The sequence below is a fragment of the Winogradskyella sp. MIT101101 genome, from assembly GCF_047126865.1.
In the GTDB taxonomy this organism is placed as follows: domain Bacteria; phylum Bacteroidota; class Bacteroidia; order Flavobacteriales; family Flavobacteriaceae; genus Winogradskyella; species Winogradskyella ouciana.
Genome location: NZ_CP138982.1, coordinates 2,751,619 through 3,212,991, shown reverse-complemented (window position 1 = coordinate 3,212,991; position 461,373 = coordinate 2,751,619). Strand labels below are relative to the sequence as shown.

General features: G+C 35.5%; 396 protein-coding genes, 6 tRNA genes, 1 other RNA gene and 8 pseudogenes (2 of these 411 cut by a window edge). 184 read left to right on the top strand and 227 right to left on the bottom strand.

Annotation, left to right across the window (positions count from 1 at the left end; translation table 11 throughout):
- From SIB89_RS14405 to SIB89_RS14390, 4 genes are all read left to right on the top strand, one after another.
- On the top strand, positions 1–303 hold the 3' portion of the coding sequence (locus SIB89_RS14405) for a cob(I)yrinic acid a,c-diamide adenosyltransferase (RefSeq protein WP_412560321.1). 273 nt of this gene lie to the left of the window's left edge; only the last 303 of its 576 coding nucleotides appear in the window; the start codon falls outside the window, past its left edge; it ends in the stop codon at positions 301–303.
- Between the two features lie 153 nt (positions 304–456).
- Positions 457–678 (top strand): DUF2795 domain-containing protein, encoded by a 222-nt coding sequence (locus tag SIB89_RS14400; protein ID WP_008272287.1) that lies wholly within the window; start codon positions 457–459, stop codon positions 676–678.
- A gap of 185 nt (positions 679–863) precedes the next feature.
- A complete protein-coding gene (secA, locus tag SIB89_RS14395; RefSeq protein ID WP_412560320.1) occupies positions 864–4,220 on the top strand; it encodes a preprotein translocase subunit SecA in 3,357 nt (1,118 codons plus the stop codon).
- 80 nt (positions 4,221–4,300) lie between these two features.
- Positions 4,301–4,852, top strand: a complete 552-nt coding sequence (locus SIB89_RS14390) for a hypothetical protein (RefSeq protein WP_412560319.1) — start codon at positions 4,301–4,303, stop codon at positions 4,850–4,852.
- Positions 4,853–4,862: 10 nt separating this feature from the next.
- Here the strand turns inward: SIB89_RS14390 and SIB89_RS14385 are convergent, their stop codons facing one another.
- Positions 4,863–5,285 (bottom strand): DoxX family protein, encoded by a 423-nt coding sequence (locus SIB89_RS14385; protein ID WP_412560318.1) that lies wholly within the window; start codon positions 5,283–5,285, stop codon positions 4,863–4,865.
- Between the two features lie 161 nt (positions 5,286–5,446).
- Positions 5,447–6,109: a hypothetical protein gene (locus SIB89_RS14380; RefSeq protein ID WP_412560317.1), complete on the bottom strand. Its 663-nt coding sequence runs from the start codon at positions 6,107–6,109 to the stop codon at positions 5,447–5,449.
- 107 nt (positions 6,110–6,216) lie between these two features.
- On the opposite strand from SIB89_RS14380, the gene SIB89_RS14375 reads away from it, so the two are divergent.
- Positions 6,217–6,630: a hypothetical protein gene (locus SIB89_RS14375; RefSeq protein ID WP_412560316.1), complete on the top strand. Its 414-nt coding sequence runs from the start codon at positions 6,217–6,219 to the stop codon at positions 6,628–6,630.
- Positions 6,623–7,150, top strand: a complete 528-nt coding sequence (locus SIB89_RS14370) for a YybH family protein (RefSeq protein ID WP_412560315.1) — start codon at positions 6,623–6,625, stop codon at positions 7,148–7,150. The genes SIB89_RS14375 and SIB89_RS14370 overlap by 8 nt, the downstream gene beginning before the upstream one ends.
- Here SIB89_RS14370 and SIB89_RS14365 read toward each other — a convergent pair.
- From SIB89_RS14365 to SIB89_RS14345, 5 genes are all read right to left on the bottom strand, one after another.
- On the bottom strand, positions 7,147–8,103 hold the full coding sequence (locus SIB89_RS14365) for a lipid A deacylase LpxR family protein (protein WP_412560314.1): 957 nt from the start codon (positions 8,101–8,103) through the stop codon (positions 7,147–7,149). The two genes, SIB89_RS14370 and SIB89_RS14365, sit on opposite strands and share 4 nt — an antisense overlap.
- A gap of 33 nt (positions 8,104–8,136) precedes the next feature.
- On the bottom strand, positions 8,137–8,841 hold the full coding sequence (locus SIB89_RS14360) for a peptidoglycan DD-metalloendopeptidase family protein (RefSeq protein ID WP_412560313.1): 705 nt from the start codon (positions 8,839–8,841) through the stop codon (positions 8,137–8,139).
- Between the two features lie 103 nt (positions 8,842–8,944).
- Positions 8,945–10,558, bottom strand: coding sequence for a hypothetical protein (locus SIB89_RS14355; RefSeq protein ID WP_412560312.1), 1,614 nt, complete (start codon positions 10,556–10,558; stop codon positions 8,945–8,947).
- A 67-nt stretch (positions 10,559–10,625) separates the two neighbouring features.
- A complete protein-coding gene (locus tag SIB89_RS14350) occupies positions 10,626–11,195 on the bottom strand; it encodes a hypothetical protein (RefSeq protein ID WP_412560311.1) in 570 nt (189 codons plus the stop codon).
- A complete protein-coding gene (locus tag SIB89_RS14345) occupies positions 11,179–11,736 on the bottom strand; it encodes an RNA polymerase sigma factor (protein ID WP_412561922.1) in 558 nt (185 codons plus the stop codon). The genes SIB89_RS14350 and SIB89_RS14345 overlap by 17 nt, the downstream gene beginning before the upstream one ends.
- A gap of 296 nt (positions 11,737–12,032) precedes the next feature.
- On the opposite strand from SIB89_RS14345, the gene SIB89_RS14340 reads away from it, so the two are divergent.
- From SIB89_RS14340 to SIB89_RS14320, 5 genes are read left to right on the top strand one after another with little or no spacing between them, the layout of a single operon-like run.
- Complete coding sequence (locus tag SIB89_RS14340) at positions 12,033–12,599, top strand: DUF2911 domain-containing protein (RefSeq protein WP_412560310.1); 567 nt, start codon at positions 12,033–12,035, stop codon at positions 12,597–12,599.
- A gap of 15 nt (positions 12,600–12,614) precedes the next feature.
- Positions 12,615–13,697 (top strand): methylmalonyl Co-A mutase-associated GTPase MeaB, encoded by a 1,083-nt coding sequence (gene meaB / locus SIB89_RS14335; protein WP_412560309.1) that lies wholly within the window; start codon positions 12,615–12,617, stop codon positions 13,695–13,697.
- A 39-nt stretch (positions 13,698–13,736) separates the two neighbouring features.
- Positions 13,737–14,453 (top strand): glycosyltransferase, encoded by a 717-nt coding sequence (locus SIB89_RS14330; protein WP_412560308.1) that lies wholly within the window; start codon positions 13,737–13,739, stop codon positions 14,451–14,453.
- 9 nt (positions 14,454–14,462) lie between these two features.
- The gene (locus SIB89_RS14325; protein WP_412560307.1) at positions 14,463–15,086 is read left to right on the top strand and encodes a lipid-A-disaccharide synthase N-terminal domain-containing protein; all 624 of its coding nucleotides are present in this window, start codon (positions 14,463–14,465) and stop codon (positions 15,084–15,086) included.
- Positions 15,079–16,698, top strand: a complete 1,620-nt coding sequence (locus SIB89_RS14320) for an ArnT family glycosyltransferase (protein ID WP_412560306.1) — start codon at positions 15,079–15,081, stop codon at positions 16,696–16,698. Before SIB89_RS14325 ends, SIB89_RS14320 begins: the two co-directional genes overlap by 8 nt.
- Positions 16,699–16,710: 12 nt before the next feature.
- On the opposite strand, the gene SIB89_RS14315 is transcribed toward SIB89_RS14320, so the two are convergent.
- The 6 genes from SIB89_RS14315 to SIB89_RS14290 form a co-directional block, all read right to left on the bottom strand.
- A complete protein-coding gene (locus tag SIB89_RS14315) occupies positions 16,711–17,295 on the bottom strand; it encodes a phosphatase PAP2 family protein (RefSeq protein WP_412560305.1) in 585 nt (194 codons plus the stop codon).
- A 13-nt stretch (positions 17,296–17,308) separates the two neighbouring features.
- Positions 17,309–17,536 (bottom strand): hypothetical protein, encoded by a 228-nt coding sequence (locus SIB89_RS14310; RefSeq protein WP_155089375.1) that lies wholly within the window; start codon positions 17,534–17,536, stop codon positions 17,309–17,311.
- 117 nt (positions 17,537–17,653) lie between these two features.
- On the bottom strand, positions 17,654–19,036 hold the full coding sequence (locus tag SIB89_RS14305; protein ID WP_412560304.1) for an MATE family efflux transporter: 1,383 nt from the start codon (positions 19,034–19,036) through the stop codon (positions 17,654–17,656).
- Between the two features lie 36 nt (positions 19,037–19,072).
- Positions 19,073–19,582, bottom strand: coding sequence for a DUF3124 domain-containing protein (locus tag SIB89_RS14300; RefSeq protein ID WP_155089373.1), 510 nt, complete (start codon positions 19,580–19,582; stop codon positions 19,073–19,075).
- A 155-nt stretch (positions 19,583–19,737) separates the two neighbouring features.
- The gene (locus SIB89_RS14295) at positions 19,738–20,421 is read right to left on the bottom strand and encodes a class I SAM-dependent methyltransferase (protein ID WP_412560303.1); all 684 of its coding nucleotides are present in this window, start codon (positions 20,419–20,421) and stop codon (positions 19,738–19,740) included.
- Positions 20,422–20,480: 59 nt separating this feature from the next.
- A complete protein-coding gene (locus tag SIB89_RS14290) occupies positions 20,481–21,788 on the bottom strand; it encodes an MFS transporter (RefSeq protein ID WP_412560302.1) in 1,308 nt (435 codons plus the stop codon).
- Positions 21,789–21,998: 210 nt separating this feature from the next.
- Here SIB89_RS14290 and SIB89_RS14285 point away from each other — a divergent pair, with 210 nt between their 5' ends.
- On the top strand, positions 21,999–22,487 hold the full coding sequence (locus SIB89_RS14285) for a hypothetical protein (RefSeq protein ID WP_412560301.1): 489 nt from the start codon (positions 21,999–22,001) through the stop codon (positions 22,485–22,487).
- Positions 22,488–22,568: 81 nt separating this feature from the next.
- On the opposite strand, the gene SIB89_RS14280 is transcribed toward SIB89_RS14285, so the two are convergent.
- The 4 genes from SIB89_RS14280 to SIB89_RS14265 form a co-directional block, all read right to left on the bottom strand.
- Positions 22,569–23,522 (bottom strand): NAD(P)H-dependent flavin oxidoreductase, encoded by a 954-nt coding sequence (locus SIB89_RS14280; protein ID WP_412560300.1) that lies wholly within the window; start codon positions 23,520–23,522, stop codon positions 22,569–22,571.
- Between the two features lie 171 nt (positions 23,523–23,693).
- Positions 23,694–25,310 carry a S8 family serine peptidase gene (locus SIB89_RS14275; protein ID WP_412560299.1) on the bottom strand — a complete coding sequence of 539 codons (1,617 nt, stop codon included), beginning with the start codon at positions 25,308–25,310 and terminating at the stop codon, positions 23,694–23,696.
- 81 nt (positions 25,311–25,391) lie between these two features.
- Positions 25,392–26,579 (bottom strand): tRNA 2-thiouridine(34) synthase MnmA, encoded by a 1,188-nt coding sequence (mnmA, locus tag SIB89_RS14270; protein ID WP_412560298.1) that lies wholly within the window; start codon positions 26,577–26,579, stop codon positions 25,392–25,394.
- Positions 26,580–26,769: 190 nt separating this feature from the next.
- Positions 26,770–27,477 (bottom strand): toxin-antitoxin system YwqK family antitoxin, encoded by a 708-nt coding sequence (locus tag SIB89_RS14265; RefSeq protein WP_412560297.1) that lies wholly within the window; start codon positions 27,475–27,477, stop codon positions 26,770–26,772.
- Positions 27,478–27,543: 66 nt separating this feature from the next.
- Between SIB89_RS14265 and SIB89_RS14260 the strand changes: the two genes are divergently transcribed.
- Positions 27,544–28,536: a fasciclin domain-containing protein gene (locus SIB89_RS14260; protein ID WP_412560296.1), complete on the top strand. Its 993-nt coding sequence runs from the start codon at positions 27,544–27,546 to the stop codon at positions 28,534–28,536.
- A 108-nt stretch (positions 28,537–28,644) separates the two neighbouring features.
- On the opposite strand, the gene yidC is transcribed toward SIB89_RS14260, so the two are convergent.
- Both yidC and SIB89_RS14250 read right to left on the bottom strand, forming a co-directional pair.
- A complete protein-coding gene (gene yidC, locus SIB89_RS14255) occupies positions 28,645–30,546 on the bottom strand; it encodes a membrane protein insertase YidC (protein ID WP_412560295.1) in 1,902 nt (633 codons plus the stop codon).
- Positions 30,547–30,713: 167 nt separating this feature from the next.
- Entirely contained in the window at positions 30,714–32,330 is a 1,617-nt protein-coding gene (locus SIB89_RS14250) for a CTP synthase (RefSeq protein WP_412560294.1), read from the bottom strand.
- Between the two features lie 88 nt (positions 32,331–32,418).
- Between SIB89_RS14250 and SIB89_RS14245 the strand changes: the two genes are divergently transcribed.
- Positions 32,419–32,982 (top strand): hypothetical protein, encoded by a 564-nt coding sequence (locus tag SIB89_RS14245; RefSeq protein WP_412560293.1) that lies wholly within the window; start codon positions 32,419–32,421, stop codon positions 32,980–32,982.
- Positions 32,983–33,039: 57 nt separating this feature from the next.
- Entirely contained in the window at positions 33,040–33,744 is a 705-nt protein-coding gene (locus tag SIB89_RS14240; RefSeq protein WP_412560292.1) for a hypothetical protein, read from the top strand.
- Here the strand turns inward: SIB89_RS14240 and SIB89_RS14235 are convergent.
- The 10 genes from SIB89_RS14235 to SIB89_RS14190 form a co-directional block, all read right to left on the bottom strand.
- Entirely contained in the window at positions 33,737–33,961 is a 225-nt protein-coding gene (locus tag SIB89_RS14235) for a DUF3820 family protein (protein WP_273291150.1), read from the bottom strand. The genes SIB89_RS14240 and SIB89_RS14235 overlap by 8 nt on opposite strands.
- An 88-nt stretch (positions 33,962–34,049) precedes the next feature.
- Complete coding sequence (locus SIB89_RS14230) at positions 34,050–34,595, bottom strand: DUF922 domain-containing protein (protein WP_412560291.1); 546 nt, start codon at positions 34,593–34,595, stop codon at positions 34,050–34,052.
- A complete protein-coding gene (locus tag SIB89_RS14225; protein WP_273291146.1) occupies positions 34,596–34,997 on the bottom strand; it encodes an OsmC family protein in 402 nt (133 codons plus the stop codon).
- A 1-nt stretch (position 34,998) separates the two neighbouring features.
- Positions 34,999–36,903, bottom strand: coding sequence for a LysM peptidoglycan-binding domain-containing protein (locus SIB89_RS14220; protein WP_412560290.1), 1,905 nt, complete (start codon positions 36,901–36,903; stop codon positions 34,999–35,001).
- Between the two features lie 57 nt (positions 36,904–36,960).
- Positions 36,961–38,496, bottom strand: coding sequence for a glutamine-hydrolyzing GMP synthase (gene guaA / locus SIB89_RS14215; RefSeq protein ID WP_412560289.1), 1,536 nt, complete (start codon positions 38,494–38,496; stop codon positions 36,961–36,963).
- Between the two features lie 86 nt (positions 38,497–38,582).
- Positions 38,583–39,278, bottom strand: a complete 696-nt coding sequence (locus SIB89_RS14210; protein WP_412560288.1) for a hypothetical protein — start codon at positions 39,276–39,278, stop codon at positions 38,583–38,585.
- Positions 39,275–44,926 (bottom strand): T9SS type A sorting domain-containing protein, encoded by a 5,652-nt coding sequence (locus SIB89_RS14205; protein ID WP_412560287.1) that lies wholly within the window; start codon positions 44,924–44,926, stop codon positions 39,275–39,277. The genes SIB89_RS14210 and SIB89_RS14205 overlap by 4 nt, the downstream gene beginning before the upstream one ends.
- Positions 44,927–44,945: 19 nt before the next feature.
- Positions 44,946–47,279: a hypothetical protein gene (locus SIB89_RS14200; RefSeq protein ID WP_412560286.1), complete on the bottom strand. Its 2,334-nt coding sequence runs from the start codon at positions 47,277–47,279 to the stop codon at positions 44,946–44,948.
- Between the two features lie 25 nt (positions 47,280–47,304).
- A complete protein-coding gene (locus tag SIB89_RS14195) occupies positions 47,305–47,814 on the bottom strand; it encodes a T9SS type A sorting domain-containing protein (RefSeq protein ID WP_412560285.1) in 510 nt (169 codons plus the stop codon).
- A 116-nt stretch (positions 47,815–47,930) separates the two neighbouring features.
- Positions 47,931–48,575, bottom strand: a complete 645-nt coding sequence (locus SIB89_RS14190) for an outer membrane beta-barrel protein (RefSeq protein WP_412560284.1) — start codon at positions 48,573–48,575, stop codon at positions 47,931–47,933.
- Positions 48,576–48,806: 231 nt separating this feature from the next.
- Here SIB89_RS14190 and SIB89_RS14185 point away from each other — a divergent pair, with 231 nt between their 5' ends.
- Positions 48,807–50,618: a tetratricopeptide repeat protein gene (locus tag SIB89_RS14185; protein WP_412560283.1), complete on the top strand. Its 1,812-nt coding sequence runs from the start codon at positions 48,807–48,809 to the stop codon at positions 50,616–50,618.
- Between the two features lie 2 nt (positions 50,619–50,620).
- Here the strand turns inward: SIB89_RS14185 and bshC are convergent, their stop codons facing one another.
- Positions 50,621–52,216 (bottom strand): bacillithiol biosynthesis cysteine-adding enzyme BshC, encoded by a 1,596-nt coding sequence (gene bshC, locus SIB89_RS14180; RefSeq protein ID WP_412560282.1) that lies wholly within the window; start codon positions 52,214–52,216, stop codon positions 50,621–50,623.
- Between the two features lie 139 nt (positions 52,217–52,355).
- Between bshC and SIB89_RS14175 the strand changes: the two genes are divergently transcribed.
- The 9 genes from SIB89_RS14175 (at position 52,356) to SIB89_RS14135 (ending at position 62,236) form a co-directional block, all read left to right on the top strand.
- A complete protein-coding gene (locus SIB89_RS14175; protein WP_412560281.1) occupies positions 52,356–54,836 on the top strand; it encodes a M14 family metallopeptidase in 2,481 nt (826 codons plus the stop codon).
- A 130-nt stretch (positions 54,837–54,966) separates the two neighbouring features.
- Complete coding sequence (locus tag SIB89_RS14170) at positions 54,967–57,801, top strand: M16 family metallopeptidase (protein WP_412560280.1); 2,835 nt, start codon at positions 54,967–54,969, stop codon at positions 57,799–57,801.
- 101 nt (positions 57,802–57,902) lie between these two features.
- A complete protein-coding gene (locus SIB89_RS14165) occupies positions 57,903–58,364 on the top strand; it encodes a hypothetical protein (RefSeq protein ID WP_155089347.1) in 462 nt (153 codons plus the stop codon).
- Between the two features lie 146 nt (positions 58,365–58,510).
- A complete protein-coding gene (locus SIB89_RS14160) occupies positions 58,511–58,885 on the top strand; it encodes a VOC family protein (protein ID WP_412560279.1) in 375 nt (124 codons plus the stop codon).
- Positions 58,886–58,948: 63 nt separating this feature from the next.
- Entirely contained in the window at positions 58,949–59,659 is a 711-nt protein-coding gene (locus tag SIB89_RS14155) for a flavodoxin family protein (RefSeq protein WP_412560278.1), read from the top strand.
- Positions 59,660–59,662: 3 nt separating this feature from the next.
- Positions 59,663–59,989, top strand: coding sequence for a hypothetical protein (locus SIB89_RS14150; protein ID WP_412560277.1), 327 nt, complete (start codon positions 59,663–59,665; stop codon positions 59,987–59,989).
- 12 nt (positions 59,990–60,001) lie between these two features.
- A complete protein-coding gene (locus tag SIB89_RS14145) occupies positions 60,002–60,544 on the top strand; it encodes a DUF4287 domain-containing protein (RefSeq protein WP_412560276.1) in 543 nt (180 codons plus the stop codon).
- An 8-nt stretch (positions 60,545–60,552) separates the two neighbouring features.
- A complete protein-coding gene (locus tag SIB89_RS14140) occupies positions 60,553–60,951 on the top strand; it encodes a VOC family protein (protein ID WP_412560275.1) in 399 nt (132 codons plus the stop codon).
- A 304-nt stretch (positions 60,952–61,255) separates the two neighbouring features.
- Positions 61,256–62,236: a cadherin repeat domain-containing protein gene (locus SIB89_RS14135; protein WP_412560274.1), complete on the top strand. Its 981-nt coding sequence runs from the start codon at positions 61,256–61,258 to the stop codon at positions 62,234–62,236.
- Positions 62,237–62,294: 58 nt separating this feature from the next.
- On the opposite strand, the gene rimO is transcribed toward SIB89_RS14135, so the two are convergent.
- The 7 genes from rimO to SIB89_RS14100 form a co-directional block, all read right to left on the bottom strand.
- Positions 62,295–63,599: a 30S ribosomal protein S12 methylthiotransferase RimO gene (gene rimO, locus SIB89_RS14130; RefSeq protein ID WP_412560273.1), complete on the bottom strand. Its 1,305-nt coding sequence runs from the start codon at positions 63,597–63,599 to the stop codon at positions 62,295–62,297.
- A 76-nt stretch (positions 63,600–63,675) separates the two neighbouring features.
- On the bottom strand, positions 63,676–65,355 hold the full coding sequence (locus tag SIB89_RS14125; protein ID WP_412560272.1) for an amidase family protein: 1,680 nt from the start codon (positions 65,353–65,355) through the stop codon (positions 63,676–63,678).
- A gap of 416 nt (positions 65,356–65,771) precedes the next feature.
- Positions 65,772–66,746 (bottom strand): signal recognition particle-docking protein FtsY, encoded by a 975-nt coding sequence (gene ftsY, locus SIB89_RS14120; protein WP_155089339.1) that lies wholly within the window; start codon positions 66,744–66,746, stop codon positions 65,772–65,774.
- Between the two features lie 288 nt (positions 66,747–67,034).
- The gene (locus SIB89_RS14115) at positions 67,035–67,187 is read right to left on the bottom strand and encodes a DUF4295 domain-containing protein (protein WP_155089338.1); all 153 of its coding nucleotides are present in this window, start codon (positions 67,185–67,187) and stop codon (positions 67,035–67,037) included.
- A 49-nt stretch (positions 67,188–67,236) separates the two neighbouring features.
- Positions 67,237–67,419 (bottom strand): 50S ribosomal protein L33, encoded by a 183-nt coding sequence (gene rpmG, locus SIB89_RS14110; RefSeq protein ID WP_008271040.1) that lies wholly within the window; start codon positions 67,417–67,419, stop codon positions 67,237–67,239.
- 26 nt (positions 67,420–67,445) lie between these two features.
- Positions 67,446–67,682: a 50S ribosomal protein L28 gene (rpmB, locus tag SIB89_RS14105; RefSeq protein WP_008271039.1), complete on the bottom strand. Its 237-nt coding sequence runs from the start codon at positions 67,680–67,682 to the stop codon at positions 67,446–67,448.
- 68 nt (positions 67,683–67,750) lie between these two features.
- Positions 67,751–68,998: a competence/damage-inducible protein A gene (locus SIB89_RS14100; protein WP_412560271.1), complete on the bottom strand. Its 1,248-nt coding sequence runs from the start codon at positions 68,996–68,998 to the stop codon at positions 67,751–67,753.
- A 94-nt stretch (positions 68,999–69,092) separates the two neighbouring features.
- On the opposite strand from SIB89_RS14100, the gene SIB89_RS14095 reads away from it, so the two are divergent.
- Complete coding sequence (locus SIB89_RS14095) at positions 69,093–70,124, top strand: acetamidase/formamidase family protein (RefSeq protein WP_412560270.1); 1,032 nt, start codon at positions 69,093–69,095, stop codon at positions 70,122–70,124.
- Here SIB89_RS14095 and SIB89_RS14090 read toward each other — a convergent pair whose 3' ends face one another.
- From SIB89_RS14090 to SIB89_RS14060, 7 genes are all read right to left on the bottom strand, one after another.
- On the bottom strand, positions 70,125–70,466 hold the full coding sequence (locus SIB89_RS14090) for an Hpt domain-containing protein (RefSeq protein ID WP_412560269.1): 342 nt from the start codon (positions 70,464–70,466) through the stop codon (positions 70,125–70,127).
- On the bottom strand, positions 70,467–71,078 hold the full coding sequence (locus SIB89_RS14085; protein WP_412560268.1) for a fumarylacetoacetate hydrolase family protein: 612 nt from the start codon (positions 71,076–71,078) through the stop codon (positions 70,467–70,469).
- A 25-nt stretch (positions 71,079–71,103) separates the two neighbouring features.
- Entirely contained in the window at positions 71,104–71,880 is a 777-nt protein-coding gene (locus SIB89_RS14080) for an exonuclease domain-containing protein (protein ID WP_412560267.1), read from the bottom strand.
- 131 nt (positions 71,881–72,011) lie between these two features.
- Positions 72,012–73,355: a dihydrolipoamide acetyltransferase family protein gene (locus SIB89_RS14075; protein WP_412560266.1), complete on the bottom strand. Its 1,344-nt coding sequence runs from the start codon at positions 73,353–73,355 to the stop codon at positions 72,012–72,014.
- Between the two features lie 87 nt (positions 73,356–73,442).
- On the bottom strand, positions 73,443–74,540 hold the full coding sequence (locus SIB89_RS14070) for a glycosyltransferase family 2 protein (RefSeq protein WP_155089331.1): 1,098 nt from the start codon (positions 74,538–74,540) through the stop codon (positions 73,443–73,445).
- 7 nt (positions 74,541–74,547) lie between these two features.
- Entirely contained in the window at positions 74,548–75,165 is a 618-nt protein-coding gene (gene recR, locus SIB89_RS14065) for a recombination mediator RecR (RefSeq protein ID WP_155089330.1), read from the bottom strand.
- Between the two features lie 85 nt (positions 75,166–75,250).
- Positions 75,251–78,247, bottom strand: a complete 2,997-nt coding sequence (locus SIB89_RS14060; RefSeq protein WP_412560265.1) for a VPS10 domain-containing protein — start codon at positions 78,245–78,247, stop codon at positions 75,251–75,253.
- 76 nt (positions 78,248–78,323) lie between these two features.
- Here SIB89_RS14060 and SIB89_RS14055 point away from each other — a divergent pair, with 76 nt between their 5' ends.
- The 3 genes from SIB89_RS14055 (at position 78,324) to SIB89_RS14045 (ending at position 84,491) form a co-directional block, all read left to right on the top strand.
- Complete coding sequence (locus SIB89_RS14055; protein WP_412560264.1) at positions 78,324–79,781, top strand: sodium:solute symporter; 1,458 nt, start codon at positions 78,324–78,326, stop codon at positions 79,779–79,781.
- A gap of 122 nt (positions 79,782–79,903) precedes the next feature.
- Positions 79,904–83,155 carry a VCBS repeat-containing protein gene (locus SIB89_RS14050; protein ID WP_412560263.1) on the top strand — a complete coding sequence of 1,084 codons (3,252 nt, stop codon included), beginning with the start codon at positions 79,904–79,906 and terminating at the stop codon, positions 83,153–83,155.
- Between the two features lie 4 nt (positions 83,156–83,159).
- Entirely contained in the window at positions 83,160–84,491 is a 1,332-nt protein-coding gene (locus SIB89_RS14045) for a vanadium-dependent haloperoxidase (protein WP_412560262.1), read from the top strand.
- A gap of 4 nt (positions 84,492–84,495) precedes the next feature.
- Here the strand turns inward: SIB89_RS14045 and SIB89_RS14040 are convergent, their stop codons facing one another.
- The gene (locus SIB89_RS14040; protein WP_273292952.1) at positions 84,496–84,858 is read right to left on the bottom strand and encodes a CoA-binding protein; all 363 of its coding nucleotides are present in this window, start codon (positions 84,856–84,858) and stop codon (positions 84,496–84,498) included.
- A gap of 105 nt (positions 84,859–84,963) precedes the next feature.
- On the opposite strand from SIB89_RS14040, the gene SIB89_RS14035 reads away from it, so the two are divergent.
- Positions 84,964–87,438 (top strand): TonB-dependent receptor domain-containing protein, encoded by a 2,475-nt coding sequence (locus tag SIB89_RS14035; RefSeq protein ID WP_412560261.1) that lies wholly within the window; start codon positions 84,964–84,966, stop codon positions 87,436–87,438.
- A 375-nt stretch (positions 87,439–87,813) separates the two neighbouring features.
- On the opposite strand, the gene SIB89_RS14030 is transcribed toward SIB89_RS14035, so the two are convergent.
- The 6 genes from SIB89_RS14030 to SIB89_RS14005 all read right to left on the bottom strand — a co-directional run bounded on the left by SIB89_RS14030 (position 87,814) and on the right by SIB89_RS14005 (position 92,078).
- Positions 87,814–88,191 (bottom strand): DUF2200 domain-containing protein, encoded by a 378-nt coding sequence (locus tag SIB89_RS14030; protein ID WP_412560260.1) that lies wholly within the window; start codon positions 88,189–88,191, stop codon positions 87,814–87,816.
- Between the two features lie 65 nt (positions 88,192–88,256).
- Complete coding sequence (locus SIB89_RS14025) at positions 88,257–88,688, bottom strand: YybH family protein (protein WP_412560259.1); 432 nt, start codon at positions 88,686–88,688, stop codon at positions 88,257–88,259.
- A 140-nt stretch (positions 88,689–88,828) separates the two neighbouring features.
- Positions 88,829–89,740, bottom strand: coding sequence for a translocation protein TolB (locus tag SIB89_RS14020; protein ID WP_412560258.1), 912 nt, complete (start codon positions 89,738–89,740; stop codon positions 88,829–88,831).
- A gap of 155 nt (positions 89,741–89,895) precedes the next feature.
- Positions 89,896–90,360 (bottom strand): VOC family protein, encoded by a 465-nt coding sequence (locus tag SIB89_RS14015; protein WP_412560257.1) that lies wholly within the window; start codon positions 90,358–90,360, stop codon positions 89,896–89,898.
- A 20-nt stretch (positions 90,361–90,380) separates the two neighbouring features.
- On the bottom strand, positions 90,381–90,959 hold the full coding sequence (locus tag SIB89_RS14010) for a hypothetical protein (protein WP_412560256.1): 579 nt from the start codon (positions 90,957–90,959) through the stop codon (positions 90,381–90,383).
- 108 nt (positions 90,960–91,067) lie between these two features.
- The gene (locus SIB89_RS14005; protein WP_412560255.1) at positions 91,068–92,078 is read right to left on the bottom strand and encodes a 3-oxoacyl-ACP synthase III family protein; all 1,011 of its coding nucleotides are present in this window, start codon (positions 92,076–92,078) and stop codon (positions 91,068–91,070) included.
- Positions 92,079–92,233: 155 nt separating this feature from the next.
- Here SIB89_RS14005 and SIB89_RS14000 point away from each other — a divergent pair, with 155 nt between their 5' ends.
- A complete protein-coding gene (locus SIB89_RS14000; RefSeq protein WP_412560254.1) occupies positions 92,234–94,678 on the top strand; it encodes a prolyl oligopeptidase family serine peptidase in 2,445 nt (814 codons plus the stop codon).
- Between the two features lie 117 nt (positions 94,679–94,795).
- Here SIB89_RS14000 and SIB89_RS13995 read toward each other — a convergent pair whose 3' ends face one another.
- Positions 94,796–95,263, bottom strand: a complete 468-nt coding sequence (locus SIB89_RS13995) for a phage tail protein (RefSeq protein WP_412561921.1) — start codon at positions 95,261–95,263, stop codon at positions 94,796–94,798.
- Between the two features lie 309 nt (positions 95,264–95,572).
- Here SIB89_RS13995 and htpG point away from each other — a divergent pair, with 309 nt between their 5' ends.
- The 3 genes from htpG to SIB89_RS13980 all read left to right on the top strand — a co-directional run bounded on the left by htpG (position 95,573) and on the right by SIB89_RS13980 (position 99,933).
- Positions 95,573–97,483 carry a molecular chaperone HtpG gene (gene htpG / locus SIB89_RS13990; RefSeq protein WP_412560253.1) on the top strand — a complete coding sequence of 637 codons (1,911 nt, stop codon included), beginning with the start codon at positions 95,573–95,575 and terminating at the stop codon, positions 97,481–97,483.
- Positions 97,484–97,606: 123 nt separating this feature from the next.
- Complete coding sequence (locus SIB89_RS13985) at positions 97,607–99,256, top strand: serine hydrolase (RefSeq protein WP_412560252.1); 1,650 nt, start codon at positions 97,607–97,609, stop codon at positions 99,254–99,256.
- A gap of 92 nt (positions 99,257–99,348) precedes the next feature.
- On the top strand, positions 99,349–99,933 hold the full coding sequence (locus SIB89_RS13980) for a Crp/Fnr family transcriptional regulator (RefSeq protein WP_412560251.1): 585 nt from the start codon (positions 99,349–99,351) through the stop codon (positions 99,931–99,933).
- Positions 99,934–100,184: 251 nt separating this feature from the next.
- Here SIB89_RS13980 and SIB89_RS13975 read toward each other — a convergent pair whose 3' ends face one another.
- Complete coding sequence (locus SIB89_RS13975) at positions 100,185–107,117, bottom strand: choice-of-anchor Q domain-containing protein (RefSeq protein WP_412560250.1); 6,933 nt, start codon at positions 107,115–107,117, stop codon at positions 100,185–100,187.
- Positions 107,118–107,305: 188 nt separating this feature from the next.
- On the opposite strand from SIB89_RS13975, the gene SIB89_RS13970 reads away from it, so the two are divergent.
- The 5 genes and pseudogenes from SIB89_RS13970 (at position 107,306) to SIB89_RS13950 (ending at position 115,624) form a co-directional block, all read left to right on the top strand.
- Complete coding sequence (locus tag SIB89_RS13970; protein WP_412560249.1) at positions 107,306–108,478, top strand: NAD-dependent epimerase/dehydratase family protein; 1,173 nt, start codon at positions 107,306–107,308, stop codon at positions 108,476–108,478.
- Positions 108,479–108,808: 330 nt separating this feature from the next.
- A complete protein-coding gene (locus tag SIB89_RS13965) occupies positions 108,809–109,870 on the top strand; it encodes a hypothetical protein (protein WP_412560248.1) in 1,062 nt (353 codons plus the stop codon).
- Positions 109,871–109,889: 19 nt separating this feature from the next.
- Entirely contained in the window at positions 109,890–113,342 is a 3,453-nt protein-coding gene (locus SIB89_RS13960) for a pyruvate carboxylase (RefSeq protein WP_412560247.1), read from the top strand.
- A gap of 55 nt (positions 113,343–113,397) precedes the next feature.
- Positions 113,398–114,353, top strand: a pseudogene (gene rlmF, locus SIB89_RS13955) (23S rRNA (adenine(1618)-N(6))-methyltransferase RlmF).
- Between the two features lie 35 nt (positions 114,354–114,388).
- Positions 114,389–115,624, top strand: a complete 1,236-nt coding sequence (locus SIB89_RS13950) for a DEAD/DEAH box helicase (RefSeq protein ID WP_412560246.1) — start codon at positions 114,389–114,391, stop codon at positions 115,622–115,624.
- A 37-nt stretch (positions 115,625–115,661) separates the two neighbouring features.
- Here the strand turns inward: SIB89_RS13950 and SIB89_RS13945 are convergent, their stop codons facing one another.
- Together SIB89_RS13945 and SIB89_RS13940 are read right to left on the bottom strand one after the other, a co-directional pair.
- Positions 115,662–116,066, bottom strand: coding sequence for a hypothetical protein (locus tag SIB89_RS13945; protein ID WP_155089306.1), 405 nt, complete (start codon positions 116,064–116,066; stop codon positions 115,662–115,664).
- A 98-nt stretch (positions 116,067–116,164) separates the two neighbouring features.
- Complete coding sequence (locus SIB89_RS13940) at positions 116,165–116,749, bottom strand: RNA polymerase sigma factor (protein WP_412560245.1); 585 nt, start codon at positions 116,747–116,749, stop codon at positions 116,165–116,167.
- Positions 116,750–116,892: 143 nt separating this feature from the next.
- Here SIB89_RS13940 and SIB89_RS13935 point away from each other — a divergent pair, with 143 nt between their 5' ends.
- The 4 genes from SIB89_RS13935 (at position 116,893) to SIB89_RS13920 (ending at position 119,216) form a co-directional block, all read left to right on the top strand.
- Complete coding sequence (locus tag SIB89_RS13935) at positions 116,893–117,237, top strand: DUF6249 domain-containing protein (protein ID WP_155089304.1); 345 nt, start codon at positions 116,893–116,895, stop codon at positions 117,235–117,237.
- 134 nt (positions 117,238–117,371) lie between these two features.
- The gene (locus tag SIB89_RS13930) at positions 117,372–118,343 is read left to right on the top strand and encodes a hypothetical protein (protein WP_412560244.1); all 972 of its coding nucleotides are present in this window, start codon (positions 117,372–117,374) and stop codon (positions 118,341–118,343) included.
- Complete coding sequence (locus tag SIB89_RS13925) at positions 118,336–118,692, top strand: hypothetical protein (RefSeq protein ID WP_412560243.1); 357 nt, start codon at positions 118,336–118,338, stop codon at positions 118,690–118,692. Before SIB89_RS13930 ends, SIB89_RS13925 begins: the two co-directional genes overlap by 8 nt.
- 5 nt (positions 118,693–118,697) lie before the next feature.
- Positions 118,698–119,216: a hypothetical protein gene (locus tag SIB89_RS13920; protein ID WP_412560242.1), complete on the top strand. Its 519-nt coding sequence runs from the start codon at positions 118,698–118,700 to the stop codon at positions 119,214–119,216.
- Here the strand turns inward: SIB89_RS13920 and SIB89_RS13915 are convergent, their stop codons facing one another.
- On the bottom strand, positions 119,217–119,897 hold the full coding sequence (locus tag SIB89_RS13915; protein ID WP_412560241.1) for a M15 family metallopeptidase: 681 nt from the start codon (positions 119,895–119,897) through the stop codon (positions 119,217–119,219).
- A 32-nt stretch (positions 119,898–119,929) separates the two neighbouring features.
- Here SIB89_RS13915 and SIB89_RS13910 point away from each other — a divergent pair, with 32 nt between their 5' ends.
- From SIB89_RS13910 to SIB89_RS13870, 9 genes are all read left to right on the top strand, one after another.
- Positions 119,930–120,535, top strand: a complete 606-nt coding sequence (locus SIB89_RS13910) for an alpha-ketoglutarate-dependent dioxygenase AlkB family protein (protein WP_412560240.1) — start codon at positions 119,930–119,932, stop codon at positions 120,533–120,535.
- 375 nt (positions 120,536–120,910) lie between these two features.
- Positions 120,911–121,837, top strand: a complete 927-nt coding sequence (locus SIB89_RS13905; RefSeq protein ID WP_412560239.1) for an alpha/beta hydrolase — start codon at positions 120,911–120,913, stop codon at positions 121,835–121,837.
- A 287-nt stretch (positions 121,838–122,124) separates the two neighbouring features.
- Positions 122,125–122,985 carry an SPFH domain-containing protein gene (locus SIB89_RS13900; protein WP_412560238.1) on the top strand — a complete coding sequence of 287 codons (861 nt, stop codon included), beginning with the start codon at positions 122,125–122,127 and terminating at the stop codon, positions 122,983–122,985.
- Position 122,986: 1 nt separating this feature from the next.
- The gene (locus SIB89_RS13895) at positions 122,987–123,172 is read left to right on the top strand and encodes a hypothetical protein (protein ID WP_273290471.1); all 186 of its coding nucleotides are present in this window, start codon (positions 122,987–122,989) and stop codon (positions 123,170–123,172) included.
- On the top strand, positions 123,169–123,327 hold the full coding sequence (locus SIB89_RS13890) for a DUF4177 domain-containing protein (RefSeq protein ID WP_202913893.1): 159 nt from the start codon (positions 123,169–123,171) through the stop codon (positions 123,325–123,327). The genes SIB89_RS13895 and SIB89_RS13890 overlap by 4 nt, the downstream gene beginning before the upstream one ends.
- Positions 123,327–123,836 (top strand): hypothetical protein, encoded by a 510-nt coding sequence (locus tag SIB89_RS13885; RefSeq protein ID WP_412560237.1) that lies wholly within the window; start codon positions 123,327–123,329, stop codon positions 123,834–123,836. The genes SIB89_RS13890 and SIB89_RS13885 overlap by 1 nt, the downstream gene beginning before the upstream one ends.
- Positions 123,829–124,008, top strand: coding sequence for an Arc family DNA binding domain-containing protein (locus SIB89_RS13880; protein ID WP_155089294.1), 180 nt, complete (start codon positions 123,829–123,831; stop codon positions 124,006–124,008). Before SIB89_RS13885 ends, SIB89_RS13880 begins: the two co-directional genes overlap by 8 nt.
- Before the next feature lie 61 nt (positions 124,009–124,069).
- Positions 124,070–125,335: a DUF819 domain-containing protein gene (locus SIB89_RS13875; RefSeq protein ID WP_273290474.1), complete on the top strand. Its 1,266-nt coding sequence runs from the start codon at positions 124,070–124,072 to the stop codon at positions 125,333–125,335.
- 64 nt (positions 125,336–125,399) lie between these two features.
- A complete protein-coding gene (locus SIB89_RS13870; RefSeq protein WP_412560236.1) occupies positions 125,400–126,110 on the top strand; it encodes a DUF4369 domain-containing protein in 711 nt (236 codons plus the stop codon).
- A gap of 91 nt (positions 126,111–126,201) precedes the next feature.
- Here SIB89_RS13870 and SIB89_RS13865 read toward each other — a convergent pair whose 3' ends face one another.
- From SIB89_RS13865 to SIB89_RS13830, 8 genes and pseudogenes are all read right to left on the bottom strand, one after another.
- On the bottom strand, positions 126,202–126,468 hold the full coding sequence (locus SIB89_RS13865) for a hypothetical protein (RefSeq protein WP_273290478.1): 267 nt from the start codon (positions 126,466–126,468) through the stop codon (positions 126,202–126,204).
- Positions 126,469–126,540: 72 nt separating this feature from the next.
- Positions 126,541–127,512, bottom strand: a complete 972-nt coding sequence (locus SIB89_RS13860; protein ID WP_412560235.1) for a type I phosphomannose isomerase catalytic subunit — start codon at positions 127,510–127,512, stop codon at positions 126,541–126,543.
- A gap of 4 nt (positions 127,513–127,516) precedes the next feature.
- Positions 127,517–127,927, bottom strand: coding sequence for a 6-pyruvoyl trahydropterin synthase family protein (locus tag SIB89_RS13855; protein ID WP_155089289.1), 411 nt, complete (start codon positions 127,925–127,927; stop codon positions 127,517–127,519).
- Entirely contained in the window at positions 127,924–128,451 is a 528-nt protein-coding gene (idi, locus tag SIB89_RS13850) for an isopentenyl-diphosphate Delta-isomerase (RefSeq protein WP_155089288.1), read from the bottom strand. Before idi ends, SIB89_RS13855 begins: the two co-directional genes overlap by 4 nt.
- 106 nt (positions 128,452–128,557) lie before the next feature.
- Complete coding sequence (locus SIB89_RS13845; protein ID WP_412560234.1) at positions 128,558–130,537, bottom strand: OmpA family protein; 1,980 nt, start codon at positions 130,535–130,537, stop codon at positions 128,558–128,560.
- A gap of 10 nt (positions 130,538–130,547) precedes the next feature.
- Positions 130,548–131,474, bottom strand: a complete 927-nt coding sequence (locus SIB89_RS13840; protein WP_273290487.1) for a type IX secretion system membrane protein PorP/SprF — start codon at positions 131,472–131,474, stop codon at positions 130,548–130,550.
- 34 nt (positions 131,475–131,508) lie between these two features.
- Positions 131,509–134,700, bottom strand: a pseudogene (locus tag SIB89_RS13835) (gliding motility-associated C-terminal domain-containing protein); the annotation flags it as partial.
- A 198-nt stretch (positions 134,701–134,898) separates the two neighbouring features.
- A pseudogene (locus SIB89_RS13830) lies at positions 134,899–139,776 on the bottom strand (beta strand repeat-containing protein); the annotation flags it as partial.
- A 4,035-nt stretch (positions 139,777–143,811) separates the two neighbouring features.
- Between SIB89_RS13830 and SIB89_RS13825 the strand changes: the two are divergent.
- Positions 143,812–145,401: a peptide chain release factor 3 gene (locus SIB89_RS13825; protein ID WP_155088607.1), complete on the top strand. Its 1,590-nt coding sequence runs from the start codon at positions 143,812–143,814 to the stop codon at positions 145,399–145,401.
- A 140-nt stretch (positions 145,402–145,541) separates the two neighbouring features.
- Complete coding sequence (locus tag SIB89_RS13820; RefSeq protein ID WP_155088606.1) at positions 145,542–145,772, top strand: (4Fe-4S)-binding protein; 231 nt, start codon at positions 145,542–145,544, stop codon at positions 145,770–145,772.
- A gap of 774 nt (positions 145,773–146,546) precedes the next feature.
- Here SIB89_RS13820 and SIB89_RS13815 read toward each other — a convergent pair.
- From SIB89_RS13815 to SIB89_RS13705, 23 genes and pseudogenes are all read right to left on the bottom strand, one after another.
- Complete coding sequence (locus tag SIB89_RS13815; protein ID WP_155088605.1) at positions 146,547–146,864, bottom strand: DUF3467 domain-containing protein; 318 nt, start codon at positions 146,862–146,864, stop codon at positions 146,547–146,549.
- Between the two features lie 230 nt (positions 146,865–147,094).
- The gene (gene rpoC / locus SIB89_RS13810; protein WP_412560233.1) at positions 147,095–151,396 is read right to left on the bottom strand and encodes a DNA-directed RNA polymerase subunit beta'; all 4,302 of its coding nucleotides are present in this window, start codon (positions 151,394–151,396) and stop codon (positions 147,095–147,097) included.
- An 82-nt stretch (positions 151,397–151,478) separates the two neighbouring features.
- Positions 151,479–155,291 (bottom strand): DNA-directed RNA polymerase subunit beta, encoded by a 3,813-nt coding sequence (gene rpoB / locus SIB89_RS13805; RefSeq protein WP_155088603.1) that lies wholly within the window; start codon positions 155,289–155,291, stop codon positions 151,479–151,481.
- Between the two features lie 130 nt (positions 155,292–155,421).
- Positions 155,422–155,799, bottom strand: a complete 378-nt coding sequence (gene rplL / locus SIB89_RS13800; protein ID WP_155088602.1) for a 50S ribosomal protein L7/L12 — start codon at positions 155,797–155,799, stop codon at positions 155,422–155,424.
- A 59-nt stretch (positions 155,800–155,858) separates the two neighbouring features.
- Positions 155,859–156,380 (bottom strand): 50S ribosomal protein L10, encoded by a 522-nt coding sequence (gene rplJ, locus SIB89_RS13795; protein WP_155088601.1) that lies wholly within the window; start codon positions 156,378–156,380, stop codon positions 155,859–155,861.
- A 19-nt stretch (positions 156,381–156,399) separates the two neighbouring features.
- On the bottom strand, positions 156,400–157,089 hold the full coding sequence (rplA, locus tag SIB89_RS13790; RefSeq protein WP_155088600.1) for a 50S ribosomal protein L1: 690 nt from the start codon (positions 157,087–157,089) through the stop codon (positions 156,400–156,402).
- Positions 157,090–157,099: 10 nt separating this feature from the next.
- Positions 157,100–157,540: a 50S ribosomal protein L11 gene (gene rplK / locus SIB89_RS13785; RefSeq protein WP_155088599.1), complete on the bottom strand. Its 441-nt coding sequence runs from the start codon at positions 157,538–157,540 to the stop codon at positions 157,100–157,102.
- Positions 157,541–157,609: 69 nt separating this feature from the next.
- A pseudogene (nusG, locus tag SIB89_RS13780) lies at positions 157,610–158,154 on the bottom strand (transcription termination/antitermination protein NusG).
- A 19-nt stretch (positions 158,155–158,173) separates the two neighbouring features.
- Entirely contained in the window at positions 158,174–158,368 is a 195-nt protein-coding gene (secE, locus tag SIB89_RS13775; RefSeq protein WP_273290498.1) for a preprotein translocase subunit SecE, read from the bottom strand.
- A gap of 44 nt (positions 158,369–158,412) precedes the next feature.
- Positions 158,413–158,485, bottom strand: a tRNA-Trp gene (locus SIB89_RS13770).
- Positions 158,486–158,549: 64 nt separating this feature from the next.
- The gene (tuf, locus tag SIB89_RS13765; protein WP_155088596.1) at positions 158,550–159,737 is read right to left on the bottom strand and encodes an elongation factor Tu; all 1,188 of its coding nucleotides are present in this window, start codon (positions 159,735–159,737) and stop codon (positions 158,550–158,552) included.
- Between the two features lie 65 nt (positions 159,738–159,802).
- A tRNA-Thr gene (locus tag SIB89_RS13760) sits at positions 159,803–159,874 on the bottom strand.
- 60 nt (positions 159,875–159,934) lie between these two features.
- Positions 159,935–160,007, bottom strand: a tRNA-Gly gene (locus SIB89_RS13755).
- Between the two features lie 236 nt (positions 160,008–160,243).
- A tRNA-Tyr gene (locus SIB89_RS13750) sits at positions 160,244–160,326 on the bottom strand.
- A 63-nt stretch (positions 160,327–160,389) separates the two neighbouring features.
- Positions 160,390–160,463 (bottom strand) — tRNA-Thr (locus SIB89_RS13745).
- 114 nt (positions 160,464–160,577) lie between these two features.
- Complete coding sequence (hpf, locus tag SIB89_RS13740) at positions 160,578–160,880, bottom strand: ribosome hibernation-promoting factor, HPF/YfiA family (RefSeq protein WP_412560232.1); 303 nt, start codon at positions 160,878–160,880, stop codon at positions 160,578–160,580.
- 69 nt (positions 160,881–160,949) lie between these two features.
- Positions 160,950–161,840 carry a tyrosine-type recombinase/integrase gene (locus SIB89_RS13735; protein WP_412560231.1) on the bottom strand — a complete coding sequence of 297 codons (891 nt, stop codon included), beginning with the start codon at positions 161,838–161,840 and terminating at the stop codon, positions 160,950–160,952.
- 108 nt (positions 161,841–161,948) lie between these two features.
- Entirely contained in the window at positions 161,949–163,118 is a 1,170-nt protein-coding gene (locus tag SIB89_RS13730; RefSeq protein ID WP_412560230.1) for an acyl-CoA dehydrogenase family protein, read from the bottom strand.
- A gap of 12 nt (positions 163,119–163,130) precedes the next feature.
- Positions 163,131–164,003, bottom strand: a complete 873-nt coding sequence (locus SIB89_RS13725) for a ComEA family DNA-binding protein (protein ID WP_412560229.1) — start codon at positions 164,001–164,003, stop codon at positions 163,131–163,133.
- Positions 164,004–164,020: 17 nt separating this feature from the next.
- On the bottom strand, positions 164,021–165,712 hold the full coding sequence (locus SIB89_RS13720; RefSeq protein WP_273290506.1) for an alanine/glycine:cation symporter family protein: 1,692 nt from the start codon (positions 165,710–165,712) through the stop codon (positions 164,021–164,023).
- Positions 165,713–165,807: 95 nt separating this feature from the next.
- Positions 165,808–166,830 (bottom strand): potassium channel family protein, encoded by a 1,023-nt coding sequence (locus SIB89_RS13715; RefSeq protein ID WP_273290508.1) that lies wholly within the window; start codon positions 166,828–166,830, stop codon positions 165,808–165,810.
- A gap of 1 nt (position 166,831) precedes the next feature.
- A complete protein-coding gene (locus tag SIB89_RS13710) occupies positions 166,832–167,059 on the bottom strand; it encodes a PspC domain-containing protein (protein WP_155088589.1) in 228 nt (75 codons plus the stop codon).
- 22 nt (positions 167,060–167,081) lie between these two features.
- Entirely contained in the window at positions 167,082–168,353 is a 1,272-nt protein-coding gene (locus SIB89_RS13705) for a DUF2851 family protein (RefSeq protein ID WP_412560228.1), read from the bottom strand.
- A 116-nt stretch (positions 168,354–168,469) separates the two neighbouring features.
- On the opposite strand from SIB89_RS13705, the gene SIB89_RS13700 reads away from it, so the two are divergent.
- Entirely contained in the window at positions 168,470–169,612 is a 1,143-nt protein-coding gene (locus SIB89_RS13700) for an endonuclease/exonuclease/phosphatase family protein (RefSeq protein WP_412560227.1), read from the top strand.
- An 83-nt stretch (positions 169,613–169,695) separates the two neighbouring features.
- Here SIB89_RS13700 and SIB89_RS13695 read toward each other — a convergent pair whose 3' ends face one another.
- From SIB89_RS13695 to SIB89_RS13585, 23 genes are all read right to left on the bottom strand, one after another.
- Positions 169,696–170,532: a DMT family transporter gene (locus SIB89_RS13695; RefSeq protein WP_412561920.1), complete on the bottom strand. Its 837-nt coding sequence runs from the start codon at positions 170,530–170,532 to the stop codon at positions 169,696–169,698.
- A 43-nt stretch (positions 170,533–170,575) separates the two neighbouring features.
- Positions 170,576–171,094, bottom strand: a complete 519-nt coding sequence (locus SIB89_RS13690; RefSeq protein ID WP_412560226.1) for a LacI family DNA-binding transcriptional regulator — start codon at positions 171,092–171,094, stop codon at positions 170,576–170,578.
- A 13-nt stretch (positions 171,095–171,107) separates the two neighbouring features.
- On the bottom strand, positions 171,108–171,776 hold the full coding sequence (locus SIB89_RS13685) for a bifunctional 4-hydroxy-2-oxoglutarate aldolase/2-dehydro-3-deoxy-phosphogluconate aldolase (RefSeq protein WP_412560225.1): 669 nt from the start codon (positions 171,774–171,776) through the stop codon (positions 171,108–171,110).
- Positions 171,777–171,780: 4 nt separating this feature from the next.
- Positions 171,781–172,827: a PfkB family carbohydrate kinase gene (locus SIB89_RS13680; protein ID WP_412560224.1), complete on the bottom strand. Its 1,047-nt coding sequence runs from the start codon at positions 172,825–172,827 to the stop codon at positions 171,781–171,783.
- 53 nt (positions 172,828–172,880) lie between these two features.
- A complete protein-coding gene (locus SIB89_RS13675) occupies positions 172,881–173,645 on the bottom strand; it encodes an SDR family NAD(P)-dependent oxidoreductase (RefSeq protein WP_412560223.1) in 765 nt (254 codons plus the stop codon).
- 45 nt (positions 173,646–173,690) lie between these two features.
- Positions 173,691–174,962: an MFS transporter gene (locus SIB89_RS13670; protein ID WP_412560222.1), complete on the bottom strand. Its 1,272-nt coding sequence runs from the start codon at positions 174,960–174,962 to the stop codon at positions 173,691–173,693.
- Between the two features lie 528 nt (positions 174,963–175,490).
- Positions 175,491–176,816 (bottom strand): RagB/SusD family nutrient uptake outer membrane protein, encoded by a 1,326-nt coding sequence (locus SIB89_RS13665; RefSeq protein ID WP_412560221.1) that lies wholly within the window; start codon positions 176,814–176,816, stop codon positions 175,491–175,493.
- A 10-nt stretch (positions 176,817–176,826) separates the two neighbouring features.
- Positions 176,827–180,000, bottom strand: coding sequence for a SusC/RagA family TonB-linked outer membrane protein (locus SIB89_RS13660; RefSeq protein ID WP_412560220.1), 3,174 nt, complete (start codon positions 179,998–180,000; stop codon positions 176,827–176,829).
- Between the two features lie 512 nt (positions 180,001–180,512).
- Complete coding sequence (locus tag SIB89_RS13655) at positions 180,513–181,217, bottom strand: FadR/GntR family transcriptional regulator (RefSeq protein ID WP_412560219.1); 705 nt, start codon at positions 181,215–181,217, stop codon at positions 180,513–180,515.
- A gap of 102 nt (positions 181,218–181,319) precedes the next feature.
- Entirely contained in the window at positions 181,320–182,225 is a 906-nt protein-coding gene (locus SIB89_RS13650) for a polysaccharide lyase family 7 protein (RefSeq protein ID WP_412560218.1), read from the bottom strand.
- 12 nt (positions 182,226–182,237) lie between these two features.
- Positions 182,238–183,263, bottom strand: coding sequence for a PKD domain-containing protein (locus SIB89_RS13645; RefSeq protein ID WP_412560217.1), 1,026 nt, complete (start codon positions 183,261–183,263; stop codon positions 182,238–182,240).
- A gap of 10 nt (positions 183,264–183,273) precedes the next feature.
- Positions 183,274–184,707 (bottom strand): RagB/SusD family nutrient uptake outer membrane protein, encoded by a 1,434-nt coding sequence (locus tag SIB89_RS13640; protein ID WP_412560216.1) that lies wholly within the window; start codon positions 184,705–184,707, stop codon positions 183,274–183,276.
- Between the two features lie 17 nt (positions 184,708–184,724).
- Positions 184,725–187,850, bottom strand: a complete 3,126-nt coding sequence (locus SIB89_RS13635) for a SusC/RagA family TonB-linked outer membrane protein (protein ID WP_412560215.1) — start codon at positions 187,848–187,850, stop codon at positions 184,725–184,727.
- A gap of 164 nt (positions 187,851–188,014) precedes the next feature.
- Entirely contained in the window at positions 188,015–188,392 is a 378-nt protein-coding gene (locus SIB89_RS13630) for a cupin domain-containing protein (RefSeq protein WP_412560214.1), read from the bottom strand.
- Positions 188,393–188,412: 20 nt separating this feature from the next.
- On the bottom strand, positions 188,413–190,671 hold the full coding sequence (locus SIB89_RS13625) for an alginate lyase family protein (RefSeq protein ID WP_412560213.1): 2,259 nt from the start codon (positions 190,669–190,671) through the stop codon (positions 188,413–188,415).
- Between the two features lie 84 nt (positions 190,672–190,755).
- Entirely contained in the window at positions 190,756–191,523 is a 768-nt protein-coding gene (locus tag SIB89_RS13620) for an SDR family NAD(P)-dependent oxidoreductase (protein WP_412560212.1), read from the bottom strand.
- Positions 191,524–191,527: 4 nt separating this feature from the next.
- Positions 191,528–192,622, bottom strand: coding sequence for a polysaccharide lyase family 7 protein (locus tag SIB89_RS13615; RefSeq protein WP_412560211.1), 1,095 nt, complete (start codon positions 192,620–192,622; stop codon positions 191,528–191,530).
- A 10-nt stretch (positions 192,623–192,632) separates the two neighbouring features.
- A complete protein-coding gene (locus SIB89_RS13610) occupies positions 192,633–193,907 on the bottom strand; it encodes an Nramp family divalent metal transporter (protein WP_412560210.1) in 1,275 nt (424 codons plus the stop codon).
- 15 nt (positions 193,908–193,922) lie between these two features.
- Positions 193,923–195,806: an NADP-dependent phosphogluconate dehydrogenase gene (gndA, locus tag SIB89_RS13605; protein WP_412560209.1), complete on the bottom strand. Its 1,884-nt coding sequence runs from the start codon at positions 195,804–195,806 to the stop codon at positions 193,923–193,925.
- Positions 195,807–195,810: 4 nt separating this feature from the next.
- Entirely contained in the window at positions 195,811–196,848 is a 1,038-nt protein-coding gene (locus SIB89_RS13600) for a polysaccharide lyase family 7 protein (protein ID WP_412560208.1), read from the bottom strand.
- A 50-nt stretch (positions 196,849–196,898) separates the two neighbouring features.
- Positions 196,899–197,888, bottom strand: a complete 990-nt coding sequence (locus SIB89_RS13595) for a sugar kinase (protein ID WP_412560207.1) — start codon at positions 197,886–197,888, stop codon at positions 196,899–196,901.
- A 17-nt stretch (positions 197,889–197,905) separates the two neighbouring features.
- On the bottom strand, positions 197,906–200,233 hold the full coding sequence (locus SIB89_RS13590; RefSeq protein WP_412560206.1) for a chondroitinase-B domain-containing protein: 2,328 nt from the start codon (positions 200,231–200,233) through the stop codon (positions 197,906–197,908).
- 88 nt (positions 200,234–200,321) lie between these two features.
- Positions 200,322–201,407, bottom strand: coding sequence for a T9SS type A sorting domain-containing protein (locus SIB89_RS13585; protein WP_412560205.1), 1,086 nt, complete (start codon positions 201,405–201,407; stop codon positions 200,322–200,324).
- 366 nt (positions 201,408–201,773) lie between these two features.
- Here SIB89_RS13585 and SIB89_RS13580 point away from each other — a divergent pair, with 366 nt between their 5' ends.
- Positions 201,774–202,184: a lipocalin family protein gene (locus SIB89_RS13580; protein ID WP_412560204.1), complete on the top strand. Its 411-nt coding sequence runs from the start codon at positions 201,774–201,776 to the stop codon at positions 202,182–202,184.
- 285 nt (positions 202,185–202,469) lie between these two features.
- On the opposite strand, the gene SIB89_RS13575 is transcribed toward SIB89_RS13580, so the two are convergent.
- From SIB89_RS13575 to SIB89_RS13565, 3 genes are all read right to left on the bottom strand, one after another.
- Positions 202,470–203,042 carry a hypothetical protein gene (locus SIB89_RS13575; RefSeq protein ID WP_412560203.1) on the bottom strand — a complete coding sequence of 191 codons (573 nt, stop codon included), beginning with the start codon at positions 203,040–203,042 and terminating at the stop codon, positions 202,470–202,472.
- Positions 203,043–203,443: 401 nt separating this feature from the next.
- Entirely contained in the window at positions 203,444–204,424 is a 981-nt protein-coding gene (locus tag SIB89_RS13570) for a PLP-dependent cysteine synthase family protein (protein WP_412560202.1), read from the bottom strand.
- Between the two features lie 77 nt (positions 204,425–204,501).
- Positions 204,502–205,734 carry an ABC transporter permease gene (locus tag SIB89_RS13565; protein ID WP_412560201.1) on the bottom strand — a complete coding sequence of 411 codons (1,233 nt, stop codon included), beginning with the start codon at positions 205,732–205,734 and terminating at the stop codon, positions 204,502–204,504.
- A 9-nt stretch (positions 205,735–205,743) separates the two neighbouring features.
- Between SIB89_RS13565 and SIB89_RS13560 the strand changes: the two genes are divergently transcribed.
- Positions 205,744–207,027, top strand: a complete 1,284-nt coding sequence (locus tag SIB89_RS13560; protein ID WP_412560200.1) for an exo-beta-N-acetylmuramidase NamZ domain-containing protein — start codon at positions 205,744–205,746, stop codon at positions 207,025–207,027.
- A gap of 41 nt (positions 207,028–207,068) precedes the next feature.
- Here SIB89_RS13560 and SIB89_RS13555 read toward each other — a convergent pair whose 3' ends face one another.
- From SIB89_RS13555 to SIB89_RS13535, 5 genes are all read right to left on the bottom strand, one after another.
- Positions 207,069–207,500: a hypothetical protein gene (locus SIB89_RS13555; protein WP_412560199.1), complete on the bottom strand. Its 432-nt coding sequence runs from the start codon at positions 207,498–207,500 to the stop codon at positions 207,069–207,071.
- Positions 207,501–207,653: 153 nt separating this feature from the next.
- Positions 207,654–208,493, bottom strand: coding sequence for a glycerophosphodiester phosphodiesterase family protein (locus SIB89_RS13550; protein ID WP_412560198.1), 840 nt, complete (start codon positions 208,491–208,493; stop codon positions 207,654–207,656).
- Between the two features lie 25 nt (positions 208,494–208,518).
- Positions 208,519–209,364 carry a sterol desaturase family protein gene (locus tag SIB89_RS13545; protein WP_273291998.1) on the bottom strand — a complete coding sequence of 282 codons (846 nt, stop codon included), beginning with the start codon at positions 209,362–209,364 and terminating at the stop codon, positions 208,519–208,521.
- A gap of 5 nt (positions 209,365–209,369) precedes the next feature.
- A complete protein-coding gene (locus SIB89_RS13540) occupies positions 209,370–210,269 on the bottom strand; it encodes a hypothetical protein (RefSeq protein WP_412560197.1) in 900 nt (299 codons plus the stop codon).
- A gap of 50 nt (positions 210,270–210,319) precedes the next feature.
- Complete coding sequence (locus SIB89_RS13535) at positions 210,320–210,814, bottom strand: YkgJ family cysteine cluster protein (RefSeq protein ID WP_273291984.1); 495 nt, start codon at positions 210,812–210,814, stop codon at positions 210,320–210,322.
- Between the two features lie 122 nt (positions 210,815–210,936).
- Here SIB89_RS13535 and SIB89_RS13530 point away from each other — a divergent pair, with 122 nt between their 5' ends.
- Positions 210,937–211,638: a class I SAM-dependent methyltransferase gene (locus SIB89_RS13530; RefSeq protein ID WP_412560196.1), complete on the top strand. Its 702-nt coding sequence runs from the start codon at positions 210,937–210,939 to the stop codon at positions 211,636–211,638.
- Here SIB89_RS13530 and SIB89_RS13525 read toward each other — a convergent pair.
- The 4 genes from SIB89_RS13525 to SIB89_RS13510 form a co-directional block, all read right to left on the bottom strand.
- Positions 211,589–211,942: a hypothetical protein gene (locus SIB89_RS13525; protein WP_412560195.1), complete on the bottom strand. Its 354-nt coding sequence runs from the start codon at positions 211,940–211,942 to the stop codon at positions 211,589–211,591. The two genes, SIB89_RS13530 and SIB89_RS13525, sit on opposite strands and share 50 nt — an antisense overlap.
- A 145-nt stretch (positions 211,943–212,087) precedes the next feature.
- Positions 212,088–213,824, bottom strand: coding sequence for a TonB-dependent receptor (locus tag SIB89_RS13520; protein ID WP_412560194.1), 1,737 nt, complete (start codon positions 213,822–213,824; stop codon positions 212,088–212,090).
- Between the two features lie 100 nt (positions 213,825–213,924).
- Positions 213,925–216,948: a tetratricopeptide repeat protein gene (locus SIB89_RS13515; protein ID WP_412560193.1), complete on the bottom strand. Its 3,024-nt coding sequence runs from the start codon at positions 216,946–216,948 to the stop codon at positions 213,925–213,927.
- A 116-nt stretch (positions 216,949–217,064) separates the two neighbouring features.
- The gene (locus SIB89_RS13510; protein ID WP_412560192.1) at positions 217,065–218,663 is read right to left on the bottom strand and encodes a hypothetical protein; all 1,599 of its coding nucleotides are present in this window, start codon (positions 218,661–218,663) and stop codon (positions 217,065–217,067) included.
- A gap of 99 nt (positions 218,664–218,762) precedes the next feature.
- Between SIB89_RS13510 and SIB89_RS13505 the strand changes: the two genes are divergently transcribed.
- From SIB89_RS13505 to SIB89_RS13495, 3 genes are read left to right on the top strand one after another with little or no spacing between them, the layout of a single operon-like run.
- Complete coding sequence (locus SIB89_RS13505; RefSeq protein ID WP_412560191.1) at positions 218,763–219,446, top strand: cell division ATP-binding protein FtsE; 684 nt, start codon at positions 218,763–218,765, stop codon at positions 219,444–219,446.
- 12 nt (positions 219,447–219,458) lie between these two features.
- A complete protein-coding gene (locus SIB89_RS13500) occupies positions 219,459–220,322 on the top strand; it encodes a glycosyltransferase family 2 protein (RefSeq protein ID WP_412560190.1) in 864 nt (287 codons plus the stop codon).
- On the top strand, positions 220,322–221,242 hold the full coding sequence (locus SIB89_RS13495) for a glycosyltransferase family 2 protein (protein WP_412560189.1): 921 nt from the start codon (positions 220,322–220,324) through the stop codon (positions 221,240–221,242). The genes SIB89_RS13500 and SIB89_RS13495 overlap by 1 nt, the downstream gene beginning before the upstream one ends.
- Here SIB89_RS13495 and SIB89_RS13490 read toward each other — a convergent pair.
- Both SIB89_RS13490 and SIB89_RS13485 read right to left on the bottom strand, forming a co-directional pair.
- Positions 221,227–221,634: a sugar 3,4-ketoisomerase gene (locus SIB89_RS13490; RefSeq protein WP_412560188.1), complete on the bottom strand. Its 408-nt coding sequence runs from the start codon at positions 221,632–221,634 to the stop codon at positions 221,227–221,229. The two genes, SIB89_RS13495 and SIB89_RS13490, sit on opposite strands and share 16 nt — an antisense overlap.
- Before the next feature lie 4 nt (positions 221,635–221,638).
- Complete coding sequence (locus SIB89_RS13485) at positions 221,639–222,727, bottom strand: glycosyltransferase (protein ID WP_412560187.1); 1,089 nt, start codon at positions 222,725–222,727, stop codon at positions 221,639–221,641.
- Positions 222,728–222,762: 35 nt separating this feature from the next.
- On the opposite strand from SIB89_RS13485, the gene SIB89_RS13480 reads away from it, so the two are divergent.
- Positions 222,763–223,908: a glycosyltransferase gene (locus SIB89_RS13480; RefSeq protein WP_412560186.1), complete on the top strand. Its 1,146-nt coding sequence runs from the start codon at positions 222,763–222,765 to the stop codon at positions 223,906–223,908.
- A 4-nt stretch (positions 223,909–223,912) separates the two neighbouring features.
- On the opposite strand, the gene SIB89_RS13475 is transcribed toward SIB89_RS13480, so the two are convergent.
- The 6 genes from SIB89_RS13475 to SIB89_RS13450 form a co-directional block, all read right to left on the bottom strand.
- Entirely contained in the window at positions 223,913–225,202 is a 1,290-nt protein-coding gene (locus SIB89_RS13475) for an O-antigen translocase (protein ID WP_412560185.1), read from the bottom strand.
- A gap of 11 nt (positions 225,203–225,213) precedes the next feature.
- Positions 225,214–226,521: an O-antigen translocase gene (locus SIB89_RS13470; protein WP_412560184.1), complete on the bottom strand. Its 1,308-nt coding sequence runs from the start codon at positions 226,519–226,521 to the stop codon at positions 225,214–225,216.
- A complete protein-coding gene (locus SIB89_RS13465; RefSeq protein WP_412560183.1) occupies positions 226,522–227,646 on the bottom strand; it encodes a DegT/DnrJ/EryC1/StrS family aminotransferase in 1,125 nt (374 codons plus the stop codon).
- Positions 227,643–228,515: a GNAT family N-acetyltransferase gene (locus tag SIB89_RS13460; RefSeq protein WP_412560182.1), complete on the bottom strand. Its 873-nt coding sequence runs from the start codon at positions 228,513–228,515 to the stop codon at positions 227,643–227,645. Before SIB89_RS13460 ends, SIB89_RS13465 begins: the two co-directional genes overlap by 4 nt.
- A 170-nt stretch (positions 228,516–228,685) precedes the next feature.
- Positions 228,686–229,639, bottom strand: a complete 954-nt coding sequence (locus SIB89_RS13455; RefSeq protein ID WP_412560181.1) for a glycosyltransferase family 2 protein — start codon at positions 229,637–229,639, stop codon at positions 228,686–228,688.
- Between the two features lie 45 nt (positions 229,640–229,684).
- Positions 229,685–231,451, bottom strand: a complete 1,767-nt coding sequence (locus tag SIB89_RS13450; protein WP_412560180.1) for a hypothetical protein — start codon at positions 231,449–231,451, stop codon at positions 229,685–229,687.
- Between the two features lie 144 nt (positions 231,452–231,595).
- Between SIB89_RS13450 and SIB89_RS13445 the strand changes: the two genes are divergently transcribed.
- The 3 genes from SIB89_RS13445 to SIB89_RS13435 all read left to right on the top strand — a co-directional run bounded on the left by SIB89_RS13445 (position 231,596) and on the right by SIB89_RS13435 (position 234,839).
- Positions 231,596–232,330 (top strand): class I SAM-dependent methyltransferase, encoded by a 735-nt coding sequence (locus tag SIB89_RS13445; RefSeq protein ID WP_412560179.1) that lies wholly within the window; start codon positions 231,596–231,598, stop codon positions 232,328–232,330.
- A 62-nt stretch (positions 232,331–232,392) separates the two neighbouring features.
- Positions 232,393–233,508, top strand: a complete 1,116-nt coding sequence (locus tag SIB89_RS13440) for a hypothetical protein (protein WP_412560178.1) — start codon at positions 232,393–232,395, stop codon at positions 233,506–233,508.
- Between the two features lie 179 nt (positions 233,509–233,687).
- Positions 233,688–234,839: a glycosyltransferase family 2 protein gene (locus tag SIB89_RS13435; protein WP_412560177.1), complete on the top strand. Its 1,152-nt coding sequence runs from the start codon at positions 233,688–233,690 to the stop codon at positions 234,837–234,839.
- A gap of 3 nt (positions 234,840–234,842) precedes the next feature.
- Here SIB89_RS13435 and SIB89_RS13430 read toward each other — a convergent pair whose 3' ends face one another.
- Positions 234,843–235,397: a methyltransferase domain-containing protein gene (locus SIB89_RS13430; RefSeq protein WP_412560176.1), complete on the bottom strand. Its 555-nt coding sequence runs from the start codon at positions 235,395–235,397 to the stop codon at positions 234,843–234,845.
- 94 nt (positions 235,398–235,491) lie between these two features.
- Positions 235,492–237,291, bottom strand: coding sequence for a translational GTPase TypA (typA, locus tag SIB89_RS13425; RefSeq protein WP_412560175.1), 1,800 nt, complete (start codon positions 237,289–237,291; stop codon positions 235,492–235,494).
- Positions 237,292–237,502: 211 nt separating this feature from the next.
- On the opposite strand from typA, the gene SIB89_RS13420 reads away from it, so the two are divergent.
- Together SIB89_RS13420 and kdsA are read left to right on the top strand one after the other, a co-directional pair.
- The gene (locus tag SIB89_RS13420) at positions 237,503–237,862 is read left to right on the top strand and encodes a hypothetical protein (RefSeq protein WP_155088559.1); all 360 of its coding nucleotides are present in this window, start codon (positions 237,503–237,505) and stop codon (positions 237,860–237,862) included.
- A 45-nt stretch (positions 237,863–237,907) separates the two neighbouring features.
- A complete protein-coding gene (gene kdsA / locus SIB89_RS13415) occupies positions 237,908–238,711 on the top strand; it encodes a 3-deoxy-8-phosphooctulonate synthase (RefSeq protein WP_412561919.1) in 804 nt (267 codons plus the stop codon).
- Here the strand turns inward: kdsA and SIB89_RS13410 are convergent.
- Entirely contained in the window at positions 238,701–239,087 is a 387-nt protein-coding gene (locus SIB89_RS13410) for a DUF1801 domain-containing protein (protein ID WP_412560174.1), read from the bottom strand. The two genes, kdsA and SIB89_RS13410, sit on opposite strands and share 11 nt — an antisense overlap.
- Positions 239,088–239,118: 31 nt before the next feature.
- Here SIB89_RS13410 and SIB89_RS13405 point away from each other — a divergent pair, with 31 nt between their 5' ends.
- On the top strand, positions 239,119–240,057 hold the full coding sequence (locus SIB89_RS13405) for a transglutaminase domain-containing protein (protein ID WP_412560173.1): 939 nt from the start codon (positions 239,119–239,121) through the stop codon (positions 240,055–240,057).
- Here SIB89_RS13405 and SIB89_RS13400 read toward each other — a convergent pair.
- Complete coding sequence (locus SIB89_RS13400; protein WP_155088556.1) at positions 240,054–240,407, bottom strand: hypothetical protein; 354 nt, start codon at positions 240,405–240,407, stop codon at positions 240,054–240,056. The genes SIB89_RS13405 and SIB89_RS13400 overlap by 4 nt on opposite strands.
- 111 nt (positions 240,408–240,518) lie before the next feature.
- Between SIB89_RS13400 and SIB89_RS13395 the strand changes: the two genes are divergently transcribed.
- The 6 genes from SIB89_RS13395 (at position 240,519) to SIB89_RS13370 (ending at position 244,811) form a co-directional block, all read left to right on the top strand.
- Positions 240,519–241,130, top strand: coding sequence for a hypothetical protein (locus SIB89_RS13395; RefSeq protein ID WP_412560172.1), 612 nt, complete (start codon positions 240,519–240,521; stop codon positions 241,128–241,130).
- 72 nt (positions 241,131–241,202) lie between these two features.
- Positions 241,203–241,496 carry a winged helix-turn-helix domain-containing protein gene (locus SIB89_RS13390; RefSeq protein WP_412560171.1) on the top strand — a complete coding sequence of 98 codons (294 nt, stop codon included), beginning with the start codon at positions 241,203–241,205 and terminating at the stop codon, positions 241,494–241,496.
- Between the two features lie 7 nt (positions 241,497–241,503).
- On the top strand, positions 241,504–242,262 hold the full coding sequence (locus SIB89_RS13385; protein WP_412560170.1) for an oxygenase MpaB family protein: 759 nt from the start codon (positions 241,504–241,506) through the stop codon (positions 242,260–242,262).
- Between the two features lie 60 nt (positions 242,263–242,322).
- Positions 242,323–243,699 (top strand): cell envelope integrity protein CreD, encoded by a 1,377-nt coding sequence (gene creD, locus SIB89_RS13380; protein WP_412560169.1) that lies wholly within the window; start codon positions 242,323–242,325, stop codon positions 243,697–243,699.
- Positions 243,700–243,769: 70 nt separating this feature from the next.
- A complete protein-coding gene (locus SIB89_RS13375) occupies positions 243,770–244,183 on the top strand; it encodes a DUF2809 domain-containing protein (RefSeq protein ID WP_412560168.1) in 414 nt (137 codons plus the stop codon).
- Positions 244,146–244,811 (top strand): DUF1361 domain-containing protein, encoded by a 666-nt coding sequence (locus SIB89_RS13370; RefSeq protein WP_412560167.1) that lies wholly within the window; start codon positions 244,146–244,148, stop codon positions 244,809–244,811. Before SIB89_RS13375 ends, SIB89_RS13370 begins: the two co-directional genes overlap by 38 nt.
- On the opposite strand, the gene SIB89_RS13365 is transcribed toward SIB89_RS13370, so the two are convergent.
- Positions 244,790–245,998: an NAD(P)-dependent oxidoreductase gene (locus SIB89_RS13365; protein ID WP_412560166.1), complete on the bottom strand. Its 1,209-nt coding sequence runs from the start codon at positions 245,996–245,998 to the stop codon at positions 244,790–244,792. The genes SIB89_RS13370 and SIB89_RS13365 overlap by 22 nt on opposite strands.
- Before the next feature lie 49 nt (positions 245,999–246,047).
- Positions 246,048–246,260 (bottom strand): DUF2945 domain-containing protein, encoded by a 213-nt coding sequence (locus SIB89_RS13360; RefSeq protein ID WP_412560165.1) that lies wholly within the window; start codon positions 246,258–246,260, stop codon positions 246,048–246,050.
- 153 nt (positions 246,261–246,413) lie between these two features.
- Between SIB89_RS13360 and ssrA the strand changes: the two genes are divergently transcribed.
- Positions 246,414–246,810: a transfer-messenger RNA gene (gene ssrA, locus SIB89_RS13355) on the top strand.
- Positions 246,811–247,132: 322 nt separating this feature from the next.
- Here the strand turns inward: ssrA and SIB89_RS13350 are convergent.
- Positions 247,133–247,861 carry a phosphatase PAP2 family protein gene (locus SIB89_RS13350; protein ID WP_412560164.1) on the bottom strand — a complete coding sequence of 243 codons (729 nt, stop codon included), beginning with the start codon at positions 247,859–247,861 and terminating at the stop codon, positions 247,133–247,135.
- A gap of 42 nt (positions 247,862–247,903) precedes the next feature.
- Complete coding sequence (locus SIB89_RS13345) at positions 247,904–251,440, bottom strand: metallophosphatase (RefSeq protein ID WP_412560163.1); 3,537 nt, start codon at positions 251,438–251,440, stop codon at positions 247,904–247,906.
- 255 nt (positions 251,441–251,695) lie between these two features.
- Here SIB89_RS13345 and SIB89_RS13340 point away from each other — a divergent pair, with 255 nt between their 5' ends.
- The 7 genes from SIB89_RS13340 to SIB89_RS13310 all read left to right on the top strand — a co-directional run bounded on the left by SIB89_RS13340 (position 251,696) and on the right by SIB89_RS13310 (position 256,164).
- Positions 251,696–251,935, top strand: a complete 240-nt coding sequence (locus SIB89_RS13340; RefSeq protein ID WP_412560162.1) for a Rho termination factor N-terminal domain-containing protein — start codon at positions 251,696–251,698, stop codon at positions 251,933–251,935.
- A 74-nt stretch (positions 251,936–252,009) separates the two neighbouring features.
- On the top strand, positions 252,010–252,471 hold the full coding sequence (gene msrB / locus SIB89_RS13335; protein WP_412560161.1) for a peptide-methionine (R)-S-oxide reductase MsrB: 462 nt from the start codon (positions 252,010–252,012) through the stop codon (positions 252,469–252,471).
- Positions 252,461–253,006, top strand: coding sequence for a peptide-methionine (S)-S-oxide reductase MsrA (msrA, locus tag SIB89_RS13330; protein WP_412560160.1), 546 nt, complete (start codon positions 252,461–252,463; stop codon positions 253,004–253,006). Before msrB ends, msrA (SIB89_RS13330) begins: the two co-directional genes overlap by 11 nt.
- A gap of 237 nt (positions 253,007–253,243) precedes the next feature.
- Positions 253,244–253,537 (top strand): hypothetical protein, encoded by a 294-nt coding sequence (locus tag SIB89_RS13325; RefSeq protein WP_412560159.1) that lies wholly within the window; start codon positions 253,244–253,246, stop codon positions 253,535–253,537.
- Positions 253,521–254,225: an SDR family oxidoreductase gene (locus SIB89_RS13320; RefSeq protein WP_412560158.1), complete on the top strand. Its 705-nt coding sequence runs from the start codon at positions 253,521–253,523 to the stop codon at positions 254,223–254,225. The genes SIB89_RS13325 and SIB89_RS13320 overlap by 17 nt, the downstream gene beginning before the upstream one ends.
- Positions 254,222–255,547, top strand: a complete 1,326-nt coding sequence (locus SIB89_RS13315; protein ID WP_412560157.1) for an ANL family adenylate-forming protein — start codon at positions 254,222–254,224, stop codon at positions 255,545–255,547. Before SIB89_RS13320 ends, SIB89_RS13315 begins: the two co-directional genes overlap by 4 nt.
- On the top strand, positions 255,541–256,164 hold the full coding sequence (locus SIB89_RS13310; RefSeq protein ID WP_412560156.1) for an acetyltransferase: 624 nt from the start codon (positions 255,541–255,543) through the stop codon (positions 256,162–256,164). Before SIB89_RS13315 ends, SIB89_RS13310 begins: the two co-directional genes overlap by 7 nt.
- Positions 256,165–256,274: 110 nt before the next feature.
- Here the strand turns inward: SIB89_RS13310 and SIB89_RS13305 are convergent, their stop codons facing one another.
- The 5 genes from SIB89_RS13305 to SIB89_RS13285 all read right to left on the bottom strand — a co-directional run bounded on the left by SIB89_RS13305 (position 256,275) and on the right by SIB89_RS13285 (position 260,424).
- Positions 256,275–258,251, bottom strand: coding sequence for a cytochrome c biogenesis protein CcdA (locus SIB89_RS13305; RefSeq protein WP_412560155.1), 1,977 nt, complete (start codon positions 258,249–258,251; stop codon positions 256,275–256,277).
- A 139-nt stretch (positions 258,252–258,390) separates the two neighbouring features.
- Positions 258,391–258,801: a rhodanese-like domain-containing protein gene (locus SIB89_RS13300; RefSeq protein WP_412560154.1), complete on the bottom strand. Its 411-nt coding sequence runs from the start codon at positions 258,799–258,801 to the stop codon at positions 258,391–258,393.
- A 20-nt stretch (positions 258,802–258,821) separates the two neighbouring features.
- Positions 258,822–259,136, bottom strand: coding sequence for a rhodanese-like domain-containing protein (locus SIB89_RS13295; protein WP_412560153.1), 315 nt, complete (start codon positions 259,134–259,136; stop codon positions 258,822–258,824).
- 127 nt (positions 259,137–259,263) lie between these two features.
- Positions 259,264–259,872, bottom strand: coding sequence for a thioredoxin family protein (locus SIB89_RS13290; protein ID WP_412560152.1), 609 nt, complete (start codon positions 259,870–259,872; stop codon positions 259,264–259,266).
- A 6-nt stretch (positions 259,873–259,878) separates the two neighbouring features.
- Positions 259,879–260,424 carry a TlpA family protein disulfide reductase gene (locus SIB89_RS13285; RefSeq protein WP_412560151.1) on the bottom strand — a complete coding sequence of 182 codons (546 nt, stop codon included), beginning with the start codon at positions 260,422–260,424 and terminating at the stop codon, positions 259,879–259,881.
- A gap of 231 nt (positions 260,425–260,655) precedes the next feature.
- Here SIB89_RS13285 and SIB89_RS13280 point away from each other — a divergent pair.
- The 8 genes and pseudogenes from SIB89_RS13280 to SIB89_RS13245 all read left to right on the top strand — a co-directional run bounded on the left by SIB89_RS13280 (position 260,656) and on the right by SIB89_RS13245 (position 268,217).
- Positions 260,656–262,057 (top strand): annotated as a pseudogene (locus SIB89_RS13280) (anthranilate synthase component I family protein).
- Positions 262,058–262,404: 347 nt separating this feature from the next.
- Positions 262,405–262,971 carry an anthranilate synthase component II gene (locus tag SIB89_RS13275; RefSeq protein WP_155088534.1) on the top strand — a complete coding sequence of 189 codons (567 nt, stop codon included), beginning with the start codon at positions 262,405–262,407 and terminating at the stop codon, positions 262,969–262,971.
- Positions 262,972–263,077: 106 nt separating this feature from the next.
- On the top strand, positions 263,078–264,073 hold the full coding sequence (trpD, locus tag SIB89_RS13270) for an anthranilate phosphoribosyltransferase (RefSeq protein WP_412560150.1): 996 nt from the start codon (positions 263,078–263,080) through the stop codon (positions 264,071–264,073).
- 51 nt (positions 264,074–264,124) lie between these two features.
- Positions 264,125–264,910 carry an indole-3-glycerol phosphate synthase TrpC gene (gene trpC / locus SIB89_RS13265; protein ID WP_412560149.1) on the top strand — a complete coding sequence of 262 codons (786 nt, stop codon included), beginning with the start codon at positions 264,125–264,127 and terminating at the stop codon, positions 264,908–264,910.
- Complete coding sequence (locus SIB89_RS13260) at positions 264,907–265,602, top strand: phosphoribosylanthranilate isomerase (RefSeq protein ID WP_412560148.1); 696 nt, start codon at positions 264,907–264,909, stop codon at positions 265,600–265,602. The genes trpC and SIB89_RS13260 overlap by 4 nt, the downstream gene beginning before the upstream one ends.
- A 329-nt stretch (positions 265,603–265,931) precedes the next feature.
- Positions 265,932–267,113, top strand: coding sequence for a tryptophan synthase subunit beta (gene trpB, locus SIB89_RS13255; RefSeq protein WP_412560147.1), 1,182 nt, complete (start codon positions 265,932–265,934; stop codon positions 267,111–267,113).
- 85 nt (positions 267,114–267,198) lie between these two features.
- Complete coding sequence (gene trpA, locus SIB89_RS13250; RefSeq protein ID WP_412560146.1) at positions 267,199–267,972, top strand: tryptophan synthase subunit alpha; 774 nt, start codon at positions 267,199–267,201, stop codon at positions 267,970–267,972.
- Positions 267,973–268,070: 98 nt separating this feature from the next.
- Complete coding sequence (locus tag SIB89_RS13245; protein ID WP_202913885.1) at positions 268,071–268,217, top strand: hypothetical protein; 147 nt, start codon at positions 268,071–268,073, stop codon at positions 268,215–268,217.
- 85 nt (positions 268,218–268,302) lie between these two features.
- Here SIB89_RS13245 and SIB89_RS13240 read toward each other — a convergent pair whose 3' ends face one another.
- Positions 268,303–268,896: a DUF4331 family protein gene (locus SIB89_RS13240; RefSeq protein ID WP_412560145.1), complete on the bottom strand. Its 594-nt coding sequence runs from the start codon at positions 268,894–268,896 to the stop codon at positions 268,303–268,305.
- Between the two features lie 20 nt (positions 268,897–268,916).
- On the bottom strand, positions 268,917–269,573 hold the full coding sequence (locus SIB89_RS13235) for a DUF4331 family protein (RefSeq protein WP_412560144.1): 657 nt from the start codon (positions 269,571–269,573) through the stop codon (positions 268,917–268,919).
- Between the two features lie 257 nt (positions 269,574–269,830).
- On the opposite strand from SIB89_RS13235, the gene SIB89_RS13230 reads away from it, so the two are divergent.
- Together SIB89_RS13230 and SIB89_RS13225 are read left to right on the top strand one after the other, a co-directional pair.
- Positions 269,831–270,283: a tRNA (cytidine(34)-2'-O)-methyltransferase gene (locus SIB89_RS13230; protein ID WP_412560143.1), complete on the top strand. Its 453-nt coding sequence runs from the start codon at positions 269,831–269,833 to the stop codon at positions 270,281–270,283.
- Between the two features lie 88 nt (positions 270,284–270,371).
- Complete coding sequence (locus SIB89_RS13225; RefSeq protein ID WP_412560142.1) at positions 270,372–270,698, top strand: hypothetical protein; 327 nt, start codon at positions 270,372–270,374, stop codon at positions 270,696–270,698.
- A gap of 167 nt (positions 270,699–270,865) precedes the next feature.
- Here SIB89_RS13225 and SIB89_RS13220 read toward each other — a convergent pair whose 3' ends face one another.
- The 7 genes from SIB89_RS13220 to SIB89_RS13190 form a co-directional block, all read right to left on the bottom strand.
- Complete coding sequence (locus tag SIB89_RS13220; RefSeq protein ID WP_412560141.1) at positions 270,866–271,090, bottom strand: VF530 family DNA-binding protein; 225 nt, start codon at positions 271,088–271,090, stop codon at positions 270,866–270,868.
- 119 nt (positions 271,091–271,209) lie between these two features.
- On the bottom strand, positions 271,210–272,487 hold the full coding sequence (locus tag SIB89_RS13215) for a DEAD/DEAH box helicase (protein WP_412560140.1): 1,278 nt from the start codon (positions 272,485–272,487) through the stop codon (positions 271,210–271,212).
- 98 nt (positions 272,488–272,585) lie between these two features.
- A complete protein-coding gene (locus SIB89_RS13210) occupies positions 272,586–273,395 on the bottom strand; it encodes a tryptophan-rich sensory protein (protein WP_412560139.1) in 810 nt (269 codons plus the stop codon).
- Between the two features lie 81 nt (positions 273,396–273,476).
- Positions 273,477–274,178 carry a uracil-DNA glycosylase family protein gene (locus SIB89_RS13205; RefSeq protein WP_412560138.1) on the bottom strand — a complete coding sequence of 234 codons (702 nt, stop codon included), beginning with the start codon at positions 274,176–274,178 and terminating at the stop codon, positions 273,477–273,479.
- Entirely contained in the window at positions 274,178–274,936 is a 759-nt protein-coding gene (gene yaaA / locus SIB89_RS13200) for a peroxide stress protein YaaA (RefSeq protein ID WP_412560137.1), read from the bottom strand. The genes SIB89_RS13205 and yaaA overlap by 1 nt, the downstream gene beginning before the upstream one ends.
- 255 nt (positions 274,937–275,191) lie before the next feature.
- A complete protein-coding gene (locus SIB89_RS13195; RefSeq protein WP_412560136.1) occupies positions 275,192–276,223 on the bottom strand; it encodes an RluA family pseudouridine synthase in 1,032 nt (343 codons plus the stop codon).
- 4 nt (positions 276,224–276,227) lie between these two features.
- Positions 276,228–276,779: a PASTA domain-containing protein gene (locus tag SIB89_RS13190; RefSeq protein ID WP_155088520.1), complete on the bottom strand. Its 552-nt coding sequence runs from the start codon at positions 276,777–276,779 to the stop codon at positions 276,228–276,230.
- A gap of 127 nt (positions 276,780–276,906) precedes the next feature.
- Here SIB89_RS13190 and SIB89_RS13185 point away from each other — a divergent pair, with 127 nt between their 5' ends.
- Positions 276,907–277,884, top strand: coding sequence for a D-alanine--D-alanine ligase (locus SIB89_RS13185; RefSeq protein ID WP_412560135.1), 978 nt, complete (start codon positions 276,907–276,909; stop codon positions 277,882–277,884).
- 87 nt (positions 277,885–277,971) lie between these two features.
- On the top strand, positions 277,972–278,427 hold the full coding sequence (gene coaD / locus SIB89_RS13180) for a pantetheine-phosphate adenylyltransferase (RefSeq protein WP_155088518.1): 456 nt from the start codon (positions 277,972–277,974) through the stop codon (positions 278,425–278,427).
- Here the strand turns inward: coaD and SIB89_RS13175 are convergent.
- The 4 genes from SIB89_RS13175 to SIB89_RS13160 form a co-directional block, all read right to left on the bottom strand.
- A complete protein-coding gene (locus SIB89_RS13175) occupies positions 278,420–279,064 on the bottom strand; it encodes a response regulator (RefSeq protein WP_412560134.1) in 645 nt (214 codons plus the stop codon). The genes coaD and SIB89_RS13175 overlap by 8 nt on opposite strands.
- A 19-nt stretch (positions 279,065–279,083) precedes the next feature.
- A complete protein-coding gene (locus SIB89_RS13170) occupies positions 279,084–281,024 on the bottom strand; it encodes a tetratricopeptide repeat protein (protein ID WP_412560133.1) in 1,941 nt (646 codons plus the stop codon).
- A 213-nt stretch (positions 281,025–281,237) separates the two neighbouring features.
- Positions 281,238–283,109 carry a PQQ-binding-like beta-propeller repeat protein gene (locus SIB89_RS13165; protein WP_412560132.1) on the bottom strand — a complete coding sequence of 624 codons (1,872 nt, stop codon included), beginning with the start codon at positions 283,107–283,109 and terminating at the stop codon, positions 281,238–281,240.
- Between the two features lie 9 nt (positions 283,110–283,118).
- Positions 283,119–283,652 (bottom strand): DUF6252 family protein, encoded by a 534-nt coding sequence (locus SIB89_RS13160; protein WP_412560131.1) that lies wholly within the window; start codon positions 283,650–283,652, stop codon positions 283,119–283,121.
- A gap of 196 nt (positions 283,653–283,848) precedes the next feature.
- On the opposite strand from SIB89_RS13160, the gene SIB89_RS13155 reads away from it, so the two are divergent.
- On the top strand, positions 283,849–284,295 hold the full coding sequence (locus SIB89_RS13155; RefSeq protein WP_412560130.1) for a HEAT repeat domain-containing protein: 447 nt from the start codon (positions 283,849–283,851) through the stop codon (positions 284,293–284,295).
- Between the two features lie 6 nt (positions 284,296–284,301).
- Here the strand turns inward: SIB89_RS13155 and SIB89_RS13150 are convergent, their stop codons facing one another.
- Positions 284,302–285,255 carry a GSCFA domain-containing protein gene (locus SIB89_RS13150; RefSeq protein WP_412560129.1) on the bottom strand — a complete coding sequence of 318 codons (954 nt, stop codon included), beginning with the start codon at positions 285,253–285,255 and terminating at the stop codon, positions 284,302–284,304.
- Between the two features lie 33 nt (positions 285,256–285,288).
- The gene (gene alaS, locus SIB89_RS13145) at positions 285,289–287,898 is read right to left on the bottom strand and encodes an alanine--tRNA ligase (RefSeq protein WP_412560128.1); all 2,610 of its coding nucleotides are present in this window, start codon (positions 287,896–287,898) and stop codon (positions 285,289–285,291) included.
- A 130-nt stretch (positions 287,899–288,028) separates the two neighbouring features.
- On the opposite strand from alaS, the gene SIB89_RS13140 reads away from it, so the two are divergent.
- The 6 genes from SIB89_RS13140 (at position 288,029) to SIB89_RS13115 (ending at position 291,816) form a co-directional block, all read left to right on the top strand.
- Positions 288,029–289,000: a M23 family metallopeptidase gene (locus tag SIB89_RS13140; RefSeq protein WP_155088511.1), complete on the top strand. Its 972-nt coding sequence runs from the start codon at positions 288,029–288,031 to the stop codon at positions 288,998–289,000.
- 1 nt (position 289,001) lies between these two features.
- Positions 289,002–289,331 carry a MerR family transcriptional regulator gene (locus SIB89_RS13135; RefSeq protein WP_412560127.1) on the top strand — a complete coding sequence of 110 codons (330 nt, stop codon included), beginning with the start codon at positions 289,002–289,004 and terminating at the stop codon, positions 289,329–289,331.
- A 12-nt stretch (positions 289,332–289,343) separates the two neighbouring features.
- Positions 289,344–289,940 carry a LemA family protein gene (locus SIB89_RS13130; RefSeq protein ID WP_412560126.1) on the top strand — a complete coding sequence of 199 codons (597 nt, stop codon included), beginning with the start codon at positions 289,344–289,346 and terminating at the stop codon, positions 289,938–289,940.
- An 8-nt stretch (positions 289,941–289,948) separates the two neighbouring features.
- On the top strand, positions 289,949–290,386 hold the full coding sequence (locus tag SIB89_RS13125; RefSeq protein ID WP_412560125.1) for a TPM domain-containing protein: 438 nt from the start codon (positions 289,949–289,951) through the stop codon (positions 290,384–290,386).
- On the top strand, positions 290,386–291,207 hold the full coding sequence (locus tag SIB89_RS13120; RefSeq protein ID WP_412560124.1) for a TPM domain-containing protein: 822 nt from the start codon (positions 290,386–290,388) through the stop codon (positions 291,205–291,207). The genes SIB89_RS13125 and SIB89_RS13120 overlap by 1 nt, the downstream gene beginning before the upstream one ends.
- 111 nt (positions 291,208–291,318) lie before the next feature.
- Positions 291,319–291,816, top strand: a complete 498-nt coding sequence (locus tag SIB89_RS13115) for a TPM domain-containing protein (RefSeq protein ID WP_412560123.1) — start codon at positions 291,319–291,321, stop codon at positions 291,814–291,816.
- Here the strand turns inward: SIB89_RS13115 and SIB89_RS13110 are convergent.
- From SIB89_RS13110 to era, 5 genes are all read right to left on the bottom strand, one after another.
- Entirely contained in the window at positions 291,813–294,593 is a 2,781-nt protein-coding gene (locus SIB89_RS13110) for an outer membrane beta-barrel protein (protein WP_412560122.1), read from the bottom strand. The two genes, SIB89_RS13115 and SIB89_RS13110, sit on opposite strands and share 4 nt — an antisense overlap.
- A 99-nt stretch (positions 294,594–294,692) precedes the next feature.
- Positions 294,693–297,296 carry a T9SS type B sorting domain-containing protein gene (locus SIB89_RS13105; protein ID WP_412560121.1) on the bottom strand — a complete coding sequence of 868 codons (2,604 nt, stop codon included), beginning with the start codon at positions 297,294–297,296 and terminating at the stop codon, positions 294,693–294,695.
- A gap of 52 nt (positions 297,297–297,348) precedes the next feature.
- On the bottom strand, positions 297,349–299,754 hold the full coding sequence (locus SIB89_RS13100; protein WP_412560120.1) for a T9SS type B sorting domain-containing protein: 2,406 nt from the start codon (positions 299,752–299,754) through the stop codon (positions 297,349–297,351).
- 46 nt (positions 299,755–299,800) lie between these two features.
- Entirely contained in the window at positions 299,801–301,105 is a 1,305-nt protein-coding gene (der, locus tag SIB89_RS13095) for a ribosome biogenesis GTPase Der (protein ID WP_412560119.1), read from the bottom strand.
- A gap of 88 nt (positions 301,106–301,193) precedes the next feature.
- Positions 301,194–302,075 (bottom strand): GTPase Era, encoded by an 882-nt coding sequence (gene era / locus SIB89_RS13090; RefSeq protein WP_412560118.1) that lies wholly within the window; start codon positions 302,073–302,075, stop codon positions 301,194–301,196.
- Between the two features lie 120 nt (positions 302,076–302,195).
- Here era and SIB89_RS13085 point away from each other — a divergent pair, with 120 nt between their 5' ends.
- From SIB89_RS13085 to SIB89_RS13050, 8 genes are all read left to right on the top strand, one after another.
- Positions 302,196–305,447: a PDZ domain-containing protein gene (locus tag SIB89_RS13085; protein WP_412560117.1), complete on the top strand. Its 3,252-nt coding sequence runs from the start codon at positions 302,196–302,198 to the stop codon at positions 305,445–305,447.
- A gap of 151 nt (positions 305,448–305,598) precedes the next feature.
- Positions 305,599–306,354 carry a hypothetical protein gene (locus SIB89_RS13080; RefSeq protein ID WP_412560116.1) on the top strand — a complete coding sequence of 252 codons (756 nt, stop codon included), beginning with the start codon at positions 305,599–305,601 and terminating at the stop codon, positions 306,352–306,354.
- A 21-nt stretch (positions 306,355–306,375) separates the two neighbouring features.
- Positions 306,376–307,995 carry a hypothetical protein gene (locus SIB89_RS13075; protein WP_412560115.1) on the top strand — a complete coding sequence of 540 codons (1,620 nt, stop codon included), beginning with the start codon at positions 306,376–306,378 and terminating at the stop codon, positions 307,993–307,995.
- Between the two features lie 11 nt (positions 307,996–308,006).
- Positions 308,007–308,621, top strand: coding sequence for a hypothetical protein (locus SIB89_RS13070; protein ID WP_412560114.1), 615 nt, complete (start codon positions 308,007–308,009; stop codon positions 308,619–308,621).
- Between the two features lie 105 nt (positions 308,622–308,726).
- Positions 308,727–309,305, top strand: a complete 579-nt coding sequence (locus SIB89_RS13065) for an RNA polymerase sigma factor (RefSeq protein ID WP_412560113.1) — start codon at positions 308,727–308,729, stop codon at positions 309,303–309,305.
- 5 nt (positions 309,306–309,310) lie between these two features.
- Positions 309,311–310,045 carry a tetratricopeptide repeat protein gene (locus SIB89_RS13060; protein ID WP_412560112.1) on the top strand — a complete coding sequence of 245 codons (735 nt, stop codon included), beginning with the start codon at positions 309,311–309,313 and terminating at the stop codon, positions 310,043–310,045.
- Between the two features lies 1 nt (position 310,046).
- Positions 310,047–310,439 (top strand): hypothetical protein, encoded by a 393-nt coding sequence (locus SIB89_RS13055; RefSeq protein ID WP_412560111.1) that lies wholly within the window; start codon positions 310,047–310,049, stop codon positions 310,437–310,439.
- A gap of 10 nt (positions 310,440–310,449) precedes the next feature.
- On the top strand, positions 310,450–313,296 hold the full coding sequence (locus tag SIB89_RS13050; RefSeq protein WP_412560110.1) for a CHAT domain-containing protein: 2,847 nt from the start codon (positions 310,450–310,452) through the stop codon (positions 313,294–313,296).
- Positions 313,297–313,301: 5 nt separating this feature from the next.
- On the opposite strand, the gene SIB89_RS13045 is transcribed toward SIB89_RS13050, so the two are convergent.
- Positions 313,302–313,760 carry an RNA methyltransferase gene (locus SIB89_RS13045; protein WP_412560109.1) on the bottom strand — a complete coding sequence of 153 codons (459 nt, stop codon included), beginning with the start codon at positions 313,758–313,760 and terminating at the stop codon, positions 313,302–313,304.
- Positions 313,761–313,865: 105 nt separating this feature from the next.
- On the opposite strand from SIB89_RS13045, the gene SIB89_RS13040 reads away from it, so the two are divergent.
- Entirely contained in the window at positions 313,866–314,405 is a 540-nt protein-coding gene (locus SIB89_RS13040) for a hypothetical protein (RefSeq protein ID WP_412560108.1), read from the top strand.
- 222 nt (positions 314,406–314,627) lie between these two features.
- On the opposite strand, the gene SIB89_RS13035 is transcribed toward SIB89_RS13040, so the two are convergent.
- The 7 genes from SIB89_RS13035 to SIB89_RS13005 form a co-directional block, all read right to left on the bottom strand.
- Positions 314,628–314,700 (bottom strand) — tRNA-Met (locus SIB89_RS13035).
- A 173-nt stretch (positions 314,701–314,873) separates the two neighbouring features.
- Positions 314,874–315,716, bottom strand: coding sequence for a Two component regulator three Y domain protein (locus tag SIB89_RS13030; protein WP_235898284.1), 843 nt, complete (start codon positions 315,714–315,716; stop codon positions 314,874–314,876).
- A gap of 131 nt (positions 315,717–315,847) precedes the next feature.
- Positions 315,848–316,030: a CPXCG motif-containing cysteine-rich protein gene (locus SIB89_RS13025; RefSeq protein ID WP_155088490.1), complete on the bottom strand. Its 183-nt coding sequence runs from the start codon at positions 316,028–316,030 to the stop codon at positions 315,848–315,850.
- An 11-nt stretch (positions 316,031–316,041) separates the two neighbouring features.
- Positions 316,042–317,361 (bottom strand): TolC family protein, encoded by a 1,320-nt coding sequence (locus tag SIB89_RS13020; RefSeq protein ID WP_412560107.1) that lies wholly within the window; start codon positions 317,359–317,361, stop codon positions 316,042–316,044.
- The gene (locus tag SIB89_RS13015; protein WP_412560106.1) at positions 317,351–320,566 is read right to left on the bottom strand and encodes an efflux RND transporter permease subunit; all 3,216 of its coding nucleotides are present in this window, start codon (positions 320,564–320,566) and stop codon (positions 317,351–317,353) included. The genes SIB89_RS13020 and SIB89_RS13015 overlap by 11 nt, the downstream gene beginning before the upstream one ends.
- A gap of 3 nt (positions 320,567–320,569) precedes the next feature.
- Positions 320,570–321,739, bottom strand: coding sequence for an efflux RND transporter periplasmic adaptor subunit (locus SIB89_RS13010; protein ID WP_412560105.1), 1,170 nt, complete (start codon positions 321,737–321,739; stop codon positions 320,570–320,572).
- A gap of 62 nt (positions 321,740–321,801) precedes the next feature.
- Entirely contained in the window at positions 321,802–323,712 is a 1,911-nt protein-coding gene (locus SIB89_RS13005; RefSeq protein ID WP_412560104.1) for an ABC-F family ATP-binding cassette domain-containing protein, read from the bottom strand.
- A gap of 110 nt (positions 323,713–323,822) precedes the next feature.
- On the opposite strand from SIB89_RS13005, the gene SIB89_RS13000 reads away from it, so the two are divergent.
- Positions 323,823–324,218, top strand: a complete 396-nt coding sequence (locus SIB89_RS13000; RefSeq protein ID WP_412560103.1) for a DUF983 domain-containing protein — start codon at positions 323,823–323,825, stop codon at positions 324,216–324,218.
- Positions 324,219–324,240: 22 nt separating this feature from the next.
- Here the strand turns inward: SIB89_RS13000 and SIB89_RS12995 are convergent, their stop codons facing one another.
- The 9 genes from SIB89_RS12995 to SIB89_RS12955 form a co-directional block, all read right to left on the bottom strand.
- Positions 324,241–325,293: an NAD(P)/FAD-dependent oxidoreductase gene (locus tag SIB89_RS12995; RefSeq protein ID WP_412560102.1), complete on the bottom strand. Its 1,053-nt coding sequence runs from the start codon at positions 325,291–325,293 to the stop codon at positions 324,241–324,243.
- A 110-nt stretch (positions 325,294–325,403) separates the two neighbouring features.
- The gene (gldN, locus tag SIB89_RS12990; protein ID WP_412560101.1) at positions 325,404–326,312 is read right to left on the bottom strand and encodes a gliding motility protein GldN; all 909 of its coding nucleotides are present in this window, start codon (positions 326,310–326,312) and stop codon (positions 325,404–325,406) included.
- Positions 326,313–326,380: 68 nt separating this feature from the next.
- Complete coding sequence (gene gldM, locus SIB89_RS12985) at positions 326,381–327,961, bottom strand: gliding motility protein GldM (RefSeq protein ID WP_412560100.1); 1,581 nt, start codon at positions 327,959–327,961, stop codon at positions 326,381–326,383.
- A 53-nt stretch (positions 327,962–328,014) separates the two neighbouring features.
- Positions 328,015–328,647, bottom strand: coding sequence for a gliding motility protein GldL (gene gldL, locus SIB89_RS12980; protein WP_155088481.1), 633 nt, complete (start codon positions 328,645–328,647; stop codon positions 328,015–328,017).
- A gap of 88 nt (positions 328,648–328,735) precedes the next feature.
- Positions 328,736–330,088 carry a gliding motility lipoprotein GldK gene (gldK, locus tag SIB89_RS12975; RefSeq protein ID WP_155088480.1) on the bottom strand — a complete coding sequence of 451 codons (1,353 nt, stop codon included), beginning with the start codon at positions 330,086–330,088 and terminating at the stop codon, positions 328,736–328,738.
- A gap of 160 nt (positions 330,089–330,248) precedes the next feature.
- Positions 330,249–331,415 carry a formimidoylglutamase gene (locus SIB89_RS12970; RefSeq protein ID WP_273288813.1) on the bottom strand — a complete coding sequence of 389 codons (1,167 nt, stop codon included), beginning with the start codon at positions 331,413–331,415 and terminating at the stop codon, positions 330,249–330,251.
- 6 nt (positions 331,416–331,421) lie between these two features.
- A complete protein-coding gene (topA, locus tag SIB89_RS12965; RefSeq protein ID WP_412560099.1) occupies positions 331,422–333,929 on the bottom strand; it encodes a type I DNA topoisomerase in 2,508 nt (835 codons plus the stop codon).
- A 159-nt stretch (positions 333,930–334,088) separates the two neighbouring features.
- Entirely contained in the window at positions 334,089–334,526 is a 438-nt protein-coding gene (locus tag SIB89_RS12960; RefSeq protein ID WP_412560098.1) for a hypothetical protein, read from the bottom strand.
- A 45-nt stretch (positions 334,527–334,571) separates the two neighbouring features.
- Entirely contained in the window at positions 334,572–335,363 is a 792-nt protein-coding gene (locus tag SIB89_RS12955; protein WP_273288807.1) for a hypothetical protein, read from the bottom strand.
- 162 nt (positions 335,364–335,525) lie between these two features.
- Here SIB89_RS12955 and miaB point away from each other — a divergent pair, with 162 nt between their 5' ends.
- The 8 genes from miaB (at position 335,526) to groL (ending at position 343,239) form a co-directional block, all read left to right on the top strand.
- Entirely contained in the window at positions 335,526–336,974 is a 1,449-nt protein-coding gene (miaB, locus tag SIB89_RS12950; RefSeq protein WP_412561918.1) for a tRNA (N6-isopentenyl adenosine(37)-C2)-methylthiotransferase MiaB, read from the top strand.
- Between the two features lie 16 nt (positions 336,975–336,990).
- Positions 336,991–337,926 carry a hypothetical protein gene (locus SIB89_RS12945; RefSeq protein ID WP_412560097.1) on the top strand — a complete coding sequence of 312 codons (936 nt, stop codon included), beginning with the start codon at positions 336,991–336,993 and terminating at the stop codon, positions 337,924–337,926.
- Between the two features lie 2 nt (positions 337,927–337,928).
- Positions 337,929–339,194 (top strand): sigma-54 interaction domain-containing protein, encoded by a 1,266-nt coding sequence (locus tag SIB89_RS12940; RefSeq protein ID WP_412560096.1) that lies wholly within the window; start codon positions 337,929–337,931, stop codon positions 339,192–339,194.
- Positions 339,195–339,276: 82 nt separating this feature from the next.
- A complete protein-coding gene (locus tag SIB89_RS12935; RefSeq protein ID WP_155088473.1) occupies positions 339,277–339,777 on the top strand; it encodes an LptE family protein in 501 nt (166 codons plus the stop codon).
- Between the two features lie 3 nt (positions 339,778–339,780).
- Entirely contained in the window at positions 339,781–340,704 is a 924-nt protein-coding gene (locus SIB89_RS12930) for a hypothetical protein (protein ID WP_412560095.1), read from the top strand.
- Between the two features lies 1 nt (position 340,705).
- Positions 340,706–341,050 (top strand): preprotein translocase subunit SecG, encoded by a 345-nt coding sequence (gene secG, locus SIB89_RS12925; RefSeq protein WP_273288801.1) that lies wholly within the window; start codon positions 340,706–340,708, stop codon positions 341,048–341,050.
- Positions 341,051–341,224: 174 nt separating this feature from the next.
- Entirely contained in the window at positions 341,225–341,500 is a 276-nt protein-coding gene (groES, locus tag SIB89_RS12920; RefSeq protein ID WP_369997598.1) for a co-chaperone GroES, read from the top strand.
- A 107-nt stretch (positions 341,501–341,607) separates the two neighbouring features.
- The gene (gene groL / locus SIB89_RS12915; protein ID WP_155088469.1) at positions 341,608–343,239 is read left to right on the top strand and encodes a chaperonin GroEL; all 1,632 of its coding nucleotides are present in this window, start codon (positions 341,608–341,610) and stop codon (positions 343,237–343,239) included.
- Positions 343,240–343,720: 481 nt separating this feature from the next.
- Here the strand turns inward: groL and SIB89_RS12910 are convergent, their stop codons facing one another.
- Positions 343,721–347,644, bottom strand: coding sequence for a LamG domain-containing protein (locus SIB89_RS12910; protein ID WP_412560094.1), 3,924 nt, complete (start codon positions 347,642–347,644; stop codon positions 343,721–343,723).
- A 262-nt stretch (positions 347,645–347,906) separates the two neighbouring features.
- Between SIB89_RS12910 and SIB89_RS12905 the strand changes: the two genes are divergently transcribed.
- A complete protein-coding gene (locus SIB89_RS12905) occupies positions 347,907–348,545 on the top strand; it encodes a DUF6090 family protein (RefSeq protein ID WP_412560093.1) in 639 nt (212 codons plus the stop codon).
- Positions 348,546–348,576: 31 nt separating this feature from the next.
- On the opposite strand, the gene SIB89_RS12900 is transcribed toward SIB89_RS12905, so the two are convergent.
- The 5 genes and pseudogenes from SIB89_RS12900 to xrtF form a co-directional block, all read right to left on the bottom strand.
- Positions 348,577–348,951: a heavy-metal-associated domain-containing protein gene (locus SIB89_RS12900; RefSeq protein ID WP_412560092.1), complete on the bottom strand. Its 375-nt coding sequence runs from the start codon at positions 348,949–348,951 to the stop codon at positions 348,577–348,579.
- 123 nt (positions 348,952–349,074) lie between these two features.
- Positions 349,075–351,312: pseudogene (locus SIB89_RS12895) on the bottom strand (TonB-dependent receptor).
- A gap of 85 nt (positions 351,313–351,397) precedes the next feature.
- Positions 351,398–351,811 carry an HYC_CC_PP family protein gene (locus SIB89_RS12890; RefSeq protein ID WP_412560091.1) on the bottom strand — a complete coding sequence of 138 codons (414 nt, stop codon included), beginning with the start codon at positions 351,809–351,811 and terminating at the stop codon, positions 351,398–351,400.
- A gap of 49 nt (positions 351,812–351,860) precedes the next feature.
- On the bottom strand, positions 351,861–352,289 hold the full coding sequence (locus SIB89_RS12885) for an exosortase F system-associated membrane protein (protein WP_412560090.1): 429 nt from the start codon (positions 352,287–352,289) through the stop codon (positions 351,861–351,863).
- Positions 352,282–352,833 carry an exosortase family protein XrtF gene (xrtF, locus tag SIB89_RS12880; protein WP_412561917.1) on the bottom strand — a complete coding sequence of 184 codons (552 nt, stop codon included), beginning with the start codon at positions 352,831–352,833 and terminating at the stop codon, positions 352,282–352,284. Before xrtF ends, SIB89_RS12885 begins: the two co-directional genes overlap by 8 nt.
- Positions 352,834–352,927: 94 nt before the next feature.
- Here xrtF and SIB89_RS12875 point away from each other — a divergent pair, with 94 nt between their 5' ends.
- Positions 352,928–353,383, top strand: coding sequence for a GAF domain-containing protein (locus SIB89_RS12875; protein WP_412560089.1), 456 nt, complete (start codon positions 352,928–352,930; stop codon positions 353,381–353,383).
- A 53-nt stretch (positions 353,384–353,436) separates the two neighbouring features.
- Here SIB89_RS12875 and SIB89_RS12870 read toward each other — a convergent pair whose 3' ends face one another.
- On the bottom strand, positions 353,437–354,690 hold the full coding sequence (locus tag SIB89_RS12870; protein ID WP_273288787.1) for an ABC transporter permease: 1,254 nt from the start codon (positions 354,688–354,690) through the stop codon (positions 353,437–353,439).
- A 145-nt stretch (positions 354,691–354,835) separates the two neighbouring features.
- On the opposite strand from SIB89_RS12870, the pseudogene purH reads away from it, so the two are divergent.
- The 6 genes and pseudogenes from purH to rodA all read left to right on the top strand — a co-directional run bounded on the left by purH (position 354,836) and on the right by rodA (position 362,062).
- A pseudogene (purH, locus tag SIB89_RS12865) lies at positions 354,836–356,366 on the top strand (bifunctional phosphoribosylaminoimidazolecarboxamide formyltransferase/IMP cyclohydrolase).
- 113 nt (positions 356,367–356,479) lie between these two features.
- Positions 356,480–357,508 (top strand): rod shape-determining protein, encoded by a 1,029-nt coding sequence (locus SIB89_RS12860; RefSeq protein WP_155088459.1) that lies wholly within the window; start codon positions 356,480–356,482, stop codon positions 357,506–357,508.
- A gap of 10 nt (positions 357,509–357,518) precedes the next feature.
- Positions 357,519–358,340, top strand: coding sequence for a rod shape-determining protein MreC (gene mreC / locus SIB89_RS12855; protein ID WP_412560088.1), 822 nt, complete (start codon positions 357,519–357,521; stop codon positions 358,338–358,340).
- A complete protein-coding gene (locus SIB89_RS12850; protein ID WP_412560087.1) occupies positions 358,333–358,839 on the top strand; it encodes a rod shape-determining protein MreD in 507 nt (168 codons plus the stop codon). Before mreC ends, SIB89_RS12850 begins: the two co-directional genes overlap by 8 nt.
- Positions 358,836–360,778 (top strand): annotated as a pseudogene (mrdA, locus tag SIB89_RS12845) (penicillin-binding protein 2). The gene SIB89_RS12850 and the pseudogene mrdA overlap by 4 nt, the downstream one beginning before the upstream one ends.
- Positions 360,779–360,781: 3 nt before the next feature.
- The gene (rodA, locus tag SIB89_RS12840; protein ID WP_273288779.1) at positions 360,782–362,062 is read left to right on the top strand and encodes a rod shape-determining protein RodA; all 1,281 of its coding nucleotides are present in this window, start codon (positions 360,782–360,784) and stop codon (positions 362,060–362,062) included.
- 55 nt (positions 362,063–362,117) lie between these two features.
- Here rodA and SIB89_RS12835 read toward each other — a convergent pair whose 3' ends face one another.
- Positions 362,118–364,757 (bottom strand): valine--tRNA ligase, encoded by a 2,640-nt coding sequence (locus SIB89_RS12835; RefSeq protein WP_412560086.1) that lies wholly within the window; start codon positions 364,755–364,757, stop codon positions 362,118–362,120.
- A 187-nt stretch (positions 364,758–364,944) separates the two neighbouring features.
- Between SIB89_RS12835 and SIB89_RS12830 the strand changes: the two genes are divergently transcribed.
- Positions 364,945–365,373, top strand: a complete 429-nt coding sequence (locus SIB89_RS12830) for a DUF1573 domain-containing protein (protein ID WP_155088635.1) — start codon at positions 364,945–364,947, stop codon at positions 365,371–365,373.
- Between the two features lie 30 nt (positions 365,374–365,403).
- Here SIB89_RS12830 and SIB89_RS12825 read toward each other — a convergent pair whose 3' ends face one another.
- Positions 365,404–366,693, bottom strand: a complete 1,290-nt coding sequence (locus SIB89_RS12825) for an aspartyl protease family protein (protein ID WP_412560085.1) — start codon at positions 366,691–366,693, stop codon at positions 365,404–365,406.
- Positions 366,694–366,863: 170 nt separating this feature from the next.
- On the opposite strand from SIB89_RS12825, the gene SIB89_RS12820 reads away from it, so the two are divergent.
- From SIB89_RS12820 to SIB89_RS12770, 11 genes are all read left to right on the top strand, one after another.
- Positions 366,864–368,054 (top strand): pyridoxal phosphate-dependent aminotransferase, encoded by a 1,191-nt coding sequence (locus tag SIB89_RS12820; RefSeq protein ID WP_412560084.1) that lies wholly within the window; start codon positions 366,864–366,866, stop codon positions 368,052–368,054.
- Positions 368,054–369,067 (top strand): UDP-N-acetylmuramate dehydrogenase, encoded by a 1,014-nt coding sequence (gene murB / locus SIB89_RS12815; protein WP_412560083.1) that lies wholly within the window; start codon positions 368,054–368,056, stop codon positions 369,065–369,067. Before SIB89_RS12820 ends, murB begins: the two co-directional genes overlap by 1 nt.
- A gap of 196 nt (positions 369,068–369,263) precedes the next feature.
- Positions 369,264–369,797: an RNA polymerase sigma factor gene (locus SIB89_RS12810; protein WP_155088450.1), complete on the top strand. Its 534-nt coding sequence runs from the start codon at positions 369,264–369,266 to the stop codon at positions 369,795–369,797.
- An 11-nt stretch (positions 369,798–369,808) separates the two neighbouring features.
- Entirely contained in the window at positions 369,809–370,603 is a 795-nt protein-coding gene (locus tag SIB89_RS12805) for an anti-sigma factor domain-containing protein (RefSeq protein ID WP_155088449.1), read from the top strand.
- Between the two features lie 127 nt (positions 370,604–370,730).
- Positions 370,731–370,934, top strand: a complete 204-nt coding sequence (locus SIB89_RS12800) for a membrane or secreted protein (protein WP_155088448.1) — start codon at positions 370,731–370,733, stop codon at positions 370,932–370,934.
- Positions 370,935–370,940: 6 nt separating this feature from the next.
- Positions 370,941–372,050 carry a glycosyltransferase gene (locus tag SIB89_RS12795; RefSeq protein WP_412560082.1) on the top strand — a complete coding sequence of 370 codons (1,110 nt, stop codon included), beginning with the start codon at positions 370,941–370,943 and terminating at the stop codon, positions 372,048–372,050.
- On the top strand, positions 372,041–372,586 hold the full coding sequence (locus SIB89_RS12790) for an RNA polymerase sigma factor (RefSeq protein WP_412560081.1): 546 nt from the start codon (positions 372,041–372,043) through the stop codon (positions 372,584–372,586). The genes SIB89_RS12795 and SIB89_RS12790 overlap by 10 nt, the downstream gene beginning before the upstream one ends.
- Entirely contained in the window at positions 372,586–373,830 is a 1,245-nt protein-coding gene (locus SIB89_RS12785) for an Nramp family divalent metal transporter (protein WP_412560080.1), read from the top strand. Before SIB89_RS12790 ends, SIB89_RS12785 begins: the two co-directional genes overlap by 1 nt.
- A gap of 51 nt (positions 373,831–373,881) precedes the next feature.
- Entirely contained in the window at positions 373,882–374,754 is an 873-nt protein-coding gene (gene lipA / locus SIB89_RS12780; protein WP_412560079.1) for a lipoyl synthase, read from the top strand.
- Positions 374,754–375,770: a type I glyceraldehyde-3-phosphate dehydrogenase gene (gene gap / locus SIB89_RS12775; RefSeq protein WP_412560078.1), complete on the top strand. Its 1,017-nt coding sequence runs from the start codon at positions 374,754–374,756 to the stop codon at positions 375,768–375,770. The genes lipA and gap overlap by 1 nt, the downstream gene beginning before the upstream one ends.
- A 119-nt stretch (positions 375,771–375,889) precedes the next feature.
- Positions 375,890–378,037, top strand: a complete 2,148-nt coding sequence (locus SIB89_RS12770) for an ATP-binding protein (protein ID WP_412560077.1) — start codon at positions 375,890–375,892, stop codon at positions 378,035–378,037.
- Here SIB89_RS12770 and lpxK read toward each other — a convergent pair.
- On the bottom strand, positions 378,034–379,032 hold the full coding sequence (gene lpxK, locus SIB89_RS12765) for a tetraacyldisaccharide 4'-kinase (protein ID WP_412561916.1): 999 nt from the start codon (positions 379,030–379,032) through the stop codon (positions 378,034–378,036). The genes SIB89_RS12770 and lpxK overlap by 4 nt on opposite strands.
- A 40-nt stretch (positions 379,033–379,072) precedes the next feature.
- On the opposite strand from lpxK, the gene SIB89_RS12760 reads away from it, so the two are divergent.
- From SIB89_RS12760 to msrA (SIB89_RS12750), 3 genes are all read left to right on the top strand, one after another.
- On the top strand, positions 379,073–380,167 hold the full coding sequence (locus tag SIB89_RS12760; protein ID WP_412560076.1) for a Nif3-like dinuclear metal center hexameric protein: 1,095 nt from the start codon (positions 379,073–379,075) through the stop codon (positions 380,165–380,167).
- Positions 380,168–380,169: 2 nt separating this feature from the next.
- The gene (locus SIB89_RS12755; protein WP_155088440.1) at positions 380,170–380,955 is read left to right on the top strand and encodes a zinc ribbon domain-containing protein; all 786 of its coding nucleotides are present in this window, start codon (positions 380,170–380,172) and stop codon (positions 380,953–380,955) included.
- A 126-nt stretch (positions 380,956–381,081) separates the two neighbouring features.
- A complete protein-coding gene (gene msrA / locus SIB89_RS12750) occupies positions 381,082–381,747 on the top strand; it encodes a peptide-methionine (S)-S-oxide reductase MsrA (RefSeq protein WP_412560075.1) in 666 nt (221 codons plus the stop codon).
- 43 nt (positions 381,748–381,790) lie between these two features.
- Here the strand turns inward: msrA (SIB89_RS12750) and SIB89_RS12745 are convergent, their stop codons facing one another.
- A complete protein-coding gene (locus SIB89_RS12745; RefSeq protein ID WP_412560074.1) occupies positions 381,791–382,591 on the bottom strand; it encodes a class I SAM-dependent methyltransferase in 801 nt (266 codons plus the stop codon).
- A gap of 85 nt (positions 382,592–382,676) precedes the next feature.
- Here SIB89_RS12745 and SIB89_RS12740 point away from each other — a divergent pair, with 85 nt between their 5' ends.
- Positions 382,677–383,354 carry a hypothetical protein gene (locus tag SIB89_RS12740; RefSeq protein WP_412560073.1) on the top strand — a complete coding sequence of 226 codons (678 nt, stop codon included), beginning with the start codon at positions 382,677–382,679 and terminating at the stop codon, positions 383,352–383,354.
- Between the two features lie 152 nt (positions 383,355–383,506).
- Here SIB89_RS12740 and SIB89_RS12735 read toward each other — a convergent pair whose 3' ends face one another.
- The gene (locus SIB89_RS12735; RefSeq protein WP_273288751.1) at positions 383,507–383,926 is read right to left on the bottom strand and encodes a (4Fe-4S)-binding protein; all 420 of its coding nucleotides are present in this window, start codon (positions 383,924–383,926) and stop codon (positions 383,507–383,509) included.
- Positions 383,927–384,031: 105 nt separating this feature from the next.
- Between SIB89_RS12735 and kynU the strand changes: the two genes are divergently transcribed.
- From kynU to SIB89_RS12685, 10 genes are all read left to right on the top strand, one after another.
- Complete coding sequence (kynU, locus tag SIB89_RS12730) at positions 384,032–385,318, top strand: kynureninase (protein ID WP_412561915.1); 1,287 nt, start codon at positions 384,032–384,034, stop codon at positions 385,316–385,318.
- A gap of 11 nt (positions 385,319–385,329) precedes the next feature.
- On the top strand, positions 385,330–386,787 hold the full coding sequence (locus SIB89_RS12725; protein WP_412560072.1) for an FAD-dependent oxidoreductase: 1,458 nt from the start codon (positions 385,330–385,332) through the stop codon (positions 386,785–386,787).
- Between the two features lie 120 nt (positions 386,788–386,907).
- Positions 386,908–387,318, top strand: a complete 411-nt coding sequence (locus SIB89_RS12720; RefSeq protein ID WP_412560071.1) for a RidA family protein — start codon at positions 386,908–386,910, stop codon at positions 387,316–387,318.
- Complete coding sequence (locus SIB89_RS12715) at positions 387,315–387,938, top strand: hypothetical protein (protein ID WP_412560070.1); 624 nt, start codon at positions 387,315–387,317, stop codon at positions 387,936–387,938. Before SIB89_RS12720 ends, SIB89_RS12715 begins: the two co-directional genes overlap by 4 nt.
- A 6-nt stretch (positions 387,939–387,944) precedes the next feature.
- Entirely contained in the window at positions 387,945–389,384 is a 1,440-nt protein-coding gene (locus SIB89_RS12710; RefSeq protein WP_412560069.1) for an aldehyde dehydrogenase, read from the top strand.
- A gap of 57 nt (positions 389,385–389,441) precedes the next feature.
- Positions 389,442–389,969 carry a PsbP-related protein gene (locus SIB89_RS12705; protein WP_412560068.1) on the top strand — a complete coding sequence of 176 codons (528 nt, stop codon included), beginning with the start codon at positions 389,442–389,444 and terminating at the stop codon, positions 389,967–389,969.
- Positions 389,970–390,752, top strand: a complete 783-nt coding sequence (locus SIB89_RS12700; protein WP_412560067.1) for an SDR family oxidoreductase — start codon at positions 389,970–389,972, stop codon at positions 390,750–390,752.
- A 146-nt stretch (positions 390,753–390,898) separates the two neighbouring features.
- Complete coding sequence (locus tag SIB89_RS12695; RefSeq protein WP_155088428.1) at positions 390,899–391,432, top strand: 3-hydroxyanthranilate 3,4-dioxygenase; 534 nt, start codon at positions 390,899–390,901, stop codon at positions 391,430–391,432.
- Positions 391,433–391,512: 80 nt separating this feature from the next.
- Positions 391,513–392,598 (top strand): amidohydrolase family protein, encoded by a 1,086-nt coding sequence (locus tag SIB89_RS12690; protein ID WP_155088427.1) that lies wholly within the window; start codon positions 391,513–391,515, stop codon positions 392,596–392,598.
- Positions 392,598–393,239, top strand: coding sequence for an O-methyltransferase (locus tag SIB89_RS12685; protein WP_412560066.1), 642 nt, complete (start codon positions 392,598–392,600; stop codon positions 393,237–393,239). The genes SIB89_RS12690 and SIB89_RS12685 overlap by 1 nt, the downstream gene beginning before the upstream one ends.
- A 2-nt stretch (positions 393,240–393,241) precedes the next feature.
- Here SIB89_RS12685 and SIB89_RS12680 read toward each other — a convergent pair whose 3' ends face one another.
- The 5 genes from SIB89_RS12680 to SIB89_RS12660 all read right to left on the bottom strand — a co-directional run bounded on the left by SIB89_RS12680 (position 393,242) and on the right by SIB89_RS12660 (position 398,131).
- The gene (locus SIB89_RS12680; protein ID WP_162306913.1) at positions 393,242–393,532 is read right to left on the bottom strand and encodes a twin-arginine translocase TatA/TatE family subunit; all 291 of its coding nucleotides are present in this window, start codon (positions 393,530–393,532) and stop codon (positions 393,242–393,244) included.
- 79 nt (positions 393,533–393,611) lie between these two features.
- On the bottom strand, positions 393,612–395,909 hold the full coding sequence (locus SIB89_RS12675; RefSeq protein WP_412560065.1) for a M1 family metallopeptidase: 2,298 nt from the start codon (positions 395,907–395,909) through the stop codon (positions 393,612–393,614).
- Positions 395,910–395,973: 64 nt separating this feature from the next.
- A complete protein-coding gene (locus SIB89_RS12670) occupies positions 395,974–396,480 on the bottom strand; it encodes a DUF6702 family protein (RefSeq protein WP_412560064.1) in 507 nt (168 codons plus the stop codon).
- A 48-nt stretch (positions 396,481–396,528) separates the two neighbouring features.
- A complete protein-coding gene (locus tag SIB89_RS12665) occupies positions 396,529–397,326 on the bottom strand; it encodes a hypothetical protein (protein ID WP_412560063.1) in 798 nt (265 codons plus the stop codon).
- Positions 397,313–398,131, bottom strand: a complete 819-nt coding sequence (locus tag SIB89_RS12660; protein WP_412560062.1) for a carboxypeptidase-like regulatory domain-containing protein — start codon at positions 398,129–398,131, stop codon at positions 397,313–397,315. Before SIB89_RS12660 ends, SIB89_RS12665 begins: the two co-directional genes overlap by 14 nt.
- Positions 398,132–398,282: 151 nt before the next feature.
- Here SIB89_RS12660 and pepE point away from each other — a divergent pair, with 151 nt between their 5' ends.
- A complete protein-coding gene (pepE, locus tag SIB89_RS12655) occupies positions 398,283–398,990 on the top strand; it encodes a dipeptidase PepE (RefSeq protein WP_412560061.1) in 708 nt (235 codons plus the stop codon).
- 2 nt (positions 398,991–398,992) lie between these two features.
- On the opposite strand, the gene SIB89_RS12650 is transcribed toward pepE, so the two are convergent.
- On the bottom strand, positions 398,993–399,418 hold the full coding sequence (locus SIB89_RS12650; RefSeq protein WP_412560060.1) for a GNAT family N-acetyltransferase: 426 nt from the start codon (positions 399,416–399,418) through the stop codon (positions 398,993–398,995).
- A 115-nt stretch (positions 399,419–399,533) separates the two neighbouring features.
- Between SIB89_RS12650 and SIB89_RS12645 the strand changes: the two genes are divergently transcribed.
- The gene (locus tag SIB89_RS12645) at positions 399,534–400,301 is read left to right on the top strand and encodes a M48 family metalloprotease (protein ID WP_155088419.1); all 768 of its coding nucleotides are present in this window, start codon (positions 399,534–399,536) and stop codon (positions 400,299–400,301) included.
- A gap of 49 nt (positions 400,302–400,350) precedes the next feature.
- Here the strand turns inward: SIB89_RS12645 and SIB89_RS12640 are convergent, their stop codons facing one another.
- Positions 400,351–400,746: an ankyrin repeat domain-containing protein gene (locus tag SIB89_RS12640; protein WP_412560059.1), complete on the bottom strand. Its 396-nt coding sequence runs from the start codon at positions 400,744–400,746 to the stop codon at positions 400,351–400,353.
- Positions 400,747–401,011: 265 nt separating this feature from the next.
- On the opposite strand from SIB89_RS12640, the gene gpmI reads away from it, so the two are divergent.
- From gpmI to SIB89_RS12615, 5 genes are all read left to right on the top strand, one after another.
- Positions 401,012–402,529, top strand: a complete 1,518-nt coding sequence (gene gpmI, locus SIB89_RS12635; RefSeq protein WP_412560058.1) for a 2,3-bisphosphoglycerate-independent phosphoglycerate mutase — start codon at positions 401,012–401,014, stop codon at positions 402,527–402,529.
- A gap of 43 nt (positions 402,530–402,572) precedes the next feature.
- Positions 402,573–402,971 (top strand): BT0820 family HAD-type phosphatase, encoded by a 399-nt coding sequence (locus tag SIB89_RS12630; protein ID WP_412560057.1) that lies wholly within the window; start codon positions 402,573–402,575, stop codon positions 402,969–402,971.
- Positions 402,972–402,994: 23 nt separating this feature from the next.
- On the top strand, positions 402,995–403,813 hold the full coding sequence (gene map / locus SIB89_RS12625; protein ID WP_412560056.1) for a type I methionyl aminopeptidase: 819 nt from the start codon (positions 402,995–402,997) through the stop codon (positions 403,811–403,813).
- Between the two features lie 63 nt (positions 403,814–403,876).
- Positions 403,877–404,251: a GxxExxY protein gene (locus tag SIB89_RS12620; protein ID WP_412560055.1), complete on the top strand. Its 375-nt coding sequence runs from the start codon at positions 403,877–403,879 to the stop codon at positions 404,249–404,251.
- 48 nt (positions 404,252–404,299) lie between these two features.
- Complete coding sequence (locus SIB89_RS12615) at positions 404,300–405,064, top strand: class I SAM-dependent methyltransferase (RefSeq protein WP_412560054.1); 765 nt, start codon at positions 404,300–404,302, stop codon at positions 405,062–405,064.
- Positions 405,065–405,067: 3 nt separating this feature from the next.
- On the opposite strand, the gene SIB89_RS12610 is transcribed toward SIB89_RS12615, so the two are convergent.
- From SIB89_RS12610 to SIB89_RS12600, 3 genes are read right to left on the bottom strand one after another with little or no spacing between them, the layout of a single operon-like run.
- Positions 405,068–406,054 carry an FAD:protein FMN transferase gene (locus SIB89_RS12610; RefSeq protein ID WP_412560053.1) on the bottom strand — a complete coding sequence of 329 codons (987 nt, stop codon included), beginning with the start codon at positions 406,052–406,054 and terminating at the stop codon, positions 405,068–405,070.
- 43 nt (positions 406,055–406,097) lie between these two features.
- Positions 406,098–406,475 carry a Na(+)-translocating NADH-quinone reductase subunit F gene (locus SIB89_RS12605; protein ID WP_155088411.1) on the bottom strand — a complete coding sequence of 126 codons (378 nt, stop codon included), beginning with the start codon at positions 406,473–406,475 and terminating at the stop codon, positions 406,098–406,100.
- Between the two features lie 20 nt (positions 406,476–406,495).
- Positions 406,496–407,362, bottom strand: coding sequence for a DUF4846 domain-containing protein (locus SIB89_RS12600; protein ID WP_412560052.1), 867 nt, complete (start codon positions 407,360–407,362; stop codon positions 406,496–406,498).
- 69 nt (positions 407,363–407,431) lie between these two features.
- Here SIB89_RS12600 and SIB89_RS12595 point away from each other — a divergent pair, with 69 nt between their 5' ends.
- Positions 407,432–407,803: a cupin domain-containing protein gene (locus SIB89_RS12595; protein ID WP_412560051.1), complete on the top strand. Its 372-nt coding sequence runs from the start codon at positions 407,432–407,434 to the stop codon at positions 407,801–407,803.
- A 38-nt stretch (positions 407,804–407,841) separates the two neighbouring features.
- A complete protein-coding gene (locus SIB89_RS12590) occupies positions 407,842–408,309 on the top strand; it encodes a Na(+)-translocating NADH-quinone reductase subunit F (protein WP_412560050.1) in 468 nt (155 codons plus the stop codon).
- Positions 408,310–408,397: 88 nt separating this feature from the next.
- On the opposite strand, the gene nqrF is transcribed toward SIB89_RS12590, so the two are convergent.
- The 6 genes from nqrF to SIB89_RS12560 all read right to left on the bottom strand — a co-directional run bounded on the left by nqrF (position 408,398) and on the right by SIB89_RS12560 (position 414,538).
- Positions 408,398–409,708: an NADH:ubiquinone reductase (Na(+)-transporting) subunit F gene (gene nqrF, locus SIB89_RS12585; RefSeq protein WP_412560049.1), complete on the bottom strand. Its 1,311-nt coding sequence runs from the start codon at positions 409,706–409,708 to the stop codon at positions 408,398–408,400.
- 12 nt (positions 409,709–409,720) lie between these two features.
- Positions 409,721–410,458: an NADH:ubiquinone reductase (Na(+)-transporting) subunit E gene (gene nqrE, locus SIB89_RS12580; RefSeq protein ID WP_412560048.1), complete on the bottom strand. Its 738-nt coding sequence runs from the start codon at positions 410,456–410,458 to the stop codon at positions 409,721–409,723.
- Positions 410,459–410,533: 75 nt separating this feature from the next.
- Positions 410,534–411,166: an NADH:ubiquinone reductase (Na(+)-transporting) subunit D gene (locus tag SIB89_RS12575; protein WP_412560047.1), complete on the bottom strand. Its 633-nt coding sequence runs from the start codon at positions 411,164–411,166 to the stop codon at positions 410,534–410,536.
- Between the two features lie 2 nt (positions 411,167–411,168).
- Positions 411,169–411,960 carry a Na(+)-translocating NADH-quinone reductase subunit C gene (locus SIB89_RS12570; protein WP_273288726.1) on the bottom strand — a complete coding sequence of 264 codons (792 nt, stop codon included), beginning with the start codon at positions 411,958–411,960 and terminating at the stop codon, positions 411,169–411,171.
- 2 nt (positions 411,961–411,962) lie between these two features.
- Positions 411,963–413,189: an NADH:ubiquinone reductase (Na(+)-transporting) subunit B gene (locus SIB89_RS12565; RefSeq protein ID WP_412560046.1), complete on the bottom strand. Its 1,227-nt coding sequence runs from the start codon at positions 413,187–413,189 to the stop codon at positions 411,963–411,965.
- Complete coding sequence (locus SIB89_RS12560; RefSeq protein ID WP_273288725.1) at positions 413,189–414,538, bottom strand: Na(+)-translocating NADH-quinone reductase subunit A; 1,350 nt, start codon at positions 414,536–414,538, stop codon at positions 413,189–413,191. The genes SIB89_RS12565 and SIB89_RS12560 overlap by 1 nt, the downstream gene beginning before the upstream one ends.
- Before the next feature lie 167 nt (positions 414,539–414,705).
- On the opposite strand from SIB89_RS12560, the gene SIB89_RS12555 reads away from it, so the two are divergent.
- From SIB89_RS12555 to apaG, 3 genes are all read left to right on the top strand, one after another.
- A complete protein-coding gene (locus SIB89_RS12555) occupies positions 414,706–415,956 on the top strand; it encodes a DUF5103 domain-containing protein (protein WP_412560045.1) in 1,251 nt (416 codons plus the stop codon).
- 69 nt (positions 415,957–416,025) lie between these two features.
- Positions 416,026–417,402 (top strand): pyridoxal phosphate-dependent decarboxylase family protein, encoded by a 1,377-nt coding sequence (locus SIB89_RS12550; protein WP_155088401.1) that lies wholly within the window; start codon positions 416,026–416,028, stop codon positions 417,400–417,402.
- Between the two features lie 63 nt (positions 417,403–417,465).
- Positions 417,466–417,852, top strand: coding sequence for a Co2+/Mg2+ efflux protein ApaG (gene apaG, locus SIB89_RS12545; RefSeq protein WP_155088400.1), 387 nt, complete (start codon positions 417,466–417,468; stop codon positions 417,850–417,852).
- Positions 417,853–417,950: 98 nt separating this feature from the next.
- On the opposite strand, the gene SIB89_RS12540 is transcribed toward apaG, so the two are convergent.
- A complete protein-coding gene (locus SIB89_RS12540; RefSeq protein ID WP_412560044.1) occupies positions 417,951–418,958 on the bottom strand; it encodes a DUF6695 family protein in 1,008 nt (335 codons plus the stop codon).
- Between the two features lie 145 nt (positions 418,959–419,103).
- Here SIB89_RS12540 and pruA point away from each other — a divergent pair, with 145 nt between their 5' ends.
- Both pruA and SIB89_RS12530 read left to right on the top strand, forming a co-directional pair.
- Positions 419,104–420,729 (top strand): L-glutamate gamma-semialdehyde dehydrogenase, encoded by a 1,626-nt coding sequence (gene pruA / locus SIB89_RS12535; RefSeq protein ID WP_155088398.1) that lies wholly within the window; start codon positions 419,104–419,106, stop codon positions 420,727–420,729.
- A 149-nt stretch (positions 420,730–420,878) separates the two neighbouring features.
- Positions 420,879–422,576, top strand: coding sequence for a T9SS type A sorting domain-containing protein (locus SIB89_RS12530; RefSeq protein ID WP_412560043.1), 1,698 nt, complete (start codon positions 420,879–420,881; stop codon positions 422,574–422,576).
- Positions 422,577–422,623: 47 nt separating this feature from the next.
- Here SIB89_RS12530 and rsmG read toward each other — a convergent pair whose 3' ends face one another.
- Positions 422,624–423,250 carry a 16S rRNA (guanine(527)-N(7))-methyltransferase RsmG gene (gene rsmG, locus SIB89_RS12525; RefSeq protein WP_412560042.1) on the bottom strand — a complete coding sequence of 209 codons (627 nt, stop codon included), beginning with the start codon at positions 423,248–423,250 and terminating at the stop codon, positions 422,624–422,626.
- Positions 423,251–423,392: 142 nt separating this feature from the next.
- On the opposite strand from rsmG, the gene SIB89_RS12520 reads away from it, so the two are divergent.
- The 3 genes from SIB89_RS12520 to SIB89_RS12510 all read left to right on the top strand — a co-directional run bounded on the left by SIB89_RS12520 (position 423,393) and on the right by SIB89_RS12510 (position 426,515).
- Positions 423,393–424,487, top strand: coding sequence for a fatty acid desaturase family protein (locus tag SIB89_RS12520; protein WP_412560041.1), 1,095 nt, complete (start codon positions 423,393–423,395; stop codon positions 424,485–424,487).
- 22 nt (positions 424,488–424,509) lie between these two features.
- Positions 424,510–425,694: a pyridoxal phosphate-dependent aminotransferase gene (locus SIB89_RS12515; RefSeq protein ID WP_412560040.1), complete on the top strand. Its 1,185-nt coding sequence runs from the start codon at positions 424,510–424,512 to the stop codon at positions 425,692–425,694.
- Between the two features lie 128 nt (positions 425,695–425,822).
- Complete coding sequence (locus tag SIB89_RS12510) at positions 425,823–426,515, top strand: hypothetical protein (protein ID WP_412560039.1); 693 nt, start codon at positions 425,823–425,825, stop codon at positions 426,513–426,515.
- Between the two features lie 88 nt (positions 426,516–426,603).
- Here the strand turns inward: SIB89_RS12510 and SIB89_RS12505 are convergent, their stop codons facing one another.
- The 5 genes from SIB89_RS12505 to trkA all read right to left on the bottom strand — a co-directional run bounded on the left by SIB89_RS12505 (position 426,604) and on the right by trkA (position 430,551).
- Complete coding sequence (locus SIB89_RS12505) at positions 426,604–426,813, bottom strand: hypothetical protein (protein WP_412560038.1); 210 nt, start codon at positions 426,811–426,813, stop codon at positions 426,604–426,606.
- A 61-nt stretch (positions 426,814–426,874) separates the two neighbouring features.
- Positions 426,875–427,159 (bottom strand): hypothetical protein, encoded by a 285-nt coding sequence (locus SIB89_RS12500; protein ID WP_412560037.1) that lies wholly within the window; start codon positions 427,157–427,159, stop codon positions 426,875–426,877.
- A 119-nt stretch (positions 427,160–427,278) separates the two neighbouring features.
- Positions 427,279–427,527 carry a hypothetical protein gene (locus SIB89_RS12495; RefSeq protein ID WP_412560036.1) on the bottom strand — a complete coding sequence of 83 codons (249 nt, stop codon included), beginning with the start codon at positions 427,525–427,527 and terminating at the stop codon, positions 427,279–427,281.
- Between the two features lie 163 nt (positions 427,528–427,690).
- Complete coding sequence (locus SIB89_RS12490; RefSeq protein WP_412561914.1) at positions 427,691–429,184, bottom strand: TrkH family potassium uptake protein; 1,494 nt, start codon at positions 429,182–429,184, stop codon at positions 427,691–427,693.
- 17 nt (positions 429,185–429,201) lie between these two features.
- On the bottom strand, positions 429,202–430,551 hold the full coding sequence (gene trkA, locus SIB89_RS12485) for a Trk system potassium transporter TrkA (RefSeq protein ID WP_155088390.1): 1,350 nt from the start codon (positions 430,549–430,551) through the stop codon (positions 429,202–429,204).
- A gap of 233 nt (positions 430,552–430,784) precedes the next feature.
- Here trkA and ubiE point away from each other — a divergent pair, with 233 nt between their 5' ends.
- The gene (gene ubiE / locus SIB89_RS12480) at positions 430,785–431,516 is read left to right on the top strand and encodes a bifunctional demethylmenaquinone methyltransferase/2-methoxy-6-polyprenyl-1,4-benzoquinol methylase UbiE (protein ID WP_412560035.1); all 732 of its coding nucleotides are present in this window, start codon (positions 430,785–430,787) and stop codon (positions 431,514–431,516) included.
- A gap of 1 nt (position 431,517) precedes the next feature.
- Positions 431,518–432,234: a porin family protein gene (locus tag SIB89_RS12475; RefSeq protein ID WP_155088388.1), complete on the top strand. Its 717-nt coding sequence runs from the start codon at positions 431,518–431,520 to the stop codon at positions 432,232–432,234.
- On the opposite strand, the gene SIB89_RS12470 is transcribed toward SIB89_RS12475, so the two are convergent.
- Entirely contained in the window at positions 432,221–432,955 is a 735-nt protein-coding gene (locus SIB89_RS12470) for a TrmH family RNA methyltransferase (RefSeq protein ID WP_412560034.1), read from the bottom strand. The two genes, SIB89_RS12475 and SIB89_RS12470, sit on opposite strands and share 14 nt — an antisense overlap.
- 113 nt (positions 432,956–433,068) lie before the next feature.
- Here SIB89_RS12470 and SIB89_RS12465 point away from each other — a divergent pair, with 113 nt between their 5' ends.
- From SIB89_RS12465 to accD, 3 genes are all read left to right on the top strand, one after another.
- On the top strand, positions 433,069–435,642 hold the full coding sequence (locus SIB89_RS12465) for a BamA/TamA family outer membrane protein (RefSeq protein ID WP_412560033.1): 2,574 nt from the start codon (positions 433,069–433,071) through the stop codon (positions 435,640–435,642).
- A 120-nt stretch (positions 435,643–435,762) separates the two neighbouring features.
- The gene (gene fbaA / locus SIB89_RS12460; protein ID WP_155088385.1) at positions 435,763–436,830 is read left to right on the top strand and encodes a class II fructose-bisphosphate aldolase; all 1,068 of its coding nucleotides are present in this window, start codon (positions 435,763–435,765) and stop codon (positions 436,828–436,830) included.
- Between the two features lie 202 nt (positions 436,831–437,032).
- Complete coding sequence (gene accD / locus SIB89_RS12455) at positions 437,033–437,890, top strand: acetyl-CoA carboxylase, carboxyltransferase subunit beta (protein WP_155088630.1); 858 nt, start codon at positions 437,033–437,035, stop codon at positions 437,888–437,890.
- Between the two features lie 134 nt (positions 437,891–438,024).
- Here accD and SIB89_RS12450 read toward each other — a convergent pair whose 3' ends face one another.
- Together SIB89_RS12450 and SIB89_RS12445 are read right to left on the bottom strand one after the other, a co-directional pair.
- The gene (locus tag SIB89_RS12450; RefSeq protein WP_412560032.1) at positions 438,025–438,789 is read right to left on the bottom strand and encodes a hypothetical protein; all 765 of its coding nucleotides are present in this window, start codon (positions 438,787–438,789) and stop codon (positions 438,025–438,027) included.
- Between the two features lie 75 nt (positions 438,790–438,864).
- Positions 438,865–439,971 (bottom strand): PAS domain S-box protein, encoded by a 1,107-nt coding sequence (locus tag SIB89_RS12445; protein WP_412560031.1) that lies wholly within the window; start codon positions 439,969–439,971, stop codon positions 438,865–438,867.
- A gap of 179 nt (positions 439,972–440,150) precedes the next feature.
- Here SIB89_RS12445 and rpsO point away from each other — a divergent pair, with 179 nt between their 5' ends.
- The 9 genes from rpsO to rpe all read left to right on the top strand — a co-directional run bounded on the left by rpsO (position 440,151) and on the right by rpe (position 450,116).
- The gene (gene rpsO / locus SIB89_RS12440) at positions 440,151–440,420 is read left to right on the top strand and encodes a 30S ribosomal protein S15 (RefSeq protein WP_155088381.1); all 270 of its coding nucleotides are present in this window, start codon (positions 440,151–440,153) and stop codon (positions 440,418–440,420) included.
- A 191-nt stretch (positions 440,421–440,611) separates the two neighbouring features.
- Entirely contained in the window at positions 440,612–442,867 is a 2,256-nt protein-coding gene (locus SIB89_RS12435) for a polyribonucleotide nucleotidyltransferase (protein ID WP_412560030.1), read from the top strand.
- A gap of 220 nt (positions 442,868–443,087) precedes the next feature.
- The gene (locus tag SIB89_RS12430; protein ID WP_412560029.1) at positions 443,088–444,524 is read left to right on the top strand and encodes a glycosyltransferase; all 1,437 of its coding nucleotides are present in this window, start codon (positions 443,088–443,090) and stop codon (positions 444,522–444,524) included.
- Positions 444,525–444,792: 268 nt separating this feature from the next.
- Positions 444,793–445,599 (top strand): pyrroline-5-carboxylate reductase, encoded by an 807-nt coding sequence (proC, locus tag SIB89_RS12425; protein ID WP_273288702.1) that lies wholly within the window; start codon positions 444,793–444,795, stop codon positions 445,597–445,599.
- 1 nt (position 445,600) lies between these two features.
- Positions 445,601–446,380: a glutamate 5-kinase gene (gene proB / locus SIB89_RS12420; protein WP_412560028.1), complete on the top strand. Its 780-nt coding sequence runs from the start codon at positions 445,601–445,603 to the stop codon at positions 446,378–446,380.
- Between the two features lie 24 nt (positions 446,381–446,404).
- Positions 446,405–447,604, top strand: coding sequence for a glutamate-5-semialdehyde dehydrogenase (locus tag SIB89_RS12415; protein ID WP_412561913.1), 1,200 nt, complete (start codon positions 446,405–446,407; stop codon positions 447,602–447,604).
- A gap of 80 nt (positions 447,605–447,684) precedes the next feature.
- Positions 447,685–448,059 carry a hypothetical protein gene (locus SIB89_RS12410; RefSeq protein WP_155088376.1) on the top strand — a complete coding sequence of 125 codons (375 nt, stop codon included), beginning with the start codon at positions 447,685–447,687 and terminating at the stop codon, positions 448,057–448,059.
- A gap of 98 nt (positions 448,060–448,157) precedes the next feature.
- Positions 448,158–449,021, top strand: a complete 864-nt coding sequence (locus SIB89_RS12405) for an RNA polymerase sigma factor RpoD/SigA (protein WP_094967995.1) — start codon at positions 448,158–448,160, stop codon at positions 449,019–449,021.
- Between the two features lie 432 nt (positions 449,022–449,453).
- Entirely contained in the window at positions 449,454–450,116 is a 663-nt protein-coding gene (gene rpe, locus SIB89_RS12400) for a ribulose-phosphate 3-epimerase (RefSeq protein WP_412560027.1), read from the top strand.
- A gap of 24 nt (positions 450,117–450,140) precedes the next feature.
- Here the strand turns inward: rpe and SIB89_RS12395 are convergent, their stop codons facing one another.
- The 9 genes from SIB89_RS12395 to SIB89_RS12355 form a co-directional block, all read right to left on the bottom strand.
- Complete coding sequence (locus tag SIB89_RS12395; protein ID WP_412560026.1) at positions 450,141–450,560, bottom strand: CBS domain-containing protein; 420 nt, start codon at positions 450,558–450,560, stop codon at positions 450,141–450,143.
- Between the two features lie 93 nt (positions 450,561–450,653).
- Positions 450,654–452,990, bottom strand: coding sequence for a GumC family protein (locus tag SIB89_RS12390; RefSeq protein WP_412560025.1), 2,337 nt, complete (start codon positions 452,988–452,990; stop codon positions 450,654–450,656).
- A gap of 3 nt (positions 452,991–452,993) precedes the next feature.
- A complete protein-coding gene (locus tag SIB89_RS12385) occupies positions 452,994–453,755 on the bottom strand; it encodes a polysaccharide biosynthesis/export family protein (protein WP_155088372.1) in 762 nt (253 codons plus the stop codon).
- Between the two features lie 96 nt (positions 453,756–453,851).
- On the bottom strand, positions 453,852–454,940 hold the full coding sequence (locus tag SIB89_RS12380; protein WP_412560024.1) for an MraY family glycosyltransferase: 1,089 nt from the start codon (positions 454,938–454,940) through the stop codon (positions 453,852–453,854).
- A 57-nt stretch (positions 454,941–454,997) separates the two neighbouring features.
- Positions 454,998–456,101 carry a non-hydrolyzing UDP-N-acetylglucosamine 2-epimerase gene (gene wecB / locus SIB89_RS12375; protein ID WP_412560023.1) on the bottom strand — a complete coding sequence of 368 codons (1,104 nt, stop codon included), beginning with the start codon at positions 456,099–456,101 and terminating at the stop codon, positions 454,998–455,000.
- 215 nt (positions 456,102–456,316) lie between these two features.
- Positions 456,317–457,015: a WecB/TagA/CpsF family glycosyltransferase gene (locus tag SIB89_RS12370; RefSeq protein WP_412560022.1), complete on the bottom strand. Its 699-nt coding sequence runs from the start codon at positions 457,013–457,015 to the stop codon at positions 456,317–456,319.
- Positions 457,012–458,211, bottom strand: a complete 1,200-nt coding sequence (locus SIB89_RS12365; protein ID WP_412560021.1) for a delta-aminolevulinic acid dehydratase — start codon at positions 458,209–458,211, stop codon at positions 457,012–457,014. The genes SIB89_RS12370 and SIB89_RS12365 overlap by 4 nt, the downstream gene beginning before the upstream one ends.
- A gap of 420 nt (positions 458,212–458,631) precedes the next feature.
- Positions 458,632–458,937, bottom strand: a complete 306-nt coding sequence (locus tag SIB89_RS12360) for a GIY-YIG nuclease family protein (RefSeq protein WP_155088367.1) — start codon at positions 458,935–458,937, stop codon at positions 458,632–458,634.
- Positions 458,938–459,753: 816 nt separating this feature from the next.
- Positions 459,754–461,373, bottom strand: partial view of a Gfo/Idh/MocA family oxidoreductase gene (locus SIB89_RS12355; RefSeq protein ID WP_412560020.1) — the 3' portion only. 519 nt of this gene lie beyond the right edge of the window; the window shows 1,620 of its 2,139 coding nt (coding positions 520–2,139); the start codon falls outside the window, past its right edge; its stop codon occupies positions 459,754–459,756.

Genomic DNA, 461,373 nt, shown 5'->3' with positions numbered 1-461,373 from the left:
ATTTCTAACGAAGATATAGAACGTCTCGAAAAAGAAATGGATCAAATGGAAGCCAGTTTACCACCTATGACCCACTTTGTACTACCTGGCGGTCATCAAACCGTGTCATTCTGTCACATAGCTCGTACGGTTTGTCGCAGAGCCGAGCGCTTGGCCTCGCATCTCAATGATTTAGAGCCATTTCAACCCGAAACCTTAATGTACATCAATCGCCTTTCTGACTACCTTTTTGTATTGGCACGGAAGTTGTCACATGATTTGCAAGCAGAAGAGATTAAATGGATCCCACAAAAAGATTCGTAACGTTTTTGCCTCTAGACTGAGAATAATGCAATATTTCAGTCTGTAAAAGTTGAAGATTACACGTTCTTTTTATTAATGAATAATTAATTTAATTTTTTCTTGAATTATTCAACTAAAAAATTATTTTTGCAAAAATTAAAATTACAAACGCAAATGTATTGGACATTAGAATTAGCATCCTATTTAAGTGATGCACCTTGGCCAGCAACTAAAGACGAACTTATCGATTACGCGATTAGAACAGGTGCGCCTTTAGAAGTTGTTGAAAATTTACAAGCGATAGAAGATGAAGGAGATTCTTACGACTCTATTGAGGAAATTTGGCCAGACTATCCAACTGACGAAGATTACCTCTGGAACGAGGACGAATATTAACATATAAAATTACACAATTAAAGTCTCTTGCGTTATCTTAACTGAGAGACTTTTTTTATTTTCGAAAGTTCGCAAAATAAACCTACTTCAATTGTCCCCTCGAGGGACTTTAGGAGTGTTTTCAAAATAACAAACTAAACAACATACAGTTTGAAAATCAATCAATCTGTTACAAAACATATAACATGGGCATACTAGATAAAGTACTAAAAGTTTTTGTTGGAGATAAATCCAAACAAGACGTTAGTGCGCTACAACCAATTGTAAACCAAGTAAAAACCTTTGAAAAAGCACTCGAAGCCTTATCGCATGATGAGCTTAGGGCAAAAACTACTGAGTTTAAAGATAAAATAGCAGAAGCTCGCAAACCACTTCTCGAAAAGCAAAATGAGTTATTGGCAAAAGCCGAAGAGACTGAGGATATTGATGAGCGTGAAGACATTTACGTAGAAGCCGACAAAATTGAAGATGACATCTACGAGGTTACCGAAGAAGTTCTCAATGATATTCTACCCGAAGCCTTTGCAGTGGTTAAAGAAACCGCAAAGCGTTTTGTACACAACACTGAAATTCCTGTAACGGCAAATGCTTTTGATAGAGAAGTTTCTGGTGCAAAAGATTATGTAACCTTAGATGGTGACAAGGCTGTTTGGGCTAATTCTTGGGATGCTGCAGGTAAGCCCATTACTTGGGACATGATCCATTACGACGTACAGTTAATTGGTGGTGTTGCTATGCACCAGGGAAAAATTGCAGAGATGCAAACTGGTGAAGGTAAAACATTGGTAGCAACGCTTCCTGTGTATCTAAATGCATTAGCTGGTAAAGGTGTTCACCTTGTAACAGTCAACGATTACTTAGCAAAACGTGATAGCGCTTGGATGGCACCAATCTTCGAATTTCATGGGTTGAGTGTAGATTGCATTGACTACCACACTCCAAATTCAGATGCACGTCGCAAAGCTTATAACGCAGATATCACCTATGGTACCAATAACGAATTTGGTTTCGATTACTTACGTGATAACATGGCTCACTCGCCAGAAGATTTAGTACAACGTCCACATCATTATGCAATTGTAGATGAGATTGATTCGGTGTTGATTGATGATGCACGTACACCCTTAATTATTTCGGGTCCTGTTCCTAAAGGTGATGAGCACGAGTTTGATGCCCTTAAACCTAAAGTTCAACAACTAGAGGATGTACAACGTAAACATTTGGTCGGTGTCTTAGCCGAAGCTAAAAAATTAATTGCAGCAGGAGACACTAAAGAAGGTGGTTTTCAATTATTGCGAGCCTATAGAGGTATTCCAAAAAACAAAGCTTTAATTAAGTTTTTAAGTGAAGAGGGTGTAAAACAATTACTTCAAAAAACCGAAAACTTCTACATGCAAGATAACAATAGAGAGATGCCAAAGGTTGATGCAGAACTCTACTATGTTATTGACGAAAAGAACAATCAGGTAGAATTGACTGATAAAGGTGTCGATTTTCTTTCAGGAAAAGACGACCCTAATTTCTTTGTGATGCCAGAAATGGGCACCGAAATCGCCAAGATTGAGGCTAAAGGTTTATCGTCTGAAGAGGAAGCTAACCTTAAGGAAGACTTATTTAGAGACTTCGGCATTAAGTCTGAGCGTATTCATACACTCAACCAGTTATTGAAGGCTTACGCTCTTTTTGAAAAAGATGTGCAATACGTAGTCATGGATAACAAGGTTATGATTGTTGATGAGCAAACAGGTCGTATTATGGATGGTCGTCGTTATTCTGACGGATTGCACCAAGCCATTGAAGCCAAGGAAAATGTAAAGATTGAAGCCGCTACGCAAACTTTTGCAACCGTTACACTTCAGAATTACTTTAGAATGTACCGTAAACTATCTGGTATGACAGGTACTGCGGTAACTGAAGCCGGCGAATTCTGGGAAATCTACAAATTAGATGTAGTTGAAATTCCAACCAACAGACCAATAGCCAGAGATGATAGAGAAGATTTAGTTTATAAAACCAAGCGCGAAAAATACAATGCCGTAATTGACGAAGTTGTAGAGTTATCCAATGCAGGTCGTCCAGTTTTGATAGGTACAACAAATGTTGAAATTTCCGAGCTTTTAGGAAAGATGTTGAGCATTCGAAAAATTCCGCATAATGTACTTAACGCGAAGCAGCACAAACGTGAAGCTGAAATTGTAGCCGAAGCTGGTAATTCTGGACAGGTAACCATTGCCACCAACATGGCTGGTCGTGGTACGGATATTAAACTGAGTGATGAAGTAAAGAAAGCTGGAGGTTTAGCTATCGTTGGTACGGAGCGTCACGATTCACGTCGTGTCGATAGACAGTTACGTGGTAGAGCTGGTCGTCAGGGAGATCCAGGAAGTTCACAATTCTATGTGTCATTAGAAGATAACCTAATGCGTTTATTTGGTAGCGAGCGTATTGCTAAGATGATGGACAGAATGGGCTTAAAAGAAGGCGAAGTGATTCAGCATGGCATGATTTCTAAATCTATTGAACGTGCACAGAAGAAAGTAGAAGAAAACCAATTTGGTGTACGTAAACGTCTTTTAGAATATGATGATGTAATGAATGCACAACGTGAAGTTGTTTACAAACGTCGTCGTAATGCCTTGCATGGTGAACGTCTAAGAGTCGATTTGGCAAATATGATTTACGATACCTCTGAAGGTATTGCACTTAGCAATAAAGAAGCCAACGATTATAAAAACTTTGAGTTTGAATTAATCCGTTACTTTTCGATGCCATCACCTATTTCAGAAACGGAATTTTCTAGTATGGATGCGATGAAAATTGCAGGTGTCATTTATAAAGAAGCCTTTAAGCACTATCGTGAAAAAATGCAACGTGCGGCTGACTTAGCTTATCCTGTAATTGAAAATGTTTACAACACACAGCGTGACCGTTTTAAGCGTATCGTAGTACCATTTACTGATGGTGTTAAGAACCTTCAAGTTGTTACTGATTTAGAAAAGGCCTATGAGTCTAAAGGAAAGCAATTGATTAATGATTTTGAAAAGAACATTACACTTGCCATCGTAGATGACGCTTGGAAAACGCACTTACGTAAAATGGACGAATTAAAACAATCGGTACAGCTAGCTGTACACGAGCAAAAAGATCCATTATTGATTTATAAGTTTGAGTCTTTTGAGTTATTTAAAGCGATGATAGACCAAGTGAATAAAGATGTAATTTCGTTCTTATTTAAAGGTGAAATTCCACAAGAAACAGCGAATAACATTCAAGAAGCAAAACGCAGAAAGCAAGAGAAGCTAGAAACGCAAAAGGATGAAATCCCTAATATGGATGAGCGTGCTGCACAAAGTAGATCTGCTGGCGAAAGCGCTTCGCGTCAACCGCAAGTTGTGGAGACCATTGTAAGAGAGCAACCAAAGATTGGTCGTAATGACAGAGTAACCATCAAACATGTAATGAGTGGTGAAAGCAAAGTGGTAAAATACAAACAAGCCATTCCGTTGATTGATAAAGGAGAATGGGTTTTGGTGAATGAGTAAATTCCTGCGAAGGCAGGAATCTCATAAATAGAATCTAAAAATCCTGATGCAACCCATCAGGATTTTTGTTAATTTTAAATATGAAATTATTCAGAAGAGAATTAATACTAATATTTCTTTCTATTGTTGCTTTCTCTTGTAGGAACCCTAAAAAAGATCAATCCGCAAACTTCTACAAAAACAATGAGATAACCTGTACTACCAAAGAATGCCAAGGCACCTACCAAGGCCCAGAATTTGTAAATGGTGAAGATATAGCACATCAATTCTCTAATACCATGTCTGCAAAAGTTGGCGACCAACTTAAAGCGCTTTATAAAACTGGCAAGCAAAGTAAAGTAGATTTTTCAAAAATTAAAATGACCACTGAAGGTATGGGTTCTGGTATAGTGACTTATTATTTGTCTATTCCTTTTGTCAGTGTAAAAGAAAAATGCGATGCCTATACCTCTTTTGACCATGTTGGTGGTTGGAATCACCCACCTGCATTACAAGAACGTAAAGTACAGTTACAAAAAGTTTTAATGAAAGGCCATCAACTCAACATCAGTGATCTTAAAACCACCAAAGAAGGCTTACAAGAATATTGGATTCAATGGAAGAACAAAGTAATTCAGTCAGAGTGCGAATAATTAACTAAAACTACTGCTGCATCTTTAAATACTTATCTACCGAATGTTTACCCGAACCGTAAAACAAGAAGAAAATACAAACAAGCAATACAGAAGCTGCTAGTATAAAATTTCTAACATCCATTTCTCCAATAAAATTTATCAGCACAGCTCCAATGAGTATTGGTAATTGAGCCACTATAGCCCAACGGGTTAACAAACCAAATACAATTAAAAAGCCTCCGACAAAATGTGCTGGTGCTATGTAGTGAACAATCCACACATCTCCAATTAACGGTTTAATTGGCTCATAAAGCTTCAACAATAAAGGAAGATTAGACATAAAATAAACTCCTTGGTAAAATAGAAGAATACCCAAGGCAATTCTTAACAAATCAATAGGATAATAAGAGTGTGCATTAGCCCATTTATTGAGTGATTTTATATAGCCCATAGTTCAACTGATATTGATTTCACTTCTTTAAAGTTACTTAATTTTCTTGAGAAATGGAATGAAATCTTTACAAAAGTGTCTGAATATCAAGAACTAAGTTACAGAAAATCACTTCTTCCATCCTTTCGAAAAACCTGAATTAAGTAAAAGCCTACAATTATTTATGTAATAGTGACACCTACATTTTTAGAATAAATAGCCATAGCCTCTTTTGGCACATCTTGAAAAATGAGAGTACGTTTAAAGAACAGCCATTTTTCAGTTCTAAGCACGTATGGTGAAAATCCAGAGCGATGAATACCCTTTAATGATGGAATGTTATCCACTCCAACAAAAGTAATGATATATCTTCTACCTGCTTTTTTTTCCATATCCAATATTCTGGTTATTGCTGCTGGCATTATTCCGTTTCTTCGCATTGAAGGAATGGTAAAACCACCTTCCAATAACATTTCATTTTCCTTTAAAACAGGAAACGATGGTCCCCAAAATTCTTTCACAGCATCCTTATGCTCTGCACCTATAAGCCATTGTCTAAAGCATGGTTTATCATCAGTAGTTGTTGCTACATAGCAATTCGGGATGTTCTTTTCTATCAATCCATCGTTTTGTAAATCCTTTGCAAAATACTTACTGTCATCAGCTTTATATAAGCGAATATTTATATTGATTTGAGCATTTGGTGTTTCAAAAGGAATATTTAAATCACGTATTAACCCATAGGCTTCCGTTTTAGAAAAGATACGCTTAGAGACGCCTTTAATCATAAAGCTGATCTCTCCCTTTTTAATAAGATTAAAAATTCGAAGCACTGTGTTTTTCATACTTAAGTCGACTTAAACGGCCATAAAAATAGACTTTAAAAAATAAGGGCACTGAAAGCAGTGAAACTTTTTTAGTATCTTGAAACCACTAACTAATCTTCCTTAATATGAAAAATGTTTTAGCAACAATTGTAGGCTTCATTGTAGCCTCTGTCACAGTTTATATCATAGAATCTATTATTGGACACAATATGTTTCCTCTACCAGAGGGTGCAGATCCTATGAATATGGAGTGGTTAAAAAACAATATGGATCAAATCCCAACGGGATCTAAAGTACTTGTAGTTATCGCTCATTTTTTTGGACCAATTGCAGGAATGTTTGTAGCTGCTAAAATCTCTAAAACAAGCATGATTCCTGCTTATATCGTTGGTGGATTAATGATAGTTGCAACGCTTTTCAACATCATAATGCTTCCAAAAGAACTGTGGTTTACCTTAGCCGACGGCGTATTGGTAATTGTTGGTTTCTTAATTGGAAAATCTTTAGCTAAAAAACAAACCCCTTCAAGTCATGATTAAAAAAACAATTATTCCCATAGTCGTTCTGATATTTAGCACAACTTCCATTTGTGCTCAGAATTTAGACAACCTCAAAGCTATAAACGCAGTTTGGGGAAAATTCTACAAAGCCTTCGAAACACTAGATTATACCTTGATGGCAGACATCCATGCTGAGGATTTGGTACGTGTTTCTGGTGGTAAGCTCATTTTAGATTACGAGACTTACATTACTAATTACAAAACTAACTTTGAACGTAGTAAAGCAACTGGCCAGACCAGTGACATTTCCTTACGTTTTTTTGAACGCATCAATAACAACTCCACAGCAAGTGAACGCGGTATTTATAAGTTAACCAGAAATAAAGGTACCGAGAACGAACAGAGTTATTATGGTCAGTTTCATGTGCTGTTTAAGAAAATTGATGGTGAATGGAAAATAACCTTAGATTATGATTCTTCTGAGGGTGGAACTACTGGCGAAGATGACTTTAACAAAGCCTTTGCCATTGATGATTTTGAAAAATTTACAACGGATTAAAACGTAAATCCAATCCTGATGCCTCCCCATTTTGCTGAGGAACCGGTTTTAAATTCTCGCGTAATGGCACTTCGGGTATATTCAAAATACAAGGTTCTGGTTTTTATAACGAATCCATAATTGTATTGTGCCGTAAAGCGTTCTAAGTTATTAGACGAAATGGTGTAAGGACTTTTATCATTCAATACACCACCTTGAAGCGTTGCATCATAGCCAATTATACCAACCATTGGTTGCGCATAAAGATAAACCTGAAAATTTCTGTTCTCTTCGACAGTTGCAAAAGGGAAATTTACAATTCCTATTGTGGTATTGAATCCAACTGAAGCATTAGTGAACAGTGTGCCCAACTGCAATGTCCCATTAGCATTTAAGCCAAATAGATTCTTATAGCTATAAAGCTGTTTTTCATAATCAATTCTGTAATTGAGAATAAGATCATTTTTAATCTGATTGTCCCATCCGCCTGGAATTTTATTCCCAGTGGCTTTATGTATGCCAACTTGCATCTCCTTGCCAAAAGCACCTGGACCAATAAGACCCAAACTTAAGGATTGTGATAGTCTAAATTTCTTTTCAATGTTTGTGTCTATCTTAAAGCTTTTCAGCATTATAGCAGATGCAAAAGGCCTATCTCCAAACTGAATGTCTTTGCTCACGTAGTCATTTGGTGTAAACCCAATATGCTCTAAGGCCAAACCAAATTTTGTATTTGCGCTACTAGGTTTAAAGAATAGTTTATTGACAGGATTCTTTTCTAGGCTCTGCAAAACCACTTCAAAGCTATAGCCTTGGGTATAGTTTTCGTCTGTGGCTGCAAAATAATCGTTGTCGTAGTGAAATCTAAAATAGCTTTCGCTTTCTATAGCTCTATAAGAAATCGTATTGTCAATCTTTTGAGCACATATAATTATAGGGCACAAAAAGAAGAAAAAAATTGATGTTATTCTCATACTAACACATACGAGAATGTATATGCTATGGTTTCAAATTAGATCTAAGAGCAAATTAGGATCAGGACAGTTCCTTTTATAGAATGATATATCCAATTGATTACTCACGCCAGGATAATCACCTTTGTAATCTTGAATATCCTTTATAATCTGAAAATGTAAATGCGGAGGATAATCTCCATTGACCTTGGCAGTTCCTAAAGTTGCCAATTGCTGGCCTTGCTTCACTTCTGCTCCAACCTTTAAATTTTTAATTGACTCTATACTTAAATGCCCATAAAGTGTAAAGAATTTTTCGCCTTCAATATGATGCTCTAAAACTATAGTTGGTCCATAATCACCATAATTGGTGTTGTTTTTAAAACTATGAATAGTGCCATCTAAGGGAACATATACTGGAGAATCTGCTTCTATCCAAAGATCCATACCTAAATGAATATTGCGTTCTTCCTCCGGATTTTCTTGATTAAAATAATCACTACGTTGATAGATGCCTCGCTGTTCTAAATAACCACCAAATGCTGCCTTAGCATTACGTTTTGCTATATGGTTCCAAACAAAAACTTCTAATTCTTTTGAGGATGACATATTTACATCTGCTAACTCAGGATTTTTGACAGACAAATCCAAAGATGTATACTCTTCTTTAGTTATTGAAGTATCGAGTAAAGGATAAGGTTGAAGTGAAGTTAATAAGGTGTCTAAAGTAGAAAGCGGCATAAAAAATAAAATTTCCATAAAAATACTCTATTTATGGAAAAGGACATCGACTTTATTTAGTCTGGCATTAGAAATAAAAAAAGGTGAGATCACCTAATTTCAGGACATTGCAATGCACAATCTAATTCATAATCACATTGCTGAATTTTGCATTTACGCTAATGTTTCTGTTAGAACTTTGTCCTTCAGGATAATTTCTAATGGTTTCTTGCGACGTTGGTTTATTGTTCAACTTAGAGCGACTCCCTTTAAAGTACAAACTGTAATCTACATTCTTTGGTAAGTTCACCAACGCATCGGTATTTTCTAACACCAAATTTAGATTCTTAAATGTCTCTGCTAGGTTAGATATGGTTAAATCACCAAAACTACCATCAATAATCCCAGTATCTGTAAGGCGTTCTATATGAATGTTAGAAGATTTGGAATTCAATACTAAATCCTTTGCATTTTTAATCTGTGCCTTATCCACATAGTTGAGATTAAGTGTTCCTAAATTCCAGGTGTTGATGACAACTGGCGAGTAAGATACATTGATGGAAGTCTCGCTTCCATCAATGTTATCTGCTACTAAAAATGCATGTGATATATCTCCACTAAGGTTATAAATAACCGAAGATAATTTTAATTCGCCATGCCTAATATTGGTCTTTAATTTTGCCTTTTTAGGGATTTTTATTTTAATCACCTTTTTAACCTTGCTATTACTACCAGATTCTAGACGTCTCACCAAAATGGACTCTCTTTTATCTCTCATTTCTTTATGGCGTTTTTCCATTTCGGCAGCACGTTCTGCAACAGATTCTGCACGCTCTGCATAACGTTCTGCTAAACGAGCTTCGCGCTCTGCCATTCGTTCTTGACGCTCTGCCATGGCCTCACCACGTTTTTCCATCTCCTTTGCATACTTTTCGCCAAACTTCTCTCCCCAAGCTTCCATTTTTTCTGCCCATTCTTTTCCAAATTTTTCACCAAACTCTTCACCCCATTTTTCCATATCCTTAGCATATTCTTTACCAAATTTCTCTCCCCATTCTTCCATGTCCTTTGCCCATTGGCCTTCAAATCGTTTGCCGTATTCTTTACCCCATTTTGCCATCTTTTCTTGGTAACCAGATTCCGCAAATCGCTTTGCCCATTCCTCCATGCTTTTCTGTAATTCCTTACCACCTTCTTTTTCATACTTTTTGCTCCACTCTGCCAAGTACTTTTCACCTTCTTCTTGATATCTCTCGTAATCAAAAGATATTGACTTTACACCTTCTGGTAATTCAGGGAGCTCAGGCATTTCTGGCATTTCTGGCATCTCGGGCATTTCTGGTAGCTTAGCCATTTTTGGCATTAAAGGCATTCTTGGCATTTCTGGCATCTCTGCCAACTCAAATTCCAAATCTCTCAATAGTACAGCATAATCCTCTTCGCCAAATAAGCCTACAGCTCTTCCTGCACTAGATGAAATGATAACCCTATCATTAGATCCTTCTACTTTAAGGTTCCATGCTTCTAGAGCACGCTCTAACTCTTCTTCTGAAAGTTTGTCGCTTTCTATATAAGCTTCTACCTCTACAATGTCTTTGTTCCATGTGTCGATTTCTATTTCAACATAACTTGTGTTAAGGTCAATTACAACATCTTTGTTTACCTTAATGGATTGCGATGTTTTGTTTAACTTTTTTTGTGCATAACCAAATGAGGTTAAGAGGCACAATACTAAAATTTTAATTGTTTTGATCATTTGTTTTGATTTTTAGAGATACCCTGTCTATTGGGTAAATTCTGTTCGTTTTTTGATTTATAATTGATTATATACTCTCTTGAGTAAAAGTGTCGTCATTAAACTCCTGCAACTTATCTTTAAGACGCATTACAAGGTTTAGTCTAAACTTTAGATTATCTATTAGTGCATCTAAATTCTCTTCGTTAGGTCCATTTTCATTTAGCTCTATGGTAAGCTTATCATATTCTTCGTTTAGTTCCTTAAGTCGTTGAATATAACCATCTACCAAATCCTTGTTCTCAGGAGTCATTTGCACTTTAGACAACTCTAAATTGATACTTGCTAAGTAGTAGTCTTCAACTTTTTTTAAATCTGGGGAAACATCTCCAAGAGTTTTTATGTTAGTCTCTACCACTTGCTTATCATCATCAGGAATTACTAGCGTTGATTGAAAAAACTGATACGCACCAAAACTTAAACCCAACAATATAATCACACTAGCCGCCATGTTTAAAAAGCTAAATCGAGTGGATTGCTTTTTAACAGGCAATTCCGCATCTAGCTTGTCTAAAAAGCGTGCTTCATGACCTTCAGACATTTTCGCATGTTGTGCTTTGGTATCCTTTTCAAATAAATTTCTAAGATCTTGTGCCATTTTTCTCTGTTTTTAATGCTAACTGCAATTTTTGTTTTCCTCTAGAAAGTTGAGTTCTTGATGCCACTTCCGTAATATTCAGGATTTCTGAAATCTCTTGGTGGTCATATCCTTCAACTAAATAGAGCATTACAACATATCTATATTTTTCTGGCAGCTGCTCTATTGCTGCTTTTACCTCGTCTATCGTTACACAGTCTTCAACCAACCATTCACTTTCATAATCGTCATCGATAACTTTTAGATGATGCTCTTCCAATTCTATTAAGCGCTGACGTTTAGATTTTAAAACATCAATACATCTATTTATTACAATGCGCTTTAACCATGCGCCAAAAGTGACTTCTGCTCTGTATTGATCCAATTTAGAAAATGCCTTTATAAAAGCCTCTTGTACAATATCTTCGGCCTCCATGGTATCTTTCACAAATCTTAGCGCAACTATGAGCATACCGTCACAATACTGATTGTACAATTGCATTTGCGCTTGCCTATCATTCTTCTTGCATTTTTCAACAATATGAATCTGAATCGTGCTAATGATTAATTGGTTTTGGTTGATGATTGGTTTTCTCGATAATCGAGATAAGTTATTGAAACTTAATTTAGATTTTCAAAGTCTGGCTTCTTAAATCGCTATACTTGTTTCAAACTAACTTCACTCTAAAGACGACACATTTTTTTAAGTGTTGCAAAATCCTTTAAAAAAATTGCAAATTCTTTCAAATTATAAGATTTGCTTAAAATTCAGCGTTCTATTCTATAAATTTAGGGAATTGAATTATCTTTAAATTCTGAAATAAAAATTCACTTAAATAAACTGCTGAGAAAAGAATTATGCTAAAGCGCCTCCTCATTGTACTATCCATTATAGCATTGGGTTTACTTATATACTCCGTATTCGTTGAAAATATTTTTTCGCCACGATTAAGTCCGAAGGATACTGCTAAAATTACGCTAAATGACTTAAACTTAAAAGTAGAATACAATAGACCTTCTAAGCGCGAACGTGAAGTTTTTGGTGCTCTTGTACCTTATAATGAGGTATGGAGAACTGGTGCCAATGAAGCCACAACCTTTGAAACCAACAAGGATTTAATGATTGATGGTATGCTCTTAAGGAAAGGTAAATACACATTATGGACCGTACCTATGGAAAATTCTTGGAAAGTAATGTTCAACTCAAAGCAATATGAATGGGGAGTTAACGAAAAAATGGAACCGATGTGGGATCCTAATTACGATGCCATTGAATTGGAAGTACCAAAACAAGAGCTTGATGAAACCGTGGAAAAGTTCACCATTGCTTTTGACAATAAAACCGGAAACTTAAAATTGACTATGGCTTGGGATCAGACTTTAATTGAAATTCCTGTTCAAATCCATCCTAACTCAGGTTCATAAAAACTTTAATGCAAAGTGACAAAAAAAGACCAACCATATAAATCTGCTTTGCACGAACAAGATGGTGTTGAACCTCCTAAAACGCTCAGTTCAAATTCGGCAAAATCCATACAGACCAAACGTAAAAAACAACCCTCTGTTGAGGAGTTGGTCAATGGGATTATTTCTAGAAATATTACGGATTTAAGTAGAGCAATCACTCTAGTCGAAAGCACAAACACAAAACACGCTAATAAAGCTCATGATATTATAACAGCTTGCTTACCACACGCTAACAAGTCTATCAGGATTGGCATTACTGGTGTACCTGGTGTAGGTAAAAGTACGTTTATTGAGGCTTTTGGAAGCTACCTCACTAACATTGGTAAAAGAGTTGCAGTTTTAGCTGTTGACCCAAGCAGTACGTTGAGCAAAGGCAGTATTCTTGGTGATAAAACCAGGATGGAAGATTTGGTCAAAGACGAAAATGCCTTTATAAGGCCATCGCCTTCTGGTGATTCACTTGGTGGTGTGGCAAGAAAAACGAGAGAAACCATCATTTTATGTGAAGCAGCTGGATTTGACACCATAATTATTGAAACTGTCGGTGTTGGCCAAAGTGAAACTGCTGTACACAGTATGGTCGATTTCTTTTTACTACTGAAACTCGCTGGTGCAGGTGATGAACTACAAGGCATTAAACGTGGTATTATTGAAATGGCCGATGCGATTGTAATCAACAAAGCGGATGGTGATAATCTTAAAGCCTCTAAAACTGCAAAAGTAGAATTCAATAGAGCCTTACACCTTTATCCTGAAAAGGAATCGGGTTGGTCTCCTAAGGTGTCGCTTTGCAGCGCCTTGAAAAAAGAAGGAATTTCTGATGTTTGGGAGCTCATCCAAGACTACATTACTACGACAAGCTCAAATGACTATTTTGAATATAATAGAAATAACCAGAACAAGTTTTGGTTGTTACAAACTATTGAAGAGCGTTTAAAATCTAATTTCTACAAGTCGCCTAAAATAAAAGCAGAACTAGATGCACAAATACAATTGATTGAAGCTGGTAAAACCACTCCTTTTGCCGCTGCTGAGTACTTACTTTCGTTATCATAAAAAAACTATACTTTTGCACAGACTAAGCAATCATAGTGTATGACGTATAAGTTGACCATCATCGTTCCGGTTTATAATGAAGAGGAAAATCTAGAACGTGTAGAAACCGAGCTTTCTAACTATCTCAAAATAGCATCTGTACCCACTTCGGTATTGTTTGTTAACGATGGCTCTACAGACAATAGTCAGGCATTGATTGAAAAGATTTGTACTACAAATGAAGCCTTTGAATATATTCTCTTTAAAGAAAACAAAGGTTTAAGCGCTGCTATAAAAGCTGGTTTTGATTATGTTGATACTGAGCTGGCTGGCTACATAGATTCCGATTTACAAACAGCACCTGAAGATTTCAATATTCTTTTAGAACACATAGACACGCATGAGTTGGTCACTGGTGTGCGCTCTAACCGTAAAGATTCTTTTGTTAAGAATATGTCTTCTAAAATTGCCAATGGTATTAGACGCGCATTTACACAAGATGGTATGGATGACACGGGTTGTCCGCTTAAAATAATTAAAACGGATTATGCTAAACGCATCCCTATGTTTAGAGGTTTACACCGCTTTTTACCTGCTATGATTATGCTTCAGAATGGCAGAATAAAACAAGTCACTGTTCAGCATTTTCCTCGACTTGCCGGAACGGCAAAATTTGGACTTTGGAATAGGCTTTTGGGCCCACTTATGGATTGCTTTGCCTATTTGTGGATGAAAAAAAAATACATTAATTACGAAGTTGAAAAATCGAGTAAATAATATTTTAATTTGAAAGACTGGATTATTTACAGCATCGGATTTTTGGCCCAGATTTTATTTTCGTCTCGGCTGATTATTCAATGGATTACGTCCGAAAAACAGCGTAAAGTCATTACTCCATCTACATTTTGGACATTAAGTTTAATCGCCTCTTTCCTCTTGTTCATTTATGGTTATTTAAGACTAGATTTTGCTATAATGCTAGGACAAAGTTTAACGTATTTCATCTACATTAGAAACTTACAGTTACAGGGACAATGGCAAAAATTTCCTAAAATTGTTCAGTATTTGCTGTTTATAGTTCCAGTATTAATCGTTGTTTTTTACTATAACAACAATAAAATAGACATAGAATTACTCTTTAAAAACGAAGCTATACCAACATGGCTATTAGTTCTTGGTGTTGTGGCTCAAATCATTTTCACCTTGCGATTTGTATATCAATGGATTCACTCTGAACGCAATAAGGCATCATCCTTACCATTAGGGTTTTGGGTATTGAGTTTAATTGGCGCAGCTTTAATTTTGAGCTATGCCATTATTAGAGAAGATCCCGTTTTATTTGTGGGACACTTTTTCGGAATGATCATTTATGCGCGCAACGCTTATCTAATAAGACAAAACAATGATTAAGCTCATAGAAAAATACCCAATTTTAAGTCTTTTACTTTTTGTAATTGTAATGCTTGGTTTTACCGTTGATGCCATTCCGGTGAGTATTATGGAAGCTCGTAATTTTATTTCTGCTCGCGAGATACTTACCGATAACAATTGGATATTAACCACCATGAACGGTGAGGCGCGCTATCAAAAACCACCTTTACCAACATGGATAACCGCATTTTTCGGTTTACTTTTTGGGATTAAATCTATTTTAGCGCTGCGTTGGCCAGCATTACTTTTTATGGCCTTTATTGGCATCACAACTTTTCTACTATCAAAAAAATTAGAACTCAGTAAATCACACAGTCTTATTAATGGATTTATTGTACTAAGTTCATTTTATGTTATAGGAATTATTATAGAAGCACCATGGGATATTTACACACATGCCTTTATGCTCATGGCCTTGTATCAGCTTTTTATAATGTTTCAAAAGCAGAAAACATCAATAGTCCATAGCTTGCTTTTTGTCGTGTTTTTGGCTTGTTCGGTCTTGTCTAAAGGTCCTGTTTCGTTGTATGTCTTGTTATTGTCTTTCATTATTTCTTACGGTATAGCTTACAAGTTTAAAGGTGGTACACTTCACTTTTTAAAACTTTTTAGCTTATTGATTTTTGGGATTGTATTAGGTGGTTGGTGGTATTTTCATGTACGTGTTGCTGACCCTGAAACTTTTACTGCAATTGCAGAACGCGAAACATCCAATTGGAGCAGTTACAACGTAAGACCGTTTTATTACTATTGGAGCTTTTTTGTACAAAGTGGATTATGGGCTTTAGCTGCATTGGTGAGTCTTATTTATCCGTATATGAAGTCACGTGTTATCAATCTAAAAGCCTATAGGTTTAGCTTTTTCTGGACGATTATAGCCGTAGTTCTATTGTCCATTATTCCTGAAAAAAAATCGCGCTATCTAATGCCTGTATTGATTCCACTGGCAATTAATATTGGTTTCTATATAGAATATTTAATAAGAGAATTCAAAAATCTGAAATCGAAAAAGGAAACTATTCCTGTTTATTTTCAGTTTGGGCTGATTGGTGTCATTTGTATTCTATTCTGGGTTATTTGGTTTTTTTCAAGTGATATATTAACCGGAATGTTTTTAGTGAGATTCGTAATTACAGCAATAGTTTTAGCTATTATTGGTTTTTATATTTTCAAGTTTTTAAAATCGAAACAAATCAAAAGTGTTTTCTATTTGGTTATTGCTTTTATGACCACCTTAGGTTTAATTGCATTACCAATATCAAAATCCCATTCTCAAGTTGATTACAAACCCGTTTCAGAATTAAAAGGTTCTGGCATAGAACTATATCATTTAGACTATGTAGCTCCTGAAGTGATATACAATTACGGTGACAAAATTCCAAGTATAAAAACGAGTGAAGGCTATGTGATCCCAAATGACAAGCGATTTTATTTGTTGACCAATAAAGTGAAGCCAGACACTATAGATGCACTTTCAAAAGTGTATAAGATAGAGTTTAAAGACACTTACGACTTAAATTCTTCTAACAAAGACACTAGAGGTTATAAAAATAGGCTTACAAATACTTTATACGAATTAACCCGAAAGTAATATTAAAGTACTTTATCTGGGTGGATCCTTTAAGGCAAATCTAGATTGCAGATATTTATCGAGTTTGTAGAATGCAAATCCTGAAAGTCCTCCAAAAATAAGACCAGAAAGCACATCCAAAGGATAGTGCACTCCAATATAAATACGACTATAACCCATGGTGATAGCCCAAACCACTAAAATATAAATAAGGTATTTATACTTTTTCCGCAACATTAATCCTACCAATATGGCAAGACCCATAGAATTACTAGCATGACCCGAAAAATAACCATATTTACCTCCGCAACCTTCTCTGACAATACGCATTAGTTCTTTGATTCCTGCTTGGTGACAAGGTCTGTGACGCATCACACCATCCTTAAATAAATTGGTGACTTGATCCGTAAAAGTGACCATGAGCACCACAGAAATAAGGGTAACCAAAACCATTTTTATTCCCAATCGCTTATACAATAAAAAAAGTAGTATAGCGTACAATGGTATCCAATTCCATTTAGTAGTATAAGCCATCCAGAATCCATCCCAAGATGTGTTACCTAGACCATTTAAATACAAAAAAAGTTCTTTGTCTAGCTCTACAAGTTGCTCTAGCATACCTCTTTTTTAGTTAATCATCATATCTTGCCACTTCTCTATCGTAAAACTCGGTAGCTTGTTTGATATAATTTTCGGCTTCGGTTTCCAATTCTTTTTGGTCGTGTTGATCAAATTCCTCAAACCACTCTACTTCATCATTTTCAAGATTAATGATAAATCGCGGAAACTCTGTATGAATAATAAATATAGCATCAGGATAATCCGTGTTGTCGCCTAATATAAATTTGGGTAGTTCCATTTGTTAAGTTTGAAGTTTGAAGCACGAAGCTTGAAGATTTTCAATATAGATGCAAATATATAGATTTTGATTGAGCTCTTCGATTAAGCCATAGAAATCAAACTATTCATCATTTAATCAGGTTATTATTTTATTAGCAATGAGCTTTTTAGTTAAGTAGTTAAAACGAATGAATAAAAGAATGGCTGCAGCACTTAAACCCGCCAATAGCCCAAGCCATATACCTAAACTACCATAAGCGTCCTCTTTTCCTAAAAAATAACTTATAGGAAAGCCAATGACCCAATATGAAATAAACGTAATTACTGTTGGGATCTTTACATCCTGTAGTCCACGCAAAGCACCTAGTGCAATAACCTGAAGGCTGTCACTAATCTGAAATACCGCTGCAGCCAATAATAAGGTTGCTGCTATTTTAACTACCTCCATTGTGTCCACAGCATTGGTAGGGTCGTCTAGATCTACATACAAGTCCGGCAGAACCTTATGAAAAATAGCGAAAAGTAAAGCAAATACAAATGCAAAAACAAACCCGACCAAAAAGATGGATTCTGCTATACGTTTTAGATTCACATAATCCCTTAACCCTTTTTGGTTACCTACTCTAACCATGGCAGCTACACTTAATCCCATAGCGACCATGAAGGTCATTGAAGATAAGTTTAAAGCTATTTGATTGGCTGCCTGAGCATTCTTGCCAAGTGTACCACTTAACCAAATCGCTGCTGTAAAAATGGCAACCTCAAAGAACATTTGCATAGAGCTTGGTAAACCTAAGTTTGCTAACTTTTTAATAGGCTGTTTGCTTAGTTTGAAGAATTTAATATTAGTGACATAGTCCTTAGATTTCTTTTTCTTGGCAAGTAACCACCATAGAAAAAACAACATCACAAAACGCGACACCAAAGTACCAACGGCTGCACCTACAATGCCCATTTGAGGAAAGCCGAACTTCCCAAAAATCAAAACATAATTAATCCCAACATTTAAAATATTGGCAACAATAGTAGCATACATCGGATATTTGGTTAGAGACAGTCCATCACTAAATTGTTTAAATGCCTGAAACACAATCAAGGGCACCAAGGAAAACGCTACCAAATCTAAATATGGGATCGCCAACTCAACCACTTCTTCAGGCTGATCCATGACATACATTAAAGGTTTTGCCACTATCAACATTAAGAACAATATCAAACCTAAAACCGTACAAAGAAAAAAACCATGTTTAAAAACGGATTTTCCTTTTTCTAAATTTTGTTCAGAATCAGCTTCAGCTACCAAAGGAGTTATTGCTGTAGAAAAGCCTATGCCAATGGACATGGCAATAAAAATAAAACTATTGCCCAAAGACACAGCTGCCAATTCAGCAGCACCTAATTGCCCAACCATCACATTATCTACAAAGCTCACAAACGTGTGTCCAAGCATACCCAAAATAACCGGAGATGCCAGTTTAAGGTTGTACTTAAATTCTTTGGTGTAGTTACTTAAAACCATGGCGCAAAAGTAGTGCTTAGGTTTTAGTTGTACGAATTAATTAATCCGTTTTGCATGTGTTGTAAATGAAAGCCCTTGTGTACCTGCGGTTGATGACATTAAACCTTCAAAAATTGGCTCAGGTGTACCTTTTGGTGTTGCCCAATCAAAAATAAAGTTTGCGCCTGTACCACCAGACACATCCGCCTCATCAATAACAATCTCTAAGGTTTCCATCGGTAATAAATACACAGGTTTGTCTACATAATGCTTTATAAGTTCACCATGTGTATTGTAGTAGTCTGATTTTAGAACATAAATTGTATCCGTTTCACTTGTGTTTCTGAGACTTACCATCGCTGTTAGGTTGTATTTTCTATGCTGTGATAAGCTATAAATCTGCGAATACACGGATAAATATGATTTACCTGTTTCTAATGAGTCTAACTCAAGAACATTTGTCACTCTTGCGCTCCAATTTATTTTTTGGATTTCATCTTCACTTGTAACCTCTTCACAAGAATAAAAACCAAAGGCACAGAAGAGTAGAATAATTATCTTTTTCATACAGGGAGATTTTAAAATCAATTATTACAAAAATAAGAGTTTAGTAATAGATGGTGGTATTAAATTTTGAACGTGCTTTGAAGTCACACAAAGAGTTTTATTTATATAATATTGAAAGTAACATCTGCAGGATGAATTACCAATGTTGAGCCGTTTTATTTTATGGCCTGTATATGTGTCCAATAGGCTTTTTTAAATGGTGTTTGTATATTCTCAAAACCTGCCCTACTTAAATACTCAATTTGAAGATCATAATCCGTAGGTTTATCAAAGGCTTCGTAATGCTCCATAATCCAGGCCCACTTCTCACCATCTGGAAAACTTATGTTTACAAATTTTTCCCAACTTTTTATTAGTTCTTTGTGGTCTGGATTAGCTTTACTGATCATTAGGTCACTATACGAGAATATCCCTCCTTTTTTTAGAGAATTGTATATACTATTAAAAATACTTTTCTTCTCTACTTCATCACAGTGGTGTAAGCTAAAGCCAGCTACAATCAAATCATATTCTTCTTTTTTAAAGGCAAAGTCTTTAAAATAATTATTGGCATAAATAACATTATAGGAACTAAACTGTTTCCTGCAAAGATTTATCATTTCAATAGACGCATCTACAAGAGTATAAGTAGCGTCAGGAAAATGTGGCATAAGTTGCGCTGAAACATTCCCGTTACCACATCCTAAATCTAGAATTGATTTAGGGTAAAAATCATTAGGTAGATGCTCTACAAAACTCGATATTAACTCTGCGTAATGCGGCACACAACCAATCATATCATTAGTGTAATTTTTAGAAAAATCATTGAATTCTAATGCTATGTTCTTTTTTATTTTCATACTTATATGAAGCAGTTTTAGCTAAGATAAAATATTATGACAATTAATGCCAATACTAACTATTCCACATCAGGTAATTTGTAACTACGGTAAGCACCCAAAAGCCCTAATAGAGATAATCCCAGGATAACACCTTCTATAGATAACACCGAAACCAATGCGCTTAAACCGCCTGTAATAAGTAAAATAAAACCAATAATGGTATTACTAACCGCAACATAATTGGTGCGTTCGTTACCGTTTGCCATGTCCACTACATAAGTTTTTCTACCGGCTCGCACACCTCCATGCGCTACTCCCAAAATGAAAAACGCAATTGGATATAGCCAAAGTTGGTTTCGGAAGCTCTCAAAAAAAGTAACTATTACAAATAAAGCAATACCCATAGTTGCAGCAATTGTTATGGCTCTGGCCATTGTGTTTTTACTAGATTTGTCGGCCTGTTTTCCCCAAAAAGGTGAACTGATAATCGAAGCGATACCATTGGCAACAATCAACAGACCCAATAAAAAACTTTCAGAACCAGCATGTTTCTGTGCCAGCAAAACGTAAAATGGTGCAGACAATGACGAACACAATAGTAAGGCTCTTGCTATTACAAAATTTCTGAACTGCGTATTGGTCTTTAATAACTCAAGCTTGCTTACCACAACGTTTTCATCTTTTGATAAAGATTCGGTTTCACCAGGAAATTCCTTAACCGAAGCATAAATCAATGCTGCCACTAACCACATGATTGAAGCAAAAAACATAAGGTTGGTATAAAAATCCACTGATGCATCTGTTTCAGATTTATAGGTAATAAGCAAACCAGCCACCAACACCAACACACCAGACAGAGCGGCTGTGTAACCACCAAGTTTACCTCGTCTCGTCTTAGCAATGGTTTTACCAATGACATCCTTTGAAGTAACTGAGGATAAACTACGGGCAAAACTAAACACCACCAAACAACCCACCATAAGCCATCCTGCCAAAACACCTTTATACGACAAACCTACTAGACCTATGGCTGCAATAGATACAAATTGCAATACAGAACCAAAAATCCAGATCCATTTTCTTATGGGTTTTTGACTTATATATTTTGAAATGGCAATCTGCGGAATCATAGCTCCTGATTCACGAATTGGAACTATTAAGCTGATAAGATAGACTGGAGCGTTAACGTAGCTCATCAACCAAGTCAATACCGTTTTTGGGTTACTAAGCGTGTCTCCCAATTTGGTAACCGTATGCGTTAATAGGATCCTGAAAAAATTAGTGACAGTATGTTCGCATGCTTCATCAGAAATATCCGTGCAAACCCGTTCACCATCTTCGTTATTGAGAAACCGATATAGTTTTTCTATAGCTGTTTTAGACATTTTTTAAATTAAAATCAATGACATTATTTGTTTTGAAAAGCAAGATAACTTTAAAAAATCATATCCAAATGAGGATTTATCATATTTGAAATTGAATTAATTTCTAAAATCAAATTTATCAATTGGGTTACTGAAAACATCATCTGCGACAAGAGATTAACAATAGATATGGTATTTTTAAAAAAATTATAATTCATTAAATAACTTATTATGAAAAAAATATATCTATTACTATTAATGCCGTTGCTATTGTTTACGTGCGATAATGAAAAAAAAGAATTAATGGCAGAGTTTAATGCCTTCACAGAAAAAAGTGACAGCATTCTAAAAGTACACAATTCGTTTGAGAATACACTGAGCGACATGTCGTCAACTTATGATAGACTCTACGAGTCTTATAAAAATAAGAACATAAATGATTCTACTGTTTTAAGAGATTTTGAAGAGCAGGCTAAAATACTAGAACGTCATGATGCTATAGTTAGAAGTCATAGTAAAATAATTGAATCTCATAAAAACGCAGAGCCAGATTTTGAATCTCTTGATACTTATGGTTTAAACGAAAAAATAGAAAAAATGAAACAGTGGCACCAACAAATGAAAGAAGATCATGAGGTGCTTAAAGAAGAGCATGAGAGTATGGAGAAACATTTAGCTGTGCTTGAAAAACGTATTGAGAACTTAGATTCCGAAAATTAGTCTAAGTAAATAAATAACTTTAAAAAGCCGTAAATGTTATTTACGGCTTTTTTTCTCCAAAACATTTAAATTTTTCGACAACTAAAACGAAAAATTTTTAGAATTTATATCCTTTATGGCATCATTGTATTCGCTTAACATAGTCCCAACAATCTCGGTAACGGGCTTTATATCGTGTATCAATCCTGCTATTTGACCAATTTCAAGCTCTCCATCGTCTAAATCCCCTTCAAACATACCGCGTTTGGCTCTAGCTCTACCTAACAATTCCTTAAGTTGCTCTGGTGTTGGTGCGGTTTTATACAATTCTTGTATCTCGTTGTAGAATTTGTTTTTTATAAGACGAACTGGTGCCAATTCTTTTAAGGTGAGCTGGGTAGCTCCTTCTTTAGCATCAACAACCACTTCCTTAAATGCCTGATGTGCCGAGGATTCCTCACTAGCTACAAAACGGCTACCAACCTGCACTCCATCGGCACCTAAAATCATACAAGCCAGCATAGCTTTTCCTGTGGCTATGCCTCCTGCGGCAATCAAAGGAATTTCTATTTGCTCCCTTACCATAGGTATTAAAGTTAAGGTAGTAGTCTCATCACGTCCATTATGTCCTCCTGCCTCAAAGCCTTCAGCAACAACGGCATCCACTCCAGCATCTTGAGCTTTTAAAGCGAATTTTACGCTACTCACTACATGTACTACAGTGATGCCCTTATCTTGTAACCACTTCGTCCAGGTTTTTGGATTTCCCGCTGAAGTGAACACAATTTTAACGTCTTCCTCAACAATGATATCCATTATCTCTTCAATATTTGGATATAACATTGGAACGTTAACTCCAAAAGGTTTATCCGTAGCTTTTTTACATTTTTGGATATGCTCACGTAGCACATTCGGATACATAGAACCTGCTCCTATTAAACCCAAAATCCCAGAATTGCTTGAAGCTGAAGCTAGTCTCCAGCCGCTATTCCATATCATTCCTGCTTGTATAATTGGGTATTTTATGTTGAAGAGTTTTGTTATGCTGTTGGTCATTATATGAAAAAATTATATTTGTCTATAAAATTCGTCAATTCGAGTGAATTTAACGATTGAAAATGAGTGAAATTTGTATCGAGAATGAGAATTTCAACTAGACACGGTTCTCGATACGATTTTACTCCCGAAGGCTTCCGGGATCAAATTCATTCGAACTGACGTATGAGTTTAGTTTGAACATCTAACAAACTTAAATGTTCTGAAATTGGTTTCTGATGATAGTTTCAAAACATAGAATCCAGCCTCTAAACTTTCGACATTAATGGCTTCACTATTTGTATTGAGCACTGTTTGTAAAACCTTTTGCCCTAATTGATTGTATATACTTACCTCTGAGTTTACAAGCTGCGTTGGCAATTCGACATATAAATTATCTTTTACAGGATTGGGATATATGTTTATATTCTCAATTAATGTTTCTCCCAAACCTAGACTTCTTGCCAGTGCCAAATCTGGAATACCAAAACCCAACATATCATCTGGCATAGTAAATTGCGAAGCTGATTGTCTTACAAAATCTATTACTTCGTTTGGTGTAGCATCAGGAATGGATTGCCAAAGTGATGCAATCCCACCACATAGAATTGGTGCACTAAAAGACGTGCCATTATTCTGTACAATAGCATTGTTTTCGTCTACTACAAATGCCAAACCACCTCTAGCCACTACATCTGGTTTCTGATAACCAATCTGTGCTGCACCTCCTTGGGAGCTAAAACTCACATATTCACCGTTTTCATCCACTCCACCGACAGACAACACCTCTGGTGAATCGGCTGGTGCGCCAACCGTTTGCCAAGCTGTAGCTCCTGAGTTTCCGGCACTGACTACAACCAAAATGCCCTTTTCGGCAGCAATAGAAGCTCCTTTGGTGATGTAAGTGGTTTGTCCATCCATATCAGCTGGCGTGTAATCGTAATTAGGATTGTCAAAGACACGATAACCCAATGACGTGTTAATCATGTCCACACCCAAACTATCTGCACGTTCTGCAGCTTCAACCCAATAACTTTCCTCAACTGGATTTTCGCTGGTGGCATCTTCGGTCAAGAACAAATAATAGGATGCATCAGGTGCTGTACCAACAAACTGATCTTGAATAAAACCAGCCATAGTACTCAAAACACGCGTGCCATGAGAACTTGCTGTATTGGCATAAACATCTGCGTTTCGGGTGACAAAGTCATATCCACCCAATATGTCTCCATTATCGCGTAAGCGCTGAAAAGCTGCCATGGTATTCACATTTGGGAATCCTGAATCCATTACAGCAATAGTAATACCTTCACCTGTAAAATCATCAACATGCAGATTGTCTGCATTAATCATTTCTACCTGATTCTGTGTGTTTCCGTATGTAAAATCAACGGTTTCATCCTCTATATCTGAATTGACTTGACTATTAGATGAGCGTGATGACACATCTAAGCTATTATTAGCAAAATCGATCGTTTCTACATAAGGTAAAGTGCTTAATGCTGAAATATCTACTTCAGAACCTCTAACATGAACCGCGTTAAACCATTTAGATTTTGCTAAAACAGTAATGCCTGTTTGGGTTTTTAAATCTGAAATATAAGCTTCGTGAACAGGCACGTCTCTTGCATCTATTGCTATACCATGATTTTGTTTACGATCTATGGCCTTTTGCGTTAGAATGGAAATTGGATTTGCTAAGGCTGCTGCTTCGTTGGGCTTATCAGTGAGGTAAACCCAAGCATCTTCTTGTGCATAGCTGTTTATTGTGAAGAGGAGCAATAAAAGCATGGTAATTTTTCTTATCATGACTTTTCTTTTATTGCAATTTAAGGATTTGAAATGAATTCTATAAATCATTTAAAGATTCCTGTCTACGCAGGAATGACATTAGGAAATAACACCAGAACCCAATAGCTCTTCACCATTGTACCAAGCAACAAATTGCCCTTCGGTAATAGCTGATTGTTTATTTTCAAATTCCACGTACAATCCTGAAGCAACTTTGTGAAGTGTTGCTTTTTCAAGAGGTTGACGATAACGAATTCTGGCCATAACGTCCATGGTTTCACCTTCAGACAAAGCCAAGTCTTCACGAATCCAATGCAATTCGTCGTTTGTGACAAATAATACATTTCGCAGCAAACCAGGATGATTTTTACCTTGACCTGTATAAATCACATTGTCCTCAACGTCAGTTTCAATAACAAACAATGGTTCTTTTGTACCACCAACTGCTAAACCTTTTCGTTGTCCTTTGGTAAAATAATGTGCACCTTGATGTTTACCTACAACCTTTCCGTCTGAAATAGAATATTCTGGTTTTTTGGCAAGAAACGCTAATTCATTTTCTTTGGAATTGAACTCAGGAACTGTTTGATTATAAGTTTCAAAAGAATCCTCAACTTCAACAATAACTCCTTCTTTAGGCTTTAGTTGTTGTTGTAAAAAATCTGGTAAACGCACCTTGCCAATAAAGCAAAGCCCTTGTGAATCTTTCTTTTCGGCAGTGGTTAAGTTTTGCGCTTTAGCAATTTCCCTTACCTCTGGCTTGGTTAATTCTCCAATAGGAAATAAGGCTTTTGCCAATTGCTCTTGTGATAGTTGACATAAAAAATACGACTGATCTTTATTATTGTCAACTCCCGCTAAAAGCTGATGAATTTCCTTGCCGTCTTTTTCGATTGTTGCTTTTCTGCAATAGTGACCTGTAGCAACATAGTCTGCACCAAGTTCCATAGCGATATCCATAAAGACATCGAATTTTATTTCACGATTACATAATACGTCTGGATTTGGTGTACGTCCTTTTTCATATTCGTTGAACATATAATCCACGATACGTTCTTTATACTGCACACTTAAATCTACAGTTTGAAACGGAATACCCAATTTATCAGCCACTAACATGGCATCATTACTATCTTCTAACCAAGGACATTCGTCTGAAATGGTTACGGAATCGTCGTGCCAGTTTTTCATAAACAGACCTATAACCTCATAGCCTTGCTCCTTTAAAAGATAGGCTGCAACGCTCGAATCCACTCCGCCAGAAAGTCCTACTATGACACGTTTCATGTTTATTTCCTGCGAAGGCAGGAATCTCCTTTTTTAATTTTTTTATTAAAACCCATCCCTAGCCCTTCCCTGGAAGGGAACTCGAATAGATTACTTTTTGTCTGAAAAACCTCGGCAAAATTACAAATAAAAAAGGCAACCTATATCGATTGCCATTTCTAATAATTATGCTATCCATAGCATTTAGCTATCAATATTTTTTAATGACAACCTGATTGGTGTGATCAATTTCTTTTTTGAGTTTTCCGGATTCGTAATATTTCCAGATACCCGATTTTCTATCTTCTGTATAGTCACCTTCTGAGGTTATATTTCCATCAGAATCGTAGTTAATCGTTTTTCCGTGTAAGCTTCCATCCTTATATATAGAGTGGCGCAGTAGAATATTATTTTCTGAAAACCATTTAGACTCTCCGTGAAGTTTTCCGTTTTTATAATGTGCTTCTTCTGCAACCAATCCATTTTTATAAAAAACGGTTCTATCCCCTTCGAGATTACCATCATCATTATAGTTTTCTACAATCATTTTGGCTGTAGAGTTTTTGTGATAGAATATCCATTGACCTATGTAACGCTTACCGTTCATCTTTCCTTCGCTTATCACATTTTTTTTAGATGTATAGAATTTTACATCTGCCAAACTATCCTTTAATCTAAACACCTTAGTAGCACTCAACACACTTTTTCCGCTAGATAACGTATAATATTTAAAAGTATCGACTTCTTTGCCGTGAACAAACTGCCCTTCGTAGCGCTTCTGGTCAGTCTTATGATAGTTTTTTGTCCACAAACCGTGACGTTTACCGTCTTTATCGAACTGATTTACGGGTTCTTGAGCATATCCTAGTGTTAAAATTAGTGTTAAAAAAAATACGAGTTTAATTTTTTGTTTAATCATTTTGTAATATTGTTAAACAAACTTAAATGTTTGAGCAATGTTGAACAAATTTTAAAACTCAAAAAAATGAAAATTATTTCGAAAACTCTCAAATTAATTGCAGTATTTATCATGGTCTTAGGCATTACTGCCTGTAGCGATGATGATGACAACAACGGACCAGGTGTACAGACCACTACAGTTGTGGATGTTGCTCTGGAAAATAATCTTACTTCCCTAGCTGCAGCTTTAGAAGCAACAGGATTGGTTAGCACTTTGCAAGGTACAGGACCTTTTACTGTTTTTGCACCTAGTAATGCAGCTTTTACTGATTTACTGAATGCTACAGGATTAGATTTAAACAATTTATCTACAGAAGAAGAAGCTTTGGTAAGAAACATACTTCTTAATCATGTTATTGTTGGTGCCAATCTTTCTTCTAGCGACTTAGTAGCCACAGGCTCTGGTTACACCAATACAGCAGCGACTGGACCAAATGGTGAAAATCTTAGTCTATATTTTACGACTTCAAACGGTGTAGAGCTTAATGGCATGTCTAATGTTACAAGTGCGGATAATACCGCAACCAATGGTATAGTGCATATTGTTGATACTGTTATTAACTTACCAACCATTGCAACTTTTGCGACATCAAACGACGCGCTATCTATATTAGTAGATGCTTTGGCTTATGCTGATACAGGCAGCCCAACTGTACCTTATATCAGTACGGTTTCAAATGCTGAGGCAGGCCCATTTACTGTTTTTGCACCAAGCAATGATGCCTTTGTTTCTCTATTATCAGAACTAAACATTAACGCCCTAAGCGACTTGGATACTACAACGGTTGATGCTGTATTAACTTACCATATTGTAAACAATGCCAATGTACAATCTGATGAATTAGCTACAGGTACCGTAACAACACTCGGAGGCGATATTTCTGCAGATACCAATAATTTCACTTTAACAGACCCTAATAGTCGTGTAAGCAATATAGTTACAACATTAGTAAATATACAAGGCATTAATGGTGTGGTACACGTAATAGACACTGTTTTATTACCACCACAAAGTTAAATAAAAGAAAAGTCGAGGCTGATTACCCGATTTTATATTGATTGATTTAGTTAGTAGTAGAAAACCCAGACAAAAGTCTGGGTTTTCCTATTAATATTGTTATAACAATTATTTCTTTTTTCTTTTCTGCTGTGCTTGCTTTTGTTGCTCTGCTTGCTCCATCATTTCAGCCATTTTTCTCTGAAACTTGTTTTGTTTCTTAGGCTTCTTCTTTTGCGTCTCGATCTTTGCTAACACCTTCTCTTCATCAATGATATAATTCTTAATTACCAACATAATTCCGATACTAATTAAGTTAGATATAAAGTAATACAAACTCAATCCTGAAGCATAATTGTTAAAGAATACCAACATAAGAATTGGTGAGAAGTAAATCATATACTTCATCATTTTACCCATATCTGGCATCCCTTCTTGTGTAGGTTGTTGTGCCATTTGCTGGCCTGTGGTCATCTTCATGTAAAAGAAGATTGCAATTGCAGCCAAAATTGGAAATAATGCCACGTGATCTCCATAAAATGGAATATTAAATGGTAAATCCGCAATAGAATCATATGAACTTAAATCATCTACCCAAAGGAAACTTTTCTGTCTTAAATCAAAGGCTGTTGGGAAAAACATAAACAAGGCGTAAAAAACAGGGATTTGCATTAGACCTGGCAAACAACCGCTTAACGGACTAGCTCCTGCTTTACTCTGTAAAGCCATTGTTTCTTGTTGCGCCTTCATCTTGTTATCCTTATGCTTCTTTCTGATGGCATCGAGCTCTGGTTTTAAGATTTTCATCTTAGCTTGAGACAAGAATTGTTTATACTGTACAAAGGACAACATTATTTTAACCAAGATAGTCATCACAATTATAGCAATACCGTAAGGTAGCATACCACTTAACCAACCGAACAATGGAATGAATATGGCCTTATTGATCCAGCCAAAAATTCCCCAACCAAATGGGATACTCTCTTCTAAATCTTTATCATAGGCCTTTAGCGTCTTTGCATCTGTAGGGCCATAATATAAACCAAGATTTTTATTGATCTCCCCTCCATTATATGCCAAAGGCATTTTAGAGGTATAGAGTTTTGTATATAAAGAATCTACGTCTTCATCTTCTACAAGATCAGCAGAAGTCATTTCTACCTTTTTGAAAGGGCTGTCATCCGACACCAGAATTGAGCTGAAAAAGTGTTGTCTATACGATAGCCATTCTACATCTTCAGCAATTTCGTCATCATCACCCATTTGAGATAACTTGTCAACCCTACCATCATACATATAGGTTAAACGTGTGTAACGATTTTCGTAGCTTATACTCTTGGCATGACGAATACCTTTCTGCTTCCAGTCTAGAGTAATCGGTTGCGATGTATTAAAGACACCACTTAAGCCTTGTGATCTGATTGAAAAATCAATCATATAATCATTTGGCTTCAACTCGTATCTATATTCCAAAAATGCGGTTTCAGAGACCTTAAGTTTCATAGAAACCACTGTATTCTCACCACTCTTACTTACGCTAGGCTGAAATGGGAAGTCCTGTGTATTGAGTGTTCTGTTGTCTGAAGTACCGAAAGTGATATTAAAAGCGCTATTATCGTCTTTAACGAGATAAATTGGCACTGAATCGTAATCTACAAAATTACGTAGCTTTACCTGAGCCAAATGACCCCCTTTTCTATTGAACTTTAACTCAAAAACGTCTGTAGTTACTGTAGTTTGTTCTTCGCCCTGTAAACCTAAGGCATAGGCAAAAGAACCTACTTTGCTTTGAAGTGCAGCTTGCTGAGTAGAGTCTAAGGCTTGTGTGTTGGTATAATCTTCCGCAGTAGTTACAACCGCTTCATTTTGTTTGCTCTCTTTTTTCTCAGCTTCAACCTGTTCTTGTTCTGCTTTTTTCTCAGCTTCAACTTCCTCTGGTGAAGGTGAACTTTGGTACATCATGTACACCAAGATTCCGAATATTAGAATAAATCCAATAATTGAGTTGATGTCTAGTTTCTTTTCTTCCATATGTATTTGCCGTGTAAACGGTAATCTAATTTAGTAAGTTTTGGTACTTATCAAAAGTCTTAAAAAGCACTTTGACTGCGCTCAGTGTGACATTTAAGATAAGTGATTTGCTTATCCCAAAAAGCTATCCAAAAAATCATTTTACGCCAAAGTGGCACATTGATTCATTATTTTTTCTTCTTATACTTTAAAGCGGCAGCGACAAAAGCCACAAATAAAGGATGTGGATTGGCAACTGTACTCTTGTACTCCGGATGGTATTGTACGCCAACAAACCAGCTATGTTCTGGAATTTCTATGATTTCTACCAGTCCGGTTTCAGGGTTTAATCCTGTAGCCTTCATACCTGCAGCTTCAACCTGTGTTTTATAGTCATCGTTAAATTCAAATCGATGTCTATGACGTTCTTCTATATTTTTTTCACCATAAACTTTGTAAGCGATACTATCTTCTATAATGTTGCAATCCCACGCGCCTAAACGCATGGTTCCTCCTTTGTTTATTACATTTTTTTGAGATTCCATTAAATTAATAACAGGATGTTCTGTATCCTCATCCATCTCAATGGAATTTGCATCACTTAAGTTCAACACATTTCTGGCATACTCTATCACTGCCATCTGCATACCTAAGCAAATACCTAAAAACGGAATATTGTTTTCGCGCACATAGCGAATGGCTTCAATTTTCCCTTCCACGCCACGCTCACCAAAACCAGGTGCGACCAATACTCCATCTAAATGGTTCAGTTTAAAGTCTATGTTGTCTTCATTGAGATATTCTGAATGAATAGATTCTACATTGACTCTCACTTCATTTTCTGCACCTGCATGAATAAAAGCTTCTAGTATAGACTTGTACGAATCCTGAAGTTCTACATATTTACCTATCAATCCAATAGTGACTTCGCTCTTAGGGTTTTTATGACGCTTTAAAAATTCGTTCCAGCGATTTAGATCTGGTACATCACTTTTTAGGTTTAGTTTTTCCAATACCACTTTATCCAAGCCTTCTTCTAACATTAGGTTAGGTACATCGTAAATTGTTGATGCATCAATAGATTGGATAACAGCTTCTTTCTTTACATTACAGAAACGAGCCAATTTTTCTTTTAGACCTTCGTGCAATTCGTGTTCGGTTCTACATACCAAAATATCTGCATGTACTCCACTTTCCATTAATGTCTTTACACTATGTTGTGTAGGTTTGGTCTTTAACTCGCCTGCTGCAGACAAAAAAGGAATCAGTGTTAAATGAATCACCAAAGCATTGTGCTCTCCCAAGTCCCATTGTAACTGACGTACGGCTTCTATGTATGGTAAGGATTCAATATCACCAACGGTGCCACCAATCTCTGTTAATATAATATCGTAATCACCAGAATTCCCAAGAATTTGGATTCTGTCTTTAATCTCGTCTGTAATATGCGGAATAACTTGAACTGTTTTTCCCAAGAACTCACCACGTCTCTCTTTGTCAATTACACTTTGGTAAATTCTACCAGTAGTAACATTATTTGCCTGTGATGTTGGTACGTTTAAAAACCGTTCATAATGTCCTAAATCCAAGTCGGTTTCTGCACCATCGTCCGTCACATAGCATTCGCCATGCTCGTATGGGTTTAATGTTCCTGGGTCAATGTTAATGTAAGGGTCTAATTTTTGAATGGTCGTTCTGTAACCTTGTGCTTGTAGGAGTTTAGCTAAAGATGCTGCTATGATGCCTTTTCCGAGAGAGGAAGACACTCCGCCTGTTACAAAAATATACTTAGGGTCTGTGGTCATATTGCGTTGTTAAACGCAGGCAAATTTACGAAATTTAATGACTTATTCTGTATTTGTTTATGCTTTGTTTATATGTTACTTTTAGAACATGTTACCTAACCAAACTTTAGGATCTTACGATACATTAACACAGCTTATAAAGTCCGAAGACATTGACAATTGGTTAGATTTAGTTTCGCTTGTTAAAGCTCTGCCTTATAATAGAAATTCTAATCGAACTGATTTAAGCTTAGTCTGGAAGGAAAAAAAAGGAACATGCAGTTCTAAACATGCCTTTTTGAAACATGTTGCTGATTTAAACCAAATTCCAAATGTGGAGCTCATACTTGGCGTGTATAAAATGAATAGTGCCAATACACCTAAAATTGGGAAAGCCTTATCTGATTACCAGTTAGATTATATACCAGAAGCACATTGCTATTTAAAAATTAATGATGAGCGTTTTGATTATACTTCTCCTACTTCTGATTTTAAGAGACTAAAAAATGATATGCTATTAGAGAAAACAATTACACCTCAACAAGTAGCTGAATTTAAAATTGATTTCCACAAAGCCTATTTAAAAGATTGGATAAAGAATAATAATATACCATACAGTTTTGGGAAAATTTGGCAGATTAGAGAGCAGTGCATTGAAAATCTGAGTCGTTAAATATATTTAATATTCACTTACATAAAATCTTATATTTACGCATTAAAAGATCAGTTGATGAAAAAATTCTTGAAATTAACCTTAATATGTTTCTTAACTTCACTGCTATATAACTGCAATAACGAAAGTGCTAGTTCGCCAGAACTATCCTTCGATATACCGACAAAAGAAGTTCATTTTACACCTGACACATGTAGAGCTAATAATTGGGATATACGTGATTTTAAAATCACATTTCCAAAAAGTTACAGTATTAATAAAAATGTAACTGAAAACTATCTCGAATTAGGTAGTGAATCTGAATTTTTAAACTTGGGTTCAGCTAGTTTAGACTTAAATATGTCTTTAGCTTCTGATTATTCAGAGAAAAAAATAGCAATAAAAAATAGTGATGGCTATGCCTTGCATTTTGATGCCGTAAGAGATGTCGTGGACGATGTTATCGTAGAAAAAGTGACACAACAATTAGTTACATATTATACTAGAAACTCTAATGCAACACTATATTCTAAAACTCCAAAACAGACACTCATTATTAACGATTTGCCTACTAGTTATTCTGGATTTACACTTTACGGTATTATTGACAATAAAGAAGTATGGAGTCATAATGCTATTATTTATATCCCAAATCCAGATGATTTTAAACAGTCACTGTTTGCGATGTTGGAGATTAGAATTGACAAAGAAGAAAACTACACCTCTAAAGATTTTTTAGAATCGGATAGTTATAAAATTTTATCGAGTATTACTTTTAACTAAAATCCCGTTTAATCGTATAAATCAATTCTTCTAGGCCGTTGATTTTAATATCATACATTTGGGTCATCATTCTTCCCAATTTTCCTTCCGGAAAGCCTTTTTGCTTAAACCAAGTGTAATAGTATTCTGGGATGTCAACCAAGTATTGGCCTTTGTATTTACCAAATGGCATTTTGTAATGCGCTAGTTCTATGAGTGCTTTTTTGTCTGGTTGCATTAATTAATTCCTAATTTTTAAATAGATTCCTGCCTCACTTCGACTTCGCTCAGTGACCAACGCAGGAATGACAAAATTGACTTCCAACTTATTGCGACTTGTATTTATCTAATTTTTTGAGTTCTTCAGCAATAAACGTTTCCCAATATTTTTGTGCTTCAACATTTATGGAGTGATTGGTTTGTGCATCGTATGTTTTTTGGGATTCTTCCAATGCCTTATTAATTGCCACATGTATTTGCTCCATCTGTTTCTTAATGTTTTGGTTCACCACCAAACGGTCTAATTGCTTTCTAAATTTACGTACGTAGAGCTCTGTGATATCAAAATGTAATTGCTCATGGCCTAAGACATGATCATCCCCTTTTTCTTTTATATACCAAGATTTTGCTGGATAAAAATGGGCTTCTACCGTCGTTGAAAAATCTACAATTCTACGATTGGATGTTTTTACGGAATACCCAAACGTAATACCAGAAGCAGTGAGTGCTACAGCATCTGAAGCTGGATCTGGATTTGCCTTAAAATCTGCCCACGAGAGTTTGCGTGCCTCATGCCAGGTCATGGTTTCGTCGTTGGAGGTTGTTCCAACAAACAGAAAAAGAAGTCCTATTATGATATATTTAAATTGCATTTATTGCCAATTAAACGTCACATCCTTTTCGATATCTGGATGCAAACTGTAATGCACAGGGCATGTATTTGCGGTACGTTCTAAAATGACTCTAGTCTTCTTATCAGCCTCAAAGGGAAAATTAAGAACCACTTTTATCTTAGAGATGCGTCTTGGGTCGCTTGCCATAGTTTTAGTCACCTCAGCTGTAGTACCAGACATATCTATATCCATGTCCCGCGCTTTAATTCCCATAACCGTTAGCATACAACTTGCCAATCCTGTAGCAACGGTATCTGTAGGAGAAAACGCTTCTCCCTTACCATTATTGTCTATTGGCGCATCCGTTATAAAAGCATTATTGGATTTTATATGGACGCTTTCTGTTCTTAGGTTACCAAGATAAGTTACTTTAGACGTCATATTAATTGGCTTCTACAATTCTTAGATCATCAAACTTAACGATGTAAACTGCTTCGTTAGTGTAACCTCCGTATAAGGATTTATTGTACCTAAACTTATTCTCAATGTATTCCGTTTCTATAATATCGCTAGACGCTTCATATAAGTTATCCTCTGTTGCTAAACGCAATAAAACGTCTAAGGTTATATCGAAACCACGAGCTACATATTTACTAGGTGAAACACCGTATTCTTTTCTGTAGGCCTCAACAAAACCATTAGAATTGTTTTCATCAAAAGTTTTATGTACAGATGGGTAATGAAATTTGAGATTAGATAAGTTATTATTATCGATATCCTTGCCTTCAAAGGCTTTGCCCTTATTTAAGGTCACCAAAACAATTTCGGTCTTCTCCACCATCAATCCATTGAGCATACTAATAACGCTAGACGCAAAGGCATCATTATCAGTTTCTAGAAAAACAATAGTTTTACCGATAGGGAAAACGTTTTCTAATTGCACAGGATAAATGTAATGGTCGTCTTTTCCTGATTTTTTGTTTTTTTGAGAATAGATAAGGCTAGCGCTAGGGAATTCTTTCTTTATCATTTCACTCTCTGAGCGATGAGCCTGATCTGCTATGACAACAACTTTAGTTTTTAGGCTATCTTTTTTCACAAAATCAATCATTGCCTTTTCTAGTAATTTGTCATCTGGAATAGTTTGAAACACATTAGCATAAACCTCTTTGGGTTTGTTTAAAGCTGCAATCACAGGAACTCTATCTCGTCTTAAAGCTGTTGCCACTCTATCGAAACTTTTTTCTTCCATTGGACCTATAACGGCATCATAGTCTGAAAAATCATTGTCAGCTAATAATTTACTTGTAGTTGACGGTTGATAACGTGTATCCAACACCTTTAGGTCTGTTGAAATTCCCAACTGCTTTGCTGAATCTAATGCCATCTTAACTCCAATATGAAAATCTAATACTATAGACAAAAGCTTGTTGTTTTTTATCATGGATTTTGCTTCTTCAACAGAATCTGTATCTATTCTATTTAAACGATATGGCAACATTAACGCTAGTTTCTTAGTTCTAAAATTCTTTAAATTAGATCCTAATTTTGTAGTTTCTATATCAGCAAGGTTAGCAGCAGTATGAATTGAATCTGGTATTTTCAAAACCATCCCTTCTTTTAAGCCTCCTTCTTTCAATTCTGGATTTAAGCTTTCCAGTTCTTCTTGCGTTAAGCCTGTTTTTACTTTTAATCTGTAAAAGCCTTCTTTTGGCAATACTTCGTAATAGTTGTACTGAGTTTCAATTGCCTTTTCTTCCTTATCCTCAATATTTGGCACGTTAAGCTCATCACCTGGTTGTAGAATAGGCTTCATGTTAGGGTTTAATGCTTCTAGTTCAGCTACGGTAATACCAAACTTGTAAGCGACTCGCCATTTTCCCTCCTTAGGTTGAACTTTATATTTCCTTAAAGTATTCTTATAGCTTTGTTTAGAAACAAACGTCTTGAACTTTGGTATTCTGATTCGATCGCCTTTTTTAAGGTTTTCTGAATATAATTGACGGTTTGCTTTTTTAATTTCTTCCTCTGTAACACTATACTTTTTTGAGATTCCGTATAAAGTTTCTTTACGCTTTACTTTGTGGGTCTTATAACCAATAAGCTCTCTACTTTCCTCTTCAATTTCTTCGTTTTTAACTTTTGAATTGGGAATAATTAAAATTGTATTGGGTTGAAAATTAGATTTTGCATCAGGGTTAAGCGCTAAAATATCGAAAGGTGTTACCAAATACTTCTTAGCAATGCTCTCTATTGTCTCACCAGCTTTAACTTTATGCTCAATATAGTTTTGAGCACTCAAGCTTATTGTAAAAGCAATTAATATTACGGTTAAAATATTTTTCATGTATTTTATTTTAGCTTATCTAAACTTTAGAAACAAATAAGGGCAATAGGTCACCTGTTATTCCCATTCTATAGTTGCTGGTGGCTTAGAACTGATATCGTAAACAACTCTATTGACACCCTTCACTTTATTTATAATTTCATTTGAGGTCTTTTGCAAAAACTCATAAGGTAAATTCACCCAATCTGCCGTCATACCATCCGTACTCTCTACAGCTCTAAGTGCTACACATTTTTCGTACGTACGCTCATCACCCATTACACCGACACTATTTACAGGCAACAACATTGCGCCAGCCTGCCATACTTTATCGTACAAATTCCAAGAACGTAGGTTATTAATAAAAATAAAGTCCACCTCTTGTAATATACGCACTTTTTCTGGTGTTAGATCTCCAAGAATCCTAATGGCCAAACCTGGACCAGGAAATGGATGTCTCCCTAACAATTGTTTATCCATATTCATTGACCTCCCAACACGCCTTACCTCATCTTTAAACAATGCCTTTAATGGCTCTACAACTTTCAGCTTCATAAAGTCTGGTAAACCACCAACATTGTGATGACTTTTTATCGTTGCACTTGGTCCACCTGTTGCTGAAACACTTTCGATCACATCTGGATAAATGGTTCCCTGAGCTAGCCACTTCACATCTTTAATTTCATGAGCTTCGTCATCAAATACCTCGATGAACACACGTCCAATGGTTTTTCTTTTCTCCTCTGGATCGCTCTTTCCTGCTAAGGCATCCAAAAAGCGTGCCGAAGCATCTACACCTTTAACGTTTAATCCCATGCCTTCGTATTGATGCAGTACATCTTCGAACTCATTTTTTCGTAATAAACCGTTATTTACAAAGATGCAATAGAGGTTTTTTCCTATTGCTTTGTGCAGTAGCATTGCGGCTACAGACGAATCCACTCCACCAGATAAACCCAGAACAACCTTATCATTACCAAGCTTATTTTTTAATTCTTCAACGGTTTCTTCAACAAAGGCATTTGGTGTCCAGTCTTGTTCAACCTTTGCTATTTTAACCAAGAAGTTTTGTAAAAGTTGGTGCCCATCTGTAGTATGATATACTTCTGGGTGAAACTGAATACCATAAGTTGCTTCCCCTTCAATTTTATAGGCTGCGTTTTCAACATCATTGGTGCTTGCCAACAAAACACCTCCAGTCGGTAACTTTTTAATGGTATCGCTATGACTCATCCAAACTTGGCTGCCTTCGTGAATATTCTCAAGAAAATCCTCATCAGATTTTACAAAGCCTAAATTTGCTCTTCCGTATTCTCGTGTATTGGATTCCGCTACTTCTCCACCAGAAAAATGTGCCAGATATTGCGCTCCGTAGCAAACCGCCAATAATGGTTTTTTACCACGAATTTTTGAAAGGTCTGGGTGAAGGACATCTTCTCCTCTAACGGAATTTGGACTACCAGATAAAATAACCGCTTTAAAACTGTCGGAATCTGCTGGAATTTTATTGAATGGATGGATTTCGCAATAGATATTTAACTCTCTTACACGTCGTGCTATTAACTGCGTGTACTGCGAACCGAAATCTAAAATTAGGACTTTGTTATGTTGCATGTGCAAAAATAACAATTGCTTTCAGATTCAGGATTTAAGGTCTAGGGTTTTTTTGGATATTTTTTTAACAATTGAAAAGGAAAAGGTTAGTCTAAAACCCTAAACTGATACACTCCAGAGTTTGATGAGTTACCTTCTGCGTCTTTAGTGACTATGCTCCAATAGTAAATATTCCCAGGAGCAACAGCAACTGTTAGCTGTTCAGCTGAAATATCACTTGTGTTTAAACCAGGCGGATTTTCAGTTCCGAAGTGTACATCGTAGCTCGCAATATCATCATCCACATCGCTCCCGCTCCAATGTAAGGTTATGGAAGTAGTGCTTGAAACATTTTGCGCCATATCTGGTGATGTAATTTCAGCAGGAAAAGGCGCATAAGTCTGTACACCAGGACCAGCGTTATAGAAGTTCCACAGTGCACTTTCCCTTGTCTCACCTTGATGCTCATAGGTTACATGCCACCTGAACGATTCTGGTCGCTGAATGGTAACAGGATAAATAAAATCTACCGTTTCGTATTGCGACATAGTACCGGTTGATAAATTTTCGATATGAAGTGTGTAGTTTTCTGCATTGTTATTTGGCATCCACTCAAAGAAAACCGTGCTTTGGGTAGGTGTTGGGTTTTCGCCTTCGTTACATAAAGAGTCTTCATGAGGAAAGACCAACATAACACCTGTTGGAGTATCCTGTCCATCAGGAATTACTGGTCCATCATCTGTGGTGTCCTTACAGCCAAATAAAACTACCGACAAACAAAGTATGACTATTAAATTCTTCATTTTTTTATGATTTTATAGGATGATGTATTCGATTTAGACTTAACTTTTACCACGTATATTCCCGCAGTTAGTTGGTTTGTATCCACTTTCATTTCAGTTCCATTGTTCTTTAAAATTTTACTTAAAACGAGCTGTCCAAAGATGGAATAGACCTCAACTGAGATGTCATCATTTTCTAAACCATTGAAGACATAAAACTGACTCTCAAAGGGATTAGGATAAACCAAGAAGTGATTTCCAAAGAAAATACGTTTTTCAAAACTGCCTTGACATTCTAAATCAGTGGTTACTTTTAAAATATTTTCGCCTTGTTGTAATTGCAATTCTAAGTTTGAATTATGCGTTGTAAAGGTTTCATCATTAAATTCAATATTAAAACTAGTACTGCCATACATTTCTACAGAAATTTTATTGTCTGATGCAGCCATTCTACTTGCAAAAACTTCGAGCGGATTAGGTTGAGTAATTACTATGGCATAACAGCTTTCGTAATCTGGATACTCCTGAATAGTGATACACATTTCATATGTTCCGGCCAATAGGTTAAAAATATCCACATCATCAAAAAAGTTATAGGATTCATTAAAATCCTCGGCAATAAGAGTTGCTGTATAGGTATAAACTTCTTGGGCTTCTATACTAATTTTACCATTATTACTATTTAAACAGGTTTCTCCAGTAATTGATATGGTGAAATTATCAATAGGTAAATCTATAACAGCACAACCAAATAAGTCCACCGTTGCACCAAACTCTGTTCCTGGGCATAAGTCATCTTCAGTAGGCACACCATCATTATCCGCATCTTCACATATAATTTGATAGCTTGCTGTGTCGTCCTTAAACCAATTATCATAAAGTCCATTAGTATTATTGATTACCGCTACTGGATCATCGACCAGAATACAACCTAAATCTGGATTATTGGTTGCATTAAACAGCTCTAAATTTTCATTATTTCCATTCTGAAGATTGAGTTGGTCACCAATCAACATATTAGATTGGCAAAACAACAACGTTAAATTGGGGTTTTGGCTAACATCTAAACTACTCAATTGATTTGATGCACAATTGAGCTCTTCTAAAGCGATAAACAGTTCTATGCTTAAACTTGTTAGCATATTACTTGACACATTTAAATCAACAAGATTTAAGTTGTTATCTAAATTAAATTCCGTTAAGTTATTACCAGATACATCTAGATCTATTAAATCCAACTGATTTGACAAATCTAAATCCGTCAATACATTATTTGAAACGTCTAGATTGTTTAACAACACATTATTGCTAATATCTATGGTTTGTACACTATTGTTTTCAAAGTTTAAGTTTGTTAAACTTATAAAGTCTTCTATCCCTGTTAAATCAGCTATCTCTCTTCCACTAACATTCAAAAATGTTATATCCTCAATGTTTTCAGTAAACACATAATCATCTAAAGGAGCAGAATCAAGTCCTAAATCGATTAATGCTTGCTCAAAATTATCATCTGGTACATAAGTTTCACCAAAAAAACATTCTATAGCAAACTGTGCCGTTGCATCTATTAACCAAGTTGCGCCAGATGGTACTGTCCCAGTATCTGTTTCAACACACATTAAATCAGGGTTATTTTGAGCGTTTAAATCCGTTAGAATTGCATTTTGCCCATTACTAATATTCAAGGTTTCTAAAAGATTGGATTGACAATTGAGGTTTGTTAAATTTTGATTTTGTTGAAAATCTAGCTCAATAATTTCATTATTGTCACAGTTAAAAACTTGCAAGGATAATACATCGCTTGGAAGAAAAGATGTAAATGTATTGTCTGAAATATCCAAAAAAGCTAAACTAGTATTAGCACTCAAATCAACATTACTAATTGAATTGGTTGAACAATCAATTGACGTTAAAGCTATATTATTAGAAACGTCTATATCCATTAGTTGATTGCTAGAACAATCTATGCTTAACAAATTGATATTGGAGCTTAAATCTAGTTCAGTAATTGTATTATTTGAACAGTTTAAATTTTCTAAAGCCAAAAAATCCTCGATTCCTGTTAAATCGGCAATATTGTTTCCGCCAATATCTAAATCTGTTATGGATTCTATGTTAATGGTTAAAACATAATCATTGAGCGGCCCAGAATCGTAGCCTAAATTAATTAAAGCTTGTTCAAAATTGTCATCTGGTACATAGGTTTCACCGAAGTTGCAATCTATATTATACGCCGTAGCTTCATCTTTAATCCAATTTGCAGGAACATTATCTACATCATCAACTTGTACACATTCCAAGTTAGGGTTTCCTAATACATTAAAGCTTGCTACATCTGAATTGATTCCATTTTGGATATTGACAAAATCAAACAAGTTATTAGATAAATTTGCGTCTATGGTCTCAGGGCAAAATTCCGTTTGGTTGGTCTGAAAAACACAGGCCGAAATTGCCATAGTGCTTAAGTCAATATCACCTTCAATTTGGTTACCACTAGCATCAATTCTTTTAAGCTCACCCAAATTATTTGATAAGGTTAAACTTGTTATTGCATTGGAATTAAAATTAGCCTCAATCAAATTGATATTACTACTTAAATCTAGATTTGTTAATTGGTTACTTGCGCAAGACAATGACTGAAGAACAATATTTGCAGCTAAATTTAATTCTGTTAATTCATTAAAACTACAGCTTAAATATTCTAGCTGAGCATTAGCATTTACATCAAGTTCCGTTAAACTATTCTGAGACAATTGTGCCTCAACTAAACTCACATTGTTGGTAAGATTAATCGTTGAAATTTGATTGTTGGTTATAGATAAAAGCTCTAATGCTGAATTATTAGTAATATTAAGCTGTGTCAGTTCATTTGAGCCACAGTTTAATGTTTTTAACGCAATGTAATTGTCAACTAATAAACTTGGCAAATTATTACTGACACAACTCAGACTAACTAAGGTATTGTTACTTACTGTAGAAGTGGTTAAGCTGCTAAGTGAATTACTACTACAGTTAAGGACTTCTAAAACAGAGTTATTACTAACATTAAGAGTAGCTAAATTGTTATTTGAACAGTTTAACTCTCTCAATAAATTGTTTCCTGAAATATTGAGCGTATCTAAATTATTATCAGCACAATCTAACAGTTCTAAATTTGTGTTTTGTGAGGTGTCGAGGTTAGTTAAATTATTACCAGCACAATACAGTTCTATTAGTGCTATGGTTCCGGTTGTGTTTAACAATCCATTTGTATCAACAACATCATTAGTCAATAGATAATTAGAATTACAATTTAAGCGTTCTAAATAAATCATATTACTAACATCCAATTCGTCTAAAAAATTACCACTACAATCTAGTTCTATTAAGGATTTAAAATCTCTTATTCCTGTGAGGTCAGAAATACTTTGATCACTGACATCCAAAGTTTCAATATGCTCAATATTTGCCGTCAATACCTGAGCATCTATAATATCATCATATCCCAAATCAATAAGTGCTTGTTCAAAAAACGGATCTGGAATTGCCGTGAAACGATTATTTTCACAATCTCCATTATAAGATGTAAATGCATCTTTTTGCCAGCTTGCTGGAATGCTTCCAACAATTGCATCATCTACATTAATACAGTATAAATTTGGATTGTCCGTTGTATTAAATACGGTTAAAGATGCATTGTTTCCGTTTTCAATATTTAAAGTTTGAAGTGCGTTATAATTACAAAGCACCGATGTTAATGCTGTATTTGCGGTTAAATCTAAACTTTCAATTTGATTTATTGAACAGTCCAATATTTGGAGCGCAGTGTTATTGCTTAGCTCTAAACTTATGAGCATGTTATTGGACACATTTAAATCTTGTAAAGCCACAAAATCCTGAATTCCGGTTAAATCCGCTATATCCAAACTTGAAACATCTAAGGCAATCAAAGTATTTATATCAGCTGTTGATACAAAATTATTCAGTGTGCCATCAGAATCAATACCTTGGTTAATTAATGCCTGTTCAAAATTATCATCTGGTACATAAGTACCACAGTTAAGGTTATAAGCAGCCATGGCATCTTTTTGCCAACCTGCAGCTCCATTAGCAAAGGCAACATCATCTACTTCAATACAGAACAAATTTGTGTTGTTTGTGGCATCAAAGGCTGTTATGGCAGTATTGTTTCCGTTATTAAGGTTTAGGGCGAACAGATTGTTGTTATTACAAGTTAAACTAGTTAATACTGAGTTGTTGGTAATATCTAAAAACTCTATTTGATTCAGTGAACAGTTTAGATCTGTCAACATCAGATTATTGCTTACGTCTATGCTAATTAATGCATTATTAGAACAATTCAATGTTGTTAAATTTGAATTTGCACTTACATTTAAATCATCTAGATTATTACCCGAACATTCAATCGTAACAAGAGCTGTGTTAGAGTTTAAATCTATACTAGTTAAGTTGTTATTTGTAATATCTAATTGCTGTAATGCTAAATTGCTTGATAAATCAGCACTTGCTAAGTTGTTATTGCTGACATCTAAAACTTCTAATGCTGTAAAATCTTCAATTCCAATTAAGTTAGAAATGGATGCGTTAGAAATATTTAAATCTATAATAGAGTCAATGTTTGCTGTTAGCACCAAATTATCTAATACATCGTCATAGCCAAGATTGATAAGCGCTTGTTCAAAATTATCATCTGGCACATAGGTATAGATATCTACGCAAGTGGTATCTCTGTAATATGTCCAATCATCTTTTATCCAACTGTTTGGTGTAAACCCACTATCGATTTGAATACAGAATAAATCTGGATTTTCTGAAGCGTTAAAAAACGATACAAGTTCGTTGAAACCATTATTTACCACCAAAGACATTAGTTGATTTCTAGATACATTTATTGTCGAAATCCCTTGACACAATGTGATTGGGTCTGTCTGAGGATCAGGACAAACCACTGTATTAATGGCACTCAAATTTAATTCGGTTAAGTCATTATTTGAAACATCGAGACTTTTTAAAACCGTATTTGCAGATAAATCCAAAATGGAGATTTGATTTGATGCGCAAAACAAACTTTCTAAATTTATGTTGTTACTCACCACCAATTCCCCGACCAATCTATTGTTAGAAACACTTAATAAGGTCAATTCCGAATTATTAGACAGATCAATTGTGGACAGTTGATTTTTGGATATAGAAATAGTCTTCAACAATATATTATTACTCACATTCAATTCTTGAATCCTGTTATTAGAGGCATTTAGCGACTCTAAATTAATATTAGCAGTAAGATCTAGTTGACTTAAATCATTAGAACCACAAAGTAAAGTTTTAAGATTACTGTTGTTAGACACATCTAGATTCTCTAAATCATTCTCACTACAAATAAGAGTTTCAAGGTTAGAAAATGCGGCTATACCTGTAAGATCAGCGATATCAAGATTTCCTACATCGAGCGTCAGCACGTTGACGATCCGTGAGGTTTCCACCAATCCATTATTGAGTTGGCCGTCTCCCATACTATCTGCATCTCCTACATTTACCACATCTCCATCTTCATTATGTGTTTCTAAGTATTCTTCAAAATTAACATCAGGAATTGCTGTGGTTTGCGCTACAGCATGATAGGAAAACAGAATAAGTATACCACAAAAAACTATTATATATCGTTTCATTGTTACCTAGTTTAATAGCTTAGTGGTCGTCACCCCTATTTATTTCTTTATGAAAATGTATTTGGTTTTTAAGACTCTCCTTCATTTTATTCATAATTTTAGCTTTAAAAGCTGCATCCTCTTTTATTTTGGTTATTACATATTCCTGACTTTTAGTAATACCTTGTTTACGAAGCATTTTTTCAGCCAACCTTAATCCTTCTTCCAATTCTTCATCGGAAATTTCAAAATAAATCACGTCATTTTCTCTTTCGAATCTTCTACCATCATGAGCTATATTTTCCTCATCTGCTTGAGTAAATGCCACATTTGTATTACCCTTAAAAGCGTCACCTGAATTTTCTATTGCTTCAATACGTTGAATAGTAGTTTGAAGCAGAGTTTTTAACTCATTAATTTCTTTGCTCTGCAGTGCAACTTGTTGTTCTAACTTTATAACAATAGGGTTGTTGTCGTTATTATTAATTCCTACCGCAGTATTGATAAGCTTAAAACTAACCAACTTATCAGAAGAATCCCAAGCCACTCCCACAATATTCTTAATGTCTTTAGAAGAAATTTTATCTGGTGAAACAGCAACTCCAAAACCATCATTATTGCCACTCGGTAAAATATAATCACCAATATTTACCTTGCCTATAACGCGCACTGGAACCTGCCCCATAAAAGCGACTTTTTCAAATAAAGGTTCTTCTCTTTCTTGAGGTAAAGCACCCAAGACTGCAGGTTTGTAGGATATCACCATCATTCGCTCTGCACCATTGGTTTGTTTAGAGATTTTACCTCCTTTGACGCCCACTATCTCACCATAAACCATCTCTTCATCAGGATTTGAGCGTCTTAAATATTCCGCATAGTCGCCTGCTCCCGATGCGTAAGAGACACCCTTGAACTTAAGCTTATTATTGGCGAATGCTTGTAACATATATCCCGAAAAAGCCAAGTTTGCCGATGCAGCCACTTGTTTAACAACCTGTAAAAAGTTTTGCGAGGTTTCATTTAGAATAATTGACGGAATTGGGGCCGTAACACAGGCTCCAATTCCAGCACAACCTGTACTACTCGAAAGTGCAGCAGCAAAATCCCCTGCTTGCTTTGCACTTTCAGAAAACTCCCAAGCGAAGTCTAAGGTTCCATCTACAGTATCATATAAAGTACCCAAAAAATCTGCGTTATAATCCGCATTGTTAGTGAATTCATCTTCTGAGGTTTCGCCTTCAATACGTCCCCATAGCATAGGTCCTGTAGCATCAGGTAATACGATTCCTGACACGGTGTTAGCTCCAGGTTCGGGATTACTACTTAAAGAATCGAAAATCCCAGTGTCATCAATACCGACTATATCAAAAATATCAGAGACAACACCACTAATACCAATAGGATTAAAAGCCAAATTAGTACTTGGTGTAGTATTATCCCAAAAGGAGATGAAATTATTTTCATTCCTTGCACCCTGAGTCTCTACTTTAATTGCAATGCCTTGAGTACCACCTTCTATTAATAAAGGGTAATTCTTAATATCCAGTTCCGACCCTTGTAGACTTGAGGTTATTTTAACCTGAGAATCTGACGTAATATTTAATCCGCCATCTAAATGGGTTGAATCGGTGACTTTTAAGTTTTCAGCGGTTAAATCTCCAAAACTGGCTTCTCCATTAACTGTTAAGTCGTTTAAAGTAGTAAGCCCAATAACGTCTAAAGTACCATCTAAAGCACTATTCTGACTTACATTTAAGTCACCTGTTAAATTCGTGGCACTTCCGTTATTAACATTTAAAGCATTATTTAAATTAGTAATGCCATCTACAGTTAAATCGCCTGTAAGTAATGTTGGATTATTATTGTGAACTGTTAAAGAGCTAAATAAATTTGTTGGCCCTTCAACTTCTAACTCTCCATTTAAGAAGGTTTTGTCATCTACAGTTAAAGTCCCTGTAGCCGTAATATTTCTATGAAATGCATAAGGTAAAAACGTTAGTGTTTCTCGACTCATGGTCTCAAAATTGTTACCAGCATCAAAATCAATTTCTACTTTTAAATCTTTAGGTGTCCCATCCCAACTAATTTCTTTAAAATAGTCGTGTTCTGCCTCACCAATCAATAGATTTATTCTACCAAAATCATCTGTTTCAGTAATTTGTATTTCCTGAAATTCTATTTGATTAGTGCTGTCATAAATTGTAAATCTTACAGCAATCGTTGTATTTGGCAAATAATTACCTTCAGAATCTACTCCCGGTAATTCCAAATCGTCTGGGCCTATAATTACTGCTTGGTAGGTAATTCCGTCTGTTTGTGCCATGGCATAAAACATAGAGCACATAAAGAATGTCAGTGTTAATATTTTTTTCATAACTAGGTGGTTTTATATTGTTTTTTTAAATCTTTATAAGTTTTGTGTTGAATCGTTTTCTACCAGAGGTCACTTTTAAGAGATAAGTACCACTAGAGAAATCTTGCAACTGAAGTTCTAGCCGTTGCGATGGTAAAAACACTTGAGTGTGAATCTCTCTAGCTTCTATATTTAAAATTTTGATAGAAATGTCACTGCGCATTACATCACTAAATGTCACAAATAAGGTTTGACTAAACGGATTGGGATATACCTTAGCACGTAACTCTATGTCTAGGTCTCTAATTCTTTTTATGGTATGCATAGGTTGTTGGTAGCCTTGTCTTAAATAGTATCCATTATTATAATGTGTACCAATAACACTAGACTGCCCAATACTTTGGCTTATTTTATAGCTACCATTGGAAGTTTCGACCGTTTGTGCCGAGCCACTACTTCCTAAATTAGATCTTATAATCCGATAGCCAGAATTGCTTTGTGCCTGTAAGTGCTGAGCAAAACAAAACAGTACTAAAATTGATAGAAATGCTTTCATATTATTTTTATGTATCGTTTTCATATTCTATATTCAATCTAAATTTATAATTAAATCCCTGTAAACACTAAGGATTGGTACAATGTCCACCTTTTGTCTACTGTATTTCTCCATATCTAAAAACTACAGTAACATTTTGGTAGGTTGATGATAAAACCCAAACCAAATTGATGTGCATTTAGATTTAGTTTTTCAGCATTTTCCGCACTATTAATTAATACTGACTTACCATAAGTGTAACCCACAAAAATTGCTGTACTGCTAGAAACCGGATATTGCATCTCTACTCCACCTCTGAAGAACAGTATATTATTATTAAACTCTTCTTCTCCTACAAGGTTATAAACATCATTGTTTATGGTCTGGTTTCCTCGTATTAAAAACTCTGAAGCTACAGATGCATTTGCCAAGAACGTAAGATCTCTAAGCTGAAATAACTTTATACCCAAACCTGCCTTTGCTCCCAAATAACTTACATCCCACTCAAAGTAGTTGTCAACACTACTTTCACTTCCTATTGCTCCGTAATTATTGTAAGACACTCCTAGTGACAAAAACAATGTCTTGGCATCATTTATATTTTGCCTATAACCTAAGCCATAATAGGTTCTTGATTTAGACATTAGATTATCCAATGGTCTTCCTTCTGAATTTTCATAATCAAAGGATGAAATGGTTGTACCAAATTCAAAGTAAAGTTGTTGGCTAAAACACCAATTAACAATACATAAAATGCATAATAGAATTACATACTTTTTCACTATAAGGCCAGTTTTGTTTTAAGCAAGTTAGATAAAATAAAGCCTCATTTTCCGCAAAAATGCTGCTGTCCACCTTTTGTCTACCCCTAAAAAAAACGAGATTTTAAATTTTTAATGATATTTATAATAGGTGGACAACACTTATTTTAAATATTACAACTAATTGATTATAAGCATTTTAAATTCAATTAATACACAACATTATCCAAGACCATCTAACAACTAGAAACTATGAATATCTCAACCATGTCAAATAATGTCCCTTTTTCTAGAACAATTTCAGATGTCCACGCTAAGGTGGACAAATTTCTACCTCTACTCATTTTTGTTTTCGGACTAAGTAGTCTTATCGGTCATGCTCAAGATCAAAAAAAGGTTGACAGTTTGTTGCAAGCAGCATCAAAACAAACGGACACCACCCAAATTATAACCTACGCTACCTTGTGGGCAGAACACCTCTTTGTAGATCCCTTAGCTTCAAAACCCTATTTAGATAGCACATTGGTTTTAGCCAAGCGATTGGGCAATGAAGAATTCATTGCTAGGACCACCAACTATTTAGGTGTATATCACAACATGACTTCTCAATACGAAAAATCAATTCCTATCTATGATGAAGTTATTGAGATGTACAAAGAACTTGGAGATATGACGCAAGTATGCGCTGCTATGAACAATAAGGCCAATTCCCTAAGAAGCTTAGGGCGCTATAACGAATGTTTAGAAACCCACATGGAAAGTCTAAAGTTAAAAGAGGAAATTGGAGATACCGAAGAAAGTATTGCAGCGAGTTATTGGAACATTGGAAACATTCAAGGTGATATTGAAAACTATGAGATCTCAAATCAATATTACAATAAAGCGAAAACCATTTATGAAAAACTAGATTCTAGGGATGACTTAGCTAGTATTAAGGTTAATATGGCATTAAACTTAAAAGGACAAAAAGAATATGAAGAATCCAAAGCACTTTTATTGGAAGTTGAACCCTATTATTTTGAAAAAAGCTACAATAACGATTTGGCTGGAATCTATGACAATGTTGGTTGGATTCTCGCTCAACAAGATAGCCTAGATCTTGCTGAAGACTATTACAACAAATCCCTAGAAATCAGCAAGCGATATGGTGAAACCTCTTTAATCGGGCTCAATCTTAGGCATCTAGGTGAACTCTATAACAAAAAAGGAGAGCACAGAAAAGCGCTAAGGTTCATGAAAGATGCATTACAAATTTCTGAAGACACCGGAACACGCAAAAAAATGATTGGTGACCTTCTGGAAATGTCTAAAGCCTACGCAGGATTGGGTCGTTATAAAAAAGCCTATGAGTTCCATACAGACTATCACGAGCTACATGATGAAATTTTAGGTGAGGAGAACATTAAAAAAATGAATGAGCTCGAAGTGCAATACCAAACCGAAAAGAAAGAAAAAGAACTCATCATCAAACAAAATGAAATCAAACTTTTAGAAGAGCGAAAGCAACGCGCAGAAAATCAGAAATTGTTTCTCATCATTTCGTTAATTGGTGCTTTGGCCTTGGCTGCAGCCATAGTCTATGCCTTACGTCAAAAAATGAAACGCAATAAAATTGAGCGGGAAAAGTTAGATAAAGGTTTAGAGTTTAAAGAAAAGCAACTTACAACACATGCCTTGCATTTGGCTCATAAGAATGAAGTGCTACAAGATTTAAAATCGCAGATCAAAGAATTAAAAGCAGAAGGTGCCAACTCCAGAAGGTATCAAGAAGTCATCAATACCATCAACCTAGACATTAATAACGATGGTACTTGGGATCAATTTAGAAACTATTTTGAGGATGTACACAAAGGCTTTAACTCTAAAGTGATGGGCAACTATCCCAACGTTAGCAATAACGATTTGCGTTTAATGTCCTTATTAAAAATGAACCTATCGAGTAAGGAAATCGCCAATATTCTTAATATCTCTGTTGAAGGAGTAAAGAAAGCACGTTACCGATTACGAAAAAAACTAGATCTTTCTACTGAAGATTCTTTACAGGAATTGATTTTAACCTTGTAATATTAAATAGTTATTATCACAAATTCACCTTTTAACGGCTCTAAGGATTCCATCAGCTTAGGAATTAAATCCTCACCATACTCTAAGTATAATTCCGAAAAATTGGCGTTACGTTCTTGCAGACTTTGATTTGGGAAGAGCTGTTCCTGCAAATCCGTACAACGTTCAATATGATCTTTTAGCTTGCGCTTTTGAGCTTTGAGCAAACGTTTTTCAAGATGCTTCAATCCTTTTATTTGTTTCACCTCCTGTGCATTTACAGCCCCTAGAAACGATTTATCGGTTTGTTTTGCAAGTTGATGTAAATCTTTAAACTGTTGTTCTAAATGTTTGATCTGTTCAGAAAAATCAATATCTATATTAGAAATTTTCCTCACTTTTTTGTTGATAAAAGAGCTTCTTTCCAAAAACAAATCCTTATCAGAAATATTGAGCTTTTTTAGTTTTTCGGCCTGCTTTGTTGTTTTTACCAAAGCCGAATTACGAAGCAACAGCATTGGGAAAGTTACACCTTGAGCTTCAAAATTAGATTTTAATTGTAACCAGTAAATCATCTCTCCACCTCCACCGATATAACATAGGTTTGGTAAAATTACTTCTTGATATAAAGGTCGCATAATGACGTTAGGCGAAAATCGCTCAGGATATTCTTCAAGATGTTTTAACAATTCGTCCTTACTCCAAGTGATGTCAGTTTCTAAAACTGAATAGGTTCCATCTACCTCAACAATACGCTCTCGCAAACCTTCATGGATATAAAATAAGTTGATTTCTCTTGGATTAACCTGAATGGTAAGCCCTAAATCCTCAAGTGTTTTATTTGTTTCAGAAACCGTTTCAAAAGCGGTTTGCTCCAGTAATTCTTTTTTCATCTGTGGAATGAACAAACGCTTCAAATCCCTATCATCTGCATCTAAAATTACCAAGCCTTGTTTTCCAAATAATGCATTTGCCAAATAGCGTGTGGCATCCGCTAAATTAGTATGGTTTAGGTAAGCTTCCTTAAACCATTCTTTTAATTGTTCTGCGTTTTTACCTGGTCCGAACTCGGCGGAAATCACATCAAAGACTTCATCCAATCCCTTTGTTTCAAAGTGACCAACTGCTCCAGTTTGATTGGAATTCCATTGAACCTTCTTCCCCTTAAAATTAAAGTAGTTGATTTCCTCAAAATCATGATCTTCGGACGCCATCCAATAGATAGGCACAAAATTATATTCTGGGTATTCCTCTTTGAGTTGTTTTGTAAGGTTTATGGTTGAAATTATTTTGTAGAGAAAGTATAATGGACCTGTAAATAAATTGAGTTGGTGACCCGTTGTAATCGTAAAGGTATTATCGTGCCTCAGTAAATCCACATTGGTTAAAGTTGCCGCAGAAAGTGACAGATCTCCATAATGCTTCATAATAATATCTACGAGCGTTTTACGGTAAGTATGGTTATAATTTCGTTCTTTTTCTTCTATCTGTGCTTTGAAATTTTCTAATGTCGGAAATCGATTGTAAAGCGGCCTTAATTCAGGTTTTTCTTCAAGGTAATTACAGATAAAATCAGAGAAATAGTTGGTTTCTCTAAAAGGAATACAATCAGTTGGCATATAAAATTATTATCAAAGTATAAATATACGGCAACTGTAAATTTTAACTGCTAATTTTTAGTTAATTCAAAACAACAAGTATCATATTCTCAAAATCACTAATTATATTTACTAGCTTTATACCAAAACCAACAAACACATGCGCAAATTATTCTTCATCCTTTTTATTGCCTTCACTACCTCAACTTTTATTACTGCCCAAAATATTCAAACACCAAGTGAATTTTTAGGCTATGAGATTGGCACACAATTCAGTCGTCATCATCAAGTGGTTGACTACTTTAAAGCCGTTGCTGAAGCGGTTCCTAATCAAGTAAAGCTTGAGCAATATGGGACTACCTATGAGCGCAGACCATTGTATTTGGCTTATGTATCGAGTGAAGCTAATATGCGTAATCTTGAAACCATAAGAGAAAACAACTTAAAAAATACAGGCTTGTTAGAAGGCACACCAAGTTCTACTGATGTTGCCATTGTTTGGTTGAGCTATAATGTTCATGGTAATGAAGCGTCTAGTACTGAAGCTTCTATGCTAACACTTTACAAGCTCCTAACGCAACGTAAAGATTTATTGGAGAACACGGTTGTGATTATTGATCCGTGCATTAATCCAGATGGTCGCGATCGTTATGTAAATTGGTATAATGAAACCGCAAGCCAACCATACGACATCGACCAACAAGCCAGTGAACATAAAGAACCTTGGCCAGGTGGACGACCAAACCATTATCTTTTTGATCTCAACAGGGATTGGGCATGGGCAACACAGGTTGAAACCCAGCAACGATTACAGGTCTATAACAAATGGATGCCGCATATTCATGTCGATTTTCATGAACAAGGACCAAACGAACCCTATTATTTTGCCCCTGCTGCAGAACCGTTTCATGAAATCATCAGTGATTGGCAACGTAATTTTCAGACGCAAATAGGTCAAAATCACGCCAAATATTTTGATGCTGAAGGCTGGTTGTTTTTTACCAGAGAACGCTTTGATTTGTTTTACCCGAGCTATGGTGATACCTATCCAACATACATGGGAGCGATTGGTATGACCTACGAACAAGGTGGACATGGCATGGCAGGACTTGGTATTTTAAATGACGAAGGTGAGGTATTAACCTTAGTAGATCGCTTAACGCACCATACAGTAACAGGACTTTCAACGGTTGAAATTGCTTCAAAAAACGCCAAACAACTGAATACGGAATTTGCTAAGTTCTTTGACAATTCCAACTTGAAATATAAAAGCTATGTCGTAAAAGGTAACGCTGACAAATTAAATAGCCTAAAAGACTTACTCAACAAACATGAGATTACGTTTGAAAATGCTAGTGGCTCTAAAGTGTCAGGATATAATTATGCCTCTGGTCAACAAAGTAGTATGAACGTTAATAAAGACGCAGTAGTAGTCCATACCAACCAACCCAAGGGAAAAATGGTAAAAGTATTGTTTGAACCCAATGCTAAACTAGCAGATTCACTCACCTATGATATTACGGCATGGTCAGTACCTTACGCTTATGGATTAGATGCCATTGCGAGTACATCTAAAGTAAGTAGTAGCGAAATGTTTGAACCTAAAGCACTGAAAATTCTATACGAGGCTTATGGTTATGTGAGCAAATGGAATTCTATAGACGACGCCCAGTTTTTAGCAGACTTACTAAAGCACGATTTTAAGGTGAGGTTTACCGAAAAACCATTCAATTCAAACAATTCAAATTTTGAAAGTGGTTCTTTGATCATCACCAGAGGCGACAATAAGCACATTGAGGATTTTGTAGGCAAACTAAATACCATTGCCCAAAAACATAAACGCTTTTTAACGCAAATTAATTCTGGCTTTTCCCAAACCACTCCAGATATTGGTTCGCCTGATATTAAACTCATCAACAAACAAAAGGTTGCCATACTTTCTGGTGAAGGAACGTCATCTTTAAGTTATGGCGCTATTTGGCATTTCTTTGAGCAACAATTACATTATCCTTTAACCTCTATAAATACAGACGATTTCAGCCGAACAAATCTCAGCAAATACAATGTATTGATAATGCCTAATGGTTACTATGGAAGTGTACTCAATGATGACAATATGAAAAAATTAAAGGATTGGGTACGTGCTGGTGGAAAAGTCATCGCCATTGATGGTGCCCTTAGAAGTTTTGCTGGCAAAGACGGCTTTTCTTTAAAATATAAAGAATCGGAAAAGACACCAGATGAAAATAACTTAATACCTTATGCTGAGCGCGAACGCGAGTACACCAACAACCTTATTACAGGTGCTATATTCAAAACCAAAGTCGATAACACACATCCAATGGCATTTGGTTATGATGATAATTACTTTACGCTAAAACTAGGAAGTTCAGCTTATAGCCTTTTAGATGGTGGCTACAATGTCGCTCACTTGGATAATACTAAAGTGTATTCAGGTTTTGCTGGTAAAGGTGCATTGAGTGAACTGAACAATACTTTGGTTTTTGGTGAAGAGCGTATGGGAAGCGGTAGTTTTATCTATTTTGTGGATAATACCATGTTTAGAAGTTTTTGGGAAAATGGAAAACTGTTTTTAGTGAACTCCGTTTTCTTTGTTAATAATAATGCTTATGAACTTTAAATACGACTCTACTGATAGGTTGCTAACTATTGAAAACCTTATGATGTCTCCTTGCTGAGCATTTCGACTGCATTCAATGCGACATCAAGTTCAATTAAAATTTTAGAATAAAATCAATCAACTATATATAATGAAACATCTTAAATCACTTATCCTAAGCCTTTTTGTTTTAACAGCACTTTATTCCTGTAAACAAAACGAAACCAAAGACACCACACCAGAATTTAAAGTGGATTACGAAAAATTTACTTTAGATAATGGCCTACAAGTTATTCTTCATGTAGATAGATCCGATCCTGTGGCAGCTGTAGCCTTAACTGCTCACGTAGGTTCTGCACGAGAGAAAGAAGGCAGAACCGGTTTTGCACATTTGTTTGAGCATTTATTATTCTTAGAATCCGAAAATCTGGGCAAAGGCGGACTCGACCAAATGAGCGCACGTATTGGTGGCTCTGGTGCTAATGGTTCAACAAGTAGAGATAGAACAAACTATTTTCAAACCGTACCAAAAGATGCTTTGGAAAAAATGATTTGGGCAGAGGCCGATAAATTGGGATACTTCATAAATACGGTAACCGAACCCGTTTTGGCAAAGGAAAAACAAGTAGTTAAAAATGAAAAACGTCAACGTGTAGATAATCAGCCTTATGGACATAATTCCTATGTCATAAACAAAAACCTTTACCCTGAAGGGCATCCTTACAGTTGGGAAGTGATTGGGTCTTTGGAAGATTTACAAAACGCAACTTTAGCCGATGTTAAAGAGTTTTTTAGACGTTGGTACGTGCCTAACAATGTAACATTAACCATTGCAGGAGATATTGATGTGGAGCAAACCAAAGCTTGGGTGAAAAAGTATTTTGACGAAATTCCACGTGGAGAAGACATTCCAAAAATTGAAAAACAGCCTGTTAATTTAAAGTCGTCTAAGCGTTTATATTACGAAGATAATTTTGCAAGAGCACCAAGATTAACCATGACCTGGCCAACGGTTTATCAGTATCATCCAGATTCTTATGCACTAAGTGTATTATCACAATATTTAACCCAAGGAAAAAAAGCACCACTTTATAAAGTTCTTGTAGAAGACGAGCAACTTACCAGTAATGTTAGGATGTATCAAAATTCATCTGAAATTGCTGGACAATTAGCATTAAGTGTTACTGCTTTTGATCAAACGGATTTAAATGACGTGGCTTCGGCTATTCAAGACGGTTTTAAGGATTTTGAAAACAATGGTATTTCAGAAAAAGACCTCAACCGTATCAAAGCTGGGCAAGAAACCAACTTTTATCAAGGCCTTTCAAGCGTTTTAGGCAAAGGTTTTCAATTGGCTCAGTATGAAATCTTTGCTGGCGATCCTGGCTTCATTAATCAAGATGTAAAAAATATACTTGCAGTGACTCCAGAGGATGTAATGCGAGTTTATAACACCTACATTAAGAATAAAAACTATATCGCAACCAGTTTTGTACCTAAAAATCAGAAACATCTGGTATTGGACAATTCGCAATTGGCCAATGTTGTGGAGGAAAAAATAGTCGAAGGCGCGGAAGAAAGTTTCGACCCAAGTGTTGTGGCCACTTACGAAAAAACACCAAGCAGTTTTGATAGAAGTGTAGAGCCTCCTTATGGCGAAAGTCCAGAGCTGAACATTCCAGAGGTTTGGAAAGAAGAACTATCATCTGGTATTAAAGTCTATGGTATTGAAAATGATGAAGTGCCTTTGGTTCAATTCGAAATGCAGATTGCTGGTGGTCTTTTATTAGAAAATAAGGATAAAGTTGGTGTCTCTAATCTTTTAGCTAATCTTATGACCAAAGGCACTAAAAATAAAACTCCAGAAGAGCTAGAGAATGCCATTGAAAGTTTGGGCGCCAGTATTTATGCGTATGCTACAAGCGATAATATTACCATTTCTGGCACCACCTTATCTAAACATTTTGATGCCACAATGGATTTGGTTACTGAGATTCTTTTAGAACCACGTTGGGATGAAAAAGAGTTCGATTTATTGAAGCAAAGTACTATAAGTGGTATTCAACGTAGTAAAGCCAATCCTAACAGTATTGCTGATAATGAATTTTCAAAATTGCTGTATGGAGACAGCAATATTTTGGCATACAACAACAATGGTACTGAGGATTCGGTCAATAGCATTTCAATAATGGATCTGCAATACTATTACAATACCAATCTCACACCAAATCTGACCAATATGCACGTGGTTGGTGCTATTTCACGAGAAAAAGTGGTCAATGCCTTGCAAAGCATCAATAACAATTGGGAAGTAAAAGATGTTGCTTTACCAGAATTACCAATGCCTTTATACCCTGAAAAATCCACAGTTTATTTCTACGATGTGCCAGATGCCAAACAATCCGTAATCCGTTTTGGTTATCCTGCTTTACAAGCTACGCACAGGGATTATTATCCTGCAACGGTTATGAATTACAGACTTGGTGGCGGAAGTTTTGCCTCACAACTCACACAACAACTGCGTGAAGGCAAAGGTTATACCTACGGTATCAGTTCTAGATTTAATGGCACTGCTCACGAAGGCTATTTTAGAATAGGTAGCGGTATTAGAACCAATGTCACTTACGAAGCGACAAGTCTAGTAAAACAGATTTTAGAAGATTATGGCAAAAATTACAATCAGGAAGACTTAGATGTTACTAAAGGCTTTACCCTTAAAAGTACTGCCAGAGCTTTTGAAACCCTAGGAGCAAAACTCAACATGCTTAGTAACATTAGCAACTATGGTTTAGATGACGATTATGCCAAACAACGCCAAGCAATAGTAAGTGAAATGACCGTTGAAGATATAAAAGCCTTAGCTGAAGATTATATTAAACCCAACCAAATGATTTATTTGATTGTTGGTGATGCTGCTACCCAATTGGATAAACTGGAAGGTCTTGGATTTGGGAAGCCTATATTGTTAAATCACAAAAATCTTTGATAAATCATAGATGGCTTAACAATTTTTAACAGTTTTGAACTTGACTTTTTCAAAAAGGCTTCTTTAATTTTGAGACATGTATAACTTTTAAAATTTAAATTATGAAAACTATTCTTAAAGGTTTCCTTTTTTGCATCGTATTCACTTTGTTTTTTATTAGTTCATACGGCCAAGAAAAGGAAAGTTTTGAATCCGTGAAATCCAAAGAAATTGTTTTTGATAAAATAAACCCAATTAAACTTGACGTGAAGTTTCATCAACATAATACAGGTGAACTTGTTATTTCATTAAATGAAAAAAATAAAAAAACCTTTAATTATTTTGTGATTCAGTACGAAGGTCAACTAGATAATGCTCCACTTATTAATGACCTATACAATGTCACTTTAAAAAGCAACTACTTACATTTAGAAAATTCAGATAAAAATTTAATTTTTACGCTCGACGATAAAAAAATTGTCGATTTAGATGACGATCAAGTACATTATTTTTCTGTCTACGGAATATCAAAACGCTTTACCGGTGAGAAACAAATCAGTATTTCGCAAATAAAAACAGGTTAAACTACTTTCATTGTAAGAAAGTGTGTTAGGTGAATGCTCAATTGAAAGCGGCTCACCAATACATAGAAAAGTCACATTACGCGATGTGACTTTTTTTGATTAACCAATTTCACTACCTTTAAGAACTAATTAAAAATCAAACGATTATGAAACTAGGAGCATTTTCTGTAAGCCTTGCCGTAAAGGACATTAAGGCATCAAAAACCTTTTATGAACATTTAGGGTTTTCGGTATTTGCTGGTAGTTTAGGACAAAACTACCTCATCATGAAAAACGAATCCACATTGATTGGTCTGTTTCAAGGTATGTTTGAAAACAACATTCTTACCTTTAATCCTGGTTGGGACCAAGATGCCAATACGTTAGAGCAATACGATGATGTGCGTAAGATTCAAGAGCATTTAAAATCAAAGGATGTTTTATTTGCAAGCGAAGTTGAAACCGATTCCGATTCAGGTCCTGCAAGTTTTGTGGTCCTAGATCCAGATGGCAATGCTATTTTGGTAGATCAGCATATATAGTTCAATTGTCAGGTTGAGCGCAGTCGAAACCTTTTTTGTACCTAAGTTTAAAATTCTAAAACCATGTCAAAACCAGATTTTTCAGATATAAAGGCCATGTACATTAATTGTACATTAAAAAAGTCACCTCGCATGAGCCATACACAAGGCTTAATAGATGTTTCAAAAAAAATAATGAAAAAGGAAGGTGTGCAAGTTGAGGAAATAAGGTTTGTAGACCATGATGTGCCACCAGGGGTTTATCCCGACATGACAGAATATGGCTGGGATAAGGATGAATGGCCAAAACTATTTGAGCGTATTTTTGCAGCAGATATCTGCATTATCGGCACACCAATTTGGTTGGGAGAAAAATCATCTGTAGCCACTAAACTTATAGAGCGTTTTTATGCCATGAGCGGTAAACAGAATGACAAAGGGCAATATCTGTTTTACGGAAAAGTTGGTGGTTGCATTATTACAGGTAACGAGGATGGCATTAAACACTGTGCCATGAGTATTTTATATGCCTTACAACATATTGGCTATTCCATACCACCACAAGCAGATTGCGGTTGGATTGGAGAAGCAGGTCCTGGACCAAGTTATCGCGATGAGGAATCTGGTGCTAAGGACAATGATTTTACCAATAGAAATACCACATTTATGACATATAACCTGTTGCACTTGGCCAAAATGCTAAAGGAAAATAACGGTTATTCTGCTTACGGAAATTCTCGCGAGGAATGGGACGATGGTACGCGTTGGAATTTTGAAAACCCAGAATATCGTTAAATTATGACTTGGGACGACGCACTAAAAATATATGATGATATTACAGAAGCCTGTAACGGTTTTGAACGCAAAGGAAAAAAGATGATTTATACCTCATCTAACGGTTATATGTTTACCCTGTTGAACAAGGATGCCGAAATTGGTCTTCGTTTACCAAAGGATGAAGCGACTAAGTTTATGGAACAGTATAGTACTGGTCATTATTATTCCTACGGTGCTAAAATGAAAGATTATGTCTTGGTACCTGAATCACTTTGGGAAAACAAAGCACTAATGGTCAACTATTTTGAACAGAGTTTTGCTTATGTTAATAGTTTACCACCAAAATAAAATTTCAAAACTATGAGCGACGCACTACAAACCATGATTAACAATATGCCAGAGAAGACTGGTAAGTCATTAGAAGAATGGAAGAAAATTCTAAAAGCAAAAGCCTTTACCAAACACTCTGAAGGCGTAAAGTTTTTAAAGACAGAACATGGTGTAACCCATGGCTTTGCTAATACCATTGTTACACTTTCTAAAGACGACAATAACTCTAATGAGGATTTGGTAACCAATCAATATAAAGGCAAGGAAACCCTCTTCCCTATTTACGAAAAGCTTTTGCCCATTGTTAAAGGTTTTGGAAATGATGTCACTGTCACTCTAAAAAAGACAAGTGTCAGTGTTATAAGAAAACGTCAATTCGTTCTTATAAAACCAGCCACAAAAACACGAATTGATTTAGGCTTAAAATTACCTGATAAACCAACTACAGACCGCCTTGGTAATTCAGGACCATTTGGCACCATGTGCACACATAGAGTGCAACTAAATTCTGTTGAAGATGTAGATGATGAATTGATTGGCTGGATGCGCGAGGCTTACGAAATGGCAGAATAATAACTTTAATGAAAAGGGTAGGTATTCAATGGATTGTAGAAAATGTAGAAAAGTCAGTCGACTTCTACTCTAAACAACTTGGTTTTGAAATCGATTTTATTGGAGAAGGTCCAAAATTTGCTATTCTGAGTCGTGATAATTTTTCAGTAATGCTTAGGCAATTAAAAGAGTCTGGACATATACAACCAAATCGAATTCCATTTATTAAAGCAGGTTGGCATACCAAAGTACAGGGAGCATGGGATTGCTACATTTGGGTACAAGACGCAGATCAACTCTATGAAGAATTTAAAGCCAAGCGTGTTTCAATACTAAAGCCTATTCAAGATACTGAATATGGCAACAGAGATTTTGAAATTGAAGATATTGATGGCTATATTCTATGTTTTGGACATACTATTGATTAGATATACCATTTTTTAATTGCACATCTGTCTTTTTCGTATAGTCATATGTCATTTTGTAAATATTTTAAACAATTGATTTTCATTAATTTAATTATTTTAGTCCACCTTTTGTCCAACCCAATTCTTAGTGTGTCCACTTAATGTCCGCTTGATTTATTTTACTCTAAGCACTTCTTAAAATAAGTTTGTGGTGTCATTAATTAATGGCAAACCAGTTTTGTGGTGCCTTGCACTGGATTAGGCTGCAGACGTCCAGTTGCAAGTCGCTACCAAAACAAAAGTTAAACCACAAAACACAAACATTATGAATTTTTCAAAAAAAAATCACGAGCACCTAAGGCTTAATATTATATATGTGAGTAAAAATATAATTGGCTTTTTGATTATCATTACTTTAATGACTATTATGGTTTCATGCAGTAATGAAGACAGCGATAGTTTTATTCCAAGTGCCTCAGACATTTTACAAACTATAGACGAAAATCCAACTGAAGGACAATCTCTTGGTACCGTAGCTACAAATCTAACAGGAACATTATTATATAGTATTTCTAGCCAAACAGCAAATGGAGCATTTGCTATAAATAGTACAACAGGAGAAATATTTGTTAATGATCCTTTAAAGTTTGACTATGAAATCAATCCGCTTATACAAGCTACAATCTCAGTTACTAATTCTGTTGATACTGCAACATCGAGTGTACTAATTTCATTAAACAATATTGATGATATATTTTCATTTTTAAACACCTCACAACAAGCTTATATAAATGCTCAGAATGGTGAGTGGATACAAGTAACTGAAGATGAATATAATTTGCTTGCAACAGCATTATATTTAGTTGAAAAAACGAGTACTTCAGACGAACATTATAACACTAGTGAATCAATAAGTTATGACTCTGGATATTATACATATTCAAATAATAATGGTGTTGACATCGCTCCTTTACAATACGTATTTGCTATAAAATATAAAGGTGATGATGATAATGTAACGGATGCTAAGGTTAAGATCTCTAGTAATTCCGTCAGTGAGGGATTTATTGACTTAGGCCAAACTTTACCAGAACATAATGCTGGTGATAAATATTTTGTTTTAAAAGGAAATTCGCAAAATTTTAATTCAACATCTTATTTGGGTATCTCTGGACGACTAGCCTATGTAAACTTAGCGGATCATAACTTTAAATATAGGTTTGGTGATAGCGAAGATCTAACAAGTGATTGGACAGGCATTGCTTTATATCAAGGTTTAACTACAACTGTAAAGCAATGGGACTAATTTTAATTTACAAGTTATTTAGTTGGTTGTTAAAGAGCAGGCGCAAGCCTGCTTTTTTCTAAGCAATAACCTCACCATATAAATCGAAGTCTTCCCCCTCAATCACTTTTATGGTTGCAAATTCACCTGTTTTGAGATAGGTTTTAGTGGCATCAATCAATACTTCGTTATCAACGTCTGGTGAATCATACTCGGTACGACCAACAAAGTAATTACCTTCTTTTCTGTCTATGACCACTTTAAACTCCTGTCCTATCTTAGCTTGATTCAATTCCCAAGAAATCTGGGATTGTATTTCCATGATCTCGTTAGCACGCTGCATCTTTATCGCTTCTGGTACATCGTCTTCAAGATTATAAGCATGTGTATTTTCTTCATGCGAATAGGTAAAGCATCCTAAACGCTCAAAACGCATCTCCTTGACCCATTCTTTCAAAATTTCAAAATCTTCTTCCGTTTCACCAGGATAACCAACGATAAGTGTAGTTCTGATGGTCATTTCAGGAACTTTTGCTCTAAATTCCTTCAATAGTTTTGTGGTCTTTTCTTTTGTAGTTCCACGACGCATACTCTTTAAAATAGCATCTGAAATATGTTGTAAAGGAATGTCTAAATAGTTGCAAACTTTAGGTTCGCGCTTCATGACATCTAAAACATCCATCGGAAACCCTGTTGGGAATGCATAATGCAAACGAATCCATTCGATGCCTTCAACTTTAACAAGATGTTCGAGTAATTCGGCCAGATTTCGTTTTTTGTATAGGTCTAATCCGTAGTAGGTTAAATCTTGAGCGATAAGAATAAGCTCTTTCACTCCATTAGCAGCTAACTTTTCTGCTTCTACAACAATGTCTTCAATCGGAGTACTTTTATGCTTACCTCGCATCAACGGAATGGCACAAAAACTACAAGGTCTGTCGCAACCTTCAGCAATCTTTAAATAAGCATAGTTCTTTGGAGTTGTTGTAAGTCTTTCCCCAATGAGCTCATGTTTATAATCTGCACCAAGGGCTTTTAATAAACCTGGCAATTCCGTTGTTCCGAAATACTGATCTACATTCGGGATTTCTTTTTGTAAGTCTGGCTTATAGCGTTCGCTTAGACAACCAGTCACAAAAACCTTATCAACTTCGCCTTCTTCTTTCTTCTGCATGTAGTGCAATATAGTGTTTACACTTTCCTCCTTGGCATTGTTGATAAAACCGCATGTGTTTATAACCACAACATTACCTTCTTGTTCGTGCACCACATCTTTGCCACTAGCTTTAAGCTGTCCCATCAACACTTCGCTATCGTAAACATTTTTACTACAGCCAAGGGTAACGACATTAATTCTATTTTTCTTTAAGGTTTTTGTACGCATGCTTTTTGTAAATCAGTCTGCAAAGATACATAATGATTTACGATATGCGATTGTAGAATTTAGATTGTTGAAATTGCTAATTATAATCCTTTGGCGCCTTACGTGCTTTAGAAGCCTGTTCATACACATAAGCCCATTCCAATAATTGCTTTTCTTGAAAAGGTTTGGCTATAAAAGTTAATCCTTTAGGTTCACCTTTTTTGGTATAGCCCATCGGAACGGTCAACGCAGGATATTCCGCCACAGCAGCAAAACCAGCATGGTAGTTGTTTATGGACAAGAAGCCATTTAAATTATGGGCTTTCATAGGTATATCAAAATATTGTCTGCCATTGGTTTTTAAAGTATCCTTGATACGCTCCAAAAACTCTTCATCGCCTGTATCATCGGCTATACCTTGAAAAAGCTTTTGACCATAAGGCATGGTATTTAAAGAATCTTTAATGTTATAAGCCATCATATCAGATACAGTTCTTTCTTTGATATTTTTATTGGCGTAACTTTCCATATAGACTGGTAAATCCTTCTTCATATCTAGATTTAAAAGCCGAATAAAATTCGGCAAGCCTAATTTTTCTTCTTCAATTTCAACGATTTCCGCACCTTGTTGTTTTAAAACTTCTAGTGCGTTTACATACAAAGTGTCTTCTATGAGTCGTTTTGGAGCGCCGAATCGTTTGCCTTTTAGAGCATCCATTGAAGGTTTTTCAAAATAACCAAAAGATGTATTGAGGTTAACGGATTTTGTGTCTGAATTATCATAACCATAAATTGCACTGAGAACTATTCCTGCATCTCTAACAGATCTGGTAATAGGACCTGCTGTATCCAAAGTAGATGAGATTGGTACAATACCACTTCTACTTACTAAGCCAATAGTCGGTTTTAAACCAACAACCGAATTCTGACTCGCTGGTGATAAGATAGAACCAGCTGTTTCGCTTCCAATTGCCGCTGCACTAAAGTTGGCAGCAACAGCTACACCACTACCCGAACTTGACCCTCCTGTATCCATAATTCGTCTTCCATAAGGATTTAGAGTTTGTCCACCAATCGCTGAATAACCACTTGGGCAATCACCGCAGAAAAAATAAGCCCATTCACTTAAGTTAGCTTTGCCAAGTATTAAAGCGTCATTAGACATAAGTTGTTTTACAATAAAGGCATCATCAGTTCTATTATTTTTTAAAGCTACAGCACCTGCTGTAGTTGGCATATCTGATGTATTTACATTGTCTTTTATCAGAATTGGCATTCCGTAAATAGGATGCTTATTCATTCCTCTATCTTTAAAATTTTGATCCTTTTGCTTTGCTGATTCAATAACATTCGGATTTATAGCAATTACCGAATTCAATGACAATGGATTTTCTCTATCAAACTTTCTTATGCGATAGAGATAGAATTTGGTAAGTTCTTCATAGGTAAACTTATTGCGTGTTCTATTGACTTGCAGCTCGGTAATATCTTTCTCTAAAACATATTGCTTTAAGCGATTGTAATCTGCTTCAGTAAAATCTTCTATTTGTGGATTGATGTCTACCCAAATGTTTGCTTTGGTGAGATTTCTGGAATCCAGTACTTTAAACTCCCTAAAGTCTTTGGTTGAAATGGCACTTAGGTCTGAGTCGGCTTCAACCTCAGTATTATCAATTTTGGTTTTTGAAGCTTCAGTCGGAGTCTGAGGGTCATTGGACTTTGAATCTTTGCAGGAAAAAATGAATAGGAAAATGAATAGAAAATAAATGTGACGCATGGTTGTATTTTTTATAAAAATACGAAAACAATTAATGTTGAAATGGATTGTTATGCATCAAAAAATCATGAATATTGCTCGTGAAAATGAAGAATAGAATAATTATACCAAACAACACGGTTACTTTTTGAAGATTGTATTCTTGCCTTCTCAAAAATAGAATACAGACTACAGCAATAATTGTAAAGAAAATAATAACAGTAAATGGTACAAATGAAGCGTAGTAAAATAACTGTTTAGGAATAAGCGGATTTTGAAACATTGATATCGCATTAGACACAATATTCCATGAATTACCAATAACAACCAATGCTGATATGAATAAACTTAACAGGTAAGATTACGTAATATTACTTTTGGATTTGATTGAAAATAATTATTCAACTCAATGAGATTCCTTTTTAAAAAGGAATTTGTTACTTAAAAAAAGAATCCACAAACTCATACTTATTAAAGACCTGCAAGTCTTCAATACCTTCTCCTACTCCAATATACTTTACAGGAATTTGAAACTGGTCTGAAATTCCAATTACCACTCCACCTTTTGCTGTTCCGTCTAATTTGGTTACTGCCAAAGACGTCACTTCAGTAGCTGCCGTAAATTGCTTAGCTTGCTCAAAAGCGTTTTGACCAGTAGAGCCATCTAAAACCAATAACACATCATGTGGTGCATCACCAACCACTTTTTGCATCACGCGTTTTACTTTGGTGAGCTCATTCATAAGGTTGACTTTGTTGTGTAATCTACCAGCCGTATCAATGATAATTACATCTGCATCTTGATTAACACCAGATTGCACCGCATCAAATGCCACAGAAGCTGGATCAGAACCCATTTTCTGTTTTATCATTGGCACATCTACACGATCTGCCCAAACTTGTAACTGGTCTATTGCCGCAGCTCTAAACGTATCTGCTGCACCAAGAACTACCTTTAAGCCTTTCTTTTTAAACTGGTATGCTAGTTTACCTATAGTTGTGGTTTTACCAACACCATTAACACCAACTACCATAAGTACGTATGGTGTTTTTTGCCCATTTTCTTGAGCTGGTAATTCTGGAATTTTATATTCTGTTTCTTCTCCAGAATTGGTTTCAGATAAAAGACCTGCAATCTCTTCTCGAAGAATTTGGTTGAGCTCTGAAGTTCCCAAATACTTATCCTTAGCCACGCGCTCTTCAATACGCTCAATAACCTTAAGGGTAGTATTGACTCCAACATCACTAGTTACTAAGACCTCTTCAAGATTATCTAAAACGTCATCATCTACTTTAGATTTTCCTGCAACGGCTTTATTTAATTTATTGAAAAAAGTGGATTTAGATTTCTCTAAACCTTTATCTAGGGTTTCTTTCTTTTCGGAAGAGAATATTTTTTTAAAAAAACTCATGTTATTGTTTAGTCGTTTTTCGTTTAGTCGTTCTTTAATGCGTTAAAGATAAAGCGATATGTTTGAGTTCTTCCTATCTTTTTTTTCGGGAAGCGACTCACAAAAGCCTAACCTGTTTCCTGCAAGGTTTATTAAAACCTTGTAGATACTAAATTAACGCCTAAAACCCAACACAACAACCTTGCCTTTAATAGTTTACTGCTAGTTTGTCAGATTTGCTCAAATATAGCCATAAAAAAACTGCTTTCAAACGAAAGCAGTTTTGTAAATCTACAATATAATTGCAGCTTATTTCTTGTTTAAAAAGTCATTGACAAATTCTGGTGCCATCACTGATTCTACGAACATATACGATCCAGTTTTTGGTGATTTCACCATTTTAATAGCTTTTGTCAATCTTTTTGATCCTGTCTGTAAAGACGCTACTGATTTCTTTGCCATACCTCTGCGAGTTATTTGACATTTTCACTTAAGTGAAAATCTCTAATTATTACTTAATTTCTTTATGAACTGTCATACGCTTAAGGATAGGATTAAATTTTTTAATCTCCATACGGTCTGGCGTATTCTTTTTGTTTTTCGTTGTAATATATCTTGAAGTTCCTGGTTGACCAGAAGCTTTGTGCTCTGTACACTCTAAGATAACCTGTATTCTATTTCCTTTCTTTGCCATTGTAAATTGACTTAAGCGCTACGCTATTATTTGTAAAATCCTTTTGCTCTAGCTTCTTTTAACATTGCACTGATACCAATTTTATTGATAGTCTTTAATGCAGATGTAGAAACTTTTAATGTTACCCATTTATCTTCTTCAGGAATAAAAAAACGCTTCTTAACCAAGTTGGCGTTAAACTTTCGTTTTGTTTTATTCATAGCGTGAGAAACATTGTTTCCAACCATCGCTTTTTTCCCAGTAAGTTCACAAACTCTTGACATCGTTCTCTTATTATTTTAAAACAGGGTGCAAATTTAGTAAAACTTTATGTTTCAACAAACATAAAACTCTACTTTTTCAAAATTTCTTTTTGAAGCATTTCAAAGGCTTTATTCGTCGCTTTCATAATCACTTTATCACGATGATTGCCAAAATTAAAAACTTCCGAATATACCTTGTCTTCATTGGCAACAGCAATCCAAACCGTGCCTACCTCTGCATCAGAATCTCCTTTTGAAGGACCTGCGTTTCCTGTAGTGCTTATACCATAATCCGAATTAAACATCTTTCGAACATGGTCTGCCATAGCCTCAGCTACTTCTTTACTCACCACAGAATACGACTCTATATCTTTCTTAGGAACGTCTAAAATATTTACCTTAGACTCAGTAGCATAACTTACGATACTACCTTTAAAGTATTTCGATGCTCCAGCATTAGCTGTAATCGCTTTTGCAATTTGTCCACCTGTACAGCTTTCTGCAACGGCAATTGTTTTTCCTAATTCGGTTAATTGCTTACCAACAATAGCTTCTAGTGAAATATCCTCTTCAAAACCCACAAAAATGTCTTCAATCTGAGGCAATACCAATGCTATTTGTTTTTCGAGCTCGGCATCTAGCATGGCTTTATCTAATGTAATACCAGATAAACGCAAACGAACACGTCCCAAATTTGGTAAATACGCCAATTTTATAAAATCTGGTAAGGCGTCTTCCCAAGCCTCTATCCTATTGGCTATAGCACTTTCTCCTAAGCCATAGGTTAAAAGCGTTCTGTGTTTTATATAAGGGAACTTGAATTTTCTTCTTAATGCTGGTATAACCTCATTAGTAATTAATCCTTTCATCTCATAAGGCACACCTGGAAGCGATACAAATACCTTTTTATTTTTCTCTATCCACATTCCTGGTGCTGTACCAAACTGGTTCATCAATACTTTTGCTTTTGAAGGCACCTGCGCTTGCCTGCGGTTTAAATCTGAAATTGGTGTACTGATATATGTTGAAAACAAATGCTCTATGTGTGCAAGAACGTCTTTGTTTTCAACTAAGGTGTCGTTAAAATATTCGCAAATGGTATGTTTGGTGATGTCGTCTTTTGTAGGCCCTAATCCACCAGTGACAATTATAATGTCAGCATTATCCTCTGCTTCCTTGAGCGCTTTAAGAATATGATTTTTATCGTCTTGTACGGATGTAATTTGGTAGATAGATATCCCTACCTTATTGAGCTCTTTTCCTAAAAATGCCGAATTTGTATCAACAATCTGTCCGATAAGGATTTCATCTCCAATGGTAATAATTTCAGCCGTCAATGGTTAAGGGTATTTTAATTAAAAATCAAATTTAAGACTATATAGTATTTTATTCATTAAATTTAAAGGATAATTATTCCAAAATTTATCAGTTATGACTAACCAACTCACCTTTAAAACTTTAGTAAAACTTGTACTTTGTTGCATCATACTGTTTCAATGTCAAGAAAAGAAGGAAAGTAAAATCGAAGAAATAGCGGAAGTAGAAAACAGCTTAAAACCAGATTTCACAATCACCAAGGAACAAACACACAATAAATTTAGCAGCTCCATCCCACCAATTCTCACAGTAAAGTCAGGTGCTATCATTGAAGCTTATACGGAAGATGCAAGTGATGAACAGTTTAATTTAAATTCTACTATTGAAGATTTAGCAAATCTTGATTTTGAACCCATCCATCCCTTAACTGGACCTGTTTATGTTGAAGGAGCTCAACCAGGTGACGTATTAAAGGTAACATTACATGAGATTGAGTTAGGAGATTGGGGTTGGAATGCCATCTACCCAGGCTTTAGCTTTGTCGCTGATTCCATTAAGGGTGAATACCTGAGGATATACGATTTAAAAGATGACAAAACTAAAGTTAACTTTAATGATTCCATACAATTACAACTCAATCCATTTCCCGGAGTAATGGGAGTAGCTCCCGCAACACAAGAGCTGTTGAGCACCATTCCACCAAGAGCAAGTGGCGGAAATATGGATGACCCAAACATGACGGTTGGCACTACGGTTTATTTTCCTGTCTTTGTTGAAGGAGGATTGTTCTCTATTGGTGATGGACATGCCGTACAAGGTTTAGGTGAAGTTTGCGGTACTGCCATAGAAGTTCCGTTAAGAATAATCTACGAAATTGAGTTGATAAAAGACAAATCAATGAAAGAGCCTCAGTATGAAACCAAAGATTATTATGCCACCACAGGATTTGGAACGACCATCGATAGTGCTGCAAAAAAAGCAACACTCTACATGGTAGATTATTTAATGAAAGAACACAAACTTAGTGAACATGAGGCCTATGCTTTATGTTCTTTAGCTGGTAATCTTAAAATAGCTGAAACTGTAGATTTACCACACATGCTTGTAACCATGCACATGTCTAAAGAAGTCTTAGGGATAAAATAATTATAAATTAAAATCTGCTTTAATCTCATTCGTCGCGTTTTCTACAGCGGTCAACACGATTTGAAGTTGTGCATCTACATTCTCGTCGGATTTTTCAAACTTTCCCCAATCTTGCACTTCTATGAGTTTATCTAAAATACCAAGCTCAAACAAATCTACAGTTGGTTTCATTTTATGTGCTGCCTGATATGTTTCGTAGAAATCGCCTTCTGGCACAGCTTTTCTTAATCGCTCAGCATCTTCTGGAACTTCTTCTATAAAAGCTGCTGCCAATGCCATAACGAAATCTTCGTCGTTATCGGCCATTTCACGTACACGATCTAATTTATAATGTTTTGCCATTTATTTAATTTTAATTGAAAACATTTCTTGGTCTTCAATATATCCTTTTAATTTATCGTTTGCAAAAACCTTACCAACTCCGGCTGGTGTGCCAGTAAAGATAATATCTCCAATTTTTAAAGTAAAATATTTTGACACATATTCGATGAGTTCATCAATCTTCCATAACATCAATTCCGTATTTCCGGATTGAACAACCTCATCATTTTTCTTTAAACTAAAATTGATGTTATCTATATTCTGAAACTGGGTTTTGGGCAACCACTTTCCTATAACTGCTGCGCCATCAAAGGCTTTGGCCTTTTCCCATGGTAAACCTTTGGCTTTCAATTGCGCTTGAAGGTCACGAGCTGTAAAGTCTATTCCAAGACCAATTTCATCGTAATATTTATGTGCAAATTTTTTATCGATGTACTTACCTACCTTTTTGATTTTTACCAAAACTTCAACTTCATGATGTACATCGTCTGAAAACTCTGGAATAAAAAACGGTTGCTTCTTCAACAAAATTGAAGTATCTGGTTTTAAAAACACCACAGGATCTGTTGGCTTTTCATTTTCTAATTCTTTAATATGGTCAGTGTAGTTGCGACCTATGCAGATGAGTTTCATTCTAGATTATTAGATTGTTGAACTTCTAACTTAGTTTATTATTAAACTGTCTCAACTTAATTGCAGTTAACACTTTTTTGGTATACAACGGAAAATCGGCATTGAGTAACCAACCAAAATAGCCAGGTTCTTGCTCCATAACATCAACAACACGCTTTCCCTTGTGCTTGCCAAAAGAAAAACACTCTTCGCCTTTTTTATTGAAAATGAGAAAGCCAGCAAAATCGGCAAACTTCTTGCGAGAACTGAAATCCGCTAAAAACTTAGTATCGTTTTCAAGATTATCGTACTTGGACAATTGCGCTTTTAAAACTTCGTAAGTCGCTTTAGTATCCGCTTCAGCGCTATGGGCATCATCTAAATTTTTGTCACAATAGAATTTATAGGCTGCGCTCAGTGTACGCTGCTCCATTTTGTGAAAAATGGTCTGCACATCTACAGCAACTCTATTTTTCATATCAAAATCTACCTCGGCACGTAACATTTCCTCTGCCAATAGCGGAATATCAAAACGGTTAGAATTAAAACCACCTAAATCTGAGTCCTTAATCATGTTGTGCACATCTTTGGCAATGTCCTTAAAGGTTGGTGCGTCGGCAACATCGTCATCAGAAATCCCATGCACTAATGTCACTTCGGGCGGAATCGGAATGGTCGGATTCACCTTTTTTGTGTAGGTTTCCTCTTTGCCATCAGGATGCACTTTGAGAATTGATATTTCTACGACCCTGTCTTTAGATATGTTGATTCCTGTAGTTTCCAAATCGAAAAAACAGATGGGTTTGTTAAGGTTGAGTTGCATGTGCTATTAATTTGTGCAAAGGTAGTTAGAATAAGTAGAATAGCATTTAACCAAATGAAAAAAAGCACAGTCCTTAAACTGAGCTTTTAATTATATGTGAGATGCTGAAACAAGTTCAGCATGACAATTATCTAAATTTCTCTATTCACATCCCAAGCCTCTAAATAATCCTTAACGGCTTTTACAAACTGTCCACCTAAAGCGCCGTTAACCACTCTATGGTCATAGGAATGCGATAAGAACATCTTGTAACGGATACCTATAAAATCACCTTGCGGAGTTTCTATAACCGCTGGTACTTTTCTAATGGCACCCAATGCTAAGATTCCAACTTGTGGTTGATTAATAATTGGAGTTCCCATAATGCTTCCAAATGTACCTACATTCGTCACAGTATAAGTTCCACCCTGTATATCATCTGGGCTTAATTTGTTTTCTCTGGCTCGACTAGCTAAATCATTAACTTTTTTAGCCATACCCAATAAGTTAAGTTGATCGGCATCTTTAATTACTGGCACAATTAAATTACCATCCGCTAAAGCAGCAGCCATACCTAAATTGATATGCTTCTTTTTAACGATACTGTCTCCCTGTACCGAGATATTTATCATTGGATAATCCCTTATGGCTTTAGCCACAGCCTCCATAAAAATTGGAGTAAAGGTTAGGTTTTCCCCTTCACGCTTTTTAAAACTGTCTTTGTGCTTGTTTCTCCAGTTCCAGATATTGGTGACATCGGCTTCTATAAACGACTGAACATGCGCAGATGTCTGCACAGAATCTACCATGTGCTTGGAAATGAGTTTGCCCATACGGCTCATTTCTATAATTTCGTCTTCACCTGAAGAAACCGTAGGTGCTGGAGCAGGTTTTTCTGCCTCTTTACTTTTTGGTGGTTGGACTGTATTTTGAGAAGCCTCTTGCTTTGGCGCTTCAGGTTTAGCTGAAGAAACTGGTGCAGAACTTCGAGATTCTAAATAACTCTTTATATCGTTTTTGGTTACACGTCCGTCTTTGCCAGTACCTGGAACACTATCGAGTTCCGCTTGAGACATACCTTCTTTTTTGGCAATATTCTTTACCAATGGAGAATAGAAACGGTCTCCTGAAGACACTACTGGTTCTACAGTTTCTTTAGCAGCAACCACTGTTTGTGCTACTTCTGCTACAGCTTTAGGAGCTTCTTCTTTTACTGGTTCTGCAGCTGGAGCTTCATCATCTGCAGTGGCTCCACCTTCTATTTCAATGACAGCAATGGTTTGTCCAACTTTTACAACATCATCAACTTCGAATAATTTTTCTACCAAAACTCCATCAACTTCACTTGGTACTTCACTATCTACCTTGTCCGTAGCAATTTCCAAAACTGCTTCGTCAGCTTCAATAGTATCTCCTACATCTTTAAGCCAAGAGGTTATAGTTGCTTCCGCAACACTCTCTCCCATCTTAGGTAACTTAAGTTCAAACTTTGCCATATCTTTAATTTGAAGGTCTTTATTAGCTAATCGACTGCAAAATTAATAAAAAATAGTGTTTTTTGTTGATTTTTATTCAACTAAAAATTAAAAATGAATAACCTCTCCTTTAGCCTCATTGCTGTCACTTCCTAGGATAAAATTACTATTTTTTACTAATATTCTATAGCTATTTTGATTGGAAGCTTCATTAGTTTTCATAAAATGAATCATAGTTTTAAAATCTACATCAACAGAATCAAAAACAATTTGGGTATTACTCGCTATCTCTTCAAGATTTTTGGTAAATGTTATAGGCCGTACAAGTTTGGTTTTTAATTCTTTTAATATTTGGTTTGAAATGATTGTACTTCCCAAAGGTTTTATATCCGCTTTTTTAACTGGCCGTCCTCTTTTGGTGAACAGCTTTAAACCTAGCTTTACAAAAACTGCCATTAAGGAATTATTCTTAAAATGTTTATTGTAAAAAATTTCCATGGCGCCATAAAAGCGTTGAGCGTAAACCTTATCCTTTAATGTGCTCTCACCTTTAAAATGAATGATAGCTGTTTTACCAAAATAATAATTTTTGTAACCTGCCTTTAAAATCTTGTAAGACAAATCAATGTCTTCTCCATACATAAAATAATCCTCATCAAAACCATTGACCTCATTGTAAATCGTTCTTTTTAAGACCATAAATGCTCCTACCAAAATATCTGTTTCACCTACTTCATTAGCCTTTAATGCATTGGTATAGTAATTTTTGGTATTACCAAATAACTTTTGAAAAGCTACTTTTGGTGTTGGAATTTGTCGTTTACTTTCAGGTAAAAATTCACCCTTGCCATCAATAAGCTGGCAACCTACAATTCCCAATTGTGACTTTGAATCGGCAAATTTGAGAATCTTCGTAAAGGTATCTTCCGCAACAACCGTATCTGGATTAAGAATACATAGATACTCTCCTTTGGCTTCAGCTACTCCAATGTTATTCCCTTTTGAAAAACCAAAATTTTCTTTGTTCTCTATCAATTTTACAGAAGGAAATAATCGCTTTACCATCTCGCAACTATCGTCTGGTGAATTATTATCCACAACAATAACTTCAGCTGCCACATCCTTAATCGCGGCTTCTACGCTTTTTAAACAGAGCTCTAAAAAGTAGCGCACGTTATAGTTAAGTATGATTATGGATAGCTTCAAATTGTACTTAAGATTTTAAGGACGCTTCAAAAGGAACGCGATCTATTATACTACGTCCAAGAGTAATCTCATCGGTATATTCCAATTCATTACCTGCTGCTACACCTCTGGCGATTGTAGATGTTTCAACATCATAATCTTGAATTTGTCTGAAGATATAAAAGTTAGTCGTATCTCCTTCCATCGTTGGGCTCATGGCAAAAATTAGTTCTTTTACCTGACCTGATTTTACTTTTTCTACTAAGGAATTGATATTTAAATCTTGAGGCCCAATCCCATCCATAGGTGATATTTTTCCACCCAAAACATGGTACAATCCCTTAAAAGAGCTTGTATTTTCAATAGCCATAACATCCCTAATATCCTCAACAACACAGATTAATGCTTCATTGCGGTTTGGATTTGCGCAAATCTCGCAAAGCTCTTTATCGCTAATATTATGGCAGGATCTACAAAAGTTGATTTCTGCTCTAACTTTAGATAAGGCATCAGATAATTGAAACGTTTGGTGCTCTGGTTGACGCAACAAATGCAACACCAATCTAAGCGCAGTTCGCTTACCAATTCCCGGCAATTGCGACATCTCATTGACTGCGTTTTCCAAAAGTTTTGAAGAAAATTCCATAAGTGCGAAGTTACTGATTTTAGAACTAAAAAAAGCCCAAATGTAAATGGTTTACAAATGGGCTTTTTTGAAATTTGATTGGTTATTATTTTAAGATCAGTTTCTTGGTGATTTCACCATTTACGCTATTCACTTTCACGAAATAAAGCCCGGAATCGAAAGAAGATACATCAATTTTAAACCCGTTCTGAAGATTCACCTTATTGCCATAGAACACTATCTTACCAAGTGTATTATAAACTCTAACACTTACATCATCTGGTTTGTTCCATTTTAGGTTTACTTCGTTATTGGCTGGGTTTGGGTATAGTGTAAAATCATTGACTTCAAATTCATCAACTGATAAACTTTCATCATATACATTTGATCTCCACAATCCTCTACCATAAGTCGCTGCATATATTCGGTTATCCGCAGTATTGATCTCTAATTCATTAATTCGCACATTTGGTAAACCATTATTAAATGGCACCCAAGTATTTCCTAAACCGTTGTCCGTATAATACACACCATAATTCATACCTACATACAAACCGTCATCACCATTATTTTGCCAAGCTAATGCCTGAGATGAAAAGTTAGGTAAGTCCCATCGCATCGATGTCCAACTCAACCCATTATTAGTACTAACATAAACTTTTTCGCTATTAGTCGTTGCGATAGCAATCTTATCTGGATTCGTAGGATGCACCGCAATTTCGTTAATTCTACCACCATTTAAGTTTAAAGAAGATTGCGTCCATATTGAACCACCATTAGCAGAATACCAGAATGCTCCGTCAATTGCCAAATACATTTTACTATTATTGGTCGGTGCCACTTTAAAGTGATCTATATTGGCACCAAAATTCTGTGATATTGACGTCCAATTATTACCTCCGTCAACAGATCTATATACTTCGTCAAAAGCAACATATAGCGTGTTTAGCGAAATAGGGTCTTGCTCGAGTGGAGTAACCCAATTCCAGTTATTCTGACCACCCTTTCCGTCTGGTTGAGGAATACTAAAGCTTATACTTCCACCATTTGAGGTTTTATATAGAGAACCAAATTGCAAAGTACCATACATTGTTTGGATGTTATCTTTATCTACAAAGCCCTCCATACCATCGGCACCTAACCAATCCTTCCAGTTACCATTAACATCCATTGTTGATGTACCATTGTCTTGCGATCCACCAGTAACCACTACAGGATCCGTTTGGCTAATTCCTATTTTATAAAATTGTCTAATACCCATACCTGGTGTTAGATCCGTATAGTATGAAGACGAAACATTTGTAGGGTCGTTAGCTACGTATATACCACCATCGGTTCCTACAAAAAGTTTAGCATTAGCACCTGTACCAGCAAACATCATCAAATCCACATCGGCATGGCAATACCCAATATTTTCATTGAACGCTGCGCCTGGTGTCCATTGTGATGTAATACTGAAACTTACCCCAGCATCAGTGGAGCGCCAGGTATTAATACCTGCTATATGCACATCATTAACATCATTAGGATTAACCGTTATATCCATATCTCTAGGTGCCTGCCCTAAGCTATCAAATCCATTACTGTCATAACCAAAATAATTTATAAGAGAATGATGATTTCGTTTTGTAAACGTATTACCATTATCCGATGACACATGAAAACCGCCATATATACCACCAGAAGCTTCAAGTACGTAAACTATTGATGGGTTATCTGGTGAAACGCCAATCATTTTTGGCCCTGAGCCGAATTCATTTGATGAAGTTTCAAAACCTTCAGAAAAGACAACACCCAAATTATTGGCTTCAACAGAAATATCATCTAAAGTCAATCCTCTTCCATAGTTGGATGTTCCTTCAAACGCTACATAATAATCTGATGAGGGATTAGGCAAGTTAATAGTTATGTCCGCCCAACTTGTTACCTCTGCTGTGTAATGTGCCAATTCTATCCAGCTCCCACCTGCAGAGGTCTTATATAAAACTCTTAGTTCATCTATATCTCCTGCCCAGTTAACTTGTGTATAAGAAAAATTTACTTGTGGATTAACAGCACCGCTCAAATTCATTGATGGCGTAACTAACCTTGTCACAGGTGTAGAAAAGTTGTTTATATAGAAAAACCCTAGTTTATTTCCTGTTTTAGGACTTACAGTATTGTTTTGATTAGAATCTGAAGTCGTCCAAGTTGTAGAACCTGAAACAAATTCTTGTGTCCAAGCTCCTAACCCATCATCTATTGAAAAAGTGACTCCACCATCTGTTGAAACATAAAACTGTGAACCACTTGCATAGACTGTATTAGGATCACCTGGTTTAAACTCAAAATCATAACCCGTTGTTGCACTAGCATCTATTATAGTCCAGGTAGACCCTCCATCGGTAGACTTATAAAGTCCACCACTTTGGGCACTAGCATATATTTTAGAAGTATTGGTCGGATCAACAAGAATTTTGTTGACGAATCCTGCCGGTAAACTACCATGAAGCGTCCAAGTAGATCCACCATCAGTGGATTTAAAAATCGTACCTCCATTAGATCCCCAATAATACGTAGAACTATTTAAAGGGTCTATTGCTAAGGCATACACATCTATATTGGCGAGATTATCTGTGAGGACTGTCCATGAAGAACCTCCATCTGTACTTTTCCAAACACCTCCGGTTTCACTACCTGCAATGATATGGTTCATATTGCTTTCATCAATAGCTATAGATGTAATACGACCTACACCAGGATTCCAACCAGAGGTTGCACTCCAATATGTCGGCCCCATTTCTTCCCAAGTACCTACAACGGTTCTAGAAGCAATACCTTCATTGTTTATTCTAGCGTTATAATTCTGTAACTCATTATAATAATATTCAGGAGACTTTAGTTTGCCTGTTTCGTCCATGGCACGCTCTGCAAAATATTGCCAACGTTTAAATGGTTTATAACCAGTACCTCTATCTCTACCTACAGAATCAAAATGACTCTCTGCCACCTCGCTAATATGTTCTACAGTATGTGTTCCCTCTGCAATAAGTTTTTGATAATCTTGGGCAGACATACTAACCGCAAATAGCACAGCACCCATTAAAAGAATAATCTTTTTCATAAAAATCAATTTTTAAGTAGCTTTTTTTTTCAAATGTACTATTTTTCATAAAATTTTCTTAAAAAACTTCAGTTTTATGAGTCCAGCTTCAATATTGGTTTTAATCGGATGTTATTTTGGCCTTTTGGTTCTTATCTCCTATTTCACAGGAAAGGAAGATTCTAATGCAGCCTTTTTTAAAGCCAATAAATCCGCTCCATGGTATTTAGTAGCTTTTGGAATGATTGGTGCATCGTTATCTGGAGTCACATTTATTTCCGTTCCTGGAGCTGTAGAAGCCAAGCAGTTTGGCTATATGCAAGTAGTTTTTGGTTACTTTTTTGGCTATTTGATTATTGCTTATGTGCTACTCCCACTTTATTATAGACTCAATCTTACATCTATATACACTTACTTAAAGGAAAGATTTGGAAATGTAAGTTACAAAACCGGCTCTATAGCCTTTTTAATCTCAAGAACCGTGGGAGCAGCTTTCAGGTTGTTTCTAGTAGCTAAGGTATTACAACTTTTGGTTTTTGATTTATTTGATGTTCCCTTCGCCATAACGGTAATAATAACGATTGCTCTTATTTGGCTCTATACATTTAGAGGAGGCATTAAAACCATAATTTTTACGGATACGCTCCAAACACTTTTTATGTTGGTTTCTGTTGTCGTCACCATAGTTTTTTTAGCATCAGCCTTGGATTTAAATAGTTTTTCTGCAGTTGTAGATAATGCCATGGGAAGTGATTTAAGTAAAACCTTCTTTTTTGAAAACGGTAATGATCCTCAGTACTTTTGGAAAAGCTTTTTATCTGGAATCTTCATCACCATAACCATGACAGGATTGGACCAGGATATGATGCAAAAAAACTTGACTTGTAAAAACCTTAAGGATGCACAAAAAAATATGGTGTCCTTTAGCATTGTCTTGATTTTTGTGAACATGCTATTTATGGTTTTAGGGCTAATGCTTACGCAATATGCTGAAATTAATGGCATAACTGCTAAAAAAGATGACCTCTTTCCCACGATTGCTATGTTACCTCAAATTGGTGTAGTGACATCGGCATTTTTCCTTTTGGGACTTATTGCCGCTGCATATTCGAGTGCAGACTCTGCCTTAACGTCATTAACCACATCATTTTGCATTGACATCGTGGAAATTGAAAACAAGAAAGAAGCAGAAAGAAAACAAATTAGAAAGCGTGTTCACATTGGTTTTAGCATCGTACTCATATTGGTCATTCTATTATTTGACATCATTTTTACTGATGTGTCAGTGATCTGGGAATTATTTAAAGCAGCTGGTTATACTTACGGACCACTTCTTGGTCTGTTTGCGTTTGGTTTATTGACCAATTTTCAAATTAAAGATCGCCTGGTTTGGGTGATCGCTATTATATCACCTCTCATTTCTTATATACTTAATATGTATTCCAAGGAACTATTTAATGGATACGAAATTGGTTTTGAAATCTTAATCATCAATGGACTCTTTATGTTTATTGGATTACTTCTCATTAAGAGCAAAAATCTAGTAAAGACATAACTTTTTAAGGCTTAATAACTGATTAACAACATAGATGACGAGCTATTTATTTAGCAGTCACAGTGTTAAATGTTTGTTAAAAAATCATTACTTTTGCAGTGTTGATTAACCATCATAATTTTATGAAAAAGATATACTTAGCCTTGGTTGCAATGGCTATTCTATTTGCTTGTACTAAAGACAAGGAAAAAGAAATTACAAAACCCTCGTACCTCTTAACTAAAGTATCTGAGCAAGATTCTGGTTTAGATTTTGTGAATTTTGTTTCTGAAGACCCACAGCACAGTATCATTAACTACATCTACTATTATAATGGAAGTGGTGTCGCTACAGGAGATATTAATAACGATGGGTTATCCGATTTGTTTTTTGTCGCTAATACTGGAGACAACAAGTTGTATCTTAACAAAGGGGATTTAAATTTTGAAGACGTCTCAGCAACAGCTAATATTTCTGGGAATGCAAGTTGGCAAACTGGTGTGACCATGGTAGACATAAATAATGACGGGTTGTTAGACATTTATATTTGTGCCGTGTCAGGACTTTTGGATTTTGAAGGACATAATGAGTTATACATAAACAACGGAGATGGTACCTTTTCCGAAAAGGCAAAAGACTATGGTCTCGATTTTAAAGGATATTCTACACAAGCCTATTTCTTCGATTATGATAAGGACGATGACTTAGATGTCTATATAGTTAACCATGCTGTGCATACTACGCTTTCTCACGGTAGAGCAGAATTACGTAATGAGCGTGCTCCTTTAGTTGGTGATGTACTTTTGAAAAATGACAACGGAAAATTTACGGATGTCAGCGAAGCAGCCAATATCTACGGTGGTGTTAATGGTTATGGACTAAGCGCTTCGGTTGCTGATTTTAATAACGATGGTTGGGACGACATCTATGTTTGTAATGACTTTCATGAAGATGACTATTATTACATCAATAATCAGGATGGCACTTTTACCGAAAAGATTGACGATGCATTTACTACCATTAGCCGATTCTCAATGGGAAGTGATGCCGCAGATATAAATGGCGATGGATTTCAAGATTTAATAACACTAGATATGTTGCCTAAAGAAGAACGTATCTTAAAGGAGACCGAAGGTGATGACGCCATGTTTAACATGCAAACCCATCTTACAAATTTGGGCTATAAGGATCAATACGCCAGAAATATGCTGCAAATTAATAGTTCCGGAACCTATTTTCAGGAAACTGCCTTGTTGAATGAAGTTGCGGATACGGATTGGAGTTGGGCACCTCTTTTTGCTGATTATAATAATGATGGTCATCAGGATTTATTTATTTCAAATGGCATTCTCAGACGTCCTAATGGACTCGATTTTAAAAAATATGTTTCCAGTGCTTTTAAAGGACGCTCTGAAGCTGAAGGTTTGGAATGGTTATTCAACTCCATCAACGAAATGACCAGCGGTAAAGTGAGTAACGAAATTTTTAAAGGCAATTCCACAAAATTTGAAAGTAAAACTGGCGATTGGATTGCGAAACAACCCAATTTATCCAATGGAGCGATATATGTTGATCTAGACCTAGATGGTGATTTAGATTTGGTGACCAATAACTACAGTGAACCTGTAGGACTTTATAAAAACACCACTGATAGTTTAAGAAATTATATCTCTTTGGATTTTGAATACAAAGGTTCTAATAAAGAAGGTATTGGTACAAAAGCGTTGGTATATAGCAACGGAAAATCACAAATGAAGCAATTGTTTAAATCTAGAGGATTTCTGTCTTCTATAGAAAGTAAATTACATTTTGGATTGAACGATGCCAATAGCATAGATTCAATTCAAGTCATTTGGCCAAACAACGAATTACAGACCATTAAAAACCCTGAAACCAATCAGCATTTAAACATCACATATGCTTCTACCAATACGTTTTATGATTATAAAACCGCTTCTAATAACAACAATATCTTCAAAAAAGAATCATTGTTAGATTACACGCATAAAGAAGACCGTTACAACGATTTTGCCCAAGAAAAATTGATTCCGTATAAGATTTCAATGCAAGGTCCTGCAGTAGCTATAGCTGATGTGGACGGTAATGGTTTTGAAGACCTTTTCATCGGAAACGCTTCAGGAAAAGTCGCCGAACTCTATTTGAACACAGGCACTGATTTTAAATTATCGCAACAAATTAGCTTTGAGGAAGATGCTTCATTCGAAGATAATGACGCTACTTTTTTTGATGCTGATAATGATGGTGATTTAGATCTGTATGTCGCTTCAGGTGTAAATGAATTTAAAAATAAGGAGCTTCAAAATGATCGCTTGTATATAAATAATGAAGGGAAGTTTACACGTTCTCAAAATCAAATTCCAGATAACACACTTGTAACAACCACAGTTGAAACCTACGATTATGATAATGATGGCGATACTGACTTGTTCGTTGGCAATCTGGCAGATGTCATGGATTTTGGGAAATCTGTAAAATCTTACCTATTAGTAAATGATGGTAAAGGAAACTTTTCAAAGGATGATAATTTTAAGTTATCCTCAAAAGTTAATGATGCGCAATGGAAAGATATTAATGGCGACAACATACAGGATTTGCTTGTTGCGACAGAATGGGACGCTCCAAAAATTTACATCAATAGCAATGGTAATCTTCAATTAATGGATGTACCTAAAAACATCAATGGGCTTTGGCAATCCATAACAACTTTTGATATTGATAGCGATGGAGACCAAGACATCCTATTAGGAAATTGGGGAACAAACACAAAATTCAACCTTAATTTTGATGGTCCATTAGTAATGTATCATGATGATTTTGATGAAAATGGAAAAGCTGAAACTTTATTGGCTTATAATAAAGATGGTAAATATTATCCTTTGAATTCTAAAGACGAACTTGCTGCACAAATGAACGTTATTAATAAAATATATACGAGTCATTCGCGTTATGCAGGCAAAACTATTGAAGAAGTTATGACCCAAGGCTCCATTGATATGGCAGATAAATACGAAGTACATACTTTGGCATCTGGCTATTTGAAAAATGACAACGGCAATTTTAACGAATTTTTCATTTTACCAGACGCCTTTCAATTGGCCCCAATCAATACTTTTTCTACACTTGACATGAATAAAGATTCTAAATTGCTCATTGGTGGCAACTCATATAAAGTCAATACATATCATGGGTCTTATACCGCTTTAAAAGGACTTTTGGTGGAAGATAATTCTAGTTATAACTCAGTTTCAAATTATGGTATGGAACCTTTCAATAGTCAAGTAAAGCAAATTGAAACTCTAACAATGAGAGACAAAAATTTAGTGATAGTGGTCTCCAATAATGATGACATAAAAGTGTATTCTTATCAGAAATAAAGTCATGAAATTAAAATACTATTCAATTCTCCTTGGTATTCTTTTCACATGTTTTTCCTGTAGCAAAGAAAAAGAACCTATTACAATAACTACTGATGATTATCATGCAGCCGTTGACAAGTTGACAGAAGTTATGGTTCATGATATTTTCTCTCCACCTGTAGCCAGCAGAATTTATGTTTATCCAAATATTGCAGCTTACGAAACCTTAAATCAAAATAGCAGTACCTATCAATCTTTAGCTAATCAACTTAATGGATTGGAGACTTTAGATACTGAAAACACTGCCGAAGCATCGAACTTACAATTAGCTTCTGTTATCGCTTATATGAATGTGGCCAAAGAATTGGTCTTTTCAAAAGAACGTATTACAGCTTACAGAGATAGTTTATACAACCATTGGAAAACTCAAAATGAAGACGAGTTCAACAGTGCTAAAAACTACGGCTTACAAATATCCGAGCAAATTATCGCATGGATGAATGCAGACAATTATGCAGAAACCCGAACGATGCCAGATTACAATATCTATACTGAAGACCCATCGCAGTGGGAACCTACTCCACCTGCGTACATGAAAGGTATAGAACCACATTGGAATAAGCTAAGACCATTTGTATTAGATTCTGCAGCACAATTTAAACCTTCAACACATCCCAAATTTTCTTTGGAGGAAGGTTCTGCGTTTCATAATGAATTGATGGATGTCTATAATCTCACCAATGATATTAGAGAAAAGGGGGACGATAGTGAAGAAATTCAAATTGCAAGGTTTTGGGATTGTAACCCTTTTGTCTCGGTGAACAAAGGGCATTTTATGTTTGCAGAAAAGAAAATTACACCTGGCGCACACTGGATTGGTATTTGCAAAATTGCCTGCAAGGATACTCAGGCTGACTTTGAAAAAACAGTGTATGCTTACACCAAAACTTCGGTTGCCATAGCAGATGCCTTTATAAGTTGTTGGGATGAAAAATACCGAAGCAACCTGATACGTCCCGAGACACTAATCAATAAACACATCGATTTAGAATGGGCTCCAATTTTACAAACTCCACCCTTCCCAGAATACACTAGTGGTCATTCTGTGGTTTCTGGTGCTTCTTCTGAAGTGTTAACAGATATTTTTGGTGATAATTTTGCTTTTAATGACACTACCGAATTGCCTTATGGTCTGCCAATGCGTAGCTTTAGATCCTTTAGGTTAGCTGCCCAAGAAGCCGCTGTGAGCCGTTTATACGGCAGCATTCATTATAAAGCTGCAGTAGAAATAGGATTAGATCAAGGTATTAGTTTAGGGACTTTAGTCAACGATAAAATTTCGTTTTTAAAATAATCGCCTAATACTGCCCTGTTCCTAACATTACCAAGGTACAAGCTACTTCATAATTTATATTATTCTGCTTGAGTAAATTATAGAATTCAGGGTTTTCTGTACCTGGATTGAAAATAACACGCTTAGGGTTTAAACCAATCACATAATCATAATACATTGACTGACGCTTTGGGTTGAGATATAAGGTAACGGTATCAATATCCTTATAAGGCATCAATTCAGTATTTATTTGTACACCGTTGACTTCTCCTGCTTTTAGTCCAAATGCTTTTACCTCATGTCCACGGCTTTTAATTCTATTAATAGCAAGGTTAGAATAACGTGCCGGATTCAATGAAGCTCCTAATACAAGTGTGTGTTTGCTCATAATGTTAAAGAAAAGTTAAGTTGTGTTAAAAATGGTAACATGATGTAAATATAGTCGTCTAGTCATTAATAATTCATCAATCAATCTAAAAAAATCAATCAAAAAATGAGACATTTATTGCTCTTATGTGCTATAATTTTTTCTTTTTCAGCACATTCGCAACCCAATTCAAATTCAGAAATTAAAGACGGTTCTATTTCAGGACGTGTATTAGACGCTCAACTCAACCAACCTTTACCGTATGTAAACGTTATTGTAAAAGACGCTGCAGGTAAAATTATTACAGGTAGTATTACTGATGGCGATGGCACTTTTGAAATAAATAAAATTCCGGAAGGCACTATTATTATTGAAATCACCTTCATTGGTTATGAGACCATTTCAAAGCAAGAAACCATTGGTAAAGACAACTACGATATAGAAATGGGTAACATTATGCTAGAGGAAGATGCCGAAAGTTTGGACGAAGTTACCGTTGTTGCTGAAACCTCTACGATTCAACAAAAAATTGACCGAAAAGTGGTTAATGTTGGTAAGGATTTAACCACTTCTGGCCCAACCGCTTCGGATATAATGAATAATATTCCTTCCGTGAATGTTGACCAGCAAACTGGTGATATTGCCTTAAGAGGTAACCAAAACGTACAGGTAATGGTCGATGGAAAATTATCAAATATTCCTGCGGCTCAATTATTAAAGCAAATTCCTTCTACTTCTATTAAGCAAATTGAACTGATTACTAATCCGTCTGCAAAATACAATCCAGAAGGCATGAGTGGTATTATTAATATCATTTTGCATAAAAACGTGAATATTGGCTTCAATGGAAATGCTAATGTTGGGCTTAGTTATCAGTTAGAGCCAAAATTCAACAGTTCTATTGACATGAACTATAGAAATGGAAAGCTTAACTTTTACGGTAGTTATGGCAATAATATTTCAGACAACAGAAATACTGGTCTATTAGTACAAACCGATAATGATATATCTCAAACTTTCAATTTTTTAGATGAGCGTAATTCGCATTTATTTAAAGTTGGAGTCGATTTTTATATCAATGACAGAAATACATTTTCGGTATTTACAAATCAAAATGTTTTTGATGGTGGAACCTTAGGCGAAACGGTAACACGTTTTGAAAACAATCCGTCTAATAATCTAAGTCAAAGGTTTTTAAATGAGAATGAAAACAATAGTCAACAATACAATGTTAACTATAAGTTAGATTTTGACGATGAAGGCCATCACATAGAACTCGAGGTAGATCATAATATCTTTGACAATGAACTAGAAACACTTAACCGTTTTGCGGGTTCTGGCTCTAGACCAAATTTTGATGAATACACGGATGTTGATCGTAATAGAACAACGATAAACTTAGATTACGTAAATCCTTTATCTGAAACATCTAAATTAGAACTGGGTGTACAAGCAAGATTATTCGATAATGCCATTGCATATAATTCTGATGCCAGAGTAAGAAATGAGTTTGGTGATTATATACCAACCTCAACAGCTTTCGATTACGAAAGAAACATCTACTCAGCTTATGCAACCTATGGCAATAAAATAGAAAAATGGTCGTATCAAGTTGGTGTAAGGGCAGAAAGTGTACAAGTAGATGCTTTAGCTATTGATACCGATTTAACCAATAATACGTCAACGGATTTTCCTTTTGAAAACGATTATTTTCAGGTGTATCCATCGGCATTTGTAACTTATAACCCATCAGAAAAAAATTCTTATCAGATGAGCTATAGCAGACGTGTAGATCGTCCTGGTGTTGGACAGGTAAATCCTATTCCAGAGTTTAACACGCCTCTAATTTCGCAGTTTGGTAATCCAGAATTAGAACCACAGTTTACCAACTCTCTCGAGGTTAACTACACAAGAAATCTTGAAAAAGGTAGCATCACAGCTGGTGTATTCTATAGACTTATTGAAGATGAAATTAACCAAGGTGTATTTGTAGATCGTTCGGATTTAGGTTCTGGTAGAGTGATATTAACCAACGATAATTTTGATAATACTTCTGCCTACGGATTTGAACTATCCAGTAGTTATAGACCAACAAAATGGTGGAGTCTTAATGCAAGTTTTGATTTATATACACGTAAGCAAACCGGTTTTGCAGAATCTTTAGACCCAACAATAGTAAATCCTACAGAAAGCGATATAGAGATCAACAATGTTGAAGTAACCAATATGATATACAACTTTAGAGTCTTTAATAACTTTAAAGTAACCAAAAGTCTATCCCTTTCTGCTTTTGCCATGTACAGAGGACCAGACACAGGTTTAAACTTTGAAATGGACCCAATGTATTTTGTCAATTTAGGAATGCGTTACAGTTTTCTTGAAGAGAATAGAGCAACCTTTAGTCTAAACTTTAATAACGTTTTTGATACACAAGAAATATTCATTACTAGCAAACGACCATTTAGACAAGAGGTTGAGTTTATGCCTGAATTTAAAACCATCTTCGTTGGTTTATCCTACCGCTTTGGTGGCAGTAAATACAGAGCAAAGTCTCGTAAACAAAGAGACGACAATGAAAAATCTGGAGGCGGATTTATGTAAAAAATGTTAAAAACTGTCAAAATTGGCACAAAACTGTCACAGTGTGTATGGTCTTAGTGTCTATATAGTAGAGAACATAGCTTATATTTAATAGTTTACATAAATAGTTGATGGTTAGTGTTAATGTTTAGCTATTAAATAAGAAAACCCTGATAACTGAAAAGTTCATCAGGGTTTTTGTTAAAAAGGCGTTAAATATAATAAGGCATGAAATAAAACCGAAAGTATTACGTCTAATAGGTGAGATAAGTTTTAAGTAATAATGGTTATAGAACTAATTGTTTTATAATTTAGTGTTAGTTAAAGTTGGTTAATAGCTGAAAAAGCCCAGACGTAATGTTTGGGCTTTTTTGGTTTTTGGACTTTATAATGGTTTTATGTCTTTTCTTTTCGTAAAATCTTTTCCATTTTTCGACCTCTTGCCAATTCATCAATCAGCTTTTCCATACGTCTGCATTGTTTATAGATTTCAAATTCATCTTCTATGTCTTCTATGCGATAACCACAAACCACTCCTTTAATTAAGTGAGCGTTAGGATGTATTTTGGCTTTTTGAAAAAATGTTCCAAAAGTTACTTTCTCATCAATAAGGCTTTGTAATTTTTCTTCGTCGTAACCTGTTAACCATTCTATAACTTGGTTGAGTTCTTCTTTTGTTCTACTATTTTTCTCTAATCTATTTAGATAAAGTGGATAAATGGAAGCAAATACCATATTGGCAACTTGTTCATTCTTTTCAGGTGTAACTTTCATTTTTATTAAAGTTTAATTTTTAATGGGTTGTTATCAACGTAATTATGTAATGTAAATGGTTTGAGTTAATTCTTTTTGTCAGGAAACCACGTATCTCGCAATATTTTCCAATTTCCGTTATCTTTTTGCCAAACCAATAAATATCTTCCACGACCGACTACTGTTCCGTTTGTATGAGCCCATATTCCAGTTCCGTCTTCCACCAGTAATTGGTCATTACCCCACAATTTTGTGGTTTTAAATCTTGAACCCGTAATGCTATCTCGGATCATACCTCCAAAAACCTTAATGATATTTTCTCGTCCAACCGTTGATGGGATAATTTCGGCATCTTCCATATACATATTCCCAAGTGCAATTGAATCTCCATTGCGTAAATGGTTTTCATATTCCCGAAGGCGTAATTCAATTACTTTTTCAAGAGTTGACATATCGGTCTGTTTAATTTCTACATTCTTTTCAGTCACATTTTGGTCGCAACTGATAAAGAGAGTCATTACCATTGCTATAAGCAAAAACAGAGTGTTCTTGTATTTTATCTTTTTCATATTGGTTTATTTAGTGAGTTGTTTCAGCTCATACAAAATGATGTAGTGTATGATTTCGTTCCGTCCTAAAGCACTAGGTTAGCACGTTACTATTTTTTCCAAACAGGACTTTCATTTCTGCTATCAGTGTTCGTTAGTTGAATCCGTTCTTTTGTGTTGATGTTAATTTTCCAAATATTATAATTTCCTTTACTTCCCTCTGTATAAACAAGCCATTCTCCGTCTACTGACCAATCTGGCGAATAGCACTCAATACTATCATTGGTAAGATTGTACAAATTTGTTCCATCAGAATTCATTATAAACAAATCCCAATTATTATCATTGAGGCCATAAAAAGCGATTTGTTTGCCATTGGGCGAAAATTTTGCTCCAGAATCATATCCCACTTTGTTTGTAAGTCTTCTCTCATTACTGCCGTTTGAGTTCATTATAAATATTTCTCCATTAGCAGCGTGAGACGTATCCAATGAATCGCGCAACTGTCTTGTAAAAATAATTTCTTCACCATCCATAGACCAACTAGGGCTTTCTTCGTAAGATGTATTTTTTGTTAATTGTCTAATATTAGAACCGTCTTTGTGCATCAGATAAATATTTCTAGAAAGAGAATCCCTATCACTCATAAATACAATAGTCTCACCATCGGGTGAAATCCTAGGAAGCACATCAGATGCTATATGATTTGTTAACCGTGTTAGATCAGTTCCGTCGGATTTAACAGTATATAACTCTGCATTGCCATCTCTTTTTGAATAGAAATAAAGCCGTTGTCCATCTCGAGACCAAGAAGGACTAAAGTCTAGAGAATCATTTTTTGTAATATTTCGCAGATTCTCTCCATTTATATCCATTAAGTAGATTTCAGAGTTTCCGTCTCTATCTGTTACAAAAGCAATTTCTTGGGTTGGTGATGGTGTCTCATCATGTAGCATTCCCTTTTTACCTTCTTTACACGAAGTGAAAATTAAAAGACATATCAAAAATTTGAATGTATTCATAAGTTTATATTGTTGCTATTAATAGTTATGGCTATGAGTGGTCGCGGGTTTGCTTACGAGGAATTTCCGATGGAAATTTATATGTAGAAACACGCAACGACATTTGATTAAGCACTAAACTGCAATTATATTTATAGATTGTTATGCTTAGGCTTTTAATCGTTACTTTCTGCAACACTGTTTACTTCAATCCAATATCCATTTGGATCTTGAAAAAAGACCTGCTTAATTCCGTCAGCTCTAACATTTATTTTATTCACATTTCCGGGCCAGTCACTATATTCAACTTTCATAGATTTCAGTTTAGCAATTAATAAATCAAAGTCAGATGTAGTCAAAGCTAAGTGTACTGCCTTATTCGTCTTTATTTCATCTTTAAGAATGGAAATCAGATGCAATTCTTTTCCTTCTCCGAGCGACAACCATCTGATTCCTTCAATTATTGTTCTATTTGTAATTTCGTTTAGATTGAGCACATTTTTATAAAATTCGGCAGATTCGTCAGAGTCTTTGACTGATAAAGCAATGTGATTGAAATTGACGGAAATTTCATTATTATCTTGTCCTGATACAAATCCGCTCGATAGGATTAAAACCAGCAGAGCAATAAGTTTTTTCATAATTCTATTGTTAATGTTAATTAAAGTTCTTGTTCGCATTTCGTCCAAAATTCTATCCAACTTATTTTAGGCTGGTGATTCTCAAAATAGTCTTTTATTTCTTCTTTCATTATTTGCCTTGATTGCTCTAAAAGTGAAAAATAGTCTATGCGTTGTCTTATCTGGCTGCTCTCATCCTTATTAAAAATTTCACGCTCAAAGTCAAACCTATTTCCTTTATCTTCTGTGTCGTTTATTGCTTGCAATATTTTTCGTGGATGTTGGTGGTGTCCACATTCAGAACTCATTAGAGAAGGTGCAGTACAGTTACCGATAAATTTAGGATACAACGTTTTACTTTGAAATGTCTGGTAAGAGTTTCGGAAGTGTGAATAAAATGTCTGGTCAACTAAGACTGTCCAGTAGAGTGCAACTGCGAATAATGCTTGTCTGTCGGTTGGAATTATGTCTAAATACTTGTACTGAGGTGTCAAGGAGAAGTATTGAATGTTAAATTCGTTTCTGTTGTAATGCTTGTTTCCGTCAATAGGTATTTGTCCCACAAAATTCATTAGGTCTTGCTGGAATTGTTGTTTATAATATGTCTTGAAATCCGTCAATCTTTGTCGTCTTAAATGCCCTTAAACTCGTAGATAACAAGATACTTTAAAAATAGCAAAAAATTAGGGTTTATTGAACAATGGTAACTGAATAAACGGTTTAAGTAGTTACCACTTAACAATCACACTTCCCCAAGTAAAGCCACTTCCAAAAGCTGCTAAAACAACGGTATCACCTTCTTTTATTTTACCCTCTTCCCAAGCTTCGGTCAGTGCAATAGGGATAGATGCTGCAGTCGTATTTCCATAGCGCATAATGTTGTTGTAAACCTGGTCATCCGATAGCTGGAATTTTTTCTGTATAAATTGGGCAATCCGCAAATTCGCTTGGTGCGGAATCAGCATATCAATATCTTCCTTTTTGAGGTTGTTTTGCATCAAGCCTTCCATAATCACCTCACTAAAACGTACTACGGCATTTTTAAATACAAACTGGCCGTTCATGTATGGGAAATAGCTTTCATCATCTTTATTATCGTCCTCAATAATATCGGTGACCCAACGTGTACCCATACCAGGTGCCTTAACCACCAATTCTTCGGCATGCTCTCCTTGGCTGTGCAGATGTGTGGACAATATACCTTTTGAGGTGTCTTGCTCTCGCGTTAACACCGCTGCTCCTGCTCCATCTCCAAAAATCACGGAAACTCCGCGTCCGCGAGTGGTTTTATCCAAACCATGGGAATGCAGCTCACTACCAATCACCAACACGTTTTTATACATGCCTGTTTTAATAAAATTATCAGCTACGGAAATGGCATACACAAAACCAGAGCATTGGTTACGCACATCCAATGCGCCAACGGTTTTAATATCCAAGGCATGTTGTACTTGCACACCAGGACCAGGGAAATACATATCTGGGCTCAACGTGGCGAAGATGATAAAATCAATATCGTCTTTATCAATGCCAGCACGTTCTATGGCAATTTTTGCAGCCTTTACTCCCATGGTCGCTGTGGTATCTCCATCACCTTCCTTTACCCAACGACGTTCCTTTATACCTGTACGTTCTGTAATCCACTCGTCATTGGTGTCCATCATTTTAGACAGATCGTTATTAGTTACCACATTGTCAGGAACATACTTTCCTAGACCTATTATTTTTGAATTGTACATTGAAAATCTTATTAGATAGATAAATATAGCACAAATTTACTACTTTAATTGTTTAGCTAATTTTCAGAATATTAGTCTATAAATTTAACATCTCTATCACATTTGTCGGTTTCATTTTTCCTTATCTTCAAGGCGCTAATCAATTTTCTTAAAACATGAAATCATTCATCAAATTATTCGCATTACTATTTTTATTAAATGGCTATGCGCAACAAAGCTTAACGTATCAACAACCATCAGAAGAAATTTTAGAACTGGCAGACGTAGAGTTGGCGCCAGGAGTACAAATTGACAGTAAAGGAGAGCACATGGTGCTACTCTACCGCAATCAGTACAAATCCATAGCAGAACTATCTGAAACCGAAATGCGACTCGCTGGTTTGCGTATCAATCCCGTGACCAATATTGGAAGCCGAACCAATTACTACACCAATTTAAAAGTTAAGAAAACCACGGACAAAGAGGCCAAACAGGTTATGGGCTTACCTGAAAACGCAAGGCTTTCAGGCTTTAGTTGGTCACCAGACGAAACCATGATAGCCTGTTTAAATACCACATCTAAAGGTGTTGAAGTTTGGGTGTTAAACATCGAGGAGGCCAAAGTCACCAAGCTTACAGATGCCAATGTTAATGCCAATATGGGCAGTACCATCAACTGGTTTAAGGACAATGAGCATCTTTTGGTAAAAATGTTACCAAGCGACAGAAAACCATTGATAGACACAGCTATTGCTGTACCAACAGGACCAACGGTATCCGTGAGTGATGGAGCCAAAGCGCAGAACAGAACCTATCAGGATTTATTAAAAACACCAAATGATGAAAAGAATTTTGAGCAACTGGCACGCTCTACAATCAAAAAAGTTTCAATAAATGGAGATGCTGAAGATTTCCTGCCAGCAGACATGTATCGTGGTATAAGTTTTTCACCAGACGGTAACTATGTCATGGTGACCACTATAGACAGACCGTTCTCATATTTAGTAACTTATACGAGATTTCCTTACGAGCAGACCATTTACGACAACAAAGGTAATGTGGTAAAAACCGTGAACACCGTACCTTTAGATGAAGTCCGCCCTAAAGGTTTTATGGCAACACGAATGGGAAAACGAAGTTTAAACTGGCGCGCAGACCAACCTGCAACATTGGTTTGGGCTGAAGCATTGGATAAAGGTGACCCAGAAGTTGATGTAGAGTACAGAGATGCCGTCTATCAACAAAAAGCACCATTCACAGGTGACCCAAAGCTATTGCTAAAAACAAAACAACGTTTCTCAGGTATTTCTTGGGGAGATGACAACACAGCGATAGCCTATGACTACTGGTGGAATACAAGAAATACAAAGCAATATCTGTTTAACCCTTCAAAATCAAATGAAGCAAAAATTATTGTGGACAGAAATTACCAAGATGTGTATAGCAATCCTGGAAATTTTGTGAGTTCTAAAAATGAATTTGGACGTTATACATTAACCAAAAATGGAAATAGCCTCTATTTAATGGGACCTGGCTATAGCAAAGAAGGTCAATTTCCTTTTATTGATGAATACAATATAAAAACTGGAGAAACCAAACGTTTGTATCAATCGGAATATACAGATAAGCTTGAAAGCTTGAATTCTGCCATTGACATGAAAACAGGTGATATTTTAGTGCGAATTGAATCCCAAACCGAATACCCGAATTATTACATTAGAAATATTAAAAAGAACAGCTTAACACCAATAACGGATTTTGAAAATCCTTTTAAAAGCTTAGAAGATGTCGATAAGCGCGTTATTAATTACAAGCGAGATGATGGATTGGATTTGGATGGCACATTATATCTTCCGTTAGATTATGAAGAAGGTAAAAAATACCCAATGATTCTTTGGGCTTACCCTCGTGAATACAAAGATAAAGGCAGTGCTGGGCAAAGTACGGCTAACCCTAATGAATTTGTTTATCCATATTGGGGCTCACCTATTTATTGGGTGACTAAAGGTTATGTAGTTTTAGATGATGCAGCTTTCCCAATCGTTGGCGAAGGCGAGGATGAACCTAACGATACCTTTAGAGAACAACTTGTGGCTAACGCAAAAGCGGCCATAGATGCTGTTGACAAATTAGGTTATATTGACAGAGACCGAGTAGCTGTTGGTGGTCACAGTTATGGCGCATTTATGACAGCCAATTTATTATCGCATTCCAATTTGTTTGCTGCCGGAATCGCCAGAAGTGGTGCTTACAACAGAACATTAACGCCATTTGGTTTTCAAAGTGAAGAGCGCAGCTATTGGGATTCGCCAGAAACTTATTATACCATGTCGCCATTTATGCATGCTGACAAAATGAAAACACCTTTACTGTTAATCCATGGTGTGGCAGATAATAATTCCGGTACGTATCCATTGCAAAGCGAGCGCTATTTTAATGCGCTTAAAGGTTTAGGAGCACCTGTAAGATTAGTAATGCTTCCTAAAGAAAGTCATGGCTACAGAGCCAAGGAATCCATAATGCACATGCTTTGGGAACAAGACCAATGGCTAGACAAGCACGTTAAAAACAAAGAAAAGAAAGAAGAAAAAATTGAGAATGAAGAGACTATAAAGAACTAGTGGTTTTTATTTAGACAGTCTCAAAAGTGAAATAATTCTGTTTTTCTGAATAAATCTTAGGTCATAAAAAAAGCTGATTATTATAAATCAGCTTTTTTTTTAGTCGATAATGTTTCTTTAACTTCTCGAAGGAAAAGTACCAGTAAGGCATATAATATAGTGCATTCCTAAATAAGGTTGCAAATTATTTGAAGACTGCCCAAGGCCATTAATAGTATTTGTAAACGTACTATTAGCCTCACTTCCGGTTGTTAAAATAGCCTTTGCACCTTTTTCAATAGCTCCACCTTTTAATTCACTTGCCTCATAGGCAGGAATCCCGTAACTCATAGCGGGAATGTTGCCTACAGTTACGACATTGGTTTCTGTTCCACCAGTTTGACCCATTCGATAAGGTGATAATCCTGGCCCTGTTCCCGGACCAACAGGAACTCTTCCTCTTAAATCTGGTAACGCAAATGTGGTTCTACCATCGCCTCCATAAGTGGTTCCTAAAATACTGAATAGGGCGGAATGCTGACTAATAGAGAGCATTTGACCTTCACACAAAGCCCATCCTCTTGGCGCAAAATTTCCAGCAAACATTTTTACTTCACCTATAAAACCAAATTGGTCATAAGTTGGTTCTTCTTCTGTTGTAAACCCAAAACAAAGGGCAACAATTAAAATAAGTAATACTTTTTTTGTCATAATACTATTATTTGGTTAGTAGTATTCAATATACAACAATCAGAACTAATGCTATTAAAGAGTTACTAAAAGAGCTGAATTCATTCTGCCATCTTGTCACAATTGTAGAGTTGGTATTTTATTTGACTATTGGTTAAATGAAATTAAAACAAAATGTAAACAGATTCCCATTTTTATGGGAAAGACTAAAAATAAATTTTTATCATGGCAAAAGGAAACATTAATGTATCGGTAGAGAACATCTTTCCGTTAATTAAAAAGTTTTTATACTCAGATCACGAAATCTTTTTACGTGAGCTGATTAGTAATGCGACTGACGCAACTCTAAAGTTAAAGCATCTAACCAGTATTGGAGAAGCCAAAGTAGAATATGGCAACCCAATCATTGAGGTAAAAATTGACAAGGAAGGCAAAAAACTTCACATCATAGATCAAGGTATAGGTATGACAGCTGAAGAGGTTGAAAAGTACATCAACCAAGTTGCTTTCTCTGGTGCTGAAGAGTTTTTAGATAAGTACAAAGATGCTGGTAAAGACGCAGGAATCATTGGTCACTTTGGTCTTGGGTTCTACTCTGCTTTTATGGTAGCTGATAAAGTTGAAATTATCACTAAATCTTACAAAGATGAACCTGCAGCACATTGGACCTGTGATGGTTCGCCTGAGTTTACCTTAGTAGAAGCAGACAAAAAAGAAAGAGGTACAGAAATTATTCTTCATATTTCTGAAGACGAACAGGAGTTCCTAGAGGAAGCTAGAATCCGTGAACTTTTAACTAAGTACAATAAGTTTATGCCTATTCAGATTAAATTCGGAACTAAGGAAATCAACGATCCGGATTTTACTCCAAAAACAACGAAGGATAAAGATGGCAAGGAAACTACTGAGCCACATAAGCAGATTACGGTTGATGACATTATCAACAATCCTGATCCGGCTTGGACAAAGCAACCTGCAGATTTAGAAGACGAGGATTATAAAAAGTTCTATAGAGAGCTTTACCCAATGCAGTTTGAAGAACCGTTGTTCAACATTCATTTAAATGTAGATTATCCATTCAACTTAACGGGAATTCTGTATTTCCCTAAAATGACGAATGACCTCAACATTCAAAAGGATAAAATTCAATTGTACCAAAATCAGGTATTTGTTACTGACAACGTTGAAGGTATTGTACCAGAATTCTTAACCATGCTAAGAGGTGTGATTGATTCCCCAGATATTCCGTTGAATGTTTCGCGTTCTTACTTACAAGCTGATGGAAACGTAAAAAAGATTTCATCTTACATTACACGTAAGGTTGCTGATAAGTTGAAGTCATTATTCAACAATAACCGTGAGGATTTTGAAAAGAAATGGGACGACATTAAAATCGTTATTGAATACGGAATGTTGTCTGAAGAAAAGTTCTTTGAAAAAGCAGATGCATTCGCTCTATACCCAACGGTTGATGGCAAGTATTATACATTTGAAGAATTAACCAATGCCATTAAAGCAAAGCAAACTGACAAGGATGATAAAATGGTGATTCTGTACGCATCTAATAAAGATGAGCAACACAGTTACATCCAGGCGGCCAAGGACAAAGGTTATGAGGTATTGTTATTAGATTCACCAATTGTGAGTCATTTAATGCAAAAGCTGGAGACTTCTAAAGAGAACATCTCTTTTGCTCGTGTAGATGCAGACCATATCGATAACCTTATTAAGAAAGATGATACAACAATTTCTAAATTATCTGATGAGGAAAAAACGAAGTTAGATGAGTTATTGAAGGACGTTGTACCATCAGAAAAGTTTATGGTTCAGTTAGAAGCTATGGATAGTTCTGCCTCACCATTTATGATTACACAACCAGAGTTTATGCGTCGTATGAAAGAGATGCAGCAAACTGGTGGAGGCGGCATGTTTGGTATGGGTAATATGCCAGAGATGTACAATCTGGTAGTCAACACCAATCACGATTTAGTGAGCGAAATTTTGAATACCAAAACACGAAAAAAACAAGAGCGTTTAATTAATCAAAGTTTAGACTTAGCACGTTTATCTCAAGGCCTACTTAAGGGTGAAGAGCTGACAAACTTTATTAAACGTAGCTATGATATGATTAAATAGCTGACGCGCTGATGTATTCAGCATCCTACATATATCTAAACCACTTAGAAAACTCTAAGTGGTTTTTTTGTAACTTATTGGCAAATAAGTCGTCACACTTAAAACAATCAATCTTATAACATTATGAATCCAAAATTCTCTTTCTTAACTCTTGCCCTTTGTTTTCTTTTTACAACCACACAGGCTCAAGACCTAACCACACAATTTGATGATATTGTCTCGCAATACTATCAAGATGATATGCCAGGTGCTACAATTTTAATTGCCAAAGACGGTAAACCTATTTATAGGAAAGCCGTAGGCAAGGCCAATTTAGAATTAGACGTAGATATGGTTCCTGAGAATGTATTTATGCTGGCATCTATCACTAAACAGTTTACGGCTGTGGCAATTTTAATGCTAGAAGAGCAGGGAAAATTGAGTTTAGATGATCCTATCACTAAATTTATTCCAGATTATCCCACACATGGTAAAACTATAACTGTCCATCATTTGCTTAATCATACCTCTGGGATAAAAAGTTATACAGGTATGGGAGATTTAGCCAAAGTAGCTCGTAACGATAAAACCTTGGACGAATTAATTGACTACTTTAAAAATGAGCCTATGGATTTCGATCCTGGTGATGCCTATTCCTATAATAATTCAGGTTATGTACTCCTTGGAAAAATAATTGAGGTTTTGTCTGGTGACACCTATGAGAACTTTATAGAAAACAAAATCTTCAAACAACTTGGAATGACAAGTTCTAGTTTTGGTAACAATAGAGAAATAGTTAAAAATCGAGTTGACGGTTACGAACAAGATGCTAATGGTTATGTGAACGCAAACTATATTAGCATGACCTTACCACACGCTGCAGGTTCCTTAACCTCAACTGTAGATGATATGCTAAAATGGCAAAATGCTCTAAAGAATAATACGCTTATCAAAGAAGCAACTTTCAATAAAGCGATTAAAGGCTCAGAACTTAATAACGGAGAACATATTCCGTATGGTTATGGCTTGGGAGAAATGAACTTAAAAGGCTCAAAAGGCTATACCCATAGTGGTGGTATTTTTGGGACTTCAACCAATGGTATTTACTTAATTGATGAAGATGTTTATGTTATCGGACTCAGCAACTGTAGCTGTAATGATATCGGAGCAGTTACAAGAAGCCTTGCAGCAGCAGCTATTGGCAAACCATTCCCAACCATGAAGGATGTTATTTCACTTTCTGAAGAAAAAATGAAACAATGGGTCGGTGCTTATGAATTTGAAGATGGAGCCATTAGACATATTTTTATGAAAGATGGAAAACTAAACAGTATGCGTGAATCAGAAACCAATACTGTTTTTGAAATTTTCCCGCTTTCTGAAAATCGCTTTATGTTTGAAGAAGGAAATATTGAATACAAATTCTCAACATTAGCAGATGGAAAGCGACAGGCCATCTTTATTACAGATTCCGAAAATGTAGGTAAAGAAGTTGATAAACCTATGCCTGAAGCCAGAAAAGAAATCACTTTATCCAACGACATCTTAAAACAATATGCTGGAACCTATGAAATAGCACCTAATTTTAATGTTGAAATCACCATAGATGGCAACCAAATTTTTGGACAAGCGACTGGGCAAGGTAAGTTTGAAATTTTTGCTGAAAACGAAACGACATTCTTTGCTAAAGTAACTCCTCTGAAAGTAAAATTTAGTAAAAACGATTCTGGAAAAGTTGAGAGTTTTACTCTTTACCAAGGTGGCGCAGAGACTGTTGCTAAAAAGATTGAATAAAGATTGTAATTCTAAGACTAAAACCACTTTGAGCTAACGAAGTGGTTTTTTTTATTAGAATTTTTGTAATTTTTCATTAATTAAACAAAAAAATGTCTGGTTCTCTTAGCCATATACAAAGGATATTTAAAGACGTAGAGCTCTCCAAAGTTGAATTAGAGCTTATTGCTTCTGTGATGAGTCGTGTTGAATACAATAAAGGGGAAATCATCTTTAAACCCGGAGATATTGTTAATGATCTTTTCCACATCGAAACTGGCTGCCTTAGAACATTTTACATCGATAATAAAGGGAAAGAACACACCTTGCAATTTGGTATCAAAGATTGGTGGATTACTGATTTTACGGCATTTTTTACATCTTCACAAGCGATAATGACCTTAGAAGTTCTTGAGCAAGCTGTACTTTGTAAATTATCTAATTCTGACCGTGAGTATCTTCATGAGAATTCTCCAAAATTTGACACCTACATAAGACGAAAACTCGAAAGTTCTTATGCGTACTTTCAAAAAAGAATAATTGCTGATTTTTCGTTGTCAGCAAAGGAACGGTATTTAAACTTTATACACACTTATTCAGATATAGAACGGAAGGTTAAAAATTACCATATTGCCTCATACTTAGGAATAACTACAGAAAGCTTGAGTAGAATCCGCAAAGAAATTTCTAGTATTTAGTTTTTATTATCATACATCAATTTTTATTGTTTATAAAGCAACTATGTTTGCACCAAGATTGAAATTTAGATTCAACTGATAAACCCTAATTACTTATAGTTAATCTACCATAAATCGTATTCCCTTATGGTTAATAGCAAAAAGCACAAGTTTAATTTCTTGTGCTTTTTTATTTGCTTATGGTTTAGATTCATAAAAAAAGACCATCTCTCGATGGTCTTTTTCAGTATTAGCAAGCGGTTAATATACTATTAATCTAAAATCAATTTATGAGTAGAGCTTCCTCGTTCTGTATTAATGTTAACAACATAAATACCTGAAGCCATTCCACTTATATCCATTTGATTTGTTCCATTTCCGATAGAAAGTTGTTTCACCATCTTACCTGTCATAGATACAATCTGAACCTTAACCTCACCAGTTACAGCGTCATCTATTACAATGTTGAATTGTCCTTTTGTTGGGTTAGGATAAATATTCAATACTGAAACTTCATTGAAATCTTCAATAGACAGTGCTACTTGCGATTCGTATGCTCCAATATCTCTTGCAGCTCCAAATACAGGTTGACCAATCTGATCTACAAAGGCATCACCAGCATCACCAGCATCAAATGCAGGTGAACCATCCAATAATTGATGAGTTAACGTTGTACCACCATTATTTTGTAATGGACCAACTACTGGGTCTGCACCTTCAATATCATTTGTTTGTGGTGTGAATACGTTTAAATCATCCATACCAATCAAATTATAATCGTTTGACGTTAGTGTACCTGAAACATCCATACCAGACGCTGCAGTATTCAATGCTACAATGGTATTCTTTAGAGATACATTATTTATTGCATCAATACCTCCACCAGTACCAATAGATGTATTTTGAGCTACAGTTACCGCATTCAAGTCTAAAGTTGCACCATTATTAGTTAATCCACCGCCAGAAACTGATGCAGCATTACCAGAAATAGTACTCGTCATAACTGAAGTAATAGAGCCCGTATTATTATAAATTCCTCCACCTACACCAGCAGTATTATTGTCTATTGTCGACATAGTTACAGTCATAGTAGTACCGTTTTGATTCCAAAGTCCACCACCTTCATTGGCAGCAGTATTACCTGTAATTGTACTGGTTGAAATATCAATAGTTCCAGACGTTCCCGTAACATGGAATCCACCACCATTTCCAGGGTTTGCAACACCAGCCATCCCATCAACATTATTGTTCATCATAATAGAATTTGAGAATATTAAATTACCATCAATTAACTCAATTGCACCTCCAGCTCTATTCGCTGCGTTGGTCTCAAAAGTTGAATCTGTTATAGTAACATCTCCAGCTGTACTTAACAAGCCACCACCAGAAGCAGATACACCAGAAGCCACATTGTTTGACACAACAGTTCCGTTAGTTATATTTAATGTTCCTCCATTATTGAAGATACCAGCTCCACCATCATCAGCCATATCACCTGTGGCAGAATTTCCATCAATTGTAACTCCATCTAAAGTCATAATTCCAGAACCATTCCAAAGTCCACCACCTTCTCTAGCAGCGTCATTTCCTATAACTAGACCACCTGTAATATTTGAATCACCAGGTCCAGTGATATGAAGCCCACCACCATTTCCTGGTGCTGCACCTGTGCTATTTGTTGAAAGTGTAACATTGGTTAAGGTTAATAAACCTCCCATAGCAGAATTATCTTCAATTCCTCCACCTGCTCTAACAGATGTGTTGTCATTTAATTGTGAATCTGTTACAGTCAATGTCCCCATATCATTTAAGATACCACCACCAGAACCAGCAGCTCCGTCGGCAACATTATTACTTATAACAGTATTGTTTTGAACAATCAGCGTTCCTCCAGCGTTGAAGATTCCTCCACCACCTTCATTGGCAGCAGCTCCACTTGCAGTATTTCCATCGATAGTTGTACCATCAACAGTCATCATACCAGAGCCATTCCATAACCCACCACCTTCTAAAGATGCAGTATTACCATTAACTGTTCCTCCTGTTATTGTTGAATTTCCTGGACCTGTCATGTGTAATCCACCACCATTTCCTGGTGCAGAACCTGTTGAATTGTTATTCAATATCACATTAAGTAGCGTGATTGTTCCAACGGCTACAGTAGAATTATCTTCAATTCCACCACCTGCTCTATTAGAAACGTTTCCTGTAATAGATGAATCTGAAACTGAAACCGAACCTCCATCAACATTTTGAATTCCACCACCAGAACCTGCAGCTCCACCAGTATCGTTATTGCTAATAACTGTTCCATTCTGAACAATTAGTGTTCCTCCATTGTTGAAGATTCCTCCACCACCATTATCAGCAGCATCACCGTTTGCAGTATTGTTATCTATTGTTGTTCCATCTACTGTCATTAAACCAGAACCATTCCATAATCCACCACCTTCTGAAGCAGCTATATTTCCATTAACTGTTCCTCCAGTAATTGTTGCATTACCTGGACCTGTAATATGTAGTCCACCACCATTTCCTGGTGCTGTACCTACAGTATTGTTATCTAAAGTAGCATTGGTTAATATAATAGTACCACTAGCAACTGAAGAGTTATCTTCAATTCCGCCACCAGCTCTATTAGCTTGGTTACCACTCACTGAAGCATTTAAAACCGTTATAGTCCCACCGTCAACATTTTGAATTCCACCACCAGAGCCAGCAGTTCCTGCAGCAAGGTTACTGGTGATTACTGTTCCATTTTGTATGGTAACCGAACCTCCATTATTGAAGATTCCTCCTCCTCCATTATCAGCAGCATCACCATTAGCCGTATTATTTTCAATATTAACAGCATCTACGGTCATTAAACCTAAACCATTCCATAATCCACCACCTTCTGAGGCAGCAGTGTTACCCTCTACAGTTCCGCCTGTAATGGTTACAGCACTATCTCCACTTATGTGTAGTCCACCACCATTTCCTGGTGCACCAGCTCCTGTAACAATTCCTGTTTCATTAGAGTTTAAACTTACATTAGTAAGTATTACTGGTCCACTGTTATTAGCTTCAATTCCACCACCAGCTCTATTAGATGTATTATTCATAATAGAAATGCCGTTTGCCATTAAAGTACCAGCAGCATTTAAAATACCACCACCAGTAGATTGTGCTCCATCGGCAACATTATTAGTAATAGCTGTAGAACCTGATAAATCTAGTGTACCACCTTCATTATAAATTCCACCACCACCTGCAGCTCCTGGAGTTATAACATCATTTCCAGATGCTGTATTTCCATCGACTGTGTGATCTACTATAGTCATTACTCCAGAACCATTCCATAATCCACCACCTTCATTAGCAGCAATGTTTCCATTTGTTGTACCTCCTGTAATATTTGTTGTTGCAGCTCCAGATACATGCAATCCTCCACCAGAACCTGGTGCGGCTACTGCAGGAGCGACTCCAGCATTATTTATATCTAAAGTTGTATTTACAAGGTTTAGTGTTCCACCTGCATGTTCAATTCCACCACCAGCTCTATTCGCTTGGTTCATTGTAATAGTAGAACCATCTACCGTTACTGTTCCACTAATAGTTAGAATTCCGCCACCAGAACCAGATGCTCCGTCAGCTATATTATTACTGATTACAGTACTGTTTTGAACTAGCATGTCACCTCCATTATTGAAGATTCCTCCTCCTCCATTATCAGCAGCATCACCATTAGCCGTATTATTTTCAATATTAACAGCATCTACGGTCATTAAACCTAAACCATTCCATAATCCACCACCTTCTGAGGCAGCAGTGTTACCCTCTACAGTTCCGCCTGTAATGGTTACAGCACTATCTCCACTTATGTGTAGTCCACCACCATTTCCTGGTGCACCAGCTCCTGTAACAATTCCTGTTTCATTAGAGTTTAAACTTACATTAGTAAGTATTACTGGTCCACTGTTATTAGCTTCAATTCCACCACCAGCTCTATTAGATGTATTATTCATAATAGAAATGCCGTTTGCCATTAAAGTACCAGCAGCATTTAAAATACCACCACCAGTAGATTGTGCTCCATCGGCAACATTATTAGTAATAGCTGTAGAACCTGATAAATCTAGTGTACCACCTTCATTATAAATTCCACCACCACCTGCAGCTCCTGGAGTTATAACATCATTTCCAGATGCTGTATTTCCATCGACTGTGTGATCTACTATAGTCATTACTCCAGAACCATTCCATAATCCACCACCTTCATTAGCAGCAATGTTTCCATTTGTTGTACCTCCTGTAATATTTGTTGTTGCAGCTCCAGATACATGCAATCCTCCACCAGAACCTGGTGCGGCTACTGCAGGAGCGACTCCAGCATTATTTATATCTAAAGTTGTATTTACAAGGTTTAGTGTTCCACCTGCATGTTCAATTCCACCACCAGCTCTATTCGCTTGGTTCATTGTAATAGTAGAACCATCTACCGTTACTGTTCCACTAATAGTTAGAATTCCGCCACCAGAACCAGATGCTCCGTCAGCTATATTATTACTGATTACAGTACTGTTTTGAACTAGCATGTCACCTCCATTGTTGAAGATTCCACCACCACCATCTGTTGCATCATTACCATAGGCAATGTTTGCGTTGATCGTAGAACCACTAACAGTCATTGTTCCTAGGTTATTCCATAATCCACCACCTTCTTGAGCAGCTTCATTAGAATCGATATCACTATTTAATATGTTAGCATTTGTAGTTCCAGATAAGTGAATTCCACCACCATTTCCTGGATTTGCCATAGCACCTAATCCGATATCTACACCTGCAGAGTTCCCTGAAAGCGTTACGTTATCTAAAGTTAATGTTCCATTAGAAGCATCTTCAATTGCACCACCAGCTCTACTTGCGTAATTACCTGAAATTATTGACCCAGAGGCAACATTTAATGTACCACCAGTATTATTGAAAATCGCTCCACCACGTCCACCTGGTGTAGCTGCCATTGCACTATTTCCTGTTAAGGTCGTTGTTGCATCTACATTTAGTGTACCACCATTATTGAATAGTCCACCACCTCCAGTGGCATCACCATTGGCAGTATTTCCTGTAATCGTTGTACCTGTTATGGTCATAGAACCAACACTGTTCCAAAGTCCGCCACCTTCAAAGGCAACATTATTTGTTACTGCACCGCCGTTGTAAACTACATCTCCCATTCCTGAGATATGAAGTCCACCACCATTTCCTGGTGCTGGTCCGTTTACCGTGTTTCCATTTAGATTTACATTATTGAATGTATATGTTTCTCCACTACTGCTGGCAATCTCAATTCCACCACCAGCTCTATTGGCTGTATTATTTTCTATTGTAAGACCATCAATGCTCAATGTTCCTGGCGATAAAGAGAAAATCCCTCCACCAGAACCTAACGTTCCTGATGCTGTATTGTTTGTAATTGTTGTTGTTGGAAGCACCACAAGAGCACCACCATTATTAAAGATACCTCCACCACCATCATCGGCTCCAGCACCTTGTGCATCATTTCCATCTATCATTGTTCCATCAACAATCATTGTCCCAGAACCATTCCATAATCCACCACCTTCTCTAGATGCGATGTTACTATTTACAGTACCACCTGTGATATTTGCATTGGCAGCACCAGTGATATGAAGTCCACCACCATTTCCTGGTGCAGAACCTGTTTCATTAAAATCTAGAGTGGTATTTGTAATAATTATATAACCTTCCACTAATTCAATACCACCACCAGCTCTATTTGAAGTGTTATAAGCTACCCATGAAGAATCCACAGTAACATCACCATCTGTACTAAAAATACCACCACCAGAACCTGAGGCTCCATTGGCAATATTATTTAAAACTGTTGCACCACTTCCTACGAATAAGGTTCCACCATTATTGAAGATTCCACCACCACCATTATCGGCCGCATCACCAGACGCTATATTGTCACTCACACTACCGCTAATAACATTCATGGTTCCTAAATTGTTCCATAGTCCACCACCTTCTGAGGCAGCAAAATTGTCATCTGCAGTTACATTGGTTAATGTAGCATTGGTTGTACCAGATAAGTGCAATGCACCTCCGTTTCCTGGATTTGACATGATAGGATTACCCAAACCAATATCTACACCAGCGGAATTACCACTAAGTGTTACACCAGATAAAATTAAAGTTCCACCAGAAGCATCCTCTATTGCACCACCAGCTCTACTTGCGTAGTTTCCTAAGATCGTTAATCCAGATGCTAAATTCAATGTACCACCTGTATTATTAAAAATGGCTCCACCACGTCCTCCTGGTGTCGCTCCCATTGCTATATTTCCAGATAAAGTTGTTGTAGCGTCTACATCGATTATTCCTCCATTATTAAAAAGGCCTCCTCCACCTGTAGCATCACCAATGGCAGAATTATCCATAATCGTTGTACCTGTAATTGTCATTGTTCCAGATCCATTCCATAAACCACCACCTTCTTTGCCAGCGATGTTTCCATTAGCGGTTCCTCCTGTAATATTGGCATCACCTGCTCCTGTAATATGTAATCCACCACCATTTCCTGGAGCAGCAATTGCCGGTGAAGCACCAGCATTATTGTTATCTAAATTTACGTTATTAAGCGTGATAGCTAAATCAGCACCTGAATTGTCTTCTATTCCACCACCAGCTCTATTGGCTGTATTGTTGGAAATTTCTGAATCGTTAACCGTTAGAACACCACCTATGTCATTAAAAATTCCACCACCAGATCCAGCGGGAGAACCTGTTCCATTAGCAACATTGTTTGTTATTACTGAATTATTAATGGTTACGGTTGCATTGGTCATATAAATTCCACCACCATCATCTGCTAAACCATTGGTAATTGTTAAATCATTAAAAGTAACATTGCCTGCAGTTATATTAAATGCTCGACCATTATTATTGGCGTCAATTGTCACTGTTGTGACTGCTGTACCATCAATGGTTAGATCTTTGTCAATTAATAATTCGCTATTCAATGTAACTGTAGATACACCTACAAAGGTTATTGTACCACCAGCGGGAGTATCTGCAATTTCGTTTCGTAAAGTTCCGTCTGTACCATCATCTGCGCCACTAGTGACGACCTGTGAAAAAGATAATGAAGTTGTAAAAATTGCTAAGAGAATAGCAATAAAGGTAGTTTTGTTTTTCATTTGGTAAGTTTTAAATTAAACGAATAGGTTGTGGTTAGTCTCTTGGGAAAGACATAATGCTTACGAGGTAGTGCTAATGAGGGTTTTAAAAAAGTGTTGTTTTAACATTATTTTAACATAATGAAAAAAGTGCTAAAGCGTCATCACCGACCATTATTTTCATAACTTTAGAATCTAAAGCCATTAAGATGAAAAAGCCAAATACAAGAAGGTCATTTATAAAAAAAAGTGCATTGGCAAGTGTCGCAATTCCAATTTTAGGCAGTAGTGTTTTGAATTGTAAATCGGATGCACAAACCAAATCAAATAATCTTAATAAAACTTCCAAAAAACTTAACATCTTAATATTAGGAGGAACAAGCTATTTGGGCCCACATCAAATAGCCTATGCACTTTCTAGGGGACATTCTGTTTCTACATTTACAAGAGGAAAAACAAAGCCGAGAATACACGCGGAATTATTTGACAAAGTTGAACAACTTATAGGTGACCGAGAGGATAATCTTAAAGCTTTAGAAAATAGAAAATGGGATGTCGTTATAGACAACTCTGGCCGTAAAGTGGAATGGACAAAAGCTACGGCTGAACTACTAAAAGATAACGTTGATTTGTATATGTACACCTCTTCAACTGGTGTTTATTATCCGTATTTAAATGGTAATCTAACTCCAGAAACAGAAGTTGCTTTAATAATGCCTGAAGGTCTCGATGAATATGAAAAGTACGAAATGGAATATGGTGTCATGAAAGCCAACTCTGAGTTAGCAGCCATAAAAGCGTTTGGCAAAGAGCGAACAGTCGTTGTAAGGCCAACGTATATGCTAGGACCAGGTGACAGAACGGATCGCTTTGTGCATTGGCCTGTTAGATTATCAAAAGGAGGCGAACACATAATTCCTGGAAAAAGTGAAGATCTTGTGCAATATATAGATGTAAGGGATATTGCAGAATGGTTTATTAGATTGGCAGAAAATAATCAGCATGGCACTTACAATGGAGTTGGCCCAAAATCAAAGCAGACGATGCAAGAATTTATTAAGGAGGCTGCAAATTCTTTTGATGTTGAATCGTCTTTTGTTATGGTCGATGATTATGAGTTTTTAAAAGCCAATGACATGTATTATTCCATTCCATGGATACTGCCAGATAAGGAACATTATGGATCAGCTAGAATTTCCAATAAAAAATCTATTGCTGCAGGATTAACCTTTAGACCGATTAGTACTATAGTCACAGACACCTTAAGTTGGTGGAATTCCGATAAAGTCGATAACGAACGAAAGACAAATTTCAATACGAATCTTGAAGCTATGCTTAAAAAGGAAGAAGAAATAATTGCACAATGGAAAGAGCGCAACTAGTAAATCCGTCCTATTGAAACAACATCCATCTCAAACTATTACCCATAACTATTAAAAAAGCGTCTAAAATTCTTCATGTGATAGCCCTAAAAATAGGATTTTGTAATTACATCGATTTTTTTTGAAAAACACTTCAACTTATAGTCAATAATTAACCGTATATCTATTATTTAAACACTTAATTAACAGCACGTTAATTTATTATGTAATTTTCATTATATCTCTATTTAACTGTTTTTCAAGCTGATTAATAGAGAAAATTAAAAAATATTATGCACGCATAGGAAATTTAATAATTAAAATTTACCTTATAGCCGCCAAATAAATGCCATGAGTGAAAAGCTGATATCCAAAAAAAAGCCTGCTTATCCTATAAGCAATTGTCTATCCGATTATCTAAGCGAACAAGGCAGAAACATAAAAATTCCGATTTTTTATGATGACTTATTGCGCTTTCAAGGAGCCGTAGAAATTTTTGATAATGACGGTAAAGACACGTTATGGATCAGTTGTTACTACGCAGAATACGAACGTGACGAAATTGAGCACAGCCTAAAGCAAATGTATTCCATCTTACACTCTGATGGTAGTGATAATATTATTCCATATCTCAATATAGACAGTATTGATTTTTGTACGTTCGGTAACACCAAACCATTCAGAGTAAAGGTTAGAAACATCCTTAACGACAACTATATTTTCCTCTATATAAAAAAGGCAGATGCTTCACGTATTTATGGTCTGGAATTAGAGCATTTATTATCACCGAATCATATCAATTTTCTGGTTCATAAAGACACACTTATAGAAGAACATATTTCTGGAATTCCGGGAGACACCTTTATAGACAACAATCTAAACACTCTTTCTGAGCAAGACAAGCGAGCACTAGCCAAAGAGTTTGTAAAGTTTAACGAACGCTGTTTTGTGCGGTTGTTGGCAGATATGCGCTCGTATAATTATGTCATTGTCATTACACAAGATTTCGATCGTGTGCAATACCGTATCAGAGCCATAGATTTTGACCAACAATGTTATGAAGGCAATCCAAAAGTCTATAAACCTCAGTTTCTAAAAGAAAATAATGCCTATGTGGAAATGACCTTAAATGTATTGGCAAAGGAATCCATAGAGCAATACGAAAAAGAAGAACGTTCGCTATTGGCTAAACGTGCCACTAGTGAACACGAGCGTTTAGACGACCTTGTGCAATGCATGAAAACCGATACCATTTCCACACCAGAAAAAATAAGCGAGTTGCGTACAGCTTTGTTCAAACTGACCAAAGATGTTAACTTTAAGAAATCGAAAAACATGGGAGAACTTCTAAGCAATGGCTTAGATTTTATTACCAGAAACTATGTTAACGAAAATCCATACCTCATCAAATAACCAGACCAATCAACCCATCATGAAAATAAAAAAAGTCTTAGTTGCCAACCGAAGCGAAATTGCTATACGTGTCTTAAGAGCTTGCTCAGAAATCAATCTAGCAACCGTTGCGATTTACACCTACGAAGACCGTTATTCCCAACATCGTTACAAAGCCGACGAAGCCTACCAAATTGGTGAAAACAATGACCCTTTAAGGCCTTATCTCGATATTGAGGAAATTGTGGCTTTAGCAAAATCCAAAAATGTAGATGCCATACATCCTGGTTATGGTTTTTTATCTGAAAACTCAGAATTCGCCAGACGATGTGCCGAATATGACATTATTTTTATTGGTCCAGATCCTGAAGTTATGGATGCGCTTGGTGATAAGATTACGGCTAAAAAAATTGCCGTAAAATGTAATGTCCCAATTATTGAAAGTAACAAGGAAGATTTAACCTCTCTTGAAGTTGCAATTTCTGAAGCAAATAGAATTGGATATCCAGTGATGCTAAAAGCTGCATCTGGTGGTGGTGGTCGAGGAATGCGAGTCATTAGAACCAGTGAAGATTTAGAATCAAATTTCAATTCGGCGCGTAACGAAGCACTTAATGCCTTTGGTGATGACACCATGTTTTTGGAGAAATATGTTGAAAATCCTAAGCATATCGAAGTGCAAATCGTTGCAGATAAACATGGTAATATTCGTCATTTATTTGAGCGCGATTGTTCTGTGCAACGTCGTCATCAAAAAGTAGTTGAAGTAGCTCCGTCTTACAACGTTTCTCAAAAGGTAAAAGATGCGTTGTATAAATATGCTGTTGATATCACTTCAGAAGTTAACTATAACAATATTGGTACGGTTGAGTTTTTGGTCGATCAACAAGATAACATCTATTTTATAGAAGTGAATCCTAGAATTCAAGTTGAGCATACGGTTACTGAAATGGTTACTGGTATTGACTTAGTAAAATCACAAATTTTTATTGCTGGAGGTTATAAGTTATCGGATAAACAAATCAAAATTTATGAACAAGACAGTTTGGCAACCTATGGTTTTGCTTTACAGTGTCGATTGACTACAGAAGATCCTGAAAATAATTTTACACCAGACTACGGAGACATTACCACATACAGAAGTGCATCTGGTATGGGAATTAGATTAGATGCTGGTAGTATTTATCAAGGTTATAACGTGAGTCCATTTTTTGATTCCATGTTAGTAAAAGTTTCTGCTCATGGTAGAACACTAGATGGAGCCATAAGAAAAATGTCTCGCGCACTGAAAGAGTTTCGAATTAGAGGTGTAAAAACCAATATTCATTTTTTGCAAAATGTAATTAAACATAACACGTTTAGAGAAGGGAAGGTAAATGTGAATTTTATTCAAAATACACCAGAGCTTTTTGACATTAAGCTGCCTCAGGATAGAACCTCAAAAGCTTTAAACTTTTTAGCTGAAGTCATCGTCAACGGAAATTCGGATGTAAAGTTTATTGATGAAAATAAAGTCTTTAGAGATGCTAAAGTCCCTAAGTTTAATTCTAAAGAAGATTACCCGAAAGGCACAAAGGATTTACTGACAGAACTTGGATCCGAAAAATTTTGCAAATGGCTTAAAGACGAAAAGCAAATTCAATATACAGACACCACAATGCGTGATGCGCATCAATCACTTTTAGCTACACGTATGCGTACGTTTGACATGCTGAAAGTCGCTGAAAGCTTCGCGAAAAACCATCCCAATACTTTTAGTATGGAGGTTTGGGGAGGTGCAACCTTTGATGTGTGCTTAAGGTTTTTGCACGAAAGTCCTTGGACACGTTTAAAGCAACTTAGGGAAGCAGTACCAAACATCTTGTTTCAGATGCTTTTACGTGGCTCTAATGGTGTGGGCTATAAGGCTTATCCGGATAATTTGATTGAAAAATTTGTAGAAAAGTCTTGGGAAAATGGAGTTGATATTTTTAGAATTTTCGATTCGCTCAATTGGGTAAAAGCCATGGAACCGAGCATTAATTATGTACGTAACAAAACTGGCGGAATCGCAGAAGCAGCCTTGAGTTACACAGGCGACATTTTAGATACAACACAGACTAAGTACAATTTAAAATATTACACACAACTCGCTAAGGATTTAGAAAATGCAGGTGCGCACATGATAGCCATTAAAGATATGGCTGGATTACTAAAACCTTATGCTGCAACTGAGTTGGTCACTGCTTTAAAAAACACAGTTAATGTGCCTATCCATTTACATACGCACGACACATCATCATTACAAACAGCAACATATCTTAAAGCCATAGAAGCTGGAGTTGATGTGGTTGATGTAGCTTTAGGAGGACTTTCAGGATTAACATCGCAACCCAACTTTAATGCAGTTGTAGAGATGATGAAACGACATGAACGTGAGCACGATTTTGACATGACTAAGCTCAATGAATTCTCTAATTTTTGGGAAGATACTCGTGAGATGTACTACCCATTTGAATCGGGTTTAAAGGCTGGTACAGCCGAAGTGTTTCAACACGAAATTCCTGGTGGACAATATTCTAACTTAAGACCACAAGCTGAAGCATTAGGTCTAGGAGATCGTTTTGACGAAGTTAAACAAATGTATTCCAAAGTGAATGATATGTTTGGTGAAATCCCAAAAGTTACACCAAGTTCTAAAGTGGTTGGTGACATGGCTATTTACATGGTTACCAACAATCTTACTCCAGAAAATGTGATGTCTCGTGGCAAGGAGCTCTCGTTTCCAGAGTCCGTCATCAGTTTCTTTAAAGGAGATTTAGGACAACCGACCGGTGGTTTCCCAAAGGAACTTCAAAAAATAATTTTAAAAGATAAAGAACCCTACACAGATCGACCAAATGCGCATTTAGATCCTATAGATTTTGACAAGGAGTATAAGGCCTTCAAGAAAAAATATCAAAAAGGATTTACCAGAGCTATTGAGATGGAAGATTTTCTGTCTTACACCTTATACCCAAAGGTATTTGACAAAGCACACGAAAATTATAAGAAATATGGCAACGTGGCTCTAATTCCGACCAAAAACTTTTTCTATGGTATGAAATTACGTGAAGAAACCTTAGTGACTTTAGAACCTGGAAAGACTGTTATTGTAAAACTACTATCTGTTGGCATACCTAACGACGAAGGAAAACGTATCGTGTTTTTTAAAGTCAATGGTGAAAATAGATATGTTGAAGTTTTAGATACATCCCTCAACATTAAAAAACATGAAAATGTAAAAATCGATCCAGAAAACAACAGCCAAATCGGAGCACCTTTACAAGGCTCGCTTTATAAGGTATTAGTTAAGAAAGGGCAAGATATTAAAGAGAACGACCCATTATTTATTATTGAAGCCATGAAAATGGAGACAACTGTAACTGCGCATAAAGCTGGCAAAATTAAATCGGTTCCTTTAGGTGAAGGGAGTATGGTGAAGCAGGACGATTTGATTGTGACTATGGAATAAAAAGAAATATAACTGTTTCTTTTCAACTACCTTTGCATGAAGAAAATCTTTCAATTTGCATAAAAAGAAACCGCATCCAAAAGTAAAATCAGAACTTCATCCCAGAAGCCAACATAGAGAACGCTATAATTTTGATGAACTCATTAAAAGCTCACCAGAATTAGCAACTTTTGTTGCTCCGAATAAATATGGTGATAATTCTGTAGATTTTTTTAATCTGAAAGCTGTTTTAGCATTAAATAAAGCACTATTAAAACATCATTACAAGGTTGAGTTTTGGGATATTCCAAAACATTATTTATGTCCACCAATTCCAGGAAGAGCGGATTATATTCATAATATCGCTGATCTTTTAAAAGGTGATAGGAAAGAGATTCCGAAAGGCAATAACATTAAAGGACTCGATATTGGTGTTGGCGCCAGTTGCATTTATCCAATTATTGGTAATCATGAATATGGTTGGTCATTTATTGGAAGTGACACCAACGAGACTGCTATTATATCTGCTAAACAAATTGAGCAACGCAATTCTAATTTAAAATCTAACGTTGAAATTAGACGCCAAGAGCAAGCTAATAATTTCTTCCGCGGCATTCTAAACCAGAAGAAAAAGTAGATTTCACCATGTGCAATCCTCCATTTCATGCCTCTGCCAGAGATGCTGAAAAAGCAAGTTTAAAAAAGCTGAAAAACTTAAAAGGAAATCGACCAAGTAAAGCGCTTTTGAATTTTGGCGGACAAAACAATGAATTATGGACCAAAGGTGGTGAAGCTCGTTTTGTAAAAGACATGATTTACGAAAGCAAACATTTTGGCAAACAATGCTTTTGGTTTACGAGTTTAATTTCTAAAGAAGTGACTTTAAAACCTACCTACAAAATTTTACAAAAAGTGAATGCAACTGATGTAAAAACTATTGAAATGGGACAAGGGCAAAAAGTCAGCCGATTTATTGCTTGGACGTTTTTGACTGAACAAGAACAAAAGGATTGGGCTAATGAGCGTTGGTAAAACATTTGTTCTACCTTTGTCACAAATTCTAATGAATGTCCTTCAAAGACCTAAAAATTATAAAACCGTTACTTAAAGCTATTGAGGTTTCAGGTTATGTTGAACCTACCTTAGTGCAGCAACTTGCTATTCCACCAGTATTGCGAGGGAAAGATGTTATTGTTTCCGCACAAACAGGAACCGGAAAAACTGCTGCTTTCGCCTTACCGATACTACAACAATTGTTTGATAAGCAAGATGCACCCAAACGTGGTAAAAAAATCAGGGCTTTGGTTATTAGCCCTACACGAGAATTGGCAGTTCAGATTCAGCAGAATTTTAAAAACTATGCACAATTTTCTAATTTAAGATCTTTAGTAGTTTTTGGTGGTACTTCTATAGAACCACAAATTGATGTTTTGAAAAAAGGAATCGATATTTTAGTGGCAACACCTGGTCGTTTACTCGATTTGCACAAACAGGATTATATCAATTTAGATCATATAGAAACCTTGGTGTTGGATGAAGCCGATTTAATGTTGGCCATGGGTTTTATAGATGATGTCAAAAAAATTGAACGTCTTTGTCCAGAAGAGAAACAAACCCTTTTGTTTTCGGCAACTATTCCTTATAAAATTGAAGAATTAGCCAAAACCATTCTCAAAAATCCTGAGCGTATTGATGTAACTCCCACAAAATCTGTGGCTCAAGATGTGAGTCAGGTGTTGTATTATGTTCCAAAGCGAAGAAAAATAGAACTGTGCTTGCACCTGTTACGAAATGAAATTAAAGGCAATGCCCTCATTTTTAGACGTACCAAATTTGGTGTCAATAAGCTCGAACAACGCCTTGCTGAAAATGGATACAAGGTGGATAGTATTCATGGCGATAAAAACCAAAGTGATAGACAAACCGCTTTAAACAAATTTAAAAACGGCTACGTAAAAATCCTTATTGCTACTGATGTAGCTGCACGAGGTATTGATATCAACGAACTCGATAATGTCTTTAACTTTGATATGCCAAACCAAGCCGAAACCTATGTGCATAGAATCGGCAGAACTGGTAGAGCTGGTAATATTGGAAAAGCCTACTCCATGTGCTCCGCAGACGAAAAAAGCTATGTAAAAACTATTGAACAGTACATTAATGTTCAGATTCCAATTGAGACCGAACATCCATATCCTTTAGATCCTAAAGCCAAACCGATAGTACATAAAAAGAAAGGTAGTAAGTATAAAAAAGGACGTAAAAGTGTAGCTTCAAAGAAAAAGAAGAAGCGTTGGTATTAATCTGTCTAATAGGTTAGATAAAATTCCTGAATCACAACTAATAAGACAATCTATTATTAAAATACTGTTTCAACAACGGAATTTGAACACCAACCATTATAGCCAACAATACCGTTGCATGCATCAATGCATTAGAAAAGTCAAAAGAAAAATTCTCCCATAAGCTAAATGATACATCAGGTAAATTGTAACGCTCAGAAAGACTTGTAGTGTCATTGGATTTTGAAAACAGCGCATACCCAACCAATCCTACAAAACCTGAGGCTATGAGCCACCAAACATATTTAGGAATTAATGGTTTATAGACAATAGTTTTAGATTCTGATATAGCTTCAATTTTTGACATTACATTATCGGTAAAGTCAGCAGGTGCTTGTTCTAAGCTATCAGCAGACATCAACTTATTAACTAAATCTTCTATTCTTTTATCATCTTCTATCATAACTTCAATATTTTATAACATTAGTTCTAATTCACTAACTTATTTAGATGGCAATAACCACCATTGACCAAATGCCCACCTGCCTGTCGGCAGACAGGTTATGGGCTTCCATAGTTTATCATATTTTGTGGTTGCAAATACTGCTCTAAAATAACTGCCAGTTTTTTTCGAGCTCTAAAAAGCTTCACTTTTACGGTATTGGCTTCAATATTTATAATCTTTGATATCTCTTCTAAAGATAACTCTTCAAAATAAAACAAGGTTAATAACGCACTGCTATCTTCTGGTAATTTGTCAATACATTTTTTAATCAATACACTTCTTTCTTCATTAATGATATTGTCCAAGGCATTATCTATAGTATCGAGTTTATTAAAAGTAAACTCATCTATGGCAACATTATTTAAATGTTTCTTGTTCTTTTTTATATTATCCAAGCACGTGTTATAAGCCACTCTGTAAATCCAGGTCGAAAACTTTGAGTCTCCTTTAAATTTGTCCAATGACTTAAATACTTTTATAAAGGTGTCTTGCGCCACCTCTTCCGCCTCTTCCTTATGCTTTAACATTCGTAACGCTAAAGTATAGACTAAGTCCTTATAACGATCAACTAGTTGCGCATAAGCCCTAGTATCGCCATTATTAATAGCATCTATTAATATGTTTTCGTCGTTGGTGGTCATTTTGTATTTAAGACGACTACATTATATATTAGGTTACACAAACAGTTGAAATTATTTTTTTTGAAAAAATTGTAACCTAAATCAAAAACCTATCGTCATAAGGTATGTAACACATAAAATTAATCAATTAAAAAACAAACATTATGGATGAAGAAATTTTAATACCAATTAGTCTGTTCGCCGCTATTTTCGGAATGGTATATCTATACTTTTCAACACGAAATAAAGAACGTCTTGCCCTAATCGAAAAAGGCGCAGATGCCAGTATATTTAATATCGGGAAACGATCTGGATCAGCCTGGAAGGTTGTTGTTATAAATATAGCCTTTCTATTAATGGGTATTGGTCTAGGGCTTTTCCTTGCAAATTTGTTAGAAAGCACTACAAATTTAGACGACAATGTTATTTATCCTGCTATGACCTTTTTAATGGCTGGAGTTGGACTTTATGTAGGCTTTACCCAAACCAAAAAAGCATTAGACAACTAATACTTAAACCTAATCAATCAAATAAGAAAGCGCCTCATTTATGAGGCGTTTTTTTGTGGCACAAATAATGTAGCTTAAGAATAATTTGCCTTGCTGAATTTATTTCAGCATCTTTAATTCCATAATAAGTTAAAATGTACAAATACCTATTCTTAATTTTATTTAGCCAATTAAGCTATGCCCAAATCACAGTGAGTGATAGCATCACAAAATATCCTGTGAGCTATGCCACCATTTCATTTGGTAATGGTAACGGTACTTTTGCTGATGATGAAGGTAAATTTTACTTCACGAAAAAGCTATATCCAGATATTGATTCGCTTTTTATTTCAGCACTGGGCTTTAAGGATCTGAATATTTCCACAGAAAACTTACCGAATCAATTATTTCTACAACCACAAGCTGATGAGCTAGATGAAGTGGTCATTGGCACCAAGCTCAACAGAAAATTTAAGGAAGAAAAACTTAAACCCTATCTCGACGATGATTACTATAATTGTTGGTTACCGACAATAGAATCTGAAATTGCGGTTTATTTTCCAAAAACTTCAAACCAGGATCAAAAACTAACTTCGGTTATATTTCCTATTGCTTTGGAATCAAAAGATTGGAGCAAACGTAAACGAGCCAATAGTGATAAGAAGAAATTTTCAACCTTGTTTAGGGTGAAGCTTTATGGAAACAATAATGGCAAACCTGGTAAAGTGCTGACTTACGAAACGATTGTTTTTAGAGCCACTGAAAAAAATGGTGATGCTTATGAACTCAATGTTGAAGACTACGATATCTACATTCCAAACGACGGTTTCTTTGTATCGTTACAAGTCATGGGCTATACTGGTAAAAATGGTAAGCTCTTGCCTAACAAAAAATACAAAGAGATCAAAACTAAGAATGGTGTGGTTAAAATCCCGACCAATTTCAGACCACTCCTACCCTTTACAGATGAACGAGAAACCAAAAACACATATATAAAACGTGTATTTATTAATGGCAACAATTGGGTGAAGTTTGACAAGGGCAATGGTTTTAAATCAAGCTTATTGGACAAAGAGCTTTACAATTATGGTATTGGCTTAACCTACAAAACCTTTAAGGATGACTGAGCCAGCAGGACTTTACATTATGGCTGGCTTATACATTCTAGCTGGCATTATGCATTTTGTGAGACCAAAGATGTATTTGCGTATTATGCCAAGGTACTTACCCAACCACAAGGCTTTGGTATTTTGGAGTGGTGTTACTGAAATTTTACTTGGTGTTGGCTTGTGTATTCCTACAATGAGAACAATAGCCATTTATGGCATCATCGCCATGCTTTCTGTATTTCTTTTGGTCCATTTTTATATGCTATCAAGTGAAAAAGCGGCAGCTGGTTTCCCAAAGTGGATACTGATTTTACGAATTCCGCTTCAGTTTGGTTTAATGTATTGGGCTTGGATTTATTTGAATTAATATAAATGGATATAAGAAAACATTGCCAATTGTGTGACCATCAACTAGTTGATTTTAAAACCGGTACCATATGCGGTATAACAAATAGAAAGCCCGAGTTTGTCAACAAGTGTGTTAATGCAAAATTTGATGAAAAACTAGAGTCTAAAATCAAAATGGCCAATGTAGAGTATCAAAGCGTATTAAGAACTAAATGTTTAGTATATGCCAATTTCATAATCTTTTTAGTAGTTGCTTTAGCCGTAATCTTAGGTGGCTATTTCTTAGCGCAATATTTATTAAAATTCGCAGCCATTGGAGCTGCACCGATTATCATTTCACTTATCGGATTGCTTTTTGTGCTTCCACTTGCCATTGGCCCACTTAACACATATCTCAATGATCTAAAACTTGCAAAAGTAAATAAAGAGGCTGTTGACAGAGTTGTTGACCTTTACGGTATAAAATATGATATTGATATTAGATTTGGCAAAAAATATCATGGTACTCAAGAAGTTGATGTGGATTTGAGGATTAACAAATAATCACTCTACGGGAAAATCAAAATAAGTCTTAGGAAACGGTTCCCAACGCAAAGTAAAATGCCACCATTCTTTTGGGTAGTTTCTAAAATTATGTTTTAGCATTACCGTTTGTAGCAGCTGTCGGTTTTTTTTCTGTGCTTCTGTTATCCCTTCATAATTTACCCAAGATTGTTGTCCAAAAAAATCATAAGCACTTCCCATGTCCAAAGGTTCTCCTGTATTACCGTCGATGATGGTTAAATCTACTGTACTACCTCGACTATGTCCTGACCGAGAAGCAATATATTCTTCCTTAAATAGGTTTCGCTTTTCTACATCTGGATAAAATTGGGCTTTATTTATGGTATCCTTTAACTCCCTTGCCCAACGAATAAAATGATTTACCGCACGTTGAGGACGGTAACCATCATAAACTTTTAAGCATAGATTTTGCTTTTGTAACTCGTCTTGAACCAGTTTTAATTTTTCAGCAGCCTCCTTAGTAAGTATCAGTTTGTTTGCCTTATAACCATCAATGGTGTCACCAACAAAATTATTGGTGCCATAGTAACGTAACTCTACCTCTATGTCTGGTATCACTGACTTTACATATACAAAACCCTCAGGCAAACCCTGTTTACCATTGAAAGTCATCGCTAACATAGCAGTTACAAATAAAGATATGAGTATTTTATATTTCATATTGAAGCACTAATTTAGAGAAAAATTATACTATGGACTTGTTTTCTACAGAGAAACAACATTTTAAATTACCAAATGCGGAATTGATCTACATTCCCAACCTCTTCAATACACAAGAATCCGATAACAATTTTAAATCCATAAAAGCTGAAACCGATTGGCAACACGATAATATTACTGTCTTTGGAAAAACCTATAAACAACCAAGATTAACAGCGCTATTTGGAGATACAGATCAACCTTATAGCTATTCTAATATCACGATGTATCCTCAACCTTTTACCTCAACATTACAATCCATAAAAGGCAGGGTTGAAGATTTTGCTGAAGAAGAATTCAATACACTTTTAATTAATCTTTATCGAGATGGCAATGATAGCAACGGTTGGCATGCCGATAATGAAAAAGAATTAGGCATAAATCCAGTCATCGCTTCTCTGAGTTTTGGTGAAGCACGTCCATTCCATTTTAAGCACAGAACCATAAAGCAAGAAAGGCACAAACTGATATTAGAGCACGGTAGTCTGTTACTAATGAAAGGAGAAATGCAACACTATTGGCTGCATCAAATTGCGAAAACTAAAAAAGAGATTCAACCGAGAATTAACCTCACATTTAGAAAATTAATAAACCTATAAAAACAAAAAACCGGGTTCCCTCAAACCCGGTTTCTCTAATTTGCTTTTTAATATATGTTAGTAGATTCAGGGTCTCTAAGTCAACATAACATATGCAAATATTAATTAATTAATCCATTGAACTAAAAACTAAATTTTAGTACACTTCAAATATATAATTAGGTTTTAATTTCAACGTCTAAAAACATATTAAATCGATGAAATACATATAATTTTAACATTCAAAGATAAAATAGTGCATTTCGTCGATAAAATGCAACTCTATTTAATCCAAGGAATCACAAATAAGAAATAATAAAATGGTATAAAAATTGTTTTAGAGCTAAGAATTGATTTTAATATTCGGTAATTTTATAACTCTAAATTTTAAAAAAAATGAAATATTATATATGGGTTCTAGCCTTGGTTTCTTCTATAGTAAGTTTTAGTCAAGACAAAACTTATAGTGAAGAAGAAATTGCGGTTTCAAAATGGATAGATGGCACACTACTTACACCAAATGATAATGAAAAACCCAATTTGGCAATTATCATAGCTGGTTCTGGTCCAACTGATAGAAATGGAAACCAAAACTTTTTAAAAAGCAATGCCCTTAAGAAATTAGCCGAAAGCCTTACAAATAAAGATATTGCTACATTTCGTTATGATAAACGTATCGTAAAGCAGATTAGACAAGGCAAGGTAGATAAAGATATAATGTTTGATGATTTTGTCAATGATGCTTCAGACGTCATCACCTACTTTAAGGAACAATACGCGTATTCAAAAATTTATGTTATTGGCCATAGTCAAGGAAGCTTAATTGGTATGCTAGCGGCTAAAGAAAATGCTGATGGGTTTATATCGCTTGCAGGAGCTGGTCAAAATATTGGAGATGTTATTGTTGACCAGGTTACAAATATGGCACCTCAACTTGGTGAAGAAGCACAAAAAGTGGTGGATAAGTTAAAACAAGGAGAAACCACAACAGATTATCCAGCAGCATTAGCTTCAGTTTTTAATGCAGATGTTCAACCTTTTATGATTAATTGGATGGAATACAATCCTGCAGAAATTATACAAGAGTTAGAAATACCGATTCTAATTGTTAATGGCACAAAAGATCTTCAAGTTTCAGAGGATGAAGCCCAACTTTTAAAGGAAGCTAATGAAAAGGCTGAACTTAAAATCATTGAAAATATGAATCACGTTCTTTTTGAAATTGAAGGAGATGATCTTGAAAATTCAAAATCATACAATGAATCTTTTAGGCCAATTTCTTCTGAGCTCATAGAAACCATTACCGAATTCATTATAGAATAATTCATCTGAAATAATAGAAATTAAAAAAGCATCTCAACCGAGATGCTTTTTTACTAACTAACCAACCAAACGTAATGTCGCGATTTTGTAGTGTTGTTACGATTGTAACTATCGCTGTAATCATTACAGTTAGTTTATAGCAAACCGCGTGCCAAACTTTATTTTTTAATTTTTTTATAAAAAATGTAACAAAATCATCTTTCCTTACACTAATATGTTATATCTTTATGATATCATTTTAATATCATATTGATTTATTAATGATAAACCAATTAAATTCTAAGATCATGAAAGAAGAAAAAATCATCGTCCCAGCAAATGGCTACTTAATGCTATTTTTATTTATTATACTCTTTTTTGGAAGTATAGCTACAATAATTGCCATGCAGACACCTTGGCCAGGAATAACCATATTCCTATCTCTAGTTATGGCTTTTGGGTTTCTAATGGTACAACCCAATGGATCTCGTGTATTATTATTATTCGGAAAGTATGTAGGTACTGTAAAGAAAAATGGCTTCTATTGGGTAAATCCGTTTTATACCAAAAAGAAGATTTCATTAAGAGCTAGTAACTTTGATAGCGAGCGTCTTAAAGTTAACGACAAACTAGGAAACCCAGTTATGATCAGTACTATTTTGGTCTGGCGCGTACAAAACACCTACAAAGCAGCTTTTGATGTCGATAATTACGAAAACTTTGTACGCGTACAAACCGATGCAGCCGTACGTAAATTGGCAAGTATGTACCCTTATGATAATTTTGCTGACGAAGGCGTTGATGAAGACATCACATTACGATCAAGCGTGAATGAAGTAAGCGAAGCCTTGGAAAAAGAAATTGATGAGCGTTTAACCATTGCAGGTATTGAAGTACTTGAAGCTCGTATAGGTTATTTAGCTTATGCCAATGAAATTGCAAATGCCATGCTTAAGCGTCAACAAGCTACAGCCATAGTCGCAGCAAGACATAAAATCGTTGAAGGTGCTGTAAGCATGGTAGAAATGGCCATCGAAGCACTAAATAAAAATGATGTGGTAGAATTAGATGAAGAGCGTAAAGCGGCTATGGTAAGCAATCTTATGGTTGTGCTATGTGGCGACAAAGATGCCTCACCAATTGTTAATGCAGGAACCTTAAGCCATTAAAATGAATAAAAAACAAATTTACAGTATTGCCTTAGGAAGCGCATTTGGTACAAGCATTGGCACCACTATTGGAGCTGTAATAAATGAAGTGACAATGGGAACTGTCTACGGTTCTATGATAGGATTAGTTATCGGTGTTGTTTTGGCATTAGTAGTCTTTAAAAATGATAAAACAGAGAATCTATGAAAGAATATAAAGTAATTCAACCTAAACTGGGCTTCAGACAAAGGTTTCAAAATTTTGAAGATTTATTAAACCAGCATGCACGTGAAGGCTGGATAGTTAAGCACATAGGGCAAGGTTGGTCTAGCGTAGTCTTAGAACGTGATAAAAACAGATAATGCGAATATTTAAAGAAGAACAACGATTTAAACAATTGTGGCTTATCATCTTAATGGTGATAAGCCTCTTAGTGCCTATTGGTCTCATAATTGCCGTATATATAAAAGACCCAAGCAGTTTTTCTGCCATTGAGCTTGTATTGCTCATCGGCTTTTTAGTGTTAGTTTCTACTTTAATATTTATGTTTAAACTCACAACCAGGATTGATGAAAAAGGTATTCATTATAAATTCTTTCCGTTTCATTGGAAATTTAAAACCTTAGAATGGCATGATATTAACGAAGCCTACGTGAGAACGTATGATGCCTTAAGCGAATACGGAGGTTGGGGATTTAAAGGCGGGCCACTTTGGAAAAAATCTAAAGGTAGAGCTATAAATGTATCTGGAGATATCGGCATTCAACTGGAATTAAAAAACGGAAAAAAACTGTTGATAGGTACACAAAAAAAAGCTGAGGCTGAGAGTGTCTTAGCAACATATAAAAACAAAATTGAGAATAATGTCTAAGAAAAAAGCCTTTGCATTACGTATTAATGAAGATATGCTAAAAGCTGTTGAAAAATGGGCTGCAGATGAGTTTCGTAGTACCAATGGCCAAATAGAATGGATGCTGATGCAATATCTCAAAGAGCATAATAGGCAACCTAAAAAAAAAGAGAAACCTACAGACGAAAAGTGATCAGAGATGGTCACTTTTTTAGTTTTTAATTTTTGTATTTTGCGCACTTAAACTCGCTCAAATGGAAAATCAACCTGTATTTATCAATGATGCCATAGTCTTTGGATTATTAATGATTTCGCTAGGATTTGTATTCTTTACAGAATCTAAGAAAACTGGTTTTTGGCATAAATTTTATCGTATTGTGCCAGCACTTTTAATGTGCTACCTAATTCCCGCTATATTTAATTCATTAGGTTTAATTTCTGATAAAATCTCACAAACCTATTTTATTGCCAGTCGTTATTTATTACCAGCATCACTGGTATTACTGACGTTGAGCATTGATTTAAAAGCTATCTTCAATTTAGGCTGGAAAGCATTAGTAATGTTTTTTACAGGAACTGTAGGCATTGTTATCGGTGGGCCAATAGCAATTTTGCTCATCTCAACATTTTCACCAGAAACTGTTGGTGGTGCAGGTTTTGATGCTACATGGAGAGGTCTTGCAACTTTGGCTGGAAGTTGGATTGGTGGCGGTGCCAATCAAGCTGCAATGTTAGAAATCTATGAGTTTAATCAAGAACTTTATGGCGGAATGGTACTAGTAGATATAGTTGTCGCTAACATTTGGATGGCTGTAATACTATTAGGAATCGGCAAGAGAAAACGTATTGATAAATGGTTGAAAGCGGATAATACTGCTATTGACGAATTACAAAATAAAGTACAAGCCTTTAGTGATAAAATTACCCGAGTACCATCTACTGCAGATCTTATGATAATTCTTGCACTAGCCTTTGGAGCGGTTGGAATTGCACACTTTGGTGCTGACCATATTTCGGTATTTCTAAAAGAGAATTTTGATGCAGTTAGTGACCCTAAGAGTGCATTGTCTTCTTTTGGAAGCGGTTTCTTTTGGCTAATTTCCATTGCAACATTAATTGGTGTTTTATTATCATTTACTAAAGCAAAGAATTATGAAGGTGCAGGCGCCAGTAAAGTAGGAAGTGTATTTATTTATATTCTTGTGGCAACTATCGGAATGAAAATGGATTTAGGCAAAATTCTTGAAAATCCCGGACTGATTTTAATTGGGTTAGTTTGGATGGCCATTCACGCAGGTCTTTTAATTTTGGTTGCTAAACTTATTAAGGCACCATATTTCTTCTTAGCTGTTGGGAGTCAAGCCAATGTTGGTGGAGCAGCATCAGCACCTGTTGTAGCAGCTGCATTTCATCCATCTTTAGCAACTGTCGGAGCCTTATTGGCAGTATTCGGTTACGTTGTGGGAACTTACGGAGCCATTCTCTGTGCCGAGCTTATGAAAATAGCAGCAGGTGGCTAGTATATTTAATTTCAAAATAAGATATTTGCGCTTCTATTTTCAAGCATAACTATTAAAACAAAACATGACGAAATTCAATAAAATTCTAAGCCTTTTAATCTTAATTTCTATGATTGTTTCTTGCGGAAAGGACAAAGAGACAAACTTTACTTTAAAGGGTAGTATTAAAGGGTTGAAAAAAGGTGTGGTGTATCTTCAAAAGGATGGTGACTCCACGATAATAGATTTAGACTCCATGACGATTACTGGACAACCAGAATTCACCTTACACACCAATATTGATGAGCCCATCCTACTCTATCTTAAATTGTTTAAAAATGATGGTGAAGAACACTACATTCCATTTTTTGCCGATAAGGGTGTTACCACAATTAAAACCTCATTAAATAAATTCAACTATGATGCTGAAATAAACGGCTCTAAACAGCAAGATTTGTTAAACGAGTACACAAAGGTTATGTCTAAATTCAATGACCAAAACCTAAGTCTTATTGAAGCCAATTTTTTAGCTCAGAAAGAAAATGATAGTATTGCTGTGGATTCATTAAGTAAAGTATCCGAAACCCTCATGAAGCGCAAATACTCATATACCATACAATTTGCACTCAACCATAAAGATAATATGATTGCACCTTATTTGGCATTGTATGAAATTCCGTCTGCCAATCCTATTTATATCGATTCGGTTTATAATGGCTTAACCGAAGACATAAAGCATTCTTTTTATGGTAAAAAGCTGGAAGAGGTTATCGCTAACAGATTATCTGAGGAATAGTGAAATTCTGAAACAAGTTCAGAATGACAGAAATAAAAAAACCAATCACTTTCATGATTGGTTTTTTTATTGAATAGCCTGAATGGGTCTATTATAATTTATTGATACGATCTATTAACGCTCTACCTTTGGTTTCTAAATCATTGTTTATTGATTTAAAGTGTGCTTTAGGATCTTCGATGTCTCTTTCGTTGACACGCACTATCAACTCATCAAATCCAGCAATAGCATCATCGATGATGGCATTGCTTTCTTTAGTTGGTTTCTCTGCATTTTCTAACTCCCAGTAGTAAACCGCCTCAATGATATCTCCAAAAACATAATTAATGTCCTTTTTTAAATCTCTTTTATTTGCCATGATAATTTATATTAATTTCTTGTGCAAAGGTAATGAATCCTATGATTATATAATCGGCAATGCCTTATAGTTTTAAACATAGACCTCAAGAAGTTTTGCTCCCTTTGTTTTTAGTTTAAAGTCTTTTATAGCGGCCGGAACCAGTATGGTTTCCCCTTTAGAAATTACATCGCTTGTAGTTTCTGTTGACAATTCAACTTCACCGTCAACACACATATAAATGAGGAAAGAGTCTTTTGTATTTGTCTTTTCAATTTCAGAATCGATGTCTATAAAGTTGGTTGTAAAGAAAGGGCGACTCACCATTTTATTGGATACATTTTTTTGCTTTTCATAGTCAACTCTAAAATCATCTTTCATGTCGAACTTAAAGGCATCTATAGCAATATCATTATGCAAATCGCGTGCATTACCTTCATCATCTACTCTATCCCAATCATATACACGATACGTTATATCACTGGTTTGTTGAATTTCTGCCAACAACACACCTGCTCCAATCGCATGGACTCTTCCGGCTTCAATAAAATAAGTGTCGCCTTCTTTTACTTTATCGAAATTTAAAATCTTAGGCAGTGTTTTTTCTTCAAGATGCTTTAAGTAAGTGTCTCTGTCCATATCTTGATTAAATCCAACAATAAGATTAGCATCCTTATCTGCCTGCATCACATACCACATCTCTGTTTTTCCGAAGGAATTATGACGTTTTTTAGCCAATGCATCATCAGGGTGCAATTGAATACTTAAATCCTGCTTTGCGTCAATAAACTTGATAAGCAAAGGAAAATCATTTCCAAAGCGTTTATAATTTTTATCACCTAATAAATCGGCTTTATGAGTTTCCAGTAGGTTTTGAAGATTCTGTCCTTTTAAATAACCATTCGCAACTTTAGAAATATCACCTGGTACAGTACTTACCTCCCAGCTTTCACCCAATTGTTTAGAATTGGATTTTTTATTGAACTGCTGAATAAGCTTTTTGCCTCCCCAAATTTTTTCTTTTAAAATGGGCTGAAACTTTAAAGGATATAAAGTGCTTTTCATAACATTACTCACCAGAATAGGTTACAAAATTACGTGGAGTTTCGTAAAGTGTGATTTCCAAATGGAATTTAGAATCTAATTTTGCCTTTATTTTATTATATATGACTACAGCTATATTTTCTGCGGTAGGGTTTAAATCCTTAAATTCTGGAACTTCAACATTAAGATTTTTATGGTCAAAGGCATCCTCAACTTCAGATTTTATGATGTCCTTTAAAATCTTCACATCGATAACATAGCCTGTTTCTGGGTCAATATCTCCAGTAACACTTGCAATTAATTCGTAATTGTGCCCATGAAAGTTTGGGTTGTTACACAGACCAAAAACTGCTTCATTCTTTTCATCGCTCCAATCTTTTCGGTAAAGTCTGTGCGCTGCATTAAAATGTGCTTTTCTGTGTACGGTTACCTTCATGTCTTATTAACGTTTATATATTCGTAAAACTTCTCAAATATAATTTTAAACCAAGCTGTGTATTTTTCTGGATTTAATGCCATATCCACTTTAACTTCTTCCAGTGGCATCCATTTCCAATCTGCGACTTCGTCTGTATTTATATTTGGCGCGTCGTTGTAATAACCAATCATTATATGGTCGTACTCGTGTTCTGTTAACCCATTATCAAAGGGTGCTTTATAAATGAATGATGTAGTTTCCTCCAGGTCCGTAACAAATCCCATTTCTTCTTGTAAACGTCGTTTACCAGCTTCTAAGTTGCTTTCACCATCGCGTTGGTGACTACAACAGGTATTGGTCCAAAGTCCAGGCGAATGGTACTTGTGCATGGCACGTTGTTGCAGCATTAATTCATTTTTATCATTGAAAACAAACACCGAAAATGCACGATGCAACAATGCTTTTTCGTGCGCTTCCATTTTGGGCATGAGCCCTATTTGATTATCATTTTCATCCACAAGGATGACTTGTTCTTCTGTCATATTGCGAAGTTACTATCTAAACCTGAAACAAAAGTAAAGGATTTCATAAAAAATAGCCGTTTAAAAAAATTAAACGGCTATTTCGATATTTTATCAAATTTATAGTTTAGTCTTTATCGTCACAAGATTTACCATTAATACTTGTAATAATAAATTCACTACGTCTGTTTAATTGATGTTCTTCTTCAGAACAACTAGATTCGTTTGTAGGTTCACAACCACAATCGTTTACCAATCTAGATTCGCCATAACCTTTTGCTGTTAAACGATCTTCAGAAATGCCATTATCCAATAAATACTGGCGCGTAGATTGTGCTCTATTTTCTGAAAGTGTTTCATTGTAAGCCATAGTACCTCTACAATCGGTATGCGAACGAATATCAATTGTCATCGTTGGGTATTTGTTCAATACAGCCAACACTTTCTGTAATTCGATTTCGGCATCATATCTAATGTTGTATTTATCGAAGTCGAAATAAATGATTGGAATATCCAATATCTTAGCTAAATCATCGCATGGATTGATTTCCTGTACATCTTTATCCAATAACAACTGAATCTGTAATTCTTGCTTTTTCTTTGGCGTGGTAAAACGTTTTTCGTCAGAAATATACGTTTCCTTTTCACCTCTAATTAAGTATTCCATTTCGCACTCTAGCTCAAACTCAAAAGCCGCATCTTCACCAACGGTTTTACGCTCTAGCTCATTACCTTCACCGTCAAATAAAATAACCGTCGCATTTGGTATTAGCTCATCTGTCTTTTTATCTTGAACAGTACCCACAACAAGTTGTTCACATTCTGGAACTTCAAAGGTGTAGATATCATCACTTCCTTTTCCACCTTCTCGGTTAGAACTAAAATAAACACGCTTGGTTACTAAATTTTCGTAATAACCAAAATCGTCTGCGGCACTATTCACTGGCTTTCCTATATTTTCTATCGGGAAATTTCTGTTTGAACCTTGAGCTACTTTTTGATCTAATCCTTCTGACTTAAAGACATCCAATCCTCCTAAACCTGGAAATCCAGTTGAAGAATAGAATAAATTACCACTTGTGTCCATAAACGGAAATGATTCTTGCCCTTCAGTATTAATTGATGGTCCTAAATTTTCAGGTTCACCTAGCGTACCATCGTCATTGACATCAACAACGAAAATATCAGATTGCCCAAAAGTACCTGGCATGTCTGATGCAAAGTATAAACGAGAACCTGTAAGATTTAAAGCAGGGTGTGCCACACTATAATCTTCACTGTTAAAATGGACTTTATAAATTTCATCCCATGTACCATCTTCACTTAATGTTGCTCTATATAACTGCAGTCTGTTAATACCAGAATCGTCTTCCTTATATCTTAGTTTGAAAAAATTATTTCTGGTAAAGAACATATACTTGCCATTTGGTGAAAATACAGCACTAGACTCGTGGAACTTTGTGTTTACCTTACCATCAATCTCCTTTACTTCACCAAAACCATTTTCGGTCTTTTCTACTGAATATAAATCTAAGTATGGTTCTTCGTTCCAACGATACTTTCGCCCTCCGCCTCTAGCTGAAGCGAATACAATTCCATTTTCATATTCCGTTGTACCAAAGTCTGAAAACTCTGTATTGATTTCAAGGTTTTGAGGCTCAATATCTTCTCTACTTGCTTCTTCAATATTAGATCTATAATCTACTCTCGAAAGAAATGCCTTTCCTCTTAAATCATCTGGTTTCAATTCGTGAAACTTTTTCATCCATTTGTCTGACTCTTCATAGTTCTTAATACCTTTAAGAGCTAAAGCATATCTAAAATAGTACTCAGGATCTATGACTTCATTAAGCTCCATTAATTCACCGTACCACTTAGCAGCATTTTCCATATCATTTAGAAAATAATAGGAATTAGCTAACTTCTGAAAAAGATCAACGGACTTATAGCCCTTATTGGCAACCTCGAGAAGAACTTCGCTAGTTTTAACGTAAGCGAAATCTCTATAGTCATCTTGTACGCTTTTAATTTTTCCTTCTTGAGCATAAGCAGTTAAAGCAAATAAACCTGCAAACACTAAACATATATATCTTGTAATTGTTCTCATAGTCCTATTTTTAGAAGAAACGTGGTGATAAAATTCTACCTAATCGCTTAATTTCGAATCTTAAAGTTATTTCGTGAGTTCCGCTATTGTAATTATTCAATCCTGTTGTCGTTAAGTCATAACCATAACCAATAAACATTCCTGGTGTCGCCTGGAACCCTACTAATGCACTAAATGAATCATCCCATCTCCAAGCTAAACCAGCTGTAAGATTCTTTTTATACCAAAAGTTCGCTGAGACATCCGCAATAAGTGGAGCACCTGATACACCTTTTACTAAAAAAGCTGGTTTTAATTCTAAGGTTTCACTAAGATTAAATACATATCCACCTATAGCATAAAAATGCATACGCTCTGTGGCTACAGATTCCTGAAAATCGTCATAATGCTCTGTCTCTAAAAAATTAGGAACAGCTAAACCTAGGTACCATTTTCTGGTATGCATGTATAAACCTGCACCTACCATTGGTGAAATTAAGTTTAGATTATTATTGAACACAACATCTGGATCTTGAAAACGTCCTTTGCTCCAATCTGTATCTAACATATGTACACCACCTTTAACACCAAATGACAATTTAAGATCATTAGCGTTTAATGGTATTGTATATGAAAAGTTTGCATCGACAAAGGTTTCTCTTGCTGGTCCTAAGGCATCACTTACTATATTAAGACCCAATCCAACGCGTTCATTTCGCAAAGGTGAATGAATCCCTAAAGATTGTGTTTGAGGCGCACCATCAATTCCAACCCATTGGGACCTATGTAAACCTACTACGCTCAACGTTTCTCGTTGACCAGCATATGCTGGGTTAACACTTAGCGTATTGTACATATAATGTGTGTACTGAGGATCTTGCTGTGCAGAACTATTAGCACTAAGTAGTATAAATACTAAAACTATTAATCCTTTTATTATTGATGATTTATGTATCATTTTAATGTATTTTATAATTCAGTGTTAATTAGTCTTATCTATTGATGTATAACCATCCTACTCTTGGTTCTGAGCCATCACCTAGGTCAAGTACATAATAATATGTTCCCACTGGTAATTTATCAGATTGATTAATTACAGCTCTACCATTAGAAGTACCATCCCAATCATTTAAGTAACCATTCTTAGTATATACTATGTTACCCCATCTGTTATAAACTTCTAACTTGTTGTTAGGGAATCGCTCTAAACAATCAATTACAAATGTTTCATTAACACCATCACCATTTGGTGAGAATTCGTTGTAAATTGTTAAACATATAGGATCGACAGCTGCAGTATCTTCATCGTTGCTTGGATTAACATCTGTTCCGCCATCAGCATTGAGGACAAACACAGTATTTGCATAATCTCCAATACCTAGAACTTCTACTGTAATCTGAAGTATTTCAACTTGATCTGGATCAAGTTGTCCTACAATCCATTCACCATCTATATCAGAATAAGTTCCTGCGGTTGTTATAGCTGACACAAATACATATCCACTTGGTATTTGTTCACTAATAACAACATTCGTAGCAGTAACATTACCAATATTTGCAACTTCAATTGTAAATGTGACTTCATCACCAACTACAGGTTGTAGTTCATCAACAACTTTATCAACTTCTAAATCGAAAATTGAATTTACAAATGTAATCGTTGGGTCATCTGGTTCTCCATCACCATTGTCATCATTATTACTATTATCATTAGGATCATCACTGGTATCAGTAACATCATCTGATGGATCACCTGGATCACCTCCTGGTGCCTCACTACTAACTGTAGCAGAATTCGTAACAAACCCTGTATCTAAATCAGCTTGAGTTATTTGATAAGTAGCTGTAAAAGTCGTACTATCAATCTCACCTGGCAAAAGCTGAGCTATAGGTCCACCCATCAATGTCAGTCCTGGTAAAGCATCTTGTACATCTATATTAGTTAATGTAAGATTACCTGTATTCTCAACAATAAATACATATGAAATAATATCATCTATACTTCCTGCTATCCCATCTCCATTAGTATCTTCTAACGGTAAAGTTGTTTTAATTAAACTAATACTTGGATTAGGAGGAATTATAGTCTCCGTTGGATCATCCTCAGTGTTACCATCGGTATCGTCATCGTCATCACTCGTATCATTTACCGTTGTTCCCGATGGGCTGTCTCCACTAGCTACTACGCTATTCTGGAAACCTCCTGCATCCACCGCATCTTGTTGAACTATATAAGTTGCTTCGTAAGTAGCTGTTTCACCAACTTGTAATGTGCCTTCAGGACTTCCCGCATCCGAACTTACAAATGTAGGTCCTGAAACTAAGGTCAATGTATTCCCATTGGCATCTGTAAATGTATCAACAATACCTACGCTATCCAAGGTCACATTTCCTGTGTTAGTCACCGTGATGGTATAAGTCATCTCGTCACCTAAACTCGCTCCCGCTGGTGCCACATCATTTGTGATCATTACAGTTTTAACCGTCTCAATACTTGGATCCTCTAATATGATAGTCACAGTTGGATCATCCTCGGTGTTACCATCGGTATCATCATCGTCATCACTCGTGTCATTTACCGTTGTTCCCGCTGGACTGTCTCCACTAGCTACTATGCTATTCTGGAAACCACCTGCATCCACTGCATCTTGTTGAACTATATAAGTTGCTTCGTAAGTAGCTGTTTCACCAACTTGTAATGTGCCTTCTGCGCTTCCCGCATCAGAACTTACAAATGTAGGTCCTGAAGCTAAGGTCAATGTATTCCCATTGGCATCTGTGAATGTATCAACAATACCTACGTTATCCAAGGTTACATTACCTGTATTGGTTACAGTTATTGTATAGGTCATCTCATCTCCTAATGAAGCTCCTACTGGTGCCACATCATTTGTGATCATTACAGTTTTAACCGTCTCAATACTTGGATCCTCTAATATGATAGTCACAGTTGGATCATCCTCGGTGTTACCATCGGTATCATCATCGTCATCACTCGTGTCATTTACCGTTGTTCCCGCTGGACTGTCTCCACTAGCTACTACGCTATTCTGGAAACCACCTGCATCCACTGCATCTTGTTGAACTATATAAGTTGCTTCGTAAGTAGCTGTTTCACCAACTTGTAATGTGCCTTCTGCGCTTCCCGCATCAGAACTTACAAATGTAGGTCCTGAAGCTAAGGTCAATGTATTCCCATTGGCATCTGTGAATGTATCAACAATACCTACGCTATCCAAGGTTACATTACCTGTATTGGTTACAGTTATTGTATAGGTCATCTCATCTCCTAATGAAGCTCCCGCTGGTCCTACATCATTTGTGATCGCTATAGTTTTTACAGCTTCTATGCTCGGGATCGGTGCAATGTCAAATGGCGTCACATCATTGGTCGGATCCGCATCGTTGTTGTCACCGTTGACATCGTCAAGGTCCGCTGTCTCTTCATTCGCCGGATCTAATACTGCAGTTCCATCGGCCTCAGTACCTGTATCCGATATATCAGTGACATCATTAATATTACCTGGTGAACTCGCCGTAACATCAGCAGTGTTCTCAATACCGCCAGCATCAACATCACTCTGTAATATGGTATAACTTGCTGAACAAGTCGCACTCTCGCCTGGTAATAGAATTGCTGTGATACATGTCACAGTACCTACTATTGGATCATTAATTGTAATTCCCGTTAGGGTTACGTTACCTGTGTTGGTCACCGTGAAGCTATAGTTTACAATATCGTCAACTAAACCTGTTCCACCTGCTGGTGTAACACTTGATATGCTTTTGATCAATTCTATGCTCGGGTTAGGTGCTATATCGAATGGCGTCACGTCATTCGTTGGATCCGCATCATTGTTATCCCCATTGACATCGTCAAGGTCATCGGTCTCTTCGTTGGCCGGGTCTACCACAGTAGTACCGTCAGCTTCTGTACCTGTATCCGATACGTCAGTGACGTCATCGGTGTTGCCCGGTGAACTCGCCGTAACATCAGCGGTGTTCTCTATACCACCTGCATCAATGTCATTTTGTGTAATAATATAAGTCGCTAAACAATTTGTACTCTCACCTGGTGCCAAACTCGTTGCTACACATGTTACCGTGCCTACAACAGGGTCGTTCACCGTAATGCCCGTTAGAGTCACGTTACCCGTGTTGGTCACCGTGAAGCTGTAATTGATTATATCTCCAATTAAACCAGTTCCACCAGATGGAATTACACTTGCTACACTCTTGATAAGTTCGATGCTCGGTGATGCAAGAATTACGGTCTCCGTTGGATCATCCTCTGTGTTACCATCGGTATCGTCACCATCATCACTGGTATCATTTACCGTTGTTCCCGCTGGACTGTCTCCACTAGCTACTACACTATTCTGGAAGCCACCTGCATCCACTGCATCTTGTTCAATTATATAAGTTGCTTCATAAGTTGCTGTTTCACCAACCTGTAATGTACCTTCTGCACTTCCCGCATCCGAACTTACAAAGGTTGGTCCCGAAACAAAGGTCAACGTATTTCCATTGGCATCTGTGAATGTATCAACGATACTTACACTATCTAAGGTCACATTACCTGTGTTAGTCACTGTGATTGTATAAGTCATCTCGTCCCCTAAGCTCGCACCTACTGGTGCTACATCATTAGTTATCGCTACAGTCTTGACCGTCTCGATACTTGGGTTCTCTGGAATCGTCGTATCTGTTGGATCGTCCGTTCCGGTTGGATCTGCTGGATCATCACTATCGTCCGTTACTGGATTGCCGCTTGGGTCATCACTATCGGCTATCGCCTGATTCGTTACTATACCTGCATCGATATCAGCCTGGGTGATCGCATAGGTCGCTGTGTAAACTATCGTCCCTGCGCCAACTGCCATATCTTCCAGGTCGGCTTCTCCGTCTTCGTCACTTCCTCCACTGACATAGGTCGGTGTCGGTAAGGTGCCCGTTCCCGTAAAGTCCGCTGCGTCTTCTGTGACGCTCACATCAAATAAGGTCGTGTTGCCCGTGTTGGTCACCGTATAGGTATACGTTATTATGTCACCCGGTGTGGCGATGCCGTCAACGCCAAGGTCCAGACTACTGGTCTTCTCTATGGCGATGCTTGCTGCCTGTGGAATCGTCGTATCCGTTGGATCGTCCGTTCCGGTTGGATCTGCTGGATCATCACTATCGTCCGTTACTGGATTGCCGCTTGGGTCATCACTATCGGCTATCGCCTGGTTCGTTACTATACCTGCATCGATATCAGCCTGGGTGATCGCATAGGTCGCTGTGTAAACTATCGTTCCGCTACCTACTACCATATCTTCCAGGTCGGCTTCTCCGTCTTCGTCACTTCCTCCACTGACATAGGTCGGTGTCGGTAAGGTGCCCGTTCCCGTAAAGTCCGCTGCGTCTTCTGTGACACTAACATCAAATAAGGTCGTGTTGCCCGTGTTGGTGACTGTATAGGTGTAGGTGATGATATCCCCTACACTGGCTATTCCATCTACTCCTAGGTCCAGACTACTGGTCTTCTCTATGGCGATGCTTGCTGCCTGTGGAATCGTCGTATCCGTTGGATCGTCCGTTCCGGTTGGATCTGCTGGATCATCACTATCGTCCGTTACTGGATTACCGCTTGGGTCATCACTATCGGCTATCGCCTGGTTCGTTACTATACCTGCATCGATATCGGCCTGGGTGATCGCATAGGTCGCTGTGTAAACTATCGTTCCGCTACCTACTACCATATCTTCCAGGTCGGCTTCTCCGTCTTCGTCCGTGCCTCCACTGACATAGGTCGGTGTCGGTAAGGTGCCCGTTCCCGTAAAGTCCGCTGCGTCTTCTGTGACGCTCACATCAAATAAGGTCGTGTTGCCCGTGTTGGTCACCGTATAGGTATACGTTATTATGTCACCCGGTGTGGCGATGCCGTCAACGCCAAGGTCCAGACTACTGGTCTTCTCTATGGCGATGCTTGCTGCCTGTGGAATCGTCGTATCCGTTGGATCGTCCGTTCCGGTTGGATCTGCTGGATCATCACTATCGTCCGTTACTGGATTGCCGCTTGGGTCATCACTATCGGCTATCGCCTGGTTCGTTACTATACCTGCATCGATATCGGCCTGGGTGATCGCATAGGTCGCTGTGTAGACTATCGTCCCTGCGCCAACTGCCATATCTTCCAGGTCGGCTTCTCCGTCTTCGTCCGTGCCTCCACTGACATAGGTCGGTGTTGGTAAGGTGCCCGTTCCCGTAAAGTCCGCTGCGTCTTCTGTGACGCTCACATCAAATAAGGTCGTGTTGCCCGTGTTGGTCACCGTATAGGTGTAGGTAATGATATCTCCTACACTGGCTACTCCATCTACTCCCAGGTCCAGACTACTGGTCTTCTCTATAGCGATGCTTGCTGCCTGTGGAATCGTCGTATCCGTTGGATCGTCCGTTCCGGTTGGATCTGCTGGATCATCACTATCGTCCGTTACTGGATTGCCGCTTGGGTCATCACTATCGGCTATCGCCTGGTTCGTTACTATACCTGCATCGATATCGGCCTGGGTGATCGCATAGGTCGCTGTGTAGACTATCGTCCCTGCGCCAACTGCCATATCTTCCAGGTCGGCTTCTCCGTCTTCGTCCGTGCCTCCACTGACATAGGTCGGTGTCGGTAAGGTGCCCGTTCCCGTAAAGTCCGCTGCGTCTTCTGTGACGCTCACATCAAATAAGGTCGTGTTGCCCGTGTTGGTCACCGTATAGGTATACGTTATTATGTCACCCGGTGTGGCGATGCCGTCAACGCCAAGGTCCAGACTACTGGTCTTCTCTATGGCGATGCTTGCTGCCTGTGGAATCGTCGTATCCGTTGGATCGTCCGTTCCGGTTGGATCTGCTGGATCATCACTATCGTCCGTTACTGGATTACCGCTTGGGTCATCACTATCGGCTATCGCCTGGTTCGTTACTATACCTGCATCGATATCGGCCTGGGTGATCGCATAGGTCGCTGTGTAGACTATCGTCCCTGCGCCAACTGCCATATCTTCCAGGTCGGCTTCTCCGTCTTCGTCTGTTCCTCCACTGACATAGGTCGGTGTCGGTAAGGTGCCCGTTCCCGTAAAGTCCGCTGCGTCTTCTGTGACGCTCACATCAAATAAGGTCGTGTTGCCCGTGTTGGTCACCGTATAGGTGTAGGTAATGATATCTCCTACACTGGCTACTCCATCTACTCCCAGGTCCAGACTACTGGTCTTCTCTATAGCGATGCTTGCTGCCTGTGGAATCGTCGTATCCGTTGGATCGTCCGTTCCGGTTGGATCTGCTGGATCATCACTATCGTCCGTTACTGGATTGCCGCTTGGGTCATCACTATCGGCTATCGCCTGGTTCGTTACTATACCTGCATCGATATCGGCCTGGGTGATCGCATAGGTCGCTGTGTAGACTATCGTCCCTGCGCCAACTGCCATATCTTCCAGGTCGGCTTCTCCGTCTTCGTCACTTCCTCCACTGACATAGGTCGGTGTCGGTAAGGTCCCCGTTCCCGTAAAGTCCGCTGCGTCTTCTGTGACACTAACATCAAATAAGGTCGTGTTGCCTGTGTTGGTGACTGTATAGGTGTAGGTGATGATATCCCCTACACTGGCTATTCCATCTACTCCTAGGTCCAGACTACTGGTCTTCTCTATGGCGATGCTTGCTGCCTGTGGAATCGTCGTATCCGTTGGATCGTCCGTTCCGGTTGGATCTGCTGGATCATCACTATCGTCCGTTACTGGATTACCGCTTGGGTCATCACTATCGGCTATCGCCTGGTTCGTTACTATACCTGCATCGATATCGGCCTGGGTGATCGCATAGGTCGCTGTGTAGACTATCGTTCCGCTACCTACTACCATATCTTCCAGGTCGGCTTCTCCGTCTTCGTCACTTCCTCCACTGACATAGGTCGGTGTCGGTAAGGTCCCCGTTCCCGTAAAGTCCGCTGCGTCTTCTGTGACACTAACATCAAATAAGGTCGTGTTGCCCGTGTTGGTGACTGTATAGGTGTAGGTGATGATATCCCCTACACTGGCTATTCCATCTACTCCTAGGTCCAGACTACTGGTCTTCTCTATGGCGATGCTTGCTGCCTGTGGAATCGTCGTATCCGTTGGATCGTCCGTTCCGGTTGGATCTGCTGGATCATCACTATCGTCCGTTACTGGATTACCGCTTGGGTCATCACTATCGGCTATCGCCTGGTTCGTTACTATACCTGCATCGATATCAGCCTGGGTGATCGCATAGGTCGCTGTGTAAACTATCGTTCCGCTACCTACTACCATATCTTCCAGGTCGGCTTCTCCGTCTTCGTCACTTCCTCCACTGACATAGGTCGGTGTCGGTAAGGTCCCCGTTCCCGTAAAGTCCGCTGCGTCTTCTGTGACACTAACATCAAATAAGGTCGTGTTGCCTGTGTTGGTGACTGTATAGGTGTAGGTGATGATATCCCCTACACTGGCTATTCCATCTACTCCCAGGTCTAGACTACTGGTCTTCTCTATAGCGATGCTTGCTGCCTGTGGAATCGTCGTATCCGTTGGATCGTCCGTTCCGGTTGGATCTGCTGGATCATCACTATCGTCCGTTACTGGATTGCCGCTTGGGTCATCACTATCGGCTATCGCCTGGTTCGTTACTATACCTGCATCGATATCGGCCTGGGTGATCGCATAGGTCGCTGTGTAGACTATCGTCCCTGCGCCAACTGCCATATCTTCCAGGTCGGCTTCTCCGTCTTCGTCCGTGCCTCCACTGACATAGGTCGGTGTCGGTAAGGTGCCCGTTCCCGTAAAGTCCGCTGCGTCTTCTGTGACGCTCACATCAAATAAGGTCGTGTTGCCCGTGTTGGTCACCGTATAGGTATACGTTATTATGTCACCCGGTGTGGCGATGCCGTCAACGCCAAGGTCCAGACTGCTGGTCTTCTCTATGGCGATAACCGGACAAACATTACTATTTAATGTTATAGGGTTATTTGAAACGGCTAAACATGCTGGTGTTGATTGGTATCTTACTGCAGGCGTATATGTATTTGGAGGTAAATTATTAAAAACATTTGATGTTTGCCAAGGTCCTGCAGCACCATTAATACTATACTCAATTGTTCCTCCTCCATTATCTGTTGCGTCAATTGTTATTGATCCTTCATTATCTGGACATGTTGGTTGTACAGCACTAGTTGTAGGTTCTATTGTAGGTGGAGGAATTAAAAATGCTGGATCATACATCACAAATACCTTACCGTCTCCTCCATCACCTGAAGATGAGTTTCTAAATCTAATTCTAAATCCGTATATATCAGTTCCTGATGTTACAAAAGCGGTTAATGGGTATATACTCATTTCAATATTTTGACCAGGGAAGTTGGCCGCATCTACTTGAATGCCAGTATCTATATAAGTACCCGTAGAAGTAACAACTAATGTACCTATAGGGTTTCCTGTTGCATCTAATGCCTGGATTCTGTATGAATTATTACCATTACGTTCTGAGGCTACCATATATCTATTAGCTGCAGCTGCAATTGGAGCATCGTACATAAAGTCAACAAAATCAACTGGGTCAATATTGTTATCTGTAGATAAGTAATTCGTTAAATCTCTATCTCTGTAGGCATCTAATAGTTCTGGATCAAATATCGCTGGCCCATCAGTAATATTGGCACCTAAAGTACCCATATCATATATATATTGATTTGCAGCAGCTGGATTTGCAAACGAATAATTTACTGTAGAAGGCACATAAAAACCTGAGAAAGGGTTTGGCTCACCAGTTACGGTGACCGAATTTAATACTGCGCCAGCAGTACCTCCTGTTCCCGTTATGTCAAAAGTTACATCACCTGACGCCAATGGCGCTGTTGGATTGCCTGTCGGAATCGCATCATTACAAGCATCATCACTACACTCTGTTGGTGCCGTGAAAACAGCAGTATCTGTAAATGTACATGTTGGAGCATCTGAAAATGCTGCTGTTAAAGAAACATCATTGCCATTAGCCGAAAAAACAATATCATTAAATGTATGAGGTGATGTTAATCCTACTGCTGAAACTGATGCTGAACCATCTCCTGTTAAATCTAGAGTACCAGTGCCTGGAGACCCATCAAAAGTTACTGTGATATCAGCTGTAAACGTGTCATCTGAAATGTCACTTGGTGTTCCATTGTTATTACAAGCGGTTATATCTGATGCTGTTATTGCAGTTATATTAAATCCTGAGTCCTCCAATGTAATTGGATTAATAGACTCAGCTAAACAAGTTGGCGTAGATTGATATCTTACTGCTGAAGTATATGTTCCTGGAGTTAGGTTGTTAAATACATTTGATGTTTGCCACGGTCCTGCAGCACCATTAACACTATATTCTATTGTTCCGCCTCCATTATCTGTGGCATCAATAGTTATCGATCCCAAATTTGTTGGGCATGTTGGTTGAACCGCACTTGTTGTTGCCTCTATTGTTGGTGGAGGAGTTAAAAAAGCAGGATCATATAAAACGAATACCTTTCCATCGCCTGCATCACCTGATGATGAATTTCTGAATCTAATTCTAAATCCATAAATATCACTACCTGATGGTACAAATGCTGTTAGAGGATAAATACTTGCTTCAGCATTTTCACCTGGGAAATTAGTAGGGTCTACCTGTACACCTGTATCAATATAAGTTGCTACCGATGTTGTTCTTTCTGTTCCGATTGGGTTGCCGGCAGCATCTAGGGCTTGGATTCTATAAGAAATATTTCCATCTCTTTCTGTCGCAACCATATACCTGTTGGCTGCAGATGTAATAGGGGCATCATATCTTATTAGCACAAAATCACCTGGTACAATTCCTGGCGCAACACTATTATCGGCAGAAAAATAATTTGTTAATTCTTTATTTGCATATGACTCTAACAATTCTGCGTTAAATATGGCTGGAGTATCATTAATATTAGAGCCCAAAACCCCCATATTATACATATATTGGTTGGTCTGTGCTGGAATAGCGAATTGATATTCTACAGTAGATGGCTCATAAATACCTGTAAAAGGATTTGGTTCGCCTGCAACACTAATAGAATTTAAAAATGCACCTGCTGTTCCACCCGTTCCTGAGATATTGAATGTAACATCTCCAGATGCTAGTGGTGCTGTTGGACTACCTGTAGGAATTACATCCGGACAAGCATCATCACTACACTCAAATGGTGCTGTAAAAACATTAGAATCGTTTAAAGTACATGAGGTATCGGCTGAGAATGTAGCTGTTAAATCTATATCCCTACCATCTGCAGGTAAAACTACATCTACAAAAGTGTGCGGTGAGGTTAAACCAACTGCCGAGACAGTAGCTGTACCATCTCCTGTTAAATCTAACGTACCCGTTGTTGGCGCATTAGTAAACGTTACGGTAATATCTGCTGTAAAGGTATCATCTGTTAAAACTGTTGGTGTACTATTATCGCTACAAGCATCAATGTTTGACGCTGTAATTGAAGAAATATTACACGGATCAATTATTTCAATTGTTACATCTGCTGTATCACAGATAGAATTATCAACATCTAGGCAGATTGTATATTCGACGGTATATGTTCCGGCAGTACTACCAGCAGGGACATTTATTGTTCCATCCGTATTTATAGTAACGCCTGTAAGTCCTCCATCATTACTAATACTTATATTATCGTCTATATTGGCATCGGTTGCTGCTACTCCATCAGCTAGATCTATTCCATTTCCGTTATCATCGAATACGCTAGTTGTAGTTCCTCCAGCAACACTACTGAATGGTGTTGAACTAAAATCGTCATCATTAGCAGTAATAGTTGCTGCAGACATTAAATTACCATCCGCAGTAAAAATGGCTCCAGTAACAATTAAATCGATACCACCTTCACCACTAGCGCTACTAGTATCTGTTGGAAAGGTTGTAGGGTCTATCAATGTATGGGAAACAGTATTTACGTCGTTGGGTATTATACTATAACCATATACTGTAGTGTTTGGTGCAATGCCTAAATCAGAAAAAGAAACATAAACGGCGTGAATATTTTGGTTCCCAACATTAGTGGAAGGCCTCAAATTCGCATCCGCTTCGTCTTTAACAAAAACGGTGGTTTGAATAGTATTTCCCGTATCTCCCCATGTAGAAGCAGGAATTGAAACCAAATTTCCGTAACTAGTAGGTTGATTACTTCCATCAACTGACAAAATCGGAGCAACTTTCCAAGGATCGTTTCCACCTCGCTCAAGAACTAAAAAACCACTCATTGCAGGTGTTGATGTACTGAGTCCTGCTGACCAGATAAAGTCAATACGCTCAATATTATTAATATTTGCACCTCCTTGATTTGCAAAAGTATTATCAGCTCCTCTATTAATTATAGTACTATTAAATACTTCTTCATTCGTAGCAACGTATTCTGAGTCAAGTTGTAAAGTAGTTCCTGAAGACCCTTCCCGTTCATGAAACAATAATTGTCTGTTACCTGTAACATTTGCATTATCAACCCTTTGAACAAATGAAACATCTGCTATCAAAAAAGGCACATAAGCATCAGCACCAATGGAAAAACCAGAAAGCACTAAATTGTTATTACTCGAAGAGGTAGTGGTATGCTGTATGCTGTAGTTAGTTCCCGTAGGATAAGTTCCACCAAAACCGTTAATACTGTAGTCGTTTGATGAATCATCAATATCTACATAATTTGCATTAATATTTGTAACACCTGTTTGAGCTATTGAATTATTAAACAATGCTAAAGCAAAAATTGCCAAACAAAAAGTTAATTTTCTTTTTAAAGAGAATCGGGTAGAGATTTTCATAGTATTATATAGTTGATGTATAATTCAATTTTATATATAAAATGACAAGTCACACTTGTCGATAAAGTGCAAATATATTCGATAAAGTGTAAAAAACAAATTTTATGTAAGATTATTCGTTATAAAAATGAACATCTTATTATCTAATTTTATTATTAAGACACTTATCTATCATTTTACCCTATGCTATATTTGGTATAGGTCTAAAAAATTAGCGGCTTTAATAGCCTTTTAAACAATGTTTTATAAAAATTATTAGAAGAGATTTGCTATTAATCAACTTCCGTTAGTAAGAAAATTTCTCTTAAAATTTTCTTAAGGTAAAATTAAGTAAAAAGATTCAAATCTTTTTTTTATTCTTACGTAATTATATACATATTGGTTTTTAATAACAATAAATTAATATAATAATCATAGTATATTTGCAGCCGCCTTCAATTAGACAATATGAGTTTTATTAAAGAAATAAATAGACGACGTACCTTTGGAATTATATCCCATCCTGATGCTGGTAAAACAACCCTTACCGAAAAATTACTACTATTTGGTGGCGCCATACAAGAAGCAGGTGCTGTAAAAAGCAATAAGATAAAAAAGGGTGCCACGAGCGATTTTATGGAAATTGAGCGTCAACGTGGTATTTCTGTTGCTACTTCTGTTTTGGCATTTGAGTATGACGGTATAAAGATTAACATCCTTGATACTCCAGGACACAAAGATTTTGCCGAAGATACATTTAGAACCTTAACTGCAGTAGACAGCGTTATCGTAGTCATTGATGTTGCTAAGGGTGTAGAGGAACAAACCGAAAAACTGGTGGAAGTTTGTCGTATGCGAAACATACCGATGATAGTCTTCATTAATAAGCTCGATCGTGAAGGTAAAGATGCTTTTGATCTTTTGGATGAGGTTGAACAAAAACTAGGTTTAAGGGTAACACCGCTTAGTTTTCCTATTGGTATGGGTTACGATTTTAAGGGTATATATAATATATGGGAAAATAACATCAATTTATTTAGCGGAAATAGCAGAAAAGATATTGAAGAAACCATTGAGGTTAATGATATAACTTCTTCAGACCTTAATACACTAATTGGAGATAAAGCTGCAAACACATTAAGAGATGAGATAGAACTTGTTAAAGGTATTTATCCAAAATTCAATAAAGAACAATATTTGAACGGTGACTTACAACCCGTTTTTTTTGGGTCTGCCTTAAACAACTTTGGGGTTAGAGAGTTATTGGATTGCTTTGTGGAAATTGCACCAAAACCAAGACCTAAACAAAGTGAAGAACGGTTAATTAAGCCCGAGGAAGACAAATTTACAGGGTTTGTGTTTAAGATTCATGCGAATATGGACCCTAACCATAGAAATCGACTAGCATTCGTTAAGATTGTTTCGGGTGAATTTAAACGAAATACTCCATACTTACATGTTAGACACAACAAGAAACTTAAATTTTCGAGTCCAAATGCTTTCTTTGCCGAGAAAAAAGAAATTGTAGATATCTCTTATCCTGGAGATATTGTGGGTTTACAAGACACAGGTAATTTTAAAATTGGAGATACACTCACCGAAGGGGAAATCATTAATTACAAAGGTGTTCCTAGTTTTTCCCCTGAGCACTTTAGATATATCAATAATGCTGACCCAATGAAAGCAAAGCAGCTTTACAAAGGTATAGATCAATTAATGGACGAAGGTGTAGCCCAATTATTTACCTTAGATTATAATGGAAGAAAGGTTATAGGCACAGTTGGTGCGCTTCAATATGAAGTCATTCAATATAGACTTGAGCATGAGTATGGTGCCAAATGTACTTATGAAAACCTAAACGTACATAAAGCCTGTTGGGTACAAACGGATAATGAAAAAAGTGAGGAATTTAAGGAATTCCTAAGAGTAAAGCAACGTTACCTAGCAAGAGACAAGCAAAATCAGTTAGTATTTTTAGCGGATTCAATGTTTTCATTGCAAATGACCCAACAAAAATATCCGAGTATTACCTTTCATATGACCTCGGAGTTTGAATAAAACATCTATGCATTTCATCGAATGGATGTTAAAAAAACAGTATTTAGTCGAGGTTATTTGTTTTTTATCGATATTTTGATTACTCTTGAACTGCAATATTTACTTTAATTTAAGATTAACCCCAAACTAATCTACTTATTATGGATATAAATGCAAACGTCTTCAGTAACGAAGACATTACCGTTACTTACCAACCCAATTGTTGTGCAAATGCAGGTATTTGCCTTTTACAACTCTCTGAAGTATTTAGAAACTCTGTTATTCCGTGGATTGATTTAGATGGTGCTAATACAGATGCCATCATTTGTCAGATAGATAAATGTCCATCGGGTGCTTTAAAGTATCATTTAAACAAAAAGAAGGTTGCTTAAAAAATTGAAGCAACTAAAAAGCCCTTTGAATTAAATTCAAAGGGCTTTTTAGTTGATAGAATACTCAATTTTATGTGTAAATTTATTTTAAGCATTTTAAGGCTACAATTTCATACAAAACTTACAATCATAAATAGTGATTTTAAAAACACTTTAAAACGTACTTAAAGTAAATCAATTGTAATTGACAAAAACTATTAAATATAAATTTATTATCTATTTTAAAAATAGTTGGTTTTTAACTTTAAAATCTTACGCCTGACCAGTAGGTCCGAAATTCAAGGGAATCGGTGGTTGCTCTCTGAAAAAATGTCGAGCAACAACCAATTCCTTTATGCTTTATGCCTGACCAGTAGGTCCGAAATTCAAGGGAATCGGTGGTTGCTCTCTGAAAAAATGTCGAGCAACAACCAATTCCTTTATGCTTTATGCCTGACCAGTAGGTCCGAAATTCAAGGGAATCGGTGGTTGCTCTCTGAAAAAATGTCGAGCAACAACCAATTCCTTTATGCTTTATGCCTGACCAGTAGGTCCGAAATTCAAGGGAATCGGTGGTTGCTCTCTGAAAAAATGTCGAGCAACAACCAATTCCTTTATGCTTTATGCCTGACCAGTAGGTCCGAAATTCAAGGGAATCGGTGGTTGCTCTCTGAAAAAATGTCGAGCAACAACCAATTCCTTTATGCTTTATGCCTGACCAGTAGGTCCGAAATTCAAGGGAATCGGTGGTTGCTCTCTGAAAAAATGTCGAGCAACAACCAATTCCTTTATGCTTTATGCCTGACCAGTAGGTCCGAAATTCAAGGGAATCGGTGGTTGCTCGTAATCTTTGATTTCACCATGGGCCTTCTCAAAACGTTTTACGTTATCTCCTAGTGCTTTTAATAAGCGCTTTGCATGTTGTGGTGTTAATATAATTCGAGATTTAACCTTACTCTTCGGAGTACCTGGCATTATACTTACAAAATCGACTACAAATTCTGAAACCGAATGGTTGATTATAGCTAAGTTAGAGTACGTACCCTCAGCTACCTTCTCATCTAACTCTATGTTTATCTGTCCTTTTTTAGGATTCTTTTTTTCTTCTGCCATTGAAATTTATTTTTCATTCCCATGAAAATGGGAATCTTATTATTTTAGTTATTTAATACCTATCAGGTTTTTGAAACCTAACAGGGAAGTTAAACTAAAAAGCCTTCAATCTTTAAAGAATGAAGGCTTTTATATTTTAGTTCTGAATTAATGAGATCCTGAAACTAGTTCAGGATAAATTCGACTAACAGACTTTACTTCGCCTTCGGCTCGTAAAGTCAGAGTCTCATTTAATTAAAGTTCATCTCTTCCTTAGCTTTCATCATTTCATCAAACTCTTCTTTAGAACCTACAATAATGCTATCATATTCTCTAACACCTGTACCAGCAGGTATTCTATGTCCTACAATAACATTTTCCTTAAGTCCTTCAAGAGTATCTACCTTACCATTAACCGCTGCTTCGTTAAGAACTTTAGTAGTTTCTTGGAACGATGCCGCAGATATAAACGATTTGGTTTGTAATGACGCTCTTGTAATACCTTGTAATATTGGCGTAGCTGTTGCAGGTTGTGCGTCTCTAGCCGTTACAAGATTCTTATCTTCTCTTCTTAGGATTGAGTTTTCATCTCTAAGTTGTCTTACAGAAATAATCTGACCAGATTTTAAGTTCTCAGAATCACCTGCTTCTTCCACCACTTTCATACCGAAAATTTTATCGTTTTCTTCAATGAAATCTGATTTATGTACAAGTTGATTTTCTAAGAAGATGGTATCACCAGAATCTATAATTCTAACTTTACGCATCATCTGTCTTACAACTACCTCGAAATGTTTATCATTAATTTTTACACCTTGTAAACGATAAACTTCTTGAACTTCGTTCACTAAATATTGCTGAACCGCAGATGGGCCTTTAATGTTTAATATATCGTTAGGTGTTATTGAGCCATCAGATAAAGGCATACCTGCTTTTACATAGTCATTTTCTTGTACAAGAATTTGATTAGATAATTTCACCAAGTATTTCTTTATTTCTCCTAGTTTAGACTCTATAATGATTTCACGATTACCACGTTTAATTTTACCGAATGATACCACACCGTCAATCTCACTAACTACAGCAGGATTTGAAGGGTTACGAGCTTCAAACAATTCCGTTACACGTGGAAGACCACCAGTAATATCACCTGCTTTTGCAGATTTACGAGGAATCTTTACTAAAATCTTACCGATTTCAATTTTATCTCCATCATCGATCATAATATGTGCCCCAACTGGTAAGTTGTAAGAACGTATAGTTTCTCCTTTCTTATCTTCAATCAATAACGTTGGAATCAACTTCTTGTTTCTAGATTCTGAAATTACTTTCTCCTGGAAACCTGTTTGTTCATCAATCTCTACCTGATAGGTTACACCTTGCTCAATGTTTTCATATCTCACCTTACCGGCAAATTCTGAAATAATTACACCGTTGTAAGGATCCCATTGACAGATTACATCTCCTTTTTTCACTTTAGCTCCTGGCTTCACAAATATGTGTGAACCATAAGGAATATTGTTGGTACTTAAAACAATACCTGTCTTGGCATCTACAAGTTTCAGTTCTGAAGTTCTAGAGATTACAACATCTACTTCGTTACCATCATTATCTTTAGACTTAACAGTTTTTAAATCTTCTATTTCAGCAATACCATCAAACTTAACAGCCAATTTATTCTCTTCAGAAATGTTACCTGCAATACCACCTACGTGGAATGTACGTAGCGTTAACTGTGTTCCTGGTTCACCAATAGATTGTGCAGCAACTACACCAACAGCTTCACCACGTTGTACCATCTTACCTGTAGCAAGATTACGTCCATAACAATTTACACAGATACCTTTCTTAGCCTCACATGTTAATGGCGAACGAACCTCAATAGATTCTACAGCTGAATTACCTATTCGCTTAGCGATGACATCATTAATATGTCCACCAGCTTCAACAATCAGCTCTTCTGTTAGTGGGTCATAAACATCATTTAACGATGTTCTACCAACTATTCTAGCTTCTAGAGTTTCAACGATTTCTTCATTTTTCTTAAGTGCAGAAACCTCAATACCTCTTAATGTACCACAATCCTCTTCGTAAACGATGACATCTTGTGAAACATCTACTAGACGACGCGTTAAGTAACCAGCATCCGCCGTTTTAAGAGCCGTATCTGCAAGACCTTTACGAGCACCGTGAGTAGAAATAAAGTATTCTAAAATTGAAAGTCCTTCCTTAAAGTTAGATAAAATCGGGTTTTCAATAATCTCGCCACCACCAGCATTCGATTTTTTAGGCTTAGCCATTAAACCACGCATACCAGTTAACTGACGAATCTGCTCCTTAGATCCACGAGCACCAGAGTCTAGCATCATAAACACCGAGTTAAACCCTTGCTGATCCTCACGAATACGCTTCATGGATAATTCTGTCAATTCAGCATTTGTAGATGTCCAGATATCAATAACTTGGTTATAACGTTCATTGTTGGTAATAAGTCCCATGTTATAGTTACCCATAATACCATCAACCTGCTTGTTTGCAGAATCAATCATTGTTTGCTTTTCTTGTGGTATGATAATATCACCTAAACTAAATGATAATCCACCTTGGAATGCAAACTTATATCCTAATGTCTTAATCTCATCTAAGAATTCCGCTGTTTCAGGAACAGAAGTTACCTTAAGAATATTACCAATAATATCTCTTAACGATTTCTTGGTTAATACCTCATTAATGTATCCAGCTGCTTCAGGTACTTTTTCGTTGAAAAGTACACGACCAACAGTTGTTTCAATAATTTGAGTTGTTAATTCACCCTCTTCATTGAAGTCTTTAGTTCTTACTTTAATACCAGCGTTAAGGTCTACTTTTTTCTCGTTGTAAGCAATTGTTACTTCTTCTGGAGAATAGAATGTTAGACCCTCACCTTTAACCGTATAATCCTTATCAGTCTTACGTAGCTTAGTCATATAATAAAGACCAAGTACCATATCCTGAGAAGGAACTGTTACTGGCGAACCATTTGCTGGGTTCAATATGTTATGAGAAGCTAACATTAAAAGTTGTGCTTCTAAGATTGCCTCTGGTCCTAACGGTAAATGCACAGCCATTTGGTCACCATCGAAATCGGCATTAAATGCAGTACACACTAATGGGTGTAACTGGATTGCCTTACCTTCGATAAGTTTAGGCTGGAATGCCTGAATACCAAGTCTGTGTAATGTAGGAGCACGGTTTAGTAATACTGGATGTCCTTTAAGAACATTCTCTAAGATATCCCAAACTACAGGCTCTTTTCTATCTATAATTTTCTTTGCAGATTTTACTGTCTTTACAATTCCTCTTTCAATTAATTTTCTAATGATGAAAGGCTTATAAAGCTCTGCTGCCATATTTTTTGGCAATCCACATTCAAATAACTTTAATTCTGGTCCAACAACAATTACCGAACGTGCAGAGTAATCAACACGCTTACCAAGTAAGTTCTGACGGAAACGTCCTTGCTTACCTTTAAGTGAATCTGATAACGATTTAAGTGGTCTGTTAGAATCTGTTTTTACTGCTGATGACTTACGTGTGTTATCAAATAATGAATCTACTGATTCTTGTAACATACGCTTTTCATTACGTAAAATCACCTCTGGTGCTTTTATCTCAACCAATCTTTTAAGACGGTTGTTACGGATAATTACACGACGATACAAATCATTTAAATCTGATGTTGCAAAACGACCACCATCTAAAGGTACTAAAGGTCTTAATTCTGGTGGAATTACAGGCACAGCCTTCATGATCATCCACTCTGGTCTGTTCTCTCTATTCTCGTTAGACTCTCTAAACGCTTCAACAACTTGAAGACGTTTTAATGCTTCCGTTTTACGCTGCTTAGAAGTTTCATTATTTGCTTTGTGTCTTAAATCATACGACAATTGATCTAAATCAATTCTCGATAGTAACTCAATAAGACACTCAGCACCCATCTTAGCGATAAACTTATTTGGGTCTGAATCTTCTAAGTATTGGTTTTCTTGTGGAAGTGTTTCAAGAATATTTAAGTATTCTTCTTCCGTTAAGAAATCCATTTTTTGAACTGGTTCACCTTCAGCATTAACAGCAGTACCTGGTTGAATAACCACATAACGCTCGTAATAGATAATCATATCTAATTTCTTAGATGGTAATCCCAAAAGGTAACCAATCTTGTTTGGTAACGAACGGAAATACCAGATATGAGCCACTGGCACCACTAAATTAATGTGTCCTACTCTATCTCTACGTACTTTCTTTTCTGTTACTTCTACACCACAACGGTCACAAACGATACCTTTGTAGCGAATTCTTTTATATTTACCACAAGCACATTCAAAATCCTTTACAGGACCAAAAATACGCTCACAGAACAAACCATCACGTTCTGGTTTGTGAGTTCGATAATTAATAGTTTCTGGCTTTAATACTTCTCCACGAGATGCTGCTAAAACAGATTCTGGTGATGCTAAACCGATAGAAATTTTGTTAAATTTCTGTACTGTATTCTTATCTTGTCTTCTTGCCATGTCTTTATTTAGTATTCAGTCTCAGTCTCAGTATTCAGTTCACTCAGTTGTAAACTGAGTACTGCGACTGCCTACTATTTTTTTATTCTTCTAATCTAATATCTAATCCTAAACCTTTCAATTCGTGCATAAGTACGTTGAACGATTCTGGTAGTCCTGGTTCTGGCATTGGCTCACCCTTAACGATAGCTTCGTAAGTTTTAGCTCTACCTATAACGTCATCTGATTTTACAGTTAAGATTTCACGCAGTGTGCTTGATGCTCCATAAGCCTCAAGTGCCCATACCTCCATTTCTCCAAAACGCTGACCACCAAATTGTGCTTTACCACCTAATGGCTGTTGCGTAATTAATGAGTATGGTCCGATAGAACGTGCGTGCATCTTATCGTCAATCATGTGGCCAAGTTTAATCATATAGATAACACCAACTGTTGCTGGCTGATCGAAACGATCACCTGTTCCACCGTCATAAAGATAGGTATGACCGAATCTTGGAATACCAGCTTCATCTGTATACTCGTTAATCTGATCTAAAGTTGCACCATCAAAAATCGGTGTTGCATACGTTTTACCTAAATCTTTACCGGCCCAACCTAATACAGTTTCATATATTTGACCGATATTCATACGAGAAGGTACACCTAGTGGGTTTAATACAATATCAACTGGCGTTCCGTCTTCTAAGAACGGCATATCCTCTTGACGAACGATACGTGCAACGATACCTTTGTTACCGTGACGACCTGCCATCTTATCACCTACTTTAAGCTTACGCTTTTTAGCGATGTAAACTTTCGCAAGCTTAATGATACCAGCTGGTAACTCATCACCAACAGAGATGGTAAACTTCTCACGTCTTAATGACCCTTGAAGGTCATTTTCCTTAATCTTATAGTTGTGGATTAAGTCTGCTACAAGTTCGTTTGTTTTATCATCAGTGGTCCACTTTCCAGATGTTAAGTGCGTGTAATCATCTACAGCATTCAACATTTTTAAAGTGTACTTTTTACCTTTTGGAATGATTTCCTCACCCAGATCATTATAGATACCTTGTGCTGTTTTACCATTTACAATAGCAAATAGTTTTTCAACTAAAATAGACTGTAAATCATCAAAACGCTTATCGTAAGCATCTTCTAATTTCTCGATATCTTCTTTATCTTGAGCTCTCTTTCTCTTATCTTTTACTGCTCTGGCAAATAATTTTTTATCGATTACAACTCCGTTCAGTGATGGAGATGCTTTTAAAGATGCATCTTTTACATCACCTGCTTTATCACCGAAAATTGCTCTCAGTAATTTTTCTTCAGGAGTTGGATCTGATTCACCTTTTGGAGTAATCTTACCTATTAAGATATCGCCTGGTTTGATCTCAGCACCAATGCGAATCATACCATGTTCATCTAAATCCTTAGTGGCTTCTTCAGAAACGTTAGGAATATCATTGGTCAACTCTTCGTTACCCAACTTTGTATCTCTAACTTCTAATGAGTACTCATCGATATGGATAGATGTAAAGATATCATCACGTACTACTTTTTCAGAAATTACAATCGCATCCTCAAAGTTATACCCTTTCCAAGGCATAAAGGCTACTTTCATATTTCTACCTAAAGCTAATTCACCATTTTGAGTCGCATAACCTTCACAAAGTACTTGACCTTTAGCAACTTTATCACCTTTCTCAACGATAGGCTTTAAGTTAATAGAAGTTCCTTGGTTTGTTTTTCTAAACTTAACTAAAGGATATTCTTTAGTGTCGCTATCGAAACTTACCATGGCTTCCTCCTCAGTACGCTTGTATTTGATGATGATTTTATCTGCATCAACATATTCTACAACACCTTCTCCTTCAGCATTTATCAATACTCTAGAATCTGATGCTACCTGACGCTCTAAACCTGTACCCACGATTGGTGCTTCTGGACGTAATAATGGAACGGCCTGACGCATCATGTTAGATCCCATCAATGCACGGTTGGCATCATCATGCTCCAAGAATGGAATCAATGATGCTGAAATCGATGCAATCTGGTTTGGTGCAACATCTGTGTAATTAACATTTGTTGGCTCAATTACAGGGAAATCACCTTCTTGACGTGCAATTACTTTATCATGCTGAATCTTTCCTTTGCCATCGACCTCTACAGTTGCTTGAGCTATCATTTGCTCCTCCTCTTCCTCAGCACTTAAATATGTTGGTGTGTTTTTAATATCAACGACACCGTTATCAACTTTTCTATACGGAGTTTCAATGAATCCCATTGAATTCACCTTTGCGAAAACAGACAATGAAGATATTAATCCAATGTTTGGTCCTTCAGGTGTTTCAATAGGACATAAACGTCCGTAGTGCGTATAGTGAACATCACGTACCTCGAAACCTGCTCTCTCTCTCGATAAACCACCAGGTCCTAATGCAGATAAACGACGCTTATGCGTAATCTCTGCCAAAGGATTGGTTTGATCCATAAATTGAGATAACTGATTTGTACCGAAAAAGGAATTAATTACCGAAGACAATGTCTTAGCGTTAATTAAATCTATCGGTGTAAATACTTCGTTATCACGAACGTTCATACGCTCACGAATAGTACGAGCCATACGAGCCAAACCAACACCAAATTGCGTAGATAACTGCTCACCTACTGTACGTACACGACGGTTAGATAAGTGATCGATATCATCAATCTCTGCTTTAGAGTTGATAAGCTCAATTAAATATTTAATAATGGTAATGATATCTTCTTTGGTAAGCACTTGCTTATCCATTCCGATATCTAAACCTAATTTTTTGTTCATTCTATATCGACCTACTTCACCTAAAGAGTAACGTTGGTCAGAGAAGAATAACTTGTCAATTATACCACGAGCCGTTTCCTCATCTGGCGGCTCTGCATTACGCAATTGACGGTAGATATGCTCAACAGCTTCTTTTTCAGAGTTTGTTGGATCCTTCTGTAATGTGTTATGTATGATTGCGTAATCTCCTTGCTGAGCACTTTCTTTGTGTAAAAGAATGGTTTTTACTTCAGCCTCAAGGATTTCTTCAATATTCTCCTTATCGATTATAGTGTCACGATCTAATACAATCTCGTTACGCTCAATAGATACAACTTCACCAGTATCTTCATCAACGAAATCCTCGTGCCAAGTGTTAAGCACACGTGCAGCAAGTTTACGACCGATAACTTTCTTTAATCCAGATTTTGAAACCTTCACCTCTTCTGCAAGGTCAAAAATCTCTAAAATATCTTTATCTCGTTCAAATCCGATAGCACGGAAAAGTGTTGTAACCGGTAATTTTTTCTTTCTATCAATATAAGCATACATTACGCTATTGATATCTGTAGCAAATTCTATCCAAGATCCCTTAAAAGGAATAACTCTTGCAGAATATAATTTTGTTCCATTAGCATGGAACGACTGGCTAAAGAATACACCAGGTGATCTGTGCAATTGAGATACAACTACACGTTCTGCACCATTGATACAAAATGTACCACTTGGTGTCATATATGGAATGGTACCTAAATATACATCTTGAACGATTGTTTCGAAATCCTCATGCTCAGGATCCGTACAATACAATTTCAATCTTGCTTTTAAAGGCACACTGTATGTTAATCCTCTTTCAATACATTCTTCGATAGTATATCTTGGCGGATCAATGAAGTAATCTAAAAATTCTAATACGAATTGATTACGTGTGTCTGTAATTGGGAAGTTCTCCATGAAGGTGTTGTACAGCCCTTCATTTCCTCTTTCTTCTGACTTTGTTTCTAATTGGAAAAAATCCTGGAAGGATTTAATTTGAATATCCAAAAAGTCTGGGTAATCTGTTCTATTTACAATAGAAGAGAAATTAATTCTTTCAGCCTTTTTTGCTAACATTGATGAACGAGATTTTATTAAATAAAAACTATAAAGTGTATATAACGTTTATATACACAAAAGGGTTTAGGTCCTATCCCGAAGTTTTTTCGGGACAGACCTAAACCATATGTTGTAGGTTAAGGTAAGCTTACTTAAGCTCAACCTCAGCTCCTGCCTCTTCTAACTGAGTTTTTAAAGCTTCAGCTTCGTCTTTTGCAACACCTTCTTTAATTGGGCTTGGTGCGTCATCTACTAATCCTTTAGCATCTTTTAAACCTAAACCAGTTAATTCTTTAACTAATTTAACTACTGCTAATTTAGAACCACCAGCTGCTTTTAATATTACGTCGAATTCAGTTTGCTCTTCAGCAGCGTCTCCACCACCTGCAGCAGCACCACCAGCAACAGCTACAGCTGCAGCAGCAGGCTCAATACCGTACTCGTCTTTTAATATAGTTGCTAATTCATTAACTTCTTTTACTGTTAAGTTAACTAATTGTTCTGCGAAATCTTTTAAATCTGCCATTTTTCTATTGTTTTAATCTGTGTGTGTTTATTATAATTTTTTAATTGTGTTCTTTGTGATTATCCTTCTCTTTCGGATAATGTTTTTACAATTCCAGCGATTGTTCCACCACTAGATTTAAGTGCTGAAATAACATTCTTAGCAGGAGATTGTAATAATGTAACGATCTCGCCAATAAGTTCTTCTCTAGACTTAATATCTACTAATGTGTCTAATAAATCGTCTCCAACATAAATTGCTTCTTCAATGAAAGCACCTTTTAATAAAGGCTTTTCTGATTTTTTACGAAACTCTTTAATTACTTTTGCCGGAGCATTACCTGTTTCAGAATACATTACAGATGTATTACCTTTTAAAGTCGTTGGTAACTCACCGAAATCCTTGTCCGATGCTTCCATTGCTTTCTCTAAAAGTGTATTCTTTACAACAGCTAACTTGATGTTAGACTTGAAACACGCTCTTCTTAAATTTGAAGTTGTTGCTGCATCTAATCCAGAAATATCTGTTAAATAGATATTTGTATTATCTGCTAATTGAGCAGTCAACTCTTCAATTACTACGGATTTTTCTTCTCTTGTCATAATATTCTAAGTTTAACTACTACCCTATTTTTGTGTCAATTGCAATACTTGGACTCATTGTACTAGACATATAAATGCTCTTTACATATGTTCCTTTAGATGCTGTTGGTTTCAATTTCATCAAAGTTGTCAATAATTCATTTGCATTACCAACCAATTTTTCAGTGCTAAATGATGCCTTGCCAATTGGTGCGTGTACAATACCTGTTTTATCAACTTTAAAATCTATCTTACCAGCCTTTACTTCACTTACAGCTTTACCTATGTCCATAGTAACTGTACCAGTCTTAGGGTTTGGCATAAGACCTCTTGGTCCTAATACTCTACCTAATGGCCCTAACTTACCCATAACGCTTGGCATAGTAACGATAACGTCAACATCTGTCCAACCTTCTTTTATTTTCTGTAAGTATTCATCTAACCCAACATAATCAGCACCAGCTTCTTTAGCCTCTGCTTCTTTATCTGGAGTTACTAATGCAAGAACCTTCATGTCTTTACCTGTACCGTGTGGTAAAGAAACCACTCCACGCACCATTTGATTGGCCTTTCGTGGATCTACACCTAATCTAACTGCTAAATCTACTGAAGCGTCAAACTTTGTATATGTAATTTCTTTTAGTAAAGCTGAAGCTTCTTCTACGGAGTAAAGTTTGTTATTGTCAACCTTTGCTCTTGCTTCTTTTTGCTTCTTTGTTAATCTTGCCATTTCTAAAAATTTAGTTTGGAGCTTCTCCTCCTTTAACAGTGATACCCATCGATCTTGCTGTACCAGCTACCATTTTCATAGCTGATCCGATTTCAAATGCATTTAAATCTTGCATTTTATCTTCAGCAATCGCTTTAACTTGATCCCAAGTTACTTTTGCTACTTTACGTCGGTTAGGTTCTCCTGATCCTTTCTTTACTTTGGCCGCTTCTAATAATTGTACTGCTGCTGGTGGAGTTTTGATTACAAAGTCAAATGATTTGTCTTTGAAAACCGAAATTACCACAGGTAATACTTTACCTGGTCTATCTTGGGTTCTAGCATTAAATTGCTTACAGAACTCCATAATATTAACTCCAGCGGCACCTAAAGCGGGTCCTACCGGTGGCGATGGATTCGCAGCACCTCCCCGAACTTGTAACTTAACTACTTTGTCTAGTTCTTTTGCCATTTTTTAAATTTTAGTGCGCTTGTCTATTTTGGAAGCTTAGACCATACGCTATCTTTATTGTAACAATTATTATAACTTTTCTACCTGCATATAGCTTAACTCTAATGGTGTTTTTCTTCCGAAAATCTTAACCATTACCTCTAGCTTACGCTTTTCTTCATTTATCTTCTCGATAGTACCATCAAATCCGTTGAAAGGACCATCGATAACTTTTACAGTTTCTCCTTTTGTAAACGGGATTGCAACATTAGCATCTGCTTCAATTGCCAATTCATCTACTTTACCTAACATTCTATTTACTTCAGACTGTCTTAATGGCACAGGGTCTCCTCCTTTAGTCTCACCTAAAAACCAATAACATTTGTAATTGATTTAATAATGTGAGGTATCTCACCACTTAAATTGGCTTGAATCATAATGTAACCTGGGAAATAAACTTTCTCTTTGTTTATTTTCTTTCCGTTACGTATTTGAATCACTTTTTCGGTAGGCACTAATACTTGATCAACAAAATCCTCTAAACCTAACCTAGAAATTTCATTTTCTATGTAGGTCTTAATTTTATTCTCTTGACCGCTTACTGCTCTAACAACATACCATTTTTTTTCTGACATCTTCTCTCTTGTATATTTGTTAGTTTAAAAAATCAAAATAAGCTTTTATAGCTTTACTGAACACAGTATCTACACCCCAAATAGCCAAAGAAAAAATGATTGAAAATACTGCTACAAGAACAGTCAATCTTTGAGCTTCTGGCCATGGTGTCCATGACACATGGTTTTTTAACTCCTCAAATGATTCCTTTATATATGTAATTACTCCTGCCATTTGTATATCTTTTTTAAGCTAAGTTGTTAGCTCATTTTGCCTTGCACGGGTTGAGAGACTCGAACTCCCGACACCTGGTTTTGGAGACCAGTGCTCTACCAACTGAGCTAAACCCGTAAATAATAATCAAGGCATCCCGATTTTTCGGGACACCTTAATATATCATTTAACTATAATTTGTTTAGTCTAAAATTTCAGTTACCTGACCAGCACCAACTGTTCTACCACCTTCACGGATAGCGAAACGTAAACCTACGTTCATTGCAATCGGTTGGATTAACTCAACAGTAATAGTTAAGTTATCACCAGGCATTACCATTTCAACACCATCTGGCAACTGAATATTTCCAGTTACGTCAGTTGTACGTACGTAGAACTGTGGACGGTAGTTGTTATGGAATGGAGTGTGACGTCCACCTTCTTCTTTCTTAAGGATATAAACCTCAGCTTTAAATTTAGCGTGTGGTGTTACAGAACCTGGCTTAGTAATTACCATACCTCTAGAGATTTGAGTTTTCTCAATACCTCTTAATAAGATACCAGCGTTATCACCAGCTTCACCTCTATCTAATATTTGACGGAACATCTCGATACCAGTAATAGTAGAATTTAATTTCTCAGCACCCATACCGATGATCTCAACTGGGTCACCTGTGTTAGCTACACCAGTCTCAATACGACCAGTTGCTACTGTACCACGACCAGTAATAGAGAACACATCTTCAATAGGCATTAAGAAAGGCTTGTCCATATCACGAACCGGCTCTTCAATCCACTCATCTACATTCTTCATTAATTCCATCACAGAATCAACCCACTTTTGCTCACCGTTAAGTGCACCTAAGGCAGAACCCGCTATTACAGGACCATTATCACCATCATATTCGTAGAATGATAATAAATCTCTGATTTCCATTTCAACCAATTCTAATAACTCTTCATCATCAACCATATCCACTTTATTCATGAATACAACGATACGAGGAATACCTACCTGACGTCCAAGTAAGATATGCTCACGAGTTTGTGGCATAGGACCGTCTGTTGCAGCAACAACCAAGATAGCACCATCCATTTGAGCAGCACCAGTAACCATGTTCTTTACGTAATCCGCGTGACCTGGACAGTCAACGTGAGCGTAATGACGATTTGCTGTTGCATATTCTACGTGTGAAGTATTAATTGTAATACCTCTTTCTTTCTCCTCTGGAGCATTATCAATTTGATCAAACGACATCGCGCTTGATAAACCTGCATCAGCTAATACTTTAGTAATAGCAGCAGTTAAAGTTGTTTTACCGTGATCTACGTGTCCAATAGTACCAATGTTTAAGTGTGGTTTTGAACGATCGAAAGTTGCCTTTGCCATGTTTAATTTATTTTAATCTTTAATATTAGTGTTCAATTTTTGTTCTAAACTATCTTAGAAAAAAGAGCCAATGACGAGATTTGAACTCGTGACCTCTTCCTTACCAAGGAAACGCTCTACCCCTGAGCTACACCGGCGTAAAGTGTTTTGATTCTCTCTCTGAATGAGTGAGATTCCTGCCTTCGCAGGAAATTTAGAGCGGGAGACCGGGTTCGAACCGGCGACATTCAGCTTGGAAGGCTGACGCTCTACCAACTGAGCTACTCCCGCATTTATAATTAAGTCTCCTTAATTAATGACTTTCATTATTTCAAATGGATCTCTACTTTTTGCTCAATCCTTTTCAATTAAATCAAGAATAAAACTTTTATCTCTTATTCATGGTTTATAAATAAGGATTACTTCGCTTCGCTCAGTGATCCGTGAAGGGAGACCCTTCACTAAAAATTTTAAAACACTGCTTTTGCAAAAGCGAGCTTTTGACAACAGCTTATTTAAAATTTTTGTGGGGAGAGCAGGATTCGAACCTGCGAAGTCGAAAGACAACAGAGTTACAGTCTGTCCTCGTTGGCCGCTTGAGTATCTCCCCAATTTTATTCAAAATTTCAAAACATAAACATCTAAATTTTAAGCACTTATTTAGATATTTAAGAGCCGATAGAGGGACTCGAACCCACGACCTGCTGATTACAAATCAGCTGCTCTAGCCAGCTGAGCTATATCGGCTTTTTCTTACTTTTTTACAGTCAAATTTAGACCACAAAAAAGTCCGCTATTTCTAACGGACTGCAAATGTAGTGTTTTATTTTTTTATTCAAAACATTTTTGAAAAAATTTTAATTAAGTTCTTGATCTTAACTTTTCTTTTCTCTTTTTAATTTGCCGCTCTAAAGAAGCTACAGCAATATCAGTACCTTCTTCAAAAGTTTTGCATTGTTTTTTCACAACAAAACTATCACCAGGAACACGCACTTTGGCTTCAAAAATTTTGTTTTCCTTGTCACTGGTGTTTTCAACCTTCAAATAAACATCAGACTGAATTATTTTATCATAGAACATATCTAACTTATCCATTCTTCTTTGAATAAAATCAATTAATTTTCTGTCTGCTGTGAAATTAACGGATTGGGTGTTTACTTTCATACGCTGCTTTTTAAGTTATACGATGATATTGAAAAACTTCAATATTTCTTTTGCTGCTAAGGTTAGTACTTAGCGAATATTTCTTGGATGAGATTTAGCGTACACTTTTTTTAATTCTGCAATACTATTATGTGTATATACCTGCGTAGCTGCTAAACTTGTGTGTCCAAGAAGTTCTTTTACTGCATTTAAATCAGCACCTTCATTTAATAAATGTGTTGCAAACGAATGCCTTAATACATGTGGGCTACATTTTGCCTTTGAAGATGCTTTACTAAAATACTTATTTATTATTCTGTAAACAAGCATTTCGTAAACTTTAAGACCTTTTTTTGTTAAGAATAATTGATCTTTATCTTTAATTATCGGCAACTGAGCTCTGTAATCTAGGTATCTCCCCAAAGACTCAATCAAAGTATCTATAAGTGGAATGTAGCGTTCCTTGTTACGCTTACCCAAAACCTTAAGTTGTTTTTTACTGAAATCAATGTCTGAGGTTTTAATATTAACCAGTTCAATCCGTCTTATACCTGTGGCGTAAAACAGCTCAATAATGAGCTGGTCTCTTGCACTTTCAAAATCATTAATCTCAATGGAATGTTCTAGGACTTGTTTCAATTCTTCTTCTGAAAAAGGTAAATGTACTTTCTTGCCTACCTTAAGTGCTCTATGTTGTTTTAATGGATTAGCTTCTATTTGCTGAATCTTTTGCAAAAATTTATAATATGAGTTGAGCGAAGATATTTTTCTATTTATCGTCCTATTAGATATTCCGCTATTGACCAGTTCCACTATCCATTGTCTTATTTCTGAATAACCTACTTTAAAAATTGGGATTTCATCATGAGCTTCTTTTAAGAACTCTTGAAACATTTCTAAATCACGGATATAAGCTAAAGCTGTATGTTTAGAATATTTCTTCTCTAATAATAAATAGTCTGAAAATGCTTTAAGGCTCATAGGTCAATTTTGTCAAAAATTAAATATAACCTTTTACATCGGAAAATTTACAAATGAAAATAAAAAAGTCCCGCTAAGAGCAGGACTGTGATTCAGTTTTAAAAGCTTTTACTGAGTCGCTGGTTTATAAGACTTCTTATCTATAATGATTTTGGAAAGTATTTCTTTAAGAATTTCAGATGTTCCGCCTCCTATTGGACCAAGTCTGCTATCCCTAAATATTCTGGCAAGCGGATATTCTTCCATATAACCATAACCACCCAAAAACTGTAAACAGTTATAGGCAACTTCATCTGCCATCTTAGTGGATTTTAGTTTAGATATTGTAGCCTCTTCAACTACATAAGCACCTTTTTCTAATTGGTCAGCAACCATATAATTATAGCTTTTACATAGTTGCATATCTGCATGCATATCTACGAACCTATGACGTAAAGCCTGATACTTATCTAAAGACTTTCCGAATGTTGTCCTCTCGGACATATACTGCAACGTATATTCTAATGCATATTCTGCTCTGGCATGTGCGTTGATTCCCATAATCAATCGCTCTAGTGCAAAATGCTGCATAATATATGGAAAGCCTTTTCCCTCTTCGCCCATCAACTGACTTGCAGGTACTTTAACATTATCAAAAGCTATCTCTCCAGTATCTGAAGCGCGCCAACCTAATTTGTCTAGTTTTGTAGCGGACACACCTTCGGTATTACTATCTACAACAAAAATGCTAATACCTTTATTACCCAATTCTGGGCTGGTTTTAGCAGCAACAACCATATAATCACTATAAACACCATTTGTTATAAAAGTCTTAGAGCCATTAATAATATAATAGTCTCCGTCTTTCACAGCAGTAGTTCTCATACCAGCCACATCACTTCCACCAAATGGCTCTGTAACACAAAGGCAACCTATCATATCTCCAGAAATACTGTTTGCCAGATATTTTGATTTTATTGCGTCGTCACCTTCTTTATTAAGATGGGTCATTGCCAAGTATGCATGTGCCCAAATGGCTGCGGCAAAACCACCTGAATTAATTCTTTGTAATTCTTCAAGTAGAATAACGGTGTAAAATAAGTCCAAATCCAGTCCTCCGTATTTTTCAGGATATGCCAGACCAAAGTAACCCATATCACCAAATTTCTTCCAGATGAAACGTTCTATATGACCAGTTTCTTCCCATTTTTCGATATGAGGCACAACCTCTTTTTGCAAAAAATCCCTAAGACTTTCTCTAAATAAATTATGTTCTTCCGTGAAATATATATTAGACATATGGTGCAATTTTTACAGATGCAAATATAACTTAATTATCTCGATCTTTTTGACAGGAAAGTCTTCAACTTTTGTTAATTCTTCTAAAGATTTAAAGCCATCGCGCAACGTTCGTTCTTCAATAATGTTATTAGCAACTTCGTAATCTATATATTGAATTGTAACCAATTCATCTCTAGTTGCAGAATTTATGTTGTGCTTTGTGATTTCTCTCGGTGTTTTTACTGTGAAGTCATTTTTTATTCGCTCAATCACCTCTGGCGTTAATCCCCAAACTTCCATAAGCTCTACATCTGCTATAAAACCACCTTTATGCTTGTTTCGATATTGAATAATGCGCTCTGAAAGTTTCTCACCCACTCCATATACTTTCTGTAGTTGTGAAGCTGTTGCTTTATTTAAGTCAATTTTTTGAGTATAAGTTTTGGGTGTGTTGTTTGAAAATGAGTTACTATATCCATTTGATTTAGGTTTCGGATTTGTCACCCAATCCGGAAATTTAAAATAAGGAGATATTGTTGCTAAAAATGAATCCGACACTTTTGTCACATTCTGAAACTCCTTAGCTGAATTTACCCAACGATTAGTTTCCCTAAATTGATGGAGCCTATCAATTTCTTCATTAGTCATCCCTAAAGTGTAACCTTTATAATCTGTAATGTAATTCGGATTGAAAGGATAGATTTTAGGTTTGGTGTTTTCAATTTCCACCACGTGAAGCGAATCTAACTCCTTTCTAAAAGTTTCTAATTGCTTATTATTGACCGGAACATTGTCATTGGAAAAATCGACAAATGCGTAAATGCACTGTGCTATTATTATGATGAAAATTAATAAAAAAATCCCATTCCGTTGTTGATTAGAAAACTGGAAATGGGATTTCATCAATAAACTATTTATGTTTAAAGCTTTTCATTTAAATCTTCAGCACCTTCATCAATAGCATCTTCTTTAACACTTATTGCCCTGTAATATTTACTAAGTTCTTTCTTAATTATTGGTGATAGCAATACCACACCAATGATGTTAGGTACAACCATAGCAAAAATCATGGCATCTGAGAAGTCGATTACCGCTCCTAAACTTATTGAAGCTCCGACCACAACAAAAAACAAGAATAATATTTTATACGCCAAGTCAGTTAGCTTTCCTTTTCCAAATAAAAACACCCAGCCTTGCATACCGTAGTAAGACCAAGAGATCATTGTTGAAAATGCAAATAGAATTACCGCAATGGTAAGTATGATTGAGAAATGTGGAATTACGGAATCAAAAGCACTTGCAGTAATTTCTACTCCCTCAGTAATTTCTACACCATACTCCATAAATCCACCATCAAAATTGGTGATTACAATTACCAGAGCTGTCATTGTACAGATAACAACCGTATCTACAAATGGCTCTAATAAGGCGACAATACCTTCGGAAGCAGGATATTTTGTTCTAACTGCTGAGTGGGCAATTGCTGCCGACCCAACACCAGCTTCGTTTGAAAATGCACCTCTTCTAATACCTTGAATCATAACTCCAACAAGTCCACCTGCAATACCTAAGCCTGTAAATGCACCATTGTAAATCAAGCTAAACGCATCATCAATTAAAGAAAAGTTTGCACCTAGGATAATTAAAGCGGCAAGAACATAAATCCCAGCCATAAATGGTACAATTTTCTCCGTTACTTTTGCTATACGCTTTATACCTCCGATAATAACAACAGCCACTAAAACTGCCATTACCAATCCAAAATATAAACCTGCATTATCTGAAGTTTCTAAATCGAATAATTTTACAAATTGAGCAGCTGCTTGATTGGCCTGGAACATGTTACCACCTCCAAAGGAACCACCAATTACAAATATGGCAAACAACACGGCCAAGACCTTACCAAAGCCTCCCATACCTTTTGATTTTAATCCTTTGGTTAAATAATACATAGGACCTCCATACACAGTACCGTCTTCACCAACATCCCTATATTTTACACCCAATGTACACTCGGCAAATTTTGACGCCATACCTAACAAGCCGGCTACAATCATCCAAAACGTTGCACCAGGACCACCAATGGACAAGGCCACCGCTACACCAGCAATATTTCCCAAACCAACAGTAGCGGATAATGCAGCTGTTAAAGCCTGAAAATGTGACACCTCACCGTCTGCACCTTCATCTCTAATAGTTTCTATGAGGTCTTCACCTTCATTTGGCGTACTATCACCATACAATGTATCTGCCTGAGGTTTATTTTCATCTAAGTTTGCTGTAACGGCAATACCTTCATCTCCGTACAATTGATCTGCTCCGTGCTTTTCAATATCCTCGTATTGGCCTCTAACAACTTTTATCGCTGTTCTAAAGCCTGTAATGTTTATGAATTTAAAATATATCGTAAAATACAAAGCACCACCAATCAACACAATTAATACCCAAGGAATTTGGTAGGTTTCTGAAAATGGAATTTCGTAAAATATACCATCAACAAACCAACCTGTATAGTCCTTAAAAATTCTATCGATTTTTTCAGAGGTAGTTTCTTGTGCAAAATTCAATAATGGTAAAGAAAGTGCAAAAAGTGATAGAAGATATTTCTTCATGAGTATAGTTATTAGTTAGTTTTTATATTAAAGCCGACAAGATGCTAAAAAAATTTGAGTTTATAAAGCCTTAGACGTTAAAATGGTTTTAGAGCTTAAACAATATTGTATTCAGAATTTAAACGTTGTATCTGTTCTGGACGCCCAAGAACAATAATTTTGGAGCCAGCTACTAATTTAGTGCTTGCCTCAGGATTAACAACATAATCGCCTTTGGCATCCTTAAAACCAATGACTGTACAACCCGTTTTTTTGCGAAGATCTAAGTCTCTTATAGTTCTTGCCTCTTTAACATTATAAAGTTGTTCTACTTTTACCTCTTCTACATTAATATTTCTTTCTCCAACAATTCCTAAATTATCAATAAACTCTACTAGATCTGGTATTACAACTAAAGATGCCATGTGGTCTCCTCCAATCCTATCTGGTAAAATAACATTGTTGGCACCTGCCAATTTGAGCTTATTATATGATGTCTCTTCTGACGCTCTACTGATTATGGTCATTCCATTATTAATTTGTCTAGCAGATAACACTACAAACAAATTGTCGGCATCACTCGGTAAGGCACAAATTAAAGTACTTGCTCGTTCAATACCAGCATCATACAGCGTTTGATCCTCATTGGCATTTCCATAAACAAAAGGGATATCGTCTTCTTGGAATCTTTCTATCACATCCTTATTACGTTCTATCACTAAAAATGGCTTATTATAGGCCAGTAACTTTTTTGCTGCTTGCTTGCCATTGCGACCATAACCACAAATGACAATATGGTCGGTCATTTCATCTATTTTCTTCTGCATCCTACGTTGTTTTATATCTTCAAAATTATTTTTGCTCAAAATATACTCAGTGATTATTGAAATTGCATATCCAACAATGACGACACTAGAGAGTATTAAAAATATGGTGAAAATCTTGGCTTCTGTATCCAAAGGGTTTACTTCACCATAACCAACAGTTGTAATGGTTATAACTGTCATATAAACAGCATCAATCCAACTATATTCTGAAACAAACCTATACCCAAAAACACCTATACAAAGCACAAAAAAAAGCAATAACAGTGCTGTATAAATTTTAGACCTAAAAAGTTTAATGAGAGGGTTATTCATACTATAGATCAAATACTGATGAGCGTTTTGTATAAATTATATCCTTAATCCGTATCCAGAATGCCAAAAACAAATACAGTGCAAAACCAAACCCAACTGTTACAAAGGTTAAGTACATAAATGAGGTTCTAACAATCTTAGCCCTTATACCCAAGCGGTCTGCTATCCGTTGGCAAACATAGTAACCACGTTTTTGAAAATAATGTAATAGGGTGTAAAACAAATTCATACTGCAATATATAGCAAATAGCTCAATTTTTAACGATTAGTTGACTTCCTATAGCACATTGCAAACATTTGTTTTTGTCGCAATAGTGTTGTTTTAGTTGTAATAATGCTTGAGAACTCAGCGCATTTTTTTCTAATGATTTTAACTGTAAAAACTTTTTGACTATACTGTTGTTTTCAAGCTTTATTTCTTTAATGAGGTCGAATAATTCACCTTCAATTGATTGTCCTTGATATTTTGCGTAACTAAATTTTAAAGGAATAATAGTGTTAATGATTAGTAAATCTATAAAAGACTTGGTCAATAGTTTCTTAGAAATTTTTGAAGCTTTAGCAAATGTGTAATGCGTCATCCAAAACTCATTAACTCCCTTGTTAAACAGTTCATAAAACTTATCTTTTTTATTCATTACCACCAATTTAGAAAATAGCTGATGCTCCGTAGTATATAGATTTGCAAATTGCGACAAACGTATTGTAGGGAAATTAGGTGGTCTTAACCTAAAAAACTGCAAAGGCAAAACTCCTTCACTTCTAAGTGTGAATTTTTGCTTTAAATATTGATAGCGCAATTTTAAATCCGAGTAGTAGGCTTCTTGCACATCATCATTCAACAAACCCGCTTGTCCAAATAACAAAGCTTCCATTTCCAATACATCATTCTGAAGTTTCCTTACCACCGAATAATCAATTGATTTTGCCAAACTAAGAAATGCATCACCATTAACCTTAAGTCCGAAATTCTTCAATAACATTGTAAACAAGACAGCTTCCCAATCGTTATTGGACTGTTGTAAAAGTGTAGAAATATCATCAGATTTTCGCTCTAAGCGTTCTATGAACAAACGCTCTAACCAATTGTTTAACAGAAAATCATCTATATCCGAAAAATCAGCCTCACAATTAATCCAAGATTTAGACTTCATTAGTTTTTGATAATTCCCAAATAGAGCATCGTCAACATAATGTTTCAACTCGAGTGTTGGAATTTCAGAATTGTCTTTTCTAAAAATCTCTGTATCATGTTCCCATACTACATGAAGGATAACATTATCGTAGGCTTTGTCTTTTTCATGATTGTGTAAATACCAATCAGACGATTTTATATGAATTTCTACATTCCCAGCCCAAAGTTGACCGTTAATACTTAATTGCCCATTAAAAAAATCTGGGCCAGCATTATGATTGTGCTGACCAAGTTGTTTTATGGAAATGGTCTCTCCGCTTACTGTCTTAAGGGATTGTGATGAAAATGCCTTGTGTTTCCAAACGTAATGAAGAAAGTCTTCTTGCATGGTTCTAAAATAGACATTTGAATTGAAACAAAAAAGACGAAAAATACGTAATCCTACGTATAAAAACCGACTGTTTTTATGATTAACTTGTAGTCGTAAACCAATACCAACCCACTATGCGTTACTTTGCTTTAAAAAACGATTTCCCTGAATTAGAAGAACGTAAGCGCGTTATTAAACGATTAACCAGCCTCAAAGAAGATCTTGACGAAAAAATTCCTGAAAAAATCTTTAATGAAAATGTGCTTATTGCCACATGGAACATAAGGGATTTTGACTCCAATCAATATGGTTATGGCCCACGTACCAAGGAAGCTTTTTTCTATATGTCCGAGATTATCTCAAGTTTTGATTTGGTCGCCATACAAGAAGTCAATGAAGACCTTTTTGCCTTTAACCGTTTAATGTACGTTATGGGTGACCAGTGGGATTACATAATGACAGATGTCACCGAAGGTCATTCGGGCAATGGTGAACGTATGGCCTATATCTACGACACCAACCGTGTATCTTTTCAGAAAGTGGCAGGTGAAATTGTACTGACTCCCAGTAAGCTTATAGGTGACAAAAAGCAGTTTGCCCGAACACCTTTTTTAGTAGCTTTTCAATCGGGTTGGTTTAAGTTTAAACTTTGTACTGTTCATATTTATTTTGGTTCGGCTTCTGGGGAAAAACTAAAACAACGTATTGAAGAAATAGACACCATAGCAGAAAACTTAAAAAAGCGCGCTAAACGCTATGACGAAAACCTCATTCTTTTAGGTGACTTTAATATTTATAGTCCAGAGCACAAAACCATGAAAGCCTTAAAAAAACATGGCTTTAAAATTCCAAAAGGTATTGAAGACAACCCAAGTAATATGTACCAAACCAAACACTATGATCAAATTGCCTTTATGGAAAAAAAAGGTGAAGTTGTACACGGAGATCAAGACAATAGTGCTGGCGCCTATAATTATTACAATAGGGTTTTTAGCACTCGCCAGTTTCCTGACTACCAAGAAGTGGTCTTACAGAATTTAAAAGGCAAATTGGCAAAGCAAAAAGATAAGTTAGCCAACACTACCGATGCTGAAAAAAAAGTAAAAATACAGAAATCAATAGATGAGTTTAAGGCCATTATTGCCGATCCGGATGCACAAAAGGACTATTACAAAAAAGAGTGGCGAACATTTCAGCTCAGCGATCACCTACCCATGTGGACAGAATTAAAGATTAATTTTAGTCTAACGTATCTAGAGAAGATTAAGAGTGAATGATATGTGCTTTAACCTTATTCAAAAAGATAAACTAAGATTGAGTAAAATGTGCTATCTATTTCCTAATTTTTAAAAGTTATATTCTACTTTTTCTTAGTCATTAAGTTTAAACTTAGACCCAGTACAATGACGAGTATCCCTATTATACTATAGATTGTATAAATCTCCTTGAACCAAATTAGACCCAGTATTACAGTAAATACGACTTCTAGATATTTAAAGGGCGCTATTTGATTTGTTTCGCAAATTTGCATGGCTTTTGTCATATATAATTGAGCGAAATATCCAAATACACCTAGGCTTAAAAAAATAAACCATTCATTTCCTTTTGGACTTTCCCAATGATTTATTGACAACAACCCACCTATAATAGCCGAAATGACCATAAAATAATTAACAACCACTACAGGATGATCGCTATTACCAATTTTTCTAATGGTGATGTAAACGAGGCCAGCAAACACAGCTGAAATCACAGCAAAAGTAATTCCTTCTATTTGCAAGGTATCATCAAATCCCTTTAAGACTAATACACCTGAAAAAGCTATACCCAAAAACAGCCATTGTACTAACTTTATCTTTTCTTTTAGTAATAATAGAGCAAACAGCGCGGCAAAAATTGGTGCTATATATCTAATGGATACAGATGTACCCATGGTGATGTATTTTAAGGATAAAAAGAAAAGCATCATGGAAATGAGACCAAACACACTTCTCATAACCAACAACACTTTTTTATTTCCTAAAATTGAAATTTTATGCTTTAATAAAAATGGGAAAGTAAAAAACAGAGACCCTATAGCTCTAAAAAACACAATTTGATATACACTGAAACTATCTAGTGACTTAACAAATACATTAAGCAATGTAAATGCCAATGCACTTATTGTCATATATAAAATTCCTTTTTTCAGATTGATTATTTCAGGGCTTTATGCCTATAAATATAGTTCACTGCTAGCTTTAATTTACCGTTTTAAGTTTTATAAATTTAGACAAGCAACTTTGAGTCAGCCTTTCAATATCTCGGATTGAATGATTCTTGTTGACGTTTAGTGCTATTAACGGAAAATTATTCAGATTGCATTCAGATTTTTTTTGTGTCGTTTCTGAAATCACAAAAATGCCATCTATGGAACCATCATTTAAACGATTGATATAATTTGTTTCCCTTTCGAAAGAGCTGAAAGTCTGGTACAACAAGACTCTGTAATCTGAACTTTCTGCAGCTTTTTGCAAATGAAAAAGAGCCTGATTGTAATGTGGAACAGTTACCGAAGGTAAAATTACAGCAATAGATTTTGTTTTTTTTCCTCTTAAAGCAACAGCATAATTGTTTGGTACGTAGTTAAACTTTTTAGCTATTCCTTTTATAGCTTTACGTGTCTCAACACTAATATCCTTCTTATCGTTAAGTGCTTTAGATACTGTGGAAACAGAAAATCCTGACATTGAAGATATTTCCCTTATAGTCACACTCATAGACTTCAATTTATTAACTTCTTAAAGATTTAATTATTTCTAAAGCATTTTTGGTATCTGATTCTATTTTACTTAAATCGTAATTACCATCAGCATTTTTGGCAATCAGTTTAGATCCCATGCCGACACAGATAACACCAGCATTGAACCATCCTTCTAAATTATCTCTAGTTGGAGACACACCACCAGTTGGCATAACACTGGTCCATGGTTGAGGCCCTTTTATCCCTTTTACAAAGTTGGGTCCATATATCCCGCCAGGGAATAGTTTCACGATTTCACAGCCTAGTTCTTCGGCTCTACAGATTTCAGTTAATGAACCACAACCTGGTGACCACATTACTTTTCGTCTGTTACACACAATAGCAATATCTTCTCGTAATACTGGAGTAACAATAAAATTTGCACCTAGTGCCATAAATCTTGAAGCACTTGCAGCATCAGTGACTGAACCAACACCCATAATCATTCCTGGAAGTTCTTTAAGCGCATATTTATTGAGTTCCCCGAATACTTCGTGTGCAAAGTCCCCTCTTGCAGTAAATTCCAATAGTCTTGCACCACCGTCATAAACTGCTTTGACTACTTTTTTGCTAACCTCTAAATCTCCGTTATAAAACAAAGGGACTAAACCCGTTTGTTTCATAATCTCAGCAACTTCTATTCTTGAGTAATTTGCCATAATATTATCTTGCTACTCTTCCAGAGGCATCGCCTCCCATTAATTTTTCTACTTCAGATACGGTTACCAAATTAGCATCGCCTTTAATGGTGTGCTTTAAACAGGAAGCCGCCACTGCAAAATCTAATGCGTTTTGGTCATCCTCAGGATATTTTAATAAGCCGTAAATCAATCCTCCCATAAAAGAATCACCACCTCCAACGCGATCTACAATATCTGTAATTTGATATTGTCTTGTTTCATACATTTTCTTACCATCGTATAAAACACCTGCCCAAGTGTTATGTGAAGCAGAAATTGATCCTCGTAATGTTGTAATTACTTTTTTTGCTTTAGGAAATTTATCCATCATTTGTTTACAAACTGATAAGAAAGCTTCAGCCTTTACATCATGTCCATGTTTGTGAACATCTAAACCTTCTGGATGGATGCCGAAATGTTTCTCTGCATCTTCTTCGTTACCTAAAACTATATCGCAATACGATGTTAGTTCAGTCATTACCTTTTCCCTGTGCGAATCATCGCAATAGGCCCATAATTTTGCTCGGTAATTTAAATCTGTTGAAATTGTTACACCCATATCACTAGCCGTTTTTACAGCCTCTAAACATGCATCTGCAGCCCCTTGAGAAATTGCAGGTGTAATGCCTGTCCAGTGAAACCAAGCCACATCTTTAAAAACAGATTTCCAATCAATCATTCCTGGCTCTATGTCAGAAATAGCGGAATGCGCTCTATCATATACAACTTTACTTCCTCTACTGACAGCCCCAGTTTCTAAAAAATAAATACCTAAGCGTTCACCACCATAAATAATTTTATCCACACCAACACCTCGCTTTCGCATTTCCATCATGGCACATTGACCTATATCATTGTTAGGTAATCTAGTTACAAAATCAACAGGTACTCCATAATTTACCAAAGACACTGCCACGTTAGATTCACCGCCTCCATAGACAACATCAAAGCTAGTTGCTTGCGAAAATCTTAAAAACCCAGGAGGAGCCAATCTTAACATTATCTCACCGAAAGTAACTACTTTATTCATTTGGTTGTTTTATATTATTTGCTTTTTCTAAAGCTTTTAAATTGATATTTGTTTTATATACCTAATGCTTGCCCTCCACCAATCTGAATGGTCTCGGCTGTTACAAATGATGCATCCTTACTCGCCAAGAAAGAGACTACACCTGCTACATCTTCTGGTTGTCCCAATCTACCGAGCATAATATTATTTGCCCAAGACTTAAACACTTCTGGTTTGGTGGCCTTGATCTGCGCATGGAACGGTGTATCAATTGTACCTGGTGATACCGCATTAACTCTAATGCCATATTCTGCCAAATCCTTTGCTAATGCTCTAGTTATCGCATGCACTCCAGCTTTAGATGTACCATAGATACCTGCACCTGGACCACCTGCTGTCCAGCCTGCATTTGAGGTATAATTGATTATCGATGGATGCTCACCTTTCTTAAGATAAGGTATCGCTGCTCTAGAAGCAAAAAATACAGAGTCAAGATTAAGTGCCATTACAAATCTGTAAAACTCAGTTGTCATTTCCTCGAACCTGGAACGACCACCTAATCCTCCTGCGTTATTTACTAGAACATCAATTCTTCCGTATTTGTCACCTATCTTTTTAATGTTTGATGTCACCTGATCTTCTTTTGTAACATCGAATCCATAATACTCAGCAGTAATGCCAGCATCAGTAAGTTGTTTTACTCGATCAGCACCTGCACTATCCTCTATTCCGTTTAGGATTACAGTATAACCATCGTTACCTAATCTTTTTGCTACTTCAAATCCGATTCCGCCTGTTGCACCTGTGACAACAGCAACTTTTCCTTTATTATCACTCATATTTAAATTTTTAATTTTTTATATTATAGTTTTTAATTTTATGTATTATGCTACCAGTCTTATTTTTCTAATTAGAATATAGACGGATAATACAGCTAGCACTACTGATATTGTTATAGCTACAAACGCAGGAGTGTAAGATCCACCATCCGTAATCTCACCAATGAACCAATTCATTATTATAGGAGATATGGCAGCTACCGTCCCAGCTAATCCAGCTAAGGTCCCAACAGAAGGCCCTTTGAATAAATCACTTGAAAGCGTTTGAATATTACCTATCGCAAATTGAAATCCGAAAAGTGCAACGCCAGCTAAATATATGAACATCATATAATTTGAGTCACTCACAAACATTATGATGGATACAAAGCCAATTATTATGAGGAGACTTCCTAATACAATACTTGCCTTTCTTCCAAAATCTACTGAAGTGCGCTTAATGATAGCTTCTGTAAAATACCCACCCAATATTCCACCAGCTGCAGCCATTAGGTAAGATATCCACATCGTCTTTCCAATTTCTTCTATGCTAAGTCCAAATTTTGAATTCAAGTAAATAGGCATCCAACCAGCGAAGAACCACCAGATAGGTTCTATAAAAAACCTACAGAGCAAAATTCCCCAAGGTTGTTTATAACTTAGTATTTTGACTACACTTAAACTTTTGGCACCTTCAACTGCCACATCATTATTTGCAATACGATCATTTAATATTAGGTCTCTTTCGTTTTCTGTAATCCAAGGGTGCTGTTCTGGTTTTGATTTATTTAGAATGAGCCATGGAATTACCCAAATTAGACCTAGCGCACCAAGTATAATATATGTAGATTTCCATCCGAATTGTGCATATAGAAACACTATGATAACTGGCGCTACAACATTACCTATTGACGCACCTGCATTAAAAATACCTTGAGCCAAAGCTCTTTGTTTTACTGGAAACCATTCTCCATTACTCTTCACTGCTCCAGGCCACAATCCAGCTTCTCCAAGCCCGAGGAGTCCTCTGACTATCGAAAGAGAAACAACTCCTCTTGCCAATGCATGAAACGCTGCAGCTGCAGACCATACTATTATGGAAACAACAAACCCTATTCTAGTACCTATTTTATCGTATAACCGACCAGATAGAAATTTACTAGCAGCATAAGTCACCATAAAAATATTAAGCATCAGCGCATAATCAGAATTGTCCATGCCCAAATCTTCACCCATTTGTGGCCATAGTAGCGCAAAAGCTGTTCTGTCTATGTAATTTATAACAGTAGCCACAAAAATTAATCCGATAATCCACCAACGTAAGCCTTTTAATTTCATGTTTTATAGTGTGTTTTTATTTAATTGTTTTTGCTATACATTATATAAATTGATACAACACACTAAAGTGTGCTCTCATATTTAGTTTTGTCATCTTGGGCCTTTGTAATAAGATTAATGTGGATAGCAAATTATTTTCAAGCTTCAAATAAGTAGAGGTAATGAAATTCTTTATTTTGAGTATGATATGATTTTGAAGGTAAGAGTCTTCCATTTTTGGTATTAAATTAAATTTCATATCTATATTTAAGTTAATTGGTTAACCAGTTTAGTTTTTCTAAAGTTATGTAATTTATTTACATTATCAATGCTCTTACTTGTTTAAAATTATACTAAATAAAAAAGAATTCTGCTCTTTTTAGCTCAGCAGAGCAGAATTCTAAACAATCAACTAATTCAAACTTTAATGACTTGACTAACTCATAAATCGTAAAGCTTAACATTCTTATGTAGATCATACTCTTTAACACATTCTTAATCAAGAATAATTGAGCTCTTAAACAGTATGATCATTCTTTATATTAAAATTTAGTATCCAGGGTTTTGATCAATTACACCACCACTAGATGTTATTTCAGAAATTGGAATCGGTGCTAGTAAGTAGTTAGAATCTGAAAAACCTAATACTGATTGAGCAGTACCTGTTCTAACCAAATCAAACCATCTGTGACCTTCAAAAGCCAACTCTAGCCTTCTTTCTTCAGCAATAGCCGTTCTAACTGCAGCTTGAGTAGTTGCGGTTGTGTTAGGCAAACCTGCTCTAGTTCTAATTTTATTTAATTCTGTTATAGCTGCTGGAGTACTACCATTTTCATTTAATGCTTCAGCATACAATAGTATTACATCACCTAATCTCATCTCTATAAAGTCATGATCCGGACCATTTGTTTGAGGAAATTTTGGAGACGCTAAAGTGGCTTCATCAATAGTTACAGCTCTTCTTAAGTCAGTATCACCACCTGCTTCACTTGCATCAAAAGCAGCAATTAAAGATGGGTCTAATGGGTCTAGGGCTTTTGTATCGAGTCCAAAGAACCATTCCCAAAACTCTGAAAAACCATATTCATCCGGTACTGAACCCGATATTAACTTTGAAAATATAATCTCATCATTCAAATCGTTTGATGCTCCAAAAATTTGAGAAAAATCAGACAATAGAGAAACTCCAGCGCCTGCAGCACCATTTACAACAGCGCCGAGATGCGTTTCAGCATTTGCAAAATTGCCCATATGTACATACACTTTACCTAGTAAGCCTTGAGCAGCTAATCTAGACGCTCTGCCTGTATCATTTGATAGTGAAGTATTATCCAAAGCTGCAATAGCATCTTGTAAATCTGGAATAATTACATTATTGTAAACATCAGCAACTGGTTGTCTTGCTAAAATAGAGGTGTCAGTTGTGCTTGGTGCATCAGATAAATTCACAGTAACATCACCAAACATTAGCACAAGTTTAAAATACGCCAAAGCTCTTAAAAATTTGGCTTCACCAATGTCAGTTTCATTTGAAGAATTGTTAATTACAGTATTGGCACTCAAAATTGACTTATATAAAGCCGCATAGAAAGGGCGGAAAAACTGATCATTTAATGTTCCGTCTGCTAAGTCACTATTAAACCTATCAAATGCTGGGTATGGTTCTTCTTCCATAAGCGCATTATCTGCTCTAAAATCTCCCATTACCGCCATAGGTGTTACTGAGGCGTGCTGGTAAAAATATGCCGCATTCAAAACTCCTGCAAAATCCGTTAATGAATCTGAACTTGCAATATTTGGTGGAGCCTGATCCAAATCTGATGAACATGCCGCTATAAACAGCATCAATCCAAATAATAAATATATTTTTTTCATTTTTTTAATTTTAAAAGTTAACATTTAAACCGAAAGTAAAACTTCTTACAACTGGGCTTGCACCTACTTGCACACCATATGTTGTTGGTCCTTGATAACCACCATTAGTAGTCTCAACACCCTCTGGATTAAAAGAGGTATAATCATCTGACCATAGGTATAATAAATTGGTTGCTGCAACGTAAACTCTTGCAGAGTTTATACCAACTTCACTAACCCACTCTGGTCTAAGCGTATAACCAATAGTTAAGTTTCTCAATGCTATATAAGATGCATCTTGTATTACTGCGTCCGTTTGATCTCTTGCACGTGTATAATGACGTCCACTATCATCAGCTATACCATCATCATTTGCATCGAAACTATCTCTTAGTCTACCACCAAATTGTGATTGCCAGTATAAGGGGTCAATATTAAAGACATCTCCACCTTGCGATCCTTGAAATTGGAATGACATATCAAAATCCTTATATCTTACATTACTGTTTAAACCCCAATAAAAATCTGGTGTACTTTGTCCAATTTTTACGTAATCGTCTCTATTGATTACACCGTCACCATTTTGATCTTTAACGTAGTATTCGCCACTAGTTGCTCCTAGTGTTCTTGTTGGGTCTGCTACATGTATCATTTCAACCTCGCCTGTAGTTTCCAATCCCCACATTTCGCCAATTTCTCCACCTACATAATTTCTAAATTCTGGACCTCTACCACTCTGTCCGTATATGGTTGGTGGTAATTCATCTAGACCATCTAAATCTTTAATTTCAGTTTTTACAGTAGATAAGTTAGCACTAACACTCCAAGAGAAATCTTCTTTATTAAAGATATTGGCGTTAAGCTCAAATTCCAATCCTCTACTTTCAACATCTCCAGCATTAACAGTTACCTGTGGAGTTCCCAAAACTTCAGAAACACTTTTAGAAAGTAGAATATCTTCTATGTTAGATGTATAATAATCTACACCCATCGTAAAACGGTTACTTAAAAACCCTAAATCAACACCAAAGTTAGTTTCAGTATTTGTTTGCCATGTTAAATCTGGGTTTGCTACATTTTCTGGAATTAAAAATCCGATACCAAAATTTGTTGGTGCCGCATTCAACAGACTTAATGCATCATAAGCTCCCAAGAAAGATGTTGTTCCTAAAGATCCAGTACTAAATCTAGGTTTTAACAAACTTATTACCTCTGAATCCCAAAATGCTTCGTTGTGGACATTCCATCCTAAAGAAAGTGCAGGGAAAACTGCATATTTCTCGTTAGATCCAAAACGAGAATCACCATCTCTTCTGATCGAGGCAGAAACCAAATAACGATTGTCGTAAGCATAATTTATTCTTCCGAAGACACTCTGTCTGTTAATCTCTTCGTCTCTCTCTGATATCGTCACATCTTCATTTTCTAGCAATTCATAATTAACAACACCAATATTAGGAACGTTTGTACCATTTAAAGCAGTTCCATTGATATAGAAATTTTGAAATTCTAAACCTAATAAGGCAGATATATCATGTTTCTCATTTATTACTTTTGAATAATCCAAAGTTGTAACACTTAGTACAGAACTTCTTTTTAAGTCCGTTTGATCCAAGTCTGTTTGGTTAGAACGTGCTCTAGAATCTGCTTCAAGGCCTTGATAATAATAATCTTGGGTATCGTTAAGATCTGCACCTAAAGAGGTTTTAATGGTTAATCCATCTATTATACTATATTGTAAATAGGAATTAATATTAGCAAAATAAGTACGTTGAGTTCGCTCTGCACTATCAAGTTTAGCAGCAGGACCTGCATCACCAGATCCACCAATACCGTTACCACTTCTTCCATAATGCCAGTCGTGGGCAAAATCACCAGGCTCTAAAGTATAAATACTACTATTAATACCTTGAGAGATACCAAAATCACCACCTCTATAACCTTCATCAAATGGTGAAAGTCCTAAAGCCTGTGCCTGCATATCTAACTGCTGAACAAATGCAATTGACTCTTCAGTATGATAAACAGGATGTACACCATAGGCTCTCAATAAATCTCTTTGATCGTGCGCTAGTATAGCTCTATCAGACTTAAACCCATTAAAACTAATTCCTGTAGCAAATTTGTCTCCTAATTTTATATCGAGATTAAGACGTGCATTAATTCTTTCAAACTCTTGAGTTATGGCGATACCTTCAGTATCTTGGTAACCAACTGAAGCAAAGTATTTTGCATTTTCAGAACCACCGTTCATACTAAAATCGTGGCTTATCATATTACCATTTCTAAAAAGCCATTCTTCTGGGCTGATCGCACCTGGTGACTCTCTATAAGCATTTATTCTATAATCTAAGATAGCAGGATCAACTTCAGAAACATCCCAATTACCATTGGCTATATTCCTTTCAATAGTATTCGCCCATTCCGCAGAGTTCATTAACAAATTATCTCTCTGGTATTTACTAGATAGACTCACATAAGTATTGTAATTAAAATTTGGTTTACCTGTTCTACCTTGTTTAGTAGTGACTAAAATTACACCGTTAGCACCTCTAGAACCATAGATTGCCGCAGAAGCAGCATCCTTTAGGACTTCCAAACTTTCAATATCGTTTGGATTTATAGTTGCTAAGCTTCCAGATATAGGGTAACCATCAACAACAATAAGTGGGCTAGAATCACCAGAAATTGATGAAGCCGCTCTTACTTGAATCTTTGGATCAGCACCAGGCTCACCACTTTGATTTTGAATTAATACACCTGCTAACTTACCAGCCAATGCATCATCAACACGAGTGGCTTGAATTGCCGCAACCTCTGATCCCTTTACTTTGGCTACAGCACCTGTTAAGTGCGATTTTTTACGAGATCCATATCCCACAACCACAACTTCTTCTAATGCACTATCGTCATCAGCTAAAGCTACGTTTAATGTCTGTTGGCCATTAATAATAACCGTTTGGGTTTTGTAACCCACATAAGAAAATCGAAGTTCATCTCCCGATGTTACCTCAATTTGATACTTACCATCAAAATCTGTAGATGTTCCGTTGGTAGTATTTACAACTACAATGTTAACTCCTGGAATTGGCATACCATCCGATTCTGAAGTAACTACTCCACTGAGAGTGTAACTCTCTTGGGCCATGGCTATAAAGCCAAAAAGGCAGAAGACTATAGCCGTAAGTCTAAGTTTAAAATTCATAATTTACGTTTAATTAAATTAGTTAGTGAAAACTGGTGAACCAAATTGGTAAACCAGTTTGGTTCACCAAATATATATAAAATTTTGTTAAATGCAAGAGTTTCATAAAGTTTTAATGTTAAAATTTCTGTATCAAGCTTTTAGCCAAGCTACATTTGACATTTATTCTTTGGAATATCACTTTAGTTTTAGGCTCAAAGCATCAACTAAACGTCATTTCTTTTATAAAAAAAGATTTAGCTTAAATATGAGACAGGTATAAAAAAGGTGCACGCTTTTGGATTTCAGATTTATCTTTTGTGAAAAATCTTGTAGCGTTGACTTATTTGAAGAAATTTCTAAATACCCTTTTTAGATCTAAGTTTTTAATAATGAAGATATTCTATTTAGGAAACTTTATGCTAATATAGGAGATATAATAGGTGTAGAATAGATTCTTAATAACACATAAGATAGACCATAAGCTACAATTAATAGTTCTGTTGTTGTCTAACGAAATAGATTCTTGGTTCTTAAGCTACATTATAGCAGTACTGATATAAAACACTGAAGTGTTCCTTCATCTTTTGTTTTGCCAATTTGGGTTTCTGCTGCACTATGGCATCGTATATGGCCTTGTGCTCTTCTATTCCTTGCTCTGCTAAATTCTTATCACAGACATGAAACTTTTCAAAATTGGTGATAATTTCTGGCGTAATGACTAGCATAAAGGTGTTCATTGTACTATTTCCACTAGCCTTGGCTATTGCTAAATGAAATAAAAGGTCTTCCTGTACGGCATCTTCACCGTTGACTACTTTCGCTGTGTAAGCATCTAGTGCCTCCTTTATTTTCACCAAATCCTCTTCAGATCTTCGTAATGCTGCTAAACGAACCGTTTTAAGTTCTAACAATATTCTTGTCTCCACCAAAGACTTAAAATCAGGATCCTCTAAGCGTAGGATGTCGTCTATCATGCCATTCATAGCAACAACACCAATGTTAGCTACAAAGGTACCACTCTGAGGTCTAGACTTTAACAAACCATAAAATTCTAATTTCTGAATAGCTTCTCTAACACTACTTCTTGTTACACCAAACTTATCTGACAACATTCTTTCTGAAGGTAACTTGTCTCCAGGTTCAAGATTTTTAAAATTTATGAGATCCCTAATTTTTGATATTATGCTCTTTTGAAGGCTTATGCCATCTGTTTTTTGTAGTGTTTCTAATTTCATAGTTAAAACTAAGTTAACTGGTTAACCAAATCAATTTTTTTATAAAATTATATAAAATCCAGTAGAATATTTAATAACAAGCTATTTAAATTTTGAGCTTTGTTAATGACTAACTTCTAATTCATAAAATCTCACCTTGGCGTAAGCACCTTCATCTCTTGTTTGAAAATAATTTCCTGCTTTGAAATAATTTTCAAAAACTCCCCATTTTCTTATGTGGATGTTTTCATACACCTTATACTCATTACCGTTGAGTATTATTACCATTTTCCCTTCTGACACCTCTACTTCTAAAGTGAATTTTTTAAAACCCACTTTTTGCTCAAAATTAAAGCCTTCATCGTTATCCCATGCGTCTTCGTGAAGAATTTCTGGTACTCCTGCACTTAAATCCTTCAGTACCTTTGTTTTAACTCTTACCTTTCCATTATCCCAATAGATTTTTAATATTGGCGGTGCATTATTATCATCTTCTCCAATAAGATCTTTTTGTTCATTGGTTAACCTACCATGAATCTGCATAATGATAATTCTATGGTATTTGCCATCACTATCTTTAGTAACTTCATCAATGGCCAGTTTGCCTTTCATATATGCACCATCCTCGAACTTCCAATTGACATTATTATCACCAGGCACCATCTGCTCTCTAAGCTCTGACCTTGTATATTTGGTATTTCTGGTTTTAGATTCTGTTGGTAAAGCATGAAAAACTATGGCACCTCTTGTTGAATCAATATACATATAAGGTTTAGCTACTTCGTTTGTTGCAAAATCAGATATTTCAGGTGGTTCAATTTCATAAGGCTTACCCTCATCATTAGCCACAGGGAGTGTAACCTTCCAGTGGCCTAAATCAATTTCAGGTAATTTATACTTCTTTCGTTTTTTCTTTTTTTTCTTCTTTTCTTTTTTAACGGAAGCTTCTGCACTATCATTAGATTGAGCACTAGTATGTAAACTAACACTAAAAATTAAAAAGAAAATAAATACGGCTCTAAGCTTCATTTTAAAAATCAATTAATCGTTAATAGCCGTAATTTCTATGTACGCAATCCTAATTTCTTCTTCACCACTTGCATATCCATACATAGCAAAATCATTTGGATCTTCTGGATCTGCATTACCGATACCTCTCATAAATAGGGCTATACTATCATTAGCTTCTGAGTTGAATGTGTATATGTAAGTTTGGTAGTCATCATTTCCCGGATTAGGAATTACTTGTACAAATAGATTATTTGCAGGATTTTCCATATCTGCAACTGATCTATAACCCCAAAAACCTGTGGCTGAATTACCTTGAGGCATCAATGCCGTATCCGTATAATATGTTGGTGTGTAACCAGACTCATATCCACTACTTGCTAATACTCTAACCTCTAAAGAACTTGGAAGCATTTCAACACCAACTAAGTTACTATGTCTTACGGATAACTCTATTTTGTAATCTGCATTTGGCACCACTGCAAATTCTTGATATGCATGGTCTGGCTCAGCATTATCAAGTTTAAGCACATCTGAACCACTTGCTGTACTTGATTCGCCTTGCTCACCTAAATCTCTATTTATCCAGCCAGAACAGGCACAATCTGAACCTGAAGATTTTGGTAATTTTACAAATTCTGCATTTACAATCAACGGGTCAGGAACTGCAGGTGCTTCTGGCTCAACCAATTCTACAGTATCAACAAAAGTTGAAGTTTGACCCAAGGCATCAGACGCTACCAAGGTAACCGTATAAGATCCTTCACCTGGATACGTGTATACAGGGTCTACTTCGGTAGAGGTATCACCATTCCCAAAATCCCAACTATACATTGTAGCATTGCTAGATTGGTTTGCAAAAGTAACTATAGTAAAGTCTTCAACTAGTTCCCCATTTGTGAACGTAAATTCAGCAGTTGGAGGAGTTTCATCTTCCCTAGAATTAGCCTCTGGAAGCTCGTCTATGAAGTCACATGAAAATGTAACTAAAGTAAAAACTAATAATAGTATCTGATTAGCTCTTAACATAACCTGTTTTTTATAATTTAATTTATTCATAACAATTTTTTTAATTTGGATATCCAGGATTTTGTGTCAATATACCTTGACTGATAGAAATTTCAGCCGATGGTATTGGTAGTAATAATTCATATGCCTGAAAATCGTGGTTATTGGCTGCCGAAAATGCAGACAAAACTTCTTGTGCAACGCCAAAACGTTTCAAATCTAAGAATCGGTGATTTTCAAAAGCCAACTCTACTCTTCTCTCGTCCATTAGCATTTGCTTGGTTACTTCTGTAATTGGCTCAGCTGTGCCAGCTCTTTCTCTTACTGCATTAAAAGACGTTATGGCATCAATAGAACTTGTTTCTTGGCCGCCAGCTAAAATGGCTTCAACATGCATTAGGAGCACATCTGCATAGCGTGTAACAATCCAATCATTTCCTGCAATTCTAGGATTTGCTGGTGCTGATGTAACACCAACATTTTCATCTATAATTGGTAAGAATTTAACCGTCTGGTATTTTCCAGGGTTACCTGGGTCTTCTCTATAGCTAAATTGACCTCTTACGCCACCTATGTCATTAAAAGCAGCTACAAGCTCGTCTGTAGCATAATTTGTACCAGTACCTCTACCAACTGCATCTAAAAATTCTGCTGAAAAACCTTGACTATCACTAACTTGAGTATCGTCAAAAGCTATTCCAAAAACAGTTTCATTATTTGATTCGTTATAAAATATATCTAGAAAATTATCTTCTAAGCTATAGACTTCACTTGCTATTACAGACTCTAGTAATACTTGAGCGTCTAAGTAGTTGCCTAATGTAAGATGCACTTTAGCGAGTATTGTTTGTATGGCACCTCTTGAAGCTCTATTTCTAGATGAAATATCTAAACCACTATTTAATGCAAAATTGAGATCATCTAATATAAAATCGTAAATTAAATCTTGATCTACCCTAGTAAAAGCTATTTCAGTTTCTTCAGGTCCAATTGTTCTATCCACCAATGGCACATCTCCATAATAACGCACAAGATTAAAATAAGCATAAGCTCTTAAAAACCGTGCTTCTGCTTCAAATAAGGGCGCATTTTCTTCAGATGCATTCTGTAAGTTTTCTAATACCACATTAGCATTAAAAATAATTCTGTACATACTTCTATAGTATGTGGTTACGGCCAAAGTTTGAGGTAGAACATTAAAGATTTCAAAATCAAACCCTTGAGGTGAACCACTTTTAGTACGAGCATTATCACTCAACACCTCACCCATTTGATATTCAATCTGAATACCTAAATGCGGATTATTGAAGCCACCATCACCTTCTAATGGATTGCTCCCTTGTAAGCTATGGTAAATATTAAATATACCTGCTTCTATTTCTTCATCATTATTAAAGAAATTATCCACAACAACGGCCGATGTAGGTATAGGCTCTAAACCACATGATACTAAAAAGACCATTAATAAAATAGTAAATATTTTTTTTGATTTCATAACTATTAATTTATGTGTTAAAACTGGGCGTTTAACCCAAGTGTTATTGTTCTTTGTATCGCCGTACCTCCTCTTTGGTAACCTGTGGTTAAGGCTCCTAAAGGCAAGTTGCGCTGATGTTCTGGATTCCAACCAGTATAATCGTCTGCTGTAATAAAGAATAAGTTTTGACCCGTTAAATATAATCTTAAACTTGTCATATTTAAAGAAGATGTAAGATCGTCTGGGAAATTATACCCTAAGCTTACCGTACGTAAAGAAACATAACCTGCATTTTGTACCAACTGATCCGTAAAAATACGTTGTACTAAAAATTCTTGGTCTGGAGCTGTAGCTGGGTTAAAATCCACAGTATTACTATTAAAGAAATCATATACATACTGATCACCTAAGTTATAGGTTTTTGCACCATGACTACCTTGAAATAAAAAGCTGAAATCAAAGTTTTTATATTTAAACTCATTTCCGTAACTCCATATTAAGTCTGGGTAGGGATCTCCCAATATTGTTTTATCATCTTCATCTATTAAACCGTCTCCGTTTAAATCTTTTGCGTATACAAATTGTGTTTTATTTCCCACTTGTCTGAAGGGGTCATTTAAAAATTCAAATGGAATTTCTCTATCGAATACGTAACCGTAGAATGATGAAATTGGTCGCCCTACTAAATTGATCCATTCTACTAATCTACTACCATCTTGTGTGTTTACTATTTGTCCACTAGCATCCCCAAACTCGTTTAAGGTATTTTCATTATGTGACGCTACAACTGAAGCCGTCCATCTAAAATTTTCATTACTTATTAAACGCGTTTTTAATTCTAATTCGAAGCCTTTATTTTCAACCTCGCCAATATTAATCAGTCCACTTGTAAAGCCGGTTGTTCCTGCAACTGGTTGGTCTATCAATAATTCATCACTTGTTCTTACATAATATTCTAAAGAACCAGATACGGCATTGTTGAAAAATCCAAAATCTACACCAGGATTGATTTCTATTGAGCGTTCCCACTGCAATAACTCATTCGGAATGTTGACTGGGTCAAAACCTGCAACTGTACTACCATCTATAACAGCACTAGAACCACTTAAAAGCGCTAAAGAAGGATAGTTTTCCCTTAAGAAACCGCCTCCAAAATCATTTGTTCCTGTGACACCATAACTTATTCTAAGCTTTAGTTGATTAACCCAGTCTGATTCTTCTAAAAATGGCTCGTTAGAAACTACCCAACCAGCTGAAACCGCCGGAAATATACCATATTTGGTATCACGTCCAAATACCGAGCTACCATCAGCTCTTACACTAGCGTTAAATAAGTATTTATTATCATAAGAATATATAACTCTTGCAAAGAACGAATTTAGAAAATTCTCATAATCAAAGGCTGTAGCTTCATTGATGATAGATCCACCGCCAACATTTGGTATTACATCAGAGGTAAATCCACTAGTCTCCAATTGAGATTCCTCCGCAAATCTATGTTCAAAAGAGATACCAGCGACAGCACTAATATCATGATTGCCAAACGTTTTATTATAACTAAAAACGTTATCATTAATTAAAGCATATCTACTTCTAGTATCATAAGATGCGTTTGCACCAGCAGCCCCATTTCTAGATTCGTTAATTCCTTGATAGTCCGTGTTAATTCTATTTTCATAAGTCGCAGTAAATGATGACCTAAAACTCAAATCACTATTAAACTTATAATTAACATATAAATTTCCATAAAACTTATATCTGTTCTCAAAACGTTTACGCTCTAACAACTTAGCTAAGGGGTTAATATTACTGGTATTACTAATGTCTGTACCGCTTGTTACCGGAACACCTTGAAAATTTCCGGATGAGTCAAATATACTTGTAGCACCTGCAGGAAATTGAAAATCATCAAACATTCTTTGCAATACATAATCACCAACTTGTGCATCAGCATATCTTCCACCATCTCTAACACGATTTACAAACTGTATATTAAATTCATCTAAATATGCTGGCACCCATGATGGTTGTCGGACAACATCATAAAGCCCTGTAGCACTAAAACGTCTTCTTTTAGTGAATGATGGAGTAAAACTTGCCCCAATTTTAATTTTATCTGATAATTCTGTACTTACCTTAACTTGTGCATTGTATCTTTCAAATTCATCAGTCAATAACACACCATCATCATTAACGTAACTAAGGTTAATATTATACTTTGTCTTTTTACTACCACCTCGTACAGCAAAGCTATGACTTTGTATAAAGCCACCATCTATTACAATGTCTTGCCAGTTATTTTCTGCATTTATTAATTGTCTCATTTGGCTACCTAAAGAAAGTCCACCTGTAATAGCTATCTCTCTTTGAAGCTCACCCTCAAAATCGATATCATAATCTTCGCTTTGCAGACCCTCCTTTGCACCGGTAAACGTATTATAAGTAAATTTTGGTTTACCTTCTTCACCTTCTTTGGTTGTAATTTGTATAACTCCATTTGCACCTCTAGATCCAAAAATAGCGGCAGAAGCTGCATCCTTTAAAACCTCAAAAGACTCCACATTATTCATATCAATATTGGTCAAGAAATCTGAATCCACAACTGCTCCATCTACTACAATTAGCGGTCCAGCGTTTGAAGTAATAGACCCTACACCTCTTATTCTAATGGTAGGTGCACCACCTGCTTCACCTTCAGAATTGCTAATATTAACACCTGAAACTTGACCTATAAGTGCCTCATCAATTCTCGAAACTGCGATTTGATCTAGTTTTTCATTCTTTACTTTAGAAATGGCTCCAGTCAATAAGCTCTTCTTTTGTGTACCATAACCAATGACGACAACTTCCTCTAATGCATTTTTATCTTCAGCCAGTACGACATTTAAGGTTTGTTGATTATCTATGATTACCGTTTGTGTTGTATAGCCTACATACGAAAACTGAAGCACATCACCTTTGGTTACTTCAATTTGATACTTTCCATCAAAATCCGTAGATGTTCCCCTTGTAGTATTAACAATAATAATGTTTACTCCCGGAATAGGCATTTTATCCGATTCTGAAGTAACTACTCCACTAAGAGTGTAACTCTCTTGGGCTAATGCTGATAAGCTAAAAAAGCAAAAAACAACAACCGCAAGTCTAAGTTTAAAATTCATAATTTTTTGAGTTAATTAGTATAGTTAGAAAAATTGGTTTACCAATCTGGTTTACCAAAAATAGAAAATTATTTGGCATTTCCTATATTTTCGTGAGAAATAAATGTTAAACTTTAAGAATTCCTAGATAAAATACTCGTAAATAATAGCAACTGGGGTTTTTCTTATGATTGCTTATCCCCAAAATAAGATACTCCATCACCAGTTAAGAAATCTTCTCTTACAGGACTAAAGGTGTCGATTAACATACCTTCTTCCAAACAAACTGCACTATGCAATAAGTTAGGTTCTATATACACTCCGTCTCCTGCTTCTACAATTTGTTTTACACCATCAATTTCAAATTCAAATTTACCTGAAACACAATAGGTAGCTTGTGTATGAAAATGTTGATGTGGCGAGCCTAATGCTCCTTTATCAAATTTTACTTTAACCATCATGATTTGGTTATCATAACCTAAGAATTTTCTTGATACTCCTCCACCAAGCTCTTCCCATTCCATGTCTTTTGATATGATGTACTTTTCACTAAATCTTTTCATATGTATTTATTTTATTGATTTTATTTAAAATAATAATTACCTGTCCATTGGTAATTAGTGTCGTTAATTACAATGTTATGCTTCGCTTCCTTTGAAGCATTGGTATTTGCTGTTATAAATAGTTTTGTGTTTCCTTTTACTGAAGTTATTTCTATTGCTGTGTAATCTTCAGTATCTAAAACAACTTTTAAATTTTGAATACTGCTATTAGAATTCACTGCAGATTCTGTAACTGGACTGTAACTTCCATGTGCTTCAATAGTAGAAACGAATAAGGTGTTTTTGGCGTTTTTACGTCTTAAGATTAACGCTGGATCGCGACGCAAATTAAATTCTGGGTCATTGGCCCCTAGTCTTGTAAATAGTATTTCATCGTTAGAATTAGTCGCAGTCGTGAACGTATAAAACTTATTATTGTTGAACCATGAGAATTTTGAATTGTTGGGATTGGCTTTTCCAGTTGCTTCTACATATAAATGCTGATAGCCATTTTTAGTTCCTAAGGGTTTTAATGTTTCGGGTGTCTTGTAGTCAAAATTGGTTTGTAGAACTTGTCCGAAATAATAAAAAGGAAAATCGTATTGGTTAGCTGTTGCTGATGTCACCTTCATAATATCAAGCATAAAAGGCTTTTCAAAATCTTCATCTTTTATGATTGCCATCGTTCGAAGCATTTCGGTTCCCGGATAGGCATTTGTTTCTTTTGCGCTTACTATTTGTACGTTATCATCCTCCGAAGAAAAATAATGTAAGACCGAATGATGCTGACTTCCTATATCATACTTCCCATTAAAATGAGAGGTTTCATTTTGAATTACCGTATTATGTGCTATGGATTGTTTTGCCCATGTCGTATTTTCCTTTAAATAATTTCCCCCTCCTTTTTGCTCGATGTTCACAAAACGTGCTAATCCGTAATCTTGAATGACTTCTTCACCGTTTTCATATAATGAATAGGACAACTTATCGTAATGCCCATGACTGGAACCTTGAGACGCGTACTTAAACACTAGCTCAATATCGTCATTTCGTAAAATACCGACTCCACCTTGTTTACCTTCTGGTCCATCACTAAGATTAATGGATTTCTTTTCAAAAGGTTCTGTTTTATCCTCTTTAATACCAAGTGCAACTGCCAAACCAGAATCGTCTAACAACACCTGATTTTGTTTTTCTGCAATACTCAATAATCCTGGATCTTGATTTCCATATTTATAAGAAATATCTACAGCAGTAACCAAGGAACCCGTGTAATAAGACATTCCTTTTTGACCGTCGTTAAGCGGGAAGAAATCGCCATCTGCATCAGATAAATTCAATAAGGCATTAATCGATTTTAATAGGACGCCATCTTTATATTCAAAAATCTTAAGTTCTGGTTTTACGTTATGTAACCCTGTTGCGAATACTAAAAACGGATACATAGCGTAACGTTGGTAGTATGGGCCTTCATTATAATAACCATCTGGCGAAAATGGTTCTTCGATATTTGCTAAAAAGCCTGCTTTTCCGTCCTTATTTAAATATCCGCCGTCATCATCTTTTTTATTGGCATCTAATTTTAAATCTTTTATTCCGTACAACGCACGATTTATTAATTCTTCATCATCCATCACCAAACCTATCATACCTACTGCTGCATTTCCCCAAGTACTGTGGTTGTGTACGCGTTGGTAAAATTGTGGGCTATCCACGGAAATATGATCTGCAAATGGTCGGAATAGATTGGTTTCTAATTTATTGCGCTCTTCTTCGGTTAAATAATTATAAATACAATCGTAAGCCTGACTCACATATACCAACCAATTGGAATCGTTTAAACATTGCCAGAATAATTTACCTCTTGCATACGATCGTGTTTTTGGATGAAGCGGTAAGGTTTTATACAAAGCTTCATACTCCATCAACATGTCTTTAACGTACTTGGCATATTTTTCGTCATCTAAAATTTGGTAGAGCAGACCTGCTTTTTGTAACACAAACCAATTGCGTTTGTGTGTGACGTGTGTGTAACCACCAGAATAATCTTTTGGGATTGGTACGTCTATGCCTTTTTCAATTTCAGCATCTATTTCTGCTTTTACTTTTTCTAAAGTTTGGTCGAAAATTGGAATCGTACCTAATTGTGCTCTGATATCTTTTACACCTTGAGCGGTTAAAATGAGTTTAGGATGTTGTGCCTCTTCAGTTGAATCGCTTTTCACCGCAGATTCTTCTTTGCATGAAAACACAACTAGTAATAATAGAATTAAAGGAAATATATTGCGTTTTTTATTCATTCTAATTGTTTAGACTTAAATTGGTTAACCAATTTGGTTTACTAAATATACGATAATCATTTAATTCTGAAAATATTTTCAGAATTACATATTATATACACCACCATTAATATCAAGCGTTGCACCTGTAATAAAGCCATCATATTCTGAAGCTAAGTATAATACAGCTCTAGCAACGTCATCTGGATTTCCTGCGCGATTAATCGGAATGCCTTCTATAGTTTTAGCTGCAGATTCTTTTGTGGTATGTGTATCGTGGAAAGACGTACCCAATATTAAACCTGGTGCTACAGCATTAACACGAATCCCTTTTGGTCCAACCTCTGTTGACAGTGCACGTGTATAGGTTAGGATGGCTCCTTTACTCGTTGCATACACTAAAGAACCTGGATGACCACCTTTACGTCCTGCTAATGATGCTAAATTTACAATACTACTGTTCTCATTTTTTGCTAAGTGTGGCACTGCAGCTCGAGTTACAAATTGCATTGAGGTCATGTTGATATCCATAACTTTATGCCAAAAATCGGCATCTAACTCATTCAGCATTTTACGAGCAACCAATGAACCTGCGTTATTAATAAGGATGTCTAAACTTCCGAAGGCTTCAATTGTTTTTTCAACAACTGTATTAGCATCTGTTTCTTTAGTTAAATCTCCTTTAATTGCTATTGCTTTTTGTCCTTTACCTTTAGCATAATCTACCAACGTATTGGCAGTGTCTGAACTCGAAAAATAGTGAATAGCCACATTAGCACCATGATCTATAAAGTGTTTTGTTATGGCTTCGCCTATACCTTGTGCTCCAGCTGTAATGAGGACATTTTTTCCTGCTAATTTATTATTCATCATAGTGTTATTTTACTTTATCGTTTTTACTGAAATATCCTTCGTTTGAAACCGCATTTTTACTTACCGTAATGCTTCCATCTTTAAACCACACTTCTACATAATTGCCATCTGCATATTGTTTTTTAACGTCACCTCCATGCGTTTCTGCACCAGAACACCAGTTTCTGTTTTCTTCTGGCGATTTCCCATTGGTTTGATTATAAGCACCTAATTTAAAAAAACAACCTTCACCAGCATAAGCCTCTTTTCTTTCAACTCCATCTTGACCAATTGGAAAGAACAACTCTCTTGTTTGGGTTGGAATATCTTCCTTTGTTGTGTATTCTGATTCGATTAAATTTTTAGTGAAGGTTTTAGTGTCATGACCATCGCTTTTGAAGGTTAAATACATCATACCATCTTTAACCTCAACTTCGTAACTGAATACTTCACCCAACTCAATACCATCTTCAGGTTCTTCTGGATAGGTGTTTTCTGTATCGCCAACGACTGAAAAATCGTGTCCCCAAACTGCAGTTGAATAATCCCATCGTCCGGAATTATCATCACCAGCTGTATTGATTTCATAATGCCAAAACACCGAACCTTTTTTATGTCCAGGAAACTTCTTGTAGAAGATTTTTAACGGTTCATTTTCATGACCATCTGCACTGTGGATTTGGCCAACTACTACCGAATGTGTAGAAGCAACGCGTGCATCTCCTGTAGAAGACACATTCATCACCTTTAAAGTGGCGGTCAATTTATCGTTAGCGGTTTTGGGATACCACTTTTTGGTTTGCGCTAATTCTGTTCTTGTGTTATTAGACGTTCCGTGTGTGTTTCCGCCATTAGGTGTTTTAAAAACTACCCAATCGCCTTGGTCGTCTGTTGTGGTGTAGAAGTAGTCTTTATGTTCAAAATTGTTTGCTATACCGACGTTAGACCCATCTCCTAAAATGAGCTTCCAATGGTCGAAAAACGGAATGACATCATTTGCAAGTAACATTTCTTTTGCTTCAGCTTCAGCTTCATCCTGTTTTTTAGTTTCATTTTTACAACTATTTAGCGTTAGTATCAATCCTGAAACTACTATTATTGATTTGATGGTATTATTCATAATTAAAATTTTAGAAATATTCGGTTAATGCAACAATTCCGTTATAAGAAATTACTAGCGAAAAGAATAACGCAGCGAACAAACCAATGTTTATTCCAAGTCCTGTTTTGTAATCTTTCATGACTTTTTTATTGTTGACAATCAAAATGATTCCTAATATGACTGCAGGCAAAACAAACACATTAAAGACTTGAGACAAAATTTGAATCTCAATAGGATTTGCGCCAAAAGCTGGACCTATTAAAGCGACCAAACATGCTATAAATGTTATAATTCTGAATTGTTTTGAATTGGTATCCAACTCGCCTGACTGGTAATCGGCAATCAATAGTGGTGCAATTAACAAACATGGAAAAATAGATGATAGTCCTGCACTTAAAGCACCAAAAAAGAAAATAGTCACAGCCCATTTACCTGCAACTGGCTCTAAAGTGTTTGCCATATCTAACACGTGATTGACTTCTTTACCGTCGTAGAATAAGGCTCCTGCAGCTACTGCCATAATGATTCCGCTAATTAAGAAAATTAAAATTGCAGCAGTAATCGAATCTCTTTTTTGTTGTCCTAGGTTTTTGATGGTCCATCCTTTTCCTTTTACAAATAATGGTCTTGATAAAAATGTTGCTGCAGCCATAGTAGTACCAACAAACGCAGCGACTAACATTTTGCCACCAGGCACATCTGGTATAGTCGGAATTAATCCTTTGACAACATCAACAGGTAAGGGTTGTACAAAGAATAATGACAGTATAAATGACAATGCCATCATGCTTACAAAAATTACCAGAATTTTTTCAAAGAACGTGTACTTCCCAACTAATAATAATAGGTAAAAAATAACTATGATTGTAATAGCAGTTGCTAAAACAGTCTCGTATTCATAAGCCGCTAAACCTTCAAAATTTATGGCTAAAATTTCGTAAATGATGTTAGATGAAATCCCTAGAATTCCCATTAAGGAATTCCATTGTCCGAAGGTGACACCAATGATGATTAGTATCGCTAATGCTTTACCGTATTTGAGATGTTTTTTAAATCCGTAGAGTGCAGTTTCACCTGTTAACAAGCCATAATTCCCATAGACAAACATTAATATGCCAGAAAACAGACAGCTTAAAAACAACACCCATAATAATTGCATATTAAATTTGCTACCAGCAACAATCATGGATGTGACACTACCTGTACCAATGGTATAGCCTATGGCGAAAATACCAGGACCAAAGCCTAAAATTAGCGCAATAATCTTTTTAAGGAATGATGATTTTGGTTGATTGATTTCCATAATATTGGTTTGTTTTTAGTCCCAGTTGGTGTGATAGCTGTTACCTGATGCATCATCTATTCGCTGATAGGTATGGGCTCCAAAATAATCGCGTTGTGCTTGTATGATATTTGCTGATGCATACTCGGTTGTGATTCCGTTTAAAAACTGAATGGCTTCATTTAAAGCTGGTGTTGTAATATCATTATAAATACATTGTGACACTACCTTTTTTGCTGACGGTTTATATTGATTGATGCGTTGAATCATTTCAGGATTCATCAATATATTTGTGGTGGTTTTAAAGACTTCAACTAAATCTTGCATTAACGCAGATTTGATAATACAACCACTTGTCCAGATTCTGGCGATTTCACTTAGATTTAAATTCCATTCAAATTTGTTGGACGCTTCAACAATGAGTTTAAAACCTTGGTAATGGTTGATGATTCTCGCAAATTGATAGGCTTCTAAAATTTCAGTTTCAGATAGCTTTAAATCTGAAGTTTTATCACTTTTAAAATGACTATTTAGCTGAATTCTTTCCTCTTTATAAAATGATATATATCTTGAAAATAAAGCTGAAGCAATTAAAGTACTTGGCACTCCAAGTTCCGCGGAAGCAATAGTCGTCCAGTTACCTGTGCCTTTATTTCCTGCTTTATCAAGTATTTTATTGACTAACCAATCGTTGCCTTCTTTCTTTTTGAAAATGACTGTTGTGATGTCTAATAAATAACTGCTTGCTTTGCTTCTCCAACTATCTAGAGTATTGGCAATCTCGTCTGAATTTTGACCCATTACTTTTAAAATAGTTGCCACCTCTGCCAGTAATTGCATTTCTACATATTCAATACCATTGTGCACCATTTTTATAAAATGCCCACTTCCGTCAGGTCCAACATAGGTACAACATGGTAAACCATTTTGATCTTTTGCAGAAATAGTTTCGAGATAATTCTGAACCTGTTTATACGCTTCCAAATCACCACTTGGCATAATGGATGGTCCTTTTAATGCGCCTTCTTCACCACCTGAAACTCCTGCACCTATAAAGTGAACACCTTTAGATTTTAGATAGTCGTTACGCTCTTTTGTTTTTTTATAGTTTGAATTTCCGCCATCAATTATAATGTCATTTTCAGATAAATGAGGTAGCAAATCTTCAATCACATAATCAATCGTTTTTCCTGCATTAACCATGAGCATGATGCATCTTGGCTGCTGCAAAGAATTGACAAAAGCCGAAATATCATCAAAAGCTTTGGCTTCAGATAATTCTTTAAATTCTACTTTAAAATTTTTGGCAACATCTACTTCAACACCATCTACATGTCTGTTAAACATGGAAATTTTGAATCCGTTCTTGGCTAGGTTTCTACATAGGCTTTTTCCCATTACTCCAAGTCCAAATAGTCCAAATTCTGATTTTTCTTCTAACTGATGTTTCACTTCATTAATAATTTCTTGTGGCTTCTGACTAATATCTATTGTAATTGCATTTTTTGGTTCTTCTAGTGTATCGAATTGAGGTTTTAGTAAATCTGAAGGCATAAAATGACCTTTTCTACTTTTTAATCTTTCTAAAATCTTTTCAAAAGAACCCGATAAATGGACCCATTTTGTTCGACTATTAATACCTAAACTTAAGGTATCGCGATACTTTTGTTTTAATGCTGAACACACAATGACGCAACTATTTTTAGTAAGTTGCTGTTTCGCTAAGTGGTTTAAAGCCTCTAACCAACCTTGTCTGTCGTCATCATCTAAAGGCTGTCCGTTTGACATTTTTTTGATGTTACTTTCTGGATGGAAGTCGTCACCATCAAAAAAAGGAATGCTTAATTCTTGAGCTAGTAGTTTTCCGATTGTGCTTTTTCCACAACCAGAAACTCCCATTATGAATATTACATTATTCAAGGCTCTATTTATTAGGCTCAGTAGATGGCCCTACAGTTGCTGCTTTAAACCAGACTTCGGCGTAGCTCCCATTTGCATATTGTTTGGCTATGTCACCACCATAAACTTCTGATTTTGTACTTTTAGGATTAGCTTGGTTGTAAGCGCCTTGTTTAAAATAATTGATTTCACCAGCATACGCAGTATCTCTCTCAACTCCTCCTCCTTTTTCTCTATTAGCATATACTCTTTTGACTTGCTCTGGAATAGCTTCTCTTGTCGCAAATTCTGACTGAATTAAGCTTTTAGTGAATGTTTTTGTTTCGTGACCTTCACTTATAAACGTTAAATACATGATCCCTTTATGAACGTTAACTTCATAACTGAATTCCTCGCCTAATGCAATGCCATCTTTTGGTTCATTGGGATAGGTTGTAGCATCTGTACCAACTACAGAAAAATCGTGCCCCCAAACTGCTGTAGAATAATCAAACCTTCCAATATTATCTCCTTCTGTATTAATTTCGTAATTCCAAAAAACAGAACCTTTTGTGTGACCTGGAAATTTTTTATAGTAGATTTTTAGTGGTTCGTTTTCATGACCTTCATCACTATGAATTTGCCCAACAACTACCGAATATGAGGAAGCAGCTGTAGCATCACCTGTAGTTGATACATGCTTAACTTTTAAAGTCCCTGTAAGTTTACCACCTTCTTCTGGAATCCAGTGTCTTTTTTCGCCTAATTCTGTTCTTGTGTTGCTAGAGGTTCTTGACGTAACGCCTGAGTTTGGTGTTTTGTAAACCACCCAGTCGCCAGTATCATCACTTTCAACATAAAAGAAACCCTCCTTATGAAATCCAATTAAATCATCTGAACGTGTCCCATCTCCTAACAGGATTTTCCATTTATCCATAAAAGGAATGACATCACTTGGATAAGTGATTGATTTAGAATCTTCATCACTTTGCTTCTTATCCTTATTCAGGCAACTGCTAATAATGAGAGTAAAACAAATGACAAATAGAAGTAAGGTTGTGGATTTTAAATTTTTAATGCTCATATTCTTTCCATTTTAATTCTTAATGAATTGATTAATTGATGCTTCAAAATCTATCTTCTTATAGCTCCTGATGTATCTCCTTCCATTAAGCTTTTTACGTTTTCAAGAGAAACTGTATTGACATCTCCCGGAACGGTATGTTTTAAAGCACATGCAGCCGAAGCAAATTCAATAGCCTGCTCATCTCCATAGTGTAATAATCCATAAATTAATCCAGCTGCAAAAGCATCTCCAGTACCCACGCGATCTATAATGTGGGTGATATTCAACATATCGGATTTGATGTATGTTTCTCCATTCCATAACTTACCCTGAATCTGATGATGTGATGCGCTGATGGTTCTTCTGGTTTTTTTAACCACTTTGCTGACGTTAGGATAAAGGCCTTGTAATTTTTGGGCTAAATCCTGAAATTTATCTTCGGGATGAGCAAAATCAAATATTTCGCGAATTCCACGACTACTGGTAATCACAACATCACAATGTTCAACCAAATCTGGTATAACCTCTTGCATTGGCTTGCCATATTTCCACATATTGCTTCGGGAATTGATATCACCTGAAACGGTAATTCCCATTTTGTTCGCAGTTCTAATAGCATCTAAACAACATTGTGCAGCGCCTTCTGTAATTGCTGGCGTAATGCCTGTCCAATGAAACCAATCTGCATCTTTGAGCACATCTTCCCAATTCACCATGGACGGTTCAATCAATGAGAAAGCAGATCCTTCTCTTTCGTAAATGACTTCACTAGGTCTATGTACGGCACCTTTCTCTAGAAAATACTTACCTATCATATTATCTCCATAGATAACATGCTCAGTGCTTAACCAATGTTTTCGTAAAAATTGAGTAGCGGCTTTGCCAAGGGCGTTATCAGGAAAACGAGTCACATGAGCAGCTTTCATGCCCAAGTAAGCACAAGAAATGGCTACATTTGCTTCACCTCCACCATAAACAAGTTCAAATGAAGAGGCCTGCGAAAATTTCTCATATCCTGGTGGTGATAAACGCATCATTACCTCTCCGAATGTTATCACTTTTTTAACCATAGTACCTAATACATCAATTTCATTTTCAAGTTTTCTTCGGTTTTTATTGTACCGGAATTAGTGAACGTATTGTCAGAAGCCGAATTGTTTTTCGCTCCCCAAAGAATGGACACAAACTGTACATTATTGTTTTTAAAAGTGTTTTCTGTAATGTTTACATTAATAATTCCGTAGTGATTTAATAGGATTCCGTTTTTCTCTTTTGCTCCGCAATTAGTAAACGTCGAGTTTTTGACTAACAGGTTTCCACCAATTGTAGATTCATCATAACCACCTCTATAATAATCTATCACATTGGCTTTTATATTGGTGAAACTACAGTTGTCAATAGTAAGATACTCCGTGTTATAATCTCCTTTGTCATTGGTTTCTTCAGATAACTCCAAACCGTTTTCACAATTTGAAAGCGACGTATTTTCAAAAGTGATGCGCTCAGCAAAAGATTCTTTGTAAACTTTTAAAACATAATTGAAATCACTGATCTCAGAATTTGAAACCGTTAGACCAAAGTGATTGGACATACCTTCTTTTAAACTTGCAAAGGCATAGTTTGAATTGTTACCTTTTAAAGTAACATTGTTTATGGTTAATTTGCCTTTTGGCTGCAATGAAAACAATGGAGAATCCGCTTTACCAGAATATACCAATTCTGCTTTATTATTTCCTTGGGATTGAACGGTAATTGACTTATTGACTACTATTGATTTGCTTATATTAAAAACACCTTCAGACAAAGCAATGATATCTCCATTTGCTGCCTCATCAATTTTGCTTTGCAATTCTTCAACATTAGATACCGAATGGGTAGTCGGTTCTTTAGCTTCAACTTCGTTAGAATACCAAGTGGTTCCATATTTAGATTTATCTAAGATGTTTGGGTTTGTAACATCCACTCCCACAACTGCACCGATAATTTTGTTATTCTTTCTTGAAGTACCAAAAAGGTCACTTTCAATGGTATTAAAATCAAAACCATTATAAGCTTCCATTTCATTAGGAATTCCTATTGGAAGATAAATATTATCAGATATTTGTTTTAATTCTAAATCAACTTCAACAATACCTCCATTAAAATCCTTGAAATCTACACCCTGATTATCAACGACATTATTTTTGAACAACACACCGTCTGCTTTATCGTTTTCAACCACTATATTTTCAAGTCCATTCTCATTATAAATTACATTATTGGCGACTGTAGTTCTGATAGCTCTTGCCGAACGAATTTCGGATGCTGGTAAAACCTCTGATTGCGCCAAATTTTGACCTACACCAAACTGCCAAGGCGAACTGCAATTTACATAGGTATTGTAAGCCACAACCACATCGGTAACCTGGTTGTAACGATTCAGTGGCGATTTTGGAATACCGTTCATAACGGCTAAAGGACTTCTAAAACTTTTTCCTTTTAGGTTATAAAAATAATTGTTGGTGACCCAATGTCCTGTATTGATGATTCGGATGCCACCATAATTTTCGTTGACACCATCACCTATAAAATAATTGCCGTCTATGGTCACATAATTACCATGTCGCGTCACTAAAGAACCTTCACTTTTATAGAACACATTGTTTCTAAATTCATTGAAGTTGGTTTTGCTTGATATGACCTCAACTTCACCATTACACTCTTCAAATAAATTATTGGCAACTAAGGTATGACTTGGTGACATTGAGGTATAACTATCACCTAGCTGAATGGTTTCTCCGCTAGGACCACCTTTTACAGGTCTTGGTCCAAAATGATTGTTAATGATTTGATGATAGTTCTTAATACTTTCTACACCTGCAATGCTTACCCTTACGGTAGGTCCTCTATTGGTTTTTCCTGCAATGTAGCAGTTGCTTAACTCATTATGTCTTCCCCAAAATTGCACCCAAAGATCGCTATTATCTCTTTTTGGTTTATTAAAGTCCTCAATAACACAATTTGTTACTTTACAGTTATTTGCTATTTCATCTAGCGAATCTTTATGGCTAATTTTAAAATCTATGACTGCATTTGATGGCGAAAATCCATTTTTAAAATGCAAGCCTTCAACCACGAGGTATTCTCCTCCAAATTTTAGATAGGATTGACCTTCAATACTAACTTTTCCTGGAGTTTCGGCTCTTAATACAATAGGGTTGCCCTCGCTTCCCTTTCCTCTAAATTTAATTTCAACATCCTTCCATATTCCATTTGCCAATACAATCTCATCACCAGCTTTACTATCTTTAAGTGCAGTGTTTAATTCTTCACTGTTTTTAACTAATATTTCATTTTTTGTAGAGTTTTCATTACAAGCAAATACAAAAGCTAAAATGAGAAATGATATAATGATTTTTTTCATAAGGTGGACGTTATAGTATAATTGAATATAAGTATTTAAAACAAAAGCCTTTTAAAAAAAGGCTTTTGTGATTAGGAATAAAATAAAACTACTCAATAATTATTCTTTTTGTAATAATGGCTTTAGAATCAGAAGCTATTTTAACTAGGTACAATCCAGTTATTAACTCAGAAACATCAATGCTCCCATTATCAATATTTGTATCTAAAACTTTTTTACCCAATAAGTTAAACACTTGTACTTTTAAATCCGCATCGTTTATATTAGTTTCAATATTTAAAACTGTTTTCGCTGGGTTAGGATACAGTCTAAAACTATTAGAATCAAAACTTTCAGTTGAAAGTGTATTCTGGCTTGGGTTTGGACCACCAATATGATTTAGCTCTGAACCTTCAAAACTTTCCGGGTAAGCTCTAAGAGCACTACTACTAGAACTCATAACCCAAAAATCACCTGCCATAGATGGTGTACTTGCGCTTGGCAAATCAGATCCAACCCAATCTGAAGTTGTCTCGTCGTTTGTTAACGCATCACCTGTAGAATCACCTATTCTACCAGCATAATCAAACTGAGTACCAGGAGTACTTATAATGGTTGCGCCTGCAGGAGCAATTACTGTTGGTGTTGTTGCTTCATTATTCTCTAAAAACACTACTGTTGAATAAGCAACTGCTAGCGTAGTAGACTGACTGTTATCTTTAAGAAGAGCTACACTATCCAATACTGTCCATCCATCCCAAGTAGTACCATTAGGAGTACCGTCCTCATCTGGATCAATATCATCTCCTGTTGATGGTGGCGTGGATGTTTGAATTAGCATAATGGTATGGGATTGACTTTCTACATCACCTGAGAATAAATCCAATCCTACTGTTGCAGCCGGATTGATGCTGTAAAAATTTCCCGTTTGAGCTGCTACAAAATAACCATTTGTTCCTGTTGAAAAAGTACTTATGTTGATGACTTCGTCAACCCTTCCTTCATCGCTATCTCCATCACCTTCAATTGTTACAACATACATGTCTGTTAGAGGTGTAGAGGCAGTACCTCTAATCTCTATGAAATTGTGCGGTGTATCTGTCCCTGGTGGATCAAGCATAACTTCGTTTAAATAAAATTGCGCACTCCCAATTTGAGTTGCTAGCAATAGCGTAATAAGTAATTTTGTTTTCATATTAATTGATTTTAGTGTGTTACAGATTAATTATTATACTTTTTTTGATATAAAAAATGTATCTGAGTCTGTATCTGCATAAACTATATCATCTTCATTATTGTCATCATCTTTGTGATTATTCTATAAATTATTAGGGTTCAAAAGATCTAATTCGTCATTACTAGAGCAACAAAACAGTATCGATAGAGCTAAAACATCAAGAATAAAATATAGTCTAACTATAAATTGGTTAACCAGTTTGGTTTACCAAATATATAAATAATTCTTTAACAATCAAATTCCAAGCTATATTTAACAATATTTCAAACCTAAAGATTTGTGAGTTCTGCAACATTTTCATAATTTTAAATAAAAGCAAAAGTTATGAAACCCATATTATTAATCTTGGCAATGGTTGCTACTGTAATGAGTTGCAGCCGAGATGAAGACCACAATTATTCTGCAATTGAAAACTTAATTGGCCAATGGGAACTACAAAGCAGAATTGTTAATGACACCGACCCACAACCAACCGACGATGACAAATTTATCTTTAGAGATGATAATGACATTAGAGATTTTAAAGGCTTGTTTACCTTAGAGAGCAATGATGCAAGTTCTGGTACATTTAAGATCACCAACAATGGCAATGTGATGGAGTTTGAAACATCCAACGGAATTACCTTTTCTTATGAATACATTTTAAATACTGCCACTTTGGTTCTTGGCTATACCAATACAGATGATGACGTTGTTAAAGAAACTTGGATAAAAACGAGTAATTTTATAGACTAAATGATTTAAGGTTGCCATTGGGTAGTAAACCAAGAGGCTGGCAATGTTAAAAAAACTATTTTAATATTAAAAAGGTTCTTCCTTGGGAAGAACCTTTTTTCTAAATAATCTGTTTGGTTTTAGGGTATAACCTCTAGTATCACTCGTCGCAGACGAGCGCTAGCGAGGGAGGCATAAGTAAAATAGTTTTTTCATAAATTTGAATTGTAAAGGTTAGACTTAATTTATTTAGGTTTAATTATAAGGCACCGCTTTATTGCCGTAAAGCGGTGCTATTTGTTTTTATTATTGCGTAAACTGTGCATCAAAACGACCTTCGGTTATTTCATAAATGGCTCCTGTAGTAGGGTCTGTAATTGTAAATTCGAAAATTGCTGAAACAATATTTGAATCTGTATTAAATTCGGTAAATGTAATGTTACCATCTATCTCGTCAGTAGTTACGGCATTGGGGCAGAAGCAATCAAAAGATACTTCAGAGAAAAAATTTCCGTTGTTTCTCGATCCTAATTGAATTTCGGTATCAACTTCAATTTCTTTCATCCATGATAAAATAATAATTTGAGTAATTGGTAATAATTCATTGTCTGAACCAATCCCAAAATAATACTCGCCATCCACTAATTGGTAAAAGCAGTTAAAAAAGCCAGAGTTATCTACAAAAGGCTCACCATTAACGAGGCACCCAAAGGTGCCCTCGCCAGTCTGCGTAGCTGGAGGTAGGCAGTCCACTCCTTGGCAGCCGCCATCGTCGTCTTTTTTGCAAGAGGTAAGCGTAAATGTTAGTAGTAGAATTAATAAGATTTCTCTACCGAAGTTTCGGTATCGGAATGACAAATAATTATTTATTTTTTTCATAGTTAAAAAGATTTGGTTTCTTTTATTTTTATAAAGTTAAAAATTATTGAGTGCATTTTTATACGTAGAACTACGTATTATCATTTTAATAATTTTTCTGTAATTATATTATTATATATGCTTGTGTTTCTAACTGCTATAAAGAGTTAATTTTTTAAAAAAGATTAAGCTTTTAGCTTAATAAATATTGTAAATAATCGAAACAACATAGATTTAATATTGCACATTATGTAAAAGTGAAGTATGCTGATACTATACGTAAAGTTACGTATTTGCACAACTTTAACATATAAAACAGAAAAATCCTCATTCAAAACAGAATAAGGATTTAAAATTAAGTTTGTCTATGCTTCGACTGGGCTAAGTAAAGGCAAGCTCAATATAGAGCTATAATAAAACAGCTATTCAATATAACCCTTCTCACGCATCCAATCGTCATTAAACATTTTACCTACGTAACGACTTCCATGGTCGTGATAAAGGACTACCACAACATCTTCTGGTTTAAAATGTTCTTTTAATTGTAATACTCCTTTTATAGCAGCACCTGCTGAGTTACCCAAGAACATGCCTTCTTCTTTTGCCAACAATTGCGTGTAAACCGCTGCATCCTTATCGGTTACTTTGGTAAACCCATCGATAATACTAAAGTCCACATTTTCTGGTAATATGTCTTCACCAATACCTTCAGTGACGTAAGGATAGATTTCGTTTTCGTCAAACTCACCTGTTTCATGATATTTTTTAAATACCGAACCATAAGTATCCACTCCCCAAACTTTAATATCCGGATTTTGTTCCTTTAGGTACTTCCCTACTCCAGAAATGGTTCCACCTGTACCCACACCAACTACAAAATGAGTAATCTTACCGTCTGTTTGTTTCCAGATTTCTGGTCCAGTGCTTTCATAATGTGCTTTGGTATTGCTTGGGTTATCATATTGATTGACATACCAAGAATTTGGCGTTTCTTCACCCAAACGCTTAGACACCGAATAATAACTACGTGGATCGTCTGGCTCAACATCTGTTGGGCAAACCACAACCTCAGCTCCCATAGCCTTTAGCACATCCATTTTTTCTTTAGACTGCTTATCGCTAATCACGAAAATGCACTTGTACCCTTTTACAATAGCAGCTAAGGCCAAGCCCATACCTGTATTACCAGAGGTTCCTTCTATAATCGTTCCACCTGGTTTTAGTCTGCCGTCAGCTTCGGCATCTTCTATCATTTGCAATGCCATACGGTCTTTCACCGAGTTCCCTGGGTTAAAGGTTTCGTATTTAGCAAGTACCAAACAAGGCAGCTCTTCAACCAGTTTATTCATTTTTACTAAAGGAGTGTTTCCTATAGTCCCTAATATATTTTCTGCGTAGTCCATAAAATCAATTTGCGGTGCAAATTTAAGTATAAAGTAATAAGTAGAAAGTAAAAAGTTGGTTATGTTTTCAATGGCTTTTAATCAAACCGAATGGCCTTCACCGGTGAAATTCTTGAGATGATAATTGAGGGAATCATCAACATTAATAAACAAGCAATGAAAGTTCCTATATTCAGTAATAAGATGTAGTCCCAACTGATATAAACTGGTGCTTCACTGACGTAGTAGGTATCTGGATTTAGAGGAAATAATTTAAAATACTTCTGAGTGAATAATAGGCCAAGTCCTATAAGATTTCCCCAAATTAAACCCAAACCAATAAGATAGGATGCATTATATAAAAACACCTTTCTTATGGACCAATTAGAACTTCCCAAGGCTTTTAGAACACCAATCATATTGGTACGCTCTAAGATCAGCACCAATAGTGTGGTTATCATGTTAATACCAGCAACGATAATCATAATGGCGATGATGATATTTGTGTTGCTATCAAAAATTTTGATCCATTCGAAAACCGTGTAGTATTTTTTATTGACAGGTCTGGCATTGAGATAAGAACCTGACTCTTTATAAACCTGTGGAACTATTTCATCTAATTCTGAAAAATTATCTACAAAAACTTCAAAACTGCCTATTTCGTCAGCCTTCCATTTATTGAGACGTTGTATATGTCTTATATCTGCAATGCAGAATTTTTCGTCCAATTCCTGAAAGCCTGAATTATAAATTCCTACGATTTCATAATTGATAATACGTGGTGGTCTTTCAAGATTTTCACCAAATAAGGTTTGAAATTTATCTCCGACATTAAAACCTAATCGATTCGCCAAATAACTTGAAATTAAAATCTCTTCATTTCGTTTTCCTGTAAAATCGGGCAGACGACCTTCTACCAAAAACTCTTTAAAATAATCCCACTTATAATCAGCTCCTACGCCTTTTACCACGACACCTTCAAAATCAGTTTCTGTTCTGATAACGGCAAACTTGGTAGCAACGGCTTGTATGTGTGTTACTCCTTCAACCGAATTGAATTCAGGGTAAAAATCTTGATCTTTGGAAATAGGCACTTGGGATTCATCGGAAGCATTGGTATCAAAATTGGTAATTTCTATATGACCATTAAAAGCCACAACCTTATCCCTTATCTTTTGCTGTAAGCCCAAACCTGTGGCAATAGCAATGAGCATAACAATAATACCAATAGCAATTGCGGCAATTCCAATTTTAATTATTGGTGCCGAAACACTACTTTTATACGCTTTACTGCCAATAATGCGTTTAGCTATAAACAACTCAAAATTCAAAATCTAAATATGCGTTTTAAGGTTTTCAAAAATACTGTTTTATTATTTGTCTTGGTAGCGATTTCTTGTGGAGGAAAAGTTGGAAGTGAAAAAGTGAAAGCTGAAAGTTTGAAGCAGGAAGCTCGAAGCACGAAGCCAAAGGATAACAAAGCAATTGTTGTTGGTGCTGATCAAACGGAACAGTATTTACCATTGCTTAAAGGAAAGCGTGTTGGTGTTGTGGCGAATCAGACGTCTGTAATATTTAAAGAGATTGCCACGTCTCGTAAAAAAAACGAGACTCACAATGACAGTTCATTTGTACATTTAGTTGATTCATTATTAGATTTAGATATCAACATCAAAAAAGTCTTTTCACCAGAGCATGGCTTTAGAGGTACTGCTGATGCTGGTGAAAATGTAAAAGATGGCTTGGACACCAAAACAGGTTTGCCTATTTTTTCACTTCACGGAAAACACAAAAAGCCAACCAAAGAACAGTTAGGGGATTTAGATATTGTGGTTTTTGATATACAGGATGTTGGTGTTCGATTTTATACCTACATCTCTACGTTGCATTATGTTATGGAAGCTTGTGCAGAAAACAATGTACCTCTTCTTATTTTAGATCGGCCAAATCCTAATGGCAATTACGTTGATGGCCCTGTATTGGAAAAAGAACATAGTAGCTTTTTGGGCATGCATCCTATTCCATTGGTTCACGGTATGACGATTGGTGAATATGCACAAATGATTAATGGTGAAAAATGGTTAAGCAATGGAGTTACTTGTGATATCACTGTTATTGAAATGGAAAATTACAATCACGATAGCCTCTACAGTTTACCTATTAGACCTTCACCTAATTTACCAAATGATCAATCCATTACGTTATATCCGAGTTTAGGTTTGTTTGAAGGCACCAATATTAATGCTGGCCGTGGTACAGAGTTTCAATTTCAACGTTATGGAGCTCCCTTTTTAGATAAAAGTCATTATGAATTCAGCTATACTCCAAAACCAAATTTCGGCTCTAAATATCCTAAGCATAAAGATGACGTTTGTTATGGTGCAGATTTATCTAATGTTAAGGCTGAACGGAAATTTACCTTAAAGTACGTTATGGATGCATATAAGCATGCTACGGATAAATCCAAGGTCTTCAATACGGCTAATTTTACAAAGCATGCAGGAACAGCGAAATTGCAACAACAAATTGAAGCTGGACTAAGCGAAACTGAAATTAGAGCAACTTGGAAAGATGATTTGGATGACTATAAAGAGGTGAGAGAGAAATACCTAATTTACAACTAAACTATTTTAGATACTTCGACTGCGCTCAGTATGACCCTTCCCTAATTATTGTTAGTCACCGCAACTTTAACTGGTTCCGTTGCTACAATGTCTTCTGAAATTTCTTGTTCGGGTAAGTCTTTAGGAATATCCTTTAATATTCTTACTACAAACACAATCCGTTTTGGTGATTGTACAGCTACCAATACATGTTTTCCTTTAGGTAATTTATTTAGCGGTAATTCAAAATAAGTTGTGTCAACATAAACATCAAAATCTCTTCCGTAGTCTTTATTAATGGAATAGAGATAATTGATTTTTGTGTCACTTTTGAGAATTAGCGTGTCTTTTGTAGCGTTTAGTTGGTGTATCAAACCTTTGGCTTGAATGTTTCTATTCTTTTCAAGTTTAGCATAATGCTCTTGCGCTTTAAGTGAGAAGCTCAATAAGAAAATGAGAATAATGAGGAGACAGATACGGATTAAATTTTTCACTATGGCATTACTTAGAATTAAACATGAGTTTGTTTATTCCAACAGTAATTAATTAATCCACCAGCAAACATAAATGGTTTATGAATTTACAGACTAAAAAATCCATTAAATACATAAATATTAGAGCAACGACATCTTTTTGTTGATAAACTGTTAATAACGATTGTTTTTACGTATCTCTAGAAGCCTATCTGGATAATCCGTAATAATGCCATCGACATTCCATCTTAGCATCTTAAACATGTCTTGTTCTTCGTTAATCGTCCAAGGAATTATTTTATATCCTTTATCTTGATAATTCATTATTAAATCATGTGACGTTAACAATTCAAAATATGGACTTATAATCTCTGGTTTATAGGATAATTCAGCCAGCTTCGTTGCAATATTTTCATCCTCGTCGATTAAAAGTGCTACTTTCATCTTTGGAGATTGCTTCTTTATTTCTTCGAGAATAGCTAAATCAAAGGATTGCAGATTCACGCGATTGAACATGCCTTTATCTTCAATTTCATTCAATACGATTTTCACATATTCCTCTGGGTGCGGTGTGTAAATACCATAGTATTCGGGCTTGGACTTTAGTTCAATATTGAATTTAACCTCTGACTCTTTCACCTTATCCATTTCAAAAACTTCGGATAGAAGTGGCTTGTATGTTTTTAACTTTTCTTGTTCTGGATAAGACGGATGAAACTTAGAGCCACAATCAAATTCTTTAATTTCCTCGTGAGTCATGTGGTAGAGATTGTAAGCCATATCCATTTCTTCGGGAATCTCATTACCCTCAGGATTTAGGCAAGTAAATCGGCTTATAAACGGCTCATGAGACACCACGACTTCTTTATCCTTGGTAATGGCAATATCGAGCTCGAGGGTGTGCACACCAAGATCAATGGCCTTTTCAAAAGCTGGTAAGGAATTTTCAGGCAAAAGCCCTCTACAGCCTCTATGTCCTTGCACATCTAATTTTGGGTTTGAATTGCAGCTCATTAGCAAGCAAATTATTAAAAGAAAATTACTGTTTCTCAAAATCAGCTGACAAGGTAGGTTTTTCATATTTCTGAAAAGGTTGCTTTAGCAATTCACCGATATGACCATTCTTTTTCTCATCAGGAAACACATCGACGCCATAAACCAATTTTTCGCGTTCCATGTACATATACGTCCCAAATAGGCGATCCCAAATGCTAAATATATTTCCGTAGTTAGAATCTGTATAAGGCAATCTGTAATGGTGATGAATTTTATGCATATCTGGCGACACAATAAAATAACTTAGCGCTTTATCCAAACCTTTAGGCATCTTAATATTTGCATGTGTAAACTGGGTAAACACCAATGACAAGGACTGGTACAAAAACACTAAAGCTATTGGTGTACCGACAATTAAAACTCCCAAAAGCGTGAATATAAATCTTATAACACTTTCTATAGGATGATGTCTGTTAGCCGTTGTTGTGTCTACATTATGGTCTGTATGATGCACCAAATGCACCATCCATAAAGGCTTTACCTTGTGCTCTACATAATGAGCCAAGTAAGCACCAAAAAAATCTAACAATAACACTCCTAAAAATGCATACAACCATAACGGCATTTCCGGTAACCAATTAATAACTCCAAAATCATTGGCTTTTACCCAATCAGCTGCACCAAGCAACAGAAAAGCAAAAGCAAAATTGATGACTACCGTGGTTAACGTAAAAAATAAATTGGGTAGTGCATGTCTCCATTTGTTGTATTTAAACTTAAATAAAGGCAGTCCGCTTTCAATTAACCAAAACAATGTAAGTCCACCAACCAAAATAAGACTACGGTGTTTGGACGGGATGGTCTCAAAATAATTAATTAAGGTTTCCACCATTTTTAAGTATTAAGATTAATAATCTTTTGGGCTTTGCTCAAATTTACTAAAGAAATTTTAGCTTTCCATGGTTTTGCATCTTCAGGTTTGTCTGTACTCATATATGCTGTGTAGTAAAGAAAAGCAACAAAAGACTTATTGCTCTCATAGATGTCTTCATCCTTCAGCTTTTTCAATAACCTTATGACTTTCTTTGGGCGTTTTAATATGAGATATTCTTGAATTTTAAGTAATTCGCAACGCTGCTCTAAGCTTGGTCTATCCTCTGGTTCTTGTTCTTTTATTAATTCAACAGCTTCCTGAAGATATATATTAGAGAGGTTTACAATACTAGATCGTGTCTTTGTATCGGCATACAGCGCAAAGTCCAAATATTTTGAAGCTAAATAGTAAGCCGAATAAAAATCTTTTTCACTTTTATAATCCTTGAGTTCTTGAGCGATATACTGCGTATTAAGCCCATAAAGCCTTATAATTTCCGTAATATTCTGAAAGTCTTCCGTAAAATAACTGACGTTTAAAATATTACCGTTAACATCCATAATTTTTATAGAGTCGTCATTGAACTTATCGATGTAGGCTTGACTTCGTTTTCCTTTAATTTTCTCATACAAATCCGCATATCTATACTCACTCACTATAACAGGTACAAAGTACTCCCATATTAATGGGCTCACTTCTTCATCTTCAAATAAATTATCTATATAGATGGTTCTCCCTCTATCATCTTTTACAAAAACCGGATACTGATAGTTAGTGGTTTCTTCCCAAACCATGAGCACCATTTTATTTTGTACCTGCGCTAATCGTTGGGCAATTTCTAAATTGGTCATCCAAGCCTGTGCAAAGGAAATACTCATTCCAAAAAAGACGAGTGCTAGGGTCGTATAGAGTTTTTTCATTTTATTTTTTTTCAAAATAGAGTATCAAAAATTATTCCGAAGCATAAATTTTATAATTGAATTCGTTTTTTCATTTCTTCAACGATGTTAAAAGCAGCAGGACATATAACCACATTTTTGAGTGTTAAGTTAGAAATTTGCTGAAACTTCTTTCTATCCGTGTGCGGAAATTCTCTACAAGCCTTTGGTCTCACTTCATAAATTGAACAATAATTATCCGCACCTAAAAACGTACAAGGTACAGATTGCAACACATAATCATTATCTTCATCTAAACGAAGGTATGTTTCTATAAATTGCTGTTCTTTCATTTTAAAGAACTTGGCAATGCGCTTAATATCCTTGTCTGTAAAAAGCGGTCCAGTAGTTTTACAGCAGTTGGCACAATCTAAACAATCTGTGCGTTCAAATTCTTCCTTGTGTAGATCTTGCATTAAATAATCCAATTGCTTGGGTGGCTTTTTTCTCAGTTTTGTAAAGAAAATTTTGTTTTCCTTATGCTTATCTTTGGCGAGCTTAGGAAGATTATTGATTTGGTCTTGCATAGTGTAAAAATACAAAGTTAATGTCATTTACGAGGAATGTAGTGACGTGGTAATCTGTTGTAAAAATAGTTAAATTAAAAAAGAGATTGCCGCGCTTCGCTCGCAATGACAAGAAAATAATTATGAAAGATATCTTCGGAAAGGCATTAAGGGATTATCAGAACAACAATTATTCTGAAGATATCGTCACCTGGACCAATATCTCAGATAAAGACGAGCTACCACTTCCCTATTTGTTTAGGGATTATGCTGAAATGCCAAAGCTGGAACAAAAAGCTCTAAATTTAAGTAAAGGACACATTCTTGATGTGGGTTGTGGTGCAGGTAGTCATGCGTTGTGGTTGCAAAATAAAGGTTTTAAGGTTAAAGCCATTGACACATCTCAAGGTGCTATTGAAGTAGCAAAACAGCGTGGTGTTTTGAATGTTGAATTAAAACCACTTTTGGAAGAAACTGAAACATTTGATACGATTCTATTATTAATGAATGGTACAGGAATTTTTCAAGAGCTATCAAAAGTTTCCAAATACTTAATACACCTAAAATCATTATTAAATCCCAATGGACAAATCCTAATCGATTCTTCTGATATATCCTATATGTACGAAGATGAAGATGGTGGTATTTGGATAGATTTAAACAGTCAATATTATGGCGAACTTGATTACCACCTCAGCTATAAAGGCGAAGAAGAAGTACCCATGAAATGGCTTTACCTTGATTTTGAAACATTACATACCGCTTGCCAAACCGTGGGTTTACAATGTGAAAAAATTATGGATGGAGTGCATTTTGATTATTTGGTGAAGTTAACTTCTGTTTGATACTAGAAATAAGTAAAACAATAAAGCTAGACATCCAAAAAAGAAAACCTACACCAACCGAAACACTATAATAGGCACCTCCTTCGTCTGCTGGAATTTCGTTTATTCCAAGCGTAAACAAACCCAAAATTATCGTCAGAACCGATAATACTATTTTGTAATTTTTATTCATTGTATAAAATATCAATGCAGCAAAAAATAACAGGTTTGCTAACCAAGGAAGTCCAATAAATATGTCTAAAGAAGCTATACCAATCCATCCGAGGATAAGTGCAAAAAAACCGAAAAAACCTGGTGCACCCATAAAGCATGGGAGTATTAAAGATATGAGGTATAAGAATATTGCGATATCTTTAAGACTAATCTTCATAGAAAAAATTACTGCATTCAAGCCTAAACCTTCTTTAAAACAAGATAACCCTTATACTACAGACCCGTAACAGTCAATATTAAAAATCAAATTGATAGGTTGCGCCTGCTAAAGCTTGAAAACCTTGTACTGGGAAATTGAGGTAACGCTGATAATCTTGATTTAAAATATTATTCACTTTAGCAAAAATTGAAAGTTGGTCATTTATTTTGTAACCCAAATGTGCATTGGCATCAAAGTAACTTTCTAGTGTTATCACCTCCATAATTGGGTCGCCTGTTAAAGAGCCTTCCAATTCAAATAAATCTTTTCGCTCACCAACAAAATAAGCACTAGCACCAGCAAACCACTGTTCTGTTATCTGAACATCCATAAAAATAGATCCGGTTACGTCTGGCAGGTTCCATGCTTCGGCTTGTGTATCCGTATTATAACCAAAGTACTCACCTTTTAAACCTAGAGTAAAGTTTCTATTGACATCTATATTTAGCTCACCTCCTACAGAGAATGTAGTGACGTCATCATAAACAATTCCGAATGAATTACCGTAATAATAATCTTCTGCTCCGCTACCAAACGAAAAATTTCTTACTGTATTTAACCTATATAACGGCTTATTATCTTCAGAATAATAACTTCCTTTAATGTTATAACTTACGTTATTAGACAGCTTTCCTTTTAACCCAATAAATCCATTATAGCGTTGGTCTGTTGGAGCGATTAACAAGGTTGGTGACACAAATGGGTTTTCACTTGCAAATTGATAGTACGAATTTTGTTGAAGCTCTCCTTTAATTCCACCGTAGGCGATTAAAATCTCATCAACTAGACGGTAGGATGCTTCAAAATTTGGGTAAATAAAGAACTTATTATCGCTAAACTCAGTATCGTTAAGATAGACCAAACGAACACCCAAATTAACAGTTAAATCGTCTTGTTTCATTTGGTATGATGGAGATAAACCAAAGGTTACGTTTCCATAATTGATTTCATCACCGCCAAAATAACTTTCGTCAAAACTACCGCCTATGTAATCCACATAAAGTTCTGTGTTTATTTCTTCTCCTTGAACAGGAATAGCAAAATTTGTTTTAGCCACAAATCTATTCTCTCCAGAGTCTTGATCGTCGCCAAAACGTCTGAATCTCACACTTCCGTCTTTTATGATGGCGTCATCAAACTTCAATTTACCGCCTATGTAAAAGCTGTTAAAGGAATGCCTAGGATCTATATTACTAGCTTGATCTTCATATCCCTCTGGTAAACCGTACCAATTGTAGGTCATTAAATCAACACCTCCATCTATTTTCCATGAAAAATCCCTAAGTTTCTGCGAATAATGTGCATTTAAACCGGTTTTACTGAAATTGTCATCCAAAAACACATTGTCGATACCACCCTGTGAGGAATGATGGCTAAAATAACCACCTACATTTTCGGTACTGCTCAACTCATGGTTAAGATATACCTCGCCCAAAATTGTAGTGTAAGTTCCCACACCAAGTGATGCATAATTATCGTATAACTTCACCGGTTTTGCCTTATCAACATTAGCTGCTTTTCCTTTTGCAGGTGTAAAGGTAGATGCCACAGGAATTGAGAAGATATTGTATTTCACTTCCTTTTTCTTCACCATATTAGAGTCGCTTAATTTTGGTGTATCCTTAATTTTAAACGCATCAGAAATCGTTGGTGTATATGGTTTTACCACATTTACCACTTGATCGTCAATAGTATCATTTTTGCGCTCTTGGGCATTGATAAATGATAAACTGGTTGCTATGGTGATTATAAAAATTAAAAACTTGATTTTCATGTTTTTTGATTTAGATTTTTTTGGCTTCGACTGCGCTCAGCCTGACAATAATTAATGATTCGAGACTGTTATATTGAGCACAGTCAAAATGCTTTCCTGTTTAATTATCGTCTGTTTCGATTGATGAATTTGTTTTTGCTTCTTCGGTTTTTATTTTATTGAGTTCTATTCTTGCTTCTTGTACAACATCGTCAAAATCTGGGAAGTTTGAAATCACGCTTTCCAAAATATAGGTCGCTTGAAAGGCATCTCCCAAAGCATAGAAATTCTTTGCCATAACCACCAAACCTTTGGCACTATAGTATTTGTAACTGCTATAATCCTTTGCCAATCGCTGAATGATTGTATTAGAAGCTTCGTACTTACCCTCTTTGTTCTTAAAGTAGCCGTTATAGAACAGAGCTTCAGCTGCTACGCTACCTGTGGCGATTTTTTCAACATCTGCATAGGCATCTTTTGCCTTGGTCTCATTACCGGTTTTTATGCCTGAGCGTGCAATGATGATTTTGGCATCGCTCTTCACTTTGTTATCCAAATTTGAATTGCCCAGTACTCTTTCGGCATAAGTCTCTGCCTGATTATAATCTTCTGTCTGATAATAGGCATTCATTAAATTGGATTGCGCATATAATACATTCTGCAGATAGTCTGCTTCGGCTTCCAAAGTTTTTAGTACTGGAATTGCTTTAGACCAATTGGAATCGTTCAGGTAAATTTCACATAACCTAACTGTTGCCTGTTCGGTATATTCACTTTTTGCAGCCTCAACAACATATTGGTAATGTGGTTGTGCATTTTCGAACAAATCCTTTTGGTAATACAACTGCGCTAAATAAAAGTGTGATTTTAAAGCATGGATTCCATTCGGGAATTGATTCAGATATTTATTGAACTGACGAATAGCATTATCTGTATCATTATCTAAATAGGGTTTCTCAGCAGCCAAATACATGGTATTATCCAATTCAACATCAGTTACCTCAACATAGTCTAGAGATTTAACCCAAGATGCATACTCATCCACACGACCTAAATCGATATAAATTAAACGTGCCGTGGAAACTGCCTGTACAGCCTCTCCAGAACCAGGAAAGTCACTCGCTACTTTCTTAAACTTGGTCAATGCACGTTCATTATCGTTACTGTTGTAATAGACCAAACCTTGGCGCAACAAAGCTTTTGATGTGAACGCACTTCGTCTATATTCAGAATTTAGCCTGTCGTACATTTGCATCGCCTTGTCTGTATCACCGGTCTTTACGTAAGAATTTGCTAATTCGTACATGGCATCGTCTCTCAAAGCTGATTTTGGATAACCTTCTATAAACGCGTTTAACTCAGAAATTTTTGTGGAACTCTTGCCTAAATACCCGTGACTCATCGCTTTTTGAAATGCTGCATAGTCTGTTTCTATTTCATTAATCTGAATGGCTTTATCATAAGCATTTATGGCATTTTGGTACTTACTCGATACAAAATATCCATCTGCCAATCTTAGATAGGCATCATTTCTTCTGAGTCTATCGCTCGAATTTTTATCTATGAACTTCTGAAAGTAATTAGAGGCATTGTTATAATCCTTCAACTTAAAATAGGTGTAAGCCAAATTATAATCAAGATTTTCATTTTCGGGAAGGTCTGAAGCCTCTGCCATTCCGTTAAATTGTTTAAAGCCAATCAACGCATCGTTAAAATTGGAAAGATTGTATTCGGTTTCTGCTTTCCAAAACGTTGCCTTTGCTACAAAAATCGGGTCCCTTGGTTCTTTTAGAGAACTGTTGAATAAATCTAGAGCTTCACTATACTTCGTTTCGTTGTAAAGTTCAACACCTCTAAAAAAGGCCACTTTTTGGTAAGCCACTTTATTTTCAAAACTGTTCTTTCCTTTTAAAAGCTCAAGCGCTTCCTTGTAATTTTTTGAAGTGATGTAAGAATCGATCAATAAGGTTTCGATTTCCTCTCTATAACTTGTTTCTGGGTATTTATCCAAATAACCAGCCAATACCTGCGGAACCGATTGGTACGGGTTACCAATTTCGTAACTGATCTTGGCATAATTTAACCAGGCATCTTCCTGAATTTTTAGATCGTAATCCATTTCAGAAGCGTTTCTAAAAGCATTCAGTGCTTCTTGCTTCTTATCGAGATTGATATAGCTCTCGCCCAAATGGTAATACGCATTTTGAGCTACGGAATTGTTACCGTCAATAATTTTATTGAATTCAGAAATTGCAGCTTCAAAATCATTTTGCTTGTAGTACGTGTAACCTAATTGGTAGTAATCGGTATTGTTCCATTTGCCACGTTTGCCTTGGTATACTTTGAGGTATGGCAAGGCTTCTTCATATTGTTCTAGGTTAAAATAGCTTTCACCAATAATTTTAGACAGCTCGGATTCTTCATCACCTCTGGCATTTGGTAATTGCTCCTTTGCTAGTTCAATGGCTTTTTCAAACTTTCCTAATTTAAAGTTTAAATCCGCTTGATAATATGATAGTTTCTCCTTGTACTTTTCGTTATCACTAACCTGATCAAAATATTCGTTGGCTGTATCGTAGTCATCACCTTCATAAGCCATGTAACCGATATAATATTTGGCTTGCGAACCATATTCTTGGGAATCCACAACTCTATTTAAATATTTTGTAGCCTGAGTTTTACTTTTGGTAGCATATAGACTGTAACCGTAGTTAAAATAGTAGCGTTCACGCTCAGAACGTGCAATGCTCAGTTCATCCACTTTTTGATACCATTTACGTGCGTAAGCGTATTTTGAGTTTTCAAAATAATAATCGGCTACGTCTAAATAAGCTGTATTTCTCTTGGTGCTTGTTGGATATTCCTCGACAAATTCTGTGATTAAGTCATCAGCGTTTCTTTGGTTCAATCTTACCGCACAATTGGCGATATAATACGAGCAATCCGATTTCAACATCTTATCGTTAGTATTGTACTTTATATCATCGAACAAGGACTGTGCGGCTTTGTACTGCTTATTGTTGTATAAGGTCAATGCTTTCTGATAATCTTTTAAATCACTAGTATAAACCGCAGATTTCTGAGCAATACCGAGTAGAGAAAACATGAGAAAAACGATGATGAATTGTCTTTTGAGAAGTAGCATTTGCTTCGTTTTTTGATTATTATTTTTATGATGAATTGTAATTAATGTAAATATAATTCAATACAAAATCTATAACGGTGAAAACTCTGTATAATTATAAACTAACTTATTAAATGTTAAAATAGCCAGCCAAAGAATCGTTTAAAAAATCCTTCCTTTTTCTTTGGCGTTTCAAACTCAACTCTAAAGACTCCAAAATTACTGGAGGTTTTTGTTGCCATAGTGTTATGTGTCGGTTTTTCAAAAGCCTTTAATCCCATTGGGAATGTTACTTTCATATCTTTTGAAATCTCGCCAGATTTAACTACTACGGTTCTATTTTCAATATCGTAGATTTTATACGATGAACCTTCCTCAATATCAAACTCACTAAAGTCTACCGTAACATCTTTTCCTTCTTTTTGAAGCAATGCCACATTGAAATGATTTTTTTTCGTCTTTAGCTCTACTACTTTTAAAACTGGGTTGATTTGGAAATTCTTCAGTTGTTTCCACTCGCTATTTTCGTCTATACCAAAAGTGGTTTTCCAGTCCGAAAGTTTGTAATCTTTATGTTTTAAAACTCTTAATCCTGCCGTTTTTCTAGTATGGAATCTATTGTTGTTAAAGCTCATGTGACCCATTTCTAGTGCAGGAAGACTAGATGTTGCTAAATGCACATAGCCTGTATAAACTATGTTGCTTTCAAACACCAGAGACTTAGCGTGCATAATGTTTAAGGCGTTGTTTCTTCCAATTATAACATTATCCGTAACGGTTATATCTTCTACCAACGCTTTTGGTGTATAACCTAGAGTCAGCGAATTACCATAGCCAAAATTCTTAAAATCCGTAAAATCAGTGTTGTGATAAAGCACGTTGTCTTTAACTTTTATATTCTTGGCCACATTGATACCATCAGCATCTCCAGAAGCAACAATAAGGTTTGACCAAGGCCTACCAGTAGGTGCACCATTATTGAATATAATATTATCGGTTAGTGATACATTCTTAACAAATTCTCGTTTAGTTCCAGAGGTAGCTGACCACACTTCTATGCCTTTGTAATAATTATTGAAAATGATATTATTTCTAATGATTCTCGTCTTATCACTTTCGTTCTGAATATAAATACCCACTCCATGCCCACGAGTACCTTGATAACCATTATTGAAAATCATACAATCCTCAATTATAGATCCACCTGTAGCTTTCCAAGAGCCTATACCAGAACCAGGAACGTTGTGAATTACCAGTTTCTGAAATTTACAATCCTCCCCTTTCATATGATTAAGGCCTGCAACAGCTCTGAAATTTTTGTCTGAATTCAATCGTGAAAAGTTTCCTAAAAATGTAATCTCAAAATTCTTATAAATGACATTGCTTCCGTTAACTTCGAGCACATAATTTTTGTTACTATCAACATTTCCATTGAGAACAACTTTGTCGTTCTTATATGCTACTACGCTTATATATTTACCCTTTATTGCAGATTCTAAAGTACTTTTAAATTTACCTGTATAAATTCCCTTATGCAGCCAAATAATATCACCACCATTTACACGTTCTGAAGATTGTGATAATGCAGTTTGCAGATCCCATGGATTATTGAGGCTACCATCGCCATTTGGAGAACCTTGGATTGATTTACCATCTATCGGAAAGACATGAAACTCTTTTTGTCCAAAAGAGCATATGGTAAAAAACAGTACTAATAAACTAATTGAATGTCTCATGAAAGTAGCTTTTCAATTACTATGCCAAGGTAGAAATTGCATTTGGGATTTGAAATATTAAGCAATACATTTACACATACTTAATTTGAAGTAAAAAATATGTCCGAAACGGTTTTACAACTTAAAGATGCTACGATTTACCAAGGTGATAGCATGGTACTTGCCAATATTAATTTTGAAATGGAAAAAGGAGATTTTGTTTATCTCATTGGTAAAACGGGAAGCGGCAAAAGTAGTTTTATGAAAACCCTTTATGGCGATCTAGAACTTACCGAAGGTGAAGGCAATGTCGTAGATTTTAACCTTAGGACCATGAAGGAAAAAGACATTCCGTTTTTACGTAGAAAATTGGGTATTGTATTTCAGGATTTTAAGCTTTTACCAGACCGAACTATAAACGGTAATCTTGAATTTGTACTTAAGGCAACTGGCTGGAAAGATAAGGACAAGATTAAGGAACGTATCGAAAGTGTTTTGGATAAAGTTGCCATGAAAACTAAAGGATTTAAGTTCCCTCATGAACTTTCTGGCGGAGAACAACAACGTATTGCCATTGCACGTGCGTTACTTAACGATCCTGAATTGATATTAGCAGATGAGCCAACAGGTAACCTTGACCCACAGACAAGTATTGAGGTTATGAAAGTATTACAAGACATTAATAAAAATGGAAATACTATTTTGATGGCAACACACGATTATGCTTTGCTTTTAAAATACCCGAGTAAAACCTTAAAGTGTGATGAAAACAAGGTTTTTGAGGTAGTGCAACGTAAGAACTAATCTTTACAAATCATGCTATCTATACTGATACCAGTATATAATTACAATATTCTTCCCTTAGTTGAAGAAGTACATGCACAGGCTATAAAATGTCATATTAAGTTTGAAATTATTGTAATTGATGATGCATCAGATATTAGATTTGATAGTACTGAAAAAATACAGGCATTTTCTAATGTTAAGTTAATCTTCCTGAAAAAAAATATTGGACGTAGTGCCATAAGGAATCTGTTAGCTGATAAAGCACAATATAATACTCTTCTTTTTATAGATGCTGGCACATTTCCTAAATCAAAAGAATACATCGCTTCCTATATCGAGCACAAAGAAAAAGATGTGGTAATTGGTGGAATGATTGAAGAAAAGGTCGCAGCCAAAAAACCGTATAAACTCAGATGGATATACACAAGAGAGAGAGAATCCTACAAGAATAACAAGATATTTTCTTCGGCTAATTTTTTAATAAAGAAACCCTTAATTCTCAAGTACCCATTTAATGAAACCATAAAAACCTATGGTTATGAAGATCTATTATTTTTTAATACTTTAAAAGCAGAAGGCATAAAACCTAGTTTTATCGATAATCCCGTTATTCACGATAGTAAAGAAGATGCGGATACTTTTATAAAAAAGACAGAACAAGGTTTGCAGAATTTGCATCATCTGGCAAAAACTAATGAAAATCTTATAAAAGACAGCTCTGTTGTTAAATATTCAAATAAAATTAATTCTCTAAAACTTAGTGGACTCGTTATAATGTTATTTATCCTTACAAAACCTTTATTATTAAAAAACTTAAAATCGTCCTTTCCATCCATGCGTTTATTCGATTTTTATAAGTTGGGTTACTTTTGTAAACTAAAACAAAAACGTTAGTGTCTTTTTTTTCAGTTGTCATAACGGTATACAATAAAGCGGATTTTATAAAAAATACGCTGAACAGTGTGCTAAACCAATCATTTAAAGATTTAGAGATTATTGTAGTCAATGATGGCTCTACAGATGAAAGCGAGACTATTATTAATTCATTCAATGACACTCGGATTAGACTTATAACGACTGAGAACCAAGGTGCATCTATTGCTAGAAACACCGGAATTAAAGCGGCTAAATACAATTATATAGCATTATTGGATGGGGATGATATTTGGGATAAAGAATATCTCAAAACGATACATACAGCTATTTTAAAATTTCCTGAACACAAAATTTTTGCTACAGCCATTTCCCAAAAATATGAACATAAGACTGTTCCTGTATCATATAATTTTGAGCAATCAGAGCTTTACAAGAGTTACAATTATTTTGAAGCCAGTCAAAAATATTCATTACTTACGAGTTCTAGTGTAGTGTTTCACAAATCAATATTAGAAAAAATAGGGTATTTTGATCCTTTAATCATTTCGGGTCAAGATACAGATATGTGGATTCGTTTTGGTTTACATTATGATATACTATTTATTAACAAACAACTAGTAATCTATAACTATAGCCCTTCGAGTCTTTCTAACACTACTTTTGGATTAGATAAAAAACCTAAATATGATAAGCACCTTAAAGAAGAACAGAACAACAAATACATAAAAGCTTACTTAGATCGTAATCGTTATTCTATGGCTATTTTAAGCAAACTTCAAAGTGATAATAAAAGCTTCAACTATTATAAATCTCATATAGATATCAATACACTAAGTACTCGGAAGAATTTGTTATTAAAAAGTCCTAAATGGCTTCTCAAACTATTGATAAAATTAAAATCATTAAAAGGAGAAAAGGTTTATTATCCCATAGATTGATTTTTAAAGGTTTTGTACTCTCTAATATACTCATCTTCGTTGTAAGTGGTAGAAGCCAAAACCAAGCAAACCGCACCTGAAGAAAAATTATCAATTTCGCGCCAGATATTTGTAGGTATATACAAACCCTGTGTTGGTTTGTTAAGCATAATCCGTTTACGCGATTTACCATCATCTATAATCACTTCAAAGCTTCCGCTTAATGCAATAATTACAGACTCTTGTTCTTTATGCGCATGACCTCCTCTGTAGCTATCACTAGGAACATCATATAAATAGTATACCCGTTTTATAGCAAACGGAACAACTTCTTTTTCAATAACCGCAAGCGAACCGCGCTCATCGTGTACTTTAGGTATTTCAATAATTTTACTATCTCCTATCGTTTTCATTCAATTACTCCAATAATTTTTTCCATTGTTGACCAATTTCCGCTTTCGAAAACTTTTCAACGCTAGCTCTTGCATTAGACTTACAATGTAAGTATAAATCTTTATCCTCTAGCATTCTGTTCATGGCATTTGCCAAAACTTCGATATTATGATTTTCAACTAAAAGCCCATTTTGATCGTTGATAATAATTTCATCTGGACCAGATTTACAATCTACAGAAATTACTGGTACACCAAGAGCGAGAGACTCTACCAAAACTCTTGGAAAGCCTTCATACCTACTTGTTAAGACCGTAAAATATGCAGACTCAACCAAATCATAAGGATTTTCCTTAAAGCCTAAAAATTCAACATAAGGCTCCAAATTTAGATCATCGGTTTTCCTTTGCAACATTTCTTTATCTTTTCCATTTCCTAATATTTTTAGCTTTATACCTGTTTGAGGCAGTCTTGATTGAGAATAAGCTTCTAACAATAAAGAAACGTTTTTTACAGCATCATCTAATCGCCCATAAAAGAGGGCATAACTACCTGTTTTTGATTTTTCGGTTTTTCGGCTTTCATAATTTTCTACAACCGGATTATGTATTACTTCTAAATTTTTGAAATTATAACTCCCCTTAAGTTTATCACATATAGCATGAGAAACTGCAACAATCTTAAATGCAGAGCCGTACAAAACCTTCCCGATAAAATGGTTTGGATTAATGTATGCCTCTGTTTTGTAACTGCGAATACAATAAATCGTTCTTTTTGCATTGTAAACCCATTTAGATATAACAAACTCTTTGAACAATCCTATTCGAGTTCTATTATCAATAACATAATCAAAGTTATTTTCCTTAAGGTAATTCTTAAAAACCAGTAATCGCTTTAGCCTCCCCAAACTAGAGTGATCTTTGGATTTTAGCTTACCCAAATTGAGCAGTTCCCCTTTGTATGGATAGTCTATTCTGTCTATTACCGAAACAATATGAACATCATAACCTAAATCAAATAATAATTCAGATAATAAAGCAGAAGAGCGTTCTGCACCACCAGCACCTAAAGAAGAAACTACAATACATATTTTTTTAGGGTTGGATTTGATCATTAAAAATTATCTTTGAAGCAAATGTAATCATATAAATGAAAATTTTATTGGTTGGCGAATATAGCAGGCTTCATAATTCGTTAAAGGAAGGTCTATTGCGATTGAACCATGATGTCACCATCGTTGCATCTTTTGACGGGTTTAAAAAGTACAATGTTGATTTACTGATTGAGAAAAGATATCAGACAGGGCTCAAACAAAAGATTAAAAACTTATTATATCTCATTAGTGGTATTGATCTTGAATCCATTAACATAAAAAGCCAAGTTAAAAGGTTGCAACCGCAGCTGAGCAATTATGATGTTGTACAGTTTATTAACGAAGCTCCTTTTGGTTGTACTGCAAAAATCGAAAAGGATATTTTTGATTTAATCTCTTCATGGAATAATAATATTTACCTGTTATCATGCGGCACAGACTTTATAAGTGTTTCATATGCCAATGCCGATAAACTAAGATATTCAATCTTAACACCTTATAAAAACGGAAAGGATAGAACTTTTATTAGTGCCTATGGCCTTAAATTTTTGAAGCCTGAATTTAAAAAGCTTCATAAACACATTTATGAAAATATCAATGGTGTTATTGCCTCAGACATAGATTATCATTTACCATTGAAAAACCATCCAAAATATTTAGGACTAATACCAAATCCTGTAAATACGGATGTTTTAATGTATAAAAGACCAAAGACTGAAGGGAAGATTATTATTTTTCATGGCATTAACTCAAATAATTACTATAAAAAAGGGAATGATATTTTTGAAGAAGCCTTAGAAATCTTAAGTATTAATTATAGTGAACGAATAAAAATCATAACTGTTCAAAGTATACCGTATAAGGATTACATAAAAGCCTTAAATGGAGCTCATATTGTTTTAGACCAAATTTATGCATACGACCAAGGTTACAATGCTCTTGAAGCTATGGCACAAGGTAAGGTTGTGTTTACAGGTGCAGAAAAAGAATGGTCAAATTATTATAACGTTGAAGAAGACACTGTTGCAATCAACGCATTACCTAATGCTACGCATATTGCAAAAAAACTGGAATGGTTAATTAATAACCCTAATAAGATTACTGAAATTTCGAAAAATGCCAGACAATTTATAGAAGAGCACCATAATTATATATCTTCCGCCAAAAACTACTTAAAAACATGGCAAGAAAACAAAGAATAATAGGCTAAGACGGCTTTGATTGTTTATTACTGTAATACAATCTTATAACAAATATCACAATGGCAAAGTATATAATAAAACGTACTAAATGTGCCATTACAACACCTTCTGTACCATAATACTGAATAAATATTTTGGTAAGTACAAAAAATAACACCAATGAAATAATCTCCGTAACAACAAAGCTCTTAACCAATCGTTTTGCTAAAAACTGATGCGCTAATACCAATGCACACAGACGAATAAAATCGCCCAATAACTGCCATTTAAATAAGGGTTCCATTCCTGTAAAATCCGGATAGATAATTTCTATTATTAAATTTCTAAATAGGTAAACCAATAACATACCCAACCCAAAGATTGGCAAAATGGTTTTATAGATACTAAAGACTTCATTTTTAAAATCCGTTTTGTTGTGGATATTTGCAAATTTTGGTATTACATACAGTGTAAACAAGCCTGTTGCAAATACCATGTAGTTTTTTGAGATAAAGGTAATCGCTGTCCAATAACCTGCTTCGTTAATATTAATTTCATTGGCTACAGTTGTTCTGATGTTAATTTCTATATAATTGAGTAGAAATGCAGAGACAAACGACATTAGTGTAAATGCCAAAAGTTTGTTCTTATAAATAAGGTTGAATTTTAAACTCTTAAAACTCATATATTCCCTTAATGTTTTGCCAAACACAAAACCTAAAACAACAAGTTGGATCATTGGTGCAATTGCAATTGCGATAATTACACCTTCTAATTTTGACGTATACAGACCTATAAGAATAGCAACCGTAGCTAAGAGATAACTTATAAGTTCAATTTTAGCATACTTCTTATAATCCGAAAGGCCACTAACAATACCATTAATAGTTCTACTAACAGCTATAAAAGGAACAATTACAGCCAATAACTTAAATACATATACAAAGTCATCTGACTTAAAAAGATAATTAGAAAAATAGCTTGACCCAATAAACAAGATTAAAGCAGAAACAACAGAACCGATGATAACAAAAATCGTTGCCGTAGAAAAAAGCTTAGCAAGTTCTGGCTTATCTTCCTTATACTCAGCTACATATTTTACCACACCACTAAAGATTCCCATAGTAGATGTGCTGGTAAGCATCACCATAACGTTTCTAACTTGTCCTATACTAGCAATACCAGCTTCACCAACTGTAATTGCTAATAAGCGTTGAATAAATACAGAAACAACAAGCCTAATAGTTATAACTACAGCGTTAAGCGATGTAATCTTAAGAACTGTATTACCACTAAAAAATTTAGGAAGTTTCACGAGTTACTGTTTTAAAAGTCATCTGTTCCTTTGTCATTGATTACACCAAACAGAGAACTGCCAAAAATGAGCAATATAATCCCAAAATGCATAAAATAGCTCAGACAATGTCCCATAACTGCACCTTTTAACCCAAAGATATCAATGAGGTAAACACTAGACACATACATTATAATGAATAAAAACACTTCGATGATAATAAAATGGGCAAACATCTTTTTGGCCAAAAATTGATAAGCTATAACCATGGACATTACACGAATAAAATCACCTAAAATTTGATATCCAAATAAGTCTTCTACAGGTCTAAACTCTTCGGTGAACAAAAGATTTACCAACAGGCTTCTACTTAAATAAATAATACCTAGCAGAACTGCAAAGATTGGAAGCACAGTCTTATAAAAACTAAATACCTCTTTTCTAAATTCCTCACGTGTATTAATTTCTGAAAAACGAGGTAAAATATAGAGCGCCATCAACGAATTTATAAACATTAAATAATAATCCGACACGCGCGTTACGGCTGTCCAATAACCGGCTTCCTTAATACCAATTTCAGCAATGAGATAGTTTCTGATTATGATATAAACAATTGGTAATGCTATTGAAGACACCAATGCCATGATCATAAAAGGGCTTAAATTTTTGAGTACAGAAAATTTAATGTTAGTAATGTTTATGCTAGACATAAAGCTTTTCCTAAATGCAATACCCACAATGGTAATCAACAGACTCAATGCTGGTGTAATAACAACAGCAATCAATGCACCATCAATGTTTTCTTGTTTAATTAAAAGCAACGTGACTAACAGTCCCAAAATCTGACCAATAATATTGATGACCAATAAGATTCTATACTTAGAAAAGCCATTCATTATTGAGAACACAAACATATTTAAGGCATAGAATGGCAAAACAAGAGCCATGGTCTCAATAACGTAAGTATAGTTATTGTTTAGAAATATTAAACCGTTAATATATTCGGCATTATAATAACATAGAAACGCTAAAAGAATTGACGAAAAAAAGCCAAAATAAAAGACTGTAGATAATGTGCTCGTAAGCTCAGTAAAATTGTTCTTGCACTTATCTATTAGTTTAACAACACCATCATAAAGACCTGCTATGGCAATAGATTGTATGGTGCTCAAAAAATTTCTTAGATTTCCAATAAGGGCCATACCCTCCGGACCAATAAAAATGGCGATAAACTTAGTAATAATTATACCTGCAATAATCTTAATACTAATATTGGCAGTATTTAAGTTGGCTGCCTTTATCAGAACTTTATTGTTTATGTAATAGAAAAACTTTTTCAATTAGTAAGTATTAAGAACTTTAATTACAGTTTGCACCTCTTTATCAGTTATAATTGGGCTTATAGGCAAACTTATAATTCTTTTATGGATTTGCTCAGTAATAGGCAGATTTAAATGAGAAAATCGATGAAGTGCTTTTTGCTTATGTGGTGGAATAGGATAATGGATTAACCATTCAATATTATTTTGGTTTAAGAATTTTATAAAATCTTCTCTATCGTCTACTACGACCACAAATGCATAAAAGACATGGCTATCTGTCCCGTTATAAAATGGCAGTTGTATTTTAGAGTTATCAATTTCATTAATATATTGCTTTGCAATAGTTCTTCTTTTTTGATTATCTACATCTAAAGACTTTAGTTTTACACTCAAAAAAGCAGCTTGTAGATCATCCAATCTACTATTAAAGCCAATGATTTCATGGCTATATTTCACACTGCTACCATAATTTCTCAACAAAGCAATGGCATCGTATAAATCCGAATCGTTTGTTGTCACAGCACCACCATCTCCCAAAGCTCCTAAATTTTTACTCGGATAAAAACTAAAGGCAGCGGCATGCCCTAAGTTACCAGCTTTTATAGTTTTGGAATTTAGTTTTTGATTTTTGGAAATTGCCACTGCACCATGCGCCTGGGCCGCATCTTCAATTAACAACAAATTGTGCTTCTCAGATAGTAGCTTTAGGCTTTCAATATCAGCTAACTGACCATATAGGTGTACCATAATAATTGCCTTGACATCTTTCGTTATAGCTATTTCTGTTTCCTCAACTGAAAGATTGTAAGTCTCAGGATTAGGTTCTACTAAAACGGGTTCTAAATCCGCGTGTAGCACTGATAGAATTGTAGCGATAAACGTATTGGCTGGCACTATAACCTTATCACCCTTATTGAGTTTTCCAATTTCTATATAGCCTTTTAATATTAGTGTCAGTGCATCTAACCCACTTGCTGTACCCACACAGTATTCTGTACCACAGTAATGGGCAAACTCATTTTCGAACTTTGAAACATTATCTCCTAATATAAAATGGGAAGCATCCAACGAGCTACTGAACGAGGCTTCTAGTTCATCGTGAAATCTATTGTTTATTTTATGAAGATCTAAAAACTTAATCATATAAAAACATCCTCTAAAAGTTTATAGTTTTCTGTTTCAATATTGTAAAACGCTTGGGTTATTGAACGCGCACCAAAACCTTCTTTCCAGAATTGAAGTCCTTGATTTATTTTTTGTCCGGATTCGATATTAGACGTTCCAAAACTGAAATATTTTTTGTCCATATAAACATTATCCAATAAATGAATATGCAAAAAATCTAAGCTACCCAATTCATTCTTATCAGAATTTCCTGAAATATATTGACAATGTGCAACATTTTCGGTTTCAAAAATTGTGGTACCACCAACGAGCTCATCATTATAGAACACATTGAATTGCCTTATATTTTTTGGGAATCTAGACTTTAAAAGACCTATTTCCTCTAGACTATGGACAGGCTCCACACCGTGTTTTGATTTTAAATTGGGAATTAAAATAGTATTCCAAAAGTCATCAAAACTATCCGTTTCTTTTACTATTAGGTTGTGCTTCTGTCCTCTTTTTAAACCCTCTTTTCTGCTATTGGAATAAGACTTAAATTGTAAATCTACTACAGAATGCATATCGGTTCTTACCAATTTGGCCTGAGTTTTAAAACATAAATAAGTTAAAGGGTTGTTAGTAGTGTTATGCAAATAAATGTTCGGGATTTCCTTTAGAATAAACCTGACAATATCATTTTCATTTAGAAATTTTAATATTGCTTTAAAGGTCTCAATAATCTCTTCAGATTTTAAATCTTTTTTGTAAATCAATCCACTATAACTCAAGCCTTGGTGGGAGTACACCTCATTACCAGTCCTATTGGCTGGCAAAAGCGCTACTAACTTATCCTTTTTATATATCATAAAAGAATAATCCTCGAATCTATCACTATGATAATCCATAAAATCCCTATGAAAGAGAAAAGTGTCTTGGTTACTTATAGAGACGAAATTATCCCAGATGCTTTTACAAGTAAATGTATATGTTTTAACCGTGTAAATAGTTTCAAAAATTTAGAATTCACTTGGTGTGAAAGTACAAATTTTAAAGTATTTACCTAAAAGATATAAGCTTATGAATTGTTATTTTCCTCAACACTGATGTTAGTAGAATCTAAGATATATAACGGCCGTCCTTTTACATTAGAATTAATTCTGCTGATATATTCACCTATTACACCAATTGAAAGCAGCTGGATTCCACCAATAAATGCAGTACTTATGAGCAATGACGTCCAACCTGTAATGGTCACTTGGAGAATGTAGTGAGAAAAGACGGCATAAATAATCAAAAGGAAAGAGAAAATTGAAATTACAAAACCCAATCGACTAACAAATAAAAGTGGTTTATCTGAAAAACCCGTAATACCATCAAAAGCTAATCGTAACATTTTACCATAAGAATAACCACTCTTACCATGCTTCCTGGTATCCCTATTAAAAAACACATGAGTTTGTTTAAAGCCTAGCCAAGCTATTTGGGCTCTTAAAAACTTATTCTGCTCAGGCATTTTGTTAATAGCCTTGACAACTTTTCTTGAAATCAATCTAAAATCACCTGCATCTAATGGAATGTCAAAAGACACCCATCGTTTTAATAATCTATAGTAAAGTTTTGCCGTGAATTTTTTAAGAAAAGATTCACCCTCTCGTTTATTTCGTTTTGCATATACTACATCAAAACCTTCGGTATACTTTGTATACAATTCTGAAATTAATTCCGGAGGGTCTTGTAAATCTGCATCTATAATAACGGTACATTCTGCATCGCAATGCTCTAAGCCAGCCGAGACCGCTATTTGATGGCCGAAATTCCTACTAAGACTGAGATAAAATACCTTAGGGTTATCTTCAGCTATGGATAAAATTTTAATTAAAGAATCATCTTTACTACCATCGTTCACAAATATAATCTGATAACTATCTGTTATAGATCCAAGCGTTTTTTTTATTCTATCATATAGCTCCGAGAGGTTCTCAGCTTCATTATAAACAGGAATTATTACAGATATAATATTATTTGCCATTGTATCGATTAAGTATATGTGCTAAGATAAAAGAAATCAGTCAACTCAATTATTTGCCCTATCTGATTTGTATATACTGAAATAATTATCACTCCAAACTTCTTCGTAATAGTTTCTTTTTAAAAAATCATTCATTAACTCTATGGATTTTCTTCCGTGCAAAATGGAATTGTTTTTTTCAGGGACCATATAGTCTGGTATTGGTTCAGAAAATTCAATAATTGTTTCAAACTTTTGAACAACCACTATTGGCAATTCATCTATTTCAGTTTCAGCTTTTTCTATTTTCTTTTTAAAAGAATAATGATCATAGATTCCAGGCCAAGGATTATAAGTATATGGTAATGTACTAGTTAAATAATGCACCATAGGTATATGATCATAGGCGAATAGATAATCACCAGGTTCTACATAATGCTCTAAATTTGCTAATAAGTTGTTTACTATTTTTGCTCTGACTTCAGTAGTATAAATGTACTTTGCTTTTTTGCTATTTATTGCAAAAGTCTTATCCAACCGACTACCACTGTCAAAATATGCACCGTTAGAAATATTATAAGCTTTAAAGGTTAAAAAAGAAATTGTTAAAGCGTACACTAATAGTTTTGAAACTGCCAATGACTTCTTTTCAGCGTTAAAGTCTTGTTTGGTCAATTCCGTTGATGACATAATCTTTTTAACTATAATCTGAAGTACAAAATAGAACAATGGAAAACCTAGCCATATCGTCATATAGCCACTATTTTTTATACCACCTCCAGAGCCCAAGGTCATTGTAGCAAGCATTATAAATGCCATAAGGGCAATTATTCTAATTTCCGTATTGAATCTTTTTGAAGACAAAGTCCAAATTGAACCTATATAAGCCAGTGTATAAATTGAAAAGATACCATTTCTCTGAAACCAATACACTAACAAGCCACCAAAAAACATGGCTATTAAATACAATAAATACTTGCGTCTTTTTACAATTATTAATGTAATGGTGGTTATTAAAAATAGTCCTGCAAATTGAAAAAAGGCGATTACTATGTTATAATGATTATAATATTGTGCCTTAATCACCGATTTAAAATTATGTGCACTGCCCTCCGTGTTACCAACATCCATCATCGTAAAAAGTGCATTTTCCATAACGTGAAGCTGTCCGCTAATAGAAAGAAAGAGATAAACGAAGAAAAAACCTAAAAACACACCTAAAACTGAAAACCCAATTGGTTTTAACATCGATTTATATTCTACATTTTCTAAGTAGAAATAAACGGGAATACCCAGGAAAAGACTAATTAAAATAAAGTTAGGAAGTCGAGTCATTCCGTTTAAGACGAAAATAAATCCAACTATGATTAACAACTTATATTTTTGATTCAATAGTCCTTTACTCAAAAAATAGACCATCAATACCGTTAAAAGAGATGTGATTTGGTTATGGTAAAAGGTTAAAAAACCATAATCGTTAACAAATAGCACCATTAAGAGACTAAAAATCAAGAATGGTCTAGGCATGTATTTTTTTAGAATCTCAAAACTCAAGATAAACGTTGACGTGTTCGTAACAACACCCAAGACTCTAAACCAAATAATACCTCCGTCTTCATTAAGTTGGTGCCAGAGACCACCCAACACACCTGAAAACCAATATAGAAAATTATATTCCACACTTTCAGGGTTAGAAAATATCTGCTGATAAAAAGTTAACACAAATCCATCGTCACAAATATCAAACCCTTGAAACATAAGAATAACCTGTATGAATACAATAATGACAATTGTAACATATAGATCATTTTTAAGAAAACGTGTCATTTTCATTCCTATAAGTTTATTGCTAATATAAGTTTAAGCATCAAGAATTAAGATTTACAACCATTGCCATATACATTATCTAAATTTTAATGCTAAAAAAATATGCTATAAGAAATCTGTTTATGATATTTACATATTCTACCCAATTCAATGGATAAAGACTACGAAAAAAAATACCACGAGTTAGAAGATTCTCATTTCTGGTTCAAATCTAGAAGAAATTTTATTATTCAATTACTGAAAAACGAAAATAAGAACAGTAAAATTCTTGATGTAGGATGCTCCTCTGGTTTATTATTAATGGAATTGGTGAAAAACGGTTTCGACAAAAAGAATTTATATGGTATTGATATCAGTGAAGAAGCCATAGAAAATTGCCGTAAAAATAACCTCAATAACTGTTTTGTAATGTCAGGTGAAAACATTGCACTAAATCAAGATTTTGATATTATAATAGCATCAGACTGTCTAGAACACATTGAAAATGACAATGATGCTTTAAAAAATTGGAAGCAAAACCTTAAAGAAAATGGTAAACTCTATGTTTTCGTACCAGCATTTATGAGTTTGTGGAGTAACCATGATGTCGTTAATATGCATTTTAGAAGGTATACCGAAAATCAACTTACTAAAATGGCCATAAAATGTCATCTAAAGATTAAAAAATCTGGATATTGGAACATAACTTTATTTATTCCACTGTATATAATCAGAAAAATAAACAAGCTTTTCTTAACCAAGAAGCTAAAACAAACTAAGGGCGACCTTTATCATATTGGAGTGTTAAACAAACCCCTTTTAATGTTATTAAACTTGGAAAATAAAATATTAAAATATTTCAAATTTCCTTTTGGCATTAGCACCTATATTATTGCAGAGAAATAAAAAACTAAGAATTTTAACCCAATACTTTTTTCTATTTTTACATTTAAGTTTTAAGCCCTACAATGCTCAGATTCAATTACAAAAACCCAGGCCCAGAAAAATATTTATTACTCGTGGCCTACCTAATTGTAGTTCTATATTGCTTATACAATGAACCCATTTATTCTCCAGACACCTACAGCTATCTAAATGCGATGCCCTTTAGGCAAATGGGTTATGTGATTTTTTTTAAGGTTTTTAGTACCGTTTTTGGAACTTATTTTGATGTTGCCGTTGTTGCTTTTCATGCTGTATTTAGTCTTTTTGGTGTCCACTATTTTTTCACAAGGATCTCTAGACTATTTCAACTCAATAATCTTTCAAAGCTTCCCTTACTCATCATATTGCTCTTTCCCTTTTTCCCACCATTGAGCATTGCCAATAACCTATGTTCTGAAGGTTTAGGATATGGACTATACCTTTTATTCATAGCATTAGGTATGGAAGTTCTATTTAACAAAAAGGGTCATTATATTAAGTATTATTTAATTGCTTATCTCCTTCTGGTTTCCATTAGAAGTCAATTCATTATTTCCACGCTTATTTTCGCTGTTACTTATTTTTTGATGTACAGAAAAGAAATATTCCAAAAAAAACATCTTTTAAATGTATTAATGTTTTGTGGTATAATGCTCATTGCCAGCCTTTCCGAAAGAACATACCACAAACTTAAAGATGGGTTCTTTAAACCTACACCTCTAGGATATACTAGCGCTTCTACCGCTCCAATTTATCTTTCAGCCAATGACGATTACAAACTCTTCAAAAACAAAGACTATCAGGAAATTTTAAAAACAAGTTACGATACTTTGGCACATAAGAATCTATTGCCAAAACCAGATTACTCTACGCAAGAATCTTATAAATTTTTTCATGATAATTTGCCTAAAATATGTAATCAAACCGTTAGGGTAATAGGTACGTCGTACTATTTTAATCAGCCAGAAATTAAAAACTGGGATACAAGCAAAAAATCTGCTTATTCCTTTTTTAAAACTGAAGAAGCCTGTAAAGCATTTACCAAGGTTTTAATTTTAAACAACTTTAAGGAGTGGTTGAAATTATTTTACGCAAACCTTACATATGGTTTTAAATCCCAATTATTGCTTTGGTTTGTAGTTATAATGTTTTTTTTATAGCCTTATAAAAACATTTCTTAACCATAGAAAGAAATATGCCATCATATTTCTTTTATCGTCTCTAATACTATCTAATGCTATGTTTATTGCTTTTGCAGTACATTCCATACAACGCTATCTGTTTTATAATTATGCTTTAATATTTTTGTTGTTTATTAGCATCTACAACCTTACTAAACGTGATCAAAAATCCTGAGCTTTCAATAGTAATGCCATGCCTTAACGAGGCAGAAACCTTAGCTATTTGCATAAAAAAAGTGCAATTATTTTTCAAGGCCAATGATATTAATGGAGAAATTGTTATTGCAGATAATGGTAGTACAGATGGTTCTATTGCTATTGCTGAAAATCTAAATGCTAAAGTTGTACACGCCGCACAAAAAGGCTATGGAAGCGCACTAAAGACAGGTATTGAAACCGCTAGCGGAACTTATATCATTATGGGAGACGCAGACGATAGTTATGATTTTAGCAATCTTATGCCATATCTCAATAAATTGCGCGACGGATTTGATTTGGTAATGGGCAATCGTTTTAAAGGTGGTATTGAAAAGGATGCCATGCCTTTTTTGCACAAATATCTTGGCAATCCTGTATTGTCTTTTATCGGAAAATTGTTCTTTAAAATTAAAATCAATGATTTTCACTGTGGCTTAAGAGGGTTCTCAAAGTCAGCCTATAATAAAATGAATTTAAAAACCTCTGGAATGGAGTTTGCTTCAGAAATGGTGGTAAAATCTAGATTGAACAATTTATCAATTACCGAAGTACCAACAACACTAAAAAAAGATGGACGAAGCCGAAAACCACATTTAAAAACATGGAGCGATGGTTGGAGACATTTGCGTTTTTTAATGCTCTATGCGCCCAATTGGCTTTTTCTCTATCCTGGAATTCTATTGGCTTTAATTGGTTTGATCTTATCCATATTGCTCATCATAAATCCTTTAGAGTTTAGTGGAATTACACTAGACGTACACACATTATTATATACATCTGCATTTCTATTGGTAGGTTTTCAATTCATTATATTTTATGGTCTAACCAAGATTTTTGCTGTAGAAAATGAGTTGTTACCGAAGTCTAAACGTTATAACAAACTTTTTAAAATCATTAACCTTGAGAAAGGTTTAATTATCGGTTTTTGCCTTCTGCTTATTGGTCTGTTTTTGAGCTTTAAAGGCTTGTCCGTTTGGAGTGATACAAATTATGGATCATTGGATACGAGCACAACCTTACGAATTATTATACCTGCAATAACTTTGCTACAACTCGGTATTCAAACCATTCTGTTTAGTTTGTTTTTTAGTGTCTTAGGCTTAAAAAAATAACGCTTAGCCTATTTTCTCAAAAACAAACAAATTATTTAAACCAAGTTGAAATGTGCGATGGTTCAATAATTTAAATTGATTTTTGTCAAACAATTTGGGTGTGTCTTTTGCCTTAAATCCATAATGTTCCTCTAGAGACATGCCATCAATTAATCTCAGTTTAGATAAAACCCAAAGGATATGATCTACAAATGGAGAAGGCACGGTAATAATAATACGTCCTTTAGATTCTAAATACTTATAACAATAGTTACTTAACTTAGATTGTTCTTCTTTTGGAATATGTTCTAACACGGCCAACATTGTAATACAATTAAACTTTTTCCCTTTAGGCAAATCTTCAGGAAATTTACCTTTTAACAATGCATAGTTTTTACCAGTTATTGTCCTTTTTAGCAAAGGGTCTAAACCTAGACTTTCTCCGATGGGCTTCATTGATAATTTTTCAAATAAAGTTGCGTCAAAACACCCAATGTCTAAAACTTTATCACCTTGCTCTACATAGGGTTCAGTTTTTTTAATTCGCCAATCTCTTAAAAATCTATCTAAAAACTTCATTTAAGTTTATTTACCATCAAAATTAGAGAAATAAAAAAAGAGAAATACCGCAAAGCATTTCTCTTTATTTTCTATATGTTACTTTTTTCGAAAGTTAAATCGATTTGTTACGTTTGCGATCTACTTCCTTCAATAATATTTTACGTAATCTCAAGTGGTTCGGCGTCACCTCAACATATTCATCCTTTTGTATATATTCTAAAGCTTCTTCTAATGAAAACTTAATTGCAGGTACAATTTTAGCCTTATCATCTGCTCCAGAAGAACGTACATTACTCAACTTTTTGGTTTTTGTAACATTAACTACCATATCGTCACCACGAGAATTTTCACCAATCACCTGACCTTCATAAATATCTTCACCTGGATCAACGAAAAACTTGCCTCGGTCTTGTAATTTATCAATCGAATAAGGAATAGCTTGACCGTTTTCCATTGAAACTAAAGATCCGTTTTGACGTTCTGGAATACCACCTTTTAACGGTTGATATTCTTTGAAACGGTGTGCCATAATAGCTTCACCAGCAGTTGCTGTTAACAATTGATTACGTAAACCAATAATACCTCTAGAAGGTACAATAAACTGACAAACCATACGGTCACCTTTGGCTTCCATACTTATCATCTCCCCTTTTCGCATCGTAACCATTTCAATAGCTTTACCTGAAACAGTTTCTGGCAAATCAATGGTCATTTCTTCAAAAGGTTCGCATTTTACACCATCTATTTCCTTAATGATTACTTGTGGCTGACCTATCTGAAGTTCATAACCTTCACGACGCATCGTTTCAATTAAAACAGATAAATGCAAAACACCACGACCAAACACCATAAACTTATCTGCACTGTCGGTTTCTTCAACACGCAATGCCAAGTTCTTTTCTAGCTCTTTGGTTAAGCGCTCTTTAATATGACGAGAGGTTACAAACTTACCATCCTTACCAAAGAAAGGCGAATCGTTAATGGTAAATAGCATGCTCATTGTTGGTTCATCAATGGCTATGGTCTTTAACCCTTCAGGATTTTCTAAATCGGCAACGGTATCACCTATTTCAAAACCTTCAAGTCCAACTATAGCACAGATATCTCCAGTTCGTACCTCATCTACTTTTTTACGCCCTAAGCCTTCAAACGTATGTAGTTCTTTAATCCTACTCTTCACAATCGAGCCATCTCTTTTTACTAATGAGATCTGCTGATTAGCCTTTAAATTGCCGCGCGTTAAACGACCGATTGCAATTCTTCCGGTAAATGAAGAGAAATCTAAAGATGTAATCAACATTTGGGTAGTACCTTCTTCAATTTTTGGCTCAGGAATATGTTCTATAACCATATCCAATAATGGCTCGATGTTGTCAGTTTCATCTTGCCAATCCTCACTCATCCAATTGTTCTTTGCAGAACCATAAACGGTTGGGAAATCTAATTGCCATTCTTCTGCACCAAGCTCAAACATAAGATCAAAAACCTTTTCATGTACCTCATCTGGTGTACAGTTTTCCTTATCTACTTTATTGATGACAACGCATGGCTTTAACCCTAAGTCAATAGCTTTCTGCAACACAAAACGCGTTTGTGGCATAGGACCTTCAAAAGCATCCACCAAAAGCAAGACACCATCAGCCATGTTTAAAACACGTTCTACTTCACCTCCAAAATCCGCGTGACCAGGAGTATCTATAATATTAATTTTTGTGTCTTTATAGACTACAGAAACATTCTTCGAAGTAATTGTAATACCACGCTCACGTTCTAAATCATTATTATCTAGAATTAAGTCTCCTGTATTCTCATTTTCACGGAAAAGTTGACAATGGTACATAATCTTATCTACCAAAGTGGTCTTGCCGTGATCGACGTGTGCAATGATTGCAATATTTTTAATCTTGTTCATAATTGGCGCAAAATTTTAAGCGCGCAAAGGTACACCTTATTATCCTCACTTCGTTAATATTATGTTATTATTTAATCCAAATGCAATTTCTATTCGTAATTTTAGTTATAAGATTGATTAATAGTAAAAAGCCTTCCCACAACTAAACAACCGCTAATTGGGCTATTTACACCAGCTTGTCGGCAGACAATCTGATTTAAATAAAAGACAGATGAATACAATTAGCAAATACACCAAATTTATACCTTATCTATATTTTATATCGGTAATAGCCTATTGGTTTACGTACATAAATAGAAGTGAAGGTATTTCGGCATATCCAATATTACTATTTGGCATTCCTTTTTTATGGCAATTGATAAAGCCAAACAGAAACCTTAATTTTTCGTTAGGTATTGTTTTTGTTTGTCTATCATCATACCTCATATTAGCATACTTGTCTAATTTGCTCAACATTGTCAATTGGTCTGAGTCAGCCAAACGCTTATTATTTTATGGCGGAGCTTTAGTTATTGGAAACTTTGTAATGTCGCTTTGGATTATTAGAAACAGTATAAAAAAGGTATTTTAATACTATCTTTGCGACTTAATATTAAGTCTCTAAACTTTGATAACTATTCCGAAATTAAAACACACCGAATCCGATAATTTCTTTTTGCTTTGTGGTCCTTGCGCCATTGAAGGTGAAGATATGGCACTTCGTATTGCTGAAAAAGTCGTTTCCATAACTGACAAACTTGAAATTCCTTATGTATTTAAAGGCAGCTTTAAAAAGGCAAACAGAAGTCGAATTGACAGTTTTACAGGCATAGGCAACGAAAAAGCTTTAAAAATTCTCAGAAAAGTTTCCGAAACTTTTGATGTGCCTACCGTTACCGATATTCATGAAGCTTCTGATGCGGCTATGGCTGCAGAATATGTAGACGTATTGCAGATTCCTGCATTCTTGGTTAGGCAAACTGATTTGGTTGTTGCAGCAGCCGAAACCGGAAAAGTCGTCAATCTAAAAAAAGGGCAATTTATGAGTCCTGAAGCCATGAAACATGCAGTGCAAAAAGTAAAAGATGCTGGTAATGATAAAGCTTGGATTACCGATAGAGGGACGATGTTTGGCTACCAAGACATGATTGTGGATTTTCGCGGCATCCCAACAATGCGTCAATACGCTCCTACGGTTTTAGATGTCACTCACTCTTTACAACAACCTAACCAAAGTATTGGTGTTACAGGTGGACGACCAGACATGATTGAAACTATTGCAAGAGCAGGAGTCATTAATAATGTAGATGGCCTGTTTATTGAAACGCATTTTGATCCGGCTAACGCCAAAAGCGATGGTGCTAATATGCTACATTTAGATAATTTAGAAGGCTTATTGAGTAATTTGGTTGCTATTAGAAAACTTGTTGCTACTTTTTAGAGCGATTAGGTTTTAAAATCAGCTTAAAAGGATTGGTATTAATAGCTAATAATTGTTGAATCACATAAACGACAACCTCATCATCAATGTCTTCAACAGATCTGTAGCGCAACGACATTACTGTTTTGCGGTTTTCCTTAACGTAATGTTCTTTATACTTTTCAAAACGTTCACCATGCCAAAAGGCTAGATCTACATAATCCTTAGATTGGTTTAAATAACATAACGGAATACCATTACAATAATAAAACGGCAATCTCCATTTAAATAATAATTCAGAATTTGGAGCGATAGACTCAACAATGCTTTGCAACTGAAGCAGTATGGATTTATATGGCTCTGGTTGTTTTAATATATAGGCTTCAGCTGGATTCAAAACTGGAATAATTTTTGACTAATTTAGTCATATGAAAACATTCTTACTAGCCCTATTTTTATTTTTGGTTCAGATTAGTTTCGCTCAAGATTATTCGATAGTTGATTCTATAGTAAAAAACTACCCAAAAGATTTTAAGTCGATAGAAAGTTTTGCTGACAAAATCGATTCTGATTTTGATACGGATTTGGAAAAAACCAGAGCAGCCTATTATTGGATTTCCAATAACATCATCTATGATTATAAAAGTGCCAATAGCGTCAGAATTAGTGGATATCATTATAGTGATGATAGTGAACTTGAAAAAATTCAGCTAGAATATTCAGAAAATGTTCTCAAAGAGAAAAAGGCAGTCTGCGAAGGTTATGCCCAATTATTAAAATATGTTTTAGATAAAATAGAAATTAAGTGTGAAGTGATTGATGGCTATGCCAAAACAGATATTAGGGAAATTGGCAAGGTTAAAAATGAAGAAAATCACGCATGGAATGCTGTTTATTTAGATGAGAGGTGGCAACTTATTGATGCAACTTGGTCAACTGGAAATGAAGAAAATAGACAGGATTACTTTGAATTTAATGATTCATATTTTTTAATAAAACCCGAGTATTTAGTATGGAGTCATTTTCCAGATGATAAAAAATGGCAGTTACTAGAAAAACCTATATCAAGCCTAACTTTTTTCTATTCACCAATAATCCATCCAGGATTTTATAATTCAGGTTTGGAGTTATCAAAAATGAAAGGAACGGTTAAATCAAGTCGAACTATTCAAATCTCATTCGATTCGTTAGATACAGATAGAGTTTATTATTATCAATTTACCAATTCCTCTTTAAACCTCGAGCCAATTACATTCATTAAAAAAGGGGATAAACAAATTGCAGAAATACCATATAACTACAAAAATGGTAAAGAGTTAATCATTTATGTTGATTATGACGCCTGTCTCTCCTTTAAAATCATCTAAAACAATTGAATAACACCAATCACTATTAACCCAATTCCAATAATAGCTTTAAAAGGCATTAACTTGGCAGATAACTTTCTCAAACTTGTTTCTAATGCTGGTACTTTACCAAAAGCGTGGGTTAATAACAATATACCCCCTAGAATACTTGCAATATTAAATAATAGCCCATCCCAAAACTCAAGAATAGCAAGAATGATTAAACCAAGACCAATAGCAGTCTGAAATGGTGCTAAAAAGCCTGCGATTTTATTAAAAAAATTGCTTTCACCATCCCATTTATCAAGTGTAGCGAGTCCGAGTAGTATACCACCAGCAAGGTTTGCAATGGCTAAAAGTAATTCTATCATAACGTTCTAAATTTTTATTCTTAAAAACATAAATTTAGTTAATATCTTCTAAAATAGTTTTGTTCAATTGAAATAAAATACTTTACTTTGTATTTCAAAGTACTTTTTATTATGAGCAACGAAGATTATCTAAAGGACATCAGCGAGATTAAGAATTTAATGAATAAATCATCTCGTTTTATTTCATTAAGCGGTTTGTCTGGTGTATTGGCTGGCATCTATGCTTTGATTGGTGCGGCCGTTGCCTATTGGCTGGTTGACACTTACAGTGATGGTAAATTGTATATTTTTCATGGTTGGGTATTTTGGACCTGCATGTCTGTTCTTCTTTTGGTTGCTTTATTAAGTGTACTTACAGGAATTATCCTTACTACTAGAAAAGCTAAAAAGAACAATGAAAAAATATGGGATAGTTCGTCTCGCAGATTGCTCTTTAACTTTTTGATACCGCTACTTGTTGGAGGTGTTTATTGCTTTATTATTTTAAACCAAGGTCGCTATGGACAAACAGGAGGATTGATGCTTATTTTTTATGGACTGGCTTTGGTCAGTGCATCAAAATACAGTATTGGTGACATTAAATATTTGGGATATATTCAAATTATTTTGGGACTTATAGCGAGTTATTATCCTGGCTATGGCTTTTGGTTATGGGTCATTGGTTTTGGAATTATGCATATAGTTTATGGCACTTGGATGCATTTTAAATATGATAGGAGATAAATTTCTCGCAAAAGACGCAAAAGACGCAAAGCAAATACTGAATACTGAATACTGAATACTGAATACTGAAATTTGAGCATAATCACCAACATAAACAAACTTTTTGACCATAGAATACGGCTTGGTATCATGTCCGTGCTTATGGTAAACGAATATGCCGATTTTAATACCTTGAAGGAACTATTGGGAGCTACGGACGGCAATTTGGCAAGCCACACCAAAGCCCTAGAAAAAGCAGAATATATCTTGGTTGAAAAGCAATTTATAGGTAGAAAATCAAACACAAGATACAGTGCCACTAAACTCGGTAAAGCCGAATTTAAAAAACATATTGAAGCCCTCGAAAAATTAATAAAAAAGACCTAAAATAGAAATGAGTCCGTTTGTACATAAAGATTCTATAGTCCGCCAAATTTGGGGCACAAGCGATACCATTTTACTGGTATTTGCTGGTGCATCTGCCGAATTTGCGCTCAATAAAGCTGTAGACTGGCTTTATTTTACTGGCAAGCTGCCCAAAGACCCTTTGGGTCGTTTGTTTTCTACAGTAAACTATGCTAGAGCGATTGTGTTCTCAGAAGAAACTTCTGCTTTAAAAGCTATTGATACTATGAATGCCATTCATGGGACTGTGGAGAAAAATAGAGGTCAAAAAATCCCGGAATGGGCGTTTAAAGATGTGTTGTTTATGCTGATTGATTATTCTATTCGTTCACATGAGCTGCTACAACGACCGTTGTCAACAGAAGAGAAACAAGAAGTGTTAGATGTATTCAATCGCGTTGGTCAACGGATGGGAATTAAGAATCTGCCACTCACTTATTCCGAGTTTCAAATTACCAGAAAGAAACATTTGGAAGAGAACCTAGATAACGGAAATTTAACCAAAGATCTATATAAACAATATAGAAAACATTTAGGCTTCGTAAGGTATCGTCTATTACTGGAATCCCAGATTTTGTTGTTACCAGAATCAGCAAGAGAAATGCTTAATTTGAGAAAAACGTCATTATTAACACCAATGATTTCAGTGTATAAACTATTTAGAAGCATAAAGCTAGATTGGATGATAAAAGAAATTTTATTGCCATCAGCTTACAAACAGGATATTAAACGTATGAACATTACATAAATCTATTTTTTTAATCATTTACTTTGAAATACAAAGTACTTTATAAACCTATTCAACATCATGGAAAACACTGAAAAACAAAACACACCAAACCAGCCCAACAAATTTGGTACTTGGCTAAAAACCTCAATTACAGCAAGGATGATTGTTGTAGGAATTCTAATTATGGTTTTATTGATTCCACTAACCTTTGTCAATATATTAATTGAAGAACGAGCCTTTAGACAACAAGATGTAGTGAGGGAAATAAACAGTAAATGGGGAAATGACGTCACCATTTATGGACCTGTTTTAAAATTGCCTTATAAAACTTACACAGAGACTTCAACTTTTAACGAAAAAACCAAGGCCTACATCAAAGAGACAAAAACACACATAAAATACGCCTATATTTTTCCTGAAACATTAGAAACAGATGTTGATGTAAAATCCAAATCATTATATCTAGGAAATTTTGAATCTGCTGTTTTCACTTCAAAAATGAAAATGAATGGTCGATTTAACGCTATAGATTTAAGTACAAAAGATATAAATGGCGACGATATAATGTGGAACAAAGCCACAATGTTATTTAGAACTACCAATTTAAAAGGCATAAAAACAGAAATGCTAATTGATTTGGATGGAGATTCTTATCCTTTTGAAACCAATTTCTACGATAATAATTCAAAATCTCATTTAGATGAATTAGAAACTAACTTTATTAATGAAGAATTGCTCAGATCAGAATTTGAATATAGCATGAATGTTACTTACGATGGTAGTGAACAAATCAAACTCATACCTGTTGGCAAAACAACCACTATGACCATGGAGTCTAATTGGTCTGATCCAGGTTTTATAGGTAATTATTCGCCAAATGATGAGACAAGAAGTATTACAAAAGACGGTTTTAAAGCCGACTGGAAAGTACTGTCTATAAATCGTCCATTTTCGCAAATCTACCTCAACAAGCTTCCTAACCTTAATCAATTTGGTTTTGGAACAAAGTTCGTTGTGTTGGTAGATGAATATCAAAAAAGCGAACGCTCAGCTAAATATGGATTTTTGGTTATTGGACTTACCTTTCTGTTGTTTTTTCTCATTCAAACACTCAGTAAAATACATATTCATCCGTTTCAATATTTAATGATTGGACTGGCTTTGGTTATGTTTTATACATTACTAGTGTCCATGTCAGAACACAGTAATTTCTTAAAGGCTTATCTCATTGCCGGAACATCTGTAGTCGTTCTTATTACCCTATACTCCAAATCTATCTTAAAAAATATAAAATTCCCATTATTCATCGGGCTTTCATTAACTGCATTATATGCATTCATTTATGTGATAATTCAGTTAGAAAACTATGCCTTATTAGTAGGCAGTGTTGGGTTATTCGTAATTCTAGCAATCGTAATGTTTGTATCGAGAAAAATCGACTGGAACAATGGTTAGTAGCAGGATGTACCTCGTTCTTTTCCAATTTTAAGGATTTGAGCGAGGTTTTATCCAAAAATGAAACAGAATGAAAATTATTAATAACATAAAACTTCAATTCAACAAAAATTATCTGGTCTTAGCACATTCTTTATTTCTCATAGAATTGGCTATCGCCTTTATCATAAAAACCGGATTTATTCGCTACACCTTCGGCGACTATCTCGTGGTCATTTTACTGTATGCAATTTTTAGAGGATGCACCAACCTGAGTGTGAGGGCCTCAGCTTTGGTCGTCCTCTTAATTGCCTATGGTATTGAGTTGCTTCAACTCACACCTTTCTTAGCCTACTTTAATTTACAAGATAGTGTTACTGCTAAACTCATTTTGGGAAGCACGTTTCAATTTGGGGATTTAGTTGCCTATACACTCGGAATAATCTCAGTATTAATAATAGAACATTATGCAAACTATAAAAACACTCATACAGTCAAAGTTTAAAACACTATCCTTAGTCACAGTTTCATTAACTTTTAGCGTCATTGTACTTATGGTGAGAATAAAGCTAAATCAATCATTCTTTTATCTCTTTTTAGTCTGGAATGTCTTTTTGGCCATCATACCATATACAATTACCATGTATTTAAACTCAAAACCAGCTATCAGTAAACTCAAGCTAGTGTTTTGGTTTTTAGTTTGGCTGGTGTTTTTACCAAATGCTCCTTATATAGTCACAGACTTAATTCATATTAGGATTGGTAACGATGCATTATTATGGCTTGATGTTTTGGTGGTACTGTCGTTTGCCCTAAGTGGCCTGCTCCTCTTCTACCTTTCTATATTAGATATGCAAAAATTGATTGCAAAGCACTTTAGGAAAGTTCCTATAATTACCTCGACATTATTCATTTTATTACTGTGCGGCTTTGGAGTATATTTAGGTCGTTTTTTACGTTACAACTCTTGGGAGATTATAAGTAATCCGAAGGTATTAATTGCTGATGTTTTTAATATACTTCTAGCACCATTTCAGAATATAGATGCCTGGTTGTTTACGCTAGGTTTTGGAACTTTTTTAGCAGTTGGTTATTGGATGTTTAAGAATTTCTATGCTTCACCATCTACATAATCCTGAAGATAAGAAAAACGTTCTGTCAGTTTACCATTTTCAGTAGTGATTCTAGCACGCTTCAAAACACCTTCTTGGTCATTATTAAAAAATGCAGGAATCACATGTTCTACAAATGTTTCACCAAAACCTTCACTCGCATCCTTTGGTAATTCGCATGGCAAATTATCCACTGCCATAACGGTGATGGCATCCTTAGCATCAAAAGCAACTTCTTGTTCTGTTTGTGGATGATAACCATAAAAAGGATTGGCGATGGTTGAAGGACGGATTGTACTAGCCACAGGCCCATCAATATCACAAGAAATATCCGCTACTAGATTGATTTTAAAATCAGGATGTTTGGCATCTTCTCTAGTAAACAGATATGGTGCGTTGTTTCCGTAGAAATGGCCTGCTATAAAATAATCGGTTTCTTTGGCATAAGGCATAAAATTACTCTCATAACCTGTTGGGTCTTTATAGAACTCCCACTTGTCGCCTACTTTACCGTCTTTGCGTTTGGCATATTCCATAACGTCCGCCATAACGTAAACGGGCTCTGTAAACTGCGATGTTAAATAGAGCGCATCACTGATTTCCTCTATACCCAAATGGTCTAATATCTCTTTGGCTCCGTGAGCTACTTTCCCAGTTCCAGTCAATAAAATTTTAATATTCGGAATGGTGATTTTATCTAACTCAGCTTTAACTTCATTTAGATCTGCAAGCGTTTCTACCTTTGGTAAATTAAACAACCCATCCCTTAAACCTAAAGCTCTGAAACCATTGTAAGCACCTACCAAACCAGCATAGCGACCAAAACCTATTAATCTAAAACCTTTATCATTAACAATAGTTTCATGATCAAACATTACAATATTTTTAGCCAACATCGCCTTAAGCAGTTTGCGGTTATAAGGCTGCTTTTTTATGGTATGAGAAAAATAGAAGTATTTTTTATTTGGAATTAAATTTTCAATCGGAACTTCCTTGACTCCAATCATTACATCGGCATCAGAGACATCATCAGTGACTTCAAAGCCTAGCTTAGCGTAAGCTTCATCAGGAAACACTCTAATATCTGACGATTCAACCACAAATTCGGCATCTGGGAATCGTTTTCTGGCTTCTGCTAAAGTTTCAGGAGAGAATACCACACGTCTGTCTGGTGGGTTTTTACGTTCTTTTATAATGGCGAATTTCATTGGGCTTAAAATTTTGCCAAAAATAACGTTAATTAAAACCGTTTACAAATCAATCCGCTCGCTCGACTTCACTCTCACTTTTTAAGACCGTATCTCCATCTTCCTGTTCTATATAAAGCGCTTTATTACCAGATTTTCCTTTCCTAGTTACTTCGTTTCCTTTTATGGTTTTTGTAACTTCTTCTGTGTGGGTTTCAATGACTGTGCCATGGGCAGTGCCATTTCCCCATTTCCATTTTACTTTGGTTCCTTTTTGTATCATTTTTTATTGGTTTTGACTGAAATTAAAACTTTAATCTGACATTTTTTCTTAACAACCTGATAAATAAAGTTTGGTATGGCTTTTGAGTTAATAATTTTAGTAATTTCGCACTTCTTATGGACATTAGAAGTGCCTTAAGAAACTTTCATTTAAGGGGTCGACTGGTTTTGACAGCGAGATTAATTAAATGGTAAGCACGTCGTGTAATGGTTTTGAAACACGTAAAAGGCTGAACCAAATTTTTAAACGGCGAGAATAACTACGCTTTAGCTGCATAATCTGAATTATAGTAAGATTCGTGCTTATTCCTGCGAGGCAGGAAGGTTAAATGTCTCCAGAAAGCCCTAGTCAGTGGCGTTCTTTTTAGAGGCATCGTAAAAATTGACTAAGATTGGGTAGTGCTTTGATGCCCTTTCGAGATTTAGAAGCTAAGTTGTAAGTAGGTTGTCTTTAACCAGCTTGCAATCGAAAAAATAAGAAAAGAATAAACGTGTAGAAAGCTCTTTGGTTACTTGTTTGGACGAGAGTTCGATTCTCTCCGACTCCACAATTAAGCGCAACTTTGTTGCGATTTTAAGCATAAAAAGCTCAACAAGTTTCACTTGATTGAGCTTTGTTGTTTAAAAGCGTTTGGGCAGAAAGCACAAAAAGTTGTATTTACAGGATTGGATTGAAAGTGAACAACGCAGTTAATCTCTCCGACTCCACGACACTCACAACTGCGTTGTGACTTAAAATAGAAAAACCCATCAAGTTTACTTGTTTGGGTTTTTGTGTTTAAAGGCATCTGTGTTGAAAACACAGGCAGTTGTATTTGCAACTTTGGAATCACTAGAGAACAACGAAGTTAATCTCTCCTTCTTCAAAAATAATTACGTAGCAGGATCTCTCCTAAATATCTTTACAAGATTGAAAATCAGAACGCAAAACGTTACCCACATAATTCCCGCAATATAACCACCCAATACATCTGATGGATAATGTACACCTAAATAAATTCGACTTATGCCAATGCTTAATATCAAAATTGTCAAAATAGTGATTAGACAGACTTTTAAAACTTTGTTCATTTTAAAATAGGCTATTAGGTAAATTAAAAAACCATAAAATGCCATTGACACCATGGCATGTCCGCTCGGATAACTAAGAGTCTTTACCGTAACCATGTGCTCTCCCAAAGGCCTTGACCTATTGATGATTTCCTTTAATAAAACATTGGAACTAAGCGCCAAAATCAATACCAGACCAAGTTGTGCTATATATTTCCAATGTTTAAATACAGCCAAAAAAACAACTATCAACAGGCCAAATACTATCCCGTAACCTATAACATCGCCAATTTCGGTTACTGCTACCATATAATCTGTAAGAAATGCTGATTTATGAGTCCAGACGTACTCGCTTATGGCTTTGTCGTAACTCTCAAAAAGTTCGGACATCATTCCATGAGTGAATTTCACAAATAAAATGATGGATACAACCACTAAAATAGTTGATAGAAATGCAGTGATAATGTAAGGCCATTTAGGGTTTGAATTGTGAAATTTCTCCTTTAAAAGGTTTTTAAGCCCTCGTAAAAAATCGATTAGTTGTTTTCTCATATCTTATATCATAAACTGTTATGCACTGGTAGTGCCATTAGTTTAAAACCTAAATCCGGCTGTAAATATGATACGGCTATCTTCAACACTTTTATAATACCCTATATTAGCTGTAAATGCCTGAAATCCGTTTATAAAAACCGAACCACCATAACTGTTGTGCCATTTGTCTGAATCTTCATTATCGTTCCAAACACGACCAAGGTCAAACCCACCCGTTACACCTATTCTCAAAGGTACAAAGCCAGTGCGCTGTTCTAAAAAACACACTCTGAGATCTGTCATTTGGAAAAAGGCTGTTTTCCCCATAAAACGTTCGTTTCTGAAACCTCTTAAACTATTATTGCCTCCAACTGTAGCAGCATGGTAGAACTCATAATTATCACCGAATCTAAAATCTGCCTGTACTTTGGTTGCCAAAGTCGCCAAACCACTTTCATGAATCGGGTAAATAAAGGACGCTGTTGGTGTAAGGTATGTAAATTTATTGTTGAAATCTGAATCAATAGTTTGCTTGTACCCAGCTACAAAACCTAATTGCAACCCTCGTGTTGGTAAACTAATCATTCCTGATTTATTATTAAATTCTACACCAACCTCTGCGCCTGCATATATTTGATTATCAAATACGTCATTATCTGGGTTTAGGAATGCTTGTACGAAACCATTCTGGCCATCATCAACTTGGTTTGATTCTACTCGTGCCGCCACATGTGAACTTACATTTCCTCCAGTTTTATAGATAAGTGATGGTTGTATATGCCATTGGCTAATTCTTGTTCTATTAAAGTCTAAATCATCCGTATCTCCATCATAAGGGGTCTCATTTCCAATACCAAAGAAGTTAATAGCATATTTATCGCTTGTCACTCTTGCATCCAATTCTAAATTCCAGTTGTAGAATACGTGTGCAAACTCACCAACATAAGAAAATTCAAAACCTGAAGTTGCAGCATAATACGAGGCATTCAATGTATGCTTTGTAGTAAAAGGATTTCTTAGCAAACTGTAGGTTGTAAGTGTATTGGTTACACCGGTTTTAAAACCTGCATCAGGATCAAATCCTATAGTTGGCAACAAAACATTATTAGCATCTTTTCGCTTTTGTGGATCATAATTATTTACATCATAACTATCGGTTAGCCACTTGCTAACTGAACCCTTAAACGTATTCTTTTTTGATCTGTAATCGTAAATTTTTACAGCTTTTCTGTTTTCAATATTATAAATATCATTTTCCTCACCTCCAAAAATCTTGGTGTGTATATAATTATTTCCTTCACCTTTTACTGTAATTTCATCGTCACCGTCTAATGCATAGATCCAAAGTTCTTTGGTTTCATCTTTATTATAGGTGTTCTCTAAAATGATTTTGTCTTTTTGGGTAATAAGAACCTTGGTCTTGCCGTCTGGCATTCTTTCTATGGTAATCTTATTGTCTTTATTGGTTGCTACGACTATTTCGTGTTTTTTAAAATAATCGTAATAATCTTTGGCAATGGATACCATATTTTCTCGTCGCTGTTTAAGAACAGATTTGATATGTTCAGTACTTTCGTCCTTGGTATCTGCAAGTAAATTCGCAAAGGCATTATCAATAACCTCATCGGTAAGGTTATTTTGAATATTTTCCGCCTGGGTTTTCCAGTCCTCCCAACTTGCCTCGTTTATAAAGCTTTTATCCAAATAATAGACGGCATTGTTAAATGTCTTAATATTATCAACTTCTGGCGCATAGGTCTGCATATTTCTCGCCAATGGAGAAGTTAATTTTAAGATTGCAGGAAACACACCGTCGTATTTTGGAAAAGCTTGATCACGGTCTCTCGGTATAGGTTTGTAAAGCAGCGTACCATCTTCTTTTTCGTGCAATGCCCAACGCCATTGGTCTGCATGTCTGTCCCAATCACCAATGAGTATATCAAACAATCTTGCTCTTAAATAACTGGCCTCATCGATTTTAACGTCTTTATCATTTTGGAGCTCTAACAACATATCCTTGGTACTGATAATATCATCTGCATTTCCGAAGGTGTCAAATTCTTTATTTTCGTCTCCTACGTGTTCTTCAAACATGTAAAGTTTGTCACCATAACTTTCATTAAACCTTCCTAAACGTTTTTGTTTTGGCACATAGACAATTTTAGGGTTGGCATGTGGAATATCAATTGCGTCTAAGAGTTCATTTATGGCAAACTGTGCGTAAGGTTGAGCTGTTGTGTAATAATCCTGAACTATGTCCTCTACAACAGTATCATCTGCATAGTCTATCACATAATGATCCTTTATTTTAGATTGTAAAAACCTTAATGCGCTTTTTCGTAGCTCCCTAATGGTATATTCATGCTCATTGTCATCAATTAACCTTAAGCTTCGCGATTGGTTTCCTCCACCTTCGGTAATTGCCCTAACGTTATTGGGCAAACTATCTAAAAACAAAACGGGAGCTTCAATCTCGCGACCATAGATTTCACGATAATGGTCTCCCCAAAACCATTTGTAAAAACCAGATTTATTAACTTCTTCTTTTGTGTAAATAGCGTCTTTGTATGTTGAACCGAAATCAGATTTTTGATGATAGTCAAAATCTTCAAGTTCTCCTTTTTTCAATTTGATTTTGGTTGTAAATGCTTTTGTAACATCACTCCCATTAACTGTATAAATTTCGACTTCTGAGCTCCCATCCTTAAAGACATTCAACTTTGCAAATCCTGTCTGGTCTGAACCAAAATGGCCATCGTCTTCATTTGGGTTTGATTTCGAAGTTTTTCCCGATGCGCCACTTATAATTTGCGGAATACCATCATCTTTTAAAAATTGAAGGTTTTTATCGCTACCAGAAACAAATATCACATCTTGAAATTGACTTGCCAAGGTTTCTAAACGGCCAACCAAATATTGCATATCGTTGTGGTAATAGGCTTGCTTAGATAAGCCACCCATACGACCAATCAATCCTTTTCTTGTGGCTGTAAGCACTGGATGATGAAGTGCCACCACAATAGTTTTATTCTGCTCATCTTTAAGTTCATCTTTAAACTGAAGAAAGAATTGCTCTCGCGTTTTAATCTCACAATCGTTGTTAATATAAGGATGGTCGTCCCAATCTTCAAGATACCATTGCGTATCTACCATCACCAACTCTACCTCATCACTTAATGTTTCACGCTCTATTGGGCAACCGTCGTTTGGCCAAAATTTAGCGTCGCTATTATCTTGTAAAAATGATTCGAGATCATCAATATTTTTATGGCCACCTTTATTCCATTCGTACTTACCAGGAATAAAAATAATTTCACCATTAAAACCAGAAAGTGGCTCTAAGACATTAGTCACTAAAAACGCTTCCTCAGCCTTTCTTTCACTTTTGGATTCTGGATATCCTTTTGATCTGGTACTGTTACCCAATCCTACAAAAGCGGCATTAGAGTCGCTTTGAGAAGCATTTACTATAGCCTTTAATATTTGATTGGCCTTTGAGTGGGATTCCTGTCCGAGATTGGCTGTAAAATATATACTTTTTGATATCGCTTTATCCTTTTCTTGTGCTAGAAATTGTGATTGCAGACCAAAAACCATAAGTATGATTAATGAAAGCCTGGTATGAAAATGATTTTTTGACAATATAACCATAGGTAATTAAAAACTTGTTTTATCAAAAATCATAAATTAATCGCTATTATAGGTGCTTTTATCAATTTAATATTAAAGCAATACATAATTTTGATACACAATAAATGATGTTTAATAGTGTTTCAGCAAAATTTTAAACGTAATGAACAAAACGAGTACTAATTATTTTTAGAATTTTATAGAGAAAGAAAAGTATATCTTATGGAACGACCTAGAATAAAAAACGAAGATCAATACGAAGCCTTAAGAGATAAAGGTTACAGCAAAGAAAAATCGGCGCGTATTGCCAACACTCCAAATGCAGGTAAAAAAGGAGGGAAAGCGAGTCCGTATGAGGAATGGACAAAAGCCGAACTTTACGAACAAGCGAAAAATGTAGGTATTGACGGAAGATCCAAAATGAGTAAAAAACAATTGATAAACGCATTGCGCAATAATTAATATTGAAAGTAATCTCACTTTTTGTCGACTAATCTTAAATTGAAATCACATTCGATTATAACAAAAATCATAATATGCTAACTTGGAAAGATGTTATCAACTTTTCCGTTAACGGAAATCCAACGCCAGATAGACGCGTTGAAAAATCAGAAGCTGAATGGAGAGCTCAATTAACTCCAGAACAATACCGAATTACAAGAGAAAAAGGGACTGAGCGACCACACAGTGGAGCACTCTGTACAGCCTACGACGAAGGTCAATACAATTGTATATGCTGCGATACACCATTATTTGATTCTACCATAAAATTTACCTCTGGCACAGGTTGGCCGAGCTTTACACAGCCTATTAAAGAGAATGCCATTAAATATGAAAAGGATTCTTCCTTCGGTATGGTGCGTGTAGAGGTGATGTGCAATACTTGCGATGCTCACTTGGGTCATATTTTCCCAGACGGTCCAGAACCAAGCGGTTTGCGTTATTGCGTTAATTCCGAATCATTAACCCTACAAAAAGAAAGCGTTGATGACCAATAAAAATCTTCAGACAGCAACTGTTGGCGGAGGCTGCTTTTGGTGTACCGAAGCAGTTTTTGAAGAAGTTGCAGGCGTAGAGAAAGTAGTTTCTGGCTATACTGGTGGAGATGCTCCTGGTAGACCAACCTATAGAGAAGTTTGTTCTGGTTTATCAGGTTTTGCCGAAGTAGTGAAAATCACCTTTGATGCCAATGTGATTTCTTACGAAGATATTCTTGTTATTTTTATGACCACACACGATCCTACCTCATTAAATAAACAAGGAGCGGACAGAGGCACGCAATATCGTTCTGTTATTTATTATCATAATGAAAACCAAAAAGAAATTGCCGAAGCTGTATTTGATGCTTTAAAACCTTATTACGATAAGCCAATTATAACTGAACTTTCTAAAGCAGAAATTTTTTACGAAGCTGAAAAAGAGCATCAGGATTTTTACAAAAACAACCCTAATTATGGCTATTGTAGTTATGTGATAGACCCAAAGTTGGCCAAACTGCGCAAACTACATTCGGATAAATTGAAATCGAATTAGTACAATTTCTGGTCTTTCGGCTGATTTCACAAATCATATTAACACCTTAATGACATCAATGTCATGAAATATTAAGCACCTTATTTCATATACCTATGGGTTTTAAAAGAATTAAAATAGCTTATCCACCATGTCATACATCTTTAAAATTAAACATCTATCGATAATTTTAAGATTTTTTTTTTTCAACTAAGTAATATTCGTATTTTTTTTTCTAGTTACCATTAAGTCCGCTATATGAATTCAAAATCACTTAGAAATAACATACATAATTTATTGCTGGAATTTATTAAGGAAAATGAGATTGAAATAAATTCTGAAGTTAACGAAAACACAAGGCTTATTGGTTCTACATCAATTTTCGACTCTATGGAATTAGTGCAATTTATCGTTGAGGTCGAAAGCTTTTTGGATGAAGAATACGATATAGAAATACAATTGGCTTCTGAAAAAGCGATGTCTAGGAGAAATAGTCCATTTATTTCAACCAAAACGCTATCAAACTATATCATAGATGAAACCCAATCGTAAAACCATACTAATTACTGGAAACAGAAAGGGCATTGGCAGATACTTAACCGAGTATTATCTTGAGAAGGAGTATAATGTTATAGGCTGTTCTAGATCAAAATCTGATCTCAAGCATCAAAACTACCTACATATTCAGTGCGATGTTACGATAGAGTCTGAAGTCATAAAAACTGTTAAAGAAGGTAAAAAAAGATTTGGGAGCATAGATATACTTATAAACAATGCAGGTAAGGCTTCTTTAAACCACTCTATATTAACTCCTACAGCTACTATTAAAAATCTCTTTGAGACCAACTATTTGGGGAGTTTCCTTTTTTCACGAGAATGTGCAAAACGAATGATGAAGAAAAAATGGGGACGAATAGTTAATTTCTCAACAATTGCAGTGCCTCTAAATCTTGAAGGAGAAATGGCCTATGCATCAAGTAAAAGTGCTATTGAAAAAATGAGTCAGATTCTAGCCAAAGAACTTTCTAGTTACAATATAACTGTAAATACTATAGGACCTACGCCTATTTACACCGATTTAATTAAAGTAGTACCGAAGGATAAAGTAGATGAGATTATTGATATGCAAACCTTAAAGCGATTTGGTAAATTTACTGATGTGTCTAACGTTATCGATTTTTTTATTGATGATAAAAGTTCATTTATTACTGGTCAAAAAATATACTTAGGAGGCTTATGATTTCAAAAATAATAAAACCTCACGAAGGCACAAGCGTTATTGATGGAAGCGGATCTTATTCATTTGATGAGTTATCCCAACAGGTCAATAAATTTAAGGTATCGGTCAATAATATATTTAAACAGCATGATCGGGTTTTGCTCTATTCAGATTATACCTTTCATTCGGTAGCACTACTTATTTGTTTAGCCGAATTTCCGATTAATGTAATTCCTTTAGTTAAAACAACCGAATCTGAATATCAGGATAAATTACAATCGGTATCACCACATTATATACTATCGTTTAATGGCGATAATGAATTAAATATTAATCCATACTCCGATACTGATGACACCAAAGATTCCTTTAATGAAGTAACTTCCAAAGGCGATACTGGTATAGTTCTTTTTTCAAGTGGTACAACAGGAAAGCCAAAAGTGATGATTCAGAATTTTACTGAATTAATCAAATCCATAAAACCACCAAGAAGGCAAAAATCCTTAGTTTTTATTCTGCTCCTAATGTTCGACCACATAGGTGGAATCAATACACTATTAAACTGTTTAATCTCAGGAGCACCTTTTGTAATACCAAAGGATAGAAATCCATCTACTATAATTTCGCTTATAGAAAAACATAGGGTTCATATCCTTCCTACTACACCAACATTTCTCAATTTAATGTTGATGGACGAGAGCTTTTATCCAGAAAAATTAAAATCATTGAAATTGATAACCTATGGCACCGAGCGTATGTCCGATTCGCTTTTGGCTAAGATCAATGCATCAATACCTAATGTAAGACTACTTCAAACATTTGGGACAAGCGAAACTGGAATTTTAAAGACCAAAAGTAAATCATCCACTAGCCTATTCTTTAAAATTATTGATGAAGATAAAGAATACAAAATTGTTGATGGCGAACTATATCTTAGATCAAAAACGCAGATAAAAGGCTATCTAAACCATGAGAACAATAATTTTAAAAATGATGGTTGGTACGCTACGGGCGACTTAGTAGAAGAAGACAATGAAGGCTATATTAAAATTATAGGCAGAAAAAATAAAGTTATAAATGTTGGTGGTCTAAAGGTTTTACCTAAAGAAATTGAAGATGTATTAAACGCAATAGATGGTGTAGATGAATCTAGTGTATTTGGTGAGCAAAACAACATTGTTGGTCATATTGTCTGTGCAAAAATATTCACACAATTAGAAAACCACAAAGCATTAAAATCTGAAATTAAATCCGTTTGTAGACAGAGCTTAGATAAATATAAAATGCCAGTAAAATTTTATTTTGAAAAATTAGCCATGAACCAAAGAGGAAAAAAATGTTAAAAATTGGCATTGTAGGCACAGGAGGTATCTCATTAGAGGTTTTTGACATACTACAAGACTTACATAGAGATTCTGATTTTAACATTAATGAAAATGTGTTTTTTATTGACGACTTCGATCAAAACGAAAAACATTTAGGGCTGAACATCGTTCGGGATAAGGATGTGGATTTTTCTAATGTCGAAATCGTTATAGCAATATCGAAATCTGATATAAGAGAGAATTTTGTAAATCGATTTCCAAAAGACACTAAATATGGTAAAATTATTCACCCTTCTTCCTATATTTCGCCAAGTGCCCATATTGGAAACGATGTCATTATTTCGCATCATTGCGTGGTGTCCTCAAAAGTACATATTAACGATCATTCCCACCTCAACTTTCATACATGCATTGGTCACGAATCGAGTGTAGGTAAGTATTTTACATCTGCTCCAGGCGTTAAAATCAGTGGAAATTGCCAAGTAGGCGAGCATGTATATTTTGGTACCAACGCCTGCACCATACAAGGCATTAAGATTGGCAGCGATATTAAAGTTGGCATCGGAACCGTTGTTATGAAAAATCTAAAAAAGCCAGGAACTTACCTATTCAATCCTGCCAAGAAATTCTTATAGTCTATAAAGTAGTCTTACGAATTAATTATCTTAGATTATTTGATAAATAATATTATTTCAGGTCACTATCATGAATATAAATTCACACTTTACTTTTTACCTAATGCTGTTTACTTTTTAAAATTCTCTAAACCAGTTTTCAACCACTCAGCGTATACATCTTCATTTGGTGTATTTCCTGTAGGATGATTTAAAAGTCCCATATCATGATCTAAAAGCGCATAATACGGTTGAGAGTTATTCTGAAAATTTATGGTCTGTAAAGCTGTCCACTTATCTCCAATATCCTCAATATCCTTTACCGTACCATTAGATCTTAAATATTGAAATTGTTCATCTTCTGGCAATTCCATTCTATCGTCTACATAAAGTGAAATAATAACGTAGTCTTTGAGCAACACATCATAAACTTCTGTTGTACTCCAAACCTGCTCTTCCATCTTTCTACAGTTAACGCATGCCCAACCCGTAAAATCCAATAAAATAGGCTTATTTTCAGCTTTTGCCGCAGCAACTCCTTCTTCTAAGTCCTTATAACAATTAAGGTCTAACGGACATTCTGATGCTTTTTCATATAAACTATAAAACATTGGAGGCGGAAAACCACTTAACAATTTTAAATTAGCGTATTTAGTATTGGTTAAACCAGGTAATAGATAAATGACAAAAGCCACAACCAAAATACCCGTAGTAATTCTAACTTTGCTCAATTTTTGTAAAAGCCCATCATGAGGGAATTTAATTTTCCCAAATAGATATAAGGCCAATCCTATACCAATAATAACCCAAAGTCCTATAAATACTTCTCGTTTTAAAAGTCCCCAATGCTCTACTAAATCTGCGTTGGACAAGAATTTAAGTGCTAATGCTAATTCTAAAAACCCTAAAACAACTTTTACTGTATTTAGCCAACCACCAGACTTCGGTAATGAGTTGAGCCATTTAGGGAACATAGCAAATAGTGTAAATGGCAAAGCTAAGGCCAAGCCAAATCCGCCCATTCCCATACTCAATTGCATTGCACTGGCATCTGAAGCCATAGTACTACCCAATAGACCTCCTAAAATTGGCCCAGTACATGAAAAGGACACAATTGCTAAGGTTAGAGCCATAAAAAAGATGCCTACTATGCCACCAATTTTATTGGCTTTGCTATCCATAGCTGCACTCCATGATTGAGGTAGGGTGAGTTCAAAATACCCGAAAAATGATAATGAGAATACTATGAAAATGACGAAGAATATAATGTTTAGGGTAACATTTGTAGAAATGGTATTAAGAATTCCTGAATCTAGCGAATCCATAACGTGGAATGGAATACTTAACAATACATAAATCAAAAAGATAAAAAGTCCATAAAGTATTGAGTTAAACAATCCTTTTTTAGAATCGCCCGAACTTTTAGTGAAGAAAGATACCGTAAGCGGAATCATTGGGAACACGCAAGGAGTCAACAAAGCTATCAAACCTCCTAAAAATCCAAGTAGAAATATTCCAAAGAAGCCCTTACCTTCAGTAGTTTGCTTTTCGTATTTATCCCAACCTGTTACATTGAGGTCTAATGCTTCTGAAAGTTGTTTACTTCTTTCATCTACTGTAACCACCTCTTTTTCTATTGCTGAACCGTCTAATGACAAATTAAATGTATAGTCTCCAGGAATACATTTTTCGTTATCACAAGTCTGATATTCTACATAAATCTCAATCTGATTAAGATCTGCATTTATAAGACTAATTTTCTGGTTAAATTGAGCTTCATCCTTAAATTTTACAACGTTCTCTTCAAATATTTCATCAAATACTGGCGCCACTAAAGGTTCTGATGTAACTCCTTCTAGTTTATAGTTATCATCTTGGTTTCTATATTCAAAAAAAGTTATTGGCGCAAAGCCATCTTGGTCGACTTTATTTTGAGAATAGATATACCAGCCTTTGTCAATATTGGCTTTAAAAATGAGATTGTATTCAGTATCGGATATTTTTTCTATTTCAGATTTCCATTTAACGGGTTCTAAAATCTGCGAAAACGAATGGAATGAAAAGCAAAATGCCAAAAAGCAAAATAGGAGTACTCTTTTAATAGTCATAAATAAAGCATTAAAACACAAATGTAAACGTTGTGTTTCTATTATCAATTAACAAGCGCCTAATTTATAAAAACCTTAAGAATTTACAGGAATGGGAAAGACATAAAAAAAAACCAAACATAAAGTTTGGTTAATTAGTTTAAGATTTTACCTCAATCTTTATTTTATCGGAATGTTTCCACTTAGAAATTCCACCTTCGAGATCATAAACTTTCTCAAAGCCAGCTTCCTTTAATTTTTTAGCACATTTAGCACTTCGGCTACCTCCTTTACAGTATAAAATTACCGGTTTTGCTTTGTCTAATTTAGATATATCCTCATCAAAAGTTGGTGATGTAAAATCTATATTTTGAGAATTTACAATGTGCTCTTTTTCGTGTTCTTGTGGTGTTCTTACGTCTACCAATTGTACTTCCTCCATCTCCAGTATGGATTGCATTTCTTCAGCAGTTACAAGCTTTACATCTGTTGCAGCATCTTTAGTGTCTAAACAACTTGAGGCGAAGCATAGTGTCAATAAAAGACCGAAGATTAAATATATTTTTTTCATAATAGTGCTGTTTATCAAAATTATAATTGAGCAACGTCTCCTTGCCACTCCAAAAAACCGCCTTTTAAATTATAGGCGTTGTTAAAACCCAACTGGTTCATGATAGCACAAGCTTGCCCACTTCTCCCTCCAGATTTACAATACACATAATAGCTTTTGGTTTTATCTAATTTCTCTAGCTCATCGATAAAACCTTGACCTTGATAAATATCGATATGAATTGCATTAGGAATAACTCCTTCTTCAACTTCATCTTGTGTTCTAACATCCAAAACAACAGAATTATTGTCTTTATCTAGTTGTTTTGTCCAATCCTTTTGCGATAAATCCGCCATAAAAAAAGCTTTTTTTAGAATCACAAAATTAACATTTCCTTATGAAATAGACGTAAAAAAATCCGAAGTGTTACACTTCGGATTAAATTTTAACATTTTTACTTTAAGCAAAGTATAAACTTCTCACTTACACCTTAATAGAACAGCCTATTGCTCTTGTTTCTTTTACCGGAACTTCCTTATTCTTCTTCAAGGCATCAACAGCATCTTCTACATATTTGGTGTTTACGGCACTAGCATCTTTATAATTGTCATCTATCGCTCCAATATATTTAACCACATTACCTTTTTTAGTTTTTTCTAAGATGTATACATGAGGTGTTTTAGTAGCTCCATACTGAGGATAAATTTTTTGTCCTTTATCCATTAAATATGGAAAGGTAAACCCTTTGGCTTTTGCTCTTGCTTTCATGGCTTCCATATTATCACCAGGTTTTACATCTGTATTATTTGGCATAATGGCAATTACTGGGTAACCTTGCGAAGCATATTTTTTATTGAGGGCCTCTATCCTATCTTCATAAGCAACAGCGTAAGGACAAGTATTGCATGTAAATATTACAATAAACCCTTTGGCATCCTTATAATCGGACAAAGACACCATTTTTCCATCAATGTTTTCTAGGCTGAAATCAGTAGCGATATCTCCAATTTTATAGCCATCACCATCTGTTGTTGTAAAAGCAGATAATGTTACCACTAACACCATAACTGCGAGTAATCTTAAAGTTTTCATATTAATCTATTTTAAAAATTGTTTTAGTTCGTTTTCTAGTTCTTCTTGAGTAAACGACTTTTCGTAAAACTGTCGTTTATCACCTTTGTATATAATTGTGGCTGGTAAAGCACCAGTCCAATTTTCGTTAATTGCAGGTATCCATCTATTTTGATCTGTATCATCAAAAGCTACCACTTTAGACTTTAAGTCGTGCTTTTTTATAAAAGGTTTTAACTTGGTATCGTAGTTTCTTGGAAAATCTAGACTCACCAATAAAACCTCTACGTCCCTATCCTTATAATCTTTATTTATTCTTTCAAAATAAGGTAATTCCTTAACACAAGGCGCACACCAAGTAGCCCAAAAATTGACCACATGTACCTTCTCGTCTTTTTTATTGATTAAAGGCTCTAAACCATCATAGTCATAAACTTTAAGGTCAAAATCAGAATTAGTGATTTGAGTTACTGACTGTTCCTTTTCATTGTTAGCATCAGCTACCTCTTGTTTAGCGGTCTCGTTCTTGCAAGACATAAAAATCAACAAGATTATTATAACACTGTATTTCATAACCATAAAGTTATCAATCCATCTATTTAATACTAAAAAATTAACAAAACATTAATTTAAATGTTTGATATTGAAATAATCCTTATTATATTTGGCACTCAAATGAAAACAAAAACAAATCATATTTGGTGGTGGAATTTCTCAAACTCATGTTCGTGAAATAACCCTTGGTATGTAGTAATATAAAAAAAGGCTTGTCATTCACGACAGGCCTTTTTTAATTTTAAATTGATGAAAACATTTAGTCTATACACACATTATAAAAAAATATTGGCAGATACCATTACTCCAGTGAGCATCTACCTTAAGATTAGGGATAAATTCCCTAACAGTATTCTTCTGGAAAGTAGTGACTACCATGCCAATGACAACAGTTTTTCTTATATCTGCTGCAATCCAATAGCCTCAATACAAGTTAAAGATGGTGTTATTTCCCAAACCTATCCAGATGGCAGTTCAAAAAACAATTTTGCCAATACTGTTGGTGTAGTAGAAGAAATCCACAAGTTTACTCAACGTTTTAAAGTAGATAGCAATAAAGAATTTAAATTCATTAATAATGGCATTTTTGGTTATACTGCCTATGATGCCGTTAAATATTTTGAGGACATAGAAATTTCTAAAAAGGAAAACTCAATAGATATTCCAGACATCTACTATGCTGTTTACCAAAATATTATTGCGATAAATCATTTTAAGAATGAAGCCTACATTTTTGCACACTGCTTTGATACGGAAAATAATATTGAAGAGATACTTCAGTTAATTCAAACAAGGCAATATGCTTCTTATGATTTCGCTACAAAAGGCGATATAGCATCCAACCTTACAGACGAGGAATACAAATCGCATGTAGAACTTGCAAAAAAAACATTGTGCAAGAGGAGATGTTTTTCAACTCGTCCTCTCAAAACAGTTTTCACAGAAATTCAGTGGAGATGAATTCAATGTTTACAGAGCATTGCGAAGTATCAACCCTTCCCCTTACCTATTCTACTTTGATTACGGGAGTTTTAAGATATTTGGAAGCTCACCAGAAGCACAGTTGATAGTAAGTGATAATAAGGCAGAAATCCATCCGATTGCTGGTACATTTAAACGTACAGGTAACGACTTAAAAGACGCTGAACTAGCAGAACAACTAATTAACGACGACAAAGAAAATAGCGAACATGTAATGCTAGTAGATTTAGCTCGTAACGATTTAAGCAGGCATGGCCACGGCGTAACCGTTGAAAATTATAGAGAAGTTCAGTTCTTTTCTCACGTCATCCATTTGGTAAGTAAGGTCACAGGAACGAAACATAAACACACAGATACTATGCAGGTTGTTGCCGACACATTCCCAGCCGGAACATTGAGTGGAGCTCCAAAGCACATGGCGATGCAACTTATAGAGAAGTACGAAAAAACAAGCAGAGCTTATTATGGTGGCGCGATAGGTTTTATGGATTTTGAGGGCAATTTTAATCACGCCATAATGATTAGAACATTTTTAAGTAAAAACCATAAACTCTTCTGGCAAGCAGGAGCAGGATTGGTTGCTAAATCTAATCCTGAAAGCGAATTACAAGAAGTATATAACAAGCTTGGAGCATTGACAAAGGCGATTGAACAAGCTAAGGAAATATGAAGTAAGCAGTAAGCAGTAAGCAGTAAGCAGTAAGCAGTAAGCAGTAAGCAGTAAGCAGTAAGCAGTAAGCAGTAAGCAAAAAAATAAAATTGAATTTAAAACAGAACCCAATAAATATGAAAGTCCCTTATTTCGACTCAGTCGGAAACAACGATTTTCAGAAATAATGAGTGAAAAAGCGGAACTGCGAAGCGCAGCTTCAAGCATGTAGCTTTGAAAGCGAGTGATGCTTTAGCAATTTCCTAACAAATCGTTTTGAATTTTTGGTTCGTTTTGTTTCAAGACAAAATGAAAATAAATAAAAAGATGTTTAATCAAAAAAGATACCTGCTTTCGCAGCCATGGATATGAAAAAAGTATTGGTCATAGATAACTACGACAGCTTCACCTACAATCTAGTACATTATTTACAGGATTTAGATTGTGATGTCACCGTAAAAAGAAACGACAAACTCACCTTAGAAGAAGTCGATGCTTTTGATAAAATCATCTTATCACCAGGTCCTGGAATCCCAGATGAAGCTGGACTACTGAAAAAAATTATTGCGAAATACGCACCAACCAAAAGTATTTTGGGTGTGTGCTTGGGACAACAAGCCATAGGCGAGGTTTTTGGTGGTTCCTTAGTGAATTTAGATACGGTTCACCATGGTGTGTCAACTAATGTTACAGTTTCTGTAGATGATGAAACCTTATTTAAAGGACTTAATAAAACTTTTGAAGTAGGCCGTTACCACTCATGGGTTGTTAACACAGATTTACCTGATAGCTTAGAAGCAACATCTTTCGATACTAACGGACAAATCATGTCTTTAAGGCATAAGGTTTATGATGTTAAAGGAGTACAATATCATCCTGAATCTGTTCTAACACCAAACGGAAAAACTATTCTTAAAAACTGGGTGAATAGTTAAATTGATTGACGATTGACGATTGACGATCGACGAATAACAGAAAATTTGGAACGAATAAGACTTAATGAAGATTAATTAAAAAGTTACTCGCTTCCGCGAGCATAAAATGAAAGAAATACTAAACAGATTAATAAACCAAGAAAGCATCTCCAGCGAGGAAGCGAAAAACGTACTCGTTAATATATCAGAAGGCAAATACAATCAAAGTCAGATCGCTTCATTCTTAACGGTGTATATGATGCGTAGCATTACCATAGAAGAACTCAGAGGATTTAGAGATGCGCTTTTAGAACTTTGTATTCCTGTAGAATTAGAAGGCTACAACACCATAGATTTATGTGGTACGGGAGGTGATGGCAAAGACACGTTTAACATTTCAACATTGTCGTCTTTTGTAACTGCAGGTGCTGGAGTCCATGTCACAAAGCATGGTAATTATGGAGTGTCTTCCGCTTGTGGCTCTTCAAATGTTATGGAGCATTTAGGTATAAAATTTACTAATGATATTGACTTTTTAAATCGCAGTATTGATAAAGCAGGTATTTGTGTATTACACGCCCCTTTATTTCATCCAGCTATGAAAAATGTAGCACCAATTAGAAAAGAGCTAGGTGTTAAAACATTTTTTAATATGTTAGGACCGATGGTTAATCCAGCTTTTCCTAAAAATCAGATGGTGGGAGTTTTTAACCTAGAATTACTAAGACTTTACGGCTATTTATATCAAGAAACAGATAAAAACTATGCTGTTGTGCATGCGTTAGATGGTTATGATGAAATCTCTTTAACAGGAAAAACAAAAGTCATTTCAAACAATTCTGAAACACTATTCGAGCCTCAAGATTTAGGTGTAAACAAAATAGAACAAAAAGAAATCTTTGGTGGTAATACAGTTGCCCAAGCCGCACGATTATTTACCAAAATAATTAGCGGAAAAGGCACTGATGCTCATAATAATGTGGTTTGTGCAAATGCTGGTTTAGCGGTAGCCACGGTAAAACAGATTTCACATAAAGAAGGGTTTGAATTAGCTAAGGAATCGCTGTTGGGTGGAAAAGCAAAAGCGAGTTTAGACAAATTGATTGAGTTGAGTGAGAAGTAGGAAGTTAGAAAAAAATAATTAAAAAAGATTACCACTTTCGTGGGAATAGACATGAATATTTTAGACAAAATAGTAATTGATAAACGTAAAGAAGTTGATTTATGCAAATCTCTGATTCCAATTCAGCAGTTAGAAGCTTCGGTACTTTTTGAGCGAGAAACAATCTCACTTGCTCAGAAATTAAAAACAAGTCCGTCTGGAATCATAGCTGAACACAAGAGACGCTCTCCATCTAAATCAGTGATTAATCAAAGTTTAAATGTTCAAGATGTTGCTAAAGGCTATGAAGGTGCAGGAGTATGTGGTATGTCTGTTTTAACAGATTCTAAATATTTTGGAGGCTCTTTAGATGATTTAATATTGGCAAGAGCAAGTTCTAAGCTCCCACTTTTGAGAAAGGAATTTATAATAGATGAGTATCAAATTATCGAAGCTAAGGCTTATGGAGCAGATGTTATTCTATTAATTGCTGCCATTTTAACCAGAGATGAAATCAAACAGTTCTCAGAACTAGCAAAAAGCCTTAATCTCGATGTTTTATTAGAAGTACATAATGAAGAAGAATTGGAAAAGTCAATTATGCCATCACTCGACATGTTAGGTGTAAACAATAGAAATCTAAAAACTTTTGAAGTCAGTTTAGAAACCTCTAAAATGCTCAGTGAACAAATCCCTAACGATTTTGTGAAGGTGTCTGAGAGCGGCATTAGCTCTGTTGAAGCCATAAAAGAACTACAACCTTATGGTTACAAAGGGTTTTTAATAGGTGAAAATTTTATGAAAACGAATGATCCAGGGCAAAGTGCTACAGATTTTATAAAAGCTTTAAAATCATGAAGCTAAAAGTCTGCGGCATGAAATATAACACAGCTGACGTTGCAATACTGCAACCCAACTATTTGGGCTTTATATTTTATGGCAAATCACCACGAAATTTTGAAAGTGCTATTCCAGAACTACCAAAAGGTATTAAAAAAGTTGGTGTATTTGTAGATGAAAAAGTAGAGATAATTGTAGATAAAATTGAAAAGCATCAACTATATGCCGTTCAGTTGCATGGTAATGAGTCACCTGAATATTGCCAAAAATTGAAACGTCATTACGAAAAGCGTAGCGACGAAGTAATCTCTTTCAAAGAAAAAGATTGCCACGATTTTTCGAAAAAGTCTCGCAATGACACATCAATTGAAATCATAAAAGTATTCTCAATAAAAGATGAATTTAATTTCTCTGTATTAAACGAATACGAAGATGTTTGCGATTACTTCCTATTTGACACTAAAGGAAAATTACCAGGAGGTAACGGTTACACTTTTAATTGGGGTGTATTGAAAGACTACCCATCAACCAAACCTTATTTTTTAAGTGGTGGTATTGGGTTGAATGAATTAGAAAAAATTAAAACTTTTAAAGAAAGTCCTGCTTCAAAATACTGTTATGCCATTGACGTTAACAGCAAATTTGAAATAGAACCTGGATTAAAAAATATTGAGGAATTAGAAAAATTTAAGCATGAGTTAAATAAATAGTTTTCAGTCACAGTATTAAAGTAAGTACCAATGATTGAAAACAGAAAACTAAAAAGATTGAACTAGAAATAAATTCAACAAAAATGAAAGTCCTGACTTCCGACATAAGCGGAATCATCAAAATTCAGAAATAAAGAGCGAAGGAATGTAGATGCGAAGCGCAGCTTCAAGCACCGAATTCCGAAAGTGAATGGTGCTTTAGCAATTTCCTAATTTTGATCGTGATTTTTTGGTTCGTTTTGCATCAAGTCAAAATGAACAAAAGAAAAAAGAAACATATTGCCACATCGCACAAAAAATGCGATTCGCAATGACAATATTTTATAATTATGAGTTACAACATCAACAACAAAGGCTATTACGGAGAATTCGGTGGAGCATTCATCCCAGAAATGCTCTACCCAAATGTTGAAGAGTTACGCCAGAATTATCTAAAAATAATGGCAGAACCTTCGTTTAAAGAAGAGTTTCATCAATTGTTAAAAGATTATGTTGGCCGCCCTTCTCCACTCTATTATGCAAAACGCCTTTCAGAAAAACATAACACCAAAGTTTACTTAAAGCGTGAAGACCTTAACCATACTGGTGCACATAAAGTCAATAATACCATTGGGCAAATCCTTATGGCAAAACGATTGGGCAAAAACAGAATCATTGCCGAAACAGGTGCTGGTCAACATGGTGTAGCCACAGCAACCGTTTGCGCACTCATGGGCATTGAATGTATTGTGTATATGGGAGAAATTGACATTGCAAGGCAAGCACCAAATGTAGCACGTATGAAAATGTTGGGAGCAGAAGTTAGGCCTGCTTTATCTGGAAGTCGAACGCTTAAGGATGCAACCAATGAAGCCATTCGAGATTGGATTAATAATCCGGTTGACACACATTATATTATTGGGTCAGCCATTGGACCGCATCCCTATCCTGATATGGTGACTAAATTTCAGTCCATCATTTCAGAGGAAATCAAATGGCAATTAAAAGAAAAGGAAGGCAAAGAAGATCCAGATTATGTAGTGGCTTGTATTGGAGGCGGTAGTAATGCGGCTGGTACCTATTATCACTTTTTAGACAATGAAAATGTTGGTATCATAGCAGTAGAAGCTGCAGGAAAAGGAATTCATTCGGGCGAAAGCGCAGCCACATCTGCACTTGGAAAAGAAGGCATCATCCACGGTTGCAAAACACTTTTAATGCAAACAAAAGATGGACAAATTACCGAGCCTTACTCGATTTCAGCAGGATTGGATTATCCAGGTGTTGGTCCATTACATTCGCATTTATACAAATCTGGACGTGGAGAATTCTATTCCGCCACAGATGATGAAGCCATGACAGCTGGGTTGGAACTATGCCAGTTAGAAGGTATCATTCCAGCGATTGAAACTGCTCATGCATTGGCCATTTTTGAACATAAAACCTTTAAACCAGAAGATATTGTTGTGATTAGCTTATCTGGTCGTGGTGATAAGGATTTACAAAATTATATAGATTATTTTAAACTCTAACGTCATTCCGAACAAAGTGAAGGAATCTCATGATGAGATTGCCACGTCACTTCGTTCCTCGCAATGACAAGAAAAATTTCAAAAATTGAACAGAATAAACCAAAAACTAAAAGAAGACAAAAAGCTTCTATCGATATATTTCACTGCAGGTTATCCCAATATAGATGACACTGTAACCATCATTCAAAATCTTGAAAAAAGTGGTGTTGATATGATTGAAATTGGATTACCATTCAGTGATCCATTAGCCGATGGCCCAACAATCCAAGCAAGTTCTACAGCAGCATTAAAAAATGGAATGACTACCGAATTACTATTTGAGCAACTCAAAGATATTCGTCAAACCGTATCAATTCCATTAATTATTATGGGTTACTTTAATCCAATACTACAATATGGTGTCGAAGAATTTTGTAAAAAATGTAAAGAAATCGGTATTGACGGATTGATTATACCTGACTTACCTGTTGATGTCTATCATTCAGACTACCAACAAACGTTTGAAAAATATGGTCTTATCAATGTGTTTTTAATCACACCTCAAACCTCTGATGAACGTATAAGATATATAGATTCGGTTTCGGATGGATTTATCTATATGGTAAGTTCGGCCAGTACCACTGGTGCAAAAACCGGTTTTGGAGATACACAAACCGAATATTTTGAGCGTATCGCCAATATGAATCTTAAAAACCCTCAGATTGTTGGTTTCGGAATATCAAACAACGACACCTTTACACAAGCGACCAAGTACGCCAAAGGAGCAATAATTGGCAGTGCCTTTATTAAACATTTAACCAATAACGGCGTGGAAACCGTTGCATCTTTCGTTAATCCTATTATCGCTACTGAAAATTAATAGTTTTTAACATTTAACTCTCTGATTTTAAGAACCTTTTGAGACAGAAATGATAAGTAATTCCTTATATTACTGTAAATACAAAAAAGCAAATAACCATGGGAATTACTAAAGATAAAAGAAAATTTAAAAGAGATAAAGAACAGAAAAATCCTTTGAATCCAGAAGGTGTGGCAAAAAAGACCAACACCAACAAATTCGATATTGATAAGGATACAATAAAAGATCAACAGAATAAAAAATAATTGATCAAAAAATAATTGATCATAAATAAAAAAAGAAAAGACCAACAATTTGTTGGTCTTTTCTTTTTTTTAAGCTGTTAACCTCTTACCAAGGTGTAGCTAAATACGGGAATGATGACAAGAATTCTTTATCATTGGCATCAACATTATCGTCTGATAATCCTGGAAATTCTGGATTAGTCAGTCCGGTTTCACCTCCAAAGATTAAAATTAATTCAACAGTAATAACATCGTCCGCTAAAGTTCTTCCTGTTAAAACATTAGTTCCATCAAAAAATGTGGTTGGAGCAACCTTAGAAACTGTAAGAACATCTGTTGCCAATACAGAACTAAATGTCAATGCATCTAAACCGAGCGCATTGGTGTCACCTGGCTCATTAAATGCTGGGCTTAATGCCATTAAGTTGTCTTGAAACATTTGCTGAAATGCTGCTCCTTGTTCTGAAGGTACAGTTACATTAAATAAGTCTTTACTACCCGAAGATACTAAAACCGTGTTAATAGCAGGCCTTCCCATTTGATCTTCTTGCACCCAAGTTCGTCCGTTAAAAGGATCTGATTTACCTCTTAATTCTAAACTATCCTCTTTCGAACTTGAATCGTAAGTTTCATGCTTGCTACAATTTAGCAATAGTGTGGAAACTACTGCCACACATAGAATATATTTTATTGTTTTCATAATATTTTGTTTTTAGTTGATTATTGTCTTCTTTTAGTTTCTACCCACGTATTTATAGTATCTGAGTCTCCCAACATGTTCTTAGGCACTTCAACAACTACTGACATTACATTTGTACCAGCGAATGTATCATTACCTTCAGCATTAAATGAACTGGCATTACCAGCTAGTATAGCTGTGTATTGAGTAAAATCAAAAAAGAAAGGATCATCTCTTGGCCCAGCAAAAAAGGTCATACCATCTGCGTTTTCAATTATAGCATCTTGGCCATACTTGGTAATTTTCACGGAATTTACAGTAGTTTCAATTCCTGGGTCATGGGTTGTTATCGTACCTGTCTCATTAGGAACTACTGGTCCTCTAAAGAACATTCTATTTCCTCTTGGAGCTGCTTGGATAACTAGGTCTTCTACCGCATCTCCATCCGTATCAATATTGAACTCAATCATGATATTTTGATCAAAATGGGCACTATTGGTTTTTTTTGGACTCAACAAACCTTGTACATTCGCTACAAACACTAAATTGTCTGTGTTTTCACCTTGAAAGGCGTAGAAATCTGTGATATCACTCGTACCACCTGCAACTGCTGGAGCATCAATATGATCTGCAGCAATGACAAAAAGGGTGGCAACCACAAAGGCGCCAACCAATACATAATTTTTAATTTTTTTCATTGGATTTAATTTTAATTAATATTTACATTTATAGGTACTTACGCAATTATTGCATGTGCAGTTTTATTTTTTTCAATAAATCGACTGATTTATTAAAAATACCAATGCATATAAACACATAAATAGAGTATTTTTTAATTTTTTTCTGCATTTATTATGAATATCTTAATTCTTAATGATTGAGGGATAATGAGATTTAGTTAAAAGATTCATTAAATAGAAAAAGTCTATTTTTATTTTTGAATAGATTTTATTTTATGCCACTAAACATCGTCCTTATAGAACCCGAAATACCAAACAACACTGGCAATATTGGCCGTTTGGCTTTAGCAACAGAATCTCGTTTGCACTTGGTAAAACCCCTTGGATTTGAAATTGATGATAAACGCTTAAAACGTGCTGGACTGGATTATTGGCAACATTTAGAAGTGATCTATTATGACTCTACAGATGATTTCTTTTCAAAAAACAAAGATGCTGAAATGATTTTCCTATCAAGCCATGGTACACAATCACATTGGGATATTGAATATACCGACAATATGTTTTTAGTCTTTGGTAAAGAGTCTGTAGGCTTACCTAAACCGTTAATTGAAAAACACCAAGATCAACTTTTTAAAATCCCGCTCTATAGTGAGGAAATAAGAAGCCTTAATCTTGCCAATGCAGTGAGCATTATTGTTTACGAAGGCTTGAGGCAACTTAGTTAATCTTTTCATAAAAGTATTATTTAGGATTAAACCCTTTTAAAATAGTTTGGTCATAGCAGTGTTCATTAATTAAAAAACACAAAAAATTATGATTTCAAAAACATTAAAAGTTGGTCTTTTTGTTGTTGCAATAGGCTCAATGGCATTTTCCAATGCACAAGAAAGAGAAGGGAAAAGAAAACCGAATCCTGAGAAAATCTTCAAAAAATTAGATTCTGATGCTAATGGCTCTATCTCATTAGAAGAGTTTAAAGCTAATCGCATGAAAGATGAATCTAAAGCAGAACTACTCGAAAAACGCTTCGCAAGAATGGATGCCGACAGTAGTGGAGAACTGGATATGGCAGAATTTAAAAAAGCATTGGCCAGAATGAAGGGAAGAAAAGACCGCAAACCAAAGCATGATGATAACTAACAAAAAAATCCTCTAGAAATTCTAGAGGATTTTTTGTTTAAACTATTTTGCCTTAGAATTTATTTGACTAGATAGACGAGAATGCTTTTATGGTAGGGTTAAAAGTTCAAAAGGTGATGTATTATATAATTATTTGAATAAAAGAAGAGTATAGTATCGCCTAAAATTTAACGCTTATTCCTCAACATCTCTAAATACATAGCTTCAACCTTGGTCCTAGCCCAAGGTGTGCACCTTAAAAATTTTAGGCTAGATTTTACCGAAGGGTCATGTGTAAAACATCGAATATTTATTTGGTAACCCATATACTCCCAACCGTAATGTGCTTGTAATTCAGTAATTATCTGTTCTAGTTTTATGCCGTGTAATGGATTGTTGGGTTGGGTTGACATACTTTCTTTTTGTCACTGCTATGAGACAGGCTTTTTACCAGTCTTGGTCATCTTATTGATTTCAATTTATGCAAAGTAAAAAAAGAGATTGCTTCGTGCCTCGCAATGACAGACAAAATTTAATTACTATTGCGTCTTCGGTTTCTATTCCTGTTTCGGTTTGAGTTCTTTTTGTTTCCTGAGTTTCCTGAACCTGAATTACGACCTCGACCTTGATTTCTATTTCTATTCTGGCCTGGCTTTATCGGTTCGGTTGATGCATTAGGATCTGGTTCAAAACCTTCAATAATCTCAACATCAATAGAGGTATCAATCAGCTTTTCTATACCACGCAAATAACTAATTTCATCAGCACTTACTAAAGAAATGGCTTGCCCACTTGCTCCTGCTCTACCCGTTCTACCGATACGATGTACATAGTCTTCGGCAATATTTGGCAATTCAAAATTAATGACGTGGGGCAATAACGGAATGTCCAATCCACGAGCTGCAATATCTGTTGCAACTAAAACACGTACTGTCCCTCTTTTAAATCCGGCTAAAGCCTTGGTTCTTGCGCCTTGGCTTTTATTCCCATGAATGGCTGCAGCTGTAATACCAGCACTTACCATTTTTTTCGTTAATCGATTAGCACCATGTTTAGTTCTGGTAAATACCAAAACCTGTTTCCAGTTGCCTTCAGAAATCAATTTAATGATTAAACCTGTCTTTTTGTTCTTGGCGACACGATGCACTTTTTGGTCAATAATCTCAACAGCTGTATTCTCTGGAGTGGCTTCAACCTGAATTGGATTATTCAAAATGGAATACGCCAATTTCTTAATATCCTTAGAAAACGTAGCTGAAAACATCAAGTTTTGCCGCTTATTGGGCATTAGTTTCATTACGCGTTCAATATCGCGTAGAAAACCCATGTCGAGCATACGGTCGGCTTCATCCAAAACAAATATCTCAACATGCTTTAATGAGAGGACTCCTTGATTTTCTAAATCAATCAAACGACCTGGTGTGGCTACTAAAACATCAATTCCATTTCTGATTGTTGCAACCTGTGGTTTTTGATTCACACCACCAAAAATCACAGCACTTCGTATATTTAAAAACTCGCTGTATTCTTTAACATTGGCATAAACCTGAGCAGCCAACTCTCTAGTCGGAGTTAATATCAAAGCTCTAATTGGTCTGTACTTTTCGTTAGGATTTTGCGAAAGAATTTGCAGTAATGGCAATGTAAAACCTGCTGTTTTTCCCGTTCCGGTTTGTGCAGAAGCTAAGACATCTTTTCCTTCTAAGACAGGAGGAATGGCTTTAGCTTGTATTGGAGAAGGTGTATCGTATCCTTTTTTGCCAATAGCTTTTAGCAAAGGCTCGGATAAGCCCAATGATTTAAATGACATACATCGTTTTTAGTTAAGATGAATATCTATTTAAAGCTCACCTCTTTTGTTTGGGCAAAGGTACTGTTAATTTATGCTCCTATATAACTTTTAGACAATTAATCTTCAACCTTAAAATTTTTCCATTGTTTCAATTTTACAATAGGATTGGTCGCTCTATTTCTATATCCATGAATACCTATAAACACTAATAATATAACAGTACCAACAAATGCTGCGAACATAACAATATCATTACTATCCTTGTTGGCATTGCCAATTCCGATTAATGCCCATATACCTACTAGAGCAAATTCACGCATATTACGATTCCATATGGCAAAGAGATTAATGACAACTGCAACACCTATCAATAATATTGTCCAAAATAAATCTGACATTCCGAAACCATCCCAACCCAGTTTAACAAGATAGCTCGAAATATTTACAATGCTCGCCACTGTGACCCATCCTGAATAAACAACAAATGGCCACCAAAGAAATAAAATAGTTGGAAAAGGTTCATCATCTAATTCCATTCGGTTATTCCATACAACTTTAAATAACGAAAAAAGTAGAAACAAGATTAACACACAAGACAGGCCAGTGAAGTCATAAACCCATGCAAATACCCAAAGCGAATTAAAAATACATGATAATACAAACCACCAACCAGTTTTTAAAATAAAATCATCATTTTTCACATCTACAAACAAACTTCTACCTTGATATATCACAAAGCCAAATAAGAGCAAATAAATAATTCCCCAAATTGAAAAAGCATATCCAGCAGGTGTAAAAAGTGAATTATAGCTATCCGAAATTTCGCCAATAGTGGTGTTATTTAATGCACCTGTAACTGAAACATAATTGATTGTTATAGTAATTATGAAAGCAATTACATTGGCTAATTGAAGTGTTTTTTTCATGATTTTACTTTTGTCTAAAATAGTTAATGTGACACTCAACCCTTAAATAATTTCAATTAAATAATAATTGATACAGTTTCATCATAGATACTCGCGGTATTGCATCACCCTAAAATCAAACGTATTAAAGTTTGGATCTTTGGCTTTTAGTTGCTTGTATAGTGGTAATCTGCTAATTGAAATGTTTGCTGCTCCTGAGCCTGAGGTTAGGGAAACGGTTTTGAGGGTTCTTTTTGAACTTAGTTCTGATTGATGAGATTGCTTCGTTCCACTCGCAATGACAGGTAAGGAAAATTTGTGAATTCTGGGTACTTCGTTATTTACCAATTCTAATTTTAGGTTGTAATCTTTTAGGTGCTTTCTAAAAAAGTATTCTGGTCCGTTTTTACTGTTGCCTCCTGTAAATAAAATGGTTTCTATACTTGGATATTGTTTTATGTATCCAACAACATCTCGCAGTTTTATATTCTTCATACCTAAATCTGAGGCATCAATTTTTTCGCGTTCTGCGCTTTCTACAATATCGCAAACACCAATTTTGTGTTCAATTAAAAACTTTTTACGCTGGTCAGTGGCTTCTTGCGAATTGTCGTATCGTAAATTAAGATTATGGATTTTGTCTATAAACAGCCATAAGGAATTGTAATAGCTTCCGTAGCAAAAGTCAACATCCTTTTCTAATAAGTCTCCTGTTGAAAACCGTGGAGGTGGCAAGGTGCCGACAATAAGTTTTTTAGTATCAGGTTGAATAAAAGGTTTGTAAGGATGTTTGTGAAAAAACATTACCTTATAAAAACCAATTCATTTTCTGATGATAAGTCTTCGCTAAAGCCATAGCCTTCGTAATTAAACCCTTTAACATCATCTAAGGTTTTTGCATCCGTATCAATAATATAGCGTGTCATGTAGCCTCTCGCCAATTTAGCAAACGTCATAATTGTTTTATATTCTCCGTTTTTCAGGTCCTTAAAGTTTGCGGTAACTACAGGTACTTTTAAAGCTTTGGTGTCAATGGCTTTAAAGTATTCGTTACTAGCTAAGTTTAAAAAGAGTTCATCATCCTCTAACTCATCGTTTAAGGTTTGGGAGACTTTCTTCTTCCAAAACTCATAAAGATTTTTGTTTTTGCCCACTGGCATTCTGGTGCCCATTTCCAACCGATATGGTTGAATTAAATCCAACGGCTTTAAAATACCGTACAACCCTGAAATGATTCTAACTGTATCCTGTACTTTATCCAACTTTTTGGTATCAATCGTATAGGCATCAATCCCTCTATAGACATCACCACTAAACGCATATATAGCTTGTCTTGCATTGTCTTTTGTAAACGGTAAGCTCCACTCTTGGTTGCGCTCGTAATTGAGTTGCCCTAGGTTATCAGAAATCTTCATCAGTTTTGATAAACTCTTTGCCGACTTCTTTTTCAACAATTTATTTAAGCGCTCTGCCTCTGCCAAAAAACAACCTTCCGTAGTTTTGGTTGTTGGCAACTTGGTTTCAAAATCTAAGGATTTAGCTGGTGATAGTACGAGTTTCATAGTCAACTTCCTGCGAAGGCAGGAATCTCATTAAGGTTAAACAATATTTCTTCTTCAAGGTAAAAATACAATGTAAAAGCAATAGTTTCAAGTATTGTCAACAACTAATCTTGATAGTTGTATAATGAATGTCTATATACAAGAAAAACTAGCTTTTGTTGGTGTATTCCACCAACAAAGTGTTTTTTGTAAAAGGACTTGAACTGTTGGTGGAAAACACCAACCGAGGCAAAGAGATTCCTGTCTTCGCAGGAATTAGCTTTGATGCTTGGCATAACCTCTCCACTTTTCTATGCATTGCTGCATATCTTCTGGTATATCTGTGGAAAAACTCATCCATTTGCCTGTTGTAGGATGCTCAAAACCAAGTGTTTTTGCATGTAGAGCTTGTCTTGGCAATATTTTGAAACAGTTTTCTACAAACTGTTTGTATTTGGTAAAGGTTGTGCCTTTTAAGATTTTTTCACCTCCATAGCGCTCGTCATTAAAAAGGGTATGACCAATATGTTTCATATGCACGCGGATTTGATGCGTGCGACCTGTTTCGAGTTTGCAGCTCACTAATGTGACATAACCTAAGCGTTCAATAACTTTGTAATGCGTAACAGCAGGTTTTCCTTTGTAGGCATCATCACCTTCATATACCGTATTTTGCAATCTGTTCTTAGGATGTCGGCCAATATTACCTTCAATAGTACCTTCTTCATCTTCAATATTTCCCCAAGCCAATGCGACATATTCCCGCTCGCTTGTTTTTTCAGCAAACTGGTTAGAAAGATGTGCCATTGCCAACTCGGTTTTGGCAACCACCAATAATCCACTGGTATCTTTATCGATACGATGCACTAAGCCTGGTCTATTGCTAGAGTTGTTGGGCAAATTTTCAAAATGAAAAATGAGGCCGTTAATCAATGTGCCAGAATAATTTCCGTGACCAGGATGCACTACCATTCCTGCAGGTTTGTTCACTACCAACAAATCATCATCTTCGTAGACAATATCAATTGGAATATCTTCGGCAACCAATAAATTTTCGTGAGGAGGATGCTCAAATTTTACAGTAATTTGGTCATTGGGCTTAACCTTATAATTTGACTTTACGGTAGTACCATTCACAAAAATGCAACCGTCTTTTGCTGCTTGTTGAATTTTGTTTCGTGTAGCGTTTTCAACAAAATTCATTAAATATTTATCTATACGAAGTGGTTGCTGGCCTTTCTCTACTTTAAAGGCATAGTGTTCGTAAAGTTCGTCATTGTCTTCAGACATATCCACAATATCAGCCATACACCTAGCGGTTTCCGTTACCCAAAACCAAATCTATGGTCGATGTTAATGGCAACATCTCACCAGGCTTTAGCGTTTCACCATTGTGTCTCATACCCAAAACCACGTCTTTACCAATATTGTCTATGTAGGTAATCTCACCAATTTTAAACTCTAAAGCCTTAAGTTGAGGTTTTGCTTGACGCAAAGTACGTTTCAAAATATTTGGCACTTCAACTTTTCGGTATCCAGAAGGATTTAGAATTAAATAAATCTTTCTGTTTTCTTTTACCTGAGATCCAGAGTCTGGATTTTGCTCAATGACTGAATATTTTGGGTAGTTGGGATTAAAATTTGCAGAATCCTGAATTTCCATGGCTAAATTCAAATCATTCAATTCTATTTTAACCGTTTCTATAGATTTACCTTTTAAGTCTGGTACAACGACAAACTCTCCATGGTTTGTCGTAACGTTTAGCCATTTTAGCATAATAAAACTTAAAACAACAATAGCCACAATAGCCAATGCCAATTGCTTTAAAAATACTTTGCTGGTAAGAAACTTAACTAAACTCATAGGCTATTTTGTTGTTGACAAATCTAATAAATAATCTAACGTTATAAAATTAATATACGTATGCCTATTAACATTTAGATTATTGAAAATAAATGATACTTTTACATTATAGCATGAAAGTTAAAGCATGAAAAAAAATATAGCCATAATTATGGGAGGCTATTCTAGCGAATATGAAATTTCGCTTAAGAGTGGTAATGTGGTTTACAATACTTTAGACAAGGACAAATACAACACGTATCGTATTCATATTTTTAAGGATAAATGGGTGTTTGTTAATGATATGAATGAAGAGTTTCCTGTAGATAAAAACGATTTTTCCGTTTTAGTGAATGAAACTCGAATTTCGTTTGATTGTGTCTTTAATGCCATTCATGGCTCACCTGGAGAAGACGGCTACATGCAAGCGTATTTTGAATTAATTGGCGTACCACAAACGAGTTGCAGCATGTACCAAGCCGCTCTAACTTTTAATAAGCGAGATTTACTGGCAACGTTGAAACCTTTTGGCATTAAAACTGCTGAAAATTATTATCTGGACTTGGGAGACACTATTGATAATGGTGCCATTGTTGCCAAAGTCGGTTTACCTTGTTTCGTAAAGGCCAACAAAGCCGGAAGCAGTTTCGGGATTTCAAAGGTTTACAAAAAAGAAGATTTAAAAGCTGCCATAGACAAATCGTTTAAAGAAGATAATGAAATCATCATCGAGCAGTTTTTGGATGGTGTTGAAGTTTCCGTAGGTGTGATTTCCTATAAGGGCGAAACTAAAGTTTTACCGATTACAGAAATTGTTTCAGAGAATGATTTTTTTGATTATGCCGCCAAATATGAAGGTAAATCCCAAGAGATTACTCCTGCACGTATTTCTGACGATTATGCTAATAAAGTTAGAAATGAAGCCAAAAAAATATACGAAGTTCTGAATATGACTGGCTTTACAAGAAGCGAATTCATTTTTAAAAACGACGAACCTTATTTGCTCGAAGTGAACACCGTTCCAGGTCTAACTAACGAAAGTATCTTACCACAGCAAGCCGCTAAAGCTGGTATTAGTATGGAGGATTTATTTGATAATGCTATTGAGGAAGCGTTGAACAAATGACGATTTTTGAATACACACTCAATTTCTTAATGCTTATCTTTGTTTAGAGTTTAATTAAAAAGATTCCTGCTTCCGCAGGAAGAGAATATGAAACGAGCATTATTTCCTGGATCATTTGATCCCATCACTAACGGACATTACGATATTATAAAGCGTGGCATAAAACTTTTTGATGAAGTTGTCGTAGCCATTGGTATCAATTCAGAAAAGAATTATATGTTTTCTTTAGAAGAGCGCAAAGCTTTTATTAATGAAGCATTTGCCAATGAACCAAAAGTAAAAGTGACAACATATAAAGGGTTAACTATAGATTTCTGTAAGGAAATTGATGCTCAATTTATATTGAGAGGATTGAGAAACCCTGCTGACTTCGAGTTTGAAAAAGCTATTGCCCATACCAACCGAAAACTTTCTAAAATTGAAACCGTTTTTCTCTTAACAGCAGCGAAAACATCTTATATCTCGTCTTCAATCGTCAGAGATGTTATTAGAAACAATGGGGATTATACGAAGTTAGTACCAGATAGTGTGAGGGTTAAATAATATTATTCCGCTTTGCTTTTTGAACAGCTTCTAATTTATTATGAACTTGAAGTTTGCGATAGATATTCTCAATGTGCTTTCTAATAGTTCCTGTAGAAAGTATTAGGTTTTCCGCAACAGCATTGTAGCTCAAACCTTTACTCAGCTGTTCTAAAACATCAACTTCTCTATTCGTAAGTTTTATACCTTCCTTTTCTTTTTCTTGAACAAAGGGGTTTCTAAGTAGTTTTAATGTTTTTAATGCAATGGATGGATTCATTGCTGCACCACCATTTAAAGTTTCTAAAATACCAGAATGTAAGTCACCTGCATTAATTTCTTTAAGTAAGTAACCATCAGCTCCTGCTTTAATAGCATTGAAAATGTTTTCGTCATTATCAAAAACCGTAAGCATTATAATCTTAATGTGTGGGTATTTTTGTTTCACTTTCTCTGTAGCTTCAATACCATTCATTATCGGCATTTCTATATCCATTAATATTAAATCGAGGTTGTGATTACTTTCTAATCGTTTTAGCAAGTCTTCACCATTCATAGCGTTGAACTTTACAGTTAAATCTTCAAAAAAAGACAACTTCTCCTCTACAGCTTTTATAAGAAAGGTATTGTCATCTACTATGGCTATTCTGGTGGTCATTTTACAAAAGTTGAATTATTTAAATTGTAAGTTTTATGATTGTGCCTTCATTTTCTTTAGACTTAACAATGAACTCTCCTTCGATTTCCTTTGCCCGTTTTTCCATATTGTTTAAGCCATTACCTCTTATGATTTTCTCTTTGTTAAACCCAATACCGTCATCCGTTATTTTAAACACTAGGTTTGATAAGTCCTTATGAACGTTCACTTCGATTTTTGAAGAATTGGCATATTTTAAACTATTGTGGATGGCCTCTTGTATGATTCTATAGATGTTCATGCCCTCAACCGATGTGAATTTTTTTGAAGTATCTACACGCTCATCTACACTAAATTCAAATTCAATATTGGCATCAGACAAGTGGGCTTTTTCGATATAATTGGTAATTCTGGTCTGTAGATCCTCAAAAGTGATTTCGTTTTTGTTCATTGCCCAAATGGTATCCCGAAGTTCATAAATAGTACCAGATGTGAAATCACTAATGTTATTTAGTTTAGTTTTTAGTTTCTCGTCCTTTATATCAAACCCATACTTTAAATTATCAATTGATGAAATAATAAAGGTGAGTTGGGCTCCAATATTATCGTGTAAATCCCTAGAAATCCTTAATCTTTGCTCCTGCAATCTATTCTGTGTTTCAATTTTTAGCAAGGCATCTTTGAGTTCGTTTTCTTTTTGAAGCTGTCTGTTTTTAAGCTCTTGTTGTTTATAAATTAAATAACCCAATATACCTAAGATTATCGCAAGGGCTATGAGACCAAAAATCTGGTAATTTCGTTCTTGGATGATTAAATCTCGTTCAGCTAGTTCTGCACGCTGTATGAGAATTTCCTTTTCTTTTTTTTCAGTTTCATACTTTATCTCCATATCTGCAATTGCCTTTGCATTATTTTCGGAAAAAATCGAATCTTTTAAGGAAATAAACTTATGCTTTGATGCTCTTGCTTTGTCATAATTATTGAGCATATAATGTGCTTCTGCACTGCTTAAATAAAGATCTGTTGCCACCAATTCAATTTCAGGATATTTATCAACCAGTGTAAAACCTTTATTTATATACGAGAGTGCTTTTTTAGGCTCATTACGCTCATTATACAATGTTGCAATATTATTATAAAGGGCCAAAATGCTTTTTTCGTCTGCCTTAAAGTTTTGTGGTTTGTCTAAAGCCTTTAAATAGGTTGAGAGTGCTAAATCTGTGTTTCCTTTAACATAATAGGCATTGGCCAAATTGTCTAGCAAGCGATAGTAATCTATGAGGTTATTCTTCTTTTCGGCAAGAGCAATACCTGTTTTGTACGTTGCTATCGCTTCATCTAATCGCCCTAAATCCTTTAGATTAATGCCAATATTGTTATATGAGGCAATCTGTTCATTTTCAAGATTATATTTTTTACGTACTTCTAATGCTTTTTTATGATAGGTCAATGCCTTTTCGGCCAGATTCATTTCTTGGTATATAAGCCCTATGTTGTTTAAAGAAGCTGATGTTGAACGTTCGCTATCTCTCGCTTCATCCATTTTTAGGGATTGGAAAAAATAGTCGAGCGCATCGTTATAGTTGCCTCTGTTCCAATTGAACATTCCAAGATTATTTAAGCACATGGACTCAATGTTGTCAAAGTTATACTCCCTACTCATCTTTAGGGCCTTTTCGAAATAATAAGCAGCAGAGTCTGATTTCCCAGTAACATCCATGTAAATACCATGGGTATTTGTCAATTCCGTAAGTCCAAATTTAAAATTTGCATTATTGGCAAGTTGCTTACCTTCTTTTATAACATCAAGCGCTTTGTCCGTATCGTTAAAGATATAGCTGAACCCAATTTTGTTGTACATTCTTATTTTAACAGAATCATCCTTTATTGTTCTAGCCTCGGTAAGCAGACTGTCTAAGTTTTGAGAAAAACCGAAGAAGGTGTACAGAATTAAGCAACAACTTAATGATAGTTTTCTCATAACTGGTATAGACACAAAAAGCATCAGGTATATTCTGTGATTTATTACAGAAATTATAACTGATGCTTTTTTAAAAAAATTGATTAATAGCATTACTAATATATCATTATTTAGGCGTAGGTCTATTTTTTTTCGATTAATGGACAATTTAAAAAGATTAAGCGCAATCTGTAAATAATTACGCCTAATCATAACAAATCTCAACAACAAGATTTATTTACTAAGATCGTAAGCGTATATGATCTTATCGTTTGGTTTATAATATAGAAACCCACCATACTCATCTACTTTGTACACTGGTTTTTTATCCTTTAGTACAATTTCTTTTTCGGTATTGCCAGTATCTTTATTTAGTTTAACCAAACCTACACCATCATCTAATTTGGTTAAAACAAACTGCGCATCCTTGGTTGCGGACGTTGCTTTAAAACGTTTTGCCATCTCATTAAAAGATGCTGTACCAATTGCTGAGAACATATCTGCTGTGCGTTTCATTCTTGCACCATACTGGTTATACTGACCAAGATAATTTTTGTTTGCGCCAGCGCGCAGGGAAGCATCCATAGCCAATCCTGTAGAAGCTACAGCCACTGCTCCCGCTAATATAGCACCAAAAGCACTTTTACCTGGTGCTCTGTGGTACTCATGCCAATTAGTTTTACCATCCCAGTCGAGCAGCATTATATTTTGATCTGAGCTCAGCAAAATACCTCCATCTCTAACCTCTAAACCAGTTGGATCTTCTTTTCCTTCAAAATCGACTTCTACTAAGATTTCTGAATCACCAGAACTTGTATTAATACTCCATAATTTTTCATCTGCGGCAATTAAGTACCTGTTGTTTTTTTCATCTAAAGTAGAACTAACCACATTTGCTCTTTTAAACTTTAATGGCTTAGACCACACCTGGTCACCAGTTTCTAGATTAACAATATTGGCGTCTTCTGAAGTGATATAAATAAGTCCTTGTGGCGTTTCTGCCATAGTTAGAATATTCTCTCCTGTTTTTAAAGGCTTTTTGAATAACGGTTTACCATCATAAGAGACTTTATTGATTCCTCCTGACTGAATACCGAATAAAATACCATCTTCCATAATATAGAAATGTTGCACATAGCCTTTGGTTTTTGGTGCTTTATCCCAAAGATCCTCACCATTAGAGGCATTGAACATTGTAATTTTTGATTCAGACTTAGCGGCTAATGCACCACTACCACCTGCCACATCACTTACAACAGCCAATCCTTGTGGCAATATCTGAAAGTTAGAAACACTTCCTTTCACTTTACGTTCGTCTTGCCATGCTTCAGAACCATTGGCTCCTATTTTATAGATCCTAGTGTTTTTTCCATTAGCGGTTGCGGCAAAAGCATAAATATCTGTTTCGGCTTCATTGCTGGTCATCCAATTGACATTCTTCACCTTATTTTCCCAAAGTGTTTCTCCCGATTTTGATTTTGCAATAATACCTTGACTTGTAGGGATTAACATTTTATCCTTTAAAAGTAATGGCTTACCAGTAACAGCATAATTTTTCATGGTTACTTTTCCTGGCTTCACCAAGAAAAATGAATAATCCTCCTCACCTGTACCTAAATCATATACAGCAACTTTTGGAGTTACATTTTCAGCTTTACCTCCACCCTTTTGAAATCCACTTACCACGAGCTTGTTCTGTGGCATCATAACGTCGCAAGTAAATACATTCTTCCAGCCTTTAGACTCTGTTGTAAAAAGTATTTTACCTGAAACATGGTCTATCACAGCTTTTTTAGAAGACAAGTTTCCAAAACCGGTTTGCCCTACCATTACATAAGGAGATAATGGTATATAGTTCAATTCTTCTGGCTTTACTCTTCCATAATCTGTAAAGTTGAATAATAACTCATTACTACCAGGTTTTATCCCTACCAAACCGTCATTGGTAGCTACAACAACAGTCCCTCCAACGGTTATCGTCATATCATTAATCTTAGCACCAAGATCATATTTAAAGTCTGGTGTTTCTTGAGCAAACAATGATGTAGCACCTAAAACGAGTACCAACATCATTGCCTTTTTAATTTGAATTAATAGCGTTTTCATACTCATCAATTATGTAGTCTGCTTATCTAAATTGAAAGATCCATTGGTAATAGTCTTCACAGATTGATCTCCATTTACATTTTTCCCAGAGAAGTTAAATGTCCCTATCACCTTAGAATCTGTTTCCTCTGAGATATTGATTTCACCAACTTGTGTGTCGTCATAAGGTGCCTGCCAAATTTCTGTTGTTGAATTCTGAGGATTATTAATATCCACATCGGTTTCTGTGTATGAAGCAGAGTTAAAAATATTAGCTCCGCCTCCAAGTGGGTAAGTTCCTGGGCCAGAATAACCAATGATAGTTATTGCAAAGGCATTCCCATCACTATTTGAAGCTATAATGATTAAGTTCTGTCCATTATTTGCTACGGTCGCTGAAGATGAAATATCTAAAGATTGAAAATTAGTACCATCAACGCTTGCGGTTAGGGTTCCTGAAGGTGCATCTCCACCTCCTCCGCCATCGTCATCACTTTTGCATGATGTCAATGCCACTAAGGATACTGTCATTACTAATAACATGAAGTTTTTTAAAGTTCTCATTGTTGAAATATTTATTGGTTAATACTGAGACAAATCTCAACAATAAGATAAAGGCAAAACATACGATGAATTACGTATATTTTTACAATTCATTAATTATCAGTTATTTAAAAACATATAAGCGTAGTGTTTGAGGTGATTTTTGTAACAATATGTTGAATTTTACTACATATAATTAATAGCCAACACCTGTTTTATGCAAAATTCTTTTTCATATCTACTCTTTATATTGAAGCTAGTTCAGCCTTCAAAAAACACCATCTTAAGTTGGATGCACGCTAATGCTGTAGATAAATTAGAATATGCTTTAAAACATGGCAATTATAAAACACGTCAGTTAGCGGCAGAGGCTCTAGAGCATGTTGGCAGACCTTCGTCCGTACCTATTTTGCTGCATGCGATGAACGATAAAATTCAAAACGTGTCTATTGCTGCTCTTAATGCGCTTGAAAGTTTAGGATGCAACGATGAGCTTGTAATTTCTATTACTAGAAAACGCTTTAATTGGGTAAAGGAAATAAGAGAGAAAAAAGAAAAACAAAGTGGACAACGCGATAAAAAACATAACATCTATCGTTGGGAGCGCACGAGTAAAAAGAACTTTGAAATGGTCAAGGAACGACTAAAGAGACCAATTCGTTAGGTTATTTTAATTGAACTTAATATGTGGATATTGTCTATTTAAAGTCTCCATTTCTGTTTGAAGTTTCCTAAGAAATTGTTGATGTGCTTCAGAATTGGGGTTGAACGGCCTATGCGCTCTTTTTGCTTGGATGGCCGCAACTTGTTCTGCGGTTTTCAGAGCGTCTTCTGATAACCAAACATTTTTAAACTTTTCCCAGATGTAATCTATAGCAAGCTTATTTGGGTGCAACATATCCTCATTGTAGAAACGGTAGTCTCTTAACTCGTCCATTACAATTTCGTATGAAGGAAAATAATATTGTTGTGTTCTTGGTTCTACAGTTTGATGTATTGCAGCAATTAAATGCGATTTGCTTCTTGTGTTTTCCACAAAACCATCCTTTATATGCCTAACTGGAGAGACCGTAAATATGAAGTTAACCTTAGGATTTATACTTTTTATCAAACTAACAATAGCTTCAAGTGATTCTGAAATTTGCTCAACTGAAAGTAATTCCTTTAAAAACTGTTTTTGAGGTAATTTATGGCAATTAACAACGATTTTATCTGTGGCAATATGTCTGTAAACCCAACTGGTTCCTAATGTTATTACAATGTGGGTTGACTCGTTAAGTTGTTGATTCGTTTCGTCTAAAGTTTTATTTAGAGTAATTAATAGCTCACCTTTTGAAATGCTATTCAACCTAGAATGTGCATCTAAACAACTCCATTGTTCGTTATGGGAAATCAATTCATTTTCGGAATAATAGTCTTTATTGATAGCTCTAGTTATAAGGGTTTCAATAGCTATGGGATGAAATAGAATTCCGAATGGATTTACAATGGATTGAAACTTAAAATAATCAAATTTTTCTCCAATATTTTCTGAAAAACACGACCCTAGAAGCATCATCTTAGAGTTGTAATCTATTTGATTATGCTGCTGAGGCTTTAGTGGTATGTTGGTTTGAAGATTCATATTAGATTCCACATCAAGTGCAGAAGGACAAACTTAAAGATAATTTTTTGCAGCCTTTAAAGCCTCCTCAATCCCATCTGGATTCTTTCCACCAGCAGTCGCAAAGAATGGTTGACCACCACCTCCACCTTGGATATGTTTACCTAGTTCTCTAACTATTGTCCCAGCATTTAAGTCTTTCTCTGCAACGAGACTCTTAGATATATAACAAGATAATAAAGCTTTTCCGTTATTATCCGCACCGAATATTGCAAATAGGTTATCGACCTCACCACCCAATTCAAAACACAAGTCTTTGATACCTGAAGCATCTAAATCTACTTTTTTGGCGATGAAGTTTACGCCATTGACATCAACAATTTCATTCTTAAGATCACCCTTTACATTTTTGGCCTTATCCTTAAGTAATTGTTCTATCTGTTTCTTTAAATCAGCATTTTCAGATTGTAAATTTTCAACTGCCTTTACAGGTTCGTTAGGGTTTTTCAAAACTTCCTTTAAGGCTTGGTACTCTTTATCTATAGTTTCAAAATAATCACCGACAGCCATATTGGTTATGGCTTCAATTCGTCTTATTCCTGCAGCAATAGCACCTTCGGATTTAATCTTAAAATGCCAAATATCCCCTGTATTTGGCACATGTGTTCCACCACACAATTCCATAGACTGACCAAAGCGAATAGCTCTTACCGTATCTCCATATTTTTCTCCGAATAATGCCAAAGCACCTTCATCCAAAGCTTTTTGCATCGGGATATTGCGCTGCTCTTCCAACGGAAGGTTTTCCTTTATCCTTGCATTGACAAAATCTTCAATTTGCTGTAATTGGTCTGGTTCAACTTTTGCATAATGCGAAAAATCGAAACGCAAGGATTTTGGTCGTACCAAAGATCCTTTTTGCTCCACATGTTCACCTAAAACTGTTCTTAACGCTTGGTGCAATAAGTGTGTTGCCGTATGGTTACTTGCTGATAAACGTCTATGCTCTTCATTGACCTCTGCTCTAAACGTATCATTTAAATGCTCTGGTAAATTCTTGGCAATATGGATGATGACATTGTTCTCTTTTTTTGTATCCAATATATAAATCACCTCTCCATTTGAAGCTTCAATGGAACCTTTGTCACCAACTTGTCCACCTCCTTCAGGATAAAATGGTGTCATATTAAACACCAATTGATATTGCTCTCCTTCTTTTTTTGAGGTCACTTTTCTATAGCGCGTCAACTTTACATCAACAGCCAAAGTGTCGTAACCTATGAATTCTTCCGTATCATCTTCTTTTAAAACTACCCAATCCGAAGTCTCCGAAGCCGAAGCAGCCCTAGAGCGGTCTTTTTGCTTTTTCATTTCAGCATTAAAACCAGCTTCATCAATGGTATAGCCTTTTTCCTTGGCAATAAGTTGGGTTAAATCCAATGGAAAACCATAAGTGTCATATAATTCAAAGGCTTTTGTACCAGAAATGGTTTCGGACTTAGAGTTCTCAATGACCCTATCCAACAACAATAAGCCTTGATCCAAAGTTCTCAAAAAAGAATGCTCTTCCTCTTTAATGACATTTTCAATAAGTCGCTTTTGATTCTTAAGCTCCGGAAATGCAGTTCCCATTTGCTTGCTCAATGTATCCGTAAGTTTATAGATAAAAGGTTCTTTCTGGTTTAAAAATGTAAATCCATAACGAATCGCTCTACGCAAAATTCTTCGAATCACATAACCAGCTCCTGTATTGCTGGGCAACTGTCCATCTGCTATAGAAAATGCAACGGCTCTTACGTGATCTGATATCACTCTAATCGCAATATCAGTTTTATCATCTTTGCCATATCCTTTTCCCGAAATGGTTTCAATCTCCCTTATAATTGGCGTAAAAACATCCGTATCGTAATTAGACTGAACGTCTTGTAATACCATACACAAACGTTCAAAGCCCATACCTGTATCAATATGTTTATTTGGCAAGATCTCGAGAGAACCATTTGCTTTACGGTTGTACTGCATAAAGACCAGGTTCCAGATTTCCACAACCTGAGGATGGTCCATATTAACTAATGATTTTCCGTCCACTTTCGCTTTGTCGTCAGCTGAACGAATATCTACATGGATTTCGCTACAAGGTCCGCAAGGGCCTTGGTCTCCCATTTCCCAAAAGTTGTCTTTTTTGTTGCCCATAAGAATACGGTCTTCAGAAATGTATTGTTTCCAAATGTCGTAAGCTTCTTGGTCAACATCTAAACTATCATCATCACTACCCTCAAAAACGGTGACATAGAGAATGTCTTTATCAATACCGTAAACTTCAGTCAGTAATTCCCAAGCCCAAGCAATAGCCTCTTTTTTAAAGTAATCGCCAAAACTCCAGTTACCGAGCATTTCAAAAAGAGTGTGGTGATAAGTATCATAACCAACTTCTTCTAAATCGTTATGCTTACCAGACACCCTTAGGCATTTTTGAGAATCTGCAATTCGATTTTTCTTAGGGTCTGCATTGCCTAAAAAATATTCCTTAAAAGGTGCCATCCCAGAATTGACGAACATTAAAGTCGGATCATCCTTTAATACCATTGGAGCAGACGGAACAATAAGGTGCTGTTTGCTTTCAAAGAATTTTAAAAATTTATCGCGAATATCTTGAGACTTCATATACTGAAATTATAGCTTGTTTAGTTTATATTACCACAATTGCAAAACAATTTTTATCTTTGGTCGTTGCGCTAATAAAATTGGCTTGCGTTTTGGGCTTTGTAGCTGCAAAAATAGTATAAATTCAAACATGGCTAAGGTAAAATATTATTATGATGCTGAGACGCTTTCTTACCGTAAGATAAAGCGCAAAAAAAGGACAACCTTTAAATATGCCACTATTTTTCTTTTAGCAGCGGCTCTGTTTGGTTTTTTGTCTTTTGCCATAGTGAGCCATTATATTGAATCTCCTAAAGAGCGCCAATTGGCCAGAGAGTTACAGAATATGGAGTTACAATATGAACTCCTCAACAAACGTATGGATGACGCCATTGCTGCTCTAGAAAACGTTGAAGAGCGTGACAATGCGATATATAGACTTTATTTTGAAGCTAACCCAATACCAGAAGAGCAAAGACGAGCGGGATTTGGTGGTATCAACCGTTATAAGAAATTTGAAGGTTTTGACAACTCGCAATTAATTGCAGAAAGCAATAAGCGATTAGATATACTGGAAAAAGCTATAGTAGTACAATCCAAATCTTTGGATGAAATTGCAAAATTGGCTGAGGACAAAGAAAAATTTTTAGAAGCTATACCAGCTATACAACCAGTTAACAATCTTAATTTAACACGGATGGCATCTGGTTATGGTTACAGAACAGATCCCTTTACCAAGGTTAGAAAGTTCCATTTTGGGATGGACTTTACAGCACCACGAGGCACACCTGTTTATGCCACTGGCGATGGTGTTGTAAAACGCGCGGACAATAGCTCTACAGGTTATGGTAAACATATTCGTATAGACCATGGTTTTGGCTACGTATCACTTTATGCCCATTTATACAAATACAATGTAAGAGTTAACCAACGTGTAAAGCGTGGAGATTTAATAGGTTTTGTAGGAAGTACAGGACGTTCTGAAGCTCCGCATTTGCATTACGAGATTTTTAAGGATGGTGAGCGCATCAACCCTATAAACTTCTATTATGGAAATCTATCACCAGAAGAATTTGATGTATTGCTTCAAAGAGCTTCTTTAGAAAATCAATCCCTCGATTAAGATGCATATAGAATTACCAGAAAAACGTTATTACGGTATTGGTGAAGTTGCCAAAGCATTTAATGTCAATGCATCTTTAATCCGCTTTTGGGAAAAGGAATTTGATGTTATAAAGCCAAAGAAAAATGCCAAGGGCAACCGAAAATTCACTCCAGAGGATATTAAAAATTTAAAGTTCATCTACCATCTGGTAAAGGAAAGAGGTTTTACTTTAGAGGGAGCAAAAATTCATCTCAAAGAAGAAAAGAAGCAATCCCTCGAAAAATTTGAAATCATTGAAAAGCTAGAAGACATTAAGGCTCAGCTCATCAAAATAAAAAATCAACTTTAAAACTCACTAATTATGAAAAAATGGATAATTCCATTAGTGCTAGTAGTAATCATTGCATTTTGGGGAATGAATGTGAACAATACAGCTGTAAAACTTGAAGAATCTGCAAAAAAATCTTGGTCTAATGTTGAAAGCAGCTATCAACGACGTAATGATCTTATTGGAAACTTAGTTAAAACTGTACAAGGTGCTGCAGATTTTGAAAAGAGTACCTTAGAAGCCGTTATAAAAGCTCGGGCAGAAGCATCTAAGCCAGAAATTAATATTAATAATGCTGAAGATTTAAGTCCACAAAATTTAGCAAGATTTCAACAAGCCCAAAGTGGATTAAGTAGTGCTCTATCTAGATTATTAGTTACTGTTGAACGCTACCCAGATTTAAAAGCTAACCAAAATTTTGTTGAACTTCAAAGTCAATTGGAAGGTACAGAAAACCGAATTAACGTAGCTAGAGATCGATTTAATGAATCGGTTGAGCCATACAATAATCACGTTAGAACGTTCCCAAATAAAATCATTGCTGGTATTCTAGGTTTTGATGAAATGGGATATTATGAAGCCGAAGCTGGAGCAGAAAAACCTGTTGACGTAGAATTCGATTTTAATTAAAAAATCCTATGCCATATATTGAAGATTTCCTAACTACAAAAGAAGAAGAGGAAATCATTGAAGCTATTCGAGTTGCTGAACGTGAGACCTCAGGTGAAATCCGTGTACACTTAGAACAGAAATGTAATATTGATGTGTACGAACGTGCCTTGGAGGTTTTCCATATTTTAAAAATGGATAACACCAGCCAGCAAAATGGAGTGCTCATTTATGTGGCTGTTGACAATAAAGCCTTTGTGATTTTTGGCGATCAAGGCATCAACAATGTAGTTGGTTCTGATTTTTGGAACTCTACTCGCGACAAAATCTCGTCACAGTTCAAATCAGGGAATTTTAAGCAAGGTATCATTGATGGTATCCATGAGGCTGGTAAAGTGCTTTCAAAACATTTTCCTTGGGAGCATGGAGATAGAAATGAATTAGATAACACAATCTCTAAAGGCTAATGCAAACATTAAGATATATCGTTTTTTTTCTCTGTCTAGCTAGTGTTTTTAGTGTTTATGCACAATATGAGATTCCACCTGTGCCAGAATTTCAGACCAGTGTCTATGATGATATCAATCTTCTAACTCCATCTCAAAAAAGCAGTTTAGAAGAAAAATTGATTCGATATTCAGATACAACCTCTACACAAATTGTTATAGCCATAATAAGCTCCACCGAAGGTGAATATATCAATTATCTCGGAGCACAATGGGGCGAAAAATGGGGAATTGGCCAAGAAAAAGAAGACAACGGTATTCTTATACTTTTAGCCAAGGACGATCGTAAAATCGGAATCAATACTGGTAAAGGCGTTGAACATTTATTGACAGACGCCTTAAGTAAGCGAATCATTGATAGAGATATAATCCCATATTTTAAACGCAACGATTATTATGGTGGATTAAACAGAGCTACAGATGCCATTTTTGAAGTAATGAATGGCGAATATCAAAGTACAAGACAAAGTAACAGCAGCGAATTCCCTTTTGCAGTATTCTTTATCTTATTTGTAATATTCATCATATTTATCATAGCTATATCCAAAACTCGTGGTGGTGGCCGCGGTGGCAATAGAGGTAACAGAAACGATGATGATGCTAGAAGTATCTTAGAAGCTATTATTTTAAGTAATATGGGTCGTGGAAGTTATTCTAGAGGCTCATCCTCTGGTGGTATCTTTGGCGGAGGTTCTTCAGGCGGCAGCTTTGGCGGAGGCGGATTTGGTGGAGGCTTCGGAGGCGGTAGCTTTGGAGGTGGTGGAGCTTCTGGTGGATGGTAAAGACCCATTGTCCTGCGGACATTTCCCCTAAGGGGAAAAATTTGCAATTATCAGTACTCAGTAGGCAGTTAGCCGTTTTCTAAACCCGTTTCCTGAATTAAACGTTTTGAGATGAAAAAAGTACCGTACCTAATTCTTGCTTTTATTATCCTTTTTGGGTGTAAGGATAACAAGAACACTACTGTTTCCTCTTATATTCCTGAAAATGTAAACCAGAGTGTTGTCTATGACACTTCAAATTTATTTACGCAGTCTGAGCGCGATTCATTAACTCAAAAAATTCTGGATTTTGAGAAGTCAACCACAAATCAAGCTGCGGTTTTAACTGTTGATTCCATTCCAAAAAATGAAGATATACTATACTTCAGTACTCAGGTGGCAGAATCTTGGGGAATCGGCACCAAAGAAAAAAACAATGGCTTATTGATCACAATATCCAAGTATGATAGAGAAATTGCCATTTCAACTGGTTTAGGAACCGAAAAAACCATTTCTTACTATGAATGCCAAATGATTATTGAAAACATTATGGTGCCAGAATTTAAATCTGAAATGTATTATAAAGGTGTGAGTAAAGCTCTAGATTCTTTGTTTCTTCTTTGGGACTAATCTAAAAAGAAAAAACTATCCTTACCTACTTCACCTTTACTTCCTAGACTATTGAATTTATAGCTAAAGCCAAGCATAAAGTATTGTCTTAAAACGGTACTTTGGGAATCTTGAATATAATCTTGCGTGGCTATACGTCTTGCATTGGTGTTTTGGTTGAGCAAATCGTACACTTTTAAAGTAATTAACCCTTTATCCTTTAGCAAGCTGTAGGTTAATGTAGAATTCCAAAACCAAGCACTTTTCTGAAAGCCTTCAGCCACATTTGGGTTGTAATTAAAGTTGATGTCATTTCGCCATTCAAACTTTTTGGGTAAAAAAGTCGCTGTTCTCAACCCAGCATTATGACTTATAAAATTAATATCTTCAAACGCATCAATATCGTAGGCATTATTAGAAATATTGAGTTCGTAAAACGGTCTTATCTCCATGACTTTTTCCCAGTAAAAATCAACACCAAGACGAGGTGAAATGGTATTTACAGTGCTGGCATATTGCACATCGTTATTAAAGTTGATGTTTTTACTTCGGTTAAATCGAGTTCTTAAATTAAACTTTACCTTTTTTAAAGTATCTATCCTTATTTCCTTGCTGTAATTACCCGAAATACCAAAATTATAATTACCATCTACATTTTCGTATGTAGTTGTCCTTACCAATGTTTCTGGATCTACCACAGATTTAGAAACCACTTGATTATCCGTAAAACTCGCATTAATATTGGCATAAAAACCGGTTCGCTTTTGCCAATCGAAGCCATTATAGCCAGCATAAAAACTATGGCGATTAGAAGGCTCTAGGTTTGGGTTACCAATGATAACACTTAACGGATTGGATACATCCGTAAACGCCTGTAATTGTCTCAATGCTGGTGGATTGTTTCGTAACCAATAACTTCCGTAAATTGATGATTTAGGACTAAACCTATAATTTACCCTGTAACTCGCTTCAATATTTTTAAATTGACGCTCTACATTAAACTGCGGGCGCAATAGATCGTTGTTTTCTAGCGTACGAATGTTATAACCTATATCGAAACGTGTGTATAATTTTTCACCTCTAAAAGTAGCGCCAAAATTAGGCACACTCCTAGAGTCGGTATATTCAAAATCTGTACTTAATTCCGTATTAAAATTCGTGAAGCCTTGGGTGTTGTCATCAAAATCAAAAGTACTTTCTCTATTTCTGTCTTTATCCCTAGAGTATCGATATTCAAAATTCAGAAAAAATTTCTTTTCGATTATTGGTAATCTATAAGTAAGTTCTGTAGAAAACCCATAGCTATCATTAAGACCATCTGTGAACTGATCCCTAACTATGGTTTCTGGTTCTGTACCAAAAATTTCAGCGACAGAGTTTAAAAAATCATCACTTTCTTGCTTGCTTACATTGGTCGATAATTCGGCTCTCACAAAAGCACCCTTGCTTCCAAATCGTTTAGTTGCAGATAAGTCTGTAGAAAATTCCCTTGCGTAACGTTCTACTTCAGAATTTACAGAAGATTGGTTGGTCAATACCATATCTTCATCAAGTGTTTCATCATTGCTATCATAAAACGTTTTTGATTTAGAGTAACTAAAAGACGGTTCTATATTAAGTTGAAATGTAGAATCCGTTTCTATTTCAAATTCGAGGTTAGCTGAGTGACTGTCTGTATCACTGATAGATCTGGAATTGGAGTTTGTAAAAAATCTCGAATCCGCCAAAATGGTTTCACGTTCTGATGATGTTTCGTTTTCCGAATTACTCGAAGAATTAAAATAATCTGTAGAAATATCTATGGTTTCGCCTATAACATCGGCGTAATTTAAACCTGTACTCCGCGATGTTGTAATACCTTGCCCTCCACCAAATGAACGACCACCAACCGCAAACGTCCCGTTACTGTTAAATGAAATTCCGCCTCCTGTTCCAAACATTTTAGAAATTTCACCAAAACTAAAACCTGGAGAATTAATATTGTTACCTCCTGCAAGTATGCTAATACGCCTGTCATTATCAAAAAAGTTAAGCATACCAGCATATTCATAGCGCTCGTCCGTACCAGCACCAGCTGAAACACGTCCAAAAACACCTTTGTTATTTTCTTCTTTAATGGTAAGATTAATGGTTTTATTTTCTTGATCACCAGCTTCACCAGAAAAAGCTTCGGACTTGGTTTTGGTATCCACAATCTGAATTTTTTCAATGATATCTTTGGTCAGGTTCTTAGTGGTTATGGTAGGATCGTTTCCAAAAAACGGTTTACCATTCACCAAGATTTTGTTCACAGGCTTGCCATTAACCGTAATATTACCTTGATCATCTACCTCAACACCAGGTAATTGCTTAAGCAAATCCTCAACATTGGCGTCCTTTTTTGTTTTAAATGATTTTACATTAAACTCTAGTGTATCTTGTTTAACCGTGATGGGTGCCGTAGATTTTACGAGAACTTCATCGAGTCTATTATCCACTTGCATGGTAATCGTTTTAAGATCAATTTTTTCTTTATCGATTAACACTTTTTTAAAGTAAGTACTGTAACCCACGTAAGACACATAGAAATTTAAGCTGTCTGCATAGGCTGTACCTTCTAATTTAAACTTTCCTTCTTTATCTGAAATGGTATATGTTACAACACTACTATCCTTAACACGTTCTAAGTAAATTGTTGCTGACTCAACAGGGCTTTCAGTATCCTCAGCCATGAGTTTTCCTGTGATTTCAAATGATTTTTCTTGAGAGAAAGAATATACTGTAAGCAGTAATGCAAAAACTAAACATAGTTTTTTCATAAAGATTGATTGATTGATGGTTTTAAATAATAGCTAAATTAAAAACGCAAGAAAGCAATAAATCGTATGAATTTTCTTAAAAGAAATATAAAGTTTCAATTAGTTCTTTAAAGTGAAATGACCTTTAAATGTCCTACCATCGGCTAATTTTGCAACAAACCAATAATCATCAGTTGGCAATAACGCGCCATTATATTTACCATCCCAATTGGGATTGTTATCATCAAGTATCGCTAATAATTTTCCGTACCTATTAAATATCTCAACAACTGCTGATACACGAAATTCTTGGACATTCCCTAGCAAATGCCATGTATCATTTATTGAATCACTATTTGGAGTAAAAAAATTTGGGTATCCCAAAACCGAAAAAGTCTCAGAAATAACACCGCAATCTCCTTTTATATCTTTTACAAAAACCGTATGGATGCCGGGAGATACATTGTTAAAAGCTTGAGAGGATTGGTAGCTACCATATTCATCATCGAGAGCAAACATATAATTTCCATCACCAGATACACTTACATAAACCACACTGTTATTTGGATTACCTGTAATCTCTATATTTTGAATATTTGCAACACTAGATGGCAAAACATTTATAATTCTCTCTACTGTACAACCTTGCTCAGTGCTTATAGTAACAGTATATGTACCTGGTTCACTAACCTGAACTTGTTGTGTTACCTCCCCAGTTGACCAATTGTAGGTATAGTCTTCCGCATTTCCGCTTGTAACACCATTATCTAAAGTCAATATTTCCAAGACTGAGTCGGTACATATATATAGATCTTCTTGCTCTATAACATCTGGGATATCATAAGCATTTAAATTAACAGGATATATACCATAACAAACCCCACCATTTTCAGCTCTAGCATATATAATTTGACCATAAGGTATGTTATTTGTAAAAATGTCTGCCAAAGAACTCTCTTGATCTATTGCATCGCTGTAAGTTTCATAATATACAATAGTAAGATTGGTCGTAGTACTGTTTAAGATTTGATTTGTAGCCATTGACAAATCAAAGCTAGTAATACCATTTAAACTACTATCTATACATTGGTCTATATTGATGTTATCCAACAACTCATCTGCGACACTTAAATTGACTTCTACGTCATAAAAACAACCAGTTTCAGGCACTTCAATTATTGCATAAATAACTTGGGGATTACTCGTATTGATATAACTCTCACTATTAATATCATTAATATAGTTACTATCTTCATAAAAGGTCACAACATTAGACTGCAAATTACGAACATCAACAACCTCATATAAAAATTCATTATAGTTACTTAAATAAAATGTCGTGAAGCCATCGGATATTTCATCGTCGCATTGAACAAAATCTGCTGAATAAACAATCGACTCATTTAATACAGTAACAGTTTTAGATTCAGTTATAAATTGCCCCGCTAACATTACAGTTAATGTTACCTCGTAAGTACCAGGAGAGCTATAAGTATGTGAAGGATTTACTTCTACCGATGTATTACCATCTCCAAAATCCCAAATAAGTGAATCAAGATCACCAATAATCTGCGAATGGAAATATATTACTTCACCTGGACAAATTTCAAATGTAGCATCAATATATGGTTGAATGAATGTTGGTAAGCCAAATATTGATGTATTGTTTTGAAGGTTAATTGCTTGAGTAATATAATTACAGTCCAGACCTGCCACATCAGGGTTTTCAATTACATCCAAACTATTGTCATCTACTCTTGCAATATAAATTTTTCCATCTGGGGCAAGTTGTAACGATCCAAATAAAGCATTTTCTTCAAATACCAAATCAATACTCGAAAACGAAATTTGTTCAGCGTCATTGGAGTATAAATAAAACTGTCTCACACCTCCACCTAAAAAAAAACCACTATCAAAATGAGAGGAATATAATACTTCACCATTTGGAGAGAATTCAACTCCATAAAAATTATCACTAAAATCCAATGATAATAAATTTGATAAAACTCCCGTTAAATTATTGAAATCAAAAATTTGTACTTCATAAGATCTTGCAGCCGCTAAACGATTTCTTTGATGCGAAAATTTCATTTGCCCAATATTGTTATCTATCGTTACTTCTGAGCCTATTGCCGATATTACCGGATTTGGATTTACACCTAAAGCATTAACATTGTAGGCTAAATACTCATTGCTATTTAACTTATGGCCTAACACCCAATAAGCATCTTGCTGGTTTATCTTAGTAGCTGTAAGTTGTTCTGTTGCCGGAGTAAATAAAAGAACATTTTTAGTATTGGTTATAGCGCCTAAACCATTGTCTAAATCCATATTCACTTCAGAATATTGTAATCCGTTAGGTCCTCCATCCGCATCTACGGTAAAAATATAATAACAATTCTCAGTTCCTGGCTTTGGGACAATCAATGCGGATTGAGAACTAGAAAAATCACCACCGAGCCCTGTACCATTTTGCATCACTTGATGATTTCTATTATAAGCATTTAAACCATCCGTGTAAAATAACAATTCTCCAAAATCGTTTGATATAGTGGCACAACCTTCTAAAGTTGCCATTTCACTATCAAATAAAACCTCAGGAAACCCATTGCTAAAGTCTAAGCCTGCATTTGTACCAAAATACCATATGTTTGCCGATCCTTGTCCATAAAAATGACTAGAGGATAGCATAACAAAATACAATATGGTTATGGTTCTTAACATTTAATCTTTTAATTAAATATAAGAAATTTATTATCAAAGACAGTTTTTACCCTCAACGCTTTAAAGTGAAGTGGCCTTTAAATGTCCTACCATCGGCCAATTTTGCAACAAACCAATAATCATCAGTTGGCAATAACAAACCATTATATTTACCATCCCATTTGGGATTGTCTTTATCTAGTACAGTGATAATCTTACCATATCGATTAAAAACCTCTACGCTGTAAGTCACTGGGAACTGAGTTGAAAAACCCTTAATTTCCCAAAAATCGTTTTTTCCGTCTGCATTTGGTGTAAAAAACTTTGGGAAACCTAAAACTGAAATATCCTCTGAAACTATTCCGCAATCTGCTTTTATATCTTTTACATAAACCGTGTGAATACCTGCCGAAACATTTTCAAAACTATTGGATTCTTGATAAACACCATTTTCATCATCTAGTGCATAAACATAGTCACCATCACCTGATACCAAAACAGTTATCATATTATTTTCTGATATATCGGTAACTTCAATGGTTTCAATTACTGCAGTACTCGATGGAAGCACCACAATAGTTCTTCTATTGGTACAGCCTGCTGGTTTTGTTACAAACACTTCGTAAGTCCCTGTTTCGTTGACTTCAATATTTATTGTAGTCTCACCTGTTGACCAATCATAGGCATAATTATTAGGTGTATCATCTATGATGCCTCCAGAAAGTGTAATTGTTTCAGGAAAAGTGTTTAAACAATAATACACTTCTTCATACTGAGTAACATTGGGTAAGTCTTTAACAGTTAAATTAACTTCGTTAATAGCATAACATGTTTCATCTATATCAACTCTGGCATAGACCGTTTGACTATAAGCCACTTCATTAAAATAGTCTTCTGTGATTTCATTCACCCTTAATAAGGCGTCATTATATGTTACATAGTAACCCAAGGACGCATTTACAGGAGAATTTTCCAATATTTGAGAATCAGCTTCGGTGAGATTGAAAAATGCAAAGCCATCTTCAATAAAATCATCACAGACTTCTAAACTTGCTGCAAACTGTTGTGGTATATTGACTTGTAAAGTGACTTCGGATACCGAAAAGCAATCCGTAAACTCATCATAGACCTGAGCGTAAATAATTTGATTGTTTGATGTATTTACATAGTTATTTCCATCTATCTGGTTCTGTAGCATGGTATCTTCAAAAAAATAGACATCCCAAATCGGCACAACCTGCCCTTGCTCATTTCTTACAATATCATCTGTATAGTTATAAAGGTTGAAGCTTGAAATTCCGTCAATAACTTCATCATCACATTGAATAATCGTAATATCATTTGCAATTGGTGAAGCATAGACATTAACCGTTACAGGAATTCTATTTCCATCGGAACAACCATTAAATAAGGGTAATAAATAGTAGGTTGTGTTTGCATCAATATAATCCTCAAAACTGAGACCTGTATTAATTATCTCAGTAGAAGTTTCCGCTGCATACCAAAACACCTCATCTGCATTAGTAGTTAAATTGATTTGTGCCAATCCCTCATCACAAAGACTATTTGTGACTACTTCTGTTTTTGGCATTATAATAATAGAGCTCGCTGAAACTTCAATATTTGGATCACCGTCCATACCACCAAATTCTACAATATATCCTTGAGGATGGTACGGACTTCCTACTGCATCTCCTTGAACTTGTAAATCGTTCCAAGATCCCAAGATACCGACACTTGGGTCAGTGACATGTGCATAATCTTCATCACCTATATTGTTAGGTTCACCATTATTCCAAAAGACAAACATACCAGCAGGTGCACTCCCATTAACTGCACCATTCCAAAATATCTGACCAGCTTCTGGGCCTGTTTCCCACCTCCAGACTCCTTCTGTGGCCTGGTCTGATCCACCTATCCAACCAGTTCCTTCAGCTTGTTCTCCTGTTAATTGCACCTCTTCTTCGGTAGTAATTGTAGCCAAATACCCTTGTAGACCGAAAAAAGTTAATTCGGATGCTGCCGTTTTTGCCTCTGTCCAAGTTATACCTTCTTCGGCAACATATAAATAATAATGGCCTGTTGCAGGTAAAAAGTTGGCGTTGCCTAGGTTAATAGAAAAGAATTTATCTTGTGTAAAATTATTCTCGGAAGTTTGAAATTGAATATCTAAAATAGCATTTTCAAATTCAGTAAAACTTGCAGGACCAGTTAAAGTCAACAAGCCTTCTCCGATAGACCAAGATGCTGTTATATTAGGGTGTATCCCAGTTAATGATAACACATCACTGCCCAAGGTGTATCCAGTAGCTATTTGAACAAAAACCTCCTCGAGTACGTCATCACCTGAACCTCCGTAAATGGAGACATCTGTTACAATGGGCATAGGTGCTTCACCACAATAGAATTGGTTTCCGGTAGCTGTTATATTTGGAGGATTTTGAGCCCATAGCGTTTGACCCAACATTATAAAAATCAAACAAATAATATGTAGCCCTGATCTCAACATAGCAAAAGCTAAGTTACTACTTTTTGCGCATGTACACGCTTACAGGAACTCCATTAAAATCAAAATGATCTCTCAATTGATTTTCAAGAAAACGTTTATAAGGCTCTTTTACATATTGTGGTAAATTACAGAAAAAGGCGAATTGCGGTTGCGGAGTTGGCAATTGCATAATGTATTTAATCTTAACATACTTCCCTTTGTAAGCTGGCGGTGGATTGTGTTCTATAATTGGAAGTAAAACATCATTAAGCACACTAGTCTTTATACGCTTAGTTCTATTCTTATAGACCTCAACTGCTGTTTCTATAGCTTTAAAAATTCGTTGTTTATTTAAGACTGAGATGAATACAATAGGCACATCAGTAAATGGTGCTATTTCTTCTCTAATATGTTGCTCAAATTCTTTGGAAGTTTTGGTGTCTTTATCAACCAAGTCCCATTTGTTTACCAAAATCACAATTCCTTTTCTATTACGCTCTGCTAACCAGAAAATATTTTGAACCTGACCATCAAATCCACGAGTGGCATCCAAGACCAACAAGCAAACATCGCAATGCTCTATAGCTCTTACGCTTCGCATTACAGAATAGAATTCTAAGTCTTCTTTTACTTTTGATTTTCGTCTGATACCTGCAGTATCTACCAAATTAAATTCAAAACCAAAACGGTTGTATTTGGTATCTATGGAATCTCTTGTGGTACCTGCAATATCTGTTACGATATATCGCTCCTCACCTATTAATGCATTTATAAATGAAGATTTTCCTGCATTTGGTCGACCAACTACTGCAAATCGAGGTAGTTCTTCTTCGTCTGTATCTTCTTTTTCTGGTAAGGCTTCAACAACAGCATCCAATAAGTCACCTGTACCACTTCCGTTGATACTGGCAATGGTGAAATAATCACCTAAACCTAAGGCATAAAATTCTACAGCATCTGCAGCTCTTTTGTTGTTATCTACTTTATTGACCGCGAGAAAAACAGGCTTATCTACTTTTCTGAGAAGGTTAGCCACATCCTCGTCCATACCTGTAACACCAGTTTCAACATCTACCATAAAAATTATGGCATCGGCTTCGTCAATGGCGAGCTCAACTTGTTTGTCAATTTCAGCTTCAAAAACATCGTCGCTACCAACCACATAACCACCTGTATCAATTATGGAAAACTCCCGACCATTCCAATCAGTTTTTCCGTAATGACGGTCTCTCGTAACACCGCTAACGGCATCTACTATAGCTTCGCGCCTTTTAATTAAACGGTTAAAAAAAGTGGATTTTCCGACGTTGGGTCTTCCAACAACTGCAACTATATTTCCCATAGGTTTTGATTTAATCTGCTTTACATATCCTGTAAGCGATTGCAAAGGTAGGGTTTAATTTTAGATATACGATTTGGAATTTGCAAGGTTATTTCTGATTGTAACCAAAACGTTTTAGTTGCCTTTGGTCACTTCTCCAGTTTTTGTTCACTTTCACATACAATTCCAAGTGTACTTGTTTTCCGAAAAACTTTTCCAGATCCTTTCTGGCTTCTACACCAACTCGTTTTATTGCCGCTCCTTTATGACCAATGATAATACCTTTTTGGGTCTCACGTTCTACCATAATCACAGAGCGCATTCTTATAATATCTTCTTCTTCAAAAAATTCTTCGGTATCAACCTCAACCGCATACGGAATTTCCTTTTTGTAATGCATCAAGATTTTTTCGCGAATAGCTTCATTAACAAAAAAGCGCTCTGGTTTATCCGTTAATTGGTCTTTAGGATAAAATGGTGGAGATTCTGGAAGCAGTTCTATAATTCTGTTGAATACATTGTGAACATTAAAGCCTTCAGTTGCAGAGATCGGGAAAAACTCAGCATTCGGCACCTTGTTTTGCCATAGTTCCGATTGCTCCTCCATCTGTTCCTGATTGGATTTATCAATCTTGTTGAGCAATAAGAGCACTGGAATCTTTGAATTCGTTATTTTATTAAAGAACGCTTCGTCTTTCAACTCCTTCTCGCCTATTTCGACCATATAAATGAGAATATCGGCATCATCGAAAGCAGATTTTACAAAATCCATCATAGATTCTTGCAACTCATATGCTGGTTTAATAATTCCAGGTGTATCACTCAATATCACTTGAAAGTCTTCTCCGTTTACAATACCGAGAATTCTATGTCTAGTCGTTTGAGCTTTTGAAGTGATTATTGATAGTTTTTCACCAATAAACGCATTCATTAATGTGGACTTACCCACATTTGGATTACCTATAATATTTACAAAACCTGCTTTGTGCATTCTAATTATTTTGATGCAAAGTTAAGGTTAAAAATCGTTTCAACTATATAGAATCTTTAGAACTAAACTCAAAGAGTTTTAGTAACTTACAGACATATTAACCAAAATCAATCAAATACGATGAAAAAATCACTTTTAACTTTGATTATGATATTGTGTATCGCTTCACTATCTGCACAGATTAGTGGAAAACTAATGCAATATCCAGATGTTTCAGATACGCACATTACTTTTACTTATGGTGATGATGTTTGGATAGCATCAAAATCTGGCGGTATAGCAAATAGATTAAGCTCACCAGCTGGCGCAGAAAGCTTTCCACGATTTTCGCCTGATGGCAAAATGATTGCCTATACCGCGAATTATAATGGCAACTTTGACGTGTATGTTATTAACGTTAATGGTGGTATACCAAAACGACTCACATATCATGGCATGAACGATAGAGTTTTAGGTTGGACACCAGACGGAAAATCGGTACTTTTCGCTTCTTCCAGAGAGAGTGGTAGACAACGTTATAATCAATTTTACACAGTTTCTGTTGATGGTGGTTCCCCTGAAAAATTGAGCGTGCCTTATGGTGAGTATGCCTCTTATTCATCAGATGGTAACAAAATAGCCTACACAGACCGATCTAGAGTTTCACGAAATTGGAAACGCTATCGTGGTGGAACTGCACCTGATATTTTAATTTTTGACCTCAAAACTTATAATACAGAAAACATTACGTCCAACACGGCAAATGATGAGTTACCAATGTGGGTTGGCGAAACCATTTACTACATGTCTGATAATGGACCGAACAAGAGAAACAACCTTTGGAAGTATGACTCAACTACGAAAACAAATACCCAATTAACGCAATTTAAAGACTACGACATCACATTTCCAGAAAGTGGGAAAACTGATATCGTTTTTGAAGCTGGAGGCAGCCTATATTTATATAATATCGCTTCAGGAACAACCAATGAGGTAGATATTAAAATTATTTCAGATCAAAAAGAATTGATTCCAGAAATAAAGAAAGTATCAGATTATCTCCAAGATGCTACAATCAGTCCAGATGGTAACCGCATTGTTGTACAAGCCCGAGGAGAGTTGTTTAACCTACCAGCTACAGAAGGCTTTATATCTAATATCTCAAATACTTCTGGAGTCGCTGAGCGCAGCCCTTCTTGGTCGCCAGATGGTAAGCATTTGGCGTATTGGAGTGATGCAGATGGTGAATATCAACTCTACTTATCTGATATGGAAGGTAATGGTAAACCCAAGAAAATTACAAAACATAAAAACGGTTTTTATTATAATATTTACTGGTCACCGGACAGCAAAAAGGTTGCTTTTGTAGATCAGGCCATGAATATTAAGTATATCGATATTGAAAGTGGTAAAACAACTACCGTTGACAAAGGAAAGTATATGTTTCAAGGAGCATTGGATAACTTTTCAGTAACCTGGTCACCAGACAGTAACTATTTTGCATATTCCAGAGGCACTGATAATAGAGCAAAAAGAGCCATCTTCGTTTGTGATATAAAAAACAATACGGCTAAGCAATTAACATCGGGTTACTATTCGGATAATTCACCTGCATTCAGTAAAGATGGCAAACATTTGTTCTTTATAACCAATCGCACCTTTCAACCTGTTTATTCTGATATGGATAATACGTTCATTTATCCTAACTCTACAAACCTTGCGGTTGCTACCTTAGATAATTCAACCGAGTCCTTATTAGCAGTTAAAAATGATAAGTTCGAAGTTAAGAAAGAAGAAAAAGATAAGGACAAAAAAGATGATGAGAAATCCAAAAAAGAGGATTCTAAAGATGAAGAAAAAGTAACAAAAATAGACTTTGATGGCTTTGAAAGCAGAGTAGAATTATTAGATATACCAGCAGGAAATTATGGAAACTTACAAGCTGTAGAGGGTAAATTATTATTTAACAAATTTCCTAATTCCGGTGCTGAACAAGGTGGCTCATCCATTTTAAATTATTATGACTTTAAGGAGAGAAAAGTAAAAACCATCATATCTGATGTGTTTTATTATCTCGTTTCAGCCAATGCTGAAAAATTATTGGTGATGCAAAACTCAAAATTAGCTGTCATTGACATCGGAGAAAATAAAAAAATTGAAAAGTCTGTACCTCTCGAAGATATGACCATGACCGTGATTCCAAAAGAAGAATGGAAACAAATTTTTAATGATGTTTGGCGCTTTGAACGTGACTTTTTCTATGACCCAAATATGCATGGTGTAGATTGGCAGACTATGAGAACACGCTATGGAAAACTTATAGACCAAGCTAATACCAGAAACGATGTTAATATCATAATTGGAGATCTTATCGCAGAGCTTAACGCTTCACATACATATAATGGTGGAGGTGACAGCGAATCATCAAAACGCATGAATGTTGGTTATTTAGGTGCCGATTTTAAAATTAATAATGGAGCATTTCAAATAAGCAAAATTCTTGAAGGAGCAGCTTGGGACGCAGAAGAACGATCTCCATTGGCAAAACCTGGTCTAAAGATAAAAGAGGGCGATTATATTTTGGCCATTAATGGAACTCCATTAGATATTACCAAACCAATTTCAGCGGCCTTACAAGGTTTAGCGAACACTGCGGTTCAATTAACCGTAAATAGTAGCCCAACTATGAAGGATGCTAAACATATTATAGTTAAACCTTCAGGTTCTGAAACGCGATTGAGACATCTGGCTTGGATTGAAAATAATAGAAAGCGTGTGGACGAAGCTACTGATGGTAAAGTTGGCTACATTTATGTGCGCAGTACAGGTATTGATGGACAAAACGAATTAGTACGACAGTTCTATGCCCAAATGGATAAAGAAGGGATGATTATAGACGAACGCTTTAATAGTGGTGGACAGATTCCTGATCGTTTTATAGAACTCTTAGACAGAAAACCACTGGCTTTTTGGGCCGTAAGGGATGGTAAAGATTGGGCATGGCCTCCATCAGGAAATTTTGGTGCCAAGGTGATGCTAATTAATGGATTCAGTGGATCTGGTGGTGATGCTTTCCCTGATTATTTTAGAAAACGAGAACTTGGACCACTTATCGGAACAAGAACTTGGGGAGGTCTTATTGGTATTTCTGGTGCTCCTTCACTCATTGATGGTGGAGGTGTTACAGTACCGACATTTAGAATGTATGACCCTTCTGGTGAATGGTTTAAAGAAGGGCATGGTGTGGATCCAGATATTGAAGTGATTGAGGATTTTGAAAGTCTTGCCAATGGCACCGATGCACAGTTAGAAGCTGGCATTAGAGAAGTTATGAAACTTCTAAAAACAAACTTTAAAGATCCTAAAAGACCTGCTTACGAAAACAGGAATTAGATAGATAACACAAATCAGATAAAAAAGGATTGTTCTTTATGGCAATCCTTTTTTTTTGTTTTATAAACTAGAATAGAGGTTAAACGGTCTTCTAAATGATGACATTTTAAAGGCTTTTCGATATAGAAGAAACAAACCAAAACTCTATATTATGAAACCTTATCACTATTTGAAAATTGTATTTCTAGTTCTATTGTTTGTGTCTTGCAGCTCAGATTCCAATGACAACAACGGTACAAATAATCTTAACAATTTTTCAACAGATCTATGCAATAATGTCTCTGGTCCTACAGCAGCATATTATGCCAACGCTCACGGAATACCTTTACCACTGACTCAAATACCTACTATAGCCAATCCAGGGCAACAGTTTATTCATAGTCAATACCCAGCATTAGGCTTCACTGTGCCTCAAGGTTATAACGCGTCAGAATCGCAAGCTGGCTTGGGAGTTAACGTTCTGAGAAACGACAACCAAGTGTTATGGCGTTACGTCCCTGGACTTTCCTCTCTAAGCCAAGTTAACATCTTAGACATAGTTGCTGCAGAGGTCAATGGATTATTTGCTTTTTATGGCCACACAGGAAATTTTAATGTTGACTGCGAACAAAACTTTACACAACCACAAGGTAGTTTCATTATAAGTACCAGTACACGTATTATTCGATTTGGTAACATAACAGCTCTGGTTGCTATCAATTCATATTTTGAAACATCATTGGGCTCTACTTTTGCTTCGGTATCAGTTGCTTCTGGACCAACTGCAGAATTTGATAATCTTGTCATGGATGTATTTCTTCCAATCCATTGGCAACTTCTAATTATTGATGATAACGTAAGGGATTCCGATCTCGACGGTACTCCAGATAATCAAGATAATTTTCCATTCGATCCACAAAGACAATAATAATCTTAAAATTAATTAATCATGAAAAAACTAGCCATTCCATTAGCTTTATGTGCAGTTGGACTTGTTCTAACAGCCTTTAGCTTTATGGGTTCAAAAAAAGGTAGTGCTGATGATATTGACATTAGCATTGAGAAGTCATCTTTTATTATGCCAGCAGCTCATCGAGTTTACGCCAATCCTGATGCTATGGACGGAAAATATTATTTGTTCAAAGCCAAAATCACCAATAATTCTTCTCAAACTTTGGAAGATGTTACGGTAAAATACCGCATTCCGAATTATGTAGATTGGACAGAACTCACCGTTTCTGGTGAGATGTTCCCAGGTCAAACATTGGTTGTACCTTGCTATCCAAAATTTAAAAATGACATCACTGAAAAAACCACTGAATCTGTTGAGAAAGCTGAAATTGAAATCACTTGGGATGGCGCAGATGATGATGACATCATTGAAGAAGATTTCAGCTTTAAACTTACCAATAGAAACGAATATGTTTACACAGGCATAAAGTCTGAAGAGATCAGTTCTTGGGCAGATATGTATGACAATGATGCACTTATCGCTTGTTTTGTTACACCAAACGATCCTATCGTAAAATATTACACTCAAAATCTTCAAGAAAAATTATTAAAGGGCGAAGCAGCCTCAGTAACTCGCAAACCAGAAGATGCCGTAAGATTTTTAACTGGCATTTATGAAGCCACAAGAAGATCACACATGGTATATAGCGGTACTAAAGGCATTCCGAAATCTACAGAAGATGTGCAGAGTATTGTACAGCAAGTACGATTACCACGAGAAGTTATTACAGGGAATACTGGACTTTGTATTGAGTTGAGCGTTTTATACGCTAGTGTACTTTCAGCCGCTGGTATAGACCCAATTATTTATATGGTGCCTGGCCACGCCTATCCTGGTTTTAGAATGAATGGGCAATACTACGCCATTGAAGCTACTGGTATTGGTGGCGAAGGCTTGGGCAATATTATGAGCGCTGAAGATGCTTTTAAACAAGGGCAAAAACAATTGAACGAGTTTATACAACAATCACAAGCTGGTGACCCACGCTATACCATTGTTGACATTCATAATGTTAATGCGCAAGGTGTAACATCCATGGACTTAAAGGACAACGATTTTATGCGCAAAAAAGTAGATGATATTGTGGCATCTTGGTCTGATGGGCAACAAGTACAGCCGAACAACAACGGAAACAATACAATTAGAGTTCCAGATAATCGCATTCGCACCAATAATAATGCGCTCTCATTTGCTATTCCATCTGGCTGGCAAACCGTAATGCAACCAGCACCTCAAATGCCAATTTTAACCGCACAGGTTATGGCTCCAGATCAATCGACTACGGTTAGCGTCTTTGATGTTCAGACAAATAACGTTCAAGATGCCATGCTCACAATCAATCAGCATATGATGAATTTTGGAATGGAAATGCAATACCAGGCTAATGGTGGCAATGGACTTATTGGACAAACATATTCCAGTAATGGAACATTCAACTGGATTGGTAAAATATTACAAACCCGTCAAGGCATCAGGTTTGTTGCCGTTGGCTCACCAGATTATATGTACCAACAGAATTCAGGAATAATCAACCAAGTTTATAACAGCATTAGATAAAATATAACATTATGAAAACATTAGTAAAAATTACCATTGTATGTGTATTGCTTTTCGGAATGAAAGTCAATGCACAGTCACAGCAAAAAATTGAAATGCGAATCGATTCCATAGGAAATGCCAAGCTCAATATATCCATGAGCATGAATGCACAAGAATGGCAAATCTGGAACAGTAATTACGGTAATAATCCTTCAGCTTTAAAGCGCGACATAGAACGTGGCATGCCAGCTTATTTTCTGGATGATTTTAAGTTAGAAAAAGATGATATGAACCGTTCTTTTAATTTGAGCCTAAACGCTTATGGCGCATGTGAAATCAATAAACGTGGCAAATGGATGGTAGATACGGAACAGAAAAATGCACAGTTGACTGAGTTAGCCGAAAACAAATATATGCTTGTTAGTAGTCCACCAGAATATGGAGGAAGTTTGCAACAAACTTTTATTATTGAGTTACCAAAAGATGCAAAGAATATAAAAACCGATAAAAACGCCTTCGGGAAATCTGTTTTTGAATTTGATATGGAAGCACCATCCTCGGGATTCAATATCATGCGTTGGGCAGGCTTGTTACTCATAGTAGTTGGCGGTGGCTGGGCAGGTAAATCGATGTTAGACAAATAGAAGAAACCTGTTAAAAGTTTCATTCAACGTATAAAAAACCATTTGATAGTGTTGCGTTTGTAGTAAAATGAAATAATTGTATCTTTCTGATGATTAGCTATTAACATGAGGGAAGCGTACAAAATTGACCACAAACTACAAGTCGTTGGTGCTATTAAGGATAATGATTCTAAGGCCTTAAAAGGCATCTATGTCCAAAACTATCCAAAAGTTGAAGCTCTGGTACTAAAGAACAGCGGTACAAAGGAGCATGCCAAGGATATATATCAGGAAGCATTTTTAGCCGTTTGGCAAAACATAAAACAAGATAAATTTATACCAAAGACCGAATCGTCAATCAACGGCTATCTCTATACCATTGCCAAAAACAAATGGATGGATGTACTCCGTTCTCAAGGTTATAAAAAAACGATAGTAGCTTCACAATTGCAGCATTTTGAAATAAAAGATGAAGAAGATAATGGTATCGATGATGACATTTTAAAGGATAAACGATTAAAAGATGTAATGTTAGCCTTTAATAGTTTAGGTGAAGCATGTAGAAGCTTACTACGTATGTTTTATTTTGAAAAAAAGTCTATGAATCTTATTGCAGACGAGCTGTCCTTAGATTCTGCTTCAACCCGAAATAAAAAGTATCGTTGTATGCAAAAATTAAAACAAATAGCCCTAAAAAACAGTTAATAGTGATGAACCTAAATGATATTTCACAAGAAGAATTTGAAAGCATTGAAGCTTACCTTAATGGTCAGCTTTCAGATGAAGATGTGATGGTATTTGAAAACAGACTGAAAAATGAAGAGGGTTTCGCCTCAAAGGTTGAAGACATAAAAACCATTTTAACAGGTCTTGAAACCCAAGTGATGAAAGAGCAATTAGATGAATTTCATGATGAAATGCCTAATTCGCAAGAAGACATTATAACTAATGAGCCAAAAGTTAAATCGCTCCACTGGAAACGTATAGCCGTTGCCGCAGTATTAATCATTGGTTTAGGTAGTTTTTGGCTATTCAATGGCAATAGTAACGATAGGTTGTATTCAAATTATTTTACGCCAGATCCTGGTTTGCCTACCACCATGAGCAGTACTGCTAATTATGAATTCTATGAAGCCATGGTAGATTACAAGCAAGGTGATTATAATACGGCTGGTCAAAAATGGAAGGTATTGCTAGAAGCTAAACCGAAAAGTGATACACTAAACTACTTTATAGGTTCAGCACTGATGGCAGATGATAAAACTAATGAAGCTATAAACCACCTTAAAACAGTAACCGAATCGAATGATGGTGCCTTTAAAAATGAGGCTTACTATTATTTAGGATTGGCATATTTAAAATCCGGTAATACAGATGCAGCCATTAGTGCTCTTAAAAAAACAAATCTTCCTAAAGCTAAAGACCTACTTAAAAAACTAGACTAAGATGTACATGTCTAAAGCTTTTACACTATTACTTTTAGCATTAGTGAGCCTTGTTGGCTTAGTACATGGTCAAAACACTACAGAACAAAATCTAAAGCAATTAGATAAATTCCTTGCTGAAGGTAACCTTAAAAGCGCAAAGGCATTTACTACCAAACAGATCGATTCCCTCATTGCAAAAAAGGAATTCATTAAGGTCGCCGATTATGTTTATTATTTAGGCAAGATTGACTCTAAATTAAACGGCAACAGCTCTGCCTATAAGGTAATTACCAACTTTGAAACTAAAATTAAGTCCTTAACGGATAACAAAAAAGCATTAAGGCAACTGGCATTAGAAACTGGCTCCTTTTATGAGTCTATTGGAGATTCTGAAACTGCAAAAAAACTATAACCTCAATGCTTTGGAACTTACAAAACAAATGCCAAATGCTTCAGGAAGAGACTATGCTTTAGTACAGAGTAACCTTGGCGTATTCTACTCAAGGCTAGGCGACATACCCAAAGGAACAGAATATCACAGAAAAGCCCTTAAGTCTTTACAAAGCGATACTGATTCTGATAACGACAGCTATTATCGCACTTATAATTCTATGGGAGCCATGATGTGGTACGCTTCAAAATACGATAGTGCTGTCTATTACTTCAAAGAAGCAGAAAAAACACTAAAGTTATTAGAGAAAACACCATGGAATATGTACTACCGTCCTGCTTCACTAAATAACAACATTGCAGGTGTACATAGCCTTAAAGGCGATATGGATGCTGCTATTGCAGCCATGCAAACCACCGTTAACAACCTGTCGTCTTATTTAAAAGAGGATATTAGTGATGCACGGCGAAACAATGCACGCGAATTTCTGTTTCAGGCTATAGAGAATTACGCTGGTATGTATAAAGATATTGGCGATTTTAAAAAAGCCCATCAGCTTATTACCTATGCTTACACACAAAAAATAAAACATCTAAATCCTGAGAGTCCAGAAATCACCAAAGGAAAAATATTGTTGGGACAAGCTAATTTAGCTTTAAAAAATTATGAAGAAGCTGATAGGTTTTTAGATGAAGGCATTAGAGCGTTTAGCACGAATAAGGGAGGAAATAACTATTGGTTAGCAGATGCCAATTACCACAAAGCCATGTTAAAGCTAGATACTGAAGACATAGTTGAAGCAAGAAGACATTTTGAAGAAAGTGAAAAATACTATAAAGCGTCATTGGGTAATTATTACGATGAGATTTATCTCGATTTTACTGTTAATGCTTCTAATTTCTATGCCCAAATAGGTGAAAAAGACAAAGCATTGTCCATGGCAACTGAAGCTTTGGAATATATTAAGGCCAATCAAGGAGATCACACGCTGTTAGAGTATTACCAGAAACTCAATTTAGCTGACATTTATTATCAACTCGGAGATTATGAAAATGCGTTGTCCTATTGTAATGAAGCTATTGATTTATTAGACTCCAATGATTTTGTAAAAAACAGCCAACTCAATAACCTTCAGGTAGAAACTAATAGGGTTAGTGGTATTTTATTAAAGGTAAAAACAGAGTTAAAATTAAATCCAAATAAAAGCATAGCCTTCTTAAAAGCTAAGCTGGTAGAGATCGATAACGCTATAAACATTTTAGAGGAAAAAAAATCAATCATTACCAATGACAGTTCCACTGCAATTTTAATTCAAGATAATATTGGAGTTTTTAGACTTGCTAAAGAATTGAACTTAGAACTATTTAATCAAACACAAAAGGAAAAATACCTTGAAGACTTATTAGGCTATCATGAGTCTATGATTTATCACAAAATCAGAAACAGACTAAATTCTACTTCTGTTGAACTTACCGCTAATTTACCTCCTGATGTTCTTGAAAAAGAAAGAACACTACGAAATCGACTTAACAGTTTTCTAGAGGGAGATGCTAATTTCAACACATTTATAGAAAATGAAAAGGCATGGAATAGTTTCTTAGAAGAACTTAAAGAAGATCATCCTGAATACTATAAACTTCGTTATGCATCCATATCTCAATCGCTTCAAAATATAAAGGATAAAATTCCTGAAGCATCCACTTTAGTGAGATATCTTTTCATTGATAATGAATTATATGCTTTTGTGATCAGCAGTTCTAAAATTGAATTGGCACCTATTGCAACCGATAATTTAAAATTCAAAATTTCGGAATTAAATGCCAAACTAAAGCAATTACAACCGTCCTTTCAGCTTCAATCAGAACTGTATAATATACTTTGGCAACCGATAGCTAAGCATATTAGCACTAAGCGTGTTATTATAATTCCAGATAAAGAACTCTTTAACCTTAGCTTCGACTTATTGACTCCAGAGCCATGTGAAACATACAGTGAGCTACAAACCAACAGCCTTTTGGCACAGCACCAGATCTCATACAATTACAGTTTATTTTTAATTGACAAAAACAGTCAACCTGTTGGGTATGACTCTAACTTTATTGGGTTCGCACCAGAGTTTAGCGAAGACATGAAAAACAATTACAAAATAGCAATTAAGGATTCGGTAAATATAGACTACACCTATTTAAGATTATTACCCCAGCCATTTGCCAAAGACCTAGCAGAGAGCTATTCGAGGTTCTTTAACGGAGATTCATTTTTAAATGAAAAAGCTTCAAAACAAGTTTTTACCAATAGTGCAAAAGAGCATAAAATTATTCATATTGGCACACATGCAGAATCAGATAATGTGTCTCCTGAATTTTCGAGGTTAATTTTTGCTAAAAATGCTGAAGACGAAAACAATTTGCTTTATACGTTCGAAATCTACAACCAAAATCTAGCTTCTAACTTGGCAATTCTGACGGCTTGCGAAACAGGAAAACCCACATTTCAGCCAGGAGAAGGAATGATATCCTTAGCACACGCATTTAATTATGCTGGTAGTGAAAGTATTTTAACCAGTTTATGGAAGATTGACGAAAAATCTAGCGCCAAGATTATTGAAAATTTTTACGGTCATTTAAAAATGGGGTTACCCAAAGATGAAGCTTTGCAAAAAGCCAAGTTAGACTATCTGTCAACTGCTGAAGGCAGAACTCTCTCTCCTGAATATTGGGCCGGGTTGGTATTGATTGGTGATGCTAGTCCAATTGATTTTCAACCTTTTAATTTATGGTGGATTTGGGCATTGCTCTTTGTAATTGTGCTTTTTGCATTGTTCTTTTTCGTAAAAAACAGAATAGCTTCAAAAAGAAGATTGAGAACATCTAAATAATTAACTTAAGAACGTGGTTTAGCTAAGCCACGATCGTACATTACAATACTTCCAGCAACAGAAACATTAAGGCTCAATTGCGACTTAAACTTAACCAAGAAGTGACTTTTCTCTATCGCTTGTTTAGACAGACCATGATCTTCTGCTCCTAATAAATACACACAACGTCTCGGATGATGAAATGTTTCTAAATCCTCTGCTTCATCAGTCAATTCAACTCCAACCAATCTTGCTCCTTTTGGTAAATTATTGAAGAATTCTTCAAACGTTTCATAATGAAAATACGGCATGGATTTTACAGCATTATGTGTATCACAAGCTTGCTTTGCATAACGGTTGCCAATGGTAAATATGAAGCTTGCCCCAAGGTTTTGAGCAGAGCGCCAAAGTACACCTAAGTTTTCTGGTGTCTTTCCGTTTTGGATACCTATTCCAAAGAATTCGTTGGTTAAATTGTCATTCATACAAATGCAAAAATAAAACTATCTGACAAAATGTAAGGCTCAGTATAAATTGGCATTTTTTTTGCGCAAAAATTAATGTATTGTATAACTTAAAATTGTAATAAAATGAAAAAAGTAATGCTCTTTTTGTTTGTGGCAATTTTAGCTACAAGCTGTAACGCACAGAATTCCGACACACCAAAAGATAAAATCGTAAAGTCTGAAACATCACAAGATTCTAATGCGAAACCTAAAGGTAGTTGGAAAGTCAATAAAGAAGTTGATGAAAATGGAAATATAATCCGTTACGATTCTATTTATTCTTGGTCTTCATCTGATAACTTAAAAGGTATGGACAATGATAGTATTTTTAATGAAATGAAGTCCATGATGCGCAAGCGTTTCTCAATGTTTCAGTCACAAAACGGCAATGGCTTTATGAAGCACGATTCTATTATGAAACAGTTCTTTTCTGATGATATTTTTATGGATGACTTCTTTTCAGGTGGCCTCAACTCAAATTTTCCAAGTATGGACGATATGATGAAGCGTATGGAAGCCATGAGGCAACAGTTTTTTAATGACAACCATAGATATATCATCCCACCAGAACAGACTGAAAAGCAAGAAAAGAAAACAAACACTATTGAAAAGAAGCGTGTTTAGCAGAATCGAAAAATAAAAGCCTCTTGAGAAATCAAGAGGCTTTCTTTGTAGCGGGAACTGGATTCATTCCTTCGCAATACTTCGGAATCGGCCAAAATGAGGAGCTTGTACAACAACCCAAATTTTAATAAAATTTACTTTTTTTGACATTTCAATTTTAAAAAGCATACTTTCTAAAATCTTATGTAAAAAAAGCCAAATACTTTCGTATTTGGCTTGTTGTAGCGGGAACTGGACTCGAACCAGTGACCTTCGGGTTATGAGCCCGACGAGCTACCTACTGCTCTATCCCGCGATTTAATTCCCAATGCTTCACTTAGCTTTTAACCTTCGGTTCATAATGCCGACAAAAATATTGGACTGCAAATATACAACGCTTTTTAATTTTAGCAAGTATTAAAACAAAAAAATAACGCTTAGATTATTTACTAAGCGCTATTAACTAACTCTTTTATAAGTAAGCTTATTTTAATCGTCGTCGTCTTCAGTATCTAATGTCGCTAATGCACCTTTTTTATTAGCATCATCTATATCAAAATCTACGATGTTAGGCAGCTTATCCTTAAGCGCGGCATAATTGCCTTTAAAGCCATTATTGCTTAATAACAAAGTCTTAAGATTAGTTAATTGTGCTAATTCACCTGGTAAATTTCCATAAAATGCATTGTTAGATAATACTAATTCCTCTAATTGGGCCAACTCACCTATTGCGGATGGAATCGTGCCTAATAAAGCATTATCAAAAAGACTTAAGACCTTTAAAGATTTGAGTTGAGAAATACTTACGGGCAATTTTCCCATTAATTGATTACTACTTAAGATTAATATTTCTAATTTAGATAAATTTCCTATAGAAGTTGGAATCTCACCAAAAAAGTCATTATTATATAATTCCAAAGATTTCAGATTAGTTAAATTTCCTATTTCTGAAGGAATAGATCCATTGAAATTATTTGAAAATAACTTGAGTTCCTCTAGACTCAACATTGTAGTTAGTGTTTTAGGTAATTCTCCCTCTAATTTATTAAAAGAAAGGTTTAAAACTCTAAGTGATTCTAAACTAGAAATTTCATTCGGTAATTGACCAACAAGGTTGTTAAAGCTTAAGTTAATAGCTACAACTTTATCGTTTTCAATAGTTAATCCATACCAATCTGAAACTGGCTGATCAATATCCCAAGAGGTATTCCATGAACTACCATTAGTTGCATTATAAAGTGCTAGTAGAGCGTCTTTTTCGCTTTGGGATACGTTTGCAAATGTAAATGCAGAAAGCAAGCAACATAGTAGTGTTAGTTTTATAGTTTTCATAATAGCAGATTTTTGTGGAGGGGCACATAAACTATTCGAATATAGATGCTATTCGCTTAAACTGCAAATTTTTTCGATGAACTGCATACTTAAAAAACATATAATTTTGATTTTCAGCTATATAAGTATTTTTACTGTTCTATGTTTTCGGCCTGAAAACTTGTGATTTCTTGATCTAAAACAGTAATTGAAAGTTGAATAGGGTTGCAACATATTTCACAATCTTCAATGTAGATTTGGTGATGTTGTGAAGTATCAATTAACATGGAGATCTGCTCCCAGCAATATGGACATTGAAAAAATTGCTCTTCCATTTTACCAAATATTATAATTGAACATTCAACAGTTCACCACTTAACTGTAAGACGGTTAGTTCTGCCAATTTAGCGTCGTATTTAGCTTGGTTTCGACTCAATTCTGCATTGAGTAAGTTGAGTTGTGCTTGTCGGAACTCTATAGAAGTCACCTGACCTAATTTGAATTTTTCCTGCGTACGTTCAAAGTTATTTTCTGATGTTTTAATATTTTTTTCCTGAACTTGGTATATTACTAATTTATTTTGGTAATCATCCCATGCATTGTTGAAATTACGTTCTACATCCATCAACAACTGTTCTTGCTGAAGCTTTTGATTTTCTAATAAAATCTTAGTGTTTTTAACTTGAGTTATTGTACTACCTCCATCAAAAAGGTTCCAAGTAAGATTTAATCCTGCAGAAACACCAGAACTTGTATTCTGGAGCGTAAAGGCTAACGGACTATTATTATTGGATTCATTCCAACCGTAAGAACCTACCAGACCAAGATTTGGTAAAAATCGAGCCTTACTAGACTTTATATCAAATTGGCTTATGTTTATATTCCTCTGTGCCTGCAGAAGCGTTACGTTATTGGCTATCATCTTCTCTAACAATGTTTCCTTGTCGAGTTGCAGTAAAAAATTGAGATCTGTATCTACATTAAAATCTTGGGCATAAGCATTACCCATTACTACGTTTAGATCGCGTTTCGTATTTTTAAGTTGTTGCTTAATGTTTATTAAATTAATACTATCGTTGTTAATATCCACTTCAGCATTTAAAACCTCGAGCTTAGTGCTTTGCCCATAATCAAATTGATAACCAGCCCGTGTCAATCGGTCTTTAGAAATCAAAAGTGTTTCTTCCAATGCCTCAGTGTTTTCAGAAAGTTGTGCCACAGAATAATATATGGTGAACATTTGTAACATCGTAGTTTCAATTGTTTCTCGAGCTTCCAATTCTGACAACTGATATTGTTCTTTCAAACGTCTGTAATTGTACAATCTCCCCAATCCATCAAACAGTGTGTAATTGAGGTTTATTGATGCATTGTATCGTCGTGTTTCCGCACCTTCTGCGACTCTTGTTTCTCCATTGGCCAGCTGACCTTCGGTGTTTTGAACGTCTATTGATGCTCCTGCATTTCCCGTAAGTGTTGGCAGATAACCAGAGTTTAAAATACCTTGGTTGTTATCGGCAACTTCAACATTATTTGTTGTAATTTTTATCCCGTAATTGTTTTCCAACGTTAACTTAACAGCTTCTTCGGTAGAAAGTACCTGTTGTGCGTTCAACAGCATTCCGAAGACAACTGAAACTAATGTGATATATACTTTAATGTGCATTGCTTTCATTCTGTTCTTTAATGGCGCGTTCCACTTCTTCTTTTGAGATATCTCTATTCGTAACTAACCATTTTGTTTTCTGTTTTAGGAAATTACTAAAGGACAAGAAAATTGGCAAAACCACCAATGTTAAAACCGTGGCAAAACCAATTCCATAGGCAATAGAAACTGCCATTGGGATTAAAAATTGTGCCTGCCTACTTTCTTCAAAAATCAATGGTGCCAGACCTGCAACCGTAGTTATCGAAGTTAAAAATATAGCTCTAAAACGTGAGCGACCAGCTTCGTAAAGTGCTTCATCAAACGATAAGCCTTCACGCAGATTACTGTTGAATTTACTTATCAATACCAAACCATCATTAACCATAATACCAATTAATGCGATGATGCCTAACATTGATAATATGTTTAATGGGAAATCGTGAATCCAGTGTCCCCAAGCCACAGCTGGTAAACTTAACGGAATCATTAGCAGTAATAACAGAGGTTGACTGTAGCTTCTAAATGTAAAAGCTATGACAATATAGATTAGAGCTAGAACTATTAAGCCAACAGGGCCAAGGGAATTAGTCAATTTTAGTCGCTCTCTATTTTGCCCTTCATAAGACGGTGTTACGGTTGGATATTTTGATAAAATTTCTGGCATTACCTCATCTCTGATTTCGGCCATGACATCTGTAGAACTTGTTTTCTTTGGATCTTTGATATCTGCGGACACTTGAATTTCTCGTCTGCCTTCCAAGTGATTTATGGCAACATCTCCACGTTCAATGGTATAATTGGCAATTTCTTCAAGCGGAACTTTTTGACCACTTGGTGTGGTAATTCGCATATTATCTAAATTATTGATCGAGGAACGGTCTTCACGATTATAGCGTACCCAAACCCTTATTTCATCCTGACCTCTCTGAAAACGCTGTGCCTGCGCACCAAAAAATGCTGATCTGACCTCCTGCATTACGGATCTCAAATTTAAGCCTAGTGCATAGGCATTGTCTTTGAGTTCTAACCTAATCTCCTTTATACCAGCAGGATCGTTATCAGTAACATCTTTTAGTAAAACATTACTTTCAAGATTCTGTTTTAATTCTTTTTTAACGGCTTTTAGCTCATCAATGTTGTTACCTAAAAGTGACACCGAAACTGGACTCCCTCCAAAGTTGCCTCCACCTCCAAACACCAAACTTTCTACTCCCAATACAGGACCTACAGCTTCCTGAATACGATTGGTTACCAAAGATGAGGTAATTTCATTGGGACGCTCCTCTCCTGGTAATAAGTTAATGACCAAAGATGCTGTAGCTGAACCTGGTCCAATATTCCGAATCATATTCTCCACGAGATGTTTCTCGTATTCATCACCAAGGTATTCTTCGTCAATCGCATTGGTGACTTCAATCGCTTTATTTTCGATATATGTGATAATACTATCGGTGACTTTTTCATTAGTACCATTGGGCATATCCAAATTTATGGTAACTACATCACTGGCAATCTGTGGAAAAAAAGCAACACGTATAATGCCTCCATTTACACTGGCTTGCGTTAAGATAAAAAACACAATAAAAAGTGAAAAGGCCAAAACCTTATAATTAAGCGAAAATCGCAGTATAGGACTGTATACATTATCACGAAGCCATCGCATTATGCGATCTCCAAGCGTATTTGCATAACGTAATTTTGAAAACACTTTTTGAAAGACTCCAGCAATTCCTGTTTTCTGTTCCTTTTTTTGCTTTCGCAATGCCTTGGAATGTGCCAAATGCGCAGGTAAAATAATTAATGCCTCTACCAATGAGACGACCAAAGTCAGTATAACTATGACTGAAACCTCCCCAAAAAATTCGCCAATTCTTCCATCTAAAAACAGAAATATTCCAAAAGCTAAGATAGTTGTTGTAATAGCCGATACGATTGCTGGTAATACTTCCATAACACCATCAATAGCAGCCTGTTCTGGCGTTTTTCCTTTTTCGTAATGTTGATATATATTTTCGGCTATAACAATACCATCATCCACCAAAATACCAATGACAATTATCATCCCAAAAAGTGAGAGTACATTTATGGTTACATTAAAATAGCCTGCAAACATAAACATACCTAGAAAAGAAATTGGTAATCCAAATGCCACCCAAAATGCTAATCTCGTATTTAAGAAAAGTGATAAAAATAATAGAACGAGAATCATACCTATGATGGCATTTTCCGTTAGCAATTCGGTACGTTGAACCAATGTGGTCGATAAATCCCTAACTACATTGAGTTGAACATTATCATATTTCTGGTTAAATTCTTCAATATAGGCTTTTGTCTTTTCTGCCGAGGTAATTAAATCTTCGTTATTGGTACTTGTAATAGTGACATTGATGGACAGGTTTTTATTGAAATAACTCGCATTTGGCGTTTCCGAAAACTGGTCGCGAACTTCAGCAATATCCTTTAATTGGATTTTTCGACCTGAAGCATCGGACTTTACAACGAGATTTGAAAGTTCATCTGCATAGTACGAGCGGTTATTCGCCCTGATCAAATACTCTTCTGCATCAGTCTTAATGGTACCACCAGTAGTGATTAAACTAGCTTGATTAACAGCTTGAGCTACTTCTGAAAATGTAAGGTTATATGCTAAAAGACTTGTTTCATTAACGGCAATTTCAATTTCTTCTTGAGGATAGCCTGAAATCTGAATTTGCGAAATACCGTCAATACCTCTTAAATCATTTTCGACCTGTCTTCCAATTTGTTTCAAAGTTGCCAGCGGAATATTGTTTCCGCTTATTGCAAAGGTAATTGTTGGCCTTAGCGCTTCTTGTTTTGCAACAATCAAAGGTTCCATACCAACGGGAAAAGTTGGAACACGATCCACGGCATTTTTAACCTCGAGCAACATGAAATCGATATCCTTCCCTTTTTCAATTTCAACATTTATATTTCCACTGTTCTCGCGCGATGTGGAAGTAACACGTTCAATACCATTTAAGCCTTTGAGATTATCCTCTATTTTGAGCACAATACCTTCTTCTACCTCTTGTGGCGAAGCACCAGGGTATGTAACAGTTATGTTTATGTTTTTTGAATCAACTAAAGGAAAGAATGACGATTTAAGATTGAATGCGCCAAAAAAACCAAACACAACAAATGCCAAAACCACCACATTCACAGCTACACTGTGTTTTATGAAATAAGCAATTACCTTTCTCATTTCCTATTCTGCAGATTTAGATTGAGCGTTAGCTGTACTCTGCCCATTTGTATCATTTTCACCAGACATAAAAGGCTTGACCAACATACCTGCATAAGCGCCAGGAACAGGTTTTGACAACATTATTGTGCCATCAGGTATGTTTTTAACCACTGCTTTGGTGTCCGAAAAATAAACAGGATTAACATCTATGACATCCAAAATGCTATCACGAACCACGAAAATCTGTTCGCCATCCAGAACTAAATTTCGGTTAATTTCATAAGCATTTTCTTCTTGTTTGGCATTTAGATTAGCCTCCAAATACATGCCTTCTTTAAGTGATTTATCCTTTACTTCGATAAAAGCAGTTATTGTTTGCGTTGTGGCATCAATTCTTCCATTGACGCGTGTTACCTCCCCTTTGTATGTCTCAGTATTATCAAGATTATTTAGTACGACTTCTTCTCCAACTTTCAATAGACTTGCATAGGTTTTACTCAGTGCAACTTCCATCTCGTAAATGTTTGGGTCTATAAATTCTCCCAATTTTTGACCGTTTCTAACAAGTGAACCTTCAGTAACCAATGCCTCAGTTAATATACCTGAAAATGGTGCTCTAATGGTGTATTTTCCTAAGCGCTGTTCTAAATTTTTTACGTTGTAATAGTTTGACACAATACCTCGACCAGTAATAAAATAGTTTTCTTTATCGGAAGTCATTTCCGGTAACTTAGGTGTTGTCTTTTCTAAGTCGAATTCATTAAGATAAGTTTGCCATTTTTGAAACACCTCCGGAAAGTCCAACCGTAAATCTGGCATTATCGCAGCGATGGAATTATAGAGATTACTTTTAGCAGATTGCACACTGGCATAATACTCGGAAGCATCAATACGTATAAGCACCTCTCCTGCTCTGTATTCTTGGCCAGGCTTAAACAGTTTTCCACTAGACCTAAAAACGCCCTGAACTTCAGAATACAACTCAACACGACGCTTAGCCACTAAATTACCGTTTGCAGGTATTACGATTTGTACTGTAGTATTTTCTACTGTATCCGTAAATACTGTTTTAATAACTTTTTCAGCAACTGGTCTTTGTTTCTTTTTGCTATTACTAATATATCTTCCAACGAAAATAGCAGCTACAATTAGGGCAATACCTAAAATGGCAAATATGACTTTTCTTAACATAGTGTAATGGTCAGTAAATTGCAAATTTACCGATATCGCTATAGGTAGCCGTTAAAATAATCTTAATTATTAAGGGCGTCTAATTGCTCTTGAATCGCTCCCCAGTCTTCCATTAGATTCTCAAGCGATTTTTTCTTCTTTTGGTAAGCATCAAAAAACTGAGGGTCTGAAGCCGTTTTATCGTAATCGGTTGCCAGTTTTACATCGTCTGATTTGATATCTTTTTCCAGCTGACTTATTTTAGATTCGATATTACTCAGTTTGTTGTTGAGTGATTTTAACTTCTTCTGATCTTCGTAACTCTGCTTATTACTTTCTTTGGGCTTTTCCGCCACAACAGTTCTTTTTTCAGCTTCACGTAGATTTTCAATATTGCGTTGTTCCAAATAAAAATCTATATCACCTAAATACTCTTTTATTTTCTGGTCTTTGAATTCGTAAACCGTGTCGGTTAAGCCTTGGAGGAAATCCCTGTCGTGCGATACTAAAATCAAAGTGCCTTCAAATTTTTTAAGCGCTTCCTTTAAAACGTTCTTGGATTTAATATCCAAATGGTTTGTGGGCTCATCCATTATAAGAACATTCAATGGCTGAAGTAACAATTTTGCCAATGCCAAACGGTTTCTTTCACCACCAGACAAGACTTTTACGTATTTTTCCACTTCATCTCCTCTGAATAAAAATGAACCCAGAATATCACGCACTTTACTTCTGTTAGTTTCGTTGGCAGCATCAATCATGGTATCCAAAACGGTTTTGTTACCATCTAAATATTCGGCTTGGTTTTGGGCGAAGTAACCAATTTGGACATTATGTCCAAGTTCTAAGTTTCCCTTATGGTCAATCTCACCAACAATGATTTTTGCCAAGGTTGATTTTCCCTGACCGTTCTGCCCAACAAATGCTGTTTTTGTATCTCTATCTATCGCCAAGTTTACATTACTTAACACCTTTAAATCACCATAGCTTTTTGAAACGTTTTCAGCTTTTATAACAACTTTTCCTGGCGTTACTGACACAGGAAAATTTAAACTCATTACACTGTTATCGTCCTCATCTACTTCAATTTTATCCATTCTATCCAGCTTCTTGATAAGCGATTGTGCCATGGTGGCTTTACTGGCTTTTGCTCTAAATTTCTCAATCAGTTTTTCGGTCTGTTGTATCTCTTTTTCCTGATTTTTTTGAGCAGCGAGTTGTTGCGTTTTCATTTCCTTTCGCAACACTAAAAACTTGGTGTATGGTTTATTATAGTCGTAGATTCTTCCTAATGAAATTTCAATAGTTCGGTTGGTGACATTATCTAAAAACATTTTATCGTGAGAAACGATGACAACTGCGCCACTGTAATTTTTAAGAAAGCTTTCTAACCATATTATGGATTCAATATCCAAGTGGTTGGTTGGCTCATCAAGTAACAACAAATCGTTGTTTTGAAGTAAGAGTTTGGCAAGTTCTATTCGCATACGCCAACCTCCAGAAAAGGTATCGGTAAGCTTATTAAAATCCTCACGCTTAAATCCTAAGCCTTGAAGGATTTTTTCGGTTTCACCTTGGTAGTTGTAACCTCCTAAAATTTCATATTGATGCTGAATATCGTTTAAATCTATCATCAACTGATTATACGATTCGCTTTCGTAATCCGTTCGCTCGGCAAGTTGGGTGTTTATTTTTTCTAGTTGAGATTCACAGGCTTTAATCTCCTTAAACGCCTCGTAGGACTCTTCTAAAACTGTTTTTCCGAATTCAAAATCAATATCCTGTTTTAGAAACCCGATTTTTAAATCTTTATCTGCTGCTATCTGTCCTGTATCCGCTTCTTGTTCCTTAGCCAGAATTCTTAGCATTGTAGATTTACCCGCTCCATTCTTTCCTATAAGACCTACACGATCACCTTGACCGAGCTTAAATGTAATATCTTCAAAAAGATATTCGCCTTGAAACGAAATAGATAAATTATGGATATTCAGCATAGCATTTTTGAATATTACAATTGAGATAAAGTTACAATTGTTACAAATTAAAATCTATAAAGACTTAACTTTGTATTGCTTTAAAAAACGCAAAAGTAAAGGTTTTCGTTATGATTAGAAAAGGAATGAAACTTTATAGTATTCTTTTTGGTGCTTGTCCAAAATGCCACCATGAATCTATGTACACGGTTAAAAACCCTTATGTGCTTTCTGACACGTTAAAGATCAATGAAAATTGTTCTCATTGCGGAACAAAATACAGAATGGAACCTTCCTTTTTTTACGGCTCCATGTACGTAAGCTACGCTTTAGGTGTGGCCTTTGCCGTTGCTGCTTTTATTGTAAGCTTCGTGATTTTTGAGACTTCCCTTACTGTGGCGTTTTTTGCCATAATATTGACCTTAATAGGATTTATGCCAATAATTATGCGATTATCACGAAATATTTGGATTAACTTATTTATGGGTTATGATAAATCTTTAGCTGAAAGCAAAAATCCATCCTAACCTTACCAGAAGTAAAGAAAACTTACTCTTGACCCAAAAACCTATCTATATTAATTTCGCTATCTAAAGCTTCATTGTTTTCAATAAAGTTAAATAGTTTCTCTGCAACATAAGGAGCAATCATTACACCTCTGGTTCCGAGACCATTTAAAACATATAGATTTTTATGCTCTGGATGTTTACCTACCAAAGGCCTTCTATCTTTAACCGTCGGACGAATACCTGCGACATGATGTACGATTTCAAAATCACATTTTACAAATGTTCTTAGTTTTGAAAGTAATTCGTTTATGCCTTTCTGTGTAGGTGTATTGGATTTATCATCTCGATTATATGTAGAACCAACAGTATAAAGATCATTACCCACAGGAATCACGAATACTGAAGATTTAATAGCATACTCTATTTTAAGTTCTGGTGCTTTAATGGTTAAAACTTCACCCTTAGTTCCATTCAACGGAATAAAATTGAAATAGGGGTTTTGTTTTACACCAAAACCTTCTGCAAATACAATATGATTCGCAATCATATCTTCATATTGAAGTGAGCCTGATTTAATCTGAAGCTGATCGTGTTTAAATCTAGTTTCAAGTAAATGATTGTTTTCATTTAAAAACCCTTTGTAAGCGTCTATAAGCGTTTCGGTATCTATGCGACCTGTATGTAACACTTCCCCAAATCCAAATGGAGCATCAATAGCAGCATTAGAGTTTTTGATAAGATCTGTAGAAAGGTAAGGCTCTAGCTTAGGTTTATCTGAAGCATCAAACCATAAGTTTTGTTCTTCTACGGAAGCAAATCTTCTTAAAATTTGAAGTTTGTAATCTATCTTAATATTTAAATCTGCTTCAATTTTATTGTAGACTGGCAAAGCAATTTCCAATTGCTCTTTTGCTCGCCAAACTTCTGAAAAACGTTTTAATATTACAGGGTTGTATAATCCGGCTGCTACAATGGAAGATTGTTGCGAGCTATCATCGAACACAATAAATGCCTTATTATTGGCTCGTAACTTTTCACAAAATGCTATACTTGCCAATCCACAACCAACGATGATGTAATCCACTTGTTTCATTTAACAAAAATAAGATATGCTTCGACAGGCTCAGCATGACACGTAGTTTTAATTAAATAAAAAACGCCCACTTAAAAAGTGAGCGTCTATATATTTATTATGAACGTTAACTAGTAACTCCACATATCTTGTTCAAAATCTCTAATCTTGTCTTTGATACGTTCTGATTCTAAAAGTTGCATCAATGCATTTTCAGCGATGTATTCTTTAACTTCCCTATCACCATAGACATTTTCTTCCTTATAGATTAAACCATGAAAACGACGGCTGTTCAATAAGTGATCGAATGAAATTGGAGTCGAGCTATTATTATCATTAAAGGCTTTAGCTTCATGCAAAATATCTCTAACTTCTGGATAAAATACCCAAAACATAGGAATTGGTTCACTATTTTCTGAATCTTCCGAATCTATAAAGTTAACATCTGGAGCCGCAGGTGCAATTCCAAGAATTCTGTACTTTAATTCACCTTGACGCTTATCAAAATACCAAAGTCCTTTTATTAAATACGAGTTAATATCAGCTGCTTCAATATTCCTTTCTATAATATACTCTTCTGGTATCTCATCTTCCCCTACTCCGTTCTCGTTCATATATCTAATACCAGCATCAGTAATCTTCCTCATACTCAGTGAAGCTTCCATATCTTTTAAAGTTCGTTCTTCTGTAAAGTACGAATCTGCATAAACTTTAGGGATCATTCCGCTGTCCATATTATCTCTCAAAACTTGGTACAAGGACTTACGGTCGTCTCCTAAATTTCCTTCTACAGGAAAATATAAAGGAAAATTAACACGTTCATCTAAAACAACTTTTTCCCAAATCATCTTTGAAAATAAAATGTCTCTATCTCCAACATAGCCATATTCTAAAGGCTTATCGTTGTCTAGAAGTAGTTGCGCTTCAGTTTTCATACCAATTTCTTCTGGTATCTTAGCATTAAGGATATTGGCTTGGGCAAACATAGCATTGGTTGCCAAAACTGTTAATCCTACATATATTAAACTTCTTATTTTCATTTTACTTAATTTAATAATTTGGGTTTCTTTAAATCTGTAACGTTTATATTTTCTATAAATTATATCAATTAGTTACTTGTAACTTCAACAATAACTGGTGATACATTTTGTAGTCTATATTTTGAATTACCTTGAATTTTAGCGTTAATATCAAAAATTGTAATATTATCGCCTCTTCTTGCCTTTTGTATTGCAGATTTAGCCTGAGAATTCATTTTAGTTCCAGCTACATTAATTGTAGGTTGTCCTGGTACTTTAATCTTAAATGAAGTTACCTGTATTGGTAAATCAAAAACAAAATCTCTTAGCTCAGCACCAACAGTACCAATTTCTACATTACGCTTCGGTAATTTTACAACACCTATTTGACCAGCAATCTTACCGGTTGGTGCAGGAATATCTTTAATTCTAAATGTTTTACTGTCACTTACTCTAGATCCGTCATCAAGAGTAGCAGTAACATTAATTGTCATTTCCTTACCAGCACCAGCGTTAACTACATATTTTCCTTGACCACCAACTCTTGATAAGCCTGGTCCTGATGCGCTAACTTTATTGTCTGGTACACCAGCAAATGAAATGGTCATTGGGTTAGCCACACCACGATAAACAACGTTCATCTTATCTGCAGAAATAGTAGCAGAGTTTGGCCTTGGTACTACTACATAGTTACCAACAATTGGAATTTCTAATGGCTTACCATCTTCTAAGAACGTAAATTTACCGTCTATTTGATGCTCACCAACATTACCAACATTAAAATCTAATTTTGCAGCACCAGTAGAATCTAATACTTCTGACACATTAATCTCATTTCCTTGAACCGTCAGTTTTGTAGGTGTAACATTTGCATATTTTCCTAAAACAACTCTACCTTGAAATTTTTCTCCTGCAAAGAATGCAGACTTATCAGCCAATACAATGGCTTGGTATTTTTTCAATGATACAGCCTCATCTAGAGAATTACCTAAAAATAGGTTAAACAAGTTAGCTTCAGTAACCATTACATCATTTTGCATAGCCGTAAGCTTAGTATATGATGCAATTGCCGGGAAACCTTGAAAATGATAATTCAACCAATCAATTTCTTTACCTATTTTCTTATTTTCAACTTTCTCTAGGCTAAAACGCTCATCAAAACGCTCCAACGCTTTTTGATACTTCACATCATTACCTAAAATTTCTTTGATTTCATCTTTATAAGCTTGAATCCTAGCAACAACTTCTTGACCTTTTTTGGTATAACGATCTCCTGTAAACCACATTTCATCAAGGATATCTGTTTTATCCATCGCTTCAAATGGTAATTCACCAGTTTCAGGGTCAATTGAGTAACCACCTTCTCTTAATAAGTCTTGCTTTAAAGTTTCAATATACTTATAAAACTTATCAGAAGCCGCACTTACTAAAGTGGCCTTGTTTGCTGGAACTCTAAATTCAGCTGGCTTCTCTTCAGCTTTAGTTGATAAATCAGCCAATAAAGCTTCGTTTTTTTCGTCAGCTACAGCGTTTGATGCCGAGAATTTTGCTTCCATCAATCCGAAAGCGGATAGTACTTCCTTAGACATATTCATCGCCATCATAGCAATAAATACCAAGTACATTAAGTTAATCATTTTCTGCCTTGCAGATAATTTTCCTCCTGCCATTGTTATTAGTTTTTAAATGTTAATTAATTAAATTGATTATACCTAAAAACTAATTAGTTTTTGTTCATTGCAGAAAGCATTCCGCCATATACACCGTTTAAAGATGAAAGGTTAGACGCTAATGATTGCATTTGCTCTTTAAGCTTGGTTGCGTTCTCTACAGCTTCTTCGTTGATAGCAGCTTGACGATTAGCACTTTCCATCTGTACTTTATAAAGACTGTTTAAAGACTCCATTTGTGCAGCAGCTAAAGATAATTCTTCGCTGTATTTCTTTTGAGCAGACATAGAATCTACAGTTGGATTTAAGTTTTTAGCAGCGCCTTCAAAGTTTTTGATACTGTCGCCTAAACTTGCCATAAGTTCACCGTCTATCTTAGCCTCCTTTAATAAATTGTCTAATTTCTTTGACAACATACCTTCAGCATCTTTTGGTTCTTCTTTTTTCTTTTTACCTAGAGTCTGACCGCCAGCCAATTCAGGATATACCAAAGACCAATCTAAATCTGATTGTTGCTTTTCAAATGCTGAGTATGTAAATACTAGAGCTTCAACAATCATACCTATGGTTAAGATTTCAGAACCATAAGGCCAGTGTTGTATCTTAAATAATGCACCTACGATTACGATTGCTGCTCCTAATCCGTAGATCATGTTTGTTAAAGTCATTTTACCTTTCTGTGCCATAATTTTGTTTAGTTTAAGTTTAAGTTAATGGATGTGTAACTTAAGTAGGTTAATTTTAATTTGGGTTGTTATTTAATAATTTTAAATTTTAGTTCGTCGCTGCGTTTTTAGTCACTTCAGTTCCCATATAGTCCTGAACGGTTCTAAATCCGATATAACTTCTAGCTGAATCCGCATATTCATAATCTCTAGAACTTACTTGCAAGAAATAAGCAACGTCTTTCCAAGAACCTCCTCTAACTACTTTACGTGAATTTCTTGGATCATTTACATTTGGATTTATAGTTGAAGAAAATTCGTAAGATGCTGGATCGTAAGAACCATGTACCCATTCTGACACATTACCTGCCATATTGTATAGGTTGAAATCATTTGGATCGTAAGCATCTGCTTCTACAGTATATAATGCTTGATCGGCCGCATAATCACCGCGTAATGGTTTAAAGTTAGCCATAAAACATCCTCTATCGTTTTTAGTATAAGGACCTCCCCAAGGATAAGATGCCCCTTGAAGTCCACCACGAGCTGCATACTCCCATTCTGCCTCTGAAGGCAATCTGTAAGAGTTGACAGGTTGTTTCCCTTTACTTCTTTGGTAACCATTATGCTTTAGTGTTCTCCACTGGCAAAATGCTTGTGCTTGTTTCCAAGATACACCCACTACTGGATAATCATCATAAGCTGAATGCCAAAAATAATCATTGTGCATGGGCTCATTATAAGAATATGCAAAATCTCTAATCCATGCCGTAGTGTCTGGATATACTTCAACTTCCTCTTGTTCTATAACCTCTGAACGCTTTAAGCTTCTATCTTTAGCAGCTTTAGCAATGTCCATATACGTGTATTGGAACTTAAATTGCTTAACATCCCAAGTACGCTGGCCATTATAAGATTCTTCTAATGGCAAGTACATACCGTCCATTACCTCTGCATATAACTCATCTGGATAATCGTCCGTATCATAATACAACTCTACATCACGATTAATTTTTCTCTGCTCATTACCATAGGTATTTAACATATAGCTTTCATAAGCATTCATCTCTTCTGGATTTGAATCTAAATAAGCAAATTCACCGATATCACCATTACCTGGAGTCTTACCTTCTAAATCAGCCATTTCAGCTAATTTTAATCTTAAGATTGAGTCTCTTACCCAAAACACAAAGGAGCGGTATTCGCTATTTGTAATCTCGGTTTCATCCATATAGAATGCACGTACTGTAGCTGTTTTGGTAGGAGCATCTTGTACACCAGCTATATCATCATCTGATTTACCCATTATAAAAGCTCCACCAGGAACTAGTGTCATACCATACGGTTTTTCAGGGTGCCATTTTTTACCTTTGACTCCAACTAATTGGCCACGGTCTCCAGAATTACAACTGGCAACAAAAACCAATACAGTGGTTAGTAAAATAAACTTCTTAATATTCATAGTAACTCGAGGTTAAATTAGTCGTCCTTAATTTTAAGGTCGTAAACATATTTATATATTTTATAAAAAACAACTTTTTTCTATTTTTTTTTGCATTTCGTCCTTAAAAAATGCATTTCGTCGATGCTTTTAACGTTAAATCATCGATAAAATGTCATTTTTAGAAGCTGTTCTTCCTGTAGGCTTTATACCACCTTTCGGGTATTTCACCTTGGGTAGCAAGCACATAATCGGAATGCATGCATGGTAATAACGTATGCTTTTTTAATTTATTATTAACATCTGGCAAAAATGGAATCTCTATCCACCAGCGACCAGTTTTTAAGCTTTTAAAAAAAATAAGTTCATCATCATCTACCAGTACATTAAACTTTTGGTAATGGTTTTCATTAGTAAAATCATCATCAGCAATGCGGCAATTAACACCCTCTACAAAATACCAAATCATCTGTGCAATAAGCATTGAAGTAGCACTGTCATTCTTTGAATTATGATATTCATAAATACCAAAGGACGACACCTTATTACTTATACCTGCATACCTACTTATGGCACAAATTTCCTTACCCGAAAAACCATTAGGCGAAAATTTTTGACTCTCACTTACTTCTGCCGCTCTTACAGACTTTAAATCTATAGATACAATATGTGCATCTCTAAGCAACGGCTCCACTTTATTTATGTCTCCAGAAATTTCCCCCAAACGATAGGCTTCAAAATACAACTTTTCTATGAGATCTATCTCCTCTTGGGAGTTAAAATATGTCTGATAACCTATTGTGGCATAGTTGAATAGATTATACGGCTCTTCTACTATGACCTTACCGACATAACTATTATTCTTAATTGGAAGGTTGGCATCACCTAAATCGAAATTAGTATCAACACTAACAATATTTACCATTGGCTTTACAGAATCGTAGGCTCTATAATTGGCATAAGTTAAATCTTGACTACCTCCTAATATAATAGGTATGATGTTTTTTTCTAATAAAACTGTAATAGCCGTTCTAATGGCAAAATAAGTATCCTCAACGGACTCTCCTGATTCAATGTCTCCCAAATCGGCAATTGTAGTGTGCCAATTTCCTGGGAATAACGTATAGAGTGTTTTTCTAATGGAATCGAAATTAATATCAGCTCCCATAAAGTTGACATCATTTCTATTTTCTTGAACTCCAATAATGGCCATTTGCACATCATCTAAATCTGGAATTCCGTTTTGTCTTGAGTGGACTTTAATTTTTTTTCCTAGCGCTTGTTGCGCTATTAGTTCATTATGAGCTAAAACCGCATCAGATACAGGCGTCAGAAAATTAAAATTCATAGTGTATTACTTCTTTTTAGTCGTCGCTTTTTTCATTGTCTTTTTTCTTGTCTTCTTTTTTGGGGCGTTCTTCTCTAAAATGGCTTTAGCTTCTTCTAATGTCATATCAGATACATCAACTGTTTTAGCCAACTCCACTTTCTGCTTACCTTTTATAACATTGTGTCTTCCCCATCTCGCCTTTTCTACCCTTATACCTTCATCTTCCCAAACATGGATAAGTTTATCTTTTTCCTTTTGGATTTTATCCTCGATCAAAGTTACAATGTCTTCTTCAGATAAATTATCCCAATCGTATTTTTTATTGACATTTATAAACATGTTGTTCCATTTAATAAATGGCCCAAAACGCCCTTTGCCTTTAGTAACTTCTAAACCATCATACATATATATAGGAGCATCTGCTTTTTCTTTCTCCTTAATATATGTAATTGCTTCTTCCAATTCTACACTTAAAGGATCAACTCCTTTTGGCAATGACACAAACTTTTTACCAAATCTCACATAAGGCCCAAAACGCCCATTGTTAACTTCAACTTCATCATCCTTATAATGGCCTAATGCTTTAGGAAGCTTAAATAAGTCCATGGCTTCCTCATATGTGATGGAGTTTAATTGTTGATCTGGGGACAAACTTGCAAATTTTGGTTTCTCTTCATCATCTACGGTACCAACCTGAACCATTGGTCCAAATTTCCCTAAACGCACACTAACTTGACGACCAGTCTTTGGGTCTGTACCCAATATGCGTTCACCAGATTCACGCTCTGCATTTTCCTGAACATCTTCCACCTGCGGATGAAAACCTTTATAGAAGTCTTTCATCATGGCGCGCCAATCTTCTTTACCTTCGGCAATATCATCAAAGCTTTCTTCTACTTTCGCAGTAAAATTATAGTCGAGAATATTTTCAAAATGATTTACCAAGAAATCGGTAACAATCATCCCAGTATCAGTCGGTACTAGTTTACCTTTATTAGAGCCAACTTTTTCTGAAAGTGTTTTGTCCTTTATAGTATTATCCTCTAAAACCAGCTGCTTGTATTCCCTAACATCACCCTCGTGCGTTCCTTTTTCTATATAGTTTCTATTTTGTATCGTAGAAATTGTCGGTGCATAAGTAGATGGACGACCAATACCTAATTCCTCTAATTGCTTTACCAATGAAGCTTCTGTGAATCTTGAAGGCGGTCTCGTAAAACGCTGCGTAGCTGTGATATAATTTTTGTTAAGCTTCTCACCTATCTCTAAATCTGGCAAAATACCTTCTTGCTCAGTGTCTTCATCATCTGTACCTTCTAAATACACCTTTAAGAACCCATCAAACGTGATGATTTCTCCGTTTGCAACAAATTGTTGACTTACCTTGCTCGTTGCATTAACCTTAACTTTAAGATTTGTTCGCTCTAATTTTGCATCGCTCATTTGAGAAGCGATAGCACGTTTCCAGATTAAATCGTACAATCTCGCCTGGTCGCGCTCAACACTTACAGTATGATTCGCAAAATCAGTCGGTCTTATAGCTTCGTGCGCTTCTTGAGCACCTTTAGATTTTCCTTTATAATTTCTTGGCTTACTATACTCCGAACCATAAGCTGAAATAATTTCGCTTTCAGCAGCTTTTCTTGCCTCATCAGAAAGGTTTACACTATCTGTTCTCATATAAGTAATGAGACCAGCTTCGTACAAACGCTGAGCGTTACTCATAGTTCTACTTACCGAAAATCCTAATTTTCTTGAAGCCTCTTGTTGCAGCGTTGATGTTGTAAATGGTGCTGCTGGTGATTTTTTGGCCGGCTTTTTTTGCAAATCCGAAACCTGGTAACCAGCCTCCTTATTTTTGTTTAAAAAATCTAGTGCCTCTTCTTCTGAATCGAAATTCTTTGGGAGTTTGGCCTTAAAGGATTTCCCATCATCTGTTGTAAATTCAGCATCTACTCTGTAAGATGCTTTAGTATCAAACTCTTGTATCTCACGCTCACGTTCAACAATTAATCGTACTGAAACAGATTGCACTCTACCAGCCGATAGACCTCCTTTAACCTTTCTCCATAAAACAGGAGATAACTCATACCCTACAATTCTATCGAGCACACGTCTTGCTTGTTGTGCATCTACTAAATTATAATCTATACTTCGAGGGTTCTCAATTGCTTTATTAATAGCACTCTTTGTAATCTCGTGGAATACAATTCGCTTTGTCTTTTCTTTATCTAAATCTAACGCTTCGGCTAAATGCCATGCGATGGCCTCTCCTTCTCTATCCTCATCACTTGCTAGCCAAACCATATCGGCTTTCTTTGCTAACTCCTTGAGTTTTTTTACAACATCTTTCTTATCTTTAGAAACTGTGTATTTAGGTTCAAAATCTCCTTCTACATCTACTCCCAACTCTTTTGAAGGTAAGTCGGAAATGTGTCCAAAACTAGACTCTACTTTGTAATCCTTTCCTAAAAATTTTTCTATTGTTTTTGCCTTTGCAGGTGACTCAACTATGACAAGATTCTTCGACATGCTTTCTTTTTTTGAGGTTACAAATGTATATGAAAATAAATTTACAATCCTAATTTGGTCTTAAATACCATGCATTTAATCGTAGTTTTCTCAACTTGAATAATGAAAAAAGCCTTGTTAAATACAAGGCTTTAATTATAAATGTTAATGTTCTTATAATTAATACGAATATAAAATTGGTTCTGAAAAATCTTGAAGATTTAAAGTAACCTGACTCTCTCCATCAACTTGCAACGGTGTTAAATCAAATGTCCATTCCCTGCTAAAAACCGCCAAACATGCTTCGTTATTGGTTAATGCAGCTTTTATATTGCGTTGCACCGGAAACGACTCCATCACATCCTCACTTCCAATCAACTCCAATTCCCATGAATCACCACTGCAACCACTCGCTGAAATGGTAATAGATAAACAATCTTCGTTTATTTCAGCATTTACAAAACTGTAGAATGCAGTTTGCGTATTTTGATACATATCATTATCTACAGTCGCAACCTCACCACAAGACGTTGATGACCTTACATCATCTTCATCGCATTGCATATTCAATAACAACATTGTGAATAACAATACTATACCAAATTTTGAAAATTTCATGACTCTTGTTTAATTATAAGATACTGAAATTATAAAAAAGTTGCGCTACAAACTTGAATTTTCTTCTATATGCAAGTTTTCATTGTCATCATCAAACCCTACCACATCTTTATATATTAAGTATGGTGGTAAATAAGAGAACGATGCAGTAACATATATTCCAACAAAGCACATTATAAAGCCAACTATTCCTGCTAAAAGACCAGCAACGATTATTAGACCAAATGTAATTAACCACTTTTTATTACCAAGATCAAAACTCAGCTTAATTATCTCAGAAACAGATTTATCAGGATTAAATGCATAAATCACAAATATATAAGTCAAAGGCACAATGGCATAAATTAATGGCAGAAAACACAACAAAGTAGCTATTAGAGTAATACCTATATAAGCCAAACCGAGTTTAATCGTTTTTCCTAAGTAAGGTTTCTTAAAAAAATAGAAATAATCTTCTTTACCCATTTGTTCAAGGTCCTTGAGCTTACATATTCTATAAAAAGCGGATTTAAGCCCTAAACCTATAACACTCATGCCCAGCATTGCTATTAGATAAAGAACAAACAGTATTATCATCGCTATAGGACTTATGTCTGGTTCTGAATAGTAAGGATTATAAGGATCGTAAGAACTAGCATATACATCTGCCATACCTGTAACAATCATTGGTATGTATATTAGCATCATTAACGGAATAGCCAATACCATATTTAGAAGTAAGGTAACCAAACCTTGCACCCAAACTTTCTTAAATAGCTCTATGGATTGATTAAAAATTGTTCCAAAATCTAAGTCCTTAGCATTTTGTATACGTTGTTGAATTTCTGAAATACTCATTTTATCTGAATTGGTTAGTACCTCAAAAATAAATCTTTTTTTGAGATTTGTTCAAATAATTAATATGGCTGACACATTGTCATAATGTCTAAAAAATCCTATCTTTGCATGTTTATTGAGAATATAGAAAACATTAGAGATTCCGGATATACGGGAATAGATATGGAAAAGATAATAGACGAGAACAAACAAGGTGAATCCCTAGTTTTAGACCAAAAAGAAGGTAATGACAAGAAGCTCTTTATTGAGAGCTACGGCTGCCAGATGAATTTTAGTGATAGTGAAATTGTAGCTTCTATATTATCTAAACAAGGGTTTAATACCACCCAAAATCTAGAAGATGCCGATTTGGTATTGGTCAATACTTGTTCTATCAGAGATAAAGCTGAGCAAACTGTTAGAAAGCGCCTTCAGAAATATAATAGAGTAAAGATGAAGACCAACCCTAAAATGAAGGTTGGTGTTTTGGGTTGTATGGCAGAGCGTCTAAAAACTAAATTTTTAGAAGAAGAAAAAATTGTTGACTTAGTCGTTGGACCAGATGCATACAAAGATTTACCAAATTTACTTGCAGAGGTAGATGAAGGTAGAGATGCCATAAATGTTATTCTCTCCAAAGAAGAAACCTATGGAGATATTGCTCCTGTACGTTTAAATAGTAATGGAGTTACAGCCCTCGTATCTATTACACGTGGTTGCGATAATATGTGTACCTTCTGCGTAGTGCCTTTTACAAGAGGTAGAGAACGCAGTAGAGATCCGCAAAGTATTATTGAAGAAGTGAACGATTTATGGTCTAAAGGTTACAAGGAAGTTACACTTCTAGGGCAAAACGTAGATAGTTACCTATGGTATGGTGGTGGATTGAAGAAAGACTTTGAAAAGGCTTCTGAATTGCAAAAAGCTACTGCTGTAAGATTTGCCAAACTATTAGAGCTTTGTGCTAAGGCACAGCCAAAAATGCGTTTCCGTTTTTCTACGTCTAATCCTCAAGATATGACATTAGATGTTATCGAAACTATGGCAGCTCACGAAAATATTTGTAACTACGTTCACTTGCCAGTACAAAGCGGAAGCAACCGTATCTTAAAGGAGATGAATCGTTTACATACACGCGAAGAGTATTTTGAACTTATCGATAACATCCGTCGCATTATACCAGATGTTGGCATAAGTCAGGATATGATTGCTGGTTTCCCTACTGAAACGGAAGAAGATCATCAAGATACACTGAGCTTAATGGAATATGTTAAGTATGACTATGGTTTTATGTTTGCCTATTCAGAACGCCCAGGAACACTTGCTGGCCGTAAAATGGAAGACGATGTTCCTGCAGAAGTAAAGCAAAGACGCTTAAGTGAAATACATACGTTGCAACGCCAACATAGTTTATACAGAATACAGAAACACGTTGGTAAGACCGAAGAATTTTTAATAGAAAAATCTTCAAAAAAATCAGATAAGCACTGGGCTGGAAGAAATAGCCAAAATATGATGGCTGTTTTTCCAAAGGAACATTACAAACCAGGTGATTTTGTCAACGTGAAAATTACGGATTGCACCAGCGCTACACTTATAGGTGAAGCTGTTGGTTATTCAAAAAACAACTAATCAAACCAATCATTTAATGAAAAGATTACTATTACTATTATTGACCTTATCTCTAGTTACAGCTTGTGAAAACGAACCTCTTGATTCAGGATTAACAGGGCAGGACGGTAGTGACGATGGTGGAGATGACGGAAGCGAAAGCAGTGATTTAACGCTTTCACTTTATGAATTAGACACAGATTTGAGTGTTAATTTCCTCGGGTTGTCAATTCAAACCGTAACCAATTCAGACATAAATATCTCCAATGACAAAATAGTATCATCTACTACTAGCGTATCTGTTGAGGGCTCTCCGCCTGAAACTGAAAACCAAAATTTTACTCGAAATGCTTCTGGTCAAATTACCAGCAATATTTCTGTAAATTCTGAGGACCAAACTACTAATGAGTATATTATCTCCTACTCTGATGGTTCGGTATCGCAAATCACTTATGATTATTATGAAGATGACTTTGATGATTACGTTTATAATTTCACTTACGATGGCAATGCCATTACGAGAACAGAAGTAGGCTCAAGTATTTCAACGGTCTTTACATTAGATGGTTTTGGTCGTGTTATAAAAAAAGAATCCTTTGATGGCACGTTTTTAATACAGACGGAATCTTTAACATATACAGGTACTGGCAACATAAACACAAGTACTGCTTCTGGAGAATTTGATAGTAATAATTCATACGATTTTGATGATAATACCAATCCGCTGCAAGTAGTTTACAACGACAACTATTTATTGAACTTTCTTACCGATGATTATACAGATGAGATTGGTCCTTTAGTTGCTCAGTTCCACTCATCTAATAATTGGAATGGTGCTACCTTCAATGGAGAAACTTTTACATTCGATTTGGAGTATAACACCTCAGGTAGAATTACAAGCCGCGATATCGCTTATGATTTTGGAGAAGATCTTATGGTAGAGATTAACGAAAGATTTACTTACGTCAATTAAACATGGAATCCGTACAAGCCATAAAACAACGCTTCGGTATTATAGGAAACGACCCTAAACTCAACCGTGCCATAGAAAAAGCCATACAAGTTGCGCCAACCGATATTTCGGTACTGGTCACAGGTGAGAGTGGTGTCGGTAAAGAGAGCGTACCCAAGATTATTCATCAGCTTTCGCATCGCAAACACGGCAAATACATTGCTGTGAATTGTGGAGCCATACCAGAGGGCACTATTGACAGCGAACTTTTTGGTCATGAAAAAGGCGCTTTTACAGGTGCTACCCAAACCCGTTCTGGTTATTTTGAAGTTGCCGATGGTGGTACCATATTTTTGGATGAAGTTGGCGAGTTACCATTGACTACTCAGGTTCGTTTGCTTCGTGTACTCGAGAATGGAGAATTCATAAAAGTTGGCTCAAGTAAAGTCCAAAAAACCAATGTTAGAATTGTCGCTGCGACCAACGTCAATATGTTTGAAGCTATAAAAAAAGAAAGGTTTAGAGAAGACCTATATTATCGTCTCAGCACTATTGAAATCAATTTACCTCCACTGAGAGATAGAAAGGAAGACATACATTTATTGTTCAGAAAATTTGCCAGTGACTTTGCATTAAAATATAAAATGCCAACCGTAAAGTTGACCGATGATGCTATTGCTCTGCTTTTAAAATACCGCTGGAATGGAAACATACGTCAACTACGTAATGTGGCAGAACAGGTTTCTGTTTTAGAACACAATCGCACCATAAACGCAACTACTCTCCAACATTATCTACCAAATACTGGCAGTAATTTACCTGCAGTTGTGAACAATTCTAAGTCCGAAAGTGACTTTAGCAGCGAACGCGAGATTTTGTACAAGGTTTTGTTTGATATGAAGAGTGATCTTAACGATCTTAAAAAGCTCACCATGGAGTTGATGAAGAATGGCAGCAACTCAGACGTGCAAAAAGAAAACGAGCATCTTATTGAAAAGATTTACGGAGACGATAAAGATGAGGAGTTTGAAAATGCTGTAGAAGACTTAGAGGTTCTTTCAATACCCGAACATTTAGAGACCAAAGATGATGAACCTGAACAAGTGGAAGACAAGTATCATTTCGCTGAGGAAATTGAAGAAGAAGAAACCTTATCTCTACAAGACAAGGAATTAGAACTCATCAAAAAATCATTGGAGCGCCACAATGGAAAGCGTAAATTGGCCGCAGCAGAATTAGGCATTAGTGAACGAACACTGTACAGAAAGATTAAGCAATACGATCTTTAAGAATTAATTATGAAGATTGTAGAAATATTTAAGGTTACTATTGCGTTTTCAGCAAACACCTTAAACCATTAAAAGCATTTAAATGAAATTAATAAAGGGCAGTATCTTACTTCTAGTAGCTATCACATTAACAAATTGTGGCATATACTCTTTTACCGGACTTACAGAAACACCAGAAACGTTTCAGGTCAACTTCTTTCAGAATAATGCAGACTTGGTTGAACCTGGATTAGATATTCAATTTACAAATGCGCTTCAAGATATCATCCAAAACCAAACAAGTGCTCAATTGGTCAATTCTGGAGGTGAAGTTATTTACGAAGGTGAAATTATTGAGTATAGAATCGCACCGATGACTGCTACTGCTCAGAATACGGCAGCACAAAACCGACTGACTATTAGCGTAAATGTTCGTTATTTTAATACCCAAGATTCCGAAAAAGATATGGAACAGCGTTTTTCATTTTTCTATGACTATGGCGCTAACGAACAATTGGTTGGCGGATTAAAAGATGAAGCCTTCGAAGTTATTTTTGAGCGTTTGACACAAGATATAATTAATGCTACTTTAGCAGATTGGTAAACTATGCAGCTCCAAGAACTCACATATCTTTTACAACATCCTGAAGCCATAACTGGCTATCAAACTGATATGCTTTCTTCAAAAATTAATGAGTACCCATACTTTCAACCCTTACGAGCTTTACATCTTAAAGGTCTAAAACAGAAAGAAAGCTATAAATACAATAACGCATTAAAGATTACGGCTGCTCATACAGCTGATCGCAGTGTTTTGTTTGATTATATTACGTCAGACGTATTTAATCAAAATGAGATTTCAAATCAAATCAAACAAAATTCTGAAAACATTAAGTCCATAGATGTTAGTGAAGTTGATGATATTTCTGTTGACAAAAGCGTAATGATTGATGACGCCTTAAAAGAGCACATCAAGGCCACTGAAGGTGTACTCGACCCTAACTTATTTAAAGCTAAAAGTAACCCTGTACCAAAAACCGAAATCAAAAACATTGAAGACTCTGTCATTTCCATAGATGTAGATAATATTGCGCCAGAGAAAAAACTTAACATAGGAAAGCCTCTTGAATTCGACAAAAAAGAAAGTCACTCGTTTGCAGAATGGTTAAAAATTACAAGCTTTAAACCTATTGTAAGGGAAGAAACAAAAGATAACGACAATAGCAATTCTGAAAGTAAAAGTACTACACCATTAGAAGAAAAACTGGCTATTATAGACAAGTTCATCAATGAAAATCCTAAGATAAAACCGGTTGCCAGTAATGCGCCAAAACCTAAGTTGGTAAACAATGAAGCAGACGTTTCAGATAGTTTAATGACTGAAACCTTGGCACGGATTTACCTAGAGCAAAAAAACTATGATAAAGCCATTCAATCTTATAAAATTTTAAGTTTGAAATATCCAGAAAAAAGTAGTTTCTTTGCAGACCAAATAAAATTGGTAGAAGAATTAAAAGATAATACAATATAAAATGAGTCCATTTACAATATTTTTAATCCTTATCGTAATAGTAGCATTTCTATTAGTAGCAGTGATTATGGTTCAAAACCCAAAAGGTGGTGGTTTATCATCTTCATTTGGTGGCGGAGGTACACAACAATTAGGAGGTGTAAAGAAAACAGGTGATTTCTTAGATAAGAGTACTTGGTTTTTAGCCACTGTACTTATTCTATTGATTTTGGCTTCAAATTTAACATTGGATATAGGTGGTAGTGCAGAATCTACAGCATTGGATGCAGACGAAGCCGTTGAAACACCGTCTACATTACCAGCCTCAACAGAAGATGCTGTAAATTTAAATGATACCATACAATAGGAAAATAATTTTCTGTTATATAAAAGTTTAAAGCCAACTGTAACAGTTGGCTTTTTTTATTTCTATCTATTTAAAGACTAAATCTGAAAGTTTGTCAGTCTCATTGCCTTGGCACAATTTTCGAAATACGCTTTAGCGTAAATTTTAATTAAACAACTAAAACATATTTAAAAAATGGCTTTAAACATTAAACCTTTAGCAGACCGAGTTCTAGTAGAACCTATGGAAGCTGAAACCAAAACAGCTTCTGGTATTATTATTCCAGATAATGCAAAAGAAAAACCGCAAAAGGGAACTGTTGTTGCTATTGGCAACGGAAAAAAAGACGAACCTTTAACAGTAAAAGTTGGTGACACCGTCCTTTATGGAAAGTATGGAGGCACTGAGCTTAAGTTAGAAGGCAAGGACTATTTAATGATGCGCGAGAGCGATATTTTGGCAATTATCTAAATTGTCATTCCTGCGTAGGCAGGAATCTCATTAATTTAAACAAAATTTTCAAACGAAACACAAACAGATTCCCTTTTTCAAGGGAACGCTAAAATTAAATTTTAACGATGGCAAAAGATATAAAATTCGATATTGAAGCACGCGACGGCATAAAACGTGGTGTCGATGCATTAGCAAACGCAGTAAAAGTAACTTTAGGACCAAAAGGTCGTAACGTAATTATTGGTAAATCCTTCGGTGCACCTCAAGTCACTAAAGATGGTGTTTCTGTAGCAAAAGAAATTGAGCTAGAGGACGAACTAGAGAATATGGGAGCACAGATGGTTAAGGAAGTAGCTTCAAAAACCAATGATTTAGCTGGTGATGGTACAACTACCGCAACCGTATTAGCTCAGGCAATCGTAAAAGAAGGTCTTAAGAACGTTGCAGCTGGTGCCAATCCAATGGACTTAAAACGTGGCATTGACAAAGCTGTTGAAGCTATTGTAAATGAATTAGACAAGCAGTCTAAAAAAGTAGGTAACGATTCTGATAAGATTAAGCAAGTTGCTGCAATTTCGGCTAACAACGATGATACCATTGGTGAACTTATCGCAAAAGCTTTCGGAAAAGTTGGTAAAGAAGGTGTTATCACTGTTGAAGAAGCCAAAGGATTGGATACTTATGTAGATGTGGTTGAAGGTATGCAGTTTGACAGAGGTTATTTATCTCCTTACTTCGTAACGGATTCTGACAAGATGGTTGCCGATTTAGAGAATCCATACATCTTATTGTTCGACAAGAAGATTTCTAACTTACAGGAAATCCTTCCAATATTAGAGCCAGTAGCTCAATCTGGTCGCCCATTATTAATTATCGCAGAAGATGTAGAAGGACAGGCTTTAGCAACATTGGTTGTGAACAAATTACGTGGTGGATTGAAAATCGCTGCTGTAAAAGCACCAGGTTTTGGAGACAGAAGAAAAGCAATGTTGGAGGATATCGCTATCCTTACAGGAGGTGTTGTAATTTCTGAAGAAAGAGGTTTCTCTCTTGAAAATGCAGACTTGTCTATGTTAGGTACAGCAGAAACCGTAACTATTGACAAAGACAACACAACTATTGTAAACGGTGAAGGTAAAGCTGCAGATATCAAAGCACGTGTTAACCAAATTAAAGCTCAGATCGAAACGACTACGTCTGACTATGATAAGGAAAAGCTACAAGAGCGTTTGGCTAAATTAGCTGGTGGAGTTGCTGTACTATATGTTGGTGCTGCTTCTGAAGTTGAAATGAAAGAAAAGAAAGACCGTGTTGATGATGCATTACACGCAACAAGAGCTGCTGTAGAAGAAGGTATTGTTGCTGGTGGTGGTGTGGCGTTTGTTCGCGCTAAGAAAGTATTAGAGAAATTATCTACTGAGAACTTAGACGAAACTACTGGTGTTCAAATCGTGAATAAAGCTATTGAGGCTCCACTACGTACAATTGTAGAAAATGCTGGCGGTGAAGGTTCTGTAGTCATCAACAAAGTGATGGAAGGTAAAAAAGATTTTGGTTACGATGCCAAGTCTGAAGAATATGTTGATATGCTTAAAGCTGGTATCATTGATCCTAAGAAAGTAACTCGTATCGCATTAGAAAATGCCGCTTCTGTGGCTGGTATGATTCTAACAACTGAGTGTGCTTTAGTGGACATCAAAGAAGATGCGCCTGCTATGCCACCAATGGGTGGAGGCGGAATGCCAGGAATGATGTAGGCGGCGAATCGCCACAGATAATTTATTGACTTAGGTCAGTTATAAATTTAAAAGCCCTTGATGAAAATCGAGGGCTTTTGTTTTATAGACCTCACAGGTTTTAAAAACCTGTGAGGTCTTGTATTTTAGTACATCTATGCTTTTAACACAATATAAAACCACCTTTTTTAGAGGTGGTTTTTTTAATCTTTTCTTACTTGAATAAAAGGTTTATACGAAATAAACCTACCACAAATTACTTCTTCTTTGGAGAAGCCTGTGGAGTCTTCTTAGGCGCTTGTTTAGGCGCAGAAGGCTTACCTTTAGACTGAGTTTGTCCCATAACTTTATTGTTTTTAAAAGAACATATTAAAGGTAGATATAATGCGAATCCGTGATACTTTCATTGTGAATAATTTAACTAAAAAATTAAATATATTTTACTTCCATAAAATCGTTGAAATAGTATCCAGAACAACACATCAAAAATTAAGGTTTTGTTTTATCTCATTACGACTTTCTTTGATAATGTGTTGGCAGATTCAAGTTTTAAATCAATGAGATAAAATCCGGAGTTTAAGTCTTGAAGTTTTAAACCATTCTCAATATTATCTTGGCTAATGTTTCTGTAGGTCTGTACTTTTTGACCCAACATATTTGTAACACCAACTTCCAGAACACTTTCATTCAACCCTTTAACGTGCAATTTATTGGTGTTATAGTCTAAGTACAAACTAATATTTTCGCTATTAATTTCATTTACAGACAAAGTATCACCTTGTGAAAATACAATCTTAAAACGATCAGCTACTTCACCTGAAATTTCTGATGTGAAATCATAGCTGGAATTTCTTAAATCAATATAAACGTTCTGATAGGCATCAAACAAATAAATATCGACATCATCATCAATATACTCTGTTTCTATCATATTTATAGTATAGCTTTCAATACCATCACTGCTTAAAACTAAGTCTATTTCCTTAGTTGGTGTTATTGAAGAAAATGATTGAATAAGGTACTTTTCTCCATTCATTTCAGTTGTTAAATCATTAGGATTTAGTTCATCTAGCTTAGCGTCATACCCATAATCATAATCATCAGTTGTAAGATCACTAAAAGCTAAAGCCAGCTCTCGTGATAAACCATTACTAACTATGAACTCTAGTTTAATGAGTTGCATTACGTCTTCTTCTTCAGTACCAGTTGTATTTTCTGCACTTGGATTATTTTGTCTAAAAAATACGGATTCACCTAAACTTTCTTGCTTAAATATTCTTTGGTCATTATTAAACTCTATAGTTCCATCCGCTATGATTTCGGTCATAAAACCTTGTCCTACAGGAATATATCTCGTTGGTGTTTTTGTACCATCTTGGGAACCATTATCATCGCCAGATAAACCTACAAACTGGTATGCTCTAACCTTAGCAGCTTTATTAAGTACAGCGTAGCCACCTTCATATTCATTCAAAATATGACTATCACCAGACCATTGCTCCCATAAATAAATTACACCATTAGTAACACTTGCATTGTCATCTATGAATTGGTGCGCATCTATTGCAGAAGGGTAAGGGTTGCCGAGCAGATAGTCTGTTTTGGAAATATCTGGGACAGAACCAGCACCTCCTGTATCCGTAACGCTAACCAAAATTTCACCATTATTAGGTTTACCTGAAAAAATATACTGGTGTTCTGTACCAGCAACACCTGGTCCTTTTTGCGTATAACCTGTACCAACAGGAATATTTGTAGATGGTGTTATGGCCTGCCAGTCGTAATAGGTTAAGCCATTAATATAGGTATACATCCAATAGGTACTTAAAGTAGCTGGAGATGTCACCGGAACATCGTAAGTACTCACAAATTGAATGCTACCTGCGGCATCTTCTAACATCGACATATTATAGTCATTGTTATTTGATGTCGTATTTTGAATTCCAACAGGAGAACTCCAATAATTGTATCTATACATACTAGAGAGCCCTTCTTGTCTTCTTAAAATTTTACCTGCACTAGTTACTGCAAGATCGCTAATGTCTGTCTGTACTAGTTGCGAATCTTCCTTAAGGTCAATAGTACCATTTAATTCTAAATACCATGTGTTGTTTAATTCATTAGTGCCATTTATAGTCAAAGTTTTATTGGCATCAACTATTAAACCTAAGTGTTTGTGTGATGCTGTTGTGCTCACATTATCCTTAATATGAACAATAGCCCAATCTTTATTTGGCAGATCGGTAATATCCCATTGACTACCATTTTCCCATGTAGAGGCATCTGTCCACAGCCCATCACTGGTTGTTGTATATGGCATAGGTGCACCTTGGGCTAGAAGAGAACCTGTAGCAATATTCATAAGAGATCCATTAAGAAAATTATCTGATCCATCCACAATACAATTGCCACGAACAACATTTAAGGTGTAATACAAGGATAAAGATGACCAATCTACTGTATTATCCGTAGCATGATCTTTTATAGCCTTAGGGATAACACTTCCAGAAACATTACCAGACTGATCTTCTATTTCTTGATAAACCATTTGCTGAATCTGCTCATCTTCTAAAGCTATAGAAAACACTCTTACTTCGTCTATTTCACCTTCAAAATTGTCTCCTCCTAAAATTGAGGTAACATCGCCTCCAATATTAAATGTAGCTGCCGTAGTTAACCCTAAGACCGTATTACCTAATACATCAACAACTGAATCTACAAGTTCACCATCAAAATACATCTTTACATTTCCATCTTTAAAAGTTGCTGCTATATGATGCCAAGTTTGAGAAGTATTCCCAATACCTGTTTGTGTAAGACTAAGACCTCCAACTATATTACCAGCAAAATCTACAGTAAGATCATCGCCCAAAACAGATAAACCAAAAATACCAGGCTGACCTATTATACCTGTTTGAAGTAACTCGGTGTCGTTTGTTCGTTTTACCCAACACATAATTGTAACCTCTGGCAACCCACTAAGGTCTAAACCTGTTTCAATAACATCATCAACACCATCAAAAAGCAAAGAAAATGAGCCAGAAAGCACGTTAGGTTCAGCTAGTGTAAAGAATTGACCATCTTCTAAATCGATGAGGTTATAGGTCAAAATTTTTGTAGAAGAATCATACGTACCTGGGTAATTTTTATAATTGTTTAAACTTGTATCATCAGCCACATACAAATCTAGATTTGAAGCAGTGCCATCTGAAATTGATGTCGTTGATAAATCAAATTCCAACTTCATTAACCCTGTTTCTGAAACGGCTTCACTAACCTTCCACATTCTATTGAACATGGACGTTGTTCTGTCTGGTGTCCCAGTTGAAGTTAAGGTAGCAGGTGCACCATTATGACCAACTATTAAAAAGCTGTTGTTATTTATAAAGCTGCCTACCTCACCTTCTATAGTAACAATATCTGAAGTTACCACACTAGACGATGTTGATTTAGTTTGCAATAACCCAGATGAGTTGTCTCTACCAAGACCTATAACATTGTAACCATAACCAGCATTTGATGCTCCATTCCATATTATGGTACCAGCCGAACTATAATAATTACTACTTGTGCCAGAATATGCTATAGAAGAACTTGTACTTGTTGCAGAATCCCACAGCTCGTCATTTGCTCCTAGTGTAATACCATATTTAATTGCCAAATAAGATTCTATCTGCTGTATTTCGAGCATGGTTAAATCCCTGTTGTAAACTATAATTTCTGCTATATCGCCATGAAATTCTTCATCTGATCCTGTATTGCCCGTATCGCGTCTCGCTCCTACCAAAACATCTGTTGTTGCTACTGTACCAGAACCTGTTCCGTCATTAACATCAATTGCATCTACTACTCCATTAACATAAGATGTTAAACGTAATAATGGATTAGGAAGAATGGAAACCACTCCTGTATTGATTTTTGGTTCATTCTTAACATGAAATGTTCCAGATTTCCTTCCTCCGTCAATAACACTTTTACCAAGGGTATAATTTGCAACTCTATCTGTATCATCAAACCATAATTGAAAATTTCTTGTAGTATTGTCTCCTTTCGATATCACAGTTCCACCATTAGATTGGTCTGAAGTGACTACTGCAATAATTGATAAGGTTTGCAATGATGGGTTAATATTCAACAAGGTAGGTGTACCATAATTATAGAAATTATCACCGTTGAAAGTAATAACAGGGTTAAAGTTGATACCATCAGCAGTATACTGAGCATCAGTTGAACCATCTGAAGATCCCGTAATATTATTAAGGGATTGATCCGTCCAAGAATTAACATCTGTACCAGACAGTGAAACGCCTTCATCTGCTTTGAGCCACATTTGTAAGCCTAGAGGAACATTCCCTGGGTTTTGGGAATACATGTTAAACGACAACAATGAGACTACGCTCATTGTAATAAGTAGGTTTTGCTTCATTCGACAATTTTTATAAACTGTATTGATATTGGGTTATTCAACACAGTTAGTTATATAATCGTCATTAACTAAGGGTAGATAAAAAGTAGTCAATCATTCTTAAACTAGTCACTTAAATACGTATATTTTAGACGTATGGTAATTATTTATATGTTTTTTCGTACATTTTGTAGTCTTTATATTACATATTTAACTTGTTGTTCAGTCTATAAAGCTTTAAATGCTTTTTATTCCTTAGCTTTAACTAATCAACCTTTTTAAAATGAAAAAGAAACTTACTTATGCTCTAGGGGAAATACTCATAGTAATTATTGGTATCTCGTTAGCATTTACTATGAATAAATGCGCCGATGAAAAAAAGGACAATACCTTAAAACAGCAATATTTAGAAAATATAAAAAGTGATATTGAGGTTGATAAGAAGAATCTTCAATCCAATATTGAAGTCATTGGTGAAAAAATGCAATCGCTTAATGAGGTATTACCACTTATAAATACTAATAATCCAGAAAAAATATCTTCAATGAATAAGTTATATCCTGTTTTTTCATCAACCGATTTTTTCCCAAAGGATGTTACTTATCAAACCATGATAAATTCTGGGGATTTTAAACTTATTGATGATTTTGATTTAAAAGCGGCTATAGAGTCGCACTATTCCAATTATAAAATTATACTGAAAGATTATGAACGGTTAGATATTATTCACAAAGAATATTTGGGTGAATACATTATTAATAACTCTGATTTTGACGCTATGCGGCAAGGTAAATTTCCATATAGCAATGAAAAATTATTTAAAAACATCTTACAAAGTATCAATGGAGCGCTTCGTTTAAAAATAATAGCTTCAGAACGTGGTGTTAAAAGCTGTGATAGTATTTTAACTATTTTAAAATAAAAAAGCCTGAACTTACATTCAGGCTTAAATATTAATTATCGTTTTTCTTCTTTTCTCCTTCGTGGTCTTTTACCACATCCTTATCGCGATACTTGCAACATGGGTGTACTGAGTTGTAAGCTTCGTCTGTCGCCTTAATCTCTTTGGTATCATGCCCAACTTCAGCTATCTTTTTAGAAATGGTCTTTAAATCGGTTTTACGCTCATCGTAGATGAGTTTTAGCTCGTGTGTATCTACATTCCAAACCGCTGATTTTAAACCTTTGGTTCTAATGGCTGCTTTTTCTATACGCTCTTTACACATCAGGCACACACCATCAACTTCCATGCTTGCTTTAGCATTTTTGTTTTGGGCAAAGGTTGCTGTTGTTACTAATAATGTGAAAATTAAGATTATTTTTTTCATTTTGTTTTGTTTTTATCTGTCATTGCGAGTCCCGAAGCTTCGGGACGTGGCAATCTGTTTAATTTTAGTTTCTATATAAAAGATTGCTTCGTCGCTGCGCTTCTCGCAATGACGTTTCATTTATTATTTTATACGATACCGCAATCCTGCGTAATACATACCTCCAAAAATTGGACCATACACAAAATTACTATCAAAATTTGAATCAAACGGATTATCTGGACTAACAATTGGGTTCGGCTGACTAACATTAGTCACATTTTCTCCACCTACATATATTTCAAATTTTGGAGAAAACATTTTAGTAATCTGTAAATTTAATGTCCCAACTGTTGGTGTTTCATCAGGTAATTGAAATTCCATAGGACTTAAATCCGTATTTGGGTATCGCTGTTCACTTAACCAATTATATGTGGCGTCGAATTTCCATTGGCTTCCATTCTCCTTCTCATTCGTTTCATAAGATGCGTTGGCGAATAAACGGTGACCTGGAGTCAAAGGCTTCTGTAATTTACCAGAATTATAATCCGTTTTTACATCGTAATATTTATAAGCTGTCCTTAAATCAAAATTATCAAAGATATTATAATTAAATTCTAACTGAAAGCTATTGGCATAGCTATCGCCTTCCAAATTATAGAAATTAATTTCAAAAGGATTTTCCCAATCCACTACCACCTGATTTTGAAAATCAGTTCTGTAAAAATCGAAAGTGATATCCGCTTTTCTTCCAAATAAATTAAAGCCTTGCAAATAGCTAAATCCGTAGTTCCATGCAATTTCTGGGTCTAGACCATAAATTTTTCCACCCGAATTTAGAATATTGATTTGTCTTGAACTAGAGAACATATTCTGGTTTTCAGCAAAAATATTGGCGCTTCTTTTTCCTCTTCCCACAGATACCCTAAATGCTGATTTCTCCCAAGGTGTATATCTAATATGCAGTCTTGGCGTTACGAAAAAGCCAAGCCTGTTGTGCTGATCTACACGCACACCAGCTGTCATCGTAAGCTTATCTAAATTATCGTAAGCATATTCAAAAAACGCTCCGACGGAATTCTCGGTTCGTTCAAACATATCGGTATTTACTACCTCGTCATAATGATCGTAGGTAAAACTCAATCCGGTTTTCACTTTATGGCGCGAATCTGAAATAATACTATTGTAAACCAAGTTAGAATAAAAACTATTGTGCTTTATATCGTATAAATTCAAGCCAAAATAAGACTCTTGCTTGTGATGACTAAAAGCAGTCTGAAACCCTAAACTTTGATAGGGAATTTCAGGATTTACACAGCCAAGTTTAGTTGTCACATCAATACGTTCGGTATTGATTTCGCTTCCCCAGAAATTGGTGGTTCCTTTATCTATATCTGGATTAAAATCCACTTGACCAGATTGCGTATTGTCATTAAGGTATCGCAGATTAATAAAACTCACCACTCCTTTTTCTCCATTGGTATATTGCCAACGGTTCATCACATTGATTTGCTCTTTTAATGGCACGTCTAAAAAAGAATCATCATTTTTATCGAACTTCTGATTTCTTAAATTTCCATGCAAGTATAAACCTGTACTCCATTTATCTGAAACCTTTTGATTAATGTGCGTATTCAACTCCAATCGACCATTGACGCTACCATAAGCATTCACGAATAATTTATCGTCTGTTGTAGGTTTTACCAACTCTGCATTGATTTGGCCAGCAATGCTTTCGAATCCGTTAACTACACTTCCAGATCCTTTTGTAATCTGAATACTCTCTACCCAAGTCCCAGGAATAAAACTTAACCCATAGGCTTGAGACGCACCTCTAATTGCTGGTACATTCTCTGTAGTAATTAAAATGTATGGAGAATTTAATCCCAACATTTTAATCTGTCTAGTTCCTGAAACCGCATCTGCAAAATTGACATCAATAGACGGATTGGTCTCAAAACTTTCTTAGAGGTTACAGCAAGCCGCTTTTAACAATTCATCACTACTTACAAAAAGCGTATTTGTAGCTTTTAGATAAGATCTGGCCGTAGCTTTCTTGCGTGATGTTACGGTAACGGCATCCAATTCTTCAGATGCTTGTAAAACGTGCTTAATGTATTTGTTTTCAGTAACGGTTATGGTATCGGTTTTAAAACCGACATAACTTATCACCAATTTATTGAATGAGAATTTATACGGTAAGGAAAACGTTCCGTCTTCATTGGTAATCGCACCTACTGAAGAGCCCAACCAGTACACATTGGCACCTGGCAATGGACTTTCTTTCCCTGAGCTAGATTCTAAAACAATACCTTCGAGCTGCTCTTGCCCTGAAATAATCAGTGACAAGAACAAGAAACATAATATTAAAAATTTTTTCATTTGCTTGATTTGTATGTATAACTAAAGTTTATTCCTACCGTCCCATTGAGCCCAGTAGAAATTCAGTAAGAAGGTTTATACAAAATCAAATAAGGTAAACTTCGTCAAGGACTTGTATATCCTTGATAAGTAATGGTTGTGAGTAATCCTTATGAGGGACTACAAGGTTTGGTAAACTTTCAAGCAGATTAACACAAGAGTTAAAGTAAGAAAGGAGAAGTTGTTTTTGTATTTCGTCTAAATCCTCAAAAGAGGTTGTGGCTATTAGGTTAATACCATCTAGAACATCAATTTCGTCCTTACAACAAGATATCTTCGTGATTTTTTCTTGCTCTATTTCAATAGCTTCCATAGCACATTTTTCAGTTTCTGTAAAAATGGCAACATCGATTAACACATCTCCACAGAAATGCTTCTCTATGGTCAATGACAATGTTGAAAACATTACCAAAAACGATAGTGCTACAGAAAAAATCTTATGTGATAGTAGACTTTTCACACTGCAAAAGTATAAAACTGAATGGATTTAAGGAGAAATTTATGAACTCTTAACGTTTCAACTTATAGTAGTAAAACGCTGGAAGCAGCAATATTAACAGTATAGGCTGAATTAAAAATCGTCTGATATTGAAGAACAAGTAGTAATCCTCTTGCTTAGGGTTAATGACGAAGTAAAGAAATAGAATAATCAGCAATATAAAAGCGACTACATAGATTAATGAAGCAAACTTTATCATAATCTTATCGTTAAAAATAAAGTATAAAATTCCCAATGAAGCCAATGTATTGAGCAAGTATCTTAGGCTTGTAAAAAAAGTCAGTTTTGCCACTTCGCGTCTCGGGCTGTCGATATATAAATATTCACTCTCAAAAAACACCAAATAAGGGTCATAGAATAATTGATCCTCAAACCCACGAATCGCCACTAAAACCAGAAGCAACAAAAATGCAATGATGTAACGTGTTAGTTTAGGCATTGGATTTTACGGATTTAGAAAAGCGATTTACCCAAACCATCCATAACACAAAGACGGTTCCATATATAATCATAGGAAAAATAACATTGTGTAAAATCTCGCGCCTCCATGGATAATGATAAAGACCAGCAGATAGTATCACAATACGAATTAAATTAAATGCATAGATAACAATACTGCCTGCAAAGCAATATAAAAAAGTGGTTTTAAACTTACCTGCAAAGGCAACCACAAACGATAAAAACAAAATAATAATACTTACAGCATTGCAACCTTCAATGACTCTGGCTACAAATTTTCCGTTTATAATAACCTTCATTGAAGGCTCATGAGGATGCGGCAGGATATTGGTATCATAGCCAATACTATTAAGCAATGTGTTAGTTTGCCTTGCCACTAAATTGGTCATATAGTCAGGATAAAACTTAGAACCACTTGAAAGGCTCAAATACAAATGATAACCAATAGTAAGCACTCCATAGACCGCTAAAAACGTGACTATGAACCGGATGACCAATTTATATTTTACTAAAAGTTCTCTCAGCTGAAAAAGATAATGTTAGTTTGCTGTTAAATTTATGAAAACCCTATTTTAAAATTGAAGGTTTTAAATACTTTTACCAAAAGTTTTTTTACTAATGACATTTGAAGCCTTAAAACCTGAAATAAAAAAAATCGCCACTCAAAATAATTTGAGTGTTGACGAACGCCTACTCAACATATGCGAAGTCCTTGAAGCCAACATAGAATACTACAATTGGGTTGGCTTTTATTTTAAAAATGGTGATAAGCACGAATTAAAACTAGGGCCTTACGTTGGTGAACCGACGGATCACACTATAATTCCATTTGGAAAAGGCATTTGCGGACAAGTAGCTGTAAGTAATCAGAATTTTGTAGTACCAGATGTGTCTGCCCAAGATAATTACATTGCCTGCAGTATAACCGTAAAGGCAGAAATCGTTATACCAATTTTTGTCAATGGTGAAAATGTTGGTCAAATAGATATAGATTCAAATACTCCAGATCCTTTTACTGAAGCAGATGAACGGTTTTTGGAATTTGTTTGTAAGGAAGTTGCAAAGATCATTTAAAATTCCTCTCAAAGTCGCAAAGAAAAAACAATCAACAACCTACAACTAAAATACTACATCCCTGTCCTAATAGCCTCAACAGGGTCTAATTTAGATGCTGATATGGCCGGAACAACTCCAGAGATTAAACCTATAAATGTTGATAAAGCAAAGCCTAGGAACATGTTTCCGAAAGAGAGTACAAATTCAAAATCATCACCGACAACCCCATTCATCACCATTGCTATAATCCAAACAAACAACAGCCCAACTAAACCACCAACAACAGCTAGGATAACAGCTTCAAACAAAAATTGAAATAAAATAAATCTGTTTTTAGCACCTAAAGACTTTTGAATTCCAATAAGGTTGGTACGTTCTTTAACGCTTACAAACATAATATTAGCAATACCAAAACCACCTACCAATAGTGAGAAGCCACTAATAACCCAGCCCACTAAATTCAGTGTAGCTATAATTGCATCAACAAAAGATACCAAGCCAGCTATTTTATTTACAAAAAAGTTATCATCCTCATCTGCTTTTAAGCCACGAAAAGCTCTAAACTTTTGTTTTAAAACGCTCTCAAAAGCACCAATATCCACACCTTTTTCTGGCTTTATGATTATTGCTCCAGGCAAACCGCTTACACCTCCGTTTTTAAAACGTCTTACAAAATTTGCTGGCACATAGGCCCTGTCGTCTGGAGAATCTCCTAAACCTGCGCCTACTTTTTTCAATACACCAATGACGCTGAGTTTTCTGCCATACACACGAATTTGTTTCCCAATTGGATTTGATGTATCAAAAAGATTTTCAGCCAAACCTGCACCCAACACTATAACCGGAGCACCAGTTTCAGATTCTAGTTCGGAGTAAAATCTTCCTTTTTCAACTTTAAAGTCTTCAATAGTATAAATTTCATTAGAAACCGGAGTCACATTAACACCAGATACCGTTTCTGCCTGATAACGTACCGTTTCATTACCTCCAAAAATCATGTAAGCAGAAGCTTCAATATCCGGAACATTTCTCCTCACAAAATCAAAATCATCATAATCCGTTTGAGGAAAGTTATCGCGTTTCCAACGTGGAACCTCTGTTGGCCCAAAAGAAAATTTCGATAAGTAGATGGTGTTTTTATCTAAACCAGATAAGCTATCTTTAATATTCTTATCCAAGGAATCTACCGCAGCCAGAACAGCGATAATGGAGAAGATACCAACCGTAACACCTAACAGCGATAAAAATGTACGTAGTTTATTGTTTCTAAGCGCATTTAACGCGAATGAAAAACTCTCTTTAAATACTCTTAAATAGACAAGCATAGGTTGGCAAAATTAAATCAATTTAAAGATAGGACGTTTTCAACAATTTATTGTTACAAAAAACTTAAATAAACTCGTTTTACCACTACAATTTTACTAGTGAATATGTTTATTTTTGCAACATCAAAATTCACAACACAACATTATGAGCAACAAAACTATGTCCTCTGCGCTAATCTCAGTATTTAGCAAAGATGGATTGGCACCAATCGTCAAAAAACTCAACGACCTCAACGTTACCATCTACTCTACCGGTGGAACAGAAAAATTCATCAAAGACCTAGGCATCGATGTTATTGCTGTTGAAGATGTCACTTCTTACCCTTCCATTCTTGGTGGTCGTGTAAAAACTTTACACCCTAAAGTATTTGGCGGTATTTTGAATCGTCAAAATCATGATGGAGATGTTGCTGAATTGGCAGAATTTGAGATTCCTCAAATCGATTTGGTCATTGTTGACCTCTACCCTTTTGAAAAAACCGTAGCGTCTGGAGCAAGCAACCAAGATATTATTGAAAAAATTGATATTGGAGGTATTTCTCTAATCCGAGCTGCAGCGAAAAATTATGCTGATGTCACTTGTGTGTCTTCGGTTGATGATTATGCTGAATTTTTGGAGCTACTTGAAACTAAAAATGGAGAAACTTCTGAAGATGACAGAAAACGATTTGCCGCTAAAGCATTTAACGTATCATCTCACTACGATTCTGCGATTTTTAACTACTTCAACAAAAATCACGATATAGCTTCGCTAAAAATCAGTGAAACCAATGGTAAAGTGTTGCGTTATGGTGAAAACCCACACCAAAAAGGGTTTTTCTTTGGTGATTTTGATGCCATGTTTACCAAACTTCACGGTAAGGAATTAAGCTACAACAACTTGTTAGATGTTGATGCTGCTGTAAATTTAATATTGGAATTTAAAGGCGAAGACCCAACTTTTGCCATCCTAAAAACACAATAATGCTTGTGGTTTTGCTCAAAGAGCAACTGTACATCAAGCTTATGTGGATGCTTTGGCTGGCGACCCAGTTTCGGCATTTGGTGGTATATTAATTTCTAATACAGAGATTGATAAGGCTACTGCAGAAGAAATTCATAAGTTATTCTGTGAAGTGGTCATTGCACCTTCATTTAGTGACGAAGCCTTAGAAATTCTGAAAGGAAAGATAAACAGAATTCTTTTAATTCTTAATGACGTAGAATTACCAAAAACCACAGTTAGAACTTGTTTAAATGGTGCATTGGTACAAGAAAGAGATAATAAAACTGACAGCCTAGACGATTTAAAAACCGTTACCAATTCAACACCGTCGCAAAGCGAATTGGAAGATTTAATATTCGCTTCAAAATTGTGTAAGCACACCAAATCCAATACCATAGTTTTAGCGAAGAATAAGCAATTATGTGCAAGTGGTACAGGACAAACAAGTCGTGTTGATGCACTTAACCAAGCCATACATAAGGCGAAGTCTTTCAATTTTGATTTAGAAGGTGCTGTAATGGCAAGTGATGCGTTCTTCCCTTTCCCTGACTGTGTGGAAATTGCCGACAACGCAGGCATTACTGCTGTTATTCAACCTGGTGGGTCAATTAAAGACGAATTAAGTATCAATTATTGTAATGAAAATAATGTCGCTATGGTGTTTACAGGAACACGTCATTTTAAGCACTAAAAAAAATCAAAGCAATAAACGTCTATAAACGAAGAAATAACGTATAATTTATTACATTTACGCGTAGTCATATATTTTGACCCGATTAACCCAAATTAATATTAGAATAGCGCATGGGATTTTTTGATTTCCTGACGGAAGAAATAGCCATAGATTTAGGAACTGCAAACACATTAATTATACACAACGACAAAGTTGTAGTTGATAATCCATCTATAGTAGCCAGAGACCGCATTAGCGGAAAAATTATTGCTGTTGGTAAAGAAGCCAACATGATGCAAGGTAAAACGCACGAAAACATAAAAACCATTCGTCCGTTAAAAGATGGTGTAATTGCAGATTTTGACGCTTCTGAGCAGATGATTAGTTTGTTCATCAAGAATATTCCCGCATTAAAGAAAAAGTTTTTCAATCCTGCGTTAAGAATGGTGGTTTGTATTCCTTCAGGAATTACAGAAGTTGAAATGCGAGCCGTAAAAGAATCTTGTGAGCGCGTTAATGGTAAAGAGGTTTACTTAATCCATGAGCCAATGGCAGCTGCTATTGGTATTGGTGTGGATATTATGCAACCAAAAGGAAACATGATTGTTGACATAGGTGGTGGTACAACCGAAATTGCAGTCATTGCACTTGGAGGTATCGTATGCGACAAGTCGGTGAAGGTTGCTGGTGATGTATTTACCAACGATATTATTTACTACATGCGTACACAACACAATCTATATGTTGGAGATAGAACTGCAGAAAAAATTAAAATACAAATTGGTGCTGCAACCGAGGATTTAGATTTACCGCCAGAAGACATGAGCGTTCAAGGACGCGATTTATTGACAGGTAAACCAAAACAGGTAAATATTTCTTATCGTGAAATTGCCAAAGCTTTAGATAAGTCCATTTTACGTATTGAAGATTCTGTAATGGAAACCTTATCACAAACTCCGCCAGAATTAGCAGCCGATATTTATAATACAGGTATTTATCTTGCAGGTGGTGGATCCATGTTACGTGGATTAGACAAACGTTTATCCCAAAAAACAGATTTACCTGTTTATATTGCCGAAGATCCTTTAAGAGCTGTAGTTAGAGGTACAGGAATTGTGCTTAAAAACTTATCTAAATACAAAAGCGTATTGATAAAATAAGAAGTAAATAATGCAACAAATCATCAATTTTGTTATAAGAAACAAAACCTTTCTGTTGTTTTTATTGCTTTTTAGTATTGCTTTAGCCTTAACCATTCAGTCGCATTCCTATCACAGAAGTAAGTTTATAAATTCAGCCAATGGATTAACTGGAGGTGTTTACGGTGCTGTAAATTCAATCGATAAATATTTTGATTTAGAGCAAGAGAATAAAATCCTTTCAGAAGAAAACAAAAGACTCAGAGAGCAATTATTCAATTCGGAAATAACCGCAGACAGTATAGTAATCGACACTAGTTATTCAAGCGGACGCTATAGAGTTATAGTAGCCGATGTATATAAAAACAGCTACTCTCTGACCAATAATTATCTTACTATAAACAAAGGAAAAAACGACAGTGTTAAGCAAGATTTTGGTGTCATTACCTCAAAAGGTATTGTTGGTATTATAGATAACACTTCAAAGAACTATGCGACAGTGCTTTCTATTTTGAACAAAAGAAGTAGAATAAACGCAAAGCTAAAATCTTCTAACCATATAGGTTCTTTAATCTGGAATGGCGATTCACCTGAACTTGCTCAACTCATTGATGTTTCAAAATTTGCACCTGTAAAGGTTGGTGATACGATTGTAACTGGTGGTCAATCTTCAATTTTTCCAAAAGGTATTGGAATCGGTAAAATAGAAAGTTTTGAAACCGATATTAGTGGAGACACCTACACCATACAAGTAAAATTGTTTAACGATATGACCAATATCGGAACAATTTACATTCTTGAAAATCTTGATAAAGAAGAAATTAAAACACTAGAAAGCAGTAGTGATGAATAATGTTGTAGCATCAAATAGCATCCGATTTGTTGTACTGTTACTGGTACAGGTTGTGTTGTTCAGCAATGTTAATTTTATGGGTTATATCAACCCGTATATTTACATCATTTTCATATTTCTTTTCCCAATTAGAGAAACTAGAATGGTTTTGCTAATCACAAGCTTTCTTTTGGGTATGTTGGTAGATATGTTTTCTGATTCAGGTGGAGTACACGCAGCTGCAGCTGTGTTTTTAGCATACTCAAGGCCAGTGCTTTTAAAAAGCTCTTTTGGCATGTTATACGAGCATCAAACCATTAAGTTTAGCAATACGGATTTAGGTAGCCTAATCACCTATGTAACCTTTGGAACTTTAATCCATCATTTTGTCTTGTTTTCCCTTGAGGTTTTTAACATTTCGAGCATACTATTAATATTGAAAAAGACGTTATTCTCTAGTATTTTCACTATAATACTCAGTGTATTGATTGTAATTTTATTTAGTAGAAACAAAAAATGAGAAAACTATTACTCCTAACTACTGTTGTACTTGTTGGTCTTGTTTTTATAGCGCGCTTGTTCTATCTCCAAGTCTATGGTGGTTATGAATATGATGTTTTTGAAGACACAGCCATCAGAAAAGTTTACAACTACCCCAAACGTGGTTATGTCTATGACAGAAATGGTAAACTCTTAGTTGCTAATCAACCGTCTTATGATGTCATGGTAATACCAAGGGAAGTAGAACCTTTGGATTCTTTGGAGCTAAATGAATTCTGTAAACTCTTAAAAATAACAAAGGAAGATTATGCCAGAAAATTAGAAAGAGCCACAAATTACTCACCTCGACTTCCATCACCTTTTGTCCCTCAATTGTCTAAAACGGATTATGCCGTTTTACAGGAAAAAATGAGAAAATACGAAGGGTTTTATATTCAAAAACGTTCATTACGCTCATACCAAACCACAATTGGCGCCAATGTACTTGGTGATATTGGAGAAGTTAATCGCAGTATTATTGCCCAACAACCTTATTATAAACTGGGCGATTTAATTGGTAAGCAAGGTGTAGAAAAAACTTATGAAGACATCCTCAGAGGTGTAAAAGGGATTAAGTTCATTCAAAAAGACCGATTTAATAAAGACATAGGCCCTTTTAAAGAAGGAAAAATTGACACATTACCTGTCCCAGGAAAAGATATAACTATTACTATAGATTCTCAACTTCAGGCTTATGGTGAGCTTTTAATGACTAACAAACGAGGTGGTATTGTTGCCATTGAGCCCAGTTCTGGTGAAATTTTAGCTATGGTCTCTGGCCCTTCATATAATCCTAATTTATTGGTAGGTAGGAATCGCTCAGAGAACTTTAATAAACTTTATAGAGATAGTATTGCAAAACCTTTATTCGATAGAGGGCTTCAAGCCATGTATCCACCTGGTTCTCCTTTTAAAACCCTTAATGCTTTAGTGGCATTGCAAGAGGGTGTGGTTACTACAGAGGAACGTTTTAGTTGTGCGATGGGTTATCGGTACGGTAACCGTAAAATGGGATGCCATGCCCATAGAAGTCCAGCGAATATGAATATAGGTATTTATGAATCATGTAACGCTTACTTTGCCAATGTTTACAGGAGGATAATGGATAAATATGACACTCCAGCAGAAGGCATGGACAATTGGAGTAAGCACATCAAAAGTTTTGGCCTAGGCGATTACCTAAATAACGATCTATCGGTTGGTCAGCCTGGAAAAGTACCAACTGCAGCCACTTATGACAGAGCTTACGGTAAAAACAGATGGTACACTACTTTTACTATTTCTAATGCTATTGGCCAAGGAGAGGTATTGGCAACTCCTATTCAGCTAGCAAATATGGCAGCAGCGATTGGTAATCGTGGTTACTATTATACACCGCACATTATTAAAGATATAGAAGGAGGAAACCATACCAACCAAATTTACGACTCCAAACCATACTACCATAGATAAACGGCATTTTGAACCTGTTGTAGAAGGCATGTATGATGTTTACAACAAAGGGACGGCAAATATGTTGCAAGTAAAAGGTATCGATATATGTGGAAAAACTGGTACAGCAGAAAACTTTGCAATCATAGATAGTGTTAAAACTCAACTTACAGACCACTCCATATTTGTAGCATTTGCTCCAAAAGACAATCCGAAAATTGCTTATAGCAGTTTTTGTTGAAAACGGATATTTTGGAAGTCGATTTGCAGGAAGAATGGCAAGTTTAATGATAGAATATTACATTAGAGGCGAAATTACCCGAAAGGATATGGAGAATTTTGTGCTTCGTTATTCACTTGAGCATGAATACGAAAAACCATATTCAGGTGAACCCTTTGGCATTAATAGACAAACTACATTAGAACCAATAAGTGAAGAAGAATTTCAAAACCTGTTGAAACTTAAAGCCGAAATCCCAAAGTCTTAATGTATGCTTAGAGAAAACCAAAGACGTTTTAAATTTGATTGGCTAACTATCATCTTATTCTTATTACTGGTTGGTTTTGGGTATCTCAATATCTTATCGGCATCGCATGATGGCGATATCGTCAATTACTTTGACACCTCACAACTTTATGGAAAACAGCTTATTTTCATAGGTCTCACATTTGTGCTCATCGTACTGATTCTCTCTTTTGAAGCCAAGTTTTATGAACGCTTTGCCAGTATCATATATCTCGTCGCACTATTGGCATTGGTGGGTTTATTTTTATTCGGCAAAGAGATTAATGGCGCACGCTCGTGGTATGCCATTGGCAGCATGACTCTACAACCTAGTGAGTTTGCCAAATTTGCTACAGCTTTGGCAGTTGCCAAGTATATAAGTGATCTACAGACTAATATGCAAACCCTAAAAGACCAATTACGGGTTGTTGCCATCATATTTGTGCCAGCACTATTGATTCTACTTCAAAATGATGCAGGTAGTACTATTGTTTACCTTTCGTTTTTCTTTGTTTTTTATCGAGAAGGCCTGCAACAAATCTACCTTATTGTAGCATTATCATTGATAATATTGGCAGTTCTGGCATTGAAATTTGGTATGGTGATAACTGCTATTGCCTGTTTAATTGTTTTGGGACTACGATATTTTTTAAGAAAAAAGAAAAGAGCGTCTATTCTACAATATTTGCTTGTCTTGGGCGTAGCTATAGGATTTTCTTATGGTGTAAAATTATTTTACGAGCATGGTCTAAAAGTTCATCAACAAAACAGAATCAGTCTTTGGTTACGATTGGAAAAAGACCCAGTGAAACTAGAGCGAATGAAAAAGGACGAAGCCTATAACCTCATCCAATCCGAACAGGCCATAAGTTCTGGTGGGCTGACAGGAAAAGGATTCTTACAAGGCACCAGAACCACAGGTAAATTTGTACCTGAACAAGAAACCGATTATATATTTAGCACGGTTGGTGAAGAATGGGGTTTTTTGGGTAGTAGTTTTGTAGTCTTAGTATTTGTGCTTCTTATTATCAGGGTTTTGTATTTGGCAGAATCACAAAAGTCACAATTTAGCCGTGTCTATGGTTATGGTGTGGCTTCTATTCTCTTTGTGCATTTTACCATTAATATTGGTATGGTTATGGGCTTAATCCCTACGGTTGGTATTCCTCTACCTTTTTTTAGTTATGGTGGCTCCGGACTTTGGGGCTTTACAATTCTACTGTTTATCTTTATAAAGTTAGATAGCAATAAGATTAACGAATGGTAAATAAAAAAAGGCCACTAAATTAGTAGCCTTTTTTTTATTAATTGTCAAAATTTACTTAGTTCACTTTAAAACTATCTAAACTTGTTTTAATTGTTTCTATCTTAGCCAGTGCATCCGCTTCTTTCTTTTTCTCAGATGCTACAACTTGCTCTGGTGCATTATTTACAAAACGCTCATTAGACAATTTTTTCTGCACAGATTTAAGGAAACCTTCGGTGTAATTTAATTCTTCAGTTAATTTTTTAACCTCTGCTTCTACATCGATACTACCTTCCATCGGAATAAAATATTCGTTGGATTTTACTCTAAATGTCAACGCACCATCGACTGCTTCCTTTACATAGTCGAAGCTTTCTAAATTACCGAGTTTAGCGATAACCTCATCAAAAGTTGAAGCTTCATTTTCATTATTAACAACAGAGAAACCAATAGCATCCTTGAAGGCTATATTCTTTTGCTTTCTAATGTTTCTTATACCAGATACAACCTCGCTTGCAAAATCAAACTCAGAAATCAATTGTTCATTGATTGGTTTTTTCTCTGGCCATCTTGAAACTATCAGAGCATTTTCAGGCGAGCGTTCTTCTATATACTGCCAAATTTCTTCAGTTAAGAATGGCATAAAAGGATGAAGAATACGTAAGAGGTTTTCAAATATAGATATAACCTCTTCCAAAGTTTTCTTATCAATAGGCTGTTGGTAAGCAGGCTTAACAATTTCCAATAACCAAGATGCAAAATCATCCCAAATCAGCTTATACGTTGCCATTAAGGCATCGCTCAATCTATATTTACTAAAGTGATCTTCAATCTCTACAATGGTCTTTTGAAATTTAGCTTCAAACCATTCGATAGCAATTTTACTTGAGTTCGGTTGGGTGATATTATTATCAACTTCCCAACCTTTAATCAATCTAAAGGCATTCCAAATTTTATTGGCAAATTGCTTTCCTTGTTGACACAAGGCTTCGTCAAACATTAAATCATTCCCAGCGGCAGAACTCAGCAATAATCCAACACGTACGCCATCTGCACCATATTCTTCAATCAACTTTAAAGCATCGGGAGAATTTCCTAATTGCTTAGACATTTTTCGACGTTGCTTATCTCTCACCAATCCTGTGAGATAGACATTTTCAAACGGCTTTTCGTCCTTATACTCATAACCTGCAACAATCATACGAGCCACCCAAAAGAATAGAATATCTGGTCCAGTTACCAAATCGTTCGTTGGATAGTAGTACTTTATGTCTTCGTTTTCTGGATTTCGAATACCATCAAATACACTCATTGGCCATAACCATGAGCTGAACCACGTGTCTAGTGCATCAGTATCTTGTGTTAGGTCGTTGGTTGTTAGTTGCTGATTGTTTGTTTTTTCTCGTGCTAGTTTTAAAGCATCTTCTTCATTCTCAGCAACAACAAAATCTTCTTTGCCATCACCATAGTAATAAGCAGGAATTTGCTGTCCCCAAAGTAATTGACGAGAGATATTCCAATCCCTTATGTTCTCCATCCAATGACGATAGGTGTTTTCAAACTTTTTTGGAAACAATTTAACCTCATCATTCTTCAACACAGCATCTATAGCTGGTTTGGCCAAATCTTCCATCTTTAAAAACCATTGGTCACTTAGACGAGGTTCGATAATCGCTTTGGTACGTTCGGAAATTCCTACACGATTGGTGTAATCTTCAATTTTATTAATCTGTCCTAAGGATTCCAACTCTTTAACTATCGCTTTACGAACTGCAAAACGGTCTTGCCCTTCGTAATGCATACCATAGCTGTTTAAAGTTGCATCATCGTTAAAGATATCTATAACTTCTAACTTATGTTTATCTCCAAGAACCTTATCATTTTCGTCGTGTGCTGGTGTTACTTTTAAACAGCCTGTACCAAACTCTACATCTACATAGTCATCCTCTATAATAGGAATAACACGATTACAAATTGGTACAATCGCTTTTTTACCCTTAAGGTTTTGATGTCTTGGGTCTTCTGGATTAATACAGATGGCCGAATCACCTAAGATGGTTTCAGGACGTGTTGTGGCAATTGTCAGTGTATCATCGCTTCCTTCAACTTTATAATTGACATAGTATAGCTTTCCTTGTTTTTCTATGTACTCAACTTCTTCATCAGACAAGGTTGTTTTTGCTTCTGGATCCCAATTTACCATTCTGTAACCTCTGTAAATGAGTCCTTTATTGTATAGGTCTACAAAAACTTTGATTACCGCTTCAGACATATCGTCATCCATAGTGAATTTGGTTCTGTCCCAATCACAAGAGCAGCCCAATTTCTTTAACTGTTCTAGAATGACTCCACCATACTCTTCTGTCCAATCCCAAGCATGCTTTAAAAACTCCTCGCGAGATAAGTCATTTTTATCAATACCTTCTGCTTTTAACTTAGCAACAACTTTAGCTTCGGTTGCAATAGAAGCATGGTCTGTACCTGGTACCCAACACGCATTTTTGCCCAATAATCTTGCACGACGTATTAACACATCTTGTATGGTGTTATTAAGCATGTGACCCATATGTAATACTCCCGTAACATTTGGTGGAGGAATTACAATGGTGTAGGGCTCTCTTTCATCTGGTGTTGAGTGAAAATAATTGTGCTCCATCCAGTAGTCATACCACTTCTTTTCTACTGACAGCGCGTTATATTTTGATGGGATTTCCATATTTTGGTATCGTTTTTGCTAAGTAACTGACAAAAGTACTTATATTTCTTTTTTTGAAAAATTATTAGGTGATTAATATACGCTTAAAGCCTTAAATACTGTTAAATACAGTGCATTACATCTAATTAATTTTGAGGAGAGTTAAAAAGTAAGTAATTTTGATAGTATCAATTTAAAAATTTAAATGATGAAAAATTTAATAGCAATTTTATTTGTAGGTCTAATTAGTCTGGGATCTTTTGCACAAGAGAAAAAAGTAGCAAAAATTGAATTTAAGACAGACGTTATTGATTATGGTACAATTGAAAAAGGTGCTGACGGAGTAAGAACTTTTGAATTTACGAACACTGGTAATGCTCCATTAATAATCTCTAGCGTAAAATCTACATGTGGCTGTACAGTGCCTAAAAAGCCGAAAGGACCAATTATGCCAGGAGAAACAGGTGAAATTGAAGTAAAATATGACACCAATAGAGTAAATCCTATTAGAAAGACTATTACTGTTATCTCTAATGCTGAGACACCTACAGTGGCTCTTAAGATCAAAGGTTTGGTAGTAGACCCAGATAAAACAAGTGTCTTAGAAAAGAAAAACAAAAGCGTGGTTGAGCAATAAGCCTCAATCTTATAATAGAATTATGAGCTCTCATTCTGAGGGCTCATTTTTTTTGAAGGCATTATCTAACTTAAACTTAAATGTTAAGGTTTCACCGTTTCGAGCTGCTTTTAGCTTAATGCTCTTCCCTGTTTTGCCGTGAAAAATCTCATTGATTTCTGGCAACTTATAATCAAAGACCTCTTTACCATTAATACTAATGATAATATCACCGACTCTTAAACCTGATGCATACGCGTTAGACGATTTTCTTAATTCCACCACCTGGTATATGGGTTTTAATACCACTCTGTGATTTATAGAAAAATCAATTTGTATCGCATTTTTATTGTTTGGGCTAAGTTTATCATTCGAGGGCACCCTAATCTGTTCTTTTACAAAGATGGTTCCGTTATGCTCTAAGACTATTCCGCTGTTGTTGTAAGTAAAAGGATCTTTAAAAAAACTATTCTTTCGTAGATGCAATTTATTATTGGCATAGTCAAAAAAGAGGTTGAAGCGCTTTAAAATTTCGCCTCCCAAACTGCCTTTTCTACCTCTGTATATTTTGCTCAGATCAATGGAGGTTGAATCTGGAAAAGCCACATTAACATCGTTCAATTCAAAATTATTTAACTCAAATTTTTTGATTTTAGACCGTTTCCCATAAACCGATCCGCTAAGTCCTTTGCCTAAATAATCAACAAAAAACATATCCTTATTTGGTTTTATACTATCATCCTCAAATAACCACAATGCGTCGCTACTACCAGTATCTATGAGTAATTTTACAAGTTTTTCATTGCCATCTAGTGTGATTTTAGATTCTACATATGGTTTTTTTCTATGAATCTCAACAGGTATCGTTTTCCACCTTTTTGAAGTTTTTGGTTTAAATGAGTTCGGTTTGTATAATCTTATATATTTTGAATTATAGTTGATCTCTACAACAAAATCCTTAAAAACATCATAACCAATAATACCATGAACCAAAACACCTAGTCTTGGCGTAAAATTTATGGTATTATCAAACACCACATACAAATCTTGATTGTTACTTACCGCATCACCGATCTTAAACCTATTATTACTAGATCTTAAAGCTTCAAGTTTTCCATCAGCACCTAAACCATGTAGATAAAAAGTTTCTGTATTTTTCAAATCCAAAGAATCTCGCTCCGTTAAATTGAAAAGAATAGGTTTACTCACACCAGTATCTAACACAAATGATAAGGTTACTCCATTTATCTCAATTGGGATGATAATTAGGTTACTCGTAAATTCGAAGTTTATTTTTTTACTAGTATCATTCTTTAGAAAGAAATTGTCTTGGGCACTCAATAACCAACCACTTAGACTAAAAAAACATAAAATTATATTTTTAAAAAGTCGTTTCAATTTTGATTCAGTTTAATTGAAGTTACAAATCTTTACCTTACAACTTATTTTAAGCGTTATTTTTTACATAAACTTTAAGAAATTTCAGAACTTAGCGCTTTAAAACTACAACGATGCCAAAAATTTCAAGAAAAGGTATTAATATGCCAGAATCTCCAATTAGAAAATTGGTACCTTATGCTGAAGAAGCTCACAAACAAGGAAAAATAGTTTATTACCTTAATATCGGTCAGCCAGATATAAAAACACCTACGATTGCATTAGATGCAGTAAAAGTGCATTCATTAGATATTTTGGCCTATTCACGCTCAGAAGGTTCTGAGGATTATAGAAGGAAAATAGCAAAATATTATGAGCGTAACTCAATACACGTTACCCATAACGACATTATTGTTACAACGGGAGGAAGTGAAGCGCTTTTATTCGCTTTTGGAAGTATAATGGACGAAGACGATGAAATTATAATACCTGAGCCATTTTATGCCAATTATAATGGGTTTTCAACAGCTTCAGGAGTTAACGTTGTTCCTGTGATCTCAAAAATTGAAGATAATTTTGCCTTACCTCCTATTGAAGAGTTTGAAAAGTTGATTACACCAAAAACCAAGGCTATACTAATTTGCAATCCAGGGAATCCAACGGGTTATCTGTATTCAAAAGAAGAGATTAAAAAATTGGCTTCGATAGTTAAAAAGCACGACCTGTTCTTAATTGCAGATGAGGTATATAGAGAATTTGTCTATGATGGCATCTCCCACTATTCTATTTTACAAGAACCAGGACTAGAAAATCACGCTATAGTCATCGATTCTGTTTCTAAACGTTACAGCATGTGTGGTGCTCGTATCGGGTATTTGGTTTCAAAAAACAAAGAGGTCATTAAAACGGCTTTAAAGTTTGCCCAAGCAAGGTTAAGTCCACCAACTCTGGCACAAATTGCAAGTGAAGCAGCATTGGAAACCCCACAAAGCTATTTTGATGATGTTATTGAAGAGTATGTTAAGCGTAGAAACATTCTCATAGAAGAGTTAGAGAAAATTCCAGGTGTAAAAGTAGCTAAACCCAATGGCGCATTTTATTGCATTGCTGAACTGCCTGTGAAAAATTCTGATGATTTTGCGCGTTGGCTTTTAGAGTCTTTCGATTACGAAAACAATACTATAATGGTTGCACCCGCAGCTGGTTTTTATTCAACACCAGGTGTTGGCAAAAATCAAATTCGTATTGCCTATGTATTAAATGAAGAGAGTTTAAGAATTGCTGTAAAAATATTGGCAGAAGCACTAAAAGCTTATAAAGACTAATGACCATAGAAAAAAATGTTTCATTAAAACCTTTTAACACTTTTGGCATTGATGCAAAAGCGACTTCTTATTGTAATATATCTACAGTAGAAGAGCTTAAAAGCATTTTAGAACAGCAATATCAAAATCCATTTTTTATTCTTGGTGGTGGGAGTAACATGCTTTTAACAAAAGATATTGAAGCTTTGGTACTTCATATCAATCTAAAAGGTATTACAGTTGAAAGTGAAACTGATGATAAGGTAATTGTAAAGGCTATGGCTGGTGAAAACTGGCATGATTTTGTTCTTTGGTGCTTAGATCATAATTATGGTGGAATAGAAAACTTGTCTCTTATTCCAGGAAACGTTGGTACAGCACCTATTCAAAACATCGGAGCTTATGGTGTGGAACTCAAAGATGTTTTTGTGAGTTGTGAAGCAATGCATGTAGAAAGTCAAACCCTAAAAACTTTTACCAAAGAAGATTGTAAATTTGATTATAGGGAATCAATCTTTAAACAAGAACTAAAAGGAAAATACATTATAACAAGTGTAAATTTTGAGTTAAGCAAAACCAGCCATAAATTACATATGGATTATGGCGCTATAAAGGATCAATTGAAACTTTCAGGTGTTACCAATCCAACAATCAGCGATGTATCTGAAGCCGTCATTGCCATAAGACAAAGTAAATTGCCAGATCCTAAAGAGATAGGTAATAGTGGGAGTTTTTTCAAAAACCCTATTATTTCAAAAGCCCAATTTGAAAAGCTTAAGAAAAACTTCCCTGAAGTCCCTTCTTACAAGGTTTCTGATGAAAGTATAAAAGTGCCTGCGGGTTGGCTTATTGAAAAAGCTGGTTTTAAAGGTAAACGCTTTAATGATTATGGTGTTCACAATAAACAAGCCCTAGTACTAGTTAATTATGGCAACGCAAAAGGAAGTGATATTTATGATATGGCTCTTTTAATTAAAAAGACAATTAAGCGCATTTTTGATATCTCTATTGAAACTGAGGTCAATATTATATAAACAAAAAGCCACAAATTAAATTGCGGCTTTTTAATTTAGAATAATTTTTTAAAATGCTATTAACCAATCTCTCAAGGGAGAAAACTATTCTAACTTATTATGTGCTATTAACCTTGTAAGGCCTAATTACTTATATTTACGTCTTTAAATCCATTTTGGACGTTACATAAACTAAAAACACTAAGATTTTAACATTTTGAGTATTACACCTACAGAGCAAAAAATAATTGATTTCCTTAAAGAAGGAGATAAACGTGCTTTAAATCTGCTCTATGAAAATTATTCCAGTAGTTTATATGGTGTAATTTTAAAAATTACAATAAATGAGGAAATAGCTGAAGATGCCTTGCAAGAGACTTTTATAAAAGTCTGGAAAAACGCTCATAAATATGACTCAAGCAAAGCAAAATTATTCACTTGGTTATTCCGTATTGCGAGAAATACTGCCATAGATAAACTCAGAAGTTTTAATAATCGCTACCAGAAAGAAGTCCAAATTGATACTTCAAACGTATATATCTTACCAACAAGCAATTTAAACCAAGATGTTATGGATATTAAAGAGCATGTTGGACGATTAGAAGAAAAGTACCAAATTGTGTTAGATGCCCTGTTTTTTCAAGGTATGACACAACAGGAAGCGAGTGATGAATTAGATATTCCGCTTGGTACTATTAAATCTAGATTAAAAATAGGTTTGCGCGAACTTAAAAAAGTTTACGACCCTTAAAAATATTTATTATGGAAACAAAATTACATAGTTTTTTAAATTCTAACTTACTGAATAAGTATTTAGTAGGTGAGACTTCCAGTGAAGAAACTAAGGAAGTAGAATATTATATTAATAACTTCCCAGAAGCTGCCAAAGCTTATGATAAGTTGCAGTATAATTTAGAACTTATTGCCAAGGCAGGTGCCGTTGATGTGCCAAAAAATGTTTTGGCAAATATCTTAGATGCTTTGGAAGAGTCTAATGACACAAAGGTTATTCAGTTGGTCCAAAACAGAAAGACACCTTGGTATAGCATTGCCGCTAGTGCAGCAGCTATATTATTTGCAGTGACATCATTTATGTTATATCAAAAAAATCAAAATTTATCTAACGAGAATAATGTTGTCGTTGATGAAATCTTTGATCTAAGAAGTGATATTGAAAACAACAATGCTAAACTAGATGAGTTATCTAGAGAGCTAAACAAATTGAACGATCCGGATGCAAGAAAATATGTTATCAATGGTAATGACCGTGCTAAAGATTTAAAAACTGTAGCATATATCAATCCTGTTGAAAAAACATCTATGATTGATGTGATAACATTACCTAAATTGCCAAAAGATCAGCATTATGAAATTTGGGCTGAGCTACAAGACAGAATGGTTAATTTAGGTATTTTGGACGAGTCTGATCGTAAATTGAGACCAATACCATACATGGAAGATGCATTGGCCTTGAGTATTAAAATTGGTAACAAAGGAGATGCGAACAACACCACCGATACTGAGGTAGCAGAGGTATCTTTAAAAGAAAAAGAATAACAGAAGTTGCTATCATAAATAAAAAAGGCGCATTTAATCAAATGCGCCTTTTTTAATGAGGTTGGCAAGATATGATTTATAACTTATTAGCAAAAGCATTATCTTTGCATCAAATTGATTCTTCTTAATGAAATTACTACTTATAACACTAGGATTATTAGCCTTGGCAATAGCAGGTATAGCCATAAAACTATGGGCAAAAAAAGATGGTGAATTTGCAGGTACTTGTGCCAGTCAAAACCCAATGCTCAATAAAGAAGGGGAAGCTTGTGGTTTTTGTGGAAAAACTCCAGATCAATTTGAAGATTGTAACGAACCTCAACATTCTTAATCCTTAATGAGTTTTACAATACTATTCTTTGCTTTTTTAGTAATAGTATGTATTCAAATTACTTATTATTTCACTTTTCTTTTTTCGTTCTCTATTAAACGAGAAGAGGTTCGCTTAAAAAAGCATATCCCTGTTTCTGTAATAATATGTGCGAAAAATGAAGCTGAAAATCTACAGCGAAATCTTCCCTTAATTGCAGAGCAAGAGTATTCAGATTTTGAGATTGTTTTGGTTAACGATAGTTCTTCTGACGAAACCCTAAGTGTCATGGAGAGGTTCAAAAAACATCATAGCAATATTAAAATTGTTGATGCCAAACCCATCGAAGCGTTTTGGGGAAATAAAAAATATGCGCTAACACTGGGCATAAAAGCTTCAAAACATAATTTTCTGGTTTTTACTGATGCGGACTGCAGACCAAATTCCAGTAAATGGCTACAGCACATAAGTAGTAAGTTCTCCAATCAAAAAGCAATAGTGCTAGGCTATGGAGCTTATGCTAAAAAGCGATTTTCTATATTAAATAGCCTTATCCGTTTTGAGACTGTGTTTACCGCATTACAATACTTTTCATACGCAAGTCTAGGGCGAGCTTATATGGGAGTCGGAAGAAATATGGCTTACAGAAAAGAACTGTTCTTTAACAACAACGGTTTCAATGGTCATATGGCCATTAAGTCTGGAGATGACGATCTATTTATAAACGAAGTTGCTGATGACAAGAATACAGCAATTTGTGTCTCTAAAGAAAGTTTCACCGTTTCAGAGCCTAAAACCGCTTTTAAAGATTGGATTTCACAAAAGCGAAGACATATCAGTACTGCTAGTCTGTACAAAAGCAATCATCAAATTCTATTGGGTTTGTTTTACACTTCCCAGCTCCTATTCTTGATTTTAGGCACGCTACTACTCTTAATTGGTTATAATTGGCAATGGGTAGTAACACTTGTTGTTTTACGTTATATAGTTCAGCTTGCAAGCTTTGGGTTGGCTGCTAAAAAACTTAATGAAGTTGGTCTTATCCTTATTACCCCTTTTCTAGAATTATTTTTAATTACCGCACAATTAAGTATATTTATTGCTAACCTTATATCTACACCCAAACATTGGAAATAAAAGACGCGATTAAAAAAGCTAAAGAGAATGACCAGACTGCGTTCAATTTTTTACTAGACACCTTTTGGAATGATGTTTATGCCTTTCAATTAAAGCGCACCCAAAATGAAAATGATGCTGAAGATATCACCATCCAAACCTTTTCAAAGGCTTTTGACAAGATAGACACTTACAATGAAGATTATAAGTTTAAAACGTGGCTGATTACAATATCAAAAAATATCCATATTGACCTGGTAAGGAAACAGAATAGAACAATCAGAAATACATCAAAAGATGATGAAGACCATTATCTTGAAATTATTGATGATTCGCCTACACCAGAAGACAAAATCATTACGGAACAAAATCTTGCCAAGCTACTTAGGGATATAAAAAAACTAAAGCCGCATTATCAAGAGGTGATTAACCTGAGGTACTTTCAAGAACTCAGTTACAAAGAAATTTCAGAAGATCTCAACGAACCTATCAATAATGTTAAGATAAAGCTTTTAAGGGCAAAAAAACTTTTGGCAGCCATTATTACTAAATCCTAATGCTTTCAAAATTAAAAAAACTAGGTCCAGGACTATTATTTGCAGGTGCAGCAATAGGAGTATCGCACTTGGTACAATCCACAAGAGCTGGAGCCGATTTTGGTTTAGGCCTACTTTGGGCACTATTACTAGTTAACTTATTTAAATATCCGTTTTTTCAATTTGGCCCTAGATATGCGTCTGCTACTGGCGAAAGTTTATTGGAAGGTTACCGTAAATTAGGTAAAGGCATACTAATAGCTTATTTTATTTTGAGCCTTGCTACTATGTTTACTATTCAAACTGCGGTAACTATAGTAACAGCTGGGTTGGCAAATTCCCTATTTGGAGATATAAGTTTTTTAAATTTTGGCATTCAAAGTATAGACAGTGTTGAAATTTGGACAGTTATCATTTTAACCATTTGCTTATTAATACTCTTTTTAGGCAAATACAGTACTTTAGACAAGCTCATAAAGGTTATAATCGTTACCCTGACCATTAGTACATTAGTTGCAGTGTATTTTGCTTTTACCGAGTTTGAAGCTTCAGTTTCCTTAGTTCAAATTTTACCTGAAAGTAAAGTGGAAATTGCATTTTTAATTGCCTTTATGGGTTGGATGCCAGCCCCTTTGGATATTTCCGTATGGCATTCCATTTGGGCTATAGAAAAGAAAAAGGACGAAGGTTCATTTTCGCCCAAAAGTGCTTTACTCGACTTTAATATTGGTTACATGGGAGCCATAATCTTAGGTATAGCATTTGTTTGTCTCGGTTATTTTGTAATGTTCAATTCTGGCGAAACCTTCAGCGAGAAAGCTGCTGTTTTCTCAAATCAGCTCATTGATTTATATACCAAAAGTTTAGGAAATTGGGCCTATATCATTATCGGAATTGCAGCATTAACCACCATGTTTAGCACTACCATAACCACACTAGACGCCTCACCTAGAGCAATGTCCAAAAGTGTAGATTTATTATTTGACAAACCAAAAAAGAATGGCTATTTGTTCTGGATTTTAATTTTAACCACAGGGACACTTTTTATCTTTTTCGCTTTTGCCTCAGAAATGGGATTACTTATAAAAATCGCAACAATTCTGTCATTTGTCACCGCACCTTTCTATGCCATTATCAATTACAAATTAATAGCCAGTAAGCACACACCCAAAGCATGGAGACCAAGTATATACCTTCATGTTTTATCATGGATGGGCATACTGTTTCTTATAGGATTTAGCATTTGGTATCTAACCACTTTGTAGGCTGTTTTAATTTATTACTTTGTATCTTTGCTTTCTCGAAATTGAAAATGAATGGAAACCAAAGTTGCTTCAAATATTTTACCAGAACGTAAACCTAAATGGCTTAGGGTTAAATTACCTACTGGCAAAAAATACACTGAACTCAGAAGTCTTGTAGATAAATATAAACTTAATACAATTTGCACCTCAGGAAGTTGCCCGAACATGGGTGAATGTTGGGGAGAAGGTACAGCTACATTCATGATTTTAGGAAACGTTTGCACTCGTTCTTGCGGATTTTGTGGCGTTAAAACAGGACGACCAGAAACTGTAGATTGGGACGAACCCGAAAAAGTAGCGCGATCTATAAAAATCATGCAAATTAAACATGCTGTTTTAACAAGTGTAGATAGAGATGATCTTAAAGATATGGGAAGTATTATGTGGGCAGAAACCGTTAAGGCTGTTCGTAGAATGAACCCTGAAACGACGCTTGAGACTTTAATTCCAGATTTTCAAGGTATAGAAAAACATATTGATAGAGTTATAGACGTTGCGCCAGAAGTGGTATCCCACAATATTGAAACTGTAAGACGATTAACCCGAGAAGTTAGGATTCAGGCTAAATACGACCGAAGTATGGGAGTTTTAAAATACTTAAAACAACAAGGTCAGCGTAGAACAAAATCTGGTATTATGCTAGGTTTGGGTGAAACTCGAGAAGAGGTTATAGAAACACTTTACGATTTAAAGGAAAATGATGTGGATGTAGTAACCATTGGGCAATACCTTCAACCGAGTAAGAAACACTTACCGGTAAAACGATTTGTCAATCCTGATGAGTTTAAAGAGTTTGAAGAAATTGGATTAGACCTTGGCTTTAGACATGTAGAGAGTAGTGCTTTGGTGAGATCTTCGTACAAGGCACAAAAACATATCAACTAATGATTAAGGTTGCCATTAATGGATTTGGTAGAATTGGTCGCCGTGTATTTAGGTTAGCTCAACAACATCCAGAAGTAGAAATTGTTGCCATAAATGATTTAGCAGATACTAAGACTTTAAGTCATTTGCTAAAGTATGATAGTATTCATGGTGTTCTAAAGGATCATATTTCGTCAGATGAAAGTCATATTGTGGTTAATGACACTTCGATTCCGCTTTATAATCAATCACATCCAAAATCTATTGATTGGAAAGCAATTCAGCCTGATTTTGTTATAGAGGCTACTGGTAAATTTAAAACCAAATCAGATTTACAACATCATATTAATAATGGTGCAAAACGTGTTATTTTATCAGTCCCTTCCATGGATGATGATATAAAAACCATAGTTTTAGGTGTTAATGATGACAGTATTAACGGTTCTGAAACCATAATATCCAATGCTTCTTGCACAACAAATAATGCTGCACCAATGATTGCATTGATCAATAAGTATTTTGGCATAAAACAAGCATACATTACAACGGTGCATTCTTATACTACCGATCAAAGTTTACACGATCAGCCACATCGAGATCTAAGACGTGCTAGAGCGGCTGGACAATCTATAGTCCCAACGACTACAGGAGCGGCAAAAGCCTTGACAAAGATTTTTCCAGATTTGTCAGATGTTATTGGTGGTTGTGGTATTAGAGTCCCAGTTGCTAACGGTTCACTTACAGATATAACCATTAACGTAGAAAAAAACACTACTATTGAAGAAGTGAATGCGCTTTTTAAAAAGGCTTCAAATTCCAACTTAAAAGGTATTTTAGAATACACCGAAGATCCAATAGTCTCAATAGATATTGTGGGTAATCCACACTCGTGTATTTTCGATTCTCAAATGACTTCTGTCATCGGAAACATGGTTAAAATCGTAGGTTGGTACGATAACGAAACTGGCTATAGTTCAAGAATTATAGATTTAATTTGCAATTTATCGGATAAAAAAGCACTTTTGTCGAATAAATAATTATATTTGTTTAAATAAAGTGAGCTGAAATGTCCCGAATCAAATATTACATATTTGTTTTTTTAGCGTGTTTTTGCAGTCTGGTTTTCGCACAAGTAAATGATGTCGAAGATGAGGATATGCTATCTATGAGACTTCAAGAACGTGTTAACCAAGCTAAGCTAGAAAGTGATCGTGGAGACTATTATAATGCATTAGGTAATCTAGACAAGGCTAAAGAAATTGCTGAAAAAATTGACGACAAAAAAAGTCTTGGATCAATTCACACAAAAATTGCGAAAGTAAGATATCTTGTAGGTGAAACGGATAAAGCTAATGTAGCTCTTAATACAGCTATTCAACTTCAACGCGAAAACAGCGATTACGCAAATCTCGCCATTACTTATAATATTAAAGGTGTTATCCATAATACAAAGGAAGAGTATCTTGATGCCCTAGAGTATTATAATTCTGCCAAAACATTATTTGAGCAAGAAAACTTAGAAAAATACATTTCTGAAGTTACTTTGAACGAAGCAAAGTCTTATATCGCCTTAGAGCGCTATGATGAAGCTAAAACACAGTTAGAAAAAACTGTTATCATTGCAAAAAAATATGACCAAAGACCCATTTTAAGTAGTGCCCTAATACAAACAGGTAAGGTTTCTAGTGCCCTTAACAGTAATGATTTGGCACTAACTCAAGTCGAAGAAGGTTTATCTATAGCAAAATCATATAATCTTCTAGAAAATATTAATGAAGCCTATTTAACCTTAAGTGATATTCATAAAAAAAGAGGAGACTACAAAAGTTCTCTAGAAAACATTACAAAACATATACACTTATCAGATTCTATACTTAACGTTAAGAGAGAAAATTTAGCACCAGGCATTACAAGCCAATCGATTAATCAATATAAGGACGCACAAAACGCACAGCTAAAAGAAACCTTAGAAGAAGTAAATGCTGAAAGTAATTTTACAAGGATTACAACAATATTAAGTATTGCTCTAATAACAATTTTATCGCTTCTAACCTTATCGTTATATAAAAACAATAACATTAGGTTAAAGACCAATAATATGCTACATAAAAAGAACGATGAGCTTATTGTAGCGAAAGAAAAAGCGGAACTTGCCTCTAAGACAAAAGCCAATTTCTTGTCAACGGTGACACATGAGTTACGTACACCACTTTATGCTGTCACAGGTCTAACGAATATGTTATTGGATGAAAACCCTAAAGAGCATCAAGTACCACACTTAAAGTCATTAAAATTCTCTGGAGATTATCTTTTAACTTTTATAAATGATATTCTACAAATCAATAAAATTGAAGCTAATAAAGTTGAATTAGACCCAGAAATATTCAACCTTAAAAACAAAATAGAAAATGTAATTTCTGCCTTGAGCAATTCAGCTAAAGACAATGGCACTAAATTACATTTAGACTATGAAGAAACGTTGCCAGAAACTTATAATGGTGACCAATTAAAGATTTCCCAAATCTTAATTAACCTACTTGGAAATGCTATTAAATTCACAAAAGATGGAGACATCTGGGTGAGAGCGTACAAAATTGATCAAAAGGACAATAAGTACACGCTGCGCTTTGAAATTGAAGATAATGGCATTGGTATTACAAAAGAAAAACAAGACCACATGTTTGAGAGCTTCTCCCAAGGCTCTGTGCAGATTAACCGTAAATATGGTGGTACTGGTCTAGGTTTATCTATTGTAAAAGGACTTATTCAGATTCTTAAAGGTAAAATTTACTTAAAGAGTGAGCTCGGAAAAGGCACTACATTCTTTTTTGAAATTCCTTTAGAAAAAGCTGAAAATGTTGAAAAACCTAAAGTAGCAGAAATTAAAAAATCTAATAAGATGGAAGATTTGGATTTAAGTAACGTGAAAATTTTAATTGTTGAAGACAACAAAATCAACCAAATGATTACCAAGAAAATCCTAAACAAAATGGGACTTTATTGCGATGTTGTTGACAATGGAGAAGCTGCCATAGAGCAAGTAAAATCTACAGAATACAATGTAGTATTAATGGATATCCACATGCCAGGCATTAGCGGATTAGAAGCGACTAAAATCATTAGAACTTTTGATAAAGACTTAACCATCTTTGCGCTAACGGCTGTAACTCTAGAAGATAAAATGCATGAGTTTGGTGAAGCAGGCTTTAATGATATTATCTCTAAGCCATTTAAACAAGAAGATTTTGAAGGCAAACTCTACGATGTACTTTCGGGTAAAGAGGTGGTCTCTAGTTTCTTTTAGTATACAAATGCTTTGATTGCTTCATCAAAAACAGTACCGTCATCAATAATTAATTCTATAGGCAAATAATACAATTTGGCTTCCAAGCTTTCATTGTCAGATAATCTGACATAATCCTTTTCTGTCGTTAAAATCATCTCTTTTTCAGTCAGCATCTCTATATCATTGGGTCTAAAGCTATAATGGTCTGGGTATTCTACGTGATCAAATTTCAGCCCTTTTTCTTCGAGAAACCCAACCAATGGTTTAGCATTTGCAATACCAGTGACCAAAGTAAATCTTGGTAGTGACTTCAACTCTAATTTCTTATTCTTTGATATTACATTTTCAGAATAGCCAATGTGACTAAAAAATAATTTCTGGCGCGATCTTATCTTTAATTTAGATTCTATTTTAGTCTTTTCAGCTTCAGTTATATCCTTAGGGCATTTGGTGACAACAATGATGTCTGCACGTTTAGCACCAGAACGTGGCTCCCTTAAATTTCCTGTTGGCAATACCATATCAGTAAAGTAAAGATTGTAATAACTGGTTAGCAAAATATTAAAACCCGCTTTTACTTTTCTATGTTGAAAGGCATCATCCAATAAAATAACCTCAGGTTTGTTATCTAGTGCTAGGAGCTGTTCTATACCATTTTGGCGATCACCATCAACAGCGACCTCAATGCCTTCAAATTTTCTATAAAACTGATAAGGCTCATCACCAATAGTATCAGCAGTGGCATCATCGTCTCCTAATACAAATCCTTCTGTAATACGTTTATAACCTCTGCTTAGGGTTGCTACAGATGTTCTGTCCTTCAATAATCGAATCAAATACTCAATCATTGGTGTCTTTCCCGTACCACCAGTACTGAGATTACCAACGCAGATAATCGGCAAATTATAAGATTTAGAAGACTTAATACCCTTGTCGTACAGCCAATTGCGCACCCATGTTACAACATAGTAAATAGGCACAAAGGGAAACAATATGATACGGATAATCTTCACGAGCACTAAAATATATTATTTTTGAAACAAATTTGCACTTATGACTGTACAAGATGTAATTAATCACCTTCACGATTTAGCTCCATTAAACTATGCTGAAGATTTTGACAACGTAGGTTTATTGGTAGGTGACAAAAACCAATCCGTCTCAGGAGTCCTAGTCACTTTAGATACTTTAGAAGCCGTTGTTGACGAAGCTATTGAAAACAATTGTAACCTCATCGTAAGTTTTCATCCAATTATTTTCAAAGGATTAAAAAAACTGACTGGTAAATCGTATGTAGAGCGTGTGGTGATAAAAGCTATTCAAAATAATATTGCCATATTTTCTATTCACACAGCATTGGACAACGCATTTCAAGGTGTTAATTCTATCATTTGTGATCAATTAGGATTAGAGAATAAGAAGGTTTTAATACCTCAACCAAATACTTTAAAAAAGTTACAAACGTATGTGCCAAGAGATAATGCAGAAGACTTAAGAACAGCATTATTCAAAGTAGGTGCAGGTAATATTGGCAATTACGACTCTTGCAGTTTTAATATTGAAGGTACAGGCACCTATAGAGGCAACGAAGATTCAAACCCAACAGTTGGCGAAAAAGGTATATTACATTCCGAAAATGAAACGGCTATTTCCGTGGTCTTTAAAAAACATTTAGAATCTAAAGTTTTAAAAGCTCTCTATAACGCACACCCTTACGAAGAGGTCGCTTACGAAATCACAACTTTAGATAATACAAATCAATACATAGGTATGGGAATGATCGGTCAGCTCAAAACCGAAATGAATGAAAAGGAATGCCTCCAATACGTTAAGACTAAAATGAATACAGAATGTATTAGACATTCTAAATTTTTGAATAAGCCCATTAAAAAGATTGCTGTTTTAGGAGGTTCTGGTAGTTTTGCCATCGGAGCTGCAAAAGCCTCAGGCGCAGACCTTTTAGTTACAGCAGATCTAAAATATCATGATTTTTTCAGTGCCGAAAACGACATTGTTTTGGCAGATATTGGACATTATGAAAGTGAACAGTTCACAAAATCGTTTTTAGTAGACTATCTCTCGAAAAAAATTACTAATTTTGCAGTCGTTTTATCAAAGACAAATACAAATCCGGTAAAGTATTTATAATTATGGCAAAAAAAGCTGAAGCTACTGTAGAAGAGCGTCTAAGAGCACTCTACGATTTACAGTTAATTGATTCTAGAGTAGACGAAATAAGAAATGTCAGAGGTGAGCTTCCTTTAGAAGTTAGAGATTTAGAAGATGAAGTTGAAGGACTGAATACTAGATTAGAAAAATTAAATGACAATCTTGCTATTATTGATGATGAGATTAAAGGCAAAAAGAACTTAATCGAAGAAGCTAAGGCTTTAATCAAAAAGTATAGCGAGCAACAGAATAATGTTAGAAATAACAGAGAATACAACTCTTTAACAAAAGAAATTGAGTTCCAAGAGTTAGAGATTCAATTGGCTGAAAAGCATATCAAGGAATTTAAAGTTCAAATTGAGCAAAAGAAAGAAGTTATTTCTGAAACAAAAGACCGTTTAAAAGACCGTAAAGAACACCTTAAGCACAAAAAGGGAGAACTAAACGAGATTTTAAAAGAAACGGAAAAAGAAGAAGAAGCGCTTTTGAGCAAATCTGAAGATTTTCAAAAGAAAATTGATGACCGTTTGGTGAAGGCATACCAAAGAATAAGAAACAATGTAAAGAACGGTTTAGCCGTTGTCGCTATTGAGCGTGGTGCTTCTGGTGGTTCATTCTTTACCATTCCACCGCAGGTGCAAGTAGAAATCGCTTCTCGCAAAAAAGTGATTACCGATGAGCACAGTGGACGTATCTTAGTGGATGCTGCATTAGCTGAAGAAGAAAAAGCAAAAATGGATAAGTTATTTGCTAAGTTGAGTAAGTAATCATTTCAATACATATCAGTGAAGCCTTTACAGATTGTAAAGGCTTTTTTATTTAGCATAACTTTATACAAATTCATTTTAAGGATTTGTATTTTCTTACGACTGAATGAAAAAGAAAAATAGATTATGAAAAAATTAGTATCCATTTTAAGCATAGCCTTATTATTTAGCTGTCATAACTCAGCCCAAAACAGCAACCCAAAACAACAAGAAGTCATCAACGCTGAACCCGTTGAAGTACCAATGGAAAACGGGATGGCAAAAGCCTATTTCGCCAGTGGATGCTTTTGGTGTGTTGAGGCTATTTACGAAAGCGTAAAAGGTGTTGACGAGGTTATTAGCGGTTATTCCGGCGGACATACGGAAAATCCAACCTACGAATCGAGTAATACAGGCAGAACTGGCCATTCAGAAGCTGTTGAAGTGATTTACGATCCAGAAGTAGTTAGTTTTGCAACATTGGTCGATGTGTATTTTGGCTCCCAAAACCCAACACAGGTCAACGGACAAGGACCTGACAGAGGTTCGCAATACCGCTCAATTATTTTCTATCAGAACGATGAACAGAAAAAAATCATTGAAGAGAAAAAAGCAGCTCTGGCCAAAAAATTAGATGATGAAATTGCTGCAGAAGTTTATCCATTTCAAAAGTTTTGGGTCGCTGAAGATTATCATCAAGATTTTGAAAAGCGCAATCCTAATCAACGCTACATTGTAGCTGTTTCTATCCCAAGATTGAATAGGTTTAAAGCAAAATTCCCTGAATTGTTAAAAGCGGAAGCAAAGCATTAAGTAATCAGACCTTTTCAGGCTTTTAAAGCCTGAAAGGTCTACACTATTTTTTGATCGCCTTAATTTCAAAAAGCATCGGAAACAGCTGATCTTTCATTTTATACATGCCGTTCTCTATCTTAACTAGGTCAGGAAAGACATCATAAGGACTTTCATCATATTCATTAAGATAGTCTATTTGTAATCCTGCTTCAATAAGTGCATTCACAACCTCACTTAAACCGTGATTCCAACCGTATTCTTTACTTACCATTTTTGAAGATTGGTCTGCATAGGTGCCTTCGTATTCTTCATAAATCACTTCTTTTTGGTTGTAATGATATTTCATTTGTGGTTTTCCATCTACATAATCGAACATCCATAAAATGGGATGGAATTCTACGATGTAAAACGTTCCTCCAACCTTTAGCTGTTCTGAAATCATTTTTGCCCAAGGCTTTAAGTCTGGCAACCAGCCTATAACTCCATAGCTTGTATAGACAATATCAAAAGTTTCAGAAACATGTTGGGATGTATCCAAAACATTACAACATACAAAGTCAGCATCTAGCTCTAATTCCTCATTAAGTGCTTTGGCAAGTTTAACACCTTCATCACTTAAATCCACACCAACACATTTCGCTCCCATCCTACTCCAACTCAAGGTATCTTGCCCAAAATGGCATTGTAGATGCAACAAAGACTTTCCGCTAACATCGCCTAAGGCTTTCAATTCATAAGGCATTAAAGAGGTTTCGCCTGCTTTAAAAGCCTCCATGTTATACATATCACTCTGCGCATGTACACCTACTTTTTTGTTCCATGTGTCTTTATTTACTTCAAAATAATTAGTCTGCTCTTCCATTTTCTTAATAAGTTTTCGCGCCTTCCCTTTGGGAAGGGTGGGATGGGCCTTAATTTTGTGGTTAAAATTAAAACATCTTTTTAATATGAAGTCAATATATCTCGGTTTGATTTGTCTTTTAATTGTTTCAGCCTGTAAATCTGAAAACAATGTAGTTATTGAAGAAGAAACAAAAGAATTAACCATTGCAGAAAAAATAGCAAATGCACATGGTTACGACAACTGGAAAAACGTAGAAAAAATAGAATTCACATTTAGAGTTGACCGTGACACAATACCAGGTAGTGGAAGATCTTGGGAATGGTTTCCAAAAAAAGATAGTGTGGTTATGCGAGCTGGCGAACAACATGTAAAATTCCTGAGATCAGAACTAGATAGTGTTCCTCCTAATGCTGACAGAGCATTTATAAATGACAAGTTTTGGCTATTAGTGCCATTTCAATTGGTTTGGGATACGTCTGCAACAATCTCAGAACCCAAAAAAGCTGAAGCTCCAATTAGCAAAACTAAAATGGATATGATTACCATAACCTATCCTAAAGAAGGTGGCTATACGCCTGGTGATGCATATGATATTTTCTACAATGAAGATTATATGATTGAAGAATGGATTTTCAGAAAAGGAAACTCAAAAGAACCATCAATGGCAACGACTTTCGAAAACTATAAAGATTTTAACGGCATAAAGATTGCCATTGACCACAAAAAAGACAACGGTAACTGGAACTTAAACTTTACTGACGTTAGCATAACATTGGAGTAATATTAAATATAATTTTTGGCATTACTTTTGTAATCTATAATGTAAGTTTCACGTCCGTCATTTCGACTTAAAACGTATAGCTTACATTTTCCGCCTTTTGGCGCCTATATATATCAAAGCACTTTATCTTACGAGTTAAAGTGCTTTTTCTTTTACCCTCTAAAATCCTTCTTTACATGTGCACCATCACAATAGGGTTTGTTCTGTGAAGCTCCACACCGGCAGAAGGCAGTCGTTTTATTTTTTGTTTCTTCGTTACCATCTTTGTGAGTTACTTTCAACGTGCCATAAACCAAAAGCGGCCCGTTTTCCAACACTTCAACTTTGGTTTCTAAAGATTGAGCTGTTTTATCCTCTCCATTATTCATATAATAGCTCAAAGCTCCCGAAGGACATTTCTTAACCGTTTCAACAATCTCACTGGTTGGTGAGGCATCAATTTTAACCCAAGGCCTTTCCTTTGGTTGAAATACCTCAGGTGAACCCTTTACACAAATACCTGAATGGATACATTTATCAGCTTGCCAAACCACGGTTACCTCTCCATTGGTGTATTCTTTTGTCTTTCCCATAACTTTATTGTTTCCTTAAAGATAACCAAAATTACTATTGAAAAAACACCTTTAATCCCTCATTTTAAATCCTTATTTTTGTTACAAACCGAAAATCAATCCACATTGTCCGACTATAAACTTGGTCTAGATTACGCCAAACAACAAGATACATTAGACGAATTAGCGAACTATAGAGAACGATTTCATATCCCAAAAGACAAATATGGAAATGAGCTTATTTACCTCTGTGGTAATTCTCTTGGGCTTCAACCAAAATCCACAAAAGATTATATCAACCAAGAATTAAAAGATTGGGCAAATCTCGGTGTTGAAGGGCATACCGAAGCTAAAAATCCGTGGTTACCATACCATGAGTTCCTAACAGAGAGTACTGCCAATTTGGTTGGTGCAAAACCAATTGAAGTCGTTACGATGAATTCATTAACGGCAAACCTTCATTTTATGATGGCGTCGTTTTATCAACCTACAAAAGAGCGTTATAAAATTCTTATTGAAAGTGATGCTTTCCCGTCTGATAAGTACGCTGTGGAATCTCAATTACGCCATCATGGCTATGATGATAAAGAAGGTCTGATCCTCTGGAGTCCAAGAGAAGGAGAAGAGTTATTACGTTACGAAGATTTAGAGCGAATTCTTGAATCCCACGGAGACGAAATTGCACTAATTATGATAGGTGGTGTCAATTATTACACTGGGCAGTTTTTCGATTTAAAACGAATTGCGGAATTAGGTCACAAACATGGTTGCATGGTTGGTTTTGACTGCGCACATGGTGCAGGAAACGTCAATTTAGATCTACACAACTCAGGAGCGGATTTCGCAGTTTGGTGTACCTATAAATATCTAAATTCTGGTCCAGGAAGTCTATCTGGCTGTTTCGTACATGAGCGACATGCTTATAACAAAGATCTCAATCGATTAACAGGTTGGTGGAGCCACAATAAACAAACCCGCTTTAATATGCGTTATGAGTTTGATGTGTTACCTGGTGCCGAAGGTTGGCAATTGAGTAATCCGCCTATATTATCTATGGCAGCGATAAAAGCCTCTTTAGATTTGTTTAATGAAGTAGGAATGGAAAAACTGATAAAAAAGTCAAAAAAACTAACGGGCTATTTTGAGTTTTTATTGAAGGAATTAGGAGAAGATGTCATTAGAATTATTACACCAGAAAATCCAGATGAACGTGGTTGTCAACTCTCAATACAAGTCTTAAATGCTGATAAATCATTACATAACAAACTGACTGAAGCTGGAGTGATAAGTGATTGGCGAGAACCAGATGTGATACGATGTGCTCCTGTGCCTTTATACAATTCTTTTGAGGATGTGTTTCGAATGGTTGAGAAATTAAAGCCCATCCTAACCTTTCCAGAGGGAAGGAACTAACTATCAATATAATGAATAACAATACGAAAGATAGCAACAGTGAAAAAGTCTTCCCTTCTGGGGAAGATTTAGATGGGGCTCAGAATATATTAATAATCGGTGCTGGCCTCTGCGGAAGTCTCCTTGCGCTTCGACTAGGGCAACGTGGTTATAACGTCAACGTTTACGAAATGCGCCCAGACCCTCGAAAAACAGATATTTCTGCAGGTCGCTCTATTAATTTAGCGTTTTCAGATCGTGGTAACAAGGCCATGAAATTAGTCGGCATTGAAGACAAAGTAAAAGAACTCTGTATTCCCATGAATGGACGAATGCTTCATGATAAAGAAGGCAACACATTCCTTTCAAATTACAGTGGTCGCGATTATGAATATATCAATTCCATTTCTAGAGGAGAACTTAATGGTCTGTTATTGACAGAAGCTGAAAAGCATAAGAACGTAAGCATTCACTTCAACAAAAAATGTAAATCGGTAGATTTTGAAAAAACCACGGCTTTGTTCAAGGATTACCACAATAAAGACGAGTTTATAGAAGATGCAGATTGTATTATTGCCACAGATGGTGCAGGTTCTGCGTTACGAAAGAGTTATTACTTGGAAAAGAAGTTTCTGTTTAGTTTTTCGCAAGATTATCTCACACATGGCTATAAAGAATTAAGCATTCTTCCGGCAGAAGATGGTGGTTATAAAACCTACAAGAATGCTTTACACATCTGGCCAAGAGGCGATTTTATGGTGATTGCCTTACCAAACTTAGATGGTAGTTTTACCGTAACCCTGTTCTTAAGTTACGATGAAGGCGAATATAATTTCAACAACCTAACCACACCTGAAATAGTCACCGAATTTTTCCAAAAAGAATTTCCTGATGCTTTGGAATTAATGCCGAATCTCGTTGATGACTTTTTTGAAAATCCAACTGCACCTCTTGGGACCGTTAAATGTTCTCCTTGGCATTATAAGGGCAATACGTTGCTTATGGGAGATTCGGCACATGCAATTGTACCGTTTTATGGACAAGGGATGAACGCTTCTTTTGAAGATGTTGTGGTTTTTGATGAAGTTTTGGATACACATAAAGAAAAAGGTTGGGAAGCTGTGTTTTCGGAATATGAAAAAATAAGAAAACCAGATACTGATGCTATTGCCGATTTAGCGATTGATAATTTTCACGAAATGAAAGATCATGTCGGCCAAGCCATATTTCAAGAAAAACGAAAAATCGAAATGGCACTTGAAAAAGAGTTTCCAGAAGATTATTCCTCAAAATATAGTTTAGTTACCTTTAATGAAGATATTGGCTACAGAGAAGCAATGCTAAGAGGACGCGCACAAGACAAAGCTATTTTAAATATGTTGGCAGACGGAGTCATTTCCACTGAAGATGATATAAAAGATATTTTAGATAAAGTAAAAACAGAAACCGAAGCCATTTTAGAAGATGATAGGATTGCTGGCCTACATTAAAATTGAAGCGTCATTACGAGGAACGCAGTGACGTGGTAATCTTATTAATTGAGGTTCTAACAAACAGATTGCCACAGTCACTTAAAAAAGTGACTTCGCAATGACAGATAAAATTGAATTATGAGTAATGAAAAAATAGTAACACCAAGAGGAGCATACCCACACGTAAAACAAGTTGGAGATTTTATCTTTGTTTCAGGTACAAGCTCTCGCAGACCAGACAATACAATTGCTGGAGTAGATATTATAGACGAAATGGGAACTAAAAAGCTAAATGCCTACACCCAAACCCAAGAAGTCTTAAAAAACATAGAAGAGAATTTAGCTAAAGTTGGAGCCTCTTTAAAAGATGTGGTCGATGTGACTTCGTTCTTAGTTAATATGAATGACTTTGCAGATTATAACAGAGCCTACGCAGAATTTTTTGAGAAGGAAACAGGACCAACCAGAACAACTGTCGCTGTACATCAATTACCGCATCCGGATTTAGTGGTGGAGATTAAAGTAGTGGCTTTTAGACAGAATGAATGATAAACTTATTCCGAAAAATAAGAAAAGACATGTTTAAGAAAAAGAGCTTCTTAAGTTACCTACTCTATGCTATTGGAGAAATCGTCTTAATTGTAGTAGGTATTTTACTTGCGCTTTATCTTCAAAACAAAAACGAGGAAAAGAAAATTGAGAAAAATGTCAGTACGTCAATCAATATGCTCAAGGATGAAATTATGACTAACAAACAAAGTATTAATAGAGTCAAAGACTATCACATAATGGTTAGAGATTCGATTGATGCTATGGATACACCAAAAAATGAAGAGGATATTGATAACACATTGAGCTTTTGGAGAGGTATGCAAACACCACGATTGCAGAACGCGGCATTTCAAACCAGTATTCAATCTGGCGTCGGTAAAGAAATTCATCCAGAACTATTAAAATCTCTTAATGCATTGTATACTTATCAAGACAGTTATAACGCGTTCGGAACCCAAGCAACTCAAATATTCTTTAATGCCGATTTTACGGATTATAGTCAATTCAAAAGAATTATGACCTCGATCGGAATGACAATGACCGACCTCTATTGGTACGAGCGTGAACTTACAGAAATGTTTGATTACAACATAAGACAAATTAATTCTTTATATTAATAGAACTTGAACATTAAAAATTACATAAACGGTAACTTTCATAATCCAACTCAAGATAACTGGATTGACAACTACAACCCATCTAATGGAGAGGTTTATGGTCAGATTCCTAATTCTACTAAGGACGATGTGGAAAACGCTTATAAAGCTGCAAAATCTGCTTTTCCGAGTTGGAGTGAAACCACATTAGAGGAACGCAGTAGAATTCTAATTAAAATTTCAGAATTACTAGAAGCCAACTTACAACGATTTGCAGAAGAAGAAAGCAAGGACAATGGCAAACCTGTTTCATTAGCGAAAGCCGTGGATATCCCAAGAGCTGCAAGTAACTTCCGCTTTTTTGGAAATGCCATTACACAATTTGCAAGTGAAAGTCATGAATCCGTTGGGCAAAACGCTATTAATTATACCTTGCGTCAACCGATAGGAGTTGTGGGCTGCATAAGCCCATGGAATCTTCCACTCTACTTGTTTACATGGAAAATTGCACCAGCAATTGCAGCAGGAAACTGCGTCGTTGCCAAACCCAGTGAAGTAACACCAATGACCGCTTACCTTTTAGGTGAAATATGTAATGAAGCAGGTTTACCGAAAGGAGTATTGAATATCGTTCATGGATTAGGCACCACTACTGGCCAAGCGATCATAGAACATCCAGATATTAAAGCCATTTCTTTTACTGGCGGAACAGCAACTGGTGCGCATATTGCCAAAGTAGCTGCTCCAATGTTTAAAAAATTATCTTTAGAGCTCGGTGGAAAAAATCCAAATATCATTTTTGCCGACTGTGATTATGATGATATGCTGAATACTACGGTTCGGTCTTCTTTTGCTAATCAAGGACAAATCTGTCTGTGCGGCAGTCGTATTTTTATAGAAGCTTCCATTTACGATAAGTTCAAAAAAGACTTTGTAGAAAAAGTAAAAACGCTTAAAGTTGGTCACCCGTCAGAAAGTGATACCAATATTGGTGCATTAGTTTCAAAACCACATTTAGAAAAAGTAAAAGCGTATATCGAAATTGCAAAACAAGAAAATGGAACTGTGCTTAGTGGCGGAAATGAAGTAACCATTGAAGGTTACGAAAACGGCTATTATTTAGAACCTACAGTCATCGAAGTCACAAATGATGAATGTCGAGTAAACCAAGAAGAAATTTTCGGGCCAGTAGTCACCATAATGCCATTTAATACTGAAGATGAAGTCCTAGAAATGGCAAACAAAGTAAAGTACGGTTTATCAGCCACGCTTTGGACCAATAACTTAAAACGTACCATGCGAATGAGTAACGAACTACAAGCAGGAATTGTATGGGTCAACACTTGGATGATGCGCGATTTACGAACACCTTTTGGAGGTGTAAAAGCATCTGGTGTAGGTCGTGAAGGTGGTTTTGAAGCTTTACGCTTTTTCACTGAACCTAAAAATGTATGCATTAAATATTAACAATAAGTTCTTATTTCGAATTCGTTTCAATATCTTATAAAACAAATCTAAAACGTTATGAAAATCAAAATACTTACACTCTTATTCATATTTGTATCAACCTCATTATTTGCCCAAGACGATTGGCAAACTTTCGCTAAAGATAATTATTCTATTAACTACCCTTCGGATTGGGAATATAGCGACCAAAACCCTCAACCTACCGTAGCATTTATGCTTTATAGCCCTGAAGAATCTCAAAAAGAAGATCTTTTTAGAGAAAGTGTTAATCTAACAATTGAAGAGTTAAGCAATGCAGATTACACATTAGATGAATATACAAAAGTGGCATTGGATCAAGTTAAAAAACAAATACCTACTGCCAAAATGATAAGTGCACTGCCAGTAAGTATAGGTGATGTAGACGCTACAAATATAGTTTGGTCTGCTGATTTTGGAAATGGCATGGTATTGCAATTCAATCAACTATTTGCTGTAAAAGATAGGATAGCTTATGTCTTAACCTTTTCCTCTACTGAGGCAGAATATGACAAATACATTGAGGATGCTAGTAAAATACTTAACAGTTTTAAATTCACTAAATAAATGAACTTAAATCTCAACAATAAATACGCATTAGTCTGCGGAAGTACAGCTGGAATAGGAAAAGCCACTGCTATAGCCTTAGCAGAAGAAGGCACAAACGTAACTTTAATCGCTAGAAATGAAGAAAAGTTAAAGGCCACATTAGCTGAATTACCTCAACATCGTAATCATGATTATATTGTTGCAGATTTCTCAAACCCAAAGGAACTTCAACAAAAAGTTGAAATCTATATTAAAGATAATCACGGTTTCCATATTTTGGTCAACAATACTGGCGGACCAGCTGGTGGACCTGTGTTTTCAGCTAAAGTAGAAGAGTTTGAGAGCGCATTTACGCAACACTTAAAATGCAATCATGTGTTAGCACAAACTATTGTTCCTTTTATGAAAGAGGAAGGTTATGGAAGAATAATTAATGTCATCTCAACTTCTGTTAAACAACCTTTAGACGGTCTTGGTGTAAGTAATACCATTCGTGGTGCTGTTGCCAATTGGAGTAAAACATTAGCCAATGAATTAGGGCAATTCGGAATCACAGTAAACAATGTATTGCCTGGCGCTACAAGTACAGAGCGATTAACCGAAATCATTAAAAACAAATCTGCAAAAACAGGCAACACAGAGGAGGCAGCAGCAGACGCTATGAAAAATGCGGTACCTGCTAAACGATTTGCCAAGCCTGAAGAATTGGCAGATGCCATTACATTTTTAGCTAGTGCACGTGCAGCCTACATTAACGGAATAAATCTTCCTGTGGATGGTGGACGTACAAAAAGTCTATAGCCCATCCTTAACCATTCTGTAAGAGAAGGGAAAAGTTGCTCGAATATTATTATCTTTAAGCTTAAATTGTATTTTTTAACAAATTACTCTTATCCACCCGAATAAGAGTTCCTTCCTTTTGGGAAGGCTAGGAAGGGCTTTTTATCATGAGTAAATTATATCCTCCAATAAACTTTAAAGAATGGATCGAAGAAAACCGTCACCTTTTAAAACCACCTGTTGGTAACAAAGTTGTTTGGAAAGACGGAGATTTTATTGTTATGGTGGTAGGTGGACCGAATAGTAGAAAAGATTACCACTACAACGAGACGCCAGAATTCTTCTATCAAGTTGAAGGCGATATTGTTTTAAAGGTAATTGACAAAGGCACTCCAAAAGATATTCATATTAAAGAAGGTGATATTTTTCTACTACCTCCTAAAATACCACATTCACCTCAACGTGGTGCAAATACAGTTGGTCTGGTTATAGAATATCCAAGAGAAAAAGGTGTGCAAGATGCGCTACTTTGGTTCTGTGAAAATTGTACAACAAAATTGTACGAAGAAGATTTTACACTTGATAATATTGAAACGGATATGCCAAAAATCTTTGATGCATACTATGGTGATAAAGACAAACGCAGTTGCCCAAATTGTGGTGAGGTAATGCAGCCACCTAAGAAAGTACAGATTGACTAATGTGCCGTACAGAGCACTCTAAGAATCTAATTAAAACTTAAAGATTTTGCCGAGGCTAATGCCTCGCAATAGTAATAAATATGAGTAAACGAAAACTACGTATAAATGGTCACTCCCACTTACTACCCTATCCTGAGGAGATTCCTCAGTTTATGAAAGATAAAGGGATTTTTTGGGTAGACAAAGACCGAAAATATATGCTTCAAAAAGATTGGAACAGACCAATCACAGATTCGAGTTTTTTCTTAAATGAAAAATTAGCTTGGATGGAACGCTTTAAAATAGATCATGCTGTGGTTTTAAACCTGTCTCAACTTTATGGAAATGGGTTACGTGTTGAGGAAATGAAACAAGCTTTACGTTTTCAGAATGATTTTAACGCTAAAGTACAGCATGAGAACCCTAGCAAATTTACTTGTGGTTTTGTAGTGCATCCCGGATTTGTACGTGGTGCTTGTTGGGAAATTGAGCGCTGTGTAGAAGAATTGGGCATGCAACTCTTATGTTTACCAACACATTATATGGATACCATTGGTACTTGGCGTTGTATTTTTGACGAAGAAAATGAACCAATTTTTGAATTGGCAAACAAGTACAATCTTGCGATTGAAATTCACCCATATGATGGTGAGAAATTTATAAAATTAGAAAACACATCTTGGCGTTTTCATTTGATATGGATGTTGGCCCAGTGTGCAGATGCTTACCATTTTTTAACTCTCAACGGCTATCAGGACAAATATCCTAATATGAGAACTTGCTTTGCGCATGGAGGGCAATTGGCTCAGATTAATTTAGGGAGACGAATACAAGGGTTTGATGGTAGACCAGATTTATTTGAAGGTAAAAGCCATCCAAGAAAAGCTGTAGGGCATAAGAATATATTCTTTGATACTTTGGTACATGATACAGGTGGTTTAGAATTACTTATTAAAAATCAAGGGTATAAACAAGTCCTAATGGGACTAGATGACCCTTATCCTTTGGGAGAAATGGAAAGTGAAAAACAATCGTCTTATCCAGGTAAAATTTTAGACTTGGCTATGGAACGAAAAATTATTAGAGAAGATGAACGTGATGCAATTTGGGAAGATAATGTCATACAGTGGTTGTGTGGTGAAGACCAGATTGGTAAAGAAAAATTAGTTAAACGTATATTGTCATAATGAATTTCTTGCCTGAAAAATTATACAATTATATTGTTGCACACTCTGAACAAGAACCAAGGCTTTTACAACAATTAACCAGAGAAACGTATCAAAAAGTCTTACAACCGATTATGCTCAGTGGCCCTTATCAAGGAAGGGTTTTGAGCATGATTTCAAAATTGATAAGTCCTAAAAACATACTAGAATTAGGCACTTTCACTGGCTATTCTACCTTATGTTTGGCCGAAGGTCTTCAAAAGAGCGGAGAAATACATACCATTGACATCAATGAAGAACTAGTGGACTTTCAACGTAAGTATTTTGACAAATCAGGTTTTGGGGATCAAATTTTTCAACATACAGGGAATGCCTTAGATATAATTCCAACTATAGATAAGATGTTTGATTTGGTATTTATAGATGCCGATAAACCCAACTACAGTGGTTACTTTCATTTAGTAATCGATAAGTTGAATTCTGGTGGAGTTATACTTTCAGATAACGTCTTATGGCATGGAAAAGTAGTAGAACCATTAGAGGACAGAGATAAATCCACTAAAGCTGTTTTGGATTATAATACACTACTAAAAAACGATGACAGAATTGAAACTGTTGTTTTGCCAATAAGAGATGGTTTGACAATTAGTAGAAAAATCTAAATCTACATTTTTCTTTTAAGTGAGCCAGTAAAATCTTCTAAATCGTCTTTGGCCTTTTTGATTTCTTCCTGAACCTCCTTAGCTACATCAGAGTCTATGATGTTGCTTTCTTTAGCACTTTTGGTGACTTCATGTTTAATATCATTGGTTGCATCTTTTAAAGTACGCATACCTTTACCAAGGCCTCGAGCCACTTCTGGTAATTTATCTGCACCAAAAACCAATACCACTATAAATAGTATAAAAACTATTTCAGTACCTCCAATGAATAATAATGTAGTTAATTTTATCACAGTGCAAATATAGAGTGACTTTAGTTAATAAAAAAAGCCGACTCGTTAAAGTCGGCTTAATATTACGTTTTTATCTCAATTAATTCTTTACTTTATCCTTGAACTTATCAAAATCACTTTGTTCTACCTCACGTGGCCAAGAATTGTTAGAAGTATCTACATCTGCAGTTTCTAAGTCAGGGTCAACAGTAATTGCTACTATTTCCTTATCGGTAGCTACAGCTCTGCTTACCTCCTTATCATTCAGTCTCCAAATTTGAGCTGGATAAGTCACTTTCTCTTTAGAACCATCTGCATATTCATACTCTACGATTAAAGGCATTACCAAACCACCTGGTTTATCAAAAGTAACTTGATAGAAATACTTTGGAGATTTCTTCAGGTTTTTTTGTTCCTCAGGAGTAAAGTTATCCATTATGTATTCCTTTACTGTAGGTAAATCCTCAATCGATGTACCATTATTCATAGCTTCGTCATAACCTTCTTCGCCTTCACCTATGAAATAAACTAGGGCGTTAGGATCCATATTGAAGCGCTCAGCCAACTTTCTCCCATTTTCATTAGGGTTACTGGTAACTGCATATTTTTTTACTTCCTTAATTCCAATATCAGTATAGTCTGTAGTATAGAACCATCCTCTCCAGAACCAATCTAAATCAACGGCTGAAGCATCTTCCATGGTACGGAAAAAATCCTCAGGTGTTGGGTGCTTAAACATCCAACGGTTAGCATATTCTCTAAATGAATAATCGAATAAATCTCTACCCATTATTGTTTCTCTTAAGATATTAAGACCTGTGGCAGGCTTACTGTAGGCATTACTACCAAATTGGTAGGTATTTAAACCTTTGGTCATAATAGGCGCAATAAAATCTTGGTTACCTCCCATATATCTTACAATGTTTTTGGCAGGCCCTCTACGTGATGGGTATTTATCATGACCTGGTGATAACGCTGTTGGATACCACTCACCAAAATCTTGCTCGGCTACATACTGTACAAAAGTGTTTAACCCTTCGTCCATCCATGTCCATTGACGCTCATCACTATTTACGATCATTGGGAAAAAGTTGTGTCCAACCTCATGAATGATTACACTGATCATTCCGTATTTAGTTCTGTCTGAATAGTTACCATCTTTATCAGGACGGCCAAAATTGTAACAAATCATTGGATATTCCATTCCCATTGGTGCATGTACCGAAATTGCCTTGTGATAAGGATAATCGAATGTCATACGAGAATACGATTTTAAAGTACTAGCAACGGCATAAGTTGACCACTGCTCCCATAATGGGTTTCCTTCTTTAGAATACATAGAAACAGCCATAACATCTCTGTCGCCAATCTTCACAGCCATCATATCCCATAGAAATTTGCGAGATGTAGCAAAACCAAAATCACGTACCATTTGTGCAGAAAGTTTCCAAGTCTTTTTCTTGTTACTTTTTGTCTTTTCCGTTTTCTCAGCTTCCTCTTGTGTTACAATCATAACTGGCTTGTCATAAGACTTTTTAGCTTGATTGTATCGCTTCATCATTTCTTTTGTATAGACTTCTTCTCTATTGGTTAAATAACCCGTTCCATCTAAAATGTGGTCTGCTGGCACTGTAATATTCACATCAAAATCACCAAATGGTAACGCAAACTCATCACGTCCCCAAAATTGAGAATTTTGCCATCCTTCTACATCGTTGTACACAGCCATACGAGGATAGAATTGTGCCATAACATATATTCTGTTATCGTTTTCTTCAAAATATTCATAACCAGAACGACCACCATCTTTAACGTGATCATTGATGTTGTACCACCATTTTATCTTGAATGAAAATTTATCTCCTGTTTTCATTGGCTTAGGCAGTTCTACTCGCATCATAGTACGATTAATGGTATGAGGCAAATCTTTACCATTTACATCTTTTACGTGCTCAATATTAAAACCTCCATCGAAGCTTTCTTTTAAATATGATCTTGTAGCTCTTGAAGCCGAAGTTGCAGGACCAATACCAGAACTGTTAATCAATGGTGTTTTAGAGTCTCTCGCACGCATATTTTGGTCTAATTGCACCCAAAGGTATTTTAACTCGTCTGGCGAATTGTTGGTGTAAGTAATTGTTTCGTCACCATATAACCTTGCATTTACATCATCGATTTCGATATCCATTTTGTAATCTGCTTGCTGTTGGTAATATGCCGGACCTGGTGCACCAGAACCTGTTCTAAACATGTTTGGTGTAGCAAACTCATCGTAGAGTTGTTTGAATTTGTTTTGGTTGGTATGACCTGGTTGACGCTCTGGTTTTATTTCGTTTTGAGCATAAGTGCTTGCTGAAGTAAAAAGCAAAGCACACAAGAAAAACTTGAAAATCTTCATTATGATATAGTGTTTTTAAAAAATGATGCCTAAAATAATGATTTAAGATTGCATTAACAGATTTTTAATCAAAGTTTAACATGCATTTATCATTATCTGGAGTCAGCAAAAAGCTTCTGTTTTTCCCTAACAACTTAAGCCTAACGATATTCTGCTGATCTGAAAATTTATCGAATAAGACCCTATTTACAACTTCCATAGATTTAATGTTAGAAACGTTTTCAATTTCTAGGTAGCAATAGGTAATATCATCTTTATATTCTTTACCTATAAAATTAAATTTTACTGGGTTTCCGTTGACCTTTATTTCTAACTTATCTGACAAATAGCGTTTCATGTAATTGTCTATCATTTTAGAATCACTATCTGGAGCAAGCTTTATCTCTTCATCATAGCGCGTCTTCAGTAGTTCTTCAAAATCATCAATAAAAATCTGGCTTATAATTTGAAGCGAATGCTGCTCTTCTGCGTATTCAATTTTTGTGACACTTACATAATATTCATGCTTCTCATTGTTAGATACAAATAATGGAGCTATTACAAAAGCAAGTACAATCTGTATTAATTTCATGGTTTTAATTCTAAGGTTGTTCAGCTAAATCCAAAAAGTGTTCCAAAGTTAATCTTTATCTACATCTTCTCTATTCTCTCTATAAGCTTTTAATTTTTGTTGAAGAAATTCAAGCAGTTTTATTTCGTTCTTTTCTTCACACAAATTCAAGAAATTTTCGTCTTCTTGTGAGAACAAGAAATATTCGGTTTTTAAATTTTCGGGTAATGAGTCCTTTTCAAAAATTATCGATTCATAATCAGCCCTTAACCTATTAATACATTTATCTCTATCATCTAGTTCTACTATGGCTTTCAGTTTTTTTGTTCTTCCACTAATCTCATTTAAAAGCTTATGGAAATTAACTCCAAAACCTAAACCAATGTAGCCCCAAGAACCTGCATCAGCATCGTGCAGTTTGCGTTCGTTTTGTGTTAATGGCAATTTTGTATTGCCTGGTATTCCTAAATCGTAAAAATTGATTTCAGTTTTGGCATCAGAGTTTTCTAAATCAGATTGTAGGCTTCCTGTTAAAATCTTACCCACAATAACTTTATCCAAAGCATTCACTAATTCCGTTAGTTCAACAGAAAGTGTTCCGTACTCTTCTTCAAACTCAGTAACAATCACTTCTTTGGTTTCGTATTTTATACTTGAAACAATTAAAGTGTCTTGAGACTTGGCAAGTATAGTAAAACTCCCGTCAGCTTTAGAAATAGCAAATTTAGCAGCTGTTTTATTTAATATATGTATGCCTTCAACATCATCATTTGCAAGAAGTTGTCCGTTGATTTCCTTTCGCTGAGCTTGCAACAATAAGGTAGAAAGCAAAGCAATAAGGCAGAAAAGTAAATTAATCTTCTTCACTTTTTTCTTTTAGGAAAGATTTACTTAATTGAGTTAAACGCTCTAAAAATTGCATTTCTTTATCTTCTTCCAATAAGGTTTCATCTACGCCTTGTTTTTCGACATAATCGATAAAGGCTTCTACTTGTTCTAGCGGAATATTGAAATTGGTGTGGATATAATTAATACTGTACTTATCTAAAGCTTCTTTAAAAGGTGTTCTTTCTATAGCTTTTTCTTCTTTTGCATTTGTCTCATCGTCATTAAGATCTACAACTTGGCTTACAATAAAACCAGCTAAGTTAACCACGTTGAGCATGTGCCTTACTTCTGGATTGTATTCATTAAATGCAACATTTTCTACTTTGGTCTTATAATCTGCTGAAAACTCAAAATCCTCAATATGGTCTAAACCAAAATAAACATAATCTAAGCTTACGTTATAGGTTCTCACATTTTCTAAATCGGTATTTAAATTTCCTGTTAAACCAAAAGGCAAAATAACCACTTCATCTAGTTTATTAACTTCCTCTACAAGAATAACGGTTAGTTTTTTGGATTTAATAACGTCTTCAGAAATATTGATCGTAAAATCTTTAAACTGAAGTGCACCAAATTCAACAATATCGTTTAATGCCACCTTAATCTTAAACTCCCCATTTTCATCCGTAACAGTACCTTTATTAGAAGACGTGTTGAAAACTGCCACACCTTCTTTATCTTCAGACGAGACAATTATTCTACCGTTAACTTCTATTCTGGCAGTGTCTTGAGCATAGATCGATAAAGCAAAAAGAGTAAATATTATGATGGTTATTTTTTTCATGTTGGTTGTATTGACTTATAAATTTCGTTGATATTCTTGACTTCTCATAAAAAAGCGCTGATAAATCTTTGTTAAATCCTCATTTTAAAATCTAATGTTTAATCTTGAATTATGTAAGTTATAACTTTTATTTTTACTAAAACATTAGATTTTGAAATCAATTATAATTGCAAGTACTTCCACAGTTCATGGTAGTGGATATTTAGAATACCTTTTGGACGAACTCAAAATTCATTTTAAATCTGCTGAAGAAATTTTATTTATTCCTTACGCCAGACCAGGTGGTGTATCCCACGATGATTATACCAAAACCGCAGCTAAGGCTTTTAAGTCCATTGGTAAATCGGTAAAAGGTTTACATGAATATGATGACCCAAAAACAGCTATTAGAAACGCCCAAGGTATTTTTACTGGTGGAGGAAACACCTTTGTATTAGTTAATCAATTGTACAAAAATGATGTTTTAATGTCAATTAAAGATGCTATAAATAATGGTGTGCCTTATTTAGGCACCAGTGCAGGAAGCAATATTTGTGGATTAACCATCAACACCACTAATGATATGCCCATTGTCTATCCTCCGAGTTTTAAAACGCTTGCATTGGTACCGTTTAATATTAATCCTCACTATTTAGATCCAATTCCGAATAGTGCACACATGGGAGAAACTAGAGAAACTAGAATTAAAGAATTTCATGCATTTAACACGCAACCTGTGATTGGACTTAGAGAAGGTAGTTGGATTGAGGTTAAAAATAATCGTTTGACTTTAAAAGGCTCACTAGAGGCTAGGATATTTGAATATGGCAAAACACCTTATGAGTTACCAACAGATTCTGATTTAGGATTTTTAAAATAAGTTTAGATATTCTTAAAGAAATGATAGCCCCAAATTTCATAACCTTCATTATAATAGAACTTATGTGAAGGATAATTTTGAACATAAGTATTTAGTTCCATAGAATTACATCCCTTTTCTTTCACATAAGCATAAATCCAGTCCATAAATTGTTTACCGATACCTTTGTTTCTGTACTCAGGTTTAATATAAACATGATCTAATTCTACAGATTTACCCGAATAATGACGTGTACAGAACCATAAGCCAGAAACACCAATAATATCATCAGCATCAAAAATCACTGCACATTCATAATTTTGAAGTTTCATTTCATCAAAACGAGATTTTAAAACCGCTTTACTTACTCTGCCCTCGTTAAGCTCAAAAACTAATGGAATCACACTACCTAGATTCTCATTAGATATAATTTTGAATTGATAACTCATCGTTAAAATTTATGACTATAAAAGTAAAACTTTTTAAATTTTGAATACAAACCAATGACTTTTTCGAAAATATTGTGTCAAACTTTTGTAAATTTAACTCACTAACACTATCTCTATGAGAAGAGGCAATTTTAAAGTCCGCATATTAATTTTTATAGCAATAGCTGCTTTTGCTTATCTAAGAAAATGTAGTCAAGAAGAAATTAATCCATATACAGGTAAGAAACAAGCTATTTCATTATCGCCACAAGAAGAAATAGCCATTGGCTTACAAAGTGCACCTGGTATGGCACAGCAACACGGAGGTTTACACCCAGACAACAGATACCAGACAACTGTGGACAATGTCGGTAATAAGTTAGTAAACAGCAGCATAGCCAAAGACACGCCTTACAAATACGAATTCCATCTATTAGCTGATGAAAGAACTATTAATGCCTTTGCACTTCCTGGCGGTCAAATTTTTATTACATATGCTTTGTTTTCTAAACTACAGAATGAAGATCAATTAGCCGGAGTACTTGGACACGAAATTGGTCATGTATTAGGCAAGCACTCTAACGAACGTATTACGGATGCCAACTTTTGGAAAGTTTTGGCTATGGGAAGTTCTGCCATTGACATGGGTGGTGTAGCACAGCAAATTGGTCAGGGTCAGTTATTGAAAAATGGGAGAGGTGATGAATTAGAAAGTGATGAATTGGGTGTGTATTTTATGTTAGAGGCTGGTTACAATCCTGAAGAAATGATAGGTGTTATGAAAATTTTAAAGGATGCTGCTGGGCCAAATAGAGTTCCAGAATTTCAAAGCACACATCCAGACCCTGAAAACAGGATAGAAAAAATAAGGGAAGCCATTAGAAAATATAAAAATGCGTCTTAATAAGATAAGACGCATTTTATAATTAACTAACTCAAATAATTGTCTTTAATTAGACTGTTTTCTTTTTAAAGCGTTTCAAAAACTGTGCCGCATCAGTTGCTTTAGATTTTTTTGCATGCCCTAAAGCTGTGTATCCAAGATCACAAGTAGAATGAACATCTGCACCAGCTGTTACCAATACTTTTATTAGTTCTACACGGTTGTACTTAGCTGCATAATGGATTGGTCGCATACCATTTGATTTGGCATTAACATCCGCTCCTTGCTTAATTAGAGTTTTTGCAAGTTCAATGTTGCCAGTTGCTACGGCTTTACATAGAGGGCTTACCTCTACAGTTTTTACAGTTACTTCTTTAGTATCAGAAGTTAAAAGATCGTTTGTTGCATTTAAATTACTGATTGAAAAGCCCAATGCTAAGGCTAAAACTACTGCTGATTTTTTCATGATGAAAGATTTTAAAATTTAATTGATTTGTTTTTTGATATACTAAAGAGACGACTAAATTTCTAAACTGTTACACTAAAAAAAGTTATATAACATACATTTAACGTTTTGAAAACAAATCTGTTAAGGGTTTCACAAAACTTTATTCCCTCTTAACAATCAGCGTTTTAATATTTAAAATATTAATAACAAACCAAATTTTATAGATTTCAAAATTTGATGTAATATTCTATATCTTATCTTTGAACGCATTAAACACTATTCCATGAACAAGAAGGTTATTTTAATGATTTTAGATGGCTGGGGAAAATCACCAGACCCTATAGTTTCGGCCATAGATAATGCAGATACTCCATTTATAGATTCACTTTATACCAAATACCCGAGTGCTAGTTTACGTACCGATGGATTACACGTTGGCTTACCAGAAGGGCAAATGGGAAACAGTGAAGTTGGCCACATGAATTTAGGTGCCGGAAGAATCGTCTATCAAGATTTGGTAAAGATTAATCTGGCCGTGAAAGATAAAACACTTCAAGAGGAACAGGTTTTAAAGAATGCTTTTCAATATGCTAAAGTCAATAATAAGAAAGTACACTTTTTGGGATTGGTTAGTGATGGTGGAGTGCATTCACATATCAATCATCTTTTTGGGCTTTTGGATGCTGCCAATAATTATGGGCTAGAAGATGTTTTTGTACATGCGTTTACGGATGGCAGAGATGTTGACCCAAAATCTGGATATGGTTTTATTTTAGAATTAGAAGAATATCTTAAAAAAACTACAGGAAAACTAGCAACCGTAACAGGTCGTTATTATGCTATGGACAGAGATAAACGTTGGGAACGTGTAAAGCTAGCTTATGATGCTATTGTTAACGGCCAAGGAGAATCCACTGATAACATATTAAAATCTATTCAAAATAATTATGAAAAAAATATCACTGACGAATTTCTTAAACCTTTAGTCATTTCTGATGATAACCAAAAACCTGTAGCTAAAGTAGAAGAAGGTGATGTGGTCATTTTTTTCAATTTTAGAACAGATCGAGGTCGTCAATTAACACAGGCTTTGTCTCAGGAGGATTTTCATGAGTATAATATGCATAAGTTCAACCTTCATTATGTAACCTTAACCAATTACGATGATAATTTTGAAGGCATTAATGTAGTCTTTAATAAAGACAACCTTTCAGACACACTTGGAGAAGTCCTAGAAAAGCATAATAAAAAACAGATAAGAATCGCTGAAACCGAAAAATATCCACACGTTACATTTTTCTTTTCTGGTGGACAGGAAGAACCCTTTAAAGGAGAAACAAGAATCCTAAGAAACTCACCTAAAGTTGCCACTTACGATTTAAAACCAGAAATGAGCGCTTTTGAGCTACGCGATGCTCTGATTCCAGAACTACAGCAAGGGGACACTGATTTTGTATGCTTAAACTTCGCTAACGGAGATATGGTTGGCCATACAGGTGTAATGGAAGCCGCAATTAAAGCTTGTGAAGCTGTTGACGTATGTGTAAAAGATGTGGTTACTACAGCATTAGAAAATGACTACACCACAATTTTAATTGCCGATCATGGCAATTGCGAAACCATGATTAATCCTGATGGCACACCTCATACTGCACATACAACGAATCCTGTTCCTATTATTTTAATCGATAAAGATTTAAAGGAAATAAAGGATGGTATCCTAGGAGATATTGCTCCAACAATTCTAAAGTTAATAGGAATACCACAACCAGAAGCTATGACACAACATAGCCTTGTATAAACTCCTTAAAGTTGTACCTTTGCCCAATAATTGAATTGATAGCATGAATTTTCAAGACAGATTAATTATTGCAGTAGATTTTGATGGTACAATTGTAGAAGATGCCTATCCAAAAATTGGTAAAGCGCGCATTTTTGCTTTCGAAACCTTAAAACGCTTGCAAGAAGATGGTCATAGGCTTATTCTCTGGACCTATAGAAGCGGAACAAAATTGCAAGAAGCCGTTGATTTCTGTAAAGAAAATGGCATTGAGTTTTATGCTGTAAATGCTAGTTTCCCTGAAGAGAAATTTGATTACAGCCGAAGTCGTAAAATTCATGCAGACCTTTTTATAGATGATAGAAATATTGGTGGCATTCTCGGTTGGGGAGAAATTTATCAAATGATAACCAATGAAAAGCCAAATATAAAAACGACAAAGAAAAAGTGGTGGCAGTTTTAATAGACCTAAATTATTAAACCCTTATGATTATTGTAAAGACATTAGAGGAAATTGAATTAATGCGTCAAAGCGCACTAATTGTATCTAAGACCTTAGGCATGTTAGCCAAAGAAGTTAAAGAGGGAGTTACCACTAATCACTTAGATACCATTGCCGAAGAATTCATTAGAGATCATGGTGCTCTGCCAGGTTTCAAAGGCTTATACGACTGCCCTTCGACTTTGTTGTGCAGTGTTAATGAAGCCGTGGTGCATGGATTACCAACAGATGTACCTTTAAAAGATGGTGATATTGTTTCTATAGACTGTGGAGCTTTAATGAATGGGTTTTACGGAGACCATGCCTATACATTTGAAATCGGCAACGTAGATGAAGCCACTAAAAAGTTAATCCAAGTCACTAAAGAGTCATTATATGTTGGCATAAAACAACTAAAAGTTGGAAATCGTGTTGGTGATGTGGGTTACGCCATTCAGCAATATTGTGAAGCTGAAGGTTATGGTGTAGTGAGAGAATTGGTCGGTCATGGTATTGGTCGTAAGATGCACGAAGATCCTGAAATGCCAAACTACGGTAGACGTGGTAGAGGTAAAAAATTCATAGAAGGGATGGTCGTTGCTATAGAACCTATGATAAATATGGGAACGCATAAAGTGAAACAGCTTAAAGACGGCTGGACTATCGTTACCCAAGACGGAAAACCAAGTGTTCACTTTGAGCACGATGTGGCTATTGTAGACGGTCAGCCAGAAATTCTTTCAACATTTGCTTATGTGCATGACGCTTTGGGCATTACTTCTAATGAAGAAGATGAATTTCGCAAGGAGGCTCTGACAATTTAACTAAGCCTATTTTAACACGGATTTCACGGATTAGCACAGATTCTCAAAAATTGAAATAAACTTATGAGTAATTTACTTTACAATGAAGATACTTATAAAATTATCGGAATCTGTATGGAAGTGCATCGTCAATTAGGAAAAGGGTTTAATGAAGCTGTTTATGGTGATGCCTTAGAAATTGAGTTTATTGATAATAACGTCAACTATTCAAGAGAAATTAAATACGGAATTGAATATAAAGGCAATATTTTGCGCCATAAGTATAAAGCCGATTTTATTATAGATGAAAAAATTGTTTTAGAAATTAAAGCTGTTAGCTGCTTAACTGACTCACACATTAAACAAACTCTAAATTATCTAGCAGTTTCTAAACTAAAACTTGGATTGTTAATTAATTTTGGAGAAGACAGTCTTAAACATCGAAGAGTAATACTTTAAAATAATCCTGTGTAAATCTGTGAAATCCGTGTCAGAAATCTAAGTTGAATGAAATCAGTTTTCAAATTTTTATTAAACCTTTTCCCACGTCCACTTCTAATAAGGTTAAGCTATATCATAAAACCCATATTAGAGTTCTTTTTAAAAGGCAATAATTACACAGATCCTATAGACGGTAAAAGCTTCAGAACCTTTTTACCTTACGGTTATGAAAAACAAAGACCAAACATACTGTCTCCTTCTACCCTTTCGTTAGAGAGACATCGATTGCTTTGGCTATACCTAAAGAATGAAACCAACTTCTTTTCTGATAATTTAAAAGCACTGCATTTCGCGCCAGAGCAATGCTTTTTAAAACGTTTTAAAAAATTAAGTAATCTAGATTACACCACAACAGATTTATTGTCTCCGATTGCAGACGTAAAAGCTGATATTTGCGATTTACCTTTTAAAGATAACAGCTATGATGTTATTCTTTGCAACCATGTTTTGGAGCACATTCCAGATGATACTAAAGCTATGCAAGAATTGCATCGCGTTATGAAACCAAATGGATGGGGAATTTTTCAAATCCCACAAGATCTATCTCGAGAAGTTACATTTGAAGACGACTCCATAACCGATAAAGCTGAGCGCGCTAAAATCTTCGGTCAGTACGACCATGTTCGTGTTTATGGAAGAGATTATTTTGACAAACTTCGGTCCGTTGGATTTAAGGTTGAAGAGGTTGACTATACTTCTCAACTTTCAGATGATGAAATTGACAAATACAGATTAGCAAAAGGTGAGATTATCCCTGTTGTTTATAAGTAATAACTAATCAGGAAAGTTATTTAAACTCAAAGTTTGTAATTCTTTGTTATCTCCTTCAAAAATAAAATACGCTTTTAACTCAGGATGAGTTTTTAAAAACTCGGTAACTTTATCAATTCCCATCGCTTGAAAAGCCGTCGCATAGGCATCTGCCGTCATGCAATCTTGTGCAATTACCGAAACGCTTAAAACATTGGTTTTTGTGGGATAACCCGTTTTGGTGTTGATGATGTGTGCATAGCGATTACCATTTTCGTCAATTTTAAACTTTCGGTACGTTCCTGATGTTGCCATAGCTTCATCTTTTAAAGTTATGGCTTTGTAAACGGATTGTTCCCCATCAAAACGCGGCTCGTCCAGTCCTACTTTCCAAGGTGACTTCTTTTCAATATTACGTCCTTTCACTCTGATTTCACCACCGATTTCAACCAAATAATTGGCGACTTGCTTTTCCTCTAAATATTCTGCAATAACATCTACTCCATAACCTTTAGCTATGGCGTTAAATTCTAAATAAGTAGAGTTTGGTTTATTGATGGCATCATTAGTTAATGATACTTTATTGAAGCCGACAAATTGCATTAAACTATCAATAGTTGTGCTGTCCGTTAAAAATTTATTGGTTTCAGCACCAAAATTCCATGCGTTGACTACATTACCAATAGTTGGGTCAAACACGCCTTCGGTTTCTCGGTAAATCGTTTTAGAGGATTTTAAAACTTTAATAAAATGTTGATCTACTTCAACAAGTTCATTTCGGTTTAACCTAGAAATATCAGAATCTGGAATATAGGTTGAAAGGGATTGATTCACCGCATTGAAAAGACTATCGATATTTTGCATATAATTAATATCGGCCTCATCATGATATTGTATGTTAAAAGTGGTTCCAAAGACTGGGCCTGACAGTTTTATCAGTTCTGATTTTTGTTCTTGTTTACAAGAAAGACTTAACAAAGCTATCAGAATTAAAAACACAATTTTTTTCATACAGTAAATTTTGACTTCGACTGTGCTCAGTCTGACATTGATATTAATTCAAATTCATTTCAATGACTTGTATGCCATTGTACTCAATTAAATATTCTTCATTTAAATAAATGGGTAAATCTTCACCTTTGGGATTGCCTAAACCAACACCAGCATATAAAACTTTGGCATCTTTTTCGTAAGCGTGTTTTTTAAAGGTTTCCATCCAAACCACATCATAGTTATTTGGGTTTTCTGGCAAAATGACCGCTCTAACCACAACAAAATAGTATTGACTATTCTTATCGATACACACAAATTGCGGATGGCGTTTTAGCTTACTGTTAATAGCAACAAACTCAAAACCACGGGATTCTAAATCCTTACCTACGTGGTTCATGGCGAGGTTATGTATTTCTTGAGGTGTAAGAGGCTTGCTCATGGTGCAAAAATACAAAGAAGCTATTTAAATCGTACAAATTTTGCACTATTGAACGTGTAGTTTGAAACAGGTACCACAGCATCATCTTCTAATTGATACCATGGAGATATGGAAGCATCTTCTAGATTCTTAACCAAATGTACGCTTTGCGCAGGTGTATTTCCTTGAAACAGTAAAAACAACTTTTCGCCATTGTCGTTAACCACCTCGTCACAAAGTATTACGATATGCCCAGGGCTTCCTCCTTTAATTAGCATATCTCCTATTTTTAAATCCTTCGCCTTAACGGATTCCAATTCATTGAAAAGTGATAATGTACCAGAATACATATAGATTAAGTTTAAGTACTTATAAAAATTGTCTTTAGAATGATCTGCATTAGCGGTTTTATGAAATGAAACTTTACTGCCATTTATCTTTGGACGATACCCTTCTGCATATTTTTGCCAGGAGCAATAATGTCCTGAGGTAAAATTAAAGCCTATCTCGTCCTTTCTGTCTTTCTCCCATAGATATTCACTTCGTATCCTAATTAAAGCATCAGCACATTGCTGTAGTCCGTTTTTGGGTACAGGAACCTCCAATACTCCAACATGACCTCCTTGCCAAAAATATTCGGAATCATCGTAATTGATAATCTTACTTCCAAACGGCTTGAGTTTATAATGTCTCAAGTAATCTTCAAAGCTTCCCTTGGGATATGCTACACGTTTATAACCTTCTGGGATATTGACTCTTGATTTAATCGTTAGGCTATCCTTATTGATTAAACTTGGCGTTTCTACAATGGCAGCAACAGTGTCAACAACGTTTTCAATAGGCTTTAATTGAAAGGCCAGAACTAGTGCTGCAATCAATAACGATAATAGAAGTAACACTTTCTTCATGTCTATTGAAACGAATAAAAATTAGATTTTGTTATACAGATTATGAATTTATGTAACTTTAGCATTACTATGAGATTGAAATTTTTATTATTTGTTTCTATTTTGCTATTCACTTTCCACTGCGAAAACAAGACCAATTTACCAGACCCTCTTGAAGCTGGTTGGAATGGACAAGCAGTTTGTGAAGTATTGGAGGAAAACAAAGAACTACGTGTTTTAAAATGTACGTTTCCTCCAAATGTTGGGCATGAGAAACATTACCACAATCCACATTTTGGATATACCCTTGCTGGTGGAAAATTTAGAATTACAGATACTACTGGTACACGAGAAGTTGATGTGCCCACGGGTTATAACTTTAAAAATGATTCCATCACTCAACATGAAGTTTTAAACATTGGAAAAACCACTGCAGTATTCCTCATCATGGAGTACAAATAAGTTTTTTTTGTATCTTTTAGATTGAAAAAGAAGACACTATGAAAACTTCCATTCGATTTGAAAATGCCATTGCTAAGCTTTATACCGCTTTTCAAAATGACACCTTAAACCCTGAAGATTGCAATCGATGTGCTATCGGAACTATTTTAGATAACAAAGATAGCTGGAGACACATGACAGATATCCATGGTTCGGTTCAATTAAACTATGTTGGTCTTGTCCATCAAAATTTAGGTCGAAGATTTAATGGCTATTCACCAATAGAACTTCTTAAAATTGAAGCGTCATTTTTAAAAGGTTGTGGTTATCGCCTAGGGAAACATTTTTGCCATAAACCAGATTACATTGATAAAACCATATTATTTAATGGGTTATGTGAAGTGGTTGCAACCTTATGCCAAATGGATTGTATAGACAATGTGATGGATTGCTCTAAATTGTTTGGTCATCATGTTGCCCAGCCAAGAAATGTAACCTCTCAGGTTTTAGAAAGTTGTGAATTCTAAATAACAAAACCAGCACTTTGATAAGTACTGGTTTGTAATACAATTTTGAATTCGACTTTGTATAAATTTGCCAAATGTCGCTTAGCAACTAGCCACCAAAGTCATCGAATCTAATATGTTCATCAGGAATTCCGAAGTCCTCACCCATTTTCTGAACCGCTTGGTTCATCAATGGAGGTCCACAGAAGTATAATTCAATATCTTCTGGTGCTTCATGATGATTTAAATAATTATCTATAACACAATTGTGAATGAAACCGACAAAACCATCTCCTTCTTCGTCATTAATATCTTTCTTCACTTTCCAGTTATCTTCTTCTAATGGCTCCGAAAGCGCCATATAGAATTTAAAGTTAGGAAAGTCCTTTTCTAATTCTCTAAAGTGATCGATGTAGAACAACTCACGCTTAGATCGTCCTCCGTACCAATAAGTAACTTTACGTCCTGTTTTTAAGGTTTTAAATAAGTGATATAAGTGCGAACGCATTGGCGCCATACCTGCACCACCACCAACATAAAGCATCTCACTTTCTGACTCGTTGATGAAGAATTCACCGTAAGGTCCAGAAATAGTCACCTTATCACCTGGTTTTTGAGCAAAGATATAAGATGATGCCACACCTGGGTTTACATTCATCCATCCATTTTTAGCTCTATCCCAAGGTGGAGTCGCAATACGTACGTTAAGCATAATCTCACGACCTTCAGCTGGGTAAGAAGCCATAGAATATGCTCTTTCAACTGTTTCTGTATTTTTCATTACCAATGGCCAAAGCCCAAACTTATCCCACTCTGCCTGAAACTTATCTGGTGTTTCATGCTCTTCAGGATGCGCAGTAATGTCTATATCTTCATACTTAATTTCACAAGGTGGAATTTCAATCTGAATGTAACCACCAGCTTTATAACCCATATCCTCAGGAATCTCAACAACAAATTCCTTGATAAATGACGCCACGTTATAATTTCTTACAACAGTTGCTTCCCATTTCTTAATACCAAATACTTCTTCAGGAATGGTAATCTCCATATCCTGTTTCACTTTTACCTGGCAAGCCAAACGTGCTCCTTCTTTCAACTCTTTTCTAGAGAAGTGTGGAGTTTCTGTTGGTAAGGCTTCACCTCCACCTTCAAGAACATGGCATTCGCACTGAATACAAGTTCCACCTCCACCACAAGCAGATGGTAAGAATACTTTATTGTTTCCTAAAGTACTTAAAAGTGTACTTCCTGAAGCTACTTCTATTTCGCGCTCGCCATTAATCAAAATCTTTACAGGACCCGATGGCGATAACTTTTGTTTTACAAATAATAACAGAGCAACTAAGAGTAAGGTCACCACTAAAAAGGCAGTTACAGTTGCGACTATTGTTCCGATTGTACTTGCGGCTAATATCATTGTCTTATCCTATTACTTGTTTGTGTTTTCAGCTACTTCTAAGTCAGACTCAAGTTTAGCTTCTTCTTTTTCAATATCTTCTTTTATCGTTTCAATAGCAGCAGATTCCACTTCTGGAGTTGCTTCTTCATCACCTCCAGTCAACATACCTCCAAAACTCATAAAACCTATGGCCATTAAGCCTGTAATGATAAATGTAATACCTAATCCTCTTAATGCAGGAGGTACATTACTATATCTAATTTTCTCGCGAATAGCAGCAATTGATAAAATCGCCAAGAACCATCCTATACCTGAAGAAATACCGTAGTTAAAAGCCAATCCTAAAGATGCAATTTCTCTAGATTGCATAAATAACGAACCACCTAAGATGGCACAGTTTACTGCAATTAACGGTAAAAAGATACCTAAAGAGTTATAAAGCGAAGGAGAGAATTTCTCTACGACGATTTCTACTAACTGTACCATTGTTGCAATGGTTGCAATGAACATAATGAATGATAAAAAGCTTAAGTCATAGCTCGCATATTCATCTCCTAACCATGCTAAAGCACCTGGTTGTAATATATATTGATCTAACAGCCAGTTCAACGGTACGGTAATTGCCAATACGAAAATTACAGCAGCACCAAGACCAACAGCGGTTGACACTTTTTTAGATACAGCAAGGTAAGAACACATCCCTAAGAACGTGGCAAATACCATATTATCTATAAATATCGATTTAAAAAATAATTCTACGTGTTCCATATATTTTTAAGTTTTCAGTTTCAGTCTCAGTTTACAGTTACTCACTGTTTACTGCGACTGCAAACTGCATACTGTTTAGTCTTCTACTAATGCTTTGTTTTTAGTACGTTGTATCCAAATAATTATTCCTACTACAATAAGTGCCATTGGAGATAACAGCATAAAACCGTTATTCTCATATCCTATTGCGTAAAGTCCAGTTTTCTCAATTGGGTCACCTAATACAGGAAAGCCTAACAAAGTTCCAGATCCTAAGAGCTCTCTAAAGAATCCCACTATGATAAGAATAACTCCGTATCCTAAAGCGTTACCTATTCCGTCTAGGAATGACTTCCATGGTCCGTTACCCAAAGCAAACGCTTCAAAACGACCCATAATAATACAGTTAGTAATAATTAACCCGACAAAGACCGAAAGTGTTTTACTCAATTCGTAAGCAAAGGCTTTTAACACCAAGTCTACTATAATTACCAATGTCGCTACAACGATAAGTTGAACGATAATTCTAATTTTTGAAGGAATGATATTTCGCATTAAGGACACAACCACATTACCAACACCCAATACAAATAATACCGAAATTGACATTACGATAGAGGCTTCCAGTTCTGCAGTAATCGCCAATGCAGAACATATACCAAGTACTTGAATGGTTATTGGGTTATTATCCGTTAACGGATCTAATATTAATCTACTGTCTTTTGCCATGATTAATTAGTTTTTAAAGTATCAAAATAAGGTTTGTACAGCTTTAAATCTTGCTTGATCATTGCTGTAACACCATCACCAGTAATCGTTGCACCTGCAATAGCATCTACCTCATTATCTGTTTTATCTTCATTTTTAGGGTCTGCATTTCCTTTAGCTACGGTAATACCTTTAAATACACCAGCTTCTGACAACAGGTGTTCACCATAGAAATCATCCATAAAGTAGCGTTGTTTAATATTGGCACCAAGCCCAGGAGTTTCACCCTTGTGGTCAAAATAAGCTCCTTGTACCACCATGTTTTCATCTAGAGCAATATAGCCCCAAATAGCATCCCAAAGTCCTTTACCATAAATAGGTGCTACATAATATGTTTTTCCTTCACGCTCACCCACGAACAATGGTAGTTGTCTGTTCTCACCAGACTTAGCATTAGACTTTTGCTTTTTAATATCGATAAGGTATGGCTCCTTATTGTTTTCTGCCATAAACTCTTCTCTAGTTTGCGTCTTTATTATCTTACCTGAAGCATCAACGGTAATTACAATTTGTTCTTTTACAAATTTTTCAAACTCGTCTGGCGCCACATCTGGTGATACAAATACTGCACTTGACTCATCATTTTCATTAACTCCCATTGCATAGAGAATGTTCTGTTGCTTCTCTATCTCTTCATTCTGAGTAATCATGGGTTTTGTATAGCTGAATAAACCAGCCAAGATAACGCCAACAACGATTACCATACCAACGGCAAATATGACCGTATATGAATTTTTATCTGTATTAACTGCCATAGTTATGCTGTTTTAACTTTTATACGTTTCATTCTTTTCTTAACATTAGCCTGAACTACATAATGATCGATTGTTGGTGCAAAAACGTTCATTAATAAGATCGCTAAAAATACTCCCTCTGGATATGCTGGGTTAAATACACGTATCATTATTGATATAAAACCAATTAAGAACCCATAAATCCATTTTCCCTTATTGGTTTGCGCAGCTGTTACAGGATCTGTTGCCATATAAACTGCACCAAATAATATACTTCCAATTATTAAGTGCTGCCAAAAAGGAACACTCATTAATCCATAAAACTTACTTGTATCTCCAATCCAACCTGCGTCTACAACACCATTGAATATCAATCCCATTACCAAAGCACCTATAACCGTACTTAACATAATTCTCCAGCTTCCTATTTTAGTAAAAATTAAGAATAAGGCTCCTATTATTATTAAGAACTTAGAAGTTTCACCGACCGATCCTGGAATAATTCCCCAAAACATATCCCAATAATCAATACCTGCTAAAGAGCTATTTTGAGCATAAGCACCTAACAATGTTTCACCAGAAATAGCATCTAAATTTTGACCAGCTGCAATTGCTTGATCTCTTTCTACTGCACCGTGTACCCATACTTTATCTCCAGACATCCAAGTTGGATAAGCAAAGAACAAAAATGCTCTAATGGTTAATGCTGGATTAAGAATATTCATCCCAGTACCACCAAACACTTCCTTACCGATTACAACACCAAAAATAACAGCGACTGCTAGCATCCAAAGTGGAATATCAACCGGTACAATTAATGGCACTAACATACCTGTTACCAAATAGCCTTCTTCAACTTCGTGACCTTTTATTACAGCAAAGATAAATTCTACTGCAAGACCAACTCCATAAGATACTGCTACTAGAGGCAATACTGTTAAAGCACCTATCCAAAGATTATCTAAGGTCCAAAAAGATGCACCCAAAAAACCATGTGCAGATTCTATTTCACCTAAAGCCAAGTAATGCTGATACCCAGCGTTAAACATTCCAAAAATTAAACATGGCACCAATGCAAGTATGACCGTATTCATTGTACGCTTTAGGTCATCTGCAGCTTTTATGTGTGTTCCACCATGAGTGGTCTCGTTTGGAGTATATAAAAAAGTAAAGAGGGCGTTAAAACCTGGCAGCCACTTCTTATCTTTATTTTTTTCCTTAAAATTATGTAATTTATTTTTTAAACCCATTATCCTATCTCTTTAAGCATTAAGTCTAAACCTTCTCTTATTATTTTCTGATGTGGTTGTTTAGATACACATATAAATTCTGTTAAAGCGAAATCTTCTGGTGCAACCTCATACATTCCTAAAGCCTCCATTTCATCTAGATCTTGGTACATACAAGCTTTTAAAATTTGCATCGGATAGATATCCAATGGAAAAACTTCTTCATAACTACCAGTTACAACAAAGGCACGATGTTCGCCATTAGTGTTAGTATCTAAGTCATATTTTTTCTTCGGATTTAACCACGAGAATGTTAGAGCTCTTGAAGTAGACACTTTATCAAAAACAGGCTTATTCCATCCAAAAAACTCGTAATCGTCACCTTCAGGAATTACAGTTATAACATTACTGTAATAATCTAAGCTACCATCTGGTGCCACCTTCTTCCCTGATAAAACATTACCAGAGATGATTCTGTCATTACCGTCTTTATCAACACCATTATCGTAAACCATGGTTGCCACTTCAGAACCTATCTTAGTTCTAAAATATCTTGGTTTTTTAACAGAAGAACCCGCTAGAGCAACTACACGCTCTGCATTGAATTTACCTGTAAGCAAAAGCTCACCGATAATCACTAAATCTTGTGCGTTTACTGTCCAAACAACTTCACCCTTATTGATTGGGTTTACTTTATTGATTAAAGTCCCTACGTTACCAGAAGGATGTGGTCCAGAAACATTATGGGTAATTGTGTTATCCAAATTAGCCAAAGGAGAGTTGGAACTCCCTATAGAGATATGCACTCCACCTTCTGTTAATTTAGATAGTGCAGTGACCGCTGTTTGCAATTCTGCTTCTTTACCAGCCAATGTATAATCTAAGTCTGCTGCTAGAGGTGCGCTGGCATAGCCCGAAATAAAAATGGCTTTTGGCTGGCTATCAGCCTTTGCAACAACATCATAAGGACGTTGTTTAATGAAAGCCCAACAACCAGAAGCTAATAAATGCGCCTTGATTTTGTCTGCATCTGAAGATAAATCAAACTTACCATGATCTACATAGGATTGTTCTTTATCAGCAGTAATTTTTATAGCGTCTATACGACGTCTTGGTCCACGTTGTACTTCAGTTACCTCACCAGATACTGGCGACACAAACTTCATCTCTTCATTATCCTTATTGTAAAACAATGTCTCACCTGCCTTAACACGCGTACCTTCTTTTGCAACAAGTTTTGGAATAATACTGTGGAAATCTTCAGGCCTGATAGAATAGAAATTACTAATTATAGCGTTCTCTGTAGTCTTCTCGGCTTCGCCGACTAACTTTATATCTAAACCTTTTTTAATTCTGATGTCTTTTGACATATACTTAAAGATTAGTTATCTAAAAATCCGTGCAAATTTACGAATTAATGAGTAAATATATTTTCAATTTAAAGTCAACATTTTTATTTATAATCATTTTAAATAAGGTACTGCTACAAAGGCACAGAATTTGATTATCTTTATGCCTCATGTATTACAAACGAATAATGACAAAGAATCTTTATAGCATTTTATTGCTTTTGTTGTTTCCAACACTATTACTTTCTCAAGCTGTAGAAGTTAGCCCACCCGATTTTATAAAAACCATAAAATTTAAAAGCAACACTACCCAAGGCCAGTTGCCCATTTTAGAATTGGGCGAACCTTTGGTTTTGGAGTTTGATGCGTTAAACGCAAATGAGGAGGATTTCTATTATGTTATTGAGCATTTTAATTTTGATTGGACACCTTCTGTTTTAGCTAAAGCTGAGTACCTAAGAGGTTTGGACAACCAACGAATTATGGAATACTATAATTCATTTAACACCTACCAAGTTTATTCGCATTATAAATTGCAAATTCCAAACATACAAACGCGTGGCTTATTGAAAAGTGGCAATTATATGATTTCCATATATGATGAATATGATGAGTTGATGTTCAGCAGAAAATTTATGATCTATGAAGATTTGGTAAATGTTGGCGTGCGCGTCAAGCGATCTAGAGATGTGACTGTAATTGACGAAAAGCAATCCGTGGATCTTGTCGTTGCCACCAACAGCATTAATTTTAACAATCCGCTCGAAACGATTAAAACACTTATTATTCAGAATAATAATTTGAATACCTCTATTTCTGATTTAAAACCTCAGTACACACTTGGCAATGAACTTATTTATAAGTATGATACTGAATCCGCATTTTGGGGAGGCAATGAATATTTATGGTTTGAAAACAAAGATGTTAGAACCTCTAATGTTGGTGTTCAGTTTATTGATTTAAAAGACATTTATCAGAGTTATCTTTACCCGAATATAGCTAGAGCAGGGCGACCTTACACATACAATCCCGATCTCAACGGAAATTTTCAAGTTACTGCAGCCGAACGCTTAAACACTGATATTGAAGCCGATTATACCATGGTTCATTTTTCATTATTAAATGAAGAATTAAAGGATAAGGACATACATGTGTATGGCAATTTTAATGCTTTCGCTATTGAACCGTTGACCAAAATGGAATATAATCCAGAAAGTGGTAAATACGAAGTAAGTTTCCGCCTTAAACAAGGTTTCTACAACTATAAATATGTAGTTGTAGATAAAGATAAAGGTGAACTTGATGAAGGTGCCATCAGTGGCAATTATTGGCAAACCGAAAACAATTATAAAGTCTTGGTATATTACAGGGATTTGGGAGCACGGTTTGATAAGCTAATTGGTTACGGTGAAGCCACTTCCGTTGATATTTCTAATTAAGGCTGTAAGGAATTTTCTCTTTATAGACTAAATTTCTTTTTACCTTCACACCAAAATTTATCTTTTAGAATGCAAAACGATGTTGCCTTATTTTCAGAACTGTGCGATGAGCTTTTTAAATTAGAAATTAATAAGCCAGTTGCTGAACCCATACCCACTTCAGAATTATATCAAGAATTAGATTTATCATTAAACACAGAAGGTATAATTGATAATGATTTAAAAGAAACTCTTAAAGAGATAATTAAAAGCACCCCAAAAACAGCTTCAAAATCTTTTTTCAATCAATTATTCGGTGGCAGAATTGACAAGGCTACTTTGGGAGATTTACTCGCTGTAATACTTAACAATAGTATGTACACGTACAAGGTTGCTGGCCCTCAAGTTGGTATAGAAAAACAAGTTCTAAAAGAAGTAGCTAAACTCGCTGGATATAATGATAGCAGCGACGGTACATTTGCACCAGGTGGGTCCATGAGCAATATGATGGCATTGATAATGGCAAGAGATGCCAAAAATGAAGCAATTAGAGCGGAAGGGCTTTCATCTAAAATGACATTATATACCTCAGCGGCATCACATTATTCTATATCTAAAAATGCAGCTTTAACAGGTATCGGAAGAAATCAGGTTAGACAGGTAAACACTAATGAAAAAGGCGAAATGCTTTCTGAGCATTTAGAAGAACTTATTTTGAAAGATATAGCAGATGGTTACCAACCTTTCTTTGTCAATGCTACTGCCGGCACAACTGTTTTAGGAGCATTTGACGATATCATAGCTATTAGTAAAGTTTGTAAAAAACATAAGTTATGGTTACATGTGGATGGAGCCTATTGCGGAGGAGTGATTTTTAGCAAAAAGCACAAACACCTTATAAAAGGCCTAGAGCTTTCAGATTCATTTAGTGTAAATGCACATAAAATGTTGGGTACACCTTTGACGTGTTCAATAATTATAACCCAACACAAAGCGCAATTGCATCATTCATTTTCTAACGAAGCTGATTACCTGTACCAAACTGATAGTGACGATTTTAATCTTGGTAAAACATCTTTACAATGTGGACGACGCAATGATGCTTTAAAAATCTGGACGCTATGGAAATCCGTTGGAACAAAAGGTTTAGAAAAAATTGTTGATAAGCAGTTTGAAATGGCACAAATAGCAAGAGATTATATCAACAATAACGATGACTATACGCTTTACAGCTTTGATGATTCTATATCAATATGCTTTAATTATAAGGGCGTCCCAGCCAATGAACTTTGTACTGCACTTTATAAAAATTCTGAACTCATGGTGGGCTTCGGAAATTTTAACAATACAGAATTTGTAAGGATGGTAACTATAAACAGTCTCTTAGAAAAAGAAGATATTTATAACTTTTTTGAAACGCTAGAAACATTTGTTTCGGAAAAAATGTTAAAATCAGTCACAACTTAACCTAAAAATTGCGCTATCATTCAAAAATTATGCTATTTTAGCATACTCTTTTTTTTAAAGTTCATGGTACAACAAGTTACAAGCGGCATAAAAATTTCTGTCGAAACCAATTTTGAAGGTACATTTTATAAAAATTATAAAGTGCACTTCGCATTTGGTTATAAAGTAACTATTGAAAACCAAAGTAAAGATTCCGTTCAGCTCAATTCAAGACATTGGAAAATACTAGACGCGCTCAATAAGGAAGAGATTATTGAAGGCGAAGGTGTTATTGGTAAAAAGCCTGTATTAAAACCAGGAGAATCCCACACATACAATTCCGGGTGTCTTTTAACATCACCTTTTGGTGCCATGCAAGGACATTACAATATGGTCAACTTTACTAAGGCCAGTAAATTTAAAGTTTACATTCCTACGTTTAAATTAAGCGCGCCTTTCGCACTTAATTAGGTTATATATCATTCCGAAGTATTCAGGAATCTCTTAAATGATCATCAATTTAATTTATTGTGCTTCGCACTTCACTCAGTCGATATGACAATTATCTTTTATTTTTTGAAGTCTTTTATAAAATCAAAACGATAAGTTTTAGAATCCTGCTCAACATGAAAAAACAAGCAGTTAGAGTTATATAAAAATTGATACTCTGAACTGATATCAAAACTTGTGTCATTCACTTTATAGATGCCATCGCAATCCACATTCCCATAAGGTGAAATTCGTCTAAAGCGATAGTCAGATTTACTTCTAACGTCATAAAGTTCAAACCAAGCACCTGTTCCTAAACCTCCTAACCATTGTGCATGATCTTTTTTTTCATCATTATATTTTGGCAAAATTTTTCCTTCTAAACTTGGGTTGTAATCTTTCAAAGTATCCAAAAATAGTTTTCGGTTTTGCTTACGTACGGTAGAATCAAATTCATTGATTTCACCATTGTCAGAAACTGAGTAAACAAAATTCTCTGTATCAGAAATAACAACGTTTCCAATAGTACTTGGTGTAAAGCTCTTAGATTTTATGAGCTTTTTCTTAATGCTATCATTTGTTACACTCTCAATTAAGGTGTCTGTAACAAAACGTGCGCAGTTAGTCGCATCTTTAATAAAAGCACCATATCTTATAAAGCCTTTGTTTTGCATCTTATCGATATAGTCTCGCGCTAAATTATAATTAACTGCATTACAAACTGAAGCGTACATAGTGCCTTCACCATGGGTTAATTTAGGATGCGTAGCCAAAAACTTCAGTATTTCATCTAAATTTTGTACGGTATCATTCTTAATATTTGCAACGATTGGGAGATTCAGCTCAAAATCAGTCTCTCTTCCTCTCACTCTTCCGTTGGGTTCTGTAGTTATATATCTCCCAAAGTCGTAATACTCTAAAACACCTGAGCTTTTATGTATTAAAACTAATGCTGCATGACCTGCTCTAACATGTTTTTTACTACCTATGAAGGCAAAGCGCAAAAACTTAGAATACCGTTCTTTAGCATGAGGCACAATGGTTTCTGGATATGCCAGTACAATAATAAAAGCGTCATTATTAAGCATAGAAGGCTTCAAAAATTTAAGGGAGCAACTTACAAAAAATAATGCTCGTAAGTTTCACAGAACTATAACGTTTGAAATTAACAATATCTCATAAATATTGTAACTTTGCACTTTCAAAATTCAAATTAAAAAAACATAACATATCATGGGAAAAGGATTCTTTAATGTACCAATAGCTGTTAACGAGCCTGTTAAGTCTTATGCTCCTGGTTCGCCAGAGCGCAAAGCTGTTTCAGAGGCTTATAAATCGATGTTTAACAGCAAGGTAGAAGTTCCTCTATATATCAATGGAAAAGATGTGAAAACTGGCAATACCAGAACCATGTCTCCTCCGCACGATCATCAGCATATCGTTGGCGAATACCATATCGCTGAGCAAAAGCATATTGATGAAGCAATTGCTACAGCTTTAGAAGCTCGTAAATCTTGGTCTCAAATGCCTTGGGAACACCGAGCTGGTATTTTCTTAAAAGCCGCAGAATTAATTGCCGGACCATATAGAGCTAAGATTAATGCAGCAACTATGATTGCGCAATCTAAAACTATACATCAAGCTGAAATTGATGCCGCCTGTGAGCTTATAGACTTCTTACGTTTTAATGTTCAGTTTATGACTGACATTTACATGGAACAACCAGAAAGCACAAGCGATGCATGGAACCGTGTTGAATACAGACCGCTTGAAGGGTTTACATATGCAGTAACACCTTTTAACTTTACAGCTATAGCCGGAAACTTACCAGCTTGTATGGCATTAATGGGTAACGTTGTGGTTTGGAAACCAAGTGATAGCCAAGTGTATTCAGCAAAAGTTATTATGGATGTATTTAAAGAAGCTGGTGTACCAGATGGTGTTATTAATGTTGTTTTTGGTGACCCAGTGATGATTACAAATACGGTTTTGGCTAGCCCAGATTTTTCAGGATTACATTTTACGGGTTCAACACATGTGTTTAAAGAACTTTGGAAACAAATTGGAAACAACATCCATAATTATAAAACTTATCCTAGAATTGTTGGCGAAACAGGAGGAAAGGACTTTATCGTTGCACATAAAACAGCAAATGCCAAGCAAGTCGCAACAGCAATTGCTAGAGGCGCATTTGAATTCCAAGGACAAAAATGTAGTGCGGCTTCAAGAGCATATATCCCAAAAGGAATTTGGGGAGATGTTAAAGATTATCTTTTAGAGGATTTGAAATCTTTTAAAATGGGCTCTCCTGAAGATATGAGCAATTTTATTACTGCGGTAATCCATGAAGGCTCTTTTGATAAATTAGCTAAATACATCGATGGTGCAAAAGCCGATAGTAATGCAGAAATTATTGCTGGCGGAAACTATGACAAATCCAAAGGATATTTTGTTGAGCCAACAGTAATAGTTACTACAGACCCTAAATATACAACCATGTGTACGGAATTATTTGGACCTGTCATCACAATTTATGTTTATGAAGACGATAAATTTTCTGAAACTCTAAAAGTGGTAGATGGTACGAGTGAATATGCCCTTACAGGAGCTATCTTAGCAACGGATAGATATGCTATTGATGAGGCTGCTAAAGCTTTACAAAATTCAGCTGGTAATTTCTATATCAACGACAAACCAACAGGTGCCGTTGTAGGTCAACAACCATTTGGAGGTGCAAGAGCTTCTGGAACGAATGACAAAGCTGGTAGCGCTCAAAACTTATTGCGTTGGGTATCACCAAGATTAATAAAGGAAACTTTTGTTACACCTACAGATTACAGATATCCTTTTTTAGGCTAAAAAAGGATAACAAATTGATAAACAAACCCTTATAAGCTAAGTGCTTTTAAGGGTTTTTTTGTGCCATTCATAGAAATGACGCCAGAAAAAACCAATACAAAACAGAAACTTTGTATCTTATCGATCTTAATTAATTAATTCCTCTTCCTATGAGAAAACTCTACTTTTCTATCTTATTGTTTTTACCAGTTTTAATTTTTGGGCAAACCGCATTAACATCAGGCATAACACCAGATTTATCAGCCTATGGCGAAGCAGTAAATTACCCTGGAGAAGGTGAATATGAAATATTTCTAAGTCCAGATAATATTCTAGATAAGCCTATCATTGTTGTAGATGGTTTCGATCCGGGTGACGCTAGGGATATTCCTGGTCTTTATAGTTTATTGGATTTCACTGGTAGCTCAGGAACTCAGAATTTAGCAGATTTAGTTAGAGCGCAAGGGTTTGATGTAGTTATATTAAATTTTCCTGTTTATATAAGAACAGCAGATGGTGCCACAGTTGATGGAGGAGCTGATTTTATGGAACGTAACGCAATGTTACTCGTAGAGCTTTTGGATATAATTAATACCGCAAAGACAGCAAACAGCCCAGAAGAAAATGTAATTATTGGACCAAGTATGGGAGGCATCATAACGCGTTACGCTTTAAATTACATGGAAGCCAATACCCTTGATGCAGACACGCGTTTGTACATTTCATTCGACTCACCACATCATGGAGCAAATGTTCCAATTGGTTTACAGCACCAATTGAATTATTTAGCATTTAATGATTTAAATCCCGTTCCAGAAGTTCAACCATTGATTAATTCATTGCTTAAATCACCTGCTGCACGTCAATTACTTGTAGATCATTTTGAACCACATCTACAATCTGGTAGTACGGTAGAATTTGACCCAGCCTTAACATTACCTCAACCGCATCCATTTAGAACAACATTTGAAGCCAGTATAAATTCTTTTACATCTAATGGTTTCCCGCAAAACACTAGAAATGTTTCCATTATAAATGGTAGCGGAATAGGAAGCACTTACTTAGCAGCCGATGGTGTTACACCTATTACAAACGGGTTTACAATTGTGGATACTTCAATACCTGTCGATGGTCCTTTTGGACCTATTGATGTAGAAGTTGAAATTTATATGACTCCTGCTACTGGTGCTGCACAACCAGTTAGTAATTTTTATGCTCCAGTTTTTCCTCCATTTATAGTTGTTGAATCCACCGCAAGTTCTGGCACTACAAATTTTGATGGTGTCGATTCCGCACCAGGTGGTTTGTTTGATTTATCTGGCCTCACAGGAGATTTAGGAGGTGGAGGCGGACTTGCCGCAGAATTCTTAGCGGCTTTACAAATTGATAAATTTAGTTTTATTCCTTCAGTAAGTGCTTTAGCGCTTGATATTACGGACGAAGCTACAGGAGATGATATCAACTGGCATCACAGTATAGATTTAGCAGGCCGTGCTACAACTAATGACACACCTTTTGACAATACATTTTTGCCAGATGATAACGAACCACATGTACAATTAACAGAGGATAATGTTAATTTTGCCTTAGTTGAAATACTAACTCCACCATTAAGCATTTCGGGCAATGATAGAATGACCTTTCAACTAGAGAAAAATCCCATTGACAATGAATTGGTATTACTTTCTAATAGAAATACCTATGCTAATATAAGTATTGTTGATGTTGCAGGTAAAATGGTATTTAACTCAACAACCTCATTAGGTAGCAGAACATCAATTCCTGTTAAATTAACTTCAGGATTTTATATTGTGAATGTTAGAGCTGAAAATAACGAAACATTTACGACTAAATTTTTAGCCAACTAAAAACCAAAGATCAACCATTAAAAAAGCTCTTCATCTGAAGAACTTTTTTATTTATGCTTTAATGGTAAGTAAATTACTTTTTTAGTTTCAAAAAAGGCTTCTTCAAAATAATCTGAAAGCAAATATGCTTTAACTGTAGAGTATTGTTTTAATTCTTCGGTTAAATCTCCGCCTTTTAAATAGAGAATTCCATTTTTTAGTTCATTATTTTGCTGTTTGGCTATTTTACCTTTTACCCATTTTGTAAACTCAGGCATCGCAGTCACAGCTCTACTCACTATAAAATCATAGGTTTCATCAATCGCTTCTACTCTACTATGTGTTGTCTTAACATTGGTTAATTCAGTGGCTTCACATACTGCATTAATAACTTTTAGTTTTTTATTGATGCTATCTACCAAGTGAAATTGACAATTAGGAAATAAAATTGCCAAAGGTACTCCTGGAAATCCACCACCAGTACCTACATCTAAAATTGAAGAATCATCACTGAAGTTAATCACTTTTGCTATGCCTAATGAATGTAATACGTGTCTTAGATACAATTCATCAATATCTTTCCGAGACACTACGTTTATCTTAGAGTTCCAATCTTTATACAATTGCTCTAAAGCCTCAAACTGCGCAATTTGCAGCTCAGTTAGGTTTGGAAAATATTTTAGGATTAAATCCATAATTGAAATTTCTGCAAAAATACATTATTTTATTGTGGATAATTTAACCTTAATCATTAAGGCTTCGTTTTATATATTAACTATCTTTGGCGAATTATAATGTATTTAATCCCTATACGTTATATATTAAATTTAATTATTTATGACACAACAAACCTTATCCTTTTCAAGAGCTGACTCAGCAAAGTTCTTTAGAACGTTGAACAAACGTGTAAACAATTACTTTAAGGAAAATAACATAAAACGCACAGGTAATTGGCAACTTTGGTTAAAAACCATAGTAATGTTTGCCATATTTCTTGCACCTTATTTTTTATTGCTCACCTTAAATATTCCTACTTGGGCACAAATACTTTTAACCATTGTTATGGGAATTGGTATGGCTGGCGTGGGTATGAATGTGATGCACGATGGTAATCACGGTTCTTTTTCTAACAAAGAATGGATTAACCGTTTAATGGGTAGTAGTATTTATATTTTAGCAGGAAATGTTTATAACTGGAAAGTTCAGCATAACGTTTTGCATCACACCTATACTAACATTCATGGGCATGATGAAGATTTAGAAGCTGGAAGAATTTTACGTTTTTCCGAACATTCTGAATGGAGGAAACATCATAGGTTCCAGCATTATTATTCCGTTTTATTGTATGGTCTATTAACTATTAATTGGGCGATCACTACAGATTTTCAGCAAATGAAACGTTACATGAAGCGTAAATTGTCTTATGGTAAATTACCCAATCCAGTGATTAATTGGAGTAAATTAGTAGTATCAAAACTTTTGTATGTTTCTATGTGGATTGTACTACCAATTGTCTTAACTGACTTAGCTTGGTACGAAGTGTTGATTGGGTTCTTTATTATGCACTATGTTGCCGGACTGATACTGAGTATTGTTTTTCAATTGGCACACGTTATGGACGAAGCCGAAATGCATTTACCTGAAAAGGATGGTACCATGAAAAACACGTGGGCAATACATCAGTTAAAAACTACGGTGAACTTTGGAGCAAAAAATTGGTTGGTAAATTGGTACACTGGTGGTTTAAATCATCAAGTAGAGCATCACATCTTTCCGCATATTAGCCATATCCATTATGGTAAAATTGCAAAAATTGTGAAGGATACAGCAAATGAATTCAATCTGCCGTACAAAGAATACGAAACCACAAGAAAAGCGGTTGCTGCACATTTTAGATTTTTAAAAGAAATGGGAATGCGACCAGCGATATAAGCATAATTCTATTATTACAACCATGAACCAACTTTCGGATAGAATTAACAATCTATCAACTTCAGCAACCCTTGCTATGGCAGCAAAAGCCAGAGAATTAAGAGCAGAGGGAAAAGACATTATTGGATTGAGTTTGGGTGAGCCAGACTTTAACACTCCAGATTTTGTTAAAGAAGCAGCTATTAATGCTGTAAACGAAAACTATAACAGCTATACACCTGTTGATGGTTATGTAGAATTAAAGGATGCAATTATCACTAAGTTTAAGCGTGATAATGAGTTGGAATATAAAAGATCTCAAATTGTAGTCTCCACCGGTGCTAAACAATCTTTATTCAATATTGCCTCCGTGATGCTAAACGATGGTGACGAAGTTATTTTACCTTGTCCGTATTGGGTAAGCTACAGCGATATTGTAAAATTAAATGGAGGCGTTCCGGTTGAAGTACAAACGGATATAAAGAACGATTTTAAAATGACAGCCGAGCAACTTGAAGCTGCCATTACACCAAAAACAAAAATGATTTGGTACAGTTCACCGTGTAACCCAAGTGGGTCGGTTTACAGCAAGGATGAATTAAGAGCACTTGCCGATGTTTTACAAAAACACCCAAACATCTATGTGGTTTCTGATGAAATCTACGAACACATCAATTTTATTGGAGGTCATTTTAGCATGGCACAGTTTAATGATATGTTCGATAGAACCATTACCGTAAACGGAGTCTCTAAAGCTTTTGCCATGACGGGTTGGAGAATCGGTTATATAGGTGCTCCAGAATGGATTGCAAGAGCGTGCAACAAAATGCAAGGCCAAGTGACCAGTGGTGCCAATTGTATTGGTCAGCGTGCTGTAATTACAGCGTTGGAAGCCGATCCTTCGCGCATCAAATACATGGTAGATGAGTTTAAGGAACGTCGTAAACTTATTCTTGGTTTATTGGAAGGCATAGAAGGCTTTGAGACCAATGAGCCTGAAGGTGCTTTTTATGTATTCCCTAATGTATCCGCTTATTTCGGAAAAACCATAAAAGGAAAAACCATAAACAATGCTACAGATATGTCGTTATTCTTATTGGAAGAAGCCCTTGTCGCCACAGTAACAGGTGAAGCTTTTGGTAACCCTAATTGTATAAGAATTTCTTACGCGGCATCTCAAGAACATATTGTTGAGGCAATTAAAAGGATAAAAACAGCGTTAAGCTAGTATAAATTCATCAATCGCCTTTTTTAAAAGAAAAGCTCTAACGTAAATTTTATGTTAGAGCTTTTTTATTTATCGAGTAAAAAAACCTAAATTATTATAATAAAAAAGCATTTGCTAACTTTAATAATATGCAAAAAAGAGTATTAAAATACCTGTTAATAATTTGTAGTCTTAGTTTATTTACCACATGTAAATCTACAGATATCATAGATGTTCCTAATTTGGAAAATGAAGAATATGAATTGGAAGTGAATATAGACCAGTTTATATTCAAAAACAAAAATGATGATAGAGTATTAACTAAAGGCAGTATAAAAACTAATGACAATTCTTACTTTCTCAAAACATATGATAGTATTGTATCAGATGATCTATATTTTGAAATTAGTGAGGCTCAATCAAAAGGAATACACAAAGATTCTTTGAGAGTTATTATTAATGCACCTATTGAAAAGGATTGTTATAATAGTGAATCTAATAAGAAGTTACCATTCTTAATTTCGGTAAGTAAGCGTTTTCACAACATTGAAGACGAATTGAAAACTCAAAAAAAATCTTTTTTAGTAACAAGAGAATCGTCCTACGAAGTTTTTATTTACCCAAACGAATTGTACAACTACCCAGTTTCTCTGAATCACCTATCATTTATTTTCTATCTGTATAGTGATGAAACTAATCAAGTTGAGATAAACCTACCTGATTTAACGTATCACAGATTCGGTTATTTGAACATAGAAAATGCTAAATTAACCGAAAGCAGTGAATCTAGTTATATTTTGAAACTAAATGGGCAAAATATAAATTTAAAGCTTAAGGAATAAGCTACAATCAAATAAAAAATTGACTAATATGTTTACAGTTAATCAGAAGGAAAAGCTCTAACGTAAATTTTATGTTAGAGCTTTTTTATTATGATGCAAAAAGCATCCAAACCAAAGCGATTATTATTACAGTTGATACACCTACAACTTTAATCCACATTATTCTATTCTCCCTTTTGAGTCTTTTTCTTATCTCTTGTAGCTGCTCTGGTGTGGCTTTTGGCAAATTGTATTCCATTTTATCGTTTTTACCATAGCCACCAAGTGTCTTTCTAAATCTTTTAGATTTATCGAGCATTATATTCTTATTGCTCCTTAAAATGCTAATCATTGATTCTCCTAGCGGCATATTTGAGATATTAATAAGTCAATAATTCAACTATTCCATTGCTTGAGTAAAGAAATGCATATAATAAACCTAGAAAAAGAATTGTTGTAATTATAATAACTTTTGTCATTCTAATTTTTCGCTCTTCTTTTAGACGCTTTGCGATAGCAGTAAGCTGCTTATCGGTTGCTTTAGGCAAATTATATTCTGTTTTTTTATCTAGACTATAACCACCCAATCTGTTTTTTAATCTGTCACGCTTAGAAAGCAATTTTAGATTATTCTTTACGCTAATTACCATTGAAGTTCCAGCCATAATTTCTAGATTTTAGATAAATAAAGTTTAGAGCAGCATAAAAAACTATTATGTTGCTGTAGATATAAAAGGCATTAAAAAATGCCAGTTAAAGTTCTGAAAGTTTATAGGTGTTCTTTCTAGAACAGCGCTATTAAGGCGATGGCAAACACTGATAATTTTAAAAGTACAGCTGTATGGTTTACCTTGCGTAATTGTGAAGATTTGATACGTTGTCTAATTCCAAATACAGACTTCGTTGTAGATTTGCTAAAGTTTTCTTTCACAATTGATTTGTAATTAGAATTCAATAGTCCATTGGTTGTAAAATGAGACACCTCAATGGGTTCTGGTACTGTTTCTAATTTTTGATTTAATACTAATTCCATGATTGATATTTTTAATTGGTTACGCTAATATGACGCACAACAATTAATTTTGTTACACTCTGTGTTTCAACTATAGCAATAGATTGAAGCACTCAAACTCAAAAAACAGCAGTAGAATTATAGGCTAGCTAAATTTTAAAAAATCTCAATAAAAATTAAAATTTTATCTGTTTCGCCAGAAAAATGGAGTCAATAAAATAAGAATTGTAAATAATTCTAAACGTCCAAGAAGCATTAAAAAAGAAGCCCACCATTTCCCTAAAACAGGTAAGGCTGCATAATTATTTACAGGTCCAAAGTCACCTAGAGCTGGCCCAACATTACCCAAACTAGAAGCTGAAAGTCCTACTGCAGATGTAAAGTCTATTTGAAACATTGAAAAGACCAAAGCACCAATTATAAAAGACAACATATATAAAATAAAGAAGCCTAGAATATTAAAAACAATATCTTTTGAAATGGATTTGGTATTATACCTTACTGGCAAAATTGCATTAGGATGTAACGCACGTTTAAATTCCAAAAAACCGTTCTTGATTAAAATAAGGTGCCTTACCACTTTAACACCACCCGAAGTACTACCAGCAGAACCTCCCAAAAACATCAACCCAAAGAAGAACACGGTTAAAAATGGTGTCCACATGGTATAATCTGCAGTTACAAAACCTGTTGTCGTAACAATAGCCAAAACCTGAAATAGTCCATGCCTTATAGCACTTTCACTTTCCCCAAAAACCATTGGGTGCGTTATAGTCGATTGAGAAACATCAGCTCTAAAATATATTAAAAGGACTGCCACTATAGTAAAAGCCGCTATAAACTTAAAATAGAGTTTAAACTCATCATCCTTAACAATTTTCTTTACGTTACCCTTAAAGAGGTAATAACTCAAAACAAAATTCGTACCTGCCAAAAACATAAAAAAGATAATGATATATTGAATGGCAGGATTATCATTCCAATGCGCAATACTGGAATTTTTTGTTGAAAAACCTCCAGTGGATAAGGTGCTCATTGCATGATTAATGGCATCGAAAAAGGACATTCCTGCTACTTGAAGTAGTATAGTTTCAGCCACTGTATAGCCAAAATAAATTAACCATAAACGCTTTGCTGTATCTGTAATTCTAGGATGTAGTTTATCACCACCAGGACCTGGTGCTTCAGCCGCAAACAACTGCATACCACCAACGCCAAGCAAAGGTAAAATGGCAATGGCCAGTACAATAATTCCCATACCACCAATCCAATGTGTCATGCTTCGCCAAAACAATATGCCTTCTGGTAAGATTTCAATATTATTTATTATACTGGCTCCAGTAGTGGTATAACCAGACATGGTTTCAAAAAAAGCATCTGTAAACGACGGAATGGCTTCCGTTGCCAAATAGGGCAAGGTGCCTGTAAGGGACATAACTACCCAACCAAAGGCCACAACAATGTAACCTTCGCGCTTGTTCATCTCTTTACGGTGTTTCTTGGTGCCATACATTGCGATAGCACCCAACAACAAGGTTGACAAACCTGCTAGAAACAAATTTAAAGTAACACCATCTTTATAAATAAGGCTGATTAATGTCGCCAGCATCATAAAACCACCATTGAACAGCAGTAGCAGTCCAAAAAAATGGAAAATGATTTTATAGTTAAGATGCATTCGATACATAATAGTAATTATGAGAAAAAGGCTTCGACTTCAGAAATTGAGCGCGGCAAACAGCAAACCACTACACGATCGCCAGCCTCTATTTTAAAACTTCCAAGAGGAATCATACCATTTCCGTTTCTTATAACTCCACCGAAAATAGCAGACCTCGGAAAGTTAAGATCCTTTATGGTCTTATTAGTAATTTTTGAATTTGGCTTTACCACAAACTCCAATAGTTCGGCATTCATGTTTGTAAGCTTGGTCATGGCGACAACCTCACCTTTTCTGATATATCTGAAAATATTATTGGCAGCTAAGAGTTTTTTATTAATTAGTGTATCAATTCCTATGGATTGAGACAATTGGTAATAGTCCATGTTTTCAACCAAAGCAATAGTTTTCTTTACACCTTTAGACTTTGCTAAAAGACAGGACATAATATTGGTTTCAGAGTTTCCGGTTACGGAAATAAAAGCATCTGTATCCGAAATATTTTCCTCTTCGAGTATTTCAACATTTCTACCATCACCACATATAACCAGTGCATTAGGCAATTGATCTGCAAGATCCTCAGCAACAGGCTTTCTACTTTCAACCAGTTTAACGTTGAATTTACTCATGCACAAATCTCTCGCTGTCTTATAGCCAATTTTACTACCACCAAGAATCATCACGTTTTTAATTCCCATTTTGACTTTTCCTGATAATTCAAACAATTCTGCATCGCCTCCTTTAGAGGTCATAAACACCACCTTATCACCTTCCTTAAATTGTGTATCACCTCTCGGGATAATGGTATATTGAGTAGCATAACGTTGTATGGCAATAGGAATGAAATGCAACTCAGGATATATTTCAGCAGCTTCCCTCACAGTTTTACCAACAAAAGTTGCGGTTCTCGATAAACGCAATCCCAACATGGTAAGTGCACCACCTTCAAACTCATAGGTGTCATTAAATCCATACTGGTTTAACAACAATTCTATTTCCTTAGCCGCTAAAGATTCTGGTGAAATCAATTCATCTATTCCAAATTGAGAAAAACCAATGGTCTCTTTTTCATCAATAAACTCAGTATTAGAAATTCTGGCTATTGTGCGTTGTGCACCAAGCTGTTTAGCCAGTACACTAGCTGTGATATTTGTAGTTTCAGAAGACGTTACGGCAATAAACAAAGCTGCTGATTCTATACGCGCTTCCCTTAAAATGGCGATGGAAGTTGCATCCCCTTTTATGGTTTTTATGTCTAAATGCTCGCCTGCATAAGCCAAGCCATCTTTTTTGGTATCGATAAGGGTTATCTCTTGCGACTCATAGGACAATAGCTTTGCTAAATGAAATCCTACTTCTCCTGCACCTGCGATAATTATTTTCATTACGAAATGTTCAAAATAAACATGCAAATATACTAAGAAGTTCTAAGTGAAGCTAAAGTTATAGCGACTTAGAAGTTTTTATCTATTTCTTCTATAGAGACCACAATTTTCCTTAAGAAGGATTTAAATTACAGCTTTTCTTCGGTAAGCAATGCACTGATAAATTCAATTCTTGGATTTGGTCTTTAAATTTTCAAGTGAAAAAAATCACGTACTTTTGCCAAAAATTTTTAATGGCCAAAAAGATAAAACCATATAAGAATAGTGATGCTTCCAAGAAAGAGCAGGTAACGGAAATGTTTGACACAATTTCTAAAGAATATGACGGCTTAAATCGAGTTATTTCATTTGGAATTGATGTAAAATGGCGAAATAAAGTCGTTAAATTAGTTTCTGAAAAAAAACCAGAAAATATTCTGGATATCGCTACAGGAACCGGTGATTTGGCCATTAGTCTTACCTCTACAAATGCTAAAGAAATCATAGGATTAGACATTAGTGATGGTATGTTAGAAGTGGGCAGACGAAAAATAAAGTCCAAAAACTTAGATGGCATTATCTCCATGGTTATCGGAGATTCTGAAGATCTACCGTTTGAAGACAATACCTTTGATGCTATTACCGTTGCCTTTGGAGTTAGGAATTTTGAAAATTTAGAGAAAGGGCTCGCTGAAATCTTAAGAATCTTAAAACCCAATGGTATTTTTGTGATCCTAGAAACATCTGTGCCCACAAACCCTGTTTATAAATTTGGTTATAATATTCATTGTAGACTAATTTTACCAATGGTTGGTAAATTGTTTTCAAAAGATAGAGTTGCTTATAACTATTTAAGTGAATCTGCCTCAGTTTTTCCATATGGAGAAGCACTGAACAATATTTTAAGGAAAATTGGGTTTATTAATGTCGAAGACAAGCCACAAACTATGGGTGTGGCAACAATTTACACAGCATCTAAAGCATAATATGAAAAGAATCATAATCTTTCTTGCACTAATACTGGCATTTCAAAATGTGTCGGCCCAATTATTTACCAAAGAAAAGGTTGCAAATAATATCGATAACATAGACCAAAAGTTTTTGTCTTGGGGTTATTTTCTCGGTTTTAATCAATACGACTTTAAGTTTAATTACAACCAAGACTTAAAAGATATCTTGGTTGATAAAACCTTCGGGTTTCATTTAGGTCTTATAGGAGATATGCGTATTAATGATCACCTCAACCTTAGATTAGAACCAGGTGTTTTCTTTACCACAAGAAATTTACAGTATGATGAAAGCTATTTTGCAGGTACGGAATTTAATGATTCTGATTTGCTAAGAGAGGTTAAATCCACCTACATACATGTACCGTTATTATTAAAAATTTCAACCAAGCGCATTAACAATTTTAAGCCGTTCATCATAGGAGGGTTTTCCACAGCTTTAAACCTATCAAGTAATCAAGATAATCCAGATGATAATAGTGCAGGTGAGTTTAGAATGAAAAAAAGCACCTATTTCTATGAGATTGGTTTTGGTATAGATCTTTATCTGCTCTATTTCAAATTTACACCTTCAATCCGTGGCGTTTTTGCCATTAACGATGAAATCGTAAGAGATGCAGACCCAAATAGTCCTTGGACAGGCAATGTGGCAAAAATGCAAACTAGAGGTGTTTTTATTAACTTTACTTTTCAATAAGACGACGTCTAAATTCACTTAATACAATTGCTGTTGCATTGGCAACATTTAGGCTTTCTGTATTTTTACTTTCGCCATATTGAGGTATGGTAAGTTGTCGGTCTACTTTTTCTTTAATTGAATCAGAAATACCATTGGCTTCATTTCCCAAAACTACTATACCTGTACTGGGTAATTCAGTTTTATAGATATTTTCCCCATTCATAAATGTTCCAAATACATCAGTATTAGTTGCTGATATAAATTCTTCGAGATTTAAATACGTGATATTAACACGTGTCAATGAACCCATTGTTGCCTGCACCACTTTAGGATTGTAACAATCTACTGTATTGGCACTGCAAACCAAATCCTTAACACCATACCAATCGCAAAGTCTTATGATTGTACCTAAGTTGCCTGGATCTCTTACATCATCCAATGCAATTATTAGTTCTTCCCTATCAATATCTTTAGCCTTGGGAATATTAAAAACTGCCAAAGCTGTATTTGGATTTTTAAGTGAACTTATCTTTTTAAGTTCTGCCTCAGAAATATCAGTAACAAGCTGTTTTGGTGCGTCAAAAATCGGTTGGGTAGTATATAAATTCTGAAGCTTAAAATCTGAATTTAAAAATTCTTCAATCCCTTTTATCCCTTCGACTGCAAACAGCCCTAATTGTTGTCTATATTTTTTTTGGGTTAAACTTTTAATTAACTTTATTTGATGCTTTGTAACCATTAAAATGTCTTTACATTTGTTAGAGTTATTACAAAGTAAACCTTTTTGGACTAATTTTTGTTTATAACATCCAATATCAAAAAACAATACACCCATTGAGACTGCTACATCGCATGTTACAATTCATTAAAAAACATAAGACCACTTATAGTGTATTGTTTTTTTGTTTCACCTTTTTATTTTTTAGTTCTTGTAATGTTGTAAAGCGTGTTAAGGCTGATGAACACTTAATAACTAAAAACACAATTATTGAAAACGGCAAGGTCAATAAGGAGGAACGTGTCAACAACATCATCATTCAAAGAACAAATCTTGGGATGGAAAGCTTCTTTGGTTTTCCGTTGAGGCTTCATGTTTATAACTTAGCTCGACCAAACATTGATTCTATATTACAAGCTAAAGTATTGAGTGATTCTTCTAAAGTCCGTTGGAAAACCGCTTTACTATCAAAGAAGCAATTTGACCGAGAAATACAATCGCGTAAAAACTTTAACAGTTGGTTGAAACGCACAGGAGAAGCACCTACAATACTAAATGAAGAAAAAACCGCAAAGACAGTTACCAATCTCAGAAAGTATTATTATAGTAAGGGTTGGTTTGACAATGAAGTGAATTATCAAATAGAAAAAGACAGTAGCAAAAGAGCAGAAGTAACCTATACAGTTGTTAAAAACAAACCGTACTTTTTAGACTCTTTAAAACCTATAATAAGCAGTCCTGCAATAGATTCTCTCTACGGTAAATTCAGTAAGGCATCATTACTAAAGAAGGGAGAACAATATGATGAGCAGAATTTTGAAAACGAACGTGAGCGTATCAATACATTTCTACGTAATTCTGGCTTCTATTATTTTGGGCAAGACTATATAAGGTTTGTAACGGATACCATTGGAACAAACCATAAGGTAAACACAGAATTAATTATAGCAGACCGCAGCATTAGAACCGATGATTCTACATCAATAGAACCCTTTAAAGTTTATAAAATCAAAGAGGTTAATATTTTTACGGATGATAATTTTGAAAATCGGTTTAAAACTATTTCAGACACCACCACTTACAAAGATTACAACCTTTATAGTAAAGAGAAATTGAGGTTTAGACCCAAGGCACTTACTGATGCCATTTTTATTAATAAGGGAGACATTTACACTGATCTAGCGCGTAGTAGAACATCGAGATACCTAAATGACCTACAAATGTTTCGGTACCCAAGTATAGAATATGTAGAAAACAGAGATGATACTACATTAACAGCAAATATTTACTTAGAACCCAAGAAAAAGTATGGCTTAAGTTTAGATTTAGATGTTTCTCAAAGTAATATTCAAACTATTGGGTTTTCAGTAACTCCCGGTTTAAAAATCAGAAATATTTTTAGAGGTGCTGAAACTCTAGAAATTAGTGGAATTGCAGCCATTGGTGCATCTAAAGATGGAAATGATAATGAGGACGCCTTTTTTGACATTAACGAGTTTGGTGGTAATGTGAGATTATCTATCCCGAGATTATTCACCCCTTTTAATACCGATAGTATTATCCCTAAATATATGTCGCCAAATACTGCGATCAACCTCTCTATAACAGGTCAACAAAATATTGGATTAGATAAGCAAACACTTTCTGGGCTTTTAAGCTATAACTGGTTACCTTCTACAACAGTTTCTAATACTTTGGAATTGTTTAATGTTCAGTTTGTGAAAAACTTAAACACAAGTAACTATTTTGGTGTTTACTCAAATTCTTTTGGAAGGTTAAATAGTATTGCTAGAAGCATTAACTATATTGATAATGACGAAAGCTTGGTAGATGATAGTTTACCTAATCGGTTTTCTCCAGCAGATCAATTTATTGATGATGTATTGGCAGGAAACACAAGTTTAACATCAAACGATGATGATTTTTTAATTGTAAATAATATAGAAGAACGCAAACAGCGATTAACAGAAAACAACCTTATTTTCTCCTCTAGTTTTGACTATAAAAAAGATAAACGTGCAAATATTTTTGACAACGATTTCTCAATTTTTAAGTGGCGAATAGAAATCGCAGGAAATTTATTATCCAATCTATCTGAAGTATTTGGCTCATCAAAAAACGAAAATGGAAATTATGAAGTATTTGGTGTGGCTTTTTCACAGTATTTTAAAACTGAGATAGATTATGTAAAGTATTTTGACTTAGGTCGTAAAAACGTATTTGCTTTTAGAAGCTACGCAGGTATTGCCATTCCTTATGGTAACTCTAACAGTATTCCATTTGCGGAAAGTTTCTTTGCTGGTGGACCTAATGACAACAGAGCTTGGACTGCTTATAATCTTGGCCCAGGAAGTTCTACAACAACCAACGAATTTAACGAAGCTAACTTTAAAATTCACTTAAGTGCCGAACAGCGTTTTGGCCTTTTTGGAGATCTAAGAGGTGCGCTTTTTGTTGATGCCGGCAACATATGGAATGTTTTAGATAATGTTGAAGATGAAGAAGCAACCTTTACCGGTTTTAGCTCTTTAGAAGATATTGCTGTAGGGTCTGGTTTTGGACTTCGTTACGATTTTGATTTCTTTGTTCTGCGTTTCGATACTGGTTTTAAAACCTATAACCCTTCCCTGCCTGAAGGCGAACGCTGGTTTAAAGATTACAACTTTAGAAACGCAATTTATAACATTGGAATTAACTATCCTTTTTAAAAAACACTTAACATATTACTATATCGTTTTCGGTATTTAATACCCGATTTATCTCTAAAAACCAACTCATAAATATTCAAAATTGCTTATTTTTGAGTCTAATTTTTCAATCATAAAATTATGAGTCACAATATTAAACCTGGCGTTGCAACAGGTAGAGAAGTTCAAGAGATTTTCAAGTTAGCAAAAGAAAAAGGCTTTGCCTTACCAGCTGTTAATGTTATAGGTTCAAATTCTATAAATGGTGTTTTAGAAACTGCTAAAGCGTTAAACGCACCTGTAATTATTCAGTTTTCTAATGGTGGTGCACAATTTAATGCGGGTAAAGGATTAGGTAATGAAGACCAAAAAGGTGCTATTGCTGGTGCCATCGCTGGCGCAAAGCATGTACATCTTATGGCAGAAGCTTATGGAGTACCTGTGATTTTACACACCGATCACTGTGCAAAAAAATTATTGCCTTGGATAGATGGTTTATTAGACGCAAGTGAAAAACACTTTGAAGAAACTGGAAAACCGTTATATAGTTCCCATATGATTGATCTTTCTGAAGAGCCAATAGAAGAAAATATTGAGATTTGTAAAGAGTACCTAGCTCGTATGAGTAAAATGGGTATGACTTTAGAAATTGAATTAGGTATCACTGGTGGTGAAGAAGACGGTGTTGATAACAGCGACGTTGATGAATCAAAATTATACACGCAACCTGAAGAAGTAGCCTATGCCTATGAAGAATTAATGAAAGTGAGCGATCAGTTTACTGTTGCTGCTGCATTTGGAAACGTTCATGGTGTTTATAAACCAGGTAATGTAAAATTGACTCCAAAGATTTTAAAGAATTCTCAAGAGTACGTTTCAGAGAAATTTAATGTTGAGCATAATCATATAGACTTTGTATTTCATGGTGGCTCGGGCTCTAGCGTTGAAGAAATAAGAGAAGCTATTGGCTATGGCGTTATTAAAATGAATATCGATACCGATATGCAATGGGCATTTTTGAGTGGTGTAAGAGATTACATTGACGATAACAAAGATTATTTACAAACCCAAATCGGTAGTCCTGATGGACCAGATTCACCAAACAAGAAATATTACGACCCAAGGGTTTGGCTACGTAAAGGGGAACAAGCTTTTGTTGAGCGACTTAAAAAAGCTTTTGAAGATTTAAACAATATAGATACGTTGTAAAAGTTCAATAAATATTCTTAAAACCTATCAATACTAAAGATTATAGTTTTGATAGGTTTATTTTTTATGCTAAATTAGATAGACCTACAACTTTTGAGTTTAATTAATAAGTAGTAATTTTGCCCACCTAACTAACTAATTCATCAATTTACAGACAGAAGTAATTTGTCTATAATTGATGAACCCAAAATCGTATATCAATATGGCTTGGTTTAAAAGAAAAGATAAAGGAATACACACCTCAACAGAGGAAAAAAAAGATACTCCCAAAGGGCTTTGGTATAAATCTCCAACAGGAAAAATTATTGACACCAAAGAACTAGAACAAAATTTTTACGTTAGCCCAGAAGATGGTTATCATGTAAGAATTGGTAGTAAAGAGTATTTCGAAATTCTCTTTGATGATAATAAATTCAAAGAATTAGATGCTAACCTTACATCAAAAGACCCTCTAAAATTCGTTGATACAAAAAAGTATCCTGAGCGTTTAAAGGCTGCACAAGCTAAGACTAACCTAAAAGATGCTGTACGTACAGCTGTTGGCAAGTCCAATGGACAAGATTTAGTTATTGCGTGCATGGATTTTGCCTTCATCGGAGGATCTATGGGAAGCGTTGTCGGTGAAAAAATTGCAAGAGCTGCAGACTATGCCTTAAAAAACAAAGTGCCATTTATGATTATTAGCAAGTCTGGTGGTGCGCGTATGATGGAAGCAGCTTTATCATTAATGCAATTAGCAAAAACTTCCGTAAAACTCGCGCAATTGGCAGATGCCAAAATTCCATATATCTCATTGTGTACCGATCCAACTACTGGAGGAACGACTGCATCATTCGCTATGCTAGGAGATATTAATATTTCTGAGCCAGGTGCACTAATCGGTTTTGCTGGCCCAAGAGTTGTAAGAGATACGACAGGCCAAGAACTGCCTGAAGGTTTTCAAACTTCAGAGTTTTTGTTAGAGCATGGTTTCTTAGATTTTATAACACACAGAAAAGACTTAAAGAAAAAAATTAATCTCTATATAGATTTAATAAAGAATCAACCAATAAGAGCATAAAAAAAGCGAGCCAAATGGCTCGCTTTTTTTATCCAATTAACTCTAAACCAAAAAATTAATTTAAAGTAATAGGGATTTCCGTACCGTTGTTAAAGGTAAATGTCGCTTGGTTATCGCAATCTCCATCACCAAAATCAAAAAACACCTCCAAAGTTGGTTCGCTGTACATCAAAAGAACCACTAACAAAATAGTAGCAAATAACCTCTCTACGTAATGGTACTATAACTTCGTAGGTATGTGTGTTTCCATTAACGAAAGTTGCTTCCCAATCACCAGTAATTTCAAAAACATTGTCACTAAACACTCCGCTTCCAAAACCTTCTATCCATTCTCTTATTCTTGTACCTTCTCTAGATGCCTGTAAGCCATTTGGCCAAATCACTGTAATACTTAAATCGTGCGTAAATTGGGGATTTCCATTATCATTAGATAACTCTTTTAAGATAGATCGGCTAGCTATAATGTTTTTAGCATCAAAATAAAAATCTACTAAATTGTAGTTAATAGCAACTTGTTGCGCTTCAGGATCTCTTGTATAATCAAATATAATTTGCCCTTTAAGTAAATGGCCTCTAACCAAACATCCTTCAGTACCAAAATCTAAAGTTACCTGTCTGTAGTTTTGTTGTACAACCACTGTAATTGTTACACAATCGGGAATATCTCCGTTGTATGTCGTTCTGCCTGTTTCGCTTAATTCTTGACCTTCATAAGCATCGATTACAAGATCACCTAAAACATTATCAATTTGGTCTATTTCGGCTGAGCGCTCAACTTCTGAAGTGTCTTGAACTTGATTTTCTGTTTCTGTAGTTTCATCTTTACTACAAGATGTAAATGTTAAGCCTAAAACCATAAGGCCTAAGACTACTTTTTTTAGTGCATTTAATTTCTTCATGATTACTTTTTTATTGTTAATATAGTGTTAAGACTACTATAATTAAAAAAGGTTTAATTGGCAATAAAAATAATTTTAAGCTCTTTTTAGGTAAATTGAGAATTCAGTACCCACACCTACTTCACTATTCACCTCTACTTTACCTCCAAGTGATTCAATATGGTTTTTGGTAATAAAAAGACCAATGCCTATGGCATCTTCATTGTAATGAAACGTCTTATACATTTGAAAAAGCTTATCACCATACTTCTCCATATCTATTCCCAAACCATTGTCTTTAATCTTAAAAACGATAAAATCCTCTTCAACTATAGAGGTTAGCTCAATAATAGGAGTTCTTTCTTCCGCTCTGTATTTTATGGCATTGGTCAAAAAGTTAAGCACAATACTATCTAAATAGGCAGGGACACCTTTTACAAAGTGACCCTCATCAATTTCATTATAAATTATAGCATTGGCATTTTGAGCCATAGCAATTATATTATACATGGCCTTTTCTACATAATCGTATAAATTAAGAGATTCTAATTTTGAAGGTTCAATTTCCCTGATTTTAGCTACTTCTGTAAGGTGAGAAACTGTTTCTTCTAGATTATCTACAGCTTTTTTCAGCATAACAAGGTGTTCATTATCCTTATGATTGCTAAAATCTTCTTCTAAAAATTCAGTTATCGAGGATAAATTTCCTGCATGTGATCTTAAATTATGTGTCACAATGTTTGCAAAAGCTGTTAACCGTTCATTTTGTTCTTGCACAACATTGAGCATTGCTTTTAGCTTATCTTGGTTTTTTTGGCGATTAGTAACATCATTAAACTGCCATATCATATATGGTTTACCTTCTTTAAAATATACCAAAGACACATAAATTAACACCCACAATATAGAACCATCCTTATGAAAGTAGCGCTGTTTCACGCGGTACTTATCAATCTTACCCGTAATAAGTTTGTCGTACTTCTCTTCATGTACACCAAGATCTTCAGCATAAATGATGTTATGGATATCCATATTAAAAAGCTCCCATCTTGTATAACCCAATAGGTCGCACACACTTTGATTAACCTTTAGCCAATTACCATCTAGATTTACAATTGCAATGCCATTATAAGTATTGTTAAAAACGCGGTCTAATACATCGTGTGCGTTAGAAAAATTCCGACTAGAGTCTACTGCTTTCATCCTTTTTATTTACAGGATTAATAGGTAAAAGCTCTCAATTAGGGAAGGGAGGCTATCAAAATATTTTAATATAGACTAAAAGTTACGAAAAAAACCACAAAACGCAAAAAAAGTCCTATATTTGCCGCTTGAAAGAAAATCTTTCATAGTACATAAAAATCATTTACAATAATATTAGCATGTATTTAGATCAGAAAGCAAAAGAGAAACTTTTCAAAAAACACGGAAAGAACGAAAAGGACACAGGTTCTGCAGAAGGGCAAATTGCGTTATTTACCGCAAGAATCGACCATTTAACAAAGCACTTAAAAAACAATCGCAAGGATTACAACACCGAGCGTTCATTAGTAAAATTAGTAGGTAAGCGTCGTGCTTTACTAGACTATTTAACTAAGAAAGATATCTTAAGGTATCGTGCAATAGTAAAAGAATTAGGATTAAGAAAATAATCTCAATATAAAGACCACGCCTTAAAGCGTGGTTTTTATTTATATATAACGCAGTTGAAAGCGTCTAAAATTCGAATTGAAGAAGCTTACACGGTTTTTCATTGGTCACACAACTACTACACAACAACACAACGACCATTGTTTAACAGTACTGACCATGCTCGGCATATCAGTACCCGAATTAAAAAATTATGATTCCAAAAACTTACAAAGAGGTCATAGACCTAGGTGATGGTAGAGAAATTTCTATCGAAACCGGAAAATTAGCAAAACAGGCGCATGGTAGCGTTGTGGTGCAATCAGGAAAATGTATGCTATTATGTACGGTAGTTTCTAACTATCATCAGGCGGATGTTGATTTCTTGCCATTAACAGTAGATTATAGAGAAAAGTTTGCAGCTGCTGGTCGTTATCCAGGAGGTTTCTTTAAAAGAGAAGCAAGGCCAAGTGATGGTGAAGTATTAACCATGCGTTTAGTGGACCGTGTATTGCGTCCATTATTCCCAAAAGATTATCATGCAGAAACACAGGTTATGATTCAGTTAATGTCTCATGACGATGACGTTATGCCAGATGCTATGGCAGGTTTAGCTGCTTCTGCGGCAATTCAATTATCGGATTTTCCATTTGAATGTCCAATTTCTGAAGCTAGAGTTGGTCGTATCAATGGAGAATTTATCATCAATCCAACACGTTCACAATTATTAGAGTCTGATATCGACATGATGATTGGTGCTTCAGCAGATTCAGTGATGATGGTTGAAGGTGAAATGGATGAGATTTCTGAAGAAGAAATGGCAGACGCAATTAAGTTTGCACATGAAGCTATTAAAGAACAGTGTGCTGCTCAAGTAAGATTAGCAGAAGCTGTTGGTAAAAAAGAAGTACGTGAATACGAGCCAGAGCGCGAAAATGAAGAATTAGAAAAGAAAATCCATGACATGGTTTACGATAAAACGTATGCCATTGCAAAAGCAGGTTCTGCAAAGCACGAAAGAGGTGCAGCATTTTCTGAAATTAAAGAAGAGGTTTTCAACTCGTTCTCTGAAGAAGAGCAAGATGATTTAGGAAAGCTCATTCACAAGTATGTTGCTAAAGCACAGAAAATAGCGATTAGAGATTTAACCTTAAACGAAGGATTACGTTTAGATGGTCGTCAAACCACTGAAATCAGACCAATTTGGTGCGAGGTAGATTATTTACCATCAACACACGGTTCTGCGATTTTCACTAGAGGTGAAACTCAGGCGTTAGCTACAGTAACTTTAGGAACATCTAGAGAAGCAAACCAAATAGATATGCCATCATTTGAAGGTGAAGAGCGTTTCTATTTGCATTATAACTTCCCACCGTTTTCAACTGGTGAAGCAAGGCCAATCCGTGGAACATCGCGTAGAGAAGTAGGTCATGGTAACCTAGCACAACGTGCATTAAAAGGTATGGTGCCAGAAGATTGTCCATATACAGTAAGAGTTGTTTCAGAAGTATTAGAATCTAATGGTTCGTCTTCTATGGCAACGGTTTGTTCTGGTACAATGGCATTGATGGACGCTGGTGTTCAATTAAAGAAACCTGTGTCTGGTATTGCCATGGGATTAATTTCTCAAGGTGATAAATATGCTGTTTTATCTGATATTTTAGGTGATGAAGATCATCTTGGTGATATGGACTTTAAAGTTACTGGTACTGCCGACGGTATTACAGCTTGTCAAATGGATATTAAAGTGAAAGGATTGTCTTATGAGATTTTAGTGAATGCACTAAAACAAGCAAGAGATGGTCGTTTACATATCCTTGAAAAACTAACGGATACGATTGCTCAACCAAATGAAGACGTTAAGGATCATGCACCAACAATGGTGACAAGACGCATCCCTAATGAGTTTATTGGAGCATTGATTGGTCCTGGTGGAAAGGTAATTCAAGAATTACAAAAAGAAACCGACACAACTATTGTAATCAATGAAGATCCTGAAACCGAAGAAGGTATTGTAGAAGTACTTGGAGTTGGTAAAAAAGGTATTGATGCTGTAATGGCAAAAATCGATTCTTTACTGTTTAAGCCAGAAGTTGGTAGTGTTTACGAAGTCAAAGTAATAAAGATGCTAGATTTTGGAGCTGTTGTAGAATATACTGACGCGCCAGGAAACGAAGTTCTTTTACACGTAAGTGAACTAGCTTGGGAACGCACAGAAAATGTGTCTGATGTTGTAAACATGGGAGATGTATTTGATGTGAAGTACTTCGGAGTCGATTCTAGAACCCGTAAAGAAAAAGTATCCCGTAAGGCATTATTGCCAAAACCAGAAGGTTTTAAGGAAAGACCTCCAAGAGACAATAATCGTGGACGCGATAATAGAGGCAGAGACAATCGTGGTCGCGACAATCGCAACAGAGATAATCGCAGAGACGATAGAAAGCCTAGAGAAGATAAAAAAGAGGATTAATTCTTTTTTGAAACTTTATAAGCTAAAAGCCCATCAAATTTTGATGGGCTTTTGTTTTTCTAAAATGTTATATCTACAATTACATCTAACCCATTGCATGAGGCCAACACAAAACTAAAAGATCATATAATTTCTTAAATAATTATTAAAAAAAAATCTAAATCAAAACTTGTCACGTACATCTCTTGTAAATTATTAATTAAAAAGGAGATAACAGCCTATGGCCTCAAAAAATAATGCCCTAAAGAACTTAAAACTTAAGCTAGATTTCAATCTTAAAAAAATAAAGACTTTTGTAAACGCGACCTTATACGGCAACGGAAAAACTCAAAATCCTCACAATAAAATTGTCCTACTTAGTACATTTATCATATTAACCATTGGGCTCTATTTCTTTTATGTTTTCCATAATGATTTGGAGCAATTTAATGTTGACAGAAGAAGCTCAACAATTGGCTTAACCTTCGTAATAATCTCCACTTTATTATTTATATACAAAGTATTTTTATTTATCTACACAGCTTATAACTTTTACAAGTATAAAGCCATAGAGTCTGTTTCTGATAATGAGTTGCCAACCTGTACTGTTATTGTACCAGCTTATAACGAAGGAAAACAAGTATATGATACCTTAATGAGTTTAGCTCAAAGTAACTACCCTATTGAAAAGCTGCAATTATTGTCCATTGATGATGGCAGTAAGGACGACACATGGGATTGGATGCAAAAGGCTAAGGAAACACTAGGTGACAGAGTGGAAATATTCCAACAACCAGAAAATAAAGGAAAAAGACACGCACTTTACAGAGGTTTTAACCTTGGGTCTGGAGAGATTTTTATTACTGTAGATAGTGACTCTATAGTTACCGAAGATACTTTGAGAAATTTGGTAAGCCCATTCTCTAAAGACGAAAAATGTGGCGCTGTTGCAGGTAACATCAGAGTATTAAATAACAAAAAGGAAATTCTTCCTAAGATGCTCGATGTCAGTTTTGTGATGAGTTTTGAGTTTGTCCGCTCGGCAGAAAGTAACTTAAATTCCGTACTCTGTACACCAGGTGCTTTAGCAGCTTACCGACGCTCAGCAGTTTTTAATTGTTTGCCAGAATGGATTAACCAAACCTTTATGGGACAACCTTCTGATATTGGTGAAGACAGAGCCATGACCAACATGATATTAAAGCAAGGCCAACATGTATTATTTCAAAAAAACGCTGTGGCCTACACCAATGTACCAGAAAAATATCCAGGACTTTACAAAATGTTTATCCGCTGGGCAAGAAGCAACGTAAGGGAAAATTTAGCTATGGCTAAATATGTATTTACAGATTTTAGGGAAGGTAGTAAACTAGGTAGTAGATTATTATTTATCAGTCAATTCTTAAGAATTGTAATGAGTTATCCATTTGTGATTTTTATGCTGTTTTTTGTTTTGACACATCCACTATTATTCCTAGGATCTACATTAATGAGCATCTTAGTGGCATCATCTTTTGCAGTAGCATTCTATGCTTATCGTTACGAGTTAAAAGAGTCCATTTGGGCATATAGTTACAGTATTCTCTACACGTTTGCCTTATTCTGGATAACTCCCTATGCCATTGCTACGGCTAACAAAAGAGGTTGGTTAACACGCGGATTAGCAGAAAAAAATTAAACTGATTGTCAGAACTATTTAAGAAAACCCATCATAATTGATGGGTTTTTGCGTTCATTTTCACATTCTGTCACCGACAGACTGGCAGTTTTAGTCAACTAATGCAAAACTGTAATTTTCATATTGACAAACTTATGCGCTAATATCATAGAAATTCTTAACAATTACTTTTAATCACTCCATATTTCCAAATTTTTAAAATTAGTTGTTCTATTTGGCACTCTCGTATAGTCCTTGTGGTAAATAGAGTGAAATAATTAAAATAAAAATGAAAGTATTAGTAATAGGAGCCGGTAATATGGGCTTAACGTATGCAGAAGGCATGGCGAGTTCACCTTTATTGAGCAAGCACAAGCTTAGGATATATGATACCGATCCTAAAAAAATAGAGAGCCTAAGAAAAGACTCAAGATTTGATGTCTATGATAATCTAGAAGATTGCTTACCTAAAGCACACATAATTTTTGTAGCAGTAAAACCTTATCACAGTGAAGGCTTGTTTGAACAAATGAAACCGATGCTAAATAAAGAGCAATTATTTGTCTCTTTAATGGCAGGAGTCACTTTAGAGACCATACAAAATGGCCTCAACCAGAAGAAAGTGATACGTACAATGCCCAACCTACCAGCACAAGTTGGTAAAGGTGTGACATCTTACACCGAAGCTGAGGAAGTTTCTAAAGTTGAAATGATTATGGTGAGAAATTTATTAGACACCACAGGCACTTCAATTCATGTCGATTCGGAAAAATATATAGATGCCTCAACAGGAATTTCGGGAAGCGGACCAGCATATGTATTCTATTTTATGCAGTCCATGTTAGAAGCTGCTCTCAAAATGGGCTTTTCGGATTATGATTCAAAAGTATTAGTGAGTAGCACTTTTGAAGGTGCAATAGAGCTCTTCAACCAAAATAATATATCTCCAAAATCATGGATAGATAAAGTGGCCTCAAAAGGAGGCACAACACAAGCTGCCATCGATTCAATGGAAGACAATAATGTGAAACAGCTGATACAAGATGCGGCCTACGCTGCTTTTGACAGAGCTGTAGAATTAGGTAAAGACAAATAAAATGAATGACGATATAAAGCGTGTGGTTGTTAAAGTAGGAACCAACGTACTAACAAACAAAGACAACAGAATTTTAGGACCAGTACTGCGCGAATTGGTAAGGCAGATTGCTGTACTTTACGAAGATGACATAATGGTAATCTTAGTATCCTCAGGTTCTGCTATGGCTGGCATGGAGGTATTGGGAGATACCAATATTGAAAACAAATCGATAAGACGACAGGTCTATTCATCGGTTGGCCAACCGAGGATGATGCGCCATTACTATAGCATCTTTCATGATTACGGAATGCGTTGCGCCCAAGTATTGGCTACAAAGCGTGATTTTGATCCTGGTAAACATCGCGAAAACATGATTAATTGTTATGAAGGATTGTTATCAGAAGGTGTTATCCCAATCGCTAATGAAGATGATGCCGTATCATTGACCATGTCCATGTTTTCTGATAATGATGAGCTAGCCAGTTTGGTAGCAGAGTTGGTCAATGCAGACCGACTAATAATCCTATCTGATACAGATGGACTTTACACAGGACATCCTGATGACGACAATTCAAAAATCCTGAATGTTGTAAAAACGAACGAAAACGTTGAGAAATACGTTCAGGCTTCAAATAAAAAGGAAGGTGAAGGACGTGGCGGCATGGCATCGAAATTAAAAATTGCCAAAGGGACTGCCAGAAAAGATATACCTACCTATATCGCTAACGGAAAACGAGAAAATGTCATTGTGGACATTGTAAAAAACAAACAAATAGGCACAAAATTTATAAGTGCCTAAACATTGAAAAAAATTAAATTAGAAATGAAACTTTTAAATACTGAAATAAAAAATAATGTTCTTAAAACCATGATTACAATCTTGGAAAGGGAACGTAAAAATATCATTAAGGCTAATAGAAAGGATTTAGACGCCTTTCAAAGAGAAGACCAAGCATTATTTGATCGGTTAATTGTAAACGATAAAAAGGTGGATGAGATGATCGAAGCTGTTAAAGCCGTGATGCTTCAAGACGATCCTGTTGGAAAAGAGATATCTAACAGAACACTTCAAAATAATTTAAACATCGTTAACACCACGGCTCCATTCGGAACGATTTTGATTATATATGAATCTAGACCAGACGTAACCATTGAAGCCGCAGTATTGGCATTTAAAGCCAATAATAAAATTCTGCTCAAAGGTGGTAAGGAAGCTTTAAACAGTAACCTTATTTTAGAAAAGTGCTGGCATGAAGCCTTAGAGGAAAACGGTCTTTCCAAAGATTGGATTAAATTACTGCACCTTAAGCGTGAGGAAACACGTGAATTCTTGAAAAATCCTTCCGAACCTTTAGACTTAATAGTACCACGAGGTGGAGAATCACTGATTAAATTTGTTAAGGAAAACGCATCTTGCGCAGTATTGGTGAGCGGTAGAGGAAACAATTTCCTTTATGTATCGGAACATGCGGATTGGAGCAAAGCCGTAAATGTAATTATCAATGCAAAGACCGATAAGATTTCAGGATGTAATGCTTTGGACAAAGTCTTAATCAATAAAAATCTTCCTGAATATGAATTGAAGTTAAAAATGCTTCAGGAAAAACTCGAAAAACACAAGGTCGAAATCTTGGTTGACGATAAGGTATCGGACATTTTATCACAAAAGGAAACCGTATCTGACCTAGATGTATGGTACGAAGAGTTTCTAGCTTTAAAATTGTTAATCGGTGAAGTCGACAATTTGGAAGAAGCTATAGATATCATCAACATGTATTCGGGTAAACATTCTGCAGCCATAATTACCGAAGATAAGTTAGAAGCCATGCAATTTATGCAGAATGTAGACAGCGCTGCAGTCTACCATAATGCCTCCACAAGATTTACAGACGGTGGGCAAATGGGTATTGGTGCAGAACTCGCTATAAGTACAGATAAGCTACACCATAGAGGTCCACTAGGGTTAAACCAATTGGTAACTAATAAATATTATGTATTTGGAGAAGGACAAGTAAGGATTTAATCCTTATTTGTCTTACCATTCACTTCGTTAAACTATCTTAAAAATTTGTATTTGTCGTATAAATGCTTATATTATAGGTTATGATAACACAAGACAAAGACAAATACGCAGAAGAGTTAAATCATTCTATTGCTTATCTCGAAAATTTGGGATATTCTAATATTAAGGCTGATATTGAAGGTTACGAAACACCAAAATCTTACCTTAAAAAAGGTAGCGATATTGAAGTAACACCTGATATTGTTGCCGAAAAAGAAGGCAGAAAGCACATTTTCGATTTAAGTTTGAAGTCTCAAAAACCAAGGCTTCTTAAGTCCAAGTGGCTGTTTTTAAACACATTAAGTCAAATTAAATCGTATCGTTTTAGATTAATTACCAAGAGAGGGCATTACAAATTTACTAATGAGACTATCGACGACATTAATCTTGACACGGTTAAGCTTCTAAAGATCTAAAAGTTTTTTTTTAAAAGTTGTGTAACATTTTATTGCTTTTGTACGTATAATAAAAGCAACACGTTGTTGCGGGTAAATTGCACAAATCTTAAAATTAAATGAGACAACTTAAAATTACCAAGCAGGTAACCAACAGGGAAACTGCATCATTAGACAAGTACCTACAAGAAATTGGTAAGGTAGATTTGATTACAGCCGACGAAGAGGTAGAATTAGCTCAACGCATTAAGGCAGGTGATCAGATTGCTTTAGAAAAGTTGACTAAAGCTAACTTACGTTTCGTTGTATCTGTTGCTAAACAATACCAAAACCAAGGTTTAACTTTACCAGATTTAATTAATGAAGGTAATTTAGGGTTGATAAAAGCAGCACAGCGTTTTGACGAAACGCGTGGTTTTAAATTTATATCCTATGCCGTTTGGTGGATTAGACAATCTATCTTACAAGCATTAGCAGAACAATCTCGTATTGTACGTTTACCGCTGAACAAGATTGGTTCAATTAACAAAATAAATAAGACGTTTGCGTTTTTAGAGCAAAGTCATGAGCGACCGCCTTCTGCGGAAGAGATTGCAAAAGAATTGGACATGACGATTAACGATGTTAAGGAGTCGATGAAGAATTCTGGTCGTCACGTAAGTATGGATGCACCTTTAGTTGAAGGTGAAGATTCTAACTTATACGATGTATTGAGAAGTGGTGAATCACCAAATCCAGATAAAGATTTGTTACATGAATCTTTACGTACGGAGATTGAGCGTGCATTAGAAACCTTAACACCTCGTGAAGCCGATGTAATTCGTTTGTATTTTGGTTTAGGAAATCAACATCCTATGACTTTAGAAGAAATAGGCGAAACGTTTGATTTAACTCGTGAGCGTGTAAGACAAATTAAAGAAAAAGCGATAAGACGATTAAAGCATACGTCTAGAAGCAAGATATTAAAGACATATTTAGGTTAGTTTTTTGTATATTTAACGACCAACCTAATAAAGGTAACAACAGTTACAAAACATAACTGTTCGTTTTTTGATTGATGAAAGAACCCACGGCTGATTACCGTGGGTTCACTTTTTACAGCCCATCCCTAAAATCCCTTCCCAGAAGGAAGATACTTTACCCTCTTTTGTTCTTTCCCAAAAGGGAAGAAACCTTACTATCCCTAATCTTTTGACAAAACACTTCGCGTTTTTGCGCCTTTGCGAGAAAACTTAGTCATATGTGCTTCGTGCTTCGTGCTTCGTGCTTCGTGCTTCGTGCTTCGTGCTTCGTGCTTCGTGCTTCGTGCTTCGTGCTTCGTGCTTCGTGCTTAAAAAAGGAACGATTTAAATTTATTCCACCAAGACCTCCATAATTTATTTACCTTTGCACAAACTAAAACAACCCAACTTACAATGGCTTCAAAACTAATTGCCCCTTCCATGCTAGCTGCCGATTTCGGCAACCTTCAACGTGATACAGAAATGGTAAACAACAGTGATGCTGATTGGTTCCACATCGATGTCATGGATGGGCATTTTGTACCAAACATTTCATATGGAATGCCAGTTATACAAGCTATAAAAAAACATGCCACTAAGCCTTTGGATGTGCATCTAATGATTGAAAAGCCAGAACGCTACATTGAGGAATTCGCTAATTGTGGCGCTGATATCATTACAGTTCATTATGAATCTACGGTACACCTCCACAGAACGCTTAGGCAAATTAAGGATGCAAGCTGTAAAGCCGGTATTGTTTTAAATATTACCACACCAATATCTGTTTTAGAAGATATATTACCTGAGTGCTATATGGTTTTATTGATGTCCATAAACCCAGGGTTTGGAGGACAAAAATTTGAAGACGTGACCTATCAACGTATTAAAAAGCTTCGTGCAATGATAGACGCACAGGGCCTAGACACACGTATAGAAGTTGATGGTGGTGTAACTGATAAGAATATACAGAAACTCGTTGAAGCAGGTGCAGATACTTTTGTAGCCGGTAGCCATGTTTTTAAGAGTGATGACCCAACGGCAACCATTGCAGCCTTAAAAGATTTAGCCAATTCATAAAAAAAGTGCCCAATGGTGCTTGTTTCAATATTGATCAATTAAATAATTGATTAAATCCGTGGTTGTTACCATACCTACCAATATACCATCATCGACTACTGGCAATGCATGAAATTCTCTTGTCGCCAAAATTTTTGCAACTTCCTTGATTGAGGTCTGGGAGTTTACAGTAACAACATTCTTAGCCATAACCTGATCTATAGTAAACATATTGTAAATCAACGTGTCGACTTCACTTTCAGACTCATCAACAGCATCCGCAAAACTGATTCTTAATAGGTCAGTATAGCTTAGTATACCCACAATAACTTCTCCAGACACTACAGGAATATGTCTTATTTTATGACGTTTAAATAACATTTCGGCACACTCCAAATCGTCGCTTCTATTAAGTGCTATAAGATGCTTTGACATTATAGTGCTTACAGGTGTTCTTTGTCTCATAATTTCTAGGTTTTAAATTCAGAATAAAGTTACCTATTCAAAACCATAAATTATATGATAAATGTCATAGCGATAAGGACTTATGACCTATAATTAGGTCTTAGCGCCATAGCCATAATTATAGCCGTAATTGTAGCCATAACCATAAGATTTACTAGCGCCAACGCTATTAATAACGTAGGCCATATTCTTTATCTTACCACTTTCAGACAGCTCCTTAGAGAATTTTAATAGATTTTTTTCAGTATAATTAGCCCTTGCCAAATAAATCGTTGCATCAGCCAATTGGGAGATCAGCATGGTATCCGTGACTAAAATTGTGGGTGCCGTATCAACTACTATATAATCATACACTTCTTTTGCCTCTTCAATTAATTTTTTAAATCGACCGTTGGTCAATAAATGTGCTGGATTAGGTGGTATGCTTCCAGATAAAATGATATGATGATTAGGGTGCTTTTCAAAACCATTTATTAATGAATCTTTCCAATTGTAATCAATATCATGCAGATAGTTAGATAATCCTGATTTTTGCTTATCTACATGAATATGGGTATGGATTTGTGGGTTTCTTAAATCGGCGCCTATCAGTAGTACTTTTTTATTTATACTGGACAAAGCCAACGATAAATTAAGACTCACATAAGTTTTACCCTCTCCCTTAATGGTTGAAGTACAATAAATCACTTTCCCTTTCTCGCCATTCTTAATTGGCAGAATATAGTCTACATTAGAGCTCAGTATCCTAAAGGATTCTGCAAGGGCTGAACGGTCATTAGGATCTGTAAAAATGACATCCTTTTTCTTTTTTAAATCTGGTATCTCACCTATTACAGGGATGTTTGAAGCTACTTTAGTAATATCTTCCTTTCCGTGCAACTTCGTATCTAACATAAACATGAGATACAGAATACCAAATGGAATGAGTAGGCCACCAAGTATTGCACCTGCATAAACAATATTAGGTTTCGGCGAAATTGGTTCTGTTCCAGACAAAGCCTTCTCCACCACCTTTATAGAAGGTTCTGTAATTGCTAAATTAATGGCAGCTTCCTCGCGCTTTTGAAGTAATAAGAGGTATAAACTTTCCTTAATCTTTTGTTGACGCTGAATCGCCTTAAACAAGCGTTCTTGTCCTGGTATTTGAGACACTCTGCCAGCAAACTTCTGGTTTCTATCTTTCAACTGACGTAGTGATGCGTCTAATTGATTGGTATATGTTCTCAGGGATCTATTGATGTTAGCCTTAAGGTCATCTATTTGGTTCTCGGCCAATTTCACCGAAGGATTGTTAGCTCCGGCACTATTTTTTAATCGATCTCTATTGATTACCGCAAGATTATATTCAGATATTAGAGCATTTATGCCTGCATTTTCCAAACCAATATTGGCAGGAAGCAAATCAGATTCAGTATTGGTCTGTAATGTATTTTCCAATAATTGGGATAATGTCAATTGATTTTGCAACTTAAAAAGCTCTTCCTCAGACTGTACCCTTTGTTCAAGACCTATCTCTGCATCGGTAGCAATATCCACGATATTGTTTTTTTGCTTAAACGTCTCTTGGTCAATTTCGATGGAATCCAGTTCTTTGGCTAAAAACACAAAGCGGGCATCGATAAAATCAACCGTACGCTGATACACCAACTGTCTGTCGTCTATACCATCCTTATTAAAAACATCCATTAAGGTGTTTATAATCTTCTCAGACAAATCCTTACTTTCTCCTTTTATTATTAATCGTAGTAAGTCACTGCGATCTCCAATGGCCTCTACCTTAATTTTATTTTTTAACCCCAAAGCCGTATGTTTTATAGGGCTAAACTTTATAATAAACTCCTTGTTGTTCACCTCAGTAAACGAGGTCGTATTCTTTAACTCAACGTTAAAGGGTAAATTATGATTTGAGTTATAGGTAGTATGGTCTTTAAAATTAAAGGACTTTTCTGTTTTTAGATTGGTAACCAAAAACCCACTATCGTCTACAGTTAATTTATACGAAAAGCTAGATCCAATGCTATCTGGTTGAATGCGTTGTTCAAAATTGAGCGGTAACTCAGCAATCTGTGAGGTTTGAATGGTGCCTACTTCATAAAAGCTGGTGTTTAGATCTAATTCCCTAACCACACGCTCCATGATGAGGTATGAGGTAATAATTTCTATTTCATTCTCCAGGTTAATATTACTGCGGTTAAAAACAAATGCAGACGTCGGTATCTCTAAGCCCTCGGACTCATCCAGTATTTTAATTTTTGCATAGGTTTCGTAAATTCTAGGAGCATATCGTAAATAGACATAAGCGCTGATAAGAGCCACAGCCAGCGCTAAGACAAACCAAGGCCAATACCTTAGGTAACGTCTAATCTCCTGTTTTAAATCTAAGCTCTCCTCTTCGTTAAAAGTAAAGTTATTATTTAACTGATTTTCCATAGGTTATCGCGACAATAAAATGGTTATACTAAGTGCCAAAGAGGCAATGGTAAGTATGGTACCTACATCTCCAACAAAGCCAGCACTTTTCACCTTAGGGGTATTAGGGTTTACAACAATAACATCATTGGGTCTTATGAAATAATATTCACTATTCATAAATGCTGCCGACGTCAGGTCTATATGCGATACCTTTCTAACGCCATCAATTTCTCTTGTTATTAATATATCATCACGTTTACCGTTAATAGTAAGATCCCCTGCATACCCTAAGGCTTGCAATATGGTAATATTCTGTTCCGTAAAACTAAAGGTGCCCGGTTGGTTGACTTCACCCAATATGGTGACCTTAGCATTAACAAGACGTACATTTACTGTTGGGTTTAATAAATGGCCCCCCGAAACTAATTGCTCCCTTATAGATGCTTCCAACTCTTTCGTCGTTTGATTTTTTGTAGAAATGTCTCCGAGCACCGGAAACTTTATGGTATTATCTAATGACACCAGATAACCATCTAATTGAAGTAATTGCATACTCTGAGGTTGGTTACCTTGAGAACTGGTTTTATTGTAGGGTATTGCTGCTTCAGGGACGAGAGTCTCCACAGTAATTTTAAGAATATCATTAGGTTGAATCGTAGCTGTGCTATAGTTTACGTTACCATTGCCCTCCGTCTTGGCGTCTTGCATATAAAGCACTTCTTTTTTGGAAGCACAGGAACTGACCAGTATCAGCACTAAAAAAAATATAAGGTTTCTTTTCATCAAATAAAGTTCTCGTATGTTAAGCAAATATAACTGCATTTAAAGGACTTGCAAAAGCATAATCACTATTTAAAGTTCTAATTGTTACAAATTAAGTTAAGTCACTAATTTTTTAAGTAAGAACGGTAAGGTGTATAATGCACACCCATAAAGTAACAAACAAATAATTTGTGTATTGAGATTGAGGTGCAACAGATTGAAAGCAATTCCAACGATTAATACATTAATGCCACAAATTATAAATGTGGTCATAACATGATTGTAACCGCTTTGGATGAACTTATGGTGGATGTGGTTTTTGTCCGCCTTAAATGGGTTTGTTTTATGAATCACTATTCTTATAAAAAAAATGCGTAAAGTATCAATCAATGGATAGAATAACAATGCAAATGCCAAAGCTGGCGAGGCCCTGTAGTAGTTTGAAGTTTCATCTACCTGTGCCATATTAATAAAACTTATGGTGAAGAATGCCAATAAAAACCCAACAATCATCGAACCTGTATCACCCATAAAAATCTTATCTTCTTTTGAAAAATTTAACCTCAAGAACGCAATTAAGGCACCACATAGCGCAATAGCAATGGTCGCCAAACTTAAATCCTCCGAATTTACAAACAGATATACAAAAATTCCACTAGCACAAAATGCTATGGTCCCTGCCAAACCATCTACACCGTCAATAAGATTATAGGCATTGATAATTAGAATATAAACAAATAGCGTAAAGCCTATTGACACCCAATACGGTAGTGTGTCAACCTCCAATATGCTCGAAAACCCAATAATACGTGTGTCCGTAAAAACGATTAACAACAGTGCCGCAAATAACTGACCAACAAGTTTTTTACTGGCAGAAAGCACCGTTAAATCATCTTTTAGCCCAAGAAAGAATAAAATGGTTAAACCTCCCATGACCAATAGTAAAACTTTAGTATTTAGAAATGCGCCAACAATAGTCATTAGGACAATTAAGCTTAGAAAAATGCCAATACCACCAAGTGTGGGAGTATTATTTGAATGTAAGCTTCTTCCATCTGGCTCATCCATTAAATGTTTGGCCTTAGCGACATACAAAATCGTTGGGAACGTTTGATAAGCAATGATAAACGCTAACACAAAGGCACATATTAACCATACTGTAGCATTATTTTCTGGAGAAAAGTTTTCGAGTAATGTTTTTATCATATCACAGATATTGAAAACATCTTAGGGGGTTTGCTAAGATACAAATTAAAAGTTGAGTTATTCCTTATTTTGGTTCACTTCCAAAATGATATCAACAATTCTTTTTGCTGTTTTACCATCCCATAGTGGTATCGGTTTGCCTTCTTTCCATTGGTTCTTAAATAGCTTATCCAAGTGCTTTTTAATGGCTTTTGGGTTAGTGCCCACCAATTCGTTTGTTCCTAAGGTAATGGTCTCTGGTCTTTCGGTATTATCGCGAAGCGTCATACATGGTACGTTCATAATAGAGGCTTCTTCAGTAATACCACCAGAATCAGTAATGACCGCCTTGGCACGTTCTACTAAATAATTGAACTCTAGATAACTTAGAGGCTCTACAATATGCAACCTAGGATGTTCTATTTTTAATCTGGAAAATATCTTAGCGGTTCTTGGGTGCATAGGGAAAATTAATGGTACGTTTCTACTATGTGCAATAATTTCGCCTATCATTGCTTTGAGCTGACTTTCCTCATCCACATTTGCTGGGCGATGAAGTGTCATTACAATATAGGACTGTGGTTTTAACTCTAAGTCTGACCATACTTTGGGAGCCCTGAAATTTGGTCTCTGTTTTACAAGGGTATCTATCATGGTGTTACCTACGTAGAAAATTGCATTTCCATCGGCACCACTATTCAATAAGTTTTCATTGGCCAATTCTGAGGTTGTGAAAAAGTAATTGGTAATACTATCGGTGACTAAGCGGTTAATCTCTTCTGGCATGGTCCAATCATCAGACCTTATACCCGCTTCTACGTGTGCTACTTTGGTATGCAGTTTCTGTGCTACCAAGGCGCAGGCCATGGTAGAGGTGACGTCGCCAACCACTAACACCAAATCCGCAGGGTTAGCCATGAGTTCCTTTTCAAAATGTATTAGGATAGCCGCTGTTTGCTCAGCCTGAGTTCCACCACTGCACTCTAAATTGATATGAGGCTCAGGGATGCCCAATTGCTCAAAGAAGCTTCCTGACATGTTTTTATCGTAATGCTGCCCTGTGTGGACTAATCGGTACTCCAATTTTTCACCTTTTTCTTTTACCGCTTCAATGGCATGAATAATTGGTGCAATCTTCATAAAGTTAGGTCTTGCTCCAGCAATTATGGTGATTTTATACATATACTAATTTCACTTTATTTGAATTATTCTTTAATTTTTGTAAGAAAAATCGATAGCTGACCCGAATATGACACGCTTAAGACACGCTTATGACCCGACGCATACCCGAGGGAGACCCGACGGAAAACCGAAGGAGAACCGAAGGAGAACCGAAGGAGCTCTATCTTAACTGCCCCAATCACATCTGTCTTACATATATCATATACTAGTACTCGTTAATACTTCCCCAAAATTAAATTAATAAAAAACCTAACCAAGTGTATTTGGCGTTTTATTCTTGTGGGTTGGTTGATGAGTCTGTAAGTCCATTCCAAATTATTATTTACCCACCACTGTGGAGCGCGTTTTACGTTACCCGTGTAGACATCGAAACTACCTCCTAAGCCTTGATAAACACCATGATGTTGTTTTTGCATGCGCTCCATTAACAGTTCTTGTTTTGGCGAGCCCATCGCCACAAACACAATATCGGGTTGGTGCTTTTTTATATCCTCAATTAGGCGTCTTTCTTCTTCATCAGTCTTTATATACCCATCTCTGTAGTTACATATATGTATACCTTGATATTCTGATTTTAATTGCTTCACCGTAGCTTCTATTACTTCCTGTTTAGCACCAACGAGGTAAAACGATTTGTCGTTGTGGTGCTTTTTAACCATATCGAGCCATAGCTCACATCCTGGAATTTTCACCACTTCCTTATGCCCTTTTTTGTGCAAGGCCCAAACTGCTCCGATGCCATCTGGGTAGCCCAGGTTTCTATTTATTATGGCTCTACTTTCGTCGGTGGCATGTAATATTTTTTCGGCATTAACCGCTACCAAAATCTTTTGATGTTTTACGGCAAAGTCTATGAGCTCATCTCTAGAATTAGGAGCATAGGTTATGACACCATTTAAAGTTTCTGATTTCATACGTCTCCTTGAGATTCTAAATAATAGTGTGCCATGGCATTAAACATAAAGGCATTGCTCCAACGCATATATGAGATCTTGGAGCTCATTCCTTTTTTTACCTGATAGTAAAAATAGCCTTTTTTGGATTGCATATTATCAATGGTCCAGTTTAAGGTTTTTTCAAGCAGTTCTTTATGAGTTTTGAACTGGTTTAATTTTGATGCCGTTACAATGACCTGAGCTGGGCAATGTATATCTATGGGATAGGTCTTGTTGTGGTAATATTTTGGCTTCCCATCTGCTTCGAAGAAATTTTCGACATAATATGTCCACCCTTTGTCAGTATATTTTTGAAAGGTTTTATCTCCGGTTTGTTGTTGGTAAGTTTCTATCGCATCTAGATTGAATCCTGTATGAAAACTGTCTATCCATGACTGTACAGGCAGCAATCCGTAAATCCAGGAGCCATCTTCGTTTTGCAATTGACATGCCGTTTTCACAGCTGTTGCTGCCAAATCTTTATAGGATTCCTCTTTTGTAAAGTTATATACCAAGCTTAGAATCTTTGCTCCCAAAAGCGAGGCATTGATCACGGTATTGTTTCCATCCTTGATGCTGTATGAAAACAGAAACCCATCTTTATGTGGGGTTCTGGATAAGTCCTTGAGCACAAAATGGGCTGAAGATTTAATCACCTCCAGAACTTGAGGGTCTTTGGTTATTTTATAACTCTCCACAAGTGCCTCTACAGCAAACGCCGTAGCCACCACTGTTGGTGTGTTTTTTTTGAACAAGAACAATCGTCTTGCCTGCCAATCGAAATTGTAGCCCCAACATGCCCCAGAAAAGCCTTCTACTTTCATGTCTAAAAGCAATTGGGTAATGTATTTAATCTGTTTTAGTTGTTCAGTTTCCGAGCCAAAGTCCTTGTTCCCTTTTAAGGTTGCTTGGTAAAGCCTACAGTAGCCTAGCAGAAATAGTGCGATGCCCTTAGAATTATGCTCTTTAGGCACGAGCAATGCTTTTCTAAAATTTATTGGGCTTCTTTTAAAGCCTTGAATCCAGGCCAAACGCGCTAAATCCCAATGTTTCAGTGGTAATGCTTGAAAGATTTTGGAATTCATCCCGTCATACGGATCCCAACCTTTGAAATCTTCGGATTCGCAGTAGGTCTTTAGTTTTTGAAAGCTTTTTTTGAAATTTGGTGATGGCAAGGCGCGTGTGTTTTAGTAGGTAGGTTGAACGGTATGTATTGCACGGGTCAAATTTAGGGTCTTTCTTTTTAATGGGGTAGTGTTTATTGATTTTTTTGGTTTTAAAATGATTCAGATTGATTGGCGGATTATTAATACATGAATCTGAAAGTAAGTGGTTTCCACTATTGTTGATGGGGTTTTTGATGTTCCTGCACAGCGATTTCTACGCTTCGACTGTGCTTAATGCAGATAGGCTCAGAATAACATAGTGCCCCGATATTACTTGTCATTCAGAAGGAACTTAGTGACTGAAGTACCTGTGTATGGTTAGAATAGATTCTTCGCTGCGACTTCGACAAGCTCAGCCTGACAGCTCTGAATGACAGTTTGCTCTGAATGACAGTGTGCTCTTAAAAATACATTGTCCTAAGTAACCTACTACAGATCATCATTTAAAAATTTCCAACTCGGGTTAAATTCGGTAATAAGTTTTTCTTTTTTATGTCGGCTTTTTCCTTTTACGACCTTTTCCATGCGAATGGCTTCTTCTATGTCAAAAAAGTGCTTGTAGTAAATTAAATAGTAACATTTGTATTTTGCGGTAAATGCTTTTGAGAAAGGCTCTGGGTGGTTATGTGCATATAACCTTTCTTTAAGGTTGTTTGTTACTCCCGTGTATAAAACCGTTTTATTTTTGTTTGTTAGGATGTAAACGTAATAATTGTGACTCCCTAATGTTTTCATTTCATTTTACCGGATCGCCTTTATGCTGTTTGTTATATTTATGAAATATAGTGAAATTTAACATTATTGTTTTTTGAGGATTCTTCGCTGCGCTCTGAATGACATAGTGCTCCTAAGTTACTTGTCATTCAGAAGGAACGCAGTGACTGAAGAATCTGTGTTTGATAAATAGAGCGTATTATCCTTAAAGAGATTCTTCGCTTTCGCTCTGAATGACAATATGCTGGGAATGACATAACGCTCTTAAAAACACAATGCTCCGATATTACTTGTCATTCAGAAGGAACGCAGTGACTGAAGAATCTGTGTTTGATAAATAGAGCGTGTTATTCTTAAAGAGATTCTTCGCTTTCGCTCTGAATGACAATATGCTGTGAATGACATAACGCTCTTAAAAACACAATGCTCCGATATTACTTGTCATTCAGAAGGAACGCAGTGACTGAAGAATCTGTGTTTGATAAATAGAGCGTGTTATTCTTAAAGGGATTCTTCGCTTTCGCTCTGAATGACAATGTGCTGTGAATGACATAACGCTCTTAAAAACACAATGCTCCGATATTACTTGTCATTCAGAAGGAACGTAGTGACTGAAGAGTCTGTGTTTGATAAATAGAGCGTGTTATTCTTAAAGAGATTCTTCGCTTTCGCTCTGAATGACAATATGCTGTGAATGACATAACGCTCTTAAAAACACAATGCTCCTATATTACTTGTCATTCAGAAGGAACGCAGTGACTGAAGAATCTGTGTTTGATAAATAAAGCGTATTATTCTTAAAGAGATTCTTCGCTTTCGTTCTGAATGACAGAAGACTTAAACATCAACTTGTTGCCCTCCTAATTTTATAGATTCCAGAACTTTAAACGACGCTTTAGTTACCGCTACAATTTCTTTGAAAGGGATTGGTGCTTTACCATCGTTAAGTAAACCATTTACAAATGCCGTGACCATTTCTTTTTGTCCTTTATTCTGATTGAGCAATTTTTTCTTTTTGGGTTTTCCTTTTCCGTAAATTCTCAATACTTTAAAATCATCCAAGGTAGCTGACATTCCTGCCGAAAACACCTCAACATATTCCTTTGTCATAGCTTTAGAGCCATTGGCATAGTAACCGATAACGCCAGAAGACCCATTTTGAAACTGGATTAAAATATTGATTGTATCATTCAATTGATTGGCATCTGGTAATGCAGATGCTGAAATCTTTATTGGCAAGCTACCGTTGAGGTAGGTTAAATAATCAATAAAATGGCATACTTCCCCTAAAACTCTGCCACCACCTATCTCTGCATCTTGAATCCAGTTATCTTTCGGTATAGACCCAGCATTAATTCTGTAGATCATGGTCATGGGATTATTGCCCACCGCCTTTTTTAGTTTGGCTGTCAACGGCGAGAATCGTCTATTGAAGCCGACCATTACCGCTTTATTGGCTTTGGATTGTGCTTCAATAATGTCTTCTAATTCCGACTCCAATAAACACAAAGGCTTTTCAACAAAGACATTTTTATTGGCTTCTAGGCTTTTTAAAACATAAGCCCCATGGGAGTCGTGACGTGTTGCCACAAATACGGTATTGGTTTTATCATCCAATACGTCTGCTTCTTCCGTTGCGCAGAATTGAAACTTGAACTTTTCGGCCACACGTTTAGAGGTGGTTCCAGTATTGGTTAACACTCCTACTCTGCCCACTTCAGCACTTTCAGGAATGTTGGGTAAGAGATTCCCTTGGGCATAGCTTCCTGCCCCGATAAATGAAATGTTTATTTTTCCGAGTTTATCGGTTGTTGCTGTTGCTATTTTTGACTTGGTCGCTTGTTTGTCTGTATTGTATTTTAAAGCAATTCCCGTAAACGGTTCGGATTTGGATACCACCAAATCAAAAGCATCTTTTGCATTATCGAAATCAAACTCGTGCGTGGTTAAGTAATCGATATGAATACGTTTGGTCGCCAATAACTTCTGAAACGCTTCCATGTTGCGCTTCTCCGTCCAGCGCACGTAAGGTAATGGGTAATCGATGCCTTTTTCCTCGTAGTTTAAGTCGTAACGTCCAGGACCGTAAGAACAGGCCATTTTGAGTTCCAGTTCTTTTCTGTACCAAAATGGATCGCGATCAAAACCTGTGGGTATTGCACCCAATACAACGACTTTACCTTTTTTGCGTGCTATGGCGCCAGCAAAATTTATAGGATCTAAACTATCGGTTGCAGCTGCAATGATTACCGCATCCGCTCCATGGCCTTGTGTGGCATTTAGAATTTGTTCTTCAACTCCTGCAGCATTTCTGGTCAACCCTAAATCGACCACTTTATTTTCAATCGCTTGGTTGACTGCTGCTTCTGACACATCTATACCAATAACGGTAACACCAGACGCTTTTAATATCAGTGCAGCCAGTTGCCCTAACAATCCAAGACCTATAATGACACA

Coding starts and splice junctions, on each gene's coding strand:
- SIB89_RS14400 (WP_008272287.1), top strand. CDS start 457: ATGTATTGGACATTAGAATTAGCATCCTATTTAAGTGATGCACCTTGG.
- secA (WP_412560320.1), top strand. CDS start 864: ATGGGCATACTAGATAAAGTACTAAAAGTTTTTGTTGGAGATAAATCC.
- SIB89_RS14390 (WP_412560319.1), top strand. CDS start 4,301: ATGAAATTATTCAGAAGAGAATTAATACTAATATTTCTTTCTATTGTT.
- SIB89_RS14385 (WP_412560318.1), bottom strand. CDS start 5,285: ATGGGCTATATAAAATCACTCAATAAATGGGCTAATGCACACTCTTAT.
- SIB89_RS14380 (WP_412560317.1), bottom strand. CDS start 6,109: ATGAAAAACACAGTGCTTCGAATTTTTAATCTTATTAAAAAGGGAGAG.
- SIB89_RS14375 (WP_412560316.1), top strand. CDS start 6,217: ATGAAAAATGTTTTAGCAACAATTGTAGGCTTCATTGTAGCCTCTGTC.
- SIB89_RS14370 (WP_412560315.1), top strand. CDS start 6,623: ATGATTAAAAAAACAATTATTCCCATAGTCGTTCTGATATTTAGCACA.
- SIB89_RS14365 (WP_412560314.1), bottom strand. CDS start 8,103: ATGAGAATAACATCAATTTTTTTCTTCTTTTTGTGCCCTATAATTATA.
- SIB89_RS14360 (WP_412560313.1), bottom strand. CDS start 8,841: ATGGAAATTTTATTTTTTATGCCGCTTTCTACTTTAGACACCTTATTA.
- SIB89_RS14355 (WP_412560312.1), bottom strand. CDS start 10,558: ATGATCAAAACAATTAAAATTTTAGTATTGTGCCTCTTAACCTCATTT.
- SIB89_RS14350 (WP_412560311.1), bottom strand. CDS start 11,195: ATGGCACAAGATCTTAGAAATTTATTTGAAAAGGATACCAAAGCACAA.
- SIB89_RS14340 (WP_412560310.1), top strand. CDS start 12,033: ATGCTAAAGCGCCTCCTCATTGTACTATCCATTATAGCATTGGGTTTA.
- SIB89_RS14330 (WP_412560308.1), top strand. CDS start 13,737: ATGACGTATAAGTTGACCATCATCGTTCCGGTTTATAATGAAGAGGAA.
- SIB89_RS14320 (WP_412560306.1), top strand. CDS start 15,079: ATGATTAAGCTCATAGAAAAATACCCAATTTTAAGTCTTTTACTTTTT.
- SIB89_RS14315 (WP_412560305.1), bottom strand. CDS start 17,295: ATGCTAGAGCAACTTGTAGAGCTAGACAAAGAACTTTTTTTGTATTTA.
- SIB89_RS14310 (WP_155089375.1), bottom strand. CDS start 17,536: ATGGAACTACCCAAATTTATATTAGGCGACAACACGGATTATCCTGAT.
- SIB89_RS14305 (WP_412560304.1), bottom strand. CDS start 19,036: ATGGTTTTAAGTAACTACACCAAAGAATTTAAGTACAACCTTAAACTG.
- SIB89_RS14300 (WP_155089373.1), bottom strand. CDS start 19,582: ATGAAAAAGATAATTATTCTACTCTTCTGTGCCTTTGGTTTTTATTCT.
- SIB89_RS14295 (WP_412560303.1), bottom strand. CDS start 20,421: ATGAAAATAAAAAAGAACATAGCATTAGAATTCAATGATTTTTCTAAA.
- SIB89_RS14290 (WP_412560302.1), bottom strand. CDS start 21,788: ATGTCTAAAACAGCTATAGAAAAACTATATCGGTTTCTCAATAACGAA.
- SIB89_RS14285 (WP_412560301.1), top strand. CDS start 21,999: ATGAAAAAAATATATCTATTACTATTAATGCCGTTGCTATTGTTTACG.
- SIB89_RS14280 (WP_412560300.1), bottom strand. CDS start 23,522: ATGACCAACAGCATAACAAAACTCTTCAACATAAAATACCCAATTATA.
- SIB89_RS14275 (WP_412560299.1), bottom strand. CDS start 25,310: ATGATAAGAAAAATTACCATGCTTTTATTGCTCCTCTTCACAATAAAC.
- mnmA (WP_412560298.1), bottom strand. CDS start 26,579: ATGAAACGTGTCATAGTAGGACTTTCTGGCGGAGTGGATTCGAGCGTT.
- SIB89_RS14265 (WP_412560297.1), bottom strand. CDS start 27,477: ATGATTAAACAAAAAATTAAACTCGTATTTTTTTTAACACTAATTTTA.
- SIB89_RS14260 (WP_412560296.1), top strand. CDS start 27,544: ATGAAAATTATTTCGAAAACTCTCAAATTAATTGCAGTATTTATCATG.
- yidC (WP_412560295.1), bottom strand. CDS start 30,546: ATGGAAGAAAAGAAACTAGACATCAACTCAATTATTGGATTTATTCTA.
- SIB89_RS14250 (WP_412560294.1), bottom strand. CDS start 32,330: ATGACCACAGACCCTAAGTATATTTTTGTAACAGGCGGAGTGTCTTCC.
- SIB89_RS14245 (WP_412560293.1), top strand. CDS start 32,419: ATGTTACCTAACCAAACTTTAGGATCTTACGATACATTAACACAGCTT.
- SIB89_RS14240 (WP_412560292.1), top strand. CDS start 33,040: ATGAAAAAATTCTTGAAATTAACCTTAATATGTTTCTTAACTTCACTG.
- SIB89_RS14235 (WP_273291150.1), bottom strand. CDS start 33,961: ATGCAACCAGACAAAAAAGCACTCATAGAACTAGCGCATTACAAAATG.
- SIB89_RS14230 (WP_412560291.1), bottom strand. CDS start 34,595: ATGCAATTTAAATATATCATAATAGGACTTCTTTTTCTGTTTGTTGGA.
- SIB89_RS14225 (WP_273291146.1), bottom strand. CDS start 34,997: ATGACGTCTAAAGTAACTTATCTTGGTAACCTAAGAACAGAAAGCGTC.
- SIB89_RS14220 (WP_412560290.1), bottom strand. CDS start 36,903: ATGAAAAATATTTTAACCGTAATATTAATTGCTTTTACAATAAGCTTG.
- guaA (WP_412560289.1), bottom strand. CDS start 38,496: ATGCAACATAACAAAGTCCTAATTTTAGATTTCGGTTCGCAGTACACG.
- SIB89_RS14210 (WP_412560288.1), bottom strand. CDS start 39,278: ATGAAGAATTTAATAGTCATACTTTGTTTGTCGGTAGTTTTATTTGGC.
- SIB89_RS14205 (WP_412560287.1), bottom strand. CDS start 44,926: ATGAAACGATATATAATAGTTTTTTGTGGTATACTTATTCTGTTTTCC.
- SIB89_RS14200 (WP_412560286.1), bottom strand. CDS start 47,279: ATGAAAAAAATATTAACACTGACATTCTTTATGTGCTCTATGTTTTAT.
- SIB89_RS14195 (WP_412560285.1), bottom strand. CDS start 47,814: ATGAAAGCATTTCTATCAATTTTAGTACTGTTTTGTTTTGCTCAGCAC.
- SIB89_RS14185 (WP_412560283.1), top strand. CDS start 48,807: ATGAATATCTCAACCATGTCAAATAATGTCCCTTTTTCTAGAACAATT.
- bshC (WP_412560282.1), bottom strand. CDS start 52,216: ATGCCAACTGATTGTATTCCTTTTAGAGAAACCAACTATTTCTCTGAT.
- SIB89_RS14175 (WP_412560281.1), top strand. CDS start 52,356: ATGCGCAAATTATTCTTCATCCTTTTTATTGCCTTCACTACCTCAACT.
- SIB89_RS14170 (WP_412560280.1), top strand. CDS start 54,967: ATGAAACATCTTAAATCACTTATCCTAAGCCTTTTTGTTTTAACAGCA.
- SIB89_RS14165 (WP_155089347.1), top strand. CDS start 57,903: ATGAAAACTATTCTTAAAGGTTTCCTTTTTTGCATCGTATTCACTTTG.
- SIB89_RS14160 (WP_412560279.1), top strand. CDS start 58,511: ATGAAACTAGGAGCATTTTCTGTAAGCCTTGCCGTAAAGGACATTAAG.
- SIB89_RS14155 (WP_412560278.1), top strand. CDS start 58,949: ATGTCAAAACCAGATTTTTCAGATATAAAGGCCATGTACATTAATTGT.
- SIB89_RS14150 (WP_412560277.1), top strand. CDS start 59,663: ATGACTTGGGACGACGCACTAAAAATATATGATGATATTACAGAAGCC.
- SIB89_RS14145 (WP_412560276.1), top strand. CDS start 60,002: ATGAGCGACGCACTACAAACCATGATTAACAATATGCCAGAGAAGACT.
- SIB89_RS14140 (WP_412560275.1), top strand. CDS start 60,553: ATGAAAAGGGTAGGTATTCAATGGATTGTAGAAAATGTAGAAAAGTCA.
- SIB89_RS14135 (WP_412560274.1), top strand. CDS start 61,256: ATGAATTTTTCAAAAAAAAATCACGAGCACCTAAGGCTTAATATTATA.
- rimO (WP_412560273.1), bottom strand. CDS start 63,599: ATGCGTACAAAAACCTTAAAGAAAAATAGAATTAATGTCGTTACCCTT.
- SIB89_RS14125 (WP_412560272.1), bottom strand. CDS start 65,355: ATGCGTCACATTTATTTTCTATTCATTTTCCTATTCATTTTTTCCTGC.
- ftsY (WP_155089339.1), bottom strand. CDS start 66,746: ATGAGTTTTTTTAAAAAAATATTCTCTTCCGAAAAGAAAGAAACCCTA.
- SIB89_RS14115 (WP_155089338.1), bottom strand. CDS start 67,187: ATGGCAAAGAAATCAGTAGCGTCTTTACAGACAGGATCAAAAAGATTG.
- rpmG (WP_008271040.1), bottom strand. CDS start 67,419: ATGGCAAAGAAAGGAAATAGAATACAGGTTATCTTAGAGTGTACAGAG.
- rpmB (WP_008271039.1), bottom strand. CDS start 67,682: ATGTCAAGAGTTTGTGAACTTACTGGGAAAAAAGCGATGGTTGGAAAC.
- SIB89_RS14095 (WP_412560270.1), top strand. CDS start 69,093: ATGACTAACCAACTCACCTTTAAAACTTTAGTAAAACTTGTACTTTGT.
- SIB89_RS14090 (WP_412560269.1), bottom strand. CDS start 70,466: ATGGCAAAACATTATAAATTAGATCGTGTACGTGAAATGGCCGATAAC.
- SIB89_RS14085 (WP_412560268.1), bottom strand. CDS start 71,078: ATGAAACTCATCTGCATAGGTCGCAACTACACTGACCATATTAAAGAA.
- SIB89_RS14080 (WP_412560267.1), bottom strand. CDS start 71,880: ATGCAACTCAACCTTAACAAACCCATCTGTTTTTTCGATTTGGAAACT.
- SIB89_RS14075 (WP_412560266.1), bottom strand. CDS start 73,355: ATGGCAAAGTTTGAACTTAAGTTACCTAAGATGGGAGAGAGTGTTGCG.
- recR (WP_155089330.1), bottom strand. CDS start 75,165: ATGGAATTTTCTTCAAAACTTTTGGAAAACGCAGTCAATGAGATGTCG.
- SIB89_RS14060 (WP_412560265.1), bottom strand. CDS start 78,247: ATGAAAAAGATTATTCTTTTAATGGGTGCTGTGCTATTTGCGGTTAGT.
- SIB89_RS14055 (WP_412560264.1), top strand. CDS start 78,324: ATGAGTCCAGCTTCAATATTGGTTTTAATCGGATGTTATTTTGGCCTT.
- SIB89_RS14050 (WP_412560263.1), top strand. CDS start 79,904: ATGAAAAAGATATACTTAGCCTTGGTTGCAATGGCTATTCTATTTGCT.
- SIB89_RS14045 (WP_412560262.1), top strand. CDS start 83,160: ATGAAATTAAAATACTATTCAATTCTCCTTGGTATTCTTTTCACATGT.
- SIB89_RS14040 (WP_273292952.1), bottom strand. CDS start 84,858: ATGAGCAAACACACACTTGTATTAGGAGCTTCATTGAATCCGGCACGT.
- SIB89_RS14035 (WP_412560261.1), top strand. CDS start 84,964: ATGAGACATTTATTGCTCTTATGTGCTATAATTTTTTCTTTTTCAGCA.
- SIB89_RS14030 (WP_412560260.1), bottom strand. CDS start 88,191: ATGAAAGTTACACCTGAAAAGAATGAACAAGTTGCCAATATGGTATTT.
- SIB89_RS14025 (WP_412560259.1), bottom strand. CDS start 88,688: ATGACTCTCTTTATCAGTTGCGACCAAAATGTGACTGAAAAGAATGTA.
- SIB89_RS14020 (WP_412560258.1), bottom strand. CDS start 89,740: ATGAATACATTCAAATTTTTGATATGTCTTTTAATTTTCACTTCGTGT.
- SIB89_RS14015 (WP_412560257.1), bottom strand. CDS start 90,360: ATGAAAAAACTTATTGCTCTGCTGGTTTTAATCCTATCGAGCGGATTT.
- SIB89_RS14005 (WP_412560255.1), bottom strand. CDS start 92,078: ATGTACAATTCAAAAATAATAGGTCTAGGAAAGTATGTTCCTGACAAT.
- SIB89_RS14000 (WP_412560254.1), top strand. CDS start 92,234: ATGAAATCATTCATCAAATTATTCGCATTACTATTTTTATTAAATGGC.
- SIB89_RS13995 (WP_412561921.1), bottom strand. CDS start 95,263: ATGTTTGCTGGAAATTTTGCGCCAAGAGGATGGGCTTTGTGTGAAGGT.
- htpG (WP_412560253.1), top strand. CDS start 95,573: ATGGCAAAAGGAAACATTAATGTATCGGTAGAGAACATCTTTCCGTTA.
- SIB89_RS13985 (WP_412560252.1), top strand. CDS start 97,607: ATGAATCCAAAATTCTCTTTCTTAACTCTTGCCCTTTGTTTTCTTTTT.
- SIB89_RS13980 (WP_412560251.1), top strand. CDS start 99,349: ATGTCTGGTTCTCTTAGCCATATACAAAGGATATTTAAAGACGTAGAG.
- SIB89_RS13975 (WP_412560250.1), bottom strand. CDS start 107,117: ATGAAAAACAAAACTACCTTTATTGCTATTCTCTTAGCAATTTTTACA.
- SIB89_RS13970 (WP_412560249.1), top strand. CDS start 107,306: ATGAAAAAGCCAAATACAAGAAGGTCATTTATAAAAAAAAGTGCATTG.
- SIB89_RS13965 (WP_412560248.1), top strand. CDS start 108,809: ATGAGTGAAAAGCTGATATCCAAAAAAAAGCCTGCTTATCCTATAAGC.
- SIB89_RS13960 (WP_412560247.1), top strand. CDS start 109,890: ATGAAAATAAAAAAAGTCTTAGTTGCCAACCGAAGCGAAATTGCTATA.
- SIB89_RS13950 (WP_412560246.1), top strand. CDS start 114,389: ATGTCCTTCAAAGACCTAAAAATTATAAAACCGTTACTTAAAGCTATT.
- SIB89_RS13945 (WP_155089306.1), bottom strand. CDS start 116,066: ATGATAGAAGATGATAAAAGAATAGAAGATTTAGTTAATAAGTTGATG.
- SIB89_RS13940 (WP_412560245.1), bottom strand. CDS start 116,749: ATGACCACCAACGACGAAAACATATTAATAGATGCTATTAATAATGGC.
- SIB89_RS13935 (WP_155089304.1), top strand. CDS start 116,893: ATGGATGAAGAAATTTTAATACCAATTAGTCTGTTCGCCGCTATTTTC.
- SIB89_RS13930 (WP_412560244.1), top strand. CDS start 117,372: ATGTACAAATACCTATTCTTAATTTTATTTAGCCAATTAAGCTATGCC.
- SIB89_RS13925 (WP_412560243.1), top strand. CDS start 118,336: ATGACTGAGCCAGCAGGACTTTACATTATGGCTGGCTTATACATTCTA.
- SIB89_RS13920 (WP_412560242.1), top strand. CDS start 118,698: ATGGATATAAGAAAACATTGCCAATTGTGTGACCATCAACTAGTTGAT.
- SIB89_RS13915 (WP_412560241.1), bottom strand. CDS start 119,897: ATGAAATATAAAATACTCATATCTTTATTTGTAACTGCTATGTTAGCG.
- SIB89_RS13910 (WP_412560240.1), top strand. CDS start 119,930: ATGGACTTGTTTTCTACAGAGAAACAACATTTTAAATTACCAAATGCG.
- SIB89_RS13905 (WP_412560239.1), top strand. CDS start 120,911: ATGAAATATTATATATGGGTTCTAGCCTTGGTTTCTTCTATAGTAAGT.
- SIB89_RS13900 (WP_412560238.1), top strand. CDS start 122,125: ATGAAAGAAGAAAAAATCATCGTCCCAGCAAATGGCTACTTAATGCTA.
- SIB89_RS13895 (WP_273290471.1), top strand. CDS start 122,987: ATGAATAAAAAACAAATTTACAGTATTGCCTTAGGAAGCGCATTTGGT.
- SIB89_RS13890 (WP_202913893.1), top strand. CDS start 123,169: ATGAAAGAATATAAAGTAATTCAACCTAAACTGGGCTTCAGACAAAGG.
- SIB89_RS13885 (WP_412560237.1), top strand. CDS start 123,327: ATGCGAATATTTAAAGAAGAACAACGATTTAAACAATTGTGGCTTATC.
- SIB89_RS13880 (WP_155089294.1), top strand. CDS start 123,829: ATGTCTAAGAAAAAAGCCTTTGCATTACGTATTAATGAAGATATGCTA.
- SIB89_RS13875 (WP_273290474.1), top strand. CDS start 124,070: ATGGAAAATCAACCTGTATTTATCAATGATGCCATAGTCTTTGGATTA.
- SIB89_RS13870 (WP_412560236.1), top strand. CDS start 125,400: ATGACGAAATTCAATAAAATTCTAAGCCTTTTAATCTTAATTTCTATG.
- SIB89_RS13865 (WP_273290478.1), bottom strand. CDS start 126,468: ATGGCAAATAAAAGAGATTTAAAAAAGGACATTAATTATGTTTTTGGA.
- SIB89_RS13860 (WP_412560235.1), bottom strand. CDS start 127,512: ATGAAAAGCACTTTATATCCTTTAAAGTTTCAGCCCATTTTAAAAGAA.
- SIB89_RS13855 (WP_155089289.1), bottom strand. CDS start 127,927: ATGAAGGTAACCGTACACAGAAAAGCACATTTTAATGCAGCGCACAGA.
- idi (WP_155089288.1), bottom strand. CDS start 128,451: ATGACAGAAGAACAAGTCATCCTTGTGGATGAAAATGATAATCAAATA.
- SIB89_RS13845 (WP_412560234.1), bottom strand. CDS start 130,537: ATGAGAACAATTACAAGATATATATGTTTAGTGTTTGCAGGTTTATTT.
- SIB89_RS13840 (WP_273290487.1), bottom strand. CDS start 131,474: ATGATACATAAATCATCAATAATAAAAGGATTAATAGTTTTAGTATTT.
- SIB89_RS13825 (WP_155088607.1), top strand. CDS start 143,812: ATGAGTTTTATTAAAGAAATAAATAGACGACGTACCTTTGGAATTATA.
- SIB89_RS13820 (WP_155088606.1), top strand. CDS start 145,542: ATGGATATAAATGCAAACGTCTTCAGTAACGAAGACATTACCGTTACT.
- SIB89_RS13815 (WP_155088605.1), bottom strand. CDS start 146,864: ATGGCAGAAGAAAAAAAGAATCCTAAAAAAGGACAGATAAACATAGAG.
- rpoC (WP_412560233.1), bottom strand. CDS start 151,396: ATGGCAAGAAGACAAGATAAGAATACAGTACAGAAATTTAACAAAATT.
- rpoB (WP_155088603.1), bottom strand. CDS start 155,291: ATGTTAGCAAAAAAGGCTGAAAGAATTAATTTCTCTTCTATTGTAAAT.
- rplL (WP_155088602.1), bottom strand. CDS start 155,799: ATGGCAGATTTAAAAGATTTCGCAGAACAATTAGTTAACTTAACAGTA.
- rplJ (WP_155088601.1), bottom strand. CDS start 156,380: ATGACAAGAGAAGAAAAATCCGTAGTAATTGAAGAGTTGACTGCTCAA.
- rplA (WP_155088600.1), bottom strand. CDS start 157,089: ATGGCAAGATTAACAAAGAAGCAAAAAGAAGCAAGAGCAAAGGTTGAC.
- rplK (WP_155088599.1), bottom strand. CDS start 157,540: ATGGCAAAAGAACTAGACAAAGTAGTTAAGTTACAAGTTCGGGGAGGT.
- secE (WP_273290498.1), bottom strand. CDS start 158,368: ATGGCAGGAGTAATTACATATATAAAGGAATCATTTGAGGAGTTAAAA.
- tuf (WP_155088596.1), bottom strand. CDS start 159,737: ATGGCAAAGGCAACTTTCGATCGTTCAAAACCACACTTAAACATTGGT.
- hpf (WP_412560232.1), bottom strand. CDS start 160,880: ATGAAAGTAAACACCCAATCCGTTAATTTCACAGCAGACAGAAAATTA.
- SIB89_RS13735 (WP_412560231.1), bottom strand. CDS start 161,840: ATGAGCCTTAAAGCATTTTCAGACTATTTATTATTAGAGAAGAAATAT.
- SIB89_RS13730 (WP_412560230.1), bottom strand. CDS start 163,118: ATGTCTAATATATATTTCACGGAAGAACATAATTTATTTAGAGAAAGT.
- SIB89_RS13725 (WP_412560229.1), bottom strand. CDS start 164,003: ATGAAATCCCATTTCCAGTTTTCTAATCAACAACGGAATGGGATTTTT.
- SIB89_RS13720 (WP_273290506.1), bottom strand. CDS start 165,712: ATGAAGAAATATCTTCTATCACTTTTTGCACTTTCTTTACCATTATTG.
- SIB89_RS13715 (WP_273290508.1), bottom strand. CDS start 166,830: ATGAATAACCCTCTCATTAAACTTTTTAGGTCTAAAATTTATACAGCA.
- SIB89_RS13710 (WP_155088589.1), bottom strand. CDS start 167,059: ATGAATTTGTTTTACACCCTATTACATTATTTTCAAAAACGTGGTTAC.
- SIB89_RS13705 (WP_412560228.1), bottom strand. CDS start 168,353: ATGCAAGAAGACTTTCTTCATTACGTTTGGAAACACAAGGCATTTTCA.
- SIB89_RS13700 (WP_412560227.1), top strand. CDS start 168,470: ATGCGTTACTTTGCTTTAAAAAACGATTTCCCTGAATTAGAAGAACGT.
- SIB89_RS13690 (WP_412560226.1), bottom strand. CDS start 171,094: ATGAGTGTGACTATAAGGGAAATATCTTCAATGTCAGGATTTTCTGTT.
- SIB89_RS13685 (WP_412560225.1), bottom strand. CDS start 171,776: ATGGCAAATTACTCAAGAATAGAAGTTGCTGAGATTATGAAACAAACG.
- SIB89_RS13680 (WP_412560224.1), bottom strand. CDS start 172,827: ATGAATAAAGTAGTTACTTTCGGTGAGATAATGTTAAGATTGGCTCCT.
- SIB89_RS13675 (WP_412560223.1), bottom strand. CDS start 173,645: ATGAGTGATAATAAAGGAAAAGTTGCTGTTGTCACAGGTGCAACAGGC.
- SIB89_RS13670 (WP_412560222.1), bottom strand. CDS start 174,962: ATGAAATTAAAAGGCTTACGTTGGTGGATTATCGGATTAATTTTTGTG.
- SIB89_RS13665 (WP_412560221.1), bottom strand. CDS start 176,816: ATGAAAAAAATATATTTATTATTTGGATTGATGCTGTTTATAGCGGCA.
- SIB89_RS13660 (WP_412560220.1), bottom strand. CDS start 180,000: ATGAATTTTAAACTTAGACTTACGGCTATAGTCTTCTGCCTTTTTGGC.
- SIB89_RS13655 (WP_412560219.1), bottom strand. CDS start 181,217: ATGAAATTAGAAACACTACAAAAAACAGATGGCATAAGCCTTCAAAAG.
- SIB89_RS13650 (WP_412560218.1), bottom strand. CDS start 182,225: ATGAAGCTTAGAGCCGTATTTATTTTCTTTTTAATTTTTAGTGTTAGT.
- SIB89_RS13645 (WP_412560217.1), bottom strand. CDS start 183,263: ATGAATAAATTAAATTATAAAAAACAGGTTATGTTAAGAGCTAATCAG.
- SIB89_RS13640 (WP_412560216.1), bottom strand. CDS start 184,707: ATGAAATCAAAAAAAATATTTACTATTTTATTAATGGTCTTTTTAGTA.
- SIB89_RS13635 (WP_412560215.1), bottom strand. CDS start 187,850: ATGAATTTTAAACTTAGACTTGCGGTTGTTGTTTTTTGCTTTTTTAGC.
- SIB89_RS13630 (WP_412560214.1), bottom strand. CDS start 188,392: ATGAAAAGATTTAGTGAAAAGTACATCATATCAAAAGACATGGAATGG.
- SIB89_RS13625 (WP_412560213.1), bottom strand. CDS start 190,671: ATGAATAAAAAACGCAATATATTTCCTTTAATTCTATTATTACTAGTT.
- SIB89_RS13620 (WP_412560212.1), bottom strand. CDS start 191,523: ATGATGAATAATAAATTAGCAGGAAAAAATGTCCTCATTACAGCTGGA.
- SIB89_RS13615 (WP_412560211.1), bottom strand. CDS start 192,622: ATGAATAATACCATCAAATCAATAATAGTAGTTTCAGGATTGATACTA.
- SIB89_RS13610 (WP_412560210.1), bottom strand. CDS start 193,907: ATGGAAATCAATCAACCAAAATCATCATTCCTTAAAAAGATTATTGCG.
- SIB89_RS13600 (WP_412560208.1), bottom strand. CDS start 196,848: ATGAGCATTAAAAATTTAAAATCCACAACCTTACTTCTATTTGTCATT.
- SIB89_RS13590 (WP_412560206.1), bottom strand. CDS start 200,233: ATGAAAAAAATCATTATATCATTTCTCATTTTAGCTTTTGTATTTGCT.
- SIB89_RS13585 (WP_412560205.1), bottom strand. CDS start 201,407: ATGAAAACAAAATTACTTATTACGCTATTGCTAGCAACTCAAATTGGG.
- SIB89_RS13580 (WP_412560204.1), top strand. CDS start 201,774: ATGAAACCCATATTATTAATCTTGGCAATGGTTGCTACTGTAATGAGT.
- SIB89_RS13575 (WP_412560203.1), bottom strand. CDS start 203,042: ATGAAAAAAATAAATAATTATTTGTCATTCCGATACCGAAACTTCGGT.
- SIB89_RS13570 (WP_412560202.1), bottom strand. CDS start 204,424: ATGGACTACGCAGAAAATATATTAGGGACTATAGGAAACACTCCTTTA.
- SIB89_RS13560 (WP_412560200.1), top strand. CDS start 205,744: ATGCGTTTTAAGGTTTTCAAAAATACTGTTTTATTATTTGTCTTGGTA.
- SIB89_RS13550 (WP_412560198.1), bottom strand. CDS start 208,493: ATGAGCTGCAATTCAAACCCAAAATTAGATGTGCAAGGACATAGAGGC.
- SIB89_RS13540 (WP_412560197.1), bottom strand. CDS start 210,269: ATGAAAAAACTCTATACGACCCTAGCACTCGTCTTTTTTGGAATGAGT.
- SIB89_RS13535 (WP_273291984.1), bottom strand. CDS start 210,814: ATGCAAGACCAAATCAATAATCTTCCTAAGCTCGCCAAAGATAAGCAT.
- SIB89_RS13530 (WP_412560196.1), top strand. CDS start 210,937: ATGAAAGATATCTTCGGAAAGGCATTAAGGGATTATCAGAACAACAAT.
- SIB89_RS13525 (WP_412560195.1), bottom strand. CDS start 211,942: ATGGGTGCACCAGGTTTTTTCGGTTTTTTTGCACTTATCCTCGGATGG.
- SIB89_RS13520 (WP_412560194.1), bottom strand. CDS start 213,824: ATGAAAATCAAGTTTTTAATTTTTATAATCACCATAGCAACCAGTTTA.
- SIB89_RS13515 (WP_412560193.1), bottom strand. CDS start 216,948: ATGCTACTTCTCAAAAGACAATTCATCATCGTTTTTCTCATGTTTTCT.
- SIB89_RS13510 (WP_412560192.1), bottom strand. CDS start 218,663: ATGAGACATTCAATTAGTTTATTAGTACTGTTTTTTACCATATGCTCT.
- SIB89_RS13505 (WP_412560191.1), top strand. CDS start 218,763: ATGTCCGAAACGGTTTTACAACTTAAAGATGCTACGATTTACCAAGGT.
- SIB89_RS13500 (WP_412560190.1), top strand. CDS start 219,459: ATGCTATCTATACTGATACCAGTATATAATTACAATATTCTTCCCTTA.
- SIB89_RS13490 (WP_412560188.1), bottom strand. CDS start 221,634: ATGAAAACGATAGGAGATAGTAAAATTATTGAAATACCTAAAGTACAC.
- SIB89_RS13485 (WP_412560187.1), bottom strand. CDS start 222,727: ATGATCAAATCCAACCCTAAAAAAATATGTATTGTAGTTTCTTCTTTA.
- SIB89_RS13480 (WP_412560186.1), top strand. CDS start 222,763: ATGAAAATTTTATTGGTTGGCGAATATAGCAGGCTTCATAATTCGTTA.
- SIB89_RS13465 (WP_412560183.1), bottom strand. CDS start 227,646: ATGATTAAGTTTTTAGATCTTCATAAAATAAACAATAGATTTCACGAT.
- SIB89_RS13460 (WP_412560182.1), bottom strand. CDS start 228,515: ATGGATTATCATAGTGATAGATTCGAGGATTATTCTTTTATGATATAT.
- SIB89_RS13455 (WP_412560181.1), bottom strand. CDS start 229,639: ATGGCAAATAATATTATATCTGTAATAATTCCTGTTTATAATGAAGCT.
- SIB89_RS13450 (WP_412560180.1), bottom strand. CDS start 231,451: ATGAAAATGACACGTTTTCTTAAAAATGATCTATATGTTACAATTGTC.
- SIB89_RS13445 (WP_412560179.1), top strand. CDS start 231,596: ATGGATAAAGACTACGAAAAAAAATACCACGAGTTAGAAGATTCTCAT.
- SIB89_RS13440 (WP_412560178.1), top strand. CDS start 232,393: ATGCTCAGATTCAATTACAAAAACCCAGGCCCAGAAAAATATTTATTA.
- SIB89_RS13430 (WP_412560176.1), bottom strand. CDS start 235,397: ATGAAGTTTTTAGATAGATTTTTAAGAGATTGGCGAATTAAAAAAACT.
- typA (WP_412560175.1), bottom strand. CDS start 237,291: ATGAACAAGATTAAAAATATTGCAATCATTGCACACGTCGATCACGGC.
- SIB89_RS13420 (WP_155088559.1), top strand. CDS start 237,503: ATGAATACAATTAGCAAATACACCAAATTTATACCTTATCTATATTTT.
- SIB89_RS13405 (WP_412560173.1), top strand. CDS start 239,119: ATGAAAACATTCTTACTAGCCCTATTTTTATTTTTGGTTCAGATTAGT.
- SIB89_RS13400 (WP_155088556.1), bottom strand. CDS start 240,407: ATGATAGAATTACTTTTAGCCATTGCAAACCTTGCTGGTGGTATACTA.
- SIB89_RS13395 (WP_412560172.1), top strand. CDS start 240,519: ATGAGCAACGAAGATTATCTAAAGGACATCAGCGAGATTAAGAATTTA.
- SIB89_RS13385 (WP_412560170.1), top strand. CDS start 241,504: ATGAGTCCGTTTGTACATAAAGATTCTATAGTCCGCCAAATTTGGGGC.
- creD (WP_412560169.1), top strand. CDS start 242,323: ATGGAAAACACTGAAAAACAAAACACACCAAACCAGCCCAACAAATTT.
- SIB89_RS13375 (WP_412560168.1), top strand. CDS start 243,770: ATGAAAATTATTAATAACATAAAACTTCAATTCAACAAAAATTATCTG.
- SIB89_RS13370 (WP_412560167.1), top strand. CDS start 244,146: ATGCAAACTATAAAAACACTCATACAGTCAAAGTTTAAAACACTATCC.
- SIB89_RS13365 (WP_412560166.1), bottom strand. CDS start 245,998: ATGAAATTCGCCATTATAAAAGAACGTAAAAACCCACCAGACAGACGT.
- SIB89_RS13360 (WP_412560165.1), bottom strand. CDS start 246,260: ATGATACAAAAAGGAACCAAAGTAAAATGGAAATGGGGAAATGGCACT.
- SIB89_RS13350 (WP_412560164.1), bottom strand. CDS start 247,861: ATGAGAAAACAACTAATCGATTTTTTACGAGGGCTTAAAAACCTTTTA.
- SIB89_RS13345 (WP_412560163.1), bottom strand. CDS start 251,440: ATGGTTTTTGGTCTGCAATCACAATTTCTAGCACAAGAAAAGGATAAA.
- SIB89_RS13340 (WP_412560162.1), top strand. CDS start 251,696: ATGGAACGACCTAGAATAAAAAACGAAGATCAATACGAAGCCTTAAGA.
- msrB (WP_412560161.1), top strand. CDS start 252,010: ATGCTAACTTGGAAAGATGTTATCAACTTTTCCGTTAACGGAAATCCA.
- msrA (WP_412560160.1), top strand. CDS start 252,461: ATGACCAATAAAAATCTTCAGACAGCAACTGTTGGCGGAGGCTGCTTT.
- SIB89_RS13325 (WP_412560159.1), top strand. CDS start 253,244: ATGAATTCAAAATCACTTAGAAATAACATACATAATTTATTGCTGGAA.
- SIB89_RS13320 (WP_412560158.1), top strand. CDS start 253,521: ATGAAACCCAATCGTAAAACCATACTAATTACTGGAAACAGAAAGGGC.
- SIB89_RS13315 (WP_412560157.1), top strand. CDS start 254,222: ATGATTTCAAAAATAATAAAACCTCACGAAGGCACAAGCGTTATTGAT.
- SIB89_RS13310 (WP_412560156.1), top strand. CDS start 255,541: ATGTTAAAAATTGGCATTGTAGGCACAGGAGGTATCTCATTAGAGGTT.
- SIB89_RS13305 (WP_412560155.1), bottom strand. CDS start 258,251: ATGACTATTAAAAGAGTACTCCTATTTTGCTTTTTGGCATTTTGCTTT.
- SIB89_RS13300 (WP_412560154.1), bottom strand. CDS start 258,801: ATGAAAAAAATATATTTAATCTTCGGTCTTTTATTGACACTATGCTTC.
- SIB89_RS13295 (WP_412560153.1), bottom strand. CDS start 259,136: ATGGCGGATTTATCGCAAAAGGATTGGACAAAACAACTAGATAAAGAC.
- SIB89_RS13290 (WP_412560152.1), bottom strand. CDS start 259,872: ATGAAAACTTTAAGATTACTCGCAGTTATGGTGTTAGTGGTAACATTA.
- SIB89_RS13285 (WP_412560151.1), bottom strand. CDS start 260,424: ATGAAATACAGTGTTATAATAATCTTGTTGATTTTTATGTCTTGCAAG.
- SIB89_RS13275 (WP_155088534.1), top strand. CDS start 262,405: ATGAAAAAAGTATTGGTCATAGATAACTACGACAGCTTCACCTACAAT.
- trpD (WP_412560150.1), top strand. CDS start 263,078: ATGAAAGAAATACTAAACAGATTAATAAACCAAGAAAGCATCTCCAGC.
- trpC (WP_412560149.1), top strand. CDS start 264,125: ATGAATATTTTAGACAAAATAGTAATTGATAAACGTAAAGAAGTTGAT.
- SIB89_RS13260 (WP_412560148.1), top strand. CDS start 264,907: ATGAAGCTAAAAGTCTGCGGCATGAAATATAACACAGCTGACGTTGCA.
- trpB (WP_412560147.1), top strand. CDS start 265,932: ATGAGTTACAACATCAACAACAAAGGCTATTACGGAGAATTCGGTGGA.
- SIB89_RS13245 (WP_202913885.1), top strand. CDS start 268,071: ATGGGAATTACTAAAGATAAAAGAAAATTTAAAAGAGATAAAGAACAG.
- SIB89_RS13240 (WP_412560145.1), bottom strand. CDS start 268,896: ATGAAAACAATAAAATATATTCTATGTGTGGCAGTAGTTTCCACACTA.
- SIB89_RS13235 (WP_412560144.1), bottom strand. CDS start 269,573: ATGAAAAAAATTAAAAATTATGTATTGGTTGGCGCCTTTGTGGTTGCC.
- SIB89_RS13230 (WP_412560143.1), top strand. CDS start 269,831: ATGCCACTAAACATCGTCCTTATAGAACCCGAAATACCAAACAACACT.
- SIB89_RS13225 (WP_412560142.1), top strand. CDS start 270,372: ATGATTTCAAAAACATTAAAAGTTGGTCTTTTTGTTGTTGCAATAGGC.
- SIB89_RS13220 (WP_412560141.1), bottom strand. CDS start 271,090: ATGTCAACCCAACCCAACAATCCATTACACGGCATAAAACTAGAACAG.
- SIB89_RS13215 (WP_412560140.1), bottom strand. CDS start 272,487: ATGTCATTTAAATCATTGGGCTTATCCGAGCCTTTGCTAAAAGCTATT.
- SIB89_RS13210 (WP_412560139.1), bottom strand. CDS start 273,395: ATGAAAAAAACACTTCAATTAGCCAATGTAATTGCTTTCATAATTACT.
- SIB89_RS13205 (WP_412560138.1), bottom strand. CDS start 274,178: ATGTTTTTTCACAAACATCCTTACAAACCTTTTATTCAACCTGATACT.
- yaaA (WP_412560137.1), bottom strand. CDS start 274,936: ATGAAACTCGTACTATCACCAGCTAAATCCTTAGATTTTGAAACCAAG.
- SIB89_RS13195 (WP_412560136.1), bottom strand. CDS start 276,223: ATGGCTGATATTGTGGATATGTCTGAAGACAATGACGAACTTTACGAA.
- SIB89_RS13190 (WP_155088520.1), bottom strand. CDS start 276,779: ATGAGTTTAGTTAAGTTTCTTACCAGCAAAGTATTTTTAAAGCAATTG.
- SIB89_RS13185 (WP_412560135.1), top strand. CDS start 276,907: ATGAAAAAAAATATAGCCATAATTATGGGAGGCTATTCTAGCGAATAT.
- coaD (WP_155088518.1), top strand. CDS start 277,972: ATGAAACGAGCATTATTTCCTGGATCATTTGATCCCATCACTAACGGA.
- SIB89_RS13175 (WP_412560134.1), bottom strand. CDS start 279,064: ATGACCACCAGAATAGCCATAGTAGATGACAATACCTTTCTTATAAAA.
- SIB89_RS13170 (WP_412560133.1), bottom strand. CDS start 281,024: ATGAGAAAACTATCATTAAGTTGTTGCTTAATTCTGTACACCTTCTTC.
- SIB89_RS13165 (WP_412560132.1), bottom strand. CDS start 283,109: ATGAAAACGCTATTAATTCAAATTAAAAAGGCAATGATGTTGGTACTC.
- SIB89_RS13160 (WP_412560131.1), bottom strand. CDS start 283,652: ATGAGAACTTTAAAAAACTTCATGTTATTAGTAATGACAGTATCCTTA.
- SIB89_RS13155 (WP_412560130.1), top strand. CDS start 283,849: ATGCAAAATTCTTTTTCATATCTACTCTTTATATTGAAGCTAGTTCAG.
- SIB89_RS13150 (WP_412560129.1), bottom strand. CDS start 285,255: ATGAATCTTCAAACCAACATACCACTAAAGCCTCAGCAGCATAATCAA.
- alaS (WP_412560128.1), bottom strand. CDS start 287,898: ATGAAGTCTCAAGATATTCGCGATAAATTTTTAAAATTCTTTGAAAGC.
- SIB89_RS13140 (WP_155088511.1), top strand. CDS start 288,029: ATGGCTAAGGTAAAATATTATTATGATGCTGAGACGCTTTCTTACCGT.
- SIB89_RS13135 (WP_412560127.1), top strand. CDS start 289,002: ATGCATATAGAATTACCAGAAAAACGTTATTACGGTATTGGTGAAGTT.
- SIB89_RS13130 (WP_412560126.1), top strand. CDS start 289,344: ATGAAAAAATGGATAATTCCATTAGTGCTAGTAGTAATCATTGCATTT.
- SIB89_RS13125 (WP_412560125.1), top strand. CDS start 289,949: ATGCCATATATTGAAGATTTCCTAACTACAAAAGAAGAAGAGGAAATC.
- SIB89_RS13120 (WP_412560124.1), top strand. CDS start 290,386: ATGCAAACATTAAGATATATCGTTTTTTTTCTCTGTCTAGCTAGTGTT.
- SIB89_RS13115 (WP_412560123.1), top strand. CDS start 291,319: ATGAAAAAAGTACCGTACCTAATTCTTGCTTTTATTATCCTTTTTGGG.
- SIB89_RS13110 (WP_412560122.1), bottom strand. CDS start 294,593: ATGAAAAAACTATGTTTAGTTTTTGCATTACTGCTTACAGTATATTCT.
- SIB89_RS13105 (WP_412560121.1), bottom strand. CDS start 297,296: ATGTTAAGAACCATAACCATATTGTATTTTGTTATGCTATCCTCTAGT.
- der (WP_412560119.1), bottom strand. CDS start 301,105: ATGGGAAATATAGTTGCAGTTGTTGGAAGACCCAACGTCGGAAAATCC.
- era (WP_412560118.1), bottom strand. CDS start 302,075: ATGCACAAAGCAGGTTTTGTAAATATTATAGGTAATCCAAATGTGGGT.
- SIB89_RS13085 (WP_412560117.1), top strand. CDS start 302,196: ATGAAAAAATCACTTTTAACTTTGATTATGATATTGTGTATCGCTTCA.
- SIB89_RS13080 (WP_412560116.1), top strand. CDS start 305,599: ATGAAACCTTATCACTATTTGAAAATTGTATTTCTAGTTCTATTGTTT.
- SIB89_RS13075 (WP_412560115.1), top strand. CDS start 306,376: ATGAAAAAACTAGCCATTCCATTAGCTTTATGTGCAGTTGGACTTGTT.
- SIB89_RS13070 (WP_412560114.1), top strand. CDS start 308,007: ATGAAAACATTAGTAAAAATTACCATTGTATGTGTATTGCTTTTCGGA.
- SIB89_RS13065 (WP_412560113.1), top strand. CDS start 308,727: ATGAGGGAAGCGTACAAAATTGACCACAAACTACAAGTCGTTGGTGCT.
- SIB89_RS13060 (WP_412560112.1), top strand. CDS start 309,311: ATGAACCTAAATGATATTTCACAAGAAGAATTTGAAAGCATTGAAGCT.
- SIB89_RS13055 (WP_412560111.1), top strand. CDS start 310,047: ATGTACATGTCTAAAGCTTTTACACTATTACTTTTAGCATTAGTGAGC.
- SIB89_RS13045 (WP_412560109.1), bottom strand. CDS start 313,760: ATGAATGACAATTTAACCAACGAATTCTTTGGAATAGGTATCCAAAAC.
- SIB89_RS13040 (WP_412560108.1), top strand. CDS start 313,866: ATGAAAAAAGTAATGCTCTTTTTGTTTGTGGCAATTTTAGCTACAAGC.
- SIB89_RS13030 (WP_235898284.1), bottom strand. CDS start 315,716: ATGAAAACTATAAAACTAACACTACTATGTTGCTTGCTTTCTGCATTT.
- SIB89_RS13025 (WP_155088490.1), bottom strand. CDS start 316,030: ATGGAAGAGCAATTTTTTCAATGTCCATATTGCTGGGAGCAGATCTCC.
- SIB89_RS13020 (WP_412560107.1), bottom strand. CDS start 317,361: ATGCACATTAAAGTATATATCACATTAGTTTCAGTTGTCTTCGGAATG.
- SIB89_RS13015 (WP_412560106.1), bottom strand. CDS start 320,566: ATGAGAAAGGTAATTGCTTATTTCATAAAACACAGTGTAGCTGTGAAT.
- SIB89_RS13010 (WP_412560105.1), bottom strand. CDS start 321,739: ATGTTAAGAAAAGTCATATTTGCCATTTTAGGTATTGCCCTAATTGTA.
- SIB89_RS13005 (WP_412560104.1), bottom strand. CDS start 323,712: ATGCTGAATATCCATAATTTATCTATTTCGTTTCAAGGCGAATATCTT.
- SIB89_RS13000 (WP_412560103.1), top strand. CDS start 323,823: ATGATTAGAAAAGGAATGAAACTTTATAGTATTCTTTTTGGTGCTTGT.
- SIB89_RS12995 (WP_412560102.1), bottom strand. CDS start 325,293: ATGAAACAAGTGGATTACATCATCGTTGGTTGTGGATTGGCAAGTATA.
- gldN (WP_412560101.1), bottom strand. CDS start 326,312: ATGAAAATAAGAAGTTTAATATATGTAGGATTAACAGTTTTGGCAACC.
- gldM (WP_412560100.1), bottom strand. CDS start 327,961: ATGGCAGGAGGAAAATTATCTGCAAGGCAGAAAATGATTAACTTAATG.
- gldL (WP_155088481.1), bottom strand. CDS start 328,647: ATGGCACAGAAAGGTAAAATGACTTTAACAAACATGATCTACGGATTA.
- gldK (WP_155088480.1), bottom strand. CDS start 330,088: ATGAATATTAAGAAGTTTATTTTACTAACCACTGTATTGGTTTTTGTT.
- SIB89_RS12970 (WP_273288813.1), bottom strand. CDS start 331,415: ATGAATTTTAATTTTCTGACGCCTGTATCTGATGCGGTTTTAGCTCAT.
- topA (WP_412560099.1), bottom strand. CDS start 333,929: ATGTCGAAGAATCTTGTCATAGTTGAGTCACCTGCAAAGGCAAAAACA.
- SIB89_RS12960 (WP_412560098.1), bottom strand. CDS start 334,526: ATGAAATTTTCAAAATTTGGTATAGTATTGTTATTCACAATGTTGTTA.
- SIB89_RS12955 (WP_273288807.1), bottom strand. CDS start 335,363: ATGAGTATTTCAGAAATTCAACAACGTATACAAAATGCTAAGGACTTA.
- miaB (WP_412561918.1), top strand. CDS start 335,526: ATGGAAAAGATAATAGACGAGAACAAACAAGGTGAATCCCTAGTTTTA.
- SIB89_RS12945 (WP_412560097.1), top strand. CDS start 336,991: ATGAAAAGATTACTATTACTATTATTGACCTTATCTCTAGTTACAGCT.
- SIB89_RS12940 (WP_412560096.1), top strand. CDS start 337,929: ATGGAATCCGTACAAGCCATAAAACAACGCTTCGGTATTATAGGAAAC.
- SIB89_RS12935 (WP_155088473.1), top strand. CDS start 339,277: ATGAAATTAATAAAGGGCAGTATCTTACTTCTAGTAGCTATCACATTA.
- SIB89_RS12930 (WP_412560095.1), top strand. CDS start 339,781: ATGCAGCTCCAAGAACTCACATATCTTTTACAACATCCTGAAGCCATA.
- secG (WP_273288801.1), top strand. CDS start 340,706: ATGAGTCCATTTACAATATTTTTAATCCTTATCGTAATAGTAGCATTT.
- groES (WP_369997598.1), top strand. CDS start 341,225: ATGGCTTTAAACATTAAACCTTTAGCAGACCGAGTTCTAGTAGAACCT.
- groL (WP_155088469.1), top strand. CDS start 341,608: ATGGCAAAAGATATAAAATTCGATATTGAAGCACGCGACGGCATAAAA.
- SIB89_RS12910 (WP_412560094.1), bottom strand. CDS start 347,644: ATGAAGCAAAACCTACTTATTACAATGAGCGTAGTCTCATTGTTGTCG.
- SIB89_RS12905 (WP_412560093.1), top strand. CDS start 347,907: ATGAAAAAGAAACTTACTTATGCTCTAGGGGAAATACTCATAGTAATT.
- SIB89_RS12900 (WP_412560092.1), bottom strand. CDS start 348,951: ATGAAAAAAATAATCTTAATTTTCACATTATTAGTAACAACAGCAACC.
- SIB89_RS12885 (WP_412560090.1), bottom strand. CDS start 352,289: ATGCCTAAACTAACACGTTACATCATTGCATTTTTGTTGCTTCTGGTT.
- SIB89_RS12875 (WP_412560089.1), top strand. CDS start 352,928: ATGACATTTGAAGCCTTAAAACCTGAAATAAAAAAAATCGCCACTCAA.
- SIB89_RS12870 (WP_273288787.1), bottom strand. CDS start 354,690: ATGCTTGTCTATTTAAGAGTATTTAAAGAGAGTTTTTCATTCGCGTTA.
- SIB89_RS12860 (WP_155088459.1), top strand. CDS start 356,480: ATGGGATTTTTTGATTTCCTGACGGAAGAAATAGCCATAGATTTAGGA.
- mreC (WP_412560088.1), top strand. CDS start 357,519: ATGCAACAAATCATCAATTTTGTTATAAGAAACAAAACCTTTCTGTTG.
- SIB89_RS12850 (WP_412560087.1), top strand. CDS start 358,333: ATGAATAATGTTGTAGCATCAAATAGCATCCGATTTGTTGTACTGTTA.
- rodA (WP_273288779.1), top strand. CDS start 360,782: ATGCTTAGAGAAAACCAAAGACGTTTTAAATTTGATTGGCTAACTATC.
- SIB89_RS12835 (WP_412560086.1), bottom strand. CDS start 364,757: ATGGAAATCCCATCAAAATATAACGCGCTGTCAGTAGAAAAGAAGTGG.
- SIB89_RS12830 (WP_155088635.1), top strand. CDS start 364,945: ATGAAAAATTTAATAGCAATTTTATTTGTAGGTCTAATTAGTCTGGGA.
- SIB89_RS12820 (WP_412560084.1), top strand. CDS start 366,864: ATGCCAAAAATTTCAAGAAAAGGTATTAATATGCCAGAATCTCCAATT.
- murB (WP_412560083.1), top strand. CDS start 368,054: ATGACCATAGAAAAAAATGTTTCATTAAAACCTTTTAACACTTTTGGC.
- SIB89_RS12805 (WP_155088449.1), top strand. CDS start 369,809: ATGGAAACAAAATTACATAGTTTTTTAAATTCTAACTTACTGAATAAG.
- SIB89_RS12800 (WP_155088448.1), top strand. CDS start 370,731: ATGAAATTACTACTTATAACACTAGGATTATTAGCCTTGGCAATAGCA.
- SIB89_RS12795 (WP_412560082.1), top strand. CDS start 370,941: ATGAGTTTTACAATACTATTCTTTGCTTTTTTAGTAATAGTATGTATT.
- SIB89_RS12785 (WP_412560080.1), top strand. CDS start 372,586: ATGCTTTCAAAATTAAAAAAACTAGGTCCAGGACTATTATTTGCAGGT.
- lipA (WP_412560079.1), top strand. CDS start 373,882: ATGGAAACCAAAGTTGCTTCAAATATTTTACCAGAACGTAAACCTAAA.
- gap (WP_412560078.1), top strand. CDS start 374,754: ATGATTAAGGTTGCCATTAATGGATTTGGTAGAATTGGTCGCCGTGTA.
- SIB89_RS12770 (WP_412560077.1), top strand. CDS start 375,890: ATGCTATCTATGAGACTTCAAGAACGTGTTAACCAAGCTAAGCTAGAA.
- SIB89_RS12760 (WP_412560076.1), top strand. CDS start 379,073: ATGACTGTACAAGATGTAATTAATCACCTTCACGATTTAGCTCCATTA.
- SIB89_RS12755 (WP_155088440.1), top strand. CDS start 380,170: ATGGCAAAAAAAGCTGAAGCTACTGTAGAAGAGCGTCTAAGAGCACTC.
- msrA (WP_412560075.1), top strand. CDS start 381,082: ATGAAAAAATTAGTATCCATTTTAAGCATAGCCTTATTATTTAGCTGT.
- SIB89_RS12745 (WP_412560074.1), bottom strand. CDS start 382,591: ATGGAAGAGCAGACTAATTATTTTGAAGTAAATAAAGACACATGGAAC.
- SIB89_RS12740 (WP_412560073.1), top strand. CDS start 382,677: ATGAAGTCAATATATCTCGGTTTGATTTGTCTTTTAATTGTTTCAGCC.
- SIB89_RS12735 (WP_273288751.1), bottom strand. CDS start 383,926: ATGGGAAAGACAAAAGAATACACCAATGGAGAGGTAACCGTGGTTTGG.
- SIB89_RS12725 (WP_412560072.1), top strand. CDS start 385,330: ATGAATAACAATACGAAAGATAGCAACAGTGAAAAAGTCTTCCCTTCT.
- SIB89_RS12720 (WP_412560071.1), top strand. CDS start 386,908: ATGAGTAATGAAAAAATAGTAACACCAAGAGGAGCATACCCACACGTA.
- SIB89_RS12715 (WP_412560070.1), top strand. CDS start 387,315: ATGATAAACTTATTCCGAAAAATAAGAAAAGACATGTTTAAGAAAAAG.
- SIB89_RS12705 (WP_412560068.1), top strand. CDS start 389,442: ATGAAAATCAAAATACTTACACTCTTATTCATATTTGTATCAACCTCA.
- SIB89_RS12700 (WP_412560067.1), top strand. CDS start 389,970: ATGAACTTAAATCTCAACAATAAATACGCATTAGTCTGCGGAAGTACA.
- SIB89_RS12695 (WP_155088428.1), top strand. CDS start 390,899: ATGAGTAAATTATATCCTCCAATAAACTTTAAAGAATGGATCGAAGAA.
- SIB89_RS12690 (WP_155088427.1), top strand. CDS start 391,513: ATGAGTAAACGAAAACTACGTATAAATGGTCACTCCCACTTACTACCC.
- SIB89_RS12685 (WP_412560066.1), top strand. CDS start 392,598: ATGAATTTCTTGCCTGAAAAATTATACAATTATATTGTTGCACACTCT.
- SIB89_RS12675 (WP_412560065.1), bottom strand. CDS start 395,909: ATGAAGATTTTCAAGTTTTTCTTGTGTGCTTTGCTTTTTACTTCAGCA.
- SIB89_RS12670 (WP_412560064.1), bottom strand. CDS start 396,480: ATGAAATTAATACAGATTGTACTTGCTTTTGTAATAGCTCCATTATTT.
- SIB89_RS12660 (WP_412560062.1), bottom strand. CDS start 398,131: ATGAAAAAAATAACCATCATAATATTTACTCTTTTTGCTTTATCGATC.
- SIB89_RS12650 (WP_412560060.1), bottom strand. CDS start 399,418: ATGAGTTATCAATTCAAAATTATATCTAATGAGAATCTAGGTAGTGTG.
- SIB89_RS12645 (WP_155088419.1), top strand. CDS start 399,534: ATGAGAAGAGGCAATTTTAAAGTCCGCATATTAATTTTTATAGCAATA.
- SIB89_RS12640 (WP_412560059.1), bottom strand. CDS start 400,746: ATGAAAAAATCAGCAGTAGTTTTAGCCTTAGCATTGGGCTTTTCAATC.
- gpmI (WP_412560058.1), top strand. CDS start 401,012: ATGAACAAGAAGGTTATTTTAATGATTTTAGATGGCTGGGGAAAATCA.
- SIB89_RS12630 (WP_412560057.1), top strand. CDS start 402,573: ATGAATTTTCAAGACAGATTAATTATTGCAGTAGATTTTGATGGTACA.
- map (WP_412560056.1), top strand. CDS start 402,995: ATGATTATTGTAAAGACATTAGAGGAAATTGAATTAATGCGTCAAAGC.
- SIB89_RS12620 (WP_412560055.1), top strand. CDS start 403,877: ATGAGTAATTTACTTTACAATGAAGATACTTATAAAATTATCGGAATC.
- SIB89_RS12615 (WP_412560054.1), top strand. CDS start 404,300: ATGAAATCAGTTTTCAAATTTTTATTAAACCTTTTCCCACGTCCACTT.
- SIB89_RS12610 (WP_412560053.1), bottom strand. CDS start 406,054: ATGAAAAAAATTGTGTTTTTAATTCTGATAGCTTTGTTAAGTCTTTCT.
- SIB89_RS12605 (WP_155088411.1), bottom strand. CDS start 406,475: ATGAGCAAGCCTCTTACACCTCAAGAAATACATAACCTCGCCATGAAC.
- SIB89_RS12600 (WP_412560052.1), bottom strand. CDS start 407,362: ATGAAGAAAGTGTTACTTCTATTATCGTTATTGATTGCAGCACTAGTT.
- SIB89_RS12595 (WP_412560051.1), top strand. CDS start 407,432: ATGAGATTGAAATTTTTATTATTTGTTTCTATTTTGCTATTCACTTTC.
- SIB89_RS12590 (WP_412560050.1), top strand. CDS start 407,842: ATGAAAACTTCCATTCGATTTGAAAATGCCATTGCTAAGCTTTATACC.
- nqrF (WP_412560049.1), bottom strand. CDS start 409,708: ATGATATTAGCCGCAAGTACAATCGGAACAATAGTCGCAACTGTAACT.
- nqrE (WP_412560048.1), bottom strand. CDS start 410,458: ATGGAACACGTAGAATTATTTTTTAAATCGATATTTATAGATAATATG.
- SIB89_RS12575 (WP_412560047.1), bottom strand. CDS start 411,166: ATGGCAAAAGACAGTAGATTAATATTAGATCCGTTAACGGATAATAAC.
- SIB89_RS12570 (WP_273288726.1), bottom strand. CDS start 411,960: ATGGCAGTTAATACAGATAAAAATTCATATACGGTCATATTTGCCGTT.
- SIB89_RS12565 (WP_412560046.1), bottom strand. CDS start 413,189: ATGGGTTTAAAAAATAAATTACATAATTTTAAGGAAAAAAATAAAGAT.
- SIB89_RS12560 (WP_273288725.1), bottom strand. CDS start 414,538: ATGTCAAAAGACATCAGAATTAAAAAAGGTTTAGATATAAAGTTAGTC.
- SIB89_RS12555 (WP_412560045.1), top strand. CDS start 414,706: ATGACAAAGAATCTTTATAGCATTTTATTGCTTTTGTTGTTTCCAACA.
- SIB89_RS12550 (WP_155088401.1), top strand. CDS start 416,026: ATGCAAAACGATGTTGCCTTATTTTCAGAACTGTGCGATGAGCTTTTT.
- apaG (WP_155088400.1), top strand. CDS start 417,466: ATGGTACAACAAGTTACAAGCGGCATAAAAATTTCTGTCGAAACCAAT.
- SIB89_RS12540 (WP_412560044.1), bottom strand. CDS start 418,958: ATGCTTAATAATGACGCTTTTATTATTGTACTGGCATATCCAGAAACC.
- pruA (WP_155088398.1), top strand. CDS start 419,104: ATGGGAAAAGGATTCTTTAATGTACCAATAGCTGTTAACGAGCCTGTT.
- SIB89_RS12530 (WP_412560043.1), top strand. CDS start 420,879: ATGAGAAAACTCTACTTTTCTATCTTATTGTTTTTACCAGTTTTAATT.
- rsmG (WP_412560042.1), bottom strand. CDS start 423,250: ATGGATTTAATCCTAAAATATTTTCCAAACCTAACTGAGCTGCAAATT.
- SIB89_RS12520 (WP_412560041.1), top strand. CDS start 423,393: ATGACACAACAAACCTTATCCTTTTCAAGAGCTGACTCAGCAAAGTTC.
- SIB89_RS12515 (WP_412560040.1), top strand. CDS start 424,510: ATGAACCAACTTTCGGATAGAATTAACAATCTATCAACTTCAGCAACC.
- SIB89_RS12510 (WP_412560039.1), top strand. CDS start 425,823: ATGCAAAAAAGAGTATTAAAATACCTGTTAATAATTTGTAGTCTTAGT.
- SIB89_RS12505 (WP_412560038.1), bottom strand. CDS start 426,813: ATGCTCGATAAATCTAAAAGATTTAGAAAGACACTTGGTGGCTATGGT.
- SIB89_RS12500 (WP_412560037.1), bottom strand. CDS start 427,159: ATGGCTGGAACTTCAATGGTAATTAGCGTAAAGAATAATCTAAAATTG.
- SIB89_RS12495 (WP_412560036.1), bottom strand. CDS start 427,527: ATGGAATTAGTATTAAATCAAAAATTAGAAACAGTACCAGAACCCATT.
- SIB89_RS12490 (WP_412561914.1), bottom strand. CDS start 429,184: ATGCATCTTAACTATAAAATCATTTTCCATTTTTTTGGACTGCTACTG.
- trkA (WP_155088390.1), bottom strand. CDS start 430,551: ATGAAAATAATTATCGCAGGTGCAGGAGAAGTAGGATTTCATTTAGCA.
- ubiE (WP_412560035.1), top strand. CDS start 430,785: ATGGCCAAAAAGATAAAACCATATAAGAATAGTGATGCTTCCAAGAAA.
- SIB89_RS12475 (WP_155088388.1), top strand. CDS start 431,518: ATGAAAAGAATCATAATCTTTCTTGCACTAATACTGGCATTTCAAAAT.
- SIB89_RS12470 (WP_412560034.1), bottom strand. CDS start 432,955: ATGGTTACAAAGCATCAAATAAAGTTAATTAAAAGTTTAACCCAAAAA.
- SIB89_RS12465 (WP_412560033.1), top strand. CDS start 433,069: ATGTTACAATTCATTAAAAAACATAAGACCACTTATAGTGTATTGTTT.
- fbaA (WP_155088385.1), top strand. CDS start 435,763: ATGAGTCACAATATTAAACCTGGCGTTGCAACAGGTAGAGAAGTTCAA.
- accD (WP_155088630.1), top strand. CDS start 437,033: ATGGCTTGGTTTAAAAGAAAAGATAAAGGAATACACACCTCAACAGAG.
- SIB89_RS12450 (WP_412560032.1), bottom strand. CDS start 438,789: ATGAAGAAATTAAATGCACTAAAAAAAGTAGTCTTAGGCCTTATGGTT.
- SIB89_RS12445 (WP_412560031.1), bottom strand. CDS start 439,971: ATGAAAGCAGTAGACTCTAGTCGGAATTTTTCTAACGCACACGATGTA.
- rpsO (WP_155088381.1), top strand. CDS start 440,151: ATGTATTTAGATCAGAAAGCAAAAGAGAAACTTTTCAAAAAACACGGA.
- SIB89_RS12435 (WP_412560030.1), top strand. CDS start 440,612: ATGATTCCAAAAACTTACAAAGAGGTCATAGACCTAGGTGATGGTAGA.
- SIB89_RS12430 (WP_412560029.1), top strand. CDS start 443,088: ATGGCCTCAAAAAATAATGCCCTAAAGAACTTAAAACTTAAGCTAGAT.
- proC (WP_273288702.1), top strand. CDS start 444,793: ATGAAAGTATTAGTAATAGGAGCCGGTAATATGGGCTTAACGTATGCA.
- proB (WP_412560028.1), top strand. CDS start 445,601: ATGAATGACGATATAAAGCGTGTGGTTGTTAAAGTAGGAACCAACGTA.
- SIB89_RS12415 (WP_412561913.1), top strand. CDS start 446,405: ATGAAACTTTTAAATACTGAAATAAAAAATAATGTTCTTAAAACCATG.
- SIB89_RS12410 (WP_155088376.1), top strand. CDS start 447,685: ATGATAACACAAGACAAAGACAAATACGCAGAAGAGTTAAATCATTCT.
- SIB89_RS12405 (WP_094967995.1), top strand. CDS start 448,158: ATGAGACAACTTAAAATTACCAAGCAGGTAACCAACAGGGAAACTGCA.
- rpe (WP_412560027.1), top strand. CDS start 449,454: ATGGCTTCAAAACTAATTGCCCCTTCCATGCTAGCTGCCGATTTCGGC.
- SIB89_RS12395 (WP_412560026.1), bottom strand. CDS start 450,560: ATGAGACAAAGAACACCTGTAAGCACTATAATGTCAAAGCATCTTATA.
- SIB89_RS12390 (WP_412560025.1), bottom strand. CDS start 452,990: ATGGAAAATCAGTTAAATAATAACTTTACTTTTAACGAAGAGGAGAGC.
- SIB89_RS12385 (WP_155088372.1), bottom strand. CDS start 453,755: ATGAAAAGAAACCTTATATTTTTTTTAGTGCTGATACTGGTCAGTTCC.
- SIB89_RS12380 (WP_412560024.1), bottom strand. CDS start 454,940: ATGATAAAAACATTACTCGAAAACTTTTCTCCAGAAAATAATGCTACA.
- wecB (WP_412560023.1), bottom strand. CDS start 456,101: ATGTATAAAATCACCATAATTGCTGGAGCAAGACCTAACTTTATGAAG.
- SIB89_RS12370 (WP_412560022.1), bottom strand. CDS start 457,015: ATGAAATCAGAAACTTTAAATGGTGTCATAACCTATGCTCCTAATTCT.
- SIB89_RS12360 (WP_155088367.1), bottom strand. CDS start 458,937: ATGAAAACATTAGGGAGTCACAATTATTACGTTTACATCCTAACAAAC.